General features: G+C 72.7%; 408 protein-coding genes, 8 tRNA genes, 2 pseudogenes and 1 riboswitch (1 of these 419 running past the window's edge). Of the genes and pseudogenes, 144 read left to right on the top strand and 274 right to left on the bottom strand.

What is annotated here, in order from left to right; genetic code table 11:
- Both ACF073_RS20005 and ACF073_RS20000 read right to left on the bottom strand, forming a co-directional pair.
- On the bottom strand, positions 1-371 hold the beginning of the coding sequence (locus tag ACF073_RS20005; protein ID WP_392071698.1) for an NAD(P)/FAD-dependent oxidoreductase. Its footprint begins 943 nt before the window's first position; the window shows 371 of its 1,314 coding nt (coding positions 1-371); its start codon is at positions 369-371; its stop codon lies beyond the left edge, outside the window.
- A 106-nt stretch (positions 372-477) separates the two neighbouring features.
- Positions 478-801, bottom strand: coding sequence for a bifunctional 3-phenylpropionate/cinnamic acid dioxygenase ferredoxin subunit (locus ACF073_RS20000; RefSeq protein ID WP_392071696.1), 324 nt, complete (start codon positions 799-801; stop codon positions 478-480).
- Between the two features lie 303 nt (positions 802-1,104).
- Between ACF073_RS20000 and ACF073_RS19995 the strand changes: the two genes are divergently transcribed.
- The 9 genes from ACF073_RS19995 (at position 1,105) to ACF073_RS19955 (ending at position 13,807) form a co-directional block, all read left to right on the top strand.
- Positions 1,105-1,944: an IclR family transcriptional regulator gene (locus tag ACF073_RS19995; protein WP_392071694.1), complete on the top strand. Its 840-nt coding sequence runs from the start codon at positions 1,105-1,107 to the stop codon at positions 1,942-1,944.
- A 672-nt stretch (positions 1,945-2,616) separates the two neighbouring features.
- On the top strand, positions 2,617-3,702 hold the full coding sequence (locus ACF073_RS19990; RefSeq protein WP_392071692.1) for an S-(hydroxymethyl)mycothiol dehydrogenase: 1,086 nt from the start codon (positions 2,617-2,619) through the stop codon (positions 3,700-3,702).
- Positions 3,699-4,325, top strand: coding sequence for an MBL fold metallo-hydrolase (locus ACF073_RS19985; protein WP_392071690.1), 627 nt, complete (start codon positions 3,699-3,701; stop codon positions 4,323-4,325). The genes ACF073_RS19990 and ACF073_RS19985 overlap by 4 nt, the downstream gene beginning before the upstream one ends.
- 44 nt (positions 4,326-4,369) lie before the next feature.
- Positions 4,370-6,853, top strand: a complete 2,484-nt coding sequence (locus ACF073_RS19980) for an FAD-dependent oxidoreductase (protein ID WP_392071688.1) — start codon at positions 4,370-4,372, stop codon at positions 6,851-6,853.
- 9 nt (positions 6,854-6,862) lie between these two features.
- Complete coding sequence (gene solA, locus ACF073_RS19975; protein ID WP_392071686.1) at positions 6,863-8,032, top strand: N-methyl-L-tryptophan oxidase; 1,170 nt, start codon at positions 6,863-6,865, stop codon at positions 8,030-8,032.
- Positions 8,029-9,174, top strand: coding sequence for an aromatic ring-hydroxylating dioxygenase subunit alpha (locus ACF073_RS19970; protein WP_392071684.1), 1,146 nt, complete (start codon positions 8,029-8,031; stop codon positions 9,172-9,174). The genes solA and ACF073_RS19970 overlap by 4 nt, the downstream gene beginning before the upstream one ends.
- Entirely contained in the window at positions 9,167-10,633 is a 1,467-nt protein-coding gene (locus tag ACF073_RS19965) for an aldehyde dehydrogenase family protein (RefSeq protein ID WP_392071682.1), read from the top strand. The genes ACF073_RS19970 and ACF073_RS19965 overlap by 8 nt, the downstream gene beginning before the upstream one ends.
- A 19-nt stretch (positions 10,634-10,652) precedes the next feature.
- Positions 10,653-12,224, top strand: a complete 1,572-nt coding sequence (locus ACF073_RS19960; protein WP_392071680.1) for an APC family permease — start codon at positions 10,653-10,655, stop codon at positions 12,222-12,224.
- Positions 12,225-12,256: 32 nt separating this feature from the next.
- Positions 12,257-13,807: a GMC family oxidoreductase gene (locus ACF073_RS19955; RefSeq protein WP_392071678.1), complete on the top strand. Its 1,551-nt coding sequence runs from the start codon at positions 12,257-12,259 to the stop codon at positions 13,805-13,807.
- A gap of 3 nt (positions 13,808-13,810) precedes the next feature.
- Here the strand turns inward: ACF073_RS19955 and ACF073_RS19950 are convergent, their stop codons facing one another.
- From ACF073_RS19950 to ACF073_RS19935, 4 genes are all read right to left on the bottom strand, one after another.
- On the bottom strand, positions 13,811-18,457 hold the full coding sequence (locus tag ACF073_RS19950) for a hypothetical protein (RefSeq protein ID WP_392071677.1): 4,647 nt from the start codon (positions 18,455-18,457) through the stop codon (positions 13,811-13,813).
- A gap of 37 nt (positions 18,458-18,494) precedes the next feature.
- On the bottom strand, positions 18,495-19,373 hold the full coding sequence (locus ACF073_RS19945) for a hypothetical protein (RefSeq protein ID WP_392071676.1): 879 nt from the start codon (positions 19,371-19,373) through the stop codon (positions 18,495-18,497).
- Positions 19,374-19,509: 136 nt separating this feature from the next.
- Complete coding sequence (locus ACF073_RS19940; RefSeq protein WP_392071674.1) at positions 19,510-21,039, bottom strand: hypothetical protein; 1,530 nt, start codon at positions 21,037-21,039, stop codon at positions 19,510-19,512.
- Positions 21,040-21,265: 226 nt separating this feature from the next.
- Entirely contained in the window at positions 21,266-21,967 is a 702-nt protein-coding gene (locus ACF073_RS19935; RefSeq protein ID WP_392071672.1) for a GntR family transcriptional regulator, read from the bottom strand.
- A gap of 127 nt (positions 21,968-22,094) precedes the next feature.
- On the opposite strand from ACF073_RS19935, the gene ACF073_RS19930 reads away from it, so the two are divergent.
- The 6 genes from ACF073_RS19930 (at position 22,095) to ACF073_RS19905 (ending at position 26,796) form a co-directional block, all read left to right on the top strand.
- Positions 22,095-23,417 (top strand): MFS transporter, encoded by a 1,323-nt coding sequence (locus ACF073_RS19930; RefSeq protein WP_392071671.1) that lies wholly within the window; start codon positions 22,095-22,097, stop codon positions 23,415-23,417.
- 5 nt (positions 23,418-23,422) lie between these two features.
- Positions 23,423-24,253: a putative hydro-lyase gene (locus ACF073_RS19925; protein ID WP_392071759.1), complete on the top strand. Its 831-nt coding sequence runs from the start codon at positions 23,423-23,425 to the stop codon at positions 24,251-24,253.
- A gap of 74 nt (positions 24,254-24,327) precedes the next feature.
- Positions 24,328-25,086: a LamB/YcsF family protein gene (locus ACF073_RS19920; protein ID WP_392071669.1), complete on the top strand. Its 759-nt coding sequence runs from the start codon at positions 24,328-24,330 to the stop codon at positions 25,084-25,086.
- A complete protein-coding gene (locus ACF073_RS19915) occupies positions 25,083-25,700 on the top strand; it encodes an allophanate hydrolase subunit 1 (protein ID WP_392071667.1) in 618 nt (205 codons plus the stop codon). Before ACF073_RS19920 ends, ACF073_RS19915 begins: the two co-directional genes overlap by 4 nt.
- Positions 25,697-25,930 carry a hypothetical protein gene (locus ACF073_RS19910; RefSeq protein ID WP_392071665.1) on the top strand — a complete coding sequence of 78 codons (234 nt, stop codon included), beginning with the start codon at positions 25,697-25,699 and terminating at the stop codon, positions 25,928-25,930. The genes ACF073_RS19915 and ACF073_RS19910 overlap by 4 nt, the downstream gene beginning before the upstream one ends.
- Entirely contained in the window at positions 25,927-26,796 is an 870-nt protein-coding gene (locus tag ACF073_RS19905; RefSeq protein WP_392071663.1) for a biotin-dependent carboxyltransferase family protein, read from the top strand. The genes ACF073_RS19910 and ACF073_RS19905 overlap by 4 nt, the downstream gene beginning before the upstream one ends.
- Before the next feature lie 182 nt (positions 26,797-26,978).
- Here the strand turns inward: ACF073_RS19905 and ACF073_RS19900 are convergent.
- The 5 genes and pseudogenes from ACF073_RS19900 to ACF073_RS19880 form a co-directional block, all read right to left on the bottom strand.
- A pseudogene (locus ACF073_RS19900) lies at positions 26,979-27,803 on the bottom strand (SGNH/GDSL hydrolase family protein); the annotation flags it as partial.
- On the bottom strand, positions 27,800-28,978 hold the full coding sequence (locus ACF073_RS19895) for a glycosyltransferase (protein ID WP_392071661.1): 1,179 nt from the start codon (positions 28,976-28,978) through the stop codon (positions 27,800-27,802). The pseudogene ACF073_RS19900 and the gene ACF073_RS19895, both read right to left, overlap by 4 nt.
- A complete protein-coding gene (locus ACF073_RS19890; RefSeq protein WP_392071658.1) occupies positions 28,975-30,102 on the bottom strand; it encodes a glycosyltransferase family 4 protein in 1,128 nt (375 codons plus the stop codon). Before ACF073_RS19890 ends, ACF073_RS19895 begins: the two co-directional genes overlap by 4 nt.
- A 436-nt stretch (positions 30,103-30,538) precedes the next feature.
- Positions 30,539-31,957: a HEAT repeat domain-containing protein gene (locus tag ACF073_RS19885; protein WP_392071656.1), complete on the bottom strand. Its 1,419-nt coding sequence runs from the start codon at positions 31,955-31,957 to the stop codon at positions 30,539-30,541.
- Between the two features lie 300 nt (positions 31,958-32,257).
- Positions 32,258-32,650 (bottom strand): ankyrin repeat domain-containing protein, encoded by a 393-nt coding sequence (locus tag ACF073_RS19880; RefSeq protein WP_392071654.1) that lies wholly within the window; start codon positions 32,648-32,650, stop codon positions 32,258-32,260.
- A 319-nt stretch (positions 32,651-32,969) separates the two neighbouring features.
- On the opposite strand from ACF073_RS19880, the gene ACF073_RS19875 reads away from it, so the two are divergent.
- The gene (locus tag ACF073_RS19875; RefSeq protein WP_161287045.1) at positions 32,970-33,164 is read left to right on the top strand and encodes a hypothetical protein; all 195 of its coding nucleotides are present in this window, start codon (positions 32,970-32,972) and stop codon (positions 33,162-33,164) included.
- A gap of 40 nt (positions 33,165-33,204) precedes the next feature.
- Positions 33,205-34,839 carry a hypothetical protein gene (locus tag ACF073_RS19870; RefSeq protein ID WP_392071652.1) on the top strand — a complete coding sequence of 545 codons (1,635 nt, stop codon included), beginning with the start codon at positions 33,205-33,207 and terminating at the stop codon, positions 34,837-34,839.
- A gap of 185 nt (positions 34,840-35,024) precedes the next feature.
- Here the strand turns inward: ACF073_RS19870 and ACF073_RS19865 are convergent, their stop codons facing one another.
- Complete coding sequence (locus tag ACF073_RS19865) at positions 35,025-36,533, bottom strand: PLP-dependent aminotransferase family protein (RefSeq protein WP_392071650.1); 1,509 nt, start codon at positions 36,531-36,533, stop codon at positions 35,025-35,027.
- 101 nt (positions 36,534-36,634) lie between these two features.
- On the opposite strand from ACF073_RS19865, the gene ACF073_RS19860 reads away from it, so the two are divergent.
- From ACF073_RS19860 to ACF073_RS19845, 4 genes are all read left to right on the top strand, one after another.
- The gene (locus tag ACF073_RS19860) at positions 36,635-37,291 is read left to right on the top strand and encodes a YitT family protein (protein WP_392071648.1); all 657 of its coding nucleotides are present in this window, start codon (positions 36,635-36,637) and stop codon (positions 37,289-37,291) included.
- The gene (locus ACF073_RS19855) at positions 37,288-38,064 is read left to right on the top strand and encodes a glycerophosphodiester phosphodiesterase (RefSeq protein ID WP_392071646.1); all 777 of its coding nucleotides are present in this window, start codon (positions 37,288-37,290) and stop codon (positions 38,062-38,064) included. The genes ACF073_RS19860 and ACF073_RS19855 overlap by 4 nt, the downstream gene beginning before the upstream one ends.
- A gap of 55 nt (positions 38,065-38,119) precedes the next feature.
- On the top strand, positions 38,120-39,466 hold the full coding sequence (locus ACF073_RS19850) for an MFS transporter (protein ID WP_392071644.1): 1,347 nt from the start codon (positions 38,120-38,122) through the stop codon (positions 39,464-39,466).
- A 278-nt stretch (positions 39,467-39,744) separates the two neighbouring features.
- Entirely contained in the window at positions 39,745-40,119 is a 375-nt protein-coding gene (locus tag ACF073_RS19845) for an RNA polymerase-binding protein RbpA (RefSeq protein ID WP_351492306.1), read from the top strand.
- Between the two features lie 156 nt (positions 40,120-40,275).
- Here ACF073_RS19845 and fxsA read toward each other — a convergent pair whose 3' ends face one another.
- The 4 genes from fxsA to ACF073_RS19825 form a co-directional block, all read right to left on the bottom strand.
- Positions 40,276-40,824 carry an FxsA family membrane protein gene (fxsA, locus tag ACF073_RS19840; protein WP_392071642.1) on the bottom strand — a complete coding sequence of 183 codons (549 nt, stop codon included), beginning with the start codon at positions 40,822-40,824 and terminating at the stop codon, positions 40,276-40,278.
- Positions 40,825-40,897: 73 nt separating this feature from the next.
- Positions 40,898-41,692: a polyprenol monophosphomannose synthase gene (locus tag ACF073_RS19835; RefSeq protein WP_392071641.1), complete on the bottom strand. Its 795-nt coding sequence runs from the start codon at positions 41,690-41,692 to the stop codon at positions 40,898-40,900.
- A gap of 589 nt (positions 41,693-42,281) precedes the next feature.
- Entirely contained in the window at positions 42,282-43,886 is a 1,605-nt protein-coding gene (locus ACF073_RS19830; RefSeq protein ID WP_392071640.1) for an amidohydrolase, read from the bottom strand.
- Positions 43,887-43,938: 52 nt separating this feature from the next.
- On the bottom strand, positions 43,939-44,379 hold the full coding sequence (locus tag ACF073_RS19825; protein ID WP_392071638.1) for an Lrp/AsnC family transcriptional regulator: 441 nt from the start codon (positions 44,377-44,379) through the stop codon (positions 43,939-43,941).
- Between the two features lie 234 nt (positions 44,380-44,613).
- Here ACF073_RS19825 and ACF073_RS19820 point away from each other — a divergent pair, with 234 nt between their 5' ends.
- A complete protein-coding gene (locus tag ACF073_RS19820; RefSeq protein ID WP_392071636.1) occupies positions 44,614-45,048 on the top strand; it encodes a hypothetical protein in 435 nt (144 codons plus the stop codon).
- Positions 45,049-45,054: 6 nt separating this feature from the next.
- On the opposite strand, the gene ACF073_RS19815 is transcribed toward ACF073_RS19820, so the two are convergent.
- The 3 genes from ACF073_RS19815 to ACF073_RS19805 all read right to left on the bottom strand — a co-directional run bounded on the left by ACF073_RS19815 (position 45,055) and on the right by ACF073_RS19805 (position 48,779).
- The gene (locus ACF073_RS19815; RefSeq protein ID WP_392071634.1) at positions 45,055-46,152 is read right to left on the bottom strand and encodes a phosphotransferase family protein; all 1,098 of its coding nucleotides are present in this window, start codon (positions 46,150-46,152) and stop codon (positions 45,055-45,057) included.
- 11 nt (positions 46,153-46,163) lie between these two features.
- Positions 46,164-47,264 (bottom strand): hypothetical protein, encoded by a 1,101-nt coding sequence (locus tag ACF073_RS19810; RefSeq protein WP_392071632.1) that lies wholly within the window; start codon positions 47,262-47,264, stop codon positions 46,164-46,166.
- Positions 47,265-47,606: 342 nt separating this feature from the next.
- A complete protein-coding gene (locus ACF073_RS19805; protein ID WP_392071630.1) occupies positions 47,607-48,779 on the bottom strand; it encodes an acyl-CoA dehydrogenase family protein in 1,173 nt (390 codons plus the stop codon).
- Between the two features lie 328 nt (positions 48,780-49,107).
- Between ACF073_RS19805 and ACF073_RS19800 the strand changes: the two genes are divergently transcribed.
- The gene (locus ACF073_RS19800; RefSeq protein WP_392071628.1) at positions 49,108-50,337 is read left to right on the top strand and encodes a glycoside hydrolase family 18 protein; all 1,230 of its coding nucleotides are present in this window, start codon (positions 49,108-49,110) and stop codon (positions 50,335-50,337) included.
- 55 nt (positions 50,338-50,392) lie between these two features.
- Here the strand turns inward: ACF073_RS19800 and ACF073_RS19795 are convergent, their stop codons facing one another.
- The 5 genes from ACF073_RS19795 to ACF073_RS19775 form a co-directional block, all read right to left on the bottom strand.
- The gene (locus tag ACF073_RS19795; protein WP_392071627.1) at positions 50,393-51,040 is read right to left on the bottom strand and encodes a TetR/AcrR family transcriptional regulator; all 648 of its coding nucleotides are present in this window, start codon (positions 51,038-51,040) and stop codon (positions 50,393-50,395) included.
- A 78-nt stretch (positions 51,041-51,118) separates the two neighbouring features.
- Positions 51,119-51,259 (bottom strand): SCO1431 family membrane protein, encoded by a 141-nt coding sequence (locus ACF073_RS19790; RefSeq protein WP_392071625.1) that lies wholly within the window; start codon positions 51,257-51,259, stop codon positions 51,119-51,121.
- A 104-nt stretch (positions 51,260-51,363) separates the two neighbouring features.
- A complete protein-coding gene (locus ACF073_RS19785) occupies positions 51,364-52,728 on the bottom strand; it encodes a peptidase C39 family protein (protein ID WP_392071623.1) in 1,365 nt (454 codons plus the stop codon).
- 169 nt (positions 52,729-52,897) lie between these two features.
- The gene (locus ACF073_RS19780; RefSeq protein WP_392071621.1) at positions 52,898-54,424 is read right to left on the bottom strand and encodes an amino acid permease; all 1,527 of its coding nucleotides are present in this window, start codon (positions 54,422-54,424) and stop codon (positions 52,898-52,900) included.
- A gap of 105 nt (positions 54,425-54,529) precedes the next feature.
- Positions 54,530-55,486, bottom strand: coding sequence for a hypothetical protein (locus ACF073_RS19775; RefSeq protein ID WP_392071619.1), 957 nt, complete (start codon positions 55,484-55,486; stop codon positions 54,530-54,532).
- Between the two features lie 259 nt (positions 55,487-55,745).
- Here ACF073_RS19775 and ACF073_RS19770 point away from each other — a divergent pair, with 259 nt between their 5' ends.
- On the top strand, positions 55,746-56,366 hold the full coding sequence (locus ACF073_RS19770) for a uridine kinase (protein ID WP_392071757.1): 621 nt from the start codon (positions 55,746-55,748) through the stop codon (positions 56,364-56,366).
- Between the two features lie 431 nt (positions 56,367-56,797).
- Positions 56,798-58,669, top strand: a complete 1,872-nt coding sequence (locus ACF073_RS19765; RefSeq protein WP_392071617.1) for an AAA family ATPase — start codon at positions 56,798-56,800, stop codon at positions 58,667-58,669.
- 61 nt (positions 58,670-58,730) lie between these two features.
- Here ACF073_RS19765 and ACF073_RS19760 read toward each other — a convergent pair whose 3' ends face one another.
- The 9 genes from ACF073_RS19760 to ACF073_RS19720 form a co-directional block, all read right to left on the bottom strand.
- On the bottom strand, positions 58,731-59,804 hold the full coding sequence (locus ACF073_RS19760; RefSeq protein WP_392071615.1) for a hemolysin family protein: 1,074 nt from the start codon (positions 59,802-59,804) through the stop codon (positions 58,731-58,733).
- Entirely contained in the window at positions 59,801-61,135 is a 1,335-nt protein-coding gene (locus ACF073_RS19755) for a hemolysin family protein (protein ID WP_392071613.1), read from the bottom strand. The genes ACF073_RS19760 and ACF073_RS19755 overlap by 4 nt, the downstream gene beginning before the upstream one ends.
- Positions 61,136-61,298: 163 nt before the next feature.
- Positions 61,299-61,760 carry a PH domain-containing protein gene (locus ACF073_RS19750; protein ID WP_392071611.1) on the bottom strand — a complete coding sequence of 154 codons (462 nt, stop codon included), beginning with the start codon at positions 61,758-61,760 and terminating at the stop codon, positions 61,299-61,301.
- A gap of 16 nt (positions 61,761-61,776) precedes the next feature.
- Entirely contained in the window at positions 61,777-62,625 is an 849-nt protein-coding gene (hisG, locus tag ACF073_RS19745) for an ATP phosphoribosyltransferase (RefSeq protein ID WP_392071610.1), read from the bottom strand.
- Positions 62,626-62,674: 49 nt separating this feature from the next.
- Positions 62,675-62,947: a phosphoribosyl-ATP diphosphatase gene (locus ACF073_RS19740; protein ID WP_019983911.1), complete on the bottom strand. Its 273-nt coding sequence runs from the start codon at positions 62,945-62,947 to the stop codon at positions 62,675-62,677.
- 34 nt (positions 62,948-62,981) lie between these two features.
- Positions 62,982-63,467 (bottom strand): 6,7-dimethyl-8-ribityllumazine synthase, encoded by a 486-nt coding sequence (ribH, locus tag ACF073_RS19735; protein WP_392071608.1) that lies wholly within the window; start codon positions 63,465-63,467, stop codon positions 62,982-62,984.
- Positions 63,468-63,489: 22 nt separating this feature from the next.
- On the bottom strand, positions 63,490-64,791 hold the full coding sequence (locus tag ACF073_RS19730; protein ID WP_392071606.1) for a bifunctional 3,4-dihydroxy-2-butanone-4-phosphate synthase/GTP cyclohydrolase II: 1,302 nt from the start codon (positions 64,789-64,791) through the stop codon (positions 63,490-63,492).
- Positions 64,788-65,429 carry a nicotinamide riboside transporter PnuC gene (locus tag ACF073_RS19725; protein WP_392071603.1) on the bottom strand — a complete coding sequence of 214 codons (642 nt, stop codon included), beginning with the start codon at positions 65,427-65,429 and terminating at the stop codon, positions 64,788-64,790. Before ACF073_RS19725 ends, ACF073_RS19730 begins: the two co-directional genes overlap by 4 nt.
- A complete protein-coding gene (locus ACF073_RS19720; protein ID WP_392071601.1) occupies positions 65,426-66,031 on the bottom strand; it encodes a riboflavin synthase in 606 nt (201 codons plus the stop codon). The genes ACF073_RS19725 and ACF073_RS19720 overlap by 4 nt, the downstream gene beginning before the upstream one ends.
- Before the next feature lie 162 nt (positions 66,032-66,193).
- A riboswitch (FMN riboswitch) is annotated at positions 66,194-66,324 on the bottom strand.
- Between the two features lie 257 nt (positions 66,325-66,581).
- On the opposite strand from ACF073_RS19720, the gene ACF073_RS19715 reads away from it, so the two are divergent.
- Positions 66,582-67,478, top strand: a complete 897-nt coding sequence (locus tag ACF073_RS19715; RefSeq protein ID WP_392071599.1) for an RNA polymerase sigma-70 factor — start codon at positions 66,582-66,584, stop codon at positions 67,476-67,478.
- Positions 67,479-67,614: 136 nt separating this feature from the next.
- Positions 67,615-68,370: an SDR family oxidoreductase gene (locus ACF073_RS19710; protein WP_392071597.1), complete on the top strand. Its 756-nt coding sequence runs from the start codon at positions 67,615-67,617 to the stop codon at positions 68,368-68,370.
- A 677-nt stretch (positions 68,371-69,047) separates the two neighbouring features.
- On the opposite strand, the gene ACF073_RS19705 is transcribed toward ACF073_RS19710, so the two are convergent.
- A complete protein-coding gene (locus tag ACF073_RS19705) occupies positions 69,048-70,262 on the bottom strand; it encodes an ROK family transcriptional regulator (RefSeq protein WP_392071595.1) in 1,215 nt (404 codons plus the stop codon).
- 130 nt (positions 70,263-70,392) lie between these two features.
- On the opposite strand from ACF073_RS19705, the gene ACF073_RS19700 reads away from it, so the two are divergent.
- The gene (locus ACF073_RS19700; RefSeq protein WP_392071593.1) at positions 70,393-71,598 is read left to right on the top strand and encodes an MFS transporter; all 1,206 of its coding nucleotides are present in this window, start codon (positions 70,393-70,395) and stop codon (positions 71,596-71,598) included.
- Here ACF073_RS19700 and ACF073_RS19695 read toward each other — a convergent pair.
- Positions 71,558-72,016 (bottom strand): acyl-CoA thioesterase, encoded by a 459-nt coding sequence (locus ACF073_RS19695; protein WP_392071591.1) that lies wholly within the window; start codon positions 72,014-72,016, stop codon positions 71,558-71,560. The two genes, ACF073_RS19700 and ACF073_RS19695, sit on opposite strands and share 41 nt — an antisense overlap.
- Before the next feature lie 121 nt (positions 72,017-72,137).
- On the bottom strand, positions 72,138-73,388 hold the full coding sequence (locus ACF073_RS19690; protein ID WP_392071589.1) for an alginate lyase family protein: 1,251 nt from the start codon (positions 73,386-73,388) through the stop codon (positions 72,138-72,140).
- A gap of 153 nt (positions 73,389-73,541) precedes the next feature.
- Here ACF073_RS19690 and ACF073_RS19685 point away from each other — a divergent pair, with 153 nt between their 5' ends.
- From ACF073_RS19685 to ACF073_RS19675, 3 genes are all read left to right on the top strand, one after another.
- Positions 73,542-74,933 carry a uracil-xanthine permease family protein gene (locus ACF073_RS19685; protein ID WP_392071755.1) on the top strand — a complete coding sequence of 464 codons (1,392 nt, stop codon included), beginning with the start codon at positions 73,542-73,544 and terminating at the stop codon, positions 74,931-74,933.
- A gap of 220 nt (positions 74,934-75,153) precedes the next feature.
- Positions 75,154-75,876, top strand: coding sequence for a DUF5995 family protein (locus ACF073_RS19680; protein ID WP_392071588.1), 723 nt, complete (start codon positions 75,154-75,156; stop codon positions 75,874-75,876).
- A gap of 97 nt (positions 75,877-75,973) precedes the next feature.
- Positions 75,974-76,903, top strand: coding sequence for a TIGR03619 family F420-dependent LLM class oxidoreductase (locus tag ACF073_RS19675; protein WP_392071586.1), 930 nt, complete (start codon positions 75,974-75,976; stop codon positions 76,901-76,903).
- Positions 76,904-76,937: 34 nt separating this feature from the next.
- Here ACF073_RS19675 and ACF073_RS19670 read toward each other — a convergent pair whose 3' ends face one another.
- The 10 genes from ACF073_RS19670 to ACF073_RS19625 all read right to left on the bottom strand — a co-directional run bounded on the left by ACF073_RS19670 (position 76,938) and on the right by ACF073_RS19625 (position 89,344).
- A complete protein-coding gene (locus ACF073_RS19670) occupies positions 76,938-78,635 on the bottom strand; it encodes a flavin monoamine oxidase family protein (RefSeq protein WP_392071585.1) in 1,698 nt (565 codons plus the stop codon).
- Positions 78,636-78,685: 50 nt separating this feature from the next.
- Positions 78,686-79,474, bottom strand: a complete 789-nt coding sequence (locus ACF073_RS19665) for a carbon-nitrogen hydrolase family protein (protein ID WP_392071583.1) — start codon at positions 79,472-79,474, stop codon at positions 78,686-78,688.
- 1,165 nt (positions 79,475-80,639) lie between these two features.
- Positions 80,640-81,020: a DUF742 domain-containing protein gene (locus ACF073_RS19660; protein WP_392071581.1), complete on the bottom strand. Its 381-nt coding sequence runs from the start codon at positions 81,018-81,020 to the stop codon at positions 80,640-80,642.
- A 7-nt stretch (positions 81,021-81,027) separates the two neighbouring features.
- Positions 81,028-81,468 (bottom strand): roadblock/LC7 domain-containing protein, encoded by a 441-nt coding sequence (locus tag ACF073_RS19655; protein WP_392071578.1) that lies wholly within the window; start codon positions 81,466-81,468, stop codon positions 81,028-81,030.
- Positions 81,455-83,800, bottom strand: a complete 2,346-nt coding sequence (locus ACF073_RS19650) for a nitrate- and nitrite sensing domain-containing protein (protein WP_392071577.1) — start codon at positions 83,798-83,800, stop codon at positions 81,455-81,457. Before ACF073_RS19650 ends, ACF073_RS19655 begins: the two co-directional genes overlap by 14 nt.
- Before the next feature lie 95 nt (positions 83,801-83,895).
- Entirely contained in the window at positions 83,896-85,392 is a 1,497-nt protein-coding gene (locus ACF073_RS19645) for an HAD-IA family hydrolase (protein WP_392071575.1), read from the bottom strand.
- Positions 85,393-85,406: 14 nt separating this feature from the next.
- Positions 85,407-86,483, bottom strand: a complete 1,077-nt coding sequence (locus ACF073_RS19640; protein WP_392071573.1) for an ABC transporter ATP-binding protein — start codon at positions 86,481-86,483, stop codon at positions 85,407-85,409.
- A 4-nt stretch (positions 86,484-86,487) separates the two neighbouring features.
- Complete coding sequence (locus ACF073_RS19635; RefSeq protein ID WP_392071571.1) at positions 86,488-87,306, bottom strand: ABC transporter permease; 819 nt, start codon at positions 87,304-87,306, stop codon at positions 86,488-86,490.
- The gene (locus ACF073_RS19630; RefSeq protein ID WP_392071569.1) at positions 87,291-88,190 is read right to left on the bottom strand and encodes an ABC transporter permease; all 900 of its coding nucleotides are present in this window, start codon (positions 88,188-88,190) and stop codon (positions 87,291-87,293) included. The genes ACF073_RS19635 and ACF073_RS19630 overlap by 16 nt, the downstream gene beginning before the upstream one ends.
- Positions 88,187-89,344, bottom strand: a complete 1,158-nt coding sequence (locus tag ACF073_RS19625; protein WP_392071753.1) for an ABC transporter substrate-binding protein — start codon at positions 89,342-89,344, stop codon at positions 88,187-88,189. Before ACF073_RS19625 ends, ACF073_RS19630 begins: the two co-directional genes overlap by 4 nt.
- Before the next feature lie 214 nt (positions 89,345-89,558).
- Between ACF073_RS19625 and ACF073_RS19620 the strand changes: the two genes are divergently transcribed.
- On the top strand, positions 89,559-90,299 hold the full coding sequence (locus ACF073_RS19620) for a GntR family transcriptional regulator (protein ID WP_392071567.1): 741 nt from the start codon (positions 89,559-89,561) through the stop codon (positions 90,297-90,299).
- 40 nt (positions 90,300-90,339) lie between these two features.
- On the opposite strand, the gene ACF073_RS19615 is transcribed toward ACF073_RS19620, so the two are convergent.
- The 9 genes from ACF073_RS19615 to fmt form a co-directional block, all read right to left on the bottom strand.
- A complete protein-coding gene (locus ACF073_RS19615) occupies positions 90,340-90,792 on the bottom strand; it encodes an Lrp/AsnC family transcriptional regulator (RefSeq protein WP_030620185.1) in 453 nt (150 codons plus the stop codon).
- A gap of 27 nt (positions 90,793-90,819) precedes the next feature.
- Positions 90,820-92,310, bottom strand: coding sequence for an amino acid permease (locus ACF073_RS19610; protein ID WP_392071565.1), 1,491 nt, complete (start codon positions 92,308-92,310; stop codon positions 90,820-90,822).
- 422 nt (positions 92,311-92,732) lie between these two features.
- The gene (locus ACF073_RS19605) at positions 92,733-94,175 is read right to left on the bottom strand and encodes a GuaB1 family IMP dehydrogenase-related protein (RefSeq protein WP_392071563.1); all 1,443 of its coding nucleotides are present in this window, start codon (positions 94,173-94,175) and stop codon (positions 92,733-92,735) included.
- 132 nt (positions 94,176-94,307) lie between these two features.
- Positions 94,308-94,637 (bottom strand): barstar family protein, encoded by a 330-nt coding sequence (locus tag ACF073_RS19600; protein WP_392071561.1) that lies wholly within the window; start codon positions 94,635-94,637, stop codon positions 94,308-94,310.
- Positions 94,634-95,092, bottom strand: a complete 459-nt coding sequence (locus ACF073_RS19595; RefSeq protein WP_392071559.1) for a ribonuclease domain-containing protein — start codon at positions 95,090-95,092, stop codon at positions 94,634-94,636. The genes ACF073_RS19600 and ACF073_RS19595 overlap by 4 nt, the downstream gene beginning before the upstream one ends.
- A gap of 51 nt (positions 95,093-95,143) precedes the next feature.
- Positions 95,144-96,187 (bottom strand): sugar-binding transcriptional regulator, encoded by a 1,044-nt coding sequence (locus ACF073_RS19590; protein WP_392071557.1) that lies wholly within the window; start codon positions 96,185-96,187, stop codon positions 95,144-95,146.
- A 90-nt stretch (positions 96,188-96,277) separates the two neighbouring features.
- Positions 96,278-96,964, bottom strand: a complete 687-nt coding sequence (rpe, locus tag ACF073_RS19585) for a ribulose-phosphate 3-epimerase (RefSeq protein WP_392071555.1) — start codon at positions 96,962-96,964, stop codon at positions 96,278-96,280.
- 143 nt (positions 96,965-97,107) lie between these two features.
- Positions 97,108-98,535, bottom strand: coding sequence for an RsmB/NOP family class I SAM-dependent RNA methyltransferase (locus tag ACF073_RS19580; protein ID WP_392071553.1), 1,428 nt, complete (start codon positions 98,533-98,535; stop codon positions 97,108-97,110).
- 79 nt (positions 98,536-98,614) lie between these two features.
- The gene (fmt, locus tag ACF073_RS19575; protein WP_392071551.1) at positions 98,615-99,547 is read right to left on the bottom strand and encodes a methionyl-tRNA formyltransferase; all 933 of its coding nucleotides are present in this window, start codon (positions 99,545-99,547) and stop codon (positions 98,615-98,617) included.
- A 215-nt stretch (positions 99,548-99,762) separates the two neighbouring features.
- Between fmt and ACF073_RS19570 the strand changes: the two genes are divergently transcribed.
- Positions 99,763-100,305 (top strand): hypothetical protein, encoded by a 543-nt coding sequence (locus ACF073_RS19570; RefSeq protein WP_392071548.1) that lies wholly within the window; start codon positions 99,763-99,765, stop codon positions 100,303-100,305.
- A 288-nt stretch (positions 100,306-100,593) separates the two neighbouring features.
- Here the strand turns inward: ACF073_RS19570 and ACF073_RS19565 are convergent, their stop codons facing one another.
- Positions 100,594-102,756 (bottom strand): primosomal protein N', encoded by a 2,163-nt coding sequence (locus ACF073_RS19565; RefSeq protein WP_392071546.1) that lies wholly within the window; start codon positions 102,754-102,756, stop codon positions 100,594-100,596.
- Between the two features lie 136 nt (positions 102,757-102,892).
- On the opposite strand from ACF073_RS19565, the gene ACF073_RS19560 reads away from it, so the two are divergent.
- A complete protein-coding gene (locus ACF073_RS19560; protein WP_392071545.1) occupies positions 102,893-103,693 on the top strand; it encodes a S1 RNA-binding domain-containing protein in 801 nt (266 codons plus the stop codon).
- Positions 103,694-103,771: 78 nt separating this feature from the next.
- Here the strand turns inward: ACF073_RS19560 and metK are convergent, their stop codons facing one another.
- The 13 genes from metK to pyrR form a co-directional block, all read right to left on the bottom strand.
- Positions 103,772-104,980 carry a methionine adenosyltransferase gene (gene metK, locus ACF073_RS19555; protein ID WP_392071544.1) on the bottom strand — a complete coding sequence of 403 codons (1,209 nt, stop codon included), beginning with the start codon at positions 104,978-104,980 and terminating at the stop codon, positions 103,772-103,774.
- 248 nt (positions 104,981-105,228) lie between these two features.
- The gene (gene coaBC / locus ACF073_RS19550) at positions 105,229-106,434 is read right to left on the bottom strand and encodes a bifunctional phosphopantothenoylcysteine decarboxylase/phosphopantothenate--cysteine ligase CoaBC (RefSeq protein WP_392071542.1); all 1,206 of its coding nucleotides are present in this window, start codon (positions 106,432-106,434) and stop codon (positions 105,229-105,231) included.
- Between the two features lie 101 nt (positions 106,435-106,535).
- The gene (gene rpoZ, locus ACF073_RS19545) at positions 106,536-106,808 is read right to left on the bottom strand and encodes a DNA-directed RNA polymerase subunit omega (protein WP_005319902.1); all 273 of its coding nucleotides are present in this window, start codon (positions 106,806-106,808) and stop codon (positions 106,536-106,538) included.
- Between the two features lie 53 nt (positions 106,809-106,861).
- Positions 106,862-107,455: a guanylate kinase gene (gene gmk, locus ACF073_RS19540; RefSeq protein ID WP_392071541.1), complete on the bottom strand. Its 594-nt coding sequence runs from the start codon at positions 107,453-107,455 to the stop codon at positions 106,862-106,864.
- Between the two features lie 60 nt (positions 107,456-107,515).
- On the bottom strand, positions 107,516-107,839 hold the full coding sequence (locus ACF073_RS19535) for an integration host factor (protein ID WP_003977346.1): 324 nt from the start codon (positions 107,837-107,839) through the stop codon (positions 107,516-107,518).
- A 299-nt stretch (positions 107,840-108,138) separates the two neighbouring features.
- Positions 108,139-108,984, bottom strand: coding sequence for an orotidine-5'-phosphate decarboxylase (pyrF, locus tag ACF073_RS19530; RefSeq protein ID WP_392071540.1), 846 nt, complete (start codon positions 108,982-108,984; stop codon positions 108,139-108,141).
- Positions 108,981-110,087 carry a quinone-dependent dihydroorotate dehydrogenase gene (locus ACF073_RS19525; protein ID WP_392071538.1) on the bottom strand — a complete coding sequence of 369 codons (1,107 nt, stop codon included), beginning with the start codon at positions 110,085-110,087 and terminating at the stop codon, positions 108,981-108,983. The genes pyrF and ACF073_RS19525 overlap by 4 nt, the downstream gene beginning before the upstream one ends.
- A gap of 79 nt (positions 110,088-110,166) precedes the next feature.
- Entirely contained in the window at positions 110,167-113,475 is a 3,309-nt protein-coding gene (gene carB, locus ACF073_RS19520) for a carbamoyl-phosphate synthase large subunit (protein WP_392071536.1), read from the bottom strand.
- A complete protein-coding gene (gene carA, locus ACF073_RS19515) occupies positions 113,468-114,610 on the bottom strand; it encodes a glutamine-hydrolyzing carbamoyl-phosphate synthase small subunit (RefSeq protein ID WP_392071534.1) in 1,143 nt (380 codons plus the stop codon). Before carA ends, carB begins: the two co-directional genes overlap by 8 nt.
- Positions 114,607-115,167, bottom strand: a complete 561-nt coding sequence (locus ACF073_RS19510) for a hypothetical protein (protein WP_392071532.1) — start codon at positions 115,165-115,167, stop codon at positions 114,607-114,609. Before ACF073_RS19510 ends, carA begins: the two co-directional genes overlap by 4 nt.
- Positions 115,164-116,450, bottom strand: coding sequence for a dihydroorotase (locus ACF073_RS19505; protein ID WP_392071530.1), 1,287 nt, complete (start codon positions 116,448-116,450; stop codon positions 115,164-115,166). The genes ACF073_RS19510 and ACF073_RS19505 overlap by 4 nt, the downstream gene beginning before the upstream one ends.
- 3 nt (positions 116,451-116,453) lie before the next feature.
- Positions 116,454-117,434, bottom strand: coding sequence for an aspartate carbamoyltransferase catalytic subunit (locus ACF073_RS19500; protein WP_392071528.1), 981 nt, complete (start codon positions 117,432-117,434; stop codon positions 116,454-116,456).
- 92 nt (positions 117,435-117,526) lie between these two features.
- The gene (pyrR, locus tag ACF073_RS19495) at positions 117,527-118,108 is read right to left on the bottom strand and encodes a bifunctional pyr operon transcriptional regulator/uracil phosphoribosyltransferase PyrR (protein WP_392071526.1); all 582 of its coding nucleotides are present in this window, start codon (positions 118,106-118,108) and stop codon (positions 117,527-117,529) included.
- A 251-nt stretch (positions 118,109-118,359) separates the two neighbouring features.
- Here pyrR and bldD point away from each other — a divergent pair, with 251 nt between their 5' ends.
- Positions 118,360-118,863 carry a transcriptional regulator BldD gene (gene bldD / locus ACF073_RS19490; protein ID WP_020938842.1) on the top strand — a complete coding sequence of 168 codons (504 nt, stop codon included), beginning with the start codon at positions 118,360-118,362 and terminating at the stop codon, positions 118,861-118,863.
- Between the two features lie 211 nt (positions 118,864-119,074).
- On the opposite strand, the gene nusB is transcribed toward bldD, so the two are convergent.
- The 13 genes from nusB to ACF073_RS19425 all read right to left on the bottom strand — a co-directional run bounded on the left by nusB (position 119,075) and on the right by ACF073_RS19425 (position 131,887).
- Positions 119,075-119,503, bottom strand: coding sequence for a transcription antitermination factor NusB (gene nusB, locus ACF073_RS19485; protein ID WP_392071524.1), 429 nt, complete (start codon positions 119,501-119,503; stop codon positions 119,075-119,077).
- A gap of 2 nt (positions 119,504-119,505) precedes the next feature.
- A complete protein-coding gene (gene efp, locus ACF073_RS19480) occupies positions 119,506-120,072 on the bottom strand; it encodes an elongation factor P (RefSeq protein WP_392071522.1) in 567 nt (188 codons plus the stop codon).
- A 49-nt stretch (positions 120,073-120,121) separates the two neighbouring features.
- Positions 120,122-121,228, bottom strand: coding sequence for an aminopeptidase P family protein (locus ACF073_RS19475; protein WP_392071520.1), 1,107 nt, complete (start codon positions 121,226-121,228; stop codon positions 120,122-120,124).
- Between the two features lie 70 nt (positions 121,229-121,298).
- Complete coding sequence (locus ACF073_RS19470; RefSeq protein ID WP_392071517.1) at positions 121,299-122,177, bottom strand: Pro-rich N-terminal domain-containing protein; 879 nt, start codon at positions 122,175-122,177, stop codon at positions 121,299-121,301.
- Positions 122,178-122,369: 192 nt separating this feature from the next.
- A complete protein-coding gene (gene aroB / locus ACF073_RS19465; RefSeq protein WP_392071515.1) occupies positions 122,370-123,461 on the bottom strand; it encodes a 3-dehydroquinate synthase in 1,092 nt (363 codons plus the stop codon).
- Complete coding sequence (locus ACF073_RS19460; RefSeq protein ID WP_392071513.1) at positions 123,458-123,976, bottom strand: shikimate kinase; 519 nt, start codon at positions 123,974-123,976, stop codon at positions 123,458-123,460. The genes aroB and ACF073_RS19460 overlap by 4 nt, the downstream gene beginning before the upstream one ends.
- Positions 123,973-125,157 carry a chorismate synthase gene (gene aroC, locus ACF073_RS19455; protein WP_392071511.1) on the bottom strand — a complete coding sequence of 395 codons (1,185 nt, stop codon included), beginning with the start codon at positions 125,155-125,157 and terminating at the stop codon, positions 123,973-123,975. Before aroC ends, ACF073_RS19460 begins: the two co-directional genes overlap by 4 nt.
- A gap of 164 nt (positions 125,158-125,321) precedes the next feature.
- The gene (locus ACF073_RS19450; protein WP_392071509.1) at positions 125,322-126,161 is read right to left on the bottom strand and encodes a shikimate dehydrogenase; all 840 of its coding nucleotides are present in this window, start codon (positions 126,159-126,161) and stop codon (positions 125,322-125,324) included.
- A complete protein-coding gene (gene mltG, locus ACF073_RS19445) occupies positions 126,142-127,803 on the bottom strand; it encodes an endolytic transglycosylase MltG (protein ID WP_392071508.1) in 1,662 nt (553 codons plus the stop codon). Before mltG ends, ACF073_RS19450 begins: the two co-directional genes overlap by 20 nt.
- Before the next feature lie 122 nt (positions 127,804-127,925).
- Positions 127,926-128,390 carry a Holliday junction resolvase RuvX gene (gene ruvX, locus ACF073_RS19440; protein ID WP_392071506.1) on the bottom strand — a complete coding sequence of 155 codons (465 nt, stop codon included), beginning with the start codon at positions 128,388-128,390 and terminating at the stop codon, positions 127,926-127,928.
- A gap of 21 nt (positions 128,391-128,411) precedes the next feature.
- Complete coding sequence (gene alaS / locus ACF073_RS19435; RefSeq protein ID WP_392071504.1) at positions 128,412-131,084, bottom strand: alanine--tRNA ligase; 2,673 nt, start codon at positions 131,082-131,084, stop codon at positions 128,412-128,414.
- On the bottom strand, positions 131,084-131,431 hold the full coding sequence (locus ACF073_RS19430; protein WP_392071502.1) for a hypothetical protein: 348 nt from the start codon (positions 131,429-131,431) through the stop codon (positions 131,084-131,086). The genes alaS and ACF073_RS19430 overlap by 1 nt, the downstream gene beginning before the upstream one ends.
- Before the next feature lie 9 nt (positions 131,432-131,440).
- Positions 131,441-131,887 (bottom strand): DUF948 domain-containing protein, encoded by a 447-nt coding sequence (locus ACF073_RS19425; RefSeq protein WP_392071501.1) that lies wholly within the window; start codon positions 131,885-131,887, stop codon positions 131,441-131,443.
- A 171-nt stretch (positions 131,888-132,058) separates the two neighbouring features.
- Here ACF073_RS19425 and ACF073_RS19420 point away from each other — a divergent pair, with 171 nt between their 5' ends.
- Positions 132,059-134,257 (top strand): ATP-binding protein, encoded by a 2,199-nt coding sequence (locus ACF073_RS19420; protein WP_392071499.1) that lies wholly within the window; start codon positions 132,059-132,061, stop codon positions 134,255-134,257.
- A 21-nt stretch (positions 134,258-134,278) separates the two neighbouring features.
- On the opposite strand, the gene rpsD is transcribed toward ACF073_RS19420, so the two are convergent.
- The 5 genes from rpsD to ACF073_RS19395 all read right to left on the bottom strand — a co-directional run bounded on the left by rpsD (position 134,279) and on the right by ACF073_RS19395 (position 139,483).
- Positions 134,279-134,893, bottom strand: coding sequence for a 30S ribosomal protein S4 (rpsD, locus tag ACF073_RS19415; RefSeq protein ID WP_392071497.1), 615 nt, complete (start codon positions 134,891-134,893; stop codon positions 134,279-134,281).
- 301 nt (positions 134,894-135,194) lie between these two features.
- Entirely contained in the window at positions 135,195-136,550 is a 1,356-nt protein-coding gene (locus tag ACF073_RS19410) for a replication-associated recombination protein A (protein ID WP_392071495.1), read from the bottom strand.
- 83 nt (positions 136,551-136,633) lie between these two features.
- Positions 136,634-137,290, bottom strand: a complete 657-nt coding sequence (locus ACF073_RS19405; protein WP_392071493.1) for a vitamin K epoxide reductase family protein — start codon at positions 137,288-137,290, stop codon at positions 136,634-136,636.
- A gap of 209 nt (positions 137,291-137,499) precedes the next feature.
- A complete protein-coding gene (hisS, locus tag ACF073_RS19400) occupies positions 137,500-138,762 on the bottom strand; it encodes a histidine--tRNA ligase (protein ID WP_392071491.1) in 1,263 nt (420 codons plus the stop codon).
- Positions 138,763-138,775: 13 nt separating this feature from the next.
- Positions 138,776-139,483 carry an MBL fold metallo-hydrolase gene (locus ACF073_RS19395; protein WP_392071489.1) on the bottom strand — a complete coding sequence of 236 codons (708 nt, stop codon included), beginning with the start codon at positions 139,481-139,483 and terminating at the stop codon, positions 138,776-138,778.
- Between the two features lie 169 nt (positions 139,484-139,652).
- Between ACF073_RS19395 and ACF073_RS19390 the strand changes: the two genes are divergently transcribed.
- Positions 139,653-140,474 (top strand): peptidylprolyl isomerase, encoded by an 822-nt coding sequence (locus ACF073_RS19390; protein WP_392071487.1) that lies wholly within the window; start codon positions 139,653-139,655, stop codon positions 140,472-140,474.
- Between the two features lie 192 nt (positions 140,475-140,666).
- Positions 140,667-141,896, top strand: a complete 1,230-nt coding sequence (locus ACF073_RS19385; RefSeq protein ID WP_392071485.1) for a DUF349 domain-containing protein — start codon at positions 140,667-140,669, stop codon at positions 141,894-141,896.
- Between the two features lie 80 nt (positions 141,897-141,976).
- On the opposite strand, the gene relA is transcribed toward ACF073_RS19385, so the two are convergent.
- The 15 genes from relA to pgsA all read right to left on the bottom strand — a co-directional run bounded on the left by relA (position 141,977) and on the right by pgsA (position 157,337).
- Positions 141,977-144,514, bottom strand: a complete 2,538-nt coding sequence (relA, locus tag ACF073_RS19380; RefSeq protein WP_392071483.1) for a GTP pyrophosphokinase — start codon at positions 144,512-144,514, stop codon at positions 141,977-141,979.
- 240 nt (positions 144,515-144,754) lie between these two features.
- Positions 144,755-145,303, bottom strand: coding sequence for an adenine phosphoribosyltransferase (locus tag ACF073_RS19375; RefSeq protein WP_392071481.1), 549 nt, complete (start codon positions 145,301-145,303; stop codon positions 144,755-144,757).
- Positions 145,300-146,403 carry a protein translocase subunit SecF gene (gene secF, locus ACF073_RS19370; protein ID WP_392071479.1) on the bottom strand — a complete coding sequence of 368 codons (1,104 nt, stop codon included), beginning with the start codon at positions 146,401-146,403 and terminating at the stop codon, positions 145,300-145,302. Before secF ends, ACF073_RS19375 begins: the two co-directional genes overlap by 4 nt.
- A gap of 3 nt (positions 146,404-146,406) precedes the next feature.
- Positions 146,407-148,191, bottom strand: coding sequence for a protein translocase subunit SecD (secD, locus tag ACF073_RS19365; protein WP_392071477.1), 1,785 nt, complete (start codon positions 148,189-148,191; stop codon positions 146,407-146,409).
- A 142-nt stretch (positions 148,192-148,333) separates the two neighbouring features.
- Complete coding sequence (gene yajC, locus ACF073_RS19360) at positions 148,334-148,831, bottom strand: preprotein translocase subunit YajC (protein ID WP_392071475.1); 498 nt, start codon at positions 148,829-148,831, stop codon at positions 148,334-148,336.
- Between the two features lie 233 nt (positions 148,832-149,064).
- The gene (gene ruvB, locus ACF073_RS19355) at positions 149,065-150,141 is read right to left on the bottom strand and encodes a Holliday junction branch migration DNA helicase RuvB (protein ID WP_392071473.1); all 1,077 of its coding nucleotides are present in this window, start codon (positions 150,139-150,141) and stop codon (positions 149,065-149,067) included.
- Positions 150,142-150,168: 27 nt separating this feature from the next.
- Positions 150,169-150,774, bottom strand: a complete 606-nt coding sequence (gene ruvA / locus ACF073_RS19350) for a Holliday junction branch migration protein RuvA (protein ID WP_392071471.1) — start codon at positions 150,772-150,774, stop codon at positions 150,169-150,171.
- The gene (ruvC, locus tag ACF073_RS19345; RefSeq protein ID WP_392071469.1) at positions 150,771-151,310 is read right to left on the bottom strand and encodes a crossover junction endodeoxyribonuclease RuvC; all 540 of its coding nucleotides are present in this window, start codon (positions 151,308-151,310) and stop codon (positions 150,771-150,773) included. Before ruvC ends, ruvA begins: the two co-directional genes overlap by 4 nt.
- A gap of 139 nt (positions 151,311-151,449) precedes the next feature.
- A complete protein-coding gene (locus ACF073_RS19340) occupies positions 151,450-152,202 on the bottom strand; it encodes a YebC/PmpR family DNA-binding transcriptional regulator (RefSeq protein ID WP_392071467.1) in 753 nt (250 codons plus the stop codon).
- A gap of 48 nt (positions 152,203-152,250) precedes the next feature.
- Positions 152,251-152,856 carry a pyridoxal 5'-phosphate synthase glutaminase subunit PdxT gene (pdxT, locus tag ACF073_RS19335; RefSeq protein ID WP_392071465.1) on the bottom strand — a complete coding sequence of 202 codons (606 nt, stop codon included), beginning with the start codon at positions 152,854-152,856 and terminating at the stop codon, positions 152,251-152,253.
- A 25-nt stretch (positions 152,857-152,881) separates the two neighbouring features.
- Entirely contained in the window at positions 152,882-153,787 is a 906-nt protein-coding gene (gene pdxS, locus ACF073_RS19330) for a pyridoxal 5'-phosphate synthase lyase subunit PdxS (RefSeq protein WP_392071463.1), read from the bottom strand.
- A 114-nt stretch (positions 153,788-153,901) separates the two neighbouring features.
- Positions 153,902-154,444, bottom strand: coding sequence for a hypothetical protein (locus tag ACF073_RS19325; RefSeq protein WP_392071461.1), 543 nt, complete (start codon positions 154,442-154,444; stop codon positions 153,902-153,904).
- Between the two features lie 99 nt (positions 154,445-154,543).
- Positions 154,544-155,707: a glycosyltransferase family 4 protein gene (locus ACF073_RS19320; protein ID WP_392071459.1), complete on the bottom strand. Its 1,164-nt coding sequence runs from the start codon at positions 155,705-155,707 to the stop codon at positions 154,544-154,546.
- Entirely contained in the window at positions 155,704-156,612 is a 909-nt protein-coding gene (locus ACF073_RS19315; protein ID WP_392071457.1) for a phosphatidylinositol mannoside acyltransferase, read from the bottom strand. Before ACF073_RS19315 ends, ACF073_RS19320 begins: the two co-directional genes overlap by 4 nt.
- Entirely contained in the window at positions 156,609-157,337 is a 729-nt protein-coding gene (pgsA, locus tag ACF073_RS19310; RefSeq protein WP_392071751.1) for a phosphatidylinositol phosphate synthase, read from the bottom strand. The genes ACF073_RS19315 and pgsA overlap by 4 nt, the downstream gene beginning before the upstream one ends.
- A 251-nt stretch (positions 157,338-157,588) precedes the next feature.
- Here pgsA and ACF073_RS19305 point away from each other — a divergent pair, with 251 nt between their 5' ends.
- Positions 157,589-159,787: an elongation factor G-like protein EF-G2 gene (locus ACF073_RS19305; RefSeq protein WP_392071455.1), complete on the top strand. Its 2,199-nt coding sequence runs from the start codon at positions 157,589-157,591 to the stop codon at positions 159,785-159,787.
- Positions 159,788-159,997: 210 nt separating this feature from the next.
- Positions 159,998-161,644 (top strand): hypothetical protein, encoded by a 1,647-nt coding sequence (locus ACF073_RS19300; RefSeq protein WP_392071453.1) that lies wholly within the window; start codon positions 159,998-160,000, stop codon positions 161,642-161,644.
- A gap of 69 nt (positions 161,645-161,713) precedes the next feature.
- Here ACF073_RS19300 and ACF073_RS19295 read toward each other — a convergent pair whose 3' ends face one another.
- On the bottom strand, positions 161,714-162,274 hold the full coding sequence (locus tag ACF073_RS19295; protein WP_392071452.1) for an HIT family protein: 561 nt from the start codon (positions 162,272-162,274) through the stop codon (positions 161,714-161,716).
- Between the two features lie 67 nt (positions 162,275-162,341).
- Between ACF073_RS19295 and ACF073_RS19290 the strand changes: the two genes are divergently transcribed.
- Entirely contained in the window at positions 162,342-162,998 is a 657-nt protein-coding gene (locus ACF073_RS19290) for a potassium channel family protein (protein WP_392071450.1), read from the top strand.
- A gap of 36 nt (positions 162,999-163,034) precedes the next feature.
- Here the strand turns inward: ACF073_RS19290 and thrS are convergent, their stop codons facing one another.
- The 3 genes from thrS to ACF073_RS19275 all read right to left on the bottom strand — a co-directional run bounded on the left by thrS (position 163,035) and on the right by ACF073_RS19275 (position 166,950).
- On the bottom strand, positions 163,035-165,011 hold the full coding sequence (gene thrS, locus ACF073_RS19285; protein WP_392071448.1) for a threonine--tRNA ligase: 1,977 nt from the start codon (positions 165,009-165,011) through the stop codon (positions 163,035-163,037).
- Between the two features lie 143 nt (positions 165,012-165,154).
- On the bottom strand, positions 165,155-166,387 hold the full coding sequence (locus ACF073_RS19280) for a hypothetical protein (protein WP_392071447.1): 1,233 nt from the start codon (positions 166,385-166,387) through the stop codon (positions 165,155-165,157).
- Positions 166,384-166,950 (bottom strand): DUF4365 domain-containing protein, encoded by a 567-nt coding sequence (locus tag ACF073_RS19275; protein WP_392071445.1) that lies wholly within the window; start codon positions 166,948-166,950, stop codon positions 166,384-166,386. Before ACF073_RS19275 ends, ACF073_RS19280 begins: the two co-directional genes overlap by 4 nt.
- Before the next feature lie 168 nt (positions 166,951-167,118).
- Between ACF073_RS19275 and ACF073_RS19270 the strand changes: the two genes are divergently transcribed.
- Positions 167,119-167,844 carry a 3'-5' exonuclease gene (locus tag ACF073_RS19270; RefSeq protein WP_392071443.1) on the top strand — a complete coding sequence of 242 codons (726 nt, stop codon included), beginning with the start codon at positions 167,119-167,121 and terminating at the stop codon, positions 167,842-167,844.
- A 40-nt stretch (positions 167,845-167,884) separates the two neighbouring features.
- On the opposite strand, the gene ACF073_RS19265 is transcribed toward ACF073_RS19270, so the two are convergent.
- From ACF073_RS19265 to ACF073_RS19245, 5 genes are all read right to left on the bottom strand, one after another.
- Positions 167,885-167,956 (bottom strand) — tRNA-Val (locus ACF073_RS19265).
- Positions 167,957-167,995: 39 nt separating this feature from the next.
- Complete coding sequence (locus ACF073_RS19260; RefSeq protein ID WP_392071441.1) at positions 167,996-168,442, bottom strand: SRPBCC family protein; 447 nt, start codon at positions 168,440-168,442, stop codon at positions 167,996-167,998.
- 331 nt (positions 168,443-168,773) lie between these two features.
- Positions 168,774-169,862: an alpha/beta fold hydrolase gene (locus tag ACF073_RS19255; RefSeq protein ID WP_392071439.1), complete on the bottom strand. Its 1,089-nt coding sequence runs from the start codon at positions 169,860-169,862 to the stop codon at positions 168,774-168,776.
- A gap of 274 nt (positions 169,863-170,136) precedes the next feature.
- Positions 170,137-170,208, bottom strand: a tRNA-Val gene (locus ACF073_RS19250).
- Between the two features lie 85 nt (positions 170,209-170,293).
- Positions 170,294-170,758, bottom strand: a complete 465-nt coding sequence (locus ACF073_RS19245; protein WP_392071437.1) for a TIGR02611 family protein — start codon at positions 170,756-170,758, stop codon at positions 170,294-170,296.
- Positions 170,759-170,949: 191 nt separating this feature from the next.
- Between ACF073_RS19245 and ACF073_RS19240 the strand changes: the two genes are divergently transcribed.
- Both ACF073_RS19240 and ACF073_RS19235 read left to right on the top strand, forming a co-directional pair.
- A complete protein-coding gene (locus tag ACF073_RS19240) occupies positions 170,950-171,363 on the top strand; it encodes an SsgA family sporulation/cell division regulator (protein ID WP_004002642.1) in 414 nt (137 codons plus the stop codon).
- A gap of 338 nt (positions 171,364-171,701) precedes the next feature.
- A complete protein-coding gene (locus ACF073_RS19235) occupies positions 171,702-172,262 on the top strand; it encodes a CGNR zinc finger domain-containing protein (RefSeq protein ID WP_392071435.1) in 561 nt (186 codons plus the stop codon).
- A gap of 63 nt (positions 172,263-172,325) precedes the next feature.
- Here ACF073_RS19235 and ACF073_RS19230 read toward each other — a convergent pair whose 3' ends face one another.
- Both ACF073_RS19230 and ACF073_RS19225 read right to left on the bottom strand, forming a co-directional pair.
- Positions 172,326-172,529 (bottom strand): hypothetical protein, encoded by a 204-nt coding sequence (locus ACF073_RS19230; RefSeq protein ID WP_392071761.1) that lies wholly within the window; start codon positions 172,527-172,529, stop codon positions 172,326-172,328.
- A 104-nt stretch (positions 172,530-172,633) separates the two neighbouring features.
- Positions 172,634-173,074: a hypothetical protein gene (locus tag ACF073_RS19225; RefSeq protein ID WP_392071433.1), complete on the bottom strand. Its 441-nt coding sequence runs from the start codon at positions 173,072-173,074 to the stop codon at positions 172,634-172,636.
- 312 nt (positions 173,075-173,386) lie between these two features.
- Here ACF073_RS19225 and ACF073_RS19220 point away from each other — a divergent pair, with 312 nt between their 5' ends.
- A complete protein-coding gene (locus ACF073_RS19220) occupies positions 173,387-173,920 on the top strand; it encodes a DsbA family protein (protein WP_392071432.1) in 534 nt (177 codons plus the stop codon).
- A gap of 10 nt (positions 173,921-173,930) precedes the next feature.
- Here the strand turns inward: ACF073_RS19220 and ACF073_RS19215 are convergent, their stop codons facing one another.
- From ACF073_RS19215 to ACF073_RS19205, 3 genes are all read right to left on the bottom strand, one after another.
- Complete coding sequence (locus ACF073_RS19215; RefSeq protein WP_392071431.1) at positions 173,931-174,755, bottom strand: GNAT family N-acetyltransferase; 825 nt, start codon at positions 174,753-174,755, stop codon at positions 173,931-173,933.
- Between the two features lie 139 nt (positions 174,756-174,894).
- Positions 174,895-175,716, bottom strand: coding sequence for an aminotransferase class IV (locus tag ACF073_RS19210; protein WP_392071429.1), 822 nt, complete (start codon positions 175,714-175,716; stop codon positions 174,895-174,897).
- Positions 175,713-176,765, bottom strand: coding sequence for a chorismate-binding protein (locus ACF073_RS19205; protein WP_392071427.1), 1,053 nt, complete (start codon positions 176,763-176,765; stop codon positions 175,713-175,715). Before ACF073_RS19205 ends, ACF073_RS19210 begins: the two co-directional genes overlap by 4 nt.
- Positions 176,766-176,944: 179 nt before the next feature.
- On the opposite strand from ACF073_RS19205, the gene ACF073_RS19200 reads away from it, so the two are divergent.
- From ACF073_RS19200 to ACF073_RS19180, 5 genes are all read left to right on the top strand, one after another.
- Positions 176,945-177,017 (top strand) — tRNA-Gly (locus ACF073_RS19200).
- Positions 177,018-177,055: 38 nt separating this feature from the next.
- Positions 177,056-177,129, top strand: a tRNA-Cys gene (locus tag ACF073_RS19195).
- Between the two features lies 1 nt (position 177,130).
- Positions 177,131-177,202 (top strand) — tRNA-Val (locus ACF073_RS19190).
- A gap of 41 nt (positions 177,203-177,243) precedes the next feature.
- Positions 177,244-177,315 (top strand) — tRNA-Val (locus tag ACF073_RS19185).
- 29 nt (positions 177,316-177,344) lie between these two features.
- A tRNA-Val gene (locus ACF073_RS19180) sits at positions 177,345-177,416 on the top strand.
- 51 nt (positions 177,417-177,467) lie between these two features.
- On the opposite strand, the gene ACF073_RS19175 is transcribed toward ACF073_RS19180, so the two are convergent.
- The 3 genes from ACF073_RS19175 to ACF073_RS19165 all read right to left on the bottom strand — a co-directional run bounded on the left by ACF073_RS19175 (position 177,468) and on the right by ACF073_RS19165 (position 179,500).
- Complete coding sequence (locus tag ACF073_RS19175; RefSeq protein ID WP_392071425.1) at positions 177,468-177,764, bottom strand: zf-TFIIB domain-containing protein; 297 nt, start codon at positions 177,762-177,764, stop codon at positions 177,468-177,470.
- Between the two features lie 93 nt (positions 177,765-177,857).
- Positions 177,858-179,105: a phosphotransferase gene (locus ACF073_RS19170; RefSeq protein ID WP_392071424.1), complete on the bottom strand. Its 1,248-nt coding sequence runs from the start codon at positions 179,103-179,105 to the stop codon at positions 177,858-177,860.
- A 218-nt stretch (positions 179,106-179,323) separates the two neighbouring features.
- Positions 179,324-179,500, bottom strand: a complete 177-nt coding sequence (locus tag ACF073_RS19165; protein ID WP_392071422.1) for a hypothetical protein — start codon at positions 179,498-179,500, stop codon at positions 179,324-179,326.
- A 605-nt stretch (positions 179,501-180,105) separates the two neighbouring features.
- On the opposite strand from ACF073_RS19165, the gene ACF073_RS19160 reads away from it, so the two are divergent.
- Positions 180,106-181,533 carry a serine/threonine-protein kinase gene (locus ACF073_RS19160; protein WP_392071420.1) on the top strand — a complete coding sequence of 476 codons (1,428 nt, stop codon included), beginning with the start codon at positions 180,106-180,108 and terminating at the stop codon, positions 181,531-181,533.
- Positions 181,534-181,655: 122 nt separating this feature from the next.
- Here ACF073_RS19160 and ACF073_RS19155 read toward each other — a convergent pair whose 3' ends face one another.
- The 10 genes from ACF073_RS19155 to ACF073_RS19110 form a co-directional block, all read right to left on the bottom strand.
- Positions 181,656-182,474 (bottom strand): TrmH family RNA methyltransferase, encoded by an 819-nt coding sequence (locus tag ACF073_RS19155; protein ID WP_392071418.1) that lies wholly within the window; start codon positions 182,472-182,474, stop codon positions 181,656-181,658.
- An 88-nt stretch (positions 182,475-182,562) separates the two neighbouring features.
- Positions 182,563-183,795, bottom strand: coding sequence for a uroporphyrinogen-III C-methyltransferase (cobA, locus tag ACF073_RS19150; protein WP_392071416.1), 1,233 nt, complete (start codon positions 183,793-183,795; stop codon positions 182,563-182,565).
- Positions 183,796-183,936: 141 nt separating this feature from the next.
- Positions 183,937-188,196 (bottom strand): nicotinate-nucleotide--dimethylbenzimidazole phosphoribosyltransferase, encoded by a 4,260-nt coding sequence (gene cobT / locus ACF073_RS19145; RefSeq protein WP_392071414.1) that lies wholly within the window; start codon positions 188,194-188,196, stop codon positions 183,937-183,939.
- A gap of 391 nt (positions 188,197-188,587) precedes the next feature.
- Positions 188,588-189,817, bottom strand: a complete 1,230-nt coding sequence (gene cbiE, locus ACF073_RS19140; RefSeq protein WP_392071412.1) for a precorrin-6y C5,15-methyltransferase (decarboxylating) subunit CbiE — start codon at positions 189,815-189,817, stop codon at positions 188,588-188,590.
- Positions 189,818-189,908: 91 nt separating this feature from the next.
- On the bottom strand, positions 189,909-190,547 hold the full coding sequence (locus ACF073_RS19135; RefSeq protein ID WP_392071410.1) for a GNAT family N-acetyltransferase: 639 nt from the start codon (positions 190,545-190,547) through the stop codon (positions 189,909-189,911).
- Positions 190,548-190,708: 161 nt separating this feature from the next.
- Positions 190,709-191,530 carry a MetQ/NlpA family ABC transporter substrate-binding protein gene (locus ACF073_RS19130; protein WP_392071408.1) on the bottom strand — a complete coding sequence of 274 codons (822 nt, stop codon included), beginning with the start codon at positions 191,528-191,530 and terminating at the stop codon, positions 190,709-190,711.
- A 21-nt stretch (positions 191,531-191,551) separates the two neighbouring features.
- On the bottom strand, positions 191,552-192,382 hold the full coding sequence (locus ACF073_RS19125) for a MetQ/NlpA family ABC transporter substrate-binding protein (RefSeq protein WP_392071406.1): 831 nt from the start codon (positions 192,380-192,382) through the stop codon (positions 191,552-191,554).
- A 67-nt stretch (positions 192,383-192,449) separates the two neighbouring features.
- A complete protein-coding gene (locus tag ACF073_RS19120; protein ID WP_392071404.1) occupies positions 192,450-193,193 on the bottom strand; it encodes a methionine ABC transporter permease in 744 nt (247 codons plus the stop codon).
- On the bottom strand, positions 193,190-194,242 hold the full coding sequence (locus tag ACF073_RS19115; protein WP_392071402.1) for a methionine ABC transporter ATP-binding protein: 1,053 nt from the start codon (positions 194,240-194,242) through the stop codon (positions 193,190-193,192). The genes ACF073_RS19120 and ACF073_RS19115 overlap by 4 nt, the downstream gene beginning before the upstream one ends.
- Positions 194,243-194,637: 395 nt before the next feature.
- Entirely contained in the window at positions 194,638-195,288 is a 651-nt protein-coding gene (locus tag ACF073_RS19110) for an HAD family hydrolase (protein ID WP_392071400.1), read from the bottom strand.
- Between the two features lie 69 nt (positions 195,289-195,357).
- On the opposite strand from ACF073_RS19110, the gene ACF073_RS19105 reads away from it, so the two are divergent.
- Complete coding sequence (locus ACF073_RS19105; RefSeq protein ID WP_392071399.1) at positions 195,358-195,717, top strand: hypothetical protein; 360 nt, start codon at positions 195,358-195,360, stop codon at positions 195,715-195,717.
- A 1-nt stretch (position 195,718) separates the two neighbouring features.
- A complete protein-coding gene (locus ACF073_RS19100; RefSeq protein WP_392071397.1) occupies positions 195,719-196,138 on the top strand; it encodes a hypothetical protein in 420 nt (139 codons plus the stop codon).
- A gap of 69 nt (positions 196,139-196,207) precedes the next feature.
- Here ACF073_RS19100 and ACF073_RS19095 read toward each other — a convergent pair whose 3' ends face one another.
- The 3 genes from ACF073_RS19095 to ACF073_RS19085 form a co-directional block, all read right to left on the bottom strand.
- The gene (locus ACF073_RS19095) at positions 196,208-196,705 is read right to left on the bottom strand and encodes a GNAT family N-acetyltransferase (protein WP_392071749.1); all 498 of its coding nucleotides are present in this window, start codon (positions 196,703-196,705) and stop codon (positions 196,208-196,210) included.
- Positions 196,706-196,750: 45 nt separating this feature from the next.
- Entirely contained in the window at positions 196,751-197,257 is a 507-nt protein-coding gene (locus tag ACF073_RS19090) for a sigma-70 family RNA polymerase sigma factor (protein WP_392071396.1), read from the bottom strand.
- A gap of 92 nt (positions 197,258-197,349) precedes the next feature.
- Positions 197,350-198,525, bottom strand: coding sequence for a glycerophosphodiester phosphodiesterase (locus ACF073_RS19085; protein WP_392071395.1), 1,176 nt, complete (start codon positions 198,523-198,525; stop codon positions 197,350-197,352).
- 339 nt (positions 198,526-198,864) lie between these two features.
- On the opposite strand from ACF073_RS19085, the gene ACF073_RS19080 reads away from it, so the two are divergent.
- Together ACF073_RS19080 and ACF073_RS19075 are read left to right on the top strand one after the other, a co-directional pair.
- Complete coding sequence (locus ACF073_RS19080; RefSeq protein ID WP_392071747.1) at positions 198,865-199,536, top strand: lysophospholipid acyltransferase family protein; 672 nt, start codon at positions 198,865-198,867, stop codon at positions 199,534-199,536.
- Positions 199,537-199,661: 125 nt separating this feature from the next.
- Positions 199,662-201,293, top strand: a complete 1,632-nt coding sequence (locus ACF073_RS19075; RefSeq protein ID WP_392071393.1) for a multicopper oxidase family protein — start codon at positions 199,662-199,664, stop codon at positions 201,291-201,293.
- Between the two features lie 79 nt (positions 201,294-201,372).
- Here the strand turns inward: ACF073_RS19075 and ACF073_RS19070 are convergent, their stop codons facing one another.
- The 5 genes from ACF073_RS19070 to ACF073_RS19050 form a co-directional block, all read right to left on the bottom strand.
- A complete protein-coding gene (locus ACF073_RS19070) occupies positions 201,373-202,896 on the bottom strand; it encodes an MFS transporter (RefSeq protein WP_392071391.1) in 1,524 nt (507 codons plus the stop codon).
- 88 nt (positions 202,897-202,984) lie between these two features.
- Positions 202,985-203,533 (bottom strand): TetR/AcrR family transcriptional regulator, encoded by a 549-nt coding sequence (locus ACF073_RS19065; protein WP_392071389.1) that lies wholly within the window; start codon positions 203,531-203,533, stop codon positions 202,985-202,987.
- A gap of 82 nt (positions 203,534-203,615) precedes the next feature.
- The gene (locus tag ACF073_RS19060) at positions 203,616-204,587 is read right to left on the bottom strand and encodes an aldo/keto reductase (RefSeq protein ID WP_392071387.1); all 972 of its coding nucleotides are present in this window, start codon (positions 204,585-204,587) and stop codon (positions 203,616-203,618) included.
- Positions 204,588-204,699: 112 nt separating this feature from the next.
- Complete coding sequence (gene argH, locus ACF073_RS19055; RefSeq protein ID WP_392071386.1) at positions 204,700-206,136, bottom strand: argininosuccinate lyase; 1,437 nt, start codon at positions 206,134-206,136, stop codon at positions 204,700-204,702.
- 100 nt (positions 206,137-206,236) lie between these two features.
- Positions 206,237-207,430: an argininosuccinate synthase gene (locus ACF073_RS19050; RefSeq protein WP_392071384.1), complete on the bottom strand. Its 1,194-nt coding sequence runs from the start codon at positions 207,428-207,430 to the stop codon at positions 206,237-206,239.
- A 337-nt stretch (positions 207,431-207,767) separates the two neighbouring features.
- On the opposite strand from ACF073_RS19050, the gene ACF073_RS19045 reads away from it, so the two are divergent.
- The 5 genes from ACF073_RS19045 to ACF073_RS19025 all read left to right on the top strand — a co-directional run bounded on the left by ACF073_RS19045 (position 207,768) and on the right by ACF073_RS19025 (position 212,322).
- The gene (locus ACF073_RS19045) at positions 207,768-208,355 is read left to right on the top strand and encodes a pyridoxamine 5'-phosphate oxidase family protein (protein ID WP_392071382.1); all 588 of its coding nucleotides are present in this window, start codon (positions 207,768-207,770) and stop codon (positions 208,353-208,355) included.
- Between the two features lie 3 nt (positions 208,356-208,358).
- A complete protein-coding gene (locus tag ACF073_RS19040) occupies positions 208,359-209,063 on the top strand; it encodes a L,D-transpeptidase (RefSeq protein WP_392071380.1) in 705 nt (234 codons plus the stop codon).
- Between the two features lie 209 nt (positions 209,064-209,272).
- Positions 209,273-210,655: a ferric reductase-like transmembrane domain-containing protein gene (locus ACF073_RS19035; RefSeq protein ID WP_392071378.1), complete on the top strand. Its 1,383-nt coding sequence runs from the start codon at positions 209,273-209,275 to the stop codon at positions 210,653-210,655.
- Between the two features lie 16 nt (positions 210,656-210,671).
- Positions 210,672-211,526, top strand: a complete 855-nt coding sequence (locus ACF073_RS19030; protein WP_392071376.1) for an FMN-binding protein — start codon at positions 210,672-210,674, stop codon at positions 211,524-211,526.
- On the top strand, positions 211,519-212,322 hold the full coding sequence (locus ACF073_RS19025; RefSeq protein WP_392071374.1) for an FAD:protein FMN transferase: 804 nt from the start codon (positions 211,519-211,521) through the stop codon (positions 212,320-212,322). The genes ACF073_RS19030 and ACF073_RS19025 overlap by 8 nt, the downstream gene beginning before the upstream one ends.
- 122 nt (positions 212,323-212,444) lie before the next feature.
- Here ACF073_RS19025 and ACF073_RS19020 read toward each other — a convergent pair whose 3' ends face one another.
- The 9 genes from ACF073_RS19020 to ACF073_RS18980 all read right to left on the bottom strand — a co-directional run bounded on the left by ACF073_RS19020 (position 212,445) and on the right by ACF073_RS18980 (position 222,061).
- Positions 212,445-212,990, bottom strand: a complete 546-nt coding sequence (locus ACF073_RS19020; RefSeq protein ID WP_392071373.1) for an arginine repressor — start codon at positions 212,988-212,990, stop codon at positions 212,445-212,447.
- Between the two features lie 7 nt (positions 212,991-212,997).
- Positions 212,998-214,212 (bottom strand): acetylornithine transaminase, encoded by a 1,215-nt coding sequence (locus tag ACF073_RS19015; RefSeq protein ID WP_392071372.1) that lies wholly within the window; start codon positions 214,210-214,212, stop codon positions 212,998-213,000.
- Positions 214,209-215,117 (bottom strand): acetylglutamate kinase, encoded by a 909-nt coding sequence (gene argB / locus ACF073_RS19010; RefSeq protein WP_392071370.1) that lies wholly within the window; start codon positions 215,115-215,117, stop codon positions 214,209-214,211. Before argB ends, ACF073_RS19015 begins: the two co-directional genes overlap by 4 nt.
- Positions 215,114-216,265, bottom strand: coding sequence for a bifunctional glutamate N-acetyltransferase/amino-acid acetyltransferase ArgJ (gene argJ, locus ACF073_RS19005; RefSeq protein ID WP_392071369.1), 1,152 nt, complete (start codon positions 216,263-216,265; stop codon positions 215,114-215,116). The genes argB and argJ overlap by 4 nt, the downstream gene beginning before the upstream one ends.
- Positions 216,262-217,290: an N-acetyl-gamma-glutamyl-phosphate reductase gene (gene argC, locus ACF073_RS19000; RefSeq protein WP_392071367.1), complete on the bottom strand. Its 1,029-nt coding sequence runs from the start codon at positions 217,288-217,290 to the stop codon at positions 216,262-216,264. The genes argJ and argC overlap by 4 nt, the downstream gene beginning before the upstream one ends.
- Positions 217,291-217,335: 45 nt before the next feature.
- A complete protein-coding gene (locus tag ACF073_RS18995) occupies positions 217,336-217,704 on the bottom strand; it encodes a GtrA family protein (protein WP_392071366.1) in 369 nt (122 codons plus the stop codon).
- Entirely contained in the window at positions 217,704-218,654 is a 951-nt protein-coding gene (locus ACF073_RS18990; protein ID WP_392071364.1) for a glycosyltransferase family 2 protein, read from the bottom strand. Before ACF073_RS18990 ends, ACF073_RS18995 begins: the two co-directional genes overlap by 1 nt.
- 22 nt (positions 218,655-218,676) lie before the next feature.
- Positions 218,677-221,223 carry a YfhO family protein gene (locus tag ACF073_RS18985; protein ID WP_392071362.1) on the bottom strand — a complete coding sequence of 849 codons (2,547 nt, stop codon included), beginning with the start codon at positions 221,221-221,223 and terminating at the stop codon, positions 218,677-218,679.
- Between the two features lie 193 nt (positions 221,224-221,416).
- On the bottom strand, positions 221,417-222,061 hold the full coding sequence (locus ACF073_RS18980; RefSeq protein WP_392071360.1) for an ABATE domain-containing protein: 645 nt from the start codon (positions 222,059-222,061) through the stop codon (positions 221,417-221,419).
- A gap of 97 nt (positions 222,062-222,158) precedes the next feature.
- Between ACF073_RS18980 and ACF073_RS18975 the strand changes: the two genes are divergently transcribed.
- From ACF073_RS18975 to ACF073_RS18965, 3 genes are all read left to right on the top strand, one after another.
- The gene (locus ACF073_RS18975) at positions 222,159-223,391 is read left to right on the top strand and encodes a cysteine desulfurase (protein WP_392071358.1); all 1,233 of its coding nucleotides are present in this window, start codon (positions 222,159-222,161) and stop codon (positions 223,389-223,391) included.
- A 50-nt stretch (positions 223,392-223,441) separates the two neighbouring features.
- Entirely contained in the window at positions 223,442-223,885 is a 444-nt protein-coding gene (locus ACF073_RS18970; RefSeq protein ID WP_392071356.1) for a carboxymuconolactone decarboxylase family protein, read from the top strand.
- 116 nt (positions 223,886-224,001) lie between these two features.
- Positions 224,002-224,448: a DUF6314 family protein gene (locus tag ACF073_RS18965; RefSeq protein WP_392071354.1), complete on the top strand. Its 447-nt coding sequence runs from the start codon at positions 224,002-224,004 to the stop codon at positions 224,446-224,448.
- Here ACF073_RS18965 and ACF073_RS18960 read toward each other — a convergent pair.
- The 3 genes from ACF073_RS18960 to ACF073_RS18950 all read right to left on the bottom strand — a co-directional run bounded on the left by ACF073_RS18960 (position 224,430) and on the right by ACF073_RS18950 (position 227,094).
- Positions 224,430-225,023, bottom strand: a complete 594-nt coding sequence (locus tag ACF073_RS18960) for a histidine phosphatase family protein (protein ID WP_392071353.1) — start codon at positions 225,021-225,023, stop codon at positions 224,430-224,432. The two genes, ACF073_RS18965 and ACF073_RS18960, sit on opposite strands and share 19 nt — an antisense overlap.
- Positions 225,024-225,107: 84 nt before the next feature.
- Positions 225,108-225,545 (bottom strand): GNAT family N-acetyltransferase, encoded by a 438-nt coding sequence (locus ACF073_RS18955; protein ID WP_392071352.1) that lies wholly within the window; start codon positions 225,543-225,545, stop codon positions 225,108-225,110.
- Positions 225,546-225,609: 64 nt separating this feature from the next.
- Positions 225,610-227,094: a PLP-dependent aminotransferase family protein gene (locus tag ACF073_RS18950; protein ID WP_392071350.1), complete on the bottom strand. Its 1,485-nt coding sequence runs from the start codon at positions 227,092-227,094 to the stop codon at positions 225,610-225,612.
- Between ACF073_RS18950 and ACF073_RS18945 the strand changes: the two genes are divergently transcribed.
- Together ACF073_RS18945 and ACF073_RS18940 are read left to right on the top strand one after the other, a co-directional pair.
- Positions 227,093-228,049: a DMT family transporter gene (locus tag ACF073_RS18945; protein ID WP_392071349.1), complete on the top strand. Its 957-nt coding sequence runs from the start codon at positions 227,093-227,095 to the stop codon at positions 228,047-228,049. The genes ACF073_RS18950 and ACF073_RS18945 overlap by 2 nt on opposite strands.
- Positions 228,050-228,068: 19 nt before the next feature.
- Positions 228,069-228,266 (top strand): DUF1918 domain-containing protein, encoded by a 198-nt coding sequence (locus ACF073_RS18940; protein WP_392071348.1) that lies wholly within the window; start codon positions 228,069-228,071, stop codon positions 228,264-228,266.
- Here ACF073_RS18940 and ACF073_RS18935 read toward each other — a convergent pair whose 3' ends face one another.
- The gene (locus ACF073_RS18935) at positions 228,267-229,529 is read right to left on the bottom strand and encodes a glycoside hydrolase family 10 protein (protein WP_392071346.1); all 1,263 of its coding nucleotides are present in this window, start codon (positions 229,527-229,529) and stop codon (positions 228,267-228,269) included.
- A gap of 171 nt (positions 229,530-229,700) precedes the next feature.
- On the opposite strand from ACF073_RS18935, the gene ACF073_RS18930 reads away from it, so the two are divergent.
- Together ACF073_RS18930 and ACF073_RS18925 are read left to right on the top strand one after the other, a co-directional pair.
- A complete protein-coding gene (locus ACF073_RS18930; protein ID WP_392071344.1) occupies positions 229,701-230,576 on the top strand; it encodes a 3-hydroxybutyryl-CoA dehydrogenase in 876 nt (291 codons plus the stop codon).
- 194 nt (positions 230,577-230,770) lie between these two features.
- Complete coding sequence (locus ACF073_RS18925) at positions 230,771-231,028, top strand: hypothetical protein (protein ID WP_392071342.1); 258 nt, start codon at positions 230,771-230,773, stop codon at positions 231,026-231,028.
- On the opposite strand, the gene ACF073_RS18920 is transcribed toward ACF073_RS18925, so the two are convergent.
- The 10 genes from ACF073_RS18920 to infC all read right to left on the bottom strand — a co-directional run bounded on the left by ACF073_RS18920 (position 231,025) and on the right by infC (position 242,042).
- Positions 231,025-231,561, bottom strand: coding sequence for an NUDIX hydrolase (locus ACF073_RS18920; protein ID WP_392071340.1), 537 nt, complete (start codon positions 231,559-231,561; stop codon positions 231,025-231,027). The genes ACF073_RS18925 and ACF073_RS18920 overlap by 4 nt on opposite strands.
- A gap of 65 nt (positions 231,562-231,626) precedes the next feature.
- On the bottom strand, positions 231,627-232,967 hold the full coding sequence (locus ACF073_RS18915) for a transcriptional regulator (RefSeq protein ID WP_392071337.1): 1,341 nt from the start codon (positions 232,965-232,967) through the stop codon (positions 231,627-231,629).
- A gap of 205 nt (positions 232,968-233,172) precedes the next feature.
- A complete protein-coding gene (locus ACF073_RS18910) occupies positions 233,173-234,270 on the bottom strand; it encodes a PP2C family protein-serine/threonine phosphatase (RefSeq protein ID WP_392071336.1) in 1,098 nt (365 codons plus the stop codon).
- A 272-nt stretch (positions 234,271-234,542) separates the two neighbouring features.
- Positions 234,543-237,056 carry a phenylalanine--tRNA ligase subunit beta gene (gene pheT / locus ACF073_RS18905; RefSeq protein ID WP_392071334.1) on the bottom strand — a complete coding sequence of 838 codons (2,514 nt, stop codon included), beginning with the start codon at positions 237,054-237,056 and terminating at the stop codon, positions 234,543-234,545.
- Positions 237,056-238,177 (bottom strand): phenylalanine--tRNA ligase subunit alpha, encoded by a 1,122-nt coding sequence (gene pheS / locus ACF073_RS18900; protein WP_392071332.1) that lies wholly within the window; start codon positions 238,175-238,177, stop codon positions 237,056-237,058. Before pheS ends, pheT begins: the two co-directional genes overlap by 1 nt.
- Positions 238,178-238,333: 156 nt before the next feature.
- Entirely contained in the window at positions 238,334-239,476 is a 1,143-nt protein-coding gene (locus ACF073_RS18895) for an ATP-binding protein (protein ID WP_392071330.1), read from the bottom strand.
- 50 nt (positions 239,477-239,526) lie between these two features.
- Positions 239,527-240,381, bottom strand: coding sequence for a TrmH family RNA methyltransferase (locus tag ACF073_RS18890; RefSeq protein ID WP_392071745.1), 855 nt, complete (start codon positions 240,379-240,381; stop codon positions 239,527-239,529).
- Between the two features lie 195 nt (positions 240,382-240,576).
- Entirely contained in the window at positions 240,577-240,960 is a 384-nt protein-coding gene (gene rplT / locus ACF073_RS18885) for a 50S ribosomal protein L20 (protein WP_020938960.1), read from the bottom strand.
- Between the two features lie 95 nt (positions 240,961-241,055).
- Entirely contained in the window at positions 241,056-241,250 is a 195-nt protein-coding gene (rpmI, locus tag ACF073_RS18880) for a 50S ribosomal protein L35 (RefSeq protein ID WP_004933563.1), read from the bottom strand.
- Between the two features lie 111 nt (positions 241,251-241,361).
- On the bottom strand, positions 241,362-242,042 hold the full coding sequence (infC, locus tag ACF073_RS18875; protein ID WP_392071327.1) for a translation initiation factor IF-3: 681 nt from the start codon (positions 242,040-242,042) through the stop codon (positions 241,362-241,364).
- 388 nt (positions 242,043-242,430) lie between these two features.
- Between infC and ACF073_RS18870 the strand changes: the two genes are divergently transcribed.
- Positions 242,431-242,787 carry a DUF1844 domain-containing protein gene (locus ACF073_RS18870; protein ID WP_392071325.1) on the top strand — a complete coding sequence of 119 codons (357 nt, stop codon included), beginning with the start codon at positions 242,431-242,433 and terminating at the stop codon, positions 242,785-242,787.
- Here the strand turns inward: ACF073_RS18870 and ACF073_RS18865 are convergent, their stop codons facing one another.
- On the bottom strand, positions 242,788-243,519 hold the full coding sequence (locus ACF073_RS18865) for an SseB family protein (protein WP_392071323.1): 732 nt from the start codon (positions 243,517-243,519) through the stop codon (positions 242,788-242,790). It abuts the gene before it with no gap.
- Between the two features lie 150 nt (positions 243,520-243,669).
- Here ACF073_RS18865 and ACF073_RS18860 point away from each other — a divergent pair, with 150 nt between their 5' ends.
- Positions 243,670-244,623, top strand: a complete 954-nt coding sequence (locus ACF073_RS18860) for a serine hydrolase (protein WP_392071321.1) — start codon at positions 243,670-243,672, stop codon at positions 244,621-244,623.
- 143 nt (positions 244,624-244,766) lie between these two features.
- On the top strand, positions 244,767-245,915 hold the full coding sequence (locus ACF073_RS18855; protein ID WP_392071319.1) for an alpha/beta hydrolase family protein: 1,149 nt from the start codon (positions 244,767-244,769) through the stop codon (positions 245,913-245,915).
- Positions 245,916-245,919: 4 nt separating this feature from the next.
- Here ACF073_RS18855 and mycP read toward each other — a convergent pair whose 3' ends face one another.
- Both mycP and ACF073_RS18845 read right to left on the bottom strand, forming a co-directional pair.
- Positions 245,920-247,083, bottom strand: coding sequence for a type VII secretion-associated serine protease mycosin (gene mycP, locus ACF073_RS18850; protein ID WP_392071318.1), 1,164 nt, complete (start codon positions 247,081-247,083; stop codon positions 245,920-245,922).
- Complete coding sequence (locus ACF073_RS18845) at positions 247,080-248,705, bottom strand: hypothetical protein (protein ID WP_392071317.1); 1,626 nt, start codon at positions 248,703-248,705, stop codon at positions 247,080-247,082. Before ACF073_RS18845 ends, mycP begins: the two co-directional genes overlap by 4 nt.
- A gap of 272 nt (positions 248,706-248,977) precedes the next feature.
- On the opposite strand from ACF073_RS18845, the gene ACF073_RS18840 reads away from it, so the two are divergent.
- Positions 248,978-250,180: an amino acid deaminase/aldolase gene (locus tag ACF073_RS18840; RefSeq protein ID WP_392071315.1), complete on the top strand. Its 1,203-nt coding sequence runs from the start codon at positions 248,978-248,980 to the stop codon at positions 250,178-250,180.
- A 9-nt stretch (positions 250,181-250,189) separates the two neighbouring features.
- Here the strand turns inward: ACF073_RS18840 and ACF073_RS18835 are convergent, their stop codons facing one another.
- The 3 genes from ACF073_RS18835 to ACF073_RS18825 are packed head-to-tail and all read right to left on the bottom strand — an operon-like array spanning position 250,190 to position 253,709.
- Entirely contained in the window at positions 250,190-250,972 is a 783-nt protein-coding gene (locus ACF073_RS18835; protein ID WP_392071314.1) for a 3-oxoacyl-ACP reductase, read from the bottom strand.
- The gene (locus tag ACF073_RS18830; RefSeq protein WP_392071312.1) at positions 250,969-252,342 is read right to left on the bottom strand and encodes an aldehyde dehydrogenase family protein; all 1,374 of its coding nucleotides are present in this window, start codon (positions 252,340-252,342) and stop codon (positions 250,969-250,971) included. Before ACF073_RS18830 ends, ACF073_RS18835 begins: the two co-directional genes overlap by 4 nt.
- An 8-nt stretch (positions 252,343-252,350) precedes the next feature.
- Positions 252,351-253,709, bottom strand: coding sequence for a glutamine synthetase family protein (locus ACF073_RS18825; RefSeq protein ID WP_392071310.1), 1,359 nt, complete (start codon positions 253,707-253,709; stop codon positions 252,351-252,353).
- Between the two features lie 94 nt (positions 253,710-253,803).
- Between ACF073_RS18825 and ACF073_RS18820 the strand changes: the two genes are divergently transcribed.
- Together ACF073_RS18820 and ACF073_RS18815 are read left to right on the top strand one after the other, a co-directional pair.
- Positions 253,804-254,556 (top strand): FadR/GntR family transcriptional regulator, encoded by a 753-nt coding sequence (locus ACF073_RS18820; RefSeq protein ID WP_392071308.1) that lies wholly within the window; start codon positions 253,804-253,806, stop codon positions 254,554-254,556.
- Between the two features lie 126 nt (positions 254,557-254,682).
- Complete coding sequence (locus tag ACF073_RS18815; RefSeq protein ID WP_392071306.1) at positions 254,683-255,369, top strand: gamma-glutamyl-gamma-aminobutyrate hydrolase family protein; 687 nt, start codon at positions 254,683-254,685, stop codon at positions 255,367-255,369.
- A 333-nt stretch (positions 255,370-255,702) separates the two neighbouring features.
- On the opposite strand, the gene ACF073_RS18810 is transcribed toward ACF073_RS18815, so the two are convergent.
- Positions 255,703-256,626, bottom strand: a complete 924-nt coding sequence (locus tag ACF073_RS18810; protein WP_392071304.1) for a LysR family transcriptional regulator — start codon at positions 256,624-256,626, stop codon at positions 255,703-255,705.
- A gap of 70 nt (positions 256,627-256,696) precedes the next feature.
- Here ACF073_RS18810 and ACF073_RS18805 point away from each other — a divergent pair, with 70 nt between their 5' ends.
- Complete coding sequence (locus ACF073_RS18805; RefSeq protein WP_392071303.1) at positions 256,697-257,818, top strand: TDT family transporter; 1,122 nt, start codon at positions 256,697-256,699, stop codon at positions 257,816-257,818.
- Here the strand turns inward: ACF073_RS18805 and ACF073_RS18800 are convergent.
- The 4 genes from ACF073_RS18800 to ACF073_RS18785 all read right to left on the bottom strand — a co-directional run bounded on the left by ACF073_RS18800 (position 257,766) and on the right by ACF073_RS18785 (position 262,326).
- A complete protein-coding gene (locus ACF073_RS18800) occupies positions 257,766-258,485 on the bottom strand; it encodes a helical backbone metal receptor (RefSeq protein WP_392071301.1) in 720 nt (239 codons plus the stop codon). The two genes, ACF073_RS18805 and ACF073_RS18800, sit on opposite strands and share 53 nt — an antisense overlap.
- Position 258,486: 1 nt before the next feature.
- Positions 258,487-259,059, bottom strand: a complete 573-nt coding sequence (locus ACF073_RS18795) for a helix-turn-helix domain-containing protein (RefSeq protein WP_392071299.1) — start codon at positions 259,057-259,059, stop codon at positions 258,487-258,489.
- A gap of 383 nt (positions 259,060-259,442) precedes the next feature.
- Positions 259,443-261,257, bottom strand: coding sequence for an ABC transporter permease/substrate binding protein (locus tag ACF073_RS18790; protein ID WP_392071298.1), 1,815 nt, complete (start codon positions 261,255-261,257; stop codon positions 259,443-259,445).
- Positions 261,250-262,326 (bottom strand): glycine betaine/L-proline ABC transporter ATP-binding protein, encoded by a 1,077-nt coding sequence (locus ACF073_RS18785; RefSeq protein ID WP_392071296.1) that lies wholly within the window; start codon positions 262,324-262,326, stop codon positions 261,250-261,252. The genes ACF073_RS18790 and ACF073_RS18785 overlap by 8 nt, the downstream gene beginning before the upstream one ends.
- Positions 262,327-262,480: 154 nt before the next feature.
- Here ACF073_RS18785 and ACF073_RS18780 point away from each other — a divergent pair, with 154 nt between their 5' ends.
- Positions 262,481-263,401 (top strand): 5'-3' exonuclease H3TH domain-containing protein, encoded by a 921-nt coding sequence (locus tag ACF073_RS18780; RefSeq protein ID WP_392071294.1) that lies wholly within the window; start codon positions 262,481-262,483, stop codon positions 263,399-263,401.
- Between the two features lie 112 nt (positions 263,402-263,513).
- Complete coding sequence (locus tag ACF073_RS18775; RefSeq protein WP_392071292.1) at positions 263,514-264,365, top strand: siderophore-interacting protein; 852 nt, start codon at positions 263,514-263,516, stop codon at positions 264,363-264,365.
- A gap of 15 nt (positions 264,366-264,380) precedes the next feature.
- Here ACF073_RS18775 and ACF073_RS18770 read toward each other — a convergent pair whose 3' ends face one another.
- Positions 264,381-264,962 (bottom strand): GNAT family N-acetyltransferase, encoded by a 582-nt coding sequence (locus tag ACF073_RS18770; protein ID WP_392071290.1) that lies wholly within the window; start codon positions 264,960-264,962, stop codon positions 264,381-264,383.
- Positions 264,963-265,123: 161 nt separating this feature from the next.
- Between ACF073_RS18770 and ACF073_RS18765 the strand changes: the two genes are divergently transcribed.
- Positions 265,124-266,074, top strand: a complete 951-nt coding sequence (locus ACF073_RS18765; protein WP_392071288.1) for a pseudouridine synthase — start codon at positions 265,124-265,126, stop codon at positions 266,072-266,074.
- A gap of 108 nt (positions 266,075-266,182) precedes the next feature.
- Here the strand turns inward: ACF073_RS18765 and ACF073_RS18760 are convergent, their stop codons facing one another.
- The 16 genes from ACF073_RS18760 to ACF073_RS18685 all read right to left on the bottom strand — a co-directional run bounded on the left by ACF073_RS18760 (position 266,183) and on the right by ACF073_RS18685 (position 282,823).
- Entirely contained in the window at positions 266,183-267,673 is a 1,491-nt protein-coding gene (locus ACF073_RS18760; RefSeq protein ID WP_392071287.1) for a cytochrome P450, read from the bottom strand.
- Between the two features lie 45 nt (positions 267,674-267,718).
- On the bottom strand, positions 267,719-268,339 hold the full coding sequence (locus ACF073_RS18755) for an ATP/GTP-binding protein (protein ID WP_392071286.1): 621 nt from the start codon (positions 268,337-268,339) through the stop codon (positions 267,719-267,721).
- The gene (locus ACF073_RS18750; protein WP_392071284.1) at positions 268,320-268,736 is read right to left on the bottom strand and encodes a DUF742 domain-containing protein; all 417 of its coding nucleotides are present in this window, start codon (positions 268,734-268,736) and stop codon (positions 268,320-268,322) included. Before ACF073_RS18750 ends, ACF073_RS18755 begins: the two co-directional genes overlap by 20 nt.
- Positions 268,733-269,137: a roadblock/LC7 domain-containing protein gene (locus ACF073_RS18745; protein WP_201840082.1), complete on the bottom strand. Its 405-nt coding sequence runs from the start codon at positions 269,135-269,137 to the stop codon at positions 268,733-268,735. Before ACF073_RS18745 ends, ACF073_RS18750 begins: the two co-directional genes overlap by 4 nt.
- A complete protein-coding gene (locus ACF073_RS18740) occupies positions 269,134-270,804 on the bottom strand; it encodes an ATP-binding protein (RefSeq protein WP_392071281.1) in 1,671 nt (556 codons plus the stop codon). The genes ACF073_RS18745 and ACF073_RS18740 overlap by 4 nt, the downstream gene beginning before the upstream one ends.
- 421 nt (positions 270,805-271,225) lie before the next feature.
- On the bottom strand, positions 271,226-274,078 hold the full coding sequence (locus ACF073_RS18735) for a DEAD/DEAH box helicase (RefSeq protein ID WP_392071279.1): 2,853 nt from the start codon (positions 274,076-274,078) through the stop codon (positions 271,226-271,228).
- 177 nt (positions 274,079-274,255) lie between these two features.
- The gene (tatC, locus tag ACF073_RS18730; protein ID WP_392071277.1) at positions 274,256-275,206 is read right to left on the bottom strand and encodes a twin-arginine translocase subunit TatC; all 951 of its coding nucleotides are present in this window, start codon (positions 275,204-275,206) and stop codon (positions 274,256-274,258) included.
- A 46-nt stretch (positions 275,207-275,252) separates the two neighbouring features.
- The gene (gene tatA / locus ACF073_RS18725; RefSeq protein ID WP_392071275.1) at positions 275,253-275,537 is read right to left on the bottom strand and encodes a Sec-independent protein translocase subunit TatA; all 285 of its coding nucleotides are present in this window, start codon (positions 275,535-275,537) and stop codon (positions 275,253-275,255) included.
- A gap of 260 nt (positions 275,538-275,797) precedes the next feature.
- Entirely contained in the window at positions 275,798-275,992 is a 195-nt protein-coding gene (locus ACF073_RS18720; protein WP_392071273.1) for a hypothetical protein, read from the bottom strand.
- 103 nt (positions 275,993-276,095) lie between these two features.
- Entirely contained in the window at positions 276,096-276,389 is a 294-nt protein-coding gene (locus tag ACF073_RS18715; RefSeq protein ID WP_392071271.1) for a hypothetical protein, read from the bottom strand.
- Positions 276,390-276,454: 65 nt separating this feature from the next.
- Positions 276,455-277,483 (bottom strand): helix-turn-helix transcriptional regulator, encoded by a 1,029-nt coding sequence (locus ACF073_RS18710; RefSeq protein ID WP_392071268.1) that lies wholly within the window; start codon positions 277,481-277,483, stop codon positions 276,455-276,457.
- Between the two features lie 13 nt (positions 277,484-277,496).
- Complete coding sequence (locus ACF073_RS18705; protein ID WP_392071266.1) at positions 277,497-278,450, bottom strand: helix-turn-helix transcriptional regulator; 954 nt, start codon at positions 278,448-278,450, stop codon at positions 277,497-277,499.
- Positions 278,451-278,587: 137 nt separating this feature from the next.
- A complete protein-coding gene (locus ACF073_RS18700) occupies positions 278,588-278,959 on the bottom strand; it encodes an FKBP-type peptidyl-prolyl cis-trans isomerase (RefSeq protein WP_392071264.1) in 372 nt (123 codons plus the stop codon).
- A gap of 85 nt (positions 278,960-279,044) precedes the next feature.
- Entirely contained in the window at positions 279,045-280,049 is a 1,005-nt protein-coding gene (locus ACF073_RS18695; RefSeq protein WP_392071262.1) for an FKBP-type peptidyl-prolyl cis-trans isomerase, read from the bottom strand.
- Positions 280,050-280,192: 143 nt separating this feature from the next.
- A complete protein-coding gene (pafA, locus tag ACF073_RS18690; protein ID WP_392071260.1) occupies positions 280,193-281,554 on the bottom strand; it encodes a Pup--protein ligase in 1,362 nt (453 codons plus the stop codon).
- Positions 281,555-281,563: 9 nt separating this feature from the next.
- Entirely contained in the window at positions 281,564-282,823 is a 1,260-nt protein-coding gene (locus tag ACF073_RS18685) for an MFS transporter (protein ID WP_392071258.1), read from the bottom strand.
- Between the two features lie 182 nt (positions 282,824-283,005).
- On the opposite strand from ACF073_RS18685, the gene ACF073_RS18680 reads away from it, so the two are divergent.
- Positions 283,006-284,022, top strand: a complete 1,017-nt coding sequence (locus ACF073_RS18680; protein WP_392071256.1) for a LacI family DNA-binding transcriptional regulator — start codon at positions 283,006-283,008, stop codon at positions 284,020-284,022.
- Positions 284,023-284,083: 61 nt separating this feature from the next.
- Here ACF073_RS18680 and prcA read toward each other — a convergent pair whose 3' ends face one another.
- The 6 genes from prcA to arc form a co-directional block, all read right to left on the bottom strand.
- Positions 284,084-284,821 (bottom strand): proteasome subunit alpha, encoded by a 738-nt coding sequence (gene prcA, locus ACF073_RS18675; protein ID WP_392071254.1) that lies wholly within the window; start codon positions 284,819-284,821, stop codon positions 284,084-284,086.
- A 62-nt stretch (positions 284,822-284,883) separates the two neighbouring features.
- Positions 284,884-285,729 carry a proteasome subunit beta gene (gene prcB / locus ACF073_RS18670; RefSeq protein WP_392071252.1) on the bottom strand — a complete coding sequence of 282 codons (846 nt, stop codon included), beginning with the start codon at positions 285,727-285,729 and terminating at the stop codon, positions 284,884-284,886.
- Complete coding sequence (locus ACF073_RS18665) at positions 285,681-286,169, bottom strand: endonuclease VII domain-containing protein (RefSeq protein ID WP_392071250.1); 489 nt, start codon at positions 286,167-286,169, stop codon at positions 285,681-285,683. The genes prcB and ACF073_RS18665 overlap by 49 nt, the downstream gene beginning before the upstream one ends.
- Positions 286,170-286,215: 46 nt before the next feature.
- The gene (locus ACF073_RS18660; protein WP_392071247.1) at positions 286,216-286,434 is read right to left on the bottom strand and encodes a ubiquitin-like protein Pup; all 219 of its coding nucleotides are present in this window, start codon (positions 286,432-286,434) and stop codon (positions 286,216-286,218) included.
- A 172-nt stretch (positions 286,435-286,606) separates the two neighbouring features.
- Positions 286,607-288,118: a depupylase/deamidase Dop gene (dop, locus tag ACF073_RS18655; RefSeq protein ID WP_392071245.1), complete on the bottom strand. Its 1,512-nt coding sequence runs from the start codon at positions 288,116-288,118 to the stop codon at positions 286,607-286,609.
- Positions 288,119-288,350: 232 nt separating this feature from the next.
- Positions 288,351-290,117 (bottom strand): proteasome ATPase, encoded by a 1,767-nt coding sequence (gene arc, locus ACF073_RS18650; protein ID WP_392071243.1) that lies wholly within the window; start codon positions 290,115-290,117, stop codon positions 288,351-288,353.
- Between the two features lie 522 nt (positions 290,118-290,639).
- On the opposite strand from arc, the gene ACF073_RS18645 reads away from it, so the two are divergent.
- The gene (locus ACF073_RS18645) at positions 290,640-290,942 is read left to right on the top strand and encodes a ferredoxin (protein WP_392071242.1); all 303 of its coding nucleotides are present in this window, start codon (positions 290,640-290,642) and stop codon (positions 290,940-290,942) included.
- Between the two features lie 8 nt (positions 290,943-290,950).
- Here ACF073_RS18645 and ACF073_RS18640 read toward each other — a convergent pair whose 3' ends face one another.
- The 3 genes from ACF073_RS18640 to ACF073_RS18630 form a co-directional block, all read right to left on the bottom strand.
- Positions 290,951-291,532, bottom strand: coding sequence for a hypothetical protein (locus ACF073_RS18640; RefSeq protein WP_392071240.1), 582 nt, complete (start codon positions 291,530-291,532; stop codon positions 290,951-290,953).
- Positions 291,533-291,798: 266 nt separating this feature from the next.
- Positions 291,799-292,701, bottom strand: coding sequence for a tRNA (adenine-N1)-methyltransferase (locus ACF073_RS18635; RefSeq protein ID WP_392071239.1), 903 nt, complete (start codon positions 292,699-292,701; stop codon positions 291,799-291,801).
- 52 nt (positions 292,702-292,753) lie between these two features.
- On the bottom strand, positions 292,754-294,436 hold the full coding sequence (locus tag ACF073_RS18630; protein WP_392071237.1) for a site-2 protease family protein: 1,683 nt from the start codon (positions 294,434-294,436) through the stop codon (positions 292,754-292,756).
- Between the two features lie 179 nt (positions 294,437-294,615).
- Here ACF073_RS18630 and ACF073_RS18625 point away from each other — a divergent pair, with 179 nt between their 5' ends.
- Both ACF073_RS18625 and ACF073_RS18620 read left to right on the top strand, forming a co-directional pair.
- Complete coding sequence (locus ACF073_RS18625; RefSeq protein ID WP_392071236.1) at positions 294,616-295,524, top strand: RecB family exonuclease; 909 nt, start codon at positions 294,616-294,618, stop codon at positions 295,522-295,524.
- 53 nt (positions 295,525-295,577) lie between these two features.
- Positions 295,578-296,249 (top strand): response regulator transcription factor, encoded by a 672-nt coding sequence (locus tag ACF073_RS18620; protein WP_020939010.1) that lies wholly within the window; start codon positions 295,578-295,580, stop codon positions 296,247-296,249.
- A gap of 74 nt (positions 296,250-296,323) precedes the next feature.
- Here ACF073_RS18620 and ACF073_RS18615 read toward each other — a convergent pair whose 3' ends face one another.
- From ACF073_RS18615 to metH, 4 genes are all read right to left on the bottom strand, one after another.
- Positions 296,324-297,907, bottom strand: coding sequence for an ABC transporter substrate-binding protein (locus ACF073_RS18615; RefSeq protein ID WP_392071234.1), 1,584 nt, complete (start codon positions 297,905-297,907; stop codon positions 296,324-296,326).
- Positions 297,908-298,004: 97 nt separating this feature from the next.
- Positions 298,005-299,609, bottom strand: coding sequence for an ABC transporter substrate-binding protein (locus tag ACF073_RS18610; protein WP_392071232.1), 1,605 nt, complete (start codon positions 299,607-299,609; stop codon positions 298,005-298,007).
- A 463-nt stretch (positions 299,610-300,072) separates the two neighbouring features.
- Entirely contained in the window at positions 300,073-300,774 is a 702-nt protein-coding gene (locus ACF073_RS18605) for an HAD family hydrolase (protein WP_392071230.1), read from the bottom strand.
- Positions 300,775-300,886: 112 nt separating this feature from the next.
- Positions 300,887-304,405, bottom strand: coding sequence for a methionine synthase (metH, locus tag ACF073_RS18600; protein WP_392071228.1), 3,519 nt, complete (start codon positions 304,403-304,405; stop codon positions 300,887-300,889).
- A 274-nt stretch (positions 304,406-304,679) separates the two neighbouring features.
- On the opposite strand from metH, the gene ACF073_RS18595 reads away from it, so the two are divergent.
- The 4 genes from ACF073_RS18595 (at position 304,680) to ACF073_RS18580 (ending at position 309,994) form a co-directional block, all read left to right on the top strand.
- Positions 304,680-305,444 (top strand): IclR family transcriptional regulator, encoded by a 765-nt coding sequence (locus ACF073_RS18595; RefSeq protein WP_392071226.1) that lies wholly within the window; start codon positions 304,680-304,682, stop codon positions 305,442-305,444.
- Positions 305,445-305,915: 471 nt separating this feature from the next.
- Entirely contained in the window at positions 305,916-306,710 is a 795-nt protein-coding gene (locus ACF073_RS18590; protein ID WP_392071224.1) for an MIP/aquaporin family protein, read from the top strand.
- A gap of 81 nt (positions 306,711-306,791) precedes the next feature.
- The gene (gene glpK / locus ACF073_RS18585) at positions 306,792-308,330 is read left to right on the top strand and encodes a glycerol kinase GlpK (RefSeq protein ID WP_392071221.1); all 1,539 of its coding nucleotides are present in this window, start codon (positions 306,792-306,794) and stop codon (positions 308,328-308,330) included.
- Between the two features lie 47 nt (positions 308,331-308,377).
- A complete protein-coding gene (locus ACF073_RS18580; protein ID WP_392071219.1) occupies positions 308,378-309,994 on the top strand; it encodes an FAD-dependent oxidoreductase in 1,617 nt (538 codons plus the stop codon).
- A 111-nt stretch (positions 309,995-310,105) separates the two neighbouring features.
- Here ACF073_RS18580 and ACF073_RS18575 read toward each other — a convergent pair whose 3' ends face one another.
- Entirely contained in the window at positions 310,106-310,531 is a 426-nt protein-coding gene (locus ACF073_RS18575; RefSeq protein WP_392071217.1) for a hypothetical protein, read from the bottom strand.
- Between the two features lie 148 nt (positions 310,532-310,679).
- On the opposite strand from ACF073_RS18575, the gene ACF073_RS18570 reads away from it, so the two are divergent.
- Together ACF073_RS18570 and ACF073_RS18565 are read left to right on the top strand one after the other, a co-directional pair.
- Positions 310,680-311,351 carry a FadR/GntR family transcriptional regulator gene (locus tag ACF073_RS18570; RefSeq protein ID WP_392071215.1) on the top strand — a complete coding sequence of 224 codons (672 nt, stop codon included), beginning with the start codon at positions 310,680-310,682 and terminating at the stop codon, positions 311,349-311,351.
- 154 nt (positions 311,352-311,505) lie between these two features.
- Positions 311,506-312,507 carry a PAC2 family protein gene (locus ACF073_RS18565; protein WP_392071213.1) on the top strand — a complete coding sequence of 334 codons (1,002 nt, stop codon included), beginning with the start codon at positions 311,506-311,508 and terminating at the stop codon, positions 312,505-312,507.
- Between the two features lie 252 nt (positions 312,508-312,759).
- On the opposite strand, the gene mshC is transcribed toward ACF073_RS18565, so the two are convergent.
- From mshC to ACF073_RS18545, 4 genes are all read right to left on the bottom strand, one after another.
- Positions 312,760-313,989 (bottom strand): cysteine--1-D-myo-inosityl 2-amino-2-deoxy-alpha-D-glucopyranoside ligase, encoded by a 1,230-nt coding sequence (gene mshC, locus ACF073_RS18560; protein WP_392071211.1) that lies wholly within the window; start codon positions 313,987-313,989, stop codon positions 312,760-312,762.
- 93 nt (positions 313,990-314,082) lie between these two features.
- The gene (locus tag ACF073_RS18555) at positions 314,083-314,907 is read right to left on the bottom strand and encodes an SCO1664 family protein (protein ID WP_392071210.1); all 825 of its coding nucleotides are present in this window, start codon (positions 314,905-314,907) and stop codon (positions 314,083-314,085) included.
- Entirely contained in the window at positions 314,871-315,461 is a 591-nt protein-coding gene (locus ACF073_RS18550; RefSeq protein ID WP_392071208.1) for a DUF3090 domain-containing protein, read from the bottom strand. The genes ACF073_RS18555 and ACF073_RS18550 overlap by 37 nt, the downstream gene beginning before the upstream one ends.
- A gap of 99 nt (positions 315,462-315,560) precedes the next feature.
- Positions 315,561-316,247 carry a histidine phosphatase family protein gene (locus tag ACF073_RS18545; RefSeq protein ID WP_392071206.1) on the bottom strand — a complete coding sequence of 229 codons (687 nt, stop codon included), beginning with the start codon at positions 316,245-316,247 and terminating at the stop codon, positions 315,561-315,563.
- A 61-nt stretch (positions 316,248-316,308) separates the two neighbouring features.
- Here ACF073_RS18545 and corA point away from each other — a divergent pair, with 61 nt between their 5' ends.
- Positions 316,309-317,304 (top strand): magnesium/cobalt transporter CorA, encoded by a 996-nt coding sequence (corA, locus tag ACF073_RS18540; RefSeq protein WP_392071743.1) that lies wholly within the window; start codon positions 316,309-316,311, stop codon positions 317,302-317,304.
- Between the two features lie 287 nt (positions 317,305-317,591).
- Here corA and ACF073_RS18535 read toward each other — a convergent pair whose 3' ends face one another.
- Positions 317,592-318,647 carry an LLM class F420-dependent oxidoreductase gene (locus ACF073_RS18535; RefSeq protein ID WP_392071204.1) on the bottom strand — a complete coding sequence of 352 codons (1,056 nt, stop codon included), beginning with the start codon at positions 318,645-318,647 and terminating at the stop codon, positions 317,592-317,594.
- Between the two features lie 196 nt (positions 318,648-318,843).
- Between ACF073_RS18535 and ACF073_RS18530 the strand changes: the two genes are divergently transcribed.
- The gene (locus tag ACF073_RS18530; protein ID WP_392071203.1) at positions 318,844-319,827 is read left to right on the top strand and encodes an aldo/keto reductase; all 984 of its coding nucleotides are present in this window, start codon (positions 318,844-318,846) and stop codon (positions 319,825-319,827) included.
- On the top strand, positions 319,824-322,070 hold the full coding sequence (locus tag ACF073_RS18525; RefSeq protein WP_392071201.1) for a helix-hairpin-helix domain-containing protein: 2,247 nt from the start codon (positions 319,824-319,826) through the stop codon (positions 322,068-322,070). Before ACF073_RS18530 ends, ACF073_RS18525 begins: the two co-directional genes overlap by 4 nt.
- A gap of 82 nt (positions 322,071-322,152) precedes the next feature.
- Here the strand turns inward: ACF073_RS18525 and ACF073_RS18520 are convergent, their stop codons facing one another.
- Positions 322,153-322,848 (bottom strand): hypothetical protein, encoded by a 696-nt coding sequence (locus ACF073_RS18520; protein ID WP_392071199.1) that lies wholly within the window; start codon positions 322,846-322,848, stop codon positions 322,153-322,155.
- A gap of 47 nt (positions 322,849-322,895) precedes the next feature.
- Here ACF073_RS18520 and ACF073_RS18515 point away from each other — a divergent pair, with 47 nt between their 5' ends.
- Complete coding sequence (locus tag ACF073_RS18515; RefSeq protein WP_392071197.1) at positions 322,896-323,084, top strand: DUF5703 family protein; 189 nt, start codon at positions 322,896-322,898, stop codon at positions 323,082-323,084.
- Between the two features lie 106 nt (positions 323,085-323,190).
- Here ACF073_RS18515 and ACF073_RS18510 read toward each other — a convergent pair whose 3' ends face one another.
- From ACF073_RS18510 to ACF073_RS18500, 3 genes are all read right to left on the bottom strand, one after another.
- Entirely contained in the window at positions 323,191-324,051 is an 861-nt protein-coding gene (locus tag ACF073_RS18510) for a chaplin (protein WP_392071195.1), read from the bottom strand.
- Between the two features lie 118 nt (positions 324,052-324,169).
- The gene (chpH, locus tag ACF073_RS18505) at positions 324,170-324,403 is read right to left on the bottom strand and encodes a chaplin ChpH (RefSeq protein ID WP_345049153.1); all 234 of its coding nucleotides are present in this window, start codon (positions 324,401-324,403) and stop codon (positions 324,170-324,172) included.
- A gap of 160 nt (positions 324,404-324,563) precedes the next feature.
- Positions 324,564-325,889 (bottom strand): M20/M25/M40 family metallo-hydrolase, encoded by a 1,326-nt coding sequence (locus tag ACF073_RS18500; protein ID WP_392071193.1) that lies wholly within the window; start codon positions 325,887-325,889, stop codon positions 324,564-324,566.
- A 225-nt stretch (positions 325,890-326,114) separates the two neighbouring features.
- Here ACF073_RS18500 and ACF073_RS18495 point away from each other — a divergent pair.
- The 4 genes from ACF073_RS18495 (at position 326,115) to ACF073_RS18480 (ending at position 332,268) form a co-directional block, all read left to right on the top strand.
- A tRNA-Leu gene (locus ACF073_RS18495) sits at positions 326,115-326,202 on the top strand.
- A gap of 255 nt (positions 326,203-326,457) precedes the next feature.
- On the top strand, positions 326,458-330,327 hold the full coding sequence (locus tag ACF073_RS18490) for a Pls/PosA family non-ribosomal peptide synthetase (protein WP_392071191.1): 3,870 nt from the start codon (positions 326,458-326,460) through the stop codon (positions 330,325-330,327).
- A 74-nt stretch (positions 330,328-330,401) separates the two neighbouring features.
- Positions 330,402-331,745, top strand: coding sequence for a M1 family metallopeptidase (locus ACF073_RS18485; protein WP_392071189.1), 1,344 nt, complete (start codon positions 330,402-330,404; stop codon positions 331,743-331,745).
- Positions 331,746-331,848: 103 nt separating this feature from the next.
- Entirely contained in the window at positions 331,849-332,268 is a 420-nt protein-coding gene (locus tag ACF073_RS18480; RefSeq protein WP_392071187.1) for a CBS domain-containing protein, read from the top strand.
- Between the two features lie 118 nt (positions 332,269-332,386).
- On the opposite strand, the gene ACF073_RS18475 is transcribed toward ACF073_RS18480, so the two are convergent.
- Genes ACF073_RS18475 through ACF073_RS18465 form a run of 3 tightly spaced genes read right to left on the bottom strand, consistent with a single transcriptional unit; the run spans position 332,387 to position 335,150 of the window.
- A complete protein-coding gene (locus ACF073_RS18475; RefSeq protein ID WP_392071185.1) occupies positions 332,387-333,517 on the bottom strand; it encodes a CapA family protein in 1,131 nt (376 codons plus the stop codon).
- 10 nt (positions 333,518-333,527) lie between these two features.
- The gene (locus ACF073_RS18470) at positions 333,528-334,832 is read right to left on the bottom strand and encodes a phosphoribosyltransferase family protein (protein ID WP_392071184.1); all 1,305 of its coding nucleotides are present in this window, start codon (positions 334,830-334,832) and stop codon (positions 333,528-333,530) included.
- 12 nt (positions 334,833-334,844) lie between these two features.
- On the bottom strand, positions 334,845-335,150 hold the full coding sequence (locus tag ACF073_RS18465) for a dsRBD fold-containing protein (protein WP_392071182.1): 306 nt from the start codon (positions 335,148-335,150) through the stop codon (positions 334,845-334,847).
- A 172-nt stretch (positions 335,151-335,322) separates the two neighbouring features.
- Between ACF073_RS18465 and ACF073_RS18460 the strand changes: the two genes are divergently transcribed.
- Complete coding sequence (locus ACF073_RS18460) at positions 335,323-335,700, top strand: YchJ family protein (RefSeq protein ID WP_392071180.1); 378 nt, start codon at positions 335,323-335,325, stop codon at positions 335,698-335,700.
- A 28-nt stretch (positions 335,701-335,728) separates the two neighbouring features.
- Here the strand turns inward: ACF073_RS18460 and ACF073_RS18455 are convergent, their stop codons facing one another.
- The gene (locus tag ACF073_RS18455) at positions 335,729-336,430 is read right to left on the bottom strand and encodes a FadR/GntR family transcriptional regulator (RefSeq protein WP_392071179.1); all 702 of its coding nucleotides are present in this window, start codon (positions 336,428-336,430) and stop codon (positions 335,729-335,731) included.
- A 140-nt stretch (positions 336,431-336,570) separates the two neighbouring features.
- On the opposite strand from ACF073_RS18455, the gene ACF073_RS18450 reads away from it, so the two are divergent.
- The gene (locus tag ACF073_RS18450) at positions 336,571-337,098 is read left to right on the top strand and encodes a gluconokinase (protein WP_392071177.1); all 528 of its coding nucleotides are present in this window, start codon (positions 336,571-336,573) and stop codon (positions 337,096-337,098) included.
- Between the two features lie 39 nt (positions 337,099-337,137).
- Positions 337,138-338,535: a GntP family permease gene (locus tag ACF073_RS18445; protein WP_392071175.1), complete on the top strand. Its 1,398-nt coding sequence runs from the start codon at positions 337,138-337,140 to the stop codon at positions 338,533-338,535.
- A gap of 438 nt (positions 338,536-338,973) precedes the next feature.
- Here the strand turns inward: ACF073_RS18445 and ACF073_RS18440 are convergent, their stop codons facing one another.
- The 3 genes from ACF073_RS18440 to ACF073_RS18430 form a co-directional block, all read right to left on the bottom strand.
- Complete coding sequence (locus tag ACF073_RS18440) at positions 338,974-339,600, bottom strand: cytochrome b/b6 domain-containing protein (protein ID WP_392071173.1); 627 nt, start codon at positions 339,598-339,600, stop codon at positions 338,974-338,976.
- Entirely contained in the window at positions 339,584-340,333 is a 750-nt protein-coding gene (locus tag ACF073_RS18435; protein WP_392071170.1) for a molybdopterin-dependent oxidoreductase, read from the bottom strand. Before ACF073_RS18435 ends, ACF073_RS18440 begins: the two co-directional genes overlap by 17 nt.
- A 101-nt stretch (positions 340,334-340,434) precedes the next feature.
- Positions 340,435-341,409 carry a hypothetical protein gene (locus tag ACF073_RS18430; RefSeq protein WP_392071168.1) on the bottom strand — a complete coding sequence of 325 codons (975 nt, stop codon included), beginning with the start codon at positions 341,407-341,409 and terminating at the stop codon, positions 340,435-340,437.
- Positions 341,410-341,783: 374 nt separating this feature from the next.
- Between ACF073_RS18430 and ACF073_RS18425 the strand changes: the two genes are divergently transcribed.
- Genes ACF073_RS18425 through ACF073_RS18410 form a run of 4 tightly spaced genes read left to right on the top strand, consistent with a single transcriptional unit; the run spans position 341,784 to position 343,965 of the window.
- Positions 341,784-342,680, top strand: a complete 897-nt coding sequence (locus ACF073_RS18425) for a DMT family transporter (RefSeq protein ID WP_392071166.1) — start codon at positions 341,784-341,786, stop codon at positions 342,678-342,680.
- A 26-nt stretch (positions 342,681-342,706) separates the two neighbouring features.
- Complete coding sequence (locus ACF073_RS18420) at positions 342,707-343,222, top strand: NUDIX domain-containing protein (RefSeq protein WP_392071164.1); 516 nt, start codon at positions 342,707-342,709, stop codon at positions 343,220-343,222.
- A 21-nt stretch (positions 343,223-343,243) separates the two neighbouring features.
- Positions 343,244-343,636 carry a YidH family protein gene (locus ACF073_RS18415; protein ID WP_392071163.1) on the top strand — a complete coding sequence of 131 codons (393 nt, stop codon included), beginning with the start codon at positions 343,244-343,246 and terminating at the stop codon, positions 343,634-343,636.
- Positions 343,624-343,965: a DUF202 domain-containing protein gene (locus ACF073_RS18410; protein WP_392071161.1), complete on the top strand. Its 342-nt coding sequence runs from the start codon at positions 343,624-343,626 to the stop codon at positions 343,963-343,965. The genes ACF073_RS18415 and ACF073_RS18410 overlap by 13 nt, the downstream gene beginning before the upstream one ends.
- 36 nt (positions 343,966-344,001) lie before the next feature.
- Here the strand turns inward: ACF073_RS18410 and ACF073_RS18405 are convergent, their stop codons facing one another.
- The gene (locus tag ACF073_RS18405; protein ID WP_392071159.1) at positions 344,002-345,006 is read right to left on the bottom strand and encodes an NADP-dependent oxidoreductase; all 1,005 of its coding nucleotides are present in this window, start codon (positions 345,004-345,006) and stop codon (positions 344,002-344,004) included.
- Positions 345,007-345,120: 114 nt separating this feature from the next.
- On the opposite strand from ACF073_RS18405, the gene ACF073_RS18400 reads away from it, so the two are divergent.
- From ACF073_RS18400 to ACF073_RS18390, 3 genes are all read left to right on the top strand, one after another.
- Positions 345,121-345,420 (top strand): hypothetical protein, encoded by a 300-nt coding sequence (locus ACF073_RS18400; protein WP_392071158.1) that lies wholly within the window; start codon positions 345,121-345,123, stop codon positions 345,418-345,420.
- A gap of 170 nt (positions 345,421-345,590) precedes the next feature.
- Positions 345,591-346,613 carry a phosphotransferase family protein gene (locus ACF073_RS18395; RefSeq protein WP_392071156.1) on the top strand — a complete coding sequence of 341 codons (1,023 nt, stop codon included), beginning with the start codon at positions 345,591-345,593 and terminating at the stop codon, positions 346,611-346,613.
- 6 nt (positions 346,614-346,619) lie between these two features.
- Positions 346,620-347,834: an acyl-CoA dehydrogenase family protein gene (locus ACF073_RS18390; RefSeq protein ID WP_392071154.1), complete on the top strand. Its 1,215-nt coding sequence runs from the start codon at positions 346,620-346,622 to the stop codon at positions 347,832-347,834.
- Positions 347,835-347,895: 61 nt separating this feature from the next.
- On the opposite strand, the gene ACF073_RS18385 is transcribed toward ACF073_RS18390, so the two are convergent.
- Genes ACF073_RS18385 through ACF073_RS18375 form a run of 3 tightly spaced genes read right to left on the bottom strand, consistent with a single transcriptional unit; the run spans position 347,896 to position 350,952 of the window.
- The gene (locus tag ACF073_RS18385; RefSeq protein WP_392071153.1) at positions 347,896-348,489 is read right to left on the bottom strand and encodes a TetR/AcrR family transcriptional regulator; all 594 of its coding nucleotides are present in this window, start codon (positions 348,487-348,489) and stop codon (positions 347,896-347,898) included.
- A gap of 28 nt (positions 348,490-348,517) precedes the next feature.
- Positions 348,518-350,182, bottom strand: a complete 1,665-nt coding sequence (locus tag ACF073_RS18380; protein WP_392071152.1) for a class I adenylate-forming enzyme family protein — start codon at positions 350,180-350,182, stop codon at positions 348,518-348,520.
- Positions 350,179-350,952, bottom strand: coding sequence for an SDR family oxidoreductase (locus ACF073_RS18375; RefSeq protein WP_392071151.1), 774 nt, complete (start codon positions 350,950-350,952; stop codon positions 350,179-350,181). The genes ACF073_RS18380 and ACF073_RS18375 overlap by 4 nt, the downstream gene beginning before the upstream one ends.
- 190 nt (positions 350,953-351,142) lie before the next feature.
- Here ACF073_RS18375 and ACF073_RS18370 point away from each other — a divergent pair, with 190 nt between their 5' ends.
- A complete protein-coding gene (locus ACF073_RS18370) occupies positions 351,143-352,363 on the top strand; it encodes an exo-beta-N-acetylmuramidase NamZ domain-containing protein (RefSeq protein ID WP_392071149.1) in 1,221 nt (406 codons plus the stop codon).
- Between the two features lie 83 nt (positions 352,364-352,446).
- A complete protein-coding gene (locus ACF073_RS18365) occupies positions 352,447-353,745 on the top strand; it encodes a serine-threonine protein kinase (RefSeq protein ID WP_392071148.1) in 1,299 nt (432 codons plus the stop codon).
- Positions 353,746-353,764: 19 nt separating this feature from the next.
- Here ACF073_RS18365 and ACF073_RS18360 read toward each other — a convergent pair whose 3' ends face one another.
- Entirely contained in the window at positions 353,765-356,554 is a 2,790-nt protein-coding gene (locus tag ACF073_RS18360) for a penicillin acylase family protein (RefSeq protein WP_392071146.1), read from the bottom strand.
- Between the two features lie 207 nt (positions 356,555-356,761).
- Between ACF073_RS18360 and ACF073_RS18355 the strand changes: the two genes are divergently transcribed.
- From ACF073_RS18355 to ACF073_RS18345, 3 genes are all read left to right on the top strand, one after another.
- On the top strand, positions 356,762-357,364 hold the full coding sequence (locus ACF073_RS18355) for a hypothetical protein (protein WP_392071144.1): 603 nt from the start codon (positions 356,762-356,764) through the stop codon (positions 357,362-357,364).
- Between the two features lie 138 nt (positions 357,365-357,502).
- On the top strand, positions 357,503-358,213 hold the full coding sequence (locus ACF073_RS18350) for a 3-keto-5-aminohexanoate cleavage protein (RefSeq protein ID WP_392071142.1): 711 nt from the start codon (positions 357,503-357,505) through the stop codon (positions 358,211-358,213).
- A gap of 186 nt (positions 358,214-358,399) precedes the next feature.
- Positions 358,400-359,467, top strand: a complete 1,068-nt coding sequence (locus ACF073_RS18345) for an RNA ligase (ATP) (protein ID WP_392071141.1) — start codon at positions 358,400-358,402, stop codon at positions 359,465-359,467.
- A gap of 53 nt (positions 359,468-359,520) precedes the next feature.
- Here the strand turns inward: ACF073_RS18345 and soxR are convergent, their stop codons facing one another.
- Positions 359,521-359,979, bottom strand: a complete 459-nt coding sequence (gene soxR, locus ACF073_RS18340) for a redox-sensitive transcriptional activator SoxR (protein WP_392071139.1) — start codon at positions 359,977-359,979, stop codon at positions 359,521-359,523.
- A gap of 109 nt (positions 359,980-360,088) precedes the next feature.
- Between soxR and ACF073_RS18335 the strand changes: the two genes are divergently transcribed.
- The gene (locus ACF073_RS18335) at positions 360,089-360,550 is read left to right on the top strand and encodes a MaoC family dehydratase (protein WP_392071137.1); all 462 of its coding nucleotides are present in this window, start codon (positions 360,089-360,091) and stop codon (positions 360,548-360,550) included.
- Between the two features lie 45 nt (positions 360,551-360,595).
- On the opposite strand, the gene ACF073_RS18330 is transcribed toward ACF073_RS18335, so the two are convergent.
- From ACF073_RS18330 to ACF073_RS18320, 3 genes are read right to left on the bottom strand one after another with little or no spacing between them, the layout of a single operon-like run.
- On the bottom strand, positions 360,596-361,219 hold the full coding sequence (locus tag ACF073_RS18330; protein ID WP_392071135.1) for a TetR/AcrR family transcriptional regulator: 624 nt from the start codon (positions 361,217-361,219) through the stop codon (positions 360,596-360,598).
- A 59-nt stretch (positions 361,220-361,278) separates the two neighbouring features.
- On the bottom strand, positions 361,279-361,578 hold the full coding sequence (locus ACF073_RS18325) for a YiaA/YiaB family inner membrane protein (protein WP_392071133.1): 300 nt from the start codon (positions 361,576-361,578) through the stop codon (positions 361,279-361,281).
- Between the two features lie 59 nt (positions 361,579-361,637).
- A complete protein-coding gene (locus ACF073_RS18320) occupies positions 361,638-362,789 on the bottom strand; it encodes an acyl-CoA dehydrogenase family protein (protein WP_392071741.1) in 1,152 nt (383 codons plus the stop codon).
- 93 nt (positions 362,790-362,882) lie between these two features.
- Here ACF073_RS18320 and ACF073_RS18315 point away from each other — a divergent pair, with 93 nt between their 5' ends.
- The 3 genes from ACF073_RS18315 to ACF073_RS18305 all read left to right on the top strand — a co-directional run bounded on the left by ACF073_RS18315 (position 362,883) and on the right by ACF073_RS18305 (position 365,350).
- Positions 362,883-363,533, top strand: a complete 651-nt coding sequence (locus tag ACF073_RS18315; RefSeq protein WP_392071131.1) for a TetR/AcrR family transcriptional regulator — start codon at positions 362,883-362,885, stop codon at positions 363,531-363,533.
- 46 nt (positions 363,534-363,579) lie between these two features.
- Complete coding sequence (locus ACF073_RS18310) at positions 363,580-364,308, top strand: ArsR/SmtB family transcription factor (protein WP_392071129.1); 729 nt, start codon at positions 363,580-363,582, stop codon at positions 364,306-364,308.
- A gap of 70 nt (positions 364,309-364,378) precedes the next feature.
- The gene (locus ACF073_RS18305) at positions 364,379-365,350 is read left to right on the top strand and encodes a DMT family transporter (protein WP_392071127.1); all 972 of its coding nucleotides are present in this window, start codon (positions 364,379-364,381) and stop codon (positions 365,348-365,350) included.
- A 3-nt stretch (positions 365,351-365,353) separates the two neighbouring features.
- On the opposite strand, the gene ACF073_RS18300 is transcribed toward ACF073_RS18305, so the two are convergent.
- The 8 genes from ACF073_RS18300 to ACF073_RS18265 all read right to left on the bottom strand — a co-directional run bounded on the left by ACF073_RS18300 (position 365,354) and on the right by ACF073_RS18265 (position 373,573).
- Positions 365,354-366,436 carry a Zn-dependent alcohol dehydrogenase gene (locus ACF073_RS18300; protein ID WP_392071125.1) on the bottom strand — a complete coding sequence of 361 codons (1,083 nt, stop codon included), beginning with the start codon at positions 366,434-366,436 and terminating at the stop codon, positions 365,354-365,356.
- Between the two features lie 14 nt (positions 366,437-366,450).
- Positions 366,451-367,839, bottom strand: coding sequence for an aldehyde dehydrogenase family protein (locus tag ACF073_RS18295; RefSeq protein ID WP_392071123.1), 1,389 nt, complete (start codon positions 367,837-367,839; stop codon positions 366,451-366,453).
- 156 nt (positions 367,840-367,995) lie between these two features.
- Positions 367,996-368,661, bottom strand: a complete 666-nt coding sequence (locus ACF073_RS18290) for a class F sortase (protein WP_392071121.1) — start codon at positions 368,659-368,661, stop codon at positions 367,996-367,998.
- The gene (locus ACF073_RS18285) at positions 368,648-369,352 is read right to left on the bottom strand and encodes a hypothetical protein (protein ID WP_392071119.1); all 705 of its coding nucleotides are present in this window, start codon (positions 369,350-369,352) and stop codon (positions 368,648-368,650) included. Before ACF073_RS18285 ends, ACF073_RS18290 begins: the two co-directional genes overlap by 14 nt.
- 102 nt (positions 369,353-369,454) lie before the next feature.
- A complete protein-coding gene (locus tag ACF073_RS18280) occupies positions 369,455-370,693 on the bottom strand; it encodes an MFS transporter (protein ID WP_392071117.1) in 1,239 nt (412 codons plus the stop codon).
- 22 nt (positions 370,694-370,715) lie between these two features.
- The gene (locus ACF073_RS18275) at positions 370,716-372,167 is read right to left on the bottom strand and encodes a CitMHS family transporter (RefSeq protein WP_392071115.1); all 1,452 of its coding nucleotides are present in this window, start codon (positions 372,165-372,167) and stop codon (positions 370,716-370,718) included.
- 166 nt (positions 372,168-372,333) lie between these two features.
- Positions 372,334-372,951: a TetR family transcriptional regulator gene (locus ACF073_RS18270; protein ID WP_392071113.1), complete on the bottom strand. Its 618-nt coding sequence runs from the start codon at positions 372,949-372,951 to the stop codon at positions 372,334-372,336.
- A 64-nt stretch (positions 372,952-373,015) separates the two neighbouring features.
- The gene (locus ACF073_RS18265) at positions 373,016-373,573 is read right to left on the bottom strand and encodes a hypothetical protein (RefSeq protein WP_392071111.1); all 558 of its coding nucleotides are present in this window, start codon (positions 373,571-373,573) and stop codon (positions 373,016-373,018) included.
- 153 nt (positions 373,574-373,726) lie between these two features.
- On the opposite strand from ACF073_RS18265, the gene hmgA reads away from it, so the two are divergent.
- The 4 genes from hmgA (at position 373,727) to ACF073_RS18245 (ending at position 378,327) form a co-directional block, all read left to right on the top strand.
- Positions 373,727-375,037: a homogentisate 1,2-dioxygenase gene (gene hmgA, locus ACF073_RS18260; RefSeq protein ID WP_392071110.1), complete on the top strand. Its 1,311-nt coding sequence runs from the start codon at positions 373,727-373,729 to the stop codon at positions 375,035-375,037.
- A 46-nt stretch (positions 375,038-375,083) separates the two neighbouring features.
- Positions 375,084-375,833, top strand: a complete 750-nt coding sequence (locus ACF073_RS18255; protein WP_392071108.1) for a GntR family transcriptional regulator — start codon at positions 375,084-375,086, stop codon at positions 375,831-375,833.
- A 25-nt stretch (positions 375,834-375,858) separates the two neighbouring features.
- Entirely contained in the window at positions 375,859-377,013 is a 1,155-nt protein-coding gene (locus ACF073_RS18250; protein WP_392071106.1) for a type ISP restriction/modification enzyme, read from the top strand.
- A 117-nt stretch (positions 377,014-377,130) separates the two neighbouring features.
- Positions 377,131-378,327 (top strand): CaiB/BaiF CoA transferase family protein, encoded by a 1,197-nt coding sequence (locus ACF073_RS18245; protein WP_392071104.1) that lies wholly within the window; start codon positions 377,131-377,133, stop codon positions 378,325-378,327.
- Positions 378,328-378,389: 62 nt separating this feature from the next.
- Here ACF073_RS18245 and ACF073_RS18240 read toward each other — a convergent pair whose 3' ends face one another.
- From ACF073_RS18240 to ACF073_RS18230, 3 genes are all read right to left on the bottom strand, one after another.
- Positions 378,390-378,659, bottom strand: a complete 270-nt coding sequence (locus ACF073_RS18240; protein WP_392071102.1) for a hypothetical protein — start codon at positions 378,657-378,659, stop codon at positions 378,390-378,392.
- Between the two features lie 126 nt (positions 378,660-378,785).
- Complete coding sequence (locus ACF073_RS18235) at positions 378,786-379,628, bottom strand: anti-sigma factor domain-containing protein (protein ID WP_392071101.1); 843 nt, start codon at positions 379,626-379,628, stop codon at positions 378,786-378,788.
- Positions 379,625-380,218, bottom strand: a complete 594-nt coding sequence (locus ACF073_RS18230) for a sigma-70 family RNA polymerase sigma factor (RefSeq protein WP_392071099.1) — start codon at positions 380,216-380,218, stop codon at positions 379,625-379,627. Before ACF073_RS18230 ends, ACF073_RS18235 begins: the two co-directional genes overlap by 4 nt.
- Before the next feature lie 157 nt (positions 380,219-380,375).
- Here ACF073_RS18230 and ACF073_RS18225 point away from each other — a divergent pair, with 157 nt between their 5' ends.
- From ACF073_RS18225 to ACF073_RS18210, 4 genes are all read left to right on the top strand, one after another.
- Positions 380,376-381,914: a DUF4331 domain-containing protein gene (locus tag ACF073_RS18225; protein ID WP_392071098.1), complete on the top strand. Its 1,539-nt coding sequence runs from the start codon at positions 380,376-380,378 to the stop codon at positions 381,912-381,914.
- 503 nt (positions 381,915-382,417) lie between these two features.
- Complete coding sequence (locus ACF073_RS18220; RefSeq protein ID WP_392071096.1) at positions 382,418-383,968, top strand: hypothetical protein; 1,551 nt, start codon at positions 382,418-382,420, stop codon at positions 383,966-383,968.
- Complete coding sequence (locus tag ACF073_RS18215) at positions 383,965-385,644, top strand: nickel transporter (protein ID WP_392071094.1); 1,680 nt, start codon at positions 383,965-383,967, stop codon at positions 385,642-385,644. Before ACF073_RS18220 ends, ACF073_RS18215 begins: the two co-directional genes overlap by 4 nt.
- Positions 385,645-385,689: 45 nt before the next feature.
- Positions 385,690-387,345, top strand: a complete 1,656-nt coding sequence (locus tag ACF073_RS18210) for a serine/threonine-protein kinase (protein ID WP_392071092.1) — start codon at positions 385,690-385,692, stop codon at positions 387,343-387,345.
- A gap of 20 nt (positions 387,346-387,365) precedes the next feature.
- Here ACF073_RS18210 and ACF073_RS18205 read toward each other — a convergent pair whose 3' ends face one another.
- Positions 387,366-388,172 (bottom strand): SGNH/GDSL hydrolase family protein, encoded by an 807-nt coding sequence (locus tag ACF073_RS18205; RefSeq protein ID WP_392071090.1) that lies wholly within the window; start codon positions 388,170-388,172, stop codon positions 387,366-387,368.
- A 319-nt stretch (positions 388,173-388,491) separates the two neighbouring features.
- Between ACF073_RS18205 and ACF073_RS18200 the strand changes: the two genes are divergently transcribed.
- The 6 genes from ACF073_RS18200 to ACF073_RS18175 all read left to right on the top strand — a co-directional run bounded on the left by ACF073_RS18200 (position 388,492) and on the right by ACF073_RS18175 (position 397,235).
- On the top strand, positions 388,492-389,700 hold the full coding sequence (locus ACF073_RS18200; RefSeq protein WP_392071089.1) for a S8 family serine peptidase: 1,209 nt from the start codon (positions 388,492-388,494) through the stop codon (positions 389,698-389,700).
- A gap of 151 nt (positions 389,701-389,851) precedes the next feature.
- The gene (locus tag ACF073_RS18195) at positions 389,852-390,283 is read left to right on the top strand and encodes a hypothetical protein (RefSeq protein WP_392071087.1); all 432 of its coding nucleotides are present in this window, start codon (positions 389,852-389,854) and stop codon (positions 390,281-390,283) included.
- Positions 390,284-390,697: 414 nt separating this feature from the next.
- Positions 390,698-391,519, top strand: coding sequence for a glycosyltransferase family 2 protein (locus tag ACF073_RS18190; RefSeq protein ID WP_392071086.1), 822 nt, complete (start codon positions 390,698-390,700; stop codon positions 391,517-391,519).
- On the top strand, positions 391,516-392,589 hold the full coding sequence (locus tag ACF073_RS18185; RefSeq protein WP_392071084.1) for a glycosyltransferase: 1,074 nt from the start codon (positions 391,516-391,518) through the stop codon (positions 392,587-392,589). Before ACF073_RS18190 ends, ACF073_RS18185 begins: the two co-directional genes overlap by 4 nt.
- Positions 392,582-393,382, top strand: coding sequence for a polysaccharide deacetylase family protein (locus ACF073_RS18180; RefSeq protein ID WP_392071083.1), 801 nt, complete (start codon positions 392,582-392,584; stop codon positions 393,380-393,382). The genes ACF073_RS18185 and ACF073_RS18180 overlap by 8 nt, the downstream gene beginning before the upstream one ends.
- Entirely contained in the window at positions 393,375-397,235 is a 3,861-nt protein-coding gene (locus tag ACF073_RS18175; protein ID WP_392071081.1) for a lipopolysaccharide biosynthesis protein, read from the top strand. Before ACF073_RS18180 ends, ACF073_RS18175 begins: the two co-directional genes overlap by 8 nt.
- 22 nt (positions 397,236-397,257) lie before the next feature.
- Here ACF073_RS18175 and ACF073_RS18170 read toward each other — a convergent pair whose 3' ends face one another.
- Positions 397,258-398,673 (bottom strand): xylan 1,4-beta-xylosidase, encoded by a 1,416-nt coding sequence (locus tag ACF073_RS18170; RefSeq protein WP_392071079.1) that lies wholly within the window; start codon positions 398,671-398,673, stop codon positions 397,258-397,260.
- Between the two features lie 154 nt (positions 398,674-398,827).
- On the opposite strand from ACF073_RS18170, the gene ACF073_RS18165 reads away from it, so the two are divergent.
- Both ACF073_RS18165 and ACF073_RS18160 read left to right on the top strand, forming a co-directional pair.
- Positions 398,828-399,922 carry a DUF5925 domain-containing protein gene (locus ACF073_RS18165; RefSeq protein ID WP_392071077.1) on the top strand — a complete coding sequence of 365 codons (1,095 nt, stop codon included), beginning with the start codon at positions 398,828-398,830 and terminating at the stop codon, positions 399,920-399,922.
- 15 nt (positions 399,923-399,937) lie between these two features.
- Entirely contained in the window at positions 399,938-400,714 is a 777-nt protein-coding gene (locus ACF073_RS18160) for a DUF72 domain-containing protein (protein WP_392071075.1), read from the top strand.
- 306 nt (positions 400,715-401,020) lie between these two features.
- On the opposite strand, the gene ACF073_RS18155 is transcribed toward ACF073_RS18160, so the two are convergent.
- Positions 401,021-401,389, bottom strand: a complete 369-nt coding sequence (locus ACF073_RS18155; RefSeq protein WP_392071073.1) for a GntR family transcriptional regulator — start codon at positions 401,387-401,389, stop codon at positions 401,021-401,023.
- A 71-nt stretch (positions 401,390-401,460) separates the two neighbouring features.
- Here ACF073_RS18155 and ACF073_RS18150 point away from each other — a divergent pair, with 71 nt between their 5' ends.
- Positions 401,461-402,390 carry a GNAT family N-acetyltransferase gene (locus tag ACF073_RS18150; protein WP_392071071.1) on the top strand — a complete coding sequence of 310 codons (930 nt, stop codon included), beginning with the start codon at positions 401,461-401,463 and terminating at the stop codon, positions 402,388-402,390.
- Positions 402,371-402,874 (top strand): DUF402 domain-containing protein, encoded by a 504-nt coding sequence (locus tag ACF073_RS18145; protein ID WP_392071069.1) that lies wholly within the window; start codon positions 402,371-402,373, stop codon positions 402,872-402,874. Before ACF073_RS18150 ends, ACF073_RS18145 begins: the two co-directional genes overlap by 20 nt.
- Before the next feature lie 21 nt (positions 402,875-402,895).
- Here ACF073_RS18145 and ACF073_RS18140 read toward each other — a convergent pair whose 3' ends face one another.
- Positions 402,896-403,546: a class I SAM-dependent methyltransferase gene (locus tag ACF073_RS18140; protein WP_392071067.1), complete on the bottom strand. Its 651-nt coding sequence runs from the start codon at positions 403,544-403,546 to the stop codon at positions 402,896-402,898.
- Between the two features lie 138 nt (positions 403,547-403,684).
- Here ACF073_RS18140 and ACF073_RS18135 point away from each other — a divergent pair, with 138 nt between their 5' ends.
- Together ACF073_RS18135 and ACF073_RS18130 are read left to right on the top strand one after the other, a co-directional pair.
- On the top strand, positions 403,685-403,822 hold the full coding sequence (locus ACF073_RS18135) for a hypothetical protein (RefSeq protein WP_392071066.1): 138 nt from the start codon (positions 403,685-403,687) through the stop codon (positions 403,820-403,822).
- Between the two features lie 183 nt (positions 403,823-404,005).
- Entirely contained in the window at positions 404,006-405,037 is a 1,032-nt protein-coding gene (locus ACF073_RS18130) for a lytic polysaccharide monooxygenase (RefSeq protein ID WP_392071064.1), read from the top strand.
- Between the two features lie 51 nt (positions 405,038-405,088).
- On the opposite strand, the gene ACF073_RS18125 is transcribed toward ACF073_RS18130, so the two are convergent.
- Together ACF073_RS18125 and ACF073_RS18120 are read right to left on the bottom strand one after the other, a co-directional pair.
- Positions 405,089-405,955 (bottom strand): esterase/lipase family protein, encoded by an 867-nt coding sequence (locus tag ACF073_RS18125; protein ID WP_392071062.1) that lies wholly within the window; start codon positions 405,953-405,955, stop codon positions 405,089-405,091.
- A 166-nt stretch (positions 405,956-406,121) separates the two neighbouring features.
- Positions 406,122-406,568: a MarR family winged helix-turn-helix transcriptional regulator gene (locus tag ACF073_RS18120; protein ID WP_392071060.1), complete on the bottom strand. Its 447-nt coding sequence runs from the start codon at positions 406,566-406,568 to the stop codon at positions 406,122-406,124.
- Positions 406,569-406,664: 96 nt separating this feature from the next.
- Between ACF073_RS18120 and ACF073_RS18115 the strand changes: the two genes are divergently transcribed.
- Complete coding sequence (locus tag ACF073_RS18115) at positions 406,665-407,039, top strand: cupin domain-containing protein (protein ID WP_392071739.1); 375 nt, start codon at positions 406,665-406,667, stop codon at positions 407,037-407,039.
- Positions 407,040-407,056: 17 nt separating this feature from the next.
- On the opposite strand, the gene ACF073_RS18110 is transcribed toward ACF073_RS18115, so the two are convergent.
- The 10 genes from ACF073_RS18110 to ACF073_RS18065 all read right to left on the bottom strand — a co-directional run bounded on the left by ACF073_RS18110 (position 407,057) and on the right by ACF073_RS18065 (position 420,970).
- Positions 407,057-408,031: a hypothetical protein gene (locus ACF073_RS18110; RefSeq protein ID WP_392071059.1), complete on the bottom strand. Its 975-nt coding sequence runs from the start codon at positions 408,029-408,031 to the stop codon at positions 407,057-407,059.
- Complete coding sequence (locus ACF073_RS18105; protein ID WP_392071057.1) at positions 408,028-411,528, bottom strand: DNA polymerase III subunit alpha; 3,501 nt, start codon at positions 411,526-411,528, stop codon at positions 408,028-408,030. Before ACF073_RS18105 ends, ACF073_RS18110 begins: the two co-directional genes overlap by 4 nt.
- 193 nt (positions 411,529-411,721) lie before the next feature.
- Complete coding sequence (locus ACF073_RS18100; RefSeq protein ID WP_392071055.1) at positions 411,722-412,804, bottom strand: S1 family peptidase; 1,083 nt, start codon at positions 412,802-412,804, stop codon at positions 411,722-411,724.
- A 285-nt stretch (positions 412,805-413,089) separates the two neighbouring features.
- Entirely contained in the window at positions 413,090-413,989 is a 900-nt protein-coding gene (locus ACF073_RS18095; protein ID WP_392071052.1) for a S1 family peptidase, read from the bottom strand.
- A gap of 241 nt (positions 413,990-414,230) precedes the next feature.
- Complete coding sequence (locus ACF073_RS18090) at positions 414,231-415,013, bottom strand: DUF1684 domain-containing protein (RefSeq protein WP_392071050.1); 783 nt, start codon at positions 415,011-415,013, stop codon at positions 414,231-414,233.
- Positions 415,014-415,036: 23 nt separating this feature from the next.
- On the bottom strand, positions 415,037-416,383 hold the full coding sequence (locus ACF073_RS18085) for an NtaA/DmoA family FMN-dependent monooxygenase (protein WP_392071048.1): 1,347 nt from the start codon (positions 416,381-416,383) through the stop codon (positions 415,037-415,039).
- Complete coding sequence (locus tag ACF073_RS18080) at positions 416,380-417,501, bottom strand: LLM class flavin-dependent oxidoreductase (RefSeq protein WP_392071046.1); 1,122 nt, start codon at positions 417,499-417,501, stop codon at positions 416,380-416,382. Before ACF073_RS18080 ends, ACF073_RS18085 begins: the two co-directional genes overlap by 4 nt.
- A gap of 96 nt (positions 417,502-417,597) precedes the next feature.
- Entirely contained in the window at positions 417,598-418,359 is a 762-nt protein-coding gene (locus tag ACF073_RS18075) for an amino acid ABC transporter ATP-binding protein (RefSeq protein WP_392071044.1), read from the bottom strand.
- Positions 418,356-420,116, bottom strand: a complete 1,761-nt coding sequence (locus tag ACF073_RS18070) for an FAD/NAD(P)-binding protein (RefSeq protein ID WP_392071042.1) — start codon at positions 420,114-420,116, stop codon at positions 418,356-418,358. The genes ACF073_RS18075 and ACF073_RS18070 overlap by 4 nt, the downstream gene beginning before the upstream one ends.
- On the bottom strand, positions 420,113-420,970 hold the full coding sequence (locus ACF073_RS18065; RefSeq protein WP_392071040.1) for an amino acid ABC transporter permease: 858 nt from the start codon (positions 420,968-420,970) through the stop codon (positions 420,113-420,115). Before ACF073_RS18065 ends, ACF073_RS18070 begins: the two co-directional genes overlap by 4 nt.
- 441 nt (positions 420,971-421,411) lie before the next feature.
- Here ACF073_RS18065 and ACF073_RS18060 point away from each other — a divergent pair, with 441 nt between their 5' ends.
- Positions 421,412-422,359 (top strand): ABC transporter substrate-binding protein, encoded by a 948-nt coding sequence (locus ACF073_RS18060; protein WP_392071038.1) that lies wholly within the window; start codon positions 421,412-421,414, stop codon positions 422,357-422,359.
- A 295-nt stretch (positions 422,360-422,654) separates the two neighbouring features.
- A complete protein-coding gene (locus tag ACF073_RS18055; protein WP_392071036.1) occupies positions 422,655-423,092 on the top strand; it encodes a cell division protein SepF in 438 nt (145 codons plus the stop codon).
- A gap of 36 nt (positions 423,093-423,128) precedes the next feature.
- On the opposite strand, the gene ACF073_RS18050 is transcribed toward ACF073_RS18055, so the two are convergent.
- Both ACF073_RS18050 and ACF073_RS18045 read right to left on the bottom strand, forming a co-directional pair.
- A complete protein-coding gene (locus ACF073_RS18050; RefSeq protein WP_392071035.1) occupies positions 423,129-424,319 on the bottom strand; it encodes an acyl-CoA dehydrogenase family protein in 1,191 nt (396 codons plus the stop codon).
- A 100-nt stretch (positions 424,320-424,419) separates the two neighbouring features.
- Positions 424,420-426,045: an MFS transporter gene (locus ACF073_RS18045; RefSeq protein ID WP_392071033.1), complete on the bottom strand. Its 1,626-nt coding sequence runs from the start codon at positions 426,043-426,045 to the stop codon at positions 424,420-424,422.
- A gap of 260 nt (positions 426,046-426,305) precedes the next feature.
- On the opposite strand from ACF073_RS18045, the gene ACF073_RS18040 reads away from it, so the two are divergent.
- Both ACF073_RS18040 and ACF073_RS18035 read left to right on the top strand, forming a co-directional pair.
- A complete protein-coding gene (locus ACF073_RS18040) occupies positions 426,306-427,490 on the top strand; it encodes a glycosyltransferase family 39 protein (RefSeq protein WP_392071031.1) in 1,185 nt (394 codons plus the stop codon).
- Positions 427,491-427,727: 237 nt separating this feature from the next.
- Positions 427,728-428,753 (top strand): phosphatase PAP2 family protein, encoded by a 1,026-nt coding sequence (locus ACF073_RS18035; protein ID WP_392071029.1) that lies wholly within the window; start codon positions 427,728-427,730, stop codon positions 428,751-428,753.
- Between the two features lie 116 nt (positions 428,754-428,869).
- Here the strand turns inward: ACF073_RS18035 and ACF073_RS18030 are convergent, their stop codons facing one another.
- Positions 428,870-429,085 (bottom strand): I78 family peptidase inhibitor, encoded by a 216-nt coding sequence (locus tag ACF073_RS18030; protein WP_392071027.1) that lies wholly within the window; start codon positions 429,083-429,085, stop codon positions 428,870-428,872.
- Between the two features lie 382 nt (positions 429,086-429,467).
- Here ACF073_RS18030 and ctaD point away from each other — a divergent pair, with 382 nt between their 5' ends.
- Positions 429,468-431,129, top strand: coding sequence for a cytochrome c oxidase subunit I (gene ctaD / locus ACF073_RS18025; protein WP_392071025.1), 1,662 nt, complete (start codon positions 429,468-429,470; stop codon positions 431,127-431,129).
- 128 nt (positions 431,130-431,257) lie between these two features.
- On the opposite strand, the gene ACF073_RS18020 is transcribed toward ctaD, so the two are convergent.
- The gene (locus tag ACF073_RS18020; protein WP_392071023.1) at positions 431,258-431,953 is read right to left on the bottom strand and encodes a transglycosylase family protein; all 696 of its coding nucleotides are present in this window, start codon (positions 431,951-431,953) and stop codon (positions 431,258-431,260) included.
- 544 nt (positions 431,954-432,497) lie between these two features.
- Between ACF073_RS18020 and ACF073_RS18015 the strand changes: the two genes are divergently transcribed.
- Both ACF073_RS18015 and ACF073_RS18010 read left to right on the top strand, forming a co-directional pair.
- Positions 432,498-433,289, top strand: coding sequence for a hypothetical protein (locus ACF073_RS18015; RefSeq protein ID WP_392071021.1), 792 nt, complete (start codon positions 432,498-432,500; stop codon positions 433,287-433,289).
- A 135-nt stretch (positions 433,290-433,424) separates the two neighbouring features.
- Positions 433,425-433,823 carry a hypothetical protein gene (locus ACF073_RS18010; protein WP_392071019.1) on the top strand — a complete coding sequence of 133 codons (399 nt, stop codon included), beginning with the start codon at positions 433,425-433,427 and terminating at the stop codon, positions 433,821-433,823.
- Between the two features lie 69 nt (positions 433,824-433,892).
- Here ACF073_RS18010 and der read toward each other — a convergent pair whose 3' ends face one another.
- The 5 genes from der to aroH all read right to left on the bottom strand — a co-directional run bounded on the left by der (position 433,893) and on the right by aroH (position 438,363).
- Entirely contained in the window at positions 433,893-435,386 is a 1,494-nt protein-coding gene (gene der, locus ACF073_RS18005; RefSeq protein ID WP_392071017.1) for a ribosome biogenesis GTPase Der, read from the bottom strand.
- 87 nt (positions 435,387-435,473) lie between these two features.
- Positions 435,474-436,061, bottom strand: a complete 588-nt coding sequence (locus ACF073_RS18000) for a lysophospholipid acyltransferase family protein (protein WP_392071738.1) — start codon at positions 436,059-436,061, stop codon at positions 435,474-435,476.
- A 53-nt stretch (positions 436,062-436,114) separates the two neighbouring features.
- The gene (cmk, locus tag ACF073_RS17995) at positions 436,115-436,810 is read right to left on the bottom strand and encodes a (d)CMP kinase (RefSeq protein ID WP_392071015.1); all 696 of its coding nucleotides are present in this window, start codon (positions 436,808-436,810) and stop codon (positions 436,115-436,117) included.
- 99 nt (positions 436,811-436,909) lie between these two features.
- Positions 436,910-438,004, bottom strand: a complete 1,095-nt coding sequence (locus ACF073_RS17990; RefSeq protein WP_392071013.1) for a prephenate dehydrogenase — start codon at positions 438,002-438,004, stop codon at positions 436,910-436,912.
- Positions 438,001-438,363 carry a chorismate mutase gene (gene aroH, locus ACF073_RS17985; RefSeq protein WP_392071010.1) on the bottom strand — a complete coding sequence of 121 codons (363 nt, stop codon included), beginning with the start codon at positions 438,361-438,363 and terminating at the stop codon, positions 438,001-438,003. Before aroH ends, ACF073_RS17990 begins: the two co-directional genes overlap by 4 nt.
- Before the next feature lie 146 nt (positions 438,364-438,509).
- Here aroH and ACF073_RS17980 point away from each other — a divergent pair, with 146 nt between their 5' ends.
- Both ACF073_RS17980 and ACF073_RS17975 read left to right on the top strand, forming a co-directional pair.
- Positions 438,510-438,965 carry a Rieske (2Fe-2S) protein gene (locus tag ACF073_RS17980; RefSeq protein ID WP_392071008.1) on the top strand — a complete coding sequence of 152 codons (456 nt, stop codon included), beginning with the start codon at positions 438,510-438,512 and terminating at the stop codon, positions 438,963-438,965.
- Positions 438,966-438,987: 22 nt separating this feature from the next.
- Positions 438,988-439,731 (top strand): DNA polymerase beta superfamily protein, encoded by a 744-nt coding sequence (locus tag ACF073_RS17975; RefSeq protein ID WP_392071006.1) that lies wholly within the window; start codon positions 438,988-438,990, stop codon positions 439,729-439,731.
- On the opposite strand, the gene ACF073_RS17970 is transcribed toward ACF073_RS17975, so the two are convergent.
- The 11 genes and pseudogenes from ACF073_RS17970 to ACF073_RS17920 all read right to left on the bottom strand — a co-directional run.
- Positions 439,657-440,406, bottom strand: coding sequence for a DNA polymerase beta superfamily protein (locus ACF073_RS17970; protein ID WP_392071004.1), 750 nt, complete (start codon positions 440,404-440,406; stop codon positions 439,657-439,659). The two genes, ACF073_RS17975 and ACF073_RS17970, sit on opposite strands and share 75 nt — an antisense overlap.
- Positions 440,407-440,409: 3 nt before the next feature.
- Positions 440,410-441,429 (bottom strand): ADP-ribosylglycohydrolase family protein, encoded by a 1,020-nt coding sequence (locus ACF073_RS17965; RefSeq protein WP_392071002.1) that lies wholly within the window; start codon positions 441,427-441,429, stop codon positions 440,410-440,412.
- A gap of 69 nt (positions 441,430-441,498) precedes the next feature.
- Entirely contained in the window at positions 441,499-442,620 is a 1,122-nt protein-coding gene (locus tag ACF073_RS17960; RefSeq protein WP_392071000.1) for a pseudouridine synthase, read from the bottom strand.
- Positions 442,620-443,273, bottom strand: a complete 654-nt coding sequence (gene scpB, locus ACF073_RS17955; protein ID WP_392070998.1) for an SMC-Scp complex subunit ScpB — start codon at positions 443,271-443,273, stop codon at positions 442,620-442,622. The genes ACF073_RS17960 and scpB overlap by 1 nt, the downstream gene beginning before the upstream one ends.
- Complete coding sequence (locus ACF073_RS17950) at positions 443,270-444,316, bottom strand: segregation and condensation protein A (RefSeq protein ID WP_392071736.1); 1,047 nt, start codon at positions 444,314-444,316, stop codon at positions 443,270-443,272. Before ACF073_RS17950 ends, scpB begins: the two co-directional genes overlap by 4 nt.
- A 582-nt stretch (positions 444,317-444,898) precedes the next feature.
- Complete coding sequence (locus tag ACF073_RS17945) at positions 444,899-445,453, bottom strand: hypothetical protein (RefSeq protein WP_392070996.1); 555 nt, start codon at positions 445,451-445,453, stop codon at positions 444,899-444,901.
- Entirely contained in the window at positions 445,438-446,571 is a 1,134-nt protein-coding gene (locus tag ACF073_RS17940) for a ParA family protein (RefSeq protein WP_392070995.1), read from the bottom strand. Before ACF073_RS17940 ends, ACF073_RS17945 begins: the two co-directional genes overlap by 16 nt.
- Before the next feature lie 414 nt (positions 446,572-446,985).
- Entirely contained in the window at positions 446,986-448,101 is a 1,116-nt protein-coding gene (ald, locus tag ACF073_RS17935; RefSeq protein WP_392071734.1) for an alanine dehydrogenase, read from the bottom strand.
- 144 nt (positions 448,102-448,245) lie between these two features.
- On the bottom strand, positions 448,246-450,312 hold the full coding sequence (locus tag ACF073_RS17930) for a tetratricopeptide repeat protein (RefSeq protein ID WP_392070993.1): 2,067 nt from the start codon (positions 450,310-450,312) through the stop codon (positions 448,246-448,248).
- A 164-nt stretch (positions 450,313-450,476) separates the two neighbouring features.
- Entirely contained in the window at positions 450,477-451,103 is a 627-nt protein-coding gene (locus ACF073_RS17925) for an NUDIX domain-containing protein (protein ID WP_392070992.1), read from the bottom strand.
- Positions 451,104-451,202: 99 nt separating this feature from the next.
- Positions 451,203-451,847 (bottom strand): annotated as a pseudogene (locus ACF073_RS17920) (CTP synthase); the annotation flags it as partial.

The following is a 451,847-nucleotide window of genomic DNA, read 5'->3' as shown; positions in this document are numbered from 1 at the left end:
GTGTGGACGCCGGTGAGGCTCTCGCCCGGGAGCCGGCGGGCGGCGGCGCCGGTGGCGATGACGACGCCGTCGGTGGACACCGTACGGCCGTCGCCGAGGTGGACGGTGCGGCCAGCGGTGTCGAGTCGGCGGGCGGGGACGCCGAGGAGCCATTCGGCTTCGAGTCCGGCGGTCTCGTCGGCGTCGGTGAGGGCCAGCCGGTTCTCGTCGGTGCGGCCGGTCAGGAAGTCCTTGGAGAGAGGAGGGCGGTCGTAGGGGTGATGGGCTTCCTCGCCGACGATCACCAGTCGGCCGTCGAAGCCCTGGGCGCGCAGCTCACGGGCGGCGTAGAGACCGGAGAGAGAGGCGCCGACGATGGTCACGGTCCGCATAGGGCACGGCTCCTGGCAGCGGTGGCGGGGCGATGGGGGCGAGCCGGTGCCGCGCCGGGTGGACGGCCGAGGCGAGCGGAGCCGGGGGGCCGGTGCCGGGCGGTGTTCATGCGGCCGTGCCCTCCTCCGCCCCGAGATGGACGTGTACGACGCCGTCGTCCACGGTGACGCGATGGGTGCGCACGGGGCGCCGGGCCGGCAGGCAGGTCGGCTCGCCGGTGCGCAGGTCGAAGGAGGCCGCGTGCAGCGGGCACTCGACCAGGCAGCCCTCCAGCCAGCCCTCGGAGAGGGACGCGTCCTGGTGGGTGCAGGTGTCGTCGATGGCGTACAGCTCACCGCCCTCGGTGCGGAACACGGCGATCGGCGGCGTGGTCGCGACGCGGACGGACTCGCCCTCGGGGAGGTCTTCGAGGCGGCAGACGGGAATCACGGGCCCCCCTCTCGGTCCCGGGACGCTCGGTCCGGGACCTGCTCGGTGCAGGCGTCAGGGATGCCGCCGGGAGCCCGGAACCGGCGTCGGTCCGGTGCGGTGCAGCGGCAAGGGAGTGGTGGACCGTCATCGGTCCGGGTGGTCCGGCACCCTTCCTGGATCCGGACACTTCGGTAACATGATGTTTCGCATGGCGCACGATCCAGCGCTATGCGCAACAGAATCCGGGCGGGGCGACCGTCGCGTCAAGGGCTTCCCGCAGATGCGGCCCGAACCGGGCCGTCAGGTGGTGAGAGTTGAGCCATGACCCGCACGCAGAAGCAGTCTGACCCCGGCGAGGAGACCACGGCGGGCCCAGGGCCCTCGGAGAGGCGGAACGGTCGCGGAGCGGCCAGTGCGGTGCAGTCGGTGGACCGCGCCGTGAGCGTGCTGGAGATCCTCGCGCGGCACGGCGAGGCGGGCGTCACCGAGATCGCCGAGGAACTGGACGTCCACAAGTCCACGGCGTTCCGGCTGCTCGGTGTCCTGGAGAACCGCGGCCTGGTGGCGCAGGCCAAGGACCGGGGGAAGTACTACCTGGGAGCCGGCGTACTGCGCCTGGCGGGGGCGGCGGCAGTTCGTCTCGACATCTCCCAGGAGGGCGTCCCGATCTGCCGGGAGGTCGCCGACGAGCTGGGCGAGACGGTCAACATCGCCGTGCTCGACGACGACGCCGCGGTCAACATCATGCAGGCCCGCGGTACCGCGTCCGTGACCGCGCAGAACTGGCTGGGCAGACGCACCCCGCTGCACGCCACCTCCAGCGGCAAGGTGCTGCTCGCGCACATGCCGCCGACTCTGCGCGAGGGTCTGCTGGCCAGGTCGCTGCCGCGGTTCACGGACCGTACGATCACCGGCGCCGGGATGCTGCGCGCCGAGCTCGAGGCCGTGGTCGGGCAGGGGTACGGCGTCACGATCGAGGAACTGGAGCTGGGGCTCGCCGCCGTGGCGGCGCCGGTGCGCTCGCACGACGGCAAGGTGATCGCGGCGATCAGTGTCTCGGGGCCGGTCTACCGGCTCAACGCCGACCGGCTGCCGGAGGTGGCCAAGCGGACGGTCGCGGCGGGCGCCGAGCTGTCCCGGCGCATGGGATACGGCTTCTGACCGAAGCCGGGCCCACGGCCTCCGCGCGGAGGAGCCTGAAGCGGGGCCGCCGCCCTAGGGGGCCTGCCCCACGGCCTGCGACCGGGAAGGCCGAGCCCGCGGCTTCCGGCTGAGACCGGGCGACGGCATCCGCCCGGGACCAGGCCAGCCAGAGCAACGAGACCAGGCCTGAGCATGCGCCCGAGACCGGGCCGGGGCATCTGTCCAGGGGCCGGACCCCAGGACGTGCGCCCGACGGCGGGCCCGGGCCCTCCCTGCACCCGAGAGCAGCCGCCGGAGCGGGACCGCACCCCCGGCCCGGCGCCCCCGCCCGACCAGGCCCCGCCCCCGTCCCCCCACCCCTGGCAGCTCGGCCGCGCGGCGCGCTGGCGAGGCCAGGTGGCGGAGCGCGATGGCGGCGCGCACTGGCGGGGCCCGGTGGCAGGGCCTGGCCGCGCGGCGCGGTGGCTAGGAGGGCGAGGGGGGCGAGGGGGCGGCCCTCCGCCCGCCGGCCGACCCCGCAGCACCGGATCCTCCCGGTCCCCGCGCCCTCGTGTGTCCGAGAGATTTCGTCCCGCAGATTCCTTTTGCCAAGGGTTAACGCGCACCTCTTGACGGCTCCGTGACGCCGTTCTCAGTATGTTCCCCATCGCGCAACCCATCGTGCAATGCGCAACAGCAGAGGAGCCTGTCGTGCCACACGAGGTCCGTGCCGTAGTCGCAGTGAAGAAGGGCGCACCCGTGGAGGTGCGGACGATCGTCGTCCCCGATCCGGGACCCGGTGAGGTGCTCGTCGGCGTGCAGGCCTGCGGGGTGTGCCACACGGATCTCCACTACCGGCAGGGCGCGATCACCGACGACTTCCCGTTCCTGCTGGGCCACGAGGCCGCCGGGACGATCGAGGCGGTCGGCCCGGGGGTCGATGACCTGAAGCCCGGCGACTACGTCGTACTGGCCTGGCGGGCACCGTGCGGCAGTTGCCGGTCCTGCCGGCGTGGCCGGCCCTGGTACTGCTTCGACTCCCGCAACGCCCGACAGCCCATGACACTGCTGGACGGCACTCCGCTCACCAACGCCCTGGGCATCGGTGCCTTCGCCGAGAAGACGCTGGTCGCGGCCGGCCAGGCGGTGAAGATCGACCCGGCGGCGCGGCCCGAGGCGGCCGGTCTCATCGGCTGCGGGGTGATGGCCGGCTACGGCGCCGCGGTCAACACCGGCAAGGTCGGCCGCGGAGACTCGGTCGCGGTCATCGGCTGCGGAGGCGTCGGCGACGCGGCCATCGCGGGCGCCTGCCTGAACGGCGCCATGAAGGTCATCGCCGTGGACATCGACGACAAGAAGCTGGACCTGGCGGAGAAGTTCGGCGCCACGCACACCGTCAACTCCCGGGGCACCGACCCGGTCGAGGCGGTGCGGGAGCTGACCGGCGGTCACGGGGTGGACATCGCGATCGACGCGGTGGGCCGCCCCGAAACGTTCCTGCAAGCCTTCTCCATGCGCGACCACGCGGGCCTGCTGGTCCAGGTCGGTGTCCCCGCACCCGAGATGAAGGTCGAGCTCCCGCTGATCGACGTCTTCTCGCGCGGCGGCGCGATCAAGTCCTCCTGGTACGGCGACTGCCTGCCGAGCCGGGACTTCCCGTTCCTGATCGACCAGTACCTCTACGGCCTGCTCGATCTCAACGCGTTCGTGTCCGAGACGATCGCCCTCGACCAGGTGGAGGAGGCGTTCGGCAAGATGCACCGCGGCGAGGTGCTGCGCTCGGTGGTGGTCCTGTGAGCGTGCGCGGGACCGTACGCGTCGAACGGGTCGTCACCTCCGGCACCTTCAGTCCGGACGGTCAGGCGTCCGACGTCGACACCAACGTCTGGCTGGTCGGCGACGACGAGGAGGTACTGGTGGTCGACGCCGCGCACGACGCCGGGGCGATCCATCGCGCCCTCGCGGGCCGCCGGGTCACCGCCGTGGTCTGCACCCACGCCCACGACGACCACATCGACGCGGCGCCCGCGCTCTCCGCCCTCACCGGCGCCCCCGTCCTGCTCCATCCCGCCGACCACGACCTGTGGTCCCGTACCCACCCGGCCCGCACACCGGACGGCGACCTGTCCGACGGCCGCGTCCTCACGGTGGCCGGCATCGAACTCCAGGTCGTCCACACCCCCGGCCGCACCCGGGGCAGCTGCTGCCTGTACGCCCCGTTCCTCGACGCCGTCTTCACCGGCGACACCCTTTTCCACGGCGGCCCGGGAGCCACCGGCCGCTCCTGCTCCGACCGCCCGGCGATCATGACGTCGCTGCGCACCCGGCTGCTGACCCTGCCGGGCACCACCGTCGTCCACACCGGCCACGGTCAGGACACCACGATCGCCGCCGAGCGGCCGAACGTCCCCGCCGCCTGAGCGACTCCCCCGCACCCGCCATCCCCGCCACCACAAGGAGGGGCATGTCCAGCACACCCGAAGACCAGCCCCGAACACCGGCGAGCGGGCCTCAGGGCCCCCGCGTCGTCGTCATCGGCGCCGGCATCGTCGGCTGCTCCCTCGCCGACGAGCTGACCGCCCGCGGCTGGACGGACGTCACCGTTCTCGAACAGGGCCCCCTGCCCGCCCCCGGCGGCTCCACCTCGCACGCCCCCGGTCTCGTCTTCCAGACCAGTCCGTCCAAGACCCTCACGGAGTTCGCCCGGTACACCGTCGCGAAGTTCCGCTCCCTGGAAGCCGACGGAGTGCGCTGCTTCGACCAGGTCGGCGGCCTGGAACTCGCGACCACCCCCGAGCGCCTGGCCGAACTGCACCGCAGGGCCGGCTTCGCGGCATCCTGGGGCATCCGGGGCGAGATCGTGAGCACGGCACGCTGCAAGGAACTCTGGCCGCTGCTGGACGAGTCGGTCGTCCTCGGCGGCTTCCACACCCCGGACGACGGCCTCGCACGGGCCCTTCTCGCGGCCCGCGCCCAGCTGGAGCGCGCCGGCGCGCGCGGCGCCCGCTTCCTTGACCGGCACACGGTCACCGGCATCGAGCAGCGGGACGGCCGGGTCGCCGCGGTCGTCACCGACCGGGGCGTCTTCCCGGCCGACCACATCGTGTCGGCAGCCGGATTCTGGGGGCCGGTGATCGGCCGTATGGCCGGTGTCGACGTACCCCTCCAGCCCCTCGCGCACCAGTACGCCACGACCGGTCCGCTGCCCGTGCTGAGCGGCGCAGGCGCCGAGGCCACGCGGCCCATCCTCCGCTTCCAGGACCGTGACCTGTACTTCCGCGAGCACACCGACCGCATCGGGATCGGCTCGTACGCGCACCGGCCGCTGCCGGTGGATCCGTTCGCGGTCCCGGCGTACGACGCGGCGCGCGCCCAGGACATGGCGATGCCGTCCTCGTACCCGTTCACCGCCGAGGACTGGGCACCGAGCTGGGAGGACTGCCGGCGGCTGCTGCCCGCGCTGCGGGAGTCCGCGATCGAGACCGGGTTCAACGGGGTCTTCTCCTTCACGCCGGACGGTATGCCGGTGCTCGGGGAGGCGCGGCGGCTTCGGGGCTTCTGGCTGGCCGAGGCGGTCTGGGTGACCCACTCGGCCGGGGTGGCCAAGGCGGTCGCCGAGTGGATGGTGGACGGGCGGCCGGCCGTCGACGTGCACGAGTGCGACCTCACCCGGTTCGAGGAGGCGCAGCGTTCACCGTCGTACGTCCGTGAACGCGGTTCACGGCAGTTCGTCGAGGTGTACGACGTCCTGCACCCCCTGCAGCCCATGGAACAGCCGCGTCCGCTGCGGGTCAGCCCCTTCTACGCCCGTCAGCAGCAGCTCGGCGCGTTCTTCCTGGAGGGCACCGGCTGGGAGCGCCCGCACTGGTACGAGGCGAACGCCCCGCTGGTTGCGGACCTCGGTGACCTGCCCGCGCGCGACGCCTGGTCCGCCCGCTACTGGTCCCCCGTGGCCGCCGCCGAGGCGAAGGCCACCCGGGAGAGGGTCGCCCTGTACGACATGACCCCGCTGCGCCGCCTGGAGGTGACCGGCCCCGGCGCCCTCGCCTTCCTCGACCGCATGACCAGCAACAACCTCCGCAAGAAGCCCGGCGCGGTCACCTACACCCTCCTTCTGGACGAGACCGGAGGCATTCGCTCCGATCTCACGGTCGCGCGCCTCGCCCCGGACCGCTTCCAGGTGGGCGCCAACTCCCCCGCCGACCTCGACTGGCTGCTCCGCCACGCGCCCGCCGACGCCGGGGTGCGCGACATCACCTCCGGCACCTGCTGCATCGGCGTCTGGGGGCCGCTCGCCCGGGCTCTCGTCCAGCCCCTGACCGGCGACGACTTCTCCCACGACGGCTTCGGCTACTTCCGGGCGAAGCAGACGTATCTCGGGCATGTGCCGGTGACGGCGATGCGGCTGAGCTATGTCGGCGAGCTGGGCTGGGAGCTGTACACCAGCGCCGACCTGGGGCTCAGGCTCTGGGACACGCTGTGGGAGGCCGGGCAGGACCTCGGTGTGGTCGCCGCGGGCCGCTCCGCCTTCAACTCCCTGCGGCTGGAGAAGGGCTACCGGGCCTGGGGCACCGACATGACCGACGAGCACACGCCGTTCGAGGCGGGCCTCGGCTTCGCGGTCCGCATGGACAAGGCGGACTTCGTCGGCAGGGCGGCGCTCGGGCGGGCCGCCGGACCCGCGCGCCGGCTCACCCCGCTGCTCCTGGACGACCCCGCCGACGTGGTCCTCGGCAAGGAGCCCGTCCATGTCGGCGGCGCCCCGGCCGGCTACGTGACCAGCGCGTCGTACGGCTACACACTGGGCCGCTGTGTCGCCTACGCCTGGCTGCCCGCCGGTCTCGCCACCGGTACCGGCGTGCACATCGAGTACTTCGGCGAGAAGATCCCGGCCACGGTCGCCGACGAGCCGCTGTTCGACCCCGAGATGACCCGTATCCGTCGCTAGGAGGCGCCCGTGTCACCGTCTTACGACGTCATCGTCATCGGACTCGGCGGTATGGGCAGCGCCGCCGCCCACCATCTGTCCGCACGCGGCGCCCGGGTCCTCGGCCTGGAGAAGTTCGGTCCGGTGCACAGCCGCGGCTCCAGCCACGGCGGTTCGCGCGTCACCCGGCAGTCGTACTTCGAGGACCCCGCGTACGTGCCGCTGCTGCTGCGCGCCTACGAGCTGTACGAGGACCTGGAGCGGGCCACCGGCCGCGCCGTCGCGACCCTCTGCGGCGGTGTGATGATCGGCCCGGAACGGTCGCGGACCGTCTCCGGCGCCCTGCGCTCGGCTACCGAGTGGGATCTGCCCCACGAGATGCTGGACGCGAAGGAGATCCGCCGCCGCTTCCCCACGCTCAGCCCGCGCGACGACGAAGTCGCCCTGTACGAGGCGAAGGCGGGCCTGGTCCGTCCCGAGAACATGGTCGCCGCGCACCTCCAGCTGGCCACCCGGCAGGGCGCGCAGCTGCAGTTCGAGGAGCCGATGCTGCGCTGGGAGCCGTACCGGGACGGAGTGCGTGTCCATACGGCCGAGAACACCTACACGGCCGGCCGGCTGGTGATCTGCCCCGGTGCCTGGGCGCCGCGGCTGCTCACCGACCTCGGGGTGCCGTTCACCATCGAACGGCAGGTCATGTACTGGTTCCAGCCGAAGGGCGGCACCGGGCCGTTCCGGCCGGAGAACCATCCGATCTACGTCTGGGAGGACGCGGCAGGCGTCCAGGTCTACGGCTTCCCGGCCATCGACGGCCCCGAGCTGGGCGCCAAGGTCGCCTTCTTCCGCAAGGGGCAGGTGACGACCCCGGAGACCATCGACCGCACGGTGCACGAGGAGGAGATCCGGGCCATGGCGGACCACATGTCCCGCTGCGTCCCGGACCTGCCCGGCACCTTCCTCAAGGCCGCCACCTGCATGTACTCCAACACCCCCGACGAGCACTTCGTGATCGCCCGGCATCCCGCGCACCCGGACTCGGTGAGCGTGGCCTGCGGATTCTCCGGGCACGGTTTCAAGTTCGTGCCGGTCGTCGGCGAGATCCTGGCCGACCTGGCGCTGACCGGTTCCACCGCGCATCCCATCGGCCTGTTCGACCCCGCCCGCCTCGCCGCCGCGTCCGCCCGAGGAGCCCGCCCGTGACGACGAACCCGATCTCCCCGAGCCGGCTCACCCCGAGCCTGATCGCCACACTGCCGGGCCCGTACTACACCGACCCGGACATCTTCCGGCGCGAGCAGGAGCTGCTGTTCGAGTCCCTGTGGTTCTGCGCCGTGCGCAGCGCGGACCTGGACCGGCCGGGCGCCTTCCGCACGGTCCAGGTCGGCCGCGAGAACGTCCTCGTCACCCGGACCCGCTCCGGCGAGCTGCGTGCCTTCCTCAATGTGTGCCGGCACCGGGGGGCGCGGCTGTGCACCGAGACGTCCGGTCAGGTGCGGCGCAGTCTGCAGTGCCCGTACCACGCATGGACGTACGACCTTGACGGCAGATTGATCGCCGCGCCCAACTTGATCAAGATGCCCGACGTTGATCGGGTCGAGTACGGGTTGATCAAGGTGTCTCTGCGCGAGTGGCTGGGCTACGCCTGGGTGTGCCTCGCCGCCGAACCGCCCTCCTTCGAGGACACGGTGATGTACGCGGCCGTGGAGCGGCTCGGCGACGCGGCCGCCCTCGAGCGCTACGGCACCGAGCGGCTGGCCCTCGGCAGACGCGTCACCTACGACGTACGGGCCAACTGGAAACTGATCGTCGAGAACTTCATGGAGTGCTATCACTGCGCGACGATCCACCCCGAACTCATCGAGGTGCTCCCGGAGTTCGCCGACGGGTACGCGGCCCAGTACTACGTCGGCCACGGCACGGAGTTCGGCACGGAGATCAGCGGGTTCACCGTGGACGGCAGCGCGGGTTTCGCCAAGCTCCCCGAGGTCGGTGCCGACCAGGACCGCCGCTACTACGCGATCACGATCAAGCCGACCGTGTTCGTCAACCTCGTCCCCGACCACGTGATCGTGCACCGCATGTTCCCGCTGGCCGAGGACCGCACGGTGGTGGAGTGCGACTGGCTGTACGCGCCGGAGGTGGTGGCCTCGGACGCCGACCTGTCGAAGTCCGTCGAGCTGTTCCACCGCGTCAACGTCCAGGACTTCGACGCGTGCGAGCGCACCCAGCCGGGGATGTCCTCGCGCGCGTACCGCGGCGGCGGGGTGCTGGTGCCGAACGAGCACCACATCGGCCTCTTCCACGAGTGGCTGCTGACCCGGCTGGGGGACGCCCGTGCCTGACCTGTTCATCGACGGCACCTGGCGGGGCGCGCTGGACGGGCGCACCCGGGAGATCCGCTGCCCCGCCGACGGCTCCCTGGTCGGAGTCGTGGACGAGGCCGGCGGAAAGGACACGGCGGAGGCCGTCGCCGCGGCCCGCCGCGCCTTCGACACCGGCCCCTGGCCGGGCGTACCGGCCGCCGAGCGAGGTGACCTGCTCCTGCGGGTCGCCGGCCTGCTCGCCCGGGACAAGGACGCCCTGGCCCGCGCCGAGTCCCTGGACACGGGCAAGCGGCTGGTGGAGAGCGCGTACGACATCGACGATGTCGTCAACTGCTTCCGCTACTTCGGGCGGCTGGTCGCGAGCGAGACCGGGCGGGTGATCGACACCGGGCGGACCGACGTCGACAGCCGGGTGGTGTACGAACCCGTCGGCGTCTGCGCCCTGATCACGCCCTGGAACTACCCCCTGCTGCAGACCGCGTGGAAAGTCGCCCCGGCGCTGGCGGCCGGCAACACCTTCGTGCTGAAGCCCAGCGAGCTGACCCCGCACACCGCGATCCACCTGGTCAGGCTGCTGGCGGAGGCGGGGCTCCCGCCGGGTGCGGCCAACCTGGTGCTGGGCGCCGGACCGGAGGCGGGCGCCCCGCTCGGCGACCATCCGGACGTCGACCTGGTCTCCTTCACCGGGGGGCTGCGGACCGGCCGCCGGCTGATGGCCGCCGCGGCCGGCACGGTGAAGCGGGTCGCGCTCGAACTCGGCGGGAAGAACCCGAACATCGTGTTCGCGGACGCGGACTGGGCGGCGGCCGTCGACATGGCGCTGACGGCCGTGTTCCTGCACTCCGGGCAGGTCTGCTCGGCCGGGGCCCGGCTGCTGGTCGAGGACGCGCTGCACGACCGGTTCGTGGACGAGGTCGTACGGCGGGCCGAGCGGATCCGCCTGGGCGGCCCGTTCGACGAGCGGGCGCAGACCGGGCCGCTGATCTCGGAGGCGCACCGGGCCAAGGTGGAGGCGTACGTGGCGCGGGGGCTCGCGGAGGGCGCGGTGCTGCGCTGCGGCGGCGCCCGGCCCGCCGGTCCCGGTCACGACAAGGGCTTCTTCTATCCGCCGACCGTCCTGGACGGGTGCACGAGCCGGATGTCGGTCGTCCGGGAGGAGTCCTTCGGGCCGGTGCTGACCGTCGAACGGTTCACCACCGAGGAGGAGGCCGTCCGGCTCGCGAACGACACGGTCTACGGGCTCGCGGGCGCCGTGTGGACCGGTGACGAGGCCAGGGCGGCGCGGGTCGCGGGACGGCTGCGGCTCGGCACGGTCTGGATCAACGACTACCACCCGTACGTGCCGCAGGCCGAGTGGGGTGGTTACAAGCAGTCCGGGTTCGGCCGCGAACTCGGACCGGCGGGGCTCGCCGAGTACCGCGAGACCAAACACGTCTGGCGCAACACCGCGCCGGCACCGCAGGGCTGGTTCGACTGACAGCCAGAGGAGTCCGCTGATGACGACCACCGAGCAATCGCCAGGCCCCCACCATCACGACGACACCGAGCTCGCCGAGTTCGGCTACCGTCCCGAACTCAAGCGCACCCTCGGCAACTTCCACACCTTCGCCGCCGGGATCAGCTACATCTCCATCCTCACCGGCACCTTCCAGCTGTTCTACTTCGGCTACGGCAGCGGCGGGCCGGCCTACTGGTGGTCGTGGCCGATGGTGTTCGCCGGACAGTTCATGGTGGCCCTCTGCTTCGCCGAGCTGGCCGCCCGCTATCCGGTGGCCGGCTCGGTCTACAACTGGTCGAAGAGGGTGGGCAATCCGCATCTCGGCTGGCTCGCCGGGTGGATGATGTTGATCGCGTCCATCGTGTCCATCGCGGCGGTCGCGCTGGCCTATCAGCTGACGCTGCCGCAGATCTCCTCCGTGTTCCAGTTCGTCGGGGACGGCACGGGTACGTACGACGTGGCGACCAACGCGGTCATCCTGGCGGCCGTGTTGATTCTCTTCACGACGCTGGTCAATGCGTTCGGCGTCAAGCTGATGGCGACGATCAACACGGCCGGCGTCTTCATCGAGTTGATCGCGACCGTTGTATTGATCATCCTTTTCGCCGTCCATATCACCCGGGGTCCTCAAGTAGTCGTACAGACGAACCACACCGGAGCCGGATACTCGACGGGGTATCTCGGTGCCTTCCTGGTGGCCTCGCTGGCGTCCGCGTACGTCATGTACGGCTTCGACACCGCCGCCTCGCTCGGCGAGGAGTCCCTGGACCCGTCCCGCAACGCCCCGCGCGCGATCATCCGCGCGATCGTCGCCTCCTTCGTCCTGGGCGGCCTGGTGCTCCTGCTGGCGCTGATGAGCGTCTCCAGCCTGAAGGGCGACAAGCTGTCCACGGACGGCCTCCAGTACGTGGTGCTCGACGTGCTCGGCCCGACGGCCGGCAAGGCGATGCTGTGGTGCGTGCTGATCGCGGTCACGGTCTGCGCGCTGGCCGTGCACACCGCGGCGATCCGGCTGGCGTTCGCCATGGCACGGGACAACAACCTGCCCGCGTCCTCGCTGATGGCCCGGGTCAGCCCCCGTTTCAAGACCCCGGTGCTGCCTGCCGTGATCATCGGTGTGCTGGCGCTGGCGATCCTCGTGGTCAACATCCGTCAGCCGCAGATCGTCACGGTCGTCACCAGCATCGGCATCGTCATGATCTACCTCGCCTATCTGGGCGTCACCGCGCCGATGCTGGTGGCCCGGCTGCGCGGCCGGTGGCAGCCGGCGGGCGAGGGCAGGTTCTCGCTGGGCCGCTGGGGGCTGTTCGTCAACATCGGCGCGGTGGTGTGGGGCGCCGCGATGACGGTCAACCTGATCTGGCCGCGCGCAGCCGTCTACAACGCGTCCGCTCCGTACCACTGGTACCTGCGCTGGGGCGCGGTCCTCTTCGTCGCGGTGATCGCGGGCGGCGGCTTCGCCTACTACTGGTTCGTCCAGCGACACCGCACCGGCGTGCTCGCCGAACACCGGCTGGAGGCCGCGCCCGCCGCTCCGCCCGCTCCCTTCGCCGGCCCGGGCGCCGACTGATTCCGCCAGATCCCGGCTGACCAGGAGGTCATATGAGCATCGATGCGTTCGACTACGTCGTGGTCGGCGGCGGCACCGCCGGCAATGTCGTGGCCGCCCGGCTCTCCGAGGACCCCTCGGTGACGGTGTGCGTGCTGGAGGCGGGACCCAGCGACGTCGGCGACGACGACGTCCTCAGGCTGGAGCGCTGGATGGGGCTGCTGGAGTCCGGATACGACTGGGACTACCCGGTCGAGCCGCAGGCCGCCGGCAACAGTTTTATGCGGCACGCGCGCGCGAAGGTGCTCGGCGGCTGCTCCTCGCACAACTCCTGTATCGCCTTCTGGGCGCCGGCGGAGGACCTGGACGACTGGGCGGCCAGGGGGTGCGCGGGCTGGAGCGCGGCCGATCTGTTCCCGTTGTACCGGCGGGTGGAGAACAACGACGCGCCCGGCGACCACCACGGCCGCACCGGCCCGGTGCGGCTGCGCACGCTGAAGGGCGGGGACCCGTGCGGCGCCGCCCTGCTGGAGGCGTGCGCGCAGGCCGGCATACCGACGGTCCCGTTCAACACCGGGCGGACGGTGGTGCGCGGGGCCAACTGGTTCCAGATCAACTCCGACGAGCACAACATCCGCCAGTCCTCCTCCGTGGCCTATCTCCACCCCGTCCTGGGCAAGCGCCCGAATCTGGACGTCAGGACCGGGGTGCGGGCCAAGAAGCTGGTGCTGGAGGGCCGGCGCTGCGTGGGCGCCGAGTACCTGGACCCCGACCTGGTGCACACGCGCACGGTACGGGCCCGGCGCGAGGTGATCGTCTCGTGCGGCTCGATCGACTCGCCGAAGCTGCTGATGCTGTCCGGCATCGGCCCGGCCGGGCGGCTGCGCGAGGTCGGCGTCGAGGTGGTGACCGACTCCCCCGGCGTCGGCGAGAACCTCCAGGACCACCCCGAGGGCGTGATCATGTGGGAGGCCAGGCAGCCGATGCCCACCACGTCCAGCCAGTGGTGGGAGGCGGGCATCTTCTACGGCACCGAGCCCGGCCTGGACCGGCCCGACCTGATGTTCCACTACGGATCCGTGCCGTTCGACATGAACACCGCGCGCTGGGGCTATCCGACCTCGGAGAACGCGTTCTGCCTCACCCCCAACGTGACCAAGGCTAAGTCCCGCGGCACGGTACGGCTGCGGACCCGGGACTACCGGGACAAGCCGAAGGTGGACCCGCGGTACTTCACCCACGAACACGACGTGCGCGTGATGACGTACGGGCTGAAGCTGGCCCGGCGCATCGCCGCCCAGCCGGCGCTGAGCGGCTGGGCGGGGGCGGAGCTGGCGCCCGGGCCTGACGTCCGGTCGGACGACGAGCTCCTCGACTACATCCGCAAGACGCACAACACCGTCTACCACCCGTCCTGCACGGTGAAGATGGGCGCCGACGACGATCCCTCGGCCCCGCTCGACGCGCGGCTGCGGGTCAAGGGGGTCGAGGGGCTGCGGGTCGCGGACGGGTCGGTGATGCCCGACCTGATCGCGGTCAACCCGTGCATCACGACGATGGTGATCGGCGAGAAGTGCGCCGACCTGGTCAAGGAGGACGCCTGACGGCTAGGCGGGCCGCTTGTACATCCGGGTCGCCGTGATCTCGCTGCGCACCGCCTCGCCGGCCTGGGGCTGCTGGGGCAGGCCGGGCCTGAGGTGTTCCTCCACGCTGATGTACTTCAGGCCCGCCCGGAGGTCGGCGTCGTTGCGCAACCGGATGACCAGCGGGAACTCGGCGAGCGCGGTCGTGTCGAACAGGCCCGTGGTGTACAGCAGCTGGACGCCCAGCGCGTCCGACACGGCTCGCTGGAGCTCCAGCAGATAGGTGGCGTTGGCGCGGCCGATCGGGTTGTCCAGGAAGAGGGTGCCGGCGTGCCGGTGCTTGTCCCGTCCCCGGTCGTTCGAACGCAGCGCGGCCATCGTGCAGTACAGGGCGATGGCGGCGGTGAGCAGCTGGCCGCCCGAGAAGACGTCGCCCATCTGGCCGACGGGGACGCGCTCGGCGCGCAGCACGGCGTCGGGCTTGAGGATCTCGACGGCGACGCCCTTGGGCTGCAGGGCCGCCGCGACCCCGCGCAGCAGCAGGGACATGCCGTCGCGGCGCAGGTCGGAGTTCTTCCTGACGGCCGCGCGCGTGGCCTCGTCGATGACCTCGCCGAGCCGTTCGACGAGGGTGGCGTGGTCGGGCTCCTCGAAGCGGATGCGCAGGAACTCCTGGCCGGACCACTCGCCGAGCCCCTCGGGCAGCCGGGAGAGCCGCTGCGCGGCCCTCAGGGTGGCCAGCGCGGACTCCACGAGACCGCGCAGCCGGTCCACGATCGAGTCGCGGTTGCGCTCCAGCTGGGCCAGCTCGTCCGTGAGCACGCGCAGCCGGGGCGCGAACGCGTCCGCCCACTTCTGGGCGTGCTCGGGCAGCGCGGCGGCGGGCAGCTCGCGGATCTGCTGCCGGGCGGGGGTGCGGACCTGCTCGTAGCGTGTGGAGTTGGCGTGCCGGACGAGGACGTCGCTCGCCTCGCGCACGGCCCCTTCGGCGGCGGACAGGTCGGCGGCGCAGCCGCGCAGCGAGCGGCGGGCCTCGGCCGCGGAGTGCCGGGCCTCCTCCAGGGTGCCGGGGTACGGCTCCTGCTCCTCCTGGTCCTCCTCGGAGGTGTGCTCGCGCAGCAGGTCGCGGAGCATGGCGGCGATCTCGTCGAAGCCGCCGGCCGCGTCCTCGGCGGCGCGGTGGGCCTCCAGCAGCTCCGCGTGCGCGTCGCGGGCCTCGGCCAGCGCCCCGGTGCGGGCGGCGAGTTCGGCCGTGGCGGTACGCAGCAGCACCTGGGCGTGCTCGGCGTCCCGCGGCACGAGCTCCTCGGCCAGTCCGGTGTGCGTCTCGCCGTCCTCGGGCGCGTGGCGTTCGGCCTCGCCGCGCAGCCGGCCGAGCTGCTCGCTCGCGGTCGACATCCGGGTCTCCAGGAGCTGCACCAGCTCCTCCGCGCGCGCGGCGGCGGCCTGCCGGGAGGGCCCGTCGGAGCCGTCGGGCGACTGCAGCAGCTGCTCGGCGCGGGTGCGGACCTTGTTGCTGAGCCGGTCCAGTTCGGCGCGGGCGGCGCTCTCGTCGCTCTCCGCTCGGGCCTGCTCGGCGCGCAGGTCGGCGCCGACGCCGACCTTCTCGTACACCTGGGAGGCGGCCCGGTAGGCCTCGCGGAGGTCCGGCAGGGCGGCCTTCGGGGCGTCCGTCTCCTCGACGGGTACGTCGTCCGGTGCGCCGGCGATCTCGGCGCGCTCGGCGCGCAGGGCGCGCGCGGTGCGGCGGGCGTCGTCGGCGGCGCGCTGGGCGCCGCGGCGGTCCTCGTCGGCGGCGCGGGCGCGTTCCAGGCAGGTCTGGGCGCGGGCCTCGGACTCAGCGGCGTCGTCGGCGAGTTCGCGCAGTTTCACCTGCCAGCCCGCGCGCTCGCGCAGCCGGAAGGCGAGGCCGGCGAGGGCGTCGGCGGCGCGTCGGGCCTTCTGTGCGGCCTCCTGCCGCTCGTCGCGGACCTGTGTGGTCTCGGCGGCGGCCTCGTCGGCCTCCGCGCGCGCGGTCCGTGCCTCGGCGAGTTCGGCCTCGGTCTCCTCGGCGAACGCGCGGGCCTCCTCGGCGGCCGCGGCCAGCTCGGTGAGCCGCCCGGCGGGGCAGCCGGTGCGCCATGAGGCGAGCCGGGCGGCCAGTTCGCGGTCCTTGCCGAGGCGGGCGGCGCGGGTGCGGATCTCCTCGTCGCGCCCGGTGGCCCGGGCGCGCAGTGCCTGCCGTTCCTCGTCGGCGGCGTGCTCGTCGTGCATGGCCGGGTTCGGCGGCACGAGGAAGACGTCGCCGGGGGCGGCGCCCACGGCGGGGGGCGGGGCGAGCAGCGCGGCGGCGGTGCCGACGGCGACGGCCGAGCGGGGCAGCAGGGCGGCGTCCCCGAGGGCCTCGCGGGCCCGCGCGTGCGTGTCCGGGTCGGTGATGATCACGCCGTCGACCAGTTCGGGGCGGGCGGCGAGCACGCGCGCGTGGTCGGCGGGGTCGACGGCCTGGGCGAGGTAGCGCCAGCCGGGCAGTGCCGGGATGCCGTGCTCGCCGAGGAACTCGACGGTGGCCAGCACGTCCGGGCCGGGCGGCAGCAGTCCGCCGTCACCGAGGGCGCCGAGGATCCGGGCGTCGTCGGCGGCGGCCGTCCGCAGGTCGAACAGGTGCCGTTCGGCGGCCGACACGGCGTCGTCGAGCAGTGCGCGCAACTCGTCGGCGCAGCGGTCGAGTTCCTCGGCGGTGAGCGGGCCCTCGGCGGTCGGGCGCGGGCTGTTCTCGGGGGCCGGGACGCCGTCGTCCGCTCCGTTCCGGGGGCCGGGCACGCCCACGCGCGGCGCACCCGGTGCGCCCGGCAGGCTCAGCAGTTCCGCCAGCCTTTCCTCGGCGGCCAGCGACTCGGCCAGGCGGCGTTCGGCCTCGTGGGACCGTTCGGCGGCGGCCGCCGCGTCCGCCGCGCGGGCGGCGGTCAGCTCGGCGCGGGACTCGGCGGAGGCCGCCTCGCGCGCGTGCTCGGCGGCCTTGCGGGCGGCCTCGCGGGCCGCGTCCCAGGCGGCCACGGCGGTCTTCTCGGCGTCGCTCGCGGCGAGCGCGGCCCGTGCCGGATCGGCGTCCGGAGTGCTGTCGTCCAGCCAGCCCGCGCGGACCGCCTCGGCGGTCTCCTGCTCGACCTCGGTGAGCCGCTGACGCAGGTGGCCGACCTCGCTGCGGGCCCGCTGCGCCTCGGTGGCGGCCGCGGTGGAGTCCCGGTAGGCGCAGTCGCCGGCCTCCTGGAGGGCGGCGGAGCGCTCCTCCTCCTCGTTGGCGAGGGCCTCGGCGCTGCCGGCGGCGGCGTGCAGGGCCCGTACGAGGTCCACGGCGGCCTTGGCGCGGGCGGCGAGGGCGGGGGCCGCGTCGCGTTCGGCCTCCTGGATGGCGGCGGACACGCGCGCGACGCGGTCGGCGGCGGCCCGGTGGCGCAGCACGGCCTCGGCGGCCTGCCAGGCGGAGTGCAGGGTGCGGGCGTCGGCCAGTTCGCGCTTCTGCGCCGCGGCGGACTTCTCGGCGGCGGCGAGGGCCAGCGAGGCATGCCGGTAGGCGAGTTCGGCGGCGATCAGGGCGCTGCGCTCGCGGGCGCCCTCGGAGTGCGTGACGGCGTAGGCGGCGGCCGTGACCCGCTGGGCGAGGTCGGCGGCCCTGACCCGCTCGCGCACGGCCCGCGCGGACAGCCGCCGGGCCAGCGTGCGGGTACGCCGCTCGGCGCCCGCGTGGACGTCACGCGCGCGTGAACGTGCCTCGGCCGCCTCCACGATCCGGCCGAGCAGGTCGACCGAGCCGGCGGTGAAGTCGCGTTCCGCGATCAGTTCGGCCCGCCGGCCGAGCTTGTTGCCGAAGCCGCTGACGAGGTCGGCGAGGCCGTCGGTGTCTCGGGTGTCGGTGACGGCACGCAGCAGCAGGTCGGTGAAGTCGGAGTCCTTCTTGACCGCGAAGAGGCCGGCCGCCTCGCCCTCGTCGGCGTTCATCTCGCGCTGGTAGCGGAAGAGTTCGGGGTCGAGGCCGAGGTCGCCGAGGTGCTCGATCCAGCGGTCGTGGATCTCCTCCCAGTGCGCCTCCAGGTGCGGGTATGCCTTGCCGGCCTCCATGAGGGCGTCGCGGAAGCCCTTCATGGTGCGGCGCCTGCCGTGCGCGCCGGACGCGCCCTCGACGGGCGGGCGTACGGCGGTGGCCTCGGCGACGGGCAGGTTGTCCAGGCTCAGTCCGGGTCCCGGCCGGAAGGAGTACCAGGCCTCGGCGAACTTGCGCGGGTCGTTGGAGACCTGCCGTCCGCGCCACTCGCTGACCTTGCCGACGACCACGCACTCGCCGGTCAGCACGTGCTGCCATTCCAGCGCCACATGGCCGCAGTCGTCGGCGAGGAGGAACTTGCGCAGCACGCCGGAGCTGGCGCCGCCGAGGGTGTTGCGGTGACCCGGCAGCATCACGGAGAAGATCAGCTTGAGCAGGACGGACTTGCCGCCGCCGTTCTCCAGGAACAGCACGCCCGCGGGGGCCGGGCGGCGCGGCGGGCCGGAGGGCTCCTCCTCGAAGAACTCGGCCTGCGCGGGCGCCGGGTCGGGCACGGGCTCGCCGACACCCCGCAGGTCAAGCACGGTGTCGGCGTAGCGCGCACCGGCGGGACCGATGGAGTAGAGGCGGACCCGGGACAGCTCGTACATGGCGGACTCTCGTAAGTCTGGTGAACGGTGCGGTGGTTCAGGAGTGGAACGGGAGCCCGGCGTCGGCCACCAGGTCCAGGTCGTCCGTGTCCTCGGCGGCCAGCAGGGTGGCCGTGCCGTCGGTGACCGGGACGACGCCCAGCTCCAGCAGCTCGGCCAGGGCGGCGCTGCCGGCGATGTCGCGGACCTGGAGCTGGTAGCGGGCGGTGGTGCGGTACGTGCCGCCGCTGTCGTCGCCGGTGCGCTGCAGGAATCCCGAGTCGGTGAGGAAGGCCAGGGCCTTCGCCACGATGCCGGTGGTGGAGGCGGCCGGCCGGCGGGCGTCCTTGGTGGCGCCGGTGGCGCTGCGTCTGGCCCAGATCCGCCAGGCGGTCTCCAGACCGGGTGCGTCGGTCGCCGGGTCGGTGTTCTCGCCCTGCTCCTCGGCGCGCTCCTCGAGGCGGCGGCAGGCCTGCCGGACGAAGGCGTCGACGCCGTTGACGGTGACCCGGCCGATGTAGGTGTCGTCGGCCAGGTCCTCGGGGCGCGGGAACGCCAGCGCGGCGACCGCGAGATGGGCGAGTCCGTGCAGGAAGCGGTCGCCGGAGTCGGCGGCGGTGCGACGCGCGTAGTCGCCCATGCGGACGGCGAAGACGGAGTCCTCGGCGGCGGTCACGGCCATGCCCGCGCGCGGCGACACCTCCAGCACGACCAGCCCCAGTCCGGCGGCCACGGCGTCCGCGAGCCGGGCGAACGCGGGGTCGTCGCGGTGGCGGCGCAGCAGATCGGTGTACTCCTGGTCGCGTGCGGGCAGCAGCTTGGGCTGGAGCCCGAAGGCCACGAGCCGCGCCGCGTCGGCGGCGTCGGCGGGGGTGACGGCGGCGGACGCCGACGGGGCGGGGGCCTCCGCGTCACTCCACTCGACGTGCTCGCTCACGACTGCAACTCCTCGGTCTCTGGTACGGGGCTGGGGGCAAGCGCCCCGAAAGGGGCGCGGGGCACTGCGCGAGCGGCCGCGACCGCCCCGCGCGCGTAGGGCGACCCGCGGCGGCCCGGCGCTCGGCGCGGAGCGTTCACGCGGCCTCCTTCCGGTCCGCGGCCATCCCCGCAGCGTCCAGCAGCGCCGTCCCCACGATCAGGTCCGCGCCGCCGAACTCGGGATCGTCCAGCTCGGTGCCGTCGTCCACGGCGAACAGGAGTTTCTCCTCGCCCTGCCGGTAGGCCGTGCCGACGGCGGGGCTGGCCGCGTGGACCGCCAGCAGGGCGACCAGATAGGCCAGTTCCGGGTCGCCGGTGCGGCGGGCCTCGGCGAGCAGGCCGGACAGTCTTCTGGGCGCGTCCGCCGGGAGATCCAGCAGATCCGTCGCCGCGGCCAGCTGCTCCTCGCTGAACCGGCTGTCGTCGGGCGTCGCGATCAGATCGGGCTCGGGCATCTCCGCGCCCAGGTGCTCCCGCTCCACGGGCGGCGTCAGCAGTATGTCGACGAGGTCGGCGACCCGGACGGACACCGGCGTGCGCAGCCCCGTGCCGTGGGCGAAGAACGCGTCGGTGACCCGGATCGCCTGCTCCAGGGGGAGCGGCAGGACCGGGGCGAGGAGGTGGCCGTACAGGTCCGTCCCGGAGGTCGTCGCCGAGGTGGCGAAGGCCTGCCGGTCCTGTTCGGCGCGGAACAGCGGGCCCGCCTCCAGCAGGCGCGACTGGAGCTGGGTGTGGCGCCGGATGCAGTCCTTGACGATGTCGACCAGTTCGGCGGCGCGGCGCTTGTGCTCGGGGTCCTCGGTCTCGTCGCGGGCCTTGCGGATGTTGGTGAGGATGGCGTTCTCGTGGCGGTAGCGCTCGGCCACGTGGTCCAGGGCCTCGGCGATCATGTCGGGGACGGCGTTGAGCCAGTCGACCGCGCGGACGTTGCGCCGGGTGGCGTCCAGGGCCCGGCGGAGCGTCTCCGAGTACTGGACCGTGCGGTAGCGGGCCTGCTCGGCGGCGAGCTGGGCGTCGGCGAGCCGGCCCCGGTTGATCAGGACCTCCAGCTTGACCTCGGCGGCGATCTGGGCGCTGGTGACGTCGGTGTCGAGGGCGCCGACCAGGACGTTGACCGCTTCGTCCGTGGTGCGCAGATAGACCGTGCCGCCGGGGCCCGGGACCTCCTCGATCAGCTTGAAGTCGTAGTCCCGGCGGACGTACGTGCCGTCCGGCGCGAAGGTGCCGTAGACGGCCCGGAAGCCGCGGTCCACGCTGCCGACGTTGATCAGGTTCTCCAGGACCCAGCGGGCCACGCGCTCGTGCTCGGCGGCGGGCCGCCGCGGGGCCTGGGCGGCGATGCGGGGGACCAGCCGGGCCACGATCTGCTCGTGGTCGGCGCCGGTGTCGAAGTCCATGTTCAGCGTGACCAGGTCGATGGCGGCCAGGGCCACCTCGGCCATCCCGTACACCGAGTACGCGCCGGCCAGGTTGGCCTTGCGCGCGTCCAGATCGTGCAGCGGCGCCGTGCAGGCGAGCGCGCGCAGCCGCCGCGCCAGCCCCTCGTCGGCGGCCGGGCCCGGAGCCGGGCGCGGCCCCGCGCTGAGCTGGGGCGGAACACGGTCCGTCGATGCAGGCGAAGTCACGGTGCACAGACTAGGTCCTAGGTCTGACATCGGCCCAAACGGCGCGGAGCGGCTCCCGGCCGGGCCGGTCGCGGGGTCCGCGTTCGCCGTCCGGGCACCGCCCGGCCGCGACCGCCCGCGAGCGCCTCCCCACCGGTGATCGCCCTCCGGTGCCTGCCCCCGGGTGATCGCCCCGCCGGCGCCTGCCCAAGGGGTGCTCGCCCGTCGGCATACGGCCCCGCGGCCCCTACGGGGCGCCCTCCTCCCCCACCCGGCGCCGGTACACCTCGACGACGCGTTCCAGGGAGTCCGCCAGGTACGTCTCCAGCAGCCGCTCGGCCCCGCGCCGGTCGCCGGCCTCCAGCGTGTGCAGGATCCGGCGGTTGCGGGCGAGGTACGGCTCGTGCAGCCGGCGCGGGTCGTCCACGACGTGGAAAGCGAGCCGCAGCTCGGCGAAGACGCTGCGCATCAGCTCGTCGGTGCGCTCGCTGCCGGCCAGGGCGACCAGCTCCCGGTGGAAGTGGATGTTGGCGGTGCCCAGCGCTTTCCAGTCACTGTCTACGGCCGCCCGATCGCCCTCGTCGACGGCGTCGGCGAGCCCCTGGAGCGCGTACGGCGGCTCGCCGAGACCGCGGACGACGGCACACTCCACGAGTGCGCGCGTGCGGTAGATGTCCTCCACGTCCTCCACGGTCAGGACCCGCACGAACACACCGCGGTTGAGCTCGTGGATCAGCAGGCGCTCGTGGGTGAGCAGCCGGAACGCCTCGCGAAGGGTGTTGCGGGAGACGCCGAGCGCCCCGCCGATGCTGTCCTCCGACAGCCGGGTGCCCGGCGGGAAGTAGCCCTCGGAGATACGGCCTCTGAGGATGTCCGAAACCCGCTCCGCCGTGCTGGTGCGGCCCAGGAGGACACGGTCGCCGGCCAGACCCGTCAGCTGCTCTGCCATGCCCGGAATTCAATCGCAGACACCAGGACGAAACAACGTAGGTATTGAAGGATCGTTGAACGATCCTCTACGGTGCTCCGCACGGCTCACTTCCCAGCACCCTCCGTCCCTCTTCTGCGAGGTGCCCATGAGCACGACTCCACCGCCACCGTCCGCGCCCCCGCGCGGCCTGCGGCCCGCGCGAGGCGAACGCGACACCGAGGACAGTGCGTTCGGCTGGCTGCACGCCCTCGGCCCGCGCGGCCGGCGTGCGTTCGCCGGTGCTTTCGGCGGATATGCCCTGGATTCCTACGACTACTTCACCCTGCCGCTGAGCATGGTGGCGCTGGCGGCGTACTTCGGCCTCGACAGCGGTCAGACCGGTCTGTTCACCACCGTCACGCTGGTGGTCTCGGCGGTCGGCGGCGCGGTGGCGGGCGTGATCGCGGACCGGTTCGGCCGGGTCCGGGCCCTGATGATCACGGTGGTCACGTACGCCGTCTTCACCGTCGCCTGCGGTTTCGCGCCCACCTACGAGACGCTGCTCGTCTTCCGCGCCCTCCAGGGCCTCGGCTTCGGCGGCGAGTGGGCGGTCGGCGCGATCCTGGTCGCCGAGTACGCGAGTGCGCGGCACCGGGGCCGTACGCTCGGGGCGGTCCAGAGCTCCTGGGCGGTCGGCTGGGGCCTCGCGGCGGTCGTCTACACGCTGGTCTTCTCCTTCGCGGGCGACGACCTGGCCTGGCGGGTGATGTTCTGGACCGGCGCGCTGCCGGCACTGCTCGTGGTGTGGCTGCGCCGCCGGGTGAAGGACGCCCCGACGGCGACGGCGTCCCGCGAACAGGACCCGCGGCGCGGTTCGTTCGCGGCGATCTTCCGGCCCGGCCGGGACGGCGCCCCGGGGCTGCTGCGCGTCACGGTCTTCGCGAGCCTGCTGTCCACGGGGGTGCAGGGCGGCTACTACACGCTGGCGACCTGGGTGCCGACGTATCTGAAGTCCGAGCGCGGTCTGTCGGTGGTCGGCACCGGCGGCTATCTGGCCTTCCTGATCTCCGGCGCGTTCCTCGGCTACCTGACGGGCGGCCACCTGACCGACCGGCTCGGCCGGCGGAACAACATCTGGCTCTTCGCGCTGCTGTCGGCGGTGTGCATCCTGGCGTACGCGAACATCCCGAGCGGCGCCGACACCCTGCTGCTGGTGCTCGGATTCCCGCTCGGGTTCTGCATGTCGGCCATCTTCAGCGGCTTCGGCTCCTACCTGAGCGAGCTGTACCCGACGGCGGTGCGCGGCACCGGGCAGGGGTTCACGTACAACACCGGCCGCGCGGTGGGCGCGGTGTTCCCGACCCTGGTGGGCTTCCTGGCGGACAGCTGGGGCGTCGGCGGTGCGCTGGTCTTCGGCGCGATCGGCTACGGGCTCGCCGCGCTGGCGCTGCTCGGGCTGCCGGAGACGCGCGGGAAGGAGCTGGCGTGAAGCGGGTGAACCGTACCGGGGACCGTCCCGTCGCCGCGGTCGACGCCCGCGCGCACGCGTGGAGCCCGAGAACCGCGCGGGAGCGCTTCCGGGGCGGCCTGGCGGGTTCCACCGCCGGGGTCGCGGCCGGCCACACGCAGGCCAACCTGATCGCGGTGCCCGCCGACTGGGCCTACGACATGCTGCTGTTCTGCCAGCGCAACCCCAAGCCCTGTCCGGTGCTCGACGTCACGGACGCCGGCTCGCCGGCGACCGTCCTCGCCGAGGGCGCCGACCTGCGCACCGATCTGCCGCGCTACCGCGTGTGGCAGGACGGCGAGCTGGTGGACGAACCGACGGACGCGCGCGCGTACTGGCGGGACGACCTGGTGTCGTTCCTGCTCGGCTGCAGCTTCACCTTCGAGTGGGCGCTGGCCCGGGCGGGCGTGCCGATCCGGCACGTCGAGCAGGGCCGCAACGTGCCGATGTACGTGACCGGCAGGGAGTGCCGGACGGCGGGCCGGCTCGGCGGCCCGATGGTGGTCTCCATGCGCCCGGTGCCGCCCGAGCGGCTTGATGCCGCGATCCGGGAGAGCACCCTGCTCCCGGCCGTGCACGGCGGCCCGGTGCACTGCGGAGACCCCGCGGCCCTCGGCATCGAGGACCTCGGCCGGCCGGACTTCGGCGACCCGGTGACCGCCGCCGACGGCGACATCCCGGTGTTCTGGGCCTGCGGGGTGACCCCGCAGGCGGCCGTGATGGCCTCCCGGCCGCCGTTCGCGATCACCCACGCGCCCGGCCAGATGTTCCTGACCGACGCACGCGACGAGCAGTACCGGCTGGTCGGCATCGACTGAGGCGGTTCGTCCGAGGCCGTTCGTCCCAGGCGTTCGTCCGAGAACCCGCACGAGAACCGGAGACACGGAACACCATGACCGCGATCGATCTGAACGCCGACCTCGGCGAGGGCTTCGGCCGCTGGCGGCTCACCGACGACGAACAGCTGCTGTCCGTCGTCACCAGCGCCAACGTGGCCTGCGGCTTCCACGCCGGGGACGCGGCCACCATGCGCCGGGTGTGCGAGCTGGCGGCCGAGCGCGGGGTGACGATCGGCGCGCAGGTCTCCTACCGGGACCTCGCCGGTTTCGGGCGGCGTGCGATGGACGTGCCGGCCGCCGAGCTGACGGCCGAAGTGGCTTACCAGGTCGGCGCCCTGGAGGTGTTCGCGCGGGCGGCGGGGGCCCGTGTGGCGTACGTCAAGCCGCACGGCGCGCTCTACAACCGGGTCGTGCACGACCCGGAGCAGGCCTGCGCGGTGATCGAGGGCGTGCGGCTGGCCGACGCCTCGCTGCCGGTGCTCGGCCTGCCCGGCTCGCGGCTGCTGGAGCTGGCCGCGCGCGCGGGCCTGCCGGCCGTCACGGAGGCCTTCGCCGACCGTGCGTACACCGACGAGGGCACCCTGGTGCCGCGCGATCGGGAGGGCGCCGTGGTGACCGACGCGGACACCGTGGTGGAGCGCTCACTGAGCCTGGCGCGCTCCGGCGCGGTCGTCACGCACTCCGGCGCGCGGATCCAGATGCGCGCCCGGTCGCTCTGCCTGCACGGCGACACGCCCGGCGCGGTCGGCCTGGCCCGCCGGGTGCGCGAGCGGCTGGTCGCGGCGGGCGTGCGGGTGGAGGCGTTCGCGTGAGGGCACTCCCCGTCGGCGACGACGCGCTGCTCGTGGAGGTGTCCTCGGGGGCGGAGGCGCAGGCCCTGCACGCGGAGCTGCTGCGGCGCCGTGCGGAGGGCGCGCTCGCGGTCCGCGAGATCGTCCCGGCGGCCCGTACGGTCCTGCTCGACGGGCTGGCCGACCCGGGGCGCCTGGCGGCGGAGCTGACCGCCACACGGATACCGGAGCCGCCCGCACGCGCGCGTGAGCTGATCGAGCTGCCCGTGCGCTACGACGGCCCCGACCTCGCGGCGGTCGCCGGGCACTGGGGGGTGACCGAGCGGGAGGCGGCCCGCATCCACGCCGGCACCGACTTCACCGTGGCCTTCTGCGGTTTCGCTCCCGGCTTCGGCTATCTCACCGGGCTCCCGGACCGCTACGCGGTGCCCCGCCGGGCCACCCCGCGCACCGCGGTCCCCGCCGGTGCCGTGGCGCTGGCCGGTCCTTACACGGGCGTGTACCCGCGTTCCTCACCGGGCGGCTGGCAGCTGATCGGCACGACGGAGGCGGTTCTGTGGGACCACACCCGCGTACCGGCCGCGCTGCTGACGCCGGGGACGCGTGTGCGGTTCGTACCGGTGGGGGGCGCGTGACCGGGGAGCGGCCGACCGGCCACGCGCTCGTGCACGCCGTACCGGCGCAGGCCGCGGTCGTAGCCGTACCGGCGCAGGTCATGATCGCGGTCGCACCGGCGCAGGTCGTGATCGTCGCACCCGCGCAGGCCGCCGTCGCAGCCGTATCGGCGCGGATCGCCCGTACGCCGGCGTGCGCTCCTCTCGTCCCTGCCGTTCCTGTGCATTTCGCATCCAAGGAGGGCGTATGACCGATCGTGCGCTCGTCGTCGTGCGCGCCGGGGCGCTCACCACCGTCCAGGACCGCGGCCGTCCGGGGTACGCGCATCTCGGTGTGCCCCGCTCCGGAGCGCTCGACCCGCCCGCGGCGGCGCTGGTGAACCGGCTCGTCGGCAATCCGCCGGACGCCGCCGTCCTGGAGACCACCCTCAGCGGCTGTGCGCTGCGCCCGCGTTTGACGGTGACCGTGGCGGTCGGCGGAGCGCCCTGCCCGGTGGCAGTGGGCGGCCGGCCGGCCGCGTGGGGCGCCCCGGTCACGGTGCGAGCGGGCGAGCTGCTGGAGGTGGGCGCGGCCACGGCCGGCGTGCGCGGTTATGTGGCCGTCTCCGGTGGCGTCGCGACCGAGCCGGTCCTCGGCAGCCGCGCCACCGACCTGCTCTCCGGCCTGGGTCCGGCCCCGCTGGCGGACGGCATGGTGTTGCCGCTGGGCACCCCGGCGGGCCCTCCCGCGCGCGTGGACGGCGTTCCGCAGCCGGGCCCGCCCGCGGAGCTGGTGCTCCGGGTGACCCCGGGCCCGCGCGCCGACTGGTTCACGGCCCGCGCGGTCCGGGATCTCGTCACGCGCGCGTACCGGGTATCGGCGGCGAGCAACCGCATCGGGCTGCGCACCGAGGGGCCCGCGCTGGAGCGGGCGCGGACCGGGGAACTCCCCAGCGAGGGCATGGTCCTCGGTGCGGTCCAGGTGCCGCCGGACGGGCGCCCGGTGGTCTTCCTAGCGGACCATCCGACCACCGGCGGCTACCCGGTGATCGCCGTGGTCCGCTCCGCCGACCTGCCGGCCGCCGCGCAGGCGCCGCCGGGGACCTCGGTCCGGTTCGTGCCGGTGCGCAGGCGCTGAGCCTCGCCGACGCCTTCCGGCACTTCCGACACATCCGGCACTTTCGGCGGCAACGGCAGGCTCGACGGAACGGACAGAACCGACGGAACCGGCAGGTCCGGCAGGACCGGCAGGTCCGGCAGGACCGGCTCCGCCTCGATGCGGCGCCGCTGAGCCTCGGCGCCCGCCCGGACGGCCTCCGGCAGCGCCGCGAGGGCCGCGGAGACCGCCGCCGACGCGCGCAGGTCGAGACGGGCGCTGGTGCCCCCGACACGGTGCCGCAGTTCGCCCGCGGCGAGCCGCAGCAGCTGCGGCAGCAGGTCGTTGCAGCGCCGCACCACCCAGCCGGTCCCGGCCGTGGCCAGCCACACCAGGCTCGCGGTCCGGGTCGGGGCGGGGAACTCAGGCTCGGGCGAGGGCGCACGCCCGGTCGCGTGGCCCGCTGCGGTGAGCAGGGCGTGGCAGCGGACGGCGAGCTGCCGGTGCCCGCGCTCGCCCGGGTGCAGCCGGTCCGCGCTCCACAGGCTCCGGTCGCTGACCCAGACGCCGTCCGACGCGTGCAGATGGACGGCGCCGTAGCGGTCGGACAGCGCGTGGACGACGGCGTTGACCGCCCGCTGCCGGCGGGCCAGCGGGCGGGCCAGGGCCGCCGGGAGCCGGAGCATCGCGCCGGGATCGGGCAGGCAGGCGGTGAGCACGGTGGCGCCCTGGCGGGCGAACGCCGCGTACACCTGATCGAGGTGGGCGGCCACGGCGTGGATGTCGAAGGTGCGGCGCAGCGTGTCGTTGACGCCGATGACCACGGACACCAGGTCGGGGCGCAGTTCCAGGGCGGCCGGCGTCTGCCGTTCCCGCACGTCCCGGGTCTGCGCTCCGCTGACCGCGAGGTTGGTGAACCGCACCTGCTCGCTGTTCTCGGCGAGGGAGGGGGCCAACAGCGCGGCCCAGCCCCGCCAGCCGGCGTCGACCGGGTCGCCCACGCCCTCGGTCAGCGAGTCCCCGAGGGCGACGAAGCGGACGGGTCTCATGCCGCGGCCCCCGGCACGGCGGGACGGGCGCCGGCGCGGCGGCGCAGGACCTCCGCGTCGTGGGCGGCGAGGAACGCCTCCACGGCCGCTCCCCAGCCGAAGCACTCGGCACGCGCGCGTGCGGCGTCCCGCCGCTCGGGCTCGCCGCGGTCCATGAGCAGTTCCACGGCGTCCGCGAAGGCCCCGCCGGTGTCGGCCGCGGTGGCGCCGGCGGAGCCGATGACCTCGGGCAGCGCGGACGAGGCGCTGGCCACCACGGGCGTGCCGCACGCCATGGCCTCCAGGGCCGCCAGTCCGAAGGTCTCGGCGGGCCCGGGCGCGAGGCACACGTCGGCGGACGCCTGGAGCGCGCCGAGGGCGGCACGGTCGGAGACGTGCCCCAGGAAGGCCACCGGGAGCCCGCGGTCCCGCGCGCGCTGCTCCAGCCGGGCCCGCAGCGGCCCGTCACCGGCCACCACGAGCACCGCCCGCCGGCCGCGGCGCAGCAGCGCCTCCAGGCCGTCGAGGGCCGTGCCGGGGCGCTTCTCCACGGACAGCCGGGAGGCCATCACGAGCAGCACCTCGTCCGCGCGCGCGTGGCGGGCGCGCAGGCGGGGGTCGCGCAGGGCGGGGTGGCGTTCCGTCAGGTCGACGCCCAGGGGGGCGCGTACGACGTTGCGGGCGCCGATGCGCACGAACTCGCGCTCGGCGAACTCGGTGGTGCACACCACCCGCGAGTAGACGTGCGCGGTCCGTGTGTTGAGGGAGTCGGCGGCACGCCGGGCGAGGTGCTCGGGCAGGCCCCAGGTGCGCAGCACGCCGTCGGCGGTCTCGTGGGAGACCATCACCGCGGGCACGCGCGCGCGGCGGGCCCAGCGGCCGGTCCAGCGCAGGGTGGTCCGGTCGGACACCTCCAGGCGGTCCGGTGCCAGCTCCTCCAGGAGGGCGGCCACGCGCCGTTTGTCGGTGAGGACGCGGTAGCCGCCGGTGCCGGGCAGCAGCGGTCCGGGCAGGGTGATGACGCGGCCCTGCTCGGTCTCACGGTCGGTGTGCCGTTCGCCGGGCACGATCAGGACCGGCTCGTGGCCGGCGGCCAGGAAGCCCCTGCCGAGTTCGCGCAGGGCGGTGCGCAGGCCGCCGGAGGCGGGGGCGACGAAGTTGGCGAGGCGGACTATCCGCAGGGACTGTCCGGTCATGCCGCCACCGCCGTCCTGCGCGCCGCGAGGACGGCGCCGTAGTGGTCGATCAGCTGGTCGCCGACGGCGGCCCAGGTACGGCCCTCGACCGTGGCGCGGGCGGTGGCGCCGAACGCGGCCCGCCGTGCGGGATCGGCGGCGAGGACGCGGACGGCCCCCTCGACGGCGCCGGCGTCGTGCGGCGGGACGAGCAGGCCGGTGCGGCCGTGGTCGACCAGGTCGAGCGGGCCGCCCGCTGCGGGCGCGACGACCGGGACACCGCTGGCCATGGCCTCCTGGACGGTCTGGCAGAACGTCTCGAAGGGGCCGGTGTGCACGAACAGGTCGAGCGAGGCGAAGATCCGGGCCAGTTCGTCGCCGGTACGGCGGCCCAGGAAGACGGCGCCGGGCAGGGCCTCGGTGAGGTGCGGCCGGCTGGGGCCGTCGCCGACGACCACGACCCGCACGCCGGGCAGCCCGCAGGCTCCGGAGAGAAGCTCGACGTGCTTCTCGGGGGCGAGCCGGCCGACGTAGCCGACGATCAGTTCTCCGTTCGGGGCGAGTGCGCGGCGCAGCGCCTCGTCCCGGTGGTCCGGCCGGAACCGTACGGTGTCCACGCCGCGCGGCCAGAGCCGCACCCGCGGTACGTCGTGCGTCTCCAGATCGGACCGGGCGGCGCTCGACGGGGCCAGGGTGCGGTCGGCGGCGCAGTGCACGGAGCGGATCCGGCGCCAGGCGGCGGCCTCTCCGGCACCCATGTAGGTGCGGGCGTATCCGGCCAGGTCGGTCTGGTAGACGGCGACGGCGGGAATGCCGAGCCGGGCGGCGGCGGCCATGCCGCGGACGCCGAGGACGAAGGGACTCGCCAGGTGCACCACGTCGGGGCGGTGCGCGACGAGGGCCGCGGCGAGGCGCCGGCTGGGCAGCGCCACGCGGACCTGGGGGTAGCCGGGGAGCGGAAGGGAGGGGATCCGGACGACCGGGCACGGGGCGTCCGTGTCCGGTCCGGTGCCGGGAGCCGGGGCGGGGGCGACGACGAGCGGATGGTGACCGCGATCTACGAGGTGCCGGGCGGTCTGGAGCGCGCAGTGGGCCACGCCGTTCACATCGGGGGGAAAGGATTCGGTCACGATGACGACACGCATACGGGTGTTGTCGCCGCGCCGGACGTGCCCGCGTCAACTTCGATCTTTCCGGCCGGGGAACGTCCCATGAGCGTTGGACTGCACACCCGAGCAGGCCAGGCGGCCGTCATGACCGCCTGACCTGGGAGTCACCCGGTGTTCACGCGACGGGCGGTCGTCCGCCCGTCCGGCGTGTGCGTGCGGGGCACCACGGGCGGGATGTACGAGCAGGGCCCACGGGAGGTGGCGCACCGGCGGGATCCAGCCGGTCAGCGGCCCAGCGACGCGTCTGCCCGTCGGCGCGTCTGCCCGTCGGCGCGTCTGCCCAGCGGCGCGTCTGCCCCGCCACGCGACGCCCGCATCGACGCAGCTGCCCGTCAGCCGATCAGACCGCCCGTCGATCCGTCGATCCGAGTGTCCGCTGGTCAGCCCAGCTGTCGATCGGCAGATCAGCAGATCAGCCGATCGCCGCGTCCGGCCCGAAGCGGCTGCGCACCGCGGTCTGCACCTCGTCCTCCTCGGCCGGATCGGCGGCCAGGCGGCGCAGGCGCTCCACGACTCGGGCGTCACCGGTCTCGGCGTGCCGGGCGGCGATCTCGCGGGTGGTCTCCTCGCAGTCCCACAGGCATTCGACGGCGAAGCCGGTGGCGAAGGAGGGATCGGTGGCGGCCAGCGCGCGGGCGGCACGGCCGCGCAGATGGGAGGAGGCCGTCTCGCGGTAGACGTGGCGCAGTACGGGGGCCGCACAGGCGATGCCGAGGCGTCCGGCGCCGTCGACGAGGGTCCACAGCGTGGGCGCGTCCGGCCCCTCGCCGCGTACGGCCTCGCGGAGGGCACCGAGGACCAGGTCACGGTCCTGGGCACCGCCGCGGCAGGCGAGCATGCGGCCGGCGGCGGCGCCGAGCACGTCCGGGCGCTGGGCCCAGCGGCGGGCACGGTCGACGGCGGCGACGCTGCGCATCCGTTCGAAGGCGTCCACGGCGGCCTCCACTACGGGTGCCGTGCCGTCGACGGCAGCGGCCTCGATCAGGCCGAGCGCCTCGGGGTCGTTGCCGTCGGCGAGATAGCGCAGGGCGGTGCAGCGGGCTCCGTCGATGCCCGACCTGGCGGCCTGGAGGATCTCGGGGCGGTCCTCGGGTCCGGCCACGGCGACCAGGCAGCGGGCGGCGGGCACGTGGAGGGCGGCGCCGCGCTCCATGCCCTGCTGGGCCCATTCGAAGACGGCGCGCACGCTCCAGCCGGGGCGTGGGCCGGTGGGACTCATCTGCCGCTGCCAGCGGTCGAAACAGCCGGTCTCCTGGGCGGCACGCACGCGCGTGGCGATCGATTCGCGCGGATCCTCCGCCCACAGCCGCCAGGGCCGCGGCTCGAAGGCGTCGCGCACGGCGGCGGCCAGTTCGGCCTCGCCCTCGGGATCGGTGCCGAAGCGTGCCAGGACGGGGGCGGCGAGGGCACGCAGGCCCGCGTCGTCGTCCCGCAGGGCCAGCTCGTCCAGCGCCCAGGCCCAGTTGGAGCCCTGCGCGGCGTACCGGCGCAGCAGTTCGAGGGCGTCCCGCCTGCCGTAGGAGGCGAGGTGGCCGAGGACCGCGAGGGCCAGGCCGGTGCGGGACTCGTCGGTGTCGACGACGTCCTCGGGGTCGAAGAGGTGCGCCTGCACGGCGTCCAGATCGCCGCCCAGGTCGAGGTAGAGCCGGGCGTAGTACAGGGAGCGGTTCTCCACCTGCCAGTCGTGGCGGGGGTCGCGCAGCACACAGTGGTTCAGCGCCGCGAGCGCCTCGGCGCGCGGGGCCGTGAGCGCGTGCAGCGTGCCGTCGCCACGGCCGCGCTGGAGCAGCCCGAGCAGCGTACCGCTGGGCGCTATGACCGGATCGAACATGGGAAACAGCCTCACATCAAGCGTCGACGCAACCGGAGAACACGCACTACCTGGCCGCGTGACACAACGTCGGAGCGCCCGCCGTCTCTTGCTTGCTGTAGACCATTTCTCTCTGCCTCTCGTCGTTGGCCCATGCGGACCGCATCACGGCCCGCGCGGTGCGGCAACACCTGCCCAGCCATCGCGTCCGTGAATCACGACGTCATGATGACCCGCGGTGTGTGCTGCCGCGACCGTATTTCCGGCGGCCCTGTACCGCCTCCCCCGTTTTCCGTGTCGTACCTGGTCAGGACACTTGACTCAGTGTGCGCCGAACCGTTCGACGAGTTCCGTCTTACCGAACATCCGGGCGGTGTCGATGGCCGACGGAGTACCCGCGGAAGGGTCGGCTCCGCCGTCCAGGAGGGCCTGGATCACGTCCGTCTCGCCCTTGAAGACGGCACCCGCGAGCGGGGTCTGGCCCCGGTCGTTGATCTGGTCCACCGTGGCGCCGCGGGCGAGCAGCGCACGCACCGCGTCGGCGTGACCGTGATAGGCGGCGAGCATCACGAGGGAGTCGCCGCGGTCGTTGGTGAGGTTGGCCGGAACGCCCGCGTCGACATAGGCCACGAGCGCCTCGGTCTGCCCCTGCCGGGCCAGATCGAAGATCTTGGTCGCCAGCTCCACGACCTCGGGGTCGGGGGCTTCACTCATCGGCCGGACCGCCTCTCCTTGCGTGTTCGGTGACTGCTTCGGGAACTGAGCGCGCGTACGGCGGCGAGCGGAACGCAGCCGTACGAGTGAATCGCCAGCGTACTGGCTCTCGCGGCACATGACCCGATGTGCCCGAGGTAAAGATCAGCAGCAGGCTTCCTCGGCGGAAAATACCTGGTCAACCGGGCACCGAGCGACTCCGCCAAGCGGGGGAAATCTACCGCTTTTCACCCAGTTGCACCTTTAATCGTATAGATACATCCTGTGATCCTGGAAGAACTCATGGTGACTGTCCCCTATCGACACCAGGAGACCCGAAATGATCCTCTCCCTGTCAGGCGTCCTGCTGCTCGGCGTCATCGTCTTCCTCTTCTTCCGGAAGGACGGACTCAAGGGCTCGCACGCATGCACCTCGGCGCTGTTCGGCTTCTACCTCGCCAGCACGGGCATCGCCCCCAGCATCAAGGCAGGCGGCGAGAGTCTGGCCAGCCTCCTCGGCGGCATCAAGTTCTGACCCCGACAGCCCCGCCCGTACGCACCATCAGGAGACAGCAGTGGCCCGGCGCCCTCTCCCCCGCATTCTGAGCAAGGACAGCGCCCAGATCGCCAGGACGCAGCTCGCCCGGAGCAGGGAGCTGGCCCGGACGGCGGCCGACAGCGCCACCGATGTCCTCCAGCCGCTGATCACCGTGGCGCGCGGGCTGCGCCTGCTGGCCTCGGCCGGCCGGCGCAAGTGGGCGGACACACCCAAGGACCGACGCGGGCCGCTGCTGTTCCTGGCGGCCTCCGTGATCCTGGTCGTGGCCCTGGTGCCGTACGGGCCGCTGCTCGCCGTCATGACCGTGATGGCGGCGGCGGCCTGGCAGGGCCGCGACCGCACCCCGCCGGAGCCCGACGGGCCCGACGAGTCCCAGACCGAACGGCTCCAGGCGCTGTACGAGGCGCTGGTGCCGTACTTCTCCGGCGCCGAGGACCCGGCGCCGCTGTACACGCACGGCGGGGAGTGGGAGAAGCCCTTCTCCGACCACGAGTTCGACGACTCCGGGCGCGTCGCCCATCTCGTGATCCGCTACCCGGCGTACTTCCCGGACGGCGAGCCCGAGGCCCGCGCGCGGATCGAGCAGCTGCTCACCGCGAAGGCCGGGCGGGGCCGCGAGTACCACTTCACATGGGACGAGGAGGGCAACCGGCTCACCGTCACCGTCCTCGCCCCGCTGCCCGCCGACATCCCCGCCCAGCGCTTCGTCACCGCGCCGGGCGAGACCGTCCTCGGCTTCACCGACCCGAGCGAGGTCCAGCGCACGCTCCCCCTCTCCTACGGGGAGGAGCAGATCGACGTCCCGCCGGTCGTGTGGCGCACGGGCATCCGCTCCACCGAGCCGCACCTGCTGGCCATGGGCCACCCCGGCGCCGGCACCTCGACCCTGCTGCGCTCCATCGCCCTGCAGGCCCTGCAGTACGGCGACGTGCTGATCGTCGACGGCGGCGGTACGGGCGAGTACGCCTGCATGACCGGCCGGGACGGCGTCCTCGCGGTGGAGTGCGCGCTCGCCGGGGCACTGACCAGCCTGGAGTGGGCCGCGCAGGAGACGGAGCGGCGGCTCATCGCGATCAACCTGGCCCGGCAGGCGGGCGATCCGCCGCCCCAGGACACCCGGCGCCCGCTGTGGATCCTGCTGGACCGGCCGAGCGTCTTCACCCACCTGGCCGCCACCGACGACCTCAAGGACCCGCAGACGCTGCTCCAGGTCTCGCTGCGGCACGGCCGCGCGGCGAACGTGACGGTGGTCGTGGCCGAGCAGTTCGACAGCGCGGACGTGCTGAGCGAGGCGGTACGGCAGCACACGCGCGCGCGGGTGGTGCTCGGGGCCGCCGCGCCGCAGCTGGTGGAGGCGGTGCTCGGGATGCCGCCGCACACCACGTCGCTCACACACATGCCGCCCGGCCGGGGGTACGCGCGGCTGGGCACCGGTCCGGTGCACCGGCTCCAGGTGCCGCGCACGCCCGACCCGTACGACGACGCCACGAGCGACGCCGACCGGCAGGCCGTGCTGGAACTGCTGCCGCCGCGGGCCACCGCCGTGGAGGCGGAGCCGACGGAACCGGCGGAGCCGGCGGAACCGACGCGGCCGGCGATCGAGAAGACACCGGTACCCGCGGAGGTCGTGGCGGCCGAGACGACCGCGTAGGCGGCCCGGGGGCGGCCGGACGCCCGAGGCCGCGAACCGGCCGCCGGCGCGTCGGCCCCCGCGTCAGCTCCTGGGAGGCACGGGCAACCGCGCGACCGGCCACGGCGCACCCGCGGCGAGCCCCGGGCGCACCCCGCTCGCGCCCCCTCGTCCCCGCCTGCCTACGCCTACGCCTACGCCTACGCCTACGCCACGAACGTACGCGGCGCCTCCGCGCCCCCCGTCGCCCCCGACTCCACCAGCCGGGCCGCCATGGCGAGCCGGGACGCCGCCTCGTCCGCCACCGCTCCCCCGACGGTGAAGGGAAGCCGTACATAGCCCTCGAACGCGCCGTCGACGCCGAAGCGGGGGCCGGACGGGACGCGGACGCCGGTCCGCTCGCCCGCCTCCGCGAGCCGGGACCCGGACAGGCCGCCGGCCCGGACCCAGAGGGTCAGACCGCCCCCCGGAACCTCGAACTCCCAGTCGGGCAGCTCCCGGCGGACCGCCGAGACCAGCGCGTCCCGGTTCTCGCGCGCCTGCGCGCGGCGCAGCTCGACCGCCTGCTCCCAGCCACCGGTGCTGAAGAGCCAGTTCACGGCCAGCTGCTCCAGCACCGGCGTGCCCAGATCCGCGTACGCGCGCGCCGCGACCAGGCTGCGGATGACGTCCGGCGCCGCGCGCACCCAGCCGATCCGCATCCCCGCCCAGAACGCCTTGCTGGCCGAGCCGACCGTGATCACCGTGGCGCCCGCCGGGTCGAAGCTGCACACCGGGCGGGGCATCCCGCCGTCCTGGTACCCGTCGTCGAGCCACAGCTCGCTCATCGTCTCGTCGGCGACGAGCACCGTGCCGGCCGAACGCGCCGCGTCCACGAGCCGGCGCCGCTGGTCCTCGTCGGCGAGCGCCCCGGTGGGGTTGTGGAAGTCGGCGACCACATAGGCGATCCGCGGCGCGGCCTCGCGCAGGACCTGGCGCCAGCGGTCCACGTCCCAGCCGGTCAGGCCCTCGGCCATGGCGACAGGCACCAGCCGGGCGCCCGCCTCGCGCATCAGCTGGAGGATGTTGGCGTAGGACGGCGACTCCACGGCGATGCGCTCGCCGCGGCCCGCGAAGAGATGGCAGATCGCGTCGATGGCGCCCATCGCGCCGGTCGTCACCATGATCTGCTCCGGCATCGTGGGGATACCGCGCGCGGTGTAGCGCTCGGCGATCATCGAGCGCAGCGCGGGCAGCCCGGCCGGGTAGTCGCCGTGCGTGTGGGCGTACGGCGGCAGTTCCTCCAGCGCGCCCTGCACGGCCCGGGTGAGCCAGGGTTCGGGCGCCGGGAGCGAGGCGCAGCCCAGGTCGATCACCGAGCCGAGGGACTCCGGGGGCAGCGGTTCCAGGCCGCGGGCCGGGATCGGGTTGCCGGCCGGTACGGCGGTCCAGCTGCCCGCACCGCGCCGTGACTCCAGGAAGCCCTCGCCGCGCAGCGCCTCGTAGGCCGCCGCGACGGTGGTGCGGCTGACGGAGAGGGACAGGGCCAGCTCGCGTTCCGCGGGCAGGCGCGCGGCCACCGGGACGCGGCCCTCCAGCACGAGCAGCCTGATGCCGTCGGCGAGGGCGCGGTAGGCGGGGGGCCGGCGGGTGCCGGGGCCGGCCGGGCGGTCCTGCTGGGAGTTGAGGAGCCGAGCGAGCTGCGCGGCCCCCACGGCCGAGGTCCACTGCGCCATGAGATCAGTCCACCTTCCCCGGATTGGCCATGGATGAGGAATCTTCTCAAGCCACAGAGTGTCATGTGTCAGGCCACTGCCACCACCCAGGGGGGAATCCCTTGTCCACTCCCGGCCGCCATCTCGGACGTCGGTTGTTCCAGCTGTACAGCGGACTCGCGCTCTACGGCGCGAGTTCGGCACTGCTCGTGGCGGCGGGGCTCGGCCTGGAGCCGTGGAACGTGCTGCACCAGGGGCTCGCGGAGCTGACCGGGCTGAGCATCGGGGTCGTGTCGATCATCGTGGGCGCGGCGGTGCTGCTGCTGTGGATCCCGCTGCGCCAGCGGCCCGGCCTCGGCACGGTCTCCAACGTCTTCGTGGTCGGCCTCGCCATGGACGGCACGCTCGCCCTCCTCCCGGACGTGCGCTCGCTGGCCGTCCGCGTCGCGCTGCTGCTCTCGGGGATCGTGCTGAACGGCGCGGCGACCGGCCTCTACATCGCGGCGCGCTTCGGTCCCGGCCCGCGCGACGGGCTGATGACGGGGCTGCACCGGCGCACCGGCCGCTCGATCCGGCTGATGCGGACGGCGGTCGAGGTGGCGGTGGTGGTCACCGGATTCCTGCTGGGCGGCACCATCGGGGTGGGCACCGTGCTGTACGCGGTGTCCATCGGCCCGCTGGCCCAGCTGTTCCTGCGGATGTTCGCCGTCGCGCCGGCATCGGCGGGCAGCACGGTCGTTGCCGGCGCGACACCCGGACGGGCCATACTGCGTCCGTGACCCTCACGACACCGCCCCTGCGCCACCCGTACCTCGACCACCCCGGGCCGATCGCCTTCGCCCACCGCGGCGGGGCGGCCGACGGCCTGGAGAACACCGAGGCGCAGTTCCGGCGCGCGGTGGAGCTGGGCTACCGGTACATCGAGACGGACGTGCACGCCACGGCGGACGGCCGGCTGGTCGCCTTCCACGACCCGACCCTGGACCGGGTCACCGACGGGGCGGGCCGGATCGCCGACCTGCCCTGGGCGGAGGTCGCCCGCGCGCGCGTGGGCGGCCGGGAACCGGTGCCGCTCTTCGAGGACCTGCTGGCGGCCCTCCCCGAGGTGCGCTGGAACGTCGACATCAAGGCGGAGCCGGCGCTGCGGCCCCTGCTGGAGCTGATCGAGCGCACGGACGCCTGGGACCGGGTCTGCGTGGGCTCCTTCTCCGAGGCGCGGGTGCTGCGCGCCCAGCGGCTGGCGGGGCCGCGGCTCGCCACCTCGTTCGGCACCCGCGGGGTGCTGAACCTGCGGCTGCGCTCGTGGGGGCTGCCGGCCGCGGTGCGCAGATCGGCCGTGGCCGCACAGGTGCCCGAGGCCCAGTCGGGCGTGCCCGTGGTCGACCACCGCTTCGTCCGCGCCGCCCACGCGCGCGGGCTCCAGGTCCACGTGTGGACGGTCAACGAACCCGATCGGATGCACCGGCTCCTGGACCTGGGGGTTGATGGCATCATGACCGATCACATCGACACGTTGCGCAAGGTCATGGAGGAACGCGGCGTCTGGGTCTGACCGCCCGGCCGCCCGGCCCGAGCCTTCGCAGGAGCACGGGGAAGCGAGGGCACGGGTGAGCACCGACACCGTGCGCACGGAGGCGGCGGACGAGGCCGCGGGACTCAGACGCGAACAGCGCGGCTGGTACGTCTACGACTGGGCCTGCTCGGTCTATTCGACGACCGTCGTCACGGTCTTCCTCGGCCCGTACCTCACCGCGGTCGCCGAGCGGGCGGCGGACGGCGACGGCTATGTGCACCCCCTCGGCATACCGGTCCGCGCGGGCTCCTTCTTCGCCTACTCGGTCTCCCTCTCGGTGATCGTCGCGGTCGTCCTGATGCCGCTGGTGGGCAGCGCGGCCGACCGCACGGGCCGCAAGAAGCCGCTGCTGGCCGCGGCGGCGTACACCGGCGCCGCGGCGACAGCGGGCATGTTCTTCCTGGACGGCGACCGGTATCTGCTCGGCGGCGCCCTGCTGATCGTGGCCAACGCGGCGCAGTCCGTCGGGATGATGCTCTACAACTCCTACCTGCCGCAGATCGCCCCGCCCGAGCAGCGCGACGCGGTCTCCTCCCGCGGCTGGGCCTTCGGCTACGCGGCGGGCGCCCTGGTCCTCGTCGCCGATCTGATCCTCTACTCGGGGCACGACTCCTTCGGCCTCTCCGAGACCGCGGCCGTCCGTGTCTGCCTGGCCTCGGCGGGCCTGTGGTGGGGCGCCTTCACGCTCGTACCGCTGCGCCGGCTGCGCGACCGCCACGCGCGCGCGGAGCGGGCGACGGCACCGGGACTGCGCCAGTTGGCGGCGACGGTCCGGGACATGCGCCGGCATCCGCTGACCCTGGCGTTCCTGCTGGCGTACCTCGTCTACAACGACGGCATCCAGACGGTGATCTCCCAGGCGTCCGTCTACGGCTCCGAGGAGCTGGGGCTCGGGCAGTCGACGCTCATCGTGGCCGTCCTGCTGGTGCAGGTGCTGGCCGTGGCGGGCGCGCTGGCGATGGGGCGGCTGGCCCGCCTCTACGGCGCGCAGCGGACGATCCTCGGCTCCCTGGTGGCGTGGACGGTCACGCTGGCGGCGGGCTACTTCCTGCCCGCGCGGGCGCCGGTGTTCTTCTTCGTGCTGGCCGCCGGGATCGGCCTGGTCCTCGGCGGCAGCCAGGCGCTGTCCCGCTCGCTGTTCTCCCATCTGGTGCCGCCGGGCAAGGAGGCCGAGTACTTCTCGGCGTACGAGGTGAGCGACCGCGGGATGAGCTGGCTGGGCCCGCTGCTGTTCGGCGTGACCTACCAGCTGACCGGAAGCTATCGGTCCGCGATCATCTCGCTGGTGGCCTTCTTCGTGCTCGGATTCGCCCTGCTCGCACGGGTTCCGGTCCGCCGGGCGATCGCCGAGGCGGGCAACCCCGTCCCAGAAAAGATCTAGCGCCGATTTAGCACTGAGCACCAAAGGGCGGTAGTGTACGCGTTTGGCCTGCCAGGCGTACCGTTACTGCGCGTCAAAGATGCCGAAACGCTGGGTGACATCTGCTAGCAGATGTGACAAACCGGGCGCCTGTGGGTAGAACAAGGGGCGGCTACGACGGCGACGCATGACCCGGGTCGGGACTCGGAACGGGAATCTTTACCGCCGACCGGACGTTGACCGGATGACGACGACAGCGACACCTGTCCTGTGGGCGACAAGCCCGGGAGGCACGATTCATGAGTGAGCGAGCTCTTCGCGGTACGCGCCTCGTAGTGACCAGCTACGAGACGGACCGCGGCATCGACCTGGCCCCGCGCCAGGCCGTGGAGTACGCATGTGAGAAGGGGCATCGCTTCGAGATGCCCTTCTCGGTCGAGGCGGAGATCCCGCCGGAGTGGGAGTGCAAGGTCTGCGGGGCCCCAGCACTCCTGGTGGACGGCGACGGCCCGGAAGAGAAGAAGGCCAAGCCCGCGCGTACCCATTGGGACATGCTGATGGAACGACGCACCCGTGAGGAGCTCGAAGAGGTCCTCGAGGAGCGTCTGGCGGTACTGCGCTCGGGGGCGATGAACATCGCCATCCACCCCAGGGACAGCCGCAAGAGCGCGTAACGCGCACACCCTGCACAAGTAACCGCGGGCGCCGTACCTGATCGCGTACGGCGCCCGCGGTTTCGTGCTGCCCGCTCGCACTGCCCGTTCGTCCGCGCCGGGTCCGGCGCGCGCGAGGCGCGGCGCGCTCAGCCCGCGCGCCGGGGCGGGACGTGCTCAGCCCATGAGCGGAGGCCGCTGCCGGCCCGGCTCCGGGCGGTCCTCCCGGATGACCTCGCCCTGCACCACCCTGCCGTCGGGCCGGTGCATCCGGGCCTGCTGGATGGCGTCGCCCAGGCTGCCCGGCGCGGCCTTGCGCAGGCGCTTCTCCAGGGCGTTCTCCGTGAACCGGCTCACCGCCTTCTGGACCGGCGGGAGCAGCAGGAGCAGTCCGGCCACGTCCGAGACCAGGCCGGGGATCATCAGCAGCAGGCCGCCGAGCATCATCAGGCCGTTGCCGCCGCCGCGGGCCGGCGAGCCGCCCTGCTGAAGCGCCTCGTTCAGGCTCTGGAAGGCGCGGCGGCCCGCCCGCTTGATGACCACGGCACCGGCCACGAAGCCCGCGAGGAGCAGCAGGAACACGGTGAGACCGCCCGCGGCGCCCGCGACCAGGGTGAGCAGCCAGATCTCCAGCACCAGCCACGCGGCGATGCCCAGGGGCAGATACCTGCGCAGCGGGGAGCGGCGGCGAGCGGTGTACGGGGAGGTCGGAGCGCCTGTCGTCATGCTCCCAGTGTGCCTGGCCACGGCTCAGCGCGGGATAAGGGGGGAGTGACCAGCCGGCGCCGCGGCAACCGTCCTAGGCGGGCCTGTCCTTGCCGGTGAGCTTGCCGAAGCGGTCCCCGACGCCCCAGGCGGTGACCCGCCACAGCGCCTCGACGACGATGTCCCGGCTCATCTTGGAGTCGCCCAGCGCACGCTCGACGAAGGTGATGGGGACCTCGACCACGTGGTAGCCCGCCTTCACGGCGCGGCGGGCCAGGTCGACCTGGAAGCAGTAGCCCTGCGAGGCGACCTCGCCGAGGCCGAGCCCTTCCAGGGTCTCGCGGCGGAAGGCCCGGAAGCCGCCGGTGACGTCCCGGATCGGTACGTCGAGCATGAGCCGCGAGTAGGTGGAGCCGCCCCGCGAGAGGAACTCCCGCGACTTGGGCCAGTTCACCACCCGGCCGCCGGGCACCCAGCGGGAGCCGAGGACCAGGTCGGCGCCCTTGAGGGCGGTGAGCAGCCGGGGCAGTTCCTCGGGCTGGTGGGAGCCGTCGGCGTCCATCTCGACCAGCACGCCGTAGCCGTGCTCCATGCCCCAGCGGAAGCCCGCGAGGTAGGCGGCGCCGAGGCCCTCCTTGCCCTTGCGGTGCAGTACCTGGACATGGTCGTCCTCGGCGGCCAGCTCGTCGGCGAGCTTGCCGGTGCCGTCGGGGCTGTTGTCGTCCGCGATCAGCACGTGCGCCTCGGGGACGGCCTTGCGCACCCGGCCGACGATGGACTTGATGTTCTCCGCCTCGTTGTAGGTCGGGATGATCACCAAGGCCGTGCCGAGCGGACCGAACTGCCTCCCCTGGGCCTTGGCCGCGAGGGTCCCGTCGCCGTCGTTCACTGCTGCCCCTTCAATGTCGTACGCAGGGGTCCACCATAGTGGCCGCGGCCTGGTAGGACGTGACAGCGCGTGCGTACGGTGGTGTCGATTCCTCAAGAACGGGGTAAGACGAACGGTTCAAACGTCTTTCCCCGCCTTCCCGCCGCTCGGCACCTTCGTACCACGTCCGGGTGGCACTCGCGTACCACGGCGGATGGGGGCCCGGCGCCCTTCGGGCCGACCTGGGGCCCGCTGGCTGCGGGTCGACCGAGAGCCGTTGTCTACTGAGCGCCCGGGCCCCACCCGGGTCACACCTGGCCGACCAGCTGGAACGTTCCCTCGTCGGCGCGGGCGCTGAGCCTGGCTGCCAGCGACGGTGCCTCGGTGCGGCACACCGTCCCTGACCCAGCGGCGCCGCGACAAGTCGCCTGAACGTGCTCCGGTCGGGCGTCCGGTGGTGGACTCGGACGAACCTACCGGCCCCCGGCCTCCGACTGTCAACAACCACCTGACCTGGTAAGACGGCCTGGGAGTAGGGGGCGGTGGAGAGGATGCGCAGGTCGGGCGGCGGGGCGGCGGCGGCCGGCGGGCACCGCGCCACCCCCGGAGATCACTCGCCCGGCCGTACGAAAACCGTCCGTCCGCCCACCACGGTGCGCAGGCAGACCGGCAGGTCGCGGCCCGGGCTGAGGTCGGGCAGGCCGGGGGTGCCGGAGCGCGGGTCGGTGGACCAGCGGGCCACCCGGTCGTCGGGGGCCTGCACGATCAGCTCGTCGGTGCGCCACACGGCGTAGTCCGCGGGCGCTCCCGGGACCAGCACGCCCGCGTCGTCGCGGCCGACGGCCCGCCAGCCGCCGCGGGTGTGCGCGGTGAACGCGGCGCGGACCGAGATCCGGTGCTCGGGCGTGTGGTGGAAGGCGGCGGCTCGGACCGTGCCCCACGGGTCGAGCGGGGTGACCGGGCTGTCGGAGCCGAACGCGAGCGGTACGCCGGAGCGGAGCAGCGCGGCCAGCGGGTTGAGGGTGCGGGCCCGCTCGGCGCCCAGCCGCTGGGCGTACATGCCCTCCTCCCCGCCCCACAGCGCGTCGAAGGCGGGCTGGACCGAGGCGAAAAGGCCCAGCTCGGCGAAGCCCGCGACGGTCTCGGGGGTGAGCATCTCGGCGTGCTCGACGCGGTGGCGTGCGGCGCGGATCCGGGCGAGGCCCACCTTCGCGGCGGCGGTGCGCACCCCCTCGACCACGGCGGCGACGGCGGCGTCGCCGATGGCGTGGAAGCCGGCCTGCAGGCCCGCCTCGGTGCAGGCCACCACATGGGCGGCGACGGCGTCGGCGTCCATGTAGGCGGTGCCGGTGTGGGCGGCGTCGGCGTACGGCTCGTGCAGGCAGGCGGTGTGCGAGCCGAGGGCGCCGTCGGCGAAGAGGTCGCCTGCGGCGCCGGCCGCGCCCAGCTCGCGCGCCTTGTCGACGTCCTGTTCGGCCCAGTAGCCGACCACGCGCGGGCCCGGCCCCTCGGCGGCGAGCCGCAGCAGGCCGGTGAAGTCGTCCTCGGAGGAGATCTGCGGGCCGCCGCACTCGTGCAGGGTGCCGATACCGAGGGAGGCGGCGTGCGCCAGGGCGGTGCGCTGCGCCTCGGCCCGCTGGGCGGGGGTGATGGCGGCGAGGGCGGCCTCGCGGACGACGTGGTGGGCGTCGCGGGTGAGCGGGGCGTCCTCGCGGGGGACGCCGCCGGGGACCATGTCGAGCAGGGCGGTGGTGACGACGGCCGAGTGCACGTCGATCCGGGACAGGTAGAGCGGGCGCCCGCCCGCGGCCTCGTCCAGCTCCGCGCGGGTCGGCGGCCGGCCGCCGGGCCAGCGGGCGGCGTCCCAGCCGTGGCCCAGCAGGACCCGGTCGCCGGGGCGGGCGGCGGCGAACTCGCGGATCCGCGCGAGGGCCGCCTCCAGGGAGGGCGCGTCGGACAGGTCGAGGCCGGTGAGGGCGAGGCCCGTGGCGGTGGTGTGCACATGGGCGTCGGTGAAGGCCGGGGTGACCAGGGCGCCGTCGAGGTCGACCACCTCGTCCACGCCCTCGGCGAAGGCGTCGGCGGCGCCCTCGGAGCCGACCCAGGCGACCTGGCCGCGTTCGACCACCATCGCGGTGGCGAAGGGGTCGGCGGGACTGTGCACCTCCCCGCGGCGCAGCAGGACGGTCTGGGGCTCGGCGGACTGCTCACTCATGGGGCACAGTCTCTCGCGTGCGCGGGGCCCGCCGGGCACCGGGGCGCGCGGTTCAGATCTTCGGGGGACGCGCCTCGTACGGTGTGGACAGCACCACCGTGGTGCGGGTGGAGACGCCGGCCAGCGAACGCACCCGGGCCAGCAGTTCCTCCAGTTCGTGCGGGGTGGAAACGCGCACCTTGAGGATGTAGTTCTCGTCGCCGGCCACGCTGTGGCATGCCTCGATCTCGGGGACGTCGGCGAGGCGGTCCGCGATGTCGTCGGGGGCGCTGGGATCGAACGGTTTCACCGAGATGAACGCGGTCATCGGCAGCCCGATCGCCTCGGGGTCGACCACCGCGGCGTAGCCGCGGATGACACCACGCTGTTCCAGCCGGCGCACCCGCTGGTGCACGGCCGACGTGGACAGGCCCGTGGCCTTGCCCAAGTCTGTGTAGCTCATCCGCCCGTCCTTGACGAGCAGCTGCACGATCTGACGGTCCAGCTCCTCCATGCCGCCAAAACCTACAGTGCGGTTGATCTCCTCGGATACCTGAGAGGCGCAGGTCATTCCCCGTTCGGGAGAAAAAGCACCGGGACGGGCATCTGCGGGCGGCATGTGACGAACGCCACACACCTGGAACCGGCTCCGTGATGTTCTCGTGATTACCGCCGAGAGCGGACGGGAAGTGCTTGCTGTGGTCGAGGCCGCAGCGCCTTCACGGCCCAGCCTTAGGGGGAGAATCCCATGCAGAGTGCCCATCGCCCTGGTCGATCCGCGTCCATCGGCCGGCAGCCCGTCGCCGAGCCCGAGCCGGAGGGCGTCGAAGCCGACCTCTTCGACGAGGAGCCGGACGCCTACGACACCTTCGAGATGTACCGGGTGATCTGCCCGGACTGCGCGCAGCCGATCGCGCTGCTGGCGGACGAGGACTACCTGCCGGAGCACGCGCTGTGCGCCTCGCCGTGGAACCCGTTCGGTCTCACGGTCTGCGCGGGCACGGGGCGTTCGGCGGCCGACGCCCGCCCCGCCGACGAGTCCGTCGAGCCGCAGGAGCAGGACACCGCGCTGCTGCTGACGCTCCCCCAGGGACTGGACTGGCGCACGCAGCCCTTCTCGCACGTCGGCGGCCCCGGTTCGCGCCCGATGCGCGGGCCGGAGATGCGCCGCCAGGCCGCCTGATCCGGCTCACCGCTCCCAGTAGGTGCCCTGCACCATGGCGCGCAGGCTGTCGTGGTGCAGGATCAGCGTGTCCGGGTCCGCCGGTACGGCGACCTCCCCGAAGTACGCCTGGCGGTAGGCGATGCGCAGCATGACGATCGCGTGCCGCAGGGCGGCGTAGAGGGTGTAGAACTCCATGTCCCGCGGGGTGTGGCCGGTCAGCCGCGCATAGCGGGCCTCGACGCGGTCGCGGCTGAGGAAGCCGGGCAGTCCCGGCTGTCCGGAGCCGGTCGTGAGGTCCTGGAAGAAGCGGTGCAGATAGATCGTCCAGCCGAGGTCCACCTCGCGCGGGGCGAGGGCCGCCATCTCCCAGTCCAGCACGGCGACGGGGTCGAAGCCGTCGTAGACGATGTTCCCGATGCGCGCGTCCCCCCAGCTGAGCACGGGTTCGCCGGGATCGCTCGGCCACAGCCGGGCCAGCCGGTCGAACGCGGCCTCGATGAGGGGTGAGCGGGCGAGGCCGTCGATCACCCAGGAGTAGTAGGCGCGTTGGGCCGTCACATGCCGGCTCAGCGCGTCGCCCGGGCCCGGCAGGGCGAGGAACTCGGCTTCGGCGGGCGGTACTTGGCCGTGCAGCCGGGCCAGCAGCCCGACCGTGGCCGCTTCCAGGCGCTCCCGCTCGTCGTCGCTCGCCGCGTGCAGCCAACTGCCCTGGTAGGTGTACGGCATGACGTCCGGCGGCACCCGTCCGGCGACCCGTTCCATGACGAAGAACGGCGCCCCGAGCGGGCCCGGGTCCTCCTCCAGCCACAGCACCCGGGGCACGGGGACGTCGGTGTGCTCGGCCACGAGCCGCAGGGTGCGGTACTGGCGTGCCATGTCGTACTCGGGGAAGACCGTGTACGCCGCCGGGTCGGCGGCCAGCCGCAGCGCGCAGGAGGCGACCGGCGGCCGGGGGTGGTCTATGTCGAACAGCAGGGTCTCGCTCGACATGCCGTTGGAGGCCGGGACGGTGACGCGGGCCGCCTCGGCGCCGGGCAGCCGGGTGCCGAGCCAGGCGGAGAGCCGCCGGGTCAGCTCCTCGGGGTCGCGGGTGCTGGTGCGGGGGCGCGGTGCGGTGGTCATCTCGTCTCCCCTCAGGGCGCGACGGAGTCGAACCCGGTGAAGCCGCTCGGGTCGTGCCGGCCGAACGAGCCGTGCTCGAAGATGCCGTACCCGGTCCGCCCGTCCATCCGGAAGCGGGCGGAGTGGTCGGTGACGCCGTAGGCGGCGAGGGGGTGCGGCGAGGACAGGTCGTAGGTGCGGCGGTCCACCCAGCCCCTCCCCTGCCAGCTGCCGTGCTGCCAGTCGTCGGCCGGCGGATAGCCCGCGCCGAGGGCGAGCGGCGAGGAGGCGAGGATCTCCACCTCCAGTTCCTGCGGCTTGCGCGGATCCCCGAGGTGGACGACGGCGCGCTCCGGGTGCCGGGTGCCGGACCGGTAGCCGATCTCGGTCCGGGGCCAGCCGAGTTGGCGGTCGCGGTGGCCGGGGCGGACCAGGGTGGCGTCGTTCAGGGAGCGGTAGCCGTCGGCGTCCTCCTGGGCGATGACCATCAGGAAGCGGTCCTCGAAGCGGACCGGGCACCAGATCCAGTGGAAGCCCTCGGCGGGATGGTCGGCGGCGAGCCGGCCGCCGTCCTCGCCGGGCATCGGGCGCACGCCCCAGCTGCGGTCCCGGGTCCCGGTCCAGCCCTGTGCCGAGACCTCGGACTCGGTGCCGTCGGCCCGGATCACGCCCGCGACCCGCCCCGCCTGGACGAACCGCCGCCCCTCCAGGGTGAGCCGGTCCCCCCGGCGCTGGAGGTGGTGCGGCTCCCATAGGGCCGGGAAGGCGGCCGTCCAGGTCAGGTCGTACGAGAGCTGTTCGTCGGTGCACACCAGGCGCAGCTGCTGGAGCGGCCGGACCACCTCGATGCGCAGCGGGCCCACGACGAGCCGTGTCCGGTCCTCGCCGAGGGCGTCGGAGGCGCGTACGGCGCGCAGGGTGTCCCCGGTGCGGAGGGTGGCGTAGGCGTCGATCACGCCCAGGTTGGGGTAGACGCCGAGGCCGAGGATGAGCAGGGCGCGGCCCGCGTGGTCGAAGACGTGGAAGATGCAGCGGTCGTAGGCGTTCCGGTCGCCGGTCGCCACGTGCTTCATGGAGAGCGGCACTTGGTGCACGGGGAACTCGTCGAGCGGTACGGGTCGGTCGTCGGCCACGGACACCCCCTGGACGATGGTCAGCTGACGGTACGTCAGGTGACGGGAGGAGGCCAGGGGGTGAACCGGACGCGTATGGACAGACGCTCGATTCCGCCGGGCGGTGACCAGTCCGGCCTCTGCCGCGTTGCCCGGGTATGACCCCCACGTACGCGGCGATCGGGCGTCAGCGCCGTATCTTCGTGCCCCGTCCGGCAGAATCGGTTCCGCCGTTCGCGCCGCAGGATCCGCCGATCTACCGCGAGCTCATGCGGACCTGGGCCGAGCGGGGCCGCACCCTGCCGGGCCGCCATGACCCGGAGTGGATCAGGCTGGCGGCCCCGACGGTCCGCACGGGCCAGTTCAGCGGCCTTCTGGCCCCGCCACGTGACGGGCGATGACCATCCGCTGGATCTGGTTGGTGCCCTCGACGATCTGCAGCACCTTGGCCTCGCGCATATAGCGCTCGGCCGGGAAGTCGGCCGTGTACCCGTACCCGCCCAGTATCTGCACGGCGTCCGTGGTGACCTTCATGGCCGTGTCGGTGCAGTGCAGCTTGGCCATGGCGGCCTGCTTGGCGAACGGCCTGCCGGCGTCCCGCAGCCTGGCGGCGGCGAGGTACAGCGCGCGGCCCGCCTCGATCTGGGTGGCCATGTCGGCGATCATGAAGCGCAGGCCCTGGAAGTCGGCGATGGGGTGGCCGAACTGGCGGCGCTCGGTGGCATAGCGGACCGCCTCGTCCAGCGCGGCCTGCGCGAGGCCGATGGCGCAGGCGGCGATGCCGAGCCGGCCGGAGTCGAGCGCGGACAGGGCGATGGAGAAGCCCTGGCCCTCCTCGCCGATGCGCCGGGCGTCGGGGACCCGGACGCCGTCGAGATGCACCTGCGCGGTGGGCGAGCCCTTCATGCCCATCTTCTTCTCGGGGACCGCGCCGCTCAGCCCCGGCGCGTCGCCGGGCACGAGGAAGGCGGTGATCCCGCGCGGGCCGTCCTCGCCGGTACGGGCCAGCACGGTGTAGAAGTCGGCGATGCCGCCGTGCGTGATCCAGGCCTTGGTGCCGGTGATCACCCACTCGTCGCCCTCCCGGACCGCCTTGGTGCGCAGGGAGGCCGCGTCGGAGCCGGAGGACGGCTCGGACAGGCAGTACGCCCCGAGCAGACCGCCGCCCAGCATCGCGGGCAGATGCTCGACCTGCTGCTGCTTGGTGCCGTAGGCGGCGAGCGCGTAGGAGGCGAGCGTGTGGACGCTGACGCCCAGGCCGACCGTGAGCCGGGCCGCGGCCAGCTCCTCCAGCACCTGGAGGTAGACCTCGTAGGGCTGGTCGCCGCCGCCGTGCTCGCCGGAGTACGGCAGGCCCAGCAGGCCGGACGAGGAGAGCAGCGTGAAGACCTCGCGCGGGAAGCGTCCCGCGTCCTCCTCCTCCGCCGCCTTCGGCGCGATCTCGCGCTGGGCGATCTCCCGGACGAGGGCGAGCAGATCTCTCGCCTCTTCCGTGGGCAGTTGACGCTCCACCGGCTGCGGGTCGCGGTCGGGCATGGCGTCGGCTCCTCCCTGTTCGGACCGGCGGTACGGCCCGTGGATGGGGCGGTTCCGCCTGATCGTTCCGCCGTGCCACAGGCACCGCTCCCGGGTCTCGGAAGCTGCTGACCAGCGGCATGCGCTGTGAGTATGCCCGATCGGCGACCTCCAGTCACCAGTTAACGACCGCTTACTTCAGGATTCCAGTCGGCACGGCAGGCCCGGCCGAAATTGGTCCGAACCATTGACCTAGTGGTCTAGTCCTCCTACTGTGCATGACCAACGCTTTACCGCGTTCATGCCAATCGGCTCGCGTTCCCCTCACCCCCACGAGGAGAGACACCCGATGCACACTCCCCGCACCCTCGTCCGAGCGCTCGTCTCGGCCGCCTGTACCGCCGCACTCGGCGCCGGCCTGCTGGCCGGCACCGGCACGGCGACCGCCGCGGCACCGAGCACCCCGAAGCTCGCGGCCGGCTCCAAGGTCGTCGGCTACTTCACCGAATGGGGCACCTACGACCGCAAGTACTACGTCAAGAACATCGAGACCTCGGGCTCCGCGGCCAAGCTGACCCATATCAACTACGCCTTCGGCAATGTCACCGGCGGCAAGTGCGCGATGGGCGACGCCTACGCGGCCACCGACCGGGCCTACACCGCCGCCGAGTCCGTCGACGGCGCCGCCGACACCTGGGACCAGCCGCTGCGCGGCAACTTCAACCAGCTGCTGAAGCTGAAGAAGAAGCACCCGGGTCTGAAGATCCTGTGGTCCTTCGGCGGCTGGACCTGGTCCGGCGGCTTCGGCGAGGCCGCGAAGAACCCGGCCGCCTTCGCCCAGTCCTGCTACGACCTGGTGAAGAACTCCAAGTGGGCGGGGGTCTTCGACGGCATCGACATCGACTGGGAGTACCCGAACGCCTGCGGCAACACCTGTGACACCAGCGGCCGGGAGGCCTTCAAGAACGTCATGGCCGCCCTGCGGTCCAAGTTCGGCTCCGGCAGCCTGGTCACCGCCGCGATCACCGCGGACGCCACCAGCGGCGGCAAGATCGACGCGGCGAACTACGCGGGAGCGGCCCAGTACGTCGACTGGTACAACCCGATGACGTACGACTACTTCGGCGCCTGGGACGCGGCGGGGCCGACCGCACCGCACTCCCCGCTGAACTCCTACTCGGGCATCCCGAAGGCGGACTTCCACACCTCGGCGACCATCGCCAAGCTCAAGGGCCTCGGCGTCCCGGCCTCGAAGCTGCTGCTCGGCATCGGCTTCTACGGGCGCGGCTGGACCGGCGTCACGCAGGCGGCACCGGGCGGCACGGCGACCGGTCCGGCGGCCGGCACCTACGAGCAGGGCATCGACGACTACAAGGTGCTCAAGACGAAGTGCCCGGCGACCGGCACGGTGGGCGGCACCGCCTACGCCAAGTGCGGTAACAACTGGTGGAGTTACGACACCCCGGCGACCATCGGCACGAAGATGACGTACAAGAACCAGCAGGGCCTCGGCGGCACCTTCTTCTGGGAGCTGAGCGGCGACACCGCGAACGGCGAGCTGATCAAGGCGATCAACTAGCCCCGAGCGGGGGGAAGGAGGGAGCGGGGGACCACGAGCCTCCGCTCCCTCGCTTTCAGCCGTCCCGGCGGGCGGCCGGCGGTGCCGGGTGGGCGGGGTCCAGCTCCTCGACGGCGCGCAGGGCGCCGCCCAGCGTCTTGACCAGCAGCTCGCGCATGGTGTCGCGGGGCAGCCCGGGGCGGTCGATCCAGTCCAGGGTGGCACCCTCGACGCTGCACACCCAGGAGAGCAGGCCCATCCGGGCCAGCGGGGAGATGTCGGCGCGGCCGTAGGCTCCTTCGGCGATCGTGGCGATGATCGCCTCGCGCACGCCGTCCCGTATCGCGTGCACCTCGGCGTCGAATCCCACGCCGCCGCTGACGATGGTGCGGTAGGCGGCCTGGTGGTGCTCGGCGTAGCGCAGATAGCCGTCGATCGTGCGGTGCACCCGGTCCACGGCGGGCAGTTGGAGGCCGCCGGCGGCGGAGGTCACCAGGTGGGCGACGGAGTCCTCGACGATGGCCAGGTAGTAGCCGCGCTTGGACCGGAAGTAGTAGTAGATCAAGCCCTTGGCGACCTGCGCCTGGCGGGCGATGTCGTCCATGGACAGGGCGTCGTAGGACGTGTCCGCGAACAACTTCCGCCCGATGGCGATGAGTTCGGCGCGACGCGCCGTCGAGCGCTCGGTGCCGCGCACCTGGGCGGCGGCACGCTGGTGCGGCATGTTCAAGATCGACCCTGGTCTAGGCGCGACGGGACATCCGCAGTATGTCAGAACATGCCACAGGCGGAAGCGGTCGGTTCAGAGCAGGCCGAGCTGGGTCACGAGCATCGCGAACACCACGACGAGGACCCAGCCCATGACGTGCTCGACGATCTTCGGGCCGTCTTCCCCGGGGCCGCCGGTGCGGACGCGGGTGGCGGTGGCCTGGTGTGCGCTCATGGTGATACTCGCAGAGGTCGGACGTACACGGTCGGATCCCCCCGCCCATGTGTCCACCTTGCCACCCGCGACGGCTTTTGCGGCGATGAACTCGGTCACACGCCTCAGCGCACGCCCACCGCGGCGAGCGCCCTGCGCTGGTGCGGGGTCGGATGGGCCGGGAAGTAGAGGTAGCAGACCCCTCCGGTGCCGGAGACGACCTTGCCGGAGGCGTTGTACCGCTTGGTCCTGAGCCAGATGTTCTCGAACTCCCGGCGCGCGTAGACCCGCCGCACCGCCGCGTCGTCCGCCGAGGCGGGGTCGTTGGCGATCACGTCTCCGTCGGCCGTGAAGCCGATCACGGTCATCAGATGGCCGGAGGTGCCGTAGCCGGCGCCGGTCAGCTCCTCCTTCAGGAAGGACTGGGACGTTATGGCCGGGATGCCGGCCGCGATCAGCGTCTCCAGGTCGGTGAGGGAGGCGAGCCGGGTGACGACTCCCTGCAAGCCTTCGAAGGTGGCCGCGTAGGCGGCGTTGAAGGGCCAGTTGCCGCAGCCCTCGTACTGGTGGTCGTAGGTGAACCGGGCCGCGTGGTCGACCTGCGGGTCGGCGTAGGCCGGGTCGACCCAGGACAGCTGCTCGCGGGTGAGCCGGCCGCCCCAGTACTCGATGATCATCTGCGAGGAGGTGGGGCTGCACCAGGCCTCGCCGCCGTTGTCGTACTCGGGGTACTGGCCCTTGTGGATCTCCTGCGAGTAGCGCGGGACGGCCAGTTCCTGGGCGAGGCCCGGGGTGGAGGCCGGGACGGTGAAGCGGTCGGGGACGTCGGAGCCCATCGCGCCGAGCCGCCAGACGGTCGGGGTGCGGCGGGTGCCGGGCCTGCGGTAGAGGGTGAGGCGCAGCCGGTACGCGGTCAGGCGCAGGCCGGTGCTCGCGTCGTCGATGGCGAAGGTGTCGGTCCAGACCGTGCTCCTGCCGTCGGTCTGGCCGTCCACCGAGGTCCGCTTGATGTCCTGGTCGCCCGAGGCCCAGCGGCCCATCACGTACCAGGGCGTGTCGGTGCCGTCCGCGTACGTGCCGCGCAGCTCGACCTGGAGCCAGGTGCCGGCCGGGGTGTGCGCGCTCCACGAGGCGACGACCTCGGTCGCGGGCGTGGTGAGCCGGTGCACCGGGCCGGTCCAGGTGGCGTACTCCCAGGTGGCGGTGGTACCGGTGTGCGGGTCGGTGTAGTCGGTGCGGCCGGCGGGGGCGCCGATCAGGATCCCGGGGCGCCGCCCGGGGACGGGCCGGGTGCCCTGGGCGGCGCCGGAGCGCCAGTCCCGGTACGTGGTCCACGCGTGGTAGTCGATGGCGCGGGCCGGCGCCGTGCCGGGGCCGTCGGCGTCGGCGGCCGGCGGCGCCGCGGCGGCGGGGGCCGCCGTAGCGGTCACCGCGGCGGCGACGGCCGCGGCGAGAACGGTTCTGCGGGACGGCTGTTGGGCTCTGCTCATGGGCGCGACGACCCCCAGGTGTCCGAGTCGGGGCTGATCTGGTGCAGGGTGTGCGCCAACTATGGAGCAGGCCGCACCCCCCTGCCAGCACTTCGGCGCATGCCGCGCCAGGAATATTGGTCTGGGCCACTGGCAGGGGGTCGGGCGGTGGGCCGGGCGGGTGCCGCGGTCAGACCAGGTCCATCGCGGCGACCTCGTCGGGACGGCCGTAGCTGACCGGCCCCTGGAAGCGGCGGCGGGCGGTGGCGAACCACCACACGGTGGCCACCAGCAGGACGACGGCGAGGGCGATCGGCGCGTAGTTGAACGAGTCGCCGGTGATCGGGGAGGCCTGCGGCAGCATGAACAGGACGCTGCTGAGCAGGATCCAGACCACCGCGAGCCAGCCGATCGGCCTGCCCCAGCGGCCCAGGTGCCAGGGGCCTGGCTGGAACGCGTCACCGAGCCGCAGCCGCAGGAAGATCGGAACGGCGTAGGCGAGGAACAGCCCGACCACGTTGACGCTGACGATGGCGGTGAACGCCGTGTGCGACCACCAGCCCGGCACCACCAGGGCCAGCGAGCAGGCGACCGCGAGCCACACCGCCTTCACCGGCGTACGGGTGCGCAGCGAGACCGAGTGCCACCAGCGGGAACCGGGCATGGCGCCGTCCCGGGAGAAGGCGAAGATCTGCCGGGTGTTGCTGGTGAGGTTGGCGAGACCGCAGAAGAGCATCGCGCCGATGACGAGGAGCAGCATCACCTTGGCGGTGCGCAGGCCGAGGCCGTCGATGAGGATCTGGACCGGCGGCGCGGCGGCACCGGCCACCTTGCCGTAGTCGCCGATGCTGTAGACCAGTGCCAGCATCAGGATCAGTCCCGCGATCGCGGAATAGCCGATGGCGCGGGTGATGCCCTTCGGCGCGCTGACCGTCGCCTGGACGGTTTCCTCCGACATGTGGAAGCTGCCGTCGAACCCGGTGAAGGTCCAGCTGGTGACCAGCAGTCCGAGCATGCCGCCGTAAAGCCCGCTCGTGAAGCCGGTGTTGTTCTCGAAATGCGTGACGAAGGACGCCGGCTGATGCTGATCGGGCATCACTATGAGTGCACCCACGATCACGACGAGTCCGATCAGCAGCCACCACACGGAAATACGGTTCAGTACGGCGACGAGCTGCACGGTGAAGGTGTTGGCGAGCCCCTGCAGGACGATGATGAGGGCCGTGATCAGCACCGTCTGGTGCGCGGTCGGCTGGTAGGAGGGCCACTGCAGGTGCACGAAGACCTGGATGAAGGTGGCGGCGGCATAGCCGGTGGCGGCGGTACCGCCGATCTGGCCCACGAAGTTCAGCCAGCCGGTGAACCAGGACCAGGCGCCTTTGTGCCGTTTGGCGAGTTTGCCGGCCGAGAAATAGAGGGCGCCACTCGTCGGATAGGCGGAGGCGACTTCCGCCATGGCGGCGCCGATGAGCAGCACCATCACCGAGACGCCGATCCAGCCGAACACGAGAATGCGCGGACCGCCCGCGTTCATTCCGAATCCGAAGGACGAGAAAATACCCGAGAGGATATTGATGATGGTGAAGGAGATCGCAAAATTGTCGAACGCCTTGAAGCGCCGGGTGAGTTTCCGCGGATAACCCATCGCGTGCAGGGTGGCGTCATCGTCGAGCACGACGGTGTCCGCCGCGCGGGCGGGCGCCCGGTGAGTCGACATCCGTTCCGACACAGATCGGCCTTTCTCTCGATGGGGCGGTTCGGGGGACGGTGCGCAGGGACGGTTCGGTGGGGCGGCTCGATGGGAACAGAGGGGCGAACAAGATCAGCCAGGTCCCGGGACGGGCAGTCCGCAGACACGCCGGGCCCGCGAGAGCTGCTCGGCGGGGTCGCCGAAGGCGCTCCAGGGCATGCGCGAGGCGTACGGGCCCATCGCCGTGAAGACCGCCCTGGCCTCGAACTCGCGCTGGCCCATGACCAGCGCGTGGGCGAGGTAGGCCAGGTCGAGCACCGGGGTGAAGCGGTAACCGCTCGCCGCGGGCAGCCAGTTCTGGTAGATCGCCAGCGCGGTGGAGCGCCACTGGGGCTGCTCCCACACCCGGTCGGCGAGCAGCTGGGTGGGGTTGTAGCTCTCCACCAGGGCCACCAGGGGCAACAGCCGCAAGACGGAGTCGGCGGGCGCCCGCTGGCTGAGGAAGGCGGCCACGTCCCAGGCCGCGGTGACCGAGCCGCCGTACCGGGTGAAGAAGCAGGACAGGAAGCGGTGGTGTGCCTCGCGGTGCCAGGGGTCGAGGGACAGGATGTGCGCGAACAGCCGCCAGGGCCCCGGCGGCGCGGTGAGCAGGCCCTGCGGCGCCGGGTCGCGCAGCCGGTGCAGCCGGGCCATGGCGAGCCGGGCGACCCAGGGGGTGGGGTCCCCCGGGGCCTCGTCGGCGGCCCGGTCGCAGGCGGTCAGCGCGATCCGCTCCAGCGCCTCGGCGCGGCCGTCGCGCGCGTCGGCCGCCCGCAGGGCGCGCTGCACGGCGACCCGGGCCCACATCAGCGAGGCATCGGGGGTCGGCTCCTCGGCGAGCCAGCGCTCCACCAGATCGGTGCCGGCCGCCTCGGAGGCGAGCACCAGCGAGCGGTGGGCGCGCAGGGCGAAGTCGGAGCGCGTCTCGGCGAGGGCCTCATGGGCGTACCGATAACGCCCGGCGCGCACATCGACGCATGCGCTCGCCAGGGCCCGGTCGTCGGCCGCCGGATGCCACACATAGTGCCCTTCGAATAACTCCGCGGCCATGTCCCCCTGCCCGTCGCGCGTTCGGCGCATCACGTTGCGCAGGAGGCACCTTACTCAGCGTGGACCACACCCGGAACGCCGATTTCGACATATCGGTCAGGCGATTCGGAATGTTTATCGATGCCCTTGGCCGGCCGCCGGCCGATGGTTCAAGGCGAGACTTTTCCGGGGCGGCGGGACCGGCGATCCGGCGGCCCCGGGCCGCCTCTAGACTGTTTCGTGGAAAACCTTCACACCAGCCACACCTCTGGGAATCGCCATTCACGACCTCGCCGCCCGGCTGCGCGGGCTCCCTCCCTCGCTGGGGCCGGTCCGGCTGATCGGCGTCGACGGGCACGCGGGCTCCGGGAAGTCCACCTTCGCCGGCCGGCTCGCCGAGGCCCTGGGCGGGGCTCCGGTGCTACATCTCGACGACATCGCCAGCCATGAGCAGCTGTTCGCCTGGACCGGCCGCCTCCTGACCCAGGTGATCGAGCCCCTGGCGCGCGGCGAGAGCGCCCGCTTCACCCCCTACGACTGGCATGCCCGCGCCTTCGGGCCGCCGCGCCCGCTGCCGGCCGCACCCGTCGTCCTGATCGAGGGCGTCGGCGCCGGCCGCCGTGCGCTGCGCCCGTATCTGGCCCGGCTGCTGTGGATGGAACTGCCCCGGGAGGAGGCGTGGGCGCGCGGCCGGCGGCGGGACGGCGCGGAGCAGCGGGAGTTCTGGGACGGCTGGGTCTCGGCGGAGCACGCGCACTTCGCCGCGGATCCTTCGCGCCCCCATGCCGATCTCCTGGTGCGGCAGCGACAGGAGGGGTACGAGGTGCTGCCGGGACCCGCCTCGGCACCCGGAATCGGGCCCGCTGTGACCCTGAGTGATGGTCCGTCTCCGATGTGGTGAACGTGTGAAGAGCCTTGCGAGCCAAGTTTTTCGAGTGCCTCAACTCTGCTTGACCGAGGGGCCGTACAGGACTTACGTTCTCAATGTGCGGCTTTCGGAGTCGCCCGATGACACGAAGCCCCCGGTTGTTCCCCCGTGACCGGGGGCTTCGTTCTGCCCGTGGACCCCTTTTTCCGGACGCCCCGCGCACCCGCCCTCTCACCCTGGGTCACGAAGGCCCGTGCGCCCCGTCTGCTCCCACCTCGCCGAACGCCCTGTGCGGCACCCTTCGGTACCCGGAGGTACCGCGGGTACGATGCCTTCGGTGCGACCTTCGAGCGGCTGCTTCGCGCACCGGCAACTCCGGTCCGCGGCACGGCGGTTCGAACGCGGAGGCCGTCGGGCGACCGCCCGGTGGTGAACCACGGGGGCACGGTCTGTGGGGGGACGTGATGGACTTCGGCACGCAGGGCCCCGAGGCCCCGGCCGACCTCGTCTGGCTGCGGGGGGTGGACGCCTACACGATGGGTGCCTATCCGCAGGCGGAGGAGGAGTTCCGCACCGCGGTGCGGATGGACCCGGGTATGGCGGACGCCTGGCTCGGACTGCACGCGCTCCGGGTCGACACGACCACCGCGCTGCTGCGGATGTTCCGGCACCGCGACCGCTTCGGCGAACAGCGCACCCGGCACCGCCGCACCCTCAACTCCTGGTACTGGCTGGGCTGGTGGGTGCAGCCGGTGCTGGAGAGCCCGCGCGACCTGCTGCTGGCGCACGCCTCCCACTGGCTGGACGGCCGGCATGTGCCCGAGCTTGACCGCGCCCTCGCCGGACTGCCCCCGGTCGACGCCGACGCCCAGGTCCGCTTCCTGCACGCCTGCCGCTCCTATCTGGTCAAGGACTGGGAGCAGCTGGTCCGGCACACCGACCCGCTGCTCGACGACCCCATGCTCGGCATCGAGGCCGGGCTGTTCGGCGGCATGGCCCGGGTCCGGCTGGAGATGTACGGCCAGGCCGAACCCCTGCTGTCGGCGGCGCTGATGAGATGCCGCAGCGAGCAGCCGCAGCGCAAGGAGCTGCGGTACTGGCTGGCCCGCGCCCATGAGGGCACCGGCCGCAGCGCCGCGGCGCTCCCCCTGTACCGGGCGGTGCACCGGGTCGACCCGGCGTTCATGGACACCGCCGCCCGGCTCGCCGCGATCGCCGAGGGCGACGGGTACGAGGACGTGGCCGACCTCGCCGCGATCACGCTGACCGGCGCCGGGCAGGACGCGGTGGACGGGCCTGACGGGTTCGATCCCCTGTTCGGCATGGAGGGCCGGGACCTGCGGCTGCCGGAGCCCGATCTGCCGACCGGGCCGCTGCCCTCGGTGGGCGATCCCGCGGTGCGGCTGAGGACGGGGGTGCCCGCGACGGGCGGCTCACCGATCCCGGCCGGCCCGACCGACCCCGCGTTACTGGAGGAAGCGCTCGCCGAACTGGAGCGCATGGTGGGGCTCGAACCGGTCAAGCGCCAGGTCAAGGCATTGTCGGCGCAGCTGAACATGGCCCGGCTGCGGGCCGGCCAGGGACTGCCGGTGCAGCCCCCGAAACGGCACTTCGTCTTCTCCGGGCCGTCGGGGACCGGGAAGACCACGGTCGCACGGATCCTCGGGCGGGTCTTCTACGCGCTGGGGCTGCTCGGCGGCGACCACCTCGTCGAGGCCCAGCGGGCCGATCTGGTCGGCGAGTACCTCGGGCAGACGGCCGTGAAGGCCAACGAGCTGATCGACTCCGCGATCGGCGGGGTGCTGTTCGTGGACGAGGCGTACTCGCTGTCCAACTCCGGCTACGGCAAGGGGGACGCGTACGGCGACGAGGCGCTCCAGGTGCTGCTGAAGCGGGCCGAGGACAACCGGGACCACCTGGTGGTGATCCTCGCCGGCTATCCGGAGGGCATGGACCGCCTGCTCGCCGCCAACCCCGGCCTGTCGTCCCGCTTCACCACCCGCGTCGACTTCCCGTCCTACCGGCCGCAGGAACTCACCGAGATCGGCAAGGTGCTCGCGGCGGAGAACCGGGACCACTGGGACGAGGAGGCGCTGGAGGAGCTGCGGTCCATCGCCGGGCACGTGGTCGACCAGGGGTGGATCGACGAGCTGGGCAACGGGCGGTTCCTGCGGACGCTGTACGAGAAGAGCTGCGCGTACCGGGACCTGCGGCTGTCGACGTACGCGGGGGCACTGTCCCGGGCGGACCTGGCGACGCTGCGGCTGCCGGATCTGATGCAGGCGTACGGAGAGGTGCTGTCGGGGCGGGGGCCGCAGGACCCGCCGGGGTTGTAGCGGCGCCCGCAGGGGCGCGGGGAACCGGCCGGTTCTCCCGCGCCCGCTGCCGGCGTCCGGCCTAGGTGGCCAGCGCCTCCTCCGGCTCCCCGCTCACCCTGGGCTCCGGCATGTCCCGGTGCGCCGGGTCCCGGACCTCGCCGACGAGCAGTTCCAGCACGTCCTCCAGGGCGACCAGGCCCAGGACCTTGCCGGCGGCGTCGGCCACCTGGGCCAGGTGCGTGGCCGCCCGGCGCATCACGGTGAGGGCGTCGTCGAGCGGCAGCTCCGCGCGGAGCGTGGCCATCGGACGCCAGACGTGCTGCGGTACGGCCCGCTCCGAGTCCTCCAGGTCGAGGACGTCCTTCACATGCACGTACCCCATGAAGGGGCCCTTCTCGGTCGCCGCGACCGGGAAGCGGGAGTAGCCCGTGCGGGCCGTCAGCTCGACGATCTCCCCCGGGGTGACCGACGGGGCCACCGTGACCAGGGTCTCCCGGCGCAGCAGGACGTCCGTCACCGGGCGGGAACCCAGTTCGAGGGCGTCCTCCAGGCGCTCCTGCTCCTCGGGGCCGAGGAGGCCCGCCTGGCCGGAGTCCTCCAGCAGGCGGTTGAGCTGCTCGGTGGTGACGACCGCCTCCACCTCGTCCTTCGGCTCCACCCGGAACAGCCGCAGGATGCCCTGGGCGCAGGCGCCGAGTGACACCGTGATCGGCCTGCACAGGCGGGCGAACCAGACCAGACCGGGGCTGAGCCAGAGCGCCGCCTTCTCGGGCGCCGCCATGGCGAGGTTCTTCGGCACCATCTCGCCGATGACCAGGTGGAAGAAGACCACGGCGGCCAGGGCGATGACATAGCCGAGCGGATGGATCACGCCGTCCGGCAGGTGGATCCACTCGAACAGCGGTTCCAGCAGGTGCGCCACCGTGGGCTCGGCGACCGCGCCGAGCGTCAGGGAGCAGACGGTGATGCCGAACTGGGCGGCGGCCATCATCTGCGGCAGCCGTTCGAGGCCGTAGAGCACCTGGCGGGCCCGGGCCGTGCCGAGCGGTTCGATCTGGCTGCGGCGGACGGAGACGAGCGCGAACTCGGCGCCGACGAAGAAGCCGTTGGCCAGCACGAGCAGCGCGGCGAAGACCAGTTGGAGGACGCTCATCGGGCGGCCTCCAGCGCGCTCGCCGCCTGCGCCGTGCGGACCAGGCGGACCCGTTCGGCGCGATAGTGGTCGACCTGGCGGACCGAGAGCCGCCAGCCGGGCAGTTCGGCCCGGTCGCCGGGGGCCGGGATCCGGCCGAGCAGATCGGCGACGAGGCCGGCGACGGTCTCGTACGGCCCCTCGGGCACCTCCAGGCCTATGCGCTGGAGGATGTCGACGCGGCAGCCGCCGTCGACGTCCCAGGCGGGCCTGCCGTCCTCGGGCGGAGCGGGGGCCAGCTCGGGCATGTCCTTGGCGTCGTGCTCGTCGCGGACCTCGCCGACCAGCTCCTCGACGATGTCCTCCAGGGTGACCACGCCGGCCGTGCCGCCGTACTCGTCCACGACGACCGCGATGGGCTGCTCACTGCGCAGCCGGGCGAGCAGCGGCTGGACCGGCAGGGTCTCGGGGACCAGGAGCGCCTTGCGGGCGATCCGGCTGACCGGTGTGCGCAGCCGCTCGTGGACCGGGACGGCCAGCGCGTCCTTGAGGTGGGCCATGCCGACGATCTCGTCGATCTTCTCCCGGTAGACGGGGAAGCGGGACAGTCCGGTGGCCCGGGTGAGGTTGACCACATCCTCGGCGGTGGCCGAGTTCTGCAGCGCGCTCACCTTCACGCGCGGGGTCATGACGTGCTGCGCGGTCAGCTCGCCCAGGGACAGGGTGCGGACGAACAGGTCGGCCGTGTCCTGCTCCAGAGCGCCGGCCTGGGCCGAGTGCCGGGCCAGGGAGACCAGCTCGCCGGGGGTGCGGGCGGAGGCCAGCTCCTCGGCGGGCTCGACGCCGAGGGCGCGCACGAGCCGGTTGGCGACCGTGTTCAGCGCCGAGATCACCGGGCGGAACAGGCGGGCGAAGCGGTGCTGGGGGCCGGCGACGAAGCGCGCGACCTGCAGCGGCCGGGAGACGGCCCAGTTCTTGGGCACGAGTTCGCCGACCACCATCTGGATCGCCGAGGCCAGCAGCATGCCGACGACGACGGCGATGCCGGAGGCGGCGCCCTCGGGGATGCCCAGGGCGCCGAACGGGCCGTTGAGCAGCTCGGCCAGAGCCGGCTCGGCCAGCATGCCGACGACCAGGGAGGTGATGGTGATGCCGAGCTGGGTGCCGGAGAGCTGGAAGGACAGCTCCTTCAGCGACTCCACGACCGTACGGGCGCGGGCGTCGCCGTCGGCGGCTGCCTTCTCGGCGTCCTGGCGCTCGACGGTCACCAGGCCGAACTCGGCCGCCACGAAGAATCCGTTGGCGAGAATCAGCAGGAACGCCGCTCCTAGGAGCAGCAGGGGGATGGTCACGCTGCCACCGCCTTCCCGCTATGTCGGGAGGGGATGGCGCAGGTACTACAGGACGATCCGTCCATCGCCGGGGGGAGTCACTCCTCGGGTAGCAGGAACCCCTGGGCACCGGGCGGAGCGCAGGGGCGGAGGCGCAGCGAGAGGCCTCCGCCCACCAGATTAATCAAGACCTGGGCCGGTGCGGCAGGGCGGACGTGTCCGAGCGTGCCTCGGCGAGCGTGCGCAGGGCCTGGGCGTCCGCTATGGCCCGCGCCTTGGCGATGCCCGGTTGGATGCCGAGCGCGGGCAGGCTGGTGCCGTCGCTGAGGTCGAGGAAGACCCAGGGGTCGCCGGGGCGGAGGTTCACCCGGAGGATCTCCGCCCAGGCCAGACGGCGTTTGCTGACGATGTTGACCACGGTGACGCCGGACTCGTCGGCGACCACCTTGACCCGGGCCAGCAGGGCCAGGACCGCGAAGATGAGCGCCCCGGTGAGGATGAAGGTGAGCCGGTCCCCGGGGCCGAGCTGCTCCAGCAGCAGCGCGACACCGGTTATCACCAGGAGGATCGCCACACCGGCGGTGAGCAGGACGGCGCGCGTGTGGCCCGGCCGGAAGGTGACGGGCAGGGTGGGCTGATCGGACATCGGTCGGCGTTTCCCTCTACAGGCGGCAGGCGTGGATGGCCGTGGTGAGGATGGCCCGGGCGCCGATGGCGTAGAGGTCATCCATGATCCGCTGGGCCTCCTTGGCGGGGACCATGGCACGGACCGCGACCCAGCCCTCGTTGTGCAGCGGGGAGACGGTCGGGGACTCCAGGCCCGGAGTGAGCGCGACGGCCTTCTCCAGCTGCTCGACCCGGCAGTCGTAGTCCATCATCACGTAGGTCCGGGCGACCAGGACGCCCTGGAGGCGGCGCAGGAACTGCTGGACCTTCGGTTCGTCGGCGTCGGCGCCGGTGCGGCGGATCACGATCGCCTCGGACGTCATGATCGGGTCGCCGAAGACCTCGAGGCCCGCGTTGCGCAGGCTGGTGCCGGTCTCCACGACGTCGGCGATGACCTCGGCGACGCCCAGCTCGATCGCGGTCTCGACGGCGCCGTCCAGGTGGACGACGGAGGCGTCGACGCCGCTGTCGGCGAGGTGCCCGGCGACGATCCCCTCGTACGAGGTGGCGACCGTCTTGCCCTTGAGGTCCTCGATGCCGTTCGCGGTGCCGGGCTTGGCGGCGAAGCGGAAGGTGGACCGGGCGAAGCCGAGCGGCAGGATCTCCTCGGCCTGGGCGCCGGAGTCGATCAGCAGGTCGCGGCCGGTGATGCCGATGTCGAGGCGGCCGGTGGAGACGTAGATCGCGATGTCGCGGGGGCGGAGGTAGAAGAACTCGACCTCGTTCTCCGGGTCGACGATGCGCAGTTCCTTGGACTCGCGGCGCTGCTGGTAGCCGGCCTCATGCAGCATGTCCGCCGCAGGGCCGGACAGGGAACCCTTGTTGGGGACGGCGATGCGCAGCATGAGGTCGGCTTCCTTCGCGTTGAGTGGTGTGGGTGTGAGCCGGCGTGGCTCAGAGGTGGGCGTAGACGTCGTCGAGGGAGATCCCGCGGGCGACCATCATCACCTGGACGTGGTAGAGCAGCTGCGAGATCTCCTCGGCGGCCGCCTCCTTGCCCTCGTACTCGGCGGCCATCCAGACCTCCGCGGCCTCTTCGACGACCTTCTTGCCGATGGCATGGACGCCCTTGCCGACCAGCTCTGCGGTACGGGAGGTGGCGGGATCGCCCTGGGCGGCCTTGTGCTGGAGCTCGGTGAAGAGCTCCTCGAACGTCTTCTTGGACATGGTGGAGCCCACCCTACGCGGTGCGGGTCGCTCCTCAGTGCCAGGGTTCGGATACTGAGCGGAGCGTCGCGGCGGTGGCGACCGCGGCGGTCACCGCCTCGTGTCCCTTGTCCTCGTTCGAGCCTTCGAGGCCGGCCCGGTCCAGGGCCTGCTCCTCGGTGTCGCAGGTGAGGACGCCGAAGCCGACGGGTACGCCGGTCTCGACGGAGACCTGGGTGAGGCCCTGGGTGACGCCCTGGCACACGTAGTCGAAGTGGGGGGTGCCGCCCCGGATGACGACGCCGAGCGCGACGACGGCGTCGTAGCCGCGGCCCGCGAGGACCTTGGCGGCGACCGGCAGCTCGAAGCAGCCGGGGACCCGGATCAGAGTGGGCTCGTCGATGCCCAGGTCGTGCAGGGCGCGCAGGGCGCCGTCGACCAGACCGTCCATCACCTTGTCGTGCCACTGCGCAGCGATGACGGCGACCCTGAGGTCGCTCACGTTGCGTACGGACAGTTCCGGTGCACCCTTGCCGCTCACGTCTCTCCTAAGTGCTTCTTGCTTACTGGTTGCCGCAGGTGCCGGCGGAGGCAGCCACGGCGGGCGTGTCGAGCCAGGGCAGATCGTGCCCCATCCGGTCCCGCTTGGTGCGCAGGTACCGGAGATTGTGCTCGCCGGCCTGGACCGGCATCGGCTCGCGGCCGGTGACCTTGAGTCCGTGGCGCAGCAGCGCGTCGGTCTTGTCGGGGTTGTTGGTCATCAGCCGGACGCTGCGCACGCCGAGGTCGGCGAGGATCTGCGCGCCGGCGCCGTAGTCGCGGGCGTCGGCGGGCAGGCCGAGTTCGAGGTTGGCGTCGAGGGTGTCGTGGCCCTGCTCCTGGAGTTCGTAGGCCCGGAGCTTGGACAGCAGGCCGATGCCGCGTCCCTCGTGTCCGCGCAGGTAGACGACGACACCCCGGCCCTCCTCCTGGATGCGCTCCAGTGCGGTGTCCAGCTGGGGGCCGCAGTCGCAGCGCAGGGAGGCGAAGACGTCGCCGGTGAGGCATTCGGAGTGGACGCGGACCAGCACGTCCTCGCCGTCGCCGATCTCGCCGTGGACGAGGGCGACGTGCTCGACGCCGTCGGCTGCGGCCCGGTAGCCGTAGGCGGTGAAGGCGCCGTGCCGGGTGGGCAGGCGGGTCTCGGCCTCGCGGCGGACGGTGGGCTCGCTGCCGCTGCGGTAGGCGATCAGGTCCTCGATGGAGATGATCGTCAGGCCGTGCTTGCGGGCGAACGGGATCAGCTCGGGCAGCCGGAGCATCCGGCCGTCCTCGCCGGCGATCTCCACGATGGCGCCGGCCGGGCGCAGGCCCGCGAGCCGGGCGAGGTCGACGGCGGCCTCGGTGTGGCCGTTGCGGACCAGGACGCCGCCGGGCCGGGCGCGCAGCGGGAAGACATGGCCGGGGCGGACCAGGTCGGTGGGCTCGGCGGTGCCGCTCGCCAGCAGCTGGAGCGTGGTGGCGCGGTCGGCGGCCGAGATGCCGGTGGTCACGCCGTGCGCGGCGGAGGCGTCGACGGAGACGGTGAACGCGGTCTTCATCGACTCGGTGTTGTCCTCGACCATCTGCGGCAGGCGCAGCCGGTCGAGTTCCTCGCCCTCCATGGGGGCGCAGATCAGGCCCCGGCACTCGCTCATCATGAAGGCCACGATCTCGGGGGTCGCCTTCTCGGCGGCGATGACGAGGTCGCCCTCGTTCTCCCGGTCCTCGTCGTCCACGACGACCACGGGGCGGCCGGCCGCGATGTCGGCGATGGCCCGCTCGACCGGGTCGAGCGTGAAGTCCTCGATGTCGTGGGTGCCGTACAGGGGCGGTGCCGAGGTCATGCCGGCGCTCCTTCCAGTGCGGGCTGCGGGTCCCTGCGGGAGCGCAGCCACCAGTCGCGCATGCCCCACAGGACGAGTGCGCCGTAGATGACGTAGACGAAGCCGGAGAAGGCGTAGCCGTTGGCGAAGTTGAGGGGGACGCCGACGAGGTCGACGAGCAGCCAGGCGATCCAGAACTCGATCATGCCCTTGGCCTGCGCGTACATCGCGACGATGGTGCCGACGAAGATGTAGGCGTCCGGCCAGGGGTCCCAGGACAGGCTCGGGTACGCCTTGAAGAGGAGGGCCACGGCGACCGTGCCGACGGCGGCGGCGGCGATCATGGCGCCGCGCTCGCGCCAGGTGGCGAAGCGGGGGGTGATGTGGCCGTCGGCGGCCTTGTCCTTGCCCCGGTTCCACTGCCAGAAGCCGTAGGCCGCGACGACCATGACGACGACCTGCTTGCCGGCGCTGCCGGTCAGGTGGTCGAAGAAGGCGGCGAACAGGATCAGGCCGGAGACGAACTGCACCGGCCAGCTCCACAGGGAGCGCCGCCAGCCGAGGGCGAGGCCGGCCAGACCGAAGATGTTGCCGACCATGTCCGACCAGAGGATGTGCTGGCCGAAGAGCGTGAACGCCTCGGAGTTCAGCCAGTTCACCGGTCGGCCCCCGTACCGGCCGCGAGCAGCCGCTCCACGTACTTGGCGATGACGTCGACCTCCAGGTTGACCGGGTCGCCGGGCTGCTTGTGGCCGAGGGTGGTCAGGTCGAGGGTGGTGGGGATGAGGCTGACGGTGAAGTGCTCCTGGCCGGCCTCGACGACGGTGAGGCTGATGCCGTCGACGGTGATGGAGCCCTTCTCCACGACGTAGCGGGAGAGTTCGGCGGGGAGGGAGATCTTCACGATCTCCCAGTTCTCCGAGGGCGTGCGCGCCAGGACGCGGCCGGTGCCGTCGACATGTCCCTGCACGATGTGTCCGCCGAGACGGGCGCCGACGGCGGTGGGGCGCTCGAGGTTGACCCGGGAGCCGACGGTGAGCGCGCCGAGGCTGGAGCGCTTGAGGGTCTCGGCCATGACGTCGGCGGTGAACTCGTCACCCTCGTGCTCGACGACGGTGAGACAGACCCCGTTCACGGCGATGGAGTCGCCGTGCTGCGCGCCCTCGGTCACGATGGGGCCGCGGAGCCGGAAGCGGGAGGCGTCGTCGAGATTCTCGACGGCGGTGACCTCACCCAGCTCTTCGACGATTCCGGTGAACACTTCCCGGGTCCTCCTGCCTCTTCGGGCACGGACTCCGGGGCCTGTCGATGACGACAGAGAATACGGATGAGCACACACCTGAGGCGTCGCCGACACGGACCCGTCCGCGTACGGACGAGTCCAGATACGGCGGCGCGCACACGGAATACGTATGCCCGCCCGCCGCGCACTGCCTCCCATCCGGACTTTAACCGTCGGTCCAGGAATTTCACCTGGTCAACCGGCCGCTGGAAGCGACCGGGTCGCGGACTGTAACCGCCGGTTCGGACTTTCACCGACCCCGGAGTGCGCTGCTTCTGGTACATGGCCAGTGTGCCACGACCGCAACTCGTCCATACGGGTCAAGAGTGTGGGCTCGCTCACACTGCGTGTCGCTCATTTCGCGCCACGCAGCCGCCGCGGCCAACTGAGCGGCGGCGGCACCGCGTTGACCTGGTCCGGACCCATTGACCGTACTGGTCTAGTCCTTTTAGGGTGCGGACGGGCCCGGCGGCGGTGACGACGGCCCTTGCCCGCCGCCGGGCCGCCAGGGCTCTGGCAGGGTGAGCGCATGGAGATCGCCCTGCCCGCCGACGCGTTCGAAGCCCACCGCCCCCGCCTCTTCGGCCTGGCCTACCGGCTGCTCGGTTCCGCCCAGGAGGCCGAGGACGCGGTGCAGGACGCCTATCTGCGGTTCAGCGGCGCCGACCGGGCGGCGATCGAGCACCTCGGGGCCTGGCTCGCCAAGACCGTCACCAACCTCTGTCTGAACCGGCTCACCTCGGCCCGGGCGCGGCGCGAGCGGTATGTCGGGGACTGGCTGCCGGAGCCGGTGGTCACCTCGGACGGCACGCTCGGCCCCCTGGAGTCGGCGGAGCGGCGGGACCAGGTCTCGATGGCCCTGCTGGTGCTGCTGGAGCGGCTGACGCCGGCCGAACGGGCGGTGTACGTACTGCGCGAGGCGTTCGGGTACGCGCACCGGGAGATCGCGGACGTGCTGGAGCTGAGCGAGGCCAACTGCCGCCAGCTGTACAGGCGGGCGGTGCGGCGGGTGGCCGAGCCGGCCGGCGGCCGTTTCGAGGCGGCTCCGGAGCGGCGCGAGGAGCTGGTCGCGTCCTTCGTCACGGCCGCTCGCGAGGGCGATCTCGCCGGTCTGGAACGGCTGCTCGCCGAGGATGTGACCTGGTGGAGCGACGGGGGCGGCAAGGTCACGGCCGCGCTGCGGCCGATCGAGGGCCGGGCGAAGGTCATGCGCTTCCTGGCCGGCATCTCGGGCCGGTTCACGGCGGGCCTGGAGTTCACGGCGGCCGAGGTCAACGGGGCGGGCGCGCTGGCCTGGTGGACGGGCGACACGCTGATGGGGGTGGCGGTCATCGAGCCGCGGGACGGGCTGATCGCGGGGGTGCGGGCGGTGGTCAACCCGGAGAAACTGGAGTTCGCCCGCCGACAGCTCCTCGACCGGGTCTGAGGGGCCCGCCGTCCGCGTCCCGCCTCCTCGCCTCAGGAATCCGCCGGAACGTGTCACATTTCCGGTGGCTGTCCGGTCGGACTGGTGAGGGCGCTCCGATGGGGGGTGCCCGGTGTCCGAAGGGGCGGAGAACAGCATGACCACGATCCTGGTGACCGGCGGGACCGGAACCCTCGGCCGACTCGTCACGGAGCGGCTGCGGGCGGACGGCCACGAGGTCAGGGTGCTCAGCAGGCACAGCCGGCCGTACGCCGTCGACCTGCGGGCCGGCGGTGCCGGCCTGGACGCGGCGCTGGCCGGAGTGGAGACGGTGGTGCACTGCGCGAGTACGCCCCGGGGCGGCGACGAACAGGCGGCCCGGAACCTGCTGGCGGCGGCCGGGCGGGCCGGGGTCGACCATCTCGTGTACATCTCCATCGTCGGCGTGGACCGGGTGCCGTTCGGCTACTACCGGGCCAAGTTCGCGGTGGAGCGGCTGGTCGAGGAGTCGGGGCTGGGCTGGACCGTGCTGCGGGCGACCCAGTTCCACGACCTGGTGGTCACGCTCTTCGAGGGCTTGTCCAAGCCGCCGGTCATGGCGGTCCCCGCGGGGGTGGCTGACCAGCCGGTCGAGGTCGGCGAGGTGGCCGAGCGGCTGGCGGAACTGGCCCTCTCGGCTCCGGCCGGACGGGTGCCGGACATGGCGGGCCCCGAGGTCCGCCCGCTCGATTCGCTGGCCCGCGCCTTTCTGCGGGCCACGGGCCGGCGCCGCCCGGTGCTGCGGGTGCCGCTGCTCGGGAAGGCGTACCGCGCCTTCCGGGAGGGCGGCCATCTGGCGCCGGAGCGGGCGGTGGGCAAGGTGGGCTTCGAGGAGTACCTGGCACGGCGGTTCGGGCCGGACGGCGGACGCTGAGTCCGGGCCCGCGCGGCTCCCGGGCACGGCTGACCGACCCCCGCCGACCTGCGCGGGCGCACCGGCCCGGCCCCTGCCGACCTGAGGCCGGACGCCGACCCCAACGCTGCCAACCCGAGGCCGGACGCCGACCCCAACGCTGCCAACCCGAGGCCGGACGCCGACCCGAACGCTGCCGGCCCGAGGCCGGACGCCGACCCCAACGCTGCCAACCCGAGGCCGGACGCCGACCCCAACGCTGCCAACCCGAGGCCGGACGCCGACCCCAACGCTGCCGACCCGAGGACGGACGCCGACCCCAACGCTGCCGACCCGAGGACGGACGCCGACCCCAACGCTGCCGACCCGAGGACGGACGCCGACCCCAACGCTGCCGACCTGAGGCCGGACGGCGGCCACGGGGCCGGCCTTGAGCGCGGCGGCTGCCGGGCACGGCGGCCTGGGCAGGCGGCGACGGCGGCGGGACACACGCGTCCACGACGCTCCGCTCCGCTCCGCTCCGGGAACACCCGCCGGGCGGGCACCGGTCCGCCGCGACCTCCAGCCGGGCGAGCTGCTCAGCCGTGGCCCTCCCCACGGCGACAGGCCACGGCCGCCGGACGCGAGGGCCCGTACCGAACGGCGGGCCCGGCGTCCCGGCGGCACCACTGCTCCCCCTGGGCGCACCCTCCGGGGCCCTAGCGTTCCGGTGGTGCGAACAGTTCGTCCTGGGCTCGTTCACGGGCGGTGAACAGGGCTCCGCGCAGGACGGCCGTGCCGCCGAGGCTGCTCGCGCGTACCTCGGTGGCCAGCGGTGACATCCGGTGCAGCCGTTCCTCCACCAGCCCGGCGAGCACCGCGCCCCCGGCCTGGCCGACCTCCCCGCCGAGGACCACGCAGCCGGGGTCGAGGACGGCCACCACGGAGGCGACGCCGACGGCGATCCGGTCGGCCAGGGTGTGCAGGAAGCGGGTGGCGGCGTCCGGCGCGTCCGCCGTGCCGGCCGCATGCGCCGCCGGCGCCACCGCCTCACGTACCGTCCTTGCCGCCCCGGGTCCGTCCGCCGTGGCCGGCACCGGCAGGCCGTGTTCCGCCGCGAGCCGGGCGATAGCCCCTGCTCCGGCCAGCGAGTGGAAGCCCCCGGCGCAGTCGGTGGCCGAGGGCAGCGCGTCCGTCCCGGGGACCGGCAGGAAGCCGATCTCGCCGGTGCCGCCCGAGGCGCCGCGCCGCAGGGTGCCGTCCAGGACGACCGCGGCACCGACGCCGTGTCCCAGCCAGAGCAGCACGAAGGTGTCCCGGTCGTGCGCCGCGCCCTCGCGCTGTTCGGCGAGGGCGGCCAGGTTGGTCTCGTTCTCGACGGTGACCCGGGTGCCGGACAGCCGGTCCTGGAGGGCGGCGACCAGGCTGCGGTGCCAGGCGGGCAGGCCGGCCGAGTCCCTGAGGTCGCCGCTGGCCGGGTCGATCAGGCCCGGGGCGCCGATGCCGACGGTGTGCAGCCGCTCGGCACCCGCCTCCTTCGCGGTGTTCTCCACCGCGGCCACCGCCAGCTCCACGGCCGGCCCCGTCCCGGTCTCCCCGCCGATCGGCACCGACGCCTCGGCGAGCACCCGCCCGACCAGGTCGGAGACGAGGACGAGGACGCCCTCGGTGCGGACGTCGAGCGCGGCCAGATGGGCGCGGTCGGCGACGATGCCGTAGAGCCGGGCGTTGGGGCCGCGGCGCAGCTCGCCCGACTCCCCCACCACGGTGATCAGGCCGGAGGCGGTGAGCCTGTCGACGAGGTCCGCGACCGTCGGCCGGGACAGTCCGGTCAGCTGCTTCAACTGCCCTGCCGTCAGCGGGCCTTCCTGTTGCAGCAGGCTGAGGGCCAGCCGGTCGTTGATGGCCCGGGCGGTGCTCGGTGATGCGGGCATGGCGGAAATCCTCCCAGACGCGCGCGGCCGGACGATCCACTATCTATCAGGCAGGGTCCCTGATAGTTTACGGCGGTGCCATGAGGGTGCGTCGGGGCAGGGCCTGGGAGGGGTGGGGAACATGGGTGGCGTGGGGTACACGGGTGAGGAGATCAGGCGTGCTCGCTACGCCGTCGCGGCCGTGTTCGCCGTGCACGGCGCCGTGACCGGTTCCTTCGCGACCCGCGTGCCCTGGATCCAGGAGCACGCCTCGCTCAGCGCGGGTCAGCTCGGATTCGCGCTGGCCTTCACGGCGCTGGGCGCCTCGTGCGCGATGCCGCTCGCGGGCCGGATCAGCCACCGCTTCGGCAGCCGTACGGCCCTGCGCGGACTGCTCGCGCTGTGGACGCTGTCGCTGCTCCTGCCCGCGCTCGCGCCCAACCTGTACACGCTGTGCCTGGCGATGTTCGCCTACGGCGCGACCTCCGGCATGGCCGACGTCGCGATGAACGCGCTGGGCGTGGAGATCGAGCGCGGGCTCGGAAAGTCGATCATGTCCGGGCTGCACGGCATGTGGAGCGCGGGTGCGCTCGCCGGCTCGGCCGCCGGTACGCTCGCCGCCCAGCTCGGCTCGGACGCGCGCGTGCACCACGCGCTGGCCGCGGTGACCCTCACCCTGCTGGGCCTGGTCGCCTGCACCTGGGTGCTGGACCTGCAGCCCGCCGAGGACGAGGAGCCGCCGCCGCGGTTCGCCCTGCCGCCGCGCTCCGCGCTGCTGATCGGCGCGGTCGGCTTCTGCGCGGTGTTCGCCGAGGGCGCGAGCCTGGACTGGTCGGCGGTGTTCCTGCGGGACCGGCTGGACAGCTCGGCCGGTCTCGCGGCGGCCTGCACGACCGGGTTCATGCTGACCATGGCCGTGGCCCGGATCGCCGGGGACGCGGTGGTGAACCGCTTCGGCGCGGTCCGTACCGTGCGCTTCGGCGGTCTCCTCGCCGGTGCGGGCGGCCTGCTGGTGGTCCTCGCGGGGGCGCCCGCGGTGGCGATGGCCGGGTTCGCGCTGATGGGGCTCGGCATCGCGGTGGTCGTACCGCTCTGCTTCGCGGCGGCCGGGCACGCCGGCCCCCGTCCGAGCCAGGCCATAGCGGGCGTGGCGACCATCACCTACACCTCGGGGCTGGTCGCGCCGAGCCTGATCGGCGGGGTGGCGCAGGCGACGAGCCTGACGGTGTCCTTCTGCGTGGTGACGGCACTGGCCTGCGGACTCGCGGTCTTCGCCGGCGTGCTGCGCACCGCCGAGCGCGGGGTCCGCGCGGAGGTCAGTCAGCGGGCCGCAGCAGTTCCCGGCCCGCGGTCCTGAAGTCCTCGCTCCAGGGCGCCGGGCGCATGGTGGTCGCGTCCAGCCGGACCAGTACCCGGGCGCCCCGGGCGTAGGTCTCGCTGCCGTCGGCCGAGCAGAACCGGAAGCCGTAGGTGAGACCGGTGGTGCCGATCCGCTCCAGCCAGAGGTGGACGGCGTAGGAGCCGGGGCGGGTGACCGGCGCCTCGTAGCCGATGCGCAGCTCGCGGACCGCGTTGCAGGCGTCGCCGGCCGCCGCCCAGTCGCCGTCGAAGCGGACGCCGTAGCCGTTCCACAGCTCGGTCCAGGCGCGCTCGACCATCAGCGGGTACCGGGCGTTGTGCAGCAGCCCGAGCGCGTCGAGGTCGTCGAAGTGGACGGTGACGGGGATCAGCCGGCCGTAGGCGACGGCGGGGGCGGACGGGGCTTCGACGGTCACGGGAAGGGCTCCTGAGCGGTGCTGGCGGGGTGGCGACACCCCCGTGCGCCAACCATACTAAGCGACCGCTCAGGAGCCCGGTCCGGCTGCCCTCCCGGGCCGTCCCGCGGCTGGGCGGGTCTCAGCCCGCTATGGAGTCCAGTTGCTCCGCCGCGGGGCGCAGCGCCCAGAGGTCTCCCCCGGGCGGCGTCTGGAGCTTCGGCACGGCCGCCCGGTCACCGGCGTCGGCCGCCGCGTGCACGACATCGGTCGCCGCGTACCGGTGGAACTCCAGCTCGGGGTGCGGCCAGGCGGTGGCGCCGGTCGCGGCGGGCAGCAGGTAGTCGACCGCCTTGAACAGGCTCTGCCCGTCCGGGCCCCGATAGCCCCAGAGGTCGACGCCGACATGCCGGCCGACGGCGGCGAGCCGGGTGTAGGCGACCAGGTCGAAGGTCGAGTAGTGCCAGCTGCGGGTGCGGGCGAGCTCCTGGGGCTGGCTGCCGTCGGCCGCGATCTGCGGCGCGATCCGGCGGGCGCGCGCGTCCAGCACGGTCCGCCTGGCCAGGGCGGTGTCGCCGGTGGCGTAGGCGAGTGCGGCCAGTTGAAGGTCGTAGAAGGTGCCGTGGTTGTTCTCGGCGGCGCCCTCCTGCTTGCCGAAGTCGCTGTTCTTCAGCCAGCCGAGGAAGTCCTTGTTCCAGCGGCCCATCGCGGTCCGGTCCGCCGCCGTCCAGCCCGGCGCTCCGCCGGCGAGGATCGCCTGCGCGTCCAGGACACTCGTGTACGACTGCGAGAAGTCGATGATGCCGATGGCCCGGCCGTCGTACTTGCACGGGATGAACTGGGCGTGGTCCAGGTCGGGGTTCATCCGGGTGGCCGGGTCGAGGAACCAGGTGCGCAGGACCTGCCCGGCCTTCTCCGCGTAAGCGCGCCTGCCGGTGTAGTACCAGGCGAGCGAGAGGTCGTACGCCGAGTCGAAGACCTTCTCCGCGTCCTGGCGGTCCGTCCCGCTGTCGACCTCGGGATTGCGCCGGCCGTCGCGCTGGACGTACGGGCAGCCCCAGGGGTTGTCGGCGGTGGGTGCGGTGGTGGGCCACCAGTAGGGGGCCTGGCTGAGGTAGTCGTGGACGTCGCCGCCCGGGGCGGGCTTCGGCTTGTCGACGACCGTCCAGGGACCCTGGCCGAGCCAGGCGTCCGCGCGGGCGGTCAGGTCCGCGACGGCGCGCTCCAGCGCGGGGTCGTGGTCCGCGCGGGCCCGGGTCCGTTCGAGGCGGGCGCCGTCGAGGACGGCGGTCCGCGGGGGCTTCCGCGGCGCCGCCTGCGCGGCGGGGACGAGGGCGGCCAGGGAGGTCACCACGACGGCCAGCACGGCGACCGCTCGGGCTCTTCCGCTCATCGGGCACTCCGATCGTTTATCCCTCACGTGATCTCCCATGGATCATGTATGTGAATAGAATTCACGGACGCGACCGTGGGAGCGTAGAGCCGCCGGGCAGCCCTGACAATGGTCCGGACCGTCTTCATGCACTTGAGAAAGCGAAACCCCACCATGGACCTCGGCGTGCGCTGGAAACTGCACGGTGACGGGCGCACGCCCGCACCCGGAGCGGTGGTACGCCCCGACGAACGGCTCTCCTGGCCCCGCACCGTGGGCCTGGGCGCCCAGCACGTGGTCGCGATGTTCGGGGCCTCCTTCGTGGCACCGGTACTCATGGGCCTGGACCCGAATCTGGCGATCATGATGTCGGGCGTCTCGACCGTGATCTTCCTGCTGGCGACCCGCGGCCGGGTGCCGAGCTATCTCGGCTGCTCCCTGTCGTTCGTGGGCGTGGCCGCCGTCATCCGCGCCCAGGGCGGTACGAGCGCGACCGTGACCGGCGCGGTCTTCGTCGTCGGCGCCGCGCTCTTCCTGGTGGGCCTCGCCGTGCGGCACTTCGGCGCCCGGATCATCCATGCCGCGATGCCGCCGATCGTCACCGGTGCCGTCGTCATGCTGATCGGCTTCAACCTGGCCCCGGTGACCGCGTCCACCTACTGGCCGCAGGACCAGTGGACGGCGCTGCTGGTGATGCTCTTCACCGGTCTGGCGGTCGTGTGTCTGCGTGGTTTCTGGTCCCGTATCGCGATCTTCCTCGGCCTGCTCTTCGGATACGGCATCTCCTGGGCGTCCGACCGGATCTTCGGGAAGATCCACTCGGCGGACGCGAGCGGCAAGCTCACCGACCACTGGCGCCTGGACCTCTCGGGCGTCTCCAAGGCCGACTGGATCGGCCTGCCCTCCTTCCACGGGCCGACCTTCCAGTGGTCGGCGATCCTGGTCGCGCTGCCGGTCGTGATCGCCCTGGTCGCCGAGAACGCGGGGCACGTCAAGGCGGTCGGCGAGATGACCGGCGACCCGCTGGACGACCAGCTCGGCACGGCGATCTCCGCGGACGGCGTCGGCTCCATGCTGTCGACGGCCGTCGGCGGCCCGCCGAACACCACCTACTCGGAGAACATCGGCGTGATGGCCGCGACCCGCGTCTACTCCACCGCCGCCTACTGGGCCGCCGCCGGTTTCGCCCTGCTCTTCGGCGTCTGCCCGAAGTTCGGCGCGATCGTGGCCGCGATCCCGGGCGGGGTCCTCGGCGGCATCACCGTGATCCTGTACGGCATGATCGGCCTGCTCGGCGCCCAGATCTGGATCAACTCCAAGGTGGACCTGCGCAATCCGCTGAACCTGGTGCCGGCCGCCGCGGGCATCATCATCGGCGTCGGCAACGTCACCATGAAGTTCACCGACCACTTCTCGCTCAGCGGCATCGCGCTCGGCACCCTCGTCGTCATCACCGGCTACCACGTGCTGCGCGCCTTCGCCCCGGCCCATCTGAAGAAGCAGGAGCCGCTGCTGGACGAGGGCACGTCCTCCTACGACTCCCAGGCGCCGCGCACCGACTCGTAGCGGCCCCCGTCCCCTGACGGTCCGTGTCCCTTGACGATCCTCGTCTCCTCACGGACCTGGCTTCCTCACGGACCTGGCCTCCTCACGACCTGGCTTCCTGACGATCTGGCTTGCTGACGACCTGGCTTCCTGACGGCCCTCGCTTCCCGGCGTCCCTCGTTCCGGCGAAGCGTCGGGCCGGTCGGCGTGCCGGCCGGCCCCGGGCTGCGACCCTTCCCTCATGGCGCAGTCGGAGCACCTCACCATCCCCGTCGGCACCGTCGGCAGCGTCGACAGTGTCGGCGCCGTCGACAGTGTCGCCGCGCGGATGCGCGCGCTGGACGCCGCCCTGCCCGCGCGGGACGGCGTCGCCGTGTTCAACCGCGTGTACCTCGCCGTCACCGAGGAGGTCGGCCGGCGCCTGGACGCAGGCGGGTTCGCCGACCCGTGCGCGGCGGCGGCGCTGGACGTGCGGTTCGCCGAGCGCTATCTGGCGGCGGTGGCCGCGGCGGCCGGCGAGGGCCGCCCGCCCGCCTGCTGGCGGCCCCTGTTCCAGCTCCGCCGCCATCCCGGGATCCGGCCGCTGCAGTTCGCGCTGGCGGGCATCAACGCGCACATCGGGCACGACCTGGCGCTGGCCGTCGTCGACACCTGCCGCACGCTCGGCTGCCCGCCGGCCGAGCTGGAGGACGAGTTCGACCGGGTGGGCGATCTCCTCGTGTCCCTGGAGGAGCGCATCCGCGAGGAGCTGATGCCGGGCCCCGACGTGCTCCAGATCGCGGATCCCCTCACCCACCTGCTGGGCTCCTGGAGCCTGGAGCGGGCCAGGGACGCGACCTGGACGGCCGCCCGCGCCCTGTGGGCGCTGCGGAGCTGCGACGACGTCGCCGAGGAGTTCACCGACCGGCTGGACGCCGCGGTCGGTTTCGCGGGCCGGATGCTGCTGATCCCGCTCCCCGACTGACCCTAGCCGGATCCGCTCCCCTCGCGCGCCGCCCCGGAACGGCCCGGTGACCCGCATACGTTGCCCCGCAAGGATCCGACCACCAAGGAGCAGCGGTATGGCGACCCGGCTCGGCCTGAGTCTTCCCCAGATGCGGCAGTACGCGATCGGCACGGACGTGCCCGAGGTGGCCCGCGCGGCCGAACGCATCGGCTACGAGAGCCTGTGGGTCTTCGAACGGGCCCTCTTCCCCGAACCCGCCACCCAGGGCCTGTACGGCATCGAGGGCATGCCCTGGCCCGACAGCTACCGGAACGTGGCGGACCCGCTGGTCGCCCTCACCCTGGCCGCGGCGGCCACCGAGCGCGCGGAGCTGGGCTCCAGCGTCCTGGTGGCGCCGCTGCACCTGCCGTTCCAGCTCGCCAAGGCCCTGGCCACGCTGGACGCGGCGAGCGGGGGCCGGGTGATCGCGGGCCTGGGCACCGGCTGGTCGCTGGACGAGTACGCCGCTTCGAGCGTCCGGCCGTTCGCGGAGCGCGGCGCGGCCCTGGACGAGATCATCGAGGTGTGCCGGGCGGTGTGGGGCCCGGATCCGGTCGTCCTCGACACCCCGCTCACCACGATCGCCTCCGCCGTGGTGGGGCCCAAGCCGGTCCGGCCGATCCCCGTCATGCTGGCGGCGAGCACCGGGCGGGCCTTCCGCCGGCTGGTCGACCACGCCGACGGCTGGCTGCCGGCGGCCTTCGACGCAAAGCAAGTCGCCGCCCAGTGGCGGCGGCTGCGCGAGCTGGCCGAGGAACGCGGCCGCACCGCGCCGATCCGGACCGTGCTCCGGGTGAACGCCACCCTCCGGTCCAAGCCCTGCGACGGCGCCGACCGCGGTCCCTTCCAGGGCGACGCGGACCAGATCGTGGCGGACCTCGTGGAGTTCGACGGGCTCGGCATGGACGAGATCCTCATCGATCTCCAGAGCAGCGCGCGGGACGCGCGGGAGCTGACGGACATCGCCGCCGAGGTGTTCGAAAAGGCGCGGGCGGCCGGAGTCTGAGGCCGGCCGGCCGCGCCTTCGTCCTTCTCCCGGGTCAGTCCTCGGGAAGTTCCACCGGCGCGATCTCGTCATAGACGTCACCCGGGCCCGGGTTCGTCGCGTCGGTCGTGCCGCCGAAGTGGTGCATCACGCCCCAGACCGCGTTCAGCGCGGTCTGGATCGCGCCCTCGGCCCAGCCGGCCGTCCAGGAGATGTCGTCGCCGGCGAGGAAGATGCCCCGCTTGTCCTCGGGCAGCCGGTCCTGCATGAAGTGCGTGAACAGGCGCCGCTGGTAGCGGTAGTGGCCGGGCAGGTTGGCCTTGAACGCGCCCATGAAGTAGGGCTCGTTCTCCCAGGAGACGGTCACCGGGTTGCCGATGATGTGCTTCCTGATGTCGACCTTCGGGTAGATCTCGCCGAGCGACTTCAGCATGACCTCCATCCGCTCGTTCGCGGACAGCGGCAGCCACTTCAGGCTGTCGTCGCACCAGGTGTAGGAGAGGCAGATGACGGCGGGCTTGTCCGGGCCGTCGTCGAGCAGGTAGGTGCCGCGGGTCATGCGGTCGGTGAGCGTCATCGACATGACGTCCCGCCCGGTCTCCTCGTCCTTGTCCAGCCAGAAGGGCCGGTCGACGGGGACGAACAGCTTGCTGGACTCCATGTAGTGGGTGCGCTCGATCGCGGTCCAGTGGTCGATCGGGAAGAGCGAGTCGTCACAGGCGATCTTGGACAGCAGCATCCAGGACTGGGCGGTGAAGATCGCCGCCTCGAAGGTGCGGATGTCCCCGTTCGCGTCCGTCACGGTGATCCGGTTGCCGGCGGTGCGGTGCAGCCGGGTCACGGCCGGACGCGGCTCGCCCTGCTCGTGGAGGGAGCGCAGCGAGGTGCCGTACGGCCAGTGGACGATCTTCTCCGGCTCGCGCTCCCACAGGCGCAGCGGCAGCTGCTGGGAGCCGCCCACGATGCCGCGGTGGTGGTCGTCGGCCTCGGTGTAGACGACGCGCAGGATCTCCAGGATGGAGTTCGGGAAGTCGGTGTCCCAGCCGCCGGTGCCGAAGCCGACCTGGCCGAAGATCTCGCGGTGCCGGAAGGACTTGAACGCCTCGGAGTCGCAGAGGAAGCCGTAGAAGGTCTGGTTGTCGAGCTTCTCGACCAGCTTCGCCCAGATCTCGCGGATGCGCGGGACGTCCCGCTCGCGCATCGCGCGGTTCATGTCGGAGAAGTCGGCGCCCTCGTCCAGGCACCTGTTCCAGGCCTCGGCGACGTCCCGGTACACCTGGGGCAGGTCGGCGACGGTCTCGGCGTAGTGCGACTCGCCCTTGAGGTCGACCACGGTCGACGGCGTCGCCTCGGCCAGCGGGTTCGGGAACGGCGTGGTCTCGAGACCGACCAGGTCGATGTAGTGCTGGAGCGCGGTGGAGGACGGCGGGAAGCGCATCGCGCCCATCTCGGCGGTCAGCGACTCGTCGCAGCCCTCGAAGCCGACGGTGCGCAGCCGGCCGCCGATCTGGTCGGCCTCGTAGACGACGGGCTTGAGACCCATCTTCATCAGCTCGTAGGCGGCGACGATGCCGGACAGACCGCCGCCGATGACCGCGACCTCGGTGCCGTGCCCGGTCGCCGGGATCTGGCCGAGGCCCGCCGGGTGGGCGAGGAAGTCGTCGTAGGCGTAGGGGAAGTCCGGGCCGAACATGGTGATCGGCGGCTGCTGCTCGTCGGTGTGCTCGACGGCGTTGGGCACCGTGGACGTCATGGGGTACGGACTCCTTGCGTGGTGAAACAGGGGGAAGCGCTGGGGGCGGCTCAGACGAGGGAGCCGTACAGACCGGGGCGGCGGTCCGCGAGGTACGGGTTGTTCTCCCGGGAGGCGGCCAGGAAGGCGGGGTCGGCGTCGGCGAGCACCAGCTGCTCGGCGCGGCCGGCCCGGGTGCGGGCGACCCCGTCGGGGCCGGCGAGCACGGACAGCCCGACGAACTCGAACTCGCCCTCCTGGCCGACCCGGTTGACGTAGGCGACGTACATCTGGTTCTCGAAGGCGCGCACCGGGATCATCGACTCGGCGACGAACTGGAAGGGGTGCATCTGCGCGGTCGGCACCACGAGGAGGTCGGTGCCGGCCAGGGCGTGGGCGCGGACGTTCTCCGGGAACTCGACGTCGTAGCAGATCAGCAGGCCCACGGTGAGGCCGTTCAGCTCGGCCTGGACGACCTGCCGCTCGCCCGGGGTGAAGTGGTCGCGCTCGAAGCAGCCGAAGAGGTGGGTCTTGCGGTAGTTCGCGAGCCGGGTGCCGTCGGCGGAGATCAGCTGGACGGAGTTGTAGACGGTCTCGCCGTCGCGCTCCGGGTAGCCGTAGGCGAGGGCCAGGCCGTGCCGGGTGGCGATCTCGGCGACCGCGTCGGCGGAGTCGCCGTCGGCGGGCTCGGCGAGGCGGGCGATGTCGTCGCCGATCGCGTACCCGGTGAGGAACATCTCCGGCGCGGCCAGCAGCCCGGCGCCCGCGGCGGCGGCCCGGCCCGCGGCCTCGTCGAGGACCTTGAGGTTCTCGACGATCGAGCCGGGGCGGCCGGAGCTCTGGAGCAAGGCTGTGCGCATGCGGGATCCTCACCGGAACGGGGGGTTGGGGGGCCGAATAGACCGTACGGTCGGTGCGCTCGACCGGACAAGAAGGAGCCGTTGCGCGCCAGTGCGCGGTTCGTTGCGTGGCACGGGGGTCGGACGGCGATTCGTTGCGCACCCCGGCCACGGGCACCCCGCCCCGCCTGGGCGCCTGCCGCCTGCCGCCCCTACACCAGCCACCCCTTCCGCCCGCCCCCGACCGGGTTTCCCGGCCTCCCGGCGGCTGCCCGCCCGGATCCCCCGGAGGCCGCCGGATCCCCGGGGGCCGCGGGTTCCCCGGGGGCCGCCGGGCCGCCGGGGCGCCGGGCAGTGGGGCGCCGGGGCGCCGGGCAGTGGGGCGCCGGGGCGCCGGGGCGCCGGGCAGTGGGGCACCGGGGCGGTGGGGCACCGGGGCGCTGGGCCGCCGTGCCACGGGGGCGCTGGACCGCCGGGGCCCTGGGGCCCTGGGGCCCTGGGGCCGACCCTGGACCGCCGGGGCGCCGGGGGCTGGACCGCCGGGCCGCTGGGGCGCTGGACCGCCGGGCCGCCGGGCCGCCGGGGCGCCGGGCGCTGGACCGCCGGGGAGCCGAGGGCTGGACCGCGGGGGAGCCGAGGGCTGGACCGCGGGGGCGCCGGGGGCCGGGCCGCTGGACCGCCGGGCCGCCGAGGCGCTGGACCGCCGGGCCGCCGGGGCGCCGGGCGCTGGACCGCCGGGGAGCCGAGGGCTGGACCGCGGCGGCGCCGGGGGCCGGGCCGCCGAGGCGCCGGGCGCTGGACCGCCGAGGCGCCGGGCGCTGGACCGCCGGGGCGCCGGGGGCTGGACCGCGGGGGCGCCGGGGGCCGGGCCGCCGTGCCGCCGGGCCGCCGAGGCGCTGGACCGCCGGGGAGCCGGGCCGCGGGGGCCGCCGGGCCGCCGGGACGCCCCTCAGGGCTGCTCACCAGACGACCCCTCAGGGCAGCTCACTGAACCTCCCAGGGCGGCTCACCAGACCCCTCAGGGCAGCTCACCGAACCGCCCAGGGCCGCCCACCAGACCCCTCAGGGCAGCTCACCGAACCTCCCAGGGCCGCTTAGACCCCTCAGGGCGAGCAGCTCACCGAACCTCCCAGGGCCGTTCACCGGACCTCTCAGGGCCGTTCACCCGGTCCCTCGGGGCCGTTCGTCAGATCTCCCGGAGGCGTGCCGCGATCTCCTTCAGCAGGGCGGGGTCGGCGGTCGGGCCGCCGACGGGCGGGCGGCGGGGCGGGTCCACCCGGATGAGGCCCTCCTCGGCCAGGTCGCCGAGGAGGACACGTACGACGGTCAGCGGCAGGTCGGCGTCCGCGGCCAGTTCGACCACGGGACGGGGCCCGCGCCGGATCAGCTCGAGGAGGGAGGTCCGGGCGTGGTCGAGGGGGGCGGCAGGAGCGTCGCTGTCCAGCGCGGTGACGCGGGACAGCAGATCGACGGTGTGCCGCCCCTCGGGCCGGGTACGCCCCCGGGTCACCGTGTAGGGGCGCACCAGCGCCCCGGTCTCCTCCTCGTACCAGTGCTCGTCGCTCACCGTGGGATCACGGGGTGGAGCGGACGGCGGCGTCCAGGTGGCGGCCGAGGCGCCGGACGAGCAGGGCCATCTCGTGGGCGAGCTGGCCGACGTCGGTTCCCGCCTCGCTGAGCACGGCGAGCCGGCTGCCGTGGCCGGCCGGCGTGATGAAGAGGTACGCCTCGTCCAGCATCACCATGGTCTGCCGCACCTCTCCCGCGGCGAACCGCTCCCCCGCCGACCTGGCCAGGCCGTGGAAGCCGGAGCAGACCGCGGCCAGGTGCTCGATGTCCCGCCGGCGCATGCCGTCCGAGCTGCTGAGCGCGAGGCCGTCGGCGGTCAGCAGCACGGCCTGGCGGACGTGGTCGGTGCGGGCCACGAGGTCGTCCAGCAGCCAGCCGAGGTCCGTACCGGGCGCTCCGGCGGGTGCTGCGGGCTGCTCCGGGGTCTGCTCGTCACCGTGTGTCATCGGTGTCCGTCCCTTCGTCGGCTGGGGTGCGCGCGGTGTCCGCGTCGGCACCTGTGTCAGCGCCGCGCACGGCACGGGCGTCACCCTGTGCGGGCAGCCCCTTGCGGCCGCGGTCCGTGCCTCGCTGGAAGGCACCGAAGATCGCGCGCATCTCCTCGGCATCGACCTCACGCCCTTCCCCGCCCTCCCGCGAGGGCGGATCACCCCGCAGCTCGGGGACGAGAGAGGCCTGGCGGGTACGGGTGGGGAGGGCGGGTGCGGGGCCCGCTGGGGCCTTGTCCGCGGCCCGGGCCGTGGTGCCGTCCGGCGCCGGGGCGGGCCGGACGCGGGACGGCAGGGCCCGTACGGTGCCGGCGGGCTCGGCCGGTTCCGGGTTCCCGGGGGCCGCATCGTGCCGTACGCCGCCGGCCGTGCGCGTCGGCTCCGCCTCGGCCAGTACCGCCGGGGGAAGCCGCACCACCGCCGTCGTCCCCCCGTACGGGGAGTCCCGGAGGGTCACCTCGATGCCGTGCCGGGCGGCGAGGCGGCCGACCACGTACAGTCCGAGCCGGTCGTGCCGGGTGGGGTCGAAGGCGTCGGGGTCGGTGAGCGTGCGCTGGGCTCCGTCGCGCGCCTCGGCGTCGAGACCGAGGCCGCGGTCGTCGATCTCCAGCACGAAGCCGCTGCCGACCGGCCCGGAGCGCAGCGTGACCTGGGTGTGCGGCGGCGAGAACGCCGTGGCGTTCTCCAGGAGTTCGGCGATCAGATGGATGACGTCGGCGACCGCGTCCGCCGCCACCCCCGCCTCCGGCATCGGCGGCACGACCACGCGCGCGTAGTCCTCGATCTCGCCGACGGCCGAGGCGACGACGTCAGCGACCGGCACCGGCCTGCGCCAGCGGCGGCCGGGCACGGCGCCGGAGAGGATGATCAGGCTCTCGGCGTGCCGGCGCATCCGGGTGGTCAGATGGTCGATGCGGAACAGCTCGCGCAGCACGTCGGGGTCGTCGGTGCGCCGCTCCAGCGTGTCGACGAGCTTCAGCTGCCGGTGCACCAGCGCCTGGTTGCGGCGCGCGATGGTGAGCAGCACGGCGAACTGCCCCGCGCGCAGCCGCGCCTGCTGGACCGCGGCCTCCACGGCGGCCAGCCGCGCGGTGTTGAAGGACCGGCCGACCTGCCCGATCTCGTCGTCGCGCACCTCGTCGGCGGCGAGCGGCGGCGCCTCGGCCACCGCGTCCACGTCCTCGCCCGCGCTCAGCCGCCGCATGACGTCCGGCAGTTGCTCCCCGGCCAGGACGTCGGCGGCGTCCCGCAGGATCTCCAGGCGGCGCGAGATGCGCCGGGCGCCGCGCACCGCGAACCACAGCGAAAGGGCGACCGCGGCCAGCCCGACCGCTCCGACGACGGCGGCCTTGGTCAGCTCGCGGTAGCCGAAGGCCCGCCCGCGCGTCGCGGAGTTCTCGGCGGCGCGGGTGCACAGCCGCATGTAGCGCTTGACGGCCCGGTCGGAGGTCGAGCGCCAGGTGTCCGCCGCGACGGCCTCGCCGGCGCCGGACGCCCCGGCCCGCAGCAGCGCGTCCTCGCCCCGCACCAGCGAGCGGTGCACGTCCGCACGCTGGAACTCCTCGAACAGGGCGCGCGAGTCGGCGGGCAGGTCGGGTATGTAGGTCCGCTCGAAGACACGCCGGTCCTCGATGGTCGCGGTGAGGGTGTCGTACTGGCGGTCGCTCAGCCGGCCGGCCGCCCGCGCCCCGGCGACCAGGGCGTCCTCCCGGGAGACGAACTCGCGCACCCGGACCAGTTCGACGACGACCTGCGCCTCGCGGGCGAGCTGCCCGGCCTGGAGCGCGGTGAGCGTGGACTGGATGTCGAAGCCGGGCTCCACGAGCGTGCTGTACTCGGCGACGGCCCGGTCCCAGGAGATGTCCCGGGACAGCACGCGCGAGCGCAGCCCCTCCAGCCTGCCCGTCGCGGCGACCATGGCGTCCAGGGCCTGCCGCTGCCGCTGGGTGAGCCGGTCCCGGTCGCCGTCCCGGATCGCCAGCCGCATGGCGTCGACGGCCCGGTCGGTGCGGCGCTGCTGCCCCAGCAGGCCCCCGGCGGCGGCCGGGTCGGCGCCTGCGCCCAGATAGGCGGCGGACATCCGGCGCTCGATCTGGATCTGCCCGATCGCGGTGTCCACGGGGGTGCCGAATTCCTCGTACACCCCCTGGACCCGGACCAGCGCGCGCAGTTCGGCGGTGACGGACACCATGGCGAAGCTCCACAGCGCCATCAGGGCGACCGCCGGGGCGAGCGCGAGGGCCACGATCCGCGCCCGGACGGTGGTGGGACGGCCGAGGGGCCAGCGCATGGGGTACCTGCCGGTGTTACCTGTCAGTACAAAGTGCGGGACAACTTACGGGACGGTCACCCCGCACCGCAATGGTGACCTGCGGTAACCCCGAGTCACCCGGTGGGCAGGGCGAAGGTGGTGACCACCGCGGCGTGGTCGGAGGGCCAGTCGTTGCCCGCCACGTCCGGCCAGGGGCGCGGGGTGCCGGTGACGAGGGTCCGCGCGTCGCGCGCGGTCAGGCCGCGGTGCAGCACATAGTCGATCCGGTCCTGCGGCTCGGGCCGTCCGCTGCCGTCCTCGTGCACCGGGTGGACCGGCGACCACGTGTGCCCGGGCATGGCGGCCGGGTCGGGGTGGACCTCCCGGTAGGAGTCGCGCAGCCCGGCCTCCTCGGCCGCCTTCGTCACCGGCCACTCGACGTCGGGCCGGTCCAGGTGCGAGGGGCAGTTGAAGTCGCCGACGAGCACCACCGGCACGTCGTCGCGCCCGGCCTCGGCGATCCGGTCCAGCGCGTCCCGCAGCTGTGCGAGCCGCACCTCCTCGTGCGCGATCAGCTCGTCCGCAGGGAGCCCGTCGAAGGCGGACTCGTAGGGGCCGTACGGCGTGTAGTGCAGATGCGCGGTCCACACGTCGACCTCGCGCCCCGGGGCCACCGCGATCCGGATGCCCGCCGCGCCGTAGAAGCCGACGTCCGGACCGCCGAACCGGGCGGTGATCGGATGGCGGCTGAGCAGGCCGAGGTTCTCGCCCGCCCGGTGGTGGTGCCAGCCGAGTGCCTCGGCCAGTTCCGGTGCCGCGCTGCCCGCGGTCTCCTGGAGCCCGACGACGTCGGCGCCGCTCTCCAGGATCACCTTGAGCTGCTTGGCCCGGTGGTCGTCGACCTCGCTGCCGCCGAGCCACAGGTTCCAGCTCATGACGCGCAGTCCGGGCGCGACCATCCGGCTCAGCCCGTCCGGGGTGACCCCGACCAGGCTGTCCCGTACGGTCCGGCCGGGCGCGGCACCGATCGGGGCGAGGGAGGGTACGGCGAGCACGGCGCACCCGGCGGCCTCGGCGGAGGCCACGCCGGTCTCGGTGTCCTCGACGGCCACGCAGGCCGCCGGTTCGACGCCGAGGGCGTGGCAGGCGGCGAGGTAGGGGTCGGGGGCCGGCTTGGTGCGCTCGGTGTCGTCGGCGGTGACGGAGGCCGCGAACCGGGCGGCGCCGAGGGCGTCGAGGACGACGTCGGCGACCGCGCGCGGGGAGGCGGTGACCAGGGCGGTGGGGACGCCGGCCGCGGCGAGCGCGTCCAGCAGTTCAAGGGCGCCGGGGCGGGGCACGATGCCGGTGCGCACGCGCTCGGCGAACTCGTGGTGCAGGCCGGCGGCGAGTTCCCCGGCCGGGCGTCCGGTGGCCGCGCCGAGCCAGGCGGCGGTGTGCTCGACCGGGCGGCCGAGCACGTCCGGCTGGTCGGCCTCGGTCAGCGGCCGCCCGGCGACCTGCTCGACGGCCTCCCACCAGAGCCGCTCGGTGTCCACGAGCGTGCCGTCCATGTCGAACAGGACGGCCTGGAGGGGGCGGGGGGTGAGGTCGGGGGCGTGGGGGGTCGCCCGTCGGCTGTGGGGGGTCACGTCGGAGTCTTTCCTCACTTCTGGATACGTTCGGCCACCAGCACCGGCCGCTCGGGCAGCGACACGCTGACGGCGGCTCCGGCACCGAGTCCGGTGGCCTCGTGGGCGGGCAGGTCGGCCTTGGCCTCGGTGCCGTCGGCGAGCCGTACGGTGACCCGGACGACCGCGCCGAGGAAGGAGGTGGCGACCACCCGGGCGCCGCCCTGCTCGTCGGCGTGCAGGCGGACGGCCTCCGGCCGCACCAGCACGTCCACGGCACCGTCCCGCAGCTCGCCGTCGGCCGGCAGCCGCTGCCCGAGGACCGCGACGGTGCCGTCCGTCAGCTCGCCGGGGATCCGGCTCATGGTGCCGACGAACTCGGCGACGAACGCGGTGGCGGGACGGCCGTACAGCTCGGCGGGTCCGGCGCACTGTTCCAGGCGGCCCGCGCGCATCACGGCGACCCGGTCGGCGACCGACAGCGCCTCCTCCTGGTCATGGGTCACGAACAGGGTGGTGATGCCCAGTTCCTGCTGGAGGCGGCGGATCTCCTCGCGCAGGCTGAGGCGGACCTTGGCGTCCAGCGCGGACAGCGGCTCGTCGAGCAGGAGGACGCGCGGGCGCAGGGCGAGGGCGCGGGCCAGCGCGATGCGCTGCTGCTGGCCGCCGGAGAGCTGGTGCGGATAGCTCTCCCCCTTGTCGCCGAGACCGACCAGGTCCAGCAACTCGGCGGCCCGGGAGCGGCGCTCGGCCGCCCGGACCCGGCGCATGCGCAGCCCGAAGGCGACGTTGTCGACGGCGTTCAGATGCGGGAAGAGGCTGTACGACTGGAAGACCATCCCGGCGTCGCGGCGGTGGGCCGGGACGCGGGTGACGTCCTCGCCGTCCACCAGCACCGCGCCGGAGTCGGGGTGTTCGAACCCGGCGAGCATGCGCAGCGCGGTGGTCTTGCCGCAGCCGGACGGGCCGAGCAGCGCGAGGAACTCCCCCGGCCTCACGGTCAGGTCGAGTCCGTCGAGTGCGACGGTCGTGCCGAACTCCCGCCGCAGCGAGCGGAATTCGACGGTCGCGGCCTTTTCGCGAGTGGCCTTCTCAAGGGTGGTGGCGGTCATGGTGTCATCCCCGGGAGGAAGCGGTTCGGGTGCGGCCGCCGGCACCGGCGAGCGCGAGGAGCAGGGCCCAGGTGACGAGCAGGCTGAGCACGGAGACGGCGACGGACATCTGGGCCTGCGAGCCGCCGATGTTGTAGATCCACACGGCGAAGGGCCGGAAGCCGAGCAGCTGGGCGACGGTGAACTCGCCGAGCACCAGCGCGAGGGTCAGGAAGGCCGCGTTCAGCAGCGCCCCGCGCAGATTCGGCAGCACGGCCCGGACCAGGGCCTGCGGCCAGGAGGCGCCGCAGCTGCGGGCGGCCTCGACGAGGGTGCGCACATCGATGGCGCGCAGGCCCGCGTCGAGGGCGCGGTAGACGAAGGGCAGGGCCATCACGACGTAGGCGAGGACCAGCACGACGGGGAAGTCCTCGTCCTGGATCGCCACGAACGTCTGGAACAGCGGGGTCCGGGACAGGTGCTCCGGACCCCACTTCAGCACGGTGACGATACCGGCGACGAAGGCGATCGGCGGTACCACCAGCGGCAGCGAGCAGACCACCTCCACCACCGGACGCAGCCGGGCGGCGCCGAGCCGCAGCGCGACCACGGCCGGCACCATCAGCAGCAGCACGACCGCGATCGTCGCCACGGCCAGTTCGAGCGAGAGCGTCAGGCTGGTGGCGAAGCCCTCGGTGGACAGGATCTTCGTGTAGGCGTCGAAGGTGATGCCGTGGCCGGGCACGTCGACGGTGAAGATCACGGACGCGGCGAGCGGCACCAGGAAGTACACGGCGGCGAGGCCGAGGACGGCCCACCGCCAGGGGGTCAGGCGTCGAGCCATCGGGCGCTCCGGCGTTGCAGGGGCAGGTACACGGCCATGACCAGGCCCGCGACGAGGACCATGTCCAGGCTGAGGGCGAGGGCGACGTTCTCCTGGCCGACCAGCACGTTGCCGGACAGGGCGTCGGCGATCTGCAGGGTGACCAGCGGAACGGAGCTGCCGACCATGGCGGCGGCGGTGGCGTAGGCGGCGAAGGCGCTGCCGAAGAGCAGCACCACACCGCCGAGCAGGGAGGGCGCGAGCACGGGCAGCGCCACGTGCCGCCAGTACTGCACGCCGGTGGCGCCGTTGTTCAGCGCGGCCTCCCGCCACTGGGAGCGCAGGCCGTCCAGCGCCGGGGTGATGGTGAGCACCATGAGCGGGATCAGGAAGTAGAGGTAGACGAGGACCAGACCCCAGAAGCTGTAGAGGTCGAAGCCGCTGTCCTTCAGGCCCAGGTGCAGGGTGAGGACGCCCGCGTTGCCGAGGGTGGCGACGAAGGCGAAGGCCAGCGGCACGCCGCCGAAGTTGGCGAGCACGCCGGAGGCGGTCAGCACGGCCTCGCGCAGCGCGCGGGAGCGGGAGCTGACCACGGCCTGCGCGAGCGGCAGCCCGAGCAGGGCGCCGAGGGCGGCGGAGACGGCGGACAGCTTGACGCTGCCGAGCAGCGCGGTGAGGTACGGCCCCTGGAGCGAGGCCGTCAGATTGGCGCCGGTGTAGGCGGTGGCGCCCGTGGTGGCGTCCTTGGCCGTGAAGGCGCCGTCCACGATGGCCACGGCGGGCAGCCCGAAGGCGATCGCCGTGAACACCAGCAGCGGCACCACGGCCAGCCAGCCGGGGGCGCGGCGCCGCCGCTTCGCCGAAGCGACGGGCGCCACGTCCGCGCGCGGAAGAGCGGCGGTCATCCGGAGACGGCCTTCCCCCAGCCCTGCGCGAGGACCGTCTTGGCCTTGCTCTGCTGGTCCTCGGTGGGGAAGGCGGGCATGCCGGTGACCTTCGGGAGCTTGGCGGCGGCCGCCTTGTCGAGGGTGCCGGCCGAGTCCATGGCGGTCATCAGGGCCGGGCGCGCGTAGCCCTTGAGCCACAGGTTCTGGCCCTCGGTGCTGTACAGGTACTCCTGCCACAGCCGGGCGGCGGCCGGGTGCGGGGCGTCCTTGTTGACGGCCTGGGAGTAGTACTGGGCGTACTTGCCGTCCTCCGGGATGGCGACCTTCCAGTCGACGCCCTTGGACTTGAACTCGTCGGCGTAGCCGGCGTTCAGGTAGTCCCAGTCGATCGAGATCGGGGTCTCGCCCTTCTCGACGGTGGCCGGGGTGGACTCGACGGGGGTGTAGTTGCCGTTCTTCTTCAGCTTGGCGAAGAAGTCGAGGCCGGGCTGGATGTCGTCGAAGGAGCCGCCGCCCGCGAGGGCCGCCGCGTAGACGCCGCCGAAGGCGGAGCCGGACTTGGTGGGGTTGCCGTTGAGGGCGACCTGGCCCTTGTACCGGGGCTTGAGGAGGTCCTTGAAGGAGGTCGGGCACTCCTTGACGCGCTTGGCGTCGCAGCCGATGGAGACGTAGCCGCCGTAGTCGTTGAACCAGCGGGCCTTCGGGTCCTTCTGGCTCTGCGGGATGTCGTTGAAGGAGGCCACCTTGTAGGGCGCGAGCAGGCCCTGCTGGGCGGCGCTGAGCGCGAAGGAGCTGCCGAGGTCCAGGACGTCGGGGGCGCGGTCCTGGCCCTTGCGGGAGGTGACGGCGTTGATCTCGTCCTGGCTGGTGCCGTCGGGGCTCTCCACCTCGACCTTGATGCCGTACTTCTTCTGGAACCCGTCGATGAGGGCGCCGTAGTTGGCCCAGTCGCGCGGGAGGGCGATGGCGTGCAGCGTGCCCTCCTTCTTGGCCGCCTCGACCAGGGCGTCCATGCCGCCGAAGTCGGCCGCGGAGGCGGCGGTGGCGGCGTTCTTGCCGTTCTTGGTGGCGGACGCGTCGTCGGGGGCGGCGCCGCAGGCGCTCAGCGCGAGCGCGGCGACGACGGCGAGGGAACCGCCGAGGACGGCGGTTCTCGGCAGGGACACGATCACGGTCTCTCCAGGGGTACGCACGGTGCAGGGGTGGAAGTGCGGAGAACTTGTCTGAACAAGTTGGCCTCAGTACGCCCGGCGCTGGTGTCCTGTTCATGAACACCGTCGAAACAGCGACCCGTATTTCCCTGCACACTTCCGGTTGACACGGATCACCCTGCGGCGTCGATTACGCTGGTCACGCTGTGCACAGCGGCCTACGCAGAGGGGAAGCATGACGGCACGACACGAGGAGATCGCCGACGAGCTGCGGGGCGCGATCGACCGCGAGGAGTACACGGTCGGCAGCCGGCTGCCCTCGGAGTCGGAACTCGCCGCGCACTACGGCGTCTCCCGCGGGACGGTCCGGCAGGCCGTCGCGGCGCTGACCGCCGAGGGTCTCATCGGCTCCCGCCAGGGGGCCCGCCGGGTCGTGCTCGCCAGCCGTCGCAGCCAGAGCTTCGCCGAACTGCGCAGCTTCGCCCAGTGGGCCCGCGCGATGGGCCGTGCGGCCACCGGCCATGTGGTGTCCCAGGAGTACCGCCCGGCGACGGCGGAGGACGCGGTACGCCTCCAACTGACCACCGGATCACCGGTGTTGCACGTGCTGCGGGTCCGCGGCCTGGACGGCGAGCCGGTGCTGCTGGAGCGCACGGTGTACGCCGAGTGGATCTCCCCGGCGGTGGCGGCCATCGAGCCGGAGTGCCCGTCCGTCACCCAGCGCCTCTACGACGACACGGGCCTGGTCTTCGCCTACGGCGAGCACATCATCGACGCGGTGGCGGCGGGCGCGCAGGACGCGGAGCTGCTCGGGGTGCGCCGGACGAGTCCGCTGCTGAGGGTCCGCCGGGTGACCACGACGCCCGAGGGCCGTCCCGTGGAGTGGTCGGACGACCGCTACCGCTCGGACGCGGTGAGCTTCAGCGTGCACAACTCGATAGGGAACAACCCGCTCGCGCGGAAGACGGCGGAATAGCGCTCGGGGGCGCCGCGGCCGGGCGCCCCGGGCCCGCCCGCTACCCCGGCGCCCCCGAGGAGAAGCGGCGCAGCAGCGGCGACAGCACCAGCACCGACTTGGTCCGCTCCACGAACGGCTCACCGGCGATGCGTTCCAGGACCCGCTCGAAGTGGCGCATGTCGGAGGCGAAGACCTGGGCGATCGCGTCCGCGTCGCCGGTGACGGTCGACGCGGCCACGACCTCCTGGTAGCGCTCCAGGCCCCGCTGGATGGTCTCCGGAGAGGTGTTGCTCCGGCAGTAGATCTCGATGTAGCCCTCGGTCTCCCAGCCGAGCGCCGCCGGATCCACCCGGACGGTGAATCCGGTGATGGCTCCGGTGGCCCGCAACCGGTCCACGCGCCGCTTCACCGCGGGCGCGGACAGTCCGATCAGCTGCCCGATGTCCGCGTAGGAGCGGCGGGCGTCCTCGGCGAGGGCGTGCACGATGCGTTCGTCGAGATCGTTCAGCACAGCAGGTGGTTCACTTCTTCGGTTCGGTCACTTCTCTGCCGTCACCACGACGTCCTCGGCGGTGGCGAGACGGGAACGGCGATAGCCGTACACGAAGTAGAACACGAGCCCGGCGGCCATCCAGCATCCGAAGACGACCCAGGTGACGGTGTCGAGACTGAACATGTTGTACGCGCAGAACAGGAAGCCCAGCACCGGCAGGACCGGGCCGAACGGCACCCTGAACGTGCGCTCCAGCTCGGGCCGCCGGTAGCGCAGGACCACGACCGCGATGTTGACCAGGCCGAAGGCGAACAGCGTGCCGATGCTGGTGGCGTCGACGAGCTTGCCCAGCGGGATGAGGGCGGCGAGCACACCGCAGAAGAGGGACACGATCACCGTGTTGAGACGGGGAGCACCGCTCTTCGCGTGGACCTTGCCGAGCGCCTTCGGCACCAGGCCGTCGCGGGCCATCGCGAAGAGGACGCGGGTCTGGCCGTAGAGCACGGTGAGCACGACGCTCGCGATCGAGATGACCGCGCCCAGCGCGAGCAGGGTGCCCCAGAAGGTCTGGCCGCTGACATCGTTCATGATCGCGGCGAGGGTCGCCTCCGAACCGTCGAACTTCTTCCAGTTCCAGGCGCCCACGGCGACACCCGCGACGAGCACGTACAGCGCGGTCACGATGATCAGGGACAACATGATCGCCCGCGGCAGGTCCCGCTTGGGGTCCTTCGCCTCCTCGCCGGCCGTGGAGGCGGCGTCGAAGCCGATGTAGGAGAAGAACAGCGTGGCACCGGCGGCGCTGACCCCGGTCATGCCGAGCGGCATGAAGTCGGCGTAGTTGCCGGACTTGAAGCCCATGAAACCGATCGTGCAGAACAGCACCAGGGCGGCGATCTTCACACAGACCATGATCGTGTTGGCGCGGGCGGACTCCCGCGCGCCGCCCAGCAGGAACACCATCGCCAGGAGGACGACGATCAGGGCGGGCAGGTTGATGATCCCGTTGCCCTCGCCCGGCGCCGAGGACAGCGCGGCGGGGATGGTGACCCCGATGGTGCCGTCGAGCAGCTCGTTCAGGTACTCGCCCCAGCCGACGGCGACGGCGGCCACCGACACGCCGTACTCCAGCACCAGGCACCAGCCGCAGACCCAGGCGACCAGCTCGCCCAGCGTTGCGTACGCATACGAGTAGGAGGAGCCGGCGACGGGGATGCTGCCCGCCAGCTCGGCGTACGAGAGGGCCGAGAACAGCGCCGTGAGGCCGGCGATGACGAAGGCCAGGGTGACCGCGGGACCGGCCTCGGGGACGGCGTCGCCGAGGACGACGAAGATGCCGGTGCCGAGGGTGGCACCGATGCTGATCATGGTCAGCTGCCACAGCCCCAGGGAGCGCCGCAGCTGCCCTCCCTCACCCTGGCCGCCCTCGGCGACCAGGTGTTCCACGGGCTTGCGACGCATCAGGCGCGCGGCGACGCCCGGGGACGCGGGGGCGGCCGATATCTGCTTGTGCGGTGGTGCGCCTTGGTCGAGCACGCGTGGGCTCCTTATCGCTGCCGGTCGGTTGCGGGTGCGGACCGGCATGCCGCCGGCCTCCTGGAGGGGGACCGATGGGGCCTGCGAGAGCAGGGACCCACCGAGCGGGGTCCCCGCCACACCACGTACTAGCGCAGCACCCTACGAGGCATACCTTCACGGGCGTAATGCAGCAACCTTGCGCATCCCCGCATGATCATTGCGTTCATCGGCCCCGAATGACAAATCGTTGCACACGGGCTGTCGACCGTTGCACGGGAGCCGCGGGGACGCCCCTGGACGAGCTCCCGGCGAGAAAGGTGTAGGAGCCACGCGTGAAGGCCCGCCGACCGGGTCCGCGGCGGCGGGCCACCGGGTACGCCGACGGCCCCCGCCGTTCCCGGGAGCGGGATCGGCGGGGGCCGTGCGGAAGGGAGGCGCGGTCAGCTCCAGCTGGCGTGCAGCGGCTTGCCCTCGGCGTAGCCGGCGGCGCTCTGGATGCCGACGATGGCCTTCTCGGCGAACTCCTCCAGCGAGCCGGCGCCCGCGTAGGTGCAGGAGGAGCGGACGCCCGCGATGACCGAGTCGACCAGGTCCTCGACACCCGGGCGGGCCGGGTCGAGGAACATCCGGGAGGTGGAGATGCCCTCCTCGAACAGCGCCTTGCGGGCCCGGTCGTACGCCGACTCGTCCGACGTGCGGTTGGCCACGGCACGCGCGGAGGCCATGCCGAAGGACTCCTTGTACAGACGGCCGTTCGCGTCCTGCTGGAGGTCGCCCGGGGACTCGAAGGTGCCCGCGAACCAGGAGCCGACCATCACGTTGGACGCGCCGGCGGCGAGCGCCATGGCGACGTCGCGCGGGTGCCGGACGCCGCCGTCGGCCCACACGTGCTTGCCGTACTTCTTCGCCTCGGCGGCGCACTCCAGGACCGCGGAGAACTGCGGACGGCCCACACCGGTCATCATGCGGGTGGTGCACATGGCGCCCGGGCCGACACCGACCTTGATGATGTCCGCGCCGGCGTCGATCAGGTCCTTCACACCCTCGGCGGAGACGATGTTGCCGGCGACGATCGGCACCTGCGGGTCGAGCGCGCGCACCACCCGGACGGCGCTGATCATCGACTCCTGGTGGCCGTGCGCGGTGTCGATGACGAGCGTGTCCACGCCCGCGTCGAGCAGCTGCTTGGCCTTGCCCGCCACATCGCCGTTGATGCCGACGGCGGCGGCGATCCGCAGCTTGCCCTGGGCGTCGACCGCCGGGGTGTACAGCGTGGCGCGCAGCGCGCCCTTGCGGGTGAGGATGCCGGCCAGCTTGCCGTCCTTGTCGACGGCGGGCGCGTAGCGCCGGTTGTGCTGGTCGAGGGTGTTGAACGCCTCGCGCGGGTCGATGTCGGCGTCCAGCAGGAGCAGGTCCTTGGACATGACCACTTCGAGCTGGGTGAAGCGGTCGACGCCGGACAGGTCGGCGTCGGTGACGACACCGACGGGCCGCAGGTTCTCGTCCACGACCACACCGGCGTTGTGCGCGCGCTTGGGCAGCAGCGCCAGGGCGTCGGCGACGGTCTGGTGCGGAGCCAGCACGATCGGGGTGTCCAGCACCAGATGGCGGCTCTTCACCCAGGAGATCACGTCGGTGACGACGTCGATCGGAATGTCCTGCGGGATGACCACGAGGCCGCCGCGGCGGGCCATCGTCTCGGCCATGCGGCGGCCGGCGACGGCGGTCATGTTGGCGACGACGAGCGGGATGGTGGTGCCCGTGCCGTCCGGCGAGCCGAGGTCCACGCCCTGACGCGAACCGACCGCTGAGCGGCTCGGCACCATGAACACGTCGTCGTACGTCAGGTCGTACGCGGGCTGGATGTCATTGAGGAAACGCACGTGCTGCACATCCCAGTCGATCAGAGGCGGCCCCCGGACAGGTGTGCCAGGGGGAAAGAGCACGTACTTCATTCTCCCATGACGAGACCGCGGCTACGCCCTCACAGAACATCCAGGCTGGTCGCGGGGGCCCTAGGAGGTTCCTCCAAGGGCGAGGACGACGGTGAGGGCGGGGGTGCGGTCCACCGCCTCGGCGAACACGTCCTCGGCGGTCCGCCACTCCTGGGGCTCCGCGTCGGCGTACGGCCGCCAGCCCCGGACGACGATCAGCAGCCCCTGTTCCACGGCGCCCTCGGGCCAGACCGTGTGATCGGACAGGGAGTCGACCAGCGCGTCCCAGTTCCGGCCGAACCAGTCGGGCAGCGCCAGGGCCCGGGCGACGCGGTCCATCAGCCCCGCCTTGCCCGTGACTCCGTGCAGGTCCAGGGTGACCGTGTACCGGCCGCCCAGCTCTCGCGTCATCTCAGCACCGCCCGGAACGACTCGTAGTGATCATCGGTGTAGTAGATCTCGCCACCCTGTCCGGTGACGATGCGCCGGGCCCCCCGGTCGGCTGAGCCGGGGGTCCGCACGGTGTACTCGTGGTAGTAGCCCCGCCGGTGCTCGGGGAGATGCCCCTCGAAGTTCCCGAACACGGCCCCGTCCTTCGAGTACGGGAACGGGCCGCCCCGGTCGATGAGGCCGAGCGTCCCGCGCGCCTCGGCGGGCAGCCGGGACGCGCGGACGGTCGCCATCCCCGCGGCCCACCCAGGGGCGGAGGCACTCGGGGCGGTCGCGGTGCCGGTGGACGGCGACGAGCATCCCGTCAGCAGGACGGAGAGACAGACCAGCACTCCCGCGAGCGCTCGGGACAGGGACCACCCGGACGCAGGGCCGAGGGACCACCTGGGCGCACGGGGGACGAACCGCAGCAGCATGTCGCCGATGCTGCCACGGCCGTCCCGTCACGACGATGTCGCGACCCGCGGTCAGACCCCGTCGGGGTCGGCCCGGCTGAGCGCCGGCCGGGGCGTCGGGCCCGCCGTCATCAGGTAGTCGGCGGCCGAGGTGTCGGTCACCAGGCTGGTGACGAGACCGGAGCGCAGCACCGCGTCGATCGCGGAGGCCTTGCGCTGCCCGCCGGCGATCGCCACGACCTCCGGGATCCGGCGCAGCTGGTCGGTCTTGACCGTGATGCACCGCTCCCCCAGGTCCCGTCCGATCCGGCGCCCCTCGGCGTCGAAGAGGTGCGCCGACATCTCGGCGGCGACACCGAGCGAGGCGTAGTGCGCGCGCTCCTCGTCGCTGAGCATGTCGTGCACGGTCGAGATGCCCGGCTCCCAGGAGCCGATGGAGACACAGGCGACCGTGACCTTGTCGAAGTACTCGAAGGCCCGGGCGATCCCGGTCTGGTGGCGCAGCGCCGTGGCGGTGGCCGCGTCCGGCAGCAGCATCGGCGCGTAGATGGGGTGCGCGTCACCGCCGGAGACCTGGGCGGCCCGGCGCACGGCCTCCACCGAGCCGCGCTCGGCGGTCCCGGCGTCGTACACGCCCGTCAGCTGCACCACCGTGCACGGCGGCAGCTTGTCGAGCGCGGCGGCCATGTGGATGGTGGACCGGCCCCAGGCCAGCCCCAGCACGTCGCCCTCGTTGACGAGTTCGCCGAGCAGGTCGGCCGCGACCTCACCGAGGTTCTCGGGGTCGGGGGTCTCCTCGGCCTCGGCCGGGGACTCGACCACGACGGCGTGCCTGAGGCCGTAACGGGCGCGGAGCGCGTCCGAGCGCTCGGCGTCCAGTTCGGCCGGGACACGGATCTCGATGCGCACGAGATCCCGTTCGAGGGCGGTCTCCAGGACCCGGGCCACCTTGAAGCGGCTGACGCCGAACTCCTCGGCGATCTGGATCTTGGACTTGCCCTCGAGGTAGAAGCGGCGGGCCATGGCCGCCGCCTGCACCAGCTCAGCGGGTCCCATCCGCATGGCTGACCGGCCCGCCGACATACCCGACACGGCGATCTCCTCACTGCTGTTCACACTCTGGATTCGCCGTTCATCCTTGCAGATTCGGCGCGACTGATACGCCCTGATGGGCGCCGTTCTCTCAAGCGTTCACTTGGCCGTGGCTCAGTGGTCGCATGCCCAGGATGCCTGGGCGGTGGCCGCCTGCGCCTGTGCCCGCAGGGCGCGCACCGCCTCCGCCGGGTCCTCGGCCCCGTAGACGGCGGAGCCCGCCACGAACACGTCCGCGCCCGCCTCCGCGCACCGCTCGATCGTCGAGGCCGACACCCCGCCGTCGACCTGCAGCCAGAGCTGCAGACCGTGCTTGCCGATCAGCTCACGGGTGCGGCGGATCTTCGGCAGCATGATGTCGAGGAACGCCTGGCCGCCGAAGCCCGGCTCGACCGTCATGATCAGCAGCATGTCGAGTTCCGGCAGCAGATCCTCGTACGGCTCGATCGGCGTGGCCGGCTTGAGCGCCATCGAGGCGCGGGCGCCCTTGGCCCGGATCTCCCGCGCGAGCCGCACCGGGGCGGCTGCCGCCTCTACGTGGAAGGTGACGGACGAGGCCCCCGCCTCGACGTACTGCGGCGCCCACCGGTCGGGGTCATCGATCATCAGGTGGCAGTCCAGCGGGGTGTCCGTCGCTCGGGCCAGGGACTCCACGACCGGCACGCCGAGCGTGAGGTTCGGGACGAAGTGGTTGTCCATGACGTCGACATGGAGCCAGTCGGCGCCTTGAACCGCCTTGGCCTCCTCCGCGAGGCGCGCGAAGTCGGCGGACAGGATGCTGGGGTTGATCTGCACGGCCATGCCCCAAGCCTGCCATGCCCGGGGCACTGATGTTCGCACCTGTCCACAGGCGAGGCCGTTCATCCCGCTGGCCGGACGTCCCGTGACCCCCCGTGACCGCCGTAGCCCGCATCCGTCCCGTCGGCCGCGCCCGTCCCGCCCCGTCAGCCGGTGCGCCGGATCAGGGCCAGATACATCGCGTCCGTGCCGTGCAGATGCGGCCACAGCTGCACATCGGGTCCGTCGCCCAGCGCGGGCATGCCGGGCAGCAGCGGGCGGGCGTCGATCAGTTCGGTCTCCGGCCGCTCCTTGAGCACGTCGGCGACGACCGCCCGGGTCTCGGCGAGATGCGGGGAGCAGGTCGCGTACCCGACGACGCCGCCGACCCGGACCGAGTCGAGCGCGGTGCGCAGCAGCCCGCGCTGGAGCGGCGCGAAGTTGTCCAGGTCCTCGGGGCGGCGCCGCCAGCGGGCCTCGGGGCGCCGGCGCAGGGCGCCGAGTCCGGTGCACGGCACGTCCATCAGCACCCGGTCGAAGGTGCCGGGGCGCCACGGCGGCCGGGTCCCGTCGGCGGTCACGACCTGGTACGGACCGGGGTTGCCGTGCAGGGCCTTGGCCACCAGGCCGGCCCGGTGCGGCTGCTTCTCCGCCGCGAGCAGCGCGGCCCCGCGCTCGGCGGCGAGCGCGGCCAGCAGCGCGGCCTTGCCGCCCGGTCCCGCGCACCCGTCGAGCCACTTCTCGTCGGGCCCGTCGAGCGGGGCGTTCGCCAGCGCGAGGGCGACCAGCTGGCTGCCCTCGTCCTGCACGCCGGCCCGCCCCTCGCGCACGGCGTCGACCGCGCCCGGCTCGCCGCCCTCGGCGAGCCGCACGGCGTACGGCGACCAGCGTCCGGGTACGGCGGCGTCCTCGCGGAGCAGCTCCCGCGCCGTGGCCCGGCCGGGCCGGGCGACGAGCGTCACCTCGGGCCGCTCGTTGTCCGCCGCCAGCAGTTCCTCGATGCCGGCCCGGCCGCCGCCGAGCGAGTCCCAGAGCGCGGAGACGACCCAGCGGGGGTGCGAGTGCACGACGGCGAGATGGTCCTCGGGGTCCTCGTCGTACGACGGCGCGACCTTCTCGGTCCAGCCCGCGAGGTCGTCCTGCGCGACCTTGCGGAGCACGGCGTTGACGAACTTGGCCCGTCCGTCACCGAGCACCACCCGCGCCAGCTCCACGGAGGCGGAGACGGCGGCGTGCGTCGGGATCCGCGTGCCGAGCAGCTGGTGCACGCCCAGGCTCAGCACATCGAGCACCGGCGGGTCGACCTCGCGCAGCGGGCGGTCGACACAGGCGGCGATGACGGCGTCGTAGGTGCCCTGCCGGCGCAGCGTGCCGTACACCAGCTCGGTGGCGAGCGCGGCGTCCCGGGCGTCGAACTTCTCCGGCCCCTCCTTCTCCCGGGCCTTGCGCAGCAGCGGCGGCAGCACGAGGTTGGCGTAGGCGTCCCGCTCGTCGACCGCGCGCAGTGCCTCGAAGGCCAGGATGCGGACGGGGTCCTTCTGGGGACGGCGGTAGGGCTTGGCGGGCCTGCGCGGCCGCCGGGACTGCTCGCTCACGAAAAAGGTGCTCCGGGTGTGAAGAAGAGGATGCGCCTCCAGCGTACGTCGGCGAACCCCCGCGACCGCCGCCCGGGGCTCAGCCGCCCAGGCTCTCGCCCTCGGCGATGCGCGCCCCGCGCGCCCAGTCGGCCGCCCGCATCGGCTTCTTGCCCTGGGCCTGCACCCAGATCAGCTCGACGGCGTGGGAACCGGTGCCCACGTGGACGCTGTTCTTGCCCACGGCGAGCCGGCCGGGCGCGAGCTCCGTCCGCTCGGGCACCGGCGTCACCTGGACGAGCTTGAGCCGCTCGCCGCGGAAGGTGGTCCAGGCGCCGGGCGCCGGAGTGCAGCCGCGCACGATCCGGTCGACGCGCAGCGCGGGCGCCGCCCAGTCCACCTGGGCGTCCTCGACGGTGATCTTCGGCGCGAGGGTGATGCCGTCGGCGGGCTGCGGTACGGCCTTCAGGGTGCCGTCCGCGATGCCGTCCATGGTCGCGGCGAGCAGTCCGGCACCCGCGAACGCGAGCCGGGTGAGCAGGTCGCCGCTGGTGTCGGTGGGGCGGACCCGCTCGGTCACCGTGCCGTACACCGGCCCGGAGTCGAGGCCCTCCTCGATGAGGAAGGTGGACGCGCCGGTGATCTCGTCGCCCGCCATGACGGCGTGCTGCACGGGCGCCGCGCCGCGCCAGGCGGGCAGCAGCGAGAAGTGCAGATTGACCCAGCCGTGGGCCGGGATGTCCAGGGCGGCCCTGGGCAGCAGGGCGCCGTAGGCGACGACGGGGCAGCAGTCCGGGGCGATCTCCGCCAGCCGCCCGAGGAACTCCGGGTCCCGGGGCTTGAGGGGCTTGAGCACCTCGATCCCGGCCTCCTCCGCCCGCTCGGCCACGGGTGACGCGACCAGCCTGCGCCCGCGCCCGGCCGGCGCGTCGGGCCGCGTGACGACGGCGGCCACCTCGTGCCGCCCGGAGGCGAGCAGAGCGTCCAGGGCGGGAACGGCGACCTCGGGGGTACCGGCGAAGACCAGCTTCATGGGCGGGATCGGGCCTCTCGGGCGGGGGGTGGACGGGCAGCGCACCAGTCTATGACCACGGGCGGCGCGCGGGCAGGCGACCGGCGTACGCATATGCCTGTACGCCCCCACCCCGTGACCAGCGGAGCAGAAGCGCGTTGGTCAAGAGAGAGTTGACCACACCGGGCCGCTTTGGCGGCCCGATTCCTTTCAACGCCGGTTCGAGAGGCTTGTTCATGGCCGACCACGCAACCCACGACGCCCAGGCCCGGGCCAGCCTGCACTTGCTGGTGCGGGACATCGAGCGGGTCCGCCGGCAGGTGGACGCGCTGCGCACGCTCACCGCCCAGTTGGGCAATGTCTACCGTCCGCGCCGCTCCGGCCCGTCCACGGGCTTCGTCGTCTACGGACGCGCCCCCGCCCCCACGGTCCGCCTCGCCCAGGAGCTCCGGGACAGTGTGGAGACCCTGGTGACGGCCGCCGTGGACTTCGACCGCTCGCTCGGCTTCTCGTGGGACGCGGTGGGCTCGGCGCTCGGCGTCACCAAGCAGGCGGTGCACCGCCGGTACGGCGCGCGTCGCGCCGCGGCCCAGACGCCGGTGGAGCCCGAGCGGACGACGGAGCCGTCCGGCACCCGCACGCTCAACGTGAACGCGGGACTGCCCGCGTTGCCGACGGTTCCGGCGGCCCGCTCCATGCCCACCCAGCCGACGGCGGGCAGCCCCACGCTGCGCGAGGACGCCCTGCCGACGGCCTTCCCCGGGCCGCGCAACGGCTGACGGCGCCGGTCCCGCGACGCCCTCCCGGGCCGCATCCGGGAGGGCCGGATGCCTACCGGCGAGCCGTGCGCCCCGCGCCCGACGGGCGCTGGCCGCGCCACCGGTCCGGCCGATGCCCGCAGGTGCCGATCCGCCCTCCCACCGCGTGTGCGCGTGTCCGCGTACGCGGATCCGTTCCGTCTCCCTCCGGTGGGCGCCCGGCTACCCGATCTCCGGGGGATCTGGCCGCGCTACCCGATGCCCGGGAGGTCCCGCCGCGCTACCCGATGCCCGGGGGATCCCGCCGCGCTACCCGATGTCCGGGGGATCGATCCGCACCCGTACCGCCTCCGCGCTCCCCCGTGCCATCCGGGCGGCCTGCGCGGTCTTCAGCGCGGCGGCCAGCGCGGCCCCGCTGCCCGGCGGCACCCGGACGAGGGCCCGCTCCCAGTGTTCGCCCGGCGGGGGTGCGCCGGGTCTGCGCGGCCGGCCAGGCGGCGCGGGCGGCAGCGGCACCGGCCCGAGCACCTCGGCGTCCGACGGCAGCGCGACCGCCGCGAGGAACTCGGCGACCGCCGCGGGCGGACCGGACACGGCCGCCATCCGGGACACCGGCGGAAAGCCCAGCTCGGCCCGCTCGGCCAGTTCCCGCACGGCATGCCCGACCGGGTCCCAGCGCACCAGCGCCTGCACCGGCCGCAGGGTCGGCTCGGCCACCACGACCACGGTGCCTCCCTCGCCCTGGGGCCGCACCAGCGCCGATGCCGCGATCCACCGGTGCAGCGCGTCCTCACCGGCCCGCAGGTCGGGGCGGCCGAGCATGGCCCAGCCGTCCAGCAGCAGGGCCGCCGCGTAGCCGCCCTCGGCGACGGGTTCGGCGCCCGGTGTGCTGACGACCAGCGCGGGCGCGTCCGGGACGGTGTCCAGCACATGCTCACGGCCCGAGGTGCGCACCGGTACGGCGGGGAAGGCCCGCCCCAGTTCCTCCGCGGTGCGGCGGGCGCCCACGACCTGGGCGCGGAGCCGGAAGCCGCCGCACTCCGGGCAGTGCCAGGCGCTCTCTCCCCGCCCGCACCACGCGCAGCTCAGCACGCCCCCGTCCTGCCCTTCCAGCGGACCGGAGCAGTGCCGGCAGCGCGCGGGCGCCCGGCACTGGGCGCAGGCCATACGGGGGGCGTAGCCGCGCCGGGGCACCTGCACGAGGACCGGGCCGCGGCGCAGCCCCTCACGGGCCGCCTGCCAGGCGAGGGTGGGCAGCCGGGCGGCGCGGGCGGCCTCGTCGCGGGCGAGGTCCTCGTCGCCGACCGTCCGGACGAGGGGCGCGGCCCGGCGCACCTGCTCCCGGCCGGCGACCAGCGGCCGGGCCCAGCCGCTCTCCACGAGCTGGGCCGCCTCCACGGTGCAGCTCCGGCTCCCCAGCAGGAAGGCGCACTTGTCCAGCGCGGCACGCAGCAGCAGGACATCGCGGGCGTGCGGCTGCGGGGCGTGCTGCTCGCTGTGGCTGTCGTCCCCGTCGTCCCAGATGGCGACGAGCCCCAGGTCCGCCACGGGCGCGAACATCGCCGCCCGCGTCCCGACCACGGCCCGCACGGAACCGCGCCGCACCGCCAGCCACTGCGCGTACCGCTTCTCGGGTCCGGCGTCGGCGGTGAGCAGCGCGTGCCGTCCCGGGCCGAGCAGCGCGGTCAGCGCGGCGTCCACCCGCGCGGCGGCCCGCCCGTCCGGTACGACGACCAGGGCGCCGCGCCCGGAGGCGAGGGCCGCCGCGACGGCCCGCGCCAGCTCCTCGCTCCACTCCGGTCCCGGCAGCGCGTTCCACACGGCCCTGGGCGCCCCTCCGGAGGCCAGCGCGTCGAGGAAGGCCGCCCCGTGCTCGTACCGGCTCCAGGAGGCGGGGTCCGGCGCCTGCGGCGCGGGCAGGGGCGCCGGGGACCGCCGCTGTTCGGCGCGGCCGTTGCGCGGGGGCACGGCCAGCTGCAGCACGTCGGCGAGGCTGCCCGCGTACCGGTCGGCGACGGCCCGGGCCAGGCCGAGCAGCTCCTCGCTCAGCACCCGCTCCGGCGACACCACCTGGGCGAGCGCGGCCAGCGGCCCGGAGTAGTCGGACTCGGCCCGCCGCTCGACGAGGAAGCCGTCGATGAGCCCGCCGCCCTCCCGGCGCCCGTCGCGCACCCGGTGCCGCCCGGCCCCGAACCGCACCCGCACCCGCACCCCGGGCTGCGCCTGTGCGTCCAGCTCCGCCGGCACGGCGTAGTCGAAGTACCGGTCGAGGTGCAGCACACCCTTGTCGACCAGGACCCGTGCCACGGGCAGCCGCTCGGCGAGCGCGGCCCCGCGCCAGGTCCGCGGCTTGGCCCGGGGCACCTTGGCCTCGCGCACGCTCTCCCGGATGAGCGCGAGCTGCTCCGGCGGTGCCCCCTCGGCCTCGCCGTCCTCCCCTTCTGGCCGGGACGCCCCGTTCTCGCTGCTCACGCTTGCATTCTTACCAAACGCCACCGACAACGGGCCCGGCCGCCGGTCACCGCCGGGGCTCCGGAGCCACCAGGACGCCCGGGTCCGCCGAGGCGGCCGGGGCCCGCCCGGGCCCTGGGGGCCTGGGCTCCTGCCCATGCCCGAACCCGTCCCGGATCCCCTGGAGCAACTGCGCGCGCGGCTCGCGGCGTTCGTGCCCTGGGAGGTGGTCCGGGGCACGGTGACCGGCTTCGCCGGCCACGAGGTCGTCGTCCGGCTGGACGGCGACGGTCCCGGGGAGCCGACGGGCCGCATCCCCCGGCACCTGCTGACCTGGAAGGCGTACGACGACCCGGCCGAGATCGTGACGGTCGGGCAGCGCGTCACCGCCGAGGTGCGGGGCGTCGACGAGCACCCCCGCCGGGTCCTGCTCTCCGCGAAGGCATGCGAGGACGAGGCCCTCTACCGCCATCTGCGGCGCGTGCGGCCCGGGGACGTCGTCACGGGGACCGTCGCCGCCGTGCACCACTTCGGGGTGTTCGTCCGCCTGGACGGGGAGCCCCCGCACCCCGTCCACCCGGCGACCGGCTTCGTCCGCGTCCCCGATCTGACCTGGGCGCGCATCGACCACCCGGCGGACGCCGTCCGGCCCGGACAGCGGGTCACCGGCGAGGTGGTCGTCGCCGACTCGTACCAGGGCGAGGTGGTCATCTCGCTGAAGGCCCTCCAGGAGGACCCTTGGGACACGCTCGGCCTGGCCGAGGGGGACGTGGTGACGGGCCCGGTGACGAAGGTGATCCCGTTCGGTGTGTTCGTGCGGCTCGGTGCGGTGGTGGAGGGCCTGGTGCACGTCTGCGAGCTGGGCGGACGGGTCGTCGCCGAGGGGCAGGAGCTGACCGTCCGGGTCCTGGAGACGGACCGCGTCCGGCGCCGTGTCCGCCTCACGGCGGCCGGCTGACCGACCCGGGCCCTGGAGACGCCGAGGCCCGGCTCCCCTCGAAGGGGAACCGGGCCTCGGCGAAAGGGAGAGGCGGGGTTACAGGCCCACGGCCTTCTTCAGCGCCTCCACGCGGTCGGTGCGCTCCCAGGTGAAGTCGGGCAGCTCACGACCGAAGTGACCGTACGCGGCGGTCTGGGAGTAGATCGGGCGCAGCAGGTCCAGGTCGCGGATGATCGCGGCCGGACGCAGGTCGAAGACCTCGTCGATGGCCTTCTCGATCTTCTCCGTCTCGACCTTGTGCGTGCCGAAGGTCTCCACGAACAGACCCACCGGCTCGGCCTTGCCGATCGCGTAGGCGACCTGGACCTCGCAGCGCGCGGCCAGACCCGCCGCCACGACGTTCTTGGCCACCCAGCGCATGGCGTACGCGGCCGAGCGGTCCACCTTGGACGGGTCCTTGCCGGAGAAGGCACCGCCGCCGTGGCGGGCCATACCGCCGTAGGTGTCGATGATGATCTTGCGGCCGGTCAGACCCGCGTCGCCCATCGGGCCGCCGATCTCGAAGCGGCCGGTCGGGTTCACCAGCAGCCGGTACCCCTCGGTCTCCAGCTTGATGCCCTCGTCCAGCAGCGCCTTCAGCTCCGGCTCCACCACGAACTCCCGGACATCCGGGGCCAGCAGCGACTCCAGGTCGATGTCGGAGGCGTGCTGGGAGGAGACCACCACGGTGTCGAGGCGGACGGCCTTGTCGCCGTCGTACTCGATGGTGACCTGCGTCTTGCCGTCCGGGCGCAGGTAGGGGATGGTGCCGTTCTTGCGCACCTCGGACAGCCGCTTGGACAGCCGGTGCGCCAGGAAGATCGGCAGCGGCATCAGGGTGGGCGTCTCGTCCGAGGCGTAGCCGAACATCAGGCCCTGGTCGCCGGCGCCCTGCTTGTCCAGCTCGTCGTCGTCGCCCTCGACCCGGGTCTCGTAGGCGGCGTCCACGCCCTGCGCGATGTCCGGCGACTGCGCGCCGATCGACACCGACACACCGCAGGAGGCGCCGTCGAAGCCCTTCTTCGAGGAGTCGTAACCGATGTCCAGGATCTTGTTGCGGACGAGGGTCGCGATGTCCGCGTACGCCTTCGTCGTCACCTCGCCGGCCACGTGCACCAGGCCGGTGGTGATCAGGGTCTCGACGGCGACCCGGGACGTCGGGTCCTCGCGCAGAAGCGCGTCGAGAATGGTGTCGCTGATCTGGTCAGCGATCTTGTCGGGGTGACCCTCGGTCACGGACTCCGAGGTGAACAGGCGACGGGACACAACGCTCCCTGTGGTTGCAGCGGCTGCTGGCTGATCATTTCCGGGCGACGCAGGGCTGCGCCTGGCGTCGACCGTGAACAGTTTATCGTTCGCGCTCGGCCTGTGGGTCACTGTCTCGCCTCTCGGGAGCGCTGTGACCTGCGGCACGGGCATTCTGCACAATGGCGCGCGGCCTTGGCCAGGGGCGCCGCGCCCGAATCGGGCGTGGCGTGAACCTGACCCGAGTTCGCCCGATCGACTGCCGGACGTTAGGCCAGCCGTCGTACGACCAGGTCCCAGACCGTGTCGGCCAGGGCCTCCTTGGGGCCGTGCGGCACCGGGGTCTCACTGCCGTCGGCACCCAGTACGACGGCCTCGTTCTCCTCGGAACCGAAGGTCTTGCGCTCCCCCACCTCGTTGACCACGAGCAGGTCGCAGCCCTTGCGGGCGAGCTTGGTCCGGCCGTTGGCGAGGACGTCGTCGGTCTCGGCGGCGAAGCCGACGACCACCTGTCCGGGGCGGGCGCGGTCGGCCGAAATCTCCGCGAGAATGTCCGGATTTCGCACTAGGACGATCGGCTCGGGGTCCTGGCCGTCCTTCTTTTTGATCTTCCCGGCGGCGTAGGCGGCCGGACGGAAGTCGGCGACGGCCGCGGCCATGACCACGGCATCGGCGTCCGCCGCCGCCTTCAGGACCGCCTCCCGCAGCTGCACGGCGGTGCCCACCCGGACGACGTCCACACCCGCGGGATCGGGCAGACCGGCGTTGGCCGAGACCAATGTCACCCGGGCACCGCGCGCGGCGGCGGTGCGGGCGAGGGCGTAGCCCTGCTTGCCGGAGGAGCGGTTGCCGAGGAAGCGGACCGGGTCGAGGGGCTCGCGGGTGCCGCCGGCGGAGACGACGACATGCCGTCCCGCCAGATCGGGCCCGGCGGCGCCGCCCCGGGCCAGCACCCGGCGGCACACCTCGAAGATCTCGCCCGGGTCGGGCAGCCGGCCCTTGCCGGTGTCGACGCCGGTGAGGCGGCCGACGGCGGGCTCGACGACCACCGCGCCGCGGCGGCGCAGCGTGGCCACGTTCTCCTGGGTGGCCGGGTGCTCCCACATCTCGGTGTGCATCGCCGGGGCGAAGACCACCGGGCAGCGGGCGGTGAGGAGGGTGTTGGTCAGCAGGTCGTCGGCGAGGCCGTGGGCGGCCTTGGCGAGCATGTCGGCGGTGGCCGGGGCCACGACCACCAGGTCGGCGTGCTGGCCGATGCGGACGTGCGGGACCTCGTGGACGTCGTTCCAGACCTCGGTCGAGACCGGGTTGCCGGACAGGGCCGACCAGGTGGCGGCGCCGACGAAGTGCAGCGCGGCGGCGGTCGGCACGACACGGACGTCGTGACCCGACTCCGTGAACCTTCTCAGCAGCTCGCAGGCCTTGTAGGCGGCGATGCCACCGCTGACCCCCAGCACGACCCTCGGCTTGTCCACCGTGTCTCCCCGGACTCGACTACGTACGACTCCATGACACACCACAGGCCCGGCAGCATGACCGCCGGGCCTGTGGATACGTCAATCGCAGTCTGAACGTACTACTGCGCCGGGCCCTCGATGGCCTCGGAGGTCAGCAGACCCGCGTTGATCTCGCGCAGGGCGATCGAGAGCGGCTTCTCGTGGACGTGGGTGTCGACGAGCGGACCGACGTACTCCAGGAGGCCCTCACCGAGCTGCGAGTAGTACGCGTTGATCTGACGGGCACGCTTGGCCGCGTAGATCACGAGGCTGTACTTCGAGTCGGTCGCCTCGAGAAGCTCGTCGATCGGCGGGTTGATGATGCCCTCGGGCGCGGTGATGGAAGAGGACACGCTCTACCTTCCGATGGATGGAAAAGAATCAGACATCGTGATCACAGTCACGATCACACAACGTCCACCAAGGCTAGCAGCTCGCGAGCCACGTCCTCGACGGAGGTGTTGACCAAGGTCACATCGAACTCCGGCTCGGCCGCCAGCTCGGTCTTCGCGGCCGCCAGGCGGCGCTCGATGACCTCGGGCGGCTCGGTCCCCCGGCCGGTCAGCCGGCGCACCAGCTCCTCCCAGGAGGGCGGGGCCAGGAACACCAGCCGGGCGTCGGACATGGACTCACGGACCTGCCGCGCACCCTGGAGGTCGATCTCCAGCAGGACGGGCTCACCGTTCTCCAGCCGCTCCAGCACGGCCGCGCGGGGCGTGCCGTAGCGGTTGCCCGCGAACTCGGCCCACTCCAGCAGCTCGCCGTTGGCGATGAGCTTGTCCATCTCCTCGTCGGTGACGAAGAAGTAGTGGACTCCGTGCTGCTCGCCGGGGCGCGGCTTACGGGTCGTCGCCGACACCGAGAGCCAGACCTCGGGGTGTTCTTTGCGCATATGGGCGACGACCGTGCTCTTGCCGACCCCCGAGGGGCCGGAGAGCACGGTCAGCCGCGGACGTGCGTCCGGGGGCTCGGGGGTCGTCCCCCGGAGTGTTACTGCCATACAGCGATTATTCCAGCAATCCCGGAGTGCCCGGGACTCCCGGCCCGCCCGGGGGCGGACTCAGGAGCCGGTGCTGCCGAACTCACGCTCCAGGGAGGCGATCTGGTTGGAACCGAGACCCCGCACACGGCGGCTCTCGGAGATGCCCAGACGCTCCATGATCTGCTTGGCGCGGACCTTGCCCACGCCCGGCAGGGACTCGAGCAGGGCGGAGACCTTCATCTTGCCGATGACGTCGTTCTCCTGGCCCTGCTTGATGACCTCGTGCAGGGAGGCGCCGGAGTGCTTGAGTCGATTCTTGACCTCGGCCCGCTCCCGGCGAGCCGCGGCGGCCTTTTCGAGCGCGGCTGCGCGCTGTTCAGGGGTAAGGGGCGGAAGAGCCACGCCTACGTCACCTCGGATGTCGAACTGTCGGATACGGACCGGTGAGGAACCTAGTCGCCCCACACCTGGGGAGCTACGAGCAACACGCTGCCCGTTCTCCCCCACTGCCTGAAGGGCGTGGGAGGTGCCCCCACTGCTCGGAGACTAGCGGGCAAGTCCGCCAGAGTCAGCGAGAACAGCGGAAAAGTCCTGGTCAGCCTCCGTCAGGCCGGACATTTCAGACATACTGCCCTCCTTTTGGGAATCTATTCACGCTCAAGTCGGCGCGATGCCGCTCAGCCGAGCGCACCACGCGGGGTTCAGGCTCCGCCGACGGCCGCCCTGATCTCCTCCGCGAACCGCTCGGCGGCCCCGCGCAGCGCGCTGACGTCGGGTCCGTGCCGCAGGACCCCCCGGCTGACGTTCGGCACGACATTGCGGACGGCCGACCCGAAGACCTTGGGAAGGTCGGCCGGGGTGGCGCCCTGGGCACCGATGCCGGGCGCCAGGAGCGGGCCGTTGATGTCCAGGTCGTAGGTGGACAGGTCGCCGAGCGTGGCGCCCACCACCGCGCCGAAGGAGCCCAGCGGCTCCTCCCCCGCGTTCTCGACCGCCAGGTGGGCCAGCATGGTCGCTCCGACGCTCCGGCCGTCGGCGCGTACCGCGTGCTGCACCTCGCCGCCCTCCGGGTTCGAGGTAAGCGCCAGCACGAACAGGCCGGCACCGCTCTCCCGGGCCAGGGCCACGGCGGGGCTCAGCGAGCCGTAGCCGAGGTAGGGCGAGACCGTCAGGGCGTCGGAGAAGAGCGGGGCGTCCGGGTGCAGGAACGCCTCGGCGTAGGCGGCCATGGTCGAGCCGATGTCGCCGCGCTTGGCGTCCGTCACGACCAGGGCACCGGCCGCCCGCGCCTCCCGCACGGACGTCTCCAGGACGGCCAGGCCGCGCGAGCCGAACCGCTCGAAGAAGGCGCTCTGCGGCTTCAGGACGGCCACCCGGTCGGCCATGGCCTCCACGACCGTGCGGCTGAACCGCTCGAGGCCCGCGATGTCGTCGTCCAGGCCCCACTCGGCGAGCAGGGAGGCGTGCGGGTCGATGCCGACGCACAGCGGGCCGCGCTCGTCCATGGCGCGGCGCAGACGGGCACCGAAGGGCTCGTACGAGGTCATGCGGGCTTCCTCACGTCGGCGCCGACCGCGTCGGCGAGGGTGGCGTACGGGCTGGTGCGCAGACGGGCGGCGAGGCCCTTGTGCACGGACCGGCACCAGAGGGGACCCTCGTAGACGAAGGCGCTGTAGCCCTGGACCAGCGTGGCACCGGCCAGGATGCGCTGCCAGGCGTCCTCAGCGGTCTCGACGCCCCCGACGCCCACCAGGGTGATCCGGTCGCCCACGCGCGCGTACAGGCGCCGCAGGACCTCCAGGGAGCGCTCCTTGAGCGGGGCCCCGGACAGGCCGCCGGTCTCCTTCACCAGCCCGGCCGCCGACCGCAGGCCGAGGCCCTCGCGCGCGATGGTGGTGTTGGTGGCGATGATGCCGTCGAGGCCCAGCTCCACGGCGAGGTCGGCGACCGCGTCGATGTCCTCGTCGGCGAGGTCGGGGGCGATCTTCACCAGCAGCGGGACGCGGCGGTTCGCCACCGTGCGGTCGGCGGCCTCGCGCACGGCGCTGAGCAGCGGGCGCAGGTGGTCGACCGCCTGGAGGTCGCGCAGTCCCGGCGTGTTGGGCGAGGAGACGTTGACGACCAGGTAGTCCGCGTACGCCGCGAGCCGCTCGGCCGACTTCACGTAGTCGGCGACGGCCTCCGCCTCCGGGACGACCTTGGTCTTGCCGATGTTGACGCCGACGACCGTGCGGAAGACCGGGCGGCGGGTGGCCAGGCGGGCGGCGACGGCGAGCGAGCCGTCGTTGTTGAAGCCCATGCGGTTGATCAGCGCGCGGTCCGCGACGAGCCGGAAAAGCCGCTTCTTCGGGTTGCCCGGCTGCGGCTCCCCGGTGACCGTGCCGATCTCGACGTGGTCGAAGCCCAGCATCGACATCCCGTCGATGGCCACGGCGTTCTTGTCGAAGCCGGCGGCGAGGCCGAACGGGCCGTGCATCCGCAGCCCGAGGGCCTCGGTGCGCAGCTCCTTGTGGCGGGGCGCGAGCACGGCGGCGACGAAGGTGCGCAGCACGGGGACGCGGGCGGCGAGCCGGATCCAGCGGAAGGCGAGGTGATGGGCCTGCTCGGGGTCCATCCGGGTGAACACCAGACGGAAGAAGTACTTGTACATGTTCGGTTTGTCCTCTGGAAGCTTCAGGGGGCCCTCATGAAGAGGGGGACACCGTTTTCCGGTGTCCCCCTCGGGGCCGCTAGTCGCGGGCCGCGGTCAGATGTTCCGCGTGTTCCTGGAGCGAGCGGACGCCCACGTCACCGTGGTTGAGGGCGTCGATGCCCTGGACGGCCGCCGCGAGCGCCTGGACGGTCGTCAGGCAGGGGACGGAGCGGGCCACGGCCGCCGTACGGATGTCGTAGCCGTCGAGCCGGCCGCCGGTGCCGTACGGCGTGTTGACGATGAGGTCGACCTCGCCGTCGTGGATGAGCTGGACGATGGTCCGCTCGCCGTTCGGTCCGGTGCCCTCGGACTGCTTGCGCACGACCGTGGCGTTGATGCCGTTGCGCTTGAGGACCTCCGCGGTGCCGGAGGTCGCGAGCAGCTCGAAGCCGTGCGCCACCAGCTCGCGCGCCGGGAAGATCATCGAGCGCTTGTCGCGGTTGGCGACCGAGATGAACGCGCGGCCCTTGGTGGGCAGCGGGCCGTAGGCACCCGCCTGCGACTTGGCGTACGCCGTGCCGAAGACGGAGTCGATGCCCATGACCTCGCCGGTGGACCGCATCTCCGGGCCGAGGACGGTGTCCACGCCCCGGCCCTGGATGTCGCGGAACCGCGACCACGGCATGACGGCCTCCTTGACGGAGATCGGCGCGTCCAGCGGCAGCTCGCCGCCGTCGCCCGTCTTCGGCAGCAGGCCCTCGGCGCGCAGCTCGGCGATGGTCGTGCCGAGCGAGATCCGGGCGGCGGCCTTGGCCAGCGGCACCGCGGTCGCCTTGGAGGTGAAGGGGACCGTCCGGGAGGCGCGCGGGTTGGCCTCCAGGACGTAGAGGATGTCGCCGGCCATCGCGAACTGGATGTTGATCAGGCCGCGCACGCCGACGCCCTTGGCGATGGCCTCGGTGGAGGCGCGCAGGCGCTTGATGTCGAAGCCGCCGAGGGTGATCGGGGGCAGGGCGCACGCCGAGTCGCCGGAGTGGATGCCGGCCTCCTCGATGTGCTCCATGACGCCGCCGAGGTACAGCTCCTCGCCGTCGTAGAGGGCGTCGACGTCGATCTCGATGGCATCGTCGAGGAAGCGGTCGACGAGGACCGGCCGGGAGGGGCTGATCTCGGTCGACTCGGCGATGTAGGAGGCGAGGCGGGTCTCGTCGTAGACGATCTCCATGCCGCGTCCGCCGAGCACGTACGAGGGCCGGACCAGGACCGGGTAGCCGATCTCGTCGGCGATGGCCTTGGCCTCCTCGAAGGTGGTGGCCGTGCCGTGCTTCGGGGCCGGCAGGCCCGCCTCCGCGAGGACGCGGCCGAAGGCGCCGCGGTCCTCGGCCGCGTGGATGGCCTCGGGGGAGGTGCCCACGACCGGTACGCCGTTGTCCTTCAGGGCCTGCGAGAGGCCGAGCGGGGTCTGGCCGCCCAGCTGGACGATGACACCCGCGACCGGGCCCGCCTGCTGCTCCGCGTGGACGATCTCCAGCACGTCCTCCAGCGTCAGCGGCTCGAAGTACAGGCGGTCGGAGGTGTCGTAGTCCGTGGAGACGGTCTCCGGGTTGCAGTTGACCATCACGGTCTCGTACCCGGCGTCGGACAGCGCGAAGGAGGCGTGGACGCAGGAGTAGTCGAACTCGATGCCCTGGCCGATGCGGTTCGGGCCGGAGCCGAGGATGATGACGGCCGGCTTCTCGCGGGGCGCGACCTCGCTCTCCTCGTCGTACGAGGAGTAGAAGTACGGCGTCCGCGCGGCGAACTCGGCCGCGCAGGTGTCGACCGTCTTGTAGACCGGGCGGATGCCCAGGGCGTGCCGGACCTCGCGGACGGTGTCCTCGCGCAGACCGCGGATCTCGCCGATCTGCTGGTCGGAGAAGCCGTGCCGCTTGGCCTCGGCGAACAGCCCGGCGGTCAGCTCGGGCGCCTCGGCCAGCTCGTCGGCCAGCTCCTTGATCAGGAAGAGCTGGTCCACGAACCAGGGGTCGATCTTCGTGTACGCGAAGATCTCCTCGGGCGTGGCACCGGCGCGGATGGCCCGCATGACCGTGTTGATCCGGCCGTCGGTGGGCCGTACGGCCTCGCGCAGCAGCTCGTCCTTGTCGCCGGGCTCGCCGATGAAGGAGAACTGGCTGCCCTTCTTCTCCAGCGAGCGCAGCGCCTTCTGGAAGGCCTCGGGGAAGTTGCGGCCGATGGCCATGGCCTCGCCGACCGACTTCATGGTGGTGGTCAGCGTGGAGTCGGCCTGCGGGAACTTCTCGAAGGCGAACCGCGGGGCCTTGACGACCACGTAGTCGAGCGTGGGCTCGAAGGAGGCCGGGGTCTCCCGGGTGATGTCGTTCGGGATCTCGTCCAGCGTGTAGCCGACGGCCAGCTTGGCGGCGATCTTGGCGATCGGGAAGCCGGTCGCCTTGGAGGCGAGCGCCGAGGAGCGCGAGACACGCGGGTTCATCTCGATGACGATCACCCGGCCGTCCTCGGGGTCGACCGCGAACTGGATGTTGCAGCCGCCGGTGTCGACGCCGACCTCGCGGATGACGGCGATGCCGACGTCCCGCAGGATCTGGTACTCGCGGTCGGTCAGCGTCATCGCGGGTGCGACCGTGATCGAGTCGCCGGTGTGCACGCCCATCGGGTCGAAGTTCTCGATGGAGCAGACGACCACGACGTTGTCGTTCTTGTCGCGCATCAGCTCCAGCTCGTACTCCTTCCAGCCGAGGATGGACTCCTCCAGGAGCACCTCGGTGGTCGGCGAGAGGGTGAGGCCCTGGCCGGCGATGCGGCGCAGCTCCTCCTCGTCGTGCGCGAAGCCGGAGCCGGCGCCGCCCATGGTGAAGGACGGGCGGACGACGACCGGGTAGCCGCCGAGGGTCTCGACGCCCTCGAGGACGTCGTCCATGGAGTGGCAGATGACCGAGCGGGCGGACTCGCCGTAGCCGATCTTGGCCTTGACCGCCTCGACGACGCCCTTGAACAGGTCGCGGTCCTCGCCCTTGTGGATCGCCTCGGGCTTGGCGCCGATCAGCTCGACGCCGTACTTCTCCAGGACGCCGTTCTCGTGCAGCGAGATGGCGGTGTTCAGCGCCGTCTGGCCGCCCAGGGTGGGCAGCAGGGCGTCCGGGCGCTCCTTGGCGATGATCTTCTCGACGAACTCCGGGGTGATCGGCTCGACGTAGGTGGCGTCGGCGATCTCCGGGTCGGTCATGATCGTCGCCGGGTTGGAGTTGACGAGCACGACCCGCAGGCCCTCGGCCTTGAGCACGCGGCACGCCTGGGTCCCGGAGTAGTCGAACTCGGCGGCCTGGCCGATGACGATCGGGCCGGAGCCGATGACCAGGACGGACTGGATATCGGTGCGCTTAGGCACGCTGGCCCTCCATCAGGGATACGAAGCGGTCGAACAGGTACGCGGCGTCGTGCGGGCCCGCTGCCGCTTCGGGGTGGTATTGGACGGAGAAGGCCGGCTGGTCGAGCAGCTGCAGCCCCTCCACGACGTCGTCGTTCAGGCAGACGTGCGAGACCTCGGCGCGGCCGAACCTCGTGTCGCTGACCTTGTCGAGCGGCGCGTCCACGGCGAAGCCGTGGTTGTGCGCGGTGACCTCGACCTTGCCGGTCGTGCGGTCCTGGACCGGCTGGTTGATGCCGCGGTGGCCGTACTTCAGCTTGTAGGTGCCGAAGCCGAGGGCGCGTCCCAGGATCTGGTTGCCGAAGCAGATGCCGAACAGCGGCGTCCCGCGCTCCAGGACGGCGGTCATCAGCGCGACCGGGCCGTCGGCGGTCGCCGGGTCGCCGGGGCCGTTGGAGAAGAACACGCCGTCCGGGCCGACGGCGTAGACGTCGTCGGCCGTGGCGGTGGCGGGCAGGACGTGCACCTCGATGCCGCGCTCGGCCATGCGGTGCGGGGTCATGCCCTTGATGCCGAGGTCGACGGCGGCGACGGTGAACCGCTTCTCGCCGATCGCCGGGACGACGTACGCCTCCTTGGTCGCGACCTCCTCGTAGAGGCTCGCGCCCTTCATGTGCGGCTGGGCCTGCACCCGCTCCAGCAGCTCCGCGTCGGAGGCGATCGCCGCACCGGAGAAGACGCCGGCGCGCATGGAGCCGCGCTCGCGCAGATGGCGGGTGAGGGCGCGGGTGTCGATGCCGGCGATGCCGACGACGCCCTGCCGCTCCAGCTCGTCGTCCAGGGAGCGCTTGGCCCGCCAGTTGGACGGCACGCGCGCGGGGTCGCGCACGACGTAGCCGGAGACCCAGATGCGGCCCGACTCGTCGTCCTCGTCGTTCCAGCCGGTGTTGCCGATCTGCGGGGCGGTCGCGACGACGATCTGGCGGTCGTACGACGGATCGGTCAGGGTCTCCTGGTAGCCGGTCATGCCGGTGGAGAACACGGCCTCGCCGAAGGTCTCCCCCACGGCCCCGTAGGCACGGCCGCGGAAGAGGCGGCCGTCCTCCAGGACGAGTACGGCGGGAACCCTCGCGGCTCCCTTGGTGGAGGTCGTCATCGTGCGCCTTCCGTGTTGTTGATCATCTGGTTCAGGGTGTCGACCCACTCGTTGTGCTCGGCCGCGTGGTCGGAGCGGAAGCCGGAGTCGATCAGCTTGTCGCCGTGTGCCCAGGTCACCACCAGCAGCCCGCCCTCGGTGAGGACCTTGCCGGCGATTCCCTTGTCCAGGCGGGCTTCGCGCAGTGCGGCCGCCGGGACGAAGAAGTCGCTCGCTCCGGGGCGCTCGACCTCCAGGCCCGCGTCGGTCAGGGTGAGCTCGGCCCGGCTGCGGGTGCCAAGGCCGTGGGCCACGATGCGGTCCAGCCACTGCCCGGCGGTGGTGGAGCCGTGGTAGCGGCCGCTCATGCTCAGTCTGGCCGGGCCGGTCTCCTCCGGCGCGCTGGGCAGCGCCGGCAGGCCGCCCTGGAGGGTGCCGCGCCACTTCCAGCCCTCGCGCATCAGCCAGTAGACGAGCGCGATGAAGAGGGCCAGTCCGACGAGCCAGCCGATGCGGGCTCCCCAGTCGGTGACCTCGGCCGACTTCTGGGCATCGGCCAGCAGGATTACAGGTGTCACGTGAGCTTCCCGTCGACGAGCGTCGCCTTGCCCCGCAGCCACGTGTGCGTCACACGGCCCGGCAGCTCGCGCCCCTGGTAGGGGGTGTTGCGGCTGCGCGAGGCGAAGCCCGCGGGATCCACCTGACCACGGTATTCCGTGTCGAGCAGGGTGAGGTTGGCGGGCTCACCAGCCGAGACGGGACGGCCGTGTCCGGTGGCCTGTCCGATCCGAGCGGGCTTGACGGACATCCGGTCGGCAACGCCGGCCCAGTCCAGCAGACCCGTCTCGACCATGGTCTCCTGGACCACTGACAACGCGGTCTCCAGGCCGACCATGCCCATGGCGGCGGCGGCCCACTCGCAGTCCTTGTCCTCGTGCGGGTGCGGGGCGTGGTCGGTGGCGACGATGTCGATCGTGCCGTCGGCGAGCGCCTCGCGCAGGGCCAGCACGTCGCGCTCGGTGCGCAGCGGCGGGTTGACCTTGTAGACGGGGTTGTACGTGCGCACCAGCTCGTCGGTGAGGAGCAGGTGGTGCGGGGTGACCTCGGCGGTGACCTGGATGCCGCGGGACTTGGCCCAGCGGACGATGTCGACGGAGCCGGCGGTCGACAGGTGGCAGATGTGCACGCGGGAGCCGACGTGGTCGGCGAGGAGCACGTCCCGGGCGATGATCGACTCCTCGGCGACCGCGGGCCAGCCGCCAAGGCCCAGCTCGGCGGAGACGACGCCCTCGTTCATCTGGGCGCCCTCGGTCAGCCGGGGCTCCTGCGCGTGCTGGGCGACGACCCCGCCGAATGCCTTCACGTACTCCAGCGCGCGGCGCATGATCACGGCGTCGTCGACGCACTTGCCGTCGTCGGAGAAGACGGTGACGCCGGCGGCGGACTCGTGCATGGCGCCCAGCTCGGCGAGCTTCCTGCCCTCCAGGCCGACCGTGACGGCGCCGATGGGCTGGACGTCGCAGTAGCCGTGGTCCCGGCCGAGCCGGTAGACCTGCTCGACCACGCCGGCGGTGTCGGCGACCGGGAAGGTGTTGGCCATGGCGAAGACGGCCGTGTAGCCGCCGCTCGCCGCCGCCCGGGTGCCGGTGAGAACGGTCTCGGAGTCCTCGCGGCCCGGCTCGCGCAGATGGGTGTGGAGGTCGACGAGGCCCGGCAGCAGCACCTTGCCGCCGGCCTCGACCACCTCGGCGCCCTCGGCGCTCAGTGCGGTGCCGGTCTCGGCGATGGTCTCGCCGTCGATCAGCACATCCTGCGGCGCCCCGCCGAGCACCTTCGCACCACGGATCAGGATCTTGCTCATGTCTTACTTCTCCTCGGTGGTACGGGGGTGGGAGACGGCGGGTTCGTTGCCGCCGAGCAGCAGGTACAGCACGGCCATCCGGATGGAGACGCCGTTGGCGACCTGCTCGACGGCCGTGCAGCGGTCGGAGTCGGCGACCTCGGCGGTGATCTCCATGCCGCGGACCATCGGCCCGGGGTGCATCACGATGGCGTGCTCGGGCAGCTTGGCCATGCGGTCGCCGTCGAGGCCGTAGCGCCGGGAGTACTCGCGCTCGGTCGGGAAGAAGGCCGCGTTCATGCGCTCGCTCTGGACGCGGAGCATCATCACGGCGTCGCACTTGGGCAGCGTGCTGTCGAGGTCGTAGGAGACCGCGCACGGCCAGGACTCGACGCCGACCGGGACCAGGGTGGGCGGAGCGACCAGGGTGACCTCGGCGCCGAGGGTGTGCAGCAGGTCGACGTTGGAGCGGGCGACCCGGCTGTGCAGGACGTCGCCGACGACGGTGATCCGCTTGCCGGACAGGTCCTGGCCGAGCCCGGCGTCGCGGCCGATCAGCCGGCGGCGGACGGTGAAGGCGTCCAGCAGGGCCTGGGTGGGGTGCTGGTGGGTGCCGTCGCCCGCGTTGATGACGGCCGCGTCGATCCAGCCGGAGTTGGCGAGCCGGTACGGGGCCCCGGAGGCGCCGTGCCGGATGACCACGGCGTCCACGCCCATGGCCTCGAGGGTCTGGGCGGTGTCCTTCAGGGACTCGCCCTTGGACACCGAGGAGCCCTTGGCGGAGAAGTTGATGACGTCCGCGGACAGGCGCTTCTCGGCGGCTTCGAAGGAGATGCGCGTGCGCGTGGAGTCCTCGAAGAAGAGGTTGACGATGGTCCGGCCGCGCAGGGTCGGCAGCTTCTTGATCGGCCGGTCGGCCACCCGGGCCATCTCCTCGGCGGTGTCGAGGATCAGGACGGCGTCGTCGCGGGTGAGGTCGGCGGCCGAGATGAGATGACGCTGCATCTGTCAGGCTCCGTAAGGCAGTTCAGACGGGAGATTTCGGGCAGGCCGGTGCATGCGGAGGCACGCCCGGAGGCGGCCGTGCGCCTGACTGGCTACTGAGCGGCCGGCTTCACACCGAGCAGCACGGTGTCGCGACCGTCCTCCTCGGCGAGCTGGACCTTGACCGTCTCCCGCAGCGACGTGGGGAGGTTCTTGCCGACGTAGTCGGCACGGATGGGCAGTTCGCGATGGCCGCGGTCGACCAGGACCGCGAGCTGCACCGCGCGCGGGCGCCCGATGTCGTTCAGCGCGTCCAGGGCGGCGCGGATCGTGCGCCCGGAGAAGAGCACATCGTCGACGAGGACGACCAGGCGGCCGTCGAGACCGTCACCGGGGATGTCGGTGCGGGCCAGCGCACGCGGCGGGTGCATGCGCAGATCGTCGCGGTACATGGTGATGTCGAGCGAGCCGACCGGGATCTTGCGATCGGTGATCTGCTCCAGCTTGGCGGCGAGCCGCTGGGCGAGGAAGACGCCCCGGGTCGGGATGCCGAGGAGCACCACGTCGTCGGCGCCCTTGGCGCGCTCGACGATCTCGTGGGCGATACGGGTCAGAACCCGCGCGATGTCGGGACCCTCGAGAACGGGCCGCGCATCGGACGCCTGCGGATGTGCTTGCGTGTCGTGCTTGTCCATACGAAACGGACCCCCTTCTCCGCCTCACGGGACGGATCTTAAAGGACGTCGGAATTGCGCCATCCACGGTAGCAGGTCACCGGACCGGCCTTGTCACCCGCTTGGCCTAATCGGCCGCCGCTACCACGGAAGAGTCGGTGTGGACCATTCGGCTTGACGCACAAGAGTCACGCTGCGTAACCTCACAGTGAGTTACCAGCCGCGCGGCGGGAAGACAGCCGGCCGCGTCGACACAGTGTCCGGGGAGCTATATGTCCAGCGAATACGCCAAACAGCTCGGGGCCAAGCTCCGGGCCATCCGCACCCAGCAGGGCCTTTCCCTCCACGGTGTCGAGGAGAAGTCCCAGGGGCGCTGGAAGGCCGTGGTGGTCGGTTCGTACGAGCGCGGTGACCGTGCCGTGACGGTGCAGCGCCTGGCCGAGCTGGCCGATTTCTATGGTGTCCCCGTGCAGGAGTTGCTGCCGGGCACCACGCCGGGCGGGGCCGCCGAGCCGCCGCCGAAGCTCGTCCTGGACCTGGAGCGGCTGGCCACGGTGCCGGCCGAGAAGGCGGGCCCCCTGCAGCGCTACGCGGCGACGATCCAGTCCCAGCGCGGTGACTACAACGGCAAGGTGCTCTCCATCCGGCAGGACGACCTGCGCACCCTCGCCGTCATCTACGACCAGTCCCCCTCGGTCCTCACCGAGCAGCTGATCAGCTGGGGCGTCCTGGACGCGGACGCGCGCCGCGCGGTGGCCACGCACGAAGACGCGTAACCCCTTCCAGCAGCTCAGCAGAAACGTGCCGCCGGGGTGGCCGGAACCATGAGGGTTCCGGCCACCCCGGCGGTCTTCTGTGCCGGTTCGGCGCCGCCCCGCGGCACAGGCGGCGGGAACGCCGAAGGGGCGCGGTGAGCTGCGCGACCGGCCACGGACAAGCCGCAGCCGTCGTACCACCGCAGTCCCACGACGCCCCTGCCGTTCGGTGCTAGCCCCGCCGCAGCGTCGGCTTGAGCTCCTTCAGCCGGGCCAGCAGGCCGTTGACGAACGCGGGCGACTCGTCGGTCGAGAACTCCTTCGCCAGCTGCACCATCTCGTCCAGAACAACGGCGTCCGGCGTCTCGTCGACCCAGATCAGCTCGTACGCGCCCAGCCGCAGGATGTTGCGGTCGACGCCCGGCATACGGTCGAGCGTCCACCCCACCGCGTACTGGTCGATCAGCTCGTCGATGCGCTGCACGTGCTCCGCGTAGCCCTCGACCAGCTGCATCGTGTACTCGCTGACGGGCGGCTGCCGGGTGTCGGACCGCGACAGCCGGATCCAGTCCGCGAGGACCGTCAGGACGTCGACTCCGCGCTGGTCGCCCTCGAAGAGGATCTGGAAGGCGCGCTTGCGGGCCGTGTTGCGGGCAGCCACGGTTAGCTGTTCACCCGGCCGAGGTAGTCGCTGGTACGGGTGTCGACCTTGATCTTCTCGCCGGTGGTGATGAAGAGCGGCACCTGGATCTGGTGGCCGGTCTCCAGCGTGGCGGGCTTGGTGCCGCCGGTGGAGCGGTCGCCCTGGACGCCCGGCTCGGTCTCGGCGATGGTCAGCTCGACGGCGGCCGGCAGCTCGACGAAGAGCACCTCGCCCTCGTGCTGGGCGACGGTGGCGCTGAAGCCCTCGATCAGGAAGTTCGCGGCGTCGCCGACCGTCTTGCGGTCGATCATCAGCTGGTCGTACGTGTCCATGTCCATGAAGACGAAGTACTCGCCGTCCATGTACGAGAACTGCATGTCGCGCTTGTCGACAGTGGCCGTCTCGACCTTGACGCCGGCGTTGAAGGTCTTGTCGACCACCTTGCCGGACAGCACGTTCTTGAGCTTGGTGCGCACGAAGGCCGGGCCCTTGCCGGGCTTGACGTGCTGGAACTCGACGACGGACCAGAGCTGGCCGCCTTCGAGCTTGAGCACCAGGCCGTTCTTGAGGTCGTTCGTGGAAGCCACGGTTGCGGAATCTCCTGGACTGACGTGGACGACCCCGGGGCACGCACTCCTACAGCGCGAGCAGCTCCTTGGTCGTGATGGTGAGTAGCTCGGGTCCGCCGTCCGCCTCTGGGCGTACGACGAGCGTGTCATCGATCCGGACACCGCCCCGGCCCGGGAGGTGAACCCCCGGTTCGACGGTGACCGGCACGCAAGCGTCCAGTTTACCCATGGCCGCGGGCGCCAACTGCGGGTCCTCGTCGATTTCGAGTCCGACCCCGTGTCCGGTGAGCGGTTGCAGGGCTTCCGCATAGCCCGCGGAGTCCAGCACCTGGCGGGCCGCGCGGTCGACGTCCCGGTAGGCGGCGCCCGGTGCCAGGAACTCCCGGCCGGCGCGCTGGGCGGCGAAGACGAGGTCGTACAGCTCGATCTGCCAGTCGGCGGGCGAGGTGCCGATGACGAAGGTGCGGCCGATCTCGCAACGGTAGCCGCGGTAGGTGGCACCGAGGCAGACGGAGAGGAAGTCGCCCTCCTCCACCCGCCGGTCGGTGGGGCGGTGGCCGCGGCGGCCGGCGTGCGGTCCGGTGGCCACGGAGGTGGGGAAGGCCGGGCCGTCGGCGCCGTGGTCGACCAGGCGCCGCTCCAGCTCCAGCGCGAGGTGCCGTTCGGTGCGGCCGACCAGGATCGACTCCAGCAGCTCGCCGAGGGCCTGGTCGGCGATCTCGGCGCCGATGCGCAGGCAGGAGATCTCCTCCTCGTCCTTGACCACCCTGAGCTGCTCGACGGCTCCGCCGAGGTCGGCGAGGCGGATCCGCGGGGCGACGGAGGCGAGGGCTCTGTGACGGGCCACGGTGAGGTGGTGTTCCTCGACGGCGAGCGAGTCGGCGTCCTGGGCCGCGGCGAGGCCGGCCGCCGCGACCGCGGCGTCGCCCCCGGGCGCGGGCAGGATGTGCAGGCGCAGATGCTCGTCCGGCCGGCCCTCGTGCGGACGCTCGTCGGGCGGGCCGACGCAGACGAGCGCGTCCTCGCGCTTGCCGAGGAGCAGGACGGCGCGGTGCGGCGCGGCTCCCGCCAGGTAGCGCACGTTGGCGGGGCGGGTGACGAGCGCTGCCGCGGTACCGGCCGCGTTGCAGCGGTCCCTCAGCCGGGATCGGCGGTTCGCGTACACCTCTGACATGAGATGAGCGTAGGAGTTTTAACCGATTTATGCCGGTTGGGTGGGGCCGAGTGGGGTCGGGGAGACCGGCTCACCAGCTCGGCGGGCTCGCTATCGCCCGGGCCAGGACCTCGTCCAGTACGCGGGCCGTGCCGGGGACGTCCAGCTGGGAGTTGTCGATGATCGGCAGGCCCGAGCCGTACCAGCCGGCCATGCGGCCGTGGATGCGGGCCACCTCCTCGTCGGAGAGGCGGCGGTTGCCGGTGCGCTCGGCGTTGCGCTCCAGGACGATGTCCAGGCCCGGGAGGAGGACCACCGGGAGCAGCCCGGGGCCCACATGGCGCTTCCAGCCGCCGAGGCCCACGACCGGGCGGTCCGGGAAGACGGCGTCGTCCAGGATGCAGGAGATGCCGTTGGCCAGGAAGTTCCGGGCGGCGAAGCCGCAGGTCCGGCGGGCCAGGCGGTATTGAGCCTCGGAGTGGTCGTTCCAGCCGGACTGGGGGTCGGCGAAGCCCGAGCGGACCCATTCGCGCACGTCGTCCAGGCTGATGTGGGCCGTGGGGACGCGGCGGCGGTCCGCCCAGTACTTGGCGACGCTGGTCTTGCCCGCGCCGGCCGGGCCGATGAGGAGGACGGCGAGGGTGGTGGCCGTCGGGTCCGGGACCGGGACCGCGGCGGGCGCCGCCGCGGGCACGCCGACGGGGCCGCCGGGTGGCAGCGGAACATGCCCGGTGGTATCAGGGGCCGGCGGCGCCGAGACGCCCTGCGGCGGCGGGAGCACCGGGCCGGAAGGGGCCGGGGGCTGCCGCGGAGCCGGCGGGGCGGCCGGGAAGCCCGGCGGCGGAACCGGGAGGGACCCCTGCGGGGCTCCCGGGTGCGGGCCCGGGTGGGCGGCCGGCGCCCAGCCGGCGTGCGGCCCCAGCCCCGGCTGGTGGGTCGACGGCAGCGGAGACCCCACTGCGTGCTGCATCCGTTGCCACTCCGTCTCGTACACACTTCTGACGCTGGGAAGCGGGTGCGAAGCCCGCTTCCTACCGAACGGTACCGTCCCCGGCCGTCGTTTGGTGAAACGGCCGGGGACGGTCCGAAGTGCCCGGTCGGCGAAGGAAATCAGCGACGAGAACCGGCAGTCGAAACCGGACGCGGGGGGAGCGTCCGGGACTTACTGGCCGACCTCGCCGTAGGCCGCGAGGAGGACGGCCGGGTCCGGTCCCTCCAGGACGGTGGGCTTGGCCAGGCCGTCCAGGACGATGAAGCGCAGCAGATCGCCGCGGGACTTCTTGTCCACCTTCATCGTCTCCACCAGCCGGGGCCACTGGTCGTAGCGGTAGTGCAGCGGCAGGCCGACCGATTCGAGGATGCTGCGGTGCCGGTCGGCCGTCCTGTCGTCCAGCCGGCCCGCGAGCCGGCCCAGTTCGGCGGCGAAGTGCATGCCGACCGCGACCGCGGCACCGTGCCGCCACTTGTAGCGCTCGTTCTTCTCGATCGCGTGGCCCAGCGTGTGGCCGTAGTTGAGGATCTCCCGCAGACCCGATTCCTTCAGGTCCGAGGAGACGACCTCCGCCTTGACCCGGATCGACCGCTCGATCAGCTCGGCCGTGTGCGGACCCGCCGGGGTGCGGGCGGCCTCCGGGTCGGCCTCGATCAGGTCCAGGATCACCGGATCGGCGATGAACCCCGCCTTGATGACCTCGGCGAGACCCGACACGTAGTCGTTGACCGGCAGCGACTCCAGCGCGGCCAGGTCGCACAGCACACCGGCCGGCGGGTGGAAGGAACCGACGAGGTTCTTGCCCTCCGCGGTGTTGATCCCGGTCTTGCCGCCGACCGCCGCGTCCACCATCGCCAGCACGGTGGTGGGGACGGCGACCCAGCGCACTCCGCGCAGCCAGGTCGCGGCGACGAACCCGGCCAGGTCCGTGGTCGAGCCGCCGCCAACGCCGACGATGGCGTCGGTGCGGGTGAACCCGCACTGGCCCAGCGCCTTCCAGCAGTAGGCGGCGACCTCGGCGGTCTTGGCCTCCTCGGCGTTGGGCACCTGGATCGCCACGGCCTCGTAGCCCTGCTCGGCCAGGTCCGCGCGCAGCGCCTCGCCGGTCTCGGCCAGCCCCTCCGGGTGGATCACCGCGACCCGCTTGGCCTGCTCGCCGATCAGCCCCGCCAGCTCGCCCAGCAGCTGCCGGCCCACCAGTACCTCGTAGGGGTCCGTACCCGCGGTGCCGGCGATCCGGACACGGGTGACTGCCTCGCTCATGCTTGCTTCAACTCCAGTGCGTCGAGCGCCGCCTGCGCGACCTCTTCGGGAGTGCGTCCGTCCGTCGGTACGACGGCGGTGGCGACCTCCTCGTAGAGGTGCCGACGCGCCTCCATCAGCTCCCGCCACTGCTTGCGCGGATTGACCGCGAGCAGCGGGCGGGCCACGTACAGACCGGTGCGCTTGACGGCCTCCTCGACCTCCATCGAGAGGTAGACCACCCGCTGACCGGCCAGCAGCGCCCGCGTGTCCGCGTCCAGCACCGCCCCGCCGCCCAGCGCGACCACACCGTCGTGCCCGGCGAGGGCGGCGCGCACGGCCGCCTTCTCCAGGGCGCGGAAGGCGGGCTCGCCCTCGTCCACGAAGATCTCGGCGATGGTGCGGCCCTCGGCCGTGACGATGTCCTCGTCGGTGTCCCGGTACCCCACGCCGAGGTGCTCGGCGAGCAGCCGTCCGACGGTGGACTTGCCCACTCCCATCGGGCCGATCAGCACGACCGCCGGCACGACGCTCACCTGATGACCAGGTTCTCGAGGTACGACAGGACGTTGCGCCGGGTCTCGGCCACCGAGTCGCCGCCGAACTTCTCCGCGACCGCGTCCGCGAGGACGAGCGCCACCATGGCCTCGGCGACGATGCCCGCGGCCGGCACGGCGGACACGTCGGACCGCTGGTGGTGGGCCTGGGCCGCCTCGCCCGTGGACACGTCCACGGTCTGCAGGGCCCGCGGCACGGTCGCGATGGGCTTCATCGCGGCCCGCACCCGCAGCAGCTCACCCGTGGTCAGGCCGCCCTCGGTGCCGCCGGAGCGGCCGGAGACGCGCCGGATGCCCTCGGGCGTGTTGACGATCTCGTCGTGCGCCTGGGAACCGGGCACCCGGGCCAGCTCGAAGCCGTCCCCGATCTCGACGCCCTTGATCGCCTGGATGCCCATGAGGGCACCGGCGAGCCGGGCGTCCAGCTTGCGGTCCCAGTGCACGTGCGAGCCGAGGCCGACGGGGACTCCGTAGGCGAGGACCTCGACCACACCGCCGAGCGTGTCGCCGTCCTTGTGCGCCTGGTCGACCTCCTCGACCATCGCCCTGGACGCGTCCGCGTCGAGGCAGCGCAGCGGGTCGGCGTCCAGCTTCTCGACGTCGGACGGCGTGGGGTAGACACCCTGCGGGGCCTTGACGGAGCACAGCTCGACCACGTGCGAGACGATCTCGATGCCGGCCGTCTCCTTCAGGTACGACCGGGCCACCGCGCCCAGCGCCACCCGGGCGGCGGTCTCGCGGGCGGAGGCGCGCTCCAGGATCGGGCGGGCCTCGTCGAAGCCGTACTTCTGCATGCCCGCCAGGTCGGCGTGGCCGGGGCGCGGGCGGGTCAGCGGCGCGTTGCGGGCCAGGTCGGCCAGGATCTGCGGGTCGACCGGGTCGGCCGCCATGACCTGCTCCCACTTCGGCCACTCGGTGTTGCCCACCATGACCGCGACCGGGGAACCGAGGGTGAGGCCGTGCCGGACACCGCCGAGGAACGTGACCTCGTCCCGCTCGAACTTCATGCGCGCACCGCGGCCATAGCCGAGCCGCCGCCGCGCCAGGTGGTCCGCCACCATCTCCGTGGTGATCGGCACGCCGGCGGGAAGACCCTCCAGCGTCGCGACGAGTGCGGGACCGTGGGACTCCCCCGCGGTCAGCCAACGCAGCCTGCTCAACGGTGCTCCTCAGTGCTCGCGCCCGGTACTGCCCGCGTACGCGCGTCCTCGCGTACGGCGACGGCGCCGCCGGGTGCGCGACCCCGGTACGCCACCTCCGATCCTCCCACGTCCGGAGGCGGGGACCCGCCGCCGGTCCAGCAGGCGGACGGGTACGTGGGCGGTCAGCGGGCGGCCAGCGCCCTCTCGCCCGCGTGCCGCATGGCGTCCAGCGGGCCGGGGACACGCCCGGTCATCTGCTCGAACTGAAGTACAGCCTGGTGGACCAGGAGGTCGAGGCCACTGACCACGGCACCGCCGAACATGGACCAGCGGGCGGCCAGCTCGGTCGGCCAGGGTTCGTAGAGCACGTCGAAGAGGGTGGCGGGGCGTTCGGGCACGGCGGCGGCCAGGGCGTCCGTGGCCCCGGCGGGCGTGGTGGCGATCACCAGCGGGGCGTGCAGCGCACGGGCGGCGTCGGCCCAGTCCGCCGTACGGACCTCCAGGTCGAGCCGCTCGCCCCACTGCCGCATCTCGGCGGCGCGGGCCTCGCTGCGGACGTAGGCGACGACCTCCCCGGTGCAGATCCGGGCCAGCGCGGCGAGCGCGGAGGAGGCGGTGGCACCGGCGCCGAGGACGGCGGCGGAGTCGACCTGTTCGATGCCGTGCTCGCGCAGGGCGGCGACGATGCCCGGGATATCGGTGTTGTCGCCGAGCCGGCGTCCGTCTTCCGTGAAGACGAGCGTGTTGACGGCGTCGACCGAGGCGGCGGTGTCGCTCACCTCGTCGAGCAGCGGGATGACGGCCCGCTTGAGCGGCATGGTCAGCGACAGCCCCGCCCACTCGGGGCCGAGCCGGTCGAGGAAGCCGGGCAGAGCGGCCTCGTCGACGTCGAAGCCGACGTACGACCAGCCGGTGAGGCCGAGGGCCGCGTATCCGGCCCGGTGCAGCACCGGGGAGAGGGAGTGGGCGATCGGCGAACCGAGCACGGCGGCGCGACGGCCGTCAGTTGCCCGCGTTGGCATTGAACTTGTCCTTGAGCTCTTGGAATTCGGCGTAGGTCTTGGCGAACTCGGTGTTGTTCGTGCCGTCGGTCGCGACGAAGTAGATCCAGCCCTCGTGCGTCGGATTCAGCGTCGCCTTGAGCGCGTCCTCGCCGGGGTTGCCGATCGGCCCGGGCGTCAGTCCCTTGTGGGTGTAGGTGTTGTACGGGTTCCGGTTGCTGTTGATCTCCTTCTCGGAGATATGGATGTTGCTCGTGCCCTTGAGATAGTTGTAGGTCGAGTCGAACTGCAACAGCTGGTTGGTCTCGGTGTTGGTGGGCTTGAGACGGTTGTAGACCACTTCCGCCATCTTGCGGAAGTCGTCGTGCGTCTTGCCCTCCGCCTGGACCAGGCTCGCGACCGTGACGAGCTCGAACGCGTTCTTCAGGCCGAGCGCCCTGGCCTTGTCGTCGAGTCCGTAGGCGGCGTACTTCTGCTTGGCCTGGGTGACCATCTGCTTCAGGACGGCCTCGGGCTTCATGCCCTTGGCGGCCGGATAATTGCCCGGGAAGAGGAAGCCCTCAAGCGGGTCCTTGATGTCACTGCTGTTCTGTGCCCAGGCCGGCACGCCGAGGGTCTTGTACTGCTTCTGGGCGATCTTCTGGGTACTGCCGGCGGACAGTTCGAGCTGTTTGTCGATGGCCGCGTACACACCCGAATTGCGCTCGCCCGGCGTGACCATCACATTGTTCTGGCTGCGCGGGTCCATCATCAGCTTGACGGCGCTGGCGGCGGACATCTCCTTCTTCAGGAGGTACGCGCCGGCCTGGATCCCGTCGCCGCCCGGCGTCTGCCCCTGGGCGTGGACGAACGCCTCGGCGCTCTTGACGACGCCGGCCTCCTTCAGCCGGCGGCCGATCTCCCAGCCGCCCGCGCCCTTCGGGATCTCGACGGTCACCGTCTGGCTGACGCCGTCGCCCGCGAAGTCCGGGGCCGCGCCGAAACGATTTTGGTAGAACTTGTAGCCGAAATAACTGATTCCGCCGAGGCCACCGCCGAACACCAGGACGACCACCATGCAGGCACAGCCGGTGCGCCGTTTCTTGCTCTTGACCGGCTTGCGGCCCTTGCCCCGCCGCTCGCGCCGGCCCTGGAGCTCGTGCTCCTCGTCGTCCTCGCCGTCACCGCCCGCGAAGAAGGCGTGCTCCTCCTCGCCGGCCGGCTCCGGATCGGGGACCGGGTCCGGCTCCGGGCGCCTGCGGCCGGGCGGCTCCGGCGGCGGGTAGGCGTCCTCGGTCCCGTAGAGGTCGGGCTGCTCCCCGCCGTAGGCCACGGGCTGCTGGTTGTACGGGTCGCCGGGGTCGGCGGCGTAGGGCACATGGCCGTGGGTGCCGGTCGCGTCCCAGCCGCCCTGGTGGAACTGCTGCTGGTGCTGACCGCTGAGCTGCTGGTCGTACTGGGACTGACCCGACCCGTCGTAGTACGGCTGCTGCTGCTCGCCGTACCCGGAATGCTGCTGCTGGCTCCAGTCGCCGTACTGCGGCGTCTGCGGATGCTGTGGCTGGCCGCCGTAGGGGGACTGCTGACCCTGCTGGGTCTGCTGTCCTCCCCATCCGCCGTCCCCGTACAACGGGTCCTCCGGATTCCACGGTTCGGAGCCTTGGCCCCGGCCATACTCAGTCATCGATCCCCTAGAGCCGCGAGGCCGACAGTCGCGCGGCCGGTGGGCCGGCTTCCGTTCCGCCTCTTGCTGTGCCCCGGCTGTTCGAACACCGGCGCATCGCGCGGAACGTTACCGTATCGCGATCAGATGACCACTTCGACGCCCTCGCCGGGCGCTCTGCCTGACACCCGTTCGGATTCCAGGGCCTGCTGGAGGATCACGACGGCCGCCGCCTGGTCGATCACCGCGCGGCCCTTCTTCGACTTCACGCCGGAGGCGCGCAGTCCCTGACTGGCCGTCACTGTGGTCATACGCTCATCCACCAGCCGCACCGGCACCGGCGCGATGCCCGTGGCCAGCTCCTGGGCGAAGGCGCGGACCTTGACGGCGGCGGGGCCCTCGCCCCCCTTGAGGGAGCGAGGGAGACCGACGACGACCTCGATCGGTTCGTACTCCGCCACCAGCTGGAGCAGCCGGCGGTGGGCGGCGGGCACGTCCCGGCCGGGGACCGTCTCCACCGGGGTGGCGAGGATCCCGTCGGGGTCGCACGAGGCGACCCCGATCCGGGCGTCCCCGACGTCGATCGCGAGCCGACGTCCTCTGCGCATGCTGTCTCGACCGTTCCTTGCTTACTTGGCGGTCTCGGCGACGAGCCGCTCGACGGCGTCGACGGCCTCGCCGACGGCGGCCGGGTTCTGGCCGCCGCCCTGGGCGACGTCCGGCTTGCCGCCACCGCCGCCGCCGAGGGTCTTGGCGGCGGTACGGACCAGGTCACCGGCCTTGAGACCACGCTCGCGCGCGGCCTCGTTGGTGGCGATGACCGTCAGCGGCTTGCCGTTGCTGACCGTGAAGAGGGCGACCACGGCGGCCCGGCCGCCCTGGATGCGGCCCCGCACGTCGAGGACCAGCTTGCGCAGGTCGTCGGGGGTCGTACCGTCCGGCACCTGCCCGGTCACCACGGCCACACCGCGCACGTCCTTGGCGGACCCGGCGAGACCGGCGGCGGCCTGGAGGACCTTCTCGGCGCGGAACTTCTCGATCTCCTTCTCGGCGTCCTTCAGCTTGCCGAGCATCGCGGAGACCTTCTCCGGCAGCTCCTCCGAGCGGCCCTTGAGCAGCTCCGTGAGCTGGTTGACGACCGTGTGCTCCCGGGCGAGGAAGTTGTAGGCGTCCATGCCGACCAGGGCCTCGATACGGCGCACACCCGAGCCGATGGAGGACTCGCCGAGCAGCTTCACCAGGCCCAGCTGGGCGGTGTTGTGCACATGCGTGCCGCCGCACAGCTCCTTGGAGAAGTCGCCGATGGTGACCACGCGGACCCGCTCGCCGTACTTCTCGCCGAACTCGGCGATGGCACCCTGCTTCTTGGCCTCGTCGATGCCCATGACCTCGGCGTGCACGTCGAGGTCGCGGCCGAGCACCTCGTTGATCCGCTGCTCGACGTCGGTCATCACGGCCGTCGGGACGGCGGACGGGGAGCCGAAGTCGAAGCGGAAGCGGCCGGGCTGGTTCTCCGAACCGGCCTGGGCGGCCGTCGGGCCGAGGGCGTCGCGCAGGGCCTGGTGGGTCAGGTGGGTGGCCGAGTGGGCGCGGGCGATGGCCTTGCGGCGGCGGGAGTCGATCGAGGCGTGGGCCTTGGCGCCGACGGTGACCTCGCCGACCTGGACGACGCCCTTGTGGACGTACACCCCGGGGACCGGCTTCTGGCAGTCACGGATCTCGATGACGGCACCGGTGTCGACCTTGATCCGGCCGGTGTCGCCGATCTGGCCGCCACCCTCGGCGTAGAACGGGGTGCGGTCCAGGACGATCTCGACCTCGTCGCCCTCGGTGGCGGCCGGCGAGGAGACACCGTCGACGAGGATGCCGACGACGGTGGTCTCGCCCTCGGTGTCGGTGTAGCCGATGAAGTCCGTCGCGCCGGCGCTGTCCGCGATGGCGCGGTAGGCGCCCATGTCGGCGTGGCCGGTCTTCTTCGACTGGGCGTCGGCCTTGGCGCGCTCCCGCTGCTCCTTCATCAGGCGGCGGAAACCGTCCTCGTCCACGGCGAGGCCCTGTTCGGCGGCCATCTCCAGGGTGAGGTCGATCGGGAAGCCCCAGGTGTCGTGGAGCAGGAACGCCTTGTCGCCGGAGAGGACCGTGCCGCCGGACTGCTTGGTCTCGGTGACGGCGGTGTCGAGGATGTTGGTGCCGGCCTTCAGCGTCTTGAGGAAGGCGTTCTCCTCGGCGACGGCCACCTTCTCGATGCGCTCGCGGTCGGTGAGCAGCTCCGGGTACTGCTGGCCCATCATGCGGATCACGGTGTCGACCAGGTCCCTCACGACCGGGCCGGTGGCACCGAGCAGGCGCATGTTGCGGATGGCGCGGCGCATGATGCGGCGCAGCACATAGCCGCGGCCCTCGTTGCCCGGGGTGACGCCGTCGCCGATGAGCATCGTGGCGGTGCGCATGTGGTCGGTGACCACGCGCAGGGAGACGTCCGAGGTGTGGGCGTCGCCGTAGCGGATGCCGGTCAGCTCGGTGGCCTTGTCGATGACCGCCATGGAGGTGTCGATCTCGTACATGTTCTGCACGCCCTGCAGAATCATGGCGAGCCGCTCCAGGCCGAGGCCCGTGTCGATGTTCTTGCTCGGCAGGTCCCCGAGGATCTCGAAGTTGTCCTTGCCGATGCCCTCGCCCCGCTCGTACTGCATGAAGACGAGGTTCCAGATCTCCACGTACCGCTCGTCGTTGACGGCGGGGCCGCCCTCGGCGCCGAACTCGGGGCCGCGGTCGTAGTTGATCTCGGAGCAGGGGCCGCAGGGGCCGGGGACGCCCATGGACCAGTAGTTGTCCTTCATGCCCAGGCGCTGGATGCGCTCCTTGGGCACGCCCACGACCTCGTGCCAGATGCGCTCGGCCTCGTCGTCGTCCTTGTAGACGGTGATCCACAGGCGCTCGGGGTCGAGGCCGTAACCGCCCTTGTCCTGGGCGCTGGTGAGCAGCTCCCAGGCGTACTTGATGGCGCCTTCCTTGAAGTAGTCGCCGAAGGAGAAGTTGCCGCACATCTGGAAGAACGTGCCGTGCCGGGTGGTCTTGCCGACCTCTTCGATGTCGGGCGTGCGCACGCACTTCTGCACGCTGGTGGCGCGCGGGAAGGGGGGCTTGACCTCGCCCAGGAAGTAGGGCTTGAAGGGCACCATGCCGGCGGGGACGAGGAGCAGAGTCGGGTCGTCCGCGATGAGCGACGCCGAAGGGACGACGGTGTGCCCGCGCTCCTCGAAGAAGCTCAACCAGCGGCGGCGAATCTCGGCCGACTCCATCAGTGGTCCTCATTCCGGTTGTACGAGTACATCGTGGAGTCGATGTACTTCGGGTTGCTGCGGTTGTTCTCGATGGCGGCGTACCGCCGGGGCGAAGGCAGTTCGGGATCGTCCTGGATCCCCAGGGCCTCCTCCAGTTCGGCCTCCCGCTGGGCCATGTTGTCGCGGACGTCTAGTGCGAACCCGACCGCGCGGTCCTTGAGCCGCTGACCGGTCTCCAGGGCCTTGTTCGCCGCGGTGGCGGCCAGGCTCTCCGGGGTCAGCTGCCTCAGCTTGCGGTTGACCTTGGTGGTGGCCCACACGCCGGCGGCGACGCCGGTGGTGAACCAGAAGCTACGGCGGAACATCGCTCGGTCTCAGTCCTTACTTCCGCTTGACTTCCGCTTGCGTCGTGCGGCAGGGACCGTCCGGCCCACGATCACGGTACGCCGGGGCGACTTCACCGGCACGTCCTCGCCCTTGCGGCCGACGAGCGCCCGGCGCACGCCGTAGCCGAAGGCCGCGACCTTGACCAGCGGACCTCCGAAGGTGGAGGCGACGGTGGTCGACAGCGCGGAAGCGTTCGACGTGACTTCCTGGACGTCCGATGCGATCGCGTCGACCCGGTCGATCTGGGTCTGCGCGGAGCGCACGGTCCGCGAGGCGTCGGCGAGCAGCGGGACCGCCTGATCGGTCACGTCCGCCACGAGCTTGGTGGTCGCCTTCAGCGTCTGGGCCAGCCTCGCCAGTGCCACGGCGAGGAACGAGACCAGGATCGCCCAGAAGACGGCCACCAGGATCCCGGCCACCTCTCCACCGGACACTGTGCGCACCCGCTCCCTGAAACGTGCTCTGAACATCGGAACCATGAAGAAACAGTGCCCCGAGCCTATCGCGCCGGGGCGGAGGCTCCGTACCGGATTACCCGGCGGCGTCGGCGGAGTCGCGGGAAGCGATTGTACGGAATGAACACGGTTCAGTACGCTCCGTATCCCATGCGAGGTCCTCACAGTCCCGGCTCCTGGACGGACACCGATCCGCCCCTCGAACTCACCGCTTTCGTGGGGCGCTCGGCCGAGCTGGCCGAGCTGGCGGCGGCGCTCGGCCGGGCCCGGCTGGTGACCGTGACCGGGGTGGGCGGGGTCGGCAAGTCCCGGCTCGCCGTGCGGGCGGCGGAGCAGTGGGCGTCGGGCGACCCGCGGCGGGGCGGGCCGGCGGCGGGCTGGGGGCGGGTGGAGCTGGCGCCCGTACGTGATCCGCACTTCGTGGAGTACGCGGTCGTCGAGGCCCTCGGGCTGACCGACCACACCACCCGGACGCCCCGGGAGACGCTACTGGAACACCTGGCGGGGCGCCGGGCGCTGCTGGTGCTCGACGGGTTCGAGCACCTGGTGGGGGCCTGCGCCGAGCTGGTGGCGGAGCTGCTGCGGAAGCTGCCGGAGCTGCGCGTGCTGGCCACCGGCCGGCGCCCGCTGGGCCTGGCCGGAGAGCGGCTGTTCCCGCTGGCGCCGCTCGGCGGGGACGAGGCGGTGCAACTGCTCGCGGACCGGGCCCGGACCCACGGGGTGCCGGTGGCCGACGACGCCGAGGTACGGGAGGTGTGCCGGCGGCTGGAGGGGATCCCGCTGGCGCTGGAGCTGGCGGCCGGGCGGCTGCGGGCGCTGTCCCCGGCGCAGCTGCTGCGGCGTCTCGACGACCGGTTCCGGCTGCTGACCGGCGGCGGCCGGGACGCCCTCCCCCGGCATCAGGCACTGCGCACGGCGATCGGCTGGAGCCATGAGCTGTGCACCCCGGCCGAACGGCTGCTGTGGGCACGGCTCTCGGTGTTCGCGCAGACCTTCGACCTGGAGGCGGCCGAGTACGTGTGCGCCGGGGAGGGGCTGTCCGCCGAGCACGTCCTGGACGTGCTGTCGGAGCTGCTCGCCCAGTCGGTCGTCTCCCGCGAGGAGACCCCGGCGGGTCCCCGCTACCGGATGCTCGACACCGTCCGGGACTACGGCGCCGAGTGGCTGGAGGCGATCGGGGACGCGGGCCGGCTGCGCCGACGCCACCGGGACTGGTACCTGGGCCTGGCGACCTGGTGCGAGCTGGACTGGTTCTCGCCCCGGCAGCGGGAGGTGGCCGCGCGCGTGGACGTCGAGCTGCCGAATCTGCGGACGGCGCTGGAGTGCTGTCTGACCGAGCCGGAGGAGGCGCATCTCGGCCAGCATCTGGCGGGTTCGCTGTGGTTCTGCTGGGTGGGCTGCGGCCGGCTCGCGGAGGGGCGGCGCTGGCTCGAGCGCAGTGTGGAGCTGGACTCGGAGTACGAGCAGTCCCGGCTGAAGGCGCTGTGGGTGCTCGGCTATGTGGCGGTCCTGCAGGGCGACACCGTACCGGCGCTGCGGGCGCTGCGGACCTGCCGGGAGCAGGCCGAGCGCTCGGCCGATCCGGCGGCGGTGGCGTACGCCGAGCACCGCACCGGATGCCTGGCCCTGGTCACGGACGACATGGCCCGCGCGGAAACGCTGCTGCGGTCGGCGCTCGACCGCTACCGGGAGATCGGCGAGCTGAACAGCAATGTCCTGATGGGCCAGGTGGAGCTGGCGATGGCGCGGGCCTTCCAGGGGGACCTGCCGGACGCGGTGCGGCTGTGCGAGGACGTGCGCCGGGTCTGCGAGGACCACGGGGAGCGGTGGGCCCGGTCGTACGCGCTGTACGTGCTGGCGTACGCGGCCTGGGTCGACGGGGACCCGGTCGGCGCGCGGGAGCTGCTCGCGGACTGCCTGGGCCATGCGCACGCCTTCCGCGACCTGCTGGGTTCGGTGCTGTCGATCGAGCTGCTGGCGCTGGTGACGCTGACCCAGGGCGATCCGGTGGAGGCGGCGGTGCTCCAGGGCGCCGCCGGGCGGCTGTGGCCCTCGGTCGGGCTGCCGCTGTTCGGTTCGGCGTACTACAACGCCCCGCACGAGCAGTGCGAGGCGGCGGCGCGGCAGGCGCTCGGCGACGCCCGGTACGCGGAGTGCGCGCAGGAGGGGGCCGGCCTCGACCGGGACGCGGCGGTGGCCCGGGCGCTGGGGCGCGGCGAGGTGCGCGCGCTGGGCGCCCTGCCGGCGCCGCGCGGGCCGGGCGAGGGCGAGGCGGGAGCGCGCGGTGAGGCCGGGAAACGCGAACCCGCCGCCTCGCCCACCCGGAAGGGCGGGGAGACGGCGGGCTGAGGTGCTGCGCCGGGGCTGGGATCAGCGGGCGTAGTACTCGACGACGAGCTGCTCGTCGCAGATCACCGGGATCTCCTTGCGGTTCGGCTCACGGTCCAGGCGGAACGCCAGGGCCTTGAGGTTCACCTGCAGGTAGCGCGGGGTCTCGCCGTCGGGGGCGAAGCCACCCTCGCGGGCGATCGTGAAGAGCGTCTTGTCCTTGGAACGGTCGCGGACCTGCACGACGTCGTCCGGGCGGACGCGGAAGGACGGCTTGTCGACCTTCTGGCCGTTGACCTGGATGTGGCCGTGGACGACCATCTGGCGGGCCTGGTAGATCGTGCGGGCGATGCCCGAACGCAGGACCAGCGCGTCGAGGCGGCGCTCGAGCTCGATGATCAGGGCCTCACCGGTCTTGCCCTGGACCTTGGAGGCACGCTCGTAGGCGCGGACGAGCTGGCGCTCGGACACGTCGTACTGCGCGCGCAGACGCTGCTTCTCGAGCAGACGGACCTTGTAGTCCGAGTTCTGCTTGCGGCCGCGGCCGTGCTCACCCGGCGGGTAGGGACGGGCCTCGAAGTACTTGACGGCCTTCGGCGTCAGCGCGATGCCGAGGGCACGCGACTTCTTGACCTTGGGGCGGGACTGGTTCGCCACTTGTCTGTTCTCTTTCCTAGTTTCCGGCTTGTCAGGGTTACGGAGGTCGCATCCGCAGCCGGGAAAACCCGCCGGGTCCGCTCGGGACCTGCCGGGCAGCCGTTCCCTGGTCTGGGCACATACGTGCAGCACGCGAGTGGCCCACCGACCGTCCCGGGAATGCGGGTGGTGGTGGGCTGCCCGCGACACCGTTCGACGGTGCGCGACGCTCCTGGAGCCGGTCCGCGAGGACCGGGTCTCCGGCTGGCTGTCCCGCTCTGACGGCACGGGACTCAGCACTTCGCAGCAGTCTACAGGCTGCTCACGACCGCTTACGACCGAGGTGCTTCCTGGTCCACTCGACGGCGTCCGCGTACCGCGCCTCCGCGCCGTGCCGGGTCGGCGTGTAGTACGCGCGGTCGCGCAGCGCGTCCGGGGCGTACTGCTGCTCGGCGATGCCCTCGGGCAGGTCGTGCGGGTACACGTACCCCTGGGCGTGGCCGAGCTTGGCCGCGCCCTGGTAGTGCCCGTCGCGCAGGTGCGGCGGGACCGAGCCGGCCAGCCCCTTGCGGACGTCCTCCAGCGCGGCACCGATCGCGGTGGTCGCCGAGTTGGACTTGGGGGCGAGCGCCAGGGCGATGGTGGCGTGGCTGAGGGTGAGGGCGGCCTCCGGGAAGCCGATCATGGCGACGGCCTGGGCGGCGGCGACCGCGATCGGCAGGGCGCCCGGATCGGCGAGGCCGATGTCCTCGCTCGCGGAGATCATCAGGCGGCGGGCGATGAACCGGGGGTCCTCGCCCGCCTCGATCATGCGGGCCAGGTAGTGCAGGGCCGCGTCGACGTCGGAGCCGCGGATGGACTTGATGAGGGCGCTGGCGACGTCGTAGTGCTGGTCGCCGTCGCGGTCGTACTTCACGGCGGCCCGGTCGACGGTCTGCTCCAGCGTCGACAGGGTGATCTCGCTCTCGCCCTGGTCCAGGGCGGCCCCGGCGGCGGCCTCCAGGGCGGTCAGGGCCCGGCGGGCGTCGCCGCCGGCGATCCTCAGCAGGTGCTCCTCGGTGTTCTCGGGGAGCGTGACGGCGTTCTTCAGGCCCCGCTCGGCGGCGAGCGCGCGCCGGAGCAGTCCCCGGATGTCGTCGTCGGTGAGGGGTTCGAGGGTGAGCAGCAGGGAGCGGGAGAGCAGCGGGGAGATCACCGAGAAGTACGGGTTCTCCGTGGTGGCCGCGATCAGGGTGACCCAGCGGTTCTCCACGGCCGGCAGCAGGGAGTCCTGCTGGGCCTTGCTGAAGCGGTGGATCTCGTCCAGGAAGAGGACGGTCTCCTTGCCGAAACCGCCGGTGGCGCGGCGGGCGCCGTCGATGACCGCGCGGACCTCCTTGACGCCCGCGGTGATCGCGGACAGCTCCACGAAGCGCTTGTCGGTGGCCTTGGAGACGACGTACGCCAGCGTGGTCTTGCCGGTGCCGGGCGGGCCCCAGAGGATCACCGAGGACGGTCCCGCGGGGCCGCCGGAGCCCTCGCCCACCAGGCGGCGCAGGGGCGAGCCGGGCTTCAGCAGATGCTGCTGGCCCACGACCTCGTCGAGCGTGCGCGGGCGCATGCGCACCGCCAGGGGGCTGCCTGCCGGGTCCTTCTCCTGGCGTTCTTCCGCTGCTGCGGTGAAGAGGTCGGGTTCCACGCTGAAACCCTAGAACACCGCACTGACAATCCCCTCCGGCCGGTCTCCGGAGCCGGCCCGGGACGGCTCCGCGCTCCGGACCGTCAGCTGGTCCAGAAGTCCCACCAGCGGGTCAGGATCAGCATGCCGATGATGCCGATGTGCAGGACCGGCAGCACCCAGGTGAACTCGCCGAAGAAGGACTTCAGCCAGCGCGGGGACCGCAGGAAGCCGTTGCGGACGTTGAACGAGGTGACGTACCAGAACATGATGATCGTGGCGACCCAGGCCAGCGAGCACCACAGGCACAGCGCGTTGATCCGGTACAGGGACTGGAACTGCAGCCAGGTGCAGAAGCCCACGCCGAACAGGGTGCCGAAGTTGAAGGTCAGCCAGTACCAGCGCGGGAAGCGGGCGCCGGCCAGCAGGCTGACGCCGACGCAGATGACGACGCCGTAGCAGACCAGGCCGAGCATCGGGTTGGGGAAGCCGAAGGCGGCGGCCTGCTTGCTCTCCATGACGCTGCCGCAGGAGACCACCGGGTTGAGGCTGCACCCGGGGGTGAACGTCTTGCCGGCGACCTTGGCTTCGAGCAGCTTGAACTTGTCGATCGTGATGACCCAGGCGGCCAGCAGCCCGGCCGCGCCGGTGATCACCAGCAGGATGGCGAGGGCGCGGCCGGCGCCGGCCGCGCGCGGGGCGTCGGCGGCGCGCTCCGGACCGGGCTCCGCGGAGACGCGGTTCACTGTCGTCTTGCTCATCACGCCGATTCCGTCACTTGAGACCTGGACCATCTTCGGGCACGGGTCATTGTGCCGCACACGCGCGTGTGCGCACCGTTCACTCCGCATAAGGATGTACGTATGAAGACCCGTGCCCGTTCGGTTCCGGACAGGCACGGGCCCCGTACGACGAGGGCGCCGGACGCGCTCCCAGGAGTGCGTCCGGCGCCCTCGCGCGGGGGTGCGGACTAGGCGAGCCGCGACTCCAGTTCCGCCACGATCTCGTTGACGCCGACCGCCGTCTGCTCGCCGGACTCCATGTCCTTGAGCTGGACGACGCCCTCGGCGAGGTCGCGCTCGCCGGCCACGACGGTGTAGCGGGCGCCCGAGCGGTTGGCGCTCTTCATGGCGCCCTTCAGGCCCTTGCCGCCGTACGCGAAGTCCGCCGCGACACCGACCTTGCGCAACTCGGTGACCTTGGCGAACAGCACCCGGCGGGCCTCCTCGCCGAGCGGGACCGCGTAGACGCTGGTCGTCGACGGGATGTCCAGCTCGACTCCCTCGGCCTCCAGCGCGAGGACCGTGCGGTCGACGCCCAGGGCCCAGCCGACGGACGGCAGCGCGGGGCCGCCGATCATCTCGGACAGGCCGTCGTACCGGCCGCCGCCGCCCACGGCGGACTGCGAGCCGAGGCCGTCGTGCACGAACTCGAAGGTGGTGCGGGTGTAGTAGTCCAGGCCGCGGACCAGCTTCGGGTCGTCCTCGAAGGCCACGCCCGCCGCGGTGATCAGCTCGCGGACCTCCTCGTGGTACGCCTTGCAGGCGTCGCACAGGTAGTCGCGCAGCAGCGGGGCGCCGGTCAGCTGCTTCTGCACCGACTCGCGCTTGTCGTCGAGCACCCGCAGCGGGTTGATGTCGACGCGCCGGCGCGTGTCCTCGTCCAGGTCGAGAGCGCGCAGGAACTCCTGGAGCGCGGCCCGGTACACCGGACGGCACTCCTTGTCGCCCAGGCTGTTCAGCAGGATGCGGAAGTTCCTCAGGCCCAGCGAGCGGTACGCCTGGTCGGCCAGGATGATCAGCTCGGCGTCGAGCGCCGGGTCCTCGGCGCCGATCGCCTCGGCGCCGACCTGGGAGAAGTGCCGGTAGCGGCCCTTCTGGGGGCGCTCGTAGCGGTAGTAGGAGCCGGAGTACCAGAGCTTGACCGGGAGGTTGCCCGCCTTGTGCAGGCTGGCCTCCAGGGCCGCGCGCAGCACGGAGGCGGTGCCCTCCGGGCGCAGGGCGAGCCTGTCGCCGCCCTTGGTCTCGAAGGCGTACATCTCCTTGGTCACGATGTCCGTGGACTCGCCGACACCGCGCGCGAAGAGTTCGACGTTCTCGAAGCCGGGGGTCTCGATGTAGCCGTAGCCGGAGTTGCGCAGCGGAGCGGCGATCGCCTCGCGGACCGCCAGGTACGCGGCCGAGTCCGGCGGGATCAGGTCGTAGGTGCCCTTGGGGGCCTTGAAGGTGCTCACGGAAGCTCTCTCGTCACATTCCTCGTCGGGGAGCCCTGGCGGCTCCCTGGCCGGCGGCCACCTGCCGCAGATAGGGATTGGTGGCGCGCTCCTGGCCGATGGTCGTCTGGGCGCCGTGGCCGGACAGGACCACGGTGGAGTCGTCGAGCGGCAGGCACACACGGGCCAGCGAGTCGAGCATGTCCGTCATGGATCCGCCCGGCAGGTCCGTGCGTCCGATGGAGCCGGCGAAGAGCAGATCCCCGGAGAAGAACACGGACGGGATGTCCGCGTTCTCGGGCATCCGGAAGGTCACCGACCCCTTGGTATGGCCCGGCGCGTGCGCGACGGAGAACTCCAGACCGGCCAGCTCCAGGGTCGTGCCGTTCGTCAGCTCCCTGACGTCGTCCGGCTCCCCCACGGTCAGCTCGCCCATCAGCGGCATGCCGATGGATCGGCCCAGCGCCTTCTCGGGGTCGCTCATCATGTACCGGTCCTCGGGGTGGATCCAGGCCGGTACGTCGTGCGCTCCGCAGACGGGGACGACCGAGGCCACGTGGTCGATGTGGCCATGGGTCAGGACGACGGCGACGGGCTTGAGCCGATGCTTCTTCAGTGCTTCCTCGACGCCTTCGGCGGCCTGGTGGCCGGGGTCGATGATCACGCACTCCTCACCGGCGGCGGGGGCGACGAGATAACAGTTCGTCCCCCAGGCCCCGGCGGGGAACCCGGCAATGAGCACGATCGTCCTTCGTTGTGTCGATTACAGGCGGCTTCAGCTGCTGTCAGAGCCTACCGGCGCTGCCGATTCCTCAGCGAACCCATATACGGTACGGGGCTACACGCAGGGGTCGGATCACGAGGACGCACGCGTGCCGCCCGACGGACGACAGGTATGAGGAGAGAACCCGGTGGTCAGCCAGGAGCAGCGGCGGCGTCAGCTCGCCCGGGAGAAGTTCTTGCGGCAGCAGCAGCGTCGCACCGCATCGCGGCGCAAGGCCCGCATGCGCAACTCCGTGATCGCGTCGGTTCTGGGCGTGATCGTGATCGGCAGTGTCGCGCTGTACACGACCGGGGTGCTGAAGGACGACGACAAGAAGGTCAACGCGAGCGAGCAGACCACGCCGAGCGCGACGCCGACCAGCAAGGCACCGGACCCGTGCGCGAAGCCCGCGGCCGGCTCGGTGAAGAAGCTGAGCTGGAAGAAGGAGCCGGCGATGTCGATCGACACGTCGGCGAAGTACACGCTGAAGCTCGCGACCACGTGCGGTGACATCGGCGTCGCGCTGAAGGCGTCGGCGGCCCCGCACACGGCGAACTCGTTCGACTTCCTGGCGGGCAAGGGCTACTTCGACCACACCAAGTGCCACCGCCTGACCACCCAGAACATCTACGTCCTGCAGTGCGGCGACCCGCAGGGCACCGGCATGGGCGGTCCGGGCTACACGCTCCCGGACGAGAACCTCAAGGACAAGAGCCTGAAGAACAACACCTATCCGGCGGGCACGGTGGCGATGGCCAACACCGGCCAGAAGCACACCGGCGGCAGCCAGTTCTTCCTGGTCTTCAAGGACAGCCAGCTGCCGCCCAGCTACACCCCGTTCGGCACGATCGACGCGACGGGCATGAAGGTGCTGAACAAGATCGCCGCGGCGGGCGAGAGCACGGGCGGGGGCGACGGCGCCCCGAACGCGACGGTCGTGATCAACAAGGCCACGGTCACCAAGTCCTGACCCCGGGGGGCCCTGGCCGCGCCGGACCGAGCCGATAACCGGACGTGAAGGTCAACACGGTCGGTAGCGGAATTTCGGTCGCGCTGGATGCGGACAGGCCACCCGCTGGTCGCCTATGTTGGCCGTGACGAAACTGTGGACGATGCCCGGGGGCGCTGAGGCCCCTCGCGGGCATCATGTGGAGGAGGCGCTGTGAGCAGCGACCCGTGGGGCCGCGTCGACGAGACGGGGACCGTGTACGTGCGTACGGCCGACGGCGAGCAGGTCGTCGGTTCCTGGCAGGCCGGCTCCCCCGAGGAGGCGCTGGCCTACTTCGAGCGCAAGTACGAGGGCCTGGTTGTCGAGATCGGCCTCCTCGAAAAGCGCGTGCAGACCACCGATCTGTCGGCGAAGGACGCCCAGGTCGCCATCGGTCATCTGCGCGAGCAGGTGGACGCCCACCACGCGGTCGGCGACCTGAAGGCGCTGCGGGAGCGGCTGGACAAGCTCGTGGCGACCGTCGAGTCGCGCCGCGAGGAGCGCAAGGCGCAGCGCGCCAAGCAGTCCGACGAGGCCCGCAAGGCCAAGGAGGACCTGGTCGTCGAGGCGGAGCAGCTGGCCCAGTCCGACCAGTGGCGGGCCGCGGGTGAGCGGCTGCGGGCGCTGGTGGACACCTGGAAGGGTCTGCCGCGTCTCGACCGCAAGTCCGACGACGAGCTGTGGCACCGCTTCTCGCACGCCCGGTCGGCGTTCTCCAAGCGCCGCAAGGGGCACTTCGCGCAGCTGGACGCGCAGCGCGAGGAGGCCCGCCGGACCAAGGAGCGGCTGGTCGCCGAGGCCGAGTCGCTGTCGGCCTCGACGGACTGGGGTCCCACGGCAGCGCGTTACCGCGAGCTGATGGCGGAGTGGAAGGCCGCGGGCCGCGCCCAGCGCGAGCACGAGGACGACCTGTGGAACCGCTTCCGCGGCGCCCAGGACGTGTTCTTCGCCGCCCGCAGCTCGGTGTTCGCCGAGCGTGACGCGGAGCAGTCGGAGAACCTGAAGCTGAAGGAGGAGTTGGCCGAGGAGGCCGAGAAGCTCCTGCCGATCGGCGACCTGAAGTCCGCGCGGGCGGCCTTCCGTTCGATCAACGAGCGCTGGGAGGCCATCGGTCACGTGCCGCGGGACGCCCGGCCGAAGGTCGAGGGCCGGATGCACTCGGTCGAGCGGGCGATCCAGGAGGCCGAGGAGGCCGAGTGGCGCCGCACGAACCCGGAGGCACGCGCGCGTGCCGCGGGTCTGACCGGTCAGCTGCAGGCCGCCGTGGACAAGCTCAGGTCGCAGATCGACCAGGCGCGCGCCCAGGGCAACAACTCCAAGGCCGACAAGCTGGAGAAGGAGCTGGACGGCCGCCAGGCGCTCCTGGACCAGGCCCTGAAGGGCCTGCAGGAGTTCGGCGGCTAGATTCCCTCACCGCTGCGCGAAAGGGCCCCGTACGCGCGTACGGGGCCCTTTCGCCTGTTCCTGTCGAGGCGGCGCCGCCGCTACGAGCGGGTGCGGCCCGAGGTCACCCGGTAGACGTCGTACACGCCCTCCACGCCCCGGACGGCCTTCAGGACATGGCCGAGGTGCTTCGGGTCGCCCATCTCGAAGGTGAACCGGGAGGTGGCCACCCGGTCGCGGGACGTCTGGACGGCCGCCGAGAGGATGTTGACGTGCTGGTCCGACAGGACCCGGGTGACGTCCGAGAGCAGCCGGGAGCGGTCCAGGGCCTCCACCTGGATGGCGACCAGGAAGACCGAGGACTGGGTGGGCGCCCACTCGACGTCGAGGATGCGCTCGGGCTCGCGGGACAGCGAGTCGACGTTGACGCAGTCGCTGCGGTGAACCGATACGCCGCTGCCGCGCGTGACGAAGCCGATGATCGGGTCGCCGGGCACGGGCGTACAGCAGCGGGCCAGCTTGACCCACACGTCGTCGACGCCCTTGACCACCACGCCCGGGTCGGTGCTGGAGCGGCGCTTGCGCCCGCGGGTGCGGGACGGCGGGACCGCCTCGTCGATCTCCTCGGTCGCGGCCTCCTCGCCGCCGAGGGCCTGGACGAGCTTCTGCACGATGTTCTGCGCGGAGACATGGCCCTCGCCGATCGCCGCGTACAGCGCGGAGATGTCCGAGTAGCGCATCTCGTGGGCGAGTGTGACGAGCGAGTCGCCGGTGAGGATCCGCTGGATCGGCAGGTTCTGCTTGCGCATGGCCCGCACGATGGCGTCCTTGCCCTGCTCGATCGCCTCGTCGCGGCGCTCCTTGGAGAACCAGGCGCGGATCTTGTTGCGCGCCCGCGGCGACTTGACGAAGCCGAGCCAGTCGCGGGACGGTCCGGCGCCGGCCGCCTTGGAGGTGAAGACCTCGACCAGGTCGCCGTTGTCCAGGGTGGATTCCAGCGGTACGAGGCGGCCGTTGACCCGCGCTCCTATGGTGCGGTGGCCCACCTCGGTGTGGACGGCGTACGCGAAGTCCACCGGCGTCGCGCCGGCCGGAAGCGCGATGACGTCGCCCTTCGGGGTGAAGACGAAGACCTCGTTGCGGGACAGGTCGAAGCGCAGGGACTCCAGGAACTCGCCGGGGTCCTCGGTCTCCTTCTGCCAGTCCAGCAGCTGCCGCAGCCACGCCATGTCGTTGATGGCGTCCTTGTCCTTGCCGGACGCCTTCGGCACGTCGGTGCGCACCTTGGAGGCGCCGGCGACGGCCTCCTGCTTGTACTTCCAGTGCGCGGCGATGCCGTACTCGGCGCGGCGGTGCATGTCGAAGGTGCGGATCTGCAGCTCGACCGGCTTGCCGTTGGGGCCGATGACCGTCGTGTGCAGCGACTGGTACATGTTGAACTTGGGCATCGCGATGTAGTCCTTGAACCGGCCGGGGACCGGGTTCCATCGCGCGTGCACCGTGCCCAGGGCGGCGTAGCAGTCGCGGACCGTGTCGACGAGGACGCGGATGCCCACCAGGTCGTAGATCTCCGCGAAGTCACGGCCGCGGACGATCATCTTCTGGTAGACGCTGTAGTAGTGCTTCGGGCGGCCGGTGACGGTCGCCTTGATGCGGGCGGCCCGCAGGTCGGCCTGGACCTCGTCGGTCACTATGGCCAGGTATTCGTCACGCTTGGGTGCCCGCTCGGCCACCAGCCGTACGATCTCGTCGTACATCTTGGGGTAGAGGATCGCGAACGCGAGGTCCTCCAGCTCCCACTTGATGGTGTTCATGCCGAGGCGGTGGGCGAGGGGCGCGTAGATCTCCAGCGTCTCGCGCGCCTTCTTCTCCTGCTTCTCGCGCTTGAGGTAGCGCATGGTGCGCATGTTGTGCAGGCGGTCGGCGAGCTTGATGACCAGGACCCGCGGGTCCTTCGCCATGGCGACGACCATCTTGCGGACGGTCTCGGCCTGCGCGGCCTCGCCGAACTTGACCTTGTCCAGCTTGGTCACGCCGTCGACGAGCAGGGCGACGACGTCTCCGAAGTCGCGGCGCAGGTCGTCCAGGCCGTACTCGGTGTCCTCGACGGTGTCGTGCAGCAGGCCCGCCATCAGGGTCGCCGGGTCCATGCCCAGCTCGGCGAGGATGGTGGTGACGGCGAGCGGGTGCGTGATGTACGGGTCGCCGCTCTTGCGCTTCTGGCCGCGGTGCCAGCGCTCGGCGACCTGGTAGGCGCGCTCGATCTGGCGGAGCGTGGAGTTCTCGATCTTGGGGTCGTTGCTGCGCACTATCCGCAGCAGCGGCTCCAGGACCGGGTTGTACGGGTTGGCGCGCTGGACACCGAGGCGTGCGAGGCGGGCCCGGACGCGGTTGGAGGAGCCGGAGCGGGTGGGCGGCGTGGCCGGCTGGCGCACCACCGGCGGCTGCACGGGCCGCTCGGTCGGGGCCGGCTTGGGACGCGTGGACTCGGCGCTCTTCTCGACGGGCGCGGACTGGGCGTGCTCGATCGCCCCGCGGGTGTCGTTCTTCACCTGGGAAGCGCTCGGCGCGGGCTTCGCCGCGGCGGCCGAGGCGGGCTCGGGCTTGGCGGCGGTCAGTGGCTGGGCCTCGTCTGGCAAGAGGACTCCTCGTGCGCGATCCGGGTCCCCCGGTCAGGCTCCGGAGACCCCATGGTAGCGAGCCTGGGCCAGGTCATCGCCTTCAGGCGGCTGGGAGGACCGTCTGTCCCTGCAACACCTGGGGCTTCGGCAGGATTCCGGAACATGGCCCCGGGGGGATTTCCAGGTGTGCGCCGCATGTCCGTACGGCAACGGCCGCCCCGGTGTTCCCGGGGCGGCCGCTGGGTGCCGTGTGCTCGGTCAGACCTGGAGCAGGGCCTGGAGCGGAGCCCCGTCCAGGGCGGGCTCCAGGCGGGCCCGGCCGCCGAGGAAGCCCAGCTCCATCAGGACCGCGACTCCGCTGACCTCGGCGCCCGCGCGCTGGATCAGCTGGATCGCGGCCTCGGCGGTGCCGCCCGTGGCCAGCACGTCGTCCACGATCAGGACGCGGTCGGCGGCGACCAGGTCCTCGGCGTGCACCTCGATCTCCGCCGAGCCGTACTCCAGGTCGTACGCCTGGCGCAGGGTGGCTCCGGGCAGCTTGCCCGCCTTGCGGACCGGGATGAAGCCCAGGCCGGCGCGGACGGCGACCGGGGCGCCGAGGATGAAGCCCCGGGCCTCCAGACCGACGATCTTGGTCGCGCCGGTGTCCGAGGCGATCTCGGCCAGCGCGTCGGTGAGCGCGGTGAAGGCCGCCGGGTCGGCCAGGAGCGGGGTGATGTCCTTGAACATCACGCCCGGCTCCGGGTAGTCGGAGACGTCGCGGATGCGGCTGAGCAGCAGCGCCGGGACGTCGGCGAGGCCGGTCATCGGCGCTTCCCCGAGGTCCGGCCGCGGCCCCTGGTGCGGGACGCGGGCTGGTTGCGCGGGCCCACGACCGCGGGGGCCGCGTCGTCGGTGTCGTCGTCCGCGCCGGCGTCCGCGAGGGCCCCGTCCGTGCCGGCCTGGGCGCGCTTGGCCAGGACCCGCTTGGTGAGGGCCTTCATCGCCGGCTCGCGCTCCTTGAGGTCGGCGACGAGCGGCGTGGCGATGAAGATCGAGGAGTACGCACCGGCCGCGAGGCCGACGAACAGCGACAGCGAGATGTCGTTCAGCGTGCCGGCCCCGAGGAAGCCGCCGCCGATGAAGAGCAGACCGGCGACCGGCAGCAGGGCGACGACCGTGGTGTTGATCGAGCGGACCAGCGTGCCGTTGATCGACCGGTTGGCGATGTCGCTGTAGGTGAAGCGGGTCTGCTTGGTGATGTCCTTCGTCTGCTCCTTGAGGCTGTCGAAAACGACGACCGTGTCGTAGAGCGAGTAACCGAGGATGGTCAGCAGACCGATGACCGTGCCGGGCGTGACCTCGAAGCCGACCAGGGCGTAGATACCGGTCGTGATGGTGATGTCGTGGATCAGCGCCACCAGCGCGGCGACGGCCATGCGCCACTCGAAGGCGATCGCCAGGTAGATCACGACGAGGACCATGAAGATCGCCAGGCCCTCCCAGGCCTTGTTGGCGACCTGCTCGCCCCAGCTCGGGCCGACCAGGTCGGCGGCGAGCTTCTCGGGGTCGAGCTTCAGGTCCTTGGCCAGCTCCTGCTTGATCTTGTCGGACTGGTCGGTCTCGATGCCGGCGATCTGGATGCGCAGGCTGCCGTTGCCCAGCTTCTGCACGATCGCCTCGTGGCCGGAGGCCTCCGCGGCGTACCGCTCCGCCTGCCCCACCGACGTGCTCATCTTGGTGGGCGTCGTGAAGACCGCGCCGCCCTGGAACTCGATGCCCATGTTCAGGCCGCGCACCGCCAGGCCGACGATGGCCGTGATGGTGATCAGTATCGAGAGGCCGTACCAGATCTTGCGCTTGCCGATGAAGTCGTAAGAGATCTCGCCGCGGTGCAGCCGGGCGCCCAGGTTGCCGAGTTTCGACATCGCTCAGGCCTCCTTCGGGTCGACGGGGCCGGAGATGGGACCGGCGGGACGGCGGGTGCGGCGCAGCGGGGGCTTGGCACCCAGGCCCTTCGGGTCGAGTCCGGACCACTTGTGGCCGTCGGCGAAGAACTTGCGGCGCGCGAGGAGCGTCATCAGCGGCTTGGTGAAGAAGAAGACCACGACCACGTCGAGCAGGGTGGTCAGACCCAGCGTGAACGCGAAGCCCTGGACCTTGCCGACGGTGACGACGAACAGCACCGCGGCGGCGAGGAACGACACGAAGTCGGAGACCAGGATGGTGCGCCGGGCACGCGGCCAGGCCCGCTCCACGGCGGGGCGCAGCGTGCGGCCCTCGCGGATCTCGTCCCTGATGCGTTCGAAGTACACGATGAAGGAGTCCGCGGTGATACCGATGGCGACGATGGCACCGCACACGGCCGGCAGGTTCAGCGCGAAGCCGATGGCCGGGCCGAGCAGCGCCATGATCACGTAGGTGAGGATCGCGGAGATCAGCAGGGAGGCCATGGCGACGAGCGACAGGCCGCGGTAGTAGACCACCAGGTACAGCACGACCAGCGCGAGGCCGATGGCGCCGGCGAGCAGACCGGCGTGCAGCTGCTCACCGCCGAGCGCGGCGGTGACGGTGGTGACGGACTGCTCCTGGAAGGAGAGCGGCAGGGCGCCGTACGACAGCACGTTGGCGAGGCTCTGCGCCTCGTCCTGCTTGAAGCTGCCGGAGATCTCCGCCTGGCCGCCGGTGATGGCCTGCTGCACGAACGGGCTGGAGACGACCTCGCCGTCCAGGACGATGCCGAACTCGTTCTGCGGCTGCTGGTTCTTGGCCAGCTCGCCGGTGATGTCGGCGAACTTCTTGGCCCCGCCGCCCGTGAAGGTCATCTGGACCTGCCAGCCGGCGGCGCCCTGGGTGTCGAAGACGGCCTGCGCCTTCTTCACCTCGGTGCCGTCCACGGCGGCCGGGCCGAGCACGTACTTGTACCAGGTGCCGTTGATCTTGCCGCAGGCCACGGTGGTGTCACCGGGCTTGGCCTTCGTGCCGGCCTTGGCGCGGTCGGCGGGCTTGGTGCAGTCCAGGGCCGCGTACTGGGCCTGGAGCTTGGAGGTGTCGGCGCCGCCGGTGGCGGAGGCCGAGGGGCTGCCCGACGGCTTGGAGCCGCCGGAGGCGGAGCTGCCCGGCGAGGGGGTCGCGTCGGCCTTCAGCGCGTCGGTGACGGCCCGGCCCTGCGAGGTCGCGCCCGCGGAGGGGGAGGTGGAGCCCGAGGACGCCCTGGGCTTCGAGGAGCCGCTCGACGAGGGGTTCGCGCTCGGGTTCGGCGAGGAGCCGCCGCTGGAGGAGGCGCTCGGCGAGGGGCTCTTGCCGGCGGGGCCGCTGGGCTCGCTGGCCAGGACCGGGCGGAAGTACAGCTTGGCGGTGGTGCCGACCTGCTGCTGGGCCTCCTTGGAGTTGGTGCCCTTGGGGATGTTGACGATGATGTTGTCGGTCCCCTGGGTCTGCACCTCCGCCTCGGAGACACCCAGGCCGTTGACACGGCGGTTCATGATCTCGACCGCGGTGTCCATGTTGGCCTTGTTGATCGCGGACCCCTGGTCGGCCTTCGCCTTGAGCGTGATGCTCGTACCACCGGCCAGGTCGATACCGAGGCGCGGAGTGGTGTGCCCGGAGGCGAACATCCCTCCGGCGAGCGCCACGATGGCGATCAGGATGAGGGCCAGCGAGCGCCCCGGCTTGCTCTGGGCGCTCGCGCTTCGGCCCCTCTTAGGTGCTGCCACCTTCTCGTACTCCCTCTCGGGCCGCCCCGCGCCCGGTCGGCGCGGTCGGCCATGACATGGTGTCGGGCTCGCGTACGGGAAACAGACGCGCCCGGGACACGCGAGGCGCCGTCATGCCGCCGCCGCGCCTCCCGGGGCGTGACTACTTCGCGTCGGAGTCGCCGTCGGTCTTCTTCGGCTCGTCCGTCTTGGCCTCGGCGGCGCCGGCCGCGTCGGTGCCGTCCTCGACCGCGTCCTTCTTACCGAGGTCGATCTTGTCGTCGGAGGCGGCGGCAGCGGATCCGTCGGTCTCGTCGGTCTCGGTGAGGGAGGAGGCGTCGTCCGGGACGAGGCCGTCGTCGGACTTCAGGTCGTGCTCGACGCCGTGGACGATGCGGTTGTACTCGTCGTCGGAGAGGACGGCGCCGATGGCGTTCTTCGCGAAGAGGAGCTCGACGCCCGGTCCGGCATCGAGGAGGACGGTGTCCTCGTTGGCCTCCTTGACCGTCGCGTACATGCCCCCGATCGTGCGGACGCCGGAGCCGGGCTGCAACTCGTTCCGCATCTGGGCGGCCTGCTGCTGCTTCTTCTTGGCCGAGCGCGTCATCAGGAACATGGCCGCGATGAGCACGATGAACGGGAGAAGGGTATAGGCATTCACGGGACGGGATTTCCTTCGCGCGACCGCGCGGGTGAGCGGCCAGATGGATGGGGGTGTGGTCGGCGCCGCCCGCAAGGGCGGCATCGGCGGAGTCTAAGCGAGTCCGCTTGCATGGAACAACGCTCAGCATGGCACCTGGGTTCCTGCCGGGCCATCGCCCTCGCCGCTCGAAAGCCATCACATCGGCAACGGATCGGCATCGGAAGCGGCCTCGGACCGGCGGCGGGCCGCCGTCACGTCCCGAACAGGTCCTGTTGTCCGTTTCCTGCCGCTCCCGGTGCCGTGCCCGGCGCGGTGAGGCCGAGATGCGCCCAGGCCGCGGGGGTGGCGACCCGGCCGCGCGGGGTGCGGGCGAGCAGGCCCTCGCGGACCAGGAAGGGTTCGGCGACCTCCTCCACGGTCTCCCGCTCCTCCCCCACCGCGACGGCGAGGGTGGACAGGCCGACCGGTCCGCCGCCGAACAGCTTCAGCAGAGCCTGGAGGACCGCCCGGTCGAGCCGGTCGAGACCGCGCGTGTCGACCTCGTACACGGCGAGGGCGGCGCCGGCGATCTCACGGGTGACCAGGCCGTCCGCCTTGACCTGCGCGTAGTCGCGGACGCGGCGCAGCAGGCGGTTGGCGATACGGGGCGTGCCCCGGGAGCGGCCGGCGATCTCGGCGGCGCCGTCCGGGTCGATCTCGACGTCGAGCAGGTGTGCCGAGCGGTGGACGACGCGCTCCAGCTCGTGCGGCTCGTAGAACTCCATGTGGGCGGTGAAGCCGAAGCGGTCGCGCAGCGGCGGCGGCAGCAGGCCGGCCCGCGTGGTGGCGCCGACCAGGGTGAACGGCGGCAGCTCCAGCGGGATCGCGGTGGCGCCGGGGCCCTTGCCGACGATGACGTCGACGCGGTAGTCCTCCATGGCCATGTACAGCATCTCCTCGGCGGGCCGGGACATGCGGTGGATCTCGTCGAGGAAGAGCACCTCGCCCTCCTGGAGGGAGGAGAGGATCGCGGCGAGGTCGCCGGCGTGCTGGATGGCGGGGCCGGAGGTGATGCGGATGGGGGCGCCCATCTCGGCCGCGATGATCATCGACAGGGTGGTCTTGCCGAGGCCGGGGGCGCCGGAGAGCAGCACGTGGTCGGCGGTGGCACCCCGCGCGCGTGCGGCGCGCAGGACGAGGTCCAGCTGTTCGCGGACCTTCTCCTGGCCGATGAATTCGCCGAGGTCCTTGGGGCGCAGGGCGGCCTCGACGGCCTGGTCCTCCCGGTCGGCGGACGCACCGACTAGCCGCTCGGCGGCGGCGGCGTCGGTCGAGTCGTCCCAGTTCACGAGGTTCTCCTAGCGGGGTGGAGCAGGTCAGCGGGCTCGGTTCAGGGTCTGCAGGGCGGCCTTCAGCAGCCGGCCCACCTGGGGGGCGCCGCCCTCGGCCTCGGCCTGCGGGGCAACGGCGGCCACGGCCTCGTCGGCCTCGCGGGTGGCGTAGCCCAGGCCGATCAGGGCCGCGTGCAACTGGTCGCGCCAGCCCTGGCTGACGGGTGTGCCGACGGCCGGGGCGCCGACGGGCTCGCCGAGCCGGTCCTTCAGCTCCAGCAGCAGCTTCTGGGCGCCCTTCTTGCCGATGCCGGGGACGGCGGTGAGGGCCTTCTCGTCAGCGGTGGCGACCGCGCGGCGCAGCGCGTCCGGGGTGTGCACGGCGAGCATCGCCTGCGCCAGCCGCGGGCCGACGCCGCTCGCGGTCTGGAGCAGCTCGAAGACCTGGCGTTCGTCGTCGTCGGCGAAGCCGTACAGGGTGAGCGAGTCCTCGCGCACGACGAGGGAGGTGTGCAGCTTGGCGGGCTGGCCCTTCCGCAGCGTCGACAGGGTGTTCGGCGTGCACTGGACGGCCATGCCGACACCGCCGACCTCGACGACCGCCGCGTCGGGGGCGAGTGCGGCGACGGTGCCGCTGACGAAGGCGATCATGCCGTACGGCCTTTCGTTGGGTGGGCTGCGTGCCGGGCGACGGCCTGCTGGAGCCGGTTCTGGGCGGGGGCCCGCCAGATGTGGCAGATGGCGAGCGCGAGGGCGTCGGCGGCGTCGGCCGGCTTCGGTGGCGCAGCCAGCCGGAGCAGTCTGGTCACCATGGCCCCGACCTGCGCCTTGTCGGCGCGGCCGCTGCCGGTGACGGCGGCCTTGACCTCGCTGGGGGTGTGCAGGGCGACCGGGATGCCGCGCCGGGCGGCGCAGAGCATCGCCACGGCGCTGGCCTGGGCGGTGCCCATGACCGTACGCACGTTGTGCTGGCTGAAGACGCGCTCCACGGCGACGAACTCCGGCCGGTGCTCGTCGAGCCACTGGTCGATGCCCTGTTCGACGGCGAGCAGCCGGTGGCTGAGGTCGGCGTCCGCCGGGGTGCGGACGACCCCGACGCCGAGCATGGTGAGCGGGCGGCCCGCGACCCCTTCGACGATGCCGATCCCGCACCTGGTCAGCCCGGGGTCCACCCCCAGTACGCGCACCCGCGCCCCCTTACCTCGCTCGCCTGTTTGTGCAGGCTATCGGGTGCCGCTGACAACGCCTCGCAGCAGCGCCCGGCAAGGCGACGGGCCGACGGGTTGTCCCGTCGGCCCGTGAGAACCAGCGAAGCCCGCGGCAGCGCTACGCGTCGACCTTCTCCATGATCTCGTCGCTCACGTCGAAGTTGGCGAAGACGTTCTGCACGTCGTCGCTGTCCTCGAGAGCGTCGATCAGCTTGAAGATCTTCTTGGCGCCCTCCTCGTCCAGCTCGACCTGCATGGTCGGGACGAAGTTGGCCTCGGCCGAGTCGTAGTCGATGCCGGCGTCCTGGAGGGCGGTGCGGACGGCGACCATGTCGGTGGCCTCGCTGAGCACCTCGAAGGACTCACCGAGGTCGTTGACCTCCTCGGCACCCGCGTCCAGGACGGCACCCAGGACGTCGTCCTCGGTGAGCTCGCCCTTGGGGACGATGACGACGCCCTTGCGGTGGAACAGGTACGACACCGAGCCGGGGTCGGCCATGTTGCCGCCGTTGCGGGTCATGGCGACGCGCACGTCCGAGGCGGCGCGGTTGCGGTTGTCGGTGAGGCACTCGATGAGCACGGCGACACCGTTCGGGCCGTAGCCCTCGTACATGATCGTCTCGTAGTCGGCGCCACCGGCCTCAAGACCACCGCCGCGCTTGATCGCGGAGTCGATGTTCTTGTTGGGGACCGACTGCTTCTTGGCCTTCTGGACGGCGTCGTAGAGCGTCGGGTTGCCCTCGAGATCGACGCCGCCCATGCGTGCCGCGACCTCGATATTCTTGATCAGCTTCGCGAAGAGCTTGCCGCGCTTGGCATCGATCACGGCCTTCTTGTGCTTCGTCGTGGCCCATTTAGAGTGGCCGGACATCTGCCTGTCTCCTTCGCGTAACCCATCTCTGTACGAACGCCAGAGATCCTACAAGGACTCCGGTGTCCGGTCGGCACGCACCATGTCGACGAACAGGGAGTGCACGCGGTGGTCGCCGGTCAGTTCCGGGTGGAACGACGTGGCGAGCACGTTGCCCTGGCGCACGGCGACGATGTGGCCCTCGTGCTCGGCGAGCACCTCGGCCCGGGCGCCCACGGACTCCACCCAGGGGGCGCGGATGAAGACGCCCTCCACAGGATCGCCCGCGATGCCCTTCACGTCGACCGCGGCCTCGAAGGACTCGTTCTGCCGGCCGAAGGCGTTGCGGCGCACGATCATGTCGATACCGCCGATCGTCTCCTGGCCCGAGCGCGGGTCGAGGATCTTGTCGGCGAGCAGGATCATGCCCGCGCAGGTGCCGTAGACGGGCATGCCGTCCCGCACGCGCGCGCGGAGGGGCTCCATCACGCCGAAGAGAACGGCCAGCTTGGAGATGGTGGTCGACTCGCCGCCGGGCAGCACGAGGCCGTCGACCTCGGCGAGTTCCTCGGGGCGCCGCACCGGCCTGGCCACGGCGTCCGCCGCGGCCAGGGCGATGAGGTGTTCCCGTACGTCGCCCTGGAGGGCCAGGACGCCTATGACAGGAGTGTTCATGGGGTGATGTACCTGTGGCCTGTGCTTACCAGCCGCGGTTGGCGTAGCGCTCGGTCTCGGGGAGGGTGTCGCAGTTGATGCCGACCATGGCCTCGCCGAGGTTGCGGGACGCGTCCGCGATGATCTTCGGGTCGTCGTAGAAGGTGGTGGCCTTCACGATGGCGGCGGCGCGCTTGGCCGGGTCGCCGGACTTGAAGATGCCGGAGCCGACGAAGACGCCCTCGGCGCCGAGCTGACGCATCAGGGCGGCGTCGGCCGGGGTGGCGACACCACCGGCGGAGAACAGCACGACCGGGAGCTTGCCCAGCTCGGCGACCTCCTTGACCAGCTCGTACGGGGCGCGCAGCTCCTTGGCGGCGGCGTACAGCTCGTGGTTGTCGAAGCCGCGCAGGCGGGCGATCTCGTTCTTGATCTGGCGCAGGTGACGCACGGCCTCGACGACGTTGCCGGTGCCGGCCTCGCCCTTGGAGCGGATCATCGCGGCGCCCTCGGCGATACGGCGCAGGGCCTCGCCCAGGTTGGTCGCACCACACACGAAGGGGGTGGTGAACGACCACTTGTCCGAGTGGTTGACCTCGTCGGCCGGGGTGAGCACCTCGGACTCGTCGATGTAGTCGACACCGAGGGACTGCAGCACCTGGGCCTCGACGAAGTGGCCGATGCGGGACTTGGCCATCACCGGGATCGAGACGGCCTCGATGATGCCCTCGATCATGTCCGGGTCGGACATCCGGGCCACGCCGCCGTCCTTGCGGATGTCGGCCGGGACCCGCTCGAGGGCCATGACGGCCACGGCGCCCGCGTCCTCTGCGATCTTCGCCTGCTCCGGCGTGACGACGTCCATGATCACGCCGCCCTTGAGCTGCTCGGCCATGCCGCGCTTCACACGGGCGGTGCCGGTCTCGGGAGCCTGGTTCTCGGTGGTGGACACGGGTGACCTCACTGAAGGGAAAGAGGGTTTCTGCTCCGATGAGGAAACGTGAGTGGAGCAGGCCACAGCAAGGGCCAATGGCAAGCCGGTGGATCCTTTTGGTCCACCTGTCGTTCAGGAGACCCGCTCGACCAGGGCCGCGGGCGGCTCGTCGTCCATCTCGAAGGCCAGCGGGAAGGGGGCGTGGCCGGCCAGCCGGAACCAGCGGACCTTGCGGTGCTCACGGAGCCTGCGGGCCGCGCCCACGGCGTCGTTGAGGAAGCGGCGGGCCATCGGCACCCGGCGGACGGCCTCGGCCAGCTCCCGGGCCGCCTCCTCGCCGCCCGGGGCCTCGCGCACGGCCTCCACCTGCGCCGGGTCCTCGAAGACCGCCCGCAGCGCCTGGCTCAGCTCGCTCTCGGCGACCTCCCGCTGCTCCTCCTCGGCCTGCCGGGCCGCGTGCGCCGCCTCGTACAGCACGATCGAGGCGGCCGGGTCCAGCACGCCGGAGGTCGCCAGCTCCTGCGCCACGGAGGCCCGCCGCAGCAGCTGGGCGTCGAGCGCGGCCCGGGCGGCGTCCATCCGCACGTGCAGCCGGTCGAGCCGGCCGGCCGTCCAGCTGAGGTAGACGCCGACGGCGAGGAGTGCGACAAGGATCCAGATGAGGGTTGCGGTCACGGCCGAAGGCTATCGGGACGCCGGCGCGCGCCTCGCAGCCGTCCGCACCCGGGCGGAGCCCGGCCCCGCCCACCGGCCCGGCACCGGCCGCAGGCCGGGTCAGTCCCGGGCCAGCCCGAACCGTGCCCGCAGCCCCGTCGTCCGCTCGTCAGCGCCGACCGCCGCCGCGCCGGCCGTCACGGTCTCGTAGACGGACAGGATGTCCGCGCCGACCGTGGACCAGTCGAACCGCCGCACATGGGCGCTGCCGCGTTCGCGCAGCCCGGTCAGGCGTGCCGGGTCCGCCAGCAGTCGCACGGCCGCCTCGGCCAGCGCGTCGGCGTTCTCGTTGGCGAAGACCGCGCCGGCCTCGCCCTGGTCGAGGACCTGCACGAAGGCGTCCAGGTCGGAGGCGAGCACGGGGGCACCCGCGGACATCGCCTCGACCAGGATGATGCCGAAGCTCTCGCCGCCGGTGTTGGGCGCGACGTACAGGTCGACGCTGCGCAGGAGGCGTGCCTTGTCCTCGTCGCTGATCATGCCGAGGAACTCCACGCGCGAGCGCAGCTGGGCGGGCAGGTCCTCGACGGCCGCCTCCTCGTCCCCGCGGCCCGCGACCAGCAGCCGCGTCTGCGGCCGTGCGGCCAGGATCCTCGGCAGGGCCCTCATCAGCACCGGCAGGCCCTTGCGGGGCTCGTCGATGCGGCCGATGAAGCCGATGGTGTCGCCCTGCCACTCCGGCTTGGGCTCGGCCTTCGCGAAGAAGTCCACGTCGACGCCGTTGGGGATGACCACCGCATCCCCGCCGAGGTGCTCGACCAGGGTGCGGCGGGCGTACTCGCTGACCGCGATCCGCGCGCTGATCTTCTCCAGCGCGGCCTGCAGGATCGAGTACGCGGCGATCATCGCGCGCGAGCGCGGGTTGGACGTGTGGAAGGTGGCGACGATCGGCCCCTGCGCCGCCCAGCAGGTCAGCAGACCGAGCGAGGGCGAGGTCGGCTCGTGGATGTGCACCACGTCGAAGGCGCCCTCGTGCAGCCAGCGGCGCACCCGCGCGGCCGAGAGGAAGCCGAAGTTCAGCCGGGCCACCGAGCCGTTGTACGGCACCGGGACCGCGCGGCCCGCCGAGACGACGTAGGGCGGCAGCGGGGTGTCGTCGTCGGCCGGGGCGAGGACGGAGACCTCGTGGCCGAGCCGGATGAAGTACTCGGCGAGGTCGCGGATGTGGAACTGGACGCCACCGGGCACGTCCCAGGAGTACGGGCAGACGATCCCGATTCTCACGAGGGTCCCTTCGCGGGGTCGAGGTCGGCGAGCCACAGCCGCTGAAGCATGTGCCAGTCCTCCGGATGCTCGGCGATCCCGGTGGCGAAGGCATCGGCCAGCGCCTGTGTCATGACAGACGTCTTCTCGGCCCGGGTGCCTGACCCGGGTACCTCGATCGGGGCGTGGACCTGCCCCTTCATGACGGCCGAGTCGTCGTACCAGAGGGTGACGGGCAGCAGCAGCGCGCCGGTCTGCTGGGCGAGCAGGGCCGGTCCGGCCGGCATGCGGGCCTTGTCGCCGAAGAAGTCGACCTCGACGCCGGAGGCGGACAGGTCACGGTCGGCGACCAGGCAGATCAGGCCGCCGTCGCGCAGCCTGCGGGCCAGGGTGCCGAAGGCGGAGCCGCCGCTGTGCGGCAGCACCTCCATGCCCAGGCCCTCGCGGTAGGCGACGAAGCGGTCGTAGAGCGTCTCGGGCCTGAGCCGCTCGGCGACCGTCGTGAACGGCGTCCCGAGCGCGGTGGTGACCCAGGCGCCCGCCAGGTCCCAGTTGGCCAGGTGCGGCAGGGCGAGGATGACGCCCTTGCCGGCGGCGAGCCCGTCGGTCAGGCGGTGTATGTCCTTCGGGTCGAAGCCGGTCTTCACGCGCTCGGCGCTCCAGGCCGGCAGCCGGAAGGACTCCATCCAGTAGCGCAGGTACGAGCGCATGCCCGCGCGGGACAGCTCGGCGAGCCGCTCCGGCGAGGCGCCGGGCACCACGCGCGCGTAGTTCGACTCCAGGCGCAGCACGCCCTTGCCGCGCTGCTTCCAGGCGAGGTCGGCGACGGTCCGGCCGAGGCGCGCGGCGACCGGCTCGGGAAGCTTCTTGACCGTGCTCCAGCCGAGGCCGTACAGCCCGTCGGTCAGGCGTTCCGCCGCGCTCACTGTCCCGCCTCGCTCCCCTGGGCCGCGTTCTCGCGGGCGGCCGCCTCGGCCTCGGCGGACTCGCGGCGGACGGTGACGACGCGCTGGATCAGCGTGACGAGGCTGCCCGCCGCGACGATCCACAGCGCGATCGGCAGCAGCCACTGGACGCCCGGCACACCGAACGCGTGCAGGCCCGCGAGACCGGCCGCGACCAGCGAGATCACCAGCCGCTCGGCCCGCTCGACGAGCCCGTTGACGGCGACCGGCAGCCCGATCGACTCGCCGCGCGCCTTGGTGTACGACACCACCTGGCCGCTGGCCAGGCAGAAGATCGAGACGGCGCACAGGACGTCGTTGTCGCCGTTGCCCGCGTACCAGAGCGCGAAGCCGCCGAAGATCGCGCCGTCGGCCACGCGGTCGAGCGTGGAGTCGAGGAAGGCGCCCCAGCGGCTGGAGCGGCCCAGCTGGCGGGCCATGTTGCCGTCGACCAGGTCGGAGAAGACGAACAGGGTGATCACGATCGTGCCCCAGAAGAACTCTCCCCGGGGGTAGAAGACCAGCGCACCCGCGACCACACCGGCCGTGCCGAGGAGTGTGACCGTGTCGGGGCTCACTCCCCTGCGGATGAGAAACGCGGCGAACGGTGTGAGGACACGCGTGAAAAATGCACGCGCGTACTTGTTCAGCATGGCCTTCCCGACGGTCGGTGACGCCGCGGCCCTGATGGCCGCCGGCTGGCCCATCGTAGCCACGCGCGCGTGGCCGTGGCGGGCGGGCACCCGCAGCCGCGCCGGGAAGCGGTGCCTGCCGCGGCGCGCGGGGGCCGCGTGACGCGATCGGTGCCCCGTCCGTCCCGTTCGTGGTCCTTCGTATGGACGCGACGTGACGGGAGTGGAAAGCTCGAATAACCGCGGGCGTCGCCGGAGCCGCCGCAGCACGCGGGTCCCGCGCGTCCGCGCCCACAGTGACCTCACCGTGCACGGGAGGCAGGATCATGGGCGACAAGGCACAGTCACACCACCCCGGGGCCGCCGGCAGGGCTCTGGCGGCCGACCGACCCGCGTCCGTACGGAACGTGGTGCTGGTCGGCCACTCCGGTTCGGGAAAGACGACTCTCGTGGAGGCCCTGGCGCTGACCGCGGGGGCGGTGAACCGGGCGGGCCGCGTGGAGGACGGCGGCACCGTCTCGGACTACGACGAGATCGAGCACCGGCAGCAGCGCTCCGTGCAGCTCTCCCTTGCGCCGGTCGAATGGGACGGCATCAAGATCAACCTCCTGGACACCCCGGGGTACGCCGACTTCGTCGGTGAGCTGAGGGCCGGTCTGCGGGCGGCGGACGCCGCCCTCTTCGTCGTCTCGGCCGCGGACGGCGTGGACGGCTCCACGCGGATGGTGTGGGAGGAGTGCGCGGCCGTCGGCATGCCCCGCGCGATCGTGATCACCCACCTGGAGGCCGCGCGCGCCGACTTCGAGGAGATGACCCGGACCTGCGCGGAAGCCTTCGGCGGCGACGACCCCGACGCCGTGCTGCCCCTGTACCTGCCGCTGCGCGGTTCCGAGGGCGCCGACGGGCACGCGCCCGTGACCGGGCTGATCGGCCTGCTGTCGCAGAAGCTGTTCGACTACTCGGCCGGGGAGCGCAAGGAGTCCGAGCCCGGCGCGGACCAGCTGCCGGGCATCGAGGAGGCCCGCAACCGGCTCATCGAGGGGATCATCGCGGAGAGCGAGGACGAGACCCTGATGGACCGCTATCTGGGCGGCGAGCAGATCGACATCGAGACGCTCGTCGAGGACCTGGAGCGGGCCGTGGCGCGCGGCGCCTTCTTCCCGGTGCTGGCCGCCGCCCCCGCCGCCGACGGCGCCCGGCAGGGCCTCGGCACCGTCGAGCTGCTGGAACTGGTCAGCGGCGGCTTCCCGACCCCGTTCGAGCATCCGCTGCCCGGGGTCACCACGATCGACGGCAAGCGGCGCGAGCTGAAGCCGTGCGACACCGAGGGACCGCTGGTCGCCGAGGTCGTCAAGACCTCCTCCGACCCCTACGTCGGCCGGATCTCGCTGGTCCGCGTCTTCTCCGGCGCCCTGCGCCCGGACCAGACGGTGCACGTCTCCGGGCACGGCCTCACCGACCGCGGGCACGAGGACCACGACGTCGACGAGAAGGTCGGCGCCCTGTCCATGCCCTTCGGCAAACAGCAGCGCCCGGTGCCGCACGCCGTCGCGGGCGACCTGGTGTGCGTGGCCAAGCTGAACCGGGCCGAGACCGGCGACACCCTCTCCGCCAAGGACGATCCGCTGCTGATGGAGCCCTGGCAGATGCCCGACCCGCTGCTGCCGCTCGCCATCCACGCGCACAGCAAGGCCGACGAGGACAAGCTCTCCCAGGGGCTGGCCCGGCTGGTCGCCGAGGACCCGACGATGCGCCTGGAGCAGAACCAGGACACCCACCAGGTGGTGCTGTGGTGCCTGGGCGAGGCACACGCCGACGTGGCCCTGGAGCGGCTGCGCAGCCGCTACGGCGTCCAGGTCGACGTCGTCCCGCACAAGGTCTCCCTCCGGGAGACGTTCGCGCACAAGGCGAGCGGGCGCGGCCGGCACGTCAAGCAGTCCGGCGGCCACGGCCAGTACGCCATCTGCGAGATCGAGGTGGAGCCGCTGCCGGGCGGCTCGGGCATCGAGTTCGTGGACAAGGTGGTCGGCGGCGCGGTGCCCCGCCAGTTCATCCCGTCCGTCGAGAAGGGCGTACGGGCGCAGGCCGCCAAGGGGGTCGCCGCCGGCTATCCCCTGGTGGACGTGCGGGTCACGCTGCTGGACGGCAAGTCGCACTCGGTGGACTCCTCCGACGCCGCCTTCCAGACGGCGGGCGCGCTCGCCCTGCGGGAGGCCGCCGCGGACGCGCGGATCCATCTGCTGGAGCCGGTCGCCGAGGTGACCGTGCTCGTCGGCGACGACTACGTGGGCGCCGTGATGAGCGATCTGTCCGGCCGCCGCGGCCGGCTGCTCGGCACCGAACAGGTCGGCTCCGGGCGGACGCTGATCCGCGCCGACGTGCCCGAGTTCGAGATCGGCCGGTACGCCGTCGACCTGCGCTCGCTCTCCCACGGCACGGCCCGCTTCGACCGGAGCTACGCCCGGCACGAGCCGATGCCGGCGCAGATCGCCGAACGCATCCGCGAACAGGGCGACGACGGGTAGGACACCGGCTCGGCCCGGTGTGCGGGCGGACGGCTTCGGCCGTCCGCCCGCGGACTGTCGGTGCCTGCGGATACGCTGATCACCTGATCACGTCGTGCCGCGACCGTCCGGCTCTCGTCCGGTATCGGCAGGGCGACCGGTTCAACAGGTGTGCGGGGCAGGGAAGTCGGGAAGGCCGCAGGAACGGCACCGGCGGTGATGGGGGCGGGAATGTCGTTTGGAACGGAGTGGGACGGGCCCCAGGTACCCGTCGCGGGAGACGAGGGGCAGGCGGCGACCTCCGCGCTGGCCTCCGCCGCGTACCGGGACAGCCCGCTCGAGGAGATCACCAAGGCCGACAACGAATGGCACCAGTCGACCGTGAAGGCCGGCCGGATGAAACTGTTCCGGCCCAATCTCGGCGAGGCGTTCTCCCGGGCCCTGGTCGACCGGCTGCTGGCGCCCGGCCGCAACCCCCTCATCCAGTCCTTCGGCTCAGAACCGCAGTTCGTGGTGGAACACGCCCTGGCCGCCAACAACATCCGCCGCGAGCGGGACAACCGCCTGACCGCCATCACCGTCGTCTGCGGGCTGATCTTCCTGCCCGGGATGCTCGGCTGGCTGCTCGTCTTCCAGCTGCGCACCTTCATCGCCAAACGCGACGACAGGCGGGCCGGAGCGCTGGGCACCGCGCTCCTCCTGGGCTTCGGCCTGCTCGCCGCGCTGTTCCTGGTCAAGATGCCGTTCAGCGGCTTCTGGGCGTGGTACGCCCGCGCGGCGGTCGTCGTCCCCGTGCTCGGCTGGTTCTGGGCCAAGCAGGTCTGCGAGCGCACCGCCAGGGACCTGCGGGCCCGCTGGGACGGCCTGCTCTCCGGGACGAGCGTCGGCGCCAAGGTGCCCGAAGCCGTGCCGCGCGCTCCCGGCGAGACCGCCGCCGAGGCGCTGCGCCAGTCACTGGCCCGGCTGAGCGCCGAGCAGCAGTCCAACTCCGTCTTCTACGCCGGCCCCAAGGGCATACTCGGCATGGGCACCCGGTGGGGCGCCTGGCAGCTCGCCGAGGACCTCAAGCCCGCCGACCCCAGCCGGGAGATCCACCCCTTCCGCAGCTGGGACGTCGTCCGCGCGATCCATGACCAGCTGACCCTCCTGGCGCGCGGTCCGCTGAACACCGGCGGCTTCCCCAAGCCGTCGATACGCCACTGGATCGTCACCCCGATCGGCGAGAAGGCCACGTCGGTCTCCCGGCCCGAGGGCACCGACGTGGAGGCCTTCCAGGTCAAGCCGCACGCCATACAGGACATCTGCAACAAGCAGCAGTTCGGCAGCGGCGACCGGCACTACCTGGGCGTGCAGTGGACCCTCTGGGACGGACAGCTGGTCCTCACCATGCTGATCACGGTCACCGTGCTGCACGAGACGCTGCGCATCGAGGTGACCGGGCATGCGCTGGGACCGGTGAACCCGCTGTTCACCAGCAAGCCGCAGGCGCCGACCAAGCAGGTCGCCAAGTCCCTCAAACCGTGGGAGACCCGTTCGGTCAAGCTTCCGCTGGTCCCCACCGACGAGGTGGTGCGGCTGGCCGTGCGCGCCCCGCTGACCTGGTACCCGCCGGCGCTGAACTGGCTGGGCGGCTCGCTCGGCCTGCCCGAGCCGTTCGGCCTGCGGCACGCCTGGGCCGACCAGCCGTGGCGGCACCGCTTCATGGCCGACGACGCGCTGCGCGCGGCCACACCCGTGCTGCGTGTGGTGCACTCGGCAGCGATCAAGGTCCTGGCGGACAACGGGGTGGACACGGAGAAGTTCGGTGCCCGCTCGGCGTTCCTCAGCGGGAACGTCCAGGACCCGTCGCCGCGGAAGGCCGACCTGTACGACGCGTGAGCGTCGGGCGGTTCGGCCGGCCCGGGTGCGGGGCGGGAGGCTCGGCCCCGCGCGCCGGGCGCCGCTTCGTCAGCCGGCCGGCCAGGACTCGGCCAGCATCTTGCGGGTGTCGGCCAGCAGCTGGGGCAGCACCCTGGTGTGGCCCACGACCGGCATGAAGTTCGTGTCGCCGCCCCAGCGCGGGACGATGTGCTGGTGCAGATGGGCGGCGATGCCGGCCCCCGCGACCGCGCCCTGGTTCATACCGATGTTGAAGCCGTGCGCGCCGGACGCCGTACGCAGAGCCGTCATCGCCTGCTTGGTCAGCTCGGCCAGCTCGGTGGTCTCGGGCGCGGTCAGATCGGTGTAGTCGGCCACGTGCCGGTACGGCACGGTCATCAGGTGGCCGCCGTTGTACGGGTACAGATTGAGCACGGCGTAGACATGCTCACCGCGCCGGACGATCAGGCCGTCCTCGTCGGACTTGGCCGGGATCGAGCAGAAGGGGCAGCCGTCGTCGGCCCCAGGACCGGTCGGCTTGTTCTCGCCCTGGATGTAGGCCATCCGGTGAGGCGTCCACAGGCGCTGGAACGCATCCTGGGTCCCCACTCCGATCTGCTGCTCCGGCTCACTCGTCATGCTAGGCAGCATATGGCTTCACCCCTTCCCGGCGTGTCGCCGGGGCGGGGTGAAGGCGGCGTCCGGCCAAGCTTGGCCGGTGGACGACGACAGCCGTGCGGCGCGCTGGGAACAGCGCACCGAGATCCCCCTCTTCCTGGCCGCGCTGGTCTACCTGGCCGCGTACGCCGCGCATGTCCTGGCCCCGCGCATGCCCGTCTTCTGGCATGACGTGTGCCTGTCCGTGATCGCCGGCCTCTGGCTGCTGTTCATCGCGGACTACCTGGTGCGCTGGCGGCTCAGCGGGCAGGGTCCGCGCTACGTCTCCGCCCACATGCTGCTCACGGTGGTGGTGCTCCTGCCGCTGCTGCGGCCGCTGCGGATCGTTCCGCTGTACGACGCCGTCCAGCGCAAGGCCGGCAAGCCCCGGCTCGCGCTGCACGCGCGGGTGATCGCCTATGCCGGCCTGTCCACCGTGCTGCTCGGCTTCGCCAGCGCGCTCGCGGTGTACCAGGCCGAACGCGGGGCGCCCGGCGCCACCATGCGGACGTTCGGCGACGCCGTGTGGTGGGCCGTCTCGACCCTCACGACGGTCGGCTACGGCGACGTCACACCGGTCACCGCGGTCGGCCGGGTGATCGCCTGCGCGATGATGGCCTGCGGCCTCGCCCTGCTCGGAGCGGTGACGGGATCGTTCTCGTCCTGGCTGCTGGAGATCTTCCACCGCGAGGGCGACGAAAGGCCCCCGGGGAGGTGAACCTCCCCGGGGGCCGTCGCGTGGAGCGGGCGCCGGTCAGACCTGGACCCGCTCCTCCACGACCTTCGCGATCTTCGCGATGGCCTCGTCGAACGGGATGCCGTTCTCCTGCGAGCCGTCGCGGTAGCGGAAGGACACCGAGCTGTTCGACATGTCCTCGTCGCCGGCGATGACCATGAACGGCACCTTCTGCTTCTGCGCGTTCCTGATCTTCTTCTGCATACGGTCCGAGGAGGAGTCCACCTCGACGCGCAGGCCCTTCTTCCGGGCCGCCGCCGCGAACTTCTCCAGGTACTCCACGTGCCCGTCGCCGATCGGGATGCCGAGCGCCTGGACCGGGGCGAGCCACGCCGGGAAGGCGCCCGCGTAGTGCTCGAGGAGTACCGCGAAGAACCGCTCGATGGAGCCGAACAGCGCGCGGTGGATCATGACCGGGCGCTGCTTGGCGCCGTCCGGGCCGGTGTACTCCAGGTCGAAGCGCTCCGGCAGGTTGAAGTCGAGCTGGATGGTCGACATCTGCCAGGTGCGGCCGATCGCGTCCTTGGCCTGGACGGAGATCTTCGGGCCGTAGAAGGCGGCGCCGCCCGGGTCGGGCACGAGGGGCAGGCCCTGCTTCTCGGCGACCTGGCGCAGGGTCTCGGTCGCCTCCTCCCAGACCTCGTCGGAGCCGACGAACTTCTCCGGGTCCTTGGTGGACAGCTCCAGGTAGAAGTCGGTCAGACCGTAGTCCCGCAGCAGGCCGAGGACGAAGGTGAGCGTCTTGTCCAGCTCCTCGGACATCTGCTCACGGGTGCAGTAGATGTGCGCGTCGTCCTGGGTGAAGCCCCGGGCACGGGTGAGGCCGTGCACGACGCCCGACTTCTCGTACCTATACACGGTCCCGAACTCGAAGAGGCGCAGCGGCAGTTCGCGGTAGGACCGGCCGCGCGCGTCGAAGATCAGGTTGTGCATCGGGCAGTTCATGGGCTTGAGGTAGTAGTCCACGCCCTCGTCGAGCTGCATGGGCGGGTACATGCCGTCGGCGTACCAGTCCAGGTGCCCGGACGTCTCGAAGAGCTTCCCCTTCGTGGCGTGCGGGGTGTAGACGAACTCGTAGCCCTCTTCCTCGTGGCGGCGGCGCGAGTAGTCCTCCATGACCCGGCGGACGATGCCGCCCTTGGGGTGGAAGACGGCAAGGCCGGAGCCGATCTGCTCGGGGATCGAGAAGAGGTCCAGCTCGTTGCCGAGCTTGCGGTGGTCGCGCTTCTCGGCCTCGGCGAGGAAGTCCAGGTGCGCCTTCAGCTCGTCCTTGGAGGGCCAGGCGGTGCCGTAGATGCGCTGGAGCATCGGGTTCTTCTCGCTGCCGCGCCAGTAGGCGGCCGCGTTGCGCATCAGCTTGAACGCCGGGATCAGGCGGGTCGACGGCAGGTGCGGACCGCGGCAGAGGTCCTTCCAGCACAGGTCGCCGGTCTTGGCGTCCAGGTTGTCGTAGATCGTCAGCTCGCCGGCGCCGACCTCGACGTCCGCGCCGTCGTCGTGGGAGGCCGAGCCCTTGAGGCCGATCAGCTCCAGCTTGTACGGCTCGTCCGCCAGCTCCTCGCGGGCCGCCTCGTCGGTGACGACACGGCGGGAGAACTTCTGCCCGCGCTTCTGGATCTCCTGCATCTTCTTCTCGATGGCCTTGAGGTCATCGGGGTGGAACGGCTTCTCGACGTCGAAGTCGTAGTAGAAGCCGTCCTTGACGGGCGGGCCGATGCCCAGCTTGGCCTCGGGGAACAGCTCCTGCACGGCCTGCGCCATGACGTGCGCGGTGGAGTGGCGCAGGATGTTCAGGCCGTCCTCGGAGGAGATCTCGACGCCCTCGACCTCGTCTCCGTCGGACAGCTGGTGGCTGAGGTCCCTCAGCTCGCCGGCCACCCGCGCGGCGATGATCGAGCGCTCGCCCGCGAAGAGGTCGGCGGCCGTAGTGCCCGTCGTCACCACGCGTTCTTCCCGCTCGGAATCGCGTTGGATGATCACACGGACGTCTGACACCGGTCTCTCCTGACTGAAGGTGGGGGCGGCGCCATACCAGGAGCGCGCGCACAGGCGATCGTACCGACCCGACGGCTCCCACCGCGAAACGGTTACCGACCGTCCCTCTCCCCCTACACCCCGGCCGCCGGTTCCCCGCGCCCTCAGCCGTCGTCGCCGTACGCCTCCCCGCACGCCTCCTCGAAGTAGTCGAGGTTCTCCTGGAGGGACTTCATCAGCCGGTCCCGCTCGGCCTCGTCCACCTGCACGGGGACGACACCGGAGGCGCCGGTGAGCCGGCGGAAGCCGCCCCGGCGTTCCAGCCTGCCGTGCACCCGCACGGGGAGGCCGACGAGGTGGGCGTGCCCGGCGATGCGGTAGTCCTCCTCGTCCAGCGTGACGCGGAGGTGCGGGACCTCGGCGCCGGCGAGGACGCGCAGCCGTACGGTGCCCTCGCCGCCGGGCCCGGAGCGGCGCATGCGCACGACGGCGCCGGTGACGCGGACCGGGACGGAGGGTTCCTCGCGCAGGTAGCGGGCGGCGGCGGCACGCAGGGCGGGCAGGTCGCCGGGGGAGAACTCGACGGGTTCGGCCGAGGCGGCGCAGCCCTCGGGGACGCCGGCGCCGGGTGCCCAGGCGACGGCGACGCGGGCGCCCTCGGTGCCCCGGACGAGCAGGCCGAGCGCCTCGGTTAGCTCGCGGCTGGCGCCGGCCTCGACGGCGCCGTCGAAGGCGTCCATGCCGCCGGTGGCCCGCTGGTAGTCGATGGCCTCGCGGACGGCGTGGAGCGCCTGGTGGAGGCGGACGGCGAGGGGGCGGCCGGTCGGCACGGGCGCGAAGGCGGTGAGGGTGCGGCCCTCGGCGGCGGGCCCGACGAGCACGTCCTCCAGGAGGGCGGCGGCGGCACGGCGGTGGCGGGCGCCGTAGTAGCCGGCACGGGCGCGGGTGGCGAGCGCGGCGGCGAGCAGCGTCTGCCGGGCGGCGGCGCGCAGGTGGTCGTCGGCGGGCCAGGGGGCGGCACCGGCGGGTCCGCCCGGGGTGTCGCGCCACCAGCGGATCTCGTCGCTGGGTACGGCGAGGGAGATCAGCACCTCGCGCGCGCAGGGGGTGTGGCTGCGGGTGAGGGCGTCGAGGGCCTCGCCGAGCAGGTCCTCGCTGTCCGGGAAGGCGCGGCTCTCGGGGACGAGCAGGCTGGTCCCGCCGCCGCCCGGGCCGGGCGGGGTCCAGCGGCCGTACCGGCCGGCCGCGCCGCCGCGCCGCCGCCAGCCGTGCCGGTGCAGCAGGGCGGCGAGCACGGCCGGGTCGACGTCGGCGGCCTGCGGCGGGCGGTTCCAGGGCAGGTCGTCGGGGTGCGGCCTGACCTGCCGTACCGGCTCGCCGTAGGGACGGTTCCTCATGGCCTGCCTCCCGTCCCGACCCGCGTCATGATCTCGCACAGGGCCCGGTCGTCGAAGATGCGCGCGGTCGGGATCCGCACGGTGGTCCGGTGCCGGCCGGTCACGGGCTGGCCGGCGAGGTTGACCCAGTAGCAGCAGTGCCGCAGGTCGAGGCGGTCGTGGCCGGCGCGCAGCCAGTCGTCCTGGGAGCGCGGCACGAGCATGACGACCAGGATCTTGTGCACCGAGACGGGGGTGCGGGCGAGCTTGCGCAGATGGCTGTTGTCGAGGGTGAAGGAGAAGGAGCGCCCCGGCGGGTCGGGCGCGACCTGGTAGGTGGCCTTCAGCTGCACCTTGATGGTGACCTCGTCGTCGACGGTGTGTCCGGGCGCGCTGTGGCTGACGTGCCAGTCGATGCCGTTGTCCGGAAAGGGCTGGGACAGCGAGCAGCCGGCCGCGGCGGCGACCGCGTGCAGATAGCCGACCTGCAGTGTCTCCATGCAGGCGGTGGTGGCGAGCGAGCCGCGAAGAGTGCCCGGGCGTTCGGGCAGCAGCCCGCCCCGCTCGGGCTGCGCTATGGCCATGACCAACAGCCTTCCGAGCCAAGAGTTTTCCCGCTACGAGCCGCTGAACTGCAAAGACCCGCACTCCTGTTGTGTCCTCGCGGCGTACGGCGCAAACGGCCCGGGTATCACCAAACTGGCAGAAGACGGAACGTCATCCGCCGCGGGTGAACGAGGAGTTGGGTTCAGATGACGACCTGGTACGAGGGGCCGCTGGCCGCTTTCGATACGGAGACGACGGGCGTGGACGTCGAGGCCGACCGGATCGTGTCGGCCGCCGTCGTCGTCCAGGACGCGCCGGGTACCCGGCCCCGGGTCACCCGGTGGCTGGTGAACCCGGGGGTGCCGGTGCCGGAGGCGGCGACGGCGGTCCACGGGCTGACGGAGGAGCACCTGCAGCACAACGGGCGCTGGCCGGCCCCGGTGATGTACGAGATAGCCGAGCACCTGGCCGAGCACGCGGCACTGGGCCGGCCGCTGGTGGTGATGAACGCGCCGTTCGATCTGACGCTGCTGGACCGGGAGTTGCGCCGGCACCGGGCGTCCTCGCTGGACCGCTGGTTCGAGTCGGTGCCGCTGCGGGTGCTGGACCCGCGGGTGCTGGACAAGCATCTGGACCGGTACCGCAAGGGCCGCCGCACGCTGACCGACCTGTGCGCGCACTACGGCGTGGCGCTGGAGGGCGCGCACGACGCGGCGGCGGACGCGCTGGCCGCGCTGGATGTCGTACGGGCCCTCGGGCGCCGCTTCGCCACCCGGCTCGAACGGCTGTCCCCCACCGAGCTGCACACGCTCCAGGCGAACTGGCACGCGGCGCAGGCGCGCGGGCTCCAGGCGTGGTTCGCGCGCAGCGGCTCGGAGGAGATCGTCAGCACGGAGTGGCCCCTGCGGCCGGAGCTGCCCGCCGCCGCGTAGCAGAAGAGCCGGTCCGCTGTGCGGACCGGCTCTTTCCCGGTGGGCGATACTGGGTTCGAACCAGTGACCTCTTCGGTGTGAACGAAGCGCTCTCCCACTGAGCTAATCGCCCGGGAACGCACTGAACAATACAGGTCGCCGCGCCGTTCGTTCAAACCGCCCGCAGATGCCGCAGCAGTCCGCGCCGTCCGGCCCGCATCATCAGGCGGTGGTTGAGGCGGAAGAGCGGCCGTCCGGGTACGGCGAGCAGCCTGAGCAGCGCCTTGCCGACGTCGACCTCCTGGTCGTAGCGGGCGAGCGTGCCGGGGCCGCCGGCGGTGACCGTCCAGCGGGCCCAGCCGTCGACGTCCCCGGAGAGCGCGACCTCCAGGACGCCGGCGGCGGGGTCCCGGCGGGTCTGCCGCATGGTGGAGGTGAGGGCGTACGGCAGGACGGACCTGATGGTGATCACGCCGGTGCCGCCGTTCCCGCGGGTGACCGAGCGCACCTGGGGCCACCAGCGGGGGTAGTCCTCGGCCCGCTCCAGCGCCGCGTACACGGCGGCCGGGGGCGCGGGCAGGGACCACAGGCTGCGGAAGCGGTAGTGGTTCCAGTCCATGGCCCGAGTGTGCGCCCGCGCGGCGGGCGCACGGAAGTGATCCAGGTTCGGATTTCCGGCCGGCGGCCGCGCCCCGGGGCCGAGAGGAATTCCTCGCTTGTCGTACTTCCGAAGGAAAGTGACGGTGCTTTAGGAGAAGCCCGGCGGATTTCCACCCGCGGCCCCCGCAGGGAACTTCTCCGCGAAGAGCGCAAAAGTCCGGTCGCTCTGATGACCCACCCCTCGGCATCTCCACCGCGAGTAACGGATCGTCACCGTCCGTCCCGTGGTGGACGCGAAAGCGTGAATGATTCGGACACGGGTTTCCTGCCGGCCGCGGGGGCCGGGCCGGTCAGGCGGGCAGGGACGCCAGCCAGTCGAGCAGGATCCGGTTGGTCTCGTCCGGGCGCTCCTGCTGGACGAAGTGCCCGCATCCGTCCAGGAGGTGCGAGCCGCGCAGGCCCGGCAGGGTCTCGGGGTACGCCTTGACGGCGTCGGCCAGCCAGTCGAGCGAGGCGTCCCGCGCGCCCCCGATGAACAGCGAGGGCTGCACGATCGGGGCACCCGCGTGACCGGCCAGGTCGGCCCAGTCCCGGTCCATGTTCCGGTACCGGTTCAGGGCCCCGGTCAGCCCCGTCCGCTCGAACTCGCCGGCGAACACATCGAGGTCTCGCTCCCCCAGCCAGGACGGAAGGACGCCTGCGGGGAAGCGTTCGCGCAGGGTGCCGCCGGCTCCGACGAAGTACGGGGCGGGGGCGCCGGGCGCGGGCATGGTGCCGGCGGACAGGGCCGCGTAGAACCCGGCGAGCCAGCCGCGCACATCGGGTTCGATCTCGGCCTCCGCGCGGCCGGGGCGCTGGAAGTACGAGACGTAGAACTCCTCGGGGACGCGGACGTCCTCGGGGGTCCCCTGAGCCGCTGCCCCGGCGGGTTCGCCACCGCCTCCTCCGGTTGTCGCCCCGCCGGGCCCGGCGCCGGGGCCGTCCGTCCCGCCCGCCGCGCTCATCCGTGCGAAGACCTCGCTGGGCTTCGGACCGCCGGGCGGGGTGTACGGCACGCTCAGCAGACCCACGGCCCGGACCACGTCCGGCCTGGTCAGGGCGGAGGCAGCGGCGATCGACGCACCCCAGTCGTGCCCGACGACCACCGCGGACCGCTCACCGAGCGCCTCGACGACGGCGGCGGTGTCCTCGACCAGGTCGAGCATCCGGTACGCCGCCACGGACGCCGGCCGGGACGAGCGGCCGTAGCCGCGGACGTCGAGCGCCACCGCACGGTAGCCGGCGGAGGCGAGCGCCGGCAGCTGGTGGCGCCAGGCGTACCAGGACTCCGGGAAGCCGTGCAGGAGCAGGACCAGGGGGCCGGTCCCCTGCTCCACGAGGTGGATGCGGCCGGCCGGAGAGGGGACCAGGCGGTGGACGGGGCTGGGGGCAGGCGGCATGGGACCTCCTGAGGTGGCGGCCGGCGAGGGCCGGAGAGCGGGTGAGTGCGGCGCCGGGGCGCACGTCCGCGCAGCTGGCGGAGCCGGTCCCGGCCGCGTCACCATGATCCGGCGGGCGGCCCGGCGGACACGAGGGTTGTTGCCGATCCGGCAACTCCTGCGGTCCGGTCGCCGCCGGTTCCGCCCCCGCGGGCCCCGCCGCTCCTCACCCGTCGACAGGGCGCGCACACGCCGACGGCCCACCTGCTTCTCGCAGATGGGCCGTCGGTCCGGGTGGGCGATACTGGGTTCGAACCAGTGACCTCTTCGGTGTGAACGAAGCGCTCTCCCACTGAGCTAATCGCCCGGGCGCAGAAAGAACATTACCCCATGTCAGGGGGTGCCTCCGACCAGGGGCCGGGCGGTGTGCGCCGCCCCGCCCCGCGGTGGCGTCACTGGTCCTTGATCTTCCAGGGCATGACCACGCCGAACTTCCACAGGTAGATCCCGACGAGCACGCCGATGATCACCAGGCCGATCACGGTCAGTGTGATGTTGCGGCGGCGCACCTTGGGGTCGAGGGCACGCTGGGCCGCCTCGGTGACCTTGCGTTTGGTCCAGCGCAGCACGAGCTGGGCCCAGACGAACTCGGTCGCCCAGATCGCCATGCCGCCGAAGATCACCACCCAGCCGGGCCCGGGCAGCGGCAGCATGATGATGCCCGCGACCACCACGGCGAGGCCGAGCACGAAGACCCCGACCTGCCAGCTCAGGTGCAGGACCCGGCGGGCCTTGATGAATTCGGGCGCGCGTGAGCCCAGCCGCTGCTCGGCCCCCTGCTCGCCCTCGGCCCGGTCCGTCTTCGCCCTGTCCGCCGCCACGGCAACCTCGCCCGGCTCGTCACTCCCCGTATTCATACAGACAAACCCTACCCGAGTGAATCCAGTCACCGGAATGGTCGTAGGTCCGGTACGAGTTCTCGGCCGGAAGAGTTACGTAAAGACACGCAAAACACTCAGAGGGGTTTACAACGGCACCGTAGGTGGCATGTCGATTTCGCCGACGTGCGAATCCCCGAGCGCACACTGAGCGAAAGGCCCTGGCGCTTATGAACACCACGGTCAGCTGCGAGCTGCACCTGCGCCTCGTTGTGTCGAGCGAGTCATCCCTGCCTGTCCCCGCAGGCCTGCGGTACGACACGGCCGACCCCTACGCCGTGCACGCCACCTTCCACACCGGAGCCGAGGAGACCGTCGAGTGGGTGTTCGCCCGCGACCTCCTCGCCGAAGGGCTGCACCGGCCCACCGGCACCGGCGACGTCCGCGTCTGGCCATCCCGCAGTCATGGTCAGGGCGTCGTGTGCATCGCCCTCAGCTCCCCGGAGGGGGAGGCCCTGCTCGAGGCCCCTGCGCGGGCCCTTGAGTCCTTCCTGAAGCGAACCGACGCCGCCGTGCCACCCGGCACGGAACACCGGCACTTCGATCTGGATCAGGAGCTCTCGCACATCCTGGCGGAGAGCTAGGCCGCGTCGCGGCCCCTCGAAGCAGCCCGGCGCCGTCCACTCGGGGAGACGGCTCGGGCCAAGACAACCGCATAGGGCACGGCCCGTCGCCGTCACCGTGAGCGAACGCGGGGGCGGCGCCGGTCTGTGCGTGTCCGGTCACGAACCGTCGCGATCATCCCTCGCCGGTCCGGCCGGCCCGGCCGGTGCGGGCGGGAACCCCTGGGGGTCCGGAGGCGTTCTCCCGGCAAGCGAGGTCGGGTACGGACGGGCGCGGACGGGTGCTGTGGGCGCGGATGTCGCTACCATTCGCCACCATCGGCGGGCGCCCGCCCGACCCCCAGGCCAGGGAGCGAAACGTGCTGATCACCCACGACACCCGGTGCGCGCTCGACACCGTGGTGGATCTGGTGAACTCCGTGCCGGAGGACGACGAGGCGGCTGACGGACTCTCCGATGTGCAGGCCCTCACGAGTTTCGTACGAAGCCACAAGATGAGCGACGTCGGCACGCTGTCGGAGTTCGATCTCTCCGCGGTGCGCCGGGTCCGGGGGCGGTTCGCGGCGATCTTCGCCGCCCCGGACGCCCGGTCCGCGGCCATGATGATCAACGAACTGGTCGCCGCGGCGGGCACCACCCCGCGCCTCACGGACCACGACGGCTACGACTGGCATGTGCACTACTTCGCGCCCGGTGCCTCCGTCGCCGACCATCTCGCCGCCGACTGCGGGATGGCGCTCGCCTTCTTCGTGGTGGCCGGCGAGCAGGAGCGGCTGCGGCGCTGCGAGGCCCCGGACTGCCGGCGTGCCTTCGTGGATCTGTCCCGCAACCGCTCGCGCCGCTACTGCGACAGCCGTACCTGTGGAAACCGCCTGCATGTCGCCGCCTACCGGGCCCGGCGCAAGGAAGCGGCGGGCTGAGGCCCGGGTCGGTCCGATGCGACGTCGGTCCCGGCGGGTGGCGCCGGGACGGACGTGTACGGCTCACAGCAACAGCAGGTCGTGCAGCGCAGCCATGAGGAGCAGACACCCGATCACCGCTAGGAAGATCATCAGCGGTGGCTGGGAAAGGGCGAAGAGGCACCCGCGCGGCTCGTCCTTCGGCGGCGCGGCCTCGCTCTGTGTCGTGTCCAGCATCTCGCGGCAGATCATGACGCACCCGGCACCCCGCTCGCGATCACCGCTCATGGATCTTGCGGGAGATCACTGAATCCGTGAGGTCTCGTCCGGCTGGTGAACGATTCCGGGCATCCGCGGACCCACCTGTGTCGTTTCAGCGAGTCATGTGACTGTCATATGCCGTGCTTCTTGAGGATGGCCTCGATGTCGCTGAAGTCCTCCGCCGAGCCGGACCGGGGCGCGGCGGCGGGGCGCGGCGCCGGGCGGGCCGACTGGCCCAGGGAGGGCGCCGACGCCGCGGGCGCCACCGCGTCCCGCTCCGCTTTTCTCGCCGCCCTGCGCTCGGCGCCGGTGCCTCCGCGCCGGCGCTCCACGGCACGTGTGCCCGTGAAGAGGAGCCAGGCCGCGCCCAGCACTCCGAAGCCCGCCCAGGCGGTGGGGCTCAGCGCGGTGTCGGAGAGCCAGCCGACGACCCCGGTCATGACCAGGCCGACCGGCACCAGTGAGTAGGCGGCGATGCGGGCCGCCGCCAGGAACCGCTTGCGGTAGGCCGTCACCACCGCGATACCCAGGCCCGCCGCGGACACGGCGGAGCACACTGTCTCGGCAATCATTCCGGTCCTCCAGGCGGGCTCGGTGCGTCGCTTCCATCGTGCACCGCCGGATCCCCGCGATGCCATGCCCCGGCCCGAGATCAGGGGGATCTTAGGGTCGCCTCCTCCTGGAGTGCCGGACGGGGAGGGCGGCACGCGGAGCGACCCCGATCCGGCGGCCCGGCGTGCCCGGCCCCCGACCGGCCCGGCCCCCGCCCCCCAGCTCTCGCCCCCCCAGCTCTCGGCCCCCAGCTCTCGGCCCCCAGCCCTCCGGTCCCAGCCCTCCGAGGTCCGGATTGGGTCGCCCGCGTCCGGCCTGGAAGACTGAGGGGCATGAGCGACACCTCTCCCGCACGCACCGAGGCACTCGTCCTCGACGTCTGGTGCGAACTGCAGTGCCCCGACTGTCTCGCCGCGCTGGACGACCTCCGCGCTCTGCGCGCCCGCTACGGCGACCGGCTGGAGCTGCGGCTGCGGCACTTCCCGCTGGAGAAGCACAAGCACTCCTTCGCCGCGGCCCAGGCCGCCGAGGAGGCGCTGGAGCAGGGCAACGGCTGGCCGTACACGGAGGCCGTGCTGGCGCGGGTCGCGGAGCTGGACGCCGCGGGTGAGCCCTTGCTGGTCGAGATCGCCCGGGAACTCGGCCTGGACGCCGAGGAGTTCGACACCGCGCTGATCGACGGCCGGCACATCCTGGTCGTCGACGCCGACCAGGCCGAGGGCAAGGCGATCGGCGTGACCGGCACCCCCACGTACGTCATCGGCGGCGAGCGCCTCGACGGCGGCAAGAGCCAGGAGGGGCTCCGGGCGCGCATCGAGGAGATCGCGGACCGGCTGCTGGCCGAGCGGGACGGCGGCGCGGCCTGAGGGCAGGACGCTAGAGCAGGGGCTTGGTCAGGGAGTGGCTCACCGTCTCGTAGCCGAGTGACGTGTACAGCCGCTCGGCCGGGGTGTTGCCCGCGAACACGTTCAGGCCGAGGACCGGCCGCCCGGCCTCGACGGCCTGGCGTTCGGCCAGCAGCATGAGGGTGCGGCCGTGTCCCCGGCCGCGATGGACCGCGTCGGTCTCCACGTCGTACACGAACGCCTTGGCCTCCTCCAGGGTCAGCCACAGCGTGCCCACCCGGGCGCCGGCGTGCTCCAGCACGCTGAACACCACGCCCTCGGTGGCGAGCCCGTGCGGCAGCAGCCGCGCGTGGTCGTCGCGGGCCTTGGCGCGGGCCGCGGCCTCGGGGACACCCCGTTCCATCCACGTGCGCGCGTACCGCTCGCTCTCCCTGTCCTGCCACGCGTCGAACTCGGCCGCGGTCATCGGCCGGGCGTGACTGCCCGGCGGCAGCGCGGGCGGAGTGCCGCCGACGCGTTTGTCCATGCCGCGGTTGCGCAGGGTGTAGCCGAGGGCGCCGAACAGGCGCAGCGCGGCGTCCGCCGCCGCCGGCACCACGGCCTCCATCTGTACGCAGCCCCAGCCGCGCGCCGCCTCCTCCGCGGCGAGCGCGGCCACCGTGCCGCGGCCGCGCCGCCGGTCGGGCTCGGCGATCCGCAGATCGATGACGCGGGCCACCGTGTCACCGAGGGACGGCGAGGTGCCCAGGCGGAGCTCGCCCACGGGGCGGCTGTTCACGCATACCGCGTAGCGCCGGGAGCGGGTCCCGTCGGGGTGATGCTGGAGCGGCTCGGCCGGCCGCAGGGTCGTGGTCATCACAGGTGTTCTACCCGCGCCGACCGGCCGCGTCAGCCCGTTTTCCGCCAGCGCGTGCGCCCCCGGCCGCGTTCATCTGCGGCCCGACGCCGTCGTCGCGTTCGCTATGTCCGTGTCAGCGGCGGTGTCCGCGGCCGGCTCAGGGGTCCAGGTCCTGCCCGGACCGCTCGTCGAAGATCCGCATGGCCTCGGCGGTCACCGGGCCACGGGCGCCGGGCAGTTCACGGTCGTCGACCCGGTGCAGGGCCTGCACGTCCCGCAGGGAGGAGGTCAGGAAGACCTCGTCGGCGCTGAGCAGCACGTCCAGCGGCAGTTCGGTCTCCTTGGCGCCCGCCCAGTCGATGAGCAGGGCCCGGGTGATGCCGGGCAGGCAGCCGGCGGCGACCGGCGGGGTGTGGATCTCACCGTCCAGGACGACGAAGACGTTCGTCCCGGTGCCCTCGCAGAGCTGCCCTGCCGTGTTGCCGAACAACGCCTCGGAGGCGCCGTCCCGGTGGGCGCGGGCCAGGGCGACGACGTTCTCGGCGTACGAGGTCGTCTTCAGGCCGGTGAGGGCACCGCGTTCGTTGCGCGCCCACGGGACGGTGACCGCCGCGGTCGAGTCGGAACGGCGGGCGGTCTCCTCGGCGGCGACCAGCAGGGTCGGGGCGTGCGCGCCGCGGTCGGAGCCCAGCGGGCCGCGGCCGCCGGTGAAGGTGATCCGCAGCCGGCCGAGCGGCATCGGACCGGCGTCGAGGACGGCGGCGCAGGCGCGGCGCACCTCCTCGTGGTCCGGGTCGGGCAGACCGAGGCCGCGGGCCGAGCGGGTCAGCCGGTCGAGGTGCCGGGTGAGCGCGAACGGCCTCCCGTCGACCGCCTTCACGGTCTCGAAGACCCCGTCGCCGACGGTCAGCCCGTGGTCGAGGGCGGAGACCCGGGCGGAGTCCGGGTCCCGCAGCGCGCCGTCCAGCCAGATCCTCACAGGAACACTCCCGCCGTCTCGTCGTACGTTCCCGACGCCACCGCGAGCAGCCGGGACGCCTTCAGTTCGGTCTCCCGCCACTCCCCCTCGGGGTCGGACCCCCAGGTGATGCCGGCGCCGGTGCCGAAGCGCAGCGTCGCCGCGCCCCCGGCGGACCGGTCGATCCAGAAGGTGCGGATGCCCACGGCCAGCTCGGCGGTGCCCCGGTCGGCGTCCACCCAGCCGATGCCCCCGCAGTACGGGCCGCGCGGTGCCGCCTCCAGCTCCTCGATGATCCTGAGGGCGCTCGACTTGGGTGCACCGGTGACCGAGCCGGGCGGGAAGGCCGCTGCCAGCAGCTGCGGCCAGCCGGCGTCCGCGCGCAGCTCGCCGCGCACGGTGGAGACGAGATGGACGAGTCCCGGATGCTTCTCGACGGCACAGAGGTCGGGGACGGTCACGCTGCCCGTCGTACAGACACGCCCGATGTCGTTGCGGACCAGGTCCACGATCATCACGTTCTCGGCGTAGTCCTTGTCCAGGAGGTCCGCCTCGGTGCGCCCGGTGCCCTTGATGGGTCCCGACTCGACCGTACGGCCGTGCCGGCGCAGGAACAGCTCGGGCGAGGCGGTGGCGATCTCCACGCCGTGCTCCGGCAGCCGGATCGTGCCCGCGTACGGCGCCGGGTTGCCCCGGGCCAGGACGGCGGTCAGGGCGTCCACGTCGGCGCCGGGGGCGACGGGCGCGCTGAGCACCCGGCAGAGATTGGCCTGATAGACCTCACCGGCCGCGATGTACTCGCGGATGCGGTGCACGGCCGCCGTGTAGGCGGAGCGGTCCAGGGAGGAGGTCCAGTCCGCCGGCCCCGGGCCCCGCCATCCGCCGGGCACCGGCGCGGGCACCGGCTCCCGCCGTACGTCCGCGAAGCGGGCGCAGGTCAGCCGGCCCTCGAAGTCCGCGCAGACCGCCCAGAAACCGGTGGCGTCCAAAGCGGCCGGATCGCTGGTCACGTCGAGGAGTCCGGTGGCGACGCGGTCGCCGAACCGGGCGAGAGGAGGGTGGAGGAACACGTGGCCGAGTCTAGGTCGGGTGTCCGGAAGGTGGCTCCGGGATGTCCCGGAGGGAGCCCCGGCCACCGGGTCCGCCAGGTGCACCGCAGCACGCTGCGTAAACGCGTTTTTGTGCTGGCCCGGGAATCCGCTAGAGTTCAACACGTCGCCGGGACGCGCAAGCGGAACGGAAACGACAAGCGGACGTAGCTCAGTTGGTAGAGCGCAACCTTGCCAAGGTTGAGGTCGCGAGTTCGAGCCTCGTCGTCCGCTCGATGGAAGAAGGGGTCATCCCGATCCCCTACACTCCTGGTGGAGTGGCCGAGAGGCGAGGCAACGGCCTGCAAAGCCGTCTACACGGGTTCAAATCCCGTCTCCACCTCCAAGGACGATTAGCTCAGCGGGAGAGCGCTTCCCTGACACGGAAGAGGTCACTGGTTCAATCCCAGTATCGTCCACTGGATCTCCGGATCCTGGATCTTCTCGAAGATCCCACCCCGCGCGATTAGCTCAGCGGGAGAGCGCTTCCCTGACACGGAAGAGGTCACTGGTTCAATCCCAGTATCGCGCACTGCCTGTGACTCAAGGGTCACGGTCCGCGGACGATTAGCTCAGCGGGAGAGCGCTTCCCTGACACGGAAGAGGTCACTGGTTCAATCCCAGTATCGTCCACACAGCAAGAAGCCCCCGGCCGTCTCGACGGCCGGGGGCTTCTTCGTGTGCTCAGCTGGAGAAGAGCATGTGGCCGAAGCTCTTGTGGCGGTGGTGACCGTAGTGACCGTGACCGCCGTGGTGACCGCCCTGCGGGGCACCCCAGGCGGGCGCGGCCGGGGCGGCGGGGTACGCCTGCGGGGCGGCGGGCGGCGGCGGAGCCGCCTGCGACCACTGGGACTCGACACGGGTCAGCGCCTCCAGCTCGCCGTAGTCGAGGAAGATGCCGCGGCAGCCGCTGCACTGCTCGATCTGGACGCCGTTGCGGTTGTAGGTGTGCATCGGCGCATGGCACTTCGGACACTGCATGGTCGGCTCAACTCCTCGCCAGTCGGTCCTGCTTCGTGTTTCCCCAGGACAGACTCCGTCCGCCCCCCGGGCGGTTGCAGCCTAGCCCGGGAATCAGGATCCCGGGCAAGGCGGGTGCGGGGTGCGGGAGGCGGCCTCGGCGGGCATGCGGGCGCAGGCGTCGACCACGGCCTGCTGCACCTCGTCCAGCGGGCGGTCCGCCGCGAGCGCCTTGGTGATCGCCAGGGCGGCCGTCTGCACGGTGAGGGCGCGCGCCGGGACGTCCAGGGCGGGCCAGGGGTCGCCGTCCGGGGGGACGGCCGGGCCGCCGGCCCGCCGGTAGGCGGTCAGGAAACGGATCCACTCATCGGGCGGCAGCAGTCCGCAGGCGTACCACGCGGCGGGGCGGGCGAGGTCCCAGGCCGGGACGCCGGCCCCCAGGTCGTCCACGTCGATCAGCTTCCACGGTCCGTCCGGCGCCGGGTGCCTGACCAGCTGGCCGAGGTGCAGATCGCCGTGGCAGAGGGCCGCCGGGCCGGGCATCGGGGCGGCGGCCCTTGCCCAGGCGGGCAGGGCAGCCCAGGCGGCCAGGACCGGGCGGGCGTCCGGGGCGAGGCGGGCATCCGGGGCCGGGCGGGCGTCCGGGGCCGGGCGGGCGTCCGGGGCGAGGCGGGCATCCGGGGCCGGGCGGGCGTCCGGGGCCGGGCGGGCGTCCGGGGCCGGGTGCGCTGCCGTGGTCGGGTGCGCTGCCGTGGTCGGGTGCGCTGCCGTGGTCGGTGTTGCCGGCGTGGTTGCCCTGGTTGCCGAGGTTGCTGTGGTTGCCCTGGTCCGCAGCGCCGTGTGGAGCCGGCCCACGGCGCGGGCGGCCTTCGCGGGGCCGCGCATCGGGGGGAGGCCGGCGGGGACGGGGCTGCGGTGCAGGCGGGCCAGGAGGGCGGCGGCGGCCTCCCAGGGGGCCGCGTCCGGGTCCTCCGGGTCCACCGGGGTGCCGTAAGGCCAGAAGGTCACCAGACGCTCGTGCAGCGGGGCGGGGGCGGGGGTGAGGGGCGGCAGGAGCAGGTCGGGGTGGCGGGCGGCCGTGATGACGCGGTGGGCCAGGGCGGCGGGGTCGGTGTCCGGGGCGTGGGCCTTGGCGACGGTGTCCGCGTGCCGGACGACCGTGGCGTCCTCGCGGTCGGCGAGGGGGGTGCTGCCGCAGGCGCAGGGGGCGGCGGGGGCGTGGGGGTGGGCCGCGGCCCTGGCTCTCGCGGCCAGCGCGGGCAGGAGGGCGGAGGTGGGGGTGCCGCGCATGCCGGCGCCGGGTTCCGCGTGGGTGCCGGCACAGGTGTCCGTGTGTATGCCGGTGTCTGCGTCTGCGGTCAAGGCTGCCTCGGGCGGGGTGGACTGTTCGGCCGAGGGTACCGGCCCGGCGGCGCCGGCGTGGTGCCGTGCGCGGGGGCCGGCCTGGGCCGGAACGGCTAATGCCGGCGCAGCTCCCCAGCTGCGCCGGCATTGTTGCCGTCCGCCGCACCCCCGTCCCCACGGGGTTTCATGGATCGATGTCCCCGCCCGGACCGCTCTTCCGGGCCTGGGGTCGCCGCTCAGCGCCCCAGCATCGCACCCACGGACGACGCCTGTGTGGCCACCGTCTCCCAGCCATCGAAGACGACGAGGAGCAGGGCCGCCAGGGGAAGGGCCATGAGCGTCGCCACCAAGGGGTGGCGGCGGCCCGTGCGGCGGGGTGCGAACGTGGTGCGTCGCGGTGCCGTGTAGGCCATGGTCCCTCTCCTGACCGTTTCGGTTGTCATCTGCAGCGGCGGGTGTCTGACCTCGGGGGACGAGTGCTGCCACCCGCCGCTTGACCTCAAATCTAGGGGCGCGGGTTCCGGCGGGCGTCATGCCCTCGTACCGATTGCCGGGCCTCCCGGAGGATGAGCCATGACCTGCGGAGTACTCCCCTGGGTGGAGACGGCGGTGCGGGTCTCGGGGTCATCCCGGAGAGGGCCGTCCGCTCTGTCCGCTGTTTTCCGAAGCGTCCCGCGCCACGCGAGGGGTGACTTCGATCACTTCGGGTGGGGTCGGGAGGGTAGCGGGGGGTTGCGTGCGATCCGGGGCGCGGGCCCGGCAGCGGGCCGTGGGCGGGAGGTGGACGGCGGGGGGCCGGTGGTGCGCCTCGCACCCTCGGGTGAGGCCAACCTCCCTGCCGTGCAAGGCGGTTGATACTCACCGCAGCCTGAAGTTGCCCTGCCGTACGGCTTCCTGACCGCTTTTCACCTCCCCCGGACGGCCCACACAATCCGTCCGGCCGAGAGGGCGCGGCCTATGAGCGCATGCGGCCGTGGAAACGTAAGCTGTGCCACGTCACAGGGACCGGGCAGCGGGGATGAACATGGCGATGATGCGCCTGAGGCGCGAGGACCCGCGTGTCGTCGGCTCGTTCAGGCTTCACCGACGGCTCGGCGCGGGCGGGATGGGCGTGGTCTACCTCGGCTCCGACAAGAAGGGCCAGCGGGTCGCGCTGAAGGTGATCCGGCCCGACCTGGCGGAGGATCAGGAGTTCCGGTCCCGCTTCGCACGCGAGGTGTCCGCGGCCCGCCGTATCCGCGGCGGCTGTACGGCCCGGCTGGTCGCAGCCGACCTGGAGGCCGAGCGGCCCTGGTTCGCCACCCAGTACGTGCCCGGCCCCTCCCTGCACGACAAGGTCGCCGACGAGGGTGCTCTCACCGCGGCGGACACGGCGGCGATCGGCGCCGCCCTGTCCGAGGGCCTGGTCGCCGTGCACGAGGCCGGTGTCGTCCACCGGGACCTGAAGCCCTCCAACATCCTGCTGTCCCCCAAGGGGCCGCGGATCATCGACTTCGGCATCGCCTGGGCCACCGGCGCCTCCACGCTCACCCATGTCGGCACCGCGGTCGGCTCCCCCGGCTTCCTCGCCCCCGAGCAGGTGCGCGGCGCCGCGGTCACCCCCGCCACCGACGTCTTCTCCCTGGGCGCGACCCTGGCGTACACCTCGACCGGCGACTCCCCGTTCGGGCACGGCAGCTCCGAGGTGATGCTGTACCGGGTGGTGCACGAGGAGGCGCAGCTGTACGGCGTCCCGGACGCGCTGGCCCCGCTGATCCGGGCCTGTCTGGCGAAGGACCCCGACGAGCGGCCCACCACCCTGCAGCTGTCGCTGCGGCTGAAGGAGATCGCCGCCCGGGAGGCACAGGGCCTGGACGGCGGACGGCCGCCCGCGCCGCGCGCCGCCGAGGCGGACCGGCCCACCGGACGGCTCGCCGACACCTATCCCGAGCAGCAGCGCACCCAGCGGCGTACCGCCTCCGGTACGCCGCTGCCGCGCGGGGGCACCCCGGCGCGCGGCGGCGCGTCCCCGAGGGGCGGGGGCTCCGCACACGGTGACGTGCCGTCCCGAGGCGGTGCGGCCTCGCGCGGCGGCAGCGGTGCCCGCGGCGCCGGGCGGCCGGGTACGGCGCGTCCCACCCCGCCGCCGCGCGGCGGCGGTCCGCGCTCCGGCGGCGGGCGTCCGGCGCGGGGCGGGGCCGGGCGGCCGGGGCGGCGCCCCGCGGGTACCGGCCGGCGGCCGGCCAATCCGCGGCTGCTGCGGCAGCGGCTGACCGTGTTCGTGGTGGTGACGCTGCTGGTGGCGCTCGGTATCGCGCTGGCCCAGGGCTGCCAGGGCCCGGCGCGCGGGCTCGGCGACAACGGCGACGACCAGCGGAACGTGCAGCCCGGCTACCTGCCGTCGAGCAGCGCCACCCTCATGCCGGGCGGGCACAGGTCGTCGATGAGCCGCGACGCCGGGAACTGAGCGCGACCCCGAGCGGGTGGGCCGGCCGACAGGCCCCGCCAGACCGAAGCCCCGCCGGATCAGGGCCCGCCGGGTCAGGACTCCAGCAGGTCAGGACTCCAGCAGGTCAGAGATTCGGCAGATCAGAGATTCGGGCGGCCCGTCGCCACCGCGTAGAACGCCACCGCCGCCGCCGCGCCCACGTTGAGCGAGTCGACGCCGTGGGACATCGGGATGCGGACCCATTCGTCGGCCGCGACCAGCGCCTGCGTGGACAGCCCGTCGCCCTCGGCACCCAGCATGAGCGCCACCCTGTCCATCCGGTGCGGGGCGGCCTCGTCCAGGCTGCGGGCCTTCTCGTCCGGGGTGAGCGCGAGCAGGGTGAAGCCCGCCTCGCGCACCGACTCCAGGCTCTTGGGCCAGGTCTCCAGCCGCGCGTACGGCACCGAGAACACCGCTCCCATGGAGACCTTGACGCTACGCCGGTACAGCGGGTCGGCGCAGTCGGGCGACAGCAGCACCGCGTCCATGCCGAGGGCCGCCGCCGAGCGGAAGATCGCGCCGATGTTGGTGTGGTCGTTCACGGACTCCATGACGACCACCCGGCGGGCGGTGCGGAGCAGCTCGCCGGCCGTGGGCAGCGGCTTGCGCTGCATGGAGGCGAGGGCGCCGCGGTGCACGTGGTAGCCGGTGACCCGTTCGGCGAGGTCCGGGCTGACGGCGTAGACCGGGGCCGGCAGCTCGTCGATGACGTCGCGCATGACGTCGACCCACTTCGCCGAGAGCAGCATCGACCGCATCTCGTAGCCGGCTTCCTTGGCCCGGCGGATGACCTTTTCGCCCTCGGCGATGAACAGGCCCTCGGCGGGCTCGCGCTTGCGCCGCAGTTCGACGTCGGTCAGGCCGGTGTAGTCGGAGAGACGGGGGTCGTCGGGATCCTCGACGGTGATGAGATCGGCCACAGGGTGATACTGCCTTGTCCTGGGTGTGCTGCCAACGGCTGGGAAGGGGTGCGTTACCCCAGGTTACGCGTGATGCGAGCGGCCGTGATCACACGGCGGGCTCCGGGCCGACGCGCACGACCTCGCCGATGACGATGACCGCCGGGGGCTTCACGTCCTCGGCCCGTACCTTCTCGGCGACCGTGGCCAAAGTGGCGTCCACCCGGCGCTGGGCGGCCGTCGTCCCCTCCTGGATCAGGGCGACCGGGGTCTGCGGGGACTTGCCGTGCGCGACGAGCGCCTCGGCGATCTTCCCGATCTTGTCGACGCCCATAAGGATCACCAGCGTGCCGGTGAGCTTCGCCAGCGCGGGCCAGTCCACGAGGGAGCGGTCGTCGTCCGGGGCGACATGCCCGCTGACCACGGTGAACTCATGGGCGACCCCGCGGTGCGTGACCGGGATGCCGGCCGCGCCCGGCACCGAGATCGAGCTGGAGATGCCCGGGACCACCGTGCACGGGATGCCGGCCTCGGCGAGCGCCTGCACCTCCTCCATGCCCCGGCCGAAGACGTACGGGTCGCCGCCCTTGAGCCGGACGACCGCCTTGCCCTGCCTGGCGTGCTCGATGAGCGCGTTGTTGATGGCCTCCTGGGCCATGAAGCGGCCGTAGGGGATCTTGGCCGCGTCGATCACCTCGACGTGCGGCGGGAGTTCGGCGAGCAGGTCGCGCGGGCCGAGCCGGTCGGCGATGACGACGTCAGCGGCGGCGAGCAGCCGCCGGCCGCGGACCGTGATCAGGTCGGGGTCGCCGGGGCCGCCGCCGACCAAGGCCACGCCGGTCGTACGGGCGCGGCGGTGCGGGGCGACGAGGGTGCCGTCGCGCAGGCCCTCGACGACCGCGTCCCGGATGGCGGCGGTGTGCCGGGGGTCGCGGCCGCGCGCGTGGGTGGTGAGCACGGCGACCGTGACGCCCTCGCTGTGACCGGTGGCCGGCGTCCACGCCGTCGCCGCTTCGGCGTCGTCGGAGCGGACGCACCAGACGCGGTGCCGCTCCCCCTCGGCGGAGGCCCGTGCGTTGGCCTCGGGGTCGCTGGTGGCGATGAGGGCGTACCAGGCGCCGGTGAGGTCGCCGTCCTCGTATCCGCGCCTCGCCCAGGTGATCTCGCCCGCGTCCGCCATCGCCTCGACCGAGGGGGTCGCCCCGGGGGACACGAGGAGGATGTCCGCGCCCGCCGCGATCAGTGCCGGCAGACGGCGCTGGGCGACCTGGCCGCCGCCGAGAACGACCACGCGGCGGCCGGCGAGGCGGAGGCCTACGGGGTAGGCGGGGTGTTCGGCCATGAGGGGCGGCTCCTCGGACAGCTGTGCGGTGGGCGCGCTACGACTTCGGAGCAGCCCTGACGTGCGGATTTTAAGGTGTGGGCAGGGCGGACCGCACGGGCGGTCCGGCAGTCGGGCACCGGACCGCCCCTGGGGTGGTGCCTACTTCTCGGTGACGCCCGCCGAGTCGAACGTCGCCACCTCGTGCATCGCCCGGGCCGTGCTCTGCACGAGCGGGAGTGCCAGCAGCGCCCCGGTGCCCTCGCCCAGGCGCAGGTCGAGGTCGACCAGCGGGCGCAGGCCCAGCTTGTTGAGGGCTGCCACATGGCCGGGCTCGGCGCTGCGGTGGCCGGCGATGCAGGCCGCGAGGACCTCCGGGGCGATGGCGCGGGCGACGAGGGCCGCGGCGCCGGCGCTGACGCCGTCCAGGATGACCGGCGTCCGCAGCGAGGCGCCGCCGAGCAGCAGGCCGACCATGGCCGCGTGCTCGAAGCCGCCGATGGCCGCGAGGACACCGATCGGGTCGGCCGGGTCCGGCTGGTGGAGTTCCAGGGCGCGGCGGACCACCTCGGTCTTGCGGGCCAGCGTCTCGTCGTTGATGCCGGTGCCGCGGCCGGTGACCTCGGCCGGGTCGGCGCCGGTGAAGACGGAGATCAGCGCGGCGGAGGCGGTGGTGTTGGCGATGCCCATCTCACCGGTGAGCAGCGCCTTGTTGCCGGCGGCCACCAGGTCCCGGGCGGTCTCGATGCCGACCTCGATGGCCGCCTTGGCCTCCTCGCGGGTCATGGCGGCGCCGGTGGTCATGTCGGACGTGCCACCGCGGATCTTGCGGGGCAGCAGGCCCGGGGTGGCCGGCAGGTCGGTGGCGACCCCCACGTCCACGACGCAGACCTCGGCGCCGACCTGGGTGGCGAAGGCGTTGCAGACGGCTCCCCCGCCGAGGAAGTTGGCCACCATCTGGGCGGTGACCTCCTGCGGCCAGGGGGTGACGCCCTGGGCGTGCACGCCGTGGTCGCCGGCGAAGATCGCGACGGCGGCGGGCTCCGGGATCGGCGGCGGGCACTGCCGGGACAGCCCGGACAGCTGCGCGGAGATGATCTCCAGCATGCCGAGCGCGCCGGCCGGCTTGGTCATGCGCTTCTGGCGCTCCCATGCCTCACCGAGCGCCTTCGCGTCGAGGGGGCGGATCTGTGCGACGGTCTCGGCGAGCAGGTCGTGGGGTTCCTCTCCGGGCAGGGCACGGCGGCCGTACGTCTCCTCGTGCACCACCCAGGACAGGGGGCGCCTCTTGGACCAGCCGGCCTGCATCAGCTCGGGCTCGTCCGGGAACTCGTCGACGTACCCGACACACAGGTAGGCGACGACCTCCAGGTGCTCGGGCAGGCCGAGCGTGCGGACCATCTCCCGCTCGTCGAAGAAGCTGACCCAGCCGACGCCGAGGCCTTCGGCGCGGGCGGCGAGCCAGAGGTTCTCCACCGCGAGCGCCGAGGAGTAGGGCGCCATCTGCGGCTGGGTGTGACGGCCGAGCGTGTGCCGGCCGCCGCGGGTGGGGTCCGCGGTGACGACGATGTTGACCGGGGTGTCGAGGATGGCCTCGATCTTCAGTTCCTTGAACTGCTTCGCCCGGCCCTTCGGCAGCGATTTGGCGTAGGCCTCGCGCTGCCGCATCGCCAGTTCGTGCATCGTCCGCCGGGTCTCGGCGGATCTGATGACGACGAAGTCCCAGGGCTGCGAGTGGCCCACGGAGGGCGCGGTGTGCGCCGCCTCCAGGACCCGGAGCAGCACCTCGTGCGGGATGGGGTCGCTCCGGAAGCCGTTGCGGATGTCGCGGCGCTCGCGCATCACCTTCAGGACGGCCTCGCGCTCGGCGTCGGCGTATCCGGGTGCGGCCGGGCCGGTGGACTGTCGTGCTTCCGCCACGGCGGCCGTGCTCTCTTCCTGGTCGGCGGCCCTGGTCCGCAGGTCCTCCGCGTGCTGTACGACCTCGGGGTCGTGCTCCGTCTCCGCCACCGCGGGTACGCCGGCCGACTCGCCCTCGCGCGGGGCGGGCACCGTGGCCACGGGGGTGGGGGCGGGCTCGGGTGCGGGTTCGGGTGCGGCCACCGGTTCAGCCACCTGTTCGGCCACCGGCTCGGTCGGCTGCTCCTGCGGGTTCTGCGGGCCCTGCGGGTTCTGGGTGCCCTGCGGGTCCTGCGGGTCCTGTGGGTTCTGCGGGTCCTGCGGGTTCTGGGCGTTCTCGGCCGGGGCGCCGTCCGTGGGCACGACGCCCATGGGCAGGACGAGGGGCTGCGGCGGGGTGGGCGCCAGATGCGGGGTGGTGGGCACCTGGCCTTCCACCGGCACGAACTGCCCGAGCGTCTGCTCCGGGTGCGACTCGACCGGGAGGCCGGGCGGCAGGGACTGCTCCGGGGACTGCGGCTGAGGGGTCACGCCGGACTCCGGTACGACGGCCTCCTGGGCCTGCGGCTGCGGCTGCGCCTGCGGCACTGCGGGGGCGACGGGCTCGGCCGGGACGCCGGGGACGGGCGCGGCGGTCTCGGCGATCTGCGGACCCTGCACCTGGAGCACGGGCGGCACGACCGGTTCGGACGCCACGGCCGGCCCGGACACCTCCACGGCTTCGGCGCCGTCCCCGGCGGCCGGGGCGGGCTCGGCGTCCTGGGACGCAGCGGCGGCGACGGCCGGCTCGGCGACCTGAGCCATCTCGACCTGGGGGGCTTCGACCTGGGGGGCCGCCGGGGGCTGCTCGACCTGCGGGGCGAGGGGCTCGGCGGCGGACGCGGCGGTCGGGTCCGCGGCGTCGGCCGGGGCCTCGACGGCAGCGGGCTCGGCGGCAGCGGGCTCGGCGGCCTGGGGCACGTCCTGGACGGCAACCGCTTCGGCGAGCACGGCGGCTCCCTGGGCGGTCACGATCGGGTCAGGGGCCGCGACGGGAGGCTGCGTCTGAGCGGGGTCGACGAGCTGCGGCGCCTCGGCGGGCTGCACGGCGGCCTCGGGCTGTACGGCTTCGGGCTGCACGGCCTCGACCGGCTCGACCGGCGCCGTCTCCGCCGTCGGCTGAGCGGCCGGAGCCACCCCCGCGGTCGCTGCGACGACCGTCTCCACGGCAACCGGTTCTACGGCCACCGTCCCAGCCGCCGTCACGTCGGCCTCCGCCGTACCCACGACGCCCGCGGCCTCCGGAACCGGCACGGCCGGCGCGACCGGCGCCGTCTCCGGGCCGTCCTGCGCCGGACCGGACGCGTCCGTCACACCCTGCTCCGGTGTTCCGTCCGGCAGCACCTCGGCGGGCTCCCCGCCCTCGGCAACCGCCACGGGCTGCTCCACCGGGGCGGCCTCGGCCACAACGGCCTCGGCCACGACGGCCTCGTTCACAACGGCCTCAGTCACAGCGACACCGTCGGCGACCGCCCCTCCGTCACCGGCGACGGGCTCCGGCGCGGCCACGTCGGCCACCGCCTCCTGCGCGCCGTCGGCGGTCGGGACGCCCTCCGCACCGGGCCCCGGCGGAACCTGGACGCCATCCGCGATCGCGTCGCCCGGCGCCACCGGCGCCTGACCACCCTCGGCAGCCGGCGCCACCGGCACCTGGCCGCCCTCAGGGCCCTGCGTCGCCTGGGCCGGAGCGTCCTCGGCGCCCGGCGCCGGCGGTGCGGTGTACACCCCGTCGTGGCCGTGCAGCGGCTGCACGCCGTCATGGCCGTGCACGACGTGCGGCTGACCGGTGTCGTCGGCCGTGCCCTGGGCCGCCGCCTGGTGGGCGAGGCGGGCCATCGCCGCCTGCGCGGCGTCGGCCGGCTCCGCGGGAACGGGCTCGGGCGCGGGCGCGGTCACCGGCGGACTAACCGTTTCGGCAGCCGGTGCCTGGGCGGCGACCTGTGCCGGGGCGGCACCCCAGGGGGCGGCGCTCTGCGGGGTCATCTCGCGCAGCGGCTGGGCGTCGAGGTACTCGGGACCGGCGGCCGGCGCTCCGGGCTGGCGCACCGGCGCTCCCGCCGGGCCGCGGTCGGCGAGCGAGCGGACCGGGCTCGCGGACGTGTCGGGGATCGGCGGGCCGAGGTGCAGCGGACGGCGCTGGGCCTGCGCTGCGGCCGCCGGATCGTGCGGCGCGGAGAGGATGGGCGACGGCGGGACCGACGCCGGGCCCGGCAGCCGGACACCGCTGAGGTCGACCGAGCCGCTGTCCCGGCCGGACGTCTCGTGCGGACCCGGCTCGTGGACGGTCTCCACCACCGGTTCCGGAGCGGGCGGCGGCACCTCGTTGCCCCACGCGCCCTGGGCGCCCGGCAGCAGCAGGTCCTCGTCCTCGGCGGGCGCCTCGGAGAGATAGGTGTACGCACCGTGTGCGGGAACGCCCGGCTGATCCACCATGCCTGCGCTCTCCGGCTGCCCCTCGCCCGGGACCTGGCCGGTGTCGGTCATGCGTACCCCTCGCCCATCGGTTTAGTGCTCCTACGACCAGCTCACCCGGAACGGCGCACCGACCGCCCCGCTGTGAAGAACGAGCGTCCGTGCCCAGCGGCACGAACGACCCGCCGGAAAAGGCGACAAAGCCATTCAGTGGCATTGTCCCGGTCGTTCCGCCGTCGCGACAGCATGATCCGCGACAGGCCGCTGTGGACTGCGCCACGTTGCGCGTCCTCCGGTCCGCGGTACCACACCCACCCCAAAACGGGCGTGCGTTCCGGACATTGGCGAACGAAGTTCGGGCCACCGGTGCGGTACAACGATCGGCCAGCCTACCGCGCGCAGTACGACAACAGGATCACGGGGCGCGATCCGGCAGGGCCGCCCGCGGCTCGGCCGCCGCCCCTCAGCGAGACGCTTCGCGCCGCACCAGTTCTCCGCTGAGCAGGAATACGACGCTCCGCTCGGTCTCGGTCCAGGCCCGCGTGTCGAGTTCGACGGACTGGAGCAGGGCGCACTCGACCCGGTAGCCGTGCTCGGTCAGGTCGCGGCCGACGCGTTCGGCGGCGTCCCGGGTCGCGGCGTGCGTGACGATGCGCTGCGGGCGGCGGTCGGCGACCGCCGAGACGACGGCCGGTCCCCCGCCGCCGACCCGTACGACGTCCGGTTCGGGCAGGTTCTCCAGGATGTGCGGGGCGTCGCCGTGGACGATCTGGAGCTGGACGCCGAACCGGCGCGCGGCCCCGTCGGTGCGGGCGCAGGCGGCCGGGTCACGGTCGACGGCGATGACGGCCGCACCGGCCCGCGCCGCCTCGGTGGCGAACGCGCCGGAGCCGCAGCCGATGTCCCACACGAGGTCGCCGACCCGGGGCCCGAGGCGGGCGAGTTGGGCGGCGCGCAGCAGTTCCGTCTCGCCCTCGCCGAGACCGCCGCCGTGTCCGCCGCCGTAGCTCTCGTCGGGCTGCACCCAGCCGCGCGGGCCGGTGCCCGGGTCGCGCCCGGCGATCCAGCCGCTGTCCTCCGCCGCGCCGGCCGGTCCGCCGATGACGATGACGACGTTGGGGTCGCGCCAGGAGTGGTCGGCGGCCTTGTCGGAGGTGACGACGGAGACCTGCTCGTGCGCGGTGCCCAGTTCCTCGCAGACGACGAAGGTGCGGTGGACGCCCTCCAGCAGCAGACCGAGTTCGGCGGGGCCCGCGCCCGGTGCGGTGAGGACGGCGACCTTGGTGTGGGCGCGGCAGACGTTCACGGCCCGGCGCAGGGTGCGCCGGTGGGCGACGACGACCTGGGCGTCGTCCCAGGGCATGCCGGCGCGGGCGAAGGCGGCGGCCACCGCGGAGACGGCGGGGACGACCTCGACCTCCAGGCCGAACTCGGGAGCGCGCAGGGTCCGTACGACGCCGAAGAAGCCGGGGTCGCCGTCGGCGAACACGACCGCGGTGCCGCGGTGGGCGGCGATTCGGCGGGCGGCCAGGGCGACGCTGCCGAGGCGGATGCGCTCGGCCGCGGGCGTGACCTCGGGGAGCGCCAGGTGGTGGGGGGCGCCGGCCACGAGCGTGGCGGCGCCGAGGGCGGAGCGTGCCGCGGCGGTCAGCGGCGAGCCGTCCCAGCCGATCACCGTGACCCGGTCGGCCATCGTCGTCAGTCTCCAGTGGTTCTGCGCAGGTGTTCGGGAGAGGGGCGCCCTGGGCGGGCTCCGTGAGAGTACCTGGTGGAGACCCGGGGGCTCAGTTCCAGTCCGCGTACGACGTGAAACCGCCCGTGTCGGCCAGCTGCTCGCCGACGCCGGCGAGGTCCTCGGGGAGCAGGCTCCAGACGATGACGTCCGTGCGTACCTCGGTCCAGGCCCCGTCCCCGGTCCTGGCGCGGGCTATCCAGGCGTTGCGCAGGACGCCCTCGCTGATGCAGCCGATCTTCTGGGCCACCTGCTGGGAGGCGGTGTTGTCGGCTGCGGTGCGCAGTTCGAGCCGCTCGAACTCCTGGTCGTGGAAGAGCCACTGGGCGGTGGCGAGGGCCGCTTCGGAGGCATAGCCCTCGCCGCGGGCCCAGGGGGCGATGACGTAGGCGAGCTCGCTGGAGCGGACGCGCCAGTCCGTGTTCCTCAGGTGCACGATGCCGACGAGCCGCTGGGTGAGGAACTCGGTGACGGCGAGGACGATGCCGCGGCCCCCGGTGCGTTCCTCGGGGGCGAGCCGGGTGATCCACCGGGTGGCCTCGGCCTCGGTGTAGGGGTGGGGCGTGGTGGTCCAGGCGACGACCTGCTCGTCGTTCATCATGTCGGCCAGGGCGGGCACGTCGTCCTCGTCGAGGGGACGCAGCACCAACCGCTCCGTGCTGATGGAGATGTTGGGGAAGGTGCTCGTCATGCGCCGCTCCGTAACCTTCGGAAGTTCCTCGAAAGACCGTCAGGACCGTCAGGCCTGCTGAACTGCCCAGCATGCAGCATGAAACCACTGAACCGCACGACGGGGCCCACTCCGGGTGAGGGAGTGGACCCCGTGCGTCGCGAAACGCCGTGTGCGTGCCGTCAGCCGCCGGTCGCCGGCAGGACGGACCCGTGGTACTTGTCCTGGATGAACGTGCGCACCTCGGGTGAGACGAGCAGTTCGGCGAGCTTCTTCACCCGTGGGTCGTCCTCGGTGCCGCGCTTGACGGCGAGGAGGTTGGCGTAGGGGTTGTTCTTCGCCGACTCCAGGAGGATCGCGTCCTTGGTGGGGCTGAGGCCCGCGTCCTGGGCGTAGTTGTTGTTTATGACCGCGGCGGCCACGTCGTCGAGCGAGCGGGGCAGCTGGGCGGCCTCCAGTTCCTTGAACTTCAGGTGCCTGGGGTTGGCCGTGACGTCCGCGGGGGACGCGGTCGGGCCGGCGTCCGCCTTCAGCTCGATGACACCGCCTGCGGCCAGCAGCTTGAGGGCGCGGCCCTCGTTGGTGGTGTCGCCCGGCACCGCGACGGTGGCTCCGTCGGGCAGCCCGGTGACCTTGCGGACCTTCTTGGAGTAGACGCCCATGGGCGGCAGGTAGGGCTTCACGACCGAGACCAGGTCGGTGCCCTTGGACTTGTTGAAGTCGTCCAGGTAGGGCTGGTTCTGGTAGAGGTTCGCGTCCAGCTCGCCCTCCTGGAGGGCGGTGTTCGGCAGGACGTAGTCCGTGAACTCCTTGATCTCCAGCTTCAGGCCGGCCTTGGCGGCGAGGTGGTCCCTGACATAGGTGAGCACCTCGCCGGCCGGGACGGCGGTGGCGCCGACGACGAGCGCGTCGTCCTTGCCACCGCCCTTGCCGGAGTCCGTGCCGGTGCCGCAGGCGGTCAGCCCGAGGGCCAGGGCCGCCACGGCGACGACGGACTTGCGCATGGGTTCAGTCCCCTTCGCGGCTCAGAAGGACGGGATGACCGAGCCCTGGTACTTGTCCTCGATGAACTTCTTGACCTCGGGCGAGGTGAGGAGCTTGGCGAGCTTCTTCACCCGCGGGTCCTTCTCCTCGCCCTTCTTCACGGCGAGGAAGTTGCCGTAGGGGTTGTTCTTCGGGGACTCCAGGACGAGGGCGTCCTTGGCCGGCTTCAGGCCCGAGGAGATGGCGTAGTTGCCGTTGACCACGGCCGCGTCCACGTCGTCGAGGGAGCGCGGGGTCTGGGCCGCCTCGACCTCCTTGAACTTGAGGTTCTTGGGGTTCTTGGCGATGTCCTGCGGGGTGGCCTCGTTGCCGACGCCGTCCTTGAGGGTGATCAGCCCGTTGGAGGCCAGCAGCTTCAGGGCGCGCGCCTCGTTGACGGCGTCGTTCGGGACGGCGACGGTCGCACCGCTCTTGAGGGCGTCGGCCTTCTTGACCTTGTGGGAGTACAGGCCGAGCGGCTCCAGGTGCACCGTGACGACGGGCACGATGTGGGTGCCGCGCTTCTTGTTGAAGTCGTCGAGGTACGGCTGGTTCTGGAAGTAGTTGGCGTTCACCGAGCCGTCCTCGGTCGCCGTGTTCGGCGTGATGTAGTCGGTGAACTCCTTGACCTCCAGGTCGAGGCCCGCCTTCTTCGCCAGCTTGTCCTTGACGAAGGTGAGGATCTCGGCGTGCGGGGTCGGGCTCGCGGCGACGACCAGCGGGCCGCTGCTGTCGGAGGAGTCGGAGTCCTTGCCGGAGCCGCAGGCGGTCAGCCCGAGGGTGAGGGCTCCGGTGGCGAGGACGGCGGTGGTGAGCTTGGCGGTGTTACGCACGAAAAGTGCCTTTCCTTAAGGGTGGTGCGACCCCGTATGCGGGTGAACGGGGGGCTCGGGGGGCGGATCAGCTCTTCTTGACGGCCTCGGTGGCGACCGTGCCGGGGAAGATCCCGCGCAGCGGGCGGAAGAGGAGCAGTCCGCCGGACCTGCCGCTGCGGCGGTGCAGCGAGCGGGCGGCGAAGTCGCCGACGACCTGGAGCAGGGAGATGACGACGGCCAGGATGGCCACGGTGATCCACATCATGCCGGTCTCGAAGCGCTGGTAGCCGTAGCGGACGGCCACGTCGCCGAGGCCGCCGGCGCCGACGGTGCCCGCCATGGCCGAGTAGCCGATGAGAGCGATGATCGTGGTGGTGGTGCCGGAGATCAGGGACGGGAGCGCTTCGGGGACGAGCACGCTCCGGACGACCTTCCAGGTGCTGCCGCCCATGGACTGCACCGCCTCGACGAGTCCGCCGTCGACCTCGCGGACGGACATCTCCACCAGGCGGGCGAAGAACGGGATGGCCCCGATGGCGAGCGGCACGATGGCGGCCTCACGGCCGATGGTGGTGCCGGTGATCCAGCGGGTGAAGGTCATCAGCGCGACCATGAGAATGATGAACGGCATCGAGCGGGCGACGTTCACGATCTGCCCGATGACCTTGTTCACCACGACGTTCTGCAGCAGCCCGCCCCGGTCCGTCAGGACGAGCAGGAGGCCGAGCGGGAGTCCGCCCACGACGGCGATGACCGTGGACCAGCCCACCATGTAGAGGGTGTCCCAACACGCCTGCTCCAGCAGGGGCTGCATCTCGGACCAGGTCACTTCGCACCATCCTTCACGAGCACGGGCTCCTGGCCCTCATGGCCCTCATGGCCGACGACGTCGATCTGCAGGCCCTGTTCGCGCAGGAAGCCGACCGGCACCACGTTGTCCTCGTAGCGGCCGGGCAGTTCGATGCGCATCCGGCCGACCTGGAGGCCGCCGACGGTGTCGATGGCCGCGCCGAGGATCGAGATGTCGATGTTGTAGGTGCGCGCGAGCTGCGAGATGACCGGCTGGGTCGCGCTCTCGCCGTGGAAGGTGACGTCGAGGACGGTCCGGTCGTCGCCGGTGCGCTCGCCGCTCACCGGGAACAGCGCGGCGGCCAGCTCGGAGCCCGGGGTGGCCAGCAGCTCGCTGACCGTGCCGGACTCCACGATCCGGCCCTTCTCCATGAGGGCGGCGGAGTCGCAGATCGACTTCACGACGTCCATCTCATGGGTGATGAGCAGGACGGTCAGGCCCAGCTGCCGGTTCAGGTCGCGCAGCAGCTGGAGGATGGAGCGGGTGGTCTCCGGGTCCAGGGCGCTGGTGGCCTCGTCGGAGAGCAGCACCTTGGGGTCGCCGGCGAGGGCGCGGGCGATGCCGACGCGCTGCTTCTGGCCGCCGGAGAGCTGGGCGGGGTAGGCCTTGGCCTTGTCGGCGAGGCCGACCAGGTCCAGCAGTTCGAGGGCCTTGAGGGAGCGTGCCCTGCCCGCCTGGCCGAGGATCTCCAGCGGCAGCTCGATGTTGTCCTGCACGGTCCGCGAGGACAGCAGGTTGAAGTGCTGGAAGACCATGCCCACCCGGCTGCGCGCCCGCCGCAGTTCCCTGCCCGCGCGCGGGCCGCGGCCGGCCAGGGCGGTGAGGTCCTGCCCGGCGACGGTCACGGTGCCGGAGGTGGGGCGCTCCAGCAGGTTGACGCAGCGGATGAGGGAGGACTTGCCGGCGCCGGACTGGCCGATGACGCCGTAGACCTCGCCTTCGCGGACATGGAGATCGACGCCGTCGAGGGCGGTGACCTCACGGCCGCGGGAGCGGTAGACCTTGGTCAGGCCCGAGGTGGTGATCACGTGGGTTTCCGTCACTGTCGAGTGCACGGGCGTGGGTGTGCCCGGGCACGAGCGTTTCGTGCGTTCGTTCAGGGACGCGGCACGGTTCTCGGGTGGCGGTGGAACCGGGAGAACGTCGTGTGCGCGCAGCGGCCTTGCGTCGCGTACGGCCGGACTCGGACGCCGGACGGGCCGCGACTCTCGCTTCGGGGCGCGAGGCTCTGCTGGTGCGGGGGCCCTCTAGAAGGCGCACATTCGACACGGACACATACAACGAGCACCGGGCGTGTGGGTCGCCTCGGTCGCAAGGGTGCGGCTGCTCGTCGTGGTCATGCGATCAGTAAACCAGACGGACGGTCCCGACCGGCCGCCGCTGTCCGCATGGTGGACAGCGGCGGACAGGGCCTGTCGCGCGGTCAGCCGCGGACGGCGATCTCCACTCCCCCGTCGGTGACCAGTGCCGACAAGGCCGACAGGTCCCTCACCACCAGGTCGGCCGTCAGCTCGGCCGCCGGGTGTGTTGTGGCCAACGCCACGGTGGTCATGCCGGCCGCGCGGGCCGACCGCAGTCCGGCCGGGGCGTCCTCGAAGACGACGCAGTGGGCGGGGTCCGCGCCGAGCTGCCGGGCGGCGAGCAGATAGGGCTCGGGGTCGGGCTTGCCGCGGGTCACGTCGTCGGCCGTGACCAGGGCCTTCGGGATGATCCCGGCGGCGCCGAGGCGGGCCTCGGCGAGCCGGCGGGTGGCGGAGGTGACCACGGCCCAGCGGTCGGCCGGCAGGGAGTCGAGGAACTCCCGGGTCCCGGGCAGCAGCCGCACCCCGCCGTTCGGCACGTCCTCGACCTCCAGCTGCTCGACCCGGGCCACCGCCTCCGGCACCACGGCGGCGGGCAGCAGGTCGGCGACTATCTCGGCGGCCGTCCGCCCGTGCAGCTCCACGCGCGCGAACTCCTCGGCGGTGATCCCGTACTCCCGGGCCCAGCGGGTCCAGCAGCGCTCGACCGAGTCGAGGGAGGAGACGAGGGTGCCGTCGTTGTCGAAGAGAAGGGCCTGTGCGTGGATCGTCATGCTCCCGACCCTACGGGGTACGGCGGGGGCGGCGGCCCCGGCCCATTTCCGCCGTAATAAGGTCACCGCATGCTCAATGCCCTGACCCTGGTGACCGGGGTCGCCGCGCTCCTGCTCGCCGCCTGGTGCGGCTGGGCCGCCTACCGCGACCAGCCGACGAAGGACTGGCACTTCATCGGCATGGCCGTGGTGTCGCTGCTGGCCGTCGTCCAGCTGGTGGTCGGGATCGTGCAGCTGGCCCGGGGCGAGAAGCCGGAGCAGGGTACGACGATCTTCGTGGCGTATCTGCTGGGCGCGTTCGCGTGCGTGCCGGCGACGGGCCTCATGTCGCTGGCGGAGCGGACCCGCTGGGGCTCGGTGACGGTCGCGGCCGGCGGCGTGGTGCTGGCCGTCCTCGAAGTACGGCTCTATGACATCTGGGGAGGCTGAGATGACGGCGGTGGAGGAGAAGCCGGCCCGGCTGATCAGCGGGCCGGGCATGCTGCTCGTCTGGTTCTACGGCGTGATGGTGGTCGGCGCGGTGTCGCGGTCGGCGTACGAGATCGCCACGGAGTTCGACCGGGCGCCGCTCGCGTACGCGCTGTCGGCGGTGGCCGGAGCGGTGTACGCGTTCATCACGTACACGCTGGTCCGCGGCGGGGAGACGGCTCGCCGGGCGGCGCTGGTGTGCTGCGCCGCCGAGCTGGCGGGCGTGCTCGTCGTCGGTACCTGGACCCTGGTCGAGCCGTCCGCCTTCCCGGACTCGACCGTGTGGTCCCAGTACGGGATGGGTTACGTCTTCATCCCGGTGCTGCTGCCGCTGTCCGCCATGTACTGGCTGCGCAAGGCGGCTGCCGGGCGCGGTGCCTGAGGAGCGGTCACGGGTGCGGCGGAACCGCGGGGGTGGCCGGGCCGCGCGCCCCTCGCGGGGCGCCGCGCCTCACGCCGTCTGGGCGTACTCCCCGGCCGCCTTCTCCAGGACGATCATCTCCACCCCGTCGGCGCCCTTGGCCCTGCCGACCGTCTGGTAGCCCACGCGCCGGTACAGCCGGAGGTTGCCCTCGCTGCGGTGGCCGGCGACCAGCCGGAACCGCTTGGCGCCGCGCTGCTCGGCGAGGGTCGTCTCGGCGGTGTGCAGCAGGCGCGCGCCGATGCCGTGGCCCTGCAGGCGGGGGTGGACGCAGAGCTTGCCGATGGCCGCGGCGCCGTCCTCGGTCACCTTGCCGCGCACCGAGCCGACGACCTCCTCGCCGAGCCTGGCGACGAAGACGCAGTCGGTGCCGACCTCTTGGCGGACGGAGTCCAGGGTCTGCACGAGCGGGTCGATGCGGTAGTTGCCGTACAGCGCCGCCTCGCTCTGAAAGCACAGGTACTGGAGCCTGAAGATCTGCTCCGCGTCCTGCTCGGTCGCCACCGAGATGGTCACGCTCATGCCCATGTGCGCATGCCTCCCGCTCACCTGATCACCTGTCGTCCCACACTCCTATCCCCGTGCTTCGCGGGCCGCAACCTCCGGCGCGAGCAAACGACGTAGACATCCCAGACATCTGGAGCGTTCCGGTCCAAGGCTGCCCTGTGAGATACCCAACTCCCCCGCGATCTCCCGGTATGTCAGGTCCTCCGGGGAGAGCAGCGCCTCCATCAGGCGGGGACAGCGGCCCGGCAGCCGGCGCACCGCGTCGCGCAGGGCGCGGTGCCGGGCGGCGGTCAGCGCGTGCTGCTCGGGCCCGGGGCGGCCGGCATCGGCCGGTTCGGCGCCGTAGGGCCGTTCATGGCGGAAGGTGCGGCGGTCGCGGCGGGCCTCGGCGCGAACGGCCTTGCGGAGCCAGCCGGGCGGGTCCGGCGGCGGCCCGTCGGTCTCCAGCCGCTCCAGCAGCCGGAGCCAGACGGCCTGCTCCAGGTCGCCCGGCTCGCCACCGGAGGCGGCGGCCTCGGCGGCGGCCTCGGCGGTGAGCAGGGGGCGCAGGGCGGCAACCAGATCGGGCGTCATGGGCGGAACGACGCGCCGCCCCGGCGGCGGGTTGCCGGGGCGGCGCACAGTCACCCCGAACGGGGTGCCGGAGGGGTGCGGAGTTGACGCCGTCAGCCCTTGAGGAAGTCGGCGCGGGCGAGCAGCCCGGTGTCGGCGTTGTCGGTGAAGACACCGTCGATACCGGTCGCGAAGTACGTCTTGAAGGCGCCGAAGGGGTCGCCGTAGGCGTCGGCCGCGCTGCCCTTGCGGTACTCGGCGGGCAGGAAGGGGTTCTCGTTGCGCATGGTGTACGGGTGCAGGATCAGGCCGACCCGGTGCGCGTCCGGGACCAGGGTGCTCGGCTTGCCCAGGGTGCCGTCCGCGTTCTTCGGAACGACCAGGTCGAGGGTCGGGCCGATGCCCTGGGCGTAGCCGGCGATCTCGCGCAGGCCCTTGGGCGTGATCAGGTCGGCGACCGTACGCGGGTCGTTCGCCTCGACGAAGTCGTAGGGGCGGCTGTCGGCCGAGGAGAGCAGCACCACGAGCGGGTTGTCGACCAGCCGGTTCAGCCGCTGGATGCTGCTGGGCTCGAAGGACTGGATGATGACCGGCGCGTTCCTGCTGTCCTTGCCGTACTTGCGCAGCAGCTTCGCCACCCGCTCCTCCAGACCGAGGCCCAGCTTGCGGAAGTAGGTGGGGTGCTTGGTCTCGGGGTAGATCCAGACCTGCCTGCCGCGCTTGCGGGTCTGCTCGTCCTGCCACTTCAGGACCTCTTCGAACGTGGGGATCTCCCAGCGCCCGTCGTAGAGGGTGTTGTGCGGACGGTTGGCGGGGATGCGCTCGACGGCGCGCAGCGTCTTCAGCTCGGCGAGCGTGAAGTCCTCGGTGAACCAGCCGGTGACGGGGACGCCGTCCAGGACCTTGGTGGTCCGGCGGCCGGCGAACTCGGGGTGGTCGGCGACGTTCGTGGTGCCGCCGATCTCCGGCTCGTGGCGGCAGACCAGGTGGCCGTCCTTGGTGGGGACGAGGTCGCCGGCCTCGACGATGTCGGCGCCGAGGTCGAGGGCCAGCTCGTAGGAGCCGAAGGTGTGCTCGGGGCGGTAGCCGCTGGCACCGCGGTGGCCGATGATCGTCGGCTTCGGCAGGCTCTTCAGCCCGCGTCCCGCGTGTGCGGCCGGCCGGGACTCGGCGGCACGGGCCGCGCCGGGCAGCCCGAGGACCGCTCCGCTCGCGCCGAGCACCGCGGCGCCGAGCAGCGCCCTCCGTCCCGTGGCCTGCGTCTGCCCGTTCGTCTGGTCGCTGTCCATGAGCGCCCCTCCTGCCGCCTTCGTTCGTGAGTGCGGGCCGATCGTAGGGGTGTGCGCATGACCGGCGGGAGGCCCCCGCTCGAACACCTGGGTGACGTCGCGTGTCACGTGGACGGCGCGAGGTGACGGACCGTCGGTCCGCTGTTTCGCGCGATGTCCGTCACATCGCCGCAAGACCGTTACGCGCCGTCCTCCCCGCGCCACCGCAGGTAAACCCGTGTCAACACTTAGTAAGACCTCGGTGAACCGGCCGTCCTCGATGTGCGCCCGACCCGGAGCCGCGAGTAATGTCCTCACCTGCACAGACTCATATGGCCACCCTTGACGTCGGAGGACCCGTTGTCCCGCTTCGCGCTCATCAAGGCAGTGCTCGGACCGATCATGCGTCTGATGTTCCGCCCACAGGTGGAGGGCGCGGAGCACATCCCGGGGGACGGCCCGGTGATTCTGGCCGGTAATCACCTCACCTTCATCGACTCGATCGTGCTGCCGGTCGTCACCAAGCGTCAGGTGCTCTTCATCGGCAAGGACGAGTACGTCACCGGCAAGGGCTTCAAGGGCCGGCTGATGGCGTGGTTCTTCACCGGCGTCGGCATGATCCCGGTGGACCGGGACGGCGCGAACGGCGGCGTGGCCGCGCTGATGACCGGGCGGCGGGTCCTGGAGGAGGGCAAGGTCTTCGGGATCTACCCCGAGGGCACCCGCTCGCCCGACGGCCGGCTGTACCGGGGACGCACCGGTATCGCGCGGCTGACGCTGATGACCGGCGCCCCGGTGGTGCCGTTCGCCATGATCGGCACGGACAAGCTGCAGCCGGGCGGCCGGGGCATCCCGCGGCCGGGCCGGGTCACCGTCCGGTTCGGCGCCGCCATGGAGTTCTCGCGGTACGAGGGCATGGACCGGGACCGGTACGTGCTGCGGGCCGTGACCGACTCCGTCATGACCGAGGTCATGCGTCTTTCGGGCCAGGAGTACGTGGACATGTACGCCACCAAGGCCAAGGCCGCGTAGAGCCGTCCGACGGACCGGCACTTGGCCGCTGTCCATCCGCCTGCCGGTGGAATCTGACGCCGACACATCGTGCATTCGGCCGTATGAGAGCGGCCATATGACCTCACAACATGTCTGATTCAGACATGTACAAACCTTCTCGGCGAACTCTGCTGCGCACCTCGATCGCCGCCGCCGGCGCGGGATTCCTCGCAGCCTGCACCAGCTCCGACTCCGAGCCCAGCTCCGGGCCCCAACGTGCGGGCGACGGGGCCAGGTTCGTCCCGGCCGGGCCCAAGGGGTACGTCAACCCCTCGGACCCGGAGGTGCTTGCCGCCGAGCGGAAACGGGGGGCCGGCCGCGTACGCGGCTTCACGTTCACCGCCGCCGAAGCCAAGCTGGACCTGGGCGGCCGGTCGGTCCGCACCTGGGCGTACAACGAGACGGTGCCCGGCCCGCTGGTCCGGGTCACCGCCGGAGACGTGCTCGATCTGACGCTCACCAACCGGCTCCCCACCTCGACCTCGCTGCACTCCCACGGGGTACGCCTGCGCTGCGACATGGACGGCGTGCCGGATCTGACCCAGCGCGCCATCGACGCCGGGGACGACTTCCGCTACCGCTTCACCGTCGCGCACCCGGGCACCTACCTGCTCCACTCGCACGTCGGTATGCAGCCCGACCGGGCCCTGTACGCGCCGCTCATCGTCGAGGACCCCAAGGAGCCCCTCTCCTACGACAAGGAGTGGGTCGTGCTCCTGGACGACTGGCTCGACGGCGTGGACGGCTCCACCCCGGAGAACGTCCTGAGCCAGCTCAAGCCCGGCGGCGGCATGGACATGGGCAAGATGGCCATGGGGCCCGGACAGCACAGCGCGACCCCCGGCGGGTCGGCGCACTCGCACGCGTCGCCGTCGAAGAAGTCCACCGGGCCCAACCGGGTGCTGCACAACTCCCACAGCCGCATGCTGCACGGCGAGGGCGGCAGCGTCGCCTACCCGTACTACCTGATCAACGGACGGCTGCCGGACAATCCCTCGGTGTTCCGCTGCCGTCCCGGCGACCGCGTGCGGCTGCGCATCATCAACGCCGGTTCCGAGACCGCCTTCCGGGTCGCGCTGGGCGACCACGAGATGACCGTCACGCACACCGACGGCTATCCCGTGAAGCACAAGAAGACGGACGCCCTGCTCGTCGGCATGGCGGAGCGGTACGACGTCCTGGTCACCGTCCGGGACGGCATCTTCCCGCTGGTCGCCGTCCCGGAGGGCAAGAAGGGCAGGGCCCTCGCCGTCCTGCGTACCGACAAGGGGGGCGGCAAGAGCCTTCCCAAGGGGGACGTCCGCCCCGACGAGCTCGACGGGAAGACCGTCCCCGCCCGCCGGCTGCGGCCCGCCGACTCGGTGGCCCTCGACCACCGCGACCCCGACCGCGAGCTGCGCATCAGGATCACCGGCACCATGGGGAGATTCGACTGGGGGTTCGACCACAAGCCCTACGACGAGCGGCAGCGCCACGCGGTCCGGGCCGGTGAACGGGTGCGGCTCACCCTCGTCAACGCCACGGACATGTGGCATCCGATGCACCTGCACGGGCACACCTTCGCGGTGACAGGACTGGACTCCGTGGGCGCGCGCAAGGACACCGCGCTCGTGCTGCCGCACCGCAAGCTGGTGCTCGACTTCGACGCCGACAATCCGGGGCTGTGGATGCTGCACTGCCACAACCAGTACCACTCGGAGAGCGGCATGATGACGGTGCTCGGCTACAAGAAGTGACCCGGGGGCGGTCCGGCGTTCCGGGGCGCGGGTACGTGGCGGCGCTGCCACGCCTGCCCGCGCCCCGGGCGGGCGCCGCCTAGCCGGCGCTGTCCAGCTTCTGGTCCCGCAGCAGGAACCAGGCCACCGCGGCTGCCGCCAGCAGGACCGCCGCTCCCGCGCCGGAGGCCAGGTGCAGGCCGTGGACGAAGGAGTCGCGGGCCGCGTCGAGCAGTGCCTGTGCCTGGTGCGGGGCCATGTGCCCCGAGGCCTCCACGGCCGCGCCCAGCGACTCGTGGGCGTCGGCCGGGGTGCCGGCCGGGCCCGTGAAGCCGCGGTAGACACCGGTCACGATCGAGCCGAGCAGGGCGATACCCAGGGCCGCGCCCAGTTCGTAGGCCGTCTCGGAGACCGCCGAAGCGGCGCCGGCCTGGTCCTTCGGGACGCTGGAGAGGATCACGTCGGCGGTCACCGTGAAGGAGAAGCCCGCGCCGACACCCACGACCAGCAGGGCGGCGCCCAGGACCGGATAGCCGGTGGACTGGCCGACCGTCGTCAGGGCGGCCAGGGCGACGCCGACGGCGGCCAGACCGCCCGCGACCACCGTGCGGACCGAGAAGCGCCGGGCGGCGCGGCCCGCGACCAGGCCGGCCGCCACCGCGCCGACTGCGGCCGGCAGCTCCGCGAGACCGGCCTCGAACGGGCGCCGGTCCTGGACGAGTTGCAGGAACTGGGAGAGGAAGAACACCAGCCCGGACATGCCGAGGACGGTCAGCAGATCGGCGAGGACCGCCCCGCTGAAGCCGCGGCACCTGAACAGCCGCATGTCCAGCAGCGGGACCGGCATGGTGAGCTGACGGCGGACGAAGCCGTACAGGGCCGCGGCGCCCAGCAGGCCGGTGCCGAGCGTCGTCCAGGTGAGACCGTGGCTGGCCGCCTCCTTGACCGCGTAGACGAGCGCGATCATGCCGACCAGCGACAGCAGGACGCTGGCCAGGTCCCAGGGGCCCGGGGCGGGGTTGCGGGACTCGGGCAGGGTGCGGATGCCGACCAGGACCAGCACGGCCATCACCGGCAGGTTGATCAGGAAGACCGAGCCCCACCAGAAGTGATCCAGGAGGAATCCGCCGGCGATCGGGCCGACGGCCGTGCCGGCGGAGGCGGTGGCACCCCAGATGCCGACGGCGAGGCTGCGCTCGCGCGGGTCGTGGAAGATGTTGCGGATCAGGGCCAGGGTGGCGGGCATCAGGGTGGCGCCCGCGACACCGAGCAGCGCCCGGGCCAGGATCATCAGTTCCGGGGTGGTCGCGTAGGCGTTGAGCACGGAGACCGCGCCGAACGCCGTGGCGCCGACGAGCAGGATCCGCTTGCGGCCGATGCGGTCGCCGAGGCTGCCCATGGAGACGAGCAGACCGGCGATGACGAAGGAGTAGACGTCGCCGATCCACAGCAGCTGGGTGCCGGAGGGGTTGAGGTCTTCGCTGATGTAGGGGGTCGCCAGGCCGAGGACGGTGGCGTCGACGGCCACCAGCAGCACGGCCAGGACGAGGACGGACAGCGCAAGCCAGCGGCCCGGGCGCTTCACCGCCTCGGTCGCCTGTGCCGGCTGCAGGGTGCTGCTCATGATTCCTCTCTTCGTCACGCGCGGGTGCGTGGTGTCTGCGGCACGGGGTGCGTCACGCGGTGCCGCGTCGTGCGCGGCACGGCATGCGTCACGCGGTGCCGCGTCGTACGCCGCCGAGCAGCAGCTCGACGACCATGTAGGTGAAGTCCCGGGCGGCCACCCGGCCCTCCGTCACCGCCCAGGCCCCGGAGGCCAGCAGGCCGAACAGCGCCTCGGTGAGCCAGGCCGGGGTGAGGTCGATGCGGAACTCGCCGTTCTCCTGGCCGCGCCGGAACAGGTCCGTGAGGCGGGTGTCGATGCGGGCCCAGCCCTCGTTCTGCTGCTCGCCCTCGAAGAGCTGGTTCTCGGTGTAGAGGAAGGCGAGCAGGCCGCCCGCGGGTTCGAGCGCGCGGACCACGCGGTGGACCGCCTCGGCCGCCGGGCCCTCGTCCAGCCGGGCCGCGTCAAGCGCCGCCTCGCACTCGGCGATGCCGAGCGCCTCCAGGGCCCGGACGAGCGCGTCGCGGCCGGCGAAGTGGCGGTGCAGCGTGGCCCGGCTGATCCCGGCCGCCTTGGCCACCTCGTCCATGGTCGCGGTGGATTTGCGGGTCAGCAGGGCGGCTGCGCTGCGCAGCACGTGGTCACGATCCAGGGCCATGAGACAAGAATAGCCCATGTGAGACATCATTGTCTCAAGTTAGGCATGCGTGACTCATCGGTGCTGGTCAGAGCGGTGATCGTCAGTGCCAGGGCAGCTGGCCGCGCCGCTCCCAGTAGACCCGCGGGTCCTCCGCGAGCGTGGCGAGGAGGGTCATCTGGTCCACGTCGAGATCGACGGCGGGGGCGTGCAGATTGGAGACGAGCTGCGGGAGGGTCGCGGCACCGGAGAGGACGACGCCCGCCCAGGGCCGGCGCAGGATCCAGGCGAGGGCCACGGCGTCGCAGCCGAGCCCCGTCGCCTCGGCCACGGCCCGCAGCGCGTCCGGGGCGTGCGGTGCGGCCAGCCGGCCGTTGGCCATGCCCTCCTTGACGATCACGGTGAGCCCGGCGTCGTGCGCCTCGGCGAGGGCCGGTCCCGCCGAGGTCTCCAGCACGTTGAACGTCGACTGGACCGTACGGAAGAGCGGCTCGCCGTCGACCGTGACGGCGAGGGCGGCGCGGATCGCGTCGGCCTGGGCGGGGCCGCTGGTGGAGAAGCCGACGCTCAGTCCGCCGGCGGCGGCCTCCGCCAGCCTGGCGTGCAGGTCCTTGTCGGTGAGGGCCGGGCTGTCCGGAGTCACCGAGTGGATCTGGTAGAGGTCGAGCCGGTCGCCGAGCAGCGCGTCGGTCTCGGCGCGCTGCCGTTCGTAGGTGGCGAGGGTGTGGTCCTTGACCTCGTGCCGCTCCGCGTCGGTCGACCAGCCGGCGGTGTAGGTGTAGCCCCACTTGCTGCCGACGACCACGTCGTCGATGTCCGGCCGGCCGTTCAGCCAGTCGGCGAGGAACTCCTCGGAGCGGCCGTAGGAGCGGGCCACGTCGAAGTACCGCACGCCCTGCGCGTAGGCGGCGTCCAGGAGTTCCCGGGTGCGGGCGCGCAGGGCGTCGACGCTGCGGTCCTCGCCGAGGTCCTGGTCGCGGCCGAGGTTGATGTAGCCGGGGCGGCCGACGGCGGCGAGGCCGAGGCCGATGTGGCAGGTCGGCGTGGTGGCGTTCGCGAGGCGGGCGAAGGGCATCGCGGGCTCCGTTCGGTCGGCTCCGTGAGGGCTTCGACCAACCTAACCCGCGAGGAGGCCGCGCCCGGGGAGCCGGGCCCCTGAAGGGGCGCCCCCCGTCGGGGGCGCCGGATCAGCCCCGCTGCCGCTTGGCTTCGGCCCAGGCGTGCTGCCCCGCCAGGTCCGCCTTGACCTCCGCCAGCTGGACGGCCACCGCGCTCGGCGCCGTGCCCCCGCGGCCGTTGCGCGAGGCGAGCGCGCCCGGGACGTTCAGGACCGACCGCACCTCCGGGGTGAGATGGGTGCTGATCTTCGCGAACTGCTCGTCCGTCAGGTCGCCCAGCTCCTTGCCCTCGGCCTCCGCCGCCTTCACGCACTCGCCCGCCACCTCGTGGGCGACCCGGAACGGCACGCCCTGCTTGACCAGCCACTCGGCGATGTCGGTGGCGAGCGAGAAGCCGGCCGGGGCCAGTTCCTCCATGCGCTCGCGGTGGACGGTGAGGGTCGCCATCATGCCGGTGAAGGCGGGGAGCAGGACCTCCAGCTGGTCGCAGGAGTCGAAGACCGGCTCCTTGTCCTCCTGCAGGTCGCGGTTGTAGGCGAGCGGGAGGGCCTTGAGCGTGGCCATGAGGCCGGTCAGGTTGCCGATCAGCCGGCCCGACTTGCCGCGCGCCAGCTCGGCGATGTCCGGGTTCTTCTTCTGCGGCATGATCGAGGAGCCGGTGGAGAAGGCGTCGTGCAGGGTGACGAAGGAGAACTCCTTCGTGTTCCAGATGATGACCTCCTCGGCGATCCGGGAGAGGTTCACGCCGATCATCGCGGTGATGAACGCGAACTCGGCGACGAAGTCCCGGGAGGCCGTGCCGTCGATGGAGTTCGCGGCGCTGCCGTGCTCGAAGCCGAGGTCCCGCGCGACCGCCTCCGGGTCGAGGCCCAGGGAGGAGCCGGCGAGGGCACCGGAGCCGTACGGCGACACGGCCGTCCGCTCGTCCCACTGGCGCAGCCGCTCGGCGTCCCGGGACAGGGACTGGACGTGCGCGAGGACATGGTGGGCGAAGAGCACCGGCTGGGCGTGCTGGAGGTGGGTGCGGCCGGGCATCGCCACGTCCGGGTGCGCCTCGGCCAGGCCGACCAGGGCGTCCTGGAGGTCGGCGATCAGGCCGCCGATCGTACGGGCGTGGTCGCGCAGGTACATCCGGAAGAGGGTGGCGACCTGGTCGTTGCGGGAGCGGCCGGCGCGCAGCTTGCCGCCGAGGTCTGGGCCGAGGCGCTCCAGCAGACCGCGCTCCAGGGCGGTGTGCACGTCCTCGTCGGCGATGGTGCCCACGAAGGTGCCGGCGGCGACGTCCGCCTCCAGCCGGTCGAGCCCGGCGATCATCCGCTCCAGCTCGTCCTCGGTGAGGAGCCCCGCCGTGTGCAGCACGCGCGCGTGGGCACGCGAACCGGCGATGTCGTAGGGCGCGAGCCGCCAGTCGAAGTGGACGGACGCGGACAGCTTCGCCAGCGCCTCGGCGGGACCGTCGGCGAAACGGCCGCCCCAGAGCCGTACGTCACCGCTGTTGCTGCTCACTTGCGTTGCTCCTCGAAGCTCGTGATGTGCCACCGCCTCCCCACCCTTCCAGGCGGGGAGGCGGCTGTCAGGCCGATGCGGGTGAGGTGACCCGGCCGGGTCAGACGAGGTCCCGCTGGGCGGCGATCTTCGACGACAGGCTGTAGATGTCGATGAAGCCCTTGGCCGCGGACTGGTCGAAGGTGTCGCCGGTGTCGTAGGTGGCGAGGTTGAAGTCGTACAGCGACTCCTCGGAGCGCCGGCCGGTGACCACCGCGCGGCCGCCGTGCAGGGTCAGCCGGACGTCGCCGGAGACGTGCTGGCTGGCCTCGTCGATGAAGCCGTCCAGGGCGCGCTTGAGCGGGGAGAACCACTGGCCGTCGTAGACCAGCTCGCCCCAGCGCTGCTCGACCTGGCGCTTGTAGCGGGCCAGCTCGCGCTCGACGGTGACGTTCTCCAGCTCCTGGTGGGCGGTGATCAGGGCGATCGCGCCCGGCGCCTCGTACACCTCGCGGGACTTGATGCCGACCAGGCGGTCCTCGACCATGTCGATCCGGCCGACGCCCTGGGCACCGGCGCGCTCGTTGAGCTGCTGGATGGCCTGCAGGACGCTGACGGGCTTGCCGTCGAGGGCGACCGGGACACCCGCCTTGAACGTGATGATCACCTCGTCGGCCTCGCGCGGGACGGCCGGGTTGGAGGTGTACTCGTAGATGTCCTCGATCGGGGCGTTCCAGATGTCCTCAAGGAAGCCCGTCTCGACGGCGCGTCCGAAGACGTTCTGGTCGATGGAGTACGGGGACTTCTTGGTGGTGGCGATCGGGAGCTGCTTGGCCTCGCAGAAGGCGATCGCCTTGTCCCGGGTCATCGCGTAGTCGCGGACCGGGGCGATGCACCGCAGGTCGGGGGCGAGGGCGACGATGCCGGCCTCGAAACGGACCTGGTCGTTGCCCTTGCCGGTGCAGCCGTGGGCGACCGTGCCGGCGCCGTGCTTCTTGGCGGCGGCGACCAGGTGCTTGACGATCGTCGGCCGGGAGAGGGCCGAGACCAGCGGGTAGCGGTCCATGTAGAGGGCGTTGGCCTTGATCGCCGGGAGGCAGTACTCGTCGGCGAACTCGTCCTTGGCGTCGGCGACCTCGGCCTCCACGGCGCCGCACGCGAGGGCGCGCTTGCGGATGACGTCCAGGTCCTCGCCGCCCTGGCCGACGTCGACCGCAACGGCGATGACCTCGGCGCCCGTCTCCTCGGCGATCCAGCCGATGGCGACGGAGGTGTCCAGACCGCCTGAGTAGGCGAGTACGACGCGCTCGGTCACGGGTTTCTCCTCACAGTGCATTCGCTGACATGCATGAGTATGCAGGGTTCTGCATGATTCGTCAATCACCGTTCGGGTGACATCGGATCCGGGGCAGTCGCCGGCAAGCGGCTCGCACGGACCGCGGGGCGGGAGGCCGGCAGAAGGCTGAACGAGCGAAAGCGCTCTCCGACACTCCCCCGCGCACGCGGGCACCGCGCCGCCCGCGCTCGTCCGGTCCGGGACGCGTCCGGTCCGGGACTCATCCGGTCCGGGACTGGTCCGGGACACGTCCGGTCCGGGACTCGTCCGGAAATTCCTTAGACGGGCGAAGGACTCGGGGCGATACTCGGCAGGCATGGGAAAGACCTACGAGCGCATCGACGGCAGGCTCCGCGCCTTCATCGAGGAACAGCCCCTCTTCTTCACCGCGTCCGCTCCGCTCTCCGGCGACGGCACGGTCAACCTCTCCCCCAAGGGCCTCAAGGGCTCGTTCGTCGTGCTGGACGAACACACCCTGGCCTACCTGGACTTCGCCGGGTCCAACGCCGAGACCATCGCCCACCTCCGGGAGAACGGGCGGATCACGCTGATGTGGTGCGCCTTCCAGGGCCCCCCGAACATCGTGCGGGTGCACGGCCGCGGCGAACCGGTCTTCCGCGACGACCCGCGCTTTCCCGACCTGCTCGCCCGCTTCCCGGACATCGACCCGGGCGCGCACGGACTGCGCGCGGTCATCGTCGTCCACGCCGAACTGGTCCGGGACAGCTGCGGGTACGCCGTGCCCCACATGGCGTACGAGGAGGACCGCGACCTGCACGCGAAGCGCTTCTCGCGGGAGGACGACGCCTCGCTGAGCGCGTACTTCACCAGGAAGGAGCACATCGCGACCAGCCTGGACGGACTACCCGGGCTGCCGTTGCCGCTCCCCCCGTCTAGCGTCTGAGCCATGCGCCCCGGTGTGGTCCTCGCCCTCGTCTCCGCCTCCGTCCTCGCCCTGCCCGGCGCCGCGCCCGCCCCCGGGCCGGCGCCGCGGCCCGCCGAGCTCGCGGACACGGGCGGCGGCGGCCAGCTGATCCTCGCCCAGGCCCCCGGCACCGAGGCCACGGAGGGCACGGTCAGCTGGTGGGACCTGCGGGACGGGCAGTGGGTCCAGGCCGGGTCGGCGCCGGCCAGGTTCGGGTCCGGCGGTCTCGTGGAGGGCGGCAGCCGCAAGCAGGGCACGAACACGACGCCGACCGGCCTGTACGAGCTCCCGTTCGCCTTCGGGATCAAGGCGGCGCCGGCCGGGACCCGGGTCCCGTACCGGGGGGTGCGGGACAGCTCCTGGTGGTGCCAGGACAACGACTCCACCGCGTACAACCGCTGGACCGACCCGCTGCCCGCCGACTGCCGCGCCGCCGAGTCCGAGCACCTCATCGACTACCAGGGGCAGTACGCGTACGCCCTCGTCATCGCCTTCAACTACGCGCAGCCGGTGCACGGCCGCGGCGCCGGCATCTTCCTGCACGTCAACGGCAAGGCGGCGACGGCCGGTTGCGTGTCGGTGCCGGAGGAGGCGATGCGGCAGATCCTCACCTGGGCGGACCCGGCGGCGAAGCCGCACATCGCGATCGGCACGGAGGACGGGGCGACGGCGATCACCCGCTACTGAGAGCCGCCCCGGCCGGCATGGGGCCCCGGTTCCGGGCCGGACGGTGTGGTGGTGCGGGCGGACGGGGGCCGGCGGGTTCTGCCGGCCGCGCGCACCGTCGCCTCCGTGAGTCCGGTCCCCGACTGCGGGGCCGGGGGAAAGTGATCCTCTGAACACTCGGCGCGTGCCGCGCGTATCTGTGGGCCAAGGGTCAAGTCCCCGGAGGAACCGTGACCACCACGCTCGCAGGCGGACGTGCCGCCCGCCGACAGACGCTGCGCCGCATCCGCCCGCGCCGCTCCCCGGCCGTCCCGCTGCTGCTCGCCGTCTGGGCGGGCGCGGCGGCCGTGCTCTGGCTCTGGTGGCACAACACGCCCTCCATCGCCGACGACACCGGCCGGATCCTCAACGCCGGCCGGATCACCGGCCTGCTGGCCGGCTATCTGATGGCGCTCGTCGTGCTCCAGATGGCGCGCGTGCCGGCGCTGGAGCGGCGGGTCGGCTCCGACCGGGTGGCCCGCTGGCACGCGATGAGCGGCCGGTACACGCTCTGCCTGGTCGTGGCGCACGTCTTCCTCACCATGTGGGGGTACGCGCTCCAGGCCGGCAGGTCGCTCGGCGACATCGTGCGGCAGACGGTCGACTCCGTCGAGCAGTTGCCGGACATGGGCAAGGCGGCCATCGGCACCGGCCTGTTCGTGGTCATCGGGCTGTCGTCGATCGGCGGGATCCGCCGCCGGCTGCCGTACGACGCCTGGTACCACGTCCACCTGCTGACCTACGCGGCGGTGTTCCTGACCTTCTGGCACCAGATCACCACCGGCAACGACTTCGCCGTGGAGCCCGCCGCCAAGACCTTCTGGTACGTCCTGTACGGCGCGGTCACCTCGCTGGTGCTCTGGTACCGCGTGCTGACCCCGGTCCGGCTGAACCTCCGGCACCGCATGCGGGTGGAGGCGGTCATCGAGGAGACGCCCGGGATCGTGTCGGTGCTGATCGGCGGGCGCAAGCTGCACCGGATGGGCGCGGAGGCGGGCCAGTTCTTCCGCTGGCGCTTCCGCGCCCCGGGGATGCGCTTCAGCTCGCACCCGTACTCCCTGTCGGCCGCACCGCGCCCCGACACGCTGCGGATCACGGTGAAGGCGATCGGCGACCACAGCGCCCGGCTGCGGGAGCTGACGCCCGGGACCAAGGTGTGGGCGGAGGGGCCGTACGGCGCGCTCACCGCCCAGCGCCGCAGCCGGGGCAAGGTGCTGCTGGTCGCGGGCGGGGTCGGCATCACGCCGATGCGCGCGCTGTTCGAGACGCTGCCCGGGGCCGCCGGTGACATCACGCTCCTGTACCGGGCCAACACCACCCAGGACTTGGCGCTGTGGGACGAGCTGGCGGCGATCGCCAAGGAGCGCGGCGCCCGGCTGATGTACGCGGTGAACAGCCCGGAGGGCGAGCGGCCCGACATCTCAGCGGAGAACCTCCAGCGGAAGATCCCGGACATCGACCGGCACGACGTCTTCATGTGCGGTCCCGCCGGGTTCGCGCAGTCGGTGTTCGAGGCCCTGCGCGGGGCGGGGGTCCCGGCCCGCCGTATCCACCACGAGTCGTTCGAGATGTGAGCGGAGCTGCGAAGCGATGAGGAAGAGTCACCCTGTTCGGCGGGTCGTGCTGGCGACCGCCGCGACCGTGTCCGGTGTCGTGCTGCTGCTGTCGCTGAAGCCGGCGTCCGACCCGGCCGCCGCGTCGGCGGCGGGCGCGGCACCGCAGCAGACGGCGGCCGGCCAGGAGTCGCCGCAGGGCGGTGCGCAGGCCGGCTCCGGCACGGTGACCGGTGACGCGGTGCGGACCGAGTACGGGGCCGTGCAGGTACGGCTGACCGTCAGCGACGGCAAGATCACCGGGGCGGCGGCGGTCCAGGCACCCAAGGGCGGCCTCAGCGACCAGAAGACCCAGCTCGCCGTCCCCAAGCTCAACCAGGAGGCCGTCGCCGCCGGCAGCGCCGACATCGACTCCGTCTCCGGGGCGACCTACACCAGCGAGGGGTACAAGAAGTCGCTCCAGTCCGCGCTGGACAGGATGAAGCGGGCGGCACCCCCGGGGGCGTCCGGGTCGGGGTCGGGTGCCGGGTCCGGGTCCGGGTCGGGGTCGGGTGCCGAGTCCGGGTCGGGCTCGGGTGACGGGTCAGGGGCGGGTTCCGGTTCGTCCGGTGCGGCGCAGGCCCGTACGGTCACCGGGAAGGCCGTGCAGACCCAGTACGGGCCGGTCCAGGTGCGGATCACGGTCAGCGACGGCAAGATCACCGAGGCGGCGGCGGTCCAGGCACCCAAGGGCGGCCTCAGCGACCAGAAGACCCAGCTCGCCGTCCCCAAGCTCAACCAGGAGGCCGTCGCCGCCGGCAGCGCCGACATCGACTCCGTCTCCGGGGCGACCTACACCAGCGAGGGGTACAAGAAGTCCCTGCAGTCCGCCCTGGACCAGGCCGGTGGCTGACACGGTGGCCGAGCCGGCACAGGCGCCCGCCGCGGTGCGCCACGCGGAGGAGGTCATGGGGACGGTCTTCTCCTTCGAGGTCCGCGGCGGGGAGCCGGCCGCGGTACGGGCCGCGCTCGCCGGGGCCGTCGCCGGACTGCACCGGGCGGACGCGCTCTTCAGCACGTACCGCGAGGACAGCGAGGTCTCCCGGCTGGCCCGGGGTGAACTGACCGTCGCCGGGTGCGCGCCCGAGATGGCCGAGGTGCTGGAGCTGGCGGCCGAGGCGGAGCGGGTCAGCGAGGGCTGGTTCAGCACCCGCTACCAGGGCTCGCTCGACCCCACCGGCATCGTCAAGGGCTGGGCCGCCGAGCGGGCGGCCCGGGTGCTCGGCGCCGTCGAGGGGGTGCTCGGGGTGAGCGTCAACGGCGGCGGTGACGTGCAGTTGCTGGGTGTGCCGGAGCCGCAGCGGGCCTGGCGGGTGGGCGTGGCCGATCCGCTCAGGCCCGGCGGGCTCGCGGCGGTGGTCTCGGCGGCGGGCACGGCAGAGCTCGCGGTGGCCACCTCCGGTACGGCGGAACGGGGAGCGCACATCGTGGATCCCCGCACCGGTCGCCCCGCGGTGACCGACCTGGTGGCCGTGACGGTCGTGGGACCCGAGCTGACCTGGGCGGACTGCTGGGCCACGGCGGCGTTCGCGATGGGCTCGCGCGCGGGACTCGCCTGGCTGGAGACCCTGCCGGAGGTGGAGGCGCTGCTGATCACGGCGGGCGACGAGGTCCGGTGCACCGGGGGCCTCGCGACACGGCTCGGCTGACCCGCTGCCGCGCGCGTCAGCACCCCGGAAGGGGCACGGCACGCAGAACCGGCCGGCCGACGAGGGCGGACCGGCAGCCGGCGGCCCTCCTCCGCCCCCGCCTGCCGCCCGGTGACCGACCCTCAGTGCCCGTTCTGGGCCAGCCTCAGCAGATGGTCCGCCAGCGCCTGCCCCCCGCTCGGCTCCCGGCTGATCAGCAGCAGCGTGTCGTCGCCCGCGATGGTGCCCAGGATGTCGTGCAGCTCCGCCTGGTCGATGGCGGAGGCCAGGAACTGCGCGGCCCCCGGCGGGGTGCGCAGGACCACGAGGTTGGCCGAGGCCTCCGCGGAGATCAGCAGCTCCTGGGACAGGCGCCGCATCCGCTCCTCCTTGGCCGACTCCCCCAGCGGAGCGCGCGGCGTGCGGAATCCGCCCTCGCTCGGCACCGCGTAGATGAGGTCGCCTTCGGTGTTGCGGATCTTCACCGCGTTCAGCTCGTCGAGATCCCGGCTGAGCGTCGCCTGCGTGACGTTCAGCCCGTCGTCGGCGAGCAGCTTCGCCAGCTGGCTCTGCGACCGCACCGGCTGCCGGTTCAGGATGTCCACGATCCTGCGGTGCCGTGCGGTGCGGGTCTGGGGCACGGCGGGTCCGGCCCCCGCCATCTGCTCGTGGTCCTGGGCCTCGCTCATCGTCGTCTCATTCTCCGGATCGTCCGTCCCCGTTCGGGTCCGCGCTGGGCTGCGCTGCGTCGAGGATGCCGGGCAGCGCCCGGAGCAGCGCGCCCACCTCGTCGTCGCGGAGATTCAACGGCGGCATGAGCCGTACGACGTCGGGGGCGGGCGCGTTCACCAGGAACCCGGCCTCCTGGGCCGCCTGCTGCACCTGCGGTGCGCGCGGCCCGGTGAGCACGATACCCAGGAGCAGGCCCGCACCCCGGACGTAATCGATCAACGGGTGGTTCAGCGCCTCGATTCCGGCCCGCAACCTCTCGCCCTGCCGCTTGACGTTGGCCAGCAGCCCGTCGTCGGCGATGGTGTCGAGCACGGCGAGCCCGGCGGCGCAGGCGACCGGGTTGCCGCCGAAGGTGGTCCCGTGGTGGCCCGGCCGCAGCAGTTCGGCGGCCCGGCCGAAGGCCACGGTCGCGCCGAGCGGCAGCCCGCCGCCCAACTGCTTGGCGAGGGTGACGACATCGGGCAGCACGCCCTCGTGCGCCTGGTACTCGAACCAGGTGCCGGTGCGCCCGATGCCGGTCTGCACCTCGTCGAGGACCAGCAGCGCACCGGTGGCGGCGGTGATCGCGCGGGCCGCCTTCAGGTAGCCGGCCGGGGGCACGACCACGCCGTTCTCGCCCTGCACGGGCTCGATGATCACCAGGGCCGTCTCCTGGGTGACCGCGGCGGCCAGCGCCTGCGCGTCACCGTAGGGGACGTGGGTGACCTCGCCGGGCAGCGGCCGGAAGGGGTCCTGCTTGGCGGGCTGGCCGGTGAGGGCGAGGGCGCCCATCGTCCGGCCGTGGAAGCCGCCGTCGGTGGCGACCATGTGGGTGCGCCCGGTGAGCCGCCCGATCTTGACGGCGGCCTCGTTGGCCTCGGCCCCGGAGTTGCAGAAGAAGACCCGGCCCTCGCGGCCGAAGAGCGACAGGAGCCGTTCGGCGAGGGCGACGGTGGGCTCGGCCAGGAAGAAGTTGGAGATGTGGCCGAGGGAGGCGATCTGGCCGCTGACGGCCTCGACGATCGCGGGGTGGGCGTGGCCGAGCGCGTTGGTGGCGATGCCGCCGACGAAGTCCAGGTACTCCCGGCCCTCGGCGTCCCACACCTTGGTGCCCTCGCCGCGGACGAGGGGCAGGCGCGGGGTGCCGTAGTTGTTCATGAGCGCGCCCTGCCAGCGCGCGGTCAGGTCCTGGTTGCTCATGACGCCCCCTGTCCGTCCGGCACGACCATGGTGCCGATGCCCTCGTCGGTGAAGATCTCCAGCAGGATCGAGTGCTGGACCCGGCCGTCGATGACGCGGGCGGTCGTCACGCCGTTGCGTACGGCGTGCAGACAGCCCTCCATCTTCGGCACCATGCCGGAACTCAGCTCCGGCAGCAGCTTCTCCAGCTGCGAGGCCGTGAGGCGGCTGATCACCTCGTCGGAGTGCGGCCAGTCCTCGTAGAGGCCCTCGACGTCGGTGAGGACCATGAGGGTTTCGGCGCCCAGTGCCGCAGCGAGTGCCGCAGCCGCCGTATCAGCATTGACGTTGTAGACATGTCCGTCGTCCTGTGAGCGGGCGATCGAGGAGACGACCGGGATGCGGCCGTCGGCCAGCAGGGCCTCGATCGCTCCCGTGTCGATGGCGGTGATCTCGCCGACCCGGCCGATGTCGACCGGCTTCCCGTCGATCTCGGGGATGTGCCTGGTGGCGGTGATGGTGTGCGCGTCCTCGCCGGTGAGGCCGACGGCGAGCGGGCCGTGCTGGTTGAGCAGACCGACCAGTTCGCGCTGGACCTGCCCGGCGAGCACCATCCGTACGACGTCCATGGCGTCCTCGCTGGTGACGCGCAGGCCGGCCTTGAACTCGCTGACGATGCCGTGCTTGTCGAGGGCGGCGCTGATCTGCGGTCCGCCGCCGTGCACGACGACCGGCCTGAGGCCGGCGTGCCGCAGGAAGACGACGTCCTGGGCGAAGGCGGCCTTCAGGTCCTCGTTCACCATGGCGTTGCCGCCGAACTTGATGACGACGACCTTGCCGTGGTGCCGGGTCAGCCAGGGCAGGGCCTCGATGAGGATCTGCGCCTTGGGCAGGGCCGTGTGCTTGCGCGTGCCGGGATTGCTCATGACGAGTAGGCGCTGTTCTCGTGGACGTAGTCGGCGGTGAGGTCGTTGGTCCAGATGGTCGCGGTCTCGGCGCCGGCGGCGAGGTCGGCGACGATGTGGACCTCGCGGTAGCGCATGTCGACCAGCTCGCGGTCCTCGCCGACGGAGCCGTTCTTGCACACCCAGACGCCGTTGATGGCGACGTTGAGCTGGTCGGGGTCGAAGGCGGCCCGGGTGGTGCCGATGGCGGACAGGACGCGGCCCCAGTTGGGGTCCTCGCCGTGCAGCGCGCACTTGAGGAGGTTGTTGCGGGCGATGGAGCGGCCCACCTCGACGGCGTCGTCCTCGCTCGCCGCGTTGATCACCTCGACCTTGATGTCCTTGCTCGCGCCCTCGGCGTCGCCGATGAGCTGGCGGCCGAGGTCGGCGCAGACCTGCCGTACGGCCTCGGCGAACGCGTCGTACTCCGGGGTGATGCCGGAGGAGCCGGAGGCGAGCAGCAGGACGGTGTCGTTGGTGGACATGCAGCCGTCGGAGTCGACGCGGTCGAAGGTGACCTTGGTGGCCGCGCGCAGGGCGCGGTCGAGCACCTCGCCGTCGAGCTGGGCGTCCGTGGTCAGCACGACCAGCATGGTGGCGAGGCCGGGGGCGAGCATGCCGGCGCCCTTGGCCATTCCGCCGACCGTCCAGCCGTCCTGGGTGACGACGGCCGTCTTGTGCGCGGTGTCGGTGGTCTTGATGGCGATGGCGGCCTTCTCGCCGCCGTGCTCGCTGAGTGCGGCGGCGGCGCTCTCGACCCCCGGGAGCAGCTTGTCCATGGGGAGCGGCACGCCGATGAGCCCGGTGGAGCAGACGGCGATCTCGATGGCGCCCCGGCCGAGCACCTCGGCGGCCTTCTCGGCGGTGGCGTGGGTGTCCTGGAAGCCCTGCGGGCCCGTGCAGGCGTTGGCGCCGCCGGAGTTGAGGACGACGGCCGAGACCTGGCCGCTCCTGAGGACCTGCTCGGACCAGAGGACCGGTGCGGCCTTCACGCGGTTGGCGGTGAAGACGCCCGCGGCGGCGCGGCGGGGCCCGTCGTTGACCACGAGGGCCAGGTCCGGGTTGCCGTTCTCCTTGATCCCGGCGGCGATGCCCGCGGCCGTGAATCCCTTTGCTGCCGTCACGCTCACGGCGCAACTCCGATCGTGGTCAGCCCGGTGGTCTCGGCGAGTCCCAGGGCGAGGTTCATGCTCTGGACGGCACCGCCCGCGGTGCCCTTGGTCAGATTGTCGATGGCGCTGATCGCGATGATGCGGCCCACGGCGGCGTCGTACGCGACCTGCACCTGAACGGCGTTCGAACCGTGGACGGACGCCGTGGCGGGCCACTGCCCCTCGGGGAGCAGCCGGACGAAGGGCTCGTCGGCGTAGGCCTTCTCGTACGCGGCGCGGACGGACTCCCCCGTCACCCCGGCGACGGCCTTGGCGTTGCAGGTGGCGAGGATGCCGCGGGGCATCGGCGCGAGGGTCGGGGTGAAGGAGACGGCGACCCGCTCGCCCGCCGCCCCGCTGAGGTTCTGGATCATCTCGGGGGTGTGCCGGTGGCCGCCGCCGACGCCGTACGGCGTCATGGAGCCCATGACCTCGCTGCCGAGCAGATGCGGCTTGGGCGCCTTGCCCGCGCCGGAGGTGCCGGACGCGGCGACGACCACCGCTTCGGGCTCGGCGAGTCCGGCCGCGTAGGCCGGGTACAGGGCGAGCGAGACGGCGGTCGGGTAGCAGCCGGGCACCGCGATGCGCCGGGACCCCGCGAGCCGGGCGCGGGCACCCGGCAGTTCGGGGAGGCCGTACGGCCAGGTGCCGGCGTGCGGGGAGCCGTAGTAGGTCTCCCAGTCGGCCGGGTCCTGGAGCCGGAAGTCGGCGCCCATGTCGATCACCAGGACATCGGGGCCGAGCTGCTCGGCGACGGCGGCGGACTGCCCGTGCGGCAGCGCGAGGAAGACCACGTCGTGCCCGGCGAGGGCCTCGGGCGTGGTCTCGGCCAGCACGCGGTCGGCCAGGGGCGGCAGATGGGGCTGGAGCGCGCCGAGCCGCTGCCCCGCGTTGGAGTTCCCGGTCAGGGCACCGATCTCGACCTCTGGGTGCGCGAGGAGCAGACGCAGGACCTCTCCGCCCGCGTATCCGCTCGCACCGGCCACCGCCGCACGTACTGCCATGTCCATCCTCCTCTGGATGGCACGACTATACGTATCGCTGCATGTTTATGCAATAGCCTTGGGCAGCATCACCCAACGGGACACGACGAAGGTGACCGGGATCGCGGCGGCGGAGGCGAGCAGCGGGGCGAAGCGGCTGCCGGCGTGCAGGACGTCCACGATCACGTACACCCCGGCCGTGGTGATCAGGAAGTTGGTGACGTTCGTCAGCGGGAACAGCAGGAATTTCCGCCAGGTGGGCCGTATCCGGTAGGTGAACCGTGCGTTCAGGAAAAACGACCCGATCATGCTGAGCACAAATGCCAGGATATGCGCGACCAGATAGGGAAAAGCGGTCAGAAAGATCAGGTAAAGAATGTAGTAGGCAGCCGTGTTGACGACGCCGACCGCCGCGAAGGTGAGAATCTGTCGCATCAGGGGATGAGATCTTTCGTCCGTTCCACGTTGGTCGCCTTCACCAGGAAGTGCGGGCGCCCCTTCACCTCGTAGTAGATGCGGCCGGTGTACTCCCCGATGACTCCCAGCATGACCATCTGTACGCCCGCGAGGGCGGTGACCGCAGTGATGATGGTCACGTACCCCGGGGTCTGGACGCCGTTGAGGAGCGCGGCGCCGATGATCCAGGCGGTGTAGAGGCCGGCGCACAGCAGCAGGCCCATGCCCAGCCAGAGCGCGGCGCGCAGCGGGCGGTTGTTGAAGGACAGCAGGCCGTCCAGCCCGTAGTTGAGCAGACCGCGCAGGTTCCAGGAGCTGCGGCCCGCCTCGCGCACGGCGTTGCGGTACTCGAAGGTGGTGCTCGGGAAGCCGACCCAGGCGAACAGGCCCTTGGAGAAGCGGTTGTACTCGGTCAGGCCCAGCACCGCGTCCACCACCCGGCGCGACATCAGCCGGAAGTCCCCCACGCCGTCCACGAGTTCGACGTCGACCAGCCGGTTCACTAGCCGGTAGTACAGGCGCGCGGTGAGGGTCCGGGTGAGCCGGTCGCCGGTGCGGGTGCGCTTGGCGATGACCTGGTCGTGGCCCTGCTCGCGCAGCTCGACCATGCGCTTGATCAGCTCCGGCGGGTGCTGGAGGTCGGCGTCCATGACGATCACCGAGTCGCCCGAGGCGTGCCGGAGCCCGGCGAGCAGGGCCGCCTCCTTGCCGAAGTTGCGGCTGAAGGAGACGTACCGCACCCGGGCGTCGCCGTCCGCCAGCCGTTTCAGGACGGCGAGCGTACGGTCCCGGCTGCCGTCGTCCACGTACACGAACTCCATGTCGTGGCCGAGGGGCAGCAGTTCCTCGGCGACCTTCTGCACCTCCTGGTGGAAGCGGGCGAGGACGTCTTCCTCGTTGTAGCAGGGCGCGACGATCGATATCAGCATGGTGGGTCCCCCCCGGGCGCGGTCAGAGAGCGGTGGTCACGCGTTCGCGCGGTGTGGTGGTCGTGGGCGGCGCTGACCGCCTGCGGCGGACGGCGGCGCCGGCGGTGAGCAGCACGAGGGTCAGCAGCGAGGCGGCCCCGACGGCCGTGCCCAGCCGCAGTCCTGGTGGATGGAAAGTGCAGGTCAGACTGGTCGCGGTGCCGTCGAGCGGGACGGCGATCAGACCGTGGTACTCCTCGGCGGGGCGCTGGGGGCCGTCGCCGGCGGCGCAGCGCCAGCCCGCGATCCGGGGCGCGGCGAGGACCGCGATCCCCCTGCTGCCGGCGGGCAGAGCGGCCCGTACGGTGCCGTCGGAGACGGTGACCTCCGTGGCGCCGGCGGCCTTCAGCCGCGCGGCGGCGGCGCGCAGCCGGCCGGTGTCCAGGCAGCCGATCGCGTCGGGCGGGACGTCACCGGGCCGGTTCGGGGCCAGCCGGATCCGCAGCCGCCCGGAGGCGGGGGCCGTGCCGAGCGGGACCACGGCCGCGCGGTTGCGCGAGGGCCTGGCGTTGAAGAAGGCGGTGGGTCCGCCGGCCAGCCGGGCGGTGCCGGAGTAGTGCGCGGCCCACAGGTTCACCTGGGTACCCGCCGGACAGCGGGCGGTGATCACCGGCCCGGTCAGGGCGCTCCCCGAGCCGACCCGGCGGGACGGCAGCGGCCTGCCGGAGTCGTCGCGCACGGCGATCCGGGGCACGGTGTAGACCCGGCTGCCCAGCAGGATCTCCTGGTTGCGGTACGGCGATGTGCCGAACGGGCGCCGGTCGGGCGCGGACCGCACGGTCACCAGGGGCGGTACGTCCCGCCGGGTCACGTGCGCGGGGAACTCGGCCGGCGGGGCGTGCTTGGTGTGCGGGTCCGGCGGGGAGTGCACCCGGGCGCCGACGGAGAAGATCACGTCCGCGACGGCGTTGTCCAGGCTCTGCACGCTGCGCCCGCGCGAGGTCCAGCCGTCGCCGAGCGAGGACAGGGTGCGGGTGAGGACGTCGGAGGTCAGGCTGCTGTAGTACTGGGCGCCCTCGCCGCCCACCACCAGCGGGTCGTTGCCGACGGTCTGCTGGCGGCCGGGGTCGGTGCGGTAGCGGGGCCAGCCGTCGGCCTCGGCGATCAGCGCCGACTGCCGGTCCTGCCGCTCCCCCCAGGGCGCGTAGTCGTCCATGTGGGCCAGGCGCAGCCGGGTGGCCACGGCCGAGGTGGCGGCGCTCTCCCCGATCTGCCCGCCGAGCAGGAGGACGACGGCCAGCCAGGCGAGCGGGCCGCGCCGCCCGGTGCGGGCCAGCAGGACGAGGCCGCCCAGCGCCCCGGCGACGGCCAGCGGCAGCACGGGCCAGGTGAAGAACCGGATCAGGGTGCTGCGGCCCGCGAGGGCGGTGATCAAGGCGAGCAGCCCGGCCGCCGCGCCGAGGGCGCGCAGGTCGGGCATGCCGTACGCCACCGACTGCCAGGCGGCGACGACGATCAGCCCGCACACCACGAAGGTCTGCCGGTAGGGGCTGCCCTGCGGGGTGGTGAAGGCGTGCCAGACCAGATGGGAGGGCGCCCACTGCAGGGACAGGGCCGTCAGGAGCACCAGGCCGGTCCAGCCGGCGCGCACCCGTCGGGGGACCGCCCGGTGGAAGGGCAGGGCGAGGGCGAGCAGCAGCGCGGTGACGCCGACGTAGAGGGCCGGCGAGCCCCAGCCGTACACCGTCGGCAGCAGCCGGGCCAGCAGGTCCTCGGTCGGCACCGGGCTGAACGTGCTGGTCCGGCCCGGGTAGGCGTGCCGGGTGCCGAAGTAGACGACCGTGACCAGCGGGGCGGCGAGGCCGATGCCGAGGACGGTGGTGAGGGCGGCGCGGCCGGCCGTGGCGAGCGCCTCGCGGCGGGACGGCCGGGCGAGCAGCAGGCGCAGCAGCAGCACCAGCGCGGCGCCGAGGGTGGCCATGTAGGCGGTGTAGAAGTTGGCGGTCCAGGCGAGGGCGACGACCAGCACACCGGGCAGGCTGCGGCGTCCGGCGAGCGCCCGTTCGCCGACCAGGCAGAGCAGGGGCAGGGCGATCAGCCCGTCGAGCCACATCGGGTTGTAGTCGGCGTCGGCGAGGGTCCAGCCGCACAGCGCGTACGAGGCGCCCAGCGGGCCCGCCGCCCACCAGCGGCCGGGCCGCAGGGTGAGCAGCAGCCAGGCCATGGCGGCGGCCGCGGCGGCGATCTTCAGGACCGTGACGACGTACACCGCGAGATCGATCTCGTCCCGCGGGAACAGGGCGACCAGCAGGGCGAACGGGCTGCCGAGGTAGGTGCCGAGGTCCGGCAGGAAGCTGGAGCCGTAGCCGGACTGCCAGTTGACGAGGAGGCCGCCCTCGGCCCGGCCGTGCAGCAGGTCCCACAGGTGGGCGTGGAAGGGGACGAACTGGTTGCCGAGGTCGTTGACGCTGCGGGTGCGGGGGCCGAAGGGGTAGCAGCGCGCGAGGACGTCACCGGCGCAGAAGGCGGTGATCGTGACGGCCGCGGCGAGCAGCGCGGCGGCCTGCCGCGGTCGGGATATCTCTTTCACACCCGGTTCCCGTCCGGGCGTCGCCACGCATTGCCTTTTTCACCGGGTCGAGTACTGCGGTGCATTTTCGGCGGTCCTCACAGAATGTGTGCCCCATCGATTCGCCGACTTAGACGGAGCGAGATTCCGAATGGTTGTGCGTGCACCGAAAAATGGGGCAAGTTCCGCCGGCCGCGGGAAACAACGCGTGAATTTAATGGCCGGTCGGAGAACTCTGGATTTCCGAAGGGTGTTCTTGAGGTGAACCGGCCTTGCGGGCCGCGTAGGCACGGGCCGCCCGGACCCGGTTGCCGCACTTGGTCGTGCACCAGCGGCGGGCGCCGTGGGAGCGCAGGAACCAGCGGGCGCAGCCCTGGGCGGCGCACTCGGTGAGCTGGGCCGCGTCGGCGCCGGTGAGCAGGTCGGCGGCGTCCTCGGCGAGCAGGGAGAGCGCGGCGGCGGCCGGGTTGCCGGAGTCGGGGAGGTCGGCGCGGCGGGGGCCGTCGGCGCCCCAGGCGAGCCGGGGGGTGGCGGGAGCGGCGGCCAGGGCGTCGTTCAGGGTGCCGAGGGCGGCGGGAGGCGGGGGCGTCCCGGCGGACCGGGCCGCGAAGAGGACCCGCAGCGCCTCGCGGAGGGCGCGCAGCCGGCCGGACTGCCTGCCGTTCAGGGCGATCCGGTCGGGCAGCAGCTCGTGCCGGACCAGCCACAGGTGCGCGGCCCCGGTGTCGTCGAGCAGGTCGACCTCGCCGTGGCTGACGGTGAACCGCGTGTTGGCCAGCGCCAGGGAGGCGTACCGGTCCTCGCCGGGGACCGGGAGCTGGTGCAGATAGACGGGGGTCTCGTGATCCACGGCCCCCATGGTAGCCGCCCCTCATGGCAATCCTTGCGGTTCTCCGTGAGGAGGGATTAGCGTTCCTCACGGAGAACCAGTCGTGAAAGCGTGAGAGGTGAGATCCGTGGCCTTTGCTGTGGACGTGCTGCGCAAGGACTTCCCGATCCTGGAGCGGACGGTGGCGAGCGGTGCCCCGCTGGTCTATCTGGACTCCGGGGCGACCACCCAGAAGCCGCTCCAGGTGCTCGACGCGGAACGGGACTTCTACCTCACCCGGAACGCGGCCGTGCACCGCGGCGCGCACCAGCTGGCGGGCGAGGCGACGCAGGCGTACGAGGACGCCCGGCACACGGTCGCCCGGTTCATCGGCGCCGCCGACGACGAGGTGGTCTTCACCAAGAACACCACCGAGGGCGTCAACCTCGTCGCCTACGCGCTGGGCAACGCGGGCCGGCTCGGCCCCGGCGACCGGATCGTGGTGACGGAGATGGAGCACCACGCGAACCTGGTCCCCTGGCAGCAGCTCGCCGAGCGCACGGGCGCCACGCTGGACTGGTTCGGCCTCACCGACGAGGGCCGTCTCGACCTCTCCCGGACGGACGAGCTGCTGGACGAGCGCACCAAGGTGCTCGCCCTCACCCACCAGTCGAACGTCCTCGGCACCGTCAACCCGGTCCGGGAACTCGCCGACCGGGCCCACGCCTGCGGGGCGCTGGTGGTCGTGGACGGCGCCCAGTCCGTCCCGCACCGCCCGGTCGACGTGCGCGAACTGGGCGCGGACTTCCTCGCCTTCTCCGGGCACAAGATGCTCGGCCCGAACGGCATCGGGGTGCTGTGGGGCCGCGCGGAGCTGCTCGCGGGCCTGCCGCCGTTCCTCACCGGCGGCTCGATGATCGAGATCGTGGAGATGGACCGCACCACCTTCCTGCCGCCGCCGCAGCGCTTCGAGGCGGGCGTGCCGATGACCGCGCAGGCGGTGGGGCTCGCGGCGGCGGTGGAGTACCTGGAACGGCTCGGCATGGCCGAGGTGGCGGCGCACGAGGACGCGCTCACCGCCCGCGCCCTCGACCTGCTCGCCGAGGTGCCCGGGGTCCGGGTGGTCGGCCCCGCGGGGCCCGCCGGGCGCGGTTCGGCCGTCTCCTTCACGGTCGACGGCATCCATCCGCACGACGTCGGCCAGGTGCTGGACGAGCGGGGCGTGGCCGTCCGTGTCGGCCACCACTGCGCCCGCCCGATCGTCCGGCGGTACGGCATCCCGGCGACGACCCGGGCCAGCTTCTACGTCTACAACACGCCTGCCGAGGTGGACGCGCTGGTGGACGGCGTCCGGGCGGCGCAGCGGTACTTCGGGGTGTGAGGCCGCTCCGCCTTGACCTGGAGTGCACTCCAACTCCTACGGTTCCGGTCATGAGCAACCAGCGAAGCACCACCCGTGACGAGCGTTTCACCCAGGGCCTGGAGGTACTGCGGCGGGTCGACGGCGAGGCCGGGCAGCGGGTCATCGACTCGCTCGCCGACATCAGCCCCGAGCTGGGGCACCAGATCGTGTCCTGGGGCTTCGGCGAGATCTATGCCCGGCCGCAGCTCGCCCCGCGCGACCGCCAGCTGGTCACCCTGGGCATGCTGACCGCGCTCGGCGGCTGCGAGCCCCAGCTGGAGGTGCACGTCAACGCGGCGCTGAACGTGGGCCTCACGCCGGAGCAGATCGTGGAGGCCCTGCTGCACTCGGCCGGGTACTGCGGCTTTCCCAAGGCCCTGAACGCGACCTTCGTCGCGAAGAAGGTGTTCGCCGAGCGGGGGCTGCTGCCGGTCGGCGACCAGCCCGCCGACCAGGCACCCACCGCTCCCTGATCGGCTCTCCCGCTCCGCTCCCCGCCCCTCCCCGCCCCTCCTCGCCCCCGACGGCGACGCGGCAAGATAGGGAGGAGGTGTGCGCATGTCGATGGGGCGGGCGGAGAGGAGTACCGATGAGCGACGGCTGCCGGCCCGTGAGCGACGCCCTGGCGTATCTGGCCGGGCGATGGCGTGTCGGGCGGGCCGTGCAGGATCTGGCCGGCGGTGACACGGGCCGCTTCGCGGGGGTCACCGTCTTCAGCGCCCTGCCCGACGGCGGGCTGCTGCACGAGGAGTCCGGCACCTTCACCTGGCGGGGCGTGCCGCGCCCGGCCACCCGGACGCTGCTGTTCCTGCCGGGCCCCACGCCGGCCCGGGCGGACGTGCGGTTCGCGGACGGGCGGCCCTTCCACGAGCTTGACCTGACCACGGGGCGGTACATCGCCGACCACCCCTGCGCCGCGGACCTCTACCGGGGCGAGTTCACCGTCCGGGACGCCGACCGCTGGCGCACGGTGTGGCGGATCGGCGGCCCGGCGAAGGACCTGGTCCTGACCACCGACTATGTGCGCGAGGACTGAGGCGGTCCGCCGTCGAGGCGCAGGTTCCAGCGGCCGGCACGGCCCGTGACCACGGTCGTGGAGAGCGGGCGGACGTCGATGTTCCAGTAGCTCGACGGCGGCGCCTTCAGGGCGTAGACCAGGGCCGCGCGGATCACGGGCGCCTCGGCGACCGCGACGATCCGGCCGCCGTCCTCCGCCGGCCGGGTGTCCAGCCAGCCGCCGACCCGGGAGATGAACGCCAGCAGGGACTCGCCGCCGTGCGGGGTGGACCGCGGGTCGGCGAGCCAGGAGTCCACCGCCTGCGGCTCCCGGGCCATCGCCTCGCCCAGCGTCAGCCCGCGCCAGCGGCCCATGTCGCAGTCCCGCAGCGCGAGCTGGGCCAGCGGGGCGTACCCCAGGGCGTCGCCGGTGGCCCGGCTGCGCGGGGTCGGCGAGCAGTAGCGCAGCTCGGCCGCCGCCAGTGGCAGCAGGTCCCCGGCGGCGCGCTGCACCTCGTCCCAGCCCGCCTGGTCCAGCGGCCGGTCGTCCTCGAAGCGCTCCGCGAGCAGGGGGGCGCCGCACGCGGCGGCGACGAACGTCACCCTCAGTGGCATGCGGCGATGGTCTGCCGCCGCGGGGTGCGGGTCAAGAGGTGTTACCCGGGAGTTACCGCAGGCGCGTGTTCGCTCACCGGCCGCTTACCCGAAGGTGTGGATCATCCACTGCTCGGGACGGTCGAGCGACCGGAAGCCCAGCTTCGCGTAGACGCCCTGCGCGTCCTCCGTCGCGAGCAGCAGCCGGCGCAGGCCGAAGGGCGCCAGATGGTCGCGGATCCGGCCGACGAACGCCGTGCCCACCCCCTTGCCGCGCACGGAGGGATCGACGTACACGTCGGCGAGCCAGGCGAACAGGGCCCGGTCGGTGACCACGCGCGCGTACGCCACCTGGTCCCCCGACCCGGTCGCGTAGACCCCGAAGTTCAGCGAGGCCGCCATCGCCCGCTCGTGCTGGTCGCGGGGGCGGCCCATCGCCCAGTACGCGTCGGCCGACAGCCAGCCGTGCACCCGGTCGACGTCGACGCGGGCGGGGTCGTCGGAGAACTCGAAGCCCTCGGGGAGGTCCGGTGTATCGCTCATGCCGGGATCATCACAGCCCCGGCTCCGCCGTGACCAGTGGATTTCCCCCTCCCCCGCAGGGCGTTCACGTCACCCCGTCCGCCCCGCGCGCCACCTCGTCGCAGGCCGCCCGCAGCCGTCGCACCCCCTCCGCGATCTCCCCGGTGCCGGCCACCGCCGCGAAGCTCAGCCGGACATGGGCGGCGGGGGGCTCGGCGCTGAAGTACGGGCGGCCGGGGGTGAGGGCGACGCCCGCGCGCAGGGCGGCGGAATGCAGGGCCGTCCCTCCGCCGGAGCCGAAGGCGGCGGAGGTGCCCGCGGTGCCCTCGGGCAGCCGCAGCCACAGGTGGTAGCCGCCGGACGGGGTGTGCGGCAGGGCGAGTTCGGGCAGGTGCAGGCGCAGGCCCGCGGTCATGGCGTCGCGGCGGGCCTTCAGCTCGGCGGACAGCGCCCGCAGATGGCGGGGCCAGGCGGGCGAGCCGACGAGTTCGAGGGCGGCCTCCTGGAGCGGGCGGGGGACGAAGAAGGTGTCGACGATCTGGATGGCGCGCAGCCGTTCCAGCACCGGTCCGCGCGCGGCGAGGGCGCCGACCCGGAAGCTCGGCGAGGTCGCCTTGGTGAGCGAGGCGACATGCACCACGACACCGTCGGGGTCGTCGGCGGCGAGCGGCGGCGGCACGGGCCCGGCGTCCTCGTGCACCAGCCGGCGCACGAAGTCGTCCTCCACGACGAAGGCACCCGCCTCCCGCGCGATGCGCAGCACCTCCGGGCGGCGCTCGGGGGCGAGGACCGCGCCGGTGGGGTTCTGGAAGAGCGGCTGGCACACGAAGACCCGGGCGCCGGTGGCGCGGAACGCGTCGGCGAGCAGGGCCGGCCGCACCCCGTCGGTGTCCACCGGCACGGGCACCGGGCGCAGTCCGGCCGCGCGGGCGACGGCCAGCATGCCGGGGTAGGTGGGCGACTCGACCAGCACCGGCGCTCCGGGCGGGGCGAGCGCGCGCAGCGCGGTGGTCAGCGCGGACTGGCCGCCCGCCGCGATCAGCACCTCGGCGGCCGTGACGGTGTCGCCGAGGCCGCGCGCGAACCACTCGCGCAGCTCGGGCAGTCCGTCCAGCGGCGGCCTGCCCCAGGCGCCGGGGCGGCGGCCGGCCCGGGACAGCGCGGCCGCCATGGCCTTCTCGGGCTGGAGCGAGGGGTGGAGATAGCCGCCGCTGAACTCGATCACACCGGGGGGCGGGACGGCGAGACAGACGGTCACCCCGGAGGCGTCCACGGTGCGGGGTACGACATCGGCGGCGCCGTCGGCGCTGAGGGCGACCTCCTGCCAGGAGGTGTCGCCCGCCGGTGCGAGCGGGGCGCGCGGCCGGGCGCGGAAGGCCCCGGCGCCCGGCCGGGTCACGACCAGGCCCTCGGCGGCGAGCTGGGCGAGGGCGCGGGAGACGGTCACCGGGCTCACCCTGAACCGGTCGACGAGCGCCCGGCTCGACGGGAGCTTTCCACCTGGAGAGTAGCGGTCCAGCTCCGTTCGGAGCTGTTCCACCAAGTCACCCACACTGCTACGCTGTTGCATGAGAGCACAGAGTAGCGCTACTGCGCCGGTTCGGATAGCGGTCGACACTCCCTCCGGTACTCCGGCCGGGACTTCCTCCGGCACTCCCGCGGGCACCCCCTCCGGCAAGTCGGCGGGCACGCTCCAGGCGGCCCTCGGCGTCACCGCCTTCTCCCTGACCTTCCCCGCCACCGCCTGGGGCCTGGAGGGCTTCGGCCCGTGGTCGCTGGTCGCCGTGCGCAGTGTCCTGGCCGCCCTCCTCGCGGGCGGCTGCCTGCTCGCCCTGCGGATCCCGCTGCCGGACCGCGCGCACTGGGCGGGTCTCGCCGTGGTGGCGGGCGGTGTCGTCATCGGCTTCCCGCTGCTGAGCACCCTCGCGCTCAAGACGTCGACCACCGCGCACGCCGCCGTCGTGGTGGGCCTGCTGCCGCTGACCACCGCGCTCCTCTCGGCGCTGCGCACGGGCAGCAGGCCCTCGCGCACCTTCTGGGCCGCGGCCCTCGCCGGTGCCGCCGCCGTGGCCGCCTTCACCGTGCAGCAGAGCGGCGGCGCCCTGACCTCGGGCGACCTCTACCTCTTCGGCGCGCTGCTGGTGTGCGCGGCCGGCTACACCGAGGGCGGCCGGCTGGCCCGCACCATGCCGGGCTGGCAGGTCATCGGCTGGGCGCTGGTGCTGTGCCTGCCGCTCACCCTGCCCGCCGCCGCGCTGGCGCTGTCGTACGAGCCCGTCGAGCTGACCGCGCACAGCGTGACCGGGCTTCTGTGGGTCGCGGCGGGCTCGCAGTTCCTCGGGCTGCTCGTCTGGTACCGGGGCATGGCGGCCATCGGCATCCCGAAGGCCAGCCAGTTGCAGTTGGCCCAGCCCCTGCTCACACTGGTGTGGTCGGCGCTGCTGCTGGGCGAGCACTTCACGGCGGCCGCTCCCCTGACCGCCGTCGCCGTGCTCGTGTGCATCGCCGTCACGCAACGGTCGTGATCGCAAGGAGGGCCGGCAGATGCACGCTTCCAAGGGCGACAAGCTCGTCCAGCACGGCAGGGTGGTGGGCCAGCACGACCAGGTCTCCGAGGTCGTCGAGGTACTCGGGCAGGAGGGCAGCCCGCCCTACCGCGTCCGGCTCGAGAACGGGCGCGAGGCGATCATGTCCCCCGGGCCCGACTGCCAGGTCAAGCACGGGGAGGAGCAGCACCGGTAGTCAGCGCGGCGGTGTCGCCGGCCCCCGGTAGTGGTCGGCGACCACCCGCGCCATCGCTCCGATCCGGTCGGCCGCCACGTCCGCGGCGGCGAAGAACACGTGCCCGCGCACCTGCGGATGCCTCGCGGCGAGGGTGAGGTGCCTGGACAGTTCGACGGGGTCCCGCCAGGCGGACGGCTGCCCGGCGGCGCCCGCCCGGTACAGGGCCTCGCCCAGGTAGAGGCGCGTCCCGGTGCCCTCGGCGACCCCGGCCCACCAGGCCGCCAGCTCCGCGTAGTCGGCGGCGGGGTCGCCGATGTGCCAGTACAGCTGCGGGACGACGTAGTCGATCCAGTTGCTCCGCACCCATGTGCGGGTGTCCGCGTACAGGTCGTCGTACGTCTCGACGCCCGCCCGGGTGTCCGAGCCGCGCGCGTCGGTCGTCGCGTTGCGCCACACCCCGAAGGGGCTGATCCCGAACCGGGTGCCGGGGCGGATCCGCCTGATGCCCGCGGCCAGCTCCCGCACCAGCTGGTCGATGTTGTCCCGGCGCCAGGCGGCCCGGCTCGTGAAGGCCCCGCCGTGGCGGTCGTACGCCGCGTCGTCGTCGAAGGTCTGCCCGGCGACCGGATAGGGGTAGAAGTAGTCGTCGAGATGGACGGCGTCTACGGGGTACCGGGCGACCGCGTCGAGCATCGCCCGCCGCACGAAGGCGCGGACCTCGGGCAGGCCGGGGTTGTAGTGGAGCCGGCCGCCGTAGGGCACCACCCAGCCGGGGTGCGCGCGGGCCGGATGCGAGGCGGCCAGCCGGGCGGGGTCGGCGTGCTGCGCGATCCGGAACGGGTTGAACCAGGCGTGCAGTTCCAGGCCCCGCGCATGGGCCTCCGCGACGGCCGTGCCCAGCGGGTCCCAGCCCGGGTTCCTGCCCTGGGTGCCGGTGAGGTACTCGCTCCAGGGCTCGTAGGGCGACGGCCACAGCGCGTCGGCCGTGGGCCGCACCTGGAGGATCACCGTGTTGAGCCGGTCGCGGACCGCGCGGTCGAGGTGGGCGATCAGCTCCCGCCGCTGCTCGGCCGCCGGCCGGCCGGGTCGCGAGGGCCAGTCCCGGTTGAGGACGGTGGCGATCCAGACACCCCGCATCTCCGCACCCGCGCGGGCCGGACCGCGCGGACCGGGCGCCGCGCGCGGTACCGTGGCCGACGCGACCGGCACGGCCTGCGCGGCCTGCGCCGGACGACCGGACAGCGCGGCCAGCGTGAAGGTCCGCCGCGACATGCGCCCCATCCTGGGCACCCCCTACGCTCCGGATCCGTACCGTCACGGATCGTTTCGCGCCCCAGGATGCCCCCACCCGGGCGATCGATCATCGATACTTGGCGGTAACGTGCACGATCGGAGCAGGCGCCGAACCCGGAGATCCTGCCAGCGAGCCGGAAGACCAGCGAAAGGGACGATGTGACGGACTTCCCATCGGGAGACATTGCGCGCGTCGGAGTCGTGGGCTGCGGCCAGATGGGCGCGGGCATCGCCGAGGTGTGCGCTCGCGCGGGACTGGACGTGAAGGTCGCCGAGACCACCGGCGAGGCCCTGGAGATCGGGCGTACCCGCCTGTTCAACTCCCTGTCCAAGGCCGCCGAGCGCGGCAAGATCTCCGAGGCGGAGCGGGACGAGACGCAGGCGCGGCTGAGCTTCACCACCGATCTCGGCGAGTTCGCCGACCGTGATCTGGTGATCGAGGCGGTCGTCGAGAACGAGCAGGTGAAGACCGAGATCTTCCAGGTGCTCGACCAGGTGGTGACCCGGCCGGACGCGATCCTGGCCTCCAACACCTCGTCGATCCCGCTGGTGAAGCTCGCGGTCGCCACCTCCCGCCCGGACCACGTCGTCGGGATCCACTTCTTCAACCCGGCCCCGGTGCAGAAGCTGGTCGAGCTGATCCCGGCGCTCACCACCTCCGAGGGCACGATCAGCCGTGCCCAGCTGTTCGCGGAGAAGGTGCTCGGCAAGCACGCCGTCCGCGCCCAGGACCGCTCCGGATTCGTGGTGAACGCGCTGCTCGTGCCGTATCTGCTGTCCGCGATCCGGATGTTCGAGTCGGGCATCGCCAGCCGCGAGGACATCGACAACGGCATGGAGCTGGGCTGCGCCCACCCGATGGGCCCGCTGAAGCTGTCCGACCTGATCGGCCTGGACACCGTCGTCTCCATCGCCAACTCGATGTACGCCGAGTACAAGGAGCCGCTGTACGCCGCTCCCCCGCTGCTCCAGCGCATGGTGGACGCGGGGCGGCTCGGCCGGAAGAGCGGCTCGGGCTTCTACAGCTACGGCTGATTACGAAGAGCGATGCCCTGCGGGCCCGGCACCGGTTTCGGTGCCGGGCCCGTCCGTTTCACACGCCGTGTGCGCGCCGGGCACGCATATGCCCGTCGCACACGCTCCCCACGCGCCCACCAGGCGAGTTGACTCATCATGCGCATGCAAGGGATGCGGAATCATCCATTTCGACTACCGAAAGGAGCGGACCCGTGACCGCCGAACCGGAGCATCCCGTGGTCCATGGAGAACTCGCAGAGTTACGGCGCCGCCTCGACGTCGCCTGTGCCCGGGTCGAGGGAGGGCTCGCACTGCTCCGCCACCGTACCGAGGAGACCGCCAAGGAAGTGGACGAGCTGAACTCCCGGATGGCCTCGCTGGAACACGCACGCTGGCCGCTGCCCTCGCTCGCCGCGCTGAGCGCGCTCGGAGCGCTCGTGGTGACGCTCTGGCAGGCGCTGGCCCACTAGCCCTCGGCGAGCCTGAGGTGGTGCAACAGCAGTAACGCGGCCGCCATGTTGGCGGCCGGGACCTCCCCACGGGCGATCAGGTCGGGGACGAGTTTGAGGGGCACCCATTCCCGCCGGTCCGACTCGAAGTCGTCCACCGGGTGTCCGATGTACTCGCCCCGGTCGGACCAGTAGACGTGGTGCCGGGCGTCGGTGAGGCCGTTGGACGGCTCCACGCTCATGAGGTGGTGCAGGGGCCCCGGCCGCCAGCCGGTCTCCTCCTCCAGTTCCCTGGCGGCAGCGCTCGCGATGTCCTCGCCGTCCTCGACGACGCCCGCGGCCAGTTCCCACCCCCAGCTGTCGGTGATGAAGCGGTGCCGCCACAGCAGCAGCACCTCGTTCGCCTCGTTGACCACCGTGGCCACGGCCACGGGGCGCAGCCGGATCAGGAAGTGGTCGAGATGCCGGCCGTCCGGCAGCTCGACATCTGCGAGATTGACGCTGAACCAGCGGTTTTCATACACAGTTTGTTCGTTCTGTTTCGTCCACTGCACGGTTCTGCCACCTTCCGCCGAGTAAGTGGCAATATCGCAGCAGGGACGGTGCACCTACAGTGGGCCTACAGCGGTACCCGCAGCGCCCCGTCGATGAGTTCGGCGGCTTCGGCGGTACCGGCCGAGCCGCAGCGCACCAGATGCTCGCGGACCACGCGGAGTCTGTCGCGCAGCCGCTGGGACTCCATTCCGCGTGCCTGCTCGGCCATCTGCACGGCGGTGGCCACGGCCTTGTCGGCGTTGCCCTGGCGCAGCTCGATGGTGCTGAGCATGGCCAGCCGGTGCACCCGGCCCCGGTCGTGGGCGGGGGTGTCCACGGCCGCCGCCGCGTGCTCCCGGGCGGCGGCGATCTCCCCGAGGCTGAGCAGCGCCTCGGCCACCTGCACATTGACCAGGCCCGGCTGCACGTACCCGGTCTCGTCGGGCTCGTAGCCCCTTCGGATCCGCTCGGCGGCGGTCTCCGCGCGCCGGATGCAGGACAACGCGCTGCCGCTGTCCCCGAGATGGGCGTACGCCTTGGCCTGCATCGCGTACAGATCGGAGGCGAGCGCCGGGGTGATGTGCCGGCCCGCGGCGCGCAGCGCGGCCTCGGCGAAGGCGACGGCCTGCCGGTACTCCCGCATGAACAGCGCCTGGTTGACCAGCAGCGCGATGACGTACGCCCCCAGTCCCCGGTCCCCGCTGGCCTTGGCCAGCCGCAGCGCCTGGTGGAAGTAGCGCTGGGCGAGACCGTGCGCGTCGGAGTCGTAGGCGCAGATGCCCGCGACCGCCACCAGTCCGCCCGTCGCACGGTGCAGTTGACGGCCGGTGGCGTCGGTGTAGCCGCCGCGCAGCAGCGGCGCGGCCTCGGTGTTGAGGAAACCCACGATCCGCGTCCGGGTCGCGATCCCGCCGGCCTTGCGGTACATCTGCTCGTAGTGCGCGCGGGCGGCGCGCAGCATCTCGATGTCGGCGGCGGTCACGGGGTGCCGCCCGCCCCGCGAGACGTCGACGTCCTCGGGCGGGTTCTCCCACTCCCACACCGGCATCACGGCCGGCGTCCCGGTGACCGCGGGGGCGCCCAGCACATGCGGCCGCTGCTGTTCGTCCGAGCGCCACAGCGCGGTGGCCCGCTCCACGAAGCCGGAGAGCGAACCGGCGTGCGGGGTGCTCGGTTCGCCCGGCACCCCGAGGCCGATGTCGTCCAGCGTGACCGGCCGGCGCAGCCGGGCGGCCAGCACCTCGCAGATCAGGTCGGGCACCTGGCCGCGTGGCCGCTGCCCCTTCAACCAGCGCGCCACGGCGGTGTGTTCGTACCGCAGCGCGAGTCCGCGGGCGCGGCCGGCCTGGTTCACATGGGCGGCGAGACCGGCGTGCGAGATCCCCGCCTCGTCCAGGATGGCGTCGAGCAGAGTATTGGGCTGCATGGGATGCCCCCCGAGTGGCCTGGTGCGGTCAGCGTAGTGGGTGCGGGTTCACACGGGGTGTGAACGGAATGCCCGTATCCGGGCTGTGCGCGCGCTGTCGCGGAGCGTGCCGGGCCGCTTGACTGGGGTTCCTCGCAAGAGGCCGGCCGGGCCGCCGGCTCCCCCCTCTTCACAGCGGCGGCCCGGCTGCTGTCAGGGGGGTCGCCTAGCGACGGGTCGACGGCTGCGGGCGGGTGGGAGCCTGGCACGGGCGGGCGGCGGAGCCGCCGGCCTCACCGTCCCGCGCCGCCGGGGAGGTCCGGCAGGCGCCGCCGCGGTCGTTGCGCAGGACCAGCACCGCGATGTCGTCCGTGGGCGGCCCCGGCGCGTGGTGCCGCAGCGCCGCGAAGACCATGCGCAGCACCGTCTGCGGGGACACCGGATGATGCCTCGCGACCTCGCGCAGCGCCTCCGGCAGCGAGAAGAACCGGCCCCGGGCGTCCCGCGCCTCCTCCGCGCCGTCGGTGAAGAGCACCACGGACTCCCCCGCCAGCAGCGGCCGGCAGGGCAGCGCCTCCAGCTCGGCCGGCAGCGGGAACGGCCCCAGCGGCGGGAGGGGATCGGCACGGCTCAGCGGGTCGACCCGACTCCCCCTGAGCACGTACGGCCACGGGTGCCCGCAGTTGAGCGCGCGCAGCCGGCCGTCCCGGTCGATCTCCAGCAGCAGCACGGTGACGAACTCCTCGGCGACCGGGTTCTCCGGGTCCGGGGCCCCGTGCGCCGGGTGTTCGGAGCGGGCGCGTTCGCGCAGGTGGCGGCCGAGCGTGCGGTCCAGTCTGCGGAGCACGCGGCCCAGTTCGGGCTCGTCGTGGGCGGCCTCGCGGAAGCTGCCGAGGAGGGCCGCGACCGTGCCGAGCGCGGCAAGACCGTGCCCCCGGACGTCCCCCATCACCACCCGCACGCCGTACTCGGTGGCGATCACCTCGTAGAGATCACCGCCGACACTCGCGCCCCGGTCGGCGGAGAGCTGGGCCGCGGCGACGTTGAGCCCGTCGAGGCGCGGCGGCGGCGGACGCAGGACTACGTTCTGCGCGGCGCGTGCCGCCCGCCGGGCGAGCCGCAGCTCCCGGAGCAGGGTGCGGCGGACATGGAATATCAGGCCGGTTCCGACGGCGAAGAACACGGCGCTGGTGACGATGCGCGCTCCGAGCCCGTTCTGTTGGGCGAGTGGGCAGCCGAATTTGTAGCCGACCGCGACGGCACCCCAGACCGTGGGCAGTACGGCTTCCCGCCCGGTGGGCGCCCGTGCCTTGATGCGGATCATGCCTCTGGTCCCCCAATGTGGACCCCGAAAGAGCAGACGGACCGACCCCGAAAGGCCGGTCCGATTCTGTCCACGGCATGACCCGGGCGGGCCGGATCGCCGCCCGTTCCCACCCGAATGAGTGATCCTCCGTCAGCCGGCGCGCATTTATGCAGCTCGCGGCGGGGGTGACGCACCCGCGGGGCGGGAGGCGGTCAGCGACCGCGCGCCATGAGCGCGGCCGGCCGCAGTGACCCCGCGACCGGCCGTCGTCCGTCGGACACCCGGGGCGCTCAGCCCCGGAGCACGGCTCCCGTACGCTCGCCGGCGAGGGCGACCGCCGCGTCCCGCGCTGCGGACGCCTCGTCCACGGTCAGCGTGCGGTCCGGCGCCCGGAACCGGAGCGCGTACGCCAGCGACTTCTTCCCGTCGCCCAGCTGCTCGGCGTTCTCGTACACGTCGAACAGCCGGATGGACTCGAGCAGCTCGCCCGCGCCCTCCCGCAGCGCCGCCTCGACCTCGGCCGCCGGCACCGGCCGGTCGACGACGAGGGCGACATCCTGCGTGGCGACCGGGAACGTGGAGATGGCGGGCGCCTGCGGAGTGCCGTCGCCCACCGCCTCCAGCGCGTCCAGGTTCAGCTCCATCGCGCAGGTGCGCTCGGGCAGGCCCAGGGCCTTGACGACCCGCGGGTGCAGTTCTCCCGCGTGGCCCACGACGCTCTCCACGCCCTCGGCGACGACCACGAACTCGGCGCAGCGGCCGGGGTGCCACGGGCCGTACTGGCTCTTGCGGACGACCAGTTCGGCGCCGGCCTCGCGGGCGACGGCGCGGCCCGCCTCGACGGCGTCGGCCCAGTCGGCCGGACGGCCCTTGCCCCACCAGCCGGCCTGCTCGCGGGCGCCCGCGAGCACGACCGCGACATGGCGCGGCTGCTCGGGCAGCGCGGCGTCCAGCTCGGCGATCTCCTCGGCGGTGGGACGCCGGTCCACGGGGAGGTGTCCGGCGGTCCGCCGCTCCCCGGTGGGGTGGAAGACCAGCCCGGTCTCGAACAGCGCCAGTTCGTGCGAGCCGCGGCCGTCGTTGCGCCGCAGGGCGCCCAGGAGGCCCGGCAGCAGCGTCGTACGCAGCGCGGGCTCCTCGTCGTTGAGCGGGTTGACCAGCTTCACGACACGGCGGGCCGGGTCGTCGGCCGCCAGGCCGAGCTGGTCGAGGACCTGCTCGCCGATGAACGGGTAGTTCGGGGCCTCGACGTAGCCCGCGCCGGCCAGCGCCCGGCCGACCCTGCGGTGCAGCCGCTGACGGTGGGTCAGCCCGCGGCCCGAGGGCAGCTTGGGCAGCGTGGAGGGCAGGTTCTCGTAGCCCTCCAGCCGGATGACCTCTTCGGCCAGGTCGTTGGGGTCGGCCAGGTCGGGGCGCCAGGACGGCACGGTGACGATCAGCTCGTCCTGGCCGTAGACGTCGCAGCCGACCTCCTGCAGACGGCGTACGACCGTCTCGCGGCCGTAGTCGACGCCCGCGACCCTGTCCGGGTGGTCGGCCGGGACGGTGATCGTGTGCGGCGCGGACGGCGCGATGACCTCGGTGACGCCCGCCTCGGCGGTACCGCCGGCGAGCAGCACCAGCAGGTCCACCGTGCGCTGGGCGGCGGCAGCGGCGGCCTGCGGGTCGACGCCGCGCTCGAAGCGGCGGGACGCCTCGGACAGCAGCTTGTGGCGGCGGCTCGTACGGGCGACGGCGACGGCGTCGAAGTGCGCCGCCTCGATCACCACGTCGGTGGTCGCCTGCTCGGCGTCGGCGTGGTCGGCGATCTCGGTGTTGGCGCCGCCCATCACACCGGCGAGGCCGATGGGACCGCGGTCGTCGGTGATGACCAGGTCCTCCTCGTGCAGCGTGCGCTCCACGCCGTCGAGGGTGACGAGCTTCTCGCCCTCGTGGGCCCGGCGGACCCCGATGGTGCCCTGGACCAGCCTGCGGTCGTAGGCGTGCAGGGGCTGGCCCAGCTCCATCATCACGTAGTTGGTGACGTCGACGGCGAGCGAGATCGGACGCATGCCGACCTTCTGCAGCCTGCGCTGCAGCCAGAGCGGGGAGCGGGTCTCGGGGCGCAGCCCGGTGACCGTGCGGGCGGTGAAGCGGTCGCAGCCGAACGGGTCGGAGACCTGGACCGGGTAGCCGTACGCGTTCGGGGCCGGCACGTCGATCAGGGCCGGGTCGCGCAGCGGGAGGCCGTAGGCGATGGCGGTCTCACGGGCCACGCCGCGGATGGACAGGCAGTCGCCGCGGTTGGCGGTGACGGCGATGTCCAGGACCTCGTCGACCAGCTCCAGCAGCTCGATGGCGTCCCTGCCGACCTCGGTCTCCGGCGGCAGCACGATGATGCCGTGGCTGCCGTCGTCGCCCATGCCCAGCTCGTCGCCGGAGCAGATCATGCCGTGGGACGTCCTGCCGTAGGTCTTGCGGGCGGCGATGGAGAAGCCGCCGGGCAGGGTGGCGCCGGGCAGGACCACGACGACCTTGTCGCCGACCGCGAAGTTGCGGGCGCCGCAGACGATCTCCTGGGGCTCGCCGGTGCCGTTGGCCTGGCCGACGTCGACGGTGCAGAAGCGGATCGGCTTCTTGAAGCCCTCCAGCTCCTCGATCGTCAGGACCTGGCCGACGACCAGCGGGCCCTTGAGGTCGGCGCCGAGCGGCTCGACGGTCTCGACCTCGAGGCCGGCCGAAATGAGCTTGGCCTGGACGTCACGGCCGGTCTCGGTGGCCGGCAGGTCGACGTACTCCCGCAGCCAAGAAAGCGGGACCCGCATCAGATCTCCATCCCGAACGGCCGGGTGAACCGGACGTCACCCTCGACCATGTCTCGCATGTCCTCGACGTTGTGGCGGAACATCAGCATCCGCTCGATGCCGAACCCGAAGGCGAAGCCGCTGTACCTCTCCGGGTCGACGCCGCAGGCGGCCAGCACCCGCGGGTTGACCATGCCGCAGCCGCCCAGCTCGATCCAGCCCTCGCTGGAGCAGGTGCGGCAGGGCCGGTCCGGGTTGCCGACGGACTCGCCCTTGCAGACGTAGCAGAGCATGTCCATCTCGGCGCTCGGCTCGGTGAAGGGGAAGAAGTTCGGCCGCAGCCGGGTCTTCATGCCCTCGCCGAACAGGGACTGGACCATGTGGTCCAGGGTGCCCTTGAGGTCGGCCATGGTCAGGCCCTCGTCCACGGCGAGCAGCTCGACCTGGTGGAAGACCGGCGTGTGCGTGGCGTCCAGCTCGTCGGTGCGGTACACCCGGCCGGGACAGATCACGTAGACCGGCAGCTCACGGTCGAGCAGCGAGCGGATCTGCACCGGGGAGGTGTGGGTGCGCAGCACGACACCGGACTCGGTGCCGCCCTCCGGACCCTGCACGAAGAAGGTGTCGGCCTCGCCGCGGGCCGGGTGGTCAGGGCCGATGTTGAGGGCGTCGAAGTTGAACCACTCGGCTTCGACCTGCGGGCCCTCGGCGACCTCGTAGCCCATGGCCACGAAGACGTCCTCGATGCGCTCCGAGAGCGTGGTCAGGGGGTGGCGGGCGCCGGCCGGTACGCGGTCGTACGGCAGGGTGACGTCCACGTCCTCCTCGACGAGCACCCGGGCGTCGCGCTCGGCCTCCAGTTCGGCCTGGCGGGCGCCCAGGCCCTTGTTCACGGCGCCGCGGGCCATGCCGACGCGCTTGCCGGCCTCCGCCTTGGCGTGCGGGGGCAGGGCGCCGATCTCGCGGTTGGCGAGGGCCAGCGGCGAGGCGGGGCCGGTGTGGGCGACCTTGGCCTCGTGGAGCGCGTCGAGGGAGCTCGCTGCGGCGAAGGCGGCCAGCGCCTCGTCCCGCATGCGCTCGATCTCTTCCGGTTTCAACGCCTCGACCTCGACAGGGTCGTACGACTTATTGGGTGCCGACATCTCTTCCCGTGCTTCCGATTGGCTGGCGGACGGTCCCCGTCACCGACTTCGGCACTGCCAGAGACTCGCTGGGCTCTGCGTGGGCCGTGTGAAGGACACAAAGGTGCCAAAGGCCGAGTCTAACGGGGCGGAGGTATACGAAGAGCCCGTGGGCCGCTAGACGAGATACGCCGGCGCGCTCACGGGCAGGGTAAATCGGAACTCGGCGCCGCCGCCGAGGGCCCGGCCGACCGTGATGGTGCCGCCGTGGACCTCCACGATGCCCTTGACGATGTACAGCCCCAGTCCCGTGCCGCCGCGCTTGCTGCCCCGCCAGAAGCGGGTGAAGACGCGGTTCATGGATTCCTCCGGGATGCCGGGACCTTCGTCGCCCACCGTGACCGACGTGCCGGTTTCCTCGCCCTCGCGCGGGGACGCGCAGGACGTGACGTCAATGGTGACGGTTCCCTCGCCGTGCCGCACGGCATTTTCGAGGAGGTTGCTGAGCACCTGGTCGATCTTGTCGGGGTCGGCCCACAGGGCGGGCAGCGGCTGCGCGACGCGGAGCAGGAAGCGGTCGGCGGGCTGGCCCGCCGCGACATGGGCCTGGATGTGCCGGGAGACGGCGGCCCCGATGTCGACGGGCTGGCGGCGCAGCTCCAGCCGCCCCGAGTCGATCCGGGAGATGTCCAGCAGCTCGGCGATGAGCCGGGTGACCCGGTCGGCGTCGGCGTCGACGGTCTCCAGCATGAGCCGCTTCTGATCGTCGGTGAAGCGTTCCCACTTGGCGAGCAGGGTGGCGGTGAAGCCCTTCACCGACGTCAGCGGGGAGCGCAGCTCATGGGCGACGGTGGCGATCAGCTCGGCGTGGCTGCGCTCGGTACGGCGGCGGGCCTCGGTGTCCCGGAGGGAGACGACCACGCGGCGCACCGGCCCCAGCGGCTCGTCGCGCACATAGCGGGCCGAGACCAGCACCTCCCGGCCACCCGGCAGCAGCAGGTTCCGCTCCGGCTGCCGCACCCGGATCGCGAGCCCGCCGTAGGGGTCGGTCAGCTGCCACCAGCGGCGCCCCTCCAGGTCCTCGAGGGGCAGCGCCTTCTCCAGCGGCTGTCCGAGGGCGTCGGCGGGCCGTACCGCGGTGATCCGTGCGGCGGCGGCGTTGAAGCAGGTCACGCGGCCGCGCTCGTCGGCGATCACCAGGCCGTCGGGCAGCTGGTCGGGATCGACGCCGGGACCGGCCGCGGCCGTGCCGCGCCGGGGCGCGGGTGTGCGCCGCGCGTCCCGTCCCTCCGGCCCGGTACTCGTGCCGGCCACACTCATCCCCGTACCCCACCTCTCAGACGGCGCAGGGCCCCGCGGTGGTCACCCTACTAGCTCTCGGTGACGGAGCGGCACCCTCCGGAGGCGCGCTGTGCACGGGCCGACGCGTAGAGACATACGGCGGCGGCCGTGGCGAGGTTCAGGCTCTCGGCCTTTCCGTGGATGGGGACGCGGACGACGGCGTCGGCGAGGGCGCGCGTCTCCTCCGGCAGGCCCCATGCCTCGTTGCCGAACACCCAGGCGGTGGGGCCGCCCATGGTGCCCTTGTCCAGCTCCTCGTCGAGGTCGCGGTCGCCCGCTCCGTCGGCGGCGAGGATGCGCACGCCGGCCTCCTGCAGGCCCGCCACCGCCCGCTCGACGGGGACGCCGACCGCCACGGGCAGGTGGAAGTGCGAGCCGACGGAGGCCCTCACCGCCTTGGGGTTGTACAGGTCGACGGAGGCGTCGGTGAGGATCACGGCCTCGGCGCCCGCGGCGTCGGCGCAGCGCAGCACGGTGCCGGCGTTGCCGGGGTCGCGCACATGGGCGAGGACGGCGACCAGCCTGGGGCGGGCGGCGAGGATCTCCTCGAAGGGGGTGTCGAGGAAGCGGCAGACGCCCACCAGCCCCTGCGGGGTGACCGTGGTCGAGATGTCGGCGATGACCTCTTCGGAGGCGAGGTGCACCCCGGCGTCCACGCTGCGGGCGGCCCCGATGATGTCGGCGTACCGCTCGGCGGCCTCGACGGTGGCGAACAGCTCGACGAGCGTCGCCCGTCCTCCTGAGCGGTGTGCGGCGGCCTCCCGCACGGCCTGCGGCCCCTCCGCGAGAAACAGCCGGTCCTTGCCCCGGAAGTTCCGCTTGGCGAGCCGCCGCGCGGCGGCGACACGGGCGGACCGGGGGGAGATCAGCTCGGGGGTGGGCATGCTCTTGTTCACCTTCAGGAGAGTCTTCTCTGTGGCACCGGCGGGCTGCGGCGCCCCGTGAGGGGCACGGGGAACCGCGCGGCCGGCCACGGCGGGCCGGCGGCCGGACGACCGCGGTGGGCCCCCAACGACAGGACCCGCAAGCCGTCAGCCTGCGGGTCCCTCAGTGAGCGTCGGCTCAGAGCCGGCCCGGCGTCACGCGGCCTTCGGCGCGTTGACGTCCGACGGCAGCGCCTTCTGCGCGACCTCGACGAGCGCCGCGAAGGCGTTCGCGTCGTTCACGGCAAGCTCGGCCAGGATCTTGCGGTCGACCTCGACGTTCGCGGCCTTCAGACCCTGGATGAAGCGGTTGTAGGTGATGCCGTTCGCGCGGGCAGCGGCGTTGATGCGCTGGATCCACAGCTGACGGAAGTCGCCCTTGCGCTTCTTGCGGTCGTTGTAGTTGTAGACCAGCGAGTGGGTGACCTGCTCCTTGGCCTTGCGGTACAGGCGCGAACGCTGACCGCGGTAGCCGGAGGCCGCCTCGAGGATCGCCCGGCGCTTCTTGTGGGCGTTGACTGCCCGCTTGACGCGTGCCACTTGTTAACTCCTTGTAGCGGGGCCGCGGTTGGACTCACGCGGCCCGGAAACGACTGGGTCCCGGTCCTGCCGCAGGGCGCTCATGCGCCCCGCGGTCACTTGCCGAGAAGCTTCTTGATCTTCGCGGCGTCGCCCGGGGCCATCTCGGCGTTGCCGGTGAGGCGACGCGTGACGCGGGACGACTTGTGCTCAAGCAGGTGGCGCTTGCCGGCGCGCTCACGGAGCACCTTGCCGGAGCCGGTGACCTTGAAGCGCTTGCTGGCACCGCTGTGCGACTTGTTCTTCGGCATAGCGCCGTTCTCTCCTCGTCGGTGGCGCTCCGGTGCCCGGTCGTCAAACCGGGCACGGTGGAGCGTCGCTCTTCTTTCGGTTACATCCTTGGGGACATGGGTCCCCCGGGATCACGCCTCGGCGGGCTCTTCGGCGGACGCCTCGACCTCGTCGGACGCGTCGGCCTCAGCAGGGTTCTGCGAGCGACCGGGGTTGGCCTTCGCATCCGCCTTCCGGGCTTCCTGCGCCTGCCGGGCCTCGGCCATCGCCTCGGTCTTCTTCTTGTGCGGACCGAGAACCATGATCATGTTCCGGCCGTCCTGCTTCGGGTTCGACTCGATGAAACCGAGGTCCTGGACGTCCTCCGCGAGCCGCTGCAGCAGTCGGTAGCCCAGCTCGGGGCGGGACTGCTCACGGCCACGGAACATGATCGTGATCTTGACCTTGTCGCCCTGCTTGAGGAACCGGACGACGTGACCCTTCTTGGTGTCATAGTCGTGCGGGTCGATCTTCGGCCGGAGCTTCATCTCCTTGATGACCGTGTGCGCCTGGTTCTTGCGCGCCTCACGGGCCTTCATGGCCGACTCGTACTTGAACTTCCCGTAGTCCATGAGCTTGCACACGGGCGGACGGGCGTTCGCCGCGACCTCGACCAGGTCCAGGTCGTACTCCTGCGCAAGCTCCAGTGCCTTAGCGAGCGGGACAATGCCCACCTGCTCGCCACTGGGACCGACAAGTCGCACCTCGGGAACGCGAATCCGGTCGTTGATGCGGGGCTCGGCGCTGATGGATCCTCCTCGGTAGCACCACACGGCGGTCTGGCGGACAGCCGCGTAACGTCTGTGTTCTTTGGGACCTGACCGCTCCGGAGCACAAAAATGCCCCGGGACGATCACAGGCGGGGCTCCAAGCACTACCGGAGCACCGCCGCGATGTCGCGGGGCGCGCTTTCGGGCGACTCCATCGTCCGTACGGAACGATGGTGGTCGCCTGACCGGGTGACCCGCCATCCCGGAGGACGGTCGGGTGGGAGATCGGAGCCTCCACTTGTAGGCTGGGCACAGACATGTCCAGCCGGTCGTTACACGAGATTACCAGCATCGATGGGCAAGGGCTAATCGAGGGGGTCCGGCAGGGCGCCGCCGCGGCAGCCCCGGGGCTCCACCCGCACGCTCGCGCGCACCGCATATCGTGTGGGGCATGAGTGACACCCCTCCTGAAACCCCCGACTTCGACGCGATGACCCGGGACATCGCCGAGGTCCCCGCCGTCGAGGTGATCGTGACGGTCGCCGTCAACCTGATGAGCGCCTCCGCCGTCAAGCTCGGGCTGAGCGAGGAGGGCGAGAAGTACAAGGACCTGGACGAGGCCCGCAAGCTGATCACCGCGCTCGCCGGACTGCTCGACGCGAGCGCGACCGAGATCAGCTCCTTCCACGCGGCCCCGCTGCGCGACGGCCTGAAGTCGCTGCAGCTGGCCTTCCGCGAGGCGTCGATCGTCCCGGACGACCCGGGCCAGGGCCCGGGCGAGAAGTACACGGGCCCCGTCTACGGCTAGCTATCCCCTGACATAGAGGGGCTCGCCCGGAGGCGTGGTCCCGGCCGGCAGCAGTGCCAGGTCGAGGCCGCGCACCAGGCGGGCCCGCAGTGTCTCGTCCTCGGCGAGCCGCCCGGCGACCGCGCGGGCGGCCTCGGCGGCCGGCGCGGCCGGGTCGAGCACGAGGGCGAGCGTGCCGTCCGCCCGGCCGGGGCCGAGGTGGGCGCGCAGCACGGCGGGCTCCGCCGCGACCGCCGCGCGGACGGCCGCCACGACGGCGGGGTCGGCGAGCGGGTCGGTGCTGGTGCGGCCCTCGGCGAGGGCGAGCAGCGCCGGTCCGGTCAGCTCGAACGGCACCGGTCCCGCGAGGTCGAGCACGACCGTGTCGGCCTTCTCGTGCGCGGCGGCCTGGAGCGCCTGGTGCAGGGGCACGGCGACCGGGCGGGCCTCGGGGTCCCAGCGGGCCAGGGAGCCGGTGGAGGTGAAGGCGGGCAGCGCGGTGCGGCCCCCGGCCTTCAGGGTGGGTACGGCCATGTCGCTGGTCTTCTCGCGGCGCAGCCCGTTCTCGTCCTCCTCGACCTCGCCGAGCACGGCGACGACGGGGACCAGCAGACGGGCGCCCTTGAGCGCCTCCAGGACGGGCCCGAAGGCGCTGCGGTCCTCGGCCCAGGCGGCGAGCGCGGCGCTCAGCCGGGGGTCGGCGGAGCCGTCGTCGTCGGAGAAGCCGGGGTCGGGAATGTTCTTGTTCGCCACGGTCACCGACCCTATAGCGGGGAAACCGCCGGGCTTGTGCGGGGCCGGAAACACGGGCGTCACCGCTCTCACGGAAATCTCAGCATTCCGTGACCGGGTTCTCACGCCGGCCTGACCGGGCGCACAGTCGGGGCCCCGAGCATCGCGGCCATGGAGTCCTCCCGAGCCCGTCGCCACCGCTCCGCGCGCCCGCCCCGGCGCCGTCCGCTGCTGTACGCCGCCCTCGCCGCGGTCGTCGTGGGCGGGGTCACGGCCGGCGGCACGGTCTATGTGAAGGCGCGGGCGCGCTCCGGGGCCGCGGCCGTATCGTCGGCGGCGCCCCCGGCCGCCTCCTCGGCCGGGGCGGACGAGGAGGCGTCGGTGGAACCCGTGACGGAGCCCGCGGCGGACCGGGACGCTCTGCTGAGGGCGGCGATGGCGAAGGTGGCGGTGCCCTCGGGCGCCACGGTGTCGGCGGCCGTGCTCGCGGTGGACTCCGGCGAGAGCGCCGTGTACGGCGACGCGGCCTTCGACACGGCGAGCATCGTCAAGGTCGACATCCTGGCCGCGCTGCTGCTCCGGGCGCAGGACGCGGGCCGGCACCTCACGGCGGCCGAGCGGGCGTCCGCCGCGAAGATGATCGAGAACAGCGACAACGCGTCCGCGACGGAGCTGTGGCACACCATCGGCCGTGCGGCCGGTCTCGACGCGGCGAACCGGCGCCTCGGGCTGCAGCGGACCTCCGGCGGGGAGGGCGAGCTGTGGGGGCTGACCCGGACCACCGCCGCCGACCAACTGGTCCTGCTCCAGCAGGTGTTCGGGGCGGACTCGGAGCTGAGCGCGGCCTCCCGGACGTACCTCCGGGGCCTGATGGAGTCCGTCGAGCCCGATCAGCGGTGGGGGGTGTCGGCCGCCGCCGACGGCGGCTCCTGGGCGCTGAAGAACGGCTGGCTGCCGCGCAGCACGACGGGACGGTGGGTCGTCAACAGCATCGGCCTGGTGACGGCGGACGGGACCGACTGCCTGGTGGCGGTGCTCTCGAACGGCACGACGACCCAGCCGAAGGGCATCTCCCTCGTGGAGGCGGCGGCGAAGGCGGCGGTGTCGGTGTTCGGCGACAAATGATCGGACTTCTGGACGTCAACTGATCTAGAGTTCAAGGCACTTGACGATGAGCAGGCTGGATGGTGGCATTCCCTTTACCCTGCCCCGGGTCCGGCCGCGGAAGGAGTGCTGTGCCTCCCGTACGCCCGAATCGCCGTTCCGTCATGGCCGCTGGACTCGGAGCGGTCGCTGCCGCCGCCGTTCCCCTGTCGCTGCCCACGCCGGCGGCGGCCGCCGGCCTCATCCCGATCCGGCTGGCCGGGCCGACCGGACCCGCTCCGGTGGGCGCGGTGGAGCTGCACCTGGTCGACCGGTCGCGGACCGAGCCCCGCTCGGACGCCGGACAGCCTCGCGAGCTGATGGTGACCGTGCACTACCCGGCCGCCGACGTGCGCGGCCACGCGATGCTGAGGTGGCTGCCGGCGGGTGCCGAGCGGGCGCTCAAGGCCCGCTGGGGCGGCGCCCTGGACGCCTACGCGATGCCGGTGACGCACAGCGCGGACCGCGCCCCCGCCCGGCCGGGCCGGCGGCCGGTGCTGCTGTACTCGCCGGGCTACACCTCGGACCGCACGTTCAACTCCCTCCTCGTCGAGGACCTGGTGTCCTGGGGATACGTCGTGGTCACGGTGGACCATCCGTACGACTCGGGCGAGGTGGAGTTCCCCGACAGCCGGGTCGTCACCCTCCCCGATCCGGACGGGGTGGAGCGGGCCGCCGCGGTCGCGGTGCGCGCCGCCGACCTGCGGTTCGTGCTCGACCGGCTGGCCGTCCTGAACCGCGGCGGCAACCCCGACGCGGCCCGGCGCCCGCTCCCGCACGGGCTGTGCGGAAGCCTGGACCTCACGCGGACCGGTGCTTTCGGCCACTCCCGGGGCGGTGCGGCTGCGGCGGCCGTGATGGACCTGGACGAGCGGGGGCGGGCCGGCATCGACCTGGACGGCGCCCTGTACGGGCCGGTGGTCGAGCGTGGTCTCGACCGGCCGTTCCTGTTGATGGACACGGCGGTCCACGACGGCATGAACCAGGACACGACCTGGCCGCCGTTCTGGAACAACCTGCGCGCCTGGCGACGCTGTCTGCGGCTCGCGGACGCCGACCACAACTCCTACACCGACATCGTGGCGGCCGCTCCGCAACTCCCGCCCGGACTGCCCCTGCAGACCGGCACGATCCCCGCCGACCGGGCGGTCGCGGCCGTACGGGCCACCGTGCGGGCCTTCTTCGACCTCCAGTTGCGCGGCCGCCCCGACACCGGGCAGCTGCTGTGGGGGGCTTCGCCGCGCTACCCGGAGATCGGGTACATCGCCGGATAGGGGCTCAGGCCGGCCGGCGGCGGCTGCGCCAGAGGATCACTCCGGCCACCAGCAGGACGCCGCCCGCGCCGCCGGCGAGCGGGGCCGCCCAGCCGGCGGCGCCGCTCGTGGCCCTGGGGGTGTCCGGACCCGCGCCGAAGTACTTCTCGCGGTACGGCATGGCGCCCGGGCGGGCCGGGGGCTCCAGGCGGGCCGCCGCCTTCAGGGCCGCCGCCGGATCGATCATGCCGAAGCCCCGGGAGTCGTCCCGGCCGCCCACCGGGGCGTCCCGCGCGGTGTCCTCGAGGACCTTCTTGACCTGGACCGGGGTCAGGGCGGGGTGGGCCGCCTTGAGCAGGGCCGCCGCGCCGGAGACGAAGGCGGAGGCCGCGCTCGTGCCCCAGCCCGCGTAGTACTTGCGGTCGGGGTCGGCGATGACGACGTCGACGCCGGGCGCGCTGACGGCGGCGTACCAGCGGCGGGTGGAGAAGGCGGCGCGGGTGCCGTACTTGTCCACGGCGGTGGCGGCGATGACGCCCGGGTAGGCGGCCGGGTAGGAGACGTGGTCGCCCTTGTCGCCGCCGTTGCCCGCCGAGGCCACGACGACCACGCCCTTCTTCAGCGCGTACTGCACCGCCTCGTCCTCGCTGGGCTCGGGGTGCGCGGAGTCGGAGTCGTCGCCGAGGGAGAGGTTGATGACGTCGGCACCGTGGTCGGCGGCCCAGCGGATGCCGTCGGCGAGGGCGTTGCCGCGGGTGGTGCGGGCCTTGGCGCGGGCGGGGTCGCCGTCCTCCAGGATGACCCGGACGGGCAGGATCTTCGTCTCGGGGGCCACGCCCATGACGCCGTCGGCGCCGCCCGCGCCGTGGCCGTGCCCGGCGATGATGCCGGCCATCGCCGTGCCGTGCCGGGCCCAGGTCCGGTCGCCCGGCCCCGCGCCGAAGCCGATCATGTCCTTGGCGGGCAGGACGTTGCCCGCGAGGTCCGGGTGGTCGCCCTCCACCCCGGTGTCCAGGACGGCGACGGTGACGCCCCGGCCCTTGGTGGTCTGCCATGCCTCCTGGAGGTGCAGGGCGGACAGGCCCCACTGCTGGCCGCGGATGCCGTCCGCGTGGGCGGCGGTGGCCGGCAGCAGGGCGAGGGAGCCGGCGAGCAGCAGGCTCGCCGCCGCTGCGCGGACGCGCTTCATGAGGGCTTCTCCGTGGCCGTGCCGACGGTCTTGCGCAGGCGCCGTTCGACGCGGTCGGCCAGGCCCTGGGCCTCGTTGCCGAGGCCGGCCTGGGCCGGTGCAGCGGTGGCGCCGGAGCGGACGGCGTCCGCCGCGGGCTGGGGCGCGTCGACGGTACGGCCGTCGGCCCAGCCGGAGACGGCGAAGGCGACGACGGGGGCGTCGGTGAGGACGGAGACGGTCCAGGAGGCCCGCTGCCGCTCGCCGAAGCCGGCGGCGGGCGTGCCGGCGGCGGCGTACGCGCGGGGCATCAGGTCGGCCCGCCGGTCCAGGTGTTCGTCGCGGAAGCGGGCGGCGAGCGCGGACATGGCAGCGGGGTCGGCCTTGGTGAACAGCAGGCCGACGGTGGTGACGTAGCTCTGGGTGGCGTCGGTGTAGGTGGCGCGCAGCAGCCGCCGGCAGCCGACCGGGGCGAGGGCCTTGGACAGCAGCGGGTCGAAGGCGCGGGCGCAGCCGGCGTCGGGGGCCACGGCGATCCGGGTCCAGGTGCGGTCGGCGCCGCCGGGGCCGGCCCCGGTGCCCTGGACGGTGGGCGGGAACAGGTCGTCCACGGGCACGCTGTGCCAGAGCGTCCCGGCGGTGCTGAACGCGGTCGCCGCGGTGCTGTCCGGGCCGTCCCCGGTGAGCCAACTCCCGGTCGCGGCGCCGCTGAGGAGGCCGAACCCGAGCACGAGGCAGGCGGCAGCGGCGGCGGTGCGCGGCGCCGGCCGCAGACGGGTGCGCTCACCGAACGCCTCGGGCTCCGCGAACGACACGACGGGCCGGCCGGCCGGGGCGGCGCTCCAGGAGTGGGCCGGGTCCGGCGCGGTGGGCGCGGGGCTCGCGGGGCGGGCGGGCGCCGTCGGGCCCCAGGCCCGCGCACCGGTCCCCGCGGACCCCGCGCTCCCCGGGGGACGTCGGGACTCGCCGTCGGCGACGGACGGCGAGGACGGCGAGGGGGCGGGTCCGGGCGGGGGCGCGGGAATCGGCCGGAGCCGGGCCGTCGTCTCCGACGGGGCTTCCGGGGGGACACCCGGCCGGCGCGGCTCCCGGGCGGGACGCAGGCGTGCCGTCGTCTCCGACGGGATGTCCGCCGGGGCGCCCGGCCGGCCGCCGGGCTCGCCGCCGGGCCGGACCCGGGGCGACGTCCGCGCAGCGGTCCCCGGGGCCGTTCCCGGGGCGGGCCCCGCACCGGTGGGCGAGCCGGGCCCGGCGACGGTCCCCGGCGCCGCCGACCCTGTCCCCGCGACTGTCTTCGCCGGGGCCGGCGCGCGGCCGGACCGGGCGCCGGGGCGCCCGGCGGAACCCGCGGAGGCCGTGCCCGGCGGAGCGTCGGGGAAGCGGGCCGAGGCGGGCGGTGGCGGCGGGCTCACCGGCTCGGCGACCTCGGGCACGGCGGAGGGGCGCGGCCCGTGGACACGGGCGGCCGGGGACCGCGGGCCGCGCGGGGTGAAGACCGACGGCTCCTCGTCCGGCGCGCAGTCGGCGAGCCGGGTGTCGTCCGCGGTCCGGGGCGCGGGTGCCGGCCGGGGGCCGGGGGGCTGGTGGGCGGGCGGAGCCGACGGGCGTGGCGGGATCGGGGCCTGCCGCGCTTCCGTGCTCATGCACCCCCCGTTTCCTCGTGCCCGGGCCGTCTCCTCGTACGCGAGCCGTCCTGCCGCTCGGCCGTGCCCGGTGCGCAAGTCCTCGCGGGCACGCATACCCGTACGGCCGGACGGGCATCCCGGTTCAGCCTGCCGACCGGGTGCGTTCCGCCGTACGTGCGCGTCACTCTACGGGTTCTCGGGCGCCGGGACGGAACCGGTCCGGACGGCCCGGGGTATCTGCCCGGAACGTCCCCCTACCCTGCGGTAATCCTGTCTGGCAGGCTTCCGTCATGACTGCGCCTGCCGCTGATCGGGCCCGTTACGACCGGGCCACCGCCCATCTCGACGCCCCTGTGGCGATCGTGGACCTGGACGCGTTCGACGCCAACGCGGCCGACCTGGTACGCCGCGCCGCCGGCAAACCGGTCCGGGTCGCCAGCAAGTCGGTGCGCTGCCGGGCCCTGCTGGAACGGGTCCTGGCCCGGGACGGCTTCCAGGGCGTCATGTCGTTCACCCTGGCCGAGTCGCTGTGGCTCGCGCGTTCGGGGTTCGACGACATCCTGCTGGCCTATCCGTCCGCCGACCGGTCGGGTTTCGCGGAACTCGCGGCCGACCCCAAGCTGGCCGGTGCCGTCACCGTGATGATCGACGATCCGGCACACCTCGATCTCATCGACGCCGCCCGCGACGGCGGACGCGAAGTGGTGCGTGTCTGCCTGGAGTTGGACACCTCGTTGAAGCTGCTGGGCGGCCGGGTGCGGGTCGGCGCCCGCCGCTCGCCCCTGCACTCCCCCGGCCAACTCGCCGAGGTGGCACGCTCGGTGGCCCGGCGGCCGGGCTTCAAGCTGGTGGGGATCATGGCGTACGAGGGGCATGTCGCCGGGGTCGGGGACGCGGTCGCCGGGCGCCCGCTGCGCTCCCGGGCGATCCGGCTGATGCAGGCCGCGGCCCGGCGGGAGCTGGCCGAGCGGCGGGCGGCCGTGGTGCGGGCGGTCCGGGCCGTCGTCCCGGACCTGGAGTTCGTCAACGGCGGCGGCACCGGCAGTGTGCAGCACACCGCCGCCGAGGACGCGGTGACCGAGATCGCGGCCGGCTCGGGGCTGTACGTGCCGCGTCTGTTCGACAACTACACGTCCTTCACCGGCCGCCCGGCCGCGCTCTTCGCCCAGCCGGTCGTACGGCGGCCCGGCGTGGGGATCGTCACCGTGCTCGGCGGCGGCTACCCGGCCTCCGGCGTCGCGGGACCCGACCGGCTGCCGGTGCCGTATCTGCCGGAGGGACTGCGCTACGACCCGCAGGAGGGCCCGGGAGAGGTGCAGACCCCGCTGCTCGGCTCGCCCGCCGACGACCTGCTCATCGGCGACAAGGTGTGGTTCCGGCACGCCAAGGCGGGCGAGCTGTGCGAGCGGTTCGAGGCGCTGCACCTGATCGAGGGGGACACGGTCACGGCGACCGTGCCCACCTACCGGGGCGAGGGACAGACCTTCCTGTGACCCGGGCCGCTACACGGGCGTGACGTACGCGCCGGCGATCCCGCCGTCGACCAGGAAGTCGGTGGCGTTGACGAACGAGGAGTCGTCGCTGGCCAGGAAGGCGACGGCGGCGGCGATCTCCTCGGCCTCGGCGAACCGGCCGACCGGGATGTGGACCAGGCGGCGGGCGGCCCGCTCCGGGTCCTTGGCGAACAGTTCCTGGAGCAGCGGGGTGTTCACCGGGCCGGGGCACAGGGCGTTCACGCGGATGCCCTCCCGGGCGAACTGCACGCCCAGCTCGCGGGACATGGCGAGGACGCCGCCCTTGGAGGCCGTGTAGGAGATCTGGGAGGTGGCCGCGCCCATCCGGGCCACGAAGGACGCGGTGTTGATGATGGAGCCCTTGCCCTGGCGGCGCATGTAGGGGATGGCGGCCTTGCAGCACAGGTAGACGGAGGTGAGGTTGACCTCCTGGACGCGCTTCCAGGCCTCCAGGCCCGTCTCCAGGATGGAGTCGTCGTCGGGCGGCGAGATGCCGGCGTTGTTGAAGGCGATGTCGACGCTGCCGTAGGTGTCGTACGCCGTCTTGAACAGCGCCTCGACCTGCTCGGGGTCGGTGACGTCGACCTTGACGAAGAGTCCGCCGACCTCGTCGGCGGCGGCCTTGCCGCGTGCCTCGTCGACGTCCGCGCAGACGACGCGGGCGCCCTCGGAGGCGAGCCGGCGGGCGGTGGCGAGTCCGATGCCGCTGCCGGCTCCGGTGACGACGGCGGTACGGCCGACCAGGCGGCGGCAAACGGTGGTGTCGGTCACTGTGCGGGGCCCTCCGTGCTGATGAAGACGTTCTTGGTCTCGGTGAAGGCGGTCAGGGCGTCGGGCCCGAGTTCGCGGCCGAGGCCGGACTGCTTGAAGCCGCCGAACGGGGTCCAGTAGCGGACGCTGGAGTGGGAGTTGACGGACAGGTTGCCCGCGCGCACGGCCTGGGACACGCGCAGGGCGCGGCCCACGTCCCGGGTCCAGATGGAGCCGGAGAGGCCGTAGGGGGTGTCGTTGGCGAGGCGGATCGCGTCCTCCTCGTCGGTGAAGGGGAGCAGAACGGCGACCGGCCCGAAGATCTCCTCGCGGGCCGCCGCGCCGTCCGGCCGCTCCCCGGTGAGCACGGTCGGGGGGAACCAGAACCCGGGACCGTCGGGGGCGCTGCCGCGCAGGGCCGGGGCGTCCTCGGGGACGTAGGACCGTACGCGCTCCAGCTGCTGGGCGGAGATCAGCGGGCCCATCTGGGTCTTCTCGTCGGCCGGGTCGCCCACGACGACGGCGGCCAGCGCGTCGGCGAGGTAGGCGCGGGCCTCGTCCAGCACCGACTCCTGGACCAGGACGCGGGTGCGGGCGCAGCAGTCCTGGCCGGAGTTGTCCAGGAAGGAGAAGGGGTCGAGGGCGGCCTCGAGGTCGGCGTCGGCGAAGACGACGTTGGGGCTCTTGCCGCCGAGTTCGAGGGTGACGGGCTTGACGGGGTCGGCGCAGAGCGCCATGACGCGCTTGCCGGCCCGGGTGGAGCCGGTGAAGACGATCTTGCCGACGCCGGGGTGCCGTACGAGCGCCTCGCCCGCGATGTCGCCGCGTCCCGGCAGCACCTGGAAGAGGTGTTCCGGCAGTCCGGCCTCCCGCGCGAGTTCGGCCAGGCGCAGGGAGGTCAGCGGGGTGGTCTCGGCGGGCTTGAGGATGACGGCGTTGCCCGCGGCGAGGGCCGGTGCCGTGCCCCAGGCGGCGATCGGCAGGGGGAAGTTCCAGGGGGCGATGACGCCGACGACGCCGAGCGGTTCGAGGATCGTGACGTCCAGTCCGCCGGGGACCGGGATCTGCCGGCCCGCGAGCCGTTCCACTCCGCCGGCCGCGTAGTCCAGCAGGTCGCGGACGTTGCCGGCCTCCCAGCGGGCGTTGCCGATGGTGTGTCCGGCCTCCCGCACCTCCAGCAGGGCCAGCTCTTCGAGGTGCGAGTCGACGACGGCGGCGAAGCGGCGCAGCAGCCGGGCCCGGTCGGCGGGCGTGAGGGCGGCCCAGGCCCGCTGCGCCTGTCCGGCACGGCGGACCGCGGCGTCCACGTCCTGCTCGCCGGCGCCGGGGACGGTCGCGATGACCTCTTCCGTCGCGGGGTTGAGTACGTCGAGTTCATACAGCTGGGACACGTGATGCCTCACAGGCGTTCGAAGGAGCGGCGCAGCTCCCAGTCGGTGACCGCGGCGTCGAAGGCCTCCAGTTCGACGCGCGCCATGTTGCGGTAGTGGGCCACGACCTCGTCGCCGAAGGCGGCCCGGGCGATCGGGCTGTTCTCCCAGAGTTCGGCGGCCTCGCGCAGGGAGGTCGGGACGTGGGCGAAGCCGGCGGTGTAGGCGTTGCCGGGGCAGGGGTCGGGGAGTTCGAGTTTCTGTTCGACGCCGTGCAGTCCGGCCGCGATCAGGCCGGCGACGGCGAGGTACGGATTGACGTCGCCGCCGGGCAGGCGGTTCTCGAAGCGCAGGGAGCGGCCGTGGCCGACCACGCGCAGGGCGCAGGTGCGGTTGTCATGGCCCCAGGCGACGGCGGTGGGCGCGAAGGAGCCCGGCTGGAACCGCTTGTAGGAGTTGATGTTGGGGGCGTAGAGCAGTGAGAAGTCGCGCAGGGCGGCGAGCTGTCCGGCGAGGAAGTGCCGCATCACGTCGGACATCCCGTCGGGCCCCGCCATCGCGTTGCCGCCGTCGGCGTCGGCGAGCGAGAGGTGGATGTGGCAGGAGTTGCCCTCGCGCTCGTTGTACTTGGCCATGAAGGTGATCGAGACACCCTCCTGGGAGGCGATCTCCTTGGCGCCGGTCTTGTACAGGGCGTGCTGGTCGCACGTGGTGAGGGCCTCGTCGTAGCGGAAGACGATCTCGTGCTGGCCGGGATTGCACTCGCCCTTGGCGGACTCGACGGTGAGCCCGGCGCCGGCCATGTCGTTGCGCAGCCGGCGCAGCAGGGGCTCGATGCGGCCGGTGCCGAGGATGGAGTAGTCGATGTTGTACTGGTTGGCCGGGGTCAGGCCGCGGTAGTTCGCGTCCCAGGCCTGTTCGTAGCTGTCCTTGAAGACGATGAACTCCAGCTCGGTGCCGACCTGGGCGGTGTAGCCCAGCTCGGCGAGCCGCTCCAGCTGGCGGAGCAGGATCTGGCGGGGCGCCGCGACGACCGGGGAGCCGTCGTTCCAGGCGAGGTCGGCGACGAGCAGGGCGGTGCCGGGGTGCCAGGGGACGCGGCGCAGGGTGGCCAGGTCGGGGTGCATGGCGAAGTCGCCGTACCCGCGCTCCCACGAGGACATCGCGTAGCCCTCCACGGTGTTCATCTCGGTGTCCACGGCGAGCAGGTAGTTGCAGCCCTCGGTGCCGTGCTGGAGTACCTCGTCGAGGAAGAATCGGGCGGCGAACCGCTTGCCCTGGAGCCGCCCTTGCATATCGGGGAAGGCCAGGACGACAGTGTCGATCTCACCGCTCGCGACGAGGGCGTGCAGTTCCTCGACGCTGAGCGGGGCTGTGCGGTCTGCCACGGGAGAGCCTCCTTGGGCGCATCGCGCTTCTTCGGCCGGGCCGGGAGCCATAAGGTATTGCGGAGAACCATTGCTTGGGAAGGGGGTACGGCGGATGTCGCAGGAGACGGAGTGGCACGGGGCGGACGCGCAGGGCGTCGACGACCGCCTCACGCCGGTGCTGCGGCCGGTGCGGGCGGGCAACGGGTTCGAGGAGGCGCTGGAGCAGATCCTCCAGGTCGTCCGGCTCGGACTGGTGCCGGGCGGCGAGCGGCTGCCGGCCGAGCGGGAGCTGGCGGAGCGGCTCGGGATCAGCCGGGTGACGCTGCGCGAGGTGCTGAAGGTGCTCCAGGACCAGGGCCTGGTGGAGGCGCGGCGCGGACGGTACGGCGGGACGTTCGTCCTGCCGCGCCCGGACGCGGGCGGCGAGGACGAGCTGCGGCGCCGGATCGCCGAGGTCGACATCGAGGACGTGCTGCGCTTCCGCGAGGTGCTGGAGGTGGGGGCGGCCGGGCTGTGCGCGGCGCACGGGCTGGCGCCGGAGCAGGCGGAGCGGCTGCGGGAGGCCCTGCACCGCACCCACGAGGCCCCGCTCGCGCACTACCGGCGGGCGGACACGCTGCTGCATCTGACCCTGGCCGAACTGTGCGGTTCGCCCTCGCTGACCGCGCAGTACGCGGCGGTCCGGGCCACGGTGAACGACCTGCTGGACTGCATACCGCTGCTGGTGCGCAACCTGGAGCACTCCCAGCGCCAGCACACCGCGCTGGTGGAGGCGGTGCTGGACGGGGACGCGGACGGGGCGCGGGAGATGATGCGGGAGCACTGCGCGGGCACGGCGGCCCTGCTGCGGGGCTTCCTGGCGTAGGCCGGCCCCGGCGCACGACAGCTCCGTAAAGGTTTTCCCGAACACCTTTGCAGGGGGCGCTCTTCCGGCGACCATCGTGGTACGGGCACGTGGAGACGAGCACCTGTGACGTCCGGGGAGGACAGCATGACGGTTCGGCCGCTGATCGGCGTGAGCACGTATCTGGAGTCCGGCGCGCGCTGGGGCGTGTGGGAGCTGGAGGCGGTGCTGCTGCCGGCCGGCTATCCGCGGCTGGTGCAGCGGGCCGGCGGCCTGGCGTTCCTGCTGCCGCCGGACGCCCCCGAGCGGGCCGCGGCGGCCGTGGCCCGGCTGGACGGACTGGTGATCGCGGGCGGCCCGGACGTCGACCCGGCCCGGTACGGAGCCGAGCGCTCCCCGCGCACGGGGCCGCCCGCGCCGGAGCGGGACGCCTGGGAGCTGGCGCTGATCGAGGCGGCGCTGGCGGCGGGCGTGCCCCTGCTGGGCATCTGCCGGGGCATGCAGCTGCTGAACACGGCCCTCGGCGGCACCCTCGTGCAGCACCTGGACGGGCACGCGGAGGTGGTGGGCGTGTTCGGCGGCCACCCGGTGAAGCCGGTGCCGGGCACGCTGTACGGCGAGATCGTGCCGGAGGAGGTGTCGGTGCCGACGTACCACCACCAGGCGGTGGAGCGGCTCGGCACGGGCCTGGTCCCGTCGGCCTACGCCGCGGACGGCACGGTGGAGGCCGTGGAGCTCCCGACGGCCCCGGGCTGGGTGCTGGGCGTGCAGTGGCACCCGGAGATGGGCGAGGACCTCCGGGTGATGCGGGCCCTGGTCGCAGCGGCCTCCTGAACCGGTTCGGACGGGCCCGATCGCACACCACGGCCCACCGCGGCGGGCGCCCCGCACCGGGCACGGACTCACGGACACCGCGAGCCCGCGGCGCGACAGCCGCCCGGACCCGCCCGGGCCCGCGCGCTCGCACCCCGCGGGCCGCACCACCGCACCCGGCGGCGGGCCGACCGGCACGTACCCCGCACCCGCACCCCCGGAAGGGCGAGGCACCCTCAACCGCGGCCCCGGACCCGGCGGTCACCTCAACCGGCCCGGCGCAGCCGCGTGCGCCCGCGCCACCTCACCCCACGGCCGCACGCACGTGGAGCCGCGGGGCCCGGTGCGGGCCCGTCACCCCCGGGTCAGTCCCAGCAGTTCCCGGGCCGGGCCCGTGGGGCGGTGGCCCGTCGGCCAGACCGCCCGCAGGTCGCGGCGGAGCGACACGCCCTCCACCGGGATGCTCACCAGGCGCCGCATCGCCAGCTCCTCCCCCACCGCCAGCTCGCTGAGGACCGAGGGGCCCGCGCCGCTGACCGCCGAGGCCTTCACCGCCGTCGTCGAGGACAGCTCGATCAGCGGGCGGGCCAGGCCGCCGAGCGCCGCGTCCAGGACCTGGCGGGTGCCGGAGCCGCGCTCCCGCAGGATCAGCGGGGTCGCGCCCAGCTCCGCCGCCGTCACGGGCCGCCGCCGACGGGCCCACGGATGTCCCGGCGCGGCGACGACGATCAGCCGGTCCTGGGCGATGACCGTGGAGTCCAGGCCCGTGGGCACGGACAGGCCCTCCACGAATCCGAGGTCCGCCTCGCCGGACAGCAGCAGCTCCGCGACCTTCGCCGAGTTGCCCGCGAGCAGCGAGACCGCGGTGTCGGGCCGTCGGGCGTGCAGGGCGAGGAGCCAGCCGGGCAGCAGGTACTCGGCGATGGTCATGCTCGCCGCGACCCGCAGCCGGGAGTCCCGCCGGTCCCGCAGCGCCCGCGCCCCCGCGTCGAAGGCCGCCGCCGCCTCCACCACCCGGCGGGCCCAGTCCGTGACCAGGGCGCCCGCGTCGGTCAGCCGGGAGCCGCGCGGCGAGCGGTCCACCAGGGCCACCCCCAGCTGCCGTTCCATGGAGCGCAGCCGGCTGCTGGCGGCCGGCTGGGTGATGCCGACCTCGCGTGCCGCCGCGCCGAGACTGCCCAGCCGCGCCACCGCGAGCAGCAGCTCCAGCGCGCCGAGATCCGGCACCCGGTGCGCCAGCGACTCCGTGCGCTCCCGCTGTCCCTCCGCCTCGCTCATAAAACCAGCTTATGCCCTCATAGAGAGGAACTCCCTGGTCAGGGGCGAGCGGCGGCGGGATCGTAAAGACATGGTCACCGCAGCCCCACCCCTGCCCCCGCGCCGCGCCGGCCGGTTCAGGCACCTCGGCCCGAACTGGTACGCCTCCGTCATGGGCACCGCCGTCGTCGCCTCGGCCGGCGTGGCACTGCCGGGCCCGGTGCGCGGGCCGCGGGACCTCTTCGCGACCGTGTGGGCGGTGTCCCTGCTGATGCTGGCGGTCCTGCTGGCCGCCCGGACCGTGCACTGGACCCGCCACCGCGACCAGGCCCGCGCCCATCTCCTCGACCCGGCGACGGCGCCCTTCTACGGCTGCCTCGCGATGGCCCTGCTGGCGGTGGGCGGCGGCGCCCTGACGGCCGGCCGGAGCCTGATCGGCACCCGGGCGGCGGTCGGCCTGGACACCGTGCTGTTCACCGCCGGTACGGCGATCGGGCTCTGCGCGGCGGTGGCCGTGCCGTACCTGATGGCCGTACGGCACCGGGTGGAGCCCGGCCAGGCCACCCCGGTGTGGCTGCTGCCGCTGGTCGCACCCATGGTGTCGGCCGCGCTCGGCCCCCTGCTGGTGCCGCATCTGCCGCCGGGCCAGCCCCGGGAGACGCTGCTGCTGGCCTGCTTCGCGCTGTTCGGGCTGAGCCTGCTCGCCGTCCTGCTGATGCTGCCGCTGGTCTTCGCCCGGCTGATCACCGCCGGCCCGCTGCCGCTCGCGCTCACCCCGACCCTGTTCCTGGTCCTCGGCCCGCTCGGGCAGTCCACCACCGCGGTCGCGCTGATCGCGGACGCCGCCCCCGGCGTCGTACCGGCCCCGTACGACCGCGGCCTCGGGGTCTTCGCCGTGCTCTACGGCGTGCCGGTGATGGGGTTCGCGCTGCTCTGGCTGGGGCTCGCGACCGCGCACGTGGTGCGGGCCCGGCGGCACGGCATGGGGTTCACGCTGACCTGGTGGGCGTTCACCTTCCCGGTGGGCACCTGTGTCACCGGTGCCGCGGCCCTCGCCCGGCACACGGACCTCGCGATGTACGACGTGCTGGCCGTCGCGCTGTACGGCGTCCTGGTGGCGGCGTGGCTCGCGGCGGCCTGGGGCACCGTGCGCGGCCTGCTCAGCGGCGAGCTGCCCGGAGCGCCTCGGACAGCGCCCGCGGCGCTTCGGTGAGCGAGGGGCCGTACCAGGTCAGATACCGGCCGCTGACGAGCGCGCAGGGCAGGCCGGGGAAGGACTCCGGGCCGTCGTCCGCGGTGAAGCGGTACGGCTCGTCGGGCAGGACCACCACATCCGGGTGCGCCGCCCGCAGCTGCGCCAGGGGGACGCGGGGATAACGCTCGGGGTGGGCGGCGTACACCTGGTCCACGCCCAGGCGGGCCAGGACGTCGCCCGCGAAGGTGTCCCGGCCGAGGACCATCCACGGGCGGCGCCAGACCGGGACGACCGCCCGGGTGCGCCCGGCGGGCTCGGGCAGGGCCGCCCAGGCCGCCTCCGCGGCCCGGAGCCAGGCGGGCCGGAGCGGCGCACCGCACGCGGTGAGCACCCGGTCCAGCTCGGTGAAGGCCTGCGGCACGGTCCGCACCTCGGTGACGAGCACGTCGAGCCCGGCCGCGCGCAGCGCGTCAAGATCGGCGGCACGGTTCTCCTCCTCGTTGGCGATCACCAGGTCGGGGGCGAGGGAGACGATCCGCTCCGTGTCGGGGTTCTTCGTGCCGCCGATCCGGGTGACGTCCAGGTCCGCCGGATGGCTGCACCAGTCCGTGGCGCCGACCAGGACCCCGGGCAGCGTCCGGGCCACCGCCTCCGTCAGCGAGGGGACCAGCGAGACGGCCCGCACGTCAGCGCGACCGGTCCTGCACGGCCTCGATGTGCTCGGCGACCGCCACCACGATGACCCGGGTGTCCGGGACCGTGGCCCGCCAGCGGTGCCGGACCCCGCCGGTCAGATACAGGGTGTCGCCGCGGCCGAGGCGGTAGGCACGCCCCTCGGCCTCGATCTCCACCGCGCCGTCCGCGACGTACATCAACTCGTCGTTGCGGTGCTGGAACTCGCGGCCCGCGTCGTGGTCGCCGGTGAACTCGGAGGCGTGCAGCTGGTGGTGGCCGCGCACCAGGGACCGGGTCCGCGGGTCGTAGTCGCCCTCGGCGACGGGCTCGGCGCGGACGACGTCCACGCTGGCCGCCGGGTCGGCGGCGGCCAGCAGCTCGACCGCCGTGGTGCGCAGGGCGTCGGCCAGCTTCTCCAGGGAGGTGTGGCTCGGGCGGGCCTTGTCGTTCTCGACCTGGCTGAGGAAGGGCACCGAGAGGCCGGTGCGCTCGGCCACGGCGGCGAGCGTCAGTTCCAGCGCGCGGCGGCGCCGCCGGACGGCCGCGCCCACCCGCACGGGCTGCTGGTCTTTGTGGTCGCCCATCGCTCCGGCTCCCTCCCTCGCTCGTCGGGCCGCTGTCCGGGTGCCCCTCCTGGAGCACACCACCTCTGATGACTTCTCTGCACCCTACGCATGTTCGGCAAACCGTTTCACGCGGCTGTCACATCCACGTCATTTCCGTGATCCCTCACCCTCACAGTTCGCGCCAGCGTCCCGGGGGCCGGGAGCGGTCGGGGACCCGGTGACCCCAGGGGACGAAGATGCCGACCAGCTGGGCCAGGTACCCCAACATAGGCCATCGGTCATCACCGACGGTGATTGTCCTGATCCTTGCCGTAGGCGGAACGCCGCGAGGGGCGGGCGGCACCGGACGCGTGCGCGTCCGGCGGCGCCCGCCCCTCGGGAGGCGGTCCGGGCCGGTCAGGTCACCCGGCCGCCTGGCTCCGGGTGTTCTCCTTGGCGACGGGGGCCCACTTGTCGAGCAGGCCGGGGTGCTGCCGCAGCCAGTCCCGGACGGCGTCCTGCTCCTTGCCCTTGCCCGACTTCTGGATCCGCGCCTCCAGCCCCGTGAGCTGCTCCTCGGTCATCGAGAAGTCCTTCAGCCATGCGCCGACCTGCGGATTGTCGGCGGCGAAGCCCTTGCGGGCGAGGGTGTGCACGCCGTCGCCCGCGCCCCAGGCCCCCTTGGGGTCCTTGAGCTTCTTCAGGTCGTAGTCGCTGTACGCCCAGTGCGGCGACCACAGGGTGACGACGACCGGGTCCTTGCGGGCGTAGGCGCGCTTCAGCTCGGCGAGCATGGCCGGGGTGGAGCCGTCGACCACGTCGAAGGAGCCCTCCAGGCCGTACCGCTTGAGCACCTTGTCCTTGAGCAGGCCCATCATGCCCGCGCTCGGCTCGATGCCGATGATCTTCCCGTCGAACTCGTCCGCGTGGTCCTTGAGGTCCGCGAGCGAGTTCACGTCCTTCACATAGGACGGGACGGTCAGCTCCAGGGAGGTGGGTCCGAACCACTTGCCGAGGTCGTCCAGCCGCTTGCCGTACTTCGCCCAGTACTCGGCGTGCGTGGTGGGCAGCCAGGAGTCCGTCTCGAAGTCGAGCTGGCCGGTGGCGAGGCCGGTGTAGAGCGGTCCCGCCGCGTACTGGGTCGTGGTGACCTTGAATCCGCGCTGCTCCAGGATCTCCTTCCACAGGAAGGTCGAGGCGATGCCCTCGTCCCAGGGGATGTAGCCGATCCGGATCTCCTTGCCCTTGCCGACATCGCTGCCGGAGGCCTCGGAGGTGCCCGCGGAGGACCCGAAGACGCCGAGTCCGCCCGCGACGAGCGCCAGGACGACCGCACCGGCCAGCGCCACGGCCGGACGCGGGCGGTACGACCACGCGCGCGTGCGCTCCTTCGCCGCGGCCCTGCGGCCCAGCGGGGAGAGCTGGGTGCCGAGCGCGCCGGTGACGCGGTCCAGGTAGATGGCGAGGACGACGATGCCGACGCCCGCCTCGAAGCCGTAGCCGATGTCGAGCTGGCCGATCGCCTCGTTGACGGCGCCGCCGAGGCCGCCGGTGCCGACCATGCCCGCGATGACGACCATGGACAGGCCCAGCATGATGACCTGGTTGACGCCGGCCATGATGGTCGGCAGGGCCAGCGGCAGCTGGATGCGCCACAACGTGTTGCGCGGGGTGGTGCCGAAGGCTTCGGCCGCCTCGACCAGTTCGGCGTCGACCTGGCGGATGCCCAGCTCGGTCATGCGGACGCCGGGGGCGAGCGCGAAGATCAGGGTGGCGACGACACCCGCCGCGGTGCCCAGCCCGAAGAACAGCATGGCCGGGATCAGCAGCACCATCGAGGGCATGGTCTGGAGCAGGTCGAGGACCGGCCGTACGGCGGCGCTGACCGCCCTGGAGCGGGCGGCCCAGATGCCCAGCGGCAGCGAGATCACCAGCGCGAGGACGGTCGCCACGAGGACCAGGGCGAGCGTGGACATGGCCCGGTCCCACAGATCGAGCGAGTCCACGAGGGCGAATCCGGCGAAGGCGAGGACACCGCCGAGCAGGCCGCGCAGCCACCAGGCGATGACGGCGAGGATGCCCGCCATCAGCAGCGGCTCGGGCGCGGCGAGCACGCTGTCGATGCCGTCGTACATGCCCTCCATGACCGCCTTGACGGCGTCGAACAGCCAGGAGAGGTGGTCGACCAGCCAGTCGACGCCGGAGTCGACCCAGTCGCCGAGGTGGATCCTAGGCACGGCCGGCCACCTTCCCGTCCGGGTTGTCGCAGGGCGCGGGAGCGGCCGTCTCGTCGCCGAGGAAGCCGACCAGCCGCTGGCGCGGGACGACGCCGACGACGTGGTTCGCCTCGTCCACGACCGAGACGCGGTGCGACAGCCGGGCGCTGATCGCGCACAGCTCCACGAAGGGCGTCTCGCGGGTCGCGGTCTCGCAGGCGCAGCGGGGGGCCTCGCCCGTGACGGAGGTGTCCATGAGGGCACCCGCCGTCAGCACCCGGGAGCGGTCGACGTCCTGGACGAAGGAGGCCACGTAGTCGCCGTCGGGGCGCAGCAGGATGTCCTCGGCGGTGCCGGTCTGGACGATGCGTCCGTCGCGCATGACGGCGATGCGGTCGCCGAGCCGCATGGCCTCGTTGAGGTCGTGGGTGATGAAGACGATGGTCTTCTTCAGGGTCTTCTGGAGTTCCAGCAGCTGGTCCTGCATGTCACGGCGGATCAGCGGGTCCAGGGCGCTGAAGGACTCGTCCATCAGCAGTACGTCGGCGTCGGTGGCGAGCGCGCGGGCGAGGCCGACGCGCTGCTGCATACCGCCGGACAGCTCGTCGGGCCAGGACGCCTCCCAGCCGGCCAGGCCGCACAGGGCGAGCGCCTCGTCGGCGCGGCGTTCGCGCTCGGCGCGGGGCACGCCCTGCACTTCCAGACCGTAGGCGGCGTTGTCGCGGACGCTGCGGTGCGGGAAGAGCGCGAAGTGCTGGAAGACCATGCTGATCTTCTTGGAGCGCAGCTCGCGCAGCGCCCGGTCGGTGAGCGCGCTCAGCTCCTGGCCGTCGAAGCGCACGCTGCCGGCCGTCGGCTCCAGCAGCCCGTTGAGCGTGCGCAGCAGGGTGGACTTGCCGGATCCCGACAGCCCCATGACCACGAAGATCTCGCCGGCCTCCACCTGGAAGGAGGCGTCGATCACGGCCGCGGTGGTGCCTTCGGCGCGCAGCTCCGCCCGGTCGGCCCCCTCCTTCAGCCGCTCGACCGCCTCGGCCGGCCGCCTTCCGAACACCTTGAACACATGTTGCGCCTCAAGTCTGGGTGACACGCGCACCTCTCGTCTCGCCGGGACAGGACAGAGGCGGCGCCTGCCCGAGTCCGTGCACGTCAAACGCATACGTGGGCCACCTCACGGGGGTGGCGCAGGCCGCAACCCGTTGCGCGGGGAGGGCCCTGTCAGTGCCGTACGGCATGATGCGAACGTGACCGGACGACTCATGCTCCTCGACACCGCCTCGCTGTACTTCCGCGCCTACTTCGGCGTCCCGGACTCCGTGAAGGCACCGGACGGCACGCCCGTCAACGCGGTGCGCGGGCTGCTGGACTTCATCGACCGGCTGGTGCGGGACCACCGGCCGGAGCAGCTGGTGGCCTGCATGGACGCCGACTGGCGCCCGCAGTGGCGGGTGGACCTCATCCCCACCTACAAGGCGCACCGGGTCGCCGAGGAGCACGAGGGCGCCCCGGACGCGGAGGAGGTGCCGGACACCCTGGCCCCGCAGGTCCCGGTCATCGAGGAGGTGCTGGACGCGATCGGCATCGCCCGCGTCGGCGTCGCGGGGTACGAGGCGGACGACGTGATCGGCACCTTCACCGGGCGGGCCGGCGGCCCGGTCGACATCGTCACCGGCGACCGCGACCTCTACCAGCTGGTGGACGACGAGCGCGGCATCCGCGTGCTGTATCCGCTGAAGGGCGTCGGCACGCTGCAGCTGACGGACGAGGCGGTGCTGCGCGAGAAGTATGGCGTCGACGGGCGGGGGTACGCGGATCTGGCGCTGCTGCGCGGCGACCCGAGCGACGGCCTGCCGGGCGTGGCCGGCATCGGCGAGAAGACGGCCGCCAAGCTGCTCGCCGAGTTCGGCGATCTGGCCGGCATCATGGCGGCGGTCGACGACCCGCGGGCGAAGCTCACGCCGTCGCAGCGCAAGCGGCTCACCGAGGCCCGGCCGTATGTCGCGGTCGCGCCGACGGTGGTGCGGGTGGCCGGGGATGTGCCGCTGCCGGACGTCGACACCGCCCTGCCGCACGCTCCGCGCGATCCGGCGGGCCTGGAGGAACTGGCCCGCCGCTGGGGCCTCGGGGGCTCCCTGCAGCGGCTGATGAGCACGCTGGCGGAATGACCCTTCGGGGAATGTTCCGGCAAAGCTCTCAGCCACGTCCCACGGAAGAGGTGTCACATCGGACCGAGGTGCTAACTTAGGTAAACCTAACCAACTCCCGCAGGAGGCCGTGATGGCAGAGCGTCCGGGACGAAAGCCGCGCAAGCCCCAGACCGCCCAGGTGGTGCGCACCGAACGGCTGACCCCGCACATGCAGCGGGTGGTCCTCGGCGGCGAGGGCCTGGCCGGATTCGCCGCGGACACCTGTACCGACCACTACGTCAAGCTGCTGTTCGGCCCGCCCGGCGTGACCTACCCGGAGCCCTTCGACCTGGAGCTGATCCGCGCCGAGTTCCCGCGCGAGCAGTGGCCGGTGACCCGCACGTACACCGTGCGCGACTGGGACCCGGCGCAGCGCGAGCTGACCCTGGACTTCGTGATCCACGGCGACGAGGGCCTGGCCGGACCCTGGGCCACCCGGGCGCGGCCCGGTGACACCGTGCGCTTCATGGGCCCCGGCGGAGCGTACGCGCCCGACCCGGAGGCCGACTGGCATCTGCTCGCCGGTGACGAGAGCGCGCTGCCCGCCATCGCCCGCAGCCTGGAGGCGCTGCCCGCCGGTGCCCGTGCGCACGCCTTCATCGAGGTGTCCGGGCCCGAGGAGGAGCAGAAGATCGACACCGAGGTGCGGGTCGTCTGGCTGCACCGCGGCGACCGCCCGGTCGGCGAGGCGCTGACGGAGGCCGTACGCGGGCTGGACTTCCCGGCGGGCCGGCTGCAGGCGTTCGTGCACGGCGAGGCGGGCTTCGTGAAGGAGCTGCGCCGGATGCTGCGGGTCGAGCGGCAGATCCCGCGCGAGGACCTGTCGGTCTCCGGCTACTGGCGGCTCGGCCACAACGAGGACGGCTGGCAGGCCTCCAAGAAGGAGTGGAACGCCCGCATCGAGGCCGAGCAGGAGGACGGCTCGGCAGCGGCCGCCGCCTGACCCGCCGCCCCCGGATCAGTCGCCCCGTACGCGTGCGTGCAGATGCATGTCGTGCCAGCCGTCGGGGTGGAGGAGGGCGCTGCGCTTGGTGCCCTCCAGCGTGAAGCCGGTCTTGGCGGCGACCCGGCAGGACGCCTCGTTGGCGGTGGCGTGCGTGAGTTCGAGGCGGTGGAAGCCGATCTCCTCCAGAGCCCAGCGGCCGAGGACCGCCGTGGCGCGCACGGCGACTCCCCGGCCCCGTGCCCGTGCCACCGTCCAGTAGGCGACCTCGGCGACACCGTCCCCGAGCAGTATCTGGCGCAGCGCGACCCGGCCGAGCAGCTCGTCCGTGGCGTCGTCCGCGACGGCCCACTGGGCATCGCGCTCCTCCGCCCACCCCTGCTGCCACTGTTCGATCCAGCCGGCGGCCTCCTCCGCGGAGTCCGACGACCTGATGTGCCACTGGTGCAGCACCGGGTCCTGGAAGGCGGCGTGCAGGGCGGGCGCGTCCTCGGTCCGCCAGGGGCGCAGGACCAGGCCGTCGCCGGCGGGGAGAGCGGGCTGCGGGGTCCGGGCGAGGGAGCCGGGCGGCAGGACCGGGCTGGTGAGATACGGCATGATCCACATCCTGCCGAGCACACGCCCCCCGGTCCGCACGTTTTCCGGTTTTCCCCGGTCGCCTTTCCGGCCGCCTCTTCCGGTCGCCTTTCCGGCCGCCCGCACGGTCCCTGCTTTCCGGCCGCCCTGGCGCTGCCCGTGCCCCCGTACCCTTGACCCCGATGAGACGCCGTACCCCGCCCCCGCCCGCCCCGCTCCCCCAGCGCGACGGGGTGGACCCCGTACGGGTGCGGCTGCCCATGGACGGTGCCTGGGCCACCGTGCGGGAGCATCTGGTGGAGCGGCTCACGGGCGCGGGCCCCGGCATGATCGACTCGATGCTCGCCGCGGGGCAGATGGTCGGGGCGGACGGCCGGGCCGTGGCGCCGGACGCGCCGTACCGGCCGGGGATGTTCGTCTGGTTCCACCGCGAGCTGCCCGCCGAGGTGCCCGTGCCGTTCCCGGTGGACGTGGTGTACCGGGACGAGCACATCGTGGTGGCCGACAAGCCGCACTTCCTGGCCACCACCCCGCGCGGCACGCATGTCGCCGAGACCGCGCTGGCCCGGCTCCGCCGCGAGCTGGGCATCCCGACGCTGACGGCGGCCCATCGCCTGGACCGCCTCACCGCCGGTCTGGTGCTGTTCACGGTACGGCCCGGGGAACGCGGCGCCTATCAGACGCTGTTCCGGGACCGGCGGGTGCACAAGGAGTACGAGGCCGTCGCGCCGTACGACCCCGCGCTCGTCCTGCCCCGGACCGTCCGCAGCAGGATCCTGAAGGAGCGGGGGGTGCCGGCCGCCCGGGAGGTCCCGGGCGAGCCGAACGCCGAGACCCGTGTGGAGCGGGCCGGGCAGCGGGCCGGACTCGGCAGGTACCGGCTCGTCCCGGCGACCGGGCAGACCCACCAGCTGCGCGTCCATCTGACCGCGCTGGGCATCCCCATCCTCGGCGACCCGCTGTACCCCGAGGTGACCGACCCGGTACCGGCCGGCGACTTCCGGCGCCCGCTGCAACTGCTCGCACGGAAGCTGGAGTTCACCGATCCGGTCACCGGCACGGACCACAGCTTCGCCAGCACCCGCCGGCTGCGGGCCTGGACCTCCTTCGACGACTGGGCCGCGGGCGCCTGACCACAGCGGCGGGACAGGGCCATGGCCATGGCCATCCGACGGGGCCGACGGGCCGACGGCAGCGGTCCCAGGGGAACCGGCGGCGCCGGGGCGGCCCGCCCGTGTCCGTCAGTCGCCGCGCCACCAGCGCAGCAGCCGCCGCCACAGGCCCTGGGGCCGGGTCGGCTCCGGAGCCGCAGGGGCGGGTTCCGGCGCGGGGAACGCGTGGAAGGCCGCGGGCCGCGGTTCGGCGGCCGGGGCGGGGTCGGTGCTCAGGGTGCCGACCTGCCAGCTGGAGCGCGGCGGCGGGACCGGCATGGCCCGCGGCGGCAGATCGACGTCCTGCTGCGGCTTCGGTTCGAAGCGCACCGGCAGGGCCACCAGGTGCCGGGAGGCGATGGACGAACGCCAGCGCAGATCGTCCTCGGCGCAGTCCAGCTGGATGTCGGACAGCCGGGTGAGCAGCGCGTCGACGCCGACGTCCGCGATGGCGCGGCCGATGTCCTGCCCGGGGCACTCGTGCGGGCCGCCGCCGAAGGCGAGATGGGAGCGGTTGCCCTGCATGCTCGCGGACAGGTCGGGCCGCACCCTGGGGTCGACGTTGCCCGGGGCGGGCGCGAAGAGCAGCCCGTCGCCCTTGCGGATGGACTGGCCGCCCAGCTCGGTGTCCTGCTTGGCGAAGTACCCGAAGACGGTGCTGAACGGCGGCTCGTCCCACAGGGACTGCTCGATCGCCTCCGGCACGGTCATCTGGCCGCCGTTGAGCTGGGCCCGGAAGCCCGGCTCGGTGAGCACCATGCGCAGCGCGTTGGCGAGGAGGTTCGCGGTGGCCTCGTAGGCCGCGAAGAGGACGAGCCGCAGATGTTCGCGGACCTCGTCGTCGCTGAGGCCGGCCGGATGGGTGATGAGGTGACTGGTGAAGTCGTCCTCGGGCCGGGCCCGCCGCCGGGTGGTGAGCCGGCTGAGCGCGTCCATGACGTAGGTGTGGCTCTGGATCGCCGTCTCGGTGCCCTTCAGGGCGTCCCGCGCGGCATGCACCATCCGGTCGTTGTACTCCTCGGGCATGCCGAGCAGCTCGCACAGCACCGCCATCGGCAGATGCTCGGCGAACTGCGAGACCAGGTCGGCCCGGCCCCGCTCGCAGAAGCCGTTGACGAGGGCCTGGGTGTGGCGGCCGATGTGCCTGCGGACGCTGCGGTGGTCGATGGTGCCCATGGCGGCGGTGACCGCGTCGCGCAGCCGCTCGTGCTCGTCGCCCTCGGCGTGCGAGCAGATCGGCTGCCAGGCGATGTGCGGCATGAGGGGGTGGTCGGGCTTGACCCGGCCGTCCCGCAGCGGGCCCCAGATCCGGCTGTCCCGGGTGTACTGCGAGGGGCTGCGCACCAGATGCAGGTTCTCGGCGTGCCCGAGCACCACCCACATCGGTACGTCGTCGTGCAGCAGCACGGGGGCCACGGGGCCGTGCTGCTCGCGCAGGCGCTCGTAGAGGTCGCCCAGATCCTCGGCGTCGGGGCCGTAGAGCCGGTGCACCGCGCCGGGGCCGAGGCCGTGGGCCGGGCAGCCCGGCGGCGGGACGGCGGCGGGGTCGGTGCCGGTCAGTGAGGGTGATTCAGACGTCACGGTATCGCTCCGGAACGGATGGTGTGGGGGTCGGTCGACGGCAGGTCAGGTGAGTGCGCCGGACATGGCGAGGGCGTGCAGGAAGCGCGTCAGGGCCATCAGCACCTCTTTGCTGGAGGCCCGGCGGCGCACGTCGCAGTCCAGGATCGGGATCTCCGGGGCCAGGTCCAGCGCGGTGCGCAGCTCCTCGACCGGGAAACGGGGTGCGTCCGGGAAGGAGTTGACGGCGACGACGAACGGCACCCCGCGCTCCTCCAGGCGGCCCATGACGTCGAAGCTGACCTCCAGGCGCCGGGTGTCCACCAGGACGACCGCGCCGAGCGCGCCTTCGAACAGGCCGTTCCACAGGAACCAGAAGCGCTCCTGGCCCGGGGTGCCGAACAGATAGAGCACCAGTTTCTCGGTGATGCTGATCCGGCCGAAGTCCATGGCCACGGTGGTGGCCGTCTTGGAGTCCGAACCGTAGTTGTCGTCCACGCCGATGCCGGCCTGGGTCATGGTCTCCTCGGTGGTCAGCGGTCTGATCTCGCTGACCGAACCCACCATGGTGGTCTTGCCGACACCGAAGCCGCCCACGATCACGATCTTCGCCGCGGCCTGGGCCGTGTGCGGCAGATGGTCCTCGGTGCGCGGGCCGGGGATCGTGTCAGAGCTTTTGAAGTCCATGCATCACCGCTTCGAGGAGTGAACGGTCGGGGAGCGCCTGGCGGACGATCGGGGCGCGCGCCTGCACCAGTTCGCCCCCGATCAGCTCCGTGATCAGTACGGTCATCGCGCTGAACGGCAGTTGGAGATAGGCCGAGAGCTCGGCCACGGACAGCGGGGCGTTGCAGAGCCGGAGCACCGCCGCCACCTCGGGCGAGGCGGAGAGCGGCGGCCCGGAGCGCGCCACGATCAAGGTCACCAGGTCGAGTTCGGCACGGGCGCCGTCGGTGCCGGCGATGGTGTAGAGCCGTTCGGGGTTCCCTGGTTTGCCTCCGCCGGCCGCCGGTTTCGGCGGCGGTGGCGGGGGCGGGGGCGGCAACTGCTGCGGCCGGCGCCGTCTGCGCTGTGGAGGGGTCATACGGTCTGCCCGTTCCGCCGGGGCGGACTGGTGAGATGGGCGCCGATCCGGACGACGAGGTCACGCATCATGCCGCTCATACGGCCCGGTTCGCAGGTCACGTCGGCGAGCACGGCGAGGAAGGCGTTGGGGCCGGCGTTCATCAGGTAGAAGTAGCCGCCCTCGATCTCGAAGACGACGACCCGCATCTCGCCGGCCCCGGGGAGCTCCTGGATGATGGCGCCGGCCAGGCTCTGCACGCCCGCGCAGGCCGCGGCCACACGGTCGGCCGCGTCAGGGTCGCCGCCGTAGCGGGCGATGCGCAGTCCGTCGGCGGAAAGGACCACGATCATCTCGATGCCCGGCACGCCATCGTTCAGCTGCTTGAGCATCCAGTCCAGGTTGCCTCGCTGCTGGATCACTTGAGGTCCCTCTCGTCGTCATCGTAGGGGGCGCCCTCGGCGGGGGCGTCCGCGTCGTCGAGCAGATGCAGGTACTTGGTCGGGTTGCGGGTGAAGTCGGTCAGCTCGGGCCCGGTGGCGCCCGGCGGCATGCCCTTGCGCAGTCCCTCCCAGAAGGCCTCGATCCCCGCGCCCGGCGGCTGGTCCAGGAGCTTCTGCCGCTCGGCGTCGATCTCCGGCTCGGGCTCCGGCTCCGTCCTGGTCTGGGACCAGATGGTCGGCCTGCCCTCGCGCTCGGCGCGCTCGATGGCGGCCTGTTCGGCGTACCGCTGGCTGAGCGGTGTCTTCACCCGGCTGCGGCGCTGCGGCAGACCGCCCGCCGTCCACTCGGTCACCTCGGGGACGTCGTCCTCCATGGAGATCCCCGCGGGGATCTTGGGGCTGGTGGGGCGGCGCTTCTTGGGCGGGCGCTTGGGGCCTTCGACCGCGCCGAGTTCGGGCTTGGGGATACCGGTGGCGCCGATGCCGTGCGCCGCGCCGACGCCCGGCTCGGTGGTCGTCATCACGCGCGGCACGATGAGGATCGCGCGGACGCCGCCGTAGGCGGAGGCGCGCAGCGAGACCTCCATGTCGAACTGCTTGCAGAGCCGGCCCACGACGGCGAGACCGAGCCGCGGGTTCTCGCCGAGGTTGTCCGCGTCGTCGAGGTTCTTGGCGTCCTCGATCGCCTGCTCGATGCGGCGCCGGGACTCCTCGCTGAGGCTGACGCCGGCGTCCTCGATCTCGATGGCGATACCGGCCTGCACCTCGGAGGCGGTGACATGCACCTTGGTGGTCGGCGGCGAGTAGCGGGTGGCGTTGTCGAGGAGCTCCGCGGCGGCGTGGATGACCGGCTCGACGGCGGTGCCCTTGATGTTGATGTTGACGATGGAGCTGAGCTCGATGCGGCGGTACTCCAGGATGCGCGACATGGCGCCGCGCAGCGTGCTGTAGAGGGAGACGGGCAGCGGCCACTGGCGGCCGGGCCGGCCGCCGCCGAGGACGCCGATGGTGTCGGCGAGGCGGCCGATCAGCGAGGTGCCGTGGTCGATGCGGAGCAGGTCGTCGAAGACCTCGGGGTTGCGCCCGTGGTCCTCCTCCATCTCCCGGAGTTCCTTGGCCTGCTGGTGGACGATGGCCTGGACGCGGCGGGCGATGCTCACGAAGGAGCGTTCGGTGGCGTCGCGCATCGAGATCTCGTGGTCGGCGCCGCGCAGCGAGATGCGCACCAGTTCGCGGTAGCCCTCGGGCAGGCCGCGCAGTTCGGGGTCCTCGTCGAAGACGTAGCGCACCGTGTCGCGGAGCACCTCGCCGCGGCGCAGCCGCAGGAAGCCGGTGGGCAGGACGTCGGTGGCGAAGCGCTCCATCAGCTCGCCGTGCGCGGCGATCCGCTGCTCCAGGAACGCGATGTGGCGGGCGTGTTCGGCCTGTGCCTCGCGGAGCCGGCGGCCGCGGCGGGCGGCCTCGCCTGCCGTGCCGAGGACCAGCAGCACGGCCAGCGCCCCGCACAGGCCGACGGCGAGCCGGGCCGAGTGCGGTACCAGGGCGACGGCCGCTCCGGCGGCGGCGGCCATCACTATGGCCGGTGGCAGGAGCACGCGCGCATAGGGACGTTCACGGCCGCGGGGGGGCTTCTGAACACTCACCATGGATGCCTTCTGAGACGAGTCGGCTGGGTGTCAAGGGAGCTTTTGGGGGGAAGGTTCATGGAACTGTCGGGATCTACTTCGCGTTTGGGAACAGGCGCACGAATTACCTCAACTCGGTGCGCCGCGGGCGAGCTTAGTCCGACCGGATCATCGCCGTGTCATATTCGGCAAGCACCTGAAAACGCCCCCGCGACAGGAGTACGCTCAACTCCTTTTACACACTGGGCACTTGTTCGCACACGCTCGGTAACTACGCACGGGCGTACGAAACTTGCTCACCGTGCCGGGTGAAATAGGGGGCGGGACCGCTCCCAGCCCCCTCCGGACGCCGTTTCCCCTTGCGACGTCACAAGGGCCCGGATCCGTCCGTGGCGGACGGATCCGGGCCCTGTGGGTACGGCCTGCGGATGCCGGGCGGGGGTCAGCCCACCGACGAGTAGGCGACGACTCCCCGCAGCAGCTCGTCGACGGCCTTGCGCGCGGTCTTGGCCACGGTCGAGCCCTCGGCAGGCGCCGCCGCCGAGATCTGACCGAGCACGTCGATCACCTGCTTGCACCACCGCACGAAGTCGCCGGCCGGCATCTCGGCCTCGCGCAGCACCTCGTCGAGCCCCTTGCCCGACGCCCACATGTACGCGGCCCAGGCGAATCCGAGGTCGGGTTCGCGCTGCCCGACACCCTCGGTCTGGTTGATCCGGAAATCCTCCTCCACCGCGTCGAGCCGGCCCCAGATCCGGACCATCTCGCCGAGCGCGGCCTTGGCCTTCCCGGAGGGCAGCTTCGGTGCCATGGCGTCGTCGCCGACCCGCGCCTCGTACACCAACGCGGAGACACAGGCGGCGAGTTCCGCGGGAGAGAGCCCCTCCCAGACCCGCTCGCGCAGACACTCGCTGGCCAGCAGGTCGAGTTCGCCGTACAGCCGCGCGAGCCGCTTGCCGTGCTCGGTGACCTCGTCACCGCGCAGGTAGTCCAGTTCGGTCAGCAGCGCCACGATCCGGTCGAAGGTCCGCGCGATCGTGTTCGTACGGCCCTCGATGCGGCGCTCCAGCTGCGAGGTGTCGCGCAGCAGCCGGTGGTAGCGCTCGGCCCAGCGGGCGTGGTCCTCGCGGTCGTTGCAGCCGTGGCAGGGGTGTGCCCGGATCGCCGTCCGCAGCCGTGCGATCTCGTTGTCGTCGGCGGCCTGGGACCGGCTCTTGCGCGCCCGCTCCGGCGGGATGTGGCCGGCCTTGCTGCGCAGCGCGGAGGCCAGGTCCCGGCGGGACTGCGGCGAGCGCGGGTTGAACGACTTCGGGATCCGCATCCGGTCCAGCGGCTCGACCGGCACCGGGAAGTCCATCGTCGCCAGCCGCTTGACCTGCCGTTCGGCCGTCAGCACCAGCGGGCGCGGCCCGTCGTAGTGGTCGAAGCCGCGGTGGCCGTTGGCGCGGCCCGCGGGCAGACCCGGGTCCAGCACCAGGGCGAGGCCCGCGTACTTGCCCGTGGGCACATGGATGACATCGCCCGGCTTCAGCTTCTCCAGGGCGACGGCGGCCTCCGCCCGGCGCTGGGCGACGCCCTGCCGGGCCAGCTCGGTCTCCCGGTCCTTCAGCTCGCGGCGCAGCCGCGCGTACTCCTCGAAGTCGCCGAGGTGGCAGGTCATCGAGGCCTTGTAGCCGTCCAGCCCCTCCTCGTTGCGCTGCACCTGGCGGGAGATGCCGACGACCGACTTGTCGGCCTGGAACTGGGCGAAGGAGGTCTCCAGCAGCTCGCGCGAGCGGTGCCGGCCGAACTGCTCGACCAGGTTGACCGCCATGTTGTACGACGGCTTGAAGCTGGAGCGCAGCGGGTAGGTGCGCGTGCCCGCGAGACCGGCGAGGTGCTCGGGGCTCATACCGCGCTGCCACAGCACGACGGCGTGGCCCTCCACGTCGATGCCCCGGCGGCCCGCGCGGCCGGTCAGCTGGGTGTACTCGCCGGGCGTGATGTCGGCGTGCTGCTCGCCGTTCCACTTGACGAGCTTCTCCAGCACCACCGAGCGGGCGGGCATGTTGATGCCGAGCGCGAGGGTCTCGGTGGCGAACACGGCCTTGACCAGGCCGCGCACGAACAGCTCCTCCACGACCTCCTTGAAGGTCGGCAGCATGCCGGCGTGGTGGGCGGCGATGCCGCGCTCCAGGCCCTCGAGCCATTCGTAGTAGCCGAGGACGTGCAGGTCCTCGGTCGGGATGGCGGCGGTGCGCTCCTCGACCAGGGCGCGGACCTTCTCCCGCGCCTCCTCGTCGTTCAGCCGCAGTCCCGCGTACAGGCACTGCTGGACCGCGGCCTCGCAGGCGGCGCGGCTGAAGATGAAGGTGATGGCCGGGAGCAGGCCCTCGGCGTCCAGCCGCTCGATGACCTCGGGGCGGCCCGGGGTCCACACGCGGGAGCGCTGCCTGCGCTCCCGCTCCCGGTCGGCCTCGCGCATCGACCGGCCGCGCCGGCGGTCCTGGAACGACGGCCGGGTCGCCTCCATGCGGGCGAGGCGGGCCAGGTCGGGGTTGACGGCCTTCTTGTGGCCCTCGCCCTCCTCGAACAGGTCGTACATCCGGCGCCCGGCGAGCACGTGCTGGAACAGCGGCACGGGCCGGTGCTCGGAGACGATCACCTCGGTGTCGCCGCGGACGGTGTCCAGCCAGTCGCCGAACTCCTCCGCGTTGGACACGGTGGCGGAGAGCGAGACCAGGGTGACCGACTCGGGCAGGTGGATGATCACCTCTTCCCAGACGGCGCCGCGGAAGCGGTCGGAGAGGTAGTGCACCTCGTCCATGACCACATAACCCAGGCCGAGCAGGGTCTGCGAGCCGGCGTAGAGCATGTTGCGCAGCACCTCGGTGGTCATCACGACCACCGGGGCGTCGGAGTTCACGCTGTTGTCGCCGGTGAGCAGGCCGACCTTGTCCGTGCCGTAGCGGCGGCACAGGTCGGCGTACTTCTGGTTCGACAGCGCCTTGATGGGTGTCGTGTAGAAGCACTTCTTGCCCTGCCGGAGCGCGAGGTGGACGGCGAACTCGCCCACGATCGTCTTGCCCGAGCCGGTGGGCGCGGCCACCAGCACGCCCTTCCCCGATTCGAGCGCCTGGCAGGCCTCGATCTGGAAGGGGTCGAGGCCGAAGTCGTACATCTCGCGGAAGGCGGCGAGCGCCGTGGCCTGCTCGGCTGCCCGCCTGCGGGCTGCCGCGTACCGCTCGGCCGGTGAGAGGTCCTCTGTCATCGTACTTTCGAGCGTACCGGGCCCCACTGACAACAGGACGATCATTATCCCGATCGTCGGTCGGCCACCGGCCGACGGGCCTGCGGCGGACCGGACGCGGACCGGACGCGGACCGGCGGCGGACCGGCGGAACATCGGCGGAAGACGGGTGGACGGCCGGAGGACGACGGATGCCCCCGGCCTCGGGCCGGGGGCATCGCCTGGTGGCGCGTGGTGAAACGATCAGGTGACGTCGTCGTAGCCGTTGACCCGGTCCGCGCTCGCCTGCTCGGGCAGCGAGCGGTGGGCCGAGACGGGCTCGACGCCCCCGATGTCCTCGGGCGTGAGGTCCAGCTCGGACGCCTCGTCGTCGTCGGGGCCCGCGGCGTCGCGGCGGCGCTTGCGCGCGTCGTTCAGCAGCGAGAAGCCGACCGCGATGAAGTACAGCACCCAGATCGGCCCGGCGAGCGAGATCATCGACAGCGGGTCGGTGCTCGGCGTGGCCACGGCGGCGAAGACCGTGATGCCGAGGATCATGGCCCGCCACCAGCCGAGCATGCGCTTGCCGGTCAGTATGCCGGTGAGGTTGAGCATGATCAGCAGCAGCGGCAGCTCGAAGGAGAGGCCGAAGACGACCACCATGCGGGTGACCAGCTGGAGCAGGTCGTCGAGCGGCAGCAGGTTCTTGACGTTGTGGTTCGGGGTGAACTCGAGCAGCACCTTGGCGGTGGTCGGCAGCACCCGGTACGCGAAGTAGGCGCCGCCGAAGAACAGCGGGGCGCCGGTGAAGACGAAGGCGTAGGCGTACTTCTTCTCGTGCCGGTGCAGGCCCGGCGCGACGAAGGCCCAGAGCTGGTAGAGCCAGACCGGCGACGCGACCACGACACCGGCCATCAGCGAGACCTGGAGGGCCAGTGTGAAGGGCGCGAGGAGACCGTTGATGGTGATCTCCGCGCACGGCTTCTTGCCCGCGGTCTTCGCCAGCTCTTCGAAGCTCGCCTGACAGCCGACCGAGTCGAGGATCGGCTTCGTCAGGAAATTGATGATGTCGTTGTAGAAGAAGGCGGCGACCACCGTGACGATGACGATGGCGAGCATGGCCTTCGCGAGCCGGTTGCGAAGCTCACGCAGGTGATCCGCGAGGGGCATCCGGCCCTCGGGATCCCTCTCCTTCTGGCGGGCAGGCTTGAGCAACCCACGTCCTCATCTCGTGCGGCAGGCCGGGGGTTCCGGCCCTGCGTCAGCGCTGGGTGGTGTCCGTCGGCTCGTTGACCGGGCGGGAGCTGGTCACGTCGCCGGGGGACGCCTGGATGGTGCGCTGAGCCGGGGGCTGCTCGTTGGAGCTGGGCGCCTGAGCGGAGGCGGAGGTGTTGCCCTCTTCCTTCATCGCCTTGGCCTCGCTCTTGAGGATGCGCGCGGACTTGCCGAGCGAGCGGGCCATGTCCGGAAGCTTCTTCGCGCCGAACAGCAGGATGATGACGACGAGGATGAGAATGATCTCGGGAGCTCCGAGCCTTCCGAACATAAGTCTTTACCTTCTCACCGAGGCGGCTGGATGGGGTGCTGACCGACCGGTCCGGATATATGTCCGATGGTCGTGCTGTCAGCGATCGTAACGCTCAGGGGTAAACGTGAGGCAATCCCCGTGCGTACTCCCGGTCCGCGATACGGGCCTCGTTCTCCGCACCACGACCAGCAGCGTACCTGCCCCCCACGTCAGCATGACAGGGCGAAGTGACGCAAAGCGCTTGAGTCGCCCTCCTCCCAGCCGTCACACCGCGCGGCTCACAGCGCGTCGGCGGCACGGGCCGCGCTCACGGCCGCGCGCTCCAGGTCCTCGGCGGCCCTGTTGATGCGGCGCGCGGAGTCCGCGACCTGCTGCCCGAGGCGCCGCGCCTCCAGGAACACCCGGACGGCGAACACACCCAGGACGGCGAGACCCAGGAAACCCACGGCTACCGCGAACATCGGCCAGAACATGACGTCGAGACTAGACGGTCCGCCGGAGCGGGCCGCGGCCGGCCGGTCCGTGGCGCGCGGCGCGGGGACGCCGCCCCGGAGCAGGGCCGTCCGGTGCGGCCGGCTACACCGTGGAGTGCAGCCGCAGGGTCCTGACCCCGCCGCCGGTGAGCAGCTCCACGATCCGCTCCCCCGCGGGCTTGCGGACCACGGCACCGCAGTCCGGGCAGGTGAAGGAGTAGAACGTGGTCCGGCTGCTGGCGCCGATGGCGAGCCGCAAGGCGCTCGCGGCGAGTTCGAAGCGGCCCCGGCAGTCCGGGCAGCCGGCCCGGAACATCACCGGGACCACTCTCCGCATCCCGGCGAAGGCGGTCGCCACCGTCATCTCACCCGCACCGGACTCCGCGGACTCGCTCACAGCTGTCGCCCCTCTTCCTCTGGGTCGATCCGGTCGTTCGCCGTCAGGGCCGCCAGGGCCTCGGCTCACACGGGCCGCGCGTCCCGGCCGACGGCACCCGGCACCGCGTCCCCCGGGCCTTCGTACGCCGCCAGGGCGGCGCGGGCCGCCGCGCGGGCGCTCTCGGCGAGTTCCGGCGGCGAGACGATCCGGCCGTCGCGGCCGAGCCGCAGCGCCAGCCGGCGCAGCGAGGCCGGATCGGGGGTGCGCAGAGTGATACGCAGCCCGCCGCCGGCCAGCTCATCGGCGCTGTCGTGCGGGTAGTACTCGGCGACCCAGCGACCGCCGGGGCCGACCTCGACCACGACCTCCGGGTCCTCGGCGGCCGGCTGCACCAGGCCCTCGGAGAGGTCGCGCAGTTCGATCTCGGGCGGGGCCGCGGGCGCGTCGAGGATCCTGATCTCGGCGACCCGGTCGAGCCGGAAGGTGCGCCGCGCCTCGGAGCGGCGGCACCATGCCTCCACGTAGGTGTGGCCGACGCTGACCAGCCGGATGGGGTCGATCTCGCGCTCGGTGACCTCGTCGCGGGCCGGGGAGTAGTAGCGGATCCACAGCCGGCGGCGCTCGGAGATCGCCCGGTCGACGTCGGCGAAGACACCGCCCTCGGACTCGAAGGTCACCGACAGCCGGGAGCTGGCGCCCGCGGCCTCGCCGGCCGACGCCTCCACCTTGGCGGTGGCCCGCAGCAGCGCCTGCCGGTCCCCCTCGCGCAGACCGGGCAGGGTGGCGACGGCACGGGCGGCGACCAGCAGGGCGGTGGCCTCGTCGGCGGCGAGCCGGAGCGGTTCGGCCGCCTCCTCGCCGAGCGCGGCCGGGTTGTGCCACCAGATCCGCTCGCCGTCGGTGTCGATGTCCAGCAGGTCGCCGCCGCGGAAACTGGTGCCGCACATGGGCAGCACGTCGAGGTCGGCGACCAGCTCGTCCTCGCTGATGCCGAAGGCGCGTGCCACATCGGCGATCCGCGCGCCGGGGCGCTCCCGGAGGTAGGTCACCAGGGAGAGCATCCGCCGCGTCTGATCGATGGCGTTGCCCGTCCTTGCCGGTTTTCCTGCCACAGTCCCGTCCCCCTCAGCCCTTGGCCACGGCACGCAGCCGGTCCACCACGTCGGCCCGCAGCTCGGCCGGCTCCAGGACCACCACGTCCGGCCCGAACTCCACCAGCCAGGCGTCCAGGCCGTGCCCGTACGGAATCTCCAACTCGTCCCAGCCGTCGCCGAGTTCCCGGACCTTGGTGGCCTTCGCCCGAAGGGGGTAACCGGAGCCGGAGCGCAGCCGGATCAGCGCCGAGCGGTCGGCGATCTCACCGGCCCAGCTCGCGACGGTCTCCCGCACGGTGACGACGTCCGGCACGGGCGCCGTGAAGCCCGTACCCCGGGAGCGGACCCGGCCGGTGATCCGGGAGAGCCGGAAGACGCGTTCGGCACCGCGGTCACGGTCGAAGCCGGCCAGGTACCAGTGGCCGCGCCAGCACTCCAGCGCCCATGGCTCCACGTTCCGGGGCTCGGGACGGGCGGCGGATGCCTTGCGGTAGTCGAAGACGACCGGGCGGCGGTCGCGGCAGGCCAGCATCAGCGGTTCGAAGGCGGCCTCGTGCACCGGGATGCGCGGCTCCAGCGCGCCGTGCGCCTCGTACGGGTCGACGTCCTCGGGCAGGCCGGCGGCGCGCAGCTTCTGCAGGGCGCCGCTGGCCGCGCCGGCCAGGCGGGCCTGCTGCCAGACCTTGGCGGCAAGGCCGAGGGCGGCGGCCTCCTCGGCGTCCAGCGTGATGGGGGGCAGGCGGTTGCTGTCGCGGCGGGCGAGATAGCCGACGTCGCCGTCGAGGTTCTCGACGGTCTCGATGACCAGGCCCAGCTCGCGCAGATCGTCCTTGTCGCGCTCGAACATGCGGTTGAAGGAGTCGTCGCCGCCCGCTTCGAGGTAGGCCTCGATGGATCCGCGCAGCTCCCGCTTGCTGAGTGGCCGGCGTGTGCCGAGCAGACACAGCGCGAGGTTCATCAGCCGCTCGGCCTTGGCAATGGCCATCGATGCCCTTCGCCTTCCCTATGGTGCTTCCGACCGATGACCGTACCGCTCCGCGGTGCGCTGGCAAAAGCCGAGGGCCCATGCCCGAGCAGGCATGGGCCCCGAGTGATCCGATCCGATCGCGATCGGGCGGAGGATCAGACGGCGATGAGGTCCACCACGAAGATGAGGGTCTCGCCGGCCTTGATCGCCGGGGTCGGGCTCTGGTCACCGTAGGCGAGGTGGGCGGGGATGGTCAGCCGGCGGCGACCGCCGACCTTCATGCCCTGCACGCCCTGGTCCCAGCCCGCGATGACACGGCCGCCGCCCAGCGGGAAGCGGAACGGGGCGCCGCGGTTCCAGCTGGCGTCGAACTCCTCGCCCGTGCTGAAGGAGACGCCCACGTAGTGGACGGTGACGGTCTGGCCCGCCTGCGCGACCTCGCCGTCGCCCTCCCAGATGTCCACGATCTCAAGGTCCGCCGGCGCGGGGCCCTCGGGGAAGTCGATCTCGGGCTTCTCGATGCTCACGTCAAAAGCTCCTGCTTGTGTACGACACGAAACGCGGACAGTCTTTCATCTTCGCGGCCCGCACACCCGCCGCGGCCGCCCCGGGCTACATCGCGGCGAGGATGTCCACCGTGAACACCAGGGTGGAGCCCTTCTTGACGACCCCGCCGCTCGGCGGGTTGTTCCCGTAGCCCAGCTCCGGCGGGATGACGACCAGGACCCTGCTGCCGACCTTCTTGCCGGTGAGCCCCTGGGCGAGGCCCTTGACGGCCTGCTGCATCTGCTCCAGCGAGAACTGGCTGAGCCGGCCGGAGCCGTACGTGCGCTGGAAGGTCTTGCCGCTGTCCCAGACCTGGCCCTGGAACTGGCACAGGACCGTCTGGTCGGACTTCAGCTCGGGACCGTCGCCCTCCAGGACGTACTCCGACACGAGCTTCTTCGGCGGGTCCGTCTTGGGGATCGTGACCTTCGGCACCTGGCCGTCGGTGTTGGTGCCCACCTTCGGCAGGGCGGCGTCGGTCTGCGGGACCTGCTTGCCCTTGGCGGAGCTCTTCGAATTGAAGGACTCGACCAGGTCGATGACGAACACCAGCGTGTCGGTGCCCTTGATGCCCGCCTGCGCGTTGCCCTCCTTGCCGTAGCCCAGGGCCGGCGGGACGGCGATCTCGATGCGGCTGCCGGTCTTCTTGCCCATGAGGGCGTACCGCCAGCCGTCGATGAGGCTGCCCTGGGCGAGCTGCATGACCAGCGGGCGGTGACGGTCGAAGGAGTTGTCGAAGACCTTGCCCGAGGCCCAGATCTGGCCGAGGTAGTCGGCCTTGATGAAGTCGTTCTCCGCGATCGTCCGGCCGCTGCCCGCGATGACCGTCTTGACGGCGAGGTCCTTCGGAGGCTCGCCCGACCCCTTGGCGACGGTCGGCTTCTCGCCGAACTTCGTGCCCGCCGTGATCGCCGGCAGCGGCCCGTCCACGATCTTGGGCGGGGGCGAGGAGGACACCGAGGCCGACGGCGAGGCGCCGGTCTTGCTGGACTCGGACTTGTCGTCACCGCATCCGGCGAGCGTGACCAGTCCTGCGGGTACGGCGGCGAGGAGAAGTGAGCGTCGGCGCACGGAAGAGCCTCGTAATCGGTCGATCTTTCGGATGGCGTGCGCGCAACTCTACGACTTGAGAAGGGCGCCGTACGGGAAACGTACGGCGCCCGTGTGGCGTTCCGGCACCGGTGTGCCCGGACGCTCACCTCACCCGGATCTCGCTACATTCCGGCGATCAGCTTCTCCACCCGGTCGTCCACCGAACGGAACGGGTCCTTGCACAACACGGTCCGCTGCGCCTGGTCGTTGAGCTTGAGGTGCACCCAGTCGACCGTGAAGTCCCGGCGCTGTTCCTGTGCCCGCCGGATGAAGTCGCCGCGCAGCCGGGCCCGGGTGGTCTGCGGCGGAACCGACTTGCCCTCGAAGATCTTCAAGTCGTTGCAGATCCGGGTGGCTTGACCCTTCTTCTCCAGCAGGTAGTAGAGACCACGACGGCGGTGGATGTCGTGGTAGGCGAGGTCTATCTGGGCGACCCGGGGGTGCGACATCGTCATGTTGTGCTTGGCCCGGTACCGCTCGATGAGCTTGTACTTCATGACCCAGTCGATCTCGGTGGCGATGCTGTCGAGATCCTCGCTCTCGATCGCGTCGAGCGTGCGGCCCCACAGGTCCAGGACCTGGGCGACCGTGCCGGTGCGGATGCCCCGGCGCTCGCAGAAGTCCACGGCCTTGTCGAAGTACTCGCGCTGCACCTCCAGCGCGGAGGCCTCCCGGCCGCTGGCCAGGCGCACCTTGCGCCGGCCCGTGATGTCGTGGCTGACCTCGCGGATCGCCCGGATGGGGTTCTCCAGGGTGAGGTCGCGCATGACGGTGCCCGCCTCGATCATGCGCAGCACCAGGTCGGTGGCGCCGACCTTGAGGAGCATCGTCGTCTCGGACATGTTCGAGTCGCCCACGATGACGTGCAGCCGGCGGTAGCGCTCGGCGTCCGCGTGGGGTTCGTCGCGGGTGTTGATGATGGGCCGGGAGCGGGTCGTCGCCGAGGAGACGCCCTCCCAGATGTGCTCCGCGCGCTGGCTGACGCAGTAGACGGCACCGCGCGGGGTCTGCAGTACCTTTCCGGCGCCGCACAGCAGCTGCCGGGTGACCAGGAAGGGGATGAGAATGTCCGCGAGCCGGGAGAACTCCCCGTGCCGCGCCACCAGGTAGTTCTCGTGGCAGCCGTAGGAGTTGCCCGCCGAGTCGGTGTTGTTCTTGAAAAGGTAGACGTCGCCTGCGATTCCCTCCTCGTGCAGGCGTCGTTCCGCGTCCACCAGGAGTCCTTCGAGAATGCGCTCGCCGGCTTTGTCGTGGGTGACCAGTTCGGTCACGTTGTCACATTCGGGTGTCGCGTATTCCGGATGTGAGCCCACGTCGAGATAGAGCCGGGCGCCGTTTCGCAGAAAGACATTGCTGCTGCGGCCCCATGACACGACACGGCGGAAGAGGTACCGCGCCACCTCGTCAGGAGACAGGCGCCGCTGTCCCCTGAACGTGCACGTGACGCCGTACTCGTTCTCCAGCCCGAAAATGCGGCGGTCCATGAGGGAACATTACGCCCGATCACCCGAGCTGAAACGGGGTTCGACAGCACGATTTGGATCATTTTCCGATGAAGCCGCAACGACCCCGCTCCGCGCGGGAGCTGCGAGGACCCGTCCGGTGCCGAGCAGGACCAGCAGCGACACGGCCCCGGCCACGCTCGGGAGGGCGAAGCCCCACACCGTTCCGCCCGCCTGGACCACCGGTCCGGCAAGGCCGGTTCCGACCGAGGCGCCCACGGTGAACGTCGTCACGAGCCAGGAGAACGCCTCGGTGACGGTCCCCCTCGGCGCGTGCCGGTCGACGATGATGAACGCACAGGCGATGCAGGGGGCGAGGAAGACCCCGGAGACCACGCTGAGCAGCACCATCGCGACCACGCCCGGCGTCAGCACCAGCGGCAGGTAACACACCGCCAGAAGGGCCACCAGGACCCGCAGTCGCCGTTCGGGCGACCCGGCCCACCGGCGGGCGCCGTAGACGGAGCCGCCGGCCAGCGCCCCGAGGCCGAGCCCGGCCATCAGCCAGCCGTAGACCGCGTCGCCGCCGTGGCCGTCGGCGTAGGACACCGCGGCGACCGTGATCGAGCCCAGCGCGATGCCGATGAACAGGAAGGCGGCGAGCAGGGCGAGCAGGCCGGGCGAGCGCAGGGCACCCAGCCAGTGGGCCTCGCGCGGGGCCGAGCGCCACGCGCGCGAGGGCGGCGAGACGACCACGGAGAGGGCGCCGAGCACGCCCAGCAGGTTCAGCACGAGCAGGGCGGCGCGCTCGTCCCACAGGGACACGCAGAGGGTCACCAGCAGCGGCCCTACCGTGTACATGATCTCCTGAGCGATCGCGTCCATGGCGTACGCGGTGTGCACCTGGTCCTCGCGGCGCAGCACGGACGGCCACAGCGCCCGCAGCCCGCCCTCCAGGGGCGGGGTGAACAGGCCGGACGCCGCGACGGCCGCGTAGGCGAGCGGCAGCGGATCCGTGCCGGAGAGCGCGAAGACCGTCATCCCGAGGGCGGCGAGCACCGCGGCGGGCAGCTGGACGCGCGGCTGGCCGTACAGGTCGACGAGCCGGCCGAGCAGGGGCTGGCCGACGGCGTTGGCCACGCCGTACACGGCCGCGAGGCCGCCGGCGAGGCTGTAGGTGCCGCCCTCGGCGCGGACGAAGAGCACCAGCGCGATGGCGGCGGTGGCGTTGGGCAGACGGCCCACCAGGGTGCCGGTGAGCAGCCGGAGCGCGTGCCTCGCCGTGAGGATCTCGCGGTATCCCGTGGCCATGTCCTGCCCTTCCGTGGCTCCCCTGGACGCTTCGACGACCAGAAGTGTTACGTATAACGTCCTTCTCCATACGTACCATGTGCGCTGTTCGCCCGTCCAGACGGCGGGAAGCGGCCCGACGGCTCCGGACGCCCTCCGGGGCGCGGGACCGGACGGACCAGACGTAGAGGAGCAGGCCCACCGTGGCACGCAGCAGCACGCGCCCGACCAGCCGGGACGTCGCCCAGGCGGCCGGAGTCTCCCAGGCGGCCGTCTCCCTCGTGCTGGGCGACAAATGGCGCGGCCGGGTGTCCGAGGCCACCGCCGAGCGGGTCCGGGAGGCCGCGCGCGAGCTGGACTACCGGCCCAACCTCGCCGCCCGCAACCTCCGCCTCGGCCGCACCCGGACCGTGCTGCTCGTGGTGCCCGCCCTGACGACCGAGTTCTTCGCCGGCGTCTACACCGGCGCCGCGCGCGTGGCGGCCGAGCACGGCTTCGGCGTGGTGCTCTACCCCTCCCCCGAGGGCATCGGCCCGGCCCGCGACCCCTTCGCCTCCGCACAGGCCGCCCTGGACGGCGTCCTCGCCTCCTCGATGGCCGCCGACGCCCTCGACGCCATCCGCGGCGAGGCGCTGCCCCTGGTCATGCTCGACAGCGACCCCGCGGGCAGCCTGGGCGCCGCGACCGTCAACCTGGACATCGCCGACGGCGTCCGCCGGCTCACCGGACATCTGCTGGACCTCGGCCACCGCCGGGTGCTGCACCTCGCCGCCGACGTGCCGTCCTGGACCTTCGAGGTACGCGCACGGGAGCTGGCCGCGTGCCTGGCCGCCGTCCCCGGCACGGAGGTCCGTACGGCACGGGCCCCGATCTCCATCGAGGGCGCCCTCGCCGCGACCGAGGCCGCGCTCACCGCGCCCGGACCCCGGCCGACGGCGGTGGTCTGCGACGACGACAAGCTGGCCGCCGGCGCCTACAAGGCACTGCGCCGCCTGGGGCTGCGCGTCCCGGACGACGTCTCGGTCACGGGCGTGGACGACCTGGGCCTGGCCACCGCGATCGACCCCGAGCTGACGACGGTACGGCTGGACGCCGAACTCTTCGGGGAGCGCGGCATGCGGGCCCTGCTGGCGGTCCTGGAGGGCCGGGAGCCGGAGAGCGGGGACATTCCGGTGGAACTGGTCGTCCGGGGCTCCACGGCCCCGCCGCGCACGCCCTGACCGGAAAAGCCCGGTGCCCCGGCCGGAGATCCGGACCGGGGCACCGCTGGTCAGGCGTGGGTCACTCCTCCTCGGAGCTCTCCGCTTCCGTGCTGGCGCCGTCCGCCTCCAGCAGGCGGCCGAGCTGGCGGCCGACGATGCGCTTGAACTTGCGCTTCTGCGGCCTCGTGCGGTCCAGCACGGCGACCTCGAGGCGCTCGGCAGGGATCTCCCGCTCGCTGCCGTTGGTGTCCCGGGACAGGGCCTGCACGGCGAGCTTGAGGGCCTCCGCGAGGCTCATGCCGTCGCGGTGGCGCTGGTCCAGATAGCTGCTGATCTGCTCGGCGTTGCCGCCCACCGCGACCGAGCCGTGCTCGTCCACGATCGAGCCGTCGTGCGGCAGCCGGTAGATCTGGTCGCCCTCGGGGGTCTCCCCGACCTCGGCCACCACCAGCTCCACCTCGTACGGCTTCTCGGCCGCCGAGGAGAAGATCGTGCCCAGTGTCTGGGCGTAGACGTTGGCCAGGCCGCGGGCGGTGACATCGTCGCGGTCGTAGGTGTAGCCGCGCAGGTCGGCGTAGCGGACGCCGCCGATGCGCAGGTTCTCGTACTCGTTGTACTTGCCGGCCGCCGCGAACCCGATCCGGTCATAGATCTCGCTGAACTTGTGCAGCGCGCGGGACGGGTTCTCACCGACGAACACGATGCCGTCGGCGTACTGCAGCACGACCAGGCTGCGGCCGCGGGCGATGCCCTTGCGGGCGTACTCCGCCCGGTCGGCCATGGCCTGCTGGGGTGAGACATAGAACGGCGTCGACACCGGTTATCCGTCCCTTTCTGTCATGGTCACTGGATCACCTTGCTGAGAACCGGGGGCCGCGCTCAGAGCAGCGCGGCCTTGGGGCCGTCGGGCTCTTCCAGGCGCTTCTGGAGCACCGCGCGGGAGAGCTGGGACGCCTCGTCGTCGGTGAGCCGACGGAAGCCGTCCTCGGTGATCACGGTGATGATCGGGTAGATCCGGCGGGCGACATCGGGACCGCCGGTCGCCGAGTCGTCGTCTGCCGCGTCGTAGAGGGCCTGCACCACGAGGGTGGCGGCCTGCTCCTCGGTCAGGTCGTCGCGGTACAGCTTCTTCATCGCGCCGCGCGCGAAGATCGAGCCGGAGCCGGTCGCCGCGAAGTTGTGCTCCTCGGAGCGGCCGCCCGTGACGTCGTAGGAGAAGATGCGCCCCTTCTCGCGGTCCACGTCGTACCCGGCGAAGAGGGGCACCACGGCGAGGCCCTGCATGGCCATGCCGAGGTTGGAGCGGATCATGGTCGACAGCCGGTTCGCCTTGCCCTCCAGGGACAGCTGGGCGCCCTCGACCTTCTCGAAGTGCTCCAGCTCCAGCTGGAAGAGCTTGACCATCTCGACGGCGAGACCGGCGGTGCCGGCGATGCCGACGGCCGAGTACTCGTCGGCCGGGAAGACCTTCTCGATGTCCCGCTGCGCGATGACATTGCCCATCGTGGCCCGGCGGTCACCGGCGAGCACCACGCCGCCGGCGAACGTCACGGCCACGATCGTGGTGCCGTGCGGCGCCTCGATCACGCCCTGGGTGGGCGGCAGCTGCCGGTTGCCGGGGAGCATCTCCGGCTGGTGCCCGGCGAGGAAGTCCATGAAGGAGGAGGATCCTGGCGTCAGGAAGGCAGCTGGTAGACGCCCGGTGCTACGAGTGTTGGCTTCCACGCGATTCCTTCCACGTATGCAGCAGCCCGCCGTATGGTCTCGGGCTGATCCTTGAACTGCCCCAGTGCTGCGTTGCAGCTGAAGCACAGTACGCCACGGACCCTACCCGTCTCATGGCAGTGATCCACATGTGCGGCTGGGGCGGCCGGACATATACAGCGGACGCCGCCCCGGGAGGCGACGGGACCGTCACGCTCGGCCCGGGTGAGGCCGTACTGCCGCTTCGGGTGCCCCGCCGGCCCCTCGGCCGCCCGGCACACCTCGCGGTCGGCGCGGAGACCGCCGGAAGCTGTGGCACCGCGGTGCCACTCGCCGTGCGGATCGGTCTCGCGGCCGGACGCCGGGCGCCCGTCAAGGGCGGCTGTGTCGCGGGCGAAGGCCGCTCGCGGCCGGGCCTGCCGGCACCGCGAGCAACGCTTCACCTCCTGCTCCCCACTCATGCGCACCCCCGAGCCCGCGAACCCTGGATTCGAAGGCAGAGGCGGCCTACTGGCCACCCTTCTGAACGAAGGAGCGCACGAAGTCCTCGGCGTTCTCCTCGAGTACGTCATCGATCTCGTCCAGGACCGAGTCCACGTCGTCCGAGAGCTTCTCGTGCCGTTCCTTGAGGTCCTCCGAGGCCTGCGCGTCCTGCGTCTGCTCCTCGGCCTGTTCGGTCGAGTGCGTCGCCTTCTGCTGGCCGCCGCCGGTGTCCTTGGTTGCCATAACCCTCACCCCGCTCAGTTCGCCTGCCGATCGGTGATGATCAGACCCTACAAGCCGGGTCCGACATCGGCCCCGCAGTTTCCACAACGTGCGGGGGCCATCTCGATGATTCCCGGGCGGTGGGCTTTCCACCCTGCCCGCCCGGGGCGGTACGAGTACCCGCTGATCGCGCTCACCCGCCCGACAGGACCCTGACCAGGTCTTCCGCGGTACGGCAGCGGTCCAGCAGCTCCTTGACGTGATTTCGCGTTCCGCGTAGCGGTTCCAGGGTTGGAACGCGCTGGAGGGAGTCGCGGCCGGGCAGGTCGAAGATGACCGAGTCCCAGCTCGCCGCGGCGACGTCGTCCGCGTACTGCTCGAGGCACCGGCCGCGGAAGTAGGCCCGGGTGTCCTCCGGCGGCTTCGTCCGGGCCCGGTCGACCTCGGACTCGTCCAGCAGCCGCTTCATGCGCCCGCGGGCCGCCAGACGGTTGTAGAGGCCCTTCTCGGCGCGTACGTCGGCGTACTGGAGGTCGACCAGGTGGAGCCGGGCGGCGTCCCAGTCCAGGCTGTCGCGCCTGCGGTAGCCCTCCATCAGCTCCCGCTTGGCGACCCAGTCGAGCTCGCCGGCCAGGCTCATCGGGTCGTTCTCCAGCCGGGTGAGGGTGTCCTCCCAGCGGCCGAGGACGTCCTTGGTCTGGTCGTCGGCGTCGGCGCCGAAGCGTTCCTCTACGTACTTGCGGGCCAGCTCGAAGTACTCCATCTGGAGCTGGACCGCGGTCAGTGTCCGCCCGCTGCGCAGGGTGACCAGCCGCTTGAGGGACGGGTCGTGCGAGACCTGGTGCAGGGTGCGGACCGGCTGGTCGACGGCGAGGTCCACGGCGATGAAGCCGTCCTCGATCATGGACAGGACCAGGGCGGTCGTGCCCAGCTTGAGGTAGGTGGAGATCTCCGAGAGGTTGGCGTCGCCGATGATCACGTGCAGCCGGCGGTACTTCTCGGCGTCCGCGTGCGGCTCGTCGCGGGTGTTGATGATCGGGCGCTTCAGCGTGGTCTCCAGGCCGACCTCGACCTCGAAGTAGTCCGCGCGCTGGCTGAGCTGGAAGCCGTGCTCGTGCCCGTCCTGGCCGATGCCGACGCGGCCCGCTCCGGCGAAGACCTGACGGGAGACGAAGAAGGGCGTGAGGTGGCGCACGATGTCCGAGAAGGGGGTCTCCCGCTTCATCAGGTAGTTCTCGTGCGTGCCGTAGGAGGCGCCCTTGTTGTCGGTGTTGTTCTTGTAGAGGTGGATCGGCTGGGCTCCGGGCAGCTGGGCGGCGCGCTCGGCGGCCTCGGCCATGATCCGCTCGCCGGCCTTGTCCCAGAGGACGGCGTCGCGGGGGTTGGTGACCTCCGGGGCGCTGTACTCGGGGTGGGCGTGGTCGACGTAGAGCCGTGCGCCGTTGGTGAGGATCACGTTGGCGAGGCCGATGTCCTCGTCGGTGAGCTGGCTGGAGTCGGCGGCCTCCCGGGCGAGGTCGAAGCCTCGGGCGTCCCGCAGCGGGTTCTCCTCCTCGAAGTCCCAGCGGGCCCGGCGGGCCCGGTGCATCGCCGCGGCGTAGGCGTTGACGATCTGGGACGAGGTGAGCATGGCATTGGCATTGGGGTGGCCGGGGACGGAGATCCCGTACTCCGTCTCGATCCCCATTACTCGCCGTACGGTCATGCGGCCCTCCTTGCCCGGCGGCACCCTCGGTCGTGGGCGCCACTCAAGTACCGCTGGAGCTCCGGTGCGTGTGCGGTGCCCGTCCCCGCACTGCGCGACTCGGCGGTAGGAACGAGCCTAGAACGCCTTTGCGCTGGTGGGGAGATCATTTGCGTCATTGGCTGCTCCGGTCGTGGCCGGAAAAACAGTCGGCTGCGGGTACCCGCCGAGGGCACCCGCAGCCGCCCTGCCTTTACAGGTACTGACCGGTATTCGCCACCGTGTCGATGGAGCGTCCGGTGTCCGCGCCCTGCTTTCCGGTGATGAGGGTACGGATGTACACGATCCGCTCGCCCTTCTTTCCGGAGATCCGGGCCCAGTCGTCCGGGTTCGTGGTGTTGGGCAGGTCCTCGTTCTCCTTGAACTCGTCCACGCAGGCCTGGAGCAGGTGGGAGACGCGGAGACCCTTGTGGCTCTTCTCCAGGAAGTCCTTGATCGCCATTTTCTTGGCGCGGCCCACGATGTTCTCGATCATGGCGCCGGAATTGAAGTCCTTGAAGTAGAGGACTTCCTTGTCGCCATTGGCGTAGGTGACTTCCAGGAAGCGGTTCTCCTCGGATTCGGCGTACATGTGCTCGACCGCCGTCTGGATCATGCTCTGGACGGTGGTGGCCTTGTCGCCGCCGTGCTCGTCGACGTCGTCCGAGTGCAGCGGAAGACGCTCGGTGAGGTACTTGCCGAAGATGTCCTTCGCCGCCTCGGCGTCCGGACGCTCGATCTTGATCTTCACGTCGAGACGGCCGGGACGCAGGATCGCGGGGTCGATCATGTCCTCGCGGTTGGAGGCGCCGATCACGACCACGTTCTGCAGGCCCTCGACACCGTCGATCTCGGCGAGCAGCTGCGGGACGATGGTGTTCTCCACGTCCGAGCTGACACCGGAGCCGCGGGTGCGGAAGAGGGACTCCATCTCGTCGAAGAAGACGATCACGGGGGTGCCCTCGCTGGCCTTCTCACGCGCACGCTGGAAGACCAGGCGGATCTGCCGCTCGGTCTCGCCGACGTACTTGTTGAGCAGCTCGGGACCCTTGATGTTCAGGAAGAAGCTCTTGCCCGACGCCTGGCCGGTGACCTCGGCGACCTTCTTGGCCAGCGAGTTCGCGACGGCCTTGGCGATGAGCGTCTTTCCGCAGCCGGGCGGGCCGTAGAGCAGGACGCCCTTGGGCGGTCGCAGCTCGTGCTCCTTGAACAGGTCCGGGTAGAGGTACGGCAGCTCGACCGCGTCGCGGATGGCCTCGATCTGGTTGCCGAGGCCACCGATCTGCTCGTAGCCGATGTCGGGGACCTCTTCGAGGACCAGTTCCTCGACCTCGCTCTTGGGCACGACCTCGTAGACGTAGCCGGAGCGGGGTTCGAGCAGGAGGGCGTCGCCGGGGCGGATGGTGACGTCCAGCAGCGGCTCGGCGAGCCGCACCACCCGCTCCTCGTCGGTGTGCCCCAGCACGAGGGCGCGCTCGCCGTCCTCCAGGATCTCCTTGAGGGTGACGATGTCGCCGACGCTCTCGTACTCCATGGCCTCGACCACGTTGAGCGCCTCGTTGAGCATGACCTCCTGGCCGCGCCTGAGGTCGTCGAGTTCGACGCTTGGGCTGACGTTCACCCGCAGTTTGCGGCCGCCGGTGAAGATGTCGGCCGTGCCGTCCTCGTTGGCCTGCAGGAAGACACCGAAGCCTGCGGGCGGCTGGGCGAGCCGGTCGACCTCCTCCTTGAGGGCCACGATCTGGTCGCGGGCCTCGCGCAGGGTGTTGGCCAGCCGCTCGTTCTGGGCGGACACGCCGGCCAGGTTCGTCTGCAGCTCGACGATCCGCTCTTCGAGAATCCTCGTGTGGCGCGGAGAGTCGGCGAGCTTGCGGCGCAGGACGGCGATCTCCTGCTCAAGGTAGGCGATCTGCCCGGCCGGGTCGTCGGACCCGCGTCCCGGGCGGATGCCGCGGTTCATGTCGTCGTCGTGGGCTGCCACGGTCCTCACCTCCTCCAAGGGGAGCTGGACGCTTCCAGACCCTACCTGGGTGGGTGTCGATTGAAACCCCTAGATCACAAAGACTGTCAAGGTGTGTCGTCGGTCACCCGCTGCACACCCCCTCGCACGGAGGGGATACCCACTCAACGTGAGGGGAAAGCAGCTTGTTCCGTGCATGGCGCGGTCAAAACCCTCCTCGACTGGCTGGAGTTGTCCGCTCGGGGCCCGATCGGCTGGTATGCGGGCAGCACACAGAGCGCTCGTACGATCATCACGCAGAGCGACGGTACAGACGGACGGTGTCACCGCCGTGGTGGCCTGAAGTGGTCGACCCGGCCACCGGGGCGCCCCTTCTCCCGGTCCGGCGCTGGTACCCGAGGGGGCGGGGCCGGAAACCCCTGGCCCGTGCCACCCGGCCGTGAACCGGGCGGAGGTAGGGTCGAGGGAGTTCAACAGCCGCTGGAGCGGACCCGGCTGGCGCCCGCGGCGCCCGGGCCGTCCGGCGAACCGACGGCAGGAGAGATGACCGTGCAGCAGGAGGCCCCGGACGGCGAGGCGCTGGAGGTCTGGATCGACCAGGACCTGTGTACCGGCGACGGGATCTGCGCCCAGTACGCCCCGGAGGTGTTCGAGCTGGACATCGACGGTCTCGCGTATGTGAAGAGCGCCGACGACGAGCTGCTCCAGGCCCCCGGGGCCACGGCTCCGGTGCCGCTGCCGCTGCTGACGGACGTGGTGGACTCGGCGAAGGAGTGTCCCGGCGAGTGCATCCATGTGCGCCGGGTTCAGGACAAGGTCGAGGTGTACGGGCCCGGCGCGGACTGAGGCCGGTTCTAGACGCTGTGGGCCCCGGCCGGCGTGGAGCGGACGAAGGCACTGCCTTTCCACTGCCACTTGGCCGGGGTCTTCACGTCGGGGCAGCAACTCGGCACGGAATCGGATGAGTAGCCGAGCAGTGTGGCGGAGACGGCACGCGCGCGTACGGCGAAGTCGGTGACGGTGAGCCGCTCCGCGGGTTCGACGAGCGTGGCGACCAGGCGTGGCTTGTCGCCGGCCGCGGCGCGGGTGAGGACGTAGACCCCGTCGGGCGGGGTGCCCATCGGGGCGTCGCAGTGCACCACCGCGACGGTTTCCGGCCTGCCGTCACCGTCCAGGTCCCCGGTGGCCTTCTTGGCGACCACCGCCTTCACCGGGCCGCAATCCAGTGGGAAGCGCACCCCCGCCGTGCTCGGCGGTGCGGCGGCCGCGGGGGTGTCCGCGCCCGCCGGGCCGGAGGCGGACTGGGCGGCCGTGGCCGATCCGGGCTGGACCACGGAGGAGAGGGCCACGACCCCTGCGACGGCCGTGGCGGTGGCGAGCCAGTGGATGGGCCGCGTCTGGGTGTGAGCGAGCTCCGGAACGGCGGATTGCTGCACGAGGAGTGTCTCCTGTGAGGGCTGTGCCGGTGGGATGGCCTGCATGGTGCCACACGTCACAGTGCGGGGGAACGGCGGGGTCCGGGATTCCCGCAGGCGGCAGGCCCGTGCGCGGGCGGCGTCGGGGCAATGGGGCGACGGGGCGACGGGCTCAGGGGGCCGGTGGACGGCGCCCTGCCAACGGAAGGGCGCCGTGGCCGAGTTCCCGCCGGTCGGCGGAACTCGGCCACGGCGCCCTCATGTTGTACGCGCGCGTGTGGCGGCGGTCAGCGGCCGGAGCCGCCGTCGGCGTTGGGTCCGGCGTAGTCCTCGCCGTAGGCGCCCTTGGCCGGGCGGCGCCGGCGCATGGGCGGCTCGACGCCGTCCGCCAGGCGGCGGGCGGTGAGCAGGAAGCCGGTGTGGCCGATCATCCGGTGGTCCGGGCGGACGGCCAGGCCCTCGATGTGCCAGTTGCGGATCATGCTCTCCCAGGCGGTCGGCTCGTTGAAGCAGCCGATCTCCCGGATGGACTCCACGGTCCGGGCGAGCTGGGTGGTGGTGGCCACGTAGCAGCACAGGATGCCGCCGGGTACGAGCGCCTTGGAGACGGTCTCCAGGCACTCCCAGGGGGCGAGCATGTCGAGGATGACACGGTCGACGTCGGTGTCGGACAGGTTGTCCTGGAGGTCGCCGACGGTGAGCTGCCAGGCGGGGTGCGGGCCGCCGAAGTAGCGCTCCACGTTCTGCTGGGCGATCTCGGCGAAGTCCTCGCGGCGCTCGTAGGAGTGCAGCATGCCCTGGTCGCCGATGGCCCGCAGCAGGAAGCTGCTGAGCGAGCCGGAGCCGACGCCTGCCTCCACGACGCGCGCGCCGGGGAAGATGTCGGCGAAGGCCAGGATCTGCCCCGCGTCCTTCGGGTAGACGACGGCTGCCCCGCGGGGCATGGACAGGACGTAGTCGGGGAGCAGGGGGCGCAGCGCGAGGTAGGCGACGTTGCCGGTGGTCCGGACAACGCTGCCCTCGGGAGCGCCGATCAGTTCGTCGTGCGGGAAGGAGCCCTTGTGGGTGTGGAAATTCTTCCCGGCTTCGAGCGTGAACGTGTAGTGGCGACCCTTGGGGTCGGTCAGCTGTACCTGGTCCCCGACCTTGAAGGGCCCGCGCCTGCGGGCGGCACCGGTCGGTTCGGACATGTGAACAGACTACCGGTTCCCCGCCGGGGGCTTCGCCACCGGCGAGAGCGGCTCAGGCCGGCCTCGCCATCGCCTTCACGAAGGCGCGCTCGACATCGGCGGCCGACAGGACGCCGTAGATCTCGCCGCTCTCCTCGACCACCAGGTACTCGGTGGCGGGGGCGGCCCGCAGGGCGTCCAGCAGGTCCTCGCCGGCCAGCTCGGCGGAGACGCGCATGCCCTCGGTCAGGTCCTGGGCGAGGCCGCTGACCGCCACCCAGGGGCGGCGGTGCTCGGGTACGCCGACGATGGCGGCCTCGCGGACCAGGGAGAGCGGGTTGCCGTCGGCGTCCACCACGACCAGGGCGCGGGCCCCGGCTGCGTTGGCGCGGCGCAGCGCCTCGGAGAGCGGGGTGTCGTTCTCGACCGGTACGGCACGCCGGGTGAGGGTGCGGGCGCGCAGCTCGGGGAGGTGCTCGCGCAGCCGGGCCATGCGCAGGCTGTTGCCGGCGCCGGTCCAGATGATCGCGGCGAGGATGGCGGCGAGCAGGGCGTCGGTGACCGTGTCCATGCCGCCGGCGTCCTCGCCGCCGCCGCCGAGGGCGCCGGACTGGTTGAGCAGCGGCAGGCCGATCAGGACGCAGACGGCGAGGGCGCGGCCGACCCAGGCGGCGGCGACGGTGCCGCTCATCGGCTTGCCGGTCAGTTTCCAGACGACGGCGCGGAGCATGCGCCCGCCGTCGAGGGGCAGGCCGGGGAGCAGGTTGAAGATCGCCACGATGAGGTTGGAGACCATCAGGCCGGCCAGCAGGACGCCGGGCACGGTGCCGGGTTCCACGGGCTTCATGGCGAGGTAGAACAGGCCGGCCAGCACCAGGGAGAGCAGGGGGCCGACGAAGGCCAGCACGAACTCCCGGCCCGGCGTCTCGGCCTCCTTCTCGATCTCCGAGACGCCGCCGAAGAACTGCAGCTGGATGCGGCGGACCGGGAGCTTGAAGCGGATCGCGGCGACCGTGTGGGCCAGCTCGTGGACGAGGACGGAGGCGTAGAAGGCGACCGCGAAGAAGAGGGAGACCAGGTAGCGGGCCGCGCCCAGTTCGGGCAGCACCCGGTCGAGCTGGCCGCCGAAGACCCAGGTGATCAGGGCGGCGACCAGGAACCAGCTGGGTGCGACGTAGACGGGTACGCCGAAGGGGCGGCCCATCAGGATGCCGCCGCCGGGCTCCTTGGGCCGCGGCTGGGGCGGCCGGCCCTTGGCGATGCCGGAGTGGGCGAGCGTCCGGTGCTCGGGGGCGGCGCCGCCGGCTCGGTGCTCCGGCTCGGCGGGGCCGTGGGTGCCGGGCGCGCTGTGCGTGCCGGGCGGGTGCGTGCCGCCCGCCGTGCTCTCGCGGGCGGTCCCGCTGTCCGCGGCGTCGCCGTCCGCCGCGGCGGGCTTCCCGGCGTGGCCCTCCGGGGCCTGCCCGGCCCTGTGCCCGGCGTCGTCCCCGGCCTCGCCCTCGGCCCTGTGCCCGGCCTTGCCCTCAGTCTTCTCCTCGGCCTTGCCCTCAGTCTTCTCCGCGGCCTCGTCCTTGGCCGTGTCCCCGGCCTCGTCGTCGGCTCGGTCCGCGGGAGGGGCGGGCTGCCGGGGGGCGGCGGGCTCCTGTTCGGGGCCGGAGCGGTCGGTGGCTCCGGTCGCCGGGGCCGTAGGGTCCGCGGAGTGCTCGGCCGGCTCGTCGTTGCCGGACCGCGGCTGCCCGCTCCCGCCGCTCACGTCCACGGTGTCCCCTCGTTCGAAGCGTCTTCCGTACCTGCCGGACGGAAGGGTCTCTGGTCGATGGTATGCGGCCTTGGTGGCACGTTTCGCCCCGGCACCCCTTGTGTTTGCCCCGGGGTCGCGCGGTCGACGCGGGCCTGCGACCGGGTCACTGTCAGTGGCGGGCCGTAAGGTCTGTGGTCATGGACAGCAGCATCGAAGAGGCAGCGGCCGGGCCGGACGGCGGGACCGGCGGCGCGCAGGGCACCCCCGGGGAGCGGAGCCCCGCCGCGCCGACCTCTCTGTCGCCGTCCCGGGCCGGCGATTTCATGCAGTGCCCGCTGCTGTACCGGTTCCGGGTGATCGACCGCCTGCCGGAGAAGCCGAGTGCGGCGGCGACCCGGGGCACGCTGGTGCACGCCGTGCTGGAGCGGCTGTTCGACGCGCCCGCCGGGGAGCGGACGGCGCCGCGGGCCAAGGCGCTCATCCCGGGCCAGTGGGACCGGCTGCGGGAGAGCCGCCCGGAGGTGACCGAGCTGTTCGCCGACGACCCGGAAGGGGAGCGGCTGGCCGGCTGGCTCAGCGAGGCCGAGCGGCTCGTGGAGCGCTGGTTCACGCTGGAGGACCCGACGCGGCTCGAACCGGCCGAGCGGGAGCTGTTCGTCGAGGCCGAGCTGGAGTCGGGGCTGCGGCTGCGCGGGATCATCGACCGGGTGGACGTGGCGCCGACGGGCGAGGTGCGGATCGTCGACTACAAGACGGGCAAGGCCCCGCGCCCGGAGTACGCCGAGGGCGCGCTGTTCCAGATGAAGTTCTACGCCCTCGTCGTCTGGCGGCTGAAGCGGGTGGTCCCGCGCCGGCTCCAGCTCGTCTACCTCGGCAGCGGGGACGTGCTGACGTACGACCCCGTCCTCGCCGACCTGGAGCGGGTGGAGCGCAAGCTGCACGCGCTGTGGGAGGCCATCGGACGGGCCACGGAGACCGGCGAGTGGCGGCCCCGGCCGACCAAGCTGTGCGGCTGGTGCGACCACCAGGCGCACTGCCCGGAGTTCGGCGGCACTCCCCCGCCCTATCCGCTGCCGGTCAGGAACCCCGAGTCCGGGACGGTGTGAGCGGGGAATCCCGCGCAGGGCAGAATGGGCCCGGACTAGCGAAGGAGTGTCCCGTGGCCATCCGCGTCCTACTGGTCGATGACCAGCCCCTGCTGCGTACCGGTTTCCGGATGATCCTGGAGGCCGAGCAGGACATCGCGGTCGTCGGCGAGGCCGGCGACGGCCTGCAGGCCCTCGACCAGGTGCGAGCACTGCAACCGGATGTCGTGCTGATGGACATCCGGATGCCGCGGATGGACGGTGTGGAGGCCACCCGGCAGATCACCGGTCCCGGCCGGGACGGCCCGGCCAAGGTGCTGGTGCTGACCACCTTCGACCTGGACGAGTACGTGGTGGAGGCGCTGCGCGCCGGCGCCAGCGGCTTTCTGCTCAAGGACGCGCCCGCCAACGAGCTGGTGCAGGCGATCCGGGTCGTGGCGGGCGGCGAGGCCATGCTCGCGCCGAGCATCACCCGGCGGCTGCTGGACAAGTACGCCACGCATCTGCCGTCCGGCGAGGAGCCGGTGCCGGACACCCTGCACACCCTCACCGACCGTGAGGTGGAGGTGCTGAAGCTGGTGGCGCGCGGGCTGTCCAACGCCGAGATCGCGGCGGATCTGTTCGTCAGCGAGACGACGGTGAAGACACATGTGGGGCATGTCCTCACCAAGCTGGGTCTCCGGGACCGGGTGCAGGCGGCGGTGTACGCGTACGAGAGCGGCCTGGTGCGCCCCGGCGCGCAGTAGCGGGCCCGCCCGGCCCGTAGGACGTCGAGGGGCGCCCTCCCCCGTGGGGAAGGGCGCCCTTGCCGCAGCGGGTGTCAGCCCTTGCTCAGTTCCCAGAACCGGAACACCGTGGAGGCGTCCAGGCAGTACTCGAGGCCGTACACCCCGTCGCGGGCGACCGCGTACTGCTTGCCCTGCCAGACCGGCAGCACGGGCAGTTCGTCGGCGACGATGTCCTGGAGCTTGCCGAAGCTCCGGTCGGTCGCCGAGCGGTCGCTCTGCGCGGCGGTGCCGGGGATGAGCGTCCCGGTGATGGTGCGGTTGCTGTAGTGGTTGTCCAGCACGCTTCCCCTGCCGAAGAAGGGGGCCGTGAAGTTGTCGGCGTCCGGGTAGTCGGGCACCCAGCCCTTCACGTACACGCCGTACCTGCCGTCGGCGATGTCCTTCTCGTACCGGTCGAAGGCGGCGGACTTGACGTCGGCGTCGAACAGTCCGCTGCCGTTGAGCTGTCCGGCGATGGCCTTCAGCTCCTCGTCGGTGGCGGGGCCGTAGCGCGACGGCGTGGACCACAGGGTGAGCTTCACCTTGCCGGTGATGCCGTCGGCGCGCAGCGCTTCGGCGGCCTTGGCCCGCGAGGGGCGGGCGCCGTAGGTGTCGAAGAACGCGGTGTTGTGGCCCGCGATGCCCGCCGGGACGATCGAGTACAGCGGCGTGGCGGTGCCCTCGTACACGTCCTTGATCAGGGCGTCGCGGTCGACGAGGTAGGCCATGGCCCTGCGGACGCCGAGCCGGCCGGCCACCGGGTCCTTCATGTTGAAGACCAGGTGCTGGACCTCGGCGCTGCCGCCCTCGATGACGTCGACGCCGTCGCTGCCGGCCTGCTGGTCGAGCTGGGCGATGTCGGACGCGGTCAGACCGCGGTAGGCGATGTCGACACCGCCGTCGAGGAGCGCCTTCTTCAGGGCGGCGCGGTCGCCGTGGAAGAACTTCAGGGTGACGCCGGAGTTCTTGACCTCGGCGCTGCCCTTGTAGTTGCCGTTGACCGAGAAGACCGCCTGGTCCTTGTCGAAGGAGTCCAGCCGGTACGGGCCGGAGCCGACGGCCTCGTGGTCGGTGCGCAGCCCGTTCGCGTCGTACTGGCGGTGGTCCACGATGGAGCCGGCGCCGGAGGCGATCTTGCTGGGGAAGGTGGCGTCAGGGACCTTGAGGTGGAAGACGGCCGTCCTGGCGTCCGGTGTCTCGACCCTGTCGAGCATCGGGAACATGAGCGCGGGACCGGCGGGGTGGTCGATCCGCAGCGTGCGGTCGAAGGAGAACTTCACGTCCTCGGAGGTGAGGGCGTCGCCGTTGCTGAACTTCAGGCCGTCCTTCAGCTCGCACCGGAAGACCATGGCCCGGGTGTCGGTGAAGGCGCACTCTCTCGCCAGTTCGGGCTGGGGTTCGGTCGCGCCCTTGGGGAAGCTCAGCAGTGACTGGAAGACGTTGTCGAACAACAGCCAGGAGCCGGGGTCGTACCCCGCTGCCGGGTCCGTGGCGAGGACGTCGTCGGACATCCCCATCACCACGGAGGAGCCGCTCCCCCCGGAGCCGCCGGTCTGCGAGCCGCAACCGGTTAACAGGAGGCCGGAGGCCAGTCCCGCCACGACGGGCAGGACTGGCCACGGGTTGCGCATGTTCACTTGAAGTGCCTTGTCGTCGGTTCGTCAGCCCGGGGCCGGCGTCCCTGGTCCCGGGCACCGGGGCCGTATCGTGCACGGCCCCGGGTGCGGAGAGACGTCAGCCGCTCACACCGCGGCCGAGCTCCCACAGCTGAAGCGTCGAGGAGGAGTTGAGGGCGTAGGCCACGCCCGTGATGTCGTCCCGTGCGGCGACGTACTGCTTGCCCTGCCACAGCGGCAGGACCGGGACGTCCTCGGCGACGGTGTCCTGGATCTCCGTCAGGCTCTTGGACGCGCTGAGGCGGTCGGCCTCGCGGCGCGACTGCGGGATCAGCGAGCGCTGGATGGTGCTGTTGGCGTACGGCGAACCGAGGAAGTTGTTCTTGTCGAGGAACGGCGCGAGGAAGTTGTCGGCGTCCGGGAAGTCGGGGAACCAACCCATGCCGTAGACGTCGTACTCGCCCTTGCGCTCGGCGGGCCGGAAGGTCGACCAGGGGTGGCCCTGGAGGGAGACGTCGAACAGGCCGCTGTCGTTGAGCTGCTTGCGCAGCACCTCGAACTCCTGCTTGGTGGCCGGACCGTAGTGGTCGGTCGTGTAGTGCAGGGTCAGCTTCACCGGGGCGGTGATGCCGGCCTTGGTGAGCAGCCCCTTGGCCTTGTCGACGCTGGGGTTCCCGTACTTGTTGAAGAACGAGTTGGAGTGGCCGGTGACGGTGGCCGGGACCAGCGAGTACAGCGGCTCGGCCTGGGTGCCGTAGACCTTGGAGACCAGCTCGCCGCGGTTGATGAGCTGGGCCATGGCCTGGCGCACGGCCTTGGACTTGACGGTGGGCGCGTCGGTGTTGAAGGCCAGGTAGCGGATCTCGAGGCCCGGCATGTCGACCAGGTCGACGTTCTCGTCGCTGCCGGCGTCGAGCTTCTGGATCTGCGCGGGCGACATGGTGCGGGTCATCACGTCGACGTCGCCCTTGTCGATGGCGTTGCCCATCGCGTCGGCGTCGGCGAAGGCGCGCAGCTCGACCTGGTCGTTGTTCACCGTCACGCTGCCCTTGTAGGAGGCGTTCTTGGTGAAGGTGGCGCTGACGATCGCGTCGTTCTTGGTCTCGGCCTTGAAGGTGTACGGGCCCGAGCCGTCGACGTCGAAGCCGTCCCGGAGCTTGTCCTTGGCGTAGTCCTTCGGGTTGACGATGCCCGCGACCGGAGTGGACAGCTTGTACGGGAAGGTGGCGTCGGCCGTCTTCAGGTGGAAGACGACCTCGCGGTCGCCCTGCGTCTCGATGGTGTCGATGGTGTTCAGCAGGGCGGAGACACCGCTGTCGGCGTTGATGCGCAGCGCACGCTCGATGGAGTACTTGACGTCCTCGGCGGTCACCGGGTCGCCGCTCGCGAACTTCAGGCCCTCACGCAGCTTGCAGGCGTAGCGCTCGCTGCCGCTGTCGGTGAAGGAGCAGCTCTCGGCGGCGTCCGGCACCGGGTCGCCCTCGCCCTTGGGCTGCGCCATCAGGGTCTGCACGGACTGGCGCAGGATGTTCCAGGTGCCGACGTCGTAGGCGTAGGCCGGGTCGAGAGGCGCCGGGGCGTCCTTGGTGGCCGTGAACTGGTCCGTGGTACCGACGACGATGGCGTCACCGCTCTTGCTCCCGCTGCCGGATCCGCCGCACGCGGCGAGAACCGGGGTGAGCAGGCCGGCCACCGCCGGCAGCACCAAAGACTTGCGGTTCATGCGGGAGTTTCTCCAGAGCTGTTCGGGTCCGTGTATCCGGCATGCAGGGGTGGTGCGACGGATCACAGGGGTTCTCGGCGATGTTCTCGCGATGAGATTAGTCCGCGCCCGCAGCGGTACTGAAAGCCGCGTGAGTTGAGCCCCCATCACGCAGTGGAACCGGTCGCGGACACACCGAAAACCCGACAGCGGCAGGATTAGTGCAGCGTCCCACCAATCGGGACACAAGGTCCCACCCGAACCGCCGGACGAGGGGCGGTCAGCACAACTTGGCCAGCCTTGTCGAGCCCGTCGGGGGTGGGGAACGTCACACCTCCAACTGTGTGGCCAGTCAGCGGAATTCGGCCGGGCGCCCTGGCCTGAATTCCCCTCGGGTGTACTTCCCCGGAAATGTGTACAGCGCGGCCAATGAGCTTTGCGCTCCGGCGCACTCTCCGGGCCGGGGGATACCCCCCGTGAACGGCTAGCGCATTTCCGTCATCAGACCCCGCAGAAATGCCAGGTCGACCTGTTCGAGGGAGGAGACGACGGTACGGCCGGCGGCCGGGCCGATGGGTGCGACGGAAGGGACGGCGACGACCCGGCAGCCCGCGGCCTCGGCGGCCGCGACCCCCGTCGCGGTGTCCTCCACCACGGCGCATCTGGCCGGATCCGCACCGAGTCCGGCGGCGGCGAGCAGGTACGGGTCCGGGTAGGGCTTGGTGCGGGAGACCTCGTCGCCGGCGATGGAGAGGGCGAAGTGGTGCGGGCCCAGGACGGACAGCACACGGTCGATGACGCGCCGGTGCGAGGCGGAGACCAGGGCGGTCGGGATCTCGCTCTCGTACAGCTCGGCGAGCAGCCGGGCGGCGCCCGGCATCAGCGGCAGCGCGCGGCCGATACGCTCCTCGAACCCCTCGTTGAGCAGGAGGGACAGCTCGGCGAGGGTGATGTCGGCACCGGTGGCCTCGATCAGGAACCCCGCGCTGCGGGTCATCGGGCCGCCGACCACGACATGGCGCCAGGTCTCGTCCAGGGTGTGCCCGAGGGAGGCGAAGACCTCCACCTCGACGTCCCACCAGAAGCCCTCGGTGTCCACCAGGGTGCCGTCCATGTCGAGGAGGACCGCCTGCAGGGCGGAGCCTTCGGCCGTACGGGTTCCGAGCGCGGGGATCGTACTGGTCATCCGGGCGCACCTCCTTGGGGGACGACCAGGCCGGTTCCCGGACAGGGAACCGGCCTGCAGTGGACCGAACAGTGTACGACTTATCCGAACAGTGTGCCGGGTGCGACACGCCTCAGCGTGCGTTGAAGTACTTCGCCTCGGGGTGGTGGATCACGATCGCGTCCGTGGACTGCTCGGGGTGCAGCTGGAACTCCTCGGACAGGTGGACACCGATCCGCTCGGGCCTGAGCAGCTCGGCGATCTTCGCCCGGTCCTCCAGGTCCGGGCACGCCCCGTAGCCGAGGGAGAAGCGCGCGCCCCGGTACTTCAGCGCGAACATGTCCTCCATCTCGGCCGGGTCCTCCCCGGAGAAGCCGAGTTCGGAGCGGACCCGGGCGTGCCAGTACTCGGCGAGGGCCTCGGCCAGCTGCACGGACAGGCCGTGCAGCTCGAGGTAGTCGCGGTAGGCGTTGGCCTCGAACAGCTTGGCCGTCTCCTCGCCGATGCGTGAGCCGACGGTGACCACCTGGAGGCCGACCACGTCGATCTCGCCGGACTCCTCCGGGCGGAAGAAGTCGGCCAGGCACAGGCGCCTGCCCCGGCGCTGGCGCGGGAAGGTGAAGCGGGTGCGTTCGTTGCCCGCCTCGTCCAGGAGGATCAGGTCGTCGTCCTTGGACACGCACGGGAAGTAGCCGTAGACCACGGCGGCTTCCAGCAGGTTGTCGGTCTGGAGCCGGTCCAGGAGGCCGCGCAGCCGGGGCCGGCCCTCGCTCTCCACCAGCTCCTCGTACGTCGGCCCCTCGCCGGTGCGGGCCTGCTTCAGCCCCCACTGGCCCTTGAACAGCGCGCCCTCGTCCAGCCAGCTCGCGTACTCCTTGAGCTGGATGCCCTTGATGACCCGCGTCTCCCAGAACGGCGGGGTGGGCACCGGGTTGTCGGTGGCGACGTCGGAGCGGACGTGCCCCTCCTCCGGCCGTTCCTCGGCCTGGACCGCCGCGGTGGTGGGGCGGACCCGGCGCTGCTTGAGTTCCGGCAGCTGGGCGCCGGGCAGGCCCCGCTTGACCCCGATCAGCGCGTCCATCAGCCGCAGGCCCTCGAAGGCGTCCCGGGCGTAGCGGACCTCGCCCCCGTAGATCTCGTACAGGTCCTGCTCGACGTAGGCCCGGGTGAGGGCGGCACCGCCCAGGATGACCGGGAAGCGGGCGGCCAGGCCGCGCTGGTTGAGCTCCTCCAGGTTCTCCTTCATGATCACCGTGGACTTCACCAGCAGTCCGGACATGCCGATCACGTCCGCCTGGTGCTCCTCGGCCGCCTCCAGGATCGCCGAGACCGGCTGCTTGATGCCGAGGTTGACCACGTTGTAGCCGTTGTTGGACAGGATGATGTCGACGAGGTTCTTGCCGATGTCGTGGACGTCGCCGCGCACGGTCGCCAGCACGATGGTGCCCTTGCCCTCGGCGTCCGACTTCTCCATGTGCGGCTCCAGGTGGGCCACGGCGGTCTTCATGACCTCGGCGGACTGCAGCACGAACGGCAGCTGCATCTGGCCGGAGCCGAACAGCTCGCCGACGACCTTCATGCCGTCCAGGAGGGTCTCGTTGACGATGTCGAGGGCGGGGCGCTCCTCCAGTGCCGCGTCGAGGTCGGCCTCGAGGCCGTTCTTCTCGCCGTCGATGATGCGGCGCTTGAGACGCTCGTCCAGCGGGAGGGCGGCCAGCTCCTCGGCCTTGCCGGCCTTGAGGGACTTGGCGGTGGCGCCCTCGAACAGGGCCATCAGCTTCTGGAGCGGGTCGTAGCCCTCGGTACGCCGGTCGTAGACGAGGTCGAGGGCGGTCTGGACCTCCTCCTCGGTGAAGCGGGCGATCGGGAGGATCTTCGACGCGTGGACGATCGCCGAGTCAAGGCCCGCCTTCACGCACTCGTCGAGGAAGACCGAGTTGAGGAGGATGCGGGCGGCCGGGTTGAGGCCGAAGGAGATGTTCGACAGGCCGAGCGTGGTCTGGACGTTGGGGTGGCGTTCCTTGAGCCGGCGGATCGCCTCGATGGTGGCGATGCCGTCGCCCCGGGACTCCTCCTGGCCGGTGCAGATGGTGAAGGTCAGGGTGTCGATGAGGATGTCCGACTCGTGGATGCCCCAGTTCGTCGTCAGGTCCTCGATGAGCCGTTCGGCGATGGCGACCTTGTGCTCCGGGGTGCGGGCCTGGCCCTCCTCGTCGATGGTCAGCGCGATCAGCGCGGCGCCGTGCTCCTGGGCGAGCTTGGTGACCTTCGCGAAGCGGGACTCGGGGCCGTCGCCGTCCTCGTAGTTCACCGAGTTGATCACCGCACGGCCGCCGAGCTTCTCCAGGCCGGCCTGGATGACCGGGACCTCGGTGGAGTCCAGCACGATCGGCAGGGTGGAGGCGGTGGCGAAGCGGCCGGCCAGCTCCTCCATGTCGGCGACGCCGTCCCGGCCGACGTAGTCCACGCACAGGTCGAGCATGTGCGCGCCCTCGCGGATCTGGTCGCGGGCCATCTCCACGCAGTCGTCCCAGCGGGCCTCCAGCATGGCCTCGCGGAACTTCTTCGAGCCGTTGGCGTTGGTGCGCTCGCCGATCGCCAGGTACGAGGTGTCCTGGCGGAACGGGACGGTCTGGTAGAGGGAGGCGGCACCGGGCTCGGGGCGCGGGTCGCGCTCGCTCGGGGTGACCCCGCGGACGCGCTCGACGACCTGGCGCAGGTGCTCGGGGGTGGTACCGCAGCAGCCGCCGATCAGGGAGAGGCCGTACTCGTGGACGAACGTCTCCTGGGCGTCGGCGAGCTCCGGGGCGGTGAGCGGGTAGTGGGCGCCGTCCTTGCCCAGCACCGGCAGGCCCGCGTTCGGCATGCAGGACAGCGGGATGCGGGAGTGCCGGGCGAGGTAGCGCAGGTGCTCGCTCATCTCGGCCGGGCCGGTGGCGCAGTTCAGGCCGATCATGTCGATGCCGAGCGGCTCCAGGGCCGTCAGGGCGGCGCCGATCTCGGAGCCGAGGAGCATGGTGCCGGTCGTCTCGACGGTCACCGAGACGATCACGGGCACGTCGAGGCCGAGGGCTTCGAGACCGCGGCGGGCGCCGAGCACGGCGGCCTTGGTCTGGAGCAGGTCCTGGGTGGTCTCGACGAGCAGCGCGTCGGCGCCGCCCTCGACCAGGCCCTCGGCGTTGCGCTGGTAGGCGTCGCGGAGCGTGGTGTACGGGGCGTGTCCCAGGGTGGGCAGCTTGGTGCCGGGGCCCATCGAACCGAGCACCCAGCGCTGCCGGCCGTCCCGCGCGGTGTACTCGTCGGCGACCTCGCGGGCGACGCGGGCGCCGGACTCGGAGAGTTCGTGGACGCGCTCCGGGATGTCGTACTCGCCGAGGGCCGAGTGGTTGGCGCCGAAGGTGTTGGTCTCGACGCAGTCCACGCCCACCGCGAAGTACGCGTCGTGGACGGAGCGGACGATGTCGGGGCGGGTCAGGTTCAGGATCTCGTTGCAGCCCTCGAGGTTCTCGAAGTCCTCGAGAGTCGGATCCTGGGCCTGGAGCATGGTGCCCATGGCTCCGTCGGCGACCACCACGCGAGTGGCGAGCGCTTCACGGAGAGCGGACACACGGGTCCGGCTGTCGGCGGAAGGGGACGTTGGCGACGAGGCCATGTAAGGGCTCCCTGGGATGCGACGGCTGTCGGCTATGCGGCTTCCCCGTTGGATGGGGATGCCGCACGGCGCCAGAGTAACCGGGAGTGGGCTTGGATGGGCAGCGGCGTCCACGAGGCGGACCAGGACGACCCTGATGCCAGGCGTGGGCCGCATGCGAGGCAACAGGTGCCGTCCGACCATTAGCGAGAGGTCGGCAACGACCGGTAGTGTTCGGCATTGCCGAACGGTGACTGCACCGCGGGCAGTCGAAGGGGACGGAGGCAGGACGGCGATGGCACGGAACATCCAGTCGCTCGAACGGGCGGCGGCGATGCTGCGGCTGCTCGCGGGCGGTGAGCGGCGGCTCGGCCTCTCGGACATCGCCTCGTCGCTCGGCCTCGCCAAGGGCACCGCCCACGGCATCCTGCGCACCCTCCAGCAGGAGGGGTTCGTGGAGCAGGACGACACCTCCGGCCGCTACCAGCTCGGCGCCGAGCTGCTGCGCCTCGGCACCACCTATCTCGACGTGCACGAACTGCGCGCGCGGGCCCTGGTGTGGACCGACGACCTGGCCAGGTCCAGCGGGGAGAGCGTGCACCTGGGCGTCCTGCACCAGCAGGGCGTCCTGATCGTGCACCACGTCTTCCGGCCCGACGACAGCCGGCAGGTGCTGGAGATCGGGGCGATGCAGCCCCTGCACTCCACGGCGCTGGGCAAGGTGCTCTCGGCGTACGACCCGGTGGCGCACAGCGAGGCGCTGGACGCCGACCGCAAGCCCTTCACCGACCGCACGGTGTGCGATCCCGGCGACTTCGAGCAGCTCCTGGACATCACGCGCGCGCGTGGGTACGCGGCCGACGTGGAGGAGACCTGGGAGGGCGTGGCGTCGATCGCCGCGCCCATCCACGACCGGCGCCGCATGCCGGTGGGCGCGGTCGGCATCACCGGCGCCGTGGAACGGCTGTGCCGGGAGGGCGAGGTACGCCCCGAACTGATCGCGGCGGTGCGCGACTGCGCCCGCGCGGTCTCCCGGGACCTGGGCGCCGGGCGGTTCTGAGACGCACGTCAGGGCCGTTCCAGGGCACACGCCCGAGCGGCTCCAGGGCGCACGCCCGAGCGGTTCCGAGGCGTCGGCCGGGCATCGGCCGGGATGACCGGAACCAGCCGCATCAGCGGAACCACCGAACCAGCGCAAGGTCCGGAACCCACCGGGACGCCAGGCGGCGTTCCCGTGATCGACCTACCCTAAAACGGTCAAAAAGTGTCAGATCGCACCTCCGTGCACGAAGGTCGATAACCCACAACGATCAATAACGATCCTGTTTTCGATAACAGAACTCTTGACGCACGCGTAACGCCGAAGCAAGACTCCCGTCCATCGGTCGGCATTGTCGAACACCTACCGGCAATACGCGCTAGAGTGTGACAACGCCAAGGGCCGGCATCGCTCTCATCCCCGAGGGCGCCAGAACCACCGGTGGGACCCGGGGTTCGGCTTTCCCCTGGACGAAGGACAAAGGAGTCGCGGGTGTCCAGCTCCGACATCTTCATCGGCGAGACCATCGGTACCGCCATACTCATCCTGCTCGGCGGCGGCGTGTGCGCCGCGGTCACGCTGAAGGCCTCCAAGGCCCGAAACGCCGGCTGGCTCGCCATCGCCTTCGGGTGGGGCTTCGCGGTCATGACGGCTGTGTACATCTCCGGCCCGCTGTCCGGTGCGCACCTCAACCCGGCCGTCACCGTCGCCCTGGCCATCAAGGACGGCGACTGGAGCAACGTTCCGACCTACTTCGCCGGCCAGCTGCTCGGCGCGATGATCGGCGCGGCTCTGGTGTGGGTGGCCTACTACGGCCAGTTCCACGCCCACCTGACCGACAAGGAGATCGTCGGCGGTCCGGGCGCGCAGGCCACCACGGCCAAGGCGGTGGAGGCCCAGGAGCAGGGCGCGGGACCGGTTCTCGGCATCTTCTCCACCGGTCCGGAGATCCGGAACGTGGTGCAGAACCTGGCCACGGAGATCATCGGCACCATCGTGCTGATCCTCGCGGTCCTCACTCAGGGCCTGAACGACAAGGGCAACGGCCTCGGCACCCTCGGCGGTCTGATCACCGCGTTCGTGGTGGTGTCGATCGGTCTGTCGCTGGGCGGCCCGACGGGCTACGCGATCAACCCGGCCCGTGACCTGGGCCCGCGCATCGTGCACGCCCTGCTGCCGCTGCCCAACAAGGGTGGTTCCGACTGGAGCTATGCCTGGATCCCGGTGGTCGGTCCGCTGATCGGCGCCGCCATCGCCGCAGGCATCTACAACGCCGCCTTCGCTTAAAGAATCGTGACAGAGGCACCGAGTCTTTAAGCACGCGCCGTAGCCACAGCCCCATCACCACGGATCTTTCAGGAGCACACAGTGACCGACGCCCACACCGCAGGCCCCTTCATCGCGGCGATCGACCAGGGCACCACCTCCTCGCGCTGCATCGTCTTCGACAAGGACGGCCGGATCGTCTCCGTCGACCAGAAGGAGCACGAGCAGATCTTCCCGAAGCCGGGCTGGGTCGAGCACAACGCCAACGAGATCTGGACCAACGTCCAGGAGGTCGTCGCCGGGGCCGTGCAGAAGGCCGGCATCACCCGGGACGACATCAAGGCCATCGGCATCACCAACCAGCGCGAGACCACCGTGCTGTGGGACAAGAACACCGGTGAGCCCGTCCACAACGCCATCGTCTGGCAGGACACCCGCACCGACGCCCTGTGCCGGGAGCTGGGCCGCAACGTCGGCCAGGACCGCTTCCGCCGCGAGACGGGTCTCCCGCTCGCCTCCTACTTCGCCGGCCCCAAGGCCCGCTGGCTGCTCGACAACGTCGACGGCCTCAAGGAGCGCGCCGAGGCGGGCGACATCCTCTTCGGCACCATGGACACCTGGGTCATCTGGAACCTGACCGGCGGTGTCAACGGGGGCAAGCACGTCACCGACGTGACCAACGCCTCCCGCACCATGCTGATGAACCTGCACACGATGCGGTGGGACGAGAAGATCGCCGAGTCGATCGGCGTCCCGCTGCAGATCCTCCCCGAGATCCGGTCCTCCGCCGAGGTCTACGGCGAGGTCACCGGCGGCAAGCTCGGCGACCTCCTCGGGGGCATCCCGGTGGCCTCCGCGCTCGGCGACCAGCAGGCGGCCCTGTTCGGCCAGACCTGCTTCTCCGAGGGCGAGACCAAGTCCACGTACGGCACCGGCACCTTCATGGTGATGAACACCGGTGAGAAGATCATCAACTCCTACGCCGGACTGCTGACCACGGTCGGCTACAAGATCGGCGACCAGCCGACGGTCTACGCCCTGGAGGGCTCGATCGCCGTCACAGGCTCCCTGGTCCAGTGGATGCGCGACCAGATGGGCCTGATCTCCACCGCCGCCGAGATCGAGACGCTCGCGCTCTCGGTCGAGGACAACGGCGGCGCCTACTTCGTACCGGCCTTCTCCGGCCTGTTCGCCCCGCACTGGCGCTCCGACGCCCGCGGTGTGATCGCCGGCCTGACCCGGTACGTGACCAAGGCGCACCTCGCGCGCGCCGTCCTGGAGGCCACCGCCTGGCAGACCCGGGAGATCGCCGACGCCATGGTCAAGGACTCCGGCGACGAGCTGGTGGCCCTCAAGGTCGACGGCGGCATGACCTCCAACAACCTGCTGATGCAGACCCTGGCGGACGTCCTGGACGCACCGGTGGTGCGCCCGATGGTCGCCGAGACCACCTGCCTCGGCGCCGCCTATGCCGCCGGTCTCGCCGTCGGCTTCTGGTCCAGCACCGACGAACTGCGCGCCAACTGGCGCCGGGCCGCCGAGTGGACCCCCCACATGGACGCGGAGACCCGCGACCGTGAGTACAAGAACTGGCTCAAGGCCGTCGAGCGGACCATGGGCTGGATCGAGGACGAGAGCTGAGCGGCTCGGACCGCTCAGAGAGCTCTGACGAGGAGTAAGTACCCGACATGACCAGTCAGCCCACCCTGCAGTCCGTGCCTGCCCTGGGAACGCACCCGGCCTCCGGCTCCCACCCGAGCCGCGCCGAGACCAGGGAGCAGCTCGCCAAGGCGTCGTACGACCTTCTTGTGATCGGCGGCGGCATCCTGGGCATCTCCACCGCCTGGCACGCCGCGCAGTCCGGACTCAGGGTGGCGCTGGTCGACGCCGGCGACTTCGCCGGCGCCACCTCCTCCGCTTCCTCCAAGCTGCTCCACGGCGGTCTGCGCTACCTGCAGACCGGCGCGGTGAAGCTGGTGGCGGAGAACCACTTCGAGCGCCGTGCGGTCTCCCGTCAGGTGGCCCCCCACCTGGCGAACCCGCTCACCTTCTACCTCCCCGTGTACAAGGGCGGCCCGCACGGCGCGGCGAAGCTCGGCGCGGGCGTCTTCGCCTACTCCGCGCTCTCCGCGTTCGGCGACGGCGTCGGCCACCTGCTCTCCCCCGCCAAGGCGGCGCAGGACGTGCCCGAGCTGCGCACCGAGAACCTCAAGGCCGTGGCCGTGTACGGCGACGACCAGATGAACGACGCGCGCATGGCCCTGATGACGGTCCGCGCCGCCGCCGAGTCGGGCGCGGTCGTCCTCAACCACGCCGAGGTCACCGGGCTGCGCTTCACCAAGGGCCGGGTGACCGGCGCCGACCTCAAGGACCGGCTGTCCGGCGACGAGTTCGGCGTCAACGCCCGCCTGGTGCTGAACGCGACCGGCCCCTGGGTCGACCACCTGCGCCGCATGGAGGACCCGGACGCCGCACCGTCCATCCGGCTGTCCAAGGGCGCGCACCTGGTCCTGAAGCGGACGTCCCCGTGGAAGGCCGCCCTGGCCACCCCGATCGACAAGTACCGCATCACCTTCGCCCTCCCCTGGGAGGACATGCTGCTGCTCGGCACCACCGACGAGGAGTTCGAGGGCGACCCGGCGGACGTCGCGGTCAACGACAAGGACATAGCCCAGATCCTGGACGAGGCCGCGTTCTCCGTCCGGGACCAGCAGCTCGACCGCGATCTGATCACCTACGCCTTCGCCGGTCTGCGGGTGCTGCCCGGCGGCCCCGGCGACACCGCCAAGGCCAAGCGGGAGACCGTGGTGACCGAGGGCAGGGCCGGCATGCTGTCCGTGGCGGGCGGCAAGTGGACCACGTTCCGCCACATCGGCCGGACGATCATGAAGAAGCTGGAGGCGCTGCCGGGCCACCCGCTCGGCGACGACTTCGAGCCGATCTCCTCGCTGCCGAAGAAGCTGCCGCTGCCCGGTGTCGCCAACCCGCGCGCGGTCGCCCACCGCCTGCTGGTCGACAACCCGGCGCCCGGTCCGCGCATGGCCGCCGACACCGCCAGGCACCTGGCCACCCACTACGGTTCCCTGGCGTTCGACATCGCCCGCCTCGCGAACGAGAACCCGGAGCTGGCCGCGCGCGTCCACCCCGACGCACCCGAGATCTGGGCGCAGGTCGTCTGGGCCCGTGACCACGAGTGGGCCGAGACGGCCGATGACGTGCTGCGCCGCCGGACCACGCTGACCATCCGCGGCCTGGCCACGGACGAGGTCCGTGCCAAGGTCAAGGACGTGCTCGACAAGAAGTAGGTCCCGGCCCGGTGCCGGCGCTCCCTGACGGGGGCCGGCACCGCGCACAGCGCGCTCGGCCCCACCGGTGTCTCACCGGTGGGGCCGAGCGCCGTTCAGGGCGCCGGACGGTCAGGCCGTCGGCAGCTTGCCCGTCTTCGTGTGGACCTCGTCCATGAAGTCGGAGTCATGGGCGTTCAGCCGGTACACATTGATCCGGACCTTGTGGCCCTCCGGGATCGCGAACGGGCACGAGGTGAACTTGGACGTCTGGCAGTGGCCCTTCAACTTGCGTGCCGTGACGTCGTACACCTCCGTCCAGATGTAGTGGCCGTCCTTGCTCAGGTCCTGGATGTCCACCCGCTCGTCGTCCCGGGCGGAGTCGCGCGGCTCGAAGACGACCATCGCCCGCTTCTTGCCGCCCGACGAGAAGTAGTCGACCGTGTTCGGCTTGCCCGCCGCGTGGGCGGTGACGACCCCGGAGGTGAGGGCGAGACCCATGGCGGCGACCACCGTGAAGCCCGCGCGGGCCAGTGGCTTCCTCAACAGCTGTGACACGTGTACCGATCCTGTTCTCTTGGCGTTCTTTCCATCACTCCTGTCCCAAGACCCCGCACCGGACCGGGCGGTTCCGGCCCGCGCCGCTTAGTGTGCGCTGAGACATCCGATGTCTTGCGCAGGGTGTGCGGGCGACAGGAGGCCGGTCATGGCAGTCACCGACGAGGCGATCGAGAAGATCAAGGGCATGATCGTCTCCGGTGCGCTGCGCCCCGGGGACCGGCTGCCGAGGGAGAGCGAGCTGGCGGCCGGGCTGGGGCTGTCCCGCAACTCCCTGCGGGAGGCGGTCAGGGCGCTGTCGCTGATCCGGATCCTCGACGTACGCCAGGGCGACGGCACCTATGTCACCAGCCTCGATCCGCAGCTGCTGCTGGAGGCGATGAGCTTCGTCGTGGACTTCCACCGCGACGACACGGTGCTGGAGTTCCTCGCGGTCCGCCGGATCCTGGAGCCGGCCGCGACCGCGCTGGCGGCCGGACGGATCGGCGCGGAGGAACTGGACCTGCTGGACGCCCGGTTGGCGGCGCTGGGCGCGGAGCCGTCGGTGGAGCAACTGGTCGCGGCCGATCTGGAGTTCCACCGGAGCATCGTGCGCAGCGCCGGGAACTCGGTGCTGTCCTCGCTGCTGGACGGGCTGTCGGGCCCCACCACGCGGGCCCGGATCTGGCGGGGGCTGACCCAGGAGGACGCGGTCGGCCGCACCCTGCGCGAGCACCGGGCGATCCTGGCCGCGCTGCGCGACGGGGACGCGGAGGCGGCGCGCTCCTGGGCGACCGTGCACATCGCGAGCGTGGAGCAGTGGCTGCGGTCCACCCGGTGAGCGCGGCCCAGAGCGCCGCGACGCGGCGGGGTGTTCCCGGGTGACGAACGGGGCAGTGATCCGTGCATCCCCCGGGCCGGGGGGCTGCGGGCGCCCCCGCCGGACGCCGTAAGGTTGGTGAGTCAAGCGAGGGCACGTCGGAAGGAGGCACTGGGTGATCGAGCTGGAGGGGGTTCCCGAGCTGATCGACCCAGTCATGGTGGCCGCGTTCGAGGGCTGGAACGATGCCGGCGACGCCGCCTCCACGGCGGTCGCGCATCTGGAACGCGAATGGAAGGGCGAGGTGTTCGCGGCGCTGGACGCCGAGGACTACTACGACTTCCAGGTGAACCGTCCCACGGTGTTCATGGACGGCGGTGTGCGCAAGATCACGTGGCCGACGACCCGTCTCTCGGTCGTCCGCGTCGGCGGCGAGAAGCCGCGCGACCTGGTGCTGGTCCGCGGCATCGAGCCGTCCATGCGGTGGCGCTCGTTCTGCAACGAGCTGCTCGGCTTCGCGCACGAGCTGGGCGTGGAGCTGGTGGTCATCCTGGGCGCTCTGCTCGGTGACACCCCGCACACGCGTCCGGTCCCGGTCAGCGGGGTCACGTCCGATCCGGACCTGGCCCAGCGCATGGACCTGGAGGAGACCAAGTACGAGGGGCCGACGGGCATCGTCGGCGTCCTCCAGGAGGCGTGCACGCACGCGGGCGTCCCGGCGGTGTCGCTGTGGGCGGCCGTACCGCACTACGTCTCCCAGCCGCCCAACCCGAAGGCCACCCTGGCGCTGCTCAACCGCCTGGAGGACCTGCTGGACCTGCGCGTCCCGCAGGGCGAGCTGCCCGAGGACGCGCGTGCCTGGCAGGTGGGCGTGGACCAGCTGGCCGCCGAGGACAGCGAGGTCGCGGAGTACGTCCAGACGCTGGAGGAGGCCCGGGACACCGCCGAGCTTCCGGAGGCGTCCGGAGAGGCGATCGCGCGCGAGTTCGAGCGGTATCTGCGGCGCCGGGACGTCAGCCCGCCGGGCGGGCACGCCACGGCGGACGGCGGGGACGGCGGGTCGTACCTGCGGGACAACCCGGGCGGTCCGAGCGGCCGGACCCGGCCGCCGAAGCCTCCGAAGCCGGAAGCCCCCGGCGGCACGGACGGCGAGGACGAGGACACCTCGGAGGACTGAGCCCGGCGAAGGGCCGAGCGAGGGGCGGTACGCGCTGCGTACCGCCCCTGCGCCGTCCCCGCGGGCGTCCGGTCAACTGCCGGTCCGGTCGGGCGGCTTGGCCTCGTCAGGCGGCCCTGACGGCCCTGGGCGGCCTCCCGGGCGCGGCGCCGGTCCCGGACCCGCGGCGGGGGCGGTCCCGTTGTGGGAACCGCCCCCGCGCGTCCTGCCGGTACCGCTCGCGTCGCTCGTAGCGCCGGTGCCGCCCGCCCTCTAGAGGGCCACGCCCAGCAGGGCGTCCACGGCGCGGCTGACCAGGCCGGGGGCGCCGGTGTCGGTGCCGCCCTCCTGCTCCTGGCGGGCCGCCCAGCGGTCGACCGCGACGAGCGCGGCGGGGGCGTCCAGGTCGGCGGAGAGGGCCTCGCGGACCTCCTCGACCACGGCGTCCGCCGACGGGCCGTCGGGCCGGGAGACGGCCGCGCGCCAGCGGCCGAGCCGGTCCACGGCCTCCTGGAGGACCTCGTCCGTCCACTCCCAGTCGGCCCGGTAGTGGTGGGCCAGCAGGGCCAGGCGGATGGCGGCCGGGTCGACGCCGTCGCGGCGCAGCCGGGACACGAAGACGAGGTTGCCCTTGGACTTGGACATCTTCTCGCCGTTCAGCGCCACCATGCCGGCGTGGACGTACGCCTTGGCCATGGGGAACTCGCCGGTGAGCACCTGGGCGTGCGAGGCGCCCATCTCGTGGTGCGGGAAGGCGAGGTCGGAGCCGCCGCCCTGGACGTCGAAGCCCATGCCGAGGTGGTCGAGGGCGATGGCGACGCACTCGATGTGCCAGCCGGGGCGGCCCCGGCCGAGCGAACCGCCGTCCCAGCTGGGCTCGCCCTCGCGGGCCGCCATCCACAGCATCGGGTCGAGCGGGTTCTTCTTGCCCGGACGGTCCGGGTCGCCGCCGCGCTCGGCGGACAGCAGCCGCATGGCGGTGGCGTCCAGGCGGGACACCTTGCCGAAGTTCGGGTCGGACCCGACGGAGAAGTAGACGTCGCCTTCCAGCTCGTAGGCCGCGCCGAGTTCGCGCAGCCGCTCCACGAGCGGGACGATGCCGGGTATGGCCTCGACGGCGCCTATGTAGTGCTTCGGGGGGAGCATCCGCAGGGCGGTCATGTCCTCGCGGAAGAGGGCCGTCTCCTTCTCGGCGAGGGCGACCCAGTCGACGCCGTCCCGCTCCGCGCGCTCCAGGAGCGGATCGTCGACGTCGGTGACGTTCTGGACGTAGTGGACCTGCCGCTTGGTGTCGAGCCACACGCGCTGCACAAGGTCGAACGCGTTGTAGGTCGCCGCGTGACCCATGTGGGTCGCGTCGTACGGCGTGATGCCGCAGACGTAGATACGGGCGACGGGACCGGGGTCGAGGGTGACGAGGCCGCCGGTCGCGGTGTCGTGGATCCTCAGGTCGCGGCCCTGACCAGGCAGGGCGGGGACCTCGGAAGCGGGCCAGGCATGCATGTACATGAGCCTAACCGGCGCCGAGCTGCGGATACGAATGGGATCAGGCCGGATGGCCGGATACGCGGTCTTGCACCTCGGCGCCGGGTGTGCTCACACCGGCGGCCAGGGGATGGCGGGCCACTCGCCGCTCGGCTCCGGGTGCAGGCCCGAGGCGAGCAGCGCGTCGACACGCGCGCGCGTGGCGTCGATCTCGGCCGGCGTGAGCAGTGCGGCCAGCCGCTCGCCCAGACCGCCCTCCAGGGCGTCCCCAAGCCCCTTGAGGACGTCGACGGCCTCCGGGGTGAGCGGCTCCCCGGCCCAGCCCCACAGCAGGGTGCGCAGCTTGTTCTCGACGTTGAAGGCGACGCCGTGGTCGATGCCGTAGAGGCGGCCGTCGGCGGTGGGCAGCAGATGGCCGCCCTTGCGGTCGGCGTTGTTGATCACCGCGTCCAGGACGGCGAGCCGGCGCAGCCGCTCGTCGTCGGCGTGCACCAGCAGCGCGGTGCGGTCCTCGCCGACCTCGGCGAACCCGATCGCCTTCCAGCCCGGTTCCGGCTCCTCGCCGTCGACCAGGGCGAGCAGCTCGGTCTCGGCCTCGACGTCGATCCACAGCTGGCACATGCCCTCGCCGTACGGCCCGTCGCGCAGCACGGTGGGCGGTACGAGACCCCAGCCGGTGGCCTCGGAGACCTCGTAGGCGGCCACCTCACGGCCCGCGAGGGTGCCGTCGGGGAAGTCCCACAGGGGGCGCTCTCCGGCCACCGGCTTGTACACACAGGCGGCCTTGCGGCCGTCGAGGGTGACCGTGCAGAACAGGGCCGCGTTGGACGCCTCGCGGATCCGTCCGCGCACGGTCAGCTCACCCCGCGCGAGCAGCTCGGCGGGGTCGGGACCGGCCGTCACGCTCCGCGACGGTATCCGTTCTGGCGCGGACATACGTGTCCTTCCGGATCGAGCGGGAGGCTGCACAGCGGACACGGCGGCCGCCCGGCGTTGACGACGTCGAGGGCGCGCTTGGCGAAGGCCCTGGCCTGCGCGCCGGTCAGCCGGACCCGCAGCATCGGGGGCCCGTTCTCCTCGTCCTGGAGCAACCGCTCCTCGGCCTCGGCGAGGTCCTCCTCCGTGTCGGCGTCGAGCTCCACCAGGGCCTGAGCCTCGACGATCATGCGCTGGTCCTCGCCGTCCCAGGCCAGCGCCATGGTGCCGACGCGGAACTCCTCCTCGATGGGGGTGTCCAGCGGCGCGGTGTCGGAGATCTCGGTGGGCGCCACGGCGGGGACGGCCGCACTGCCGCCGCTGCGCCGTACGACCTCGTCCAGCAGTTCGTCCATGCGCTCGGCGAGTGCGGCGACCTGGGTCTTCTCCAGGGCCACGCTGGTCACCCGGGGGCCGGCGATGGCCTGGAGGAAGAACGTACGGCGCCCGGGCAGTCCGACCGTGCCGGCCACGAAGCGGTCCGGCTGGTCGTAGAGGAACACCTGACGGGACACGTCCTGTCTCCATTGATTTCGTGGGTGCGAGAGGTTCGGCGGGGCGGGCCGCGCGGTGCGGCGACGGGGTGGGTCGCTTCACCCTACTGCGGCCGACGATCACGGTGCGCCCGCACCACCCCCGACCGGTGCGTCGCCCTCACCAGGTTCCTCGCGCGGGGCGAGCGAAGCGAAATCACCGGTGTCGCCGAGGCGGACGAGGAACGGCCTGAGCCGGGTGTAGCGGATCGCGGTGACGGAGCACGGCTCCACGGAGATCCGCTGGAACAGGTCGAGATGGAGGCCGAGGGCGTCGGCGACGAGGGACTTGATGATGTCGCCGTGGGAGCACATGAGGTAGACGGCGTCGGTGCCGTGCTCGCGCTCCACGCGCGCGTTCCACTCGCGTACGGCCTCGGCGGCGCGGGTCTGCATGTACCGCATGGACTCGCCGCCGGGGAAGGCGGCGGCGGACGGGTGCGCCTGCACGATCTCCATCAGCGGCTCGTCCTTCAGCTCGGCGAGCTTGCGGCCGGACCAGTCGCCGTAGTCGCACTCCTGGATCCGCTCCTCGGTGTGGGAGCGCAGTCCGGGGCGGGCCTCCAGCAGCGGCCGTACGGTTTCCTGGCAGCGCTGGAGCGGACTGGTGACGACCTCGGAGATCGGCAGGCCGGCGAGTCGGCCCGGCAGCGCGGCGGCCTGGGCGGCGCCGCGGTCGTCCAGGGCGACGCCGGGCGTCCGGCCGGCGAGCAGTCCCGAGGTGTTGGCGGTGGAACGTCCGTGCCTTACGAGGATCAGCGTGGGCATGCGGCAAGGGTAGGCGCACAACGTGGTGCGACGGCGGGCGGGCGAAGGGAGAATGCGCAGAGTGATCGTGGACTGCGCCATCTATCGGCACGGACAGCGCACCGAGGGTCCTGAGGACCTCTCCGACGCCCTCGACGAGGCACGGGCGGTGGGCGGCTTCGTCTGGATCGGCCTGTACGAGCCGTCCGAGCGGGAGTTCGACCTGGTCACGCAGGAGTTCGGGCTGCACCCCCTGGCCGTGGAGGACGCGCTCAAGGCGCACCAGCGGCCCAAACTCGAGGTGTACGACGACTCGCTGTTCATGGTGCTGAAACCGGTCGTGTACGAGCCCGAGAGCGATGCCGTCTCGGCCGGCGAGGTGATGGTCTTCGTCGGCGACGGTTTCGTGGTCACCGTCCGCCATGGCGAGGGCTCGCCGCTGGCGGCCGTGCGGCACCGGCTGGAGGAGGAGCCGGAGATGCTCGACAAGGGCCCCACCGCCGTGCTGTACGCGATCGCCGACGCCACGGTGGACCACTATCTGGAGGTGGCGACGGAGCTGCAGAACGACCTGGACGAGCTGGAGGCGGAGGTGTTCCAGCCGGAGGGCGGCGGTTCCCGCCACACCGCGTCCCGGATCTACACCTTCAAACGGCAGGTCCAGGAGTTCCGCCGGGCCACCGGGCCGCTGGCGCTGCCGCTGACCCGGCTGGCCGGCGCCGGGCCGCTGGGCACCACGGTGCCCTTCGTGGACGACAAGGCGCGGCCGTTCTTCCGGGACGTGAGCGACCACCTCATGCGCGTCAACGAGTCGGTGGAGGGCCTGGACCGGCTGGTCTCGGACATCCTCTCGGCCCACCTGGCGCAGATGAGCGTCCGGCAGAACGACGACATGCGCAAGATCTCGGCCTGGGCGGCGATGGCCGCCGTCCCGACGATGATCGCGGGCATCTACGGCATGAACTTCGACCACATGCCCGAGCTGCACTGGCTGTGGGGGTATCCGGCGGTGATCCTGCTGATGGCCGCGCTGGAGATGGTGCTGTACCGGCTCTTCAAGCGGCGCGGCTGGCTGTGAGCACGGTTCAGGCGGACTCGTGGGCGGGTCTCGCAGGCGTACACGGCGTGGATGCCGGCCGTCGGGGATCTCCTGGAACAGACGGACAGAAGTGCCGCGTGACAGGGGTGCGGGCCGGATCGGCCGAACGAAGGACCGCCACGGCGGTGAAAGAAGCGCCGCGGAGGTCGTAACCACGCGGCGCCGGGCGCGTTGTTCCCGATGACGGCCGTGGCGGGGAAGACCCCCGAGCCCCCACCACGGCCGCTGAAATCCCTCTCCTGAAACGCCCCCTGGGGGCCGTCCCCTTACGCGAGCCCCGCACGCTCCAGGGCCTCGGTGCCGGCGCGCAGGGAGGCGAGCCGCTCGTCCAGCGTGAAGCCGGCCGGCGCCAGGTTGAGGGTGGTGACCCCGGCGGCGGCGTACTCCTTCATCCGGTCCGCGATCCGGTCGACGGAGCCCAGCAGGGTGGTCCGGTCGATGAGGTCCTGCGGGACGGCGGCGGCGGCCCCCTGCTTGTCCCCGGACAGGTACTTCTCCTGGATCTCGGCGGCCTCCTTCGCGTATCCCATGCGCTGGGCCAGCTGGTTGTAGAAGTTCTGCTTGGCGCTGCCCATGCCGCCGACGTACAGCGCGGTGTACGGGCGGAAGGTGTCGGCGAGCCGGGCGACGTCCTTGTCGTCGCCGAGGGCGAGCGGCAGGGTCGGGGACACGTCGAACCCGTCGAGCGTCAGGCCCGCCTTCTCCCGGCCCGCGCGCAGGTACTTGATCGTGGTCTCCTCCAAATGCTCGGCGGAGGGGAAGATGAGCAGCGCGCCGTCGGCGATCTCGCCGGTCTGCTCCAGGTTCTTCGGGCCGATCGCGGCGATGTAGAGCGGGATGTGCTCGCGCTCCGGGTGCACGGTCAGCTTGATCGGCTTGCCCGGGCCGCCGGGCAGCGGCAGCGTCCAGTGCGCGCCCTCGTACGTCAGCCGCTCCCGGGTCATCGCCTTGCGGACGATCTCCACGTATTCGCGGGTGCGGGCCAGCGGCTTGTCGAACTTGACGCCGTACCAGCCCTCGGAGACCTGCGGCCCGGAGACGCCGAGGCCGAGCCGGAACCGGCCGCCGGAGAGCGAGTCGAGCGTGGCCGCGGTCATCGCGGTCATCGCGGGCTGCCGCGCCGGGATCTGGAAGATCGCCGAGCCGACGTCGATCCGCTCGGTCTGAGCGGCGACCCAGCTGAGCACCGTGGCCGCGTCGGAGCCGTACGCCTCGGCGGCCCAGCACACCGCGTAACCCAGCCGGTCGGCCTCCTGCGCCACGGCCAGGTTGTCGCCGTCCATTCCGGCACCCCAGTAGCCGAGGTTGATCCCGAGCTGCATGGCCGATCCCCTTACCCATGAGTAACGTCCTGTGGCGCAGACCTTAGCGCGGGGGCGGGCGCCGGGGGCAGGGCACGGCCCCCGGCAGGGGGCGGATCACGCGATCCGCGCAGGCCGTCACCGCCGTACGGGCGGGGCCGATCAAGTTATCCACAGGCAACCCACGGCAGCAGTTCTGGCCAGTAATCTCGCGGACATGGAGCAGAGGCATCTCGGCCGTACCGGCCTGCGCGTGTCCCGGATCGGACTCGGCACCCTCACCTGGGGCCGGGACACCGACGAGCACGACGCCGCGGACATGCTGAAGGCGTTCTGGGAAGCCGGCGGCACCCTTGTCGACACCGCGGACGTGTACGGCAACGGGGAGGCGGAGTATCTGCTCGGGCAGCTCATGGACGGCCTGGTGCCGCGCCGGGACCTGGTCGTCTCCACCAAGGCGGGCAGCGTGCCGGATCCCGACCGCCGTGTCGACGGCTCCCGCGGCCATCTGCTCGCCGCGCTCGACGCCTCCCTGGCCCGCCTCGGCACGGAGTACGTGGATGTGTGGCACGTCCACGCCTTCGACCCCGGCACCCCGCTCGAGGAGACGCTCCAGGCCCTCGACCTCGCGGTGAGCAGCGGCCGTGCGCGGTACGCGGGCGTCTCCAACTTCTGCGGCTGGCAGCTGGCCAAGGCGGCCACCTGGCAGCTCGCGGCGCCGGGCGCCCGCACCCGGCTGGCCAGCACGCAGCTGGAGTACTCGCTGCTGCAACGGGGCGTGGAGCGCGAGGTGCTGCCGGCCGCGCTCGACCTCGGCGTGGGCCTGCTGCCCTCCTCGCCGCTCGGCCGGGGGGTGCTGACCGGCAAGTACCGGCACGCCACTCCCCCGGACTCGCGGGGCGCCTCCGAGCACCTCGCGCCGTTCGTGGAGCCGTACCTGGACGACACGGCGACCCGGATCGTGGACGCGGTGACGACGGCCGCCGACGGGCTCGCGGTCACCCCGCTCCAGGTGGCCCTCGCCTGGGTGCGGGACCGGCCCGGGGTGGCCGCGCCGATCGTGGGCGCGCGCAACGCGCAGCAGCTCACGGCGGCATTGTCAGTGGAGGCCCTTAGTCTTCCTGACGAGATCTGCCGGGCGCTGGACGATGTGTCGGCGCCCCTGCACCGCTATCCCGATCACGACTGGAGCACGCTGTGAGCACGGAGCCGGAGACCACGGAGGAAGCCGGGCCGGGGACGCCGGAGACACCCGGGACCACGGAACAGGACGCCGCCGGAGTGGCCGGGGACGCCGAGGCCGGGGACGCCGGGGACGCCGGGGACGCCGAGGGGAGCGTGCCGGGGGAGGACGTCGGTAGCGGCGACGGTGAGGGCGAGCCGGGGGCGGACGGTTCCGCCGGCACGGGGGGCGACACGGCCGAGGGGTCCGATTCCGGCGGGCTGTCCGAGGCGGAGGCCGAGCTGGCCGCGCAGCGGATCGAGCGGGAACGGATCGAGCGGCGCAAGGCCGAGAAGACGAACCCGATCGCCAGCGGCGCCAAGCTCAGCGGCACGGCGGCCGATCTGCTCGCGGCGGTCCGGGCCGTGGAGAGCGGCGAGAAGCCGACGGCCACGGTGTTCGCCGAGCCGGCGCCACCGCGCCGCACCGCGCCGGAGCCGGTCAACAGGCCCCGGCCGGCCCCCGCCCCGGTCCCGGCCGGTGGCCCGGCGCCGGAGGCCGTGGATGCAGTGCGCCGGGTGCTGGCCGACGGCGGCGCCCCCGACACCCTGGCCCCGCAGGCCGCCGAGGCGCTCGGCGAGGGGGCCGACACCGCGCTCCGGGAGGACCCCTGGCAGCTGCTCCGCATCGCCGGGGTGCGGCCGGAGCAGGCCGACGGCTTCGCGCGGGCGCTGCTCGGCGCGGACTGCGGCCCCGACGACGAGCGGCGCGGCCGTGCGGTGACCGTCTGGCTGCTGGAGCAGGCGGCCGTGGCCGGGCACACCGCCCTCGATCTGGCCACGCTCACCGCGGCGCTGGGCCGGCAGGGCGTGCCGGATCCGGACGCGGCGGTGCAGGACGCCCTCGCCGAGGGGGAGGCGCTGGTGTTCCAGGACGCCCTGGAGGAGCCCGGCGCCCCCGCGCCCGCGCCCGAGGACACCGACGAGGAGCAGGAACGGCCGGTCCGGGTCCTCGTCGGCCTCGAACGGTACGCGCTGGCCGAGGAGAGCCTCGCCGACGGTCTGGCCCGGCTGGTCAACTCCCTGTCCGAGGCGGACGGTCAGCGCTGGGAGACGGCCGCGGCCGGGCTGTCCGGCGGTGCGGCCGAGCTGGGCCGCGCGGTCGCCGGGCACGGGCTGGTGCTGCACACCGGCGGGGAAGCGGCCCGCGCCGAACCGGCCGCGCTGCTCGGTGCCGCCCGGGCCGCGGGCCTGCGCGCCTTCGCCGCCTGCCACACGCCGGACGGGAGCCTGCGGCTTGCCGCGCGGCTGGACGGCGGGCCCGCCGAGCGGGGCGTGGGCACGGTCGCGGGACTGCTGTCCGGCGCCGAGGGACCGGGGCGCGACGCGGACGGCGCCCTTGAGCTCGACCTGCTGATCGTGCCGGACGCGCCCCAGCTCGACGTGGAGAGCGCCGCGATGCTGGTGGAGTCGCTGCCCGACGGTGCCCGGCTGGTGCTCAGCGGCGACCCGGGGGTGCTGTGGTCGGCCGGCCCCGGCCGGGTCTTCGCCGATCTGCTCGCTGCCGGGTTCTGCCCGGTGACCGCCTCCCGGGTCCCGGATCCCGGCCCCCTGGGCGAGTTGGTCTCCGGCATCGGCATCGGCGAGCTGAACCAGGTGGCCGCCCCCGGAAAGGAGATCGTCATCGTGCCGGTGCGGGACGCGGGCGAGGCCGTGCACCGGACGGTGCAGCTGGTCGCGGACTCGGTGCCGCGGGCCATCGGCGTGCCGGCGGACCAGACGGTGGTGATCACCCCGGGCCATGGCGGCGCTGCGGGCACCCGCGCGCTCAACGCGGCCCTGAAGGAGCGCCTCAACCCGGGCCCCGGCAGGTTCGGCGGCTTCGACCCCGGCGACCGGATCGTCCACTGCCCCGCGCCGGGGCGCACCGTGCCGGGCGTGGTGGTGAAGGCCGACACCGACGGGCTGCACCTGTCGTGCGCGGGTGCCCCCGTCGTCGTACCGCGGGAGCGGGTGGAGAGCGGCGTGCGGCACGGGTGGGCGCTGACCGCGCACCAGGCGGCGGGCAGCCGCTGGCCGGCGGCGGTCGTGGTGCTGCCCGGGGATGCCGCACAGGCGCTCAGCCGCCCCTGGGTGTACACGGCGTTCGGCCGTGCGGAGCGGCATCTGTCCGTGGTCCACGGCGTGGAGCAGGCCCTGCCGAAGGCGGTCGCGGAGGTGCCGGCCAAGCCCCGTACCACCCGGCTGCACACTCTGCTGCGCACGCAGGAGGCGAGAGCCTGATCCGTCCGCGGCCCGGTGCCGCGGACGGAGGCGGTGCCGTACCGGCCCCGGGGCCCTACGGCACCGCCTCCTGGCGCACCGCTCACCGCTCGGCGTCGAGCGGCTCCAGTTCCTCGTCGTCCTCGTCGACGAAGTCGATGTCGTCGTCGTCCTCGTCGCCGTCGGAGACTTCGTCGTCGAACACCGCGCTCACGTCGAAGCGGCACACCACCTGCTGGGGATCGATGTGGTCGAACGGCGCCTCCAGCCACTCCCCGGCCTCGGGCGACTCCTCCGCCGCGGTGACCCACAGGGTGGAGTCGCCCTCCTCCAGGCCGAACTCCTTGTGCCGGGAGGCGATCTCGTCGGGTTCGAACTCGCCGAAGAGGGTGCCCAGCGCCCCGGGGACCGTGCGGGCGGCGGCGTCGTCGTCCGCGCCGTCGTCGAACTCCGCCGCCTCGACCCGCTGGGCCTGTGCCAGCAGCCGCTGGGGTTCCGCCACGGTGTAGTCGCGGCGGATCAGCACACTGATCGCGTTGGGTTCCTCGGGACCCGCGTACGGCGGAAGCGCGTCCTCCGCCCCCGGGATCTCGAAGGGTGTGACCTCGTCGTAGCGGTCGTAGAGCAGCTCGTCGTACACCTCGGCGGCAGCGGCCAGCTGATTGAACGCCTCGGAGACGTCCGGGTCGTCCTCCCCCGACCTGCGTTCGACCGCCGCCAGATGGCGGTCGAGCGCGGTCTTGACCGCCTCGGCGGCGGCGCGTACCTCGGCAGCGGTGGGCTGCGCAGCATCAGACATAGTGCAGACGCTATCCGTACCGGGCACCAGCCCGCACAATAGATGCGATGCCGGAATACGAATTTGTCGACGTGTACGTGCCTCGCGGGGTCTCCCGCAAGGAGGCGACACGTCTGCTGACGGACCATGCCGAGTACGGACACTGGGAGTTGGACCGACTGAGCCTGCTGCGCGACGGCAGCCGCAGGGTGCGGTTGCGGCGGCGGATCATCCGCCAGGTACATGCCACATGGTGAATCCGGAGACACACACGGGGCGGGCCCTGCCGACAAGGCAGGGCCCGCCCCGTTTCCGGGGCGTACGGCCCTGTCCGGGCCGTACGCCGTCGTGCCGCTGTCGCCGCTAGGCCGCCCGGGCCTTGCGGTACAGGACCGCGCCCGCGAGCAGCGCGCCCGCGCCGACCGGCAGCGCGATGCCCAGCGGCACCTCGTTGCCCGTGTGCGCGAGCCGGCCCGCGGCCAGCGGCTGGGCGGAGCGGCCCGTCTGCGCCTCGACGCCGTGGCCCGTGGACCGGCCCCCGGCGTGCTGGACGCCCGTACCCGGGTGGCCCTGCGAGGTGCCGGTGTGGCCGGTGCTGCCGCCGTGACCCGGGGTCCCGGGGTGGCCAGGGTTACCGGGGTGGCCCGGGTGGCCAGGAGCCCCGGGGTTCCCCGGACGACCGGGCTGACCGGGCTGGCCGGGCTTGCCCGGATGCCCCGGCTCCCCCGGCTTCCCGGGGTGCCCCGGGTGCCCGGGATGGCCGGGCTTCCCGGGAGGGTTGCCGTGCCCTCCGTCGTTGGCGCAGTCGTTGCCCGTGACGGCGTTGCCGATCCCGATGACGTCGACGCTGTTGCCGCAGACGTTCACCGGGACGTCGACCGGCACCTGGACGGTGTTGCCCGAGCCGACGCCCGGCGAGCCGCCGGTGTGGCCGTCCGCGTGCGAACCGCCGGAGCCGCCGTGCCGGCCCGCCGGGGCGCCGCCGTGGTTGGCGCACGTGTTGCCCGCCGCCGGGTTGAGGAGCCCGACGACGTTGACGGTGTTGCCGCAGATGTTCACCGGTGCGTGCACCGGCACCTGCACGGTGTTGCCGGACAGTACGCCGGGTGAGCCCCCGGCGGCGCCCGCTGCGCCCGAGTCGGCGTGTGCGTAGCCGCTCGCCGCGGCGATCACGCCGGTCGCGGCGGCCATGGTCATCAGGCCCTTGCGCGTGCCCTGTCGCATGCTGAGATCCCCCCTGCCTTCCGTGCTTTCGTTCTCGGAAGACCGGTCGGCCCCGGAGCGCATGGCGCGCGCTCCGGGGCCGACGGTCGTGGTAAAGACGCCCCTCAGGGAGCCGGCGTCACTTGTTGACGCAGGCGTTGCCGAAGGCGGGGTTCAGGAGCCCGATCACGTTGATCGTGTTGCCGCACACGTTCACCGGGACGTGCACGGGCACCTGGACGACGTTGCCGGACACGACGCCCGGGGAGTGCACGGCGGCACCCTGCGCCCCGGAGTCGGCGACGGCCAGGCCCGCGCCGGCGAGAACCAGACCACCGGTGGCAGCCGCAGCAGCGACGACCTTCTTGATCATTACTTCCTCCTAGTTGGCAATGCGACCCCAAGGTGCGGGATCACATCAGCTGCAACGAGGAGGAACTAATGAAGCTACGAACTTATCGTCGCATTCACCCTTCTCAGTACATCTCGTACGACTGCCCGATTACACCGGCGTGCGCGCCCGGCGAGGGGTCTCACGAAGCGTCGATGAACCGGTCGAGCACCCGCACGCCGAACTGGAGGCCGTCCACCGGCACCCGCTCGTCCACGCCGTGGAACATGCCGGCGAAGTCCAGCTCCGGCGGCAGCTTCAGCGGGGCGAAGCCGAAGCCGCGGATGCCGAGGTCGTCGAAGGACTTGGCGTCGGTGCCGCCGGAGAGCATGTACGGGATCGCCTTGGCGGTCGGGTCCTCGGCGAGCAGCGAGGACTGCATGGCCTCCACCAGGTCGCCGTCGAAGCTGGTCTCCAGCGCCTTGTCGGTGTGCACGTCCGCGCGGCGCACGTGCGGGCCGAGCAGCCGGTCGAGGTCGCCGAGGAACTCCTCCTCGTGGCCGGGCAGGAACCGTCCGTCGATGTGGGCGGTGGCCTCGCCGGGGATGACGTTGACCTTGTAGCCGGCGTTCAGCTGGGTGGGGTTGGCGGTGTTGCTCAGGGTCGCGCCGATCAGCTTGGCGATGCCGCCGAGCTTGGCGAGGGTGGACTCCATGTCCTCCGGGTCCAGCTCGGTGCCGAGCGCGTCGCCCAGTTCGTCGAGGAAGGCCCGGGTGGTCTTGGTGACCCGCACCGGGAACTTGTGCCGGCCGACCCGGGCGACGGCCTCGGACAGCTCGGTGATGGCGTTGTCGCGGTGGATCATCGAACCGTGCCCGGCGGTGCCGGCCACGGTCAGCTTCATCCAGTGCATGCCCTTCTCGGCCGTCTGGATCAGATAGAGCCGCCGCTGCTCGTTCACGGTGAAGGAGAAACCGCCGACCTCGCTGATCGCCTCGGTGACGCCCTCGAACAGCCCGGGGTGGTGGTCGACCAGGTGGCGGGCGCCGTACGTGCCGCCCGCCTCCTCGTCGGCGAGGAAGGCGACCACGATGTCCCGGGGCGGCCGGCGCCCGCTGCGCAGCCGGTCGCGGACGACCGCGAGGGTCATCGCGTCCATGTCCTTCATGTCGACGGCCCCGCGGCCCCACACGCACCCGTCGGCGATCTCGCCGGAGAACGGATGGTGGGTCCAGTCGTCGGCGTTGGCCGGTACGACGTCCAGGTGGCCGTGGATGAGCAGTGCGGGCCGGGACGGGTCCGTGCCCTCGATCCGGGCCACCGTGGAGGCGCGGCCGGGGTGCGACTCGTAGATCTCGGGCTCGAGGCCGACCTCGGCCAGCTTCTCGGCGACCCACTCGGCGGCCTTGCGCTCGCCCGGACCGGAGTGGTCGCCGTAGTTGCTGGTGTCGAACCGGATCAGCTCGCGGCAGAGGTCCACGACCTCGTCCTCGCCGGTGACGCTCCTGGCCGTGTCCGTCTCGCTCACGCTGCTTCCTCCCGCTGTCACTGCTGGTGGTCCTCCTCATCCTCTCCCCGGCCCCGCTCCGGGCCCAAGACCGGTCCCGGCCCGTCACACGCCGTTCACGCGCGGCCGGCCCCGGACCGGGGGCGGCCGGGGGGTGATCAGCCACCTCCGAAAGCCTGGTAATGTTTCCTTCGTCGCCGCGAGGGAAACCCCGCCGAAAGGGAAATCTCGCACGACAGACACCTTGTCCGGGTGGCGGAATGGCAGACGCGCTAGCTTGAGGTGCTAGTGCCCTTTATCGGGCGTGGGGGTTCAAGTCCCCCCTCGGACACCACCGGAGGGCCCCTGTTCATCAGGGGCCCTCTTCTTGTTCCCCCTCCCTCTCCTCCCCCTTCTTCCTCTCCTCTCCCGACGCGGGCTCGTGTGGGCCATGTCTCCCCGCGCCGTGAGACCGGCAGGTCAGCGGTGTCCGGATGATCTCCGCCGGCCCCCGGACGACCCCTCTTGAGTGGCCGCACGAAGGGGCGGAGCCTAGCGTCGTACTAAGATTTCCGGTTTGTTACCCGGCCGGACCTGACGTGAGGACCTGATGGCAGCCATTGACGAGAGCAGTGCTCTCGGCCTGCTCGACGAAGAGATCCACACGCAGTTCGGCGACAGGGCGCGCTTCTCCGCGGGACCGTCCGCCGCACCGCGCACGCTGATCGACATCCTTGACGCGTCCGTGCGCTCGTACCCGGACGAGCCGGCCCTGGACGACGGCACCCATCAGCTCACCTACCGTGCGCTGGCCGCCGAGGTGGAGCGGCTGCGCAGGCGCCTCGACGGCGCCGGGGTCGGGCTCGGGGACCGGGTCGGGGTGCGGGTCCCCTCCGGGACCAATGAGCTGTACGTCGCGATCCTGGCCGTCCTCGCCGCCGGCGCGGCCTATGTCCCCGTCGACGCCGAGGACCCGGACGAGCGCGCCGAGCTGGTGTTCGGCGAGGCCGCGGTGCGCGCCGTCCTCACCGGCGGCGGCACCATCGACGTCCAGGGCGGTCCCGGCGCGGCCGCCGCCGCACGGCCCGGCGCCGAGCACGACGCCTGGATCATCTTCACCTCCGGGTCCACCGGGAAGCCGAAGGGCGTCGCCGTCACGCACCGCAGCGCCGCCGCGTTCGTGGACGCCGAGGCCGCGCTGTTCCTGACCGAGGAGCCGATCGGCCCCGGGGACCGGGTCATGGCGGGGCTCTCCGTCGCCTTCGACGCGTCCTGCGAGGAGATGTGGCTGGCCTGGCGGTACGGCGCCTGCCTGGTGCCGGTGCCCCGGTCGCAGGTCAGGAGCGGTGCCGATCTCGGGCCCTGGCTGGTCGAGCAGGAGATCACCGTGGTCTCGACGGTGCCCACGCTGGCCGCGCTCTGGGAGCCCGAGACCCTCAACGACGTACGCCTGCTGATCTTCGGCGGCGAGGCCTGCCCGCCCGAGCTGGCGCAGCGGCTGGTCACGGAGGGGCGCGAGGTGTGGAACACCTACGGGCCGACCGAGGCGACCGTCGTGGCCTGTGCGGCGCTGATGACCGGCGAGGAGCCGATCAGGATCGGGCTGCCGCTGGCCGGCTGGGAGCTGGCCGTGGTCGACGGCGCCGGCGAGCCCGTGGCCATGGGCGACAGCGGACAGCTGGTGATCGGCGGGGTGGGTCTCGCGCGCTACCTCGACCCCGAGAAGGACGCGGAGAAGTACGCGCCGCTTGAGTCGCTGGGCTGGGAGCGCGCCTACCGCAGCGGTGACCTGGTCAGGGCCGAGCCCGAGGGGCTGGTCTTCCTGGGGCGGGCCGACGAGCAGATCAAGCTCGGCGGGCGGCGGATCGAGCTGGGCGAGGTCGACGCCGCGCTGCAGGCGCTGCCCGGTGTCGCCGGGGCCGCCGCCGCCGTGCGCACCGCCCGCGGCGGCAATCAGCTCCTCGTCGGCTATGTGGTCACCCAGGAGGGCTGGGATCAGGCCGCCGCCGTCGAGAAGCTGCGTGCCGCGCTGCCCGCCGCGCTGGTGCCGCTGCTCGCGCCCGTCGCCGACCTGCCGACCCGGACCTCCGGCAAGGTGGACCGCAATGCCCTGCCGTGGCCCCTGGAGGGCGTGGAGACCGGCGGGAAGGCCGAGCGGCTCTACGGCACCGAGGCCTGGCTCGCCGAACAGTGGACGGAGGTCCTCGGCATCCCGGTGGCCACCGCCGACGACGACTTCTTCGCGATCGGCGGCGGCAGTCTGGCCGCCGCCCAGCTCACCACCCGGCTGCGCACCCGCTACCCGAGCGCCGCCGTCCTCGACATCTACCAGCAGCCCGTCCTGCGCAAGCTGGCCCGGCGCCTGGAGCGCTCGGCGCAGGACGACGGCGCGCGGCGCACGATCGCCCCGGTGCCGCTGTGCGCCCAGGCCGTCCAGCTCCTGCTGCTCCTCCCGCTGGTCACCCTGCTCGGGCTGCGCTGGATGGTGGTCCTCGCGGCGGCCGGGAACCTGCTGCCCGCCTACTCCTGGCTGCCGACCGCTCCCTGGTGGCTGATCGCGGCCTGCGCCCTGCTCTTCTTCAGCCCGCCCGGACGTATCGCGCTCGCGGCGGGCGGGGCGCGGCTGCTGCTGCGCGGCCTCGAACCGGGGCGCTACCCGCGGGGCGGGAGCGTGCACCTGCGGCTGTGGACCGCCGAGCGGCTGGCGGAGTTCAGCGGGGCGACCGGACTGACCGGGTCCTGGCTGGAGCGGTACGCGCGGGCGCTGGGCGTCAAGATCGGGCCCGATGTGGACCTGCACTCGCTGCCGCCGGTCACCGGCATGCTCCGGCTGGGGCGCGGGTCCGCGGTGGAGTCCGAGGTGGACCTGTCCGGGTACTGGCTGGACGGGGACCGGCTGGAGGTCGGGCCGATCAAGGTCGGGGCCCACGCCGTCGTCGGGACGCGCAGCATGCTCTTCCCCGGCGCGCGGGTCGGCAAGCGGGCCGAGGTGGCGCCCGGTTCGGCCGTCGCCGGGCAGGTCCCCACCGGTCAGCGGTGGGCCGGGGCGCCCGCGGTCAAGCTCGGCAAGGCCAAGCGCAACTGGCCCAAGGACCGTCCGCAGCGGGGCACGTACTGGCGGGTGATGTACGGCGTGACGGGTGTCATGCTGACCGCCATGCCGGTGTCGGCGGGGGTGGCCGCGCTGCTGGTCGCCCGCCTGTTCGTGGCGCCCGGGGCGCCGGTCGCCGAGGTCCTGCGCGGCGCCGCGTTCGCGCTCGTCCCGGCCACGCTGGCCTTCGGTCTCGTGTACGCGGTGAAGATCCTGGTCGGCGTGCGGCTGCTCAGCCTGGGACTGCGCGAGGGCACGCATCCCACGCACAGCCGGATCGGCTGGCAGGCGTGGACCGTGACCCAGCTGATGGACCTGTCCCGTCAGACGCTGTTCCCGCTGTACGCCGGTCTTGTCACGCCGGTGTGGCTGCGGCTGCTCGGCATGCGGATCGGGCGGGGCGCCGAGGTGTCGACCGTGCTGGCGCTGCCGAGCCTGACCACGGTCGGCGACGGCGCCTTCCTGGCGGACGACACCCTGACGGCTCCCTACGAGCTGGGCGGCGGCTGGATGCGGATCGGGCGCGCGGAGATCGGGCGGCGGGCCTTCCTCGGGAACTCCGGGATGACCGCGCCGGGGCGCAGCGTGCCGGACGGCGGTCTCGTCGGTGTGCTGTCGGCGACGCCGAAGAAGGCGAAGAAGGGCACCTCGTATCTGGGGCTGCCGCCGGTGAAGCTGCCGCGCAGCGCGGCCGGCGGTGACCAGAGCCGCACGTACGACCCGCCGGCCCGGCTGCTGTGGGCGCGCGGGCTCGTGGAGCTGTGCCGGATCGTTCCGGTCCTGTGCTCGGCGGCGCTGGCCGGGGCGACGGCGGCCGCGCTGTGCGCGCTGGGCGGGTGGGCCTGGGCGCTGTCGGGCGCGGTGCTGATGGCGGCCGGTGCGGTGGCCGCGCTCGGCTCCATCGCCGCGAAGTGGCTGCTGGTGGGGCGGCACCGGGCCGGGGAGCATCCGCTGTGGAGCTCGTTCGTCTGGCGCAACGAGCTGGCGGACACCTTCGTCGAGGTGCTCGCGGTGCCGTGGCTGGCCGGCGCGGTGCCCGGGACGCCGGTGATGACGGCATGGCTGCGCGGGCTCGGCGCCCGCATCGGCCGGGGCGTCTGGGTGGACAGCTACTGGCTGCCGGAGACGGATCTGGTGACCCTTCAGGACGCGGCCACGGTGAACCGGGGCTGCGTGCTGCAGACTCACCTCTTCCACGACCGGATCTTGCGGACGGATACTGTGGTCCTCCGTGAGGGCGCCACACTGGGCCCTGGCGGGATCGTGCTGCCCGGCAGCACGATCGGGGCCCGTACGACCCTGGGTCCCGCGTCGCTCGTCATGGCCGCGGAGTCCGTCCCGGACGACACCCGCTGGCTCGGCAACCCGATCGAGGCATGGCGCCGCTGAGCGCGGCCCCTTCGGGGCCGGTGGGCGGTGCACCGGCACGGAGTGGTGGCACAGCGCAGGGAGCGGACACAGCAGTGGCAGTTCAGCAGTCGGTCGGCCCGGACCCGTACTTCCCGGACAACGGTGACTCCCGTTACCGGGTGCACCGCTACGAGCTCACGCTGGACTACCGCCCGGGCCCGAACCGGCTGGCCGGCACGGCCCGGATCAACGCCATCGCGGGCCGGGCGGCGCTCACCGAGTTCCAGCTGAACCTGGCCGACTTCAAGATCGGCCGGATCCGGGTGGACGGCCGGCAGCCGCACTACACGCACCGCGGCGGCCGGCTGCGCGTCCGTCCGGCCAAGCCGGTCCGGGCCGGGGCCGCGTTCACGGTCGAGGTGCACTGGTCGGGCAACCCCAAGCCGGTGGCCAGCCCCTGGGGCGGGATCGGCTGGGAGGAGCTGGAGGACGGGGCGCTGGTGGCGAGCCAGCCGATCGGGGCGCCGTCCTGGTACCCGTGCAACGACCGGCCCGCCGACAAGGCGTCCTACCTGCTCTCGGTCACCATGCCGTCCGCGTACGCGGTGGTCGCGGGCGGGCGGCTGCTGACCCGTACGACGAAGGCCTCGACGACGACCTGGGTGTACGAGCAGTCCGCGCCCACCTCCAGCTATCTCGTCGGGCTGGCGGTCGGCAAGTACCAGACGGTGCTGCTGGGCGATCCGGGCCCGGGCGGGGTGCCGCAGCACGGGCACATCCCGGCGCAGCTGCTCCCCGAGTTCTCCCGGGACTTCGCGCGGCAGCCCGCGATGATGGAGCTGTTCCAGGAGCTGTTCGGGCCGTACCCGTTCGACGAGTACGCGGTCGCGGTGACCGAGGAGGAACTCGATGTTCCGGTCGAGGCCCAGGGGTTGTCGCTGTTCGGCTCCAACCACGTGGACGGCGCCCGGGGTTCGGAGCGGCTGGTGGCGCACGAGCTGGCGCACCAGTGGTTCGGCAACTGCGTGTCCATCGCCGACTGGCGGCACATCTGGCTGAACGAGGGCTTCGCCAAGTACGCGGAGTGGCTCTGGTCCGAGCGGTCGGGGGGCCGCAGCGCCCAGCAACTCGCGGCCGTCGCGCACCGGTTGCTGGCCACGCTGCCGCAGGACCTCAGGGTGTCCGACCCGGGCCGCAAGTCGATGTTCGACGACCGGCTCTACGAGCGCGGCGGCCTGGTCCTGCACGCGGTGCGCTGCGCGCTGGGCGACCAGGCGTTCTTCCTGATGCTGCGCAGCTGGGTGCGGCTGCACCGCAACGGCACGGTGACGACGCAGGCGTTCACCGCGCATGTGTCCCGCTTCGCGGACGAGCCGCTGGACGGGCTGTTCGACGCCTGGCTGTACGGGACGGCGCTGCCGCCGCTGCCGACGCTCGGCAGCCGGGCGGCGGTGTAGCGCGCAGGTCCGGGACGTCGCGCGGGGACGCGGACCCGCCCGTACGGTGGAAGGAGGACGCCCTCCTTGCCCGTAGGGGCGTGTGCTCCAGGAGGTTGAACGCATGACCACCGCAGCGGACATCATGCACACCGGGGCCCAGTGGATCCCGGCGACCGAGACCCTCGACCGTGCCGCGCAGCTGATGGCACGGCTGAACGTGGGCGCGCTGCCCGTCAGCGGCCCCGACGAGCGGATGTCCGGCATCATCACGGACCGCGACATCGTCGTGCAGTGCGTGGCCAAGGGCCATGACCCGGCGAAGGTGACGTGCGGCGATCTGGTGCACGGCACGCCGCGCTGGATCGACGCGGACGCCACGGTGGACCAGGTGCTGGACGAGATGGAGAGCCATCAGATCCGCCGGTTGCCGGTCATCAAGGACAAGAGGCTCGTCGGCATGATCAGTGAGGCCGATCTGGCCACGCATGTGACGGACCGGCAGCTGGCCGGCTTCGTCGAGAAGGTCTACGCGAAGGTCTGACCCGGTCCCCCCTCTCCCGCTCCGGCGGTGCCGGCCGCGTCCCGGCCGGCACCGCCGGACCCTTTCGGTTCCCGCGCGAGGACGGGCCGCGAGGACGGGCCAGGACGCCCCCGGTGTCTCAGCGCGGCGGGCCGGCGCCGGGCGCCCTCACCCTGAGCGTGCCGTCGTCCCCCTGTTCGACGCGGGTGCCCCGGCCGCGGGCCTGTGCGTCCAGGACGGCGCACAGCCAGGCGGCGTCGCGGGCCGAGGCGTGCTCCAGGCGCATCCGGCGTGCCTGGAGCGGCACCATCCGCAGCCCGGTCAGCCGGCCGCTGCCGGGTTCGACCGAGACCAGGTACAGCAGGCGCAGGTCGTCGCGGTAGCGCTCGTAGCCGCCGATGCCCTCGTAGTCGTCGACGAGGTCGCCGCAGCCGTACAGGACGAGCCGGTCCCGGTACACCTCGGGCGGGCGCGGGTGGTGCGAGGAGTGGCCGTGGACGACGTCGGCGCCCGCGTCGACGAGGGCGTGGGCGAAGCGGACCTCGTCGCGGGGGATGGCGTAGCCCCAGTTGGGGCCCCAGTGGACGGAGGCGACGACGATGTCGCCGGGGTGCGCGGCCCGGCGCAGCCGCCCGGCGAAGTCCTCGGCCGCTGCCGCGGTCGGCGCGGCGACGAGGGCCACGCCGGGCCGGCCGGCGCCGGCGGCCCAGCTGTGCGGGATGCCGCTGGACGGCATCCCGAAGGCGAGGACCAGGACGCGTCCGCCGGCCGGCAGCGGGACGGCCGCGGGGCGCCAGGCCGCGGCCTCGTCCGGGCCGGCCCCGGCGGTGCGCAGTCCGGCCGCCGCGAGGCAGTCCAGGGTCTCGGTGAGGCCGGCCGGGCCGAAGTCGAGCACGTGGTTGTTGGCGAGGACGCAGACGTCGGGGCGGGCGGCGGCGAGGGCGGGCAGGTTGGCGGGGTGCATGCGGTAGTGGACGCCCTTGCCCGGTGCGAAGTCGCCGTGATCGGTGACGGCGGTCTCCAGGTTGAGCACCCGGACGTGCGGGGCGGCGCGGTCCAGGACGGGCAGTGCCTCGCCCCAGGGCCAGCCGGGGTCCACGGGCCGGGGTATCGGTCCGTTGACGGCCTCCGCCAGCGCGACGTAGTCGCGGGCGTCGTGCACGTAGTCCTCGCGCAGGGCCGGGTCGCAGGGGTGCGGCAGGATCTGGTCGACGCCGCGGCCGAGCATGACGTCGCCGGCGAGGAACAGGGTGACGGCTTCCTCGGGCATGGCAGGCGGGCTAGACGTGCGCGGGTGCCATGTGGTCGGTGAACCAGTCGCGGGCCGCCTCGGTCACCCTTTCCAGCGCGCCGGGCTCCTCGAAGAGATGGGTGGCGCCGGGGACCACTTCGAGGCGGTTCTCGCAGTGCAGCCTGGAGCGGGCGTCCCGGTTGAGTTCGAGGACCAGTTCGTCGGCGCCGCCGACGACGAGGAGGGTGGGTGCCGTCACCTCGTCGAGGCGCGGCCCGGCGAGGTCGGGCCGGCCGCCTCGGCAGACGACGGCGGCGGGTCGCGCGTCGGGCTCGGCGGCGGCCCACAGGGCGGCGGCGGCACCGGTGCTCGCCCCGAAGTACCCGACGGCGAGCCCCTCGGCGTCGGGCTCCTCGCGCAGCCAGCGGGTGGCGTCCAGCAGCCGGCCGGCCAGCAGGGCGATGTCGAAGACGTTGCCCCGGTCGGCTTCCTCCCGGTCGGTGAGCAGGTCGAACAGCAGGGTGCCGAGCCCGGCCCGGCGCAGCCCCTCGGCGACGAACCGGTTGCGCGGGCTGTGCCGGCTGCTGCCGCTGCCGTGGGCGAAGACCACGACGCCTGTGGCGCCCTCGGGCACGGTGAGCCGGCCGCCGAGTCCTACGAAGCCGGCCCGCACGGTGACCTCCCGGTCGCCGGATCCGGCGCCCGCGGTGTGCCGGTGGCGGCTGTCGGCCCGGCGCAGACAGGCGGTGACCTCGTCGTCGCCGACCTGGGTGAAGTCGGCGTAGAACTGGCCGACGGCGGAGAAGTCCCACGGGGTGTCGAGGCAGACCAGTTCGTCGGCGTCCCCGCCCAGGCGCCGGGCGAAGTCCGCCGGGGCGACGGGGACCGCGAGCACGACACGGGCCGCGCCGCGGGCCCGGGCGATGCGGCAGGCGACGCGCGCGGTGGAGCCGGTGGCCACGCCGTCGTCCACCACGAGGGCGGTCCGGCCGGCGAGGGGGACGGCGGGTGCCGCGCCCCGGTAGCGCCCGGCGCGCTCCTGGAGGACCCGGCGTTCGTCCTCCTCGACCCGGGCGAGGTCGTGCCGCGGGACCCCGGTCCCCCGCACGACCTCCTGGTTGATCACGCGTACGCCGTCCTCGCCGATCGCTCCCATGCCCAGCTCGGGCTGGTGGGGCACGCCCAGTTTCCGTACCAGGCAGACGTCGAGGGGGGCGTCGAGGGCCTCGGCGACCGCCGCCGCGACGGGCACACCGCCGCGGGGCAGTCCGAGCACCACCACGTCCTGGCCCCTGAGGTACTCCAGGCGAGCGCCCAGCCGCCGGCCCGCTTCGAGGCGGTTGCTGAAGTGCACGGTGGTGCTCCTTCACTCCCGGGGCAGCCAGAGCGGGGCCGGGCCGTCCGTGTCGGCCGCTCCGGTCGCCTTCATGTCGCCGTCGGCGGCGCGCAGGAGCATCCGGCCCATGGCGATGAGCGCGCGTCCGGCGGCGAGTTCGTCGCCGATGTCCGGCATGGCCTGGTCATAGGGGTTGCGGCGGGCCTCCGCGTGGCTCTCCATGACGTTGTCCCCGGTGTCCAGGACGATCCGGGCCGTGGTGTCCGGGTCGTGCTCGGACAGATACAGGTTGAGGCGCCACTCCTTGACGGCACGGCTGGTCACGGGTCCGGTCATCGTCCGCCACCTCGCTCCGCGGGTAGTGCCGCGACGGGCCGTCCGTCGGCCGCCGGTCCGCCGTGGCCGGTCGCGCGGTTCTCCGCGCCCCTGGGGGCGCGGCCGTCCGCCACTTCCACTGTGCACCCGGCCGGGGGCGGCTGCCTCCCCTGGTGCGGGCAGAATGTGGGCCATGACCTCGCGCACCTGCCCCTGCGGACTCCCCCGGCCCTACGACGCCTGCTGCGGCCGTTTCCACGCGGGCTCCGCGAGCGCCCCGACCGCCGAACTGCTGATGCGCTCGCGGTACAGCGCGTTCGTCAAGGGGGACGCCGGGTATCTGCTGCGCACCTGGCATCCGCGGACCCGGCCCGAGCGGCTCGACCTCGATCCGGGGATGAGGTGGACGGGTCTGGAGATCCTGGGCACCGAGGACGGGTCGGCCTTCCACACCACGGGCACGGTGACGTTCCGCGCCTCCTACCGGGGCGGCTCGCTGCACGAGCGGAGCCGGTTCGAGCGGGTGGCCGGGGCCTGGGTGTACGTGGACGGGGAGTTCCCGCAGGCGTAGCGGCCGGGCCTTCGGTGCGGGGCCGGGCTCAGGGCGCGAGGATGTCCAGTTCCTGGAGCGCGCCCACGGTGATCTGCCGGGTCAGTTCCTCGGCGCGGGCCGCGTCGCCCGCGCGGACCGCCTCGGCCACCCGCACGTGCAGGGTCACGGCCGCCGGGTCGGGGTCCTCGAACATGACCTCGTGCCGCGTGCGTCCGGTCAGCACCTCGGCGACGACGTCGCCGAGCCGGGCGAACATCTCGTTGCCCGAGGCGGTGAGGACGACCCGGTGGAAGGCGACGTCGTGGACCAGGTAGTCCGCGAGTCTGCGGCCGCGTGAGGTGGCCACCATGCCGAGCGCGCACTCGGTGAGTTCGGCGCACTGCTCGGCGGTGGCGTACTGCGCGGCGAGGCCCGCGGCCACGGGTTCGATCGCGGAGCGCAGCACGGTGAGCGAGCGCAGCTGGTGCGGGCGGTCGGCGCCGGCCAGACGCCAGCGGATGACCTGCGGGTCGTAGACGTTCCACTCGGCCTTCGGGCGGACCGTGACGCCCACCCGGCGGCGGGACTCGACCAGGTGCATGGATTCGAGCACGCGGACCGCCTCGCGCATCACGGAGCGCGAGACCTCGAAGTGCTGGGCCAGCTCGTCGGTGCGCAGAACACTGCCGGGCGGGTACTCGCCCGCTGTGATCGCGGGACCGAGGCTGTCCAGTACATGGCCGTGCAGCCCTCGGCCCCGTGTGCTCATGCACTCAGCGTACGACCTGGATCACAGTCTCAAAAAGTCAGACTTATATGTCACAGACTCTTGAATTCGTCGTACCTAATGGGTTTCAGTGTGGCGACGCCGCAGTGGCGTCGGATGTCGAGGAAGACAGCGAGGCAGTGATGCGAACCCCCCAGGTCGTCGTCGTGATGGGCGTCGCGGGGACGGGCAAGACCACGATCGGTCCCCTGCTCGCCGCGCGGCTGGGCGTCCCGTACGCCGAGGGCGACGACTTCCACCCGCAGGCCAACATCGACAAGATGTCGGCCGGGACCCCGCTCGACGACGCCGACCGGTGGCCGTGGCTCGACGCCATCGGGCACTGGGCGCACGGCCGGGCCGGTCTGGGCGGTGTGGTCAGCAGCTCGGCGCTGAAGCGGTCGTACCGCGACCGGCTCCGGGCCGTGGCCCCCGGGATCGTGTTCCTGCACCTGGCGGGTGACCGCCGGCTGATCGAGGAGCGGATGACGCGGCGCCAGGGGCACTTCATGCCCACCGCGCTGCTGGACTCCCAGTTCGCCACGCTCCAGCCGCTGGGGCGGGACGAGGCCGGGGTCGCCGTGGACGTCGGCGGCAGCCCCCAGGAGATCACCGAGCGTGCCGTACGGGCCCTCGCCTCCCTTCCCGACTCCGCGGGCAGCGTTCGGTAGCGCCCGTCAGAACACCCCCGTAACCACAAGGGAACCCCCGTGACCAGACTCAGCGTCGAGATGCTGGCAGCGGACGCACCCGCGCCGATCACCTCCGCCGGACATGCCCAGCTGGGCATCGCCGTGCTGGTGGGTATCGCCGTCATCGTCCTGCTCATCACCAAGTTCAAGCTCCATGCCTTCCTGGCACTGACCATCGGGTCGCTGGTGCTCGGGGCGGTCGCGGGAGCGCCGCTCGACAAGACCATCACCAGCTTCACCACCGGGCTCGGCAGCACGGTGGCCGGCGTGGGCGTCCTGATCGCGCTCGGGGCGATCCTGGGCAAGCTGCTCGCCGACTCCGGCGGCGCCGACCAGGTCGTCGACACCATCCTCGCCAAGGCCGGCGGGCGTGCCATGCCCTGGGCGATGGTGCTGATCGCCTCCGTGATCGGCCTGCCGCTGTTCTTCGAGGTCGGCATCGTGCTGCTGATCCCGGTCGTGCTGATGGTCGCCAGGCGCGGCAACTACTCCCTGATGCGCATCGGCATCCCGGCCCTCGCCGGTCTGTCCGTGATGCACGGCCTGATCCCGCCGCACCCCGGCCCGCTGGTCGCGATCGACGCGGTCAAGGCCAACCTGGGCGTGACCCTGGCGCTGGGCATCCTGGTCGCGGTCCCGACGGTGATCATCGCCGGTCCGCTGTTCTCGAAGGTCGCGGCCCGCTGGGTGGACGTGCCGGCACCCGAGCGGATGCTGCCGCAGCGCGCCCCGGAGGAGCTGGAGCGCCGCCCGGGCTTCGGGGCGACGCTCGCCACCGTGCTGCTCCCGGTGGTGCTGATGCTGGCCAAGGCGCTGGTGGACATCGTCGTCGACGATCCGGCGGACCGCACCCAGCGCGTCTTCGACGTGGTCGGCTCCCCGCTGATCGCCCTGCTCGCCGCCGTCGTCGTCGGCTTCTTCACCCTGGGCCGGCCCGCCGGGTTCACCAGGGACCGGCTCCAGCAGACGGTCGAGAAGGGCCTGATGCCCATCGCCGGCATCCTGCTGATCGTCGGCGCGGGCGGCGGCTTCAAGCAGACGCTGATCGACTCCGGTGTGGGCCAGATGATCCTGGACGTCTCCAAGGACTGGTCGATCCCGGCGCTGCTGCTGGCCTGGCTGATCGCGGTGGCGATCCGGCTGGCCACCGGCTCGGCGACGGTGGCGACGGTCTCGGCGGCCGGTCTTGTCGCGCCGCTCGCCGCCGACATGTCGACCGCCCACACGGCGCTGCTCGTCCTCGCCATCGGCGCGGGCTCGCTCTTCTTCAGCTTCGTCAACGACGCCGGCTTCTGGCTGGTGAAGGAGTACTTCGGGCTGAGTGTCGGGCAGACCGTCAAGACCTGGTCGGTGATGGAGACGATCATCTCGGTGGTCGCGGGCGGCCTGGTCCTGCTGTTGTCCCTGGTGATCTAGCCGGCCGGGGAGCCGGCATCAATGGCCGCACGGCCCTGGTCACCGGGTCCGGCCGGGGCATCGGCCTCGCCCTGGCCCGGGGCCCGGCCGAGGCCGGCCGCACGGTGGTCCTCGGCGGACGCGGCGGCGACCGGCCCGCCGCGTCCGCCGCCGGCCTTCCCGGCGACGTCCGCACGGCGTTGTCCGCACGGCAGTGTCCCACGTGACCGGCGGACCCGCCGGGACCGCGGGCGTCGAGGAGCGGCGGGCCCGCTCGGCATCCTCGTCACCAGGCGGCACGCAACCGCGCGCCCCGCTCCGGGCACTGGACCCGCCCGGGGCGCGGCGGCCGGGTCCGCGTTCGCGCCCGCCGCCGACCGGGAGCGCTCCCGCACGGTGCTGCCGGAGTTCTGAGGCGGGGGGCCTGGCGCGGGCCGGGGCGGGGTGCGGGCAGCGCGGTCAGGGGCGCCAGAGCGGGTGCTCCGTCCGCGCCCACTCGCGGCTCACCGACCCCGTCCGCAGTCCCCGTCTCGCCTCCGGGTCCCCGAGGGCCATGCCGATGTGCCCGGCCAGGACCACGCCGATCGTCAGGGCGAGCCAGTCGTGCACGAAGGTCGCCGAGGTACGCCACATCAGCGGCGTGAGATGGGTGAACCACATCATCAGGCCGGTGCCGAGCATGACCAGGGTGGCGCCGGCGATCCAGGCGGCGTAGACCTTCTGGCCCGCGTTGAACTTGCCGGCCGGGCGGGAGGCGCGGCGCCTGTCGCGGCGCAGGGCGGCGCGCAGCCAGGTCCGGTCGTGCGGGCCGAAGCGGTTGAGGAAGCGCAGGTCGGAGCGGAAGGCGCGGGAGGCGAGGCCCAGCAGGACCGGCACCGGCAGGGCGAGGCCGGCGCACTCGTGGACCCGGACGACCAGTGCCCGGCGGCCGACCATGATCGCCAGCTGCGGGATGTAGAGGACGGCCGCGGTCACCACGCACACGCCCATCAGTACGGCCGTGCCGCGGTGCACCCACCGCTCGGCCCGGGTGAAGCGGTGGACGCGGGCGCCCGGCGGGGCCGGGGTCTCAGCTCGTAGGCTCATCGGTCCGTCCGTTCGAGCGGCCGACCCAGGCGTCGACGTCGTAGCCGAGGTCCTCCCAGTAGCCGGGCTTCACCCGGTCGGTGACCGTGATGCCGGAGAGCCATTTGGCCGACTTGTAGAAGTACATGGGGGCGACGTAGAGGCGGACCGGGCCGCCGTGGTCGTGGCCGATGTCCTTGTCCTGCATGCGCAGGGCGACCATGACGTCCGGGCGGCGGGCCTGCTCCAGGGTGAGGCTCTCGGTGTAGGTGCCGTCGAAGCAGGTGAAGCGCACGGCCCTGGCGGAGGGGCGGACGCCGGCCGCGTCCAGCAGCCGGGACAGCCGCACGCCCTCGAACGGGGTGCCCGGGACCCGCCAGCCCGTGACGCACTGGACGTCCCTGACCAGCCGGGTCTGCGGCAGCGCGCGCAGCTCGGCGAGGGTGTAGCCGCGCGGGCGGTCGACCAGGCCGTCGACGGTGAGGCGGTAGTCCGCCGCCGTCCGGTGCGGGACGGAGGCGGCGACCGAGTAGTAGCGGAAGCCGCCGCCGTTGGGCAGCAGCCCGGTCAGGCCGGTCGGGTCCTTGCCCGCGACGTCGCCGAGCAGGCCTTCGAGGCCGCGTTGCAGCGCGGGGGCGGCGAGCACGCCGAGCGCGCCGAGACCGAGCGTGCCGAGGAAGACACGGCGGCCGACGGGCCGGCCCTCCCGCTCCTCGGACGGTCCGTCCTGCTCCGCGGATGGTTCAGGGTTCACGTATTCATTCGAGCACTCGGGGCCCGGCAGGGCCAGGGAAACGGTTCACCGGTCAGACTTCCGTAATCACTTCTTACGTACGTCCCCCGGGCGCGGGTTTCTCACCGGCCGAGCGCGCGGGTGCGGGCCGCGAGGAAGGCCGCCCGGGGGTCGCGGTGCGCGTACGCCCAGGGTGCCGGGGTGGCGTGGCTCCCGATGCGCTGGAACAGGGCCGCCGCCTCGGCCGGCCGGCCGGCGCGGGTCAGGGCGAACGCGAGGTGGTTGAGGTCGATGTGGCGGCGCGGGTGGTCGTCGTGCTCCCACTCCAGCCACCAGTCGAAGGCGGCGGACAGCACGCGCCGGACCCGCGGCCCCGACCAGTGCCCGGACGCGGCGGGGTCGGCCGGGGCCAGGCCGGCGGCGGAGAGGACCCGGTAGCGCTCGGCGTACGCGACGACCGGCAGCACGGCCAGCGGGGAGTCGGCGGGGGCCGCGGCGGCGGCCAGCTCGGCCAGGTCGTACACCTCGTGGGCCTCGGCCCGGCCGCCGGCGGGCCGTTCGGCGAGGCGGGCGATCACCAGGTGGTGGGCGTGGTGGTGCTCGGGGTGGCGGCGGCGCAGCTCGGTGAAGGTGCCGAGCAGCTCGTGCTCCGGGCCGTGGGCGCGGGCCAGCAGCAGCCGGCCGAGCCAGGGGGTGGGGTCGGCGGGGGCGAGCGCCGCGGCCGTGTCGCAGGCCTCGCGGGCCCGGCCGGGCTCCTCCTCGCCGCGCAGGGCGCGCTGGACCAGGGCGAGGGCGAGCAGCGCGGCGGCGTCGGCGGAGCCGGGCTCGGCAGCGAGCCAGTCGCGTGCCCGGCCCGCCGCGCGGGGATCATCGGCCAGCACGGTGAGGCGGTGGCCGCGGCGGTCCCAGTCGTCGCCGGTGTGCGCCAGCAGGGCGCGGGCACTCTGCCGTGCGCCCTGGGCCAAGGCGGCCCGGGCGGTTCGCAGTTCGACGTCGTCGAGGGCGGCGTCGAAGGCACCGGAGCCGTCCCGGGCGGTCGCGCCGGACGGATCCGTGGGGGCCCGGCCAGCGCCGAGCAGGGGCGGGAGAGGGGGCACCGCGGGACTTCCTGTTTCTCGGGCTGCCATCGACCGATCACGCACAGCAAACCCCCAGCCAAGGATCACGTCAAGCGGAACGGCGCTGTTGCGGACTTCAACTTGCTTGGCGCAAGGGGTACTTGGGTCCTCCGATGCAGGTGGCGACGGTACGGGTGGCGGGGCCCGGGGGCTTGTGTGTGGTGCACGCCATGGCGTTCCGGACCCGTATGCCCCGCTTCCTGTGGCGTACGCCATGGCGTCCCGCGTCCGGGTTGCGGAGCATGGCGAGTCAATCGCCCGGTTCCCGGCGCTTGCGGGGCAATGCCGTATCGGGAGCGCTACAGTCGGCCACTACGCGCCCGTGGTCCGGCCGGATGATCGAGGTACCCAGCGTGTCCGTTCTGGTTCTCCTGCTCGCCGTGAGCGCGGCCTGCTGTCTCGGCTTCGGGTTCGTCCTGCAGCAGAACGCGGCGCAGCAGGCACCGCTCAGCGACTTCCTCTCCTTCCGGCTGCTGCTCGACCTGATGCGGGTGCCGCGCTGGCTCGGCGGCCTCGGGCTGATGATCGCCGGCATGGTGCTGGGCGCGATCGCGCTGGGCAAGGGCGAGATCTCCCTGGTGGAACCGCTGCTCGCGACCAACCTGCTGTTCGCCCTCGCCCTCTCCCGGCACCAGACCAGGCAGCCGCTCGGCCGGCAGGGCTGGGCCGGTCTGCTGCTGCTGGCGGGCGGGGTGAGCGCGTTCATCACCGGGGGCGAGCCGCGCGGCGGCACGGCCGTCACCGATCCGCTGCGGCACTGGCTGATCATCGGCGCCGTGGTGGGCGCGGCCCTGGCCCTCACGACGCTCGCCAAGCGCTCCCGGCTGAGCTGGGGCCCAGTACTGCTGGCCCTGGCGGCCGGCCTGCTGTACGGCGTCCAGGACGCGCTGACCCGGGTGAGCGGCATCCGCTTCGGCGAGGGCGGCTTCACCGAGCTGCTCACCGGCTGGCAGCCGTACGGCGTGGTGGCCTGCGGGGTCACCGGGCTCGTCCTGGTGCAGAGCGCGTTCGAGACGGCCCCGCTGCGCATGTCGCTGCCCGCGCTCACCGCGGCCGAGCCGCTCGCCGGGATCCTGTGCGGGGTGGGCTTCCTCGGCGACCGGCTGCGCACCGACACCGGGGCGCTGGCCTGGGTGGCGGCCGGACTCGCCGCCGTGGTCGCGGGCATCGTGCTGCTCGGGCTGCACCCGGCGATGCCGTCCGGCGGCGCCGAGGAGGAGCCCACGCCCCGGGACCTCCAGCGACGCTGAGCCCGCACCCCTGCTTGGATACGGGCATGAACCCTGCTGACGAGATCCTCGACGTCGTCGACGAGAACGACCAGGTCGTCGACCGGTGCCGGCGCGGCGAGGTCTACGCCCGCGGACTGCGCCACCGCTGTGTGTTCGTCCAGGCCCGGGACGCGTCCGGCCGGCTCTTCGTGCACCGGCGCACGGACACCAAGCCGGTGTTCCCCGCCCTGTACGACATGTTCGTCGGCGGGGTGGTCGGCGCGGGCGAGTCCTACGACGAGGCCGCGCTGCGGGAGGCCGAGGAGGAGCTGGGGGTGAGCGGCCTGCCCCGGCCCGCGTTCCTCTTCAAGTTCCTGTACGACGACGGCGCCGGGCGCAGCTGGTGGTCGGCGGTGTACGAGGTGCGCTGCGAGCTGCCCGTCCAGCCGCAGGCCGAGGAGGTCCAGTGGCACGCCTTCCTGCCCGAGGAGGAGGTCGAGGGGCGGCTCGGCAGCTGGGAGTGGGTGCCGGACGGGCTGGCGGCGTACGAGCGGCTGCGGGCGTTCCGGGCGGGCCCGTGACCGCCCGGTAGGGTCGGCCGCGTGAGCGAATTCGTACGGAACATCCGGCTGTGGTTCGCGCCGGAGCGGGTGCGGGACGAGGGCGGCACGCCCGACTACCGGTTCTCGCTGGCCAACGAGCGCACCTTCCTCGCCTGGCTGCGGACCGCGCTCGCGCTGATCGGCGGCGGATTCGCGGTGGACCAGTTCCTGCCGGACCTGCGCTGGGCGTGGCGGGCCGGACTCGCGCTCGCGCTGCTGGCGGCCGGTGTGCTCTGCTCCCTGCGGGCGGTGAACCACTGGGTGCGCTGCGAGCGGGCGATGCGGCGCGGCGAGGACCTGCCCGCGTCCCGCTTCCCCGCGCTGCTGAGCCTGGTCGTGGCGGTGGTGGCCGTCGCGATGGTCGTGGTGGTGCTGGTCGGATGGGAGGGGTGACGGCCGGGGCGGGTCCGGCGGGCCGGGACCCGGGGCTCCAGCCCGAGCGCACCCGGCTGGCCTGGCGGCGGACGACGCTGTCGGGCGCGGTGGCCACCGTGCTGGGCGTGCGCACGGCGCTGCACGGCGGCGCCTCGGCCACCGGGATCGTCGTGTGCGCGGTGTGCTGCGGGCTCTGGCTCGGCTTCGTCCGGGTGGCCCACCACCGCATCCGCGCCCTGTCCGCCGCCGCCCCGCCGCCCGCGCTCGCCCCCCGCCACGCGACCACGGCGGTGCTGTGCGCGATGGCGCTCGCCGTGTGCGCGGCCGTCCTGGTGGTCCGGATCTAGCCGGATCCGGCCGGGCTCAGCCGGATCCGGCCTGGGCTAGAAGGTGCCCTCCTGGCTCGTCGTGTAGAGGGCCCCCTCCTCCCCCCGGTCCCAGACGGCGCTCTCCTCGGTGTCCCAGTCCACCGTCACCACGATCTTCCCGCGCGTGTGGCCCTCCTGGCTCAGCCGGTGCGCGTCCGCCGTGCGCTCCAGCGGGACCGTCTCCTGGACATGGACGCAGACGGCGCCCCCTTCGGCCAGCTCCGCCAGGCGCCGCAGGTCCGCGGCGTCCGGGCGGACGAAGGCGTACCGGCCGCCGTAGGCCAGCACCTCCGGGTCGGCGATCGAGGCCAGCCGGCCCTCCGGGGCCAGCAGGTTGGCCGAGACCTTCAGGGCGTCGCCGCCGACGGTGTCGAAGACGGCGTCCAGCCCCTCGGGGACGAGCGCGCGCACCCGTGCCGCCAGGCCCTCGCCGTAGGCCACCGGCTCGCCGCCCAGCGCGCGGACGTAGTCGTGGTTGGCCTCGCCCGCGGTGCCGACGACCCGGGCGCCGAGGTGGGCGGCGAGCTGGACGGCGAGCGAGCCGACCCCGCCGGCCGCCGCGTGCACCAGGACCGTCTCGTCCCGGCCGACCTCCAGCACCTTGACCAGCACCTGATAGGCGGTGAGCCCGGCCAGCGGCAGTCCGGCGGCCTCCTCGAAGGACAGATTGCGCGGCTTGCGGGCCAGCGTGCGCACGGGAGCGGCGACGTACTCGGCGAAGGTGCCCCGGGAGAGGAAGTCCTCGCGGACGTAGCCGATGACCTCGTCGCCGACGGTGAACTCGGTGACCGAGACACCGGGCTGCACGACGACGCCGCTGACGTCCCAGCCGGGGACCACCGGGAAGACGGCGTCCAGGATCGCGTCGAGATGCCCCTCGCGGCACTTCCAGTCGACCGGGTTCACCGCCGCCGCACGCACTTTGACCAGGACCTGGTCGGGCCCGACCTTGGGGTCGCGCAGCTCGCCGTACTCCAGCACCTCGGGTCCGCCGTAGCGGCTGTAGCTGATGCCCTTCATGTTCTCGACCCTCCGGGGTCCCCGGACGCCACGCAACCGGGATGCCCGGATATGCGGCTTTCGCGTGGCAGCCTGTCCGTCGTCAGCACGCCGCACCCCCCGAAGGTGAGCACCATGACCACCCTCCACCACGAACACACCGCCCACGGGACGCACAGCCACGGGCCGGACTGCGGGCACCACGCCGTGCCGCACGGCGACCACACGGACTACGCCCACGACGGACATCTGCACCGGGCGCACGACGGGCACTGGGACGAGTGCGAGCCGGCCGGGCACCTGGTCCACGAGGACCATGAGCACGTGCACCACGACGAGTGCGGGCACGCCCAGGTGCGGCACGGCGATCACGTGGACTATCTGCACGACGGGCACCGGCACGCCGAGCACGGGGACCACTGGGACGACCACTGACCTGCCGGGCGGCAGGGGCCGGCGGCTCCCCGGGGCCGCACTCCGGGGAGCCGCCGGCCCAGGGTGGCACCGGTCACGTTCGGCTCGATCTTCGCCGTACCCACTGGACGGCATACCGACCGGTCGGCATCATGAGTCGGGTCCTGTTCGCCCGTTCGTAGGAGTGACGTATGAGTGCCGACCACCCGCCCGGACTCGACCTGGACCGGCTGCGCACGCTGCTCGACCGCGAGCGTCCCGGTCTGGTGAGCGGCCCCCTCACCGGACGGCTGATCGAGGGCGGACGGTCGAACCTCACCTACGCGCTCTCCGACGGCACCTCGAAGTGGGTCGTGCGCCGTCCCCCGCTCGGCCATGTGCTGGCCACCGCGCACGACATGAAGCGCGAGCACCGGGTGATCAGCGCCCTGCACCCCACCGAGGTGCCGGTGCCCCGGACGGTGCTGCTGTGCGAGGACGAGGAGGTGCTCGGGGCTCCGTTCTACGTCATGGAGTTCGTCGAGGGAACCCCGTACCGCACCGCCGACCAGCTCGCCCCGCTGGGCGCCGAGCGCACCCGGAACGCGGTGCTGTCCCTGGTGGACACGCTGGTCGGGCTGCACGCCGTGGACCCCGCCGAGGTGGGCCTCGCCGATTTCGGCCGCCCGGACGGCTTCCTCGACCGGCAGCTGCGCCGCTGGGGCAAACAGCTCGACGCCTCCCGCAACCGCGAGCTGGCGGGCATCGACGAGCTGCACGCGGCCCTGGGCCGACGGCTGCCGGCCTCGCCCGCCCCTGCCGTCGTGCACGGCGACTACCGCCTCGACAACGTGCTGATCGGCGCGGACGACACCATCAAGGCGATCCTCGACTGGGAGATGTCCACGCTCGGCGACCCGCTGACCGACCTCGGTCTGCTGGTGATGTACAGCCAGAAGCTCGGCATGCCCGACTCGCCCGTCTCCACCACCGCCGAGGCCCCGGGCCACCCCGCGCCGCGGGAGCTGATCGAGCGCTACGCGGCCCGCTCGGGCCGGGACGTCTCGGGGGTGTCCTGGTACACGGCGTTCGCCTGGTTCAAGCTCGCCGTGATCCTGGAGGGCATCCACTACCGGTACACGCTCGGCCAGACGGTCGGCCGCGGCTTCGACCGCATCGGCGACCTCGTGCCCGTCTTCATCGACCACGGACTGACGACTCTCCAGGAAGGCTGACCCCACATGGACTTCGCGTTCGACGCGCGTACGGAGGAGCTGCGCGGCAGGCTGCTCGCCTTCATGGACGAGCACGTGTACCCCGCGGAGGCGGTGGCGGAGGAGCAGCGGGCCGCGCTGGCCTCGCCCTGGGACACCCCGGCCGTGGTCGGGGAGCTGAAGGCCGAGGCGCGCAGGCAGGGCCTGTGGAACCTGTTCCTCCCGGACGCCGAGTACGGCGCCGGGCTGACCAACCTCCAGTACGCGCCGCTCGCCGAGATCACCGGCCGTTCCCCGCATCTCGCGCCCCCCGCGACCAACTGCGCCGCGCCCGACACCGGGAACATGGAGGTACTGGCGCAGTTCGGCAGCGACGAGCAGAAGAAGCAGTGGCTCGAGCCGCTGCTCGCGGGCGAGATCCGCTCGGCGTTCGCGATGACCGAGCCGGAGGTGGCCTCCTCGGACGCCACCAACATCACCACCCGCATAGCGCGGGACGGCGACGAGTACGTCATCACCGGCCGCAAGTGGTACATCTCCGGGGCGATGAACCCGGACTGCAAGATCTTCATCGTGATGGGCAAGACGGACCCGGACGGCGCGGACATCCGCCGCCAGCAGTCCATGGTCCTGGTCCCGCGCGACACCCCCGGTGTCACGGTCAAGCGCGCGATGCGGGTCTTCGGCTACGAGGACCACTCGCACGGCGGCCACGCCGAGGTGGTCTTCGACCACGCGCGCGTGCCGGTGGCGAACCTGGTCGGCGAGGAGGGCGGCGGCTTCGCCATCGCCCAGGCCCGGCTCGGGCCCGGCCGGATCCACCACTGCATGCGGCTGATCGGCATGGCCGAGCGGGCGATCGAGCTGATGTGCCGGCGCGCGGTCTCCCGTACCGCGTTCGGCAAGGCGCTGGCCCAGCAGGGCGTCGTCCAGAACTGGATCGCCGACGCCCGGGTCACCGTCGAGCAGCTGCGGCTGCTGGTGCTGAAGACGGCCTGGCTGATGGACACCGTCGGCAACAGGGGCGCGCACACGGAGATCCAGGCCATCAAGATCGCCACCCCGCGTGCGGTGGTGGGCATCCTGGACCGCGCGATCCAGCTGCACGGCGCGGGCGGCGTGAGCCAGGACCTCCCGCTGGCCGAGCTGTACGCGAGCGCCCGCACCCTGATGCTCGCCGACGGCCCGGACGAGGTGCACCAGCGGTCGCTGGCGCGGCGGGAGCTGAAGAAGTACCTGTAGGCAGGAGCGCGTGAGGGGCGGTCGCCGCGGGCGACCGCCCCTCACGCACGCGTCCGCCCGCCTACGGACGCAGCGCTCTCAGCAGCAGGTCGGCCAGCTGGTCGGCGACCTGCTGGGGGGTGAGGGGGCCGTCGGGGCGGTACCACGTCGACAGGTGGTGGACGGAGCCGAAGTGGTAGTCCACGACCAGGTCGGCCGGGGTCGCCGTGGAGAAGACGCCCTCCTTCTGGCCCTCCTCGATGAGCGCGCGGAAGCGCTCGTGGTAGCGCCGGCGCTCGGCGCGGACCTGCTTGTTCTTCTCCGGGCTCAGATGGTGCATCGAGCGGAAGAAGATCATCGCGTCGTCGAGGTTCTCGATCGTCGTGACGACCACGTCCGCCGCCGCGCCCCTGAGCCGCTGCTCCACGGGCTCGTCGGCGTTCGCGAACGTGTCGAGCCGCTCCTGCTGCAGGCGCAGCACGCGCGCGTACACCTCGTGCAGCAGATCGTCCTTGGAGCCGAAGTAGTGGTACAACGCGCCCTTGGTGACGCCGGCCGCCTCCACGATCTCCTGCACCGAGGTGCGGTCGTAGCCCTGCTCGGCGAAGAGCCGGGTGGCGGCGGCCAGCAGCCGCTGCGGGACGGGCGTCCCGTCGCCGTCCGAAGTCCTGGGCACTGCCGCCACCTGCCTTTCCGTTCTGCTGCTAGTCGTGTGCGGTGCGGGAACGCAGTTCCCGCCGGAGGATCTTCCCACTTGCCGTCTTGGGCAGCTCGGGCAGGATCTCCACCTGGCGCGGGTACTTGTAGGCGGCCAGTCTCTCCTTGCAGTACATCGCGAGTTCGTCCGGGTCCGCCTCGGCCCCCGGACGCAGGCTGATGTACGCCTTGACGGTCTCGCCACGGTAACCGTCGGGCACCCCGACGACGGCCACCTCGCGCACCGCCGGGTGCGTGTACAGCACGTCCTCGACCTCGCGCGGCCACACCTTGAAGCCGGACGCGTTGATCATGTCCTTCTTGCGGTCGACGACGTACAGCCAGCCCCGCTCGTCCATGAACCCGATGTCGCCGGTGCGCAGCTCGCCGTCCGGGAAGGTCTCGGCGGTGGCGTCCGGGCGCCGCCAGTAGCCGGGCACCACCTGCGGCCCGCGCACCGTGATCTCGCCCTGCTCCCCGAAGGGCACCTCGGCGCCCAGGTCGTCCAGGATGCGTACCAGGGTGTCGGCGCCGGGCAGGCCGACGGAGAGCGTCCCGGAGACCGGGTCCACGGGCGCTTCGAGGCCGGGCGGTACGGAGGCGCAGGGGGCGGTGCACTCGGTGAGGCCGTAGCCGACCCGGATGTACGGCCCGAAGCGCTCCCGGAACCGCTCGACCAGGGCCGGCGGCACGGGGGCGCCGCCCGACGACATGTTCACGAAGGAGGCGAAGTGCTCGCGGGTGACGTCCGGGTGGGCGGCGAGCGCCATGTAGGCGGTGGAGGGGCCCACGGTGTAGTGCGGGCGGTGCTCGGCGAAGGCCTCCAGGACCACGCCGGGCTCGAAGCGGTAGCCGAGCACCAGGGTGCCCGCGCTGGTCACACTGGCGCCGAACTGGCAGACCATGCCGGTGATGTGGAACAGCGGCGCGAGCGCGTAGTAGACGGGCGCCTCGGGCAGGGCGAGCCCCGCGGCCTGCCGTTCGGCGTTGTGCATGATGTTGGCGTGGGTGTTGGTCGCGCCCTTGGGCGTGCCGCTGGTGCCCGAGGTGTAGCTGATCAGCGCGATGCCGTCCGGGCGCGGCGCCCGTCCGGCGGGGGCCGTGCCGCCCTGCCGGGCCACGGCGGTGAGGTCGTCGGCGTCCGGGGCCGCGGGCAGCCGCTCGAAGGCCAGCACGCGCGCGTCGTCGCGGGTCTGGAAGTCCCGCTCGCACGCGGTGAGCACGATCCGCACCGGCGAGCCGGCGGCCGTCTCGCGCAGATACGCCTCCCAGGCCCGGTCGGAACAGATCAGCGCGGCCACCTCGCCGTCCCGCAGGACGTGCGCCACCTCGGCCGACTTGTACATGGGGTTGACCGGGACGACGGTCGCGCCGGCCTTCCAGGCGCCGAGCACGGCCAGCACGAAGTGCGGGGAGTTCTGCAGCAGGACGGCCACCCGGTCGCCGCGCTCCAGGCCGCGCGCGGCGAGGTGGGCGGCGACGGAGTCGGTCAGCTCGTCGACCTCGCGGTAGGTCAGCCGGGCGTCGAAGTAGGCGAGGAAGGTGCGGTCGGGGGCCTCGGCGACGGCCTCGCGCAGGGCGTGCACGAGGGAGTCGGCGGGGTCGACCGGTTCGCGCTGGGCGTCGGTGAGCAGGGCGAGCCAGGGCCGGGCCGCGTACCGGGAGGCGGTCACCGGGTCGCCTCCCACTTCTGCTGGATGTGGTTCATGGTGGTGAGCCAGCGCTCGGGCTCACCGGCCCGCACCTGGTAGAAGTCGGCCACCTCGGGGTGCGGCAGGATCAGGAAGCGGTCCTCCGCGATGCCCTTGAGCAGCGCGTCGGCCACGGCCGCGGGCTCGATCGCGGTCGGCTGGAGCACCATGTCTCCGGCGCTGCCGGTGGCGGCCAGCATGTCGGTGCGCACGCCCTGCGGGCAGATGGCGTGGACCTTGATCCCCCGGTGGCGGTAGGTGAGCGAAAGCCACTCGGCGAAGGCGTAGGCGCCGTGCTTGGTCACGCTGTAGGAGGGTGCGCCGATCATCGTCAGCAGTCCGGCCGCGGAGACGGTGGAGACGAACCGCCCGGAGCCCCGCCGGAGCCAGCCGGGCAGCAGGGCGTGGGCCGCGCGGACGTGGGCCATCAGGTTGACGTCCCAGGAGGCCGCCCAGGACGACTCGTCGAGGCCGGCGCCGAGGTCGCCGTCCTCGAAGGCGACGCCCGCGTTGGCGCAGTAGACGTCCACCGTGCCGCCGAGCGCGTCCCGGGCCGCCTCGACGATGCCGGAGGCGTCGCCGGGCACGGCGGTGCCGCCGATCTCCTCGGCCACCGCCCGGGCCTTCCCGGCATCGAGGTCGTTGACCACGACCCGGGCCCCTTCCGCGGCGAACCGCCGGGCCAGCGCGGCCCCGATCCCCCCGCCCGCCCCCGTGACGACCACTCCCGCATCCTGCACGGCTTCCACCATCGGTCTCCTTCGACACGACTCAGCGCGGCGCGCATCGGCCCTGATCGGCCCAGACTAACCAGTCGGTATGTGTAAAGGAAAGGGTGACCGCGCCAACCTCAAGGAGGCGGGGCCGTATCGGTCCGCGGCACCGCCGCGCACCCCCCGGCCCCACGAACGGTCCGCACGTGCCCACTCACCGGAGGACCCCATGCACCTGTCCCGACGGACCCTGCTCGCGTCGGCCTCGACGGCGGCCCTGCCGGCCGCGCCCCGGCACGGCGAGCGGTTGCGCACCGGATTCGAGAGACTCTCGGCCGACGGCTACGCGCTGCTGGCGGGCCGGCGCGTCGGCGTCGTCACCAACCCCACCGGCATCACCCGCGACGCCCGGCACATCGTAGACGTGATGCACGCGGACCCCCGGGTCCGGCTGACGGCGGTCTTCGGGCCCGAGCACGGCTTCCGGGGCACGGCCCAGGCGGGCGGCTCCGAGGGCCGCTACGACGACCCGGCGACCGGCCTGCCGGTCTACGACACCTACCTGAAGAGCGGCCGGCCGCTCGCCGACGTCTTCACCGCCTCCGGCGTCGACACCGTCGTCTTCGACATCCAGGACGTCGGCGCCCGCTTCTACACGTACATCTGGACCCTGTACGACTGCATGGAGGCGGCCCAGCTCGCCGGCAAGCGCTTCGTCGTCCTGGACCGCCCGAACCCGGTGACCGGCCGCGCCGCCGAGGGCCCGGTGCTGCACAAGGAGTTCGCCACCTTCGTCGGGCGGCAGCCCGTCGCACAGGCCCACGGCATGACCGTCGCGGAGCTGGCCCGGCTGTTCAACGAGGAGTTCCTGAGCACGCCCGTGCCGCTGGAGACGGTGGCGATGTCCGGCTGGCGGCGCGACCGGTTCTACGACGCCTGGGGGCTGCCCTGGGTGCCGCCGAGCCCCAACATGCCCACCGCCGACACGGCGTTGGTGTACTCCGGGACCTGCATGTTCGAGGGCACCAACCTCTCCGAGGGGCGCGGCACCACCCGGCCCTTCGAACTCCTCGGCGCGGAGGGCGTCGACGGCCGCTGGGCCGCCGCGGCGAACGGGCTCGGACTGCCGGGCGTGCGGTTCCGGGAGGCGTACTTCACGCCCACCTTCTCCAAGTTCCAGGGCAAGACCGTCGGCGGGGTGCAGATCCATGTGACCGACCGGGCCGGCTACGACCCCGTGCGCACCGGGATCGCGCTGCTGGTGACCGCCCGGAAGGTGTGGAGCGGCTTCGCCTGGCGGCCGGACGACTGGATCGACAAGCTCACCGGTTCCGCCCGGGTGCGCACGATGATCGACGCGGGCGCCGGCACCGACGAGGTGACCGGCGCCTGGCAGGAGGAGCTGACCGCGTTCCGGCGGGTACGCGGGAGGCATCTCCTCTACAAGTAGCCCGCGCCGTATGGCCAACCCCGCTCTCCGGCAGGACGATACGTGCCGAACGCACCGTTTCGGGGGGGACGAGGGAGCCTGGTATGGCGGATCCTGGGATGAACGTGACTCCCTACTGGGAGCTGACCTTCGACGCGGACGGGGACGTGGACGGACCCGAGCGCGACCGGCTGCTGGCGCAGGTCACGGAACGCGGCGTCCGTGACCTGATCGTCTTCGCGCACGGCTGGAACAACGACCGCTCGGGCGCGACCTCGCTGTACCGCCGCTTCTTCGCCCCGGTCCCGGGTCTCGCGCCGAAGGCGAGGATCGGGTACGTCGGCGTGGTCTGGCCGTCGATGCGGTTCAGCGACGAGCCGATCCCCGACTTCCCCGGATCCGTGGCGGCGGCAAGGGCACAGGCGGCGCCGCGCCGCGCGCTGGACGAGGACACCCGGCGCGCGCTGCTGGAGACCTTCCCGGGCCGGGCGACCGTGCTGGACCAGCTGGCCCGGATGCTGGACGAGCGGCCGGACGGCGCCGCGGGAGTGGCCGAGTTCGGGCGGCTGGTGCGGCTGCTGCCGGACGCGGACCCGCGGGGGGCGGCCGACACGGACGAACCCGGCGAGCCGGCCGTGCTCGACGGGGATCCGGTGGCCGCCTGCGAGCAGTTCGCCGAGGCGCTCGCCGCGCTCGGCCCGGCGGGCGGCGTCGCGGGGTTCGGCCTGCCGAACCCTTGGGACGGCGCCAAGGAGCTGCTGCGGCAGGTGACGTACTACCAGATGAAGCGGCGGGGCGGCACGGTCGGCGAGCGCGGACTCGGGCCGCTGCTCGGGCGGCTGGCCGAGGCGGCGCCCGGGGTGCGGGTCCATCTGGTGGGACACAGCTTCGGCGGCCGGCTGGTGGCCTTCGCACTGCGCGGGCTGCCCGGGACGGTGCGCACGGTGAAGTCGGTGACCCTGCTGCAGGGCGCCTTCTCGCACTACGCGTTCGCGGACCGGCTGCCGCACGCACCGGACCGGTCGGGGGCGCTCAAGGACGTGCGGCGCCGCGTCGACGGCCCGCTGGTGTCCTGCTACTCGCACTTCGACGCGGCCCTCGGCACGTTCTATCCGCTGGCCTCCCGGCTCGCCGGGGACGACCGCGCCTGCGCGGGCGACGAGATCGCGGCCGTGCTGGGCCCGCGGTGGGGCGCCCTGGGCCACGACGGGGTGCAGGCGGTGCCGGGCACCGTCCGCCTCGACCTGGCGGCGGCGCTGAGCGGCCGGCTGCCCGCGTCGGGGTGCGTGAGCGTGGACGCGGCGGCCGTGGTCCGGCACGGCGGCGCACCGACCGGGGCGCACAGCGACATCGTGCACCCCGAACTGGCGCGGGTGGTACTGGCGGCGGGCCGCATCGGCTGACCCGCCGCCCCCGCGCGCCTCAGCGGTGCGCGGTGTACTCCACGACCTGCTGGAAGGTCGGCCGGTTCTGCCAGCTGATCCTGCCGTGCTTGATGCCGCCCAGGGTGCGCTGGTTGATCGAGTCGGCGCACCACTGGTCCCCCGCGGCGCACAGGTCGTCGCCCGGGTAGACCTGGGCGGCGGTCAGGCCCGCCGCCTGCTTCAGGGTGCTGATCAGGGCGTCCCGGCAGGCGGTGACGCTGCCGCCGCCGCAGTACTTCTGCGGGAGGCCGCCCCGCACGGGCTCCCCGAGCACGGCCCGGATGTCCTTGTCGACATAGCTCCACCAGCCGTACTGGAAGGAGCTGCCGGCGTGCGAGCCGGTCGGGCCGTGTCCGGCGGAGGGCGCCTCGTCGACCGGCAGGCTGTCGGTGATCGCGGTGTACAGGTCGCTGCCGAGCCCCGGCTGGAACTCGGCCTTGACCAGCTGCGGCCACCAGGCGTCGAGGATGCGGATCGCGTCGGCGTCGGCGTACTTCTTCGAACCGGCCGACGTCTCCGTGCGCTTGGCGCCCGCGGTCACCCACGCCTGGAGCTTGCCGACCGCCGCGGCGGCCGTGGCGTCGGTCACCGGCGAGGAGGTGACCACCTTGAGCAGCTCGGGCAGCACGTCCTCGGCGCGCAGATCGGCCAGGCCGGCGTCGGCCATCGCCTGCACCAGCTTCGTACGGGTCACCCCGCCGGCCGCGACCAGCTTCTTCACCCGGTCGTCCAGCAGGTTGCCGCGGTGTACGGACCCGTCGCCCCAGGACGCGGTCGTGTAGTCCTTGGCCTGCTTGTTGTTCCAGGAGATGTAGTAGTCCTGGTCGACGGAGTTGGGGTGCTCGGCGGCCGGCGTGTAGGCGGACGTGTTGGTGTCCGGGTCCCAGTTCCGCCACTCGTACGCGGGCCGCGCCCACACCGGGAACTCGGCGTCGACACCGCTCGCCCGGACCGGGTTGTCACCGCTGTTGTAGTAGGCGGTGTGCTGGGAGTCGGCGTAGAACCAGTTGAAGGTGTAGTTGATGTGCTGGGCCGCGCTCTGGAAGTCCTTCGGCCCCTTGACGTAGTCGGGGTCGTTGAGCATCTGGAAGCCGATGATCGAGTCGGCCTCGTGCAGATAGGAGGAGCGCAGGGTGGTGTAGGCGACCTTCTTGCCGCCGACGGTCGCCCGGTAGGCCACCGGTCCGTACTTGGTCCGCCAGGCGCGCATGGTGTACGACCCCGCGGCCGTGCCGTCGGCCGTGGTGGGCTTCCAGGCGTTCTTCTGCTCGATCTTCTCCATGGCCGTGCAGGTGCCGTGGTACAGGTAGTGGTAGTCGTCCTGGCACAGCTCGACCGCGTAGCTGTCGATGATGTCCTGGCCCGAGGTGGTCGCGCTCCAGGAGTAGTCCTGGCCGCGGCCGAGTTCGACGTACATGCTCAGCCCCGCGAAGGAGGCGCCGCGGGCGCTGATGCCCGGGCCCTGGATCTCCTGGAGCATGAGCAGCTGCGGGGCGAAGTAGCCGGTCTGCGGTCCGAAGACGGCGATCGGGTGGCCGCTCGCGGTGTGCGCGCCGCTCACCACGAGGGCGTTGGACATCCCGCGCTTCGCCGAGCCGAGGGCGGTCCTGGCCGCGCTCGACGAGGTGCTCCTCGCGGTCGCCGTGGCCCCGCTGCCGGTGCGGTCGTAGACGAGGGGCTCCTGGGTCACCGTGCCGGCGTCGGGCAGGGCCTCGCCCTGGGCGTCGGCGGGCTTGGCGCCGTACGGGAAGCTCTCGCCGCCGTGCACGGTGAGGGCGGCCTCGGGGTCGTTGCGTTCCCGGAAGGCCTCCCAGACCTTGGTGCCCTCCTCGACGCCGTACTTGGCCTGGGCCGCCAGCAGGGACAGGGCGTTGTTCACCTCGCCGCCCCCGCCGGAGCCGAACAGCGAGCCGACCACGGAGGCCAGCGCCACCAGGTCGGTGACCTTGAAGTGGTCTATCGTGCCGGCGTTGGTGATCGCGTCCTTGTGACCGGTCAGGACGTACTCGCCGGGGAAGTAGCGGCCGCTGTCGGAGGCGTCGATGTAGGCGTTGACGCCGGCGAGGTAGGCGTTGACGTCGCCGAGGGCCTGCTGGCCGCGCGCGCCGTTCTTGGCCACGGCGCTGTCGATCTGCGCCTGGAGGTCGGCCTCGGTGTAGGGGGCGTTGCGGTAGAACTGCTGCTCCAGGCCCTGGTTGGCCGGGGCGCCGCCCGCGAACGAGGTCAGCTGGCCGCGGCCCACGTGCCGGAAGACGTCCATCAGCCACAGCCGGTCCTCGGCCGCGGCGAACCCGGCGCCGAACTCGGTGCCGTACCGGGTGGTGCCCGTGATGTGCGGCACACCGGTCTTCTTGTCGCGGACGATGGTCACATCGCTGCGGCCGGCCGGCTTCTCGGTGGAGGCGACCTGGTCGGACGGGACGCCGAACGAGGCGTCGTCGAAAAATGTGTTGATCTTCGCATCGGTGAGGCCGGAGTAGCCGGTGGCCAGGCCGGCGTACGGGCCGAGCTGGTCCTCGGCGTGGTCGGGCTGGGTGCCGAAGACCTGGTTGAGCAGGATCTGGGCGAGTGTCGCGTTGCCGTTCTCGCCGGGCGGCAGGATGTCCGAACACTGGCCGCCGCAGTAGTCGTTGGGTGCGGTGGCGTCGGTCGCCGCCACCGCCGTCCGGGTGAGGGGAGAGAGAAGACCTGCGATCAGGACGCATACAGACGCGGTCTTCAGGAACCCGGGAAGTCGGCGGGACGTTCTCAGTCTGTCAGGGGCGTTGCGTGGGGTTCGCCGTGACATGGCAGCTCCTTGTGACAGAGGTGGGCGAACGTTACCGCCGGTATCCCCAGGTTTAAAGATGAACATGCGTCACTTTCCGGAGGACGCAAGCAGATCCCGAGAAGGGATGGAGCCGAACCGCCTGTCGATACGTCTATTCGGCGACGTCCTTGCGACGACGCCGAAGTGACCGAAGTACAGGTGCAGGTGTGACGGAGGTGCAGGGCGATGGCCGGTTTCCGGAGTCTGGCGAGACAGGTACGCGATCCGGGCTGTGATCTGGCACTGCGGCGGTACTCGCTGCGCAAGTGCCTGGAGAAGTTCGCTCCTTACGGGCATCGGGCGACCTGGGACCATCTGTGCTCCCGGGCGGGTTTCGGTCCCGAGGACCGCTCCCCCGACCCGGCGCGGCTCGTGGCCGCGCTGCAGGAGCTGGAGGAGGCCAGGGACGTCTGGCTCGCCTATGAGACCGACTTCACCGAGCGACGCAGGAAGGAGAAGCACGACGGGCTGCGCCGGCCGGGCAGTGTGGACGACTGGCACCGGCTGACCTGGGGCGGGTTCGGCGTCGCCTGGTGCGACGACCCGCGGGTCCACCCCGAGGAACCGCTGGCCGAGGTGCTGCGCCGGCTGATCGCCGCGCTGGAGCGGGCGCCGGGTTCGTCGTGCCCGGTCTGCGGCGGGGAGCGGCTGGCCTGGAGGTACGGCCTGGACCATGAGCCGTCGTCCGGTCCGGTCTGCACGGACTGCGGAATCCTCGTACCGCGGCCCGTCCTCAGCCCGCAGGCCCTTCGGTACGCCGGGCGGGGAGACCTGTTGATGTCGGCTTGATGCCGGCCTGAGCGGTGCGACGGTCACCCGGTGCGGCCCGGACGGAGGGCCGGCACCGGTGCGGGGTGCGCAGGGGATGCCGCACCCCTTCCGCCGGAGGGCCGTGCCGCTGCCGGTGGGATCCGGCACCATCGAGGCATGCTGCAGGTGTGTCTCAACGGACGCCGCTCGGCCGCCGACGGCGCCGGGGTCCCGATGTCCCCGCAGGATCTGGCGCGCTCCGCCGCCGGGGCGGTCGCGGCCGGCGCCACCTCGGTCCATGTCCACCCCAGGACACCGTGCGGCCGGGACAGTCTCTCCCCGCGCGTCATCGGACCCGCGCTGGAGGCGGTACGGGCGCGGGTGCGGGTGCCGGTCGGGGTGACCACCGGGGCCTGGGCCGAGCCCGACCCGGCAAACCGGCTCGCCCGGGTGCGCGCCTGGTCGGTGCTGCCCGACTTCGCCTCCGTCAACTGGCATGAGCCGGGCGCCGAGGAGGTCGCCGGGGAGCTGCTCGCCCGGGGCGTGGGCGTGGAGGCGGGCATCTGGTCCGGCACCGAGGGCGCGCGGCGGTTCGCGCGCTCGCCGCTGGGGCCCCGGGTGCTGCGGGTGCTGGCCGAGGTGACCGACCCGGACCCGGCGACCGCCGAGGCGTCCGCGCGGGCGCTGCTGGCCGAGCTGGGCGCGGCGCACGGCCGCCCGCTGCTGCTGCACGGCGAGGAGGGCGGCACCTGGCCGGTGCTCCGGCTGGCGGGACGGCTCGGCCTCGCCACCCGCATCGGCCTGGAGGACACCCTGCTGCTCCCGGACGGCGAACGGGCGCTGTCCAACGCCCAGTTGGTGGCGGAGGCGCTCGCCCAGCACGGATGATCCCAGCACTCGGGCTCGGACAGGGCGGGCGTCACCGGTACTCCGTGCCCGGCGTCGCCGCCGGCCGGAGGGAGGTGGGACGCTACCAGGATCGAAATCATTCGCTCCACCCCTTTCGCGTCGGCACAGTGGGAGCCGATGAATCCGCGACCGTGAACCGAGTCCAGGAACGAACGGGGAAGTCCCATGTCCACGCTGCGCGTCACCGCCGAGGTGCTGACCGTCCACGAGCATCCGAACGCCGACGCACTGGAGTTGGCCCAGGTGGGCCTGTACCGGGCCGTCGTCGCCAAGGGCGCGTTCCGCACCGGTGACGCCGCCCTCTACATCCCGGAGCAGGCCGTCCTGCCGGCCGGGCTGATCGAGGAGCTGGGACTGACCGGGCGGCTGGCGGGCGGTGCGGCCGACCGGGTCAAGGCGGTGCGGCTGCGCGGCGAGCTGTCCCAGGGCATCGTGTGCCGGCCGAAGGGGCTGGCGGACGTCGACCTGGCGCGGGCGGCGGCCGAGGGGACCGACTTCGCGGAGCGGCTGGGCATCACCAAGTGGGTGCCGCCGATCCCGCCGACGATGAGCGGGGACGTCGAGCCGGCCCCCGACCTGCTGCCCTGGGTCGACATCGAGAACATCCAGCGCTACCCGGACGTCTTCACGCCGGGCGAGCCGGTCGTCCTGACGGAGAAGCTGCACGGTACGGCGTGCCTGCTGACGTACGTGGCCGACGGGGAGCGGGTGTACGTCTCCTCCAAGGGCTTCGGCGCGAAGTCCCTCGCGCTGCGCGAGGATCCGCGGAACCTGTACTGGCGGGCGGTGCGCGGACACGGGGTCGCCGAGGCGGCGGCGCGGCTGTGCGAGCGGCTGGGAGCCACCCGGGTCGGCATCTTCGGCGAGGTGTACGGCGCGGGGGTGCAGGACCTGTCCTACGGCGCCGACGGCCGGCGGGACACCCTGGGGTTCGCGGCGTTCGACGTCTCGGCGGAGGTGTCCGGCACGGTGCGCTGGCTGGACGCGGCGGAGCTGCTGGAGGGGGAGCTGCCGGTGGTGCCCCGGCTGTACGCGGGGCCGTACGACGTCGAGCGGGTGCTGGAGTTCGCCAGCGGGCCGGAGACGGTGTCCGGGGGCGGGCTGCATCTGCGGGAGGGCGTGGTGATCCGGCCCGCCGCGGAGCGGTACAGCCCGGTGACGGGGGGCCGGGCCATCGCGAAGGCGGTGAGCCCGGCGTATCTGACACGCAAGGGCGGGACGGAGTTCGAGTAGGCCGCCGTCCGGCCCGGCGGGGCGGCGCCCTGCGGCGCCCCCCGGGCCGGGTCTCAGCGGCGCTCGGCCATGAGCCGCGAGCCCGTCATCCGCTCGCCGAACACGTCGTCCGGGTTCGACAGGACACAGGTCTCCAGCGACAGGCAGCCGCAGCCGATGCAGTCGGTGAGATGGTCGCGCAAGCGGTTGAGCTGCCGGATCCGCTCCTCCAGCTCCGAGCGCCACTTCTCGGACAGCCGCGCCCAGTCCTCCCGGGTCGGCGTCCGCTCCTCGGGCAGCTCGGCGAGCGCCTCGCGGATCGTGGCCAGCGGGATGCCGACTCGCTGGGCCGCGCGGACGAAGGCGACCCGGCGCAGGGTGTCACGGCAGTACCGGCGCTGATTGCCTGAGGTCCGCCGACTGGTGATCAGCCCCTTGGCCTCGTAGAAGTGCAGGGCGGACACCGCGGCTCCGCTGCGCGCGGCCAACTGGCCGACGGTCAGCTCGTGGATCTTCTCGGGGATCTGGGGCACTCCTCCAAGATTACAAGGGCGGCACGCCCGGCCTCCGCTCCGTTGACATCACTCCCGCACCCGACCATGCTAAGCAGTTGCTTAGAGACGCGAGCGAGAGGCCGGGAACATGGCAGAACCGAGGACCTTCACCTCCCCCGACGAGCTGAAGGCGGCGGTGGGCGAGCCGCTGGGCCCCACCGACTGGCTGGAGGTCGACCAGAAGCGGATCGACCTGTTCGCCGAGGCGACCGGCGACCACCAGTGGATCCACGTCGACCCGGAGCAGGCGGCCACCGGGCCGTTCGGGAAGACCATCGCCCACGGCTATCTGACCCTCTCGCTGCTCCCGCTCTTCGGGCCGCAGCTCCTTCAGGTCGAGGGCGTGAAGATGGGTGTCAACTACGGGACGAACAAGGTCCGCTTCCCCTCCCCCGTCCCCGTCGGCTCCCGGCTGCGCGCCACCGCGAAGATCACCGGTGTCGAGGACGTCACCGGCGGAGTGCAGGTGACGGTCGCGTTCACCGTGGAGCGCGAGGGCGGCGAGAAGCCGGCGTGCGTGGCGGAGTCGGTGTCCCGGTACTACCTCTAGGCGCGGGCGGGCCGGGGGCCGGCCGGACGGAACGGCGCCCCCGGGCTACCCGGCCCCGACCATGCGCAGCACGAGACCGGCGTAGAGCGTGCCGACCTCCTCGGGGGTGCGCGGCCCGTTCACGCTGAACCAGCGGGCCACGTCGATGCAGAGGGACAGCACGGCGAGCGTGGTGCCCTGGACGTCCGCGACGTCGAACTCGCCCGCGGCCACGCCGTCCTCGATGATCCCGCGCACCTCCGCGTCCACCTGGCGGCGCAGCGCGACGATCTCGGCGCGGGCCTCGGGGCCGAGGGCGTCCAGCTCGTACTGCACGACCCGTGCGGTGGTGCGCCGGCCCGCGTGCCAGCGGACGAAGGAGCTGACGCCGTCGGCGAGGCGCTCCGCCGCGGTGCCCTCGCCCCGGGCCGCCGTCCGCAGGATGTCCAGGGCCTTGTCGTGGCCGATCCGGCTGATCCGGTGGAGCAGCTCTTCCTTGGTCTTGTAGTGGATGTAGAGCGCGGCCGGGCTCATGCCGGCGCGGCCCGCGATGTCGCGGGTCGTGGTCGCGTGGTAGCCGCGCTCGGCGAACGCCTCCACGGCGGCGACGAGCAGCCGCCTGGCCGCGTCAGGGGTGACCTCTTCCCACGGCTCCACTTCGCCGCCGGCCGTCTCCTGAGCCGTACTCATCGCTCGCTCGCCCCTCTCGGTACAGGAGCACCACCATACCGCCGACGGTGAGCGAGCGCTTAGCGCTGCGGCTGCTGCTTTTCGAAGGGGTCGTGCGCGGTGAGCAGCTTCTCCATGCGGGCCTGGTCGACGCGGCTGACGATCTGCCCGGCCTCCTGGCGGTCGCGGATCACCTTGGCGAGGGTGAAGGCGGAGGTGACGAGGTAGAGGACGGCGATCGCCAGGAAGCCGCGGACCCAGGCGTTCGCGTCCAGCCGGAAGATGCCGAGGGCGGTGGCCGCCATGGCGACCGAGAAGGAGGCGACGGCCTGGCCGTAGAAGGCCGCCGTGCTCTGCTGCTTGACGGGTGCGTCGGTCATGGACACAGCTTCGGCGCACGTGTCGCGCGCCACATCCGCCGGGATACTCAGAAACGTACTCAGAAGGCCGAGACCCCGGTCAGGGAGCGCCCGATGAGCAGCTTCTGGATCTGGCTGGTGCCCTCGTAGAGGGTCATCACCCGGGCGTCGCGCAGGAGTTTGCCGGCCGGGTACTCGTCGATGTAGCCGTAGCCGCCGAAGACCTGGAGGGCGTTGTTCGCGGCGCGTACCGCGGCCTCGGAGGCGAACAGCTTGGCCTTGGAGGACTCGACGGCGAACGGCTCGCCGCGATCGATCAGGTCGGCGACCCGCCAGGTCAGCAGCCGGGCCGCGTCCACGTCGACGGCGATGTCGCTGATCAGCTCCTGCACCAGCTGGTGCCGGGCGATGGGCCGGCCGAACTGCTCCCGCTCGCCCGCGTACCCGACGGCCGCGTCGAGCGCGGCCTGGGCTATCCCGACGCAGCCGGCGGCCACCGACATCCGCCCCTTGGCGAGCGCGGACATGGCGACGGAGAAGCCCTTGCCCTCCGGTCCGAGCATCGCCGAGGCGGGTACGCGCACATCCTCCAGGACGAGCTCGGCGGTGGCCTGGCCGCGCAGACCGAGCTTGCCGTGGAGGGTGTTGCGGGTCAGTCCCGGGGTGTCGGCGGGGACCAGGAAGGCGGAGACGCCCTTGTGGCCGGGGGCGTCGGTGGAGCGGGCGAAGAGCAGGACGACGTCCGCCCAGGTGCCGTTGGTGATGAACATCTTCGTGCCGTTGACGACGTAGTCGTCGCCGTCGCGCACGGCCCGGGTGGTGAGGCTGCCCGCGTCGGAGCCGGTGCCGGGCTCGGTGAGGCCGAAGCAGCCGACGTGTTCGCCCGAGGTGAGCCCCGGCAGCCAGCGCCGCTTCTGCTCCTCGTCCCCCCAGGCGGCGATCGTCTTGGCGACGAGCCCGAGGGAGACCGAGACGATCCCGCGCACCGAGGAGTCCCCGCGGCCCAGTTCCTCGGTGACCAGGCAGTAGGCGAGGTGATCGCCGCCGGAGCCGCCGTACTCCTCGTCGACGGTCAGCCCGAGGAAGCCGACCTCGCCGAGCTTCTTCACGATGCCCCGGTCGACCTCCTCGGCCCGGTCCCAGGCGACCACGTGCGGAGCGATCTCGCGCTCCACGAAGTCCCGGGCGAGCCGCCGTACGGCCGCCTGCTCCGCGCTGAGCCCCAGGTTCACCACGAGATCACCCCACACCGAACGACGACACCGACGGACCTTGAAAGCCGTACATTTAAATTAGCACTGCTAGTTTCTGGGCGCAGCCCTACTATGTGCGCCATGGCCCGACCGCGCAAGCCCCTCCTCAGCACCGACCGGATCGTCGAGACGGCCCGGGACCTCGTGGACCGGGAGGGCCTGGCGGCCGTCTCCACGCGCCGGCTCGCCGCCGAGCTGGGGGTGAGCGGGCCCTCGCTCTACAACCACTTCCGCACCAAGGACGAGATCCTGGAGGCGGTGGCGGACTCGGTCAGCGCGCTGGTCGACCTGTCGATGTTCGCGGACGGCCGCGACTGGCGGACCGCGCTGCACGACTGGGCGGTCTCCTACCGCGCCGCCCTGCGCGACCACCCCAACATCGTCCCGGTCCTCGCCCGGGGCCCCGGCCGCCGCCCCGCCGCGCTGCACCTGGCCGACGCGGTCTACGGCGCCATGGTCGAGGCGGGCTGGCCGGCGGCCCAGGCCACCTCCATCGGCGCGCTGATGCGGTACTTCATCATGGGCTCGGCGCTCGGCTCCTTCGCGGGCGGTTTCGTGGACGACGCCAGCGCGTACGACCCCGCCGACTACCCGCACCTCGGCCAGGCCCATCTGCTCGCCGAGCAGCAGGAGAAGATCGACGAGCGGGCCTTCGAGACCGGGCTCGGCGCGCTGCTGGACGGACTGGCGCAGCAGTACGCGCGGGTGGGCCGGAGCGCGTGAGGACATTTCGGCGCCGACCGGAACATCGGTGCCGCATGCTGGGTGCATGACCGCCAAGGGCCGCAGGACCACCAGGGACCCCCAGGCCGCCGGCCTCGCCGCACTCGCCGCGTTGCTCGCCGACGAGACCCGGGCCGCGTGCCTGCTCGCCCTGCTGGACGGGCGGGCCTGGACCGCCGGGGAGCTGGCCCGGCACGCCGGGGTCGCCGCCTCCACCCTGAGCGAGCACCTGGACCGGCTGGTCGCCGGCGGACTGCTCGCGCAGGAGCGGCAGGGCCGGCACCGGTATGTGCGGCTGGCCGGCGCGCGGACGGCCCAGCTGGTGGAGGACCTCGCCGCGCAGGTGCCGGCGGCGCCGCGGCAGCCCGGACGCACCCTGCGGGAGTCCAGCGCCCGCTCCGCGATGGCGCGCGGCCGGACCTGCTACGACCATCTCGCCGGGCGGCTGGGCATCGCGGTCACGGACGCCCTCACCGAGCGGGGGCTGCTGCGCCAGGACACCGGGTTCGCGCTGACGGACGCGGGACTCGCGTGGTTCGGCACGGTGGGCATCGCCCTCGACCGTACGGCCCGGCGCCCGCTGGCCCGCGCCTGCCTCGACTGGACCGAGCGGCGCCCGCACCTGGCGGGGACCGCGGGGGCAGCGCTGTGCCGGTACGCCCTGGACTCGGGGTGGTGCGTGCGGATCGGCTCCGAGCGGGCCGTGCGGGTGACCGCGCCGGGCGAGCGGGCACTGCGCGAACTGCTCGGCATCGGGGCTGAGGAGCTGTGCTGAGCCGCGGCCCCGGCCGCCCCGTCCGGAATCCGCCAGCCCCGGTGTCCGTCACTGCCTAGCCTCGGGAAACATGATGAACGCCACCTCGTCCCGCTCCCGTCCGCTCACGGCCGCCGCCGCCGGCGTCACCGTCGTGCTGTGGGCGTCCGCTTTCGTGACGATCCGCAGGGCGGGTGACGCCTACTCGCCCGGTGCGCTGGCGCTCGGGCGGCTGCTCGCGGCAGGCGCGGTGCTGGGCGTCCTGTGCGCCGTGCGCCGGGTCGGGTGGCCGCCGCGGGCCGCCTGGCGGGGCATCGCGCTGTCGGGGGTGCTGTGGTTCGGGTGCTACATGGTCGCCCTGAACTGGGGCGAGCGGCAGGTGGACGCCGGCACCGCCGCGCTCGTCGTGAACGTCGGGCCGCTGCTGATGGCCCTGCTCGGCGCCCGGCTGCTCGGGGAGCCGCTGTCGCGCCGGCTGCTGGCGGGGCTCGCCGTCTCGTTCGCCGGTGCCGTGACCGTCGGCCTGTCCATGTCGTCCGGCGGCGGTTCCTCGCTGCTCGGCGTGGGGCTGTGTCTGCTCGCGGCGGTGGCGTACGCCTGCGGGGTCGTCGCGCAGAAGCCGGCGCTCGGGCAGGCCGGTGTGCTCCAGGTGACGGCCTTCGGGTGCCTCGTCGGTGCCGCGGTGTGCCTGCCGTTCGCCGGGCAACTGGTGAGCGAGGCGGCCCGCGCGCCGCTGCCGGCCACCCTCGACATGGTGTACCTGGGCGTCTTTCCGACCGCGCTCGCCTTCACCACCTGGGGCTACGCCCTCGCACGGACCACAGCGAGCCGGATGGGCGCGACGACGTACGCGGTTCCGGCGCTGGTCGTGCTGATGTCCTGGCTGGTGCTCGGGGAGGTGCCGGGGGCGCTGACGCTGGCGGGCGGGGCGCTGTGCCTCGCGGGCGTGGCGGTGTCGCGGTTCCGGGCCCGCGGGCGGGGCGGACGAAGCGGCCGCGGCGGACCGAGCGGGCGGCGGGGGCGGGTCGCGGCCGGGCAGCCGCGACCCGAGAAGGTCGGCTGACCCTCAGAACACCACCAGCGCCCGGCCGCCCTTGCCGGCCAGCATGTTGTCGAAGGCCGCCGGGATGCCCTCCAGGTCGATGCGGTCGGTGACCAGCGACGACAGGTCGAACCGCCCCTCCCGCACGTGCTCGGCGAGCAGGGGCACGTCGCGGGCCGGGTCCGTGTTGCCGTAGACGCAGCCGGACAGGGTGCGGCCCCAGTGGAAGAGCTCCAGCGCGTTGAAGGTGACCTGCTCGTCCTTGCCGCCGATGCCGACGACCGTCGTACGGCCGCCCCGGCGGGTGGACTCCCAGGCCGCGCGGATGGAGACCGCCCGGCCCACGCACTCCACGGAGACGTCGACGCCCTGCCTGCCGGTGAGGGCGCGGATCTCGCGCGGGGTGGTGCCGGAGGCCAGGAGGAAGTCCGTGGCGCCGGCCGCGCGGGCCAGCTCCTCCTTCGCCGGGGAGACGTCGACGGCGATGATCCGCGACGCGCCCGCGATACGGGCCGACTGGAGGGTGGCGAGGCCGACGCCGCCGACGCCGAACACGGCCACGGTCTCGCCGGGGCGGACCCGCGCCGAGTGGTGGACGGCGCCGTAGCCGGTGAGCACGGCGCAGCCCAGCAGGGCGGCGTCCACCAGCGGCACCCCGTCGGGCAGCGGCAGCACGCAGGACCCGGCGACCACCGTCTCCTCGGCGAAGGCGGCCACGTTCAGGCCGGGGTGCAGCTCGGTGCCGTCCGTGGTGCGGGCGTGGATGCCGGCGGCGCCGCTCAGGGCGTCGGCGCACAGCCAGACCTCGCCGAGCGTGCAGGCGTGGCAGGTGCCGCAGGAGGGCGCCCAGTTGAGGACCACGGAGGCGCCGGGCGCGACATGGGTGACGCCCTCGCCCACGGCGACGACCGTGCCGGCGCCCTCGTGGCCGAGGACGGCCGGGACCGGCACCCGCATGGTGCCGTCGGACAGGGACAGGTCGGAGTGGCAGACGCCGGCGGCGGCGAGGCGGACCCGGACCTGTCCGGGGCCCGGATCGGGCAGCTCGATCCCGGTGATCTCCAGCGGGGCGCCGACGGCGGGCAGAACGGCGGCTCGTACGGCCATGGGTCTCGGACTCCTCAGAACTGGAGGGACTTGGTCTGGAGGTACTCGGCGAGTCCGTGCGTGCCGAGTTCCCGGCCGACGCCGGACTGCTTGTAACCGCCGAAGGGCGCGAGGGGGTTGAACCGGCCGCCGTTGATGTCGACCTGGCCGGTGTCCATGCGGCGCGCGAAGGCCGCGGCCTCCGCCTCGTCGGCGGCCCAGACGGCACCCGCGAGGCCGTACACCGTGCCGTTGGCGATGCGCAGGGCGTCGTCCTCGTCGTCGTAGCGCAGGATCGACAGGACCGGGCCGAAGATCTCCTCCTGGGCGATCGTCATCTCCGGGGTGACATCGGCGAAGACGGTCGGGCTGACGAAGTAGCCCTGCTCGCGGGGGGACTCGGGGCCGCCGGCGACCAGCCGGGCGCCCTCGGCGACGCCCTTCTCGATGTATCCGCGCACCCGGGCCCGCTGCTCGGCGCTGACCACCGGGCCGATGCGGTCGGCGTACTTGGCGGCGGCGGCCCGGGCCAGCTCGACGGCCTCGTCGTACCGGTCGCGGTGGACCAGCATGCGGGTCCAGGCGCTGCAGGTCTGGCCGGAGTTGGACATCACGTTGGCGACGCCGACGTTGACGGCCCTGGCCAGGTCGGCGCTCGGCAGGATGACGTTGGCGGACTTGCCGCCCAGTTCGAGGGCGGCCTTCTTCACGGCGGCACCCGCCACCGCGCCGATCCGCCGGCCGACCGCCGTGGAGCCGGTGAAGGAGACGAGGTCCACGCCCGGGTGTTCGGCCAGGGCCTGGCCAGCGACCGGGCCGAGCCCGGTGACCAGGTTGAACACGCCCGCGGGCACGCCCGCCTCGTGCACCGCCTCGGCGAACAGCTGGGCGGTGAGCGGGGTGTCCTCGGCGGGCTTGAGGACGATCGTGCAGCCGGCGGCGAGGGCCGGGGCGACCTTGGCGACGATCTGGTGGAGGGGGTAGTTCCAGGGGGTGATCGCGCCGACCACGCCGATCGGCTCGTGCAGGACGGTGGAGTTGCCGACCTTCTCCTCGAAGGGGTGGGCGGCGGCCAGTTCGGCGTAGGAGCCGGCGACCGCGATCGGCACCCCGGCGTGCACGGTCTGGGAGAACGGCAGCGGCGAGCCCAGCTCGGCGGTGACCGTCTCGGCGATCTCGTCCTTGCGCGCCACGAGGACGTCCCGCAGGGCGGCCAGGCGCGCGGCGCGCTCGGCCGGGGGCGTGGCGGCCCAGGCGGGCAGGGCGGCGCGCGCGGCCCGTACGGCGGTGTCGACGTCCAGCGCCCCGCCCGCCGGGACCCGGCCGATGACCTGTTCGTCGGCCGGGTTGACGACCTCGATCAGGTCCCCGCTCCCGGCGGGGCGCCAGGCGCCGTCGATGTACAGGCCGTCATGTGCCTTCATGCTGTGTCCTCCCGGCGGGTCCGCGTCGTCCGGCACTCAAACTAGCGGTGATAGTTTTCGGGCGCCAGACATTCCTTGGCCGCGGACGTGCCGGGACATCATCGCGAACGGACCGGCCGGTGCGGGCGAGGAATCCGCACCCGGCCGGTCCGCCGGTCATTTCGTCGCGCTCAGATGGGCGAAGACCACCACGTTGCTGGTGTAGCCGGTGCGCCGGCTGAAGAGGCCGCCGCAGGTGATCACCCGCAACTCCGGCCGCCCGGCCGGGCCGTAGACCTCCTTGTCGGGGAAGCCGGCCTTGTCGAAGACCTTCACCTGGTCGACCGAGTAGACGGCGGTACGGCCGTCCGCCCGCTTGACCTCGATGGGCTTGCCGGGCTTGACCTGGGCGAGCCCGGCGAACACGGCGGATCCGGTCCTGGTGTCGCGGTGCCCGACGGCGACCGCGGTGCCGCTCTCGCCGGGCGTGGGGCCGCCCTGGTACCAGCCGACCAGCCGGGGCCGGTCGACGGGCGGCGTCTCCAACTGCCGTTCGCGGTCGAGCCGGAGCGGGATGACCGGGGCGTCGATCCCGAGGGACGGCACGCGGAAGGACGTCGGCCGGGACCGGGGCAGCGGGCGGGGCGGCGGCCCCTCGGGGGCCCCGGCCCCCTCCCGGCCCCGGCCGGACTCCGCGCCCGCCGCGGCCCGCCGGCCGGACGCGCCGTCCGCCCCGCAGTGCGACCCCACCGACACCAGGACGGTCACCAGCACGGCCGTCCTGGCGAGGCGGTAGGCGCGGGTCCGGTACCAGGGCCTGCGTCGGTGCCTACGCGGCACCATGGGGCCGCCGGCGGATCAGCCGGACGTACACGACACCGCTGAGGGCGACCAGGCCCACGGCCGCGGCGGCGGCCACCGGCGAGTAGGCGGCCGCCGTGTCGATGAGGCCGCCGCCGCCCGCGTGCACACCGCCCCTCGGCCCGTCGTGATCGCCGCCCCCGCCGCCGCCCCCGCCGCCCTCACCCCAGGCTCCGTCGTTCTGCTGGTTGTCGGCGATCTGCCCGTTCGGACCGTGCTCCCCCTCCAGCTTGCCGTCGTGGCAGTTGACGCGGAAGACCTTCTCCTTCAGGGCCGGAGGAGTCCCCACCGTCCAGCTGATCTTGTACTGCCCGTCCGCGAGACCCAGTTGGTCGGTGTGCCCGGCCCCGGCGGCGAGCTGGATGACGCCGGCCACGGTGGCGGCGGTGGGCAGCGGAGGCTGGGGCGTGATGGTGTAGGCGACGCTGGTCAGCGTGTCGAAGTTGACGGCCTCCAGGAAGAACTTGCAGACCACCGGATCGTCCTTCGCCGAGCCGATGAACGAAGGCGGGTTGGTCGAACGCGCGCTGTGGATCCGGATGTCGCCGTTCTCCCCCTGGGCCACCGCGCTCGGCGCCGCCACCCATGACGCGCCGGCCGCGGCGAGGGCGGTGAGGACTACGGTGGCGCCCGCGCGGGAGCCGACGGCACCGGGGAGTGTCAGGGTGGGCATGCGCAATCCTCCGAGTTCAGACGATTTTCATACAAATCGCTCTTTCGCCTGGACTCTGCTTCATGGGCCTCTCAAACCCCGGCAACAACACCCGGCATGCCGTCAGATATCGCTCGTGCGGCGCAATCCCGGGCGCTTCGGCCGCCCCTCCGTCACCCGTACGGGCTCGTCCCGGGGGTGCTCCGACGACCGCAGGGCGACCCCGGACGACACCAGCAGCAGGGCTCCGAGCATCACGAACGGCGCAGCCGCCCCCGCGACACCGGCGACCAGACCGGCGGCGGCCGGCGTGGCGACCTGGCCGAGCCGGTTGCCGGTCAGGCGCAGGGCGAGCGCGGTGGAGCGGGCCCGGTCGGGTGCGGCCCGCACCACCGTCGTCATCGACAGCGGCTGGCCCACGCCCAGGCAGAAGCCCAGGACCGTGAGCATCGCGCCGAGCGCCCACACCGGCACCGGCAGCGCGATCCCCGCGCACAGCAGGGCCGCCAGCAGGCAGGTCGCGGTGAGCAGGGCGGGCCGGCCGAGCAGCCGGAGCAGCGGGGTGAGGACCAGCCGGCAGGCGATGGTGGCGCCCGCCCGCAGGCTGAGCAGGACGCCGACCACCGAGGGGGCGATGCCCCGGTGTTCGCCGACCACCGGGAGGTAGGCGGTGAGGATGTCGGTCGCGGACAGCACCGAGAGGCTGATCAGCATGCCGGCGGGCACGCCCCGGGCGCGCAGGATGCCGGCGACGGGCACGCGCTCGCCGTGCCCGGGGCGCGCGTCGACCGCCGTACGGTCCTCGATGCGCCACAGCGAGGTGAACGCGACCGCGGCGCCCGCGCCCGCCGTGACGAGGGCGAGCGCGCTGCTGTGCGCCATGTCGGGGCCGCCGATGAGCGCGCCGGCGGCCATGGGCCCGATCAGCTGGCCGAGGGAGGCGCCGATGGTGAAGTGGCCGAAGTCGCGGTCCTGTTCCCCCGGCGCGGACTGGCGGGCCACCAGCGACTGGGCGCCGATCACGAAGCACAGATGGCCGAGGCCCATCACCCCGCTCCACAGGGCCATCGCCCACAGGGAGCCGGCGAGGCCGCTGAGGACGCAGCCGCCCGCGATCAGGACCACGCCCGCCGGGAGGAGCGGCGCGCAGCGGCCGTGGTCGGTGCGCCGGCCGAGCGGTACGGCGGCGAACAGCGGCAGCAGCGCGTACACGCCGGCGATGACGCCGACCGCCCGTTCGTCGGCGCCCAGCGCCAGTGCCCGGTAGGAGACGGCGGGCCGGGCCATCGACACCGCGCCCTGCGCGCAGCCGAAGGCGATGACGAGGCGGAGCAGCCAGCCGCGGTTCCCACCGGGCGCCATGGTCGAAGCCTTTCCGACGTGCTCAGACGATGCCGAACAGGATTCCCGCGCCGAGCACCACCAGCGAGGTGAGCGCGGCCCACTTGACCACGAACCGGGTGTGGTCGCCGAACTCGACCTTGGCCATGCCGACCAGGACGTACACGGCCGGGACGAGCGGGCTGGACATGTGCAGCGGCTGGCCGATGATCGAGGCGCGGGCGATCTCCAGCGAGGAGACGCCGTGCGCCTGGCCCGCCTCGGCGAGCACCGGCAGGACGCCGAAGTAGAACCCGTCGTTGGACATGAAGTAGGTGAGCGGGATGCTCAGCAGGCCGGTGACGAAGGCCATGTGCGGGCCCATGCCGTCGGGGATGTTGTCCACCAGCCACTCGGCCATGTGGTCGACCATGCCGGTGCCCTGGAGGACGCCGGTGAAGACGGCGGCGGCGAACACCATGCCGGAGACGTTCAGGACGTTCTCGGCGTGGGCGGCGATCCGGGCCTTCTGGTCGGGCATGTGCGGGAAGTTGACGGTCAGGGCGAGGGCCGCGCCGAGCAGGAAGAGCACCGGGATCGGCAGCCACTCCATGATCATGGCGGTGAGCAGGGTGACCGTGAGCAGCGCGTTGAACCAGTAGAGCCGGGGGCGCAGGGTGGGGCGGTTCGGGTCGAGGCTCCGGAAGCCCTCGTCCTCGGGCTCGCCGGGCAGGCCGGCACCGGTCGGGGCGCCGCCGGTCGCGGCCTCGCCGCCGGCGGTCGCGGCCTCGCCGGAGCCGGTCGCGGCCGTGCCGGTCCGCTCGGCGCCCTCCCCCGGCCCGGCGCCCACGAGCACCGCCTCCGTCCCGGCCTCCTCCACCAGCACGTCGTCCAGCGTGAGCACGCCGAGCCGCTTGCGCTCGCGGCGGCCGAGGACGTACGCGAGGGCGAGGACGAACAGCAGGCCCATGGCGAGGGCCGGGATCATCGGCACGAAGATGTCGCTCGCGTCCACCTTCAGGGCGGTGGCGGCCCGGGCGGTGGGCCCGCCCCAAGGCAGCGTGTTCATCACGCCGTTGGCCATCGCGGCGACGCCGGTCATCACGACCATGGACATCTTCAGCCGCTTGTACAGCGGGTACATCGCCGAGACGGTGATCATGAAGGTGGTGGAGCCGTCGCCGTCCAGCGAGACGATCGCGGCGAGGACCGCCGTGCCGACCACGATGCGCAGCGGGTCGGCCTTGCAGAACCGCAGGATGCCCCGCACGATCGGGTCGAAGAGGCCGACGTCGATCATCACACCGAAGTAGACGATCGCGAACATGAGCATCGCCGCGGTGGGGGCGAGGTCGGTGACGCCGTCGATGACGTAGTCGCCGAGCTTGGCGCCCTTGCCCACGAACACGCAGAAGAGCGCGGGGATGAGCACGAGCGCCGCGATCGGCGACATCTTCTTCAGCATGATCAGGACCAGGAAGGTCGCGATCATGGCGAAGCCGAGGATGGTCAGCATGTGTGGATACCTAACGTTCGCCCTTGAACATCCACCTGGGGGTCGGCGGTGCGTTGACGTTAGGTCCGTTCAAACGGCGTTAACAAGACGTTGACACGCGAGCAATAAGCGCAAAAGTCCTGGTCACAGCAGTGCGACCGGCTCCAAGGGCCCCGCCCGTGCCCCGTCAGTCGAGCACGCGCCCCAGATAGGCCCGCAGCAGCTCCCTGATCTCGGCGATGATCGCCTCGTCCCCCTGCGGGTCGACGCGGAAGGCCAGCTGGACAAGGGTGTCGGCGCTCTCCACGGCGACCAGGAAGGCCCGGCGCAGATCCGCGTCCGGGGTGCGGGAGAGGTACCCGGCCAGCAGCTCGGTGAGGCGGCCGGCGACCCGGGTGTTGGGCTCGGTGTGCCGGGAGCCGACCGGGATCTGGTTGCCGAAGTCGACCAGGGAGAAGCCGGGCGCGGTGCGCTTCATGGCGAGGTACTCGTCCAGCACGGCGTCCATGGCGGCCCGCCAGTCCCCCGGGCGGGCCGCTGCCAGCCGCTCGGTGACGCGCTCGGTGTAGCGCTCCAGGTTCCGCTGGGCGAGGGCGTCGGCCATCTCCCGCTTGTTGCCGAAGAAGCGGTAGACCGAGCCGATCGGGACTCCGGCGCGCTGGGCGACCGCGCGCGTGCTCAGATCGTCGTAGCCGACCTCGTCGAGGAGTTCGGCGCAGGCGTCCAGGATCCTGGTCAGCCGTTCGGCGCTGCGCCGCTGGACCGGCGCACGGCGAAGCGATGTCGCGTGGGGCACGGGCTTCATGATGCCTTTCCGCCGGGATCAGGTGAACCTCGTCCCACAGTACGGAGAAGGGTGGCCCGTGCACTCATCGGCCGGCGGCGGGGGACCCGGTTCCGGTCGGGGGCTGGCGCGCGTCCGTCTCCGCGTCGGACACCGTGATGTCGGCGGTGCTCTGGACCGGCTTGCCGCGCACGGCCCACACCGTGCCGTCGTCGGCGTACAGGCGGGCCGTGACCTGGTGGGTGCCGTGCGGGACGAGGCCGGCGGCCAGGTGGTACGCGGGCGCGCGCAGCCGGGCGACCCGGTGGCCGTCGACGAAGAGATGGACGAGCCCGCGCCCGGCGACCGCCGCGGGCCGCGCGTCGGGCGCGGAGCAGCGGAAGCGGTGGAGGACGAGTCGGACGTCCCAGCCGCCGGCCGCGTCCGGGATGACCACGATGCCGACCCCGGGGGCGCTCTTCCCGGGCACCTCGCGCAGCCTGCGGCCGGTCTCGTCGGTGTTGTCCAGCACCTTGCCCACGGGGGAGGACTCGACCGTGCCCCCGTGCGCCTCACCGGTTGCGCAGGCCGCCCCGCCCAGCGGCAGCAGGACGCACACCGCGAGCGCGGCGAGCCGTCCGCGCGTCCACTTCGTCCACGACATGGGACGGGAGCCTAGAACAGCGCACCGGTCCCCCGGATCCCCCTGAGGTCTGGTTCCCGCCGTACCTCCGTGGGCGGACCCGTGCACCCTCTTGCGCGGGACCCCACTCATTCCTACGGTGTTACATAGGAATCGGGAGCACGAGGAGCGATCATGAGCGGGGACGCACGGAAGACCGCCGAAGGGCTGTCGTATCTGACCGGGTTCGGCAACGAACACGCCTCGGAGGCGGTGCCCGGGGCCCTGCCCGAGGGCCGCAACTCGCCGCAGCGGGCACCGCTGGGCCTGTACGCCGAGCAGCTGAGCGGTACGGCGTTCACCGAACCGCGGGCGCACAACCGCCGCTCGTGGCTCTACCGCGTCCGCCCCTCGGCCGCGCACCCGGCGTTCACCCGCACCGACAACGGCGCGCTGCGCACGGCCCCCTTCACCGAGACGGTGCCCGACCCCAACCGGCTGCGCTGGAACCCGCTGCCGGAGCCCCCGGCCGGTACCGACTTCCTCGCCGGGCTCTGGACGGTGGGCGGCAACGGCGACGCGACCCAGCGCACCGGCATGGCCGTACACCTGTACCACGCCAACGCCTCGATGGAGCGGGTCTTCTCCGACGCCGACGGCGAGCTGCTGATCGTGCCGGAGCACGGCGGCCTGCTGCTGCACACCGAGTTCGGCCGGCTCCATGTGGAACCCGCCGAGGTGGCGCTGGTTCCCCGCGGGGTGCGCTTCCGTGTGGAGCTGCTGGACGAGTCGGCCCGTGGCTATGTGTGCGAGAACTACGGGGCGCCGTTCCAGCTCCCCGACCTCGGCCCCATCGGCGCCAACGGGCTGGCCAACGCCCGGGACTTCCGGGCGCCGGTCGCCGCGTACGAGGACCTGTCCGGCCCGGTGGAGGTGGTCAACAAGTTCTGCGGCAACCTCTGGACGGCCGCCTACGACCACTCCCCGCTCGATGTGGTCGCCTGGCACGGCAACCATGTGCCGTACGTCTACGATCTGCGCCGGTTCAATGTGATCGGCACCATCTCGTACGACCACCCGGATCCGTCCATCTTCACGGTGCTCACCTCCCCGTCGGACACCCCCGGCCTGGCCGGCGTGGACTTCGTGGTCTTCGCGCCGCGCTGGCTGGTGGGTGAGGACACCTTCCGGCCGCCGTACTTCCACCGGAACGTGATGAGCGAGTACATGGGCCTGGTCGAGGGCGCCTACGACGCCAAAGCGGAGGGCTTCGTGCCGGGCGGGGGCTCGCTGCACAACATGATGTCGGCGCACGGCCCTGACCGGGACACGTACGAACGGGCGAGCGCGGCCGAGCTGAAGCCGCAGAAGATCGACGACGGGCTCGCGTTCATGTTCGAGACCCGCTGGCCGGTCACCCTCACCCCGCAGGCGGCGGGTGCGGACCACCTCCAGCGGCGCTACGACGATGTGTGGCGCGGGCTGGAGCGCCACTTCCGGGCGTGACGGCCACCGTTGCGCCGAACGTTCTCTGCCAGGTACGGATAGCCCCGTGACCTCCTTCGCCCCGGATTCGATCGTCCTGAACCGCAAGCTGCCGCTGTGGTACCAGGTGTCGCAGTCGCTGCGCGCCTCGATACTGGGCCGCTCCCCGGCGGACCCGCTGCGGCTGCCCACCGAGGAGCAGCTGGCGGAGCACTACGGCGTGAGCGTGCTGACCATGCGGCAGGCGCTGAAGGAGCTGGAGGACGAGGGGCTGATCAGCCGGCACCGGCGGCGCGGCACGTTCATCGAGCCCGGGGTGCGGCGCGGGGCGCCGGTGCGGCTGCTGGGCTCGGTGGACGCGATCGTGGCCCAGCAGTCGGGGATGACGACCGAGCTGCTGGACCACGGCCGGGTGCCGGTGCCCGCCGCGCTCGCCGAGTACTTCCCGGATCTCGCGGAGGTGAGCGCGTACCACCGGCTGCGCGGCGACGAGAAGACCGGCGAGCCGACCAACCACGCCGTCAACCACATCCGTCCCGAACTGGCCGACCGTATCGATCCGGACGACCTGGTCCGCTGGCCGATGACCAAGGTGCTGCGGGACGTGGTGAAGGCGGACATCAGCCGGATCACGGACACCGTGGAGGCCCGGCTGGCCGACCCGGAGACGGCACGGCTCCTCGAAGTACCGCTGCTCAGCCCGATCCTGCACTACACCGGCGTGACCTATGACGCCGAGGGCCGGGTGCTGGACGTGGCGGTCATCCACTACCGGGGCGACCGCTTCGCGTTCACCGTCACGCTGGACGCCACCTGATCCCGGGGGCGGATCAGGCCGTACCATGCCCAGCGTGACGCCCGACGACGCTCCGCCGCTGGCGGACCTCATGCCGTGGTCCGTCGCACCGGCGCGGCCGGGCCGCGCCTGGCCGACGGCACCCGATCCGGCCTCGCTGCGGGCCCGCTGGGACGCCCTGCTGAAGGCCGAGGGACCGGACCGGGAGGCCCTGTTCGAGCCGAGCAGGGCCCGCACGCTCCGGTCGGCGGTGGCCCAGCTGCCCGGCCAGTCCGCCGGCACGCGGCGGCTCGCGCACGCCGAGGGTCCCTGCGCGGAACCGGTCCGGGTGCTGAGCGCGCCCTTCGACGAGCAGTGGCTGATCCCGGACCACCGGCTGCTGGACGCGGCCCGCCCGGAGCTGTGGCGGGTGGCGGATGCCTGCCAGGTGTTCACGGTCGAGACCGGGGACGCCGATGTCCCGCTGCTGGCGACCGCGCTGCTGCCCACCCTGCGCGGCGGCCGGGTCCGCCCGCTGCACCGCCGCCCCGGCGGCGCGGAGCCGAACCTGGCCCCGGGGCTGCTGGACCATCTGGCGGCCCGCCTGGGCACCCGTCCCGCGCCGCCGGACGTCCTGGCCTGGATCCTGGCGGCGGTACGCGCCGACCTGACCGTCCCGCTCACCGACGACCCCGAGGTGTGGGCGGCGGGCGTGGCCCTCGGGCACCGCGCGCTGTGGCTGATGCGCCGCGACGGGGAGCGCCCCAGGCTGCCCGGCGGCCGCCGCCCGTACGTCCGCGCGCCCCTGCCGCGGCGCCCCGTCGCCCTCGTCTACGACCGCGACGAGGAGACCCTGCACCTGGACGAGGGCCGCGTGTCCCCCGTGCCGCCCGAGGCGTGGGACTACGAGGTGGCCGGGGCCCGCGTCCTGGAGAGCTGGTTCGCGGCCCGCACCGCTCCTGCCGAGCCGGGCACGCTCGCCGCGATCCGCCCGGCGAGCTGGCCGCAGTCCTGGACGTCGGAGCTGCTGGAGCTGGTCACGGTGCTGACCCTGCTGGCGGAACTGCGGCCCGCGCGGGCCGCCCTCCGGGTGCCGTCCCCGGTCACGGCGGCCGACCTCCGGCGGGCGGGCGTCCTGCCGGTACCGGATCCGGCCCGCCGCCCCGCCTCGGTCCTGGACCACCGCGAAGAGGGCCCGGACGGGCAGTTCGCCCTGCTCTAGCGCGGACGCGGGGCGAAGCCGCGGGGGTCCGCACCGGCGCCCGGTGCGCCGGTGCGCACCTCGCGGGTGACGGCGGGCTGCTGACAGATCCGCCGGTCAGGGGAGATCATCCGCCCCATGGACCTTCTCCCGCTGCCCCTGGAGGGCATCACCGTCGTCGCCGTCGAACAGGCCGTGTCCGCGCCCTTCGCGACCCGGCAGCTCGCCGATCTGGGCGCCCGGGTCATCAAGGTGGAGCGGGTCGACGGCGGCGACTTCGCGCGCGGCTACGACACGGCGGCGCGCGGTCTCGCCTCGCACTTCGTGTGGTGCAACCGCGGCAAGGAGTCCCTCGCGCTGGACCTCAAGGACCCGCGCGGCCTGGCCGTCGTACGGCGGCTGGTCGCGGACGCGGACGTGTTCGTGCAGAACCTCGCGCACGGGGCCGCCGCCCGGCTCGGTCTCGACGCGGCGACGCTGTGCGCGGCGCACCCGCGGCTGGTCGCCGTGGACATCTCGGGCTACGGCGGCTCGGGACCGTACGCGGACAAGCGGGCGTACGACATGCTCGTGCAGTGCGAGGCGGGCCTGGTGTCGGTGACCGGGACGCCGGAGCAGCCGGTGAAGGCGGGCATCCCGGCGGCGGACATCGCGGCGGCGATGTACGCGTTCTCCGGTGTGCTGGCCGCGCTGGTGCGGCGCGGGACGACCGGGCGGGGCGGGCCGGTGGAGGTGTCCATGCTGGAGGCGCTCGCCGAGTGGCTCGGCCATCCGCTGCACCACACGATGCACGAGGGCGAGCCGCCGGCCCGCACCGGGCTCGCGCATGCCGTGATCGCGCCGTACGACGCCTATCCGACGGCGGACGGCGGACGGGTGCTGCTGTCCGTGCAGAACGACCGGGAGTGGCGGCGGCTGGCCGAGCAGGTCATAGGCCGCCCCGCGCTGGGAACGGATCCGGCGTACGCGACCAATGCCGCCCGGGTGGCACACCGGGAGCGGACCGACGCCCTGGTCGCGGGGGCGCTGCGGGTGCTGACGGCCGGGGAGGCGCTGGCCCGGCTGGAGAAGGCCGGCATCGCCTGCGCCCGGCTGCGGACCGTGCCCGAACTGGCCGGGCACCCGCAGCTCGCGGCCCGGGAGCGATGGCGCCAGGTGGGCTCCCCGGCCGGGCCGCTGCGGGCGCTGCTGCCGCCCATCACACTGCCGGGCGGGGAGGAGGCACGGATGGGAGACGTGCCCGCACTCGGGCAGCACACCGAGGCGCTGCTGCGTGCCGTGGGGATGGCGGACGACGAGATCGCAGCACTGCGCCGGGACGGTGTGGTGGCCTGAGCGCGGGCATCCCCGCGCGGTGGCCGCGTCGGTGGACCGGTCGGATCCGTTTCGGCGACCGGTCAGTGACCGCCGAACAGCGTCCGGCGCAGCCGACGCAGCGGTGCGAAGAGGGAGACCCGGCTGACCCGCCGGCCCCGGTCACTGCGCTCGTGCACGGAGTCACGCGCTGTCAGCTCGCGCATCAGCGAAGTCGCCTCGATCGTCTCCCTCTGCGGTATGGCGGGACCCGCCAGCACCGACAGATGGCGGTCGAGGCGCGAACTGGTCGCGCTGCTCCCGCAAGTGATCGCAGGGACCCTGGCCCTGCTGCGCATCGTTATCTGCTCCATGTCACTCCCCACCCGTACGAGTCCACCCGGCCCGGGCAGGGTAACCCTATCGCCCCAGTGAGGCACGCGTGTATCTCGGCCACAGGATTCACCTTCCCTGTAAGGGGGTTGATCACCCTTCTTCGACTACTCTCCGAATCCAACCGATTTCAGGGTGAGTTGGACAACCGGCTGGCTGGTGGGCCGCGCTGAGCCGCCATCAGGCTCGACGGTTACGGCGAGTGACGTCGAGGAGGTGTCCAGGCCCTTCGCGACCAAGGGCGTGTCGCCCGCCAGGAGCCCGAGGGAGCGCGGTTGTGCGCGGGGGCGCATGAGCCAGAGCTGATGGACGCGGCCGCCGGACGGGGTGCCGTATCCGCTGAGGGTGACGACGGCTTCCCGGCGGGCAGCGGAAGCGATTACTCCGATACTGCGGCCCCGCGCGTCCTGGCCGGTCGCCGCGCGGGCGTCCGGAGCGGCCAGAACGTGGGCGATCTCACGTGCCCGCGCCTGCTCGGCGGCGAGCCGGTCCGCGCCGCGGTGCGCCTGGACCGCGAAGAGGGAGGCGACGACCAGGGCCGCGGCGGCGGTGGCCGTGGTGAAGGGGACGAAGAGGGGGCGCGTGCGGGGTGTGCGGGCACGGCCCGGCGGAGGCTGGGCGCCCCAGACGTGCGGCGGCAACTGCCGCGCACGCTCCCGGCCCGGCGTCCGCTCCGCCGCCCCGGCCCGGACCGGCGCCTGGTCCTGCGGGATGGCGCGGACGGCGGCCAGCACCCGCTCGCGCAGGGCGGCGGGCGGCGGAGCCGCGGCGGACCAGGCGAGGCGGACCGCGTCCTCGGCCAGTTCCCGCACCTCGGCGGCGCAGCGCCCGCAGCCCGCCAGGTGTTTCTCGAAGCGGCGCCGCTCGCCCGGTTCGAGGGCGTCCAGCGCGTAGGGCGCGGCGAGGGAGTGCGGGTCCTCCCGGCGCAGCAGTCCGCCGAGGATGCTCATGCGACGCCTCCCAGGCACTCGCGCAGCCGGGTGAGTCCGTCGCGCATCCGCGTCTTGACCGTGCCGAGGGGCAGTTTGAGCCGTTCGGCGACCTCGCGGTAGGTGTACCCGTCGTAGTAGGCGAGGGTCAGCGACTGGCGTTGCAGGACGGTGAGCCGGTCCAGGCAGCGGCGTACCCACTCGCGTTCGAGGCCGGCCTCGACCTCCTCGGCCACCTGGTCGAAGGCGGGTTCGCCGGCCCGCAGGGCCTCGCGCTGCTCGCGTTCGCCGGCCGCGCGGGCGCTGCGCACCCGGTCGACGGCGCGGCGGTGGGCGAGGGTCAGGATCCAGGACAGGGCGCTGCCCCGGCCGGGGTCGAACCGGGCGGCGGAGCGCCACAGTTCGAGCAGCACCTCCTGGGCGACCTCCTCGGACTGGGAGGGGTCGCGCACCACCCGTCGCACGAGTCCGTACACCGGACCGGACACCAGTCCGTACAGTTCCTCGAACGCCCGCTGGTCGCCGCCCGCCACGAGCACCAGCAGCTCGTCGGCGGCCCTGCGGGCCCCCTCTCTGTGGCCGCAGCCGGTTCTTCCTCGCGTACCGCGCATCCGCACCGCACACACCTCCCCGAGGGGGTACGGATCAGCCGCCCGGAAACGCGGGTCGCGGCCGGGAAATTATTTTTCGCCGTCCGACCAAGCCGATCGGCGCCTCCGCTCCGTATACCCGTCCGTCAAAGGCAAGTCAGCACTGAGGACGGACGGCATGACACCTCTCTTCTCCAGGAGCGCCACGGGACGAACGGGCCTGGTCACGCTCATCTGCGGCGCACTGGCCGCCGGCGGGCTCACGGCCGCCGGGGTCGCCACGCTGGCACCCGGGGCGGCCTCCGCCTCCTCCCACCGGGAGGCCCCGCTGATCTCGGGCACTCCGCAGTACGACAACACCGACGTGTACGCGTTCGTCAGCCCCGACAAACCCGACACGACGACGATCGTGGCGAACTGGATCCCGTTCGAGGACCCGGCCGGCGGCCCGAACTTCTACACGTTCGCCGACGACGCCCAGTACGACCTGCACATCGACAACAACGGTGACGCGCAGGACGAGTTGGTGTTCCGGTACACCTTCAGGACCCACACCAAGAACGGGAACACGTTCCTCTACAACACCGGTCCGGTGACCAGCCTGGACGACCCCGACCTCAACGTCACACAGACGTACGACATCGACCTGATCCGGATGAAGGACCAGCACGTGATGTCGAGGACGAAGCTCGCCGACGACGTGCCGGTGGCACCGTCGAACGTCGGCAAGGCGTCCATGCCGGACTACGGCAAGCTGCGCGCCCAGGCCGTGTACAAGACGGCGGCCGGCGCCGCGACCTTCGCCGGGCAGGCGGACGATCCGTTCTTCCTGGACCTGCGCGTCTTCGACCTGCTGTACGGCGGCAACCTCAGCGAGGTCGGCCGGGACACGCTCAAGGGCTACAACGTCAACTCGATCGCCCTTCAGGTGCCGAACGACCTGGTCCGCGAGTCGTCCCACCAGCCGATCGTCGGCATCTGGTCCACCACCCAGCGCCGCAACGCCCAGGGCTACTACGCGCAGGTCTCCCGCCTCGGCAATCCGCTGGTGAACGAGGTCGTCAACCCGCAGAAGGACAAGGACAGGTTCAACGCGTCCCAGCCCGCCTACGACGCGCAGTTCCTGAAGAACGTCACCAACCCCGAGCTGCCGAAGCTCATCGAGTCCATCTACAAGATCAAGGCGCCCGCCGAGCCGCGCAACGACCTGGTCGACGTCTTCCTCAAGGGCGTCAAGGGCCTCAACCAGCCGCCGAAGGTGACGGCCTCGGAGGAGTTGCGGCTGAACACCTCGGTCAAGCCGGCCATGCACCCCAAGCGGCTGGGCGTGCTGGACGGCGACAACGCGGGCTTCCCGAACGGCCGCCGGCTCACCGACGACGTGATCGACGAGGCGCTCCAGGTGGTCGAGGGCGAGCTGGTGGGCTCCAAGAACGACCTGGGTGACGCGGTCGACAAGAACGACAAGAAGTTCGAGAAGTACTTCCCGTACGTCGCCCAGCCCACGGCCGGTTCGCGCGGCCCGCTCGCCAAGGGCACGACGGCGGGTACGGACGTGCGCAGCCAGCTCGGTGACGCCCTCAAGCCAGCCGGGTCCTCGGGCGGCTCCGGCGACACCATGCTGATCGCCGCCTCCGCGGCCTCCGGTGCGGCCGGGATCCTGCTGATCGGCACCGCGTTCGCCTGGTGGCGCCGGCGTATGCAGCGCGCGTACTGATCCGCGCCCCGCACCCACCGAGACCGGCACGGCCCGCTTTCCCCTCCCCCACGGCGGGCCGCGCCTCCCACACGACCGACGGAGGAACAGGCATGGGCCCGCGCGGGCAGGACGACGAGGACGAGATGGCCGGCCGGAGGACCGCCGCCACGGCCGGGGCCGCCCGGCCGACGCCACGGCGGGCTCCGGCTCCGGTCGCGGAGACGGCGGCTGCCGAGGCTGCTTCGGTTACCGAGGCGGCTTCGGAAGCGGCTGCGGCCTCGGCTACCGAGGCGGCTGCGGAGGCGACTCCGGCTGCGGCTCCGGAGGCGGCCCCGGCTCCGGCTGCGGCTGCGGCTGCGGCTGCGGAGGCCGCTCCGGAAACGGCTGCGGGTTCGGAAGCGGCTGCGGCTGCGGCTTCGGAAACGGCTGCGGGTTCGGAAGCGGCTGCGGCTTCGGAAGCGGCTGCGGGGCCGGCCGCGGGGGCCGGATCCTCCGGAGCCGGCGAGGACGGGGCTGCCGGCGTGCGCCTGGCCTCCGGTGCGCAGGGCGATGCCGGGGAGCGGTCGGTCGCCGGGGAGGAGGAGAGCGCCGGAAAGGCCGGGAGCGGTACGGAGAAGTCCGCCGCCGGCGTGAGTGAGGAGGTCGGCGGGGTCCATGGGACCGGTGAGGTCGGCGCGGGGTCCGGTGGCGCCGGTGCGGGTTCCGGGGAGCAGGCCCGCGTTGTCGCCGTCCGGCGGGTGAAGGCGGCCGGACGGCGCTGGCGCGGCGCTCAACTCGCCCTCAGCGCAGCCCTGCTGGCGGTCGCCATGACCGGCGGTGCGATCGCCATCGGCGCCGACCGGGCGCCGGCGTCCGTACCGGTCGCCGCCGGCGCCGTGGATCCCGGCGTGCTGGGCGGCGGGAACCTGGACGCGAGCATCGCCGCGCTCCAGACACATCTGCGGGCCCAGCCGAGGGACTCCGGCGACTGGGCCACCCTCGGCCTGGCCTATGTCGAACAGGCGCGGACCGGGGGCGACCCGTCCCGGTACCCGCAGGCGGAGCAGGCGCTGCGGCGGTCCCTGTCACTGGCGCCGGACAACGACCAGGCCCTGGCCGGCCGTGCCGCCCTCGCCGCCGCCCGGCACGACTTCTCGCACGCCCTGGTCTTCGCGGACGCGGCCCTGCGGCAGAACCCGTACAGCGAGCGCGCGCTGTGCTCCCGGGTCGACGCCCTGGTCGAACTCGGCCGGTACGGCGAGGCGGCCGAGGCGGCGAGGACCGCCGACGCGCGCAAGCCCGGCGTGCCGGTCTTCACCCGGTACGCCTACGTGCACGAGCTGCGCGGGGACGTCGGCACGGCCCGCCGCGTCCTGGAGCAGGCGCTGGCCGCCGCCGCCTCGCCGGGCGACACGGCGTACGCGGCCACCCAGCTCGGCCAACTCGCCTGGAACCAGGGCGACTACAGGACCGCGCTCACCCGCTACGCCCGTGCCCTGGCCGCCGACGACAGCTACCTGCCCGCTCTGGAGGGCCGGGCCCGCGCACGGGCGGCGAGCGGTGACCGGGCCGCGGCGATCAAGGACATGGAGGCGGTGGTCGCCCGTACCCCGCTGCCCGGCCCGCTGGTCGAGCTGGGCGAGCTGTACGAGGCGAGGGGCGCGGCAGGCGACCGGGCGCGGGCCCGGCAGCAGTACGCGCTGGTCGACGCCTGGATCGCGCTGGCCCGCGCCAACGGCGTCGACGCCGACCTGGACACCGCGCTGGCCGCCGCCGACCACGGCGACAGGAAGGCCGCCCTGCGCGCGGCCCGCGCCGAGTGGGGCCGCCGGCACACGGTGCACACCGCGGACGCCCTCGCCTGGGCCCTGCACGTCAACGGGCACGACGCCGAGGCCCTGCCGTACGCGCGCCGGGCCACGGCCACCGGCTACCGCAGCGCCGCCTTCCGCTATCACCTCGGCGTGATCGAGCTGGCCACGGGCCACCGGCCGGCCGGCCGCGCCTCGCTCGCCTCGGCCCTGAAACTGAACCCCGGCTTCTCCCCGCTGGGCGCCGCGCGGGCCCGCGCGGCACTGGGGGGAGCCGAGTGAAGCCGCGTCTGCTGGGCGTCCTGCTCGCCGTGTGCGCCCTGGTGCTCCTCCCGGCGGGCACCGCGAGCGCGCACCCGCTGGGCAACTTCACGGTGAACCGCTACGACGGCCTGATCGCCGCTCCCGGGCAGCTCCGCGTCGACCATGTGGAGGACCTCGCCGAGATCCCCGCCACCCAGGCCGAGCCCGCCATCGAACGGCTGGGGCTGAGCGCGTGGGCCCGGCAGCGCTGCGCGCGGGCCGCGGCGGACAGCACGCTCAGCGTCGACGGCCGCAGGGCCGCCCTGACGGCCGCCCGCGCCACCGCGCGCCCGCGTCCCGGCCAGGCCGGGCTCGACACCCTGCGCGTGGAGTGCCGGCTGACCGCGGGCATCCCCCGCACCGGCACCGTCACCCTCGGCTTCCACGGCGCGGGCGCCGCCGGCGGTCCCGGCTGGCGGGAGATCACGGCGCGCGGCGACCGGATGACGCTCACCGCGACGGACGTGCCGAAGGAGTCGGTGTCCCGGGAACTCACCGTCTATCCCAAGGATCTGCTGTCCTCCCCCGCCGACACCGGTACGGCCTCGCTGCGGGTACGGCCGGGCGGGCCGGCGCTCGCGGCGGGCGCGGAGCGGCAGGCGGCCCCGGGCGCCGGGGTGCTCCCCCGGGGTGCCGACCGCTGGACCCGGGCCCTTGACGACCTCGTGGCCCGGCACGACCTCACCGTCGGCTTCGCCGGTCTGGCCCTGCTGATCGCGGTCGGCCTGGGCGCGCTGCACGCCCTCGCGCCGGGCCACGGCAAGACCCTGATGGCCGCTACGGCGGCGGCTCGCGGGGGCCGGGCCCGGCCGCGGGACGTGCTGCCGCTGGCCGCGTCGGTCACCGTGACCCACACGCTCGGCGTGGTCGCCCTCGGCCTCCTCGTCACGGCGGGATCGGCCGCGGCGCCCGCGGTGATCTCCTGGCTGGGCATCGCCAGCGGCGTGCTGGTGCTGGCGGCGGGCGCCACCCTGATGCGCCGGGCCTGGCGCAACCGCGCACGGACGGCCCCCGCGCGCCAGGAGGCGGTGACGGAGCGGGAGTTGATGACGGAGCGGGAGTTGGTGACGGAGCGGGAGTTGGTGACGGCGGGAGCCGCACACCGGAACACGCCGCACCACCACGACCATCACCACCACAACCACGACCGCGACCATCACCGGCATCACGACGGTCATCACCACCACGACCATCACGAGCATCACGACGGTCACCACCACGAGGGCCACCACCATCACGGCGGTGTCGAGCACACCCATGGCGGCCACACCCACACCCACGGCGGTCACACGCACACCCACGCCGTCGCGCCCACCGTCCGCGGCACGATCCTGCTCGGGTTCGCCGGGGGGCTGGTGCCCAGTCCGTCCGCCGTGGTCGTGCTGGTCGGCGCCGCGGCGCTCGGCAAGGCCTGGTTCGGGCTGCTGCTCGTCGTGGCGTACGGGGCCGGCCTCGCGCTGACCCTCACCGCCGCCGGATTCGCCGTCGTACGGCTGGGGGCGGGTGCGGCCCGGGTGCTGGAGCGGCGTCCGCGCTGGACCGTCCATCCGCTGGCCGCCCTGGTGCGCCGGACCCTGCCGCTCGCATCGGCGTTCGTCGTGCTGGCGCTGGGCACGGGATTGGTGCTCAAGGGGGCCGCATCCGCGCTCGGCTGAGCTACTTTTGTGGAGAATTCGCGCGAGATGCCGTGGGGGGCGCCCGTGTCCGAAGAGCCGTCCCGTGAACGTGTGATCGCGGGCCGCTACCGTCTGCTGTCCCCGCTGGGTGAGGGCGGCATGGGGACGGTGTGGCGGGCCCTGGACGAGGTGCTGCACCGCGAGGTGGCCGTCAAGGAGGTGCGGGCACCGGCCGGGCTGGCCGGCTACGAGATCGAGCGGATGTACGCGCGCCTGGAGCGCGAGGCGTGGGCGGCGGCCCGGGTCGCGAACCGCAACGTGGTCACGGTGTACGACGTGGCGATGGAGGGCGGCCGGCCCTGGATCGTGATGGAGCTGGTGCGCGGGCTCTCCCTCGCCGACCAGTTGGAGGCGGAGGGCCCTCTGCCGCCGCGGCGGGCCGCGCACATCGGCGCCGAGGTGCTGTCCGCGCTGCGCGCCGCGCACGCCGCCGGGGTGCTGCACCGGGATGTGAAGCCGGCCAATGTACTGCTGGCCAACGACGGCCGGGTGGTCCTCGGCGACTTCGGGATCGCCACGGTGGAGGGCAGTTCCGCGCTGACCATGACCGGCGAGGTGGTCGGCTCGCCCGAATTCCTGTCGCCGGAGCGGGCGCTGGGGCGTACGCCGGGGCCCGAGTCGGATCTGTGGTCGCTGGGCGTGCTGCTGTACGCGACGGTCGAGGGCATCTCCCCGTTCCGGCAGGACACCCCGCTCAGTACGCTGCGGGCCGTGGTGGACGAGGAGTTGCCGCCGCCGCGCCGGGCCGGGCCGCTCGCCCCGGTCATCAGGGGACTGCTGCGCAAGGACCCGGCCGAGCGGCTGCCGGCGGCGCAGGCGGAGCGCGAGCTGCGGCTGGTCGCGGCGGGCGGGGCGCCGCGGGCGCACACCGGCCCCGCGGTGTCGCCGTACGCGTTCCCCGGTCCCGGCCCGTCCGCGAAGCCGGACCGCACCCCGCCGCTGCCGTCGCCCGCCGGGCGCCCGGACCCCGGTGCCACGCCCGCCGCGCCGGCCGCGCGCCCCGGGCGCGACCGCCGTGCCGCCGTGGTGCTGGTCGCGGGGGTGCTCGCGGTCGTCCTGGCCCTTGCGGGACTGACGTACGCGCTGCTCGACGGGAACGACGGCGGCGGCGGGCGGGGCGGCGACACCGCGCGCACCGGCCGGGCCAGCGGCGGGGCGCACTCCGCCGCGCCGAGCGGCGGTACGGACGCGGACACCGGAGCGTCCGCGCCCACCCGTGGCAGCGCTTCGGCGAGCGGTGCTCCGGTCCAGTCGGTGCGTGTCACCCTGACCGGAGCGCACACGGAGTACTCCGGGACCTGTCCGCCGGCCGCCGCTCAGGCGCCCGTGTTCACGGCGGCGTTCACGGTGGGGCGGCTGCCCGCGCGGATCGAGTACCGGTGGGTGCTCGCGCACGGCTCGATGGCGGACCCCGGCTGGAAGACACTGCCGTTCCCGGCGGACGGCCCGCGCACCCGGCAGCGGCAGGTGACGGTGACGGCTCACCCCGACGGCTCCGCCGGCGGGACGATCGAGAACGCGGTCAGCGTGGAGGTACGCGCTCCGGTGCGGACCGGGTCGGACCCGGTGCCGTTCTCGGTGACCTGTACGACGGCGGCGGAGACCCCGTCGGACGGAGCCTCCGCCTCACCGTCGGGCTCACCCTCAGAGACGGCCCGGAATGTTCACCCGGACGGGTGAGGCCGTAGAGGCCGTACGGGTCATGCCGCGTTGGTGAACACCGGCAGGTAGCCGCCGGAGTGGCCGGCCGCTGTCGGGTGGTACGACTCGCCGATGTCGAGCCAGTTGACGCTGTGCAGCCAGGAGTTGCTGGAGCAGATCTCGTGGCCGGAGAACGTGGTGCGGACGTCGCCGAAGACGAAGTTGTGTGCGGTGACGCGGGCCTTGATGGTGGCGTTGATGTAGTCGGCGGCGTCGTTGATCGCGGAGCGCTTGGTCTCCGAGAGGCCGAGGCAGGACTGGCCGAGCAGGTAGAAGCGGGGGTAGCCGATGACGACCACCCGGGCGGACGGGGCCTTGGCGCTGATCGCGTTGTAGACGGTGTCCAGCTTCCCCGGGAGCGTGTTGGCGACGTACGCCCTGGCGGTGTTGATCCGGGAGAGGCAGGAGCTGTCGGACTGGAGCACACAGGTCGTCATGACGTCGGCGAACCCGGCGTCGTTGCCGCCGATGGTGAGGGACACCAGCGAGGTGGAGGAGCTCAGCGAGCCCAGCTGACCGGCGAGCACGTCGTCGGTCGTCGCGCCCGAGCACGCGTTGAAGGCGAACGAGGAGGGGCTGTGCGCGGCGTTCCACAGGTACGGGTACGCCTTGGTGCTGCGGTCGCAGTCGCCGCTCGAACTGATGTAGCTGCCGGCGCCCACTCCGGAGGAGTACGAGTCGCCGAGTGCGACGTAGCCGCCGCTCGCGGCCGTCGAGGACGCCTGCGCCGAAGCGGCCCCGGTGAGACCGAGGCCGACGGCGAGGAGGAGAGAAGTAACGAGTCCGGTAAGTCGGGAACGTCTCATGGAACCTCCCTTTAGCAGGATCTCTGCCATAACTTTCGTATCAGTTACGCGTGTTGACTGGAAGTGTTCATGCCAAGACTTTTGCGTCCTCAACAAGATCGACCCAAGACGTTCACCGCTCATGTATTGCGTGTGCATGTCATGTGTGTTGACGAATCGTCAATTGCCTTGCCCGGCACGGCGCGTGGAACCGAGGCTGGACTCGGCCCCGGAATACGGAACGCAACGCTCCAGGGCTGTGTGCGCAAGCCCGCGCACACCCCCCACTCACGCGCGCCGTGACCCGGGCGCGCGTCGCCGGCAGGAGGACTCCCCCGCCATGGCACACCCGCGTACTCGCAAGCTCCGCATAGCCGCGCTCACCGGCGCGGCCACCGCCGCCCTCGTCGGCGGCCTGACCGCCCTGCCCGCCCAGGCGGCCCCGGCCACCGGCACGGTGCTGGCCGCCGGCTCCCCCACGGCGGTCGAGGGCAGCTACATCGTCACCCTGAAGAAGACGGCCGGCTCCACGGCCCCGTCCGGCGCCGGCACCCGTCTGGTCAAGCGGTACGGCGGCACCGTCCGGCAGACGTTCCACGCCGCGCTGAACGGCTGCACCGCCCACCTGTCCGCGGCCGGGGCCGCGAGACTCGCCGCCGACCCGGCGGTGGCCTCCGTGGAGCAGGACCAGCGCGTCCGGCTGACCGACACCACCCAGTCCAACGCCCCCTGGGGCCTGGACCGCGTCGACCAGGCGAACCTGCCGCTGTCCGGCACCTACACCTACCCGGACAGCGCGGGCGGCGGGGTGACCGCGTACGTCATCGACACCGGCGTGCGCATCACCCACAGCCAGATCAGCGGCCGTGCCTCCTACGGCTACGACGAGGTCGACAACGACACCACCGCGCAGGACGGCAACGGCCACGGCACCCACGTGGCCACCACCATCGCGGGCTCCACGTACGGTGTGGCCAAGAAGGCGAAGATCGTCGCCGTGCGCGTGCTCGACGACAACGGGTCGGGCACGACCGCCGGGGTGATCGCCGGTGTCGACTGGGTGACCGCGCACCACAGCGGCCCCTCGGTCGCCAACCTCTCGCTCGGCGGCGGCGCCTCCGCCTCCCTGGACACGGCGGTGCGCAACTCCATCGCCAGCGGGGTCACCTACGCGATCGCGGCCGGCAACAGCAACGCCAACGCCTCCTCGTACTCGCCCGCCCGGGTCACCGAGGCGATCACGGTCGGCGCCACCACCAGCACCGACGCCAGGGCGAGCTACTCCAACTACGGCCCGGTACTGGACCTGTTCGCGCCCGGCTCGTCGATCACGGCCGGCTGGAACACCAGTGACACCGCGACCAACACCATCTCCGGCACCTCCATGGCCACCCCGCACGTGGCCGGTGCCGCCGCCGTCCACCTCGCCGGCCACCCCTCGGCCACCCCGGCCCAGGTGGCCACGGCGCTGGTGAACGGTGCCACCTCGGGCGTGGTCGGCAGCGTGGGCAGCGGATCCCCGAACAAGCTGCTGAAGCTCGTCCGATAGGGCCCCGCCGGTCCGCCGGCCACCCGTTCCCCGGAGGCGCCGCCCGTCTCCGGGGAACACCTGTACCCCCGGGGCCGTCGTCTTGACGGCCCGCCCGTGCCTGCGCCACATTGAAGCCCGGCATCCGGCGCGTCGGGGGGCAAAGTCGCCCATGCAGACCTCAGGCATCAAGACTCCTTCACCGGACGGCGCCGGTGCGGACACCGACGAGACGCGGCCAGGTCCAGGGAGGAACCTGTCGCCGCTGCTCGCCGGAGCCGCCACCGCCGTCGCCGTGGTCGGTGCCGTGCTCGCGGTCATCGACTCCGACACACCGCTGCGCGCCCCGTGCGCGCTGCTCTTCCTGCTCGCGGCTCCGGCCGTGGCGATCGGGGCGGCGCTGCGCGGGCTCGATCCCGTCGGCCGCGCGGTCACCGCTCTCGCGGGCGGGATCGTCGTCGACATGCTGGTCGCCCAGGGGATGCTGGCCGTGCACCGCTGGTCGGTGCGCGGCGGGGTGATCACGGTGGGCGCGCTCAGCCTGCTGGTCCTGCTGCCGGCTCTGCGCCGGGCACGAATTTCAGAAAAGCGCATACGAGGCTGAACCACATGGGCCAAGGTTGTGCAATGGGTAAACCGACAACAAAGTGAGGAAACCTTCCGGGACTTGCCTTTGAGGTTCCATCGTCAATACCGTCGTACATCTCACCCGTACCGGTCCGTCGATCATGGCTCAAGGGGAGGGTTCAGAGCCACGGCGATTCCGGCGCGGGGCGCGGTAGGGGGGTGCCGTGCTCGGTGACCGCAAGGTGATCGGGCCGTGCCGCGCGACCGGCTGCCGTCTTTCCCGGCAGTCCGGCCAGCTTTGCCAGCTCGTCAGCGGAAAAGGGAGATCACCGCGGGCCTCGGTCCGCAGCTCGGTCTGTCGCGCCGCCGATGAGAACCCCCCTTTCGAACCGGACACAGAGCCGGGCCGCCCAGGGGCGGGCGGTCCACCGGACGAGAGGGAAAAAGACGCATGAGTTCTGTTCTGCGCCCGGCGAGTTCGGGTCAGGATCCATTGATCGCCACCGGCTATCGGCCAATCTCTTCTCATCTGGCGATCACTCCGCCGGTGAGTGTGGTGATTCCCGCCATGAATGAGGCGGAGAATCTTCCCTACGTCTTCAAGACACTTCCGGGCTGGATACACGAAGTGGTCCTGGTGGACGGCAATTCGACGGACGACACCGTCGACGTGGCCCGTTCCCTGTGGCCGGACGTCAAGGTCGTCGAGCAGCGGGGCAGGGGCAAGGGGGATGCCCTGACCACCGGGTTCGAGGCGTGCACGGGCGACATCATCGTGATGGTCGACGCGGACGGTTCGGCCGACGGCGGCGAGATCGTGTCGTACGTCTCCGCCCTCGTCTCCGGCGCCGACTTCGCCAAGGGCTCGCGGTTCGCCAACGGCGGCGGCACGGACGACATGACCTTCATCCGCAAGCTCGGCAACTGGGCGCTGTGCACGGTCGTCAACCGCAAGTTCGGCGCCCGCTACACGGACCTCTGCTACGGCTACAACGCCTTCTGGCGGCACTGCCTGGACAAGATCGACCTGGACTGCACCGGCTTCGAGGTCGAGACCCTGATGAACATCAGAGTGGTCAAGGCGGGCCTGAAGGTGCAGGAGATCCCGAGCCACGAGTACCTCCGCATCCACGGCACCAGCAACCTGCGGGCGGTCCGGGACGGGCTGCGGGTGCTGAAGGTGATCCTGAAAGAGCGGTCCAACCGGCGTGACCTGCGCCGCCGCATCCGCCAGTCCCCGCTGCTGCGCACCGGGCAGGGAGAGGTCTCTTGACGGATCCCGGCATCTCCGTCGTGATCTGCGTGTACACCGAGGACCGCTGGGAGGACATCCTCGCGGCGGTCTCCTCGGTGCGCGCGCAGTCGTACCCGGCGCTGGAGACCCTCCTGGTCGTGGACCACAACCCGGCGCTGCGGGACCGGCTGGCCCGCGAGTACAAGGAGACGCGCGGCGTCCGGGTCCTGCCCAACGCGGGGCCGCGCGGCCTGTCCGCCGGCCGCAACACCGGCATCGCCGCCTCCCGGGGCGAGGTGATCGCCTTCCTCGACGACGACGCCGTGGCCGAGCGGGACTGGCTGCGCCACTTCGCCGCCGGGTACGCCGACCCGCGCGTCCTGGCGGTCGGCGGCCGTACGGTGCCCAGCTGGGCGTCGGGCCGGCGCCCTGCCTGGTTCCCGGAGGAGTTCGACTGGGTGGTGGGCTGCACCTACCGGGGGCTGCCGCCCGGCCGGGTCCGGGTCCGCAACGTCCTCGGCGGCAACGCCTCGTTCCGGCGCACCGCCTTCGAGGCGGCGGGCGGCTTCGCCACCGGCATCGGCCGCGACGGCGACCGCCGCCCGCTGGGCTGCGAGGAGACGGAGCTGTGCATCCGCCTCACCCGGGCCCGCCCCGACGCCGTCCTGCTCATCGACGACCGCGCGGTGATCCATCACCGGGTGCCCGGGCCGCGCGAGCGCTTCGCCTACTTCCGCACCCGCACCTACGCCGAGGGGCTGTCCAAGGCCCTGGTGGCGCGCAGTGTCGGCGCGAGCAAGGGGCTGGAGTCCGAACGCCGGTACACCACCCGGGTGTTGCCCGCCGGGATCGCCCGGGGCCTCAGGGACGCCCTGCTCGGGCGGCCCGGCGGGGCGGGGCGCGCGGGCGCGATCGTCGCCGGGGTGCTGACCGCCGCCGGCGGCTACGCGGTGGGCGGCCTGCGCGCCCGGCGGGGCGGCACGGCCTTCGCCACGGCACCGATCCCGGCGCGGGAGCCCGCGCCGGTCCCGACCCAGGACCCCGCACCGGACCGGACGCCGGACCGCCCGCCCGGCCAGGCACCTGACCCGGGGGGCCTGCATGGGTGACCCGGCCGTACCCATCCTCATGTACCACTCCGTCGCCACCGCGCCCAACGACGCCACCCGCGCCCTGTCGGTGGCGCCCGAGGCGTTCGCCGACCAGATGGCGCTCATCGGCGACCTGGGCCTGACCCCGCTCACCACCGCCGACCTCGCGGCCGGCTGGCGCTCCGGCCGCCCGCTGCCCGACCGGCCGGTGCTGATCACCTTCGACGACGGCTACGAGGGCGTCCACCGGCACGCCCTGCCCGTGCTCGCCCGGCACGGCTTCCCGGCCACGCTGTTCGTCTCCACCGGCTGGCTCCGCGGCGCCCTCGGCACCGGGGGCGGCCCGGACACCATGCTCGACTGGCGGCAGGTGCGCGAGCTGGCCGCCGCCGGCGTCGAGATCGGCGGGCACAGCCACACCCACCCGCAGCTCGACCAGCTGCCCGACGCCGAGCTGCGCACCGAACTGACCCGCTGCACGGAGATCGCCGCCGCCGAACTCGGCACCCGCCCGCTGTCGTTCGCCTATCCGTACGGCTACTCCAGCCGCCGGGTCCGCCGGGCGGTCCGCGCGGCCGGGTACGCCCAGGCGCTCGCCGTCGGCAACGCCCTCGCCCGCCGCCGCCAGGGCCCGTACGCTCTGGAGCGGGTCACGGTCCGCCGCGCCACCGGCGCCGAGGAGTTCGAGCGGCTGCTCCTCGGCCGCGCCCTCACCCGTACCTTCGCCAGGGACCGCGCCCTCACCCGGGGGTACGCCCTCGTCCGCAGATCCCGTCAGCTCCGCCGGAAGGCCATCCGCTCCCGTGACTGACACGACCACCACGACCGAGGCCGGGACACCCGGCGCCCCGGCGCCCGCGAGGACCCGGCGCCGGCTGCGGCTGCCCGGCGGGGGCCGGTCGGGGGCCGGCAGCCCGCTGTTCCGCAACGCCTACGCGCTGATGCTCAACACCGGTATCTCGGCCGTTCTCGGGCTCGGCTTCTGGCTGGCCGCGGCCCGCTACTACTCCGAGTCGGCGGTCGGCCAGGGTTCGGCCGCCATCGCCGCGATGAAGTTCCTCGCCGGGCTGACCGCGGTGGCCCTGACCGGCGCCCTGGCCCGCTTCATCCCGGTGTCCGGGGCCCGTACCGGGCCGCTCATCCGCCGTACCTACGCGGGCAGTTCGCTGATCGTGGCGGTGGCCGCCGGGCTCTTCCTGCTGACGCTGGACGTGTGGGGGCCGTCGTACCGCTTTCTGCACGGGACGGTCAACGGGCTCGGCTTCATCGCGGCGGTCGCCGCCTGGAACCTGCTCACCCTGCAGGACGGCGTGCTGACCGGGCTGCGCAGCGCGCCCTGGGTGCCGGTCGGCAACACCGTGTTCTCGGCGGTGAAGCTCGCCCTGCTCGCCGCGTTCGCCGTGGCCCTGCCGACCGTCGGTGTCTTCGTCTCCTGGGTGGCCGCGATCGCCACCTCGGTGGTGCCGCTGGGCTGGCTGGTGTTCCGGCGTCTGGTGCCCCGGCATGCGCGGGCGACCGCGGACCACGCCGCCCCGCCGACGGCCAGGGAGCTGGGCAGGTTCCTGGCCGGTGACTACACCGGCTCCCTGTTCTCCCTCGCCGTGGTCTACCTCGTCCCGGTGATCATCGCCGCGCAGGTCAGCGCCGAGCAGAACGCGTACTTCTACATCACCACCACCATCGGCGGCACGACCAATCTGCTCGCCATCAACATGGGCGCCTCCCTCACCGTCGAGGGCTCGCACGACCCGGCCCGGCTGGCCGCCAACACCCGGGCCGCGCTGAAGCGGATGGCCCGGATCATGCTGCCGATCGCCGCGCTGCTGTTCACCGGCGCCCCCTGGATCCTGGGCGTGTTCGGCGCGGGCTACGCGGACGCGGCGACCCCGCTGCTGCGCTGGTTCGCGGTCGGCGCGGTGCTGCGGACGGTGATGGAGACCCACTTCGCGGTGCTGCGCGCGCAGAGCCGTACCGCCGGACTCGCCTGGCTGCAGGGCCTGTTGTGCGTGCTGGTGCTGGGCCTGACGCTGCTGCTCCTGCCCCGGATGGGGCTGACCGGCGCGGGGGTCGCCGAGATCTCCAGCCTCGCGGTGATCGTGGCGATCGCCGCGCCGAAGCTGTGGCGGACGGTACGGTCCGCGCCCGCCGCGGTGCCCGAGACGGCGGCGCCGGACGGGGACCTCGCCGACCTGGGCACGCTCCCCCGCCCCCGCCCCCGCCCCCGCCCCCGGCTCCGCTCCGGCGGGCGGGCCTCCGCCGTCCCGGCCTCCTCCCGGGGGCGCCGGCCGGGACCGGCCTGGGCGCTGGACTCCGACACCCTGGCGTTCGGGACCCCGGCGGACCTCGACCACACGGAGCGCCGGCCGGACGCCCCGGCCCCGGGTGCCCTGCCGGCGGGTGCCCTGCCGGCGGGCGCCGCCGCACCGCTGCCGGCCGGGTGGGCGGAGCCGGCGCCCGAGCCCGAGGACGCCGTACCGCCCGGCTTCCGGCCCAGGGCCGCCGGGAACACCGGGAACGCCGGGGCGACCACGGACACCGGGACCGCCGAGGCCACCGAGGCCACCAAGGCCACCGAGGCCGAGGAGGCCACGGAGGCCGAGGGCGCCAGGGCATCCGGGGCGTCCGTGCCGGCGCAGTCGCTGCCGGCCGGCCGCCGGACGCGGCCCACCCGGGCCGGAGCCGGACTCGGCTGTCTGCTCGTCGTCGCGCTGCTGCTGTACTGGGTGCCCGCGCTGCGGCTCGGCGAGGCCGATCTGGACGGGATCGGCGGGCTCGGTCTCGTATCGGTGCTGCCGCCGGCGACGCTGGCCGGGGCGGCCCTGCTGATCGCCGTCTTCGCCGCGCTGCTCCGGCTGCGCCGCGAACACCGGACGCTGCTGCTGGTCACGCTGGTGGCGACCGTGGTGTCGCTGCACGCGCTGCCCGCCGTGATCGAGCCCGAACCGCGCTTCCCCACCGCCTGGCAGCACCTCGGGTTCCTCGACTACATCGACCGCACCGGCTCCGCCGTCCCGGACCTGGACGCGCGCTGGAGCTGGCCCGGCTTCTTCGCGGTGGCCGCGTTCGCCGGCCGGGCCTGCGGGATCACCGACTTCACCGAGGTCATCCGCTGGTGGCCGACGGTCATCCAACTCGCCTGTCTGGCACCGATGTTCCTGCTCACGCGCGCGCTGCGGGCGAGCTGGCGGGCGAAGTGGACCGGCATCTGGATCTTCGTGCTGAGCGGCTGGGTCGGCCAGGACTACTTCTCCCCGCAGGGCTTCACCTATCTGCTCTACCTGGTGTTCGCGGCGGTCCTGCTGGTCTGGTTCCGCCCGCCCCGGGTGATCTGGACCAGGCTGCGCCCCGGCGAGGCCGAGGTGGAACCGGCCGACCGGCGCCAACGGGCCGTGCTGCTCCTGCTGCTGATCGGCCTGTACGCGGCCGCCGTGCCCGCGCACCAGCTCACCCCGTTCGTGATGCTCGGCGTCCTGACGGCCCTCGTGCTGCTCGGCCGGTCCGAACTGCGCGGCCTGCCGCTGCTGTGCGCGGTGCTGGTCGCGGTCTGGGTCGGCTTCCTGGCCGAGCCGTACTGGTCCGGGCACTTCGACGAACTCTTCGGCGGGGTCGGCGGGGTCGGCGGCAATGTGTCCACCTCGGTCTCCGGCCGCATCCAGGGCGGGAGTTCGGTGCACAAGCTGGTGCTGTACGTCCGGGTGCTGCTGGCCGGCTCGGTGCTGGCCCTGGCCTGCTGGGGCTGGTGGCGGCGGCGCCGCCACCGGCTGCGCGAACGGTCGCTGCTGGTCCTCACGTTCGTCCCGTTCCTGGGCTTCGGCATGCAGTCGTACGGCGGTGAGATGGCGCTGCGGGTCTTCATGTTCGCGGTGCCGGGCGCGGCCCTGCTCGGCGGGCTCGCGCTCTTCCCGCGCACCGGGGGCGCCGCGCGGGTGCGCCGGCCGTGGCTCGCCCCGTCGGCCGCGCTGCTCGCCGGGCTGCTGCTGGCGGGCGGGTTCCTGGTGGCACGCTGGGGCAACGAGTCGTTCGAGCGGACCCGGCCGGGCGAGGTCGCGGCCATGGACTGGGTGTACGCGCACGACCGGCCGACGGTACGGCTGCTGTGGCTGACCCAGGACCCGGTGAACGATGTGACGCCGGCGCTGCCGTGGGGCGCGCGGGACATGGAGCGGGTGGACTATCTGCCGACGCAGGCACCGACCGACCCGGCGCTGGTGTCCGGCCTGGTCAAGGCGCTCAAGGACGCGGGCCCGAACTCCTATCTGATGGTCAACCGGAGTCAGATGACGTATCTGGAGCTGGACGCGGGCTTCCCGAGGACCTGGGCGCCCCGGCTGACCGGCCGGCTCGACGGCCGACCGGATCTGACGAAGGTCCTGGTCAACGAGGATGTCACGGTGTACGCGCTGCGCACACCGCCGACGGGTCCGGTGCCCGGCCCCGATCCGGGGCCGATCGGGCCGCGGGTGACCTGGACTCCGTGGTCGGTGGTCGGCGCGCTGGCCGCGGTGATCCTGGTGCTGCTGCTCGCCGCGCGCGAGGTGGTGCGGGTCGCGGTCCGGCCGGGCGTGCGCCAGCTGCGGGTGCTCCAGGGCAGCTTCTGGTTCTCGCTGCCGCTGCTCGCGGTGGTGCTGGCCGCGCTGGTGCAGCGGTTCCTGACCTTGAAGTGACGGGTGCGCAGGGGGAAGCGGCTCAGCGGTCGAGCCACTTCACCGCGTACGCGCCCATCGCGAACCGCTTGCCGTCGACCTGTGCGCTGATCGGCCGGTCGCGGGTGTTGACGACGAGGACGGTCCGGTCGGTGGCCAGGACGCGGACGGCGGTCACGTCGTCCGGGGCGACGGACACGGTCGTGTAGCGGGTGCCCGGCGGGAACGCCCCGGCGAACCGGGACACCAGGTCGTACATGGGCAGCGGCCGGCCACCGCCGGCGGTTTCCGTCGGGGACCACAGACACCCGGGGCAGCGGCCGGCCTTCTCCTCCGGGTTCCAGTAGAAGGCGGAGTCGGCGCCGCCCCGCGCCAGGGCGATCAGGCCGGCGGCCTGGACGGCGACGCGGTGCGCCTCGCTCCAGCCGGTGCGCTCGTCGTCGCCGTCGCCCGGCTCCACGTAGTACTCGGCCCACCACAGCGGCAGATCACGGGTCTGCCGCCGTACCCATCGGCCGACGGCGGTGAGTTTGGCGGTGGCCGCGAACTCGTCCGGGAGCAGTTCGTCGTCGCGGGTGTAGCTGGCGCCGTCGACCACCGTGAAGTCCGCACCGGCCTTGTGCGCGTTCCAGTAGGCGAAGGCGTCGAGGACCCGCTGGTCCATGGCGCCCCAGGGGCCCCGCAGCGCGCTGGAGGCGTGCTCGTCGCGCGGGTCGACGCTGTCCATGACCAGGTACGGGCCGCCGACCATGATGTCCTTGTCGACCTTCTTCAGCGCCTTGTACACCATGTTGTACATCCGGGTGTAGCCCTCGTAGTCCCAGCGGGACCCGGCGTCGTTCCAGAAGCCCTTGAACTCGTTCCAGACGATGAAGTGGCGTACGTCCGGGTAGCGCCGGGCGACGGTCGCGGCGAGGTCGGCGAAGTCCTGGTAGTGCTCGGGGCGCGGCGCGGTCTCCAGCGCGGCCCGGCTCCAGTCGGTCCTGCCGGAACCGGCCTCGCCGCCCTTCATCCAGTCCGGGGAGCAGCACAGGGTGATCACCGGGGTGCCGCCGGAGTCGCGGACGAAGTCGATCCGGCGGTCCAGCGCGCCGAAGTCGTAGTGCCCCTCGACCGGTTCGGGGTTGTCGGCGCCCCAGCCCATGATGTGCTGGTTCTGCGGCAGTCCCGCGGTGCGGCCGAGGAGCCGCTCCACGCGCGCGGTGGCGGCCGGGCCGCCCTGGTCGGCGCTGTACTGGGTGTGGGTGAATCCCCAGCCGACGTACGGTTCGGGCCGGCCGGACGGGGCGGCGGGAGTGCCGTGCACCTTGTCGCCGTCGCGGGTGGTGCCCGCGGTGCCGGGCTCGCCGGGCAGCGTGCTGAGCAGGGTCACCACCAGGGCCAGGACGACCCCGGCCACGCCGAGAAGCGCGGTGAGGCGCCACCGTCGATTCCCCGCATCCCACCCATGACGTGTCATCGGGGACAACAGTAATGGCCTGGGCCGGACGCGGGGCAGGTCTTGGGAACACCGGGAACACGGGCCCCGGCGCGTTCGGGGGCGGTGCGGCAACACCCGGAACCAGCGGCGGAAATGCCGTGCGCCGAGCGCATCCGTGCCGGATCATGGCGGCATGCCTGCGAACCCGCACGACGCTCTGCCGATCCGGCTCCACGTCGATGACTCCGACTCGCCGTCCGACGTCGTCGACGCGCTGTTCCTCGGCCGCTTCGCGACGGGCGAGCAGCCGTACTCCCACGCGGCGAACATCGACCGTGTGCGCTCGGGCGCGACCCTGCTGCCGGAGGGTGCCCGGGTGCTGCGGGTGGCCCGCGACGAGGACCGCAGCGCGACCCTCGCCGAGGGGGACGACTGGACGCTGCTGATCTCCCGCTGGAACCGGGGCGCGGACGTCACGGTCACCGCGACCACCGCCGAACTGGCCAAGCGGATCCTGGACCAGGCCACGGACGGCGCGACCGACGAGCCGGAACCGCAGCCGGAGAACGTGACGATGGGGTTCTGGTACGTGTCCCCGCGGCGCGGCCCGCACCGCACCACCCGGCAGATCTCGGCGGGCACCTGGGACGAGGTCCGGCCCAACTACACGGCGCCGGTGGCGGACGCCATGGACCGCCTGATGAGGACGACACCGGAGGACATCGCGGGCCGGCTGCTGCTGCTCCACGGGCCGCCGGGCACCGGCAAGACCTCGGCGCTGCGCACCCTGGCCCGTTCCTGGCGGGACTGGTGCCAGGTGGACTGCGTGCTGGACCCCGAGCGGCTCTTCTCGGACGTCGGCTATCTGATGGACATCGCGATCGGCGAGGACGACGGCGCCGGCAAGGGCCGCTGGCGGCTGCTGCTGCTGGAGGACTGCGACGAGCTGATCCGCGGCGAGGCCCGGCACACGGCGGGCCAGGCCCTGTCCCGGCTGCTGAACCTCACCGACGGCCTGCTCGGCCAGGGCCGCAACGTCCTGGTCGGTGTCACCACCAACGAGGATCTGGAGCGGCTGCACCCGGCCGTGGTACGCCCCGGCCGCTGCCTGGCCCGGATCGAGGTCGGCCCGCTGACCCGCACGGAGGCGGTGTCATGGCTCGGCACCGAGCAGGGCGTGGGCCGGGAGGGGGCGACCCTGGCCGAGCTGTACGCGCTGCGCCGGGGTACGGCGCCTACGTCGGTGCCGGGGGCCCGGGAAGGCGCGGACGCGGGGCTGTACCTGTAGTGCTTTGATGAGGGTATGACCCTGTATGTCGGCACATCGGGGTGGCAGTACAAGGACTGGCGGGGGGTCGTGTACCCGGTCGGCTGTCCGACCCGGCTGTGGCTGGAGGAGTACGCGGGGCACTTCGCCACGGTGGAGATCAACAACGCGTTCTACCGGCTGCCGAGCCGGGAGAACTTCGCGGCCTGGCGGGACCGGGTGCCGGACGGCTTCGTGGTGGCGGTGAAGGCGAGCCGGTTCCTCACGCACATCAGACGGCTGCGGGAGCCCGGGGAGCCGGTGGAGCGTCTGATGTCCCACGCCGCGGGGCTCGGCGACCGCCTGGGACCGGTCCTCCTCCAGCTCCCGCCCACGCTGCGCGCCGACGCTCCCCTGCTGGACGCCTGCCTCGCCTGCTTCCCGTCCGGCACCCGGGTCGCGGTCGAGCCGCGTCACGACTCCTGGTGGACACCGCGGGTGCGCGAGGTGCTGGAGTCCCGGGGCGCGGCCCTGTGCTGGGCGGACGTACGGGCCCGCCCGGTGACGCCGCTGTGGCGCACCGCGGATTGGGGTTACGTCCGCTTCCACGAGGGCCGGGCCCGTCCCTGGCCGCGCTACGGCACCCGTTCCCTGGAGACCTGGGTGGACCGCACCGCGACGACCTGGTCCGACGCTGAGGACGTGTACGCGTACTTCAACAACGACCCGGGCGGAGCGGCCGTGGCGGACGCGGCGGCCTTCGGCCGGGCGGCGACCAGAGCGGGCCTGACGGTGACCCGCACACCACGCAGACACGCCGAACGCACCCCATGAACTCGACACGAAGCACCCCAAAGGGGCGCGGGGAACTGCGCGACCAGCCACCACGACGCCGCAGACGAACACCCACCGAACCAACCCAGCCGACACCCCCACACAAAGCACGCCGGCACCACCCCAATAGGGGCGCGGGGAACTGCGCGACCAGCCACCACGACGCCGCAGACGAACACCCACCGAGCCAACCCAGCCGACACCCCCACACGAAACACGCCGGCACCACCCCAATAGGGGCGCGGGGAACTGCGCGACCAGCCACCACGACGCCGCGGACGAACACCCGCGGAACCAGCGGAGCGTCTAGTCCCCGTACGCCGCCCGCAGGGCATCACGCACGGCGCCCGCCGCCTCCTCCTCCGTGAGCCCGAGCCGCCGTACCCGCTCCGCGTACGCCTGCGCGGCGGCGGAGGCCTCGCGTACCGCAGCCGAGCCCGCGGCGGCCACGAACGTGCCGTTGCGCCCCCGTGTCTCGATCACCCCGTCGCCCTCCAGCGCGCGGTACGCCTTGGCCACCGTGTTCACCGCGATCCCCAGGGACTCGGCCAGCCCCCGCACGGTCGGCAGCCGGTACCCCACCGGGAGCACCCCGGACCGCGCCTGCTCGGAGATCTGCGCCCGCACCTGCTCGTACGGGGGCGCGCTGTCATCGATGCGGATCTTCAGGCTCACAGGGCCGATTGTCCCGCACCCGCCGGAAAATCGGAGGCAGCCCGGCGCCCCGCCGCCTACGCTCCCCCGACGTGACAGTCCTCGTGCGCGCTCTCCGCCCCGACGACCCCGCGGATCTCCAGGGCTTCGCCCGTACCCGCCGGCTCGCCCTTCCGTACATCCTCTTCACTCCGGAGTCGGTCCGGCACACGGCCCTCCACACGCCCCCCGACGCCCGCTTCCGGCCGCTCGTCGCGGAGGAGGACGGCGAGGTGATCGGCACGGCGCAGGTCCATCTGGTGTCCGACAGCCCCGAGCCGGGCCAGGCGTGCCTGAACATCTACGTCCGCCCGGACCGCACCCGCCGCGGCGCGGGCCGGCTGCTGGTGCGGGCCGCCGAGGAGTACCTGACGGACCTGGGCGCGACCAAGCTGTTCGCCTGGACCCTGGACGAGCCCGCCAACCGGGCCTTCGCCGAGCGGCGCGGCTACCGCGCAGGCCGCTCCGCGCACTTCCTCCGCCTCGGTCTCGCGCACGGCACCCTCCCGCCGCTCCCGCCGGTCCCGCCCGGTGTCGAGCTGCGCACGGCCGCCGACTTCGCGGACGATCCCCGGCCGGTGTTCGAGCTGGACGCGGAGACGTCGGCCGACGAACCGAGCGACGTGGACACCGAGTTCACGGACTACGCGGCCTGGCTCGCCCAGACCTGGCACCACCCGCTGCTGGACCGGCAGCTGACCGTGGCCGCCTGCGTGGACGGCCGTCCGGTCGCCCTCACCGTGGCCTACACCGACGGCGACGGCCGCTACGCCACCGCGATGACCGGCACCGCCCGCGCGTACCGCGGCCGCGGTCTGGCCAAGCTCGCCAAGGTCCACTCCCTGCACCGGGCCCGGGCCGCGGGCGTCACCGAGGCCTTCACGGGCAACGACACCGGCAACGCCCCCATGATCGCGATCAACAAGTGGCTCGGGTACGAGGTCTGCGGTACGGAGGTGCGCTATGTCCGCGAACTCGGCTGAGCCGGTGGACCGGCTGGAGGTCGTCCTGGTCAAGGCGGGCCGGACGAAGATCCGGTATCCGGCGGAGCTGCTCGGGGACGACGGTGTCCGGATCGCCGTACGCGCCCCCTGGGCGGGCTCCGGGGTCCGCGACTTCGGCTTCGTGCGCTTCGAGCCGGGTGACGTGTTCACCGAGTACTACTGGCGGGACCGGTGGTACGCGGTGAAGGAGGTCCGTGCCGCGGACGGCTCGGTCAAGGGCTGGTACTGCGACATCACCCGCCCCGCCGTCCGCTCCGGTGCCGAGCTGGTCGTGGAGGATCTCGACCTGGACCTGTGGCGCTCGGCGGACGGCCGGGACGTACGGCGCCTGGACGAGGACGAGTTCGCCGAGAGCGGGCTCGCGCGGACGGATCCGCCGGCCGCGTCCGCCGCGCTGGCCGCTCTCGACGCGCTGGAGGCGCTGGCGGCCGGCCCGGGCGGCTTCGCGGAGCTGCTGGCCTGAGCCGCCCGGCGCGGTGCGGGGTCACACCGTGGCCAGCACCGCGTACCGCTCGTCGTCCACCGCCTTCCCCCACAGCGCGCGGTGCCCGGACAGTCGCTCCACGCGCACGTCCCAGGTCAGCGGCCCCAAGAGGGCGGTGAGGCGCTCGGCGGGTATGCCGACCGGGGCGAGGCTCCCCCAGACGCCCTCGATCAGCACGAAGCGGCCTCCCCCGCCGCCGGGGGCGCGGGCGGCGTCCCCGGGTCGCAGCAGGTCACGCCAGCGCCGCAGCGCCCCGGCCGGGTCCGGCAGCGTCCACAGCACATGCCGGACCAGGACCGCGTCGAAGCGCTGGTCCCCGACCGGCGGGGCCTCGGCGTCGCCGCGCAGGACCGCCGCGGGGTGCCCGGCGAGCTTGGCCCGGGCCCGCTCGACCATCGCCCCGGACCGGTCGACGGCCGTCACCCGGTGCCCCTGCTCGGCGGCGAGGAGGGCGAGGCTGCCCGTGCCGCAGCCGAGATCGAGGACGTCGGCGGGGTACTCGGGGAGCCAGGAGCGGAGCCGGTCCGCCCAGGCGGCGCGGACCGCGGGATCGCGCAGGCCGTGGTCCGGTTCGGCATCGAAGCCGGCGGCCTGCGCGTCCCAGTCCGGCTCCGGGGCGGCCACGACCGTGTGCTCGCTCTCGCTGCTCATACCCGGAGAGTGACACACACCACTGACAGTGCGGACGTGACAGCGGCCACTGACGTCCCGGCACCGATGAGGAACCCTCGCCACAGGCGTCTACCTCCATGACCCCGCGCGACCCGGTAGGCGTCGAAGGAGGCAGTCATGCGCCGTACGACCGTGCGGAAGCCCCTGAAGAAGACGGACAGCAGCCGCCGGATCCGCGAAGAGGCGGACGAGCGGCAGGCGAGACGCCCCGAGGTGCGCAAGGACATCGCCCGCACCTGGTGGCCCGACGGCTGACGCCCGCACGGCGGTCCCGGTGCCGCCGTCCTTGCCTGAGCGCAGTCTGAGCACTCCCTTAAGCGCACCATAAGGATCTTCTCCATCCGCCCTCAGCAGGCGATTTCACGGTTCCTCGGGGCTAGCTTCATGCCACCCCCCCACGGGATGCAGCCCGCCCCACACCGTTCGGAGGAGTTCCGCATGCCCACCAGCCGCAAGGCCAAGGTGCCCGCCGCCGTCGTCATCGGCCTGGCGCCGCTCGCCCTGACCGCGCTCACCGCCGCCCCCGCGTCCGCGCACGGATCGATGGGCGGCCCGGTCAGCCGCGTCTCGCAGTGCTACGCGGAGGGACCCGAGAGCCCGGAGTCGGCCGCGTGCAAGGCGGCCGTGGCGGCCGGCGGCACCCAGGCGCTGTACGACTGGAACGGCATCCGGATCGGCGACGCGGCCGGGCGCCACCGGCAGCTGATCCCGGACGGCAAGCTGTGCAGCGCGAACAGCGAGGAGTTCAAGGGGCTGGACCTGGCGCGTGCCGACTGGCCCGCGACGAGCGTGCGCAGCGGGTCGTACACCTTCAAGTACCGGGTGACCGCCCCGCACAAGGGCACCTTCACCGTCTATCTCACCAAGCCCGGTTACGACCCGGCGAAGCCGCTCGCCTGGTCCGGGCTGGATCTGGACCACCCGGTGGCGACGGTCACCGACCCGGTCGCGGCGGGCGGCTTCTACACGTTCTCCGGCAGCCTGCCCGAGCGGTCCGGGAAGCAGCTGCTGTACGCGGTCTGGCAGCGCTCGGACAGCCCGGAGGCGTTCTACTCCTGCTCGGACGTCGACTTCGGCGCCGGCACCGGCGGCGGTGGCGGCGGTACGGACGACACCGGCACCGGCACCGGGACCGCGGGCGGCGCCGGCACCACACCGGCCCCGGCCGCCTCCGCACCCTCCGACGAGCAGATCGAGGCCGGCGCCGGCAGGTCGACGATCGAGCACCACGGGCACGGGGACGACGACGCGAGCACCTCGGCGGAGCCGGCCACCGGTCCGGCGGAGTCCGCCCCCGTGCGGGCCAACCGGCCGAAGGCGGCCGGGGCCCCCGCCGACCTGGCCGAGACGGGTGCGTCCTCCGGCACCTCCGCCCTCGCGATCGGCGGCGCGGGCGCGCTGGCGCTGGGCTCGGCGGCGCTGTTCCTTTCGGTGCGGCGGCGGGCGGCGGGCGGCACCCACCGCCGCTGAGGGTTCCGGGGCCCGTGCGGCGGCTCAGGCCGGACGGGCCCCGGCGTTACGTCAGCTGAACACCGAGGCGCAGGTGGTGGCGGTGGCGTGGGCGGGGTCGAGCGCGTTGGCCACCTCGTGGAAGGCGATCCGGTCGACCAGCGCGATCGCGACATGTTCGGAGAGGTCGAGCGGGCACAGGTCCTGCAGCAGGACGTTGCGGACCCCGGAGCCGCTCAGGTACTGGCTGCGCCAGGGGGTGGCCACCTCGTCGTACTTGGTGGCGATGACCGTGTAGCTCACCCCGGGGACGGTGTCGCCGCCCGCGTTGAGCTTGGTGAGGAAGGCGGAGCCGGGGATCTGGTCGGCCAGGCCGGGGGTGGTGGCATTGACCAGGTCCTCGGCGCCGGGGAAGTACGGCAGCAGGTTGGTGAGGCCGCTCAGGGTGGCGCCGTGGTTGTCGGGGGCGATGCCGACGAGGGCGTGCACCTTGGCCGCTCCGCCGAGGAACTTCAGGTAGTAGCGCGGCATCATGCCGCCCTGGGAGTGTCCGACCAGGTCGGCCTGGGCGGCGCCGGTCGCGGCGAGCACCTTGTCGACGAAGGCCGAAAGCTGCTCGGCGGACTTGTCGATGGGGCCGAGTCCGTGGAACAACGGGACACCGGGGAGCTGGCCGTAGTCGACGGAGTAGACGCAGTACCCGCGGCTGGTCAGGTAGGGGGCGAGACCGAGCCAGTTGTCGACCGAGTTGCCCAGCGTGCCGTGGACGAGGACGACGGGGCGGGGGTGGGCGGCGGAGGGCTTGCAGGAGTAGTCGTTCCAGCCGCTGGTGGGCGCGGCCGAAGCGGTGGCGGCGGTGGCGGTGGCGGGTACGAAGGCGACGGCGGCGGTCAGCAGCAGCGCGGCGAGGGGTCTGAGCACTCGCTTCCAGGGCAGCATCGTGTGATCTCCTTGCGGCTCAAGGGAGGTGCACGGCCTAACCCTGTGATCCGGATCACGGGATGCTGTTCACCCGTCAAGTTACGGACGAGTAGTGCAAGTGTGAAGTTACGCGTCAGTAAAAACTTCCAGTGGTAGTCGGCAGCCCAGGGGAGCTGGCAGATCGTCACCAGGCCGGCCTGATCGGACCATAGGGGGCGATCCGCGCCAAACGGTCCCGCAACGCGCGCACCTCGCCCTCGCCCAGCAGTTCGGCCCACCCCCCGACCACCTCGGCCGCGGCCTCCTCCGCCGCCCGGGTGCAGTCCCGGCCGCGCTCGGTCAGCACGATCAGCCGGGCCCGCGCGTCCTCGGGATGCGGCCGCCGCTCGGCGTACCCCTTGCGTACGATCTCGTCCACCAGCTGGCTCGCCGCCTGCTTGGTCACCCCGAGGTGCGCCGCCAGGCCGGTGACGGTGGCCCCGTCCGGGGCGAGCCGCGCGAAGGCGAAGCCGTGGGCGGGCCGGAGATCCGCGAAGCCCCGGGCGACCACCCCCTCGTGGATGCGCTGCGTGAGGTCACCCGCCACGGCGAGCAGGGCGGCGGACAGGGCCATGGCGTCGGAGTTCTGCACGGAGGCATTGAAACACCCTTGACGAACAGGTCAAGCAGCTTAACCATATAGTTAAGCCACTTGACCACTATCCCGTTCGCCAGGGAGGCCGCCACCATGCCCGTCGTCCGCTCCTCGGCCGCCGTCACCCACGAGATCCACGGCGCCCGCTTCGTCTCGTACGCCACCCCGCTCACCGGCAGCAGGGAGCTGTGCGCCTGGCGCGGTGAGATACCGCCCGGCACCAGGGCTCCCGCCCACACCGTCAGCCGGGAGGAGATCTTCCATCTGCTCGTCGGCGAGCTGCTGATGACCCTCGACGGTCACACCGAACGGATCTCGGCGGGTGACACCGTGATCGTCAACCCCGGCGCGACCCTGGCCGTCGAGAACCCCACCGGGCACACCGCGATCTCCTGGGTCACCACCTCCATCGGCCTGGAGGCCCGGCTCGCCGACGGCACGCGCATCACTCCGCCCTGGGCCAACTGACCTCCGGGCGGGGCGCGTCAGGCCGCCAGGGTGCCCGGCATCACCGCGCGCGGTCCGAACCTGGCCCGCGCGCGGTCCGCCACCTCCTCGATACGGCGGACCTTCTCGTCGACGGAGTCGAAGGCGAGCTGGTAGGAGGCCCGGTCGGCGGAGGTCAGCCCCTCGGCGCGCAGGACGAGGGCGCGGACCCGGGCGCGTTGCAGGCCGAGCGCCTCGTAGAGGCCGTAGGCCGCCCCGGTCAGGGCCGCCGAGTGCGCGGTCGGTTCCTTCAGGGTGCGGCCGCGGGTGGTCGAGGAGCGGTCGGCGTAGCGCACGGTCAGGGTCAGGGTGCGGCAGACCTTCTCCACCGCGCGCAGCCGGGCACCGATCTCCTCGGCGGCCGACAGCAGCGCCTTGCGGTGCCTTGCGGGGTCCAGTTCGTCGATGCCGAAGGACCGTTCCGTCGTCAGCGACCGCGAGACGGCGTTCGGGACGACCCGGCCGCGGTCGACGCCGGCCGCCTTCTCCCGCAGTTCCCGGCCCGCCTTCGCGCCGATCAGCCGCTGGAGCGTGGAGAGCGGCGCGGCGGCGACCCGGTCCAGGGTGTCCAGGCCGTACTCGCCCAGGGTGCGGGCGGTCGCCGTGCCGACGCCGGGCAGCGCGGAGACCGGCCGCCCGGCGAGGAACTCCGCGATGCCGGCGGGGTCCCCGGGCACCACGCCGGTCGCCCCGGGCCGGGCGTCGCGCAGCGCCATGCGGGCCAGCATCGGTCCCGGCCCGGCGCCGATCACGCAGTCGACGCCGTGCCGCGCGAGAGCCCGCACCCGGATCACCGAGGCCAGCTCCAGCGCGTCGCGCCCGAAGTACCGCTCGGCGCCGCGCAGATCGGCCAGCGCGCCGTCCGGCGGCAGCGCCTCCACGACCGGGGTGAACTCCTCCAGCAGCCCGAGCAGTCCGGGCAGGGCCGCCTCGTACATCGGCGGCAGCTGGAAACGTACGCAGAGGATGGTCATCCCGCACTCCCCGGACTCTGGTGCCACAACTTCCTCATCGCCGCGGGCCCCTGTGAGACGTCCTGGCCCGCGGGGCGCAGATCGGCCCAGGGGTGCATCTCGTACCCCGTGGGCATGCGGATCGTCCGGCCCGGCATCGGGTCGCGGGCCGCGGAACCGGCCGGCGCGGGCGGCCCGTCGGAACCGGCGAGCCGGGCCCGGGACGGACCGTCGTCCTCTCCGGCCGGGGGGCCGGCCGGTTCGGCCAGCCGGGCCGCGACCCCGTCGAGCCCCTCCTCGCGCCGCACCTCCACCAGTTCGGCGAGGTTCCAGGCGGCGGAGCCCACCACGCTGAGGCTGCGCGGGCCGCGCCGCTGCACCACGCCGCGCACCAGCAGCAGCCAGGAGTGGAAGACGGTGTGGGCGCAGGTGTCGTGCGAGTCGTCGAAGAAGGCGAGGTCGACCAGGCCCGTGCCGTCGTCGAGGGTGGAGAAGATGACCCGCTTGCCGGAGCGGATCGGCGGGGTCTGGGTGGCCGCCTTGGCGCCCGCGACCAGCACGGTCTCCCCGTGCCTCGCCTCGCGCAGCCGGCGTGCCGAGACCACGCCCAGCTCCTGGAGGAACTCCCGGTGGTCGTCCATCAGATTGCGCGAGGCGTCCATGGACAGCACGCCCAGCTCGGCACTGAGCCGCTCCTGCGAGGTCAGGTCCGGCAGGCCGGCCGGCGCGGTCCTCCTGCCCCCGGCGAGGGGGAGCTGGCCGCCGCCACCGCCCCGGGCGCCCCGGTGCAGTTCGGTCAGATGCAGTTGCAGATCACGCCGGTTGGCGCCGAAGGCGTCCAGCGCGCCCACCTGGGCGAGCCGTCCCGCCAGCGGCCTGCTGGGCCGGGCCCGCTCCCAGAAGTCCAGCAGAGAGGCGTACGGCTGCCCGTCCGCGATCCGCTGCGCCTCGGCCTCGCTGATGCCATGGACGTCGAGGAGGGCGAGCCGCAGCCCCCACACCGCCGGCGAGTCGGACACCAGTTCGATCCTATGGGCGGCCCCGGACACATTGACGTCCAGCGGCAGGATCGGCACCCCGCGCCGCCGGGCGTCCGCCAGCAGCAGCCGCTTGGGGTACATCCCGGGGTCGTGCGTGAGCAGTCCGGCGTAGAAGGCGGCCGGGTGATGCGCCTTCAGCCACGCCGACTGGTAGGTGGGCACGGCGAAGGCGACGGCGTGCGCCTTGCAGAAGCCGTACGACCCGAAGGCCGCCACGATCTCCCAGGTCCGCCCGATCGTCTCCGCGTCGTACCCCCTGGCCGCCGCCTGCTGGGCGAACCACACCCGGATCCGTCCCTGCGACTGCGGATCGGACAGCCCGCGCCGCACCCGGTCGGCCTCGCCCCGGCCGCAGCCGGTCATGATGGCGACGATGTCGATGATCTGCTCGTGGAAGACGACGACGCCGTACGTCCCGTGCAGCGGTTCCGCCAGGTCCGGGTGCGGACAGCGCACCGGCGCCCGCCCGTGCCGTGCCTCGATGAACGGCCGCACCATGTCGGCGGCGACCGGTCCCGGCCGGAAGAGGGAGATGTCGACGACCAGGTCGTCGAAGGTGGCCGGCTGGAGCCGGCCCACCAGGTCCCGCTGGCCCGGCGACTCGATCTGGAAGCAGCCGAGCGTCTCGGCGGACCGGATCAGCCGGTAGGTCGCCGGGTCGCCGGGCGGCACCGCGTCCAGGTCGATCCGCTCCCCGCTCGCCCGCGCCACCTCGGCGACCGCGTGCGCCATCGCCGACTGCATCCGCACCCCCAGCACATCCAGTTTGAGCAGCCCGAGATCCTCCACGTCCTCCTTGTCGAACTGCGCCATGGGCAGCCCCTCGCCGCTGGTCGGCACCACCGGCGTACGGGCGAGCAGGGAGGCGTCGGACAGCAGCACCCCGCACGGGTGCATGGCGATCCCGCGCGGCAGGGCGTCGAGCGCCTCCACCAGCTCCCACAGCCTGCCGTACCTCTCCTTCTCCCCCGCGAGCCGCTTCAGCTCGGGCAGCTCCTCCAGTGCCGCGCGGGCGTCCCGGGCCCGGATGTGCGGGAAGGACTTGGCGATCCGGTCGATCTCGGCCGGGTCCATGGACAGCGCGGCACCCACGTCCCGGACGGCGTGCCGGACCCGGTAGGTCTCCGGCATGGAGACGGTCGCGACCCGCTCCGTGCCGAACCGGTCGATGATCGCCCGGTACACCTCCAGGCGGCGCGCGGACTCCACGTCGATGTCGATGTCGGGCAGCACCACGCGCTCCTTGGACAGGAAGCGCTCCATCAGCAGCCCGTGCTCGACCGGGTCGGCGTGCGCGATCCCGAGCAGATGGTTGACGAGCGACCCGGCGCCGGAGCCGCGCGCGGCCACCCGGATGCCCATCTCCCGTACGTCGTCCACCACTTGGGCGACGGTCAGGAAGTAGGAGGCGAAGCCGTGGTGGGCGATGATGTCCAGCTCGTGGTGCATCCGCTCCCAGTACGCGCGCCGGCCGCCGTACCCGAGCCGCAGCATCCCGGCGGTCGCCCGCGAGGCGAGCGCCCGCAGCGCGGTGCGCCGGCCGGCGCCGACGAGGTGCGGCTCGGGGAAGTGGACGGTGCCGATGCCGAGGTCGTCCTCGGGGTCGACCCGGCACTCGGCGGCCGTGGCCCGGGTCTGCTCCAGCAGCCGGTGGGCGGTGTCCCGCCGGTATCCGGCCGCCTCCACGACCCGTTCGGCGACCTGGAGCATGGCCTGCGCGTCCTTCAGCCAGGCCGCGCCGGAGTCCAGCTCCCCGCGGGGGTCGATCGGCACCAGCCGCCGGGCGGCGTCCAGCACATCGGCGACCGGCCCCTGTCCGGGGTCGGCGTACCGGACGGCGTTGCTGAGCACCGGCCGGACGCCCTGCTCGGCGGCGAGGCCGACGGTGCGGGCGGCCAGCCGCAGGGAGCCGTCCCCGGTGCCCGTGCGGCCGTGCCAGACGGCTTCGAGCCGCAGCGCGTCGCCGTAGATCCCGCGCCACGCGGCGAGCAGCGCCGCCGCCCGGTCGGGCCGTCCGGCGGCCAGCGCGCGCCCCACGTCCGAGCCAGGCCCGAGCAGGACCACCAGGCCGTCGCCGCGGTGGGCGGCCCAGGGGAGCGGCGCGGCCCCCGCGTCCGCGTGCGCCACGGTGACGAGCCGGCACAGCTCGGCCCAGCCGCGGGCGCCGTCCCGGGCGAGGAAGGTCGCCCGGGGGGCCGACTCGTCCACGAAGGCGCCGCCGCGCGCCGGGGTACGCCGCCGCTCCCCCCGTACGGCCGTCTCCGCCGCCACCGCCAGGTTCACCCCGAACAGCGGGCGGACGCCCGCCCCGGCGCAGGCCTTGGCGAAGCGCACCGTGCCGGCGAGGGTGTCGCGATCGGTCAGGGCGAGGGCGTCCATGCCCCGCTCCGAGGCGCGCTCGGCCAGCCGCTCCGGGTGGGACGCCCCGTACCTCAGGGAGAACCCGGAGACGGTGTGCAGATGCGCGAAGCCCGGCACACGCACCTCCCGCACTCGTGAGCCCCGAACGGCTCTCGAACATCAGTTCCCAACTCCTCCCTCCACCATACCCCCATTCTCGAACGTATGTACGACATCCGTTCGAGCGCCTCCCACCTGCGCAAACACCCCGGGCGCACAGCGCGAAGCCCCGCCCCGGACAGAGCCGGGACGGGGCTTCGCGGACGACGGGTCAGCCGATCCGCGACCCCGTGGCGGACAGCGCCTCGGTGACCGGCTGGAAGAAGGTCTCCCCGCCGGAGGTGCAGTCGCCGCTGCCGCCGGACGTCAGCCCGACGGCGCTGCTGCCGGAGAACAGCGAGCCGCCGCTGTCCCCGGGCTCGGCGCACACATCGGTCTGGATCAGACCGCTGACCGTGCCCTCGGAGTAGTTGACGGTGGCGTTCAGGCCGGTGACCGTGCCGTCGTGCACCTGGGTGGTCGAGCCGCTGCGGGTGACCTTCATGCCCACGGCGGCCTCGGCGGCGCCGGTGATCTGCCGGCCGGTGCCGTCGTAGAGGTCGACCTCGCTCGGGTGGTCCACCTCGGCCGTGTACTTCACCAGACCGTAGTCGTTGCCCGGGAAGCTGGACTGCTCATTGGTGCCGATGGTCTTGCCGGAGGAGTCCGACCAGGTGGAGATGGCCGCGGTGCAGTGCCCGGCGGTCAGGAAGTACGGCTGCCCGCCCTTGACCACGTTGAAGCCGAGCGAGCACCGCCCGCCGGAGCCGCTGATGGCGTCGCCGCCGGCGATGAACGGCTTGAACTCACCGTGCGAGCGCTTGAGTTCGGCCGTACCGCCGAGCCCGTCGACGACCTTGCCGAGCTTGGCCCATGCGGCACCGGAGACCGTCCGGTCGGCGGTGACGACGACCTTGTTGCTGACCGGGTCGGTCGCCCAGGAGGTACCCGGGATGGTCGCGTCCGACGTCAGCGCCGCGCGCGCCCGGCCGAGTTCGGCGAGCGAGTGGGTGACGATTCTGGCCTTGGCCCCGGCCTTCTCGACGGTCCTCGCCGCGGTCCGGTCGAGCACGTTGACGACGAGGTTCTTCGAACGGGCGTCGTAGTAGCTGCCCGCCGCGCCGGCGCCGAGGTCGCCGGTGAGGCCGGAGGCGAGCTTTCCGGCCGCCGGAGCGGACAGCAGCCGCGGCTGCGGGGCGGGGTTCACGGGTTCGCTCGCGTTCGCGTTCTGCAAGGTGACACCCGCCGTGACCAGTGCGGCGATGCCCGCTCCGGCCAGTGCGGCACGCCGCCCGGGTATGCGTCGGTGCTTCAACTCATGTCCTCCTGTGGGGGGTCGGCCGGGCAGGTTGTGGGGACCTGACGGGCCGGAAGGCTGGTTGACGGGCGCTTACTCTTCCGAACCGCACAGGGAACACACAAGACCGACTTCCGGACGCGCGTGCGGAGGGCTCACCCGCCACTTCAGCACTGCAAACTACGCACAAGTAACCACACCATCCCGTCCGGCATGGCTGAAAATCGCCTACGCGAGCCGCACGAAGAATCCCCCGCACGCGGCTCGCGTGCGGGGGCTCGGTGGTGCCGGATTCCCTTACCGTCAGGGCAGGGTGACCCCGTAGTAGCTCAGTGCCTCGGTGACCGGCTGGAAGAAGGTCGTGCCGCCCGAGCTGCAGTCGCCGCTGCCGCCGGAGGTCAGACCGTAGGCCACGCTGCCCCCGTAGAGCGGACCGCCGCTGTCGCCGCCCTCGGCGCAGACCGTGGTCTGGATCAGGCCGGAGACGACGTCACCGCTGCCGTAGTTGACGGTGGCGTTGAGCCCGGTGACCCGGCCGCTGTGGGTGCCGGTGGTGGAGCCGCGCCGGTAGACGGTCGTGCCCACGGACGGGGTGGCCGCGCTGCTGATGGTCTGGCTGCCCACCGCGCTCGGGTGCGCGACCGAGGAGTTGGTGTACCGCACCAGCGCGAAGTCGTTGCCCGGGAAGCTGTAGCCGACGTTGGTGCCGAGCACCGTGGTCTTGCTGGAGTTGCTGTACCAGGTGGAGGCGACCTCGCCGCAGTGGCCCGCGGTCAGGAAGTAGTACGTGCTGCCGCTGCGCACGTTGAAGCCGAGCGAGCAGCGGTAGGAGCCGCCGTAGATGGCGTCGCCGCCGGTGATCAGCTTCTTGAACCTGCCCGGGGTGTGCTTGACGGTGAGCGCGCCGGAGGTGGCGCCGGCCTGCTTCTTGATCTTGGCGATCTCGGCCTTGGACACCGTGCTGTCGACGGTGACCACGACCCGGTTGGTCTTGCTGTCCACCGTCCACGCCGTACCGGCGATGTCGGCCTTGAGCACGGAGTCGCTCGCCTTGGTGAGCTGGGCCGCGCTGAACGTGTCGGCGTCGCTGGCGTTCGCGGTGGGGGCGGCGAACGCGGCCGCGGCGAGGAAGCCGGAGGCCACGGCGGTGAGCCGGGTCCGTCTCGCGGTGCCGGCGCGGGGAGTGGTGCGCTTGATCCTCACTTGTCGTTCCCCTCCAAGGGAAGTCGGGGGCCCGCGTGGGGTCGGGGCCCGTGAGGCGCAGCCGGGGGCTCGACCGGATTCGAATACGCATGCCCCTGACAAGCGCTGAGGGGGAGTATTCGGCCGAACGGCCGGTCGGCACAAGGGTGCCTTTCGGCCGTCGGACCGGAACCACCCGAACGCACCAACGACCGGCCCGGTGCCGGCCCGGCACACCCCGGGCCGGCACGGCTTTCTCGGGTCAGCTCAGCCGGCGCTCCCCCGCCTCGACCGGCACGTCCAGCGTGTTGCCGGGGGCCGGGAAGGGGCAGATGAAGTGGTCGGCGAAGGCGCACGGCGGGAGCTGGGCCCGGTTGAAGTCGACGGTCGTGCGCCCCTCGGCGTCCGGGGCCTCGGCGAAGAGGAAGCGGAACCGGAAGCTCGTGTCGCCGCTGGTGGCGTCGGCGAACACCGCCCACAGCGGCCCGCCGCCCGGCCGCGCGACCTTCAGCGTCCGCTCCTGTCCGGCCAGGGTGAAGGCGACTTCGCCGACGAGGTCGAAGCCGCGTTCACGGCCGTCCGCGTTGCCGAGCCGCACGGTGCGCGTGGCGTCGTACGGCACGAACCGGCCCGGCACCGACCAGCGCGGGTCGTAGGCATCGGCCTCGATGCCGCGAAAGGCCCGCCGGGCGGCGGAGTCGGGGTCGTACACCCGCACGCCCCAGACGCCCTCCCGGACCAGCACGACCAGCCGCCTCGCGCCCTGCGCGACCCGCGCATCGGACTCCGGGCCGCGGTCGGCGGCCAGCCTGGCCGTGCCGGAGAAGGGCCGGCCGGCCACGGTCAGGCCGTCGGCCCCGGTGGCGGTGAGCAGCACTCCCTCCTCATCCGCCGCCCATGTCCCGGGAATGTCCGGAAGTCGACCCTCCGGATAGTCCTCGATCCAGTGCGTCGCGGTCAGGGCGAGCGGCCCGTAGGGCGCCGCGACCGTCTCCTCGCGCTGCTCGTGCCACTGCTTCCAGGCGTCGGACGCGTCGGTCGTCATGCCAAGGTTCCTTTCCGGTGTCATCAGAGTTCCCGGGCCGGCTGGGCGAGCCCGAGATGGGAGCGGAGCGTGCCGCCCCGGTATTCCGTGCGGAAGGCGCCGCGCTCCTGGAGCAGCGGCACCACCCGGTCCACGAACTCCTCCGGTCCGTCGGCCGGGAGCTGGGGAAGGAGGAGGAAGCCGTCGGCGGCCGCCGCGCCGGCGTAGCGGTGCAGATCGGCGGCGACCGCGTCGGGCGTGCCGACGAAGGACTGCCGGCCGCTCGCCTCGATCACGGTCTCCCGGACGGACAGCCCCTTCTCCCGGGCCAGCGCCCGCCACCGCTCGGCGAGCGCGAGCCTGCGGCCGTCCCGGTGCCCGGCCCCGGGTGCTCCCGGTCCGGACGCGGCCGGGGCCGCGGGGGAAGGGTCGGTCTCGGGCAGCGGGCCGTCGGGGTCGTACCCGGTGAGGTCGGTGCCCCAGACCCGCTCCAGCGCGTGGAGCGCGTACTGCGGGGTGATCCGCCGCCGTCTGATCGCGGCGGCCCGCTCCTGCGCCTCGGCGGCGGTGTCCCCGAGGACGACGGTGATCCCGGAGAGGACCTTGAGGTCCCGGGGCCCGCGGCCGTGTGCCGCCAGCCGCCGTCCGACATCGGCGTAGCGGGAGCGGGCGGTCTCCAGCGGGGCGTGCCGGGCGAGGAGTACGTCGGCCGAGGCGGCGGCCAGTTCCCGGGCCCGCCCGCACTCCCCCGTCTGGATCACCACGGGCCGTCCCTGGGGCGAGCGGGGCAGGCCGAACTCGCCCGCGATGTCGAAGTGCCGGCCGCGGTGCGCGAACGGCCGGGGCATCCCTTCGGGGCTCCAGGAATCCCACAGCCGCCGGGTGGCGGCGATGAGTTCCGCGGCCCGGCCGTACAAGTCAGAGCGGTCCCCCGGGCGGAAGTTCGCGTCCGCGCCGGTGTCCGCCGGGGCCGGCACCCGCCAGGCGGCCCGGCCCGCGCTGAGGTGGTCGAGGGTGGCCAGCCTGCGGGCGAGTTCGTAGGGCTCGCCGTAGGCGGTGTGCACGGTGGCGGCGAGCCCGAGCCGGGCGGTGACCCCGGCGAGCGCGTTCAGCACGGCGACCGGCTCGGGACCGCCCACCGGGTCCAGCTCGTGCGGGCGCCCCCGGTGCTCGGGCAGCCGCGACTCCCCGTCGAGCAGGAGGAAGTCGAACAGGCCGCGCTCGGCGGCGCGGGCGACCCGCTCGAAGGAGCCGAACGCGGCCCGCGCGCCCGCGCCCGCACCGGCCCAACCGGCCGTGCCGGCCGCCGGGTCGGCGTGCCGGTCCCCCGGCCCGGCGTCCGCGGACCACGGGAAGGCCGCCGCCAGATGGAGTCGCCGCGGTACGGTCATCGCGTTCCCCCGGTCACGGCGTACCGGTTGGCGGGCCGGGCCAGGCCCAGGTGCTCGCGCAGGGTGCTGCCCGGGTAGAAGGTGCGGAACAGACCGCGGTGCTGGAGCAGCGCCACCGTGCCGTTGACCAGCCGCTCCAGATCGCGGCGCGGTTCGACGGGCACGAGGTGGAAGCCGTCGGTGACCCCGTCGGCGTGCCAGCCGGCCACCAGTTCCGCGAGGTCGACCGGGCCGCCCCGGTACAGCGGGCCCCGCACGGTGGGCCGCGCGCCGCCGCCCCCGAATTCCCGGCTCCGTTCGAACAGCGGGGAACCCCGCCCCGGCGTGGCCGCGTACTCGCCGTCGCCGAGGTCGACCAGCAGGCTCACCAGGACCCGCAGCGAGTCCGGGCGCCGCCCGAACGCGCGCGCCCGCTCCCGCAGCCGGTCCCGGGAGGCGGCGGCCTGGGCGGGGGCGGCGGCGCGCACCAGGGCGACGTCCGCGTACCGGGCGGCGACCGTGCCGGCGTGGTCGTCGGTGGCGTCGACCACGCGGACGGGGTGGCCCTGCGGCGGCCGGGGCACGGTCGAGGGGCCCCGGACCGAGAAGGCGGTGCCGGTGAAGTCGACGCGGTGCAGCCGGTCCCGGTCGAGGAACCGGCCGGTGGCCGCGTCCCGGATCTCGGCGCCGTCCTCCCAGCTGTCCCACAGCCGCGCGGCCACGTCCGCGGCCTCGCCCGCCTCCCGCCAGAGCGCCTCGGCGGAGAACGGGGCCCCGGCCGCGCGGGCGGGAGCGGCCCCGCGGCCGAACAGCCTGCTCTCCGCCTCGGTGGCGGACACGTCGATCCGCCAGCCGGCCCGGCCCCCGCTGACCCAGTCGAGGGTGGCCACCGCGGCCTGCACCTGGAAGGGCTCGGTGTGGGTGGTGGTGACGGTCGGCACCAGCCCGATCCGCCGGGTCGCGGGCGCCACCCGGCACAGCGCACCGAGCGCGTCGGGTCCGGGCCGGGCGAAGGAGTCGTCCAGCGTCACGAAGTCGAGGCCGCCCTGTTCGGCGAGGCGGGCCAGCTCCACGTAGGCGCCGGCGTCGAGCGCGTCCGGCTGGTCGAGAGCGGCGGCGAGATGCAGCAGTCCGCTCATGTCCGGTGCCCTCGCGGCCCGTTCGGCCACGGCGCCGGCGCGCATCCGCGGCGGTGCGGGCCGGCGGTGCCGGACCCGCTGCGATACCCGGCCACCTCACAGCACCTTCGCCAGGAACGCCCGGGTCCGCTCCTCCCGCGGAGCGCCCAGCACCGCGTCCGGCGGCCCCTGCTCCACGATCCGCCCGTCGGCCATGAACACCACCGTGTCGGCGACCTCCCGGGCGAACGCGATCTCGTGCGTGACGACGATCATCGTCGTGCCCCGCGCCGCCAGGTCCCGGATGACGTCCAGCACCTCGCCCACCAGCTCGGGATCGAGGGCCGACGTCGGCTCGTCGAACAGCAGCAGCTTCGGCTCCAGGGCGAGCGCCCGCGCGATGGCCACCCGCTGCTGCTGGCCGCCGGACAGCTGCCGCGGATAGGCGTCGGCCTTGTCCCCGAGCCCGACCCGCTCCAGCAGCCGGTGCGCGCCGCGCACGGCCTCCTTCCGGGGCCGCCGCAGCGCGGCCACCGGGGCCTCGACGACGTTGTCCAGGACCGTGAGGTGCGGAAAGAGGTTGAAGTTCTGGAAGACGAACCCGATCCGGGTGCGCTGCCTGAGCACCGCGCGCTCGGGCAGCTCGTACAGCCGGTCCCCGGCCCGCCGGTATCCCATCAGCGCGCCGTCCACGCTGATCTCGCCCCGGTCCACCTTCTCCAGATGGTTGATGGTGCGCAGCAGCGTGGACTTGCCCGAGCCGGAGGGGCCGAGCACGACGGTGACCTCACCGGCGCGCACCTGCAGGTCGATGCCCCTGAGCACGTCGAGGGAGCCGAAGCTCTTGTGCACGGACCTGATGTCGACCATGACGCTCATCGCGCGAGTTCCTTTACCAGTGAGGTGCTGAGGAAGGACAGCGCCGCCCGGGCGGTCGCGTCGTTCTGCCGGAACGCGGGACCGCCGGTGCGGGGGCGGGTGAAGGCGCCGGCGGTGCGGTTCTCGGTGTAGGGGCCGAGCGCGAAGCGCCGGGGGTGCGGCTGCCCGGCGCGGTCGCGTATCCGGCCGTCGCCCGGGTCGACGCGGAGCAGCCCGTCGGGGGTCTCGGCGGCGCCGTCGGCGTGCAGTTCGCGCAGCAGGCTGTCGCGGGTGCGTCCGACGGCGGGGGCGGGCAGCCGGGCCTCCACCAGGGCCCGGGCCTCGACCGAGAAGCCCGGCACGGTGGGGCTGGCGGCCCGGAACACCCCGTCCTCGGCGGTGACGGCCATGTCGGCCCCGACGAACCGCAGCAGCCCGGCCCGGGACAGCGCGTGCATCTGCCGCAGCCGGGGCCCCGGCGGCCCGGACGCCAGGTAGCTGAAGAACCCGTGCCACCAGGGTCCGATGTCCCCGAGCCGCACCAGCTGCCCGTAGACGGAGAGCAGTCCGAGGAAGACGCCCAGGTCCGCGCTGTGCGCGGGGTCGTGACGGCGGCTCAGGTCGGCCTCGACATAGTTCCTGAGGCCCTCCTGGAGGGCGTCGTGCGAGGCGTACCGCACTCCGTCCAGCGGGTGGTCGAGCGCGGCGAGGTCGAGCCGGTCGGCCGGGTCCGGCACGGCGGCGGCGACCAGCGCCCGGGTCTCGGCCGGGCCGTCCGCCGCCGCGTACTTCTCCTCGAAGTCGGCCCAGGCCATCGCCGTACGCCCGGGGTGGGCGGTGAACAGCCGGTGGTAGTGGGCGAAGCCCAGCTCCTTCTCGGCCAGCGGCCACACATCGCGGCGGAAGTCGAAGCCCTCCGGTCTCGACAGCAGTTCGTCCACCTCGGCGGGGCCCAGGAAGCGGGGCAGCGGCGGGCGGTCGCCGGTCAGGGCGTAGCCGATCTTCGAGTGGTACGGCACTCCGCGCCGCGAGCCGACGTACAGCACCGGCTCGCGTCCCGAGGGCACATAGGTGTCCCCGTCGTACCGGCCGCCGCGTCCCTCGGTGAGCAGCACCATCAGGTCGACGAAGGCCAGCCCGAAGCCGCGGACGAGGACCGGCTCGCCGGGCGGCAGCGCGGAGAGGTCGCTGTCGGCGGTGAAGTCGGGCGGCAGGTGCGTCAGGCCGTGCCGGCGCGCGTACGCGGCGAGCTCCTCCTGCTCGCTGTCGAGTTCGGCGTCCAGGTGGCCGACGGCGAGGATCACCAGGTCGGCGAGGAGCGGGCGGGTGCTGCCCTCCAGCCACACCTGCTGGCGGCCCTCGCGCGGCCCGCTGATCCGCAGCGCGCGCCGCGGGTGGTGCTGGACGGTGATGTCCGGGGGCAGCTCGGCCAGGGTCCGTTCGTACACCCAGCGCAGATAGCGGCCCTGGAGCTGCCGGTCGGCGAAGGTGTGGCCGTCGAGACCGGCCCACTCGTGGAGGGTGGGGCCCTCGCGCACCGGGCCGGCCATCGCCACCGTGTCGTCGGTGAACATGGTGACGTCCTCGGCGTGCGAGTTCATCCACAGCAGCGGTGACTGCGCCTGCCGCCAGATGCGTCCGCCGCCCGGCGGATGGGGGTCGACGAGGTGGATGTCGAAGCCCGGACCGGCGTACAGCCCGGGCGCGTTGGCGGCGAGGCGTTCGAGGACGCCGGTCCCCCGCGGACCGGCACCCACGATCACCAGCTGCCGCCTCATCGGGCGTTCTCCGTGCCCCGCGCGTAGTACTTCTCGACGTAGTGCTGGCCGACCCCGAGCACCGAGGTGACCACGGCGTACCAGAGGGTGGCGACCATCAGCAGCGGGATCACCTGGTAGGTGCGGTGGTAGATCAACTGGGCGGAGAACAGCAGGTCGTTGACGGCGATGACGCTGACGATGGAGGTGCCCTTGAGGGTGCCGATCAGCATGTTGCCCGCGGGCGGCACGATGGCGCGCATCGCCTGCGGCAGCACGATCCGCCACCAGCGCCGCCACCGGCTCAGGCCGAGCGCCTGGGCGGCCTCGATCTGTCCGCGGTCGACGGAGAGGATGCCGCCGCGTACCACCTCGGCGGCGTAGGCGGCCTCGTGCAGGGTGAGGCCGACGATCGCGACGGCGACCGGGCTGAGCAGGTTGACGGTCTTCACGCCGAACACCTGCGGGTACAGGGCCCCGATGTTGAACCACAGCAGCAGCTGCACCAGGATCGGGATGGACCGGAACAGCCACACGTATCCCCAGCCGACCGCCCGCAGAACGGGGTTGGCGGACAGCCGGAACGCGGCGAGCAGGGTGCCGAGGGCGAAGCCGAGGACCATCACCACCGCGGTCAGCCACAGCGTGAGCCACAGTCCCCGCAGGACGGAGTCGGAGGTGAAGTAGTCGGCGACGACGTCCCACTGGAACGCCCGGTTGCGCAGGACGGAGTTGACGGCGAGCCCGAGCAGGGCGAGGACGGCGACGGCGGCCGCCCACTGGCCGTACCGGCGCTGCGGCACGATCCGCGGGGCGTCGGCGGGCTCGGGTTTCTCCGCCGCGGCGGGGACTTTGGCGAGGGTGTCGGATGACATGCGAAGGCTCCGTGACGCGAGGATCGTCAAAACGGGGTGGTGCCTTCACACGAGCGCGCCGCGCGGCGCGGATACGGCCGAGCCCCTCAGCAGGGCCGTGTACCGAGAGTACGCGGCCGTTTCCGTCCGCTGTCAATGCTGTCCAGACTGTGAGCAGTACATCTCAAGTCGGTTGACGCCGAACCGGATGCCTGTTCCACTTGGCCCATGCATCCACAGCAGTGGCTGGTCACCCGCTCCCACATCGACTTCGGTCGCGTGTGGTCCTCTTCCTGTTGAGCTGACCCCCTGCGCGCGCCCGCCCTTCCGGCGGGTCTCCTCGCGTTTCCTCGCCTGTTCCGCGCCTCTTGACTGTTCTCCGCCTTCACACGCGCACCCCTCCCCTCGCTTCTCCCCTCGCGTTCTTCCGCACTCCCTTCGGCCTCAGGAGACCGCTGTCCGATGCGTACGCCCATTTATCGATATTTTGCGCCTTTTGCCGCCCTGACCTCGGCCACTCTGCTGCTCACCGCCTGCGGCTCGGGTTCCGGGGGTCCGGGCGGTGCGGACGGCTCCGGGGTGGCGGCCAAGGCCGTCGACGTGCCCACCACGGATGTGGTCTCCGCGGTGCGCAAGGACGACGCGGCGGCCCGTCTGCTGCCCGCCGGCACCAAGAACCTCACCGTCGCGGTCAGCGTCGGCGGCACCCCGCCCGGCACCACCTACCTCGACGACGGAAAGACCCTGACCGGTCAGGACGTCGACTTCACCAAGGCGGTCGCCCGCGTGCTCGGGATCGAGGTGAAGGTGGAGCAGGCGAGCTTCGAGGCGATCCTGCCCGCTCTGGACAGCGGCAAGTACGACTTCGGCGCGAGCAACTTCGGTGTCACCGACGAGCGTCGCAAGAGCGTCGACTTCGTCACCTACATCAACGACGGCCAGGGCTTCGCCACGCGCAAGGACAGCAAGCTCTCGAAGGTCACCGATCTGAAACAGCTGTGCGGCCTCAACGTCGCGACCGGCGCCGGCACGACCTTCGAGGCCACGCTGGAGCAGAACAAGCATGTGTGCACCGACGCGGGCAAGAAGGCCTACCAGGTGCAGACGTACGCCGAGTCGAGCGCGATCTGGTCCTCGCTCCAGCAGGGCCGCAGCGACATCGTGATGTACACGATCAACGGGCTGCGCTACGCCGTGGCACAACAGGAGGGGCTGAAGTTCCTCAACGAATTCCACCGCCTGGACGTCGGCTTCGCCTTCAAGAAGGGCACCAGACTGGCACCGGCCTTCCAGGCGGCCGTCAACAAGCTGCTCTCCGACGGCACCTACGAGCGGATCCTGAAGAAGTGGGGCACCACGGGCTCGGCGATCCGGAAGTCGCAGATCAGCCCGCCGGAGCTGAAGAACTGATCCAGCCGTCCCGCCACCGGCCCGCCTGAGCCTCCGTCAGAACTGTTGCGCGAGACGCCTCGTTCACCCGTACGCACCGCACGTCACCCGTCCGCCGTGGACAATATTATTTCACTCTCAGTCAGCAGCCGTATGAGTCACGGCCCTTGGGGCACAAGGGCTCTCGACGGATCGTCTGTGCACCAGTACCGTCACAAACCCCCCGCGCGGCGTCTATCCACTTGGCGCGCAGTCCGCATCATGGATGACCATAGGGATGCGGGAAGCAGAGGGACCGCTGTGAGAGGAGGCGTCCATGGGATCGGTACGCAAGGCGAGTGCGTGGCTCGGCCTCGTCGACGACAACGATGACGAGCGCTATTACGACGACGAGTACTCCGAGGGCGCCGAGTCCGGGGAGGCCTGGGTCACCGACCCGCGGGTGAAGGTGGCCACGGACACGGCCGAGGAGAAGGACCGCCGGATCGCCACGGTCACCCCGGACAGCTTCCGGGACGCCCGGGCGATCGGCGAGCTGTTCCGGGACGGCGTCCCGGTCATCATGAACCTCACCAACATGGAGCCCGGCGACGCCAAGCGGGTCGTGGACTTCGCGGCCGGGCTCATCTTCGGGCTGCGCGGTTCGATCGACCGCGTGTCCAACCGGGTCTTCCTGCTCACCCCCGCCGACACGGAGATCATCAGCGGGGAGGCGTCCGCGCACCGCTCGGACGGCTTCTTCAACCAGAGCTGAGGCAGGGCCGCTCACCGGCCCTGCCTGGCCACGGGCTCACCGGAAGGCGTCGAGCCCGGTGAGCGCCTTGCCCAGCACGAGCTGGTGCATCTCGACGGTGCCCTCGTAGGTGAGCACCGATTCCAGGTTGGTCGCGTGCCGCATCACCGGGTACTCCAGGGAGATCCCGTTGGCACCGAGGATCGTCCGCGCCGTACGGCAGATCTCGATGGCCTCGCGGACGTTGTTGAGCTTGCCGAAGCTGACCTGCTCGGGACGCAGGCGGCCGGCGTCCATCCGCCGCCCCAGATGGTGGGCGAGCAGGATCCCCTTGTGCAGTTCCACCGCCATGTCGGCGAGCTTGGCCTGGGTGAGCTGGAACCCGCCGATGGGCCGCCCGAACTGCTCCCGCGTCTTCGCGTACTCCACGGCCGTCTCGAAGCTGCTGCGCGCCGCGCCCATCGCGCCCCAGACGATGCCGTAGCGGGCGTGCGTCAGGCAGCCGAGCGGTCCGCGCAGCCCGGTCACCTCAGGAAGGACGGCGGTGGCGGGCAGCCGTACGTCGTCCAGGACCAGTTCGCTGGTGACGGAGGCGCGCAGGGACCACTTGTGCTTGATCTCCGGGGCCGAGAAGCCGGGGCTGCCGGCGGGTACGACGAAGCCGCGGATGCCCTCCTCGGTCTGCGCCCAGACGACGGCGACCCCGGCGACCGAGCCGTTGGTGATCCACATCTTGCGGCCGTTCAGGACCCAGTCGTCGCCGTCGCGCTTGGCGTGGGTGCGCATGCCGGCGGGGTCGGACCCGTGGTCCGGCTCGGTCAGCCCGAAGCAGCCGATCACCTCGCCGGCGGCCATGCGCGGCAGCCACTCCCGCTTCTGCTCCTCGCTGCCGAACCGGTGGATGGCGTACATCGCGAGGGAGCCCTGCACGGAGACCAGCGACCGGATGCCCGAGTCGGCCGCCTCCAGTTCGAGACAGGCCAGACCGTACTGGACGGCACTCGCGCCCGCGCAGCCGTACCCCGTGAGGGACATCCCCAGGGCGCCGAGGGAGCCGAGTTCGCGCGCGAGGTCGCGGATCCCGGGCAGCTCGCCCTTCTCGTACCAGTCGGCGACATAGGGCAGGACGCGGTCGGCCGCCCAGCCGCGGACGGTGTCCCGGACGGCCAGGTCCTCCGGCTCCAGCAGGTCGTCGATCCCGAGCGGGTCGGCGGCATCGAACGGGGGCAGCTTCGCGGACGCGGACATGGAACACCCTCCGGGACACGGGACAGCGACAAAACTAGCAGCGCTAGTTACGACTCTGCGGCCGACGTTACGGTGCAGTGTCCCGCACGTCCAGAGGAGGTCAGGCGGTGACCCGCGGCTTGCCGGCCGCCGGCTCCGCCTCCCGGGGCGCCGGCAGCGTGGGCTCGGCCCCGGCCGGCTCCTCGCCGCACTGCATGAGCCACGGCAGCCGCAGCGCCATCACCGCGCCCAGCAGCAACAGACCCGCGCTCACCAGCAGGGTCACATGCAGCCCGTGCACGAAGGACTCCCGCGCCGCCCGGCGCAGCGCGGCCCCGGCGGTACCGCCGAGCCGGCCGGCGACCTCGTAGGCCTCGCCGAGCGAGTGGCTCCCCGCGGCCGACGCGCCGTGCGGCACGCCCGGCACCGAGCGCAGCCCCGGCGCGTAGGCCGCGTTCATGACACTGCCCAGCAGCGCGATGCCGATGCCGGCCCCGAGCTGGTACGAGGTCTCGCCGATCGCCGCGGCGCCGCCGGCCTGGTCGACCGGGGCCTCGCTGAGCATCGACTCGTACGCGCCGAAGAGCGTGGTCTCCAGGCCGAAGCCGAGCAGCACGAAGCCGGCCAGCAGCAGCGCCGGGTTGTCGGTGCCGCCCATCGCCGTCAGGGTCAGCACCGCCGCCGCCGTCAGGCAGAAGCCGAAGCAGACCATCCGGCGCGGGCCGAACCGGCGCAGCATGCGCGCCCCCGCCAGGCCCGCCGCCATCGCCGCGACGGTCAGCGGCAGCAGCCTGAGACCGGTCTGCAGCGGGGACAGGCCGAGCACCAGCTGGAGGTACTGGGCGGCGATCAGCTCCAGGCCGACCAGCGCGAGCATGGCCAGCACGATGCAGCCCACCGAGGTGCTGAACGCCGGCCTGCGGAACATCCGCAGATCCACCAGCGGATGCGTGAGCCGCCGCTGGCGCCGTACGAAGAGGAAGAGGAGGGCCGCGCCGAGCAGCAGCGGCAGCACGGTGAACGGGCTCGCCGCCGCCTCCCCGCCGCCGAGCCGCTTCACGCCGAGGACGACGCCGAAGAGCCCGGCCGCCGCCATCAGCGCGCCGGTCACGTCCCAGGGGCCCTCGCCGTCGCCCCGGGACTCGGGCAGCAGGGCCCTGCCCACGGGCAGGCTGACCAGCATCAGCGGGATGTTGACCAGGAAGACCGCGCCCCACCAGAAGTGCTCCAGCAGAAAGCCGCCGAGCAGCGGGCCGACCGCCGCGCCGACCGCGGCCACCGCGCTCCAGATGCCGATGGCGAGGGCGCGCTCGCGCCGGTCGGGGAAGACCTGACGGAGGATCGACAGGGTCGCCGGCATGATCATCGCGCCGCCGACGCCGAGCAGCGCGCGGGCGAGGATCAGCGTCTCGGCGGTCTGCGCGAAGGCGGCCAGCGCGGAGGCGACGCCGAAGAGGCCGTAGCCGAGCAGCAGAACGCGTCTGCGTCCGACCCGGTCGCCGAGGGTGCCGAAGAGGATCAGCAGCGAGGCGCAGACCAGCGGGTAGACGTCGACGATCCAGAGCAGCTGCATGGCTCCGGGCCTGAGGTCCTCGGTGACGGCGGGGACCGCCACGTGCAGCACGGTCGCGTCGACCGCGACGAGCAGCAGGCTGACGCAGAGGACGACGAGGACGACCCAGCGGCCCGCACCGGACCCGGCCGCCCGACGGCGCGGCCGTACGGCTGCCGTGGTCGTCCCGGACATGTACGTACCTCCCAGATGATCCCTCGCGTGGGGCGGAGCGACGGGGTGGGGACTCCCTGTCGTACGGCCGGAGAGGAGCGGTGTCCCCGGCCCGCGCGAACCCTCGCAGGTGACTCGTCAGCGTACGCGAGTTCACCGCGCGGTCACGTGGCGGACCTCTCACACGCATCACGGAACCCGTGTGGCGTACGCCACGTCGCCTCCCCTTGACCGCGACCCGGGGACCGGTGCGGTCCGGCGCACGACCGATAATCGAGCCCGTGACCGATCTCGACACGCGCGTGGCCCCGCCCCACGCCTCTCTCCCGCGCCGGGCGGTGCCGGCCCTGCTGGGCTACGCGGCGGTCCGCGCCCTGGGGCTGATCGCGCTGGCGATGTGGAGTGCCGCGCGCGGCAAGAGCGCGTACACCCTGCTCACCGCCCGCTGGGACTCGCTCTGGTACACGCGGGTCGCCGAGCTGGGTTACGGATACGAGGTGCGGCTGCCGAACGGGGACGTCCACTCCAACCTCGCGTTCTTCCCGCTGCTGCCGTGGCTTGAGCGGCTGCTGCACGCGGTCGCCCCGCTGTCGTACGCGGACGCGGGTCTGGTGGTGAGCCTGCTCGCCTCGCTGGCCGCGGCGGCCGGGATCTTCGCGGTCGCCGACCGGGTGTACGGGCCCCGGGCGGGGCTCTTCGCCGTACTGCTGTGGGCGGTGCTGCCGGTCGGGATCGTGCAGTCGATGGCGTACAGCGAGTCGCTGTTCACCGCGCTCGCGGCCTGGGCGCTGTACGCGGTGCTGACCGGGCGGTGGCTGACCGCCGGCGCGCTGGCGGCGCTGGCCGGGCTGACCCGGCCGGTGGGTGCGGCGGTGGTCGCGGCGGTGTGGGCGGCGGGGGTGATCTCGTTCGTGCGAGAGCGTGGCGCGCGGCACACGCCGGGCGCACCGCATGCCCCGCACGCCCCCGCCTGGCGGCGCGCGCTGGGCATGCTGCTCGCCCCGCTCGGTGCCGCCGGGTACGTCCTCTGGGTCGGCCACCGCACCGGCCGGGGCCCGCTCGGCTACCTGGACGTGCAGGCCGGATGGCGCAATGGATTCGACGGCGGCTACGCCTTCGCCCGCTTTGTGGGCGACAAGTTCACGTCATTTCCGTCCGCCCTGGCCGGCCTCGGCCTGATCGTCGGCGTCGCCCTGCTGATCTGGCTGTACGTCACCGGGATCCGCCGGAGACAGCCCGTCGAACTGCTGGTGTACACGGGCGTCGTGCTCGCCCTCGCGCTGTGCGCGTCGAGCTACTTCGGCTCCAAGCCGCGGCTGCTGATGCCCGCCTTCCCGGTGCTGCTGCCGCTCGCCTGCGCCCTGGCCCGGCTGCGCCCGTCCCGATCGGCGCTGGTCACGGCCGGGTTGGCGGTCGCGGCGGCGGTCTACGGGGCGTTCTGGCTGAACGGCTCCGGTCCACCATGATCCACTGGACCGGCCGATGACGCCCCGGAGAATTCCGTGCCAGGACCGGGTTAACGCATTCATAAGCGCCATATAAACAACACCCGGCATGATCAAAGGAATTGACCCGATCGGCCTCATCGGATTGTGGAATCCCAGGAATTCTGGCCGTCCTTGAGACGTTTCCCACATCACATCGTCATCACAAAGACGCTGTTTCGACCGGGAACACAGCTCACTCGCTGTAACGTCGATTGGGTGCGTACCGAACGAAACCTCACCCGGCGTCTGGACCGGGTGTTCGCCAGACTGGACCGTGAGCCGGAACGACCGGCCCACATCGATGTGCCGCGGATGAGCCGGCACCGGGTCGTGCTGTTCACGGCGACCCTCGCCTTTTACCTGGCGATCGTGTGGGCCGTGGTGATCAGCTCCTGGCTCGTCCGGCTCGACTGGCAGGTCATGTTCTTCCGGCCGTACCAGCAGTGGCCGCAGATCCACGCCTTCCTCGACTACTACGTGGTGCTCGGCCAGCGCGGCCCCACCGCCGTGATGGTCGCGGCCTGGCTCGGCTGGCGCTCCTGGCGGCAGCACACGCTGCGCCCGCTGCTCACCCTGGCCACCTCGCTGCTGCTGCTGAACATCACGGTCGGCGCCGCCAAGCTCGGCATGGGGCGGCTCGGTCCGCACTACGCGACCGTGATCGGCTCGAACGAGATGGGTCTCGGCGGCGATATATTTCCCAGCGGCCACACCGCCAACGCGGTCGTGACCTGGGGAATCCTGGCTTATCTGGCCTCCACCCCGAGAGCGCGCCGCTGGCTGTCGGCGCTCTCCGCCGTCACCTCCCTCGGCGTCGGCCTCACCACCGTCTACCTCGGTACGCACTGGCTGAGCGACGTGCTGCTCGGCTGGGCCGCCGGTCTGCTGATCCTGCTCGCCCTGCCCTGGTTCGAGCCGCTGATCGCCAGGACCGAGACCGCGCTCTTCGATCTGCGCGACCGCTGGCGCTCGCGCCTCAGCAGGCCCGTGCCCGAACCGGCCGTCCCGGTCGCGCCCGTGGTGCTCAAGCCGCGCGGCCTGCCGGCCGAGCAGCCGACGCCGGCCCGCGAGCCGGTCTCCTCGACCCGCGCCTCCCGCGGCCTGGCACATCTCGCGCCCGGACCGCACACGGCCCGTTCCGAACGCACCCCGGTCACCCCGGCGGGCAGCCGCCGCCCGCCGCACGCCGACCGGCTGCCCCGTGGAACGTCCCCGTCGGCCCGCCCCCTGACAGGCGGCTGACGACGGGACAGGCGCCGGGGCCGGTACGCACACCACCCCCCGCGCGCGGCGAAGGCCCCGCTCCCCTCACGGGAGCGGGGCCTTCGCCGTCGGCGGGTACGGTCCGTGGCGGGCGGTCAGCCCTTCCAGGCGCGGGCCACCCGGCCGTCCCGCACCTCGAAGTTCAGCCGTCCCGCCCGGTACTCCATGGTGATGATCGCGCCCGGCGGCAGCGAGCGCACCGTCGGCCAGCCGCGCTGCCGGGCGAGCCGTTCGGCGGCCGCCTCGTCGAGACCGACGTATCCGTCCGGGCTGTCCTGGGGCTCCGCTGGCGGAGTGGGAATCGGTACCATGCGGCCACGCTAGGCCGCGAGGGGCGGTGACGGAAGCCGGGCACAGCCGGGTAAGAGCCGTATCCGGCCCGGGTCACGCTTCTGTCACAGCTTCCGTGGTCCCGTTTCGGCCGCCGTGACATTAGCCTCAGCCGCGTCGGGCGTCACACGTACGGGGGTTTCCGTACGGCTTTCCGGGGTAATCGAACAGAATTCATGCGTGTCGCTGAGCGGCTTCGAATTCCCCGGCGGAAAGTGCCGCAGTGGGGCTCGGGGCGGGCCCGGGGCGCGATTCCCCGTGCAATCCGGTGCGGCGCCGGGGCAGCTGACACCGCATAGGAAATTCACGGATTCAGCACACTACCGCCGGACGCCCCCGACGAGGCGAAGGGGCGAGCGAGCGATGGGGACCGAGACCGTACGGGCGGCGGCACCGCCGATGCGGCGGGGCCGGAGCGGCCGGGTGGCGGTGGACTGGCTCACCACCACGGACCACAAGAAGATCGGTCATCTGTACCTGATCACGGCGTTCGGGTTCTTCCTGGCCGGCGGGGTCATGGCGCTGCTGATGCGCGCGGAACTGGCCCGGCCGGGGCTCCAGCTCATGGACAACAACCAGTACAACCAGCTGTTCACCCTGCACGGCACGATCATGCTGCTGCTGTTCGCCACCCCGAGCTTCGCGGGCTTCGCCAATGAGCTGATGCCGCTGCAGATCGGCTCCCCCGACGTGGCCTTCCCCCGGCTGAACATGCTCTCGTACTGGCTCTTCGCGTTCGGCGGGCTGATCGTGCTGGGCTCGCTGCTGGCGCCCACCGGGCCGGCCGCGTTCGGCTGGTTCGCCTACGCGCCGCTCAACGACGCCAGGTACTCCCCCGGCATCGGCCCGGACCTGTGGATCATGGGTCTCGCGCTGGCCGGCTTCGGGACGATCCTCGGCGCGGTCAACTTCGTCACCACCATCATCGGGATGCGCGCCCCGGGCATGACGATGTTCCGGATGCCGATCTTCACCTGGAACACGCTGTTCACCTCGATCCTGGTCCTGATGGCGTTCCCGGTGCTGGCGGCGGCGCTGCTGGTGCTGGAGGCGGACCGGCGGTTCGGCTCGCGGGTGTTCGAGGCGGCGAGCGGCGGGGCGCTGCTGTGGCAGCACCTGTTCTGGTTCTTCGGGCATCCCGAGGTCTACATCATCGCGCTGCCGTTCTTCGGGATCATCACGGAGATCATCCCGGTGTTCAGCCGCAAGCCGGTCTTCGGCTATCTGACGCTCGTCGGCGCGACGATGACGATCACCGGCCTGTCGATGGTGGTGTGGGCGCACCACATGTTCGCCACCGGCGCGGTGCTGCTGCCGTTCTTCTCCTTCATGTCGTTCCTGATCGCGGTGCCGACGGGCGTGAAGTTCTTCAACTGGACCGGCACGATGATCAAGGGCTCGCTGTCCTTCGAGACGCCGATGCTGTGGGCGCTGGGCTTCCTGGTGACGTTCCTGCTGGGCGGTCTGACCGGGGTGATCCTGGCGTCACCGCCGATGGACTTCCATGTGACGGACTCGTACTTCGTCGTCGCCCACTTCCACTACGTGGTCTTCGGCACGGTCGTCTTCGCGGTCTTCGGCGGCTTCCACTTCTGGTGGCCGAAGTTCACCGGCAAGATGCTGGACGAGCGGCTCGGGAAGATCCACTTCTGGACGCTGTTCGTGGGCTTCCACGCGACCTTCCTGGTGCAGCACTGGCTGGGCGCCGAGGGCATGCCCCGCCGGTACGCCGACTATCTGGCGGCCGACGGCTTCACGACGCTCAACACCGTCTCGACGATCGGCTCCTTCCTGCTGGGCCTGTCGACGCTGCCGTTCCTCCACAACGTCTGGCGCACCGCCCGGTACGGCGCGAAGGTCGAGACCGACGACCCCTGGGGCTACGGCCGTTCCCTGGAGTGGGCGACCTCCTGCCCGCCGCCCCGGCACAACTTCCACACCTTGCCGCGGATCCGCTCGGAGTCCCCGGCGTTCGACCTGCACCACCCGGAGTTCCGGGACCAGGCTCCCGCGCCCCGGCCGTAGCGGCCGGGGCGCCAGGACAGGCCCTGGGACGTCCGGGGATGCCCGGCGGCGTCCCGGAGCGTCCGGAGACGCGGACGGCCGCCGTCCGTACCGGGACGGCGGCCTCCGCTCGCGTCGGGCCCTGGCGCTCAGAGCGCGAGGCGCTGGCCGGGCACGATCAGATCGGGGTTCTCGCCGATGACGTCCTTGTTGGCGGCGTAGATCCGGCGCCAGTCGGTCCCGTGCCGGTCGGCGATGGCGCCCAGGGTGTCGCCCTCGCGGACGGTGTAGTCACCGCGGGAGGCACTGCGGCCGGTGCCGGCCGCCGGGCGCTTCGGCGTCTTCGCCGGGGCGGAGGCGGCCGGGGCGGAGGCGGCCGGCGCGGACTTCGTCGTCTCGCCGCCCTGCGCGTCCGCCGTTCCGGAGGAGCCGGTGCGGTCGGCCGCCGGTGCGGCGCCAAAGGCTCCGGCCCGGGCCGAGCAGACCGGCCAGGCGCCCCAGCCCTGGGCGCCCTGGACCTTGGCGGCGACGGCGATCTGCGCGCTCCTGGAGGCCTGGTCGGCCGTCGAGGCGTAGGCGGTGCCGCCGTACGCGCGCCAGGTCGAGGCGGAGAACTGGAGTCCGCCGTAGTAGCCGTTGCCGGTGTTGATGTGCCAGTTGCCGCCGCTCTCGCACTGGGCGATGCGGTCCCACACCCCGTTGTCCGCCGCTGCGGCGTTGCCGGTCGCGGCCAGCAGCCCCAGCGGGGCCAGCAGAGCGGCTCCGGCGAGCGCCGCCGTCGTACGGCCCTTGCGGGCGCCGTCGGGACGGGCGGTGTTGCGGGTGGTATCGGCACACTCGGACATGTAGTTCCCTCTCCACGAACCCGGGCTCCCCCAAGGCGGAGCGCGCCGTACCGCGTAGGACCGCGGTGTCGCGCGCCCGCCCCGTCCGCCGTGGCCGGTGTCGGCGATCGTGCTCTGCCTGACGCCGGCCGGCGGACGTACCCGAGCGGTGCTCGTTGCACACGGCGGAGGAATGTAGGGAGGACGCGCAGCCGGAATCAACCAACTGGCCGTCCTTCCAGGCCAGTTGCCTGTTACCGCAGGTATCGTCAATTTTCGGCCACCCACTACATCCTTTGATTTCCCGATTTGTCGACCAACGCCCCGGGCGGCCTGTGACCCACTTCACCCTTTCAAGTTCCTTGACTGCGCGCGAAGTTGACGGTGAGTGGCCGATTCCGCACCCGAGGTGACCCAGTGCGGCGGAAGGTTCGAACCGGTCGGACTCGGGGCGTGACCCCCACCACAGGACGTCCGTTGTCTTCTTCATGAGCCCGGAACCCCGGGGCTCATCGGCCGGGAGCCACCCGGCCGACCCCAGCACCGCATCCCGAGGGAGCCACCCGTGCCGCGCATGCTCGACGTCAGCGACGCAGTACGCGCCGAGATCGGCGACGAAGAAGCCGACCGGCTGCTCGCCGGAGAGAACGCCCCCGGCAGTTACGACTGCACGTCCTGTCGCACCCCGGGCGACTCCGAGCAGGAGCGCACCAGCACCGTTCTGTTCGTCGGCGACGAGACCGCCGTCCTGGCCTTCGCCCACGCCAGCTGCCTGCCCTCGCAGGTCGTCCAGGTCACGGAGGAGCAGTTGCAGGGCGCCGTCCGCTCCATCGGCGGCACCGGCTCCGACATGACCGGCGGCGGCCCGCAGCAGACCGTGCCCGAGCAGGCGGTGCTCGGCGTGACCAGCGGGCTCGTCCTGATCGACGGCGAGCTGCACCCGGCGCTCGTCGTCGAGCCGACCTCCCCGATCGTCCGACCGGGCACCACGGGGGCCGGCGACGACTTCCTCCCGCTCCTCGCCGAGCAGGGCTTCACGCCGGTGGCCGAGCTGGCCTCCGTCCCCCCGGTGCTGCACGGCTGGTCCGTCCTGCTGGCCATGGGGCAGCTGCACGCCGTGCTCCAGCCGGGCAGCAGCGGCGGACAGCCGGTGGCCTGGTGGCAGGCGCATCAGCCGCTGCAGGTCACCGACGGCTGGCGGGCGGCGGCGAACAAGCACCAGCAGGTGCTGATGTTCGCGGCACCGGTGGGCTCCATCGGCCGGCAGCCCCGCGAGGACCTGCTGCGGGACGCGCTCGACAAGGCCGCGGCGAACGGCAGGCTGGTGGCGGCGGCGCTGCCGCTCGCGGGCACCTGACAGCCGGCCGCCGGACGGGGGGCGCGCGGAACGGCGGCGCGGGAGCGCTCAGGTGGCCCCCCGCGCCGACGGCAATGCCTCGCGCCCCCGCCCCGGTGACCGCATCCCTTTGCGACCCCGGTCGTTTGGACATACGTGCACGCATACGACACCCCTCCCCGCCGGTCGTCCTTCTCCTCCGTGCCCTCCGCGAGGGCGCCGCACGATCCCACCGGCGGCCCGTCGGCCACGCCGATCTACGACTCTCTCTACGCGGAGTGGGTCAAGTCGTTCCGCACGCTGCCGGGCGACCGCAGCGGCGAGGAGGGACTGAGGTTCAGCCCCTTCGGGGACTTCCCGGACGGCCTCGGTTCGTACGGGGGCCATCGGGCGGGGTCGTTCAGCAGTTCCTACAGCGCCTACAGCGCGGGGGCCTACAGCGCCCGGCAGCAGTCGCAGTCGCAGTGGCAGCGGATCGGCACGCTCGGACGGCAGCACGACGGGGTGCAGTACCTCCCGGCCGCGCTGCCGCCCGGACCGCGCCGTGCCGTGTGACGGGGCACACGGCAACGGCGAAGGGCGGCCCCTGGAGCACCAGGGGCCGCCCTTCGCTTCGTACCGCCGCTACTTCTTCTTGGCGCCGCGCTTCTCGCGGACCCGGACCGAGATGTGGATCGGGGTGCCCTCGAAGCCGAACTCCTCGCGCAGCCGGCGCTCGATGAAGCGCCGGTAGCCCGCCTCGATGAAGCCGGAGGCGAAGAGCACGAACCGCGGGGGCTTGGTGCCGGCCTGGGTGCCGAACAGGATGCGCGGCTGCTTGCCGCCCCGGACCGGGTGCGGGTGGGCCGAGACCAGCTCGCCGAGGAAGGCGTTCAGCCGGCCGGTGGGGACGCGCGTCTCCCAGCCCGCCAGCGCGGTCTCGATCGCCGGGACCAGCTTCTCCATGTGCCGGCCGGTCTGCGCCGAGACGTTCACCCGCGGGGCCCAGGCGACCTGGCCCAGCTCGGTCTCGATCTCGCGCTCCAGGTAGTAGCGGCGCTCCTCGTCGAGGGTGTCCCACTTGTTGAAGGCGAGGACGATCGCGCGGCCCGCGTCGACGGCCATCGTGACGATCCGCTGGTCCTGCACCGAGATGTTCTCGGAGGCGTCGATCAGGATGACCGCGACCTCGGCCTTCTCCACGGCGGCGGCCGTGCGCAGCGAGGCGTAGTAGTCGGCGCCCTGCTGGAGGTGGACGCGCTTGCGGATGCCGGCGGTGTCCACGAACTTCCAGATCTTGCCGCCGAGCTCGATCAGCTCGTCGACCGGGTCGCGGGTGGTGCCCGCCAGTTCGTTGACGACGACGCGCTCCTCGCCCGCGACCTTGTTGAGCAGCGAGGACTTGCCGACGTTCGGGCGGCCGATCAGGGCGACGCGGCGGGGGCCGCCGACGCCCGTGCCGAAGGACTGCTCCGGCGCGTCCGGCAGGACGTCCAGGACGGCGTCCAGCATGTCGCCGGTGCCGCGGCCGTGCAGCGCCGAGACCGGGTGGGGCTCGCCGAGGCCCAGGTTCCACAGGTAGGACGCGTCGGCCTCGCCGCTCGGGCCGTCGACCTTGTTGGCGCACAGCACGACCGGCTTGCCGGCCTTGCGCAGCAGCCGCACGACCGCCTCGTCGGTGTCGGTCGCGCCGACCTTGGCGTCCACCACGAAGACGACCGCGTCGGCCGCCTCGATCGCGTACTCGGCCTGCGCGGCCACGGAGGCGTCGATGCCGAGGACGTCCTGCTCCCAGCCGCCGGTGTCGACGACCTTGAAGCGGCGGCCCGCCCACTCGGCCTCGTAGGTGACGCGGTCGCGGGTGACGCCCGGCCGGTCCTCCACGACCGCCTCACGGCGGCCGATCATGCGGTTGACCAGGGTCGACTTGCCGACGTTCGGGCGGCCGACGACGGCGAGCACGGGCAGCGGGCCGTGGCCCGCCGCCTCGATGGCACCCTCGACGTCCTCGACGTCGAAGCCCTCTACCGCGGCGAGCTCCATGAACTCCGCGTACTCGGCGTCGCCGAGCGCCCCGTGGTCGTACTCGTGCGCACCCTCGGACGCGTCCGAGCCGTCGGGCTGGATGTGGTCGTTCATGAAGTCCGTACCTCGTCGTTCATTCGTGGTGGTCGGTGGAACGGTCCGGTTTCTCCCGGCTGATCCACTACTCAAGTCAAGTGTCGCCTAGCGCCCGGTCAGGCGCCTGGCGTTTTCCAGGTGGCCGGTGAGCTGCTTCTGGATGCGCTCGGTCGCCGCGTCCAGCGCCGCGCGGGTGCGCCGCCCGCTGCCGTCGCCCGCGTCGAAGGGGTCGCCGAAGACGACGTCGACGCGGGAGCGCAGCGGGGGCAGCGCCTTTATCAGCCGTCCGGGCCGCTCGGAGCTTCCCAGGACCGCCACGGGCACGATCGGCGCCCCGCTGCGGACCGCGAAGTAGGCGAGCCCGGCGCGCAGTGAGGCGAAGTCGCCCTCGCCCCGGGTGCCCTCCGGGAAGATGCCGAGCACTCCCCCGCCGGCCAGGATCCCGAGGGCTTCGGTGATCGCGCCGCGGTCGGCGGACGTACGGTCCACCTGCAGCTGGCCGATGCCGGTCAGGAACGAGCCCAGCGGGCCGATGAACGCCTCCTTCTTGATCAGGAAGTGCGTCGGCCGCGGGGAGACGCCCATGACCATCGGGCCGTCGATGTTGTGCGAGTGGTTCACGGCCAGGATCGCCGGGCCGCTCGCGGGCAGCTTCCAGGCGCCGAGCACGCGGGGCCGCCACAGCCCGTTCATCAGGCCGACGCCGATGCGCCGCCCGACCTCGGCACCCCGCTGGGACGGAAGGCTCACTTCCCGGCCCGCTTCTCCTCGACCAGGGTGACGACGCACTCGATGACCTGGGCGAGGGTGAGCGCGGTGGTGTCCACCTCGACCGCGTCGCCGGCCTTGGCGAGCGGCGAGGTCTTGCGGCTGGAGTCGGCCGCGTCCCGCTTGATCAGTGCCTCGCGGGTGGCCTGGACGTCGGCGCCCTTCAGCTCGCCGCTGCGGCGGGCCGCACGCGCCTCGGCGGAGGCGGTGAGGAAGATCTTCAGGTCGGCGTCCGGGAGGACGGTCGTACCGATGTCCCGGCCCTCGACCACGATGCCGTGCGCCGCCGCGGCGGCCAGCGAGCGCTGCAGCTCGGTGATCCGGGTGCGCACCTCGGGCACCGCGCTGACCGCGCTGACCTTGGAGGTGACCTCCTGGGTGCGGATCGGACCGGCCACGTCCACACCGTCGACCGTGATGGTCGGGGCGTCCGGGTCGGTGCCCGAGACGATCTCCGGCTTGCCCGCGACGGCGGCGACGGCGGTCGGGTCCTCCAGGTCGATGCCGTTGGTCACCATCCACCAGGTGATGGCCCGGTACTGGGCACCGGTGTCCAGGTAGCTCAGGCCGAGCTGCGCGGCCACGGCCTTCGACGTGCTCGACTTGCCCGTGCCTGAGGGACCGTCGATCGCGACGATCACGGGCTTGGCGATCGGGGCGGCGCCGTTTTCCACGGGGGAGACCTTCCTGGTGAAGCGCGGTGAGCGGGGGTCCGGGACGCGAGGGCGCCCCGGACAAGGTTACTGGCTCGCGGGAGCCGCCCTCACCGGGCGTTACTGGCGCAGCGCCCAGCCCCGCTCGCGCAGTGCCTCCCGCAGGGCCGCCGCCGCCTTCGGCTCGACCATGAGCTGCACCAGACCTGCCTGCTGACCGGTGGCGTGCTCGATCCGGACGTCCTCGATGTTGACCCCGGCCCGGCCCGCGTCGGCGAAGATGCGGGCCAGCTGGCCGGGCTGGTCGTCGATGAGGACGACGACGGTCTCGTAGGCGCGCGGGGCGCTGCCGTGCTTGCCCGGCACCCGCACCTGGCCGGCGTTCCCGCGGCGCAGCATGTCCTCGATGCCGGTGCTGCCCTCGCTCCGCTTGGCCTCGTCGGAGGACTGCAGGGCGCGCAGCGCCTGAACCGTCTCGTCCAGGTCGGAGGCGACGTCGGAGAGCAGATCGGCGACCGGGCCCGGGTTCGCGGACAGGATGTCGATCCACATGCCCGGGTCGGAGGCGGCGATCCGGGTCACGTCCCGGATGCCCTGCCCGCACAGCCGTACGGCGGCCTCCTCGGCGTGCTCCAGGCGCGCGGCGACCATGCTGGACACCAGGTGGGGCATGTGGGAGACGAGGGCGACGGCGCGGTCGTGGGCGTCGGCGTCCATGACGACCGGCACCGCCCGGCACAGCGAGACCAGCTCAAGGGCGAGGTTCAGCACCTCGGTGTCGGTGTCCCGGGTCGGGGTGAGCACCCAGGGGCGGCCCTCGAAGAGATCGGCGGTGGCGGCCAGCGGGCCGGACTTCTCCCGGCCGGACATGGGGTGCGTGCCGATGTAACCCGACATCAGGGACGGGTCGAGGCCGAGCGCCTCCAGCTCGCGGCGGGGGCCGCCCTTGACGCTCGCGACGTCCAGGTAGCCGCGGGCCGCGCCGCGCTCCATCGCGTCGGCGAGCACCCGGGCCACATGGGCGGGCGGGGCGGCCACGATCGCCAGGTCGACCGGGCCGTCGGGGGCCTCGGCGCTGCCGGCGCCCAGCGCGGCGGCCGTGCGGGCCTGCTCGGGGTCGTGGTCGGCGAGGTGGACGGTGACGCCCCGCCCTGCCAGGGCGAGGGCGGCGGAGGTGCCGATCAGGCCGGTTCCGATGACGAGGGCGGTTCTCACTGGGCGATGTCCTTGCGCAGGGCCGCGGCGGCGCCGAGGTAGACGTGGGCGATGTCGGCGCGGGGCTTGTCCGACGCGATGTGCGCGAGGATCCGCACGACCCGGGGCAGGGCGCCCTCGATGTCCAGTTCCTGGGCGCAGATGAGGGGGACGTCCACGATGCCGAGCTTGCGGGCCGCGGCGGCCGGGAAGTCGCTGTGCAGGTCGGGCGTGGCCGTGAACCAGATGCTGATCAGGTCGTCGGAGGTCAGCCCGTTCCGGTCGAGGACCGCGGTGAGCAGGGCCGAGACCTGCTCCTCCATATGACCGGCCTCGTCCCGCTCCAGTTGGACGGCCCCCCGGACCGCTCGTACCGCCACGGCGCTGCTCCTCGCTGACATGCGTGTCTCTTCTGGTCCGTCCAGCGTAGTCAGCCCGCGCGGGAGGGGCGCGCGCCGCTCGCCCGCTGAGACGATGCACAGGTTCCGGTATCAACCGATTTACCACTTCTGCACGGAGGTCTGACATGACTCGGTCCGCGACGCGACGCACCGTCCTCGCCACGAGCGCCGGGGCGATCGCCCTGGGCTGCGCGGGGTGCGGCGGCGGCAAGAACGGCGGCGGTGCCGCGGCGCCGGCGTCCTCCGCGGAGTCGCCCTCGGCGGAGGCCGGGGACTCCTCGGCGCCGCCCGCCGGGAAGGCGCTGGCGAGCACCGGCGACATCCCGGTGGGCGGCGGCACGATCTTCGAGGAGCAGAAGATCGTGGTCACCCAGCCGAAGAAGGGGGACTTCAAGGCGTTCTCGGCGGTCTGCACGCACCAGGGCTGCACGGTGAGCAAGGTGGCGGACGGCACCATCGACTGCCCCTGCCACGGCAGCAGATTCCACATCAACGACGGCTCGGTGGCCCACGGCCCGGCGACCCGGCCGCTGCCCCGGCAGCAGATCACGGTGGAGGGAAATTCGATCCGCCTGGCCTGAGGGAGCCGCGTACGCTCCGGGAATGCGACCGCAGGACCTCGTACGCGACCACACGATCTACGCCTGTGTCATGGGCTCCCGCGCCTTCGGCCTGGCGACGGACGCCAGCGACACCGACCGGCGCGGGGTGTTCCTCGCCCCCACCCCGCTGTACTGGCGCTTCGAGAAGCCGCCGACGCATGTGGAGGGGCCCGGCGAGGAGCGGTTCTCCTGGGAGCTGGAACGGTTCTGCGAGCTGGCGCTGCGCGGCAACCCGAACATCCTGGAGTGCCTGCACTCACCGCTGGTCGAGCGCGTGGACGACACCGGCCGCGAGCTGCTCGCCCTGCGCGGCGCCTTCCTGTCGCGGCAGGCCCATGACACCTTCACCGGGTACGCCCTGGGCCAGCGCAAGCGGCTGGACGCCGATGTCCGCACGACCGGCGCCCCGCGCTGGAAGCACGCGATGCATCTGCTGCGCCTGCTGATGAGCGCGCGGGACCTGCTGCGCACCGGCGAGCTGGGGATCGGGGTGGGCGGGCAGCGCGAGCCGCTGCTGGAGGTCAAACGCGGCGAGGTGCCGTGGGAGCGGGTCGAGGCGTGGATGGTCCGGCTGGCGGCGGAGGCCGAGGAGGCCCTGCGGGGCAGCCCGCTGCCGCCGGAGCCGGACCACGCGCGCGTGGCCGCGTTCCTGCACCGGGTGCGCCGGGCCTCAGCCCTCCAGGCGGAGCCGGACCACGAGGTCGTGCAGGGCGTCGTGGACGCCGGCCGCTTCGGGCAGGGCTGAGCCGGCCTGCGCCTCGTCGAGCACGGTGTGCAGCCGCTCCACGTCCGCCTCCGCGCGCGCGGCGTCGACCCGGGCCGGCCCGTGCTCCCGTTCCCGCTTGGCGGCGATCAGCTCGGGCAGGTAGCCGGGCCCGCCGACCTGGTCGAGGAGCGTGGGCAGATGGGCCTGGACCTCGCCGCTGCGCATGAGGTGGATGCCGGTGAGCAGCACCCGGAAGGTGTAGAGCAGCGGCTTGAGTTCGCCGGTCTTCTCGAAGAGCCGCCACTGGGTCACCGCGAACCCGCGGTAGTGGTGGGCGTGGTGGCGGGTCAGGACGGCGGGGGCCAGGGCGGCCAGCTCCCGGTGCGCCTCGGAGGTGTGCACGACCAGCGGCGAGAGCAACTGCTCCAGCACATAGCCGTTGCGGCGGAGCATCAGGCGTACGAACTTGCGCAGGTCGTGGGTGACGAGGTCCAGCTCGACGCCGTAGCGGACCCAGGCCCGCGAGCGGGTCTCCGCCGGCTCGCGCAGTCCGACGAGGTCGGCGGCGGGGAGCAGATGGACGCCCCGCAGGTCCACGTCGGAGTCCTGCGAGGGGAAGCCGTACAGGTGCGCTCCGGAGACGGTGGCGAACAGCAGCGGGTCGGGCTGTTCCGCGACCACCGGGGCCAGGTCGATGTCGAGGTCGTCGATCATCGGCTAAGCGTCCCAGAGGGCACCCATGGCCAACAGATCGCCCCGGTGCTCGATCCGTGCCGTCCAGTCGGCGGGCCAGGCGTCGGCGCCCAGCCAGGCGCCCGCGAAGGCGCCGGTGAGGCAGGCGATGGAGTCGGAGTCGCCGGCGGTGCAGGCGGCCCGGCGCAGCGCGGTGACGGGCTCGTCGGAGAAGAGCAGGAAGCACAGCAGGCCGGTGGCGAGGGCCTCCTCGGCGATCCAGCCGGCGCCGGTGGCCAGGCACGGGTCGGTCTCCGGGGAGACGGTCCGCACGGCCTCCTGGAGCCGGTCGAGGACCGCGAGGCACTCGTCCCAGCCGCGCGCGGCGAAGTGCTCGGGGGTGGGGTCCTGGGAGCGGGTCCACAGGTCGCCGAGCCAGGTGTGGTCGTAGCGGGTGCGGTGGTCGAGGGCGTACGAGCGCAGCCGGCCGACGAGTCCGGCCGGGTCGGTGCCCTGGGCGAGGAGCCGGACGGCGTGCGCGGTGAGGTCGGAGGCGGCCAGCGCGGTGGGGTGGCCGTGGGTGAGCCCGGACTGCAACTGGGCGGCGCCGGAGCGCTGTTCGTCGCTCAGGCCGGGGGCGAGTCCGACGGGGGCGACCCGCATGTTGGCGCCGCAGCCCTTGGAGCCGATCTGTCCGGCGTCCTGCCAGGCCCGGCCCTCATCCCCCAGCAGGTCGCACGCGGTCAGGCAGGTACGGCCCGGGGCGCGGTTGTTCTCCGGTGAGCGGTACCAGTCCAGGAACTCCTCGCGCAGCGGCCGCTGGAGCGGCAGGGGCGCCAGCCGGCCGCGGTCCATGGCCGTCCGCAGGGCCCGCCCGACGGCGAGGGTCATCTGCGTGTCGTCGGAGACGAGGGCCTGCCGCGGCAGCTCCATCTCCCGCCAGGGCCCGTACCCGGCGAGGATCGCGGGCACGTCCTGGAACTCCGTCGGGTAGCCGAGGGCGTCCCCGAGGGCGAGGCCGAGCAGTGCTCCGGTTGCGGCTCGTTTCGGCACGCGATTCACCATCCCCTTTATCGTCACACTGACAATAAAGGGGAGGGTGATCCCACCGCAAGGGGCTGCCGCGAGGGGCTGCTAGAGGTCGACCTCCTTCATCAGCATGCCGACCTCGGTGTTCGACAGGCGGCGCAGCCAGCCCGACTTCTGGTCGCCCAGGGTGATCGGGCCGAACGAGGTGCGCACCAGCTTCTCGACCGGGAAGCCGGCCTCGGCGAGCATGCGGCGCACGATGTGCTTGCGGCCCTCGTGCAGGGTCACCTCGACCAGGTAGTTCTTGCCGGTCTGCTCCACCACGCGGAAGTGGTCCGCGCGCGCGTAGCCGTCCTCCAGCTGGATGCCGTCCTTCAGGCGCTTGCCGAGGTCGCGCGGGATCGGGCCCACGATGGCGGCGAGGTAGGTCTTCTGCACGCCGTACTTCGGGTGCGTCAGGCGGTGCGCCAGCTCGCCGTGGTTGGTGAGCAGGATGACGCCCTCGGTCTCGGTGTCCAGCCGGCCGACGTGGAAGAGCCGCGTCTCACGGTTGGTGACGTAGTCGCCGAGGCACTGCCGGCCCTCCGGGTCCTCCATGGTGGAGACGACTCCGGCGGGCTTGTTGAGCGAGAAGAACTGGTACGACTGGGTCGCGACGGTCAGGCCGTCGACCTTGACCTCGTCGTTCTCCGGGTCGACCCGCTTGCCCTGCTCCAGCACGATCTCGCCGTTGACCTCGACGCGAGCCTGTTCGATCAGCTCCTCGCAGGCCCGCCGGGAGCCGTAGCCGGCGCGCGCGAGGACCTTCTGCAGCCGCTCGCCCTCCTGCTCGGCGCCCGGGAAGGTCTTCGGAAGCTTGACGTCCTTCTTGCCCGCGTACCGCTCCCGGTTGCGCTCCTCGGCCCGCGCGTCGTACTCACGGGAGCTGGCCGGGGCCGTACGGCCGCGGCCGGTGCCCTGGCCCTGCCGGGGGCCGCCCTTGGCGCCGCCGCGCGCCGAGGCGCCGCGTCCCGACTTGGGGCCGTCCTGGGTGGCGCCCGGGCCTACGTCGTAGCGCCGCTCCTCCGGGCGCGGCTTCTTCGGCCGGCCGCCCTGCTTGTCGTCACGGGCGTTCCCGGCACCGCGGTAGTTACCGCGGCCACCGCTGCTCCCGCCGCGGCCGCCGCTGTTGCCACCACGGCTCCCGCCGTTGTTTCCGCTGCTGTTCCTGCCGCTGCTGCTTCGCATCAAATTTCCGTCTTGTCGTCTGCGTCCTCGGAATCCGGAGCGTCCGGATCGAACGACGGGACGCCCTCCTGGGTCTCGGCCTCGATCGCCTCCGCCTCGGGGAGGAAGGGCGCGAGTTCCGGAAGCTCGTCAAGGCCGCGCAGGCCCATCCGCTCCAGGAAGTAGTTCGTCGTCCTGTACAGGATCGCACCTGTTTCGGGTTCCGCGCCCGCCTCCTCGACCAGACCGCGCTGGAGGAGGGTGCGCATCACGCCGTCGCAGTTCACTCCGCGCACGGCGGAGACGCGGCTGCGGCTGACCGGCTGGCGGTAGGCGACGACCGCGAGGGTCTCCAGCGCCGCCTGGGTGAGCCGGGCGGTCTGGCCGTCCAGGACCAGCCTCTCGACGGCGGGCGCGTAGGCGGCGCGGGTGTAGAAGCGCCAGCCGCCGGCCACGAACCGCAGCTCGAAGCCGCGGCCCTGCACGGTGTACTCGTCGGCCAGTTCCCGCAGCGCGTCGGCGATCTGGCGTCTCGGCCGTTCCAGCAGTTTCGCCAGGTGCTCCTCGGTCGCGGGCTCGTCCACGACCATGAGCATCGCCTCGAGGGCGGGCTTGAGGTCGAGGCCGGCGACGGACCGCAACCCGGCCGGGACCCCGGCGGTCTGTTCGCTCATGCCTTCTTCTCCTCCTCGGGCTCCTTGGGCTGCTCCGGCGGCCGGTCGAACTCGTCGGTGACCCGGGGCGCCGCGTCCGTGTCCCCGCCGGTCCAGCGCACGGTCAGCTCGCCGAGCGCGGTCTCCTGCTCCAGGGCGACGGCCCTCTCCCGGTACAGCTCCAGCAGGGCGAGGAAGCGGGCCACGACGGTGAGGGTGTCGTCGGTGTCCTCGATCAGCGTCCGGAAGCCGGCCTCGCCGAGCTCCCGCAGCCGGGCCACCACGATCTGGGCCTGCTCCTGCACGCTGACCAGCGGGGCGTGGATGTGATCGACGTAGACCTGGGGCTTCGGCCTGGGCTGCATCGCCTTGACGGCGAGCTTGGCGAAGCCCTCGGGGCCGATGCTGATGACGACCTCGGGGAGCAGTTCGGCGTGCTGCGGTTCGAGGCCGACGGTACGGGGCCAGCGGCGGGCCTCGTCGTCGAGCCGCTGGTTGAAGATGTCGGCGATCTGCTTGTACGCGCGGTACTGGAGCAGCCGCGCGAACAGCAGGTCACGGGCCTCCAGGAGCGCCAGGTCGGCCTCGTCCTCGACCTCGGCGGCGGGCAGCAGCCGGGCCGCCTTCAGGTCGAGCAGGGTGGCCGCGACGACGAGGAACTCGGTCGTCTGGTCCAGGTCCCAGTCGGGTCCGATGGACCGGATGTGCGCCATGAACTCGTCGGTGACCTTCGACAGGGCGACCTCGGTGACGTCCATCTTGTGCTTGGAGATCAGCTGGAGAAGCAGGTCGAAGGGGCCCTCGAAGTTGGCCAGCCGGACCTTGAAGACACCGTCACGGGGTTCTTCGGCCCGGCCGGGACCGGCAGCGGCCGGGCCGCCGGGCCCGGCGGCGGCACCAGACCCGGGCTCACCCTCGGGCGCAGACTCGACCGTGCGCTCGCCCTCCACCCCAGGCGCGACGGCGACAGCGGCCCCGGCGTCGGCGAAGCTGGCCTCGACCACACGCGCGTCCGCAGCCGGAACACCTGCGTCGGCGGCAGACCCGGGCTCAGCCTCGACCATGCGCTCGCCCGCCACCACAGGTCCGGCGGCGACAGCGGCCCCGGCGTCGGCGTCGGCGAACCCGGCCTCGACCACACGCGCGTCCGCAATCGGAACACCTGCGTCGGCAGCAGACCCGGGCTCAGCCTCGGGCGCAGACTCCACCCCGGGCTCGGCCTCGGGCGCAGACTCCACCGTGCGCTCGGCCGCCACCACAGGCGCGACGGCGACAGCGGCGTCGGCGTCGGCGAACCCGGCCTCGACCACACGCGCGTCCGCAACCGGAACACCTGCGTCGGCGGCAGACCCGGACTCACCCTCGGGCGCAGACTCCACCCCGGGCTTGGCCTCGGGCGCAGACTCCACCATGCGCTCGCCCTCCACCGCAGGTCCGGCGGCAGTCGTGGACCCGGCCTTCGCCGTGGCCGCGCGGTCGGGCGCGGGCGGGCCCTCGCTCGTGGGACCGGGGCCGGGGTCGGGCGCCCGGTCGGGAGGCGGGGCGGTCGGCGCCGCCCCCGGTCCCCGGCCCAGCGCACGCCGACGGGCGGCGGGGGCGCCGGGGGTGGGAACGTCGTTCGAGGTCATAGCCCCCGCAGGCTACCGCTACCGTCCGCGCAGCCGTCGTACGAGGATGCTCGCGTCCCCGCGGGACTCCAGGTCGGCCAGGACCACGGCCACCGCCTCGCGGACGATCCGCCCGCGGTCCACCGCGAGCCCGTGCTCGCCGCGGAGCACGAGACGCGCGTGCTCCAGATCCATCAGTTCCTCGGCCGATACGTACACGGTGATCTTCTCGTCGTGCCGCTCGCGCCCGCTGGGCCGCCGGGCCGCCGCCCGCCCCCCGCGCTTGCGCGGCTGGGCGGCGGCAGAAGAACCTTCCTGCGCCTCCTGCCGGCGTGCCGGGCGGCTGCGGGACTCGCCCGACTCGGCCGGATCGGCCTCCGCCGCCGTGTGCTCCGCGCCCTCGCCGTCATCGCTCCGGACGGGCACCGACTGCGGTGCGTCCTCCGCGGCGGCCGCCTCGTCGCTCTCCCCCGCAGGAGGCGGCACCCGGGCCTCGCCGTTGGCCGCGCGACGGGGCGCGGACGGCTGGAGCGCCATTCCCCCTGTCGTACGGAAGAGTTCGTCGGCCCCCGGCAGACTCACTCGGCGTGACACCGGGCGAGCACCTCCCTGGCGAGCTGGCGATAGGCGGCGGCACCGACCGAGTTGGAGGCGTACGTGGTGATCGGCTCACCGGCGACCGTGGTCTCCGGGAAGCGCACCGTGCGCCCGATGACCGTGTGGTAGACGTGGTCGTCGAACGCCTCGACCACACGGGCCAGCACCTCACGGCTGTGGACCGTGCGCGAGTCGTACATCGTGGCGAGGATGCCGTCCAGTTCCAGGTCGGGGTTGAGCCGCTCCTGGACCTTCTCGATCGTCTCCGTCAGCAGGGCCACACCGCGCAGGGCGAAGAACTCGCACTCCAGCGGCACGATCACCTTGTGCGCGGCCGTCAGCGCGTTGACGGTGAGCAGGCCGAGCGAGGGCTGGCAGTCGATCACGATGTAGTCGTAGTCCGGCAGCAGCGGCTTCAGGGCGCGCTGCAGCGTCGACTCGCGGGCGACCTCGGAGACCAGCTGGACCTCGGCGGCCGACAGGTCGATGTTGCTGGGCAGCAGGTCCATGTTGGGGACCGCCGTCTTGAGCAGCACCTCGTCCGCCGACATGCCCCGCTCCATGAGCAGGTTGTAGACGGTGAGGTCGAGCTCCATCGGGTTGACACCGAGACCCACCGACAGCGCGCCCTGCGGGTCGAAGTCCACGAGCAGCACGCGCCGGCCGTACTCCGCGAGCGCGGCACCCAGGTTGATGGTCGACGTCGTCTTGCCGACGCCGCCCTTCTGGTTGCACATCGCGATGATCGTCGCGGGGCCGTGACTGGTCAGCGGGCCCGGGATCGGGAAGTACGGCAGCGGGCGCCCGGTCGGGCCGACGCGCTCACGGCGCTGACGGGCCGCGTCGGGCGCGAGCGTGGCCGCGTACTCCGGATCCGGCTCGTACTCGGCGTCGGGGTCGTAGAAGTGCCCCTCGGGCAGTTCGTCGTAGTCGGCGAAGTGGTTGTGGGTCGCGCCACTTCCGTCGCCGGCCATGGCGTTCACGTGATGGCCATCCATGCTCTGGTGTGCTGTCCCGGCCGTCTGCGGACCGGAACTCTGGTGGGCTGCGAAGGTGCGCACAGCTACGGAGCCGACAGCCTCGAATCCCGCGGAGCCCTGGCCCCGTACAGGCATTCCTGGTTGACCACCCCCGGGAGAAAATGTCGACTCATTCACAAGTCGTCTTACCTCCTTGGGGACCAGGAAACTTCTAGACAAGGTCAGCGTGGCACCATGCCGACGGTTGGCGACTCTATGGCGTGTCGGCGGTCCGCAGCAACACAATCCGCCGGACCCGGCCGGATGTGTCGGCAATGAAACATGTCGCTGTCAAGGGCGTACGGCCGTCGCACAGCAGGTTTCACCGGTGTGCGAATCGGTCGAAGGGTTACGTTCGAGGCGAGTTGACCGAGAGCCGCAAAGTGACCATACACACATCCGGCCGGACCTTGTCGGGCAAGGTCCGGCCGGGTGCGCGGGATTGACGAGTCGTGTTGACGAATCGCCTTTTGCCTGGCGCTGACTTAGCGACTCACCTGGTCACAAGGGTCAGCCGAGCAGGGCGGACAGCTCGACGTGGTCCAGGCCGTGGGCCTCGGCGACCTCCTTGTAAACCACCTTGCCGTCATGCGTGTTGAGGCCCTTGGCGAGCGCGGCGTCGCGGCGCAGCGCCTCGACCCAGCCGTTGTTGGCGAGCGAGACGATGTACGGCATCGTCGCGTTGGTGAGGGCGTTGGTGGAGGTGTTGGGCACCGCGCCGGGCATGTTGGCGACGCAGTAGAAGACCGAGTTGTGGACCTGGAAGGTCGGCTCGGCGTGCGTCGTCGGGTGGGAGTCCTCGAAGCAGCCGCCCTGGTCGATCGCGATGTCGACAAGAACACTTCCCGGCTTCATGCGGGACACCAGCTCGTTGGTGACGAGCTTCGGGGCCTTGGCGCCCGGGATGAGGACCGCGCCGATGACGAGGTCGGCCTCCAGGACGGCCTTCTCCAGCTCGTAGGCGTTGGACATGATCGCCTTGACCTTCGAACCGAAGATCTTGTCGGCCTCGCGCAGCTTGTTGATGTCGCGGTCGAGCAGGGTGACCTCGAAGCCCATGCCGACGGCGATCTGGGTGGCGTTCCAGCCGGAGACACCGCCGCCGATGACCACGGCCTTGGCCGGGGTCACGCCCGGGACGCCGCCCGGCAGCACACCGCGGCCGCCGGCCGGACGCATCAGGTGGTAGGCGCCGACCTGCGGGGCCAGCCGGCCCGCGACCTCGGACATCGGGGCCAGCAGCGGCAGGGCGCGGTTGGCCAGCTCGACGGTCTCGTAGGCGATGGCCGTGGTGCCGGACTCGATGAGCGCGTCCGTGCACTCCCTGGAGGCGGCCAGGTGCAGGTAGGTGAAGAGGATCTGGTCCTTGCGGAGGCGGTGGTACTCCTCCGCGATGGGCTCCTTGACCTTCAGCAGCAGGTCAGCGGTGGCCCACACCTCGTCGGCGGTGTCGAGCAGGGCGGCACCGGCCGAGATGTACTCCTCGTCCGTGATCGAGGAGCCGAGACCGGCGCCGCGCTCGATGACGACCTGGTGGCCGTTGCGCACCAGCTCGTGCACGCCGGCGGGGGTGATGGCCACCCGGAACTCGTTGTTCTTGACCTCGCGGGGGATGCCGACCTTCACGTCGATCACGGTCCTTGGCTCAGAGGGTATGGGGGTGCATTACAGACGTACCCAGACATGCAGGGGCATACCGGGAGACGCCGCAGGGGGATGCGGCAGAGCCAGTTTAATGAAGGTGTTCCGGCTGTCTAGCCTTTCATTGCATCAATCTTCGCTGGATGCGCTACGGATTTCGCAGGCGTTAGCGTCTTGTTCCGGCCTTGCGTCGACCTCCGGCGGCTCCTCACCCAGCATGCGCTCCGCCGCCGCTCGGTGCAGGCGGGCGGCGGCCGGGTCGCCCAGGCGGTCCAGGGTGTCGGCGAGCCGCAGCTGAAGCGCGGCCTGGAGCCGGGCGTCCTCGGCACGCCGCGCCCACTCCACGGCCTCCTGGCAGGTGCGCAGCGACTCCTCGGGCCGCCCCGCGTACTCCTGCACCCGGGCGATCTCGCTCAACGCCCGCGCGCTCGCCGCGACATCGCCGCCCCTGCGGTAGCCGGCGAGGGCGGCCCGCCAGTTCCTGAGCGCCTCCCCGTAGCGGCCCGCGTAGGTGTGGGCGGTGGCGCTGCGGCCGTACAGCCGGGCGGACTCCGGGCCCTCTCCCCGGGCCAGCCGGTCGGCGAGGGCCCGGCCGAACCAGTCGGCGGCCCGGTCGTAGTCGCCCAGCTCCTGGTAGGCGCCGCCTACGGATTCCATCGCGCGGCCGGTCGCGTACGGGTCGTTCGCCTCGCGCCCGGCGTCCAGCGCGGCCCGGTAGCGGGCCAGTGCCTCCCGGGTGCGGCCGGTCTGCGCGTCCAGATCGCCCAGGTTCAGCAGGGCGGCGGCCCTCTCCCGGGGCAGCCCGCGCCGCTCGGCGACATCCAGGACGAGGCTGTGCACGCCGTACAGATCGGGTGCCGCCGCCTGGGTGCCCACATGCGCCGCCAGCGCCCTGACCAGCTGGGACATCAGCCTGCGGGCGAGCGTGTCCAGCTCGCCGTCGGCCACCGCGAGGCGCGCGGACGCCAGCAGGGCCGGCCGCCGGATGCGCAGCCAGTCGGCGGCGGCCCTCGGGGTCGGGAAGCGCAGTACGCGCGGCATGCCGCTGAGCTTCTCCCGGGCCTGCGGGTTGTCCGTCTCGGTGATCGCGCGGCAGGACTGGAGCAGCCGGACCGTCCGCTCCAGCATCCTGGCCCGGGCCAGCTGGAGCTCCGCCGGGCGCTCCTGGCTCTCGGCCAGGGCGCGCAGCAGCGGGTGCAGGCAGCCGGGGACCTCGTACTGGGGCAGCGGGGAGTCCACCACCCGCAGCAGGCCGACGGCGGCGAGGTCGACCAGGACGGCGTGGGCGGCGTCCACCGAACAGCCGGCGAGGGCGGAGGCGGTGTGCGGGTCGGCGAGACCGGCCGGGGCGAGGCAGAGCAGTCGCAGTATCCGGGCGGCCGGGCCGGGCAGCTGGTCGTACACGAGCCGGAACATCCGGGACAGCGGGGTGCCGTCCGCGCCCTCCTCGCTCTCCGTGTGCAGCCGCTTGGTCAGGTCGGAGACGGCCGCCTGGGGACGCGCCGCGAGCCAGCCGCCGGCCAGCACCAGCGCGGCCGGATGGCCCTGGCAGGCCTCCACCAGGCTCTCGGCCGAGCGCGGGTCCACGGTGACGCGGACCGCGCCCGCGTAGCCGGTGAGCAGTTCCACGGCGGACTTGGTGTCGAGGCCGCCCAGGGTGCAGGGCCGGACGTCGGCGATGCCGGTGAGCGGGCCCTTGGAGACGGCCACGACCAGGCACTCGGGAGCGTCCGGGAGCAGCGCGTCGACCTGTTCGGCGCCGGCCGCGTCGTCCAGCAGGAGCAGCGTCCGCCGGCCGGTGAGGGCGGTGCGCAGGGCCGCGGTGAGGTCGTCCTCGGCGGCTCCGGCGGGTGCGGGCAGGTCCAGCGCGGCCAGCAGGTCGCGGGCGGTCTGCTCGACGGGCACCGCCGTGCCGCCGGGCTCGCTGAGCCGGGCCCGCAGCACTCCGTCGGGGTAACGGCCCGCGACCTGCCGGACGAGTTCCTCGGCGACCCGGGTGCGGCCGGAGCCGGGGCGGCCCGCGATGAGGAGCACACGCGCGCGAGGCGCCTTGCGCCCCGAGAGGGTGTCGAGACCCGCGCGCTCGATGTCGGCGCGCAGCTCCTTCAACTCCCGTGCACGGCCGAGGAAACGGGGCTCCGCGGCCGGGTGCGCTGCCGGCTCCGCACCGTCTGGGTCCACCGCCTGATCCGTCACGGGCCACACTCCCGTCCCACCGCACGCGCAAGCCCGCCGGTGTCTTCCGGTGCGGGCGCTGAAGAGCCTAGTTCACGCTCTGCGACGAACCGGGAGGAGCGCGGCGGACACATCGCCCGATCGGATCAGGCGATGGTCACACCAGTGGGCCGGACGGGTGGCGCTCAGGACGTGAAGGGGCGCGCGGGCCACGGCGCGTCGGCCGGGCGCAGCGCCTCGATGCCGTCCCCGGCCCGGGCCGCCACCAGCGAGAGGACCCCGACGACCAGGCAGTTGTTGTGCACGTCTCCGGCCAGGATCCGGCCTACCAGCTCATCGACCGGCACGCGCGCGTACTGCAGGTCGGTCTCCTCGTGCTCCGCGGCGAAGCGCTCCCCCTCGGCCTCGGACAGCTCCCGGGCGAGGAAGATCCGTACGGCCTCGTCGCAGCCGCCGGGCGTGGTGTACACGTCGCTCAGCACCCGCCAGTCCTCGGCCTTGACGTGCGCCTCCTCGTACAGCTCCCGCTGGGCGGCGTGCAGCGGGTTCTCGCCGGGCACGTCGAGCAGCCCGGCCGGGATCTCCCACAGCTTCTGGCGCACCGGGTGCCGGTACTGGTTGATCAGCAGGACCCGGTCCTCCTCGTCCAGGGCGAGGACGGCGACCGAGCCGGGGTGGACCTGGTAGTCACGCCGGACCACCGAGCCGTCGGGCATGACCACGTCGTCCGTACGGACGGAGGTCTTGTTGCCCACGAAGGGGGTGTCCGTCGCCCGGATCTCCCACTCCTCCGGGGTGTCCTTGATCGTCATGCCCTGTCCTTCCCCACGCATTCCAGAAGACCCGGCCGCAACGAGGCCGGGGCGCCCGCCCGTGAAGGCACGCACCCGGGCCACCGTACAACCGGTGTGTTACTGCGCGATCTTCCGCTCGACCGAGGCCTTCACGAGGCCGGCGAAGAGCGGGTTGGCACGCGTCGGCCGGGAGCGCAGCTCCGGGTGGGCCTGGGTGGCGACCAGGAACGGGTGGACGTCACGCGGGTACTCCACGTACTCGACGAGCTTGCCGTCGGGGGAGGTGCCCGAGAAGACGATGCCGGCCTTCTTCTCCAGCTCCGCGCGGTAGGCGTTGTTGACCTCGTAGCGGTGGCGGTGGCGCTCCTCGACGTACTCCTTGCCGTCGTAGACCTCGCGCACGATGGAGTCCTCGGCGAGCTTGGCCGGGTACATGCCCAGCCGCATGGTGCCGCCCATGTCGCCCTCGCCGGCCACGATGTCGAGCTGCTCGGCCATGGTGGAGATCACCGGGTGCGCGGTGGCCGGGTCGAACTCGGTGGAGTTGGCGTCCGCGATGCCGGCCAGGTTCCGGGCGGCCTCGATCACGATGCACTGCAGACCCAGGCACAGGCCCAGCAGCGGGATCTTGTTCTCCCGGGCGAACCGGATCGCGCCCACCTTGCCTAGCACACCGCGGTCGCCGAAGCCGCCGGGGATGCAGACGCCGTCGACGTCACCGAGCTGCTGCGCCGCGCCGGCCGGGGTCTTGCAGTCGTCGGA

The organism is Streptomyces sp. NPDC015171 (assembly GCF_043079545.1).
GTDB lineage: Bacteria > Actinomycetota > Actinomycetes > Streptomycetales > Streptomycetaceae > Streptomyces.
Note: the sequence above shows the minus strand (reverse complement) of the source record. Positions and strands in the feature narration are given on the sequence as shown.

Excerpts from the sequence above, each read along its gene's own strand:
- ACF073_RS19995 (WP_392071694.1), top strand. The coding sequence starts at position 1,105 with ATGACCCGCACGCAGAAGCAGTCTGACCCCGGCGAGGAGACCACGGCG.
- ACF073_RS19980 (WP_392071688.1), top strand. The coding sequence starts at position 4,370 with ATGTCCAGCACACCCGAAGACCAGCCCCGAACACCGGCGAGCGGGCCT.
- ACF073_RS19960 (WP_392071680.1), top strand. The coding sequence starts at position 10,653 with ATGACGACCACCGAGCAATCGCCAGGCCCCCACCATCACGACGACACC.
- ACF073_RS19955 (WP_392071678.1), top strand. The coding sequence starts at position 12,257 with ATGAGCATCGATGCGTTCGACTACGTCGTGGTCGGCGGCGGCACCGCC.
- ACF073_RS19950 (WP_392071677.1), bottom strand. The coding sequence starts at position 18,457 with ATGTACGAGCTGTCCCGGGTCCGCCTCTACTCCATCGGTCCCGCCGGT.
- ACF073_RS19935 (WP_392071672.1), bottom strand. The coding sequence starts at position 21,967 with ATGGCAGAGCAGCTGACGGGTCTGGCCGGCGACCGTGTCCTCCTGGGC.
- ACF073_RS19930 (WP_392071671.1), top strand. The coding sequence starts at position 22,095 with ATGAGCACGACTCCACCGCCACCGTCCGCGCCCCCGCGCGGCCTGCGG.
- ACF073_RS19920 (WP_392071669.1), top strand. The coding sequence starts at position 24,328 with ATGACCGCGATCGATCTGAACGCCGACCTCGGCGAGGGCTTCGGCCGC.
- ACF073_RS19905 (WP_392071663.1), top strand. The coding sequence starts at position 25,927 with ATGACCGATCGTGCGCTCGTCGTCGTGCGCGCCGGGGCGCTCACCACC.
- ACF073_RS19895 (WP_392071661.1), bottom strand. The coding sequence starts at position 28,978 with ATGACCGGACAGTCCCTGCGGATAGTCCGCCTCGCCAACTTCGTCGCC.
- ACF073_RS19890 (WP_392071658.1), bottom strand. The coding sequence starts at position 30,102 with ATGCGTGTCGTCATCGTGACCGAATCCTTTCCCCCCGATGTGAACGGC.
- ACF073_RS19885 (WP_392071656.1), bottom strand. The coding sequence starts at position 31,957 with ATGTTCGATCCGGTCATAGCGCCCAGCGGTACGCTGCTCGGGCTGCTC.
- ACF073_RS19880 (WP_392071654.1), bottom strand. The coding sequence starts at position 32,650 with ATGAGTGAAGCCCCCGACCCCGAGGTCGTGGAGCTGGCGACCAAGATC.
- ACF073_RS19875 (WP_161287045.1), top strand. The coding sequence starts at position 32,970 with ATGATCCTCTCCCTGTCAGGCGTCCTGCTGCTCGGCGTCATCGTCTTC.
- ACF073_RS19865 (WP_392071650.1), bottom strand. The coding sequence starts at position 36,533 with ATGGCGCAGTGGACCTCGGCCGTGGGGGCCGCGCAGCTCGCTCGGCTC.
- ACF073_RS19845 (WP_351492306.1), top strand. The coding sequence starts at position 39,745 with ATGAGTGAGCGAGCTCTTCGCGGTACGCGCCTCGTAGTGACCAGCTAC.
- fxsA (WP_392071642.1), bottom strand. The coding sequence starts at position 40,824 with ATGACGACAGGCGCTCCGACCTCCCCGTACACCGCTCGCCGCCGCTCC.
- ACF073_RS19830 (WP_392071640.1), bottom strand. The coding sequence starts at position 43,886 with ATGAGTGAGCAGTCCGCCGAGCCCCAGACCGTCCTGCTGCGCCGCGGG.
- ACF073_RS19825 (WP_392071638.1), bottom strand. The coding sequence starts at position 44,379 with ATGGAGGAGCTGGACCGTCAGATCGTGCAGCTGCTCGTCAAGGACGGG.
- ACF073_RS19820 (WP_392071636.1), top strand. The coding sequence starts at position 44,614 with ATGCAGAGTGCCCATCGCCCTGGTCGATCCGCGTCCATCGGCCGGCAG.
- ACF073_RS19815 (WP_392071634.1), bottom strand. The coding sequence starts at position 46,152 with ATGACCACCGCACCGCGCCCCCGCACCAGCACCCGCGACCCCGAGGAG.
- ACF073_RS19805 (WP_392071630.1), bottom strand. The coding sequence starts at position 48,779 with ATGCCCGACCGCGACCCGCAGCCGGTGGAGCGTCAACTGCCCACGGAA.
- ACF073_RS19800 (WP_392071628.1), top strand. The coding sequence starts at position 49,108 with ATGCACACTCCCCGCACCCTCGTCCGAGCGCTCGTCTCGGCCGCCTGT.
- ACF073_RS19795 (WP_392071627.1), bottom strand. The coding sequence starts at position 51,040 with ATGCCGCACCAGCGTGCCGCCGCCCAGGTGCGCGGCACCGAGCGCTCG.
- ACF073_RS19790 (WP_392071625.1), bottom strand. The coding sequence starts at position 51,259 with ATGAGCGCACACCAGGCCACCGCCACCCGCGTCCGCACCGGCGGCCCC.
- ACF073_RS19785 (WP_392071623.1), bottom strand. The coding sequence starts at position 52,728 with ATGAGCAGAGCCCAACAGCCGTCCCGCAGAACCGTTCTCGCCGCGGCC.
- ACF073_RS19780 (WP_392071621.1), bottom strand. The coding sequence starts at position 54,424 with ATGTCGACTCACCGGGCGCCCGCCCGCGCGGCGGACACCGTCGTGCTC.
- ACF073_RS19775 (WP_392071619.1), bottom strand. The coding sequence starts at position 55,486 with ATGGCCGCGGAGTTATTCGAAGGGCACTATGTGTGGCATCCGGCGGCC.
- ACF073_RS19765 (WP_392071617.1), top strand. The coding sequence starts at position 56,798 with ATGGACTTCGGCACGCAGGGCCCCGAGGCCCCGGCCGACCTCGTCTGG.
- ACF073_RS19760 (WP_392071615.1), bottom strand. The coding sequence starts at position 59,804 with ATGAGCGTCCTCCAACTGGTCTTCGCCGCGCTGCTCGTGCTGGCCAAC.
- ACF073_RS19750 (WP_392071611.1), bottom strand. The coding sequence starts at position 61,760 with ATGTCCGATCAGCCCACCCTGCCCGTCACCTTCCGGCCGGGCCACACG.
- hisG (WP_392071610.1), bottom strand. The coding sequence starts at position 62,625 with ATGCTGCGCATCGCCGTCCCCAACAAGGGTTCCCTGTCCGGCCCTGCG.
- ACF073_RS19740 (WP_019983911.1), bottom strand. The coding sequence starts at position 62,947 with ATGTCCAAGAAGACGTTCGAGGAGCTCTTCACCGAGCTCCAGCACAAG.
- ACF073_RS19730 (WP_392071606.1), bottom strand. The coding sequence starts at position 64,791 with ATGACCTCGGCACCGCCCCTGTACGGCACCCACGACATCGAGGACTTC.
- ACF073_RS19715 (WP_392071599.1), top strand. The coding sequence starts at position 66,582 with ATGGAGATCGCCCTGCCCGCCGACGCGTTCGAAGCCCACCGCCCCCGC.
- ACF073_RS19710 (WP_392071597.1), top strand. The coding sequence starts at position 67,615 with ATGACCACGATCCTGGTGACCGGCGGGACCGGAACCCTCGGCCGACTC.
- ACF073_RS19705 (WP_392071595.1), bottom strand. The coding sequence starts at position 70,262 with ATGCCCGCATCACCGAGCACCGCCCGGGCCATCAACGACCGGCTGGCC.
- ACF073_RS19690 (WP_392071589.1), bottom strand. The coding sequence starts at position 73,388 with ATGAGCGGAAGAGCCCGAGCGGTCGCCGTGCTGGCCGTCGTGGTGACC.
- ACF073_RS19685 (WP_392071755.1), top strand. The coding sequence starts at position 73,542 with ATGGACCTCGGCGTGCGCTGGAAACTGCACGGTGACGGGCGCACGCCC.
- ACF073_RS19680 (WP_392071588.1), top strand. The coding sequence starts at position 75,154 with ATGGCGCAGTCGGAGCACCTCACCATCCCCGTCGGCACCGTCGGCAGC.
- ACF073_RS19675 (WP_392071586.1), top strand. The coding sequence starts at position 75,974 with ATGGCGACCCGGCTCGGCCTGAGTCTTCCCCAGATGCGGCAGTACGCG.
- ACF073_RS19670 (WP_392071585.1), bottom strand. The coding sequence starts at position 78,635 with ATGACGTCCACGGTGCCCAACGCCGTCGAGCACACCGACGAGCAGCAG.
- ACF073_RS19665 (WP_392071583.1), bottom strand. The coding sequence starts at position 79,474 with ATGCGCACAGCCTTGCTCCAGAGCTCCGGCCGCCCCGGCTCGATCGTC.
- ACF073_RS19655 (WP_392071578.1), bottom strand. The coding sequence starts at position 81,468 with ATGACACACGGTGACGAGCAGACCCCGGAGCAGCCCGCAGCACCCGCC.
- ACF073_RS19650 (WP_392071577.1), bottom strand. The coding sequence starts at position 83,800 with ATGCGCTGGCCCCTCGGCCGTCCCACCACCGTCCGGGCGCGGATCGTG.
- ACF073_RS19640 (WP_392071573.1), bottom strand. The coding sequence starts at position 86,483 with ATGACCGCCACCACCCTTGAGAAGGCCACTCGCGAAAAGGCCGCGACC.
- ACF073_RS19635 (WP_392071571.1), bottom strand. The coding sequence starts at position 87,306 with ATGGCTCGACGCCTGACCCCCTGGCGGTGGGCCGTCCTCGGCCTCGCC.
- ACF073_RS19630 (WP_392071569.1), bottom strand. The coding sequence starts at position 88,190 with ATGACCGCCGCTCTTCCGCGCGCGGACGTGGCGCCCGTCGCTTCGGCG.
- ACF073_RS19620 (WP_392071567.1), top strand. The coding sequence starts at position 89,559 with ATGACGGCACGACACGAGGAGATCGCCGACGAGCTGCGGGGCGCGATC.
- ACF073_RS19600 (WP_392071561.1), bottom strand. The coding sequence starts at position 94,637 with ATGACGCGAGAGCTGGGCGGCCGGTACACGGTCACCCTGGACCTGCAC.
- ACF073_RS19595 (WP_392071559.1), bottom strand. The coding sequence starts at position 95,092 with ATGCTGCTGCGGTTCGTCCCCCGTGCGCCCAGGTGGTCCCTCGGCCCT.
- rpe (WP_392071555.1), bottom strand. The coding sequence starts at position 96,964 with ATGGCCGTGCAGATCAACCCCAGCATCCTGTCCGCCGACTTCGCGCGC.
- fmt (WP_392071551.1), bottom strand. The coding sequence starts at position 99,547 with ATGAAGCTGGTCTTCGCCGGTACCCCCGAGGTCGCCGTTCCCGCCCTG.
- ACF073_RS19570 (WP_392071548.1), top strand. The coding sequence starts at position 99,763 with ATGGCCGACCACGCAACCCACGACGCCCAGGCCCGGGCCAGCCTGCAC.
- ACF073_RS19560 (WP_392071545.1), top strand. The coding sequence starts at position 102,893 with ATGCCCGAACCCGTCCCGGATCCCCTGGAGCAACTGCGCGCGCGGCTC.
- gmk (WP_392071541.1), bottom strand. The coding sequence starts at position 107,455 with ATGGCAGTAACACTCCGGGGGACGACCCCCGAGCCCCCGGACGCACGT.
- pyrF (WP_392071540.1), bottom strand. The coding sequence starts at position 108,984 with ATGACCTCGTACGAGCCCTTCGGTGCCCGTCTGCGCCGCGCCATGGAC.
- ACF073_RS19525 (WP_392071538.1), bottom strand. The coding sequence starts at position 110,087 with ATGTACAAGTACTTCTTCCGTCTGGTGTTCACCCGGATGGACCCCGAG.
- carA (WP_392071534.1), bottom strand. The coding sequence starts at position 114,610 with ATGACGACCTCCACCAAGGGAGCCGCGAGGGTTCCCGCCGTACTCGTC.
- ACF073_RS19505 (WP_392071530.1), bottom strand. The coding sequence starts at position 116,450 with ATGAGCAAGATCCTGATCCGTGGTGCGAAGGTGCTCGGCGGGGCGCCG.
- ACF073_RS19500 (WP_392071528.1), bottom strand. The coding sequence starts at position 117,434 with ATGCAGCGTCATCTCATCTCGGCCGCCGACCTCACCCGCGACGACGCC.
- pyrR (WP_392071526.1), bottom strand. The coding sequence starts at position 118,108 with ATGGACAAGCACGACACGCAAGCACATCCGCAGGCGTCCGATGCGCGG.
- bldD (WP_020938842.1), top strand. The coding sequence starts at position 118,360 with ATGTCCAGCGAATACGCCAAACAGCTCGGGGCCAAGCTCCGGGCCATC.
- ACF073_RS19475 (WP_392071520.1), bottom strand. The coding sequence starts at position 121,228 with ATGTCAGAGGTGTACGCGAACCGCCGATCCCGGCTGAGGGACCGCTGC.
- ACF073_RS19470 (WP_392071517.1), bottom strand. The coding sequence starts at position 122,177 with ATGCAGCACGCAGTGGGGTCTCCGCTGCCGTCGACCCACCAGCCGGGG.
- aroB (WP_392071515.1), bottom strand. The coding sequence starts at position 123,461 with ATGAGCGAGGCAGTCACCCGTGTCCGGATCGCCGGCACCGCGGGTACG.
- ACF073_RS19450 (WP_392071509.1), bottom strand. The coding sequence starts at position 126,161 with ATGCCAACGCGGGCAACTGACGGCCGTCGCGCCGCCGTGCTCGGTTCG.
- mltG (WP_392071508.1), bottom strand. The coding sequence starts at position 127,803 with ATGACTGAGTATGGCCGGGGCCAAGGCTCCGAACCGTGGAATCCGGAG.
- ruvX (WP_392071506.1), bottom strand. The coding sequence starts at position 128,390 with ATGCGCAGAGGACGTCGGCTCGCGATCGACGTCGGGGACGCCCGGATC.
- alaS (WP_392071504.1), bottom strand. The coding sequence starts at position 131,084 with ATGGAGTCGGCCGAGATTCGCCGCCGCTGGTTGAGCTTCTTCGAGGAG.
- ACF073_RS19430 (WP_392071502.1), bottom strand. The coding sequence starts at position 131,431 with ATGTTCCGCCGTAGCTTCTGGTTCACCACCGGCGTCGCCGCCGGCGTG.
- ACF073_RS19420 (WP_392071499.1), top strand. The coding sequence starts at position 132,059 with ATGCGAGGTCCTCACAGTCCCGGCTCCTGGACGGACACCGATCCGCCC.
- ACF073_RS19405 (WP_392071493.1), bottom strand. The coding sequence starts at position 137,290 with ATGAGCAAGACGACAGTGAACCGCGTCTCCGCGGAGCCCGGTCCGGAG.
- ACF073_RS19375 (WP_392071481.1), bottom strand. The coding sequence starts at position 145,303 with ATGACCGGCCTCGCCGACGTCCCGGCGCTGCTGCTCAGCCGCATCCGC.
- secF (WP_392071479.1), bottom strand. The coding sequence starts at position 146,403 with ATGTCGAAACTCGGCAACCTGGGCGCCCGGCTGCACCGCGGCGAGATC.
- ruvA (WP_392071471.1), bottom strand. The coding sequence starts at position 150,774 with ATGATCGCCTTCGTCAGCGGCACCGTCGCCGCACTCGCCCCCGACGCG.
- ACF073_RS19340 (WP_392071467.1), bottom strand. The coding sequence starts at position 152,202 with ATGTCCGGCCACTCTAAATGGGCCACGACGAAGCACAAGAAGGCCGTG.
- pdxT (WP_392071465.1), bottom strand. The coding sequence starts at position 152,856 with ATGAACACTCCTGTCATAGGCGTCCTGGCCCTCCAGGGCGACGTACGG.
- pgsA (WP_392071751.1), bottom strand. The coding sequence starts at position 157,337 with ATGGGCCAGCCGGCGGCCATCAGGGCCGCGGCGTCACCGACCGTCGGG.
- ACF073_RS19305 (WP_392071455.1), top strand. The coding sequence starts at position 157,589 with ATGGGCGACAAGGCACAGTCACACCACCCCGGGGCCGCCGGCAGGGCT.
- ACF073_RS19300 (WP_392071453.1), top strand. The coding sequence starts at position 159,998 with ATGTCGTTTGGAACGGAGTGGGACGGGCCCCAGGTACCCGTCGCGGGA.
- ACF073_RS19295 (WP_392071452.1), bottom strand. The coding sequence starts at position 162,274 with ATGCTGCCTAGCATGACGAGTGAGCCGGAGCAGCAGATCGGAGTGGGG.
- ACF073_RS19280 (WP_392071447.1), bottom strand. The coding sequence starts at position 166,387 with ATGAGGAACCGTCCCTACGGCGAGCCGGTACGGCAGGTCAGGCCGCAC.
- ACF073_RS19275 (WP_392071445.1), bottom strand. The coding sequence starts at position 166,950 with ATGGCCATAGCGCAGCCCGAGCGGGGCGGGCTGCTGCCCGAACGCCCG.
- ACF073_RS19270 (WP_392071443.1), top strand. The coding sequence starts at position 167,119 with ATGACGACCTGGTACGAGGGGCCGCTGGCCGCTTTCGATACGGAGACG.
- ACF073_RS19260 (WP_392071441.1), bottom strand. The coding sequence starts at position 168,442 with ATGGACTGGAACCACTACCGCTTCCGCAGCCTGTGGTCCCTGCCCGCG.
- ACF073_RS19255 (WP_392071439.1), bottom strand. The coding sequence starts at position 169,862 with ATGCCGCCTGCCCCCAGCCCCGTCCACCGCCTGGTCCCCTCTCCGGCC.
- ACF073_RS19245 (WP_392071437.1), bottom strand. The coding sequence starts at position 170,758 with ATGAATACGGGGAGTGACGAGCCGGGCGAGGTTGCCGTGGCGGCGGAC.
- ACF073_RS19240 (WP_004002642.1), top strand. The coding sequence starts at position 170,950 with ATGAACACCACGGTCAGCTGCGAGCTGCACCTGCGCCTCGTTGTGTCG.
- ACF073_RS19230 (WP_392071761.1), bottom strand. The coding sequence starts at position 172,529 with ATGAGCGGTGATCGCGAGCGGGGTGCCGGGTGCGTCATGATCTGCCGC.
- ACF073_RS19225 (WP_392071433.1), bottom strand. The coding sequence starts at position 173,074 with ATGATTGCCGAGACAGTGTGCTCCGCCGTGTCCGCGGCGGGCCTGGGT.
- ACF073_RS19220 (WP_392071432.1), top strand. The coding sequence starts at position 173,387 with ATGAGCGACACCTCTCCCGCACGCACCGAGGCACTCGTCCTCGACGTC.
- ACF073_RS19215 (WP_392071431.1), bottom strand. The coding sequence starts at position 174,755 with ATGACCACGACCCTGCGGCCGGCCGAGCCGCTCCAGCATCACCCCGAC.
- ACF073_RS19175 (WP_392071425.1), bottom strand. The coding sequence starts at position 177,764 with ATGCAGTGTCCGAAGTGCCATGCGCCGATGCACACCTACAACCGCAAC.
- ACF073_RS19165 (WP_392071422.1), bottom strand. The coding sequence starts at position 179,500 with ATGGCCTACACGGCACCGCGACGCACCACGTTCGCACCCCGCCGCACG.
- ACF073_RS19160 (WP_392071420.1), top strand. The coding sequence starts at position 180,106 with ATGAACATGGCGATGATGCGCCTGAGGCGCGAGGACCCGCGTGTCGTC.
- cobA (WP_392071416.1), bottom strand. The coding sequence starts at position 183,795 with ATGGCCGAACACCCCGCCTACCCCGTAGGCCTCCGCCTCGCCGGCCGC.
- cobT (WP_392071414.1), bottom strand. The coding sequence starts at position 188,196 with ATGACCGACACCGGCCAGGTCCCGGGCGAGGGGCAGCCGGAGAGCGCA.
- cbiE (WP_392071412.1), bottom strand. The coding sequence starts at position 189,817 with ATGGCCGACCGGGTCACGGTGATCGGCTGGGACGGCTCGCCGCTGACC.
- ACF073_RS19135 (WP_392071410.1), bottom strand. The coding sequence starts at position 190,547 with ATGACGAGCACCTTCCCCAACATCTCCATCAGCACGGAGCGGTTGGTG.
- ACF073_RS19130 (WP_392071408.1), bottom strand. The coding sequence starts at position 191,530 with ATGCGCAAGTCCGTCGTCGCCGTGGCGGCCCTGGCCCTCGGGCTGACC.
- ACF073_RS19110 (WP_392071400.1), bottom strand. The coding sequence starts at position 195,288 with ATGACGATCCACGCACAGGCCCTTCTCTTCGACAACGACGGCACCCTC.
- ACF073_RS19105 (WP_392071399.1), top strand. The coding sequence starts at position 195,358 with ATGCTCAATGCCCTGACCCTGGTGACCGGGGTCGCCGCGCTCCTGCTC.
- ACF073_RS19100 (WP_392071397.1), top strand. The coding sequence starts at position 195,719 with ATGACGGCGGTGGAGGAGAAGCCGGCCCGGCTGATCAGCGGGCCGGGC.
- ACF073_RS19095 (WP_392071749.1), bottom strand. The coding sequence starts at position 196,705 with ATGGGCATGAGCGTGACCATCTCGGTGGCGACCGAGCAGGACGCGGAG.
- ACF073_RS19090 (WP_392071396.1), bottom strand. The coding sequence starts at position 197,257 with ATGACGCCCGATCTGGTTGCCGCCCTGCGCCCCCTGCTCACCGCCGAG.
- ACF073_RS19085 (WP_392071395.1), bottom strand. The coding sequence starts at position 198,525 with ATGGACAGCGACCAGACGAACGGGCAGACGCAGGCCACGGGACGGAGG.
- ACF073_RS19075 (WP_392071393.1), top strand. The coding sequence starts at position 199,662 with ATGTACAAACCTTCTCGGCGAACTCTGCTGCGCACCTCGATCGCCGCC.
- ACF073_RS19070 (WP_392071391.1), bottom strand. The coding sequence starts at position 202,896 with ATGAGCAGCACCCTGCAGCCGGCACAGGCGACCGAGGCGGTGAAGCGC.
- ACF073_RS19065 (WP_392071389.1), bottom strand. The coding sequence starts at position 203,533 with ATGGCCCTGGATCGTGACCACGTGCTGCGCAGCGCAGCCGCCCTGCTG.
- ACF073_RS19060 (WP_392071387.1), bottom strand. The coding sequence starts at position 204,587 with ATGCCCTTCGCCCGCCTCGCGAACGCCACCACGCCGACCTGCCACATC.
- ACF073_RS19045 (WP_392071382.1), top strand. The coding sequence starts at position 207,768 with ATGGGAAAGACCTACGAGCGCATCGACGGCAGGCTCCGCGCCTTCATC.
- ACF073_RS19040 (WP_392071380.1), top strand. The coding sequence starts at position 208,359 with ATGCGCCCCGGTGTGGTCCTCGCCCTCGTCTCCGCCTCCGTCCTCGCC.
- ACF073_RS19030 (WP_392071376.1), top strand. The coding sequence starts at position 210,672 with ATGAGGAAGAGTCACCCTGTTCGGCGGGTCGTGCTGGCGACCGCCGCG.
- ACF073_RS19020 (WP_392071373.1), bottom strand. The coding sequence starts at position 212,990 with ATGAGCGAGGCCCAGGACCACGAGCAGATGGCGGGGGCCGGACCCGCC.
- ACF073_RS19015 (WP_392071372.1), bottom strand. The coding sequence starts at position 214,212 with ATGAGCAACCAGGACCTGACCGCGCGCTGGCAGGGCGCGCTCATGAAC.
- argB (WP_392071370.1), bottom strand. The coding sequence starts at position 215,117 with ATGAGCAATCCCGGCACGCGCAAGCACACGGCCCTGCCCAAGGCGCAG.
- argC (WP_392071367.1), bottom strand. The coding sequence starts at position 217,290 with ATGGCAGTACGTGCGGCGGTGGCCGGTGCGAGCGGATACGCGGGCGGA.
- ACF073_RS18995 (WP_392071366.1), bottom strand. The coding sequence starts at position 217,704 with ATGCGACAGATTCTCACCTTCGCGGCGGTCGGCGTCGTCAACACGGCT.
- ACF073_RS18990 (WP_392071364.1), bottom strand. The coding sequence starts at position 218,654 with ATGCTGATATCGATCGTCGCGCCCTGCTACAACGAGGAAGACGTCCTC.
- ACF073_RS18980 (WP_392071360.1), bottom strand. The coding sequence starts at position 222,061 with ATGGGGGCCGTGGATCACGAGACCCCCGTCTATCTGCACCAGCTCCCG.
- ACF073_RS18970 (WP_392071356.1), top strand. The coding sequence starts at position 223,442 with ATGAGCAACCAGCGAAGCACCACCCGTGACGAGCGTTTCACCCAGGGC.
- ACF073_RS18965 (WP_392071354.1), top strand. The coding sequence starts at position 224,002 with ATGAGCGACGGCTGCCGGCCCGTGAGCGACGCCCTGGCGTATCTGGCC.
- ACF073_RS18960 (WP_392071353.1), bottom strand. The coding sequence starts at position 225,023 with ATGCCACTGAGGGTGACGTTCGTCGCCGCCGCGTGCGGCGCCCCCCTG.
- ACF073_RS18955 (WP_392071352.1), bottom strand. The coding sequence starts at position 225,545 with ATGAGCGATACACCGGACCTCCCCGAGGGCTTCGAGTTCTCCGACGAC.
- ACF073_RS18945 (WP_392071349.1), top strand. The coding sequence starts at position 227,093 with ATGAGAGCACAGAGTAGCGCTACTGCGCCGGTTCGGATAGCGGTCGAC.
- ACF073_RS18950 (WP_392071350.1), bottom strand. The coding sequence starts at position 227,094 with ATGCAACAGCGTAGCAGTGTGGGTGACTTGGTGGAACAGCTCCGAACG.
- ACF073_RS18940 (WP_392071348.1), top strand. The coding sequence starts at position 228,069 with ATGCACGCTTCCAAGGGCGACAAGCTCGTCCAGCACGGCAGGGTGGTG.
- ACF073_RS18935 (WP_392071346.1), bottom strand. The coding sequence starts at position 229,529 with ATGGGGCGCATGTCGCGGCGGACCTTCACGCTGGCCGCGCTGTCCGGT.
- ACF073_RS18915 (WP_392071337.1), bottom strand. The coding sequence starts at position 232,967 with ATGCAGCCCAATACTCTGCTCGACGCCATCCTGGACGAGGCGGGGATC.
- ACF073_RS18910 (WP_392071336.1), bottom strand. The coding sequence starts at position 234,270 with ATGATCCGCATCAAGGCACGGGCGCCCACCGGGCGGGAAGCCGTACTG.
- pheT (WP_392071334.1), bottom strand. The coding sequence starts at position 237,056 with ATGCGGGTCCCGCTTTCTTGGCTGCGGGAGTACGTCGACCTGCCGGCC.
- pheS (WP_392071332.1), bottom strand. The coding sequence starts at position 238,177 with ATGTCGGCACCCAATAAGTCGTACGACCCTGTCGAGGTCGAGGCGTTG.
- ACF073_RS18895 (WP_392071330.1), bottom strand. The coding sequence starts at position 239,476 with ATGAGTGTGGCCGGCACGAGTACCGGGCCGGAGGGACGGGACGCGCGG.
- ACF073_RS18890 (WP_392071745.1), bottom strand. The coding sequence starts at position 240,381 with ATGCCCACCCCCGAGCTGATCTCCCCCCGGTCCGCCCGTGTCGCCGCC.
- rpmI (WP_004933563.1), bottom strand. The coding sequence starts at position 241,250 with ATGCCGAAGAACAAGTCGCACAGCGGTGCCAGCAAGCGCTTCAAGGTC.
- ACF073_RS18870 (WP_392071325.1), top strand. The coding sequence starts at position 242,431 with ATGAGTGACACCCCTCCTGAAACCCCCGACTTCGACGCGATGACCCGG.
- ACF073_RS18860 (WP_392071321.1), top strand. The coding sequence starts at position 243,670 with ATGGAGTCCTCCCGAGCCCGTCGCCACCGCTCCGCGCGCCCGCCCCGG.
- ACF073_RS18855 (WP_392071319.1), top strand. The coding sequence starts at position 244,767 with ATGGCCGCTGGACTCGGAGCGGTCGCTGCCGCCGCCGTTCCCCTGTCG.
- mycP (WP_392071318.1), bottom strand. The coding sequence starts at position 247,083 with ATGAAGCGCGTCCGCGCAGCGGCGGCGAGCCTGCTGCTCGCCGGCTCC.
- ACF073_RS18845 (WP_392071317.1), bottom strand. The coding sequence starts at position 248,705 with ATGAGCACGGAAGCGCGGCAGGCCCCGATCCCGCCACGCCCGTCGGCT.
- ACF073_RS18840 (WP_392071315.1), top strand. The coding sequence starts at position 248,978 with ATGACTGCGCCTGCCGCTGATCGGGCCCGTTACGACCGGGCCACCGCC.
- ACF073_RS18820 (WP_392071308.1), top strand. The coding sequence starts at position 253,804 with ATGTCGCAGGAGACGGAGTGGCACGGGGCGGACGCGCAGGGCGTCGAC.
- ACF073_RS18815 (WP_392071306.1), top strand. The coding sequence starts at position 254,683 with ATGACGGTTCGGCCGCTGATCGGCGTGAGCACGTATCTGGAGTCCGGC.
- ACF073_RS18810 (WP_392071304.1), bottom strand. The coding sequence starts at position 256,626 with ATGAGCGAGGCGGAGGGACAGCGGGAGCGCACGGAGTCGCTGGCGCAC.
- ACF073_RS18805 (WP_392071303.1), top strand. The coding sequence starts at position 256,697 with ATGGTCACCGCAGCCCCACCCCTGCCCCCGCGCCGCGCCGGCCGGTTC.
- ACF073_RS18795 (WP_392071299.1), bottom strand. The coding sequence starts at position 259,059 with ATGGGCGACCACAAAGACCAGCAGCCCGTGCGGGTGGGCGCGGCCGTC.
- ACF073_RS18775 (WP_392071292.1), top strand. The coding sequence starts at position 263,514 with ATGGCAGAGCGTCCGGGACGAAAGCCGCGCAAGCCCCAGACCGCCCAG.
- ACF073_RS18770 (WP_392071290.1), bottom strand. The coding sequence starts at position 264,962 with ATGCCGTATCTCACCAGCCCGGTCCTGCCGCCCGGCTCCCTCGCCCGG.
- ACF073_RS18765 (WP_392071288.1), top strand. The coding sequence starts at position 265,124 with ATGAGACGCCGTACCCCGCCCCCGCCCGCCCCGCTCCCCCAGCGCGAC.
- ACF073_RS18755 (WP_392071286.1), bottom strand. The coding sequence starts at position 268,339 with ATGGACTTCAAAAGCTCTGACACGATCCCCGGCCCGCGCACCGAGGAC.
- ACF073_RS18750 (WP_392071284.1), bottom strand. The coding sequence starts at position 268,736 with ATGACCCCTCCACAGCGCAGACGGCGCCGGCCGCAGCAGTTGCCGCCC.
- ACF073_RS18740 (WP_392071281.1), bottom strand. The coding sequence starts at position 270,804 with ATGGTGAGTGTTCAGAAGCCCCCCCGCGGCCGTGAACGTCCCTATGCG.
- ACF073_RS18735 (WP_392071279.1), bottom strand. The coding sequence starts at position 274,078 with ATGATCGTCCTGTTGTCAGTGGGGCCCGGTACGCTCGAAAGTACGATG.
- tatA (WP_392071275.1), bottom strand. The coding sequence starts at position 275,537 with ATGTTCGGAAGGCTCGGAGCTCCCGAGATCATTCTCATCCTCGTCGTC.
- ACF073_RS18720 (WP_392071273.1), bottom strand. The coding sequence starts at position 275,992 with ATGTTCTGGCCGATGTTCGCGGTAGCCGTGGGTTTCCTGGGTCTCGCC.
- ACF073_RS18705 (WP_392071266.1), bottom strand. The coding sequence starts at position 278,450 with ATGGCCATTGCCAAGGCCGAGCGGCTGATGAACCTCGCGCTGTGTCTG.
- pafA (WP_392071260.1), bottom strand. The coding sequence starts at position 281,554 with ATGGACCGCCGCATTTTCGGGCTGGAGAACGAGTACGGCGTCACGTGC.
- ACF073_RS18685 (WP_392071258.1), bottom strand. The coding sequence starts at position 282,823 with ATGGCCACGGGATACCGCGAGATCCTCACGGCGAGGCACGCGCTCCGG.
- ACF073_RS18665 (WP_392071250.1), bottom strand. The coding sequence starts at position 286,169 with ATGAGTGGGGAGCAGGAGGTGAAGCGTTGCTCGCGGTGCCGGCAGGCC.
- ACF073_RS18660 (WP_392071247.1), bottom strand. The coding sequence starts at position 286,434 with ATGGCAACCAAGGACACCGGCGGCGGCCAGCAGAAGGCGACGCACTCG.
- dop (WP_392071245.1), bottom strand. The coding sequence starts at position 288,118 with ATGACCGTACGGCGAGTAATGGGGATCGAGACGGAGTACGGGATCTCC.
- ACF073_RS18645 (WP_392071242.1), top strand. The coding sequence starts at position 290,640 with ATGACCGTGCAGCAGGAGGCCCCGGACGGCGAGGCGCTGGAGGTCTGG.
- ACF073_RS18635 (WP_392071239.1), bottom strand. The coding sequence starts at position 292,701 with ATGTCCGAACCGACCGGTGCCGCCCGCAGGCGCGGGCCCTTCAAGGTC.
- ACF073_RS18625 (WP_392071236.1), top strand. The coding sequence starts at position 294,616 with ATGGACAGCAGCATCGAAGAGGCAGCGGCCGGGCCGGACGGCGGGACC.
- ACF073_RS18610 (WP_392071232.1), bottom strand. The coding sequence starts at position 299,609 with ATGAACCGCAAGTCTTTGGTGCTGCCGGCGGTGGCCGGCCTGCTCACC.
- ACF073_RS18605 (WP_392071230.1), bottom strand. The coding sequence starts at position 300,774 with ATGACCAGTACGATCCCCGCGCTCGGAACCCGTACGGCCGAAGGCTCC.
- metH (WP_392071228.1), bottom strand. The coding sequence starts at position 304,405 with ATGGCCTCGTCGCCAACGTCCCCTTCCGCCGACAGCCGGACCCGTGTG.
- ACF073_RS18595 (WP_392071226.1), top strand. The coding sequence starts at position 304,680 with ATGGCACGGAACATCCAGTCGCTCGAACGGGCGGCGGCGATGCTGCGG.
- ACF073_RS18580 (WP_392071219.1), top strand. The coding sequence starts at position 308,378 with ATGACCAGTCAGCCCACCCTGCAGTCCGTGCCTGCCCTGGGAACGCAC.
- ACF073_RS18570 (WP_392071215.1), top strand. The coding sequence starts at position 310,680 with ATGGCAGTCACCGACGAGGCGATCGAGAAGATCAAGGGCATGATCGTC.
- mshC (WP_392071211.1), bottom strand. The coding sequence starts at position 313,989 with ATGCATGCCTGGCCCGCTTCCGAGGTCCCCGCCCTGCCTGGTCAGGGC.
- ACF073_RS18555 (WP_392071210.1), bottom strand. The coding sequence starts at position 314,907 with ATGTCCGCGCCAGAACGGATACCGTCGCGGAGCGTGACGGCCGGTCCC.
- ACF073_RS18545 (WP_392071206.1), bottom strand. The coding sequence starts at position 316,247 with ATGCCCACGCTGATCCTCGTAAGGCACGGACGTTCCACCGCCAACACC.
- ACF073_RS18535 (WP_392071204.1), bottom strand. The coding sequence starts at position 318,647 with ATGCAGCTCGGGATCAACCTCGGCTACTGGGGTGCCGGAATGGACGGC.
- ACF073_RS18530 (WP_392071203.1), top strand. The coding sequence starts at position 318,844 with ATGGAGCAGAGGCATCTCGGCCGTACCGGCCTGCGCGTGTCCCGGATC.
- ACF073_RS18520 (WP_392071199.1), bottom strand. The coding sequence starts at position 322,848 with ATGTCTGATGCTGCGCAGCCCACCGCTGCCGAGGTACGCGCCGCCGCC.
- ACF073_RS18515 (WP_392071197.1), top strand. The coding sequence starts at position 322,896 with ATGCCGGAATACGAATTTGTCGACGTGTACGTGCCTCGCGGGGTCTCC.
- ACF073_RS18510 (WP_392071195.1), bottom strand. The coding sequence starts at position 324,051 with ATGCGACAGGGCACGCGCAAGGGCCTGATGACCATGGCCGCCGCGACC.
- chpH (WP_345049153.1), bottom strand. The coding sequence starts at position 324,403 with ATGATCAAGAAGGTCGTCGCTGCTGCGGCTGCCACCGGTGGTCTGGTT.
- ACF073_RS18490 (WP_392071191.1), top strand. The coding sequence starts at position 326,458 with ATGGCAGCCATTGACGAGAGCAGTGCTCTCGGCCTGCTCGACGAAGAG.
- ACF073_RS18480 (WP_392071187.1), top strand. The coding sequence starts at position 331,849 with ATGACCACCGCAGCGGACATCATGCACACCGGGGCCCAGTGGATCCCG.
- ACF073_RS18475 (WP_392071185.1), bottom strand. The coding sequence starts at position 333,517 with ATGCCCGAGGAAGCCGTCACCCTGTTCCTCGCCGGCGACGTCATGCTC.
- ACF073_RS18465 (WP_392071182.1), bottom strand. The coding sequence starts at position 335,150 with ATGACCGGACCCGTGACCAGCCGTGCCGTCAAGGAGTGGCGCCTCAAC.
- ACF073_RS18460 (WP_392071180.1), top strand. The coding sequence starts at position 335,323 with ATGACCTCGCGCACCTGCCCCTGCGGACTCCCCCGGCCCTACGACGCC.
- ACF073_RS18455 (WP_392071179.1), bottom strand. The coding sequence starts at position 336,430 with ATGAGCACACGGGGCCGAGGGCTGCACGGCCATGTACTGGACAGCCTC.
- ACF073_RS18450 (WP_392071177.1), top strand. The coding sequence starts at position 336,571 with ATGCGAACCCCCCAGGTCGTCGTCGTGATGGGCGTCGCGGGGACGGGC.
- ACF073_RS18440 (WP_392071173.1), bottom strand. The coding sequence starts at position 339,600 with ATGAGCCTACGAGCTGAGACCCCGGCCCCGCCGGGCGCCCGCGTCCAC.
- ACF073_RS18420 (WP_392071164.1), top strand. The coding sequence starts at position 342,707 with ATGAACCCTGCTGACGAGATCCTCGACGTCGTCGACGAGAACGACCAG.
- ACF073_RS18410 (WP_392071161.1), top strand. The coding sequence starts at position 343,624 with ATGGGAGGGGTGACGGCCGGGGCGGGTCCGGCGGGCCGGGACCCGGGG.
- ACF073_RS18405 (WP_392071159.1), bottom strand. The coding sequence starts at position 345,006 with ATGAAGGGCATCAGCTACAGCCGCTACGGCGGACCCGAGGTGCTGGAG.
- ACF073_RS18400 (WP_392071158.1), top strand. The coding sequence starts at position 345,121 with ATGACCACCCTCCACCACGAACACACCGCCCACGGGACGCACAGCCAC.
- ACF073_RS18395 (WP_392071156.1), top strand. The coding sequence starts at position 345,591 with ATGAGTGCCGACCACCCGCCCGGACTCGACCTGGACCGGCTGCGCACG.
- ACF073_RS18390 (WP_392071154.1), top strand. The coding sequence starts at position 346,620 with ATGGACTTCGCGTTCGACGCGCGTACGGAGGAGCTGCGCGGCAGGCTG.
- ACF073_RS18375 (WP_392071151.1), bottom strand. The coding sequence starts at position 350,952 with ATGGTGGAAGCCGTGCAGGATGCGGGAGTGGTCGTCACGGGGGCGGGC.
- ACF073_RS18370 (WP_392071149.1), top strand. The coding sequence starts at position 351,143 with ATGCACCTGTCCCGACGGACCCTGCTCGCGTCGGCCTCGACGGCGGCC.
- ACF073_RS18365 (WP_392071148.1), top strand. The coding sequence starts at position 352,447 with ATGGCGGATCCTGGGATGAACGTGACTCCCTACTGGGAGCTGACCTTC.
- ACF073_RS18360 (WP_392071146.1), bottom strand. The coding sequence starts at position 356,554 with ATGTCACGGCGAACCCCACGCAACGCCCCTGACAGACTGAGAACGTCC.
- ACF073_RS18355 (WP_392071144.1), top strand. The coding sequence starts at position 356,762 with ATGGCCGGTTTCCGGAGTCTGGCGAGACAGGTACGCGATCCGGGCTGT.
- ACF073_RS18350 (WP_392071142.1), top strand. The coding sequence starts at position 357,503 with ATGCTGCAGGTGTGTCTCAACGGACGCCGCTCGGCCGCCGACGGCGCC.
- ACF073_RS18345 (WP_392071141.1), top strand. The coding sequence starts at position 358,400 with ATGTCCACGCTGCGCGTCACCGCCGAGGTGCTGACCGTCCACGAGCAT.
- ACF073_RS18335 (WP_392071137.1), top strand. The coding sequence starts at position 360,089 with ATGGCAGAACCGAGGACCTTCACCTCCCCCGACGAGCTGAAGGCGGCG.
- ACF073_RS18330 (WP_392071135.1), bottom strand. The coding sequence starts at position 361,219 with ATGAGTACGGCTCAGGAGACGGCCGGCGGCGAAGTGGAGCCGTGGGAA.
- ACF073_RS18325 (WP_392071133.1), bottom strand. The coding sequence starts at position 361,578 with ATGACCGACGCACCCGTCAAGCAGCAGAGCACGGCGGCCTTCTACGGC.
- ACF073_RS18315 (WP_392071131.1), top strand. The coding sequence starts at position 362,883 with ATGTGCGCCATGGCCCGACCGCGCAAGCCCCTCCTCAGCACCGACCGG.
- ACF073_RS18310 (WP_392071129.1), top strand. The coding sequence starts at position 363,580 with ATGACCGCCAAGGGCCGCAGGACCACCAGGGACCCCCAGGCCGCCGGC.
- ACF073_RS18305 (WP_392071127.1), top strand. The coding sequence starts at position 364,379 with ATGATGAACGCCACCTCGTCCCGCTCCCGTCCGCTCACGGCCGCCGCC.
- ACF073_RS18300 (WP_392071125.1), bottom strand. The coding sequence starts at position 366,436 with ATGGCCGTACGAGCCGCCGTTCTGCCCGCCGTCGGCGCCCCGCTGGAG.
- ACF073_RS18295 (WP_392071123.1), bottom strand. The coding sequence starts at position 367,839 with ATGAAGGCACATGACGGCCTGTACATCGACGGCGCCTGGCGCCCCGCC.
- ACF073_RS18290 (WP_392071121.1), bottom strand. The coding sequence starts at position 368,661 with ATGGTGCCGCGTAGGCACCGACGCAGGCCCTGGTACCGGACCCGCGCC.
- ACF073_RS18285 (WP_392071119.1), bottom strand. The coding sequence starts at position 369,352 with ATGCCCACCCTGACACTCCCCGGTGCCGTCGGCTCCCGCGCGGGCGCC.
- ACF073_RS18280 (WP_392071117.1), bottom strand. The coding sequence starts at position 370,693 with ATGGCGCCCGGTGGGAACCGCGGCTGGCTGCTCCGCCTCGTCATCGCC.
- ACF073_RS18275 (WP_392071115.1), bottom strand. The coding sequence starts at position 372,167 with ATGCTGACCATCCTCGGCTTCGCCATGATCGCGACCTTCCTGGTCCTG.
- ACF073_RS18270 (WP_392071113.1), bottom strand. The coding sequence starts at position 372,951 with ATGAAGCCCGTGCCCCACGCGACATCGCTTCGCCGTGCGCCGGTCCAG.
- ACF073_RS18265 (WP_392071111.1), bottom strand. The coding sequence starts at position 373,573 with ATGTCGTGGACGAAGTGGACGCGCGGACGGCTCGCCGCGCTCGCGGTG.
- hmgA (WP_392071110.1), top strand. The coding sequence starts at position 373,727 with ATGAGCGGGGACGCACGGAAGACCGCCGAAGGGCTGTCGTATCTGACC.
- ACF073_RS18250 (WP_392071106.1), top strand. The coding sequence starts at position 375,859 with ATGCCCAGCGTGACGCCCGACGACGCTCCGCCGCTGGCGGACCTCATG.
- ACF073_RS18245 (WP_392071104.1), top strand. The coding sequence starts at position 377,131 with ATGGACCTTCTCCCGCTGCCCCTGGAGGGCATCACCGTCGTCGCCGTC.
- ACF073_RS18240 (WP_392071102.1), bottom strand. The coding sequence starts at position 378,659 with ATGGAGCAGATAACGATGCGCAGCAGGGCCAGGGTCCCTGCGATCACT.
- ACF073_RS18235 (WP_392071101.1), bottom strand. The coding sequence starts at position 379,628 with ATGAGCATCCTCGGCGGACTGCTGCGCCGGGAGGACCCGCACTCCCTC.
- ACF073_RS18230 (WP_392071099.1), bottom strand. The coding sequence starts at position 380,218 with ATGCGCGGTACGCGAGGAAGAACCGGCTGCGGCCACAGAGAGGGGGCC.
- ACF073_RS18225 (WP_392071098.1), top strand. The coding sequence starts at position 380,376 with ATGACACCTCTCTTCTCCAGGAGCGCCACGGGACGAACGGGCCTGGTC.
- ACF073_RS18205 (WP_392071090.1), bottom strand. The coding sequence starts at position 388,172 with ATGAGACGTTCCCGACTTACCGGACTCGTTACTTCTCTCCTCCTCGCC.
- ACF073_RS18200 (WP_392071089.1), top strand. The coding sequence starts at position 388,492 with ATGGCACACCCGCGTACTCGCAAGCTCCGCATAGCCGCGCTCACCGGC.
- ACF073_RS18195 (WP_392071087.1), top strand. The coding sequence starts at position 389,852 with ATGCAGACCTCAGGCATCAAGACTCCTTCACCGGACGGCGCCGGTGCG.
- ACF073_RS18190 (WP_392071086.1), top strand. The coding sequence starts at position 390,698 with ATGAGTTCTGTTCTGCGCCCGGCGAGTTCGGGTCAGGATCCATTGATC.
- ACF073_RS18180 (WP_392071083.1), top strand. The coding sequence starts at position 392,582 with ATGGGTGACCCGGCCGTACCCATCCTCATGTACCACTCCGTCGCCACC.
- ACF073_RS18170 (WP_392071079.1), bottom strand. The coding sequence starts at position 398,673 with ATGACACGTCATGGGTGGGATGCGGGGAATCGACGGTGGCGCCTCACC.
- ACF073_RS18165 (WP_392071077.1), top strand. The coding sequence starts at position 398,828 with ATGCCTGCGAACCCGCACGACGCTCTGCCGATCCGGCTCCACGTCGAT.
- ACF073_RS18160 (WP_392071075.1), top strand. The coding sequence starts at position 399,938 with ATGACCCTGTATGTCGGCACATCGGGGTGGCAGTACAAGGACTGGCGG.
- ACF073_RS18145 (WP_392071069.1), top strand. The coding sequence starts at position 402,371 with ATGTCCGCGAACTCGGCTGAGCCGGTGGACCGGCTGGAGGTCGTCCTG.
- ACF073_RS18140 (WP_392071067.1), bottom strand. The coding sequence starts at position 403,546 with ATGAGCAGCGAGAGCGAGCACACGGTCGTGGCCGCCCCGGAGCCGGAC.
- ACF073_RS18135 (WP_392071066.1), top strand. The coding sequence starts at position 403,685 with ATGCGCCGTACGACCGTGCGGAAGCCCCTGAAGAAGACGGACAGCAGC.
- ACF073_RS18130 (WP_392071064.1), top strand. The coding sequence starts at position 404,006 with ATGCCCACCAGCCGCAAGGCCAAGGTGCCCGCCGCCGTCGTCATCGGC.
- ACF073_RS18125 (WP_392071062.1), bottom strand. The coding sequence starts at position 405,955 with ATGCTGCCCTGGAAGCGAGTGCTCAGACCCCTCGCCGCGCTGCTGCTG.
- ACF073_RS18115 (WP_392071739.1), top strand. The coding sequence starts at position 406,665 with ATGCCCGTCGTCCGCTCCTCGGCCGCCGTCACCCACGAGATCCACGGC.
- ACF073_RS18110 (WP_392071059.1), bottom strand. The coding sequence starts at position 408,031 with ATGACCATCCTCTGCGTACGTTTCCAGCTGCCGCCGATGTACGAGGCG.
- ACF073_RS18090 (WP_392071050.1), bottom strand. The coding sequence starts at position 415,013 with ATGACGACCGACGCGTCCGACGCCTGGAAGCAGTGGCACGAGCAGCGC.
- ACF073_RS18085 (WP_392071048.1), bottom strand. The coding sequence starts at position 416,383 with ATGACCGTACCGCGGCGACTCCATCTGGCGGCGGCCTTCCCGTGGTCC.
- ACF073_RS18080 (WP_392071046.1), bottom strand. The coding sequence starts at position 417,501 with ATGAGCGGACTGCTGCATCTCGCCGCCGCTCTCGACCAGCCGGACGCG.
- ACF073_RS18075 (WP_392071044.1), bottom strand. The coding sequence starts at position 418,359 with ATGAGCGTCATGGTCGACATCAGGTCCGTGCACAAGAGCTTCGGCTCC.
- ACF073_RS18070 (WP_392071042.1), bottom strand. The coding sequence starts at position 420,116 with ATGAGGCGGCAGCTGGTGATCGTGGGTGCCGGTCCGCGGGGGACCGGC.
- ACF073_RS18065 (WP_392071040.1), bottom strand. The coding sequence starts at position 420,970 with ATGTCATCCGACACCCTCGCCAAAGTCCCCGCCGCGGCGGAGAAACCC.
- ACF073_RS18060 (WP_392071038.1), top strand. The coding sequence starts at position 421,412 with ATGCGTACGCCCATTTATCGATATTTTGCGCCTTTTGCCGCCCTGACC.
- ACF073_RS18055 (WP_392071036.1), top strand. The coding sequence starts at position 422,655 with ATGGGATCGGTACGCAAGGCGAGTGCGTGGCTCGGCCTCGTCGACGAC.
- ACF073_RS18050 (WP_392071035.1), bottom strand. The coding sequence starts at position 424,319 with ATGTCCGCGTCCGCGAAGCTGCCCCCGTTCGATGCCGCCGACCCGCTC.
- ACF073_RS18045 (WP_392071033.1), bottom strand. The coding sequence starts at position 426,045 with ATGTCCGGGACGACCACGGCAGCCGTACGGCCGCGCCGTCGGGCGGCC.
- ACF073_RS18030 (WP_392071027.1), bottom strand. The coding sequence starts at position 429,085 with ATGGTACCGATTCCCACTCCGCCAGCGGAGCCCCAGGACAGCCCGGAC.
- ctaD (WP_392071025.1), top strand. The coding sequence starts at position 429,468 with ATGGGGACCGAGACCGTACGGGCGGCGGCACCGCCGATGCGGCGGGGC.
- ACF073_RS18020 (WP_392071023.1), bottom strand. The coding sequence starts at position 431,953 with ATGTCCGAGTGTGCCGATACCACCCGCAACACCGCCCGTCCCGACGGC.
- der (WP_392071017.1), bottom strand. The coding sequence starts at position 435,386 with ATGAACGACCACATCCAGCCCGACGGCTCGGACGCGTCCGAGGGTGCG.
- ACF073_RS18000 (WP_392071738.1), bottom strand. The coding sequence starts at position 436,061 with ATGAACGGGCTGTGGCGGCCCCGCGTGCTCGGCGCCTGGAAGCTGCCC.
- ACF073_RS17980 (WP_392071008.1), top strand. The coding sequence starts at position 438,510 with ATGACTCGGTCCGCGACGCGACGCACCGTCCTCGCCACGAGCGCCGGG.
- ACF073_RS17975 (WP_392071006.1), top strand. The coding sequence starts at position 438,988 with ATGCGACCGCAGGACCTCGTACGCGACCACACGATCTACGCCTGTGTC.
- ACF073_RS17970 (WP_392071004.1), bottom strand. The coding sequence starts at position 440,406 with ATGATCGACGACCTCGACATCGACCTGGCCCCGGTGGTCGCGGAACAG.
- ACF073_RS17965 (WP_392071002.1), bottom strand. The coding sequence starts at position 441,429 with ATGGTGAATCGCGTGCCGAAACGAGCCGCAACCGGAGCACTGCTCGGC.
- ACF073_RS17960 (WP_392071000.1), bottom strand. The coding sequence starts at position 442,620 with ATGCGAAGCAGCAGCGGCAGGAACAGCAGCGGAAACAACGGCGGGAGC.
- scpB (WP_392070998.1), bottom strand. The coding sequence starts at position 443,273 with ATGAGCGAACAGACCGCCGGGGTCCCGGCCGGGTTGCGGTCCGTCGCC.
- ACF073_RS17950 (WP_392071736.1), bottom strand. The coding sequence starts at position 444,316 with ATGGTCGAGGCTGAGCCCGGGTCTGCCGCCGACGCAGGTGTTCCGGCT.
- ACF073_RS17940 (WP_392070995.1), bottom strand. The coding sequence starts at position 446,571 with ATGCCTGTACGGGGCCAGGGCTCCGCGGGATTCGAGGCTGTCGGCTCC.
- ACF073_RS17925 (WP_392070992.1), bottom strand. The coding sequence starts at position 451,103 with ATGACGATCAAGGACACCCCGGAGGAGTGGGAGATCCGGGCGACGGAC.